Source organism: Halomonas salipaludis (assembly GCF_002286975.1).
GTDB lineage: Bacteria > Pseudomonadota > Gammaproteobacteria > Pseudomonadales > Halomonadaceae > Franzmannia > Franzmannia salipaludis.
In genome coordinates, this window is sequence record NZ_NSKB01000001.1 from 333,650 (window position 1) to 786,503 (window position 452,854).

Consider the following 452,854-nt stretch of genomic DNA (forward strand, 5'->3'; position numbering starts at 1 on the left):
GATGGCGAAGCGGCGCGGCGCTTTGCCGACCAGATCCAGGTCGGCATGGTGGGTATCAACGTGCCACTGCCGGTGCCGGTGGCATACCACAGCTTCGGCGGCTGGAAACGCTCGCTGTTCGGCGACCTGCACGCCTACGGCCCCGATGCGGTGCGCTTCTACACCCGCCGCAAGGCCGTCAGCCAGCGCTGGCCGGCACCCTTCGAGAAGACCCACGCCGAGTTCACCTTCCCCTCCGGCGGCAGCTGAACCGCCTGCGTTGCATCGGTGGTTCGCGGGGCGCTCCGTCGTCAGGACAGGGCGCCCTGCGCGCGTCTACGGCCTAGGTCGATGCGGCCAATGTCGTAGCAAGAAACGCCCATGATTGCCGATATCCTGCATGACTCGACAATAATAAGCAGGAGTGAACATGGGCAAGCTAGTGTGCGCAGGGGCGAGTCTACTGCTGTTTGCCGCCGGGTGGCTGGGGGCGTCGTTTCAGGCCGGCTGGGCATTGGCGCTGGCGCTTTTGATGGCGGCACTGAGTGGCGCCGGGCTGGTACTGGCGAGGAGCTATGCGGTCTACGCCGCAGGCGAGGAACCGGCCGCCGGCGGAGCGCCTGGTGCGTCGCCGCTGGCCGACTATCGCTCACTCAAGGCGATGGCCTATCGTCTGATGGGCCGCGCCAGCCGCACGGCGATCGCCTCGGCCGAGGTGTCGCACCATGCCGACCGCATGGATCAGCGCCTGGCGCGCCAGGACCAGGTGGTCAAGGAGGCGGTGGCCAGCATGCAGGCGATCACCGCGGCCATCGAGCAGGTCACCCGCAGCGCCCAGCAGGTCGCCGAGCTCGCCGGACAGTCGCGGGTCTCCAATGCCGCCAGTCGTGATGCCCTGACCCAGGTGATCGAGGAGATGCGCGCCCTGGCGGCGCGCTCCGAGGAGGCGCTGGGACTGCTGACTACGCTCAGCACCAAGAGCGATAGCGTGCGCCACGTGACTGCGTTGATCGAGGATATCGCCGAGCAGACCAACCTGCTGTCGCTGAATGCCTCCATCGAGGCGGCCAGGGCCGGTGAACATGGCCGTGGCTTCGCGGTGGTGGCCGGTGAGGTGCGCGAGCTGGCGGGCCGCACCGCAGACGCCACTCGTCAGGTCGAGAGCCTGGTCGGCGAAATCGGCGACAGCAGCCAGCGGGTGGTGGAGACCATCGGCCACTTGATGCAGCGGGTCGGCGATCGCGCCCGGGAGGTCGAAACGGTCGGCCAGCAGCTCGCCGATGTCACCCAGCATGTCGACAGCGTCGAGGCGCAGATCGGCAGCATCGCCGAGGCGATGGCCGATACCAATGGCCACAGCCAGCAGATCGCCACCACCCTGCAGCAGCTCGACGTCGACACCGCGGCCAGCACCCGTGACATGCATGACCTGGCCGAGCAGGCGCGCGCGCTGATGGATGCCGCCGAGGGCGTCGACGCTGAACTCGCCCTGCAGCGCCTCGACGGTCGCCATCAGCAAGTGCTGCAGGCCGCGCGGCGCAGCGCCGAGCAGATCGGCAAGCTGTTCGAGCAGGCCATCAAGCGTGGCGAGATGAGCCTCGAGCAGCTGTTCTCCGAGTCCTATGTGCCGCTGCCCGATACCCGGCCGACCAAGTACCAGACCCACTATGATCAATTCACCGATCGCCATCTGCCGGCTATCCAGGAGCCACTACTCGACGCTCTCGACCTGGCCTACGCCATCACCTGCGATCGCCGTGGCTATGTGCCGACCCACAATCGTCGCGTCAGCCTGCCAGCCACCGGCGACTATCAGCATGATCTACACTACAGCCGCAGCAAACGGATCTTCGACGATCCAACCGGCCGCCGCTGCGGGGCGCACCAAAAGCCTTTACTACTGCAAACCTACAAGCGTGATACTGGCGAGGTGATGCACGATCTGTCGGTGCCGATCTTCGTGCAGGGGCGCCACTGGGGCGGTTTTCGTATCGGTTACCAGCCTGCGGCGGGTTGATGGCACATCGAGGAGGCGCGGCATGCATAGGCAGGGGATGCCGCGGGGAGCGGTCGGGTCACGGCTGGCCGGCAGCCTGCTGGGACTGCTGTTCAGTGCGGCGTGGCTGCCGGCCCTGGCCCAGGATGTCCAGGTGCTGGCGTCCTATCACCAGGGCAATCCCTGGACCGATGATCTGGTCGCGCATATCGGGGCGGCGGTGGAGCGCCGCGATGACGGCCTGGCGCTTAGCGTCGACTACCTGGATGCGCGACGCATCGATGAGAGCGAGGCCTTTGCGCTGCACCGTTCGCGTCTTGCCGGACGCCTTGCGTCAGCGCCTGCCGAGCATCTCATCCTGCTCGATGACGCTGCCCTGCGTTTCTATCTCGATTTCCCAGACGCGCTGGGCAATCCACGCCGCGTAGTGGCGGCGGGCATCAATGACCCTGCCCTTTGGGGGCCGGCGACCTATCGCGGCGTACGCCTGGTGGCTACCCAGCCGGTGGAGCGCCGTTCACTGGCGTTTCTGGCCGAACTGTTCGGTGCACCGCTGCCGCTGCTGGTGCTGGGGGACCGTACGCCGGTAGGACACAGCCTGACTCGATCGATGCTCGAGGCAATTGCCGCAAACGATCAGGTCGAACTGTTCGACGTGCTCTGGGAGTGGAATCCCGAGCAGGTGACTGAGGCATACCGTGCCGCTCCGCCTGGCACCCAGGTCTATCTGGTCGAAGGTCAGACCATGGGGGCTTCCGATATCGACGTCGAGCGGCGCGCCTGGTTGAACCAGCTGGAGGCGCGCGGCATAGCGGTCTTCTGCCACCTGCCGTACCAGATCGCACTGGGCTGTGCCGGCGGCGCGGTGCTCGACATCGAGCGGGTTGCCCAACTGCTGGTCGATTCGCTGCTCAGCCACGCCCATGACCAGCTGCCGGTGATACAGGAAGTAAGCAGCTACCGCTATCTGCTCGACGCACGCTGGCGCCAGCGGGCGGCGGGCAGCGATGATATCGAGTGGCTCAACGTCGAGCGCTATATCAGCGCGCGTACCGGCATGTCCCACCAGCTGCAGTGGCTGGTGGCCGGGCTGGCAACGCTGCTACTGGCGAGCCTGGTGGTGCTGGGCTGGCTGCGCTGGCGGATGTTGCGTCAACGCCAGCGGCTGCTGGTCGACCGGCGCACCGGCCTGCACACCCGCCAGGCCCTGGAGGCGGCGGCGCTGGCCAAGCCTGAGCGGGTGTTCAGCGGCTGGCTGTTCATGCTCAAGGCGCCGCAGTTGGATGATTTCCGCCAGCGGCTCGGGCATGAGGCCGCCTGGTCATTGATGCGCGGGCAACTGGCGCTGATTCTCCCGCGCCTGCCAGAGGCGTGGCAGCTCTATGTGAACCCCGACCTTACCCTGGTGGGGCATATCGATAGCGACGCCGAGGGCGATCCGGAGGTTCAGCTGGATCGCCTGCTGGCGGCGCTACCGCAGCTCGATGGCGGTCATCGCCGCCTGGAGTGGTATGCCTGCCTGGTGATGTGTCAGCCGCGGATGATCAATCTACCGGCCTATCTGGCGGCGCTGGAGGATGGCTTGCATCAGTTGGGGCGCGAGGGCTGGCAGCGGCCGCTGGCACGGGTCGCGCCCTACGACGAATCGCAGGGCAGTCGCTATCGCAAGCTCTCGGATGCGCTGCGTGAGGCCTTCGAGTCGCACAGCGAGCAGTTCTATCTGCTGATTCAGCCGCAGCTGGCGCCGCATGACGCCCGTCTGGTGGGCGGCGAACTGCTGATTCGCTGGCGCCACCCTCAGCTGGGCGAGGTGATGCCCGGCGAATTTCTGCCGATCGTCGATGCGCTGGGACTCAACGAGGCCCTCGACCGCTGGGTGATGGAGCAGGGGCTGGCCTGGTTCGAGGCGCACCGGATCCGGCTCCCCGAGGGCTTCGTGTTGGCCATCAATATCACCCTCAGCACGTTGGGGCGCGACGACTTTCTGGCCCAGCTGGGCCATATCATCGAGTCCCGGGAGCTCGATCCGGCGCGCATCGAGCTGGAGATCACCGAGCACGCCAATTTCCACGATCTCGGCGATATCGAACGGGCCATGACCCGGCTGAGACGCCTTGGCGTGCGCCTGGCGTTGGATGACTTCGGTACCGGGCATACCGCCTTCCAGTTGCTCCAGCGGCTGCCGCTCAATAGCGTCAAGCTCGACCGTGAGCTGCTGCAGGCGGCGGGACAGCACGGCCGCGCCCAGGATGCCTACTCGGCGCTGGTAGGATTCTGCCAGACACTGCGGCTGGGCATCGTCGCCGAGGGCGTCGAGACGGAGGAAGAGGCGCAGTGGCTGGTGTCGATGGGTATCGAGGTGGTGCAGGGCTTCTATTTTGCACGCCCCATGCCTTTCGATGATTTCCTCGAGCGCTATGGCAAAGGCTAAAGTTTCCGTTGTCCCTGCCGTTAACTAATATTACAAGATATTTCAGGATACGCTTGAGGATCGCGAGCTGCGGCCTAATTGACACTCGATGTTACTTTTCGGCGCTGTCAGGTGCGCCGTCGTCATGGTTACCCTGCTGGAGAAGGCCGGCCGGGATTGTTAACGGAGTCAGCATGTTCCAGGCCGCGAAAAGCGCCAAACTGGCACTCGATAGCACGCTGCTGGGAGATTCGCTCGAGGCGCTGTTTGCGCCGGCGCAGTTGATCGATGATGTGCAGTGGGTGAGTGGGTTTGCCGGACCCTCTCTGCAGCGATTGCTGCACGTACCGGCGTTACGCGAGCGCAGCCCGCAGCGTGACGCCCTGGGCAAGATGCCCGAGCTGGCCCTGGCCTGGCGGCGGCTGGCCTGTGGTGAGGTCAGTCTGAGCGACTGGCTGCCTCAGCATGACGCTGAGTGGGCAGCCTATAGCGATTTCGTCAGCTTCGTGATGTATGCCAGCACCCTGATTGAGCTGCACGATAAGCCGTCGTTGCGCCGCCTGCAGCACCTGCTGGGGCTGGCCGCGCTGCGGCTCAAGCTCGACCCGCTGATTCATCGTCAGCCCGAGCTCGCGGTGCGCTTGGGGATCATGATCGATACGCCTGGCTATCTGGTGGCAGTGGAGATCGCTGCCGCCTGCCAGCTGCGCGTGGCCTCGGTGCGTAATGCCATCTCGCGACGCGAAATGATCGCCGATCCGGCTCACGGCGTGCCGGTGGATGCGGCGCTGGACTGGATGGTGCAGCGCCGCGGCTTCCTCTATCCGGTGATCAACGCCATCACCCCGGGGCGGCGCATCAACGGTCGCCTGGCCAATCAGTGGCTGCAGCAGGACCCGCGGGTGGAGCAGCTGCGCCGCGTCACTCGGCTACGCATGATGCAGTGGCGGGTGCTGGGCTCTCGGCGCTGTTTCGGGGTCAACGAGCAGGGGCTGCACCACTGCCTGGTGACGTTGCCGGCCGATGATCCCGATGGGCTCGCCGCCGCTGGCCTCGACGCGCTAGAGGATCGCTCCGACGACAGTGCGGTGGCGCTCTACCGGCAGAGCTTCGCCGCGGCGGTGGTCGGCGGTGGTGCCAGTGAGGCGCCAATCCACCAGGGCGTGGTGCCGACCATGCAGGTGCTGGATACGCTGCTCGACTATCTCGCCGATACCGCTCAGGCGGCCCGCGGCGCGCCATCCGAGCGACCCTGCCAGGCCGACCAGGAGTAAAGCGCCAGGCCGATCCAGATGAGTACGAAGGTCGCCAGCTGCAGCGGCGTGATCGTCTCGCCGAAGATCAGCAGGGCGATGAAGAACTGAATGGTCGGGTTGATGTACATCAGGAAACCCAGGGTGGCCAGGCGCAGGCGTCGTGCGGCCCCGGCAAACGCCAGCAGGGGCAGGGCGGTGATCACCCCGCTGGCGATCAGCAGCCCGGTATGACGCGCCTCGCTGAGGAAGTGCGAGACGTCGAGGTGGGTCAGCCAGCCGAGTGCCAGCAGTGCCAGCGGCAGCAGCAGTAGCGTTTCAACGAACAGGCCTGACAGACCATCCAGCGGCACCTGCTTGCGCAGCAGGCCGTAGGTGCCGAACGAGAAGGCCAGTACCAGGGTGATCCACGGCAACTCTCCCAGCCCAATCAGTTGGATGGCGATGGCCACGCTGGCCAGGCCCACCGCCACGCCCTGTAGCGGTGCCATTCGCTCGCGCAGCACCAGCATTCCCAGCCCCACGTTGACCAGCGGCGTAAGAAAGTAGCCGAGGCTGGCCTGCAGCACTTGGCGGCTCTCCACGGCGTAGATAAAGATCACCCAGTTGAGGGCGATCAGCAGTGCGCAGCCGAGCACGCGGCCCAGTCGCCGCGGTTCACCCAGCGCCAGGCGTAGCGGCGTGAAGCGGCCGAGCACGGCGATCAGGCCGAGCAGGAACAGGCATGACCAGACGATCCGGTGAATCAGAATCTCCCAGGCCGGCACGCCGTCGAACAGCGCGAAGAACAGCGGGAAGCAGCCCCACATGGTGTAGGCGCCGAGCCCGAACAGGGTCCCCTGGGTAGCCTCGCTGAAAGGGGTGTGACGAGTGTGGGACGTCGGTGGCATGATGACCTCGAAAGCAAAGCACTAATCTACCATAGCCGTGCCAAAACCCTAGGCCTACGGGATGCAAGGAGGTGCCTAGTGTCAACGCTGCGAACCACCCTGGTGCAGTGCGATCTGCGCTGGGAGGCGCCGCTGGACAACTGCCGAATGCTCGAGGAGCTGCTCGGCGAACTGGACGCGCGCGACACCGACCTGATCGTGCTGCCGGAGATGTTTGCCACCGGCTTTACCATGAACTCGCGTGAGATGGCCGAGCCAATGGCCGACAGCCATAGCGTGGCCTGGCTGCGCGAGCAGGCTCGTCAGCGCGACTGCGTGATGACCGGCAGCGTGGCGGTGGTCGAGGCGGGGGAGTACTACAATCGGCTGATCTGGGCGCGCCCCGACGGCAGCCTGAGCCACTATGACAAGCGCCATCTGTTTCGCATGGCTGGCGAACATGAGCGCTATGGCATGGGCGAGCAGCGGGTGGTGGTGGAACTCAACGGCTTTCGCCTGCTGCTCAGCGTCTGTTACGACCTGCGCTTTCCGGTCTGGTTACGCCAGCAGCCCACGCCCAGCGGATTCGAATACGATGCGCTGCTGTGCGTGGCCAACTGGCCGGCGCCACGCCGCCACCCCTGGCGTACCCTGCTGCAGGCCCGGGCCATCGAGAACCTGTGTTACGTGGTTGGCGTCAATCGCGTCGGCGAGGATGCCAAGGGGCTCGCCTATGCCGGCGACTCGATGCTCGTCGACTTCAAGGGCGAGGCACTGATCGACGAGCCGCGCGATCGCCCCTTCCTGCGCACTGAGCATCTTGAACGCCAGGCACTGGAGGACTTTCGCCAGGCCTTCCCGGCATGGCAGGATGCCGACCCCTTTACCCTGCTCAATGAGATCCCACGCTGATGCGCCTCGACAAGTTTCTCGCCGATACCACCGACCTGACCCGCAGCCTGGCCAAGAAGGCGCTGCACCGCGAAGAGGTCAGCGTCGATGGCCAGGTGACCAAGAACCCGGCGACTCAGGTCGATGCCGACAGCGAGGTACGCTGGCTGGGCCGGCGCCTGGCGCTGGTAGGACTACGCTATGTCATGCTGCACAAGCCGGCCGGAGTCGAGTGCAGCGCGAGGCGTGGGCTCTACCCGCTGGTTCGCGAGCTGATCGAGCTGCCCAATGTCGAGCGGCTGCAGACGGTGGGGCGTCTCGATGTGGATACCACAGGCCTGGTGCTGCTCAGCGACGACGGCCAGTGGTCGCACCTCGTTACCTCGCCCAAGCGCCGCTGCGGCAAGGTCTATCGGGTCACGCTCAGCGACGCGCTGGAGGGTGAGGCGCTGGCCGAGGCGCAGCGCGACTTTGCCGAGGGCATACAGCTCGACGGCGAGGAAAAACTGACGCGGCCGGCCGAGCTTGCGATGCGTGCCCCGCACGAGGCCGAGCTGACCCTCTATGAGGGCAAGTACCATCAGGTCAAGCGCATGTTTGCCGCCATCGGCCACCACGTCGAGGCGTTGCACCGCGAGTCGGTGGGGCCGTTGGCGCTGGGCGAGTTGGCGCCGGGGGAGTGGCGTGAGCTGACGGCAGCGGAAGTGGCCGCCTTCTAGCCCTCGGGTGACGCAGCGTTGGTGGACCAGGTGGTGCTGCGGTCGCGTCCCTGATGTTTGGCCTGGTAGAGCGCCTTGTCGGCCAAGCCGAGCAGTTCGCCGGGGTGTGGAGCATGGCATGGATAAGTGGCCACGCCACAGGAGAGAGTGATGCTGGGCAGTCGGACGTTGCCATGCTGCAGGTTCACGTCGCGTGCTCGCGCCACCAGTTCGGCGGCGCGGCTCTCGGCCTGCTGCGTGGTGGCGCCCGGCAGTAGAGCAACGAACTCCTCGCCGCCCAGTCGGCAGACCACGTCGGCGCCGCGGAAGTGCTCCTGCAGCAACAGCGCGATGGTCGCGAGTACGCTGTCGCCCGCCTCGTGACCGTAACGGTCGTTGATCTGCTTGAAGTGATCCAGATCGATCATCACCAGTGACAAGGGCGTGCCCTCGCGGTCGGCACGGGTCGCCTCATGCTGCATCAGCTCATCGAAATAGCGGCGGTTCTTGAGGCCGGTGAGAGGATCCGTATAGGAGTAGCCCTCGAGCTTTTGCACCAGCAGGTCGAGTTCCGCGGTGCGCGCCTTCACTTGTGCCTCCAGCTGATGATTGAGGCGTGCCAGCTGATACTGGGTGTTGCGATAGTGCCACAGTGAGATCCCCACGATGGCCAGCGAGAAGGCCAGCAGTCCCAGGCTGACCGGCACCTGGCGCCAGCCCAGCAGGCCATGGGCCACCGCCATGTCCAGCAGCAGCAGGATGGCCATGAGTGTGAAAGCGACGATGATCCAGCGCTGCTCGGTGCCGAGGTGGGCGACTCGCCAGCTGGCCAGGGTCAGCATCAGCGGCAGGGTCATGGCCAGCATCAGGTCGAAGGGCGGGAAGGTGCTGGATACGCTCACCAAACCGCTCAGGATGCCCCCCAGAGCGCCCACCAGGTAGACCAGATGCAGCTGCCACAAGCGCTGCATCCAGCGGCGGGGCCATCCCTCCAGCCAGTGGGCAAGTAGCAGCCCCATGGCCACGGGGAGGGTGAAATAGCCGTTGGCGGCGATGCCATCCCATAGCAGTGGCTGGTTCAGCATCAGCTGACTGACCTGGGTCTCGGCGAGAATCATGCCGCCGGCGGCCAGCGAGAAGAGCGCGACGGCGGCCAGGCTGCGGCGCTGAGTACCGATCGCCGCGAAGGTCGCCGCCAATAGCGCCAGCAGCAGCGAGAAGGCACTGATGATCACATCGTCCAGGGAGCGCTTCACGACCATGCTCAGTACGTCCAGACGATCCATCAGCTTGACCTCTCCCCATAGGCCGATGTCGGTGTAGTCGGAGAAGACCCGGACATGGAGGGGCTTGCCGGCGAAGCCCTCGGGTAGCTCGATCATGTGCCAGGGCCAGCCGGCGAAAGTGCCGCGGCCCTGGTCATCGAACTCGCCGTATTGATAGAGCAGCTCGCCATCCAGGAAGAACTGGGCGATGAGGTCGATGCTGTAGATATAGATCACCGGATCACGCCAGTCGCCATCGGGCAAGGTGGTGCGCAGCCATAGGTGCTGCTGTCCCGATCGTGCGGGGGGATTGGAGGGGAAGCCGATCTCCTGCCAGCCCTCGGCGGCGTTGTCTTGGCGCCACGTCGGCCTGCCAGCGGCATCGAGCGGAGAGTCCCCCCAGCGCCACTCCCAGCCGGAAAGGTCCTTGGGCGGAGCAGTCGCTGCCGAGGCACTATGGGGCAGGATCAGGCAGCACGCGGCCAGCAGCAAAAACAGAATACGGGGCATCGGGCATTCATCGACTCGTGGCGTAGCGCCGAGTATAGGCGAGGGGGCGAGCCGAGTCGCGATGGCAGGCCTATGCACCTTCGGCGCTAGGCATCAGCCCGGCCGCGGCCACCAGCGCCTGGGTGTAGGCGTGGCGCGGCGCGGCCAGCACCTGCTCGCAGCTGCCTTCCTCGACGACGTCGCCTTCCTTGAGCACCATTATCCGATGGGCGACGGCCCTGACCACCGCCAGGTCGTGGCTGATGAACAGGTAGCTCAGCCCACGGCGCGCCTGGAGGTCGCGCAGCAGCTCCACCAACTGCTTCTGCACGGTGCGGTCGAGGGCCGAGGTCGGTTCGTCGAGCACCACCAGCTCAGGCTCGAGGATGATCGCCCGGGCCACGGCGATACGCTGGCGCTGGCCGCCGGAGAACTCATGGGGGTAGCGTGCCGCACAGTTTGCCGGCAGGCCGACCTCCTTGAGCGTGGCCTGCACTCGTCGTTCGACCTCGTCGCGACTCAGCTCAGGGTGATGAAAGCGCAACCCTTCGCTGATGATCTCCGACACCGGCAGACGCGGCGAGAGCGAACCATAGGGATCCTGGAAGACGACCTGGAAGCGCCGCCGGCGGCGGCGCAAGTCGTTACCGCTGAGGCGGTCGAGGCGCTCGCCCTCGAACACCACTTCGCCGTGGCTGGGTGTCATGCGCAGCAGCGCCATGGCCAGGGTGGTCTTTCCCGAACCGGATTCGCCGACGATGCCCAGGGTCTCCCCCCTGGCCAGCCGCAGTGACAGCGGCTGAACCGCCACGAACGGCGGCGGGCGACGCGAGAACAGCCGCTTGGGGCGCGAGAAGGCCACGCTCAGGTTCTCGGCACTCAGTAGCGGCTGACTGCCGGCCGGGGCCGGGCGCCCTTCGGGCTCGGCGTCGAGCAGGGTGCGGGTATAGGCGCTGCGCGGTTGCTGGAAGACGTCGGCCACCGGGCCGGTCTCCTGAACCTGGCCCTGGTAGAGCACGCACACGCGGTCGGCGTGACGGCGCACCAGGTTGAGGTCGTGGGTGATGAACAGCATGCCCATGCCGTGATGGTCGCGCAGCTCGGCGAGCAGTGCCAGAATCTCCTGCTGTACGGTGACGTCCAGCGCGGTGGTCGGCTCGTCGGCGATCAGCAGCTCGGGGTTATTGGCGATCGCCATGGCGATCATCACCCGCTGGCGCTGGCCGCCGGAGAGCTGGTGGGGCCAGGCATCGAGCAGTTCATCGGGGCGTGGCAGCTTGACCTGTTCGAGCAGTTCGCGGCAGCGCGCCCGGGCGGCGCGCCCGGAGAGGCCCTGATGCAGGCGCAGCGTCTCGCCGATCTGGCGGGCCACGGTATGCAGCGGATTGAGCGAGGTCATCGGCTCCTGGAAGATGAAGCCGACGCGGTTGCCGCGCAGCCCCTGCCAGTCACGGGGTTTCATGCGCGACAGGTCGGTGTCGCCGAGGAAGTAGCTGCCGCTGATCCGCGCATTGGGGGGCAGCAGGTGCATGGCGCCCAGCGCACTGACCGACTTGCCCGAGCCGGATTCGCCAACCAGGGCCAGGGTTTCGCCGCGGCGAACCTCGAGGCTCAATCGGTCGACCACGGTGATGTCGTCGAAGGCGATGCTCAGCTCATCGAGGCGCAGCAGGGTGTCATCAGGCATGAGCCTTGGTCCTCGTATCGGTGCCTGGCTGGGCGCTAGTGGCGTGCTGGATATGGCGCGGGTCGAAGGCGTCACGCAACCCCTCACCGATGAATACCAGCAGCGAGAGCATCAGCGACAGGCTGACGAAGGCGGTGATGCCCAGCCACGGTGCATGCAGGTTATTCTTGCCCTGGGCCACCAGTTCGCCCAGCGACGGCGCCCCTGGCGGCAGGCCGAAGCCCAGGAAGTCGAGGGCGGTGAGGGTGGTGATGGCACCGGTAAACAGGAACGGCACGAAGGTCAGGGTCGCGACCATGGCATTGGGCAGCACGTGGCGCCACATGATCAGCCGCGACGGCAGGCCCATGGCCTTGGCCGCGCGCACGTACTCGAGGTTGCGCGCGCGCAGGAACTCGGCGCGCACCACGTCGACCAGCCCCAGCCACGAGAACAGCAGCATGATGCCCAGCAGCCACCAGAAGCCGGGCTGCACGAAGCTGGCCAGGATGATAAGCAGGAACAGCACCGGCAGCCCCGACCAGATCTCGGTGAGGCGCTGGCCGATCAGATCGGTCTTGCCGCCGAAGTAGCCCTGGATGCCGCCGATCACCACGCCGGCGACCAGTGAGCCGGCGGTCAGCACCAGGGCGAAGGCCACCGACAGCCGAAAGCCGTAGATCACCCGCGCCAGCACGTCGCGACCCTGATCATCGGTGCCCAGCCAGTGCTGGGCATCCGGCGAGGCCGGCGAGGGCCGCATCATCTGCATGTCGAGGGTCTGGTAGGAGTAGGGGATGGGCGGCCACAGCGCCCAGCCGTGGGTGTCGATCTGCTCCTGCACGAAGGGGTCGTGATAGTCGGTACGGGTGGGCAGGAAGCCGCCGAATTCGGTCTCCGGATAGTCGACCAGCAGCGGCATGTACCACTGGCCGTCGAATTGCATGACGATCGGCTTGTCGTTGGCGATCAGTTCGGCGAACAGGCTGACCACGAACAGCGCCATGAAGATCCACAGCGAGACCCGCGCACGACGGTTGCGGCGAAACACTTCGAGCCGGCGCCGGGTGATCGGCGAGAACTGGGGGGAGAGTAGTGACATCGGCTCAGGACTCCCGGGTCTCGAAATCGATACGTGGGTCGACCCACACATAGGTCAGGTCGGAGATCAGCTTGAGGATCAGGCCGATCAGGGTATACAGGTAGAGGGTGCCGAAGATCACCGGATAGTCGCGCTGCATTACCGCCTCGAAGCCGAGCAGGCCGAGCCCCTCGAGGGAGAAGATGACCTCGATCAGCAGCGAGCCGGTGAAGAAGATCGTGATCAGTGCCCCGGGCAGGCCGGCGATGATGATCAGCATGGCGTTGCGGAACACATGGCCGTAGAGCGTGCGACGGTCGCTGGCGCCCTTGGCCCGGGCGGTGAGTACGTACTGCTTGTGGATCTCGTCGAGGAAGCTGTTCTTGGTCAGCATGGTCAGGGTGGCGAAGCTGCCGATGGTCATTGCCACCACCGGCAGCGTGATGTGCCAGAAGTAGTCCTTGATCTTGCCCCACGTCGAGAGCTCGTCGAAGTCCGGCGAGGTCAGCCCGCGCAGCGGGAACAGGTCCCAGTAGCTGCCGCCGGCGAACAGCACGATCAGCAGGATCGCGAACAGGAAACCGGGGATGGCATAGCCGACGATGACCAGCCCCGAGGTCCAGACGTCGAAGCGCGAGCCGTGATGTAGCGCCTTGCGAATGCCCAGCGGGATCGAAATCAGGTAGACCAGCAGCGTGGTCCACAGCCCCAGCGAGATCGACACCGGCAGGCGCTCGATCATCAGCTCCACCACCGGTCGGTCGCGGAAGAAACTGTTGCCGAAATCGAAGGTGGCATAGTCGCGCAGCATGCCGACGAAACGCACATGGGCGGGCTGGTCGAAGCCGAACTGCGCCTCGAGCTGTTCGATGAAGCGTGGGTCGATGCCGCGGGCGCCGCGCGATTCGTCGCGGGTCACCACCTCGGCGCCGCCCATGTCGAGGCGCGTGCTGGCCATGCTGTCGACGCCTTCGAAGCGCGCCAGCATCTGGTCGATGGGACCGCCTGGGGCGGCCTGCACAATGATGAAGTTGAGTAGCATGATTCCCAGCAGGGTGGGGATCATCAGCAGCAGTCGGCGCAGTGTATAGCTAGCCACGAGGCATCCTTCCGGTAGGCGTGGCGTCAGCGACGGCGCACGCGACGGTTGATCTCGGCTTCACGTTCGGGATCCACCCACCAGGCATCCAGGTCCATGCCGTACTTGGGGTAGGGTTCCGGCCAGTCGAACTTGTCCCATACCGCGATGCGTGTCTCGCCGGAATGGTAGTGGGGGATCATCGCGAACTGCCACAGCAGCACCCGGTCCAGGGCGCGGGTCAGGGTGTTGAGGGTCTCGCGGCTGTCGGCGCGGATCAACTGCTCGACCAGCGCGTCGACCACCGGGTGCTGTAGACCCATCAGGTTGCGGCTCTGGGGCACCTCGGCGACCGCGCTGGTCCAGAAGTCACGCTGTTCGTTACCCGGGTTGTTGGATTGCGGGAAGTGCGCGGTGGTCATGTCGAAGTCGAAGCTGCGCAGCCGGTTGAGGTACTGGTTGATATCGACGATGCGAATCGATGACTGCACGCCGAGGCGCGCCATATTGCGCAGCATCGGCTGCACCACCCGCTCGAGGCCGCTATCGTAGAGTAGTACCTCGATGCTCAACGGGCGGCCGGTCTCGGTATGGCGCAGTACGCCATCCTCGACCTCGTAGCCGGCCTCGCGCAGCAGGTCGAGGGCCACGCGCAGGCGCTCACGAAGATCATCCGGGTGCTCAATGGGGACCGGCTCCTCGAACAAGCGCTCAGGCAGTTGATCCCGGAACGGCTCGAGCAGCTCGAGTTCGGCGTCGCTGGGCAAGCCCTCGGCGGCCATCTCGGAATTCTGGAAGAAGCTCTCGGTACGCTTGTAGGTGTCATAGAAGATATTGGCGTTGAGCCACGGGAAATCGAAGGTCAGCGATAGCGCCTCTCTCACCCTTGGATCAGAGAACTTGTCGCGCCGCAGGTTGAAGACGAAAGCCTGCATCACCGAAGGATTGACGTCGGGAATCGCCAGGCGCTTGACCAGGCCATCGCGATAGGCCGGGAAGTCGTAGCCAATCGCCCAGGTGGCAGCGCGGGCATCGGTACGATAGTCCATCACTCCGGCCTTGAAGGCCTCCCAAGCGATGTCGCGGTCGCGGTAGTAGTCGTAGACCAGGCGGTCGATGTTATAGCGTCCGCGATTGACCGGCAGGTCGCGGCCCCAGTAGTCATCGTCGCGTACGTAGGTGATGCTGCGCCCGGGCTGAACCTCGCCGATGCGGTAGGGGCCGGAGCCCGGATGACGCTCGAGGGTCGGGGCGCTGAAGTCGCGGCTTTCCCAGTAGTGTTTGGGCAGCACCGGGAGCTGGCCGATGATCAACGGCAGCTCGCGGGAGTCGTTGCTGGCGAACTCGAAGCGCACGGTGTGGTCGTCGAGGGCCTCGACGCTCTGCACCTCGGCGTAGTAACCGCTGTAGAAGGGATTGCCCTGCTCGATCAGCAGCTCGAAGCTGAAGGCCACGTCGTGGGCGGTAACCGGTTCGCCGTCGTGGAAGCGCGCCTCGCGGCGGATGTCGAACTCTATCCAATGACGCTCGGGGTCGAGGCGAATGCCTTCGGCGAGCAGGCCGTAGAGGCTGAACGGCTCATTGGGGTTGGCTTCCAGCAGGGTGTCGTAGATCTGCGAGATGCCGATCGCAGCGGTGCCGCGGATGATGAAGGGGTTGGTCGAGTCAAAGCTCGAGCCGACCGCCGCCCGGGTCATGCTGCCACCCTTGGGTGCCTCGGGGTTGACGTGGGGAAAATGGCTGAAGTCGGCGGGTAGCGCGGGCTCGTCGTAGAGTGCCAGGCCGTGGACGGTGGGTACCTCGTCGGCCTCGGTGGCGGCGCCTGGCAGGTCGCCAGACTCGGCGTCCAATGGTGCGGTGGAGGCGTCGCTGGGCGGTGGCGAATCCGCCGCAGCCCCGGGCAGCTCGGCGCTGGCCAGAGGAGCGAAACCCAGTGCAACGGCACACAGGGCGGTCAGCAGCCACGGACGTAGAGTGGGGTGACGAGGTAGGGCGATCGACATCGAGACATCCTTGGACATTTCGCACGACGGGCGCGGCATCGCCGCGACCGCCAGCATGGCAGTAGCATAACGCAAAGGTGTCAGTCGTTCGGCGTTTTGACAACTCTCTTGGTCCAACGCCTTTCAACCCTGATCGGGTCGCCACCAAGGAGGGGCTTAGTTGGCGGCCAGAGTGCTCTGGGGAACCTGTAGAGTCTGGCCTGCACGGATCACGTCGCCGTTGAGGGCGTTGTAGTCGCGCAGCTCGGCGACGCTGGTACCGAAGCGCGAGGCAATCGTCGAGAGGCTGTCGCCGTTGCGCACCACGTACTGTTGCCAGCCCGCGGGGCCGTCGCCCGGGGCGATGCTGTCGAGGCCGGCGACCAGGTCGTCATAGCGATCGACGGGCACCAGCAGCACTGCCATGTGGTTGGGCGAGATGGTGCCCTGGAGAAGACCGGGATTGAGCGCCTGGAGCTCGTCGCGGCTGATCTTGGCGAGTTCGGCGGCGCGGGCGAGGTCGACGGGTTGCTCGATCTCGACCTTGGCGAAGACCGGAGTGTCCTCGATCTCCGGCAGCTCGACGGCGTAGCGCTCGGGATCATCGATGATGGTGGCGATGGCCAGCAGCTTGGGCACGTAGTTCATGGTCTCGCTGGGCAGACGCAGGTGCCAGTAGTCGTCTGGCTCGCCGCGGGCGGCAGCGGCACGACGCGCGTTATTGACGGTGCCGGCGCCGGCGTTATAGGCCGCCATGGAGAGCTCCAGGTCGCCTTCGTACCACTCCTCGGCCTGCTGTTCGAGGTAGTCCAGTGCCGCGCGGGTCGAGGCAACCACGTCGAGGCGGCCATCATAGGCACCGTTACGTGACAGACCGAGGGCATCGCCGGTGCCGGGCATGAACTGCCACAGCCCGCTGGCCCCGCGATGACTGCGAGCCGCAGGGTCGAAGGAGCTCTCGACGAACGGAATCAGGGCCAGCTCGCCAGGCAGGTCGCGGGCCTCGATTTGCTCGGTGATCCAGTGCAACCAGGGCCGCGCCCGCTCGGTGATCTCGGCGATGTTCTCGGGGCTCGAGCGGTAGTGCTCGATCCACTCGTCGACGCGCGGATCGTTCCGTGCGTCCTGCCAGGCGAAGCTGTCGCGCAGGCGTGCCCAGGCATCCTGAGGGCTGGCAGGCTTGAGTGCCAGGGCGTGCCAGAAGTTGAGCTGAGATGACGTCGGCGCCGAGAAGCCACGTGGGATATCGTCGACACGATACTCCGCGGCCGCACCTGCGGCGCTCAGGGTGATGGTGATACACAGCAGACTACCCGCCAGGCCCATGGCCAGGCGGCGCGTCGTTCGGTAGGTCATGTTGGGTGTTCCTCTGGGGCGCTGATGACGGCGTCCATAAGCATCAGAAGTTGTCTTTCCAAGCGCGCAGGGTGGCGAAGGTGGCCAGCGGAGAATCCGTTTCTCCGTGATGCGCTGCGGTGGCTTGCAGGGCTGGCTCGCCACTGCGCAGGAAGGGATTGATGTCGCGCTCGGTGCCGAGGTGAGAGGGTAGCGTTGGGCGATGCTGGTCGCGCAGCGCCTGGCACTGGGCAATCACCTCGTCGAGTCGGGGGTTGTCGGGGTCGGCGGCCTTGGCGAAGCGCAGGTTGGCCAGGGTGTACTCGTGGGCGGCGAAGACCAGACTGTCATCGGGCAGTTCGGCGAGCCGCTTGAGCGAGGCGTACATCTGCTCGGGGCTGCCTTCGAAGAGTCGTCCGCAGCCGCCGAAGAACAGGGTGTCGCCACAGAACAGCAGCGCCGGGATGCCGGCGGCAAAGTAGCTGATGTGGTCGAGGGTGTGTCCCGGGGTGGCGATGACCTCGAAGCGGCGTCCGAGCACGCTGCACTGGTCGCCGTCGGCCAGCACGTTGTCGACGCCGTCGATGTCGGGAGGACCGTAGACATGGGGGCGATAGCGCTGCTTGAGCTCGCCCAGGCCGCCGGTATGATCGTGATGATGGTGGGTGATCAGTATGGCATCGAGGGTCAGCGCTTCGCGCTCGATGAGTTCGATCACCGGGGCGGCGTCGCCGGGATCGACGACCACGATGCGCTTGGCGTCGCTCTGGCGCATTAACCAGATATAGTTGTCGCTCAACGCCGGAATTGGTGTCACGCTCAGCATTGGTCACTGTCCTCGGTGGCGGTCGGTCATCGCTGACTTAACCCGTCAGGCAGCCCACGTTATAGTCATGAAACGTGCAGGAAATTCCGCTAATCGAGCGCTGCCTCGGTGCAGGATCGCTACAAAACCCGCTACTCTGGAGGTAACCCCTGGCGCTGTCAAATTCGGATATAACGATATTGTTGGCGCAGCTAGTGCGTGACGGCCGCCGCTACTGGTCGTCGCCGGACGGTCGGGCCCACTGGCAGGCCGAACGCGCCTGCATCGGGCCGGTCTGCGAAGCGCTGTTCGGACAGCATAGTCTGGAGCTGGGCATGGGCCCGCCGCTGTGCGACATGTCGCCGATCCATCATGCGCTGCGCTGGTCGCCGACCCGCGAGCTGGCCGAGCAGCCGCAGACGCTGGTGTGCCTGCCGCATGCGCTGCCGTTGCCGGATGCCGCGCTGCAGCTGGTGGTGGTGCATCACCTGCTGGAGGTGGTGGCCGAGCCGCACCATGTGCTGCAGGAGGCGGCTCGGGTCACCGCCGACGGCGGCGAGCTGATCATCTTCGGCTGGGACCCGGTCGGCGTGTCGGGCTTGTCGCGGCTGCTGTCGCGGCGCCGTGAGCAGTTGCCGTGGCGCGGCCATTGGCGCACCCCCGGGCGGCTGCGCGACTGGTTGGCGTTTGTCGATTTCGAGATCGAGCGGGTAGACTACTGCGGCTTTCATCTGCCGGGCAGCCTGCCACGCAATGCCACCCTCGAGACCCTGGGGCGGCGCCACAATGTGCCGCTCGGCGATACCTTCATGATCCGCGCGCGGCGCCACTTGCAGCGAGCCCAGATCCAGCGTCCACGGCTCTCGCTAAAGGATGCCCTGGGCGGTGCCTCGCTGGGCCACGCGACCCGGGTCGGCCGACACGCCAACAGGAAAACGCCCCTTGAGTGATACTGCACTGCCCAGCGTAACCATCTATACCGACGGCGCCTGCCGCGGCAATCCTGGTCCCGGCGGCTGGGGCGCGCTGTTGATCAGCGGCGACCATGAAAAACCGCTCAACGGCTTCGAAGCCAGGACCACCAACAACCGCATGGAGCTGATGGCGGCGATCATGGCGCTGCGCGAGCTCAAGCGCGAATGTCGCGTTGCGCTGTGGACCGACTCCGAGTATCTGCGCAAGGGCATCACCGAGTGGATCCACGGCTGGCAGAAGCGTGGCTGGAAGACCGCCGCCAAGCAGCCGGTCAAGAACGCCGAGCTGTGGCGCGAGCTACTGGCGGAAACTCAGCGTCACCGCATCGAGTGGCACTGGGTCAAGGGCCATAGCGGCCATCCGGGCAACGAGCGCGCCGATGAGCTGGCCAACCAGGCCATCGATGCCAATAGCGCCGGCTGAACGCTGCCCGCCAACCATCTGAGAGGACCGTATGCGTCAGATCATTCTGGATACCGAAACCACCGGTATCGATCCCAAGGAAGGCCATCGGCTGATCGAGATCGGTGCGGTGGAGATGGTCAATCGCCGTTTTACCGGCAATACCTACCACCAGTACATCAACCCCCAGCGCGAGATCGAGCTCGAGGCGGTGGAGATACACGGCATTACCAATGAGCGGGTCGCCAACGAACCGCTGTTTGCCGAGATCGCCGATGACTTCTGGGCCTTTATCGCCGGCGCCGAGCTGGTGATCCACAACGCTGCCTTCGACGTGGGCTTCATCGACCATGAGCTGAGCATGCTCAACGCTCAGCGTGGTACACCCAAGCTGGGTCCGGTGGCCGACCACTGCGCGATCCTCGATACCCTCAAGATGGCGCGGGACCTGCACCCGGGGCAGCGCAACAATCTCGACGCGCTGTGCAAGCGCTACGAGATCGACAACGCACAGCGCGTGCTGCACGGCGCTCTGCTCGACGCCGAGATCCTCGCCGAGGTCTATCTGGCGATGACCGGCGGCCAGACGGCCCTGAGCCTCGATGCTTCCAGCACGAGCGGCGATAGCGGCACGGCGAGTGGTGCGGTGGGGATCCGGCGGCTGTCGTCGGAGCGTCCACGCTTGGCCACCGTGGCGCCCAGTGAGGTGGAGCTGGCGGCGCATTTCACCAAGCTCGAGTCGATTCGTCAGGCTGCCGGCGAGTGTGCCTGGGATTCGCTCAGCGGCTGGCCGGCCACGCCACCGGAGCATGGCTGATGTTGCGTCGTGAGCTGCCTCGCGGTGCATCCAGCGGATATCTGCTGTGGGTGGCCCAGGGGCAGGTTGCAGAAGGCGAAGGTGGCACGCCGCTACTCGCCGCCCAGGCCTGGCGCGAAAGCGACCTGCCGTTGGGCTACTGGCACGACGTGCCGGTAGCCCTGCGCCTCGGTGAAGCGCCTGACCCGCAGCACACCTGGCATGCCGGGCGCGAGTGGCTGGCACGGCTACCCGAAGGCTGGTTTGCGCTGCTCTCGACCGCGCTGCAGGTGGCCAATTGGTGGCGTGATCATCGCTTCTGCGGGCGCTGCGGGAGTCCCTCGCGGCATCTTTCCCATGAATTTGCGATGCACTGCGACAGCTGTGGTCATCGCAACTATCCGCGCATCTCGCCGTGCATCATCACCCTGGTGACCCACGGCGATGCCATGCTGCTGGCGCGCAGTCCACGCTATCCGGTGGGGCGCTATTCGACACTTGCTGGGTTCATAGAGCCTGGGGAGTCCGCCGAGGAGGCGGTGCGCCGCGAGGTGCTGGAGGAGGTCGGGGTCAGCGTCGGGCGGATCAGCTACTACCGCAGCCAGGCGTGGCCGTTCCCGCATGCGCTGATGCTGGGCTATTTCGCCGAGGCGGCCAGCCGGCGGATTCGCATCGATGAGCATGAGATCGCCGATGCGGCCTGGTTTTCGCCGCGGCGCTTGCCGCAGCTGCCGCCGCACTACTCGATCTCGCGGGCGCTGATCGAGTCGCACCTGCGGGCGGTTGCCAGGGGCGACGGCTGACCCCGCCGGCGGTGGGCTCGAGACGCTCAGCGGTTGGGGAACAGGCTGGTGAGCTTGGTGGCCAGCATGACGTTGCCGGTGGCCTTGAGCTTGCCGGTCATGAATGCGGTCATGCCATTGATCTCGCCGTTCATCACGCCCTTGAGGGTGTCGGTGGTCATGGCTAGTGTCACCGAAGGGTCGTCGTGCTCGCCCTGCTGGACGTCGAGGCTGCCATCCTTGACCACCAGGTAATAGTCGTCGGCATCGCTGAAGTTGAACTGGAAGATATCGTCCATGCCTGCCGCGGCGTTGGCGTCGAAGCGTTGTTGGAGCTTGTCGATGATGGGGTTGTCCATGTGGGTGTCCTGTGCTGAACGTGCGCGAGTAAGTGGTGCTGCGGAGAGTCCGGCAGCTATCATGAGCGTATTTAAAACGATCGTTTAAGGCAAGTGCCGCGGCCATGCTCGGATGGTCGCCCAGACTAACGATAAAGTCACAATGGCCGCTCGTACCAGCACTTTGACGAGGCCAGCAGATTTGATTGAGGAGAGTGTCTTGAGCGACGGGATTGGCGACATCTTACTATTCGTACTCCAGTGGCTGGTGCTGCTGGGTATCGTGGCGGCGTTGGTGGTGGCCGGGGTGGCGCTGCTGGGGCGGGCGCGGCAGACCGGCAGCGAGCGCAGTCGCCAACTGCGCATCGATGAGCTCAACGGTCGCTATCGGTCGCGCCGCCAGCGCCTGCAGCTGGCCCGCTTGGCGCCAACTGATCGCAAGCGCTCGATGAAGACGTGGCGTCGCGAGGAGAAGCAGCGTCGCAAGCATGGCGAGCAGGCGCTGACCGGCAGCGTCTGGGTGATCGAGTTTCATGGCGATATCAGAGCCTCGGCCACGCCGCGTCTGGCCGAGGAGGTCTCGGCGCTGCTGGCGGTGGCCGAGGCGGGCGACGAGGTGGTGGTGTTGCTGGAGTCTGCGGGCGGCCTGGTACACGCTTACGGTCTGGCGGCGGCCCAGCTCGATCGCCTGCGCGATGCGGGCATCGCCACGACGGTATGTGTCGACAAGGTGGCGGCCAGCGGCGGCTACATGATGGCGTGTACCGCCCAGCGGTTGCGGGTCGCGCCCTTTGCCGTGCTGGGCTCGATCGGCGTGGTGGCCCAGTTGCCCAACGTACACCGGCTTCTCAAGCGCCACGATATCGATGTCGACGTGATGACCGCGGGGCGTTACAAGCGCACCCTGACGGTGTTCGGCGAGAATACCGAGGAGGGGCGCGAGAAGTTTATCGAGGATCTCGAAGGCATCCATGGTCTGTTCAAGGAGTATGTGGCGGCGCGTCGGCCGCAGCTCGACATCGAGGCGGTGGCCACCGGCGAGATCTGGTACGGCAGTGAGGCAGTGCAGAATGGGCTGGCCGATGAGGTGGGTACCAGCGAAGCCTATCTGTTCGAGCGCATGGCCGAGGCCAGGGTGTTCAAGGTCAGTCTCGAGGCGCGTCGAGGACTGGGAGAACGCCTGGGGCTTGCCGTCTCGCAGGGCGTCGAGCGCGGCGTCGAACGCACCCTGGAGGCGCTCGACGCCAGTCGTTGGCTGCGGCGTTGAGCTTGGTGGCGGTTCAGCCGCGATGCGATTCAGTTGCGATACAAAGCGGCGAGGGTATCGATGACACGCCGGGCGTGATCGCCGTGCAGTGAATAATATATCGTCTGCGATGCGCGTCGGGTGCTGACCATGTTCTCGCGGCGCAGGATCGCCAGGTGCTGCGATAGCGCCGACTGGCTTAGGCTGAGCTTGCCATTGAGCTCGGAGACCGAGAGCTCGCTGTCATCGAGCAGGCAAAGAATGCGTAGTCGGTTCTCGTTGGCCATGGCCTTGAGCAGGCCAGTGGCATCGGCAAGGGTCGAGTCGCCGGCATCGAGCAGCTGGGCGGCGGCGTGGCGAGTGCTCATGGTCATCTCTCCTTATAGGTAGAATCTTGTTGTAGTGCTGGACGACACCGGAATCAGCGCTATCTAATCATTTAGTAAATGTTTAAGCGCTTCGCCACTCCTTCGGCAACAATAAGTTAACGCTGAATCAATGTTTCTTTGTAATCTGTTGGTTCTATTGCGTTTCTATCGTGTTATTGTCAACAATTGTGCGCGGCCTTGGCCTAATAGCCGATGGTATGAGAGAAATGCACGCGATTAGCTTCTAGAGTGTCAACAATTCGTTGCCAGCCCCGGGAGCTCCCATGAGTCGCTATTCCTCCGTCTATCGCCACGCCATCGACCAGCCCGCCCAGTTCTGGGGCGAGCAGGCCCAGCGTATCCCATGGTTCACCCCACCCACCACGCTGCTCGACTATGACGCTCAGGGGCATGCCCGCTGGTTCGTCGATGGCGAGATGAACACCTGCTATGCGGCGCTCGATCACCATGTTGAGAATGGTCGTGGCGACCAGCCGGCGGTGCTGTGGGACTCGCCGGTCACCGCCAGCAAGGCGCGCTACAGCTATCGCGAGATGCGCGATGAGGTGGCGCGGTTGGCCGGGGCGCTTGCGGGGCTTGGCGTCAGCAAGGGGGATCGGGTGGTGATCTACATGCCGATGGTGCCCGAGGCGTTGATGGCGATGTACGCCTGTGCGCGACTGGGGGCGGTGCACTCGGTGGTGTTTGGCGGGTTCGCCCCACACGAACTGGCAGTGCGCATCGATGACGCCGAGCCCAAGGTGGTGCTGGCCGCTTCCTGCGGCGTCGAGGTCGACCGGGTGATCGCCTACAAGCCGATTCTCGATGCGGCACTCGCGCTCAGCGAACATCGCCCCGAGGCCTGCGTGATTCTGCAGCGCGACGTGGGCGAGGCCGAGCTGGGGGCGCTGGATCATGACTGGCGCACGCTGGTGGCCAATGCCGCGCCGGCCGACTGTGTACCGGTCAAGGCCAGCGATCCGCTGTATATCCTCTATACCTCGGGTACCACCGGCAAACCCAAGGGCGTGGTACGCGACAACGGCGGCCATGCGGTGGCGCTGCACTACTCGATGGAGGTGGTCTACGGCATGCAGCCCGGCGAGGTGTTCTGCTCGGCCTCGGATGTCGGCTGGGTGGTGGGGCACTCCTATATCGTCTACGCCCCGCTGCTGGCCGGCTGCACCACCCTGGTCTATGAGGGCAAGCCGGTGCGTACGCCGGATAGCGGAGCATTCTGGCGGCTGATCGAGGAGTATCGGGTCAAAGTCTTCTTTGCCGCACCCACGGCGTTTCGCGCGATCAAGAAGGAGGACCCGGAAGGGCGTTGGCTGGCGCGTCATGACGTCTCTTCGCTGCGCACCCTGTTCCTGGCCGGCGAGCGCCTCGACCCGCCGACCTTCCACTGGCTCGAAGGCCTGCTCGAGGTGCCGGTGGTCGACCACTGGTGGCAGACCGAGACCGGCTGGCCGATCGCTGCCAACCTGCAGGGCCTGGCGCCGATGCCTACCAAGGCCGGCTCGGCGACCTATCCGGTGCCGGGATTCGACGTGCGGGTCCTCGACCCCGAAGGCGAGCCGGCTGGGGTGGGTGAGCAGGGCGCGGTGGTGATTCGCCAGCCGCTGCCGCCGGGCTGCCTGACTGGCGTGTGGCACGATCCGCAGCGCTTCCACAGCGCCTATATGGCGGCCTTCCCCGGCTACTACCTGACCGGCGACGGCGGCTATTTCGATGCCGACGGCTACTTGTTCATCATGGGCCGCACCGATGACGTCATCAACGTTGCCGGCCACCGCCTCTCCACCGGCGAGATGGAAGAAGTGGTGGGTGCCCACCCGGCCGTCGCCGAGTGTGCCGTAATCGGTATCCACGATGCGCTCAAGGGCCAGGTGCCGGTAGGGCTGGTGATTCCCAAGGACGGCTTCGATGGCGATGAGGCGGCCCTCGAACAGGCCCTTGTCGCGCGAGTCCGCGAGCAGATCGGTCCGATTGCCTGCTTCCAGCAGGTGCTGGTGGTGCCGCGTCTGCCCAAGACCCGCTCGGGCAAGATCCTGCGCAAGCTGTTGCGCACCATCGCCGACGGCGAACGCTTCGGGATACCGTCGACCATCGATGATCCCGGCAGCCTCGAGGATGTGCACGCGGCGATGTGCGAGCGCGAGCTGGGCCAGGCCAGCCAGGCGCGCCAGGGCTGACCGCGCCGCCGTCAACCGGTATACTAGGGACATAGACGACGCCACGCCCTGCGTGGCGTCGTGCCGTTCCATGAGGGTTCCCTCACCCCTCGATCACAAAAAGGTGCTGCATGTTCCATCTCTCCCCGCGCCAGGCCCGGCGCTGCCTACTGGCGCTGGTCAGTTTTCATGTGTTGGTGATTGCCGCCAGCAACTACCTGGTTCAACTGCCGTTTACGCTATTCGGCTTGCATACCACCTGGGGTGCGTTCAGCTTTCCATTCATCTTCCTCGCCACCGACCTCACCGTGCGGCTGTTCGGCAAGGCCCAGGCGCGGGCCACCATCACTCGCGTAATGGTGCCGGCGCTGCTGATCTCTTACCTGGTATCGGTGATCTTTCCCCGCGGCAGCTTCGCTGGCCTCGAGGGTCTCGGCGAGTGGAACCTGTTCGTGGCGCGCATCGCCCTGGCCAGCTTCATGGCCTACGTACTCGGCCAGCTGCTGGATATTCATGTCTTCGATCGCCTGCGCCATCTCAAGGCGTGGTGGGTGGCGCCGGCGATCTCCACGCTGTTCGGCAACCTGGCCGATACCATGGCGTTTTTCTCGATCGCCTTCTACCACAGCCCCGACCCCTTCATGGCCGCCAACTGGCTGGAGATTGCCTGGGTCGACTACGTCATCAAGCTGGCCATCAGTCTGCTGTTCTTCCTGCCGCTGTATGGGCTGCTGCTGGCCTGGCTGAGCCGCCGGCTGGTCGACTGGACCGGCCACCGCGACCTCGCACCGAGCGCCGCTGGCGAGGTTCGTTAGCCGGCGCCCAATGATTCCAAGGAGAGCCCATGAGCGTTGAATTGCACGCAGTCGATACCGGCGGAGACGGTATCCCGCTGGTGGTGGTGCACGGCCTGATGGGGAGTGCCGATAACTGGCGCTCCCACGTCAAGCAGTGGCAGCGCAAGCGTCGCGTGGTGGCGGTGGATCTGCGCAATCACGGACGCTCGCCGCACGCCGCGGGGATGCGCTATGCCGAGATGGCCGACGACCTGCTGGCCTGCCTCGACCGACTGGGCATTCAGCGCTGCCATCTGCTTGGCCACTCGATGGGCGGCAAGGTGGTCATGACGCTGGCACGACGGGCCCCCGAGCGAGTGGTCTCGCTGATCGTCGCCGACATTGCGGCGGTGCGCTATGGCCACGGTCACGATGCCATCTTTGCAGCCATGCATCACGTCGAGGCGCATGCGCCGAGTAATCGCCGCGATGTCGATGCACTGCTCGCCGAGCACGTCGAGGACAAGGGTACGCGACTGTTCCTGGCCACCAACCTGGCGCGTGGCGAAGACGGGCGCATGGGCTGGCGGCTGGGCCTCGAGCACATCGAGGCGGCCTATGAGGCGATCCGCGACGTGCCGGACGGCGAGGGTGCCTACCCGGGGCCGGCGTTGGTGCTGCGCGGAGGGCGCTCGGACTACGTCAGCGATGCCATGCTGCCGGGGCTGCGCGAACTGCTACCCCGCGCCGAGGTGGTGACCCTCGATGCAGGCCACTGGCTGCATGCCGAGCGGCCCAGCGACTTTCAGGCGGCGGTCAACGACTTCATAGCGGCCGTCGAGGGCTAAGCAGGCGCTTAGTCCGGCGGGCGAACCTCGAAGCATTGACTGTCGCCGCCGCGGTCACGGCGCGTGGAGGTCTACGGCCAGGCGTTCGAGCGGGTGGCGGCTGGCGATATGACCTCGCTCGTAGAGATAGTTCTGTAGCGTCGCATAGCGCTTGGCATCCAGTGCGGACGGACGCAGCGCCAGGCGGCGCAGGGTGTCCGGCCAGGCACGCTGGTTGATGGCGGTGGCAAGCGTGGGGTAGTGGCCGGTGATCAGCTCCCAGGCGTCGTCGGGATGATTGAGGGCCCACTCGGTGGCATCTTCCAGGGCATTGAGCAGGCGCTTGATCTCACTGCGTTGGCTGGCCAGGGTGTTGCGATTGGCCATCAGGATCAGGCCGTCGTGGCGCGGGATGCCGTAGGCCTCGACGCTGAAGCCACGTACTCTGAGACCTTCTTCGTCGAGATGGTGGGGCAGGACGTGGCGCAATGGCGCGATCAGCGCATCGACGCGTCCCTCGAGCAGTGCCTGGGCGGGACTGAAGTTGACGTAGTCGAGGACCAGGTCGTCGAGGCCGATGTCGTACTGGTCGAGCATGCCCGAGAGTATTGGCGACAGGCTGTCGTCGAGGGCGTAGCCGATGCGCTTGCCGGCGAGGTCGGCGAGTGTATCGATGTCGCCCTCGGCCGCCACGATGAGGCTGCTCAGTGGCGTGGGTATCAGGCTTGCGACGCGCACCAGCGGCAGTTTCTGGTCGACCAGCATGTGCAGCTGGGCTTGGCGGCCCAGCGCCAGGTCGGCGCGCGCCGCGGCGAGCAGCTTGGGCGGCAGGCTAGGGTCGGCGGGTACGTTGAGGGTGACGTCCAGCCCATAACGCGTGAAGTCGCCGCGCGCTTGCGCAACCAGCAGCGCGGCATGCTGGGGGCTCAGGTACCAGTCGAGCACGATACGCAGCTCGTCGAGGGGGGGCGGGTCGATGGGCTCGGGATTGCGCAGTGTGATCGACGGCACCGACTCATCGAGCGGTGCCGGCTCGGGGCGTGGAAAGACCTCGAACAGGATCGGGTGCTGGGCTGCAAAGGGCAGGGCCGCCGGGTCGATAAAGGGGATTGGGTTGCGCTGGCTGGCGGGCAGTGCCTCCTCGCCGATTTGCGTTACTGGCTCGAGTATCGCGGCCGGAGTATCGGCACCATCCTGGTCATCGCCCAGGGCGACCGTCGGGAAACCAAGGGTCACGGCGATAGCGGCGAGCAGTACCCACCAGGCCTTGCGATTGCGCAGGGTCGTCATCCAGGTCTCCAGCGGCGAGTCGAAGGCCGGCGACGAGGCCGGCCAGCAAGATTGTATCCTTGAGTGACGGCTGATGCCTAGCCACTAGCTCGGCAGAGTTTGTACAAGCTATTGAAAGTGTAGGACTATCGCCTTGCCTAATCGCCGTCGCGCAGGCGCTGTGGCATACTCGAATAACCTTTCGCTCGCGTACGCAGGCCATGGATAGCATCAATTCTCTCTTTCTGCTCAGCGGCTTCTTGATTGCCCTGAGCATTCTGGCCAGCCGTCTGTCGTCGCTGTTTGGCCTGCCGCTGCTGATCATCTTTCTGGGGCTGGGCATGCTGGCCGGCGAGGAGGGTCTGCTCGGCATTCAGTTCGACGACTATTCGCTGGCGTTTCTGATCGGCCACCTGGCACTGGCGATGATTCTGCTCGACGGCGGCCTGCGTACGCGGCTCAAGACCTTTCGCGTCGGCTTCAAGCCGGCGTTGTCGCTGGCCACGCTGGGGGTGTTTCTGACCAGCGGCATCATCGGCTTGCTGGCCATGTGGGTGTTCGACCTGACTCTGACGCAAGGGTTGCTGGTGGGGGCCATCGTCGGTTCCACCGATGCCGCGGCAGTGTTCTCGATGCTCAGCGGCCGCGGGATCAATCTCAATGAGCGCGTCGGGGCGACGCTGGAGATCGAGTCGGGTACCAACGACCCCATGGCGATCTTCCTGACCATCATGTTGGTCGAGCTGCTGGTGGGTGATATTGGCGGCATCACCCAGACGCTGCTGTTTCTGATCGAGCAGTTCGGCTTCGGTCTGGCGATTGGTCTCGGTGGTGGCTGGCTGATTGCCAAGCTGCTGCGCTCCCTCGACCTGGCCCCAGGACTCTACTCGCTGCTGGCACTGGCGCTGGGCTTCTGCGTATTCGGCTTGACCAGCGTACTGGGTGGCAGTGGCTTCCTGGCCATCTACCTGTGCGGCTTGATGATCGGCAATCGCCCAGGGCGCCACCTCAATTTCATCCTGCCGGTGCACGATGGGCTGGCCTGGCTGAGCCAGATTGGCCTGTTCCTGGTGTTGGGGCTGCTGGTCACCCCCAGCGATCTGCTCGAGTATGCACTGCCGGCCTCGCTGGTGGGGCTGGCGTTGATCTTCGTGGCGCGGCCGCTGGCGGTGCTGATCTGCATCAAGCCGTTCTTCAAGTTCCGCTGGCGCGAGATCGGCTTTATCTCATGGGTAGGGTTGCGCGGTGCGGTGCCGATCGTGCTGGCGATTTTTCCGGTGATCGGCGGGGTAGAGAATGCCTCGCTGTACTTCAACGTGGCCTTCGCAGTGGTGCTGATGTCACTGTTGATCCAGGGCGGCACGATTTCGCTGATGGCGAGCTGGATGAAGGTCGAGGTGCCGCTGGGGGTGACGCCCAATCGGCGTGGGCCGCTTGGAGTGTTGCCGGAGAATGATTACGAGATGTTCGTTTATCATGTCGACAACGAAGACCTCGATGACGTGCCGATCCGCCTGCTGCGCTTCCCCTCCGGAGCGCTGATCTCGGCGCTGTTTCGCCAGCACGCCATGCTTCACCCCAAGGGCAGTACCCGCCTGATGCTCGGCGACGTGGTCTGTGTGATCGGCCGCACCGGTGACCTGCCGGCCCTCAACCGCTTGTTCAACGGCGATGCCAAGCTCAAGCGCGAGCGGGCCTTTTTCGGCACCTTCACCCTCGACGCCGATGCCCTGATGAGCGATGTGGCAGCGGCCTATGGCTTGACCTTGAGTCCCGGTGAGCAGGAGATGACGCTCGGCGAGTTCGTGTCGCTGCGGGTCGGCGGCCACCCGGTGGTGGGCGATGACGTTGGCTGGCACGGCTTTCACTGGGTGGTGAGCGAGATGGAGGGTAATCGCATCACCAAGGTCGGTCTGCGGCTCTATCAATAACCACTGATGGCAAACAAGCCCTTGACCTGCGGTGAGAAACTGGTAATATTCTGCGCCGTGAGCCGGAGGGATGGCAGAGCGGTTGAATGCACCGGTCTTGAAAACCGGCAAGGGTGAAAGCCCTTCCAGGGTTCGAATCCCTGTCCCTCCGCCACTCACGATCGGAGCGTGGCGCAGCTTGGTAGCGCGCTGCAATGGGGTTGCAGAGGTCGCAGGTTCGAATCCTGTCGCTCCGACCAGATGGATTCAGATAAACCGCCACTCACGGGTCATGCCGGGTGGCGGTTTTTCGTTGTGCGGGTGTCAGCGTGGCCCGCGATGGCGGGTCAAGTGCAGCGCTGCGGCCAGCACCATCAGCGCCAGGCCGACGAAGGCTACCGGGTTGTAGGTGGCCCAGCCGTATACCCCGAGTAGGGTGCCAATCACCAATATTGCCCAGCGTGTCGTCTTGACGGTCATCATGTCTCCTCGGTTGGCGGTGCGTGATGGGCGTGGCGCGCTCCGGCGCCTATGCTGCATGTTGCACGTCGCGCACTTGCATTACCATTGTTCGATGGATGCCAGTGATACCGCCTCCAATCATCATCGCGCCTGCTCCGGGAGTGCTGCCATGCCGTTGATCGTGGGAATGAGTCTGCTGCTGGGTTGTCAGTTCATCGGCGAGCTGCTGGCCAGAGGCCTGGCGGTGCCGGTCCCCGGCCCGGTGCTGGGCATGCTGGTACTGCTGCTGGCGCTGATGATCCACGGTCGTGTGCCATCGGCGCTGCGCCACAGCGGCGAAGGTCTGCTGCGCTATTTGACGCTGCTGTTCGTGCCCGCCGGGGTAGGGGTGATGGTGCATGCGCAGCTGATCATGGCCGACCTATGGGTGATCGGTGTGACGCTGGTGGTGTCCACGGCGTTGACCCTGGCCGTGACGGCCAAGGTCATGAGCTGGCTCAGCCAGCGCCGGCTGCGTCGCGGCACTGGCGCATGAACATCGTTGCCCTCGATCAGCTGTGGGTCTACCTCTCCGGCCATCCGCTGGTGTCGCTGCTGGCCACGCTGGTGGCCTTCATTACCGCCAGCTGGCTCAATCGCAAGATGGGTGGGACGCCGCTGTTGCACCCGGTGATTCTCAGTATCGCGCTATTGATCGGTTTCCTGCTGCTCGCCGGCATCGACTACTCGACCTACTTCGAAGGCGCCCAGTTCATTCATTTCCTGCTGGGGCCAGCCACGGTGGCACTGGCGATCCCGCTGTATGATCATCTCGAGCGAGTGCGTGCAATGCTGATGCCGATCCTGCTCGCCTGCTGCGCGGGTATCGTCACTGCGGTGGGCTCGACGATCGGCCTGGCGGCATTGATGGGGGCGGCGCCGGAGACATTGCTGAGCCTGGCACCACGCTCGGTGACGTCGCCGATTGCCATGGGGATCGCCGAACAGGTCGGCGGTATTCCGTCGTTGGCGGCGGGGCTGGTACTGCTGACGGGGTCAGTGGGCTGTGCACTTGGGCCGTGGATCTTGCGTCTGATGCGCATCGAGGATCCCAGCGTGCAGGGCTTTACCATGGGGCTCGCCGCACACGGTTTTGGCACCGCCCACTGCTTTGCCTCGATGGGCGCCATGGCCGGAGCCTTCGCTGGCCTGGGCATGGCGCTGACAGGACTGCTGACGGCCTTTCTGCTGCCCTTGATGACCACGCTGTTAGGGTTGTGAGCGCGGCCTCACAGCTCTTCCCAGAGCTGTCGGCGGAACTCGTGTGAGAGCTCGGTGACCTTGTCGAGGCGTGCCAGGCTGGCCTCGGTCACCTCGTTCATGATCTCCTCATAGCAATCGCCCAGTGCGCTGTCGCTGTGCAGTCGGTCGGGGTCGAGCATGCATTCGCCGATACGCAGGTTGGCGTTGAGGCAGGCGAGCATGAAGGTGGTTTCGCTCTCGATTATCTGATCCATGGCCTTGAGCCACTGTAGCTGCAGGCGCGCCACCGGGGCGTTAGTAGCCAGCCACTGTTCGAGCCATAGCTGAGTCAGCGGCGTAGTGGTTGAAGGTGGGTGCTTGGTCGTCGGTGTCATGCTGGCCTCCCGGTAGCATGGGGTATCCTGAGCAGTATAGTCTGCCGGGGGGCGGCGACGAGTGGCGGATGCTGCGATGCGCCATTTTGCTGATGCGGGTCAAATTCGGCATCGAACTTTAGTCGTGAGGAGAGGCTATGTGGAGGGTTATCAAATCGGTACTGGCAGCGTTTTTCGGCGTTCAGAAAGAGCGCCAGCGCCAGCACGACTTCGAGCACGGCAAGCCGGGAGCCTTTATTCTGGTGGGCTTGCTGATGGGGGTGGTGTTCGTGGTGGTGATTGCGGCACTCGCCATCTACCTGGCCGGTTGAGGTCGTCAGCCGCTGTCAGCGTTGAGGGGCGGGGGTTGCCTTTCGACGGCAGATGCTCTTCTATATCGCGACAAGACACACCTAATATTGCACGTCGGTTGCGCCGCCGGTATGAGCAAAAACAAGTAAGGAGGAGCCAATGCGCAAGTTGCTCGCATTGATCACGGGTGGGGGATCGCTCTTGGGGGGCGCATCGCTGGCTCAGGCCAATGGCTGGAACATGCCCGTCGGGGTGACCGATCTCAGCACCGAGATCTTTTCGCTGCACATGACGATCTTCTGGATCTGTGTGGTCATCGGTGTGGTGGTGTTTGGTGTGATGTTCTACTCGCTGTTCAAGTTCCGTCGCTCCAAGGGTGCCAAGTCGTCGCACTTCCACGAGAACACCACCGTCGAGGTGATCTGGACGGCGGTGCCGCTGCTGATCCTGGTGGGCATGGCCGTGCCGGCCACCGCCACGCTGCAGAAGATGTACGACGCTTCGGATGCCGAGCTGGACGTGATGATTACCGGCCAGCAGTGGCGCTGGCGCTATGAGTATCTCGGTGAGGATGTCGCCTTCAACTCCAACATGAGTACGCCGCGTGCTCAGATTGCCGGCGACGAGGAGCGCGGCGAGCACTATCTGCTCGAGGTCGATGAGCCGCTGGTGCTGCCGATCAACCGCAAGGTGCGCTTCCTGCTGACCGCCGATGACGTCATTCACTCCTGGTGGGTGCCGGATTTCGCCGTCAAGCAGGACACCATTCCCGGCTTCATCAACGAGAACTGGGTGCGCATCAACGAGCCGGGCATCTACCGCGGCCAGTGTGCCGAGCTGTGCGGCATGGATCACGGCTTCATGCCGATCGTGGTGCACGCCATGGAAGAGGATGACTTCGATGACTGGCTTGCTGAGCGCAAAGAGGCCGCCGAAGCCGAGGCCATGGGCGTCGACCGCGAATGGGAAATGGCCGAGCTGATGGAGCGTGGCGAGCAGGTTTACGGCTCGATCTGTGCGTCCTGTCACCAGGCCGATGGCGGCGGTTCACCGCCCGCCTTCCCGGCACTAGCCGGCAACCAGGAGCTGATCGGTGACGTCGACTGGCATGTCGATGTGGTGCTCAACGGCGTATCGGGTACGGCGATGCCGGCATTCCGTAGCAACCTCAACCCGGTCGAGCTGGCTGCGGTGGTGACCTACAGCCGCAATGCCTGGGGCAACGACACCGGCGATGCGGTGCAGCCCGCAGAGATCGTCGAGCTACTCGAATAGACGATCACCCAAACGTCTCTCTGCCACCAGACAACGATAACGGAGATGTGCGATGGCTCCCAAATTGCCGCCCCATCACAGTTTGCAACACTCGAGCACGACCGCCACGGCCGGCGGTCAGGTGCACGACGATCATGACCATCACCCCCAGCCGCGCGGCATCATGCGCTGGCTGCTGACCACCAATCACAAGGAGATCGGTAGCCTCTATCTGATCTTCTCGCTGATTATGTTCTTCGTCGGCGGGATCTTCGCGCTGGTGGTGCGCGCCGAGCTGTTCCAGCCGGGGCTGAACCTGATCAATCCCGAGTTCTTCAACCAGATGACCACCATGCACGGCCTGATCATGGTCTTTGCGGCGGTCATGCCGGCCTTTACCGGGCTTGCCAACTGGATGATTCCGCTGCAGATCGGCGCCCCCGACATGGCCCTGCCGCGTCTCAACAACTTCAGTTTCTGGTTGCTGCCGGTGGCCTTCATCCTGCTGCTATCGACGCTGTTGATGCCGGGCGGGGGACCCAACTTCGGCTGGACCTTCTATGCGCCGCTGTCGACCACCTATGCGCCGCCGTCGACCACCTTCTTCATCCTGTCGCTGCACATCGCCGGGGTCAGTTCTATCCTGGGCGCCATCAACATCGTTGCCACCATCCTCAACATGCGTGCGCCGGGCATGCGCATGATGGATATGCCGCTGTTCGTATGGACCTGGTTGATCACCGCCTTCCTGTTGATCGCAGTGATGCCGGTGCTGGCCGGGGTGATCACCATGATGCTGATGGACATCAACTTCGGTACCAGCTTCTTCGATGCCGCCGGCGGCGGTGACCCGGTGCTCTTCCAGCATCTGTTCTGGTTCTTCGGGCATCCCGAGGTCTACATCATGATCCTGCCGGCCTTCGGTATCGTCTCGGCGATCATTCCCTGTTTCGCCCGCAAGCGGCTGTTCGGCTATGCCTCGATGGTCTATGCCACGGCGTCGATCGCGGTGCTCTCTTTCCTGGTCTGGGCACACCATATGTTCGTGGTGGGGCTGCCGCTGGCCGCCGAGCTGTTCTTCATGTACACCACCATGCTGATCGCGGTGCCCACCGGGGTGAAGGTGTTCAACTGGATCACCACGCTGTTCCGTGGCTCGATCACCTTCGAGGTACCGATGCTGTTTGCGCTGGCCTTCGTGGTGCTATTCACCATCGGCGGCTTCTCCGGGCTGATGCTGGCCATTGCCCCGGCCGACTTCCAGTACCACGATACCTACTTCGTGGTGGCGCACTTCCACTACGTGCTGGTACCCGGGGCAGTGTTCTCGATCATGGCGGCGGTCTACTTCTGGCTGCCTAAGTGGACGGGGCACTATCCCAGCGAAATCCTCGGCAAGTGGCACTTCTGGCTGTCGGTGATCGGCGTCAACCTGACCTTCTTCCCGATGCACTTCTCGGGGCTGGCCGGCATGCCGCGGCGGATTCCGGACTATGCGCTGCAGTTCGCCGACTTCAACCTGGTGTCGAGCCTGGGGGCCTTCCTGTTCGGTTTCTCCCAGCTAATCTTCGTATGGGTGATCATCAAGTGCGTGCGCGGTGGCGTCAAAGCCCCGGCCAAGGCCTGGGATGGGGCGGAAGACCTCGAGTGGACCGTGCCCAGTCCGGCGCCGCTGCACACCTTCGAAACGCCGCCGGACTTCAAGCCGGTACAGCACTGAACGCCTTGACGCCTGCCAGTTATTACAGCGGCAGGCATAAGGAGAGTCGGCATGATGAATCCAGTTCAACGTACGGTATTCCGCAGTGTCCTGGTGTTGATCGGGATGTTCGCCTTCGCCTTTGCGCTGGTACCGCTCTATGACGTCTTTTGTCGCATTACCGGGGTCAACGGCAAGGTCGACGAGCGTGCCCAGTCACTGATCAGCGAGGAGGTCGATCAGTCACGCTGGGTGACGGTACAGTTCATTACCCGTTCGGGCTCGGGCTTGCCGTGGATACTCGATGTCGAACAGCGCCAGGTCAGGGTGCATCCTGGTCAGCCTACCGAGATCGACTTCGTTTTTACCAATCGGAGTGGGGTCGCTCAATCGGGGCGCGCAGTGCCCAGTGTCTCTCCGTCGCGGGCATCGCGTCATCTGCGCAAGGTGAACTGTTTCTGTTTCGAAGAGCAGCGCCTCGAGGCCGGCGAGCGCATCGAGCTGCCGCTGGTGTTTCAGTTGACCCGCGACCTGCCGGAAGACGTCAATACCGTGACGCTGGTCTATACGCTGTACCCGGTGGACGAGGACAAAGCACAATTACAGGCGCAGGCAGCGCCGGCACCAGGAGGTGATGCATGAGTGGTGGCAGTTACTACGTACCCGCAACCAGCAAGTGGCCGGTGCTGGGCTCGCTAGCGCTGGGTGTGATGATGATCGGCGCCGGCATGTCGCTGGTACATGGCAATGGCACCATCGTCATGTCACTGGGGCTGATTGGCGTGCTGACAGTCATGGCGCTGTGGTTCCGCGATGTCGTGATGGAATCGCGCCAGGGGCTCTATGACGCCCAGATGGACCGCTCCTTCCGCCAGGGCATGGGCTGGTTCATCTTTTCCGAGGTGATGTTCTTTGCCGCCTTCTTCGGCGCGTTGTTCTATATTCGCGTGTTTGCGTTGCCGTGGCTCGACGGCGAGGGGGCCAAGGGCGTGGCGGCATTGTTGTGGCCCGACTTCTCGGCGACCTGGCCGTTGATGAGCCCGCCGGACCCCAGCGTCAGCGGGCCGCGCGAGGTGATGAATCCGTGGCAGCTGCCGCTGGTCAACACCCTGATCCTGGTGGCCTCGAGCATAACCCTGACCATTGCCCACGAGGGGCTCAAGGAGGGGAATCGCGCCGCCTGTCGCAATTGGCTGATCGCCACACTGCTGCTGGGCTTCGTGTTCGTCGTGATTCAGGGCGTCGAGTACTATCAGGCGGTGACTCACTACGGGATCACCCTCCAGGCAGGTATCTACGGCGCCACCTTCTTCATGTTGACGGGCTTTCACGGCTTGCACGTGATAATCGGTGTTACCATCCTGGCGGTGATGTTCGTGAGGATTCAGCGCGGTCACTTTGGCGGTCACGACCATTTCGGCTTCGAGGCATCGTGCTGGTACTGGCACTTCGTCGACGCGGTGTGGATCGGTCTGTTCCTGTTCGTCTACGTGTTCTGAGAAATGCGCTGAGCTGTCACCGGGCCCGGCACTTGCTGCCGGGCCTTCGCGTGATGGGGCGATGCTCAGGCCAGGTCGCCGATGTAAAAACCGTAGCCGAGTAGTACGATCAACAGGCCGGCCATCGAGACGCGTAGCTTCAGCGACGTCAATAGTCGTCGCGAACTGCCATGGTCGCGCAGCAGGAAGCCGGCACCCGCCGCCAGACTGGCGAGCATGGTAAGAAATGTCAGGGCGATCAACGCTTTCAGCATGGGATACTCCGTGAGTCATCAGATGCCCAGTTCAAGCAAGCCGGTGCAACATGTCAAGCGCTTATGGTGGTGGTGGTTGGCCTGGAGCCTGCTGGTCGCCCTGGGTATCGCCCTCGGCATGTGGCAGTGGGAGCGCGCCGCCGACAAGCGCGACTACCTGCAGCGCCTGGCCGATGCGCCGCAGTTGGTGGCCCCCCAGGAGACTCCGCCGGAAGGATCACGCATTACCCTGCGCGGCGAGTTCCTCGCCGACCAGACCTACTTTCTCGACAATCGCGTGGTCGAGGGGCAGGTGGGGGTGGCGGCGCTCACTCCGCTGCGTGGCGATGACGGCCGGCTGTGGCTGATCCAGCGCGGTTTCGTGCCCACGGCAGGCAGCCGGGTCGATCCCGATATCGATACGCCACAGGGAACGGTGACATTGAGCGGGCAGTGGCAGCCGGCCGGTGAGACCGTGCTGCTGTTCGGCCCCAACCAGGAGGGGCGGCGGCTGCAGCGCCTGGCGTTGCAGCCGTGGCAGGCTGCGCTGGGCGATTTTGCACATCCTGGCTGGGTGCACTTGCAGCAGGGGCCGGGGCTGTTTACGCCCTGGTGGCAACCCAGTGTGATGCCGCCCAGCCGCCATACCGGCTATGCCGTCCAATGGTGGGGGTTGGCATTGGCGGCGCTTGCGGTAATGCTGATAGGAGGGCGGCGCCTGGGACGCGATCTGCGTGAATCCCGCGACGCCTCGACAACGATAGTGCGGGAGCGGGAGCCATGAGCCCACTGAACAGACAACGAATGAAACTGCTGGCCTTGATCATGCTGTTTGCCGTGCCGCTGGTCAGCGCCTGGGTGATGGTCGAGTTTCGTATCGGGATTCCCGATGAACGCACCGCGCATGGTGAGCTCAATCCCGATGTGCCGCGGCTTGCAGATTGGCCGCTGGTTGAGCCGCGTCCGGCCATTGATCGTGGCGATTGGGTACTGGCCTTCGACTGTGTGGGTGGCTGCGAGGCCGATGCCGATCAGTGGTGGCGCCTGCATCGTGCGCTGGGGCGCGAGGCGCCACGCGTCACGCGGCTGCGCCTTGGCCCCGCCGAGTCTGCTCTACCCGGGGAGGTGCTGGGTGAGTGGCAGGAGCCCCCTGGGTGGCGCGATGGCGGCCAGCTGTGGCTGCTCGATCCCCAGGGGCAAGCGGTGCTGAGCTACTCGGCGGGGGTCGATCCGCAGGACGTGCTGGCTGATGTCAATCATCTGCTGCGCATGAACAGTGACCCGGCAACCGCGCCGAGCGATACATGAGGGTGACAAGGTAATGGATGGCGCGATGGAGAAACGGCAAGCGCGGCTCAGGTTACTACGACGCCTGAGCCTGATGGGGGTGGTGTTCACCACGCTGGTGATCCTGGTCGGGGTGTGGACGCGGTTGGTCGATGCCGGGCTGGGGTGTCCGGACTGGCCGGGATGCTATGGCCGGCTGGTGGTGCCTGATGCCGATACCGCCTCGTTGCACTCTCCGGATGCCCCGCTCGAGACCTTCAAGGCGTGGGTGGAGATGGTGCATCGCTATATCGCCTCGGCGCTCGGCCTGCTGGTGCTGGCGCTGGTGGCGCTGGCACTACCGCTGCGGCGGTTGGCAGGATTTCCCTGGCGGCTGACGCTTGTGCTGCTGGTGGTGATCATCGTGCAGGGCGCCTTCGGTGCCTTCACCGTGACGCTCCAGCTATGGCCACAGGTGGTCACTCTGCATCTGCTTGGCGGGCTCACGGTGATGTTGCTGTTTCTATGGCTGCATCTGCGCCTGCGCCAAGCCAGCGTCGAGGATGTGCGTCAGCCGCGGGTCAAGCGGCGCATGTCACCGCTATGGGCGCTGGTGGCTGCCCTGCTGGTGGGGCAGTTGGCGCTGGGGGGCTGGACCTCGAGCAACTACGCGGGAATTGCCTGTCAGGGTTTTCCGACCTGCAACGGTGAGTGGTGGCCGGACATGGACTGGAGTGACGGCTTCCACCTCACCCAGACCGTGGGACCCAATTATCTGCATGGCCAACTGCATGCCGATGCCCGTGCCGCCATCCACTATGGCCATCGCCTTGGGGCGCTGGCGCTGGGGGTGGGGTTGCTGCTGCTAGCCGTGGCACACTGGTCGCGGCGCAGGATGCGGCCGTGGATGCTGGGAGTCCTCGGCAGCTATGCGCTACAGGTGGCGCTGGGCATCGCCAATGTATTGCTGTGGCTGCCGCTCAGCCTGGCGCTTGTGCATACGGCGGGCGCCGTACTATTAATAGTGGTGTTGACGCTCGCCTACTGGCAGGCGAGCCTGACGCGCTCCCACGAGTCGGGAAACAAGCAAGTGGATAACGGTAAGGAGTGGGCGCATGCGTAATGCCGCGATCGAGCAGGGGGAGTTGCTGGCCGACGAGAGCATGGCGGCTGCGGCATGGCAGTGGCGCGATCTGATTACCCTGTGCAAGCCGCGCGTGGTGATCGTGATGCTGGCCTGTGCGCTGGTCGGCATGGCGCTGGCGACCCCCGGCATACCGCCGCTGGCCAGCGTGGTCTACGGTCTGGTGGGGATCGCCCTGTGTGCCGGCGGGGCGGCGGCCTACAACCATGTGCTCGACCGTCGCCTCGATGCCATGATGGTGCGTACCTCACGTCGTCCGCTGGCTACTCGGCGCCTGCCCACCCACTACGCCCTGCTATGGGCCACGGGCCTGTCGGTGGCTGGCTTTGCGCTGCTGCTATGGCAGGTCAACGCACTGACGGCGTGGCTTACGCTGGCGTCGTTGGTCGGCTATGCATTGATTTACACGGCCTTTCTCAAGCGTGCCACACCGCAGAACATCGTGATTGGCGGCGTTGCCGGTGCCGCGCCCCCGCTGCTGGGCTGGACCGCCGTCACTGGCCAGCTCGGCGCCGAGCCGCTATTGCTGCTGCTGATCGTGTTCGCCTGGACGCCGCCGCACTTCTGGGCGCTGGCCATTCACAAGCGTGACGAGTATGCCAAGGCGGGGGTGCCGATGCTGCCGGTGACCCACGGTGACGCCTTCACTCGACTGCAGGTGTGGCTGTATGGCTGGCTGACCGTGGCGGTGACGCTGATGCCGTTCGTGATCGGCATGAGCGGCATGCTCTATCTGGTCGGGGTCACGGCCCTCAACGTGCGTTTCATGTTCTGGAACTGGAAGGTGTGGCGGGGGCGGGACGAGCAGGCGCCGATCAACGCTTTCTGGTTCTCGATTCGCTACATCCTGGGAGTATTCGGCGTGCTGCTGTTCGATCACTACGCCGTCAACTGGGTCATGTGAGCGCCGCTACAATATGCGTTGGGGCTCACTTGCTGGATCGTCAGCGGCTGCGTATGGTGCAGGCATTCAGTTCCCATCCCCAACCCGAGTCGAGAGTTATGAGCGCTACCCTGTTCTGGAGTCTTGCGGCCCTGGCTGCAGTCATCGTCGCCGGACTCGGTGCCTACGCCGTCACCCTATGGCGTGAGGTGCGTCGTCGTGAGGCGTTCCGCCAGGAAGAGATACGTCGTGCGCACCAGAACTGCCTGGATAGCCTGGGGGCGATCGCCGCCGCCATGCGCGCCGAGCAGGTCGACCTGGTGGAGGGCGCCCTACGTTGCAAGGTACTGCTGGAGATCATCGATCCGGCGCTGGTCGAGCGCGAGGCGTTTCGGGTGTTTGCCAGCGTCCATGCCGAAACTCAGCACTTGAGTACTCACTCGTCGCGCAAGGCGCTGACACCCCGCCAGCGTATGGATGAGGATCGCCAGCGGCTGGCGGTGGAGGATGCCAACCGGCCGGCGCTGCTGGACGCAGCGCGCGAAGTGGAGAACCTTAAGCAGCGCTGGCCCGAGGGCCTTCACTGAGTCACGGTGTCTTCAGTTTCTTGTACAAAGCTGCTTTTTGGTATAGCTTTTAACTGCGGCTGCTGTTATATGTTAGCCGCTTGCGTTGATGACTGGTGCTCGATGCAAGGGCATGAGATCATGCGCATTAGCACATGAGCACTAGCCGAAATGTTGCAAATGTGCTTTCTTTTACCTTGAGTAGGTCGAAAAATTCGAGCTGGCTCGACGGTTTACCTGGATACGCGGTGTAACTCAAGTGTTACGACTAGCGCTGTGTTAAGAAGGAGTCTTACATGAAAAAATCAACGACTGGCTTGCTGATCGGTTCCGCGCTGGTACTTGGCCTTGCTGGCTGTGCTACCTCCGGACCGACAGGCGGTCAGACATCTGCCCAGATGTCGTCTTCCTCCTCTTCCGCTGACCGCGCCTGGTATCAGCACCCGGCCGTATGTGGTGTTGCTGGTGGCTTGATCGGTGGCAGCATCGGCTATGCGACCTCGGGTAGCTCAGACGAAGATCAAGGTGCTGCCATGGGCTTTGGTGTGGGTGCTGCTGCTGGCGCACTGCTGTGTGCCGATCGTACCCCCGAGCCGCAGCCCCAGATGGAGCCCGAGCCGATGCCCGAGCCCGAGCCCGAGCCGGAACCCGAGTTCGAGCCGGTGGTGCTGAGCAGCGAAGTGACCTTCGCGTTCGATTCCGCCGAACTGCGCCCTGAGGCCAGCATGACGCTGGACGAAGTGGCACATCGTCTGCGCCAAAACCCCGAGCTGCGTGTCAACATCGACGGCCATACCGATTCCGTCGGCAACCCGCAGTACAACGAGGGGCTGTCTCAGCGTCGTGCCGACTCCGTGCGTGCCTATCTGGTCTCGCAGGGCATCGCCGAGAACCGCATGCGCACCCGTGGTTTCGGTGAGGCGCGTCCGGTGGCTAGCAACGACACCGATGAAGGTCGTGCTCAGAACCGTCGCGTCGAAATCGACCGCCAGTAAGGCATAGCGCTACGGCGCACGATGCCTGAGCGGCTTTCGCCGCTCGCTTGACGAGGGAGTGCCATTGGCACTCCCTCGTTGCGTCCAGGGAGCGGATAGATGCCCGGCATGGCGCGCTGGGGGTGCCATCTGGTATCGTAGGCTGCTGTTTTTTCAGCATGCCTGACCGTACGTTTTGACACTCACCTGCTTGCGACACGTGATCCCTGGTATGGATCACCACTGCGCCCAAGGAATTGCCGCAATGCCCATCGTGACCCTGCCTGATGGCAGCCAGAGAACCTTCGACGAACCGCTTACCGTGATGCAGCTGGCCGAGTCTATCGGTCCCGGCCTGGCCAAGGCCTGCGTGGCCGGCAAGATCGACGGGGTGCCGGTCGATGCCGCCGACCTCATCGATCGCGACGCCACGGTTGCCATTCTCACAGCGCGTGATGAAGAAGGCCTCGAGGTCATTCGCCACTCCTGCGCTCATCTGATCGGGCACGCCGTCAAGCAGCTCTACCCCGAGGCCAAGATGGCCATTGGTCCGGTGATCGAGGATGGCTTCTACTATGATGTCGACTTCGGTCGCTCGGTGACGCCGGATGACCTGGCGGCCATCGAGACGCGCATGAAGCAGCTGATCGACGAGGAGTACGATGTCATTCGCGAGTACGTCGACCGCGACGCCGCGATGCTGACGTTCCTGCATCGCGACGAGACCTACAAGCAGGAGATCGTAAGGGAGATCTCCGAGGGCGAGACCATCCGCCTCTATCACCACCAGGAGTACGTCGACATGTGTCGCGGGCCCCATGTGCCCAATACTCGTCACCTCAAGGCGTTCAAGCTGACCAAGCTGGCCGGTGCCTATTGGCGCGGTGACGCCTCCAAGCCGATGCTGACGCGTATTTACGGTACCGCCTGGCCCGACAAGAAGCAGCTCAAGGCTTATCTCAAGCGTCTCGAGGAGGCCGAGAAGCGCGATCACCGCAAGCTGGCCAAGAAGATGGACCTTTTCCACCTCCAGGAAGAGGCCCCGGGGATGGTGTTCTGGCATCCCAACGGCTGGACCATGTATCAGGCGCTCGAACAGTACATGCGCCGAGTACAGATCGCCCATGGCTACCAGGAGATCAAGACGCCGCAGATAGTCGATCTGTCGCTGTGGAAGAAGTCGGGCCATTGGGGGCACTACAGTGAGCTGATGTTCACCACCGAGTCGGAGAAGCGCGAGTACGCGGTCAAGCCGATGAACTGTCCGTGTCACGTGCAGGTCTTCAATCAGGGCCTCAAGAGCTACCGTGACCTGCCGCTGCGCCTCGCCGAGTTTGGCAGTTGCCACCGCAATGAGCCCTCTGGCTCGCTGCATGGATTGATGCGGGTGCGTGGCTTTACCCAGGATGACGCGCATATCTTCTGCAGCGAGAAGCAGATCCAGGCTGAGGCCGAGGCCTTCATCCGCCTGACGCTGGAGGTCTACAAGGAGCTGGGCTTCGATGACGTGGAACTCAAGCTCTCGACGCGTCCCGATGACTTTCTCGGTGAGGCGGCGCTGTGGGATCGTGCCGAGGCGGGGCTCGAGGCGGCGCTCGATGCTACCGGCCTCGAGTGGGAGCTGCAGCCGGGCGAGGGCGCCTTCTACGGGCCCAAGATCGAGTTCGCGCTGCGCGACTGTCTCAATCGGGTCTGGCAATGTGGTACCCTGCAGCTCGACTTCAATCTTCCCGGCCGTCTGGGTGCCCAGTTCGTCGACGAAGATGGCGCACGCAAGACGCCGGTGATGCTGCATCGTGCGATTCTTGGCTCCTTCGAGCGCTTCCTGGGGATTCTCATAGAGCACTATGCTGGCGCCATGCCGCTGTGGCTCGCTCCGCAGCAGGCGGTGATTCTCAATATCACCGACGCCCAGCGCGATTTCGTCGTCAATCTCGAGCAGCGTTTGCAGAAAATTGGCCTTCGCGTCAAGGCGGACTTGAGGAACGAGAAGATCGGCTTTAAAATCCGGGAACATACGTTGCAGAAGGTTCCCTATCTCCTGGTGGTGGGAGATAAGGAAGTCGAGTCTGACGCCGTGGCCGTACGTACCCGCAGCGGTGAAGACCTCGGCACCCTCAGGGTCGATGATCTCATTGCCCGGCTGGTGGCCGAGGGAATCTGATTGCCGGCTGCCCCGGGCCACGGCAACGTCAACCAACACGGAGATGTAGCGATCAAGCGAAGCAACCCAAGAGGGCGTGTTCAGGACAAGCGCCCCCCGATGAACGAGCGAATTACCGAAGATCAGGTTCGCCTGATCGACAGCGACGGCGAGCAGTTGGGTGTCGTGCCCACCAGCGACGCGCTGGAGCGTGCCGAAGCCGCCGGTATGGACCTCGTACAGATTTCCAACGCCGATCCGATCGTCTGCAAGATCATGGATTACGGCAAATTCGTCTTCGAGCAGAAGAAGCAGAAGGCTGCTCAGAAGAAGAAGACCAAGCAGATCCAGGTCAAGGAAGTCAAATTCCGGCCTGGCACCGACGAGGGCGACTACCAGGTCAAGCTGAAGAACCTGATTCGCTTCCTCGAAGGTGGCGACAAGGGCAAGGTCACGCTGCGGTTTCGTGGCCGTGAGATGGCACACCAGGACATCGGCCGCAAGCTGATGGAGCGGGTTGCTGCGGATCTCGAGGATCTGGCCAATGTGGAGTCCTTCCCCAAGATGGAAGGGCGCCAGATGATCATGATCCTTGCCCCCAAGAAGAAGTGATCCGAAGGCAAGTCAACGGGTGGTTCGCCGCTGAGGCGGGCTACCGGCCTTGGGTTTTCTGAAAAACATCGAGCGGAGTAATTCTCATGCCGAAAATCAAGACCAACAGTGGCGCCGCCAAGCGCTTCAAGAAGACTGCCAATGGCTTCAAGCACAAGCAGTCCTTCCGTAGCCACATCCTGACCAAGAAGTCGACCAAGCGGAAGCGTCATCTGCGCGGGATGAAGCAGATTCACGACGCCGACAAGGCCCTCGTCCAGCGCATGCTGCCGAACCTGTAACCGGTTGATCCACTTTAACGTCAGGAGAATGCTATGACTCGTGTCAAGCGTGGCGTCGTTGCTCGTCGCCGTCACAAGAAAGTACTCAAGCAGGCCAAGGGCTACTACGGTGCTCGTTCGCGGGTGTTCCGCGTTGCCAAGCAGGCCGTGATCAAGGCCGGCCAGTATGCCTATCGCGACCGCCGTCAGCGCAAGCGTCAGTTCCGTGCCCTGTGGATCGCGCGTATCAATGCCGCGGCTCGCATCAACGGCCTGTCCTACAGCCGCTTCATCGACGGCCTCAAGAAGGCCGGCATCGAGATCGACCGCAAGGTCCTGGCCGATCTCGCCGTGCACGAGAAAGCTGCCTTTGCCGCCATCGTCGAGAAGGCCAAGGCTGCTCAGTAAGTGACGGTGCAGCGGTGGCCGACGGCGGTAAACGCTGCCTCGCTACCACGCATGCCGTAACGTCGCAGGGGAAGAGCCGCCGCTCTTCCCCTGTTTTTTTGTGACCCAGTGTCGGCCGCATGGCGCGGCCGACGAGATTCGGAGCTTGACGGATGGACCATCTTCCCACATTGGTCGCCGAGGCTCGCCAGGCCATCGACGCCGCCGATGACATCGCGGCACTGGATGACGTGCGGGTTCGCTATCTTGGCAAGAAGGGCGAGATTACCGCGCTGCTCAAAGGCCTGGGCAAACTGCCGGCCGAGCAGCGTCCGGCGGCCGGTGAGCGCATCAACGAGGCCAAGCAGCTGCTCGGCGGTGAGCTCGAGGCGCGGCGCCAGGCGCTGCAGCAGGCCGCCCTGAATGCGCGCTTGGCGGCCGAGCGCCTCGACGTGACCCTGCCCGGCCGCGGTCAGGAGAGCGGCGGTCTGCACCCGGTCACGCGCACCCTCGAGCGCATCGAGGGGCTGTTCACGCGGATCGGCTTCGACGTGGCGGTGGGCCCGGAGATCGAAGACGATTATCACAACTTCGAGGCGCTGAATATTCCCGCCGAACACCCGGCGCGGGGCATGGCCGATACCTTCTATTTCGATGCCACCCGCCTGCTGCGCACCCACACCTCACCGGTGCAGGTGCGCACCATGCAGGCCGAGCAGCCGCCGATCCGTATCGTCTGCCCGGGGCGGGTCTACCGCAGCGACTCCGACCTGACCCATACCCCGATGTTTCATCAGGTGGAAGGCCTGCTGGTCGACGAAGGCATCAGCTTCGCCGACTTCAAGGGCACCATCGAGGACTTCCTGCACGCCTTCTTCGAGCGCGACGACCTGTCGGTGCGCTTCCGGCCCTCCTACTTCCCGTTTACCGAACCCTCCGCCGAGGTCGATATACAGTGCGTGATGTGCAGCGGCGCCGGTTGCCGGGTCTGCTCCCACAGCGGCTGGATCGAGATACTGGGCTGCGGCATGGTGCACCCGGCGGTATTCCAGCACTCGGGCATCGACAGCGAGCGCTACACCGGTTTCGCCTTCGGTATGGGCGCCGAGCGCCTGGCCATGCTGCGCTACGGCGTCAACGATCTACGCTTGTTCTTCGACAACGACCTGCGCTTCCTGCGCCAGTTCGGTTGATCGCCACCACGCTCGCTTTGAGGAGACAGGATCGTCATGAAATTTTCCGAACAGTGGCTGCGTGAATGGGTATCACCGCAGCTGGCGACCCAGGCGCTGGCCGACCAGATCACCATGGCCGGCCTCGAGGTCGACGCCATCGAGCGGGTGGCCGGTGACTTCAATGCGGTGGTCGTCGCCGAAGTGGTGGCCAATACGCCACACCCGGATGCCGACAAGCTCAATGTCTGCCGCGTCGATGACGGCAGCGGCGAGCCGCTGCAGGTGGTGTGCGGTGCGCCCAACGTGGAAGTAGGGCAGAAGGTGCCCTTTGCCCGCGTCGGCGCCGTTCTGCCCGGTGACTTCACCATCAAGCCCGCCAAGCTGCGTGGCGTCGAATCCCGCGGCATGATCTGCTCGGCCTCCGAGCTGGGGCTCGAGGAGGCCACCTCGGCGGGAATTCTGGTGCTGCCGGCGAGCGCCCCGGTGGGCGACGACCTGCGGCTGTGGATGGGCCTCGACGACAGCACCATCGAGGTCGACCTGACGCCCAATCGCGGCGACTGCTTGAGCGTGCTGGGCATGGCGCGCGAGGTCGGGGTGCTCAACCGGCTACCGCTCGATGGCCCCGCCCTCGAGGCGGTGCCGGCGAGCCATGATCAGGGGTTTGCCATCGAGGTGGCCGACCCCGAGCGCTGTCCGCGCTATCTCGGGCGGGTGATCAAGGGCGTCGACGTGAGCGCCGCGACGCCGCTGTGGATGGTCGAGCGGCTGCGGCGCAGCGGCGTGCGTAGCATCGACCCAGTGGTCGACGTCACCAACTACGTGATGCTCGAGCTCGGCCAGCCGCTGCATGCCTTCGACCTGGCCAACCTCGATACGCGCATCGAGGTGCGCCGGGCGCGCCCCGGCGAGCGACTGACGCTGCTCGACGGCCAGGACATCGCGTTGCGCGACGACACCCTGGTGATCGCCGATGCCAAGGGTGCGCTGGCGATTGCCGGGGTGATGGGCGGCGAGCTGTCCGGCGTGAGTGCCGCGACCCAAGATATCTTTCTCGAGTCGGCGTTCTTCAGTCAGCTAGCCGTGGCCGGCCAGGCGCGCTCCTATGGTCTGCATACCGACGCCTCACACCGCTTCGAGCGCGGCGTCGATCCAGCCTTGACGGCGCGCGCCGCCGAGCGCGCCACTCAGCTGTTGCTGGAGATCGTCGGCGGCGAGGCGGGCCCGCTGGTCGAGGTGGCAAGCGCGGCTCACCTGCCTGGCGAGCGACAGGTAGCGCTGCGCGCCGAGCGCCTCGAGCAAGTGCTCGGTAAGCGTCTCGACGACGGCGAGGTAGTCGAGATCCTCGGGCGCCTGGGCATGCGGGTCGAGACCCAGGTCGACGGTTGGTCGGCGCGGGTGCCGAGCTGGCGCTTCGATATCGCTATCGAAGAGGACCTGATCGAGGAGTTGGCGCGCATACACGGTTACAACCGCCTGCCGGTGCGGCGCCCCGCGGCGCGTCTCGGCCTGCGCGCCGATCATGAAGTGCGCCAGCCGCTGGCCAGGCTGCGCCGACAGCTGGTGGCGCGCGGCTACCAGGAGGCGATCAGCTACAGCTTCGTGGCACCGGAACTGCAGCATGCGTTGCATCCCGGGGCGCGCTCGCCGCGGCTGGCCAACCCGATCTCCAGCGACATGGCGGTGATGCGCTATAGCCTGTTCCCGGGGCTGATCAAGGCGCTGCAGCATAACCTCAATCGTCAGCAGCAGCGCGTACGGCTGTTCGAGACCGGCCTGGTCTTCCGCGGTGAACTCGACGACCTCGAGCAAGTGTCGATGGTCGGCGCGCTGGTGTGTGGATCGCGCGAGCCCGAGGGCTGGGCCGGCGGTCGTGACAAGGTCGATTTCTATGACCTCAAGGGCGATCTGGAGAGCCTGATCGCACTGGGCGGCGATTCCGCCGCCTGGCGCTTCGAGCCGGCCGAGCACAGCGCGCTGCATCCCGGGCAGACCGCTCAGGTATTCCACCGCGGCGCGGCGGTGGGCTGGATCGGCACCCTGCATCCGGCGGTGCGTGCCCAGTTGGGGCTCAAGGTCGATGCGCTGCTGTTCGAGGTGCGCCAGGATGCACTGACCGAGGGCGTGCTGCCGACCTTCAGCGCGCTGTCGCGTTATCCCGAGGTGCGTCGCGACCTGGCGCTGCTGGTCGATGCGGACCTGCCGCTGCAGGCGCTGCTCGATTGCCTGCGCGAGCAGGCCAGTGAGTGGCTCACCGAACTCAAGCTGTTCGACGTCTATCACGGCCAGGGGGTGCCGGAAGGGTGCAAGAGTCTCGCCTTGGGCTTGACCTGGCAGCATCCTTCGCGCACGCTGAATGACGATGAAATCAATCAGTTAGTCGATGCAATCGTCACCGAGTCCCGTCAGCGTCATGGCGCCGAGCTGAGAGGCTGAGCGCCTCCGGCGCCAGGGACGGTGCCGCTATCCAGCGAGGGAATGATATGGGCGCGTTGACCAAGGCGGAACTTGCCGAACACCTGCACGTCGAGTTGGGACTCTCCAAGCGCGAAGCCAAGACCATGGTGGAGGCGTTCTTCGAGGAGATTCGTGGTTGCCTGCGTGAGAACGAGCAGGTCAAGCTGTCGGGGTTCGGCAACTTCGACCTGCGCGACAAGCGTGAGCGACCGGGGCGTAATCCCAAGACCGGAGAGGAGATTCCGATCTCGGCGCGGCGGGTGGTGACCTTCCGTCCTGGCCAGAAGCTCAAGAGCCGGGTCGAGGACTTCGATGGTGTCTCGATGATCTAGCCTCATCTACGCCAACGGCGCCCCTGGGGCGCCGTTGGCGTAGGGGTCATCCTCCCGCGCCGCTCTCCAGCAGGTAGGTGATCACGACCTTGATCACATAGCCAAGCATGCCGGCCCCGAGCACGATGAACAGCATGATGGTGCCGAACTTGCCGGCCTGGGACTTGCGCGCCAGATCCCAGATGATGAAGCTCATGAAAAGAATCAGCCCGCCGATCATCACAGGCGTTACCCAGGCCTCGAAGATCTCCTGCATGCTTGCTCCATGTCATTGAATGGCATGCCATTATACGCTTGTGGTAATATCCGACCAAATTTCTCAAGCAAAGAGCTCTCATGGCCACACTGAAGATCTTTGTCGGCACCATGTACGGTGGGGCACTGGATGTCGCCGAGCAGATAAAGCCACTGTTCGAGGAGGCTGGCTATCGGGTCGATATCTTCGAACAGCCGAGCCTCGACGATCTGCTTGCCGAGCCGCCGACGCTGGCGCTGTTCTGCGTCTCGACCACCGGCAGCGGCGACTATCCGGGGAACCTGGTGCCGTTCACTCGCGCCCTGATCGACCAGAGTCCAGCGCTTGGCGAACTGCGCTACGGCCTGATAGCGCTGGGCGACAGCTCCTACGGCGATACCTTCTGTGGTGCTGGACGTGCGCTGGACGCGCTACTCGCCGACCTTGGTGCCCAGCGCGTTGGCGAGCGACTCGAGGTCGACGCCATGGAGACCTTCATGGCCGATGATGCCGCGTTGCCGTGGGCCGAGGCGTGGATCGCCGAGCACGGCCTGCAGGTGGCGTGATGGGCGGGCCGAGTGCTGAACGCCTGACCGCGCTGCTGGGGGTGCTGGTCGTCATGCTGGCGACCCTGCCGCGCTACCTGGACGGTGGCCATGAGACGCGGCTGTCACTGATGCTGATGGCCTGTGCGGTGGTCGCGGCGGTCACACTGCTGCACTGGCGGCTGCTCGATAGCCCGGCGCGGCGCCGCGTGCCTGGCCTGCTTCGGCGGCTGGGGTTCTGCCTGCTGGCAGGGTTGGCGGTGATGGCCGGCTGGTATGCATTGGCTGCCAACCTGACCGGCTGGCAGGTGCTACTCTCCCACGGCACCACAGCAGGCCTGCTGATGCATGTGCTCAGCCTGTGGTGGCGGCGCGACCGCGCCGGGTCCGCCTGAGTTCGAGTCTCGCCTCCGAGCGCCAGCCCTGAATCTTGCTGTTGCGCCCCCGGCCGTGCCGGGGGCGAACCCATGGGTGGCGAGGGTCAGGCAAGCTGGTAGCAGGGCACGTAGGCGGTGCCAGGCAGTTTCATGCGGCCCTGAGCGACGAAGGAGGTGAGCAGGGCGTCGAGGTGACGCATCAGTTCGGGCTCGGCGTGCAGCGTGAAGGGACCGTGGGCCTCGATGGCACGGATGCCGGGCTCCTTGACGTTGCCGGCGACGATACCCGAAAAGGCGCGGCGCAGGTTGGCGGCCAGCTCGTGGGTTGGCTGCTGATGGTGCAGGGCCAGCCCGGCCATTGCCTCATGGGTCGCCTCGAAGGGTGCCTGGAAGTCGCGGGCGATATTCAGACGCCAGTTGTAGTAGAAGGCATCCTGCTGCTGGCGACGGAAGTCGGCGACGTCACTGATGCCGTCGCGCATGGCGCGCGCCACCCCGGCCGGGTCGTCGATGATGATCTTATAGCGCGCGCGGGCTTCCTCGCCCAGGGTGTAGGCAAGAAACTCGTCGATGCGCTTGAAGTAGTCGGCGGCGCTGGCCGGACCGGTGAAGATCACCGGGTAGGGCATGTCGCGGTTCTCCGGGTGCAGCAGGATACCCAGCAGGTAGAGAATCTCCTCGGCGGTACCGACCCCGCCAGGGAACACGATGATGCCGTGGCCGACCCGCACGAAGGCCTCGAGGCGCTTCTCGATATCAGGCATGATCACCAGTTCGTTGACGATCGGGTTGGGCGACTCGGCGGCAATGATGCCCGGCTCGGAGATCCCCAGGTAGCGGCCCAGGCTGCGGCGTTGCTTGGCGTGGGCGACATTGGCGCCCTTCATCGGCCCCTTCATGGCGCCCGGGCCGCAGCCGGTACAGATGTCCATGTCGCGCAAGCCGATATGGTAGCCGACGTCCTTGGTGTACTCGTACTCCTCGCGGGAGATCGAGTGCCCCCCCCAGCACACCACCAGCCCCGGGTCGCGGCCCGGCTTGAGGGCGCCGGCCTTGCGCAGGATATGGAAGACCGCATTGGTGGTGCCCTCGCCGGTGGAGAGGTCGAAGCGCTGCTGGGTCTGGATCTCGTTGTAGACGTAGACGATATCGCGCAGCACCGAGGAGAGCAGCTCGCGGATGCCGCGGATCATCTTGCCGTCGACGAAGGCATCGATGGGGGCGTTGGTCAGCTTGAGGCGAATGCCGCGATCCTGCTGCAGCACCTCGATGTCGAAGTCATGGTAGGTCTCCATTACGGCGCGGCCGTCGTCGGTGACGTTGCCGCAGTTGAGCACCGCCAGGGCGCAGCAGCGCAGCAGGTCGTGCAGGCCGGCGCGAGAGGTGTCGCGCAGGCGATTGACCTCGTGCTGAGAGAGCACCTCGAGGCTGCCTTCCGGCGAGATGATGGTGGAAATGGTCTCTGGCATAGCGGCGATCCTTGTCTTGCGGTCAGGCAGCCCTGCCACAGGCAAGCGGCCCTGGCAGGTTGTCATGAAATGCTACCATGGCCCGCGCGCCGGCCGCAGCGCTGCGGTGCTCAACGCGTTCTGATAATATGCGCTGAGTGATTCTTCATCTGCCAGTGAGTGCTGCGCTGCCCCATGTTCAACGCCCAATATTTCCGCACCTTCATTACCCTGGTGGAGACCGGCAGCTTCACGCAGACGGCGCGGCGTCTGGACATGACCCAGCCGGGGGTCAGCCAGCACATCCGCAAGCTCGAGCAGTATCTCGACAAGCCGCTGCTCAATCGACACGGGCGCCGCTTCACGCTGACCGACAGCGGTCGCCGCGCCTATGAGTACGCCATCAAGCTGTTCGCCGAGCACGAGCATTTTCGCCACTCGCTGGATAACGACTCGCTGGATTCCGGCGAGTGTCGCTTGGCGTCACCGGGTAGCGTGGGGCTGATGCTGTATCCCTTTCTGCTCAGTTACCAGCAGATGTATCCCGGGCTCACGGTCAGCTACCGCTTCGCCTTCAACGATGAAATCGTCCAGGACGTGCTGGCCGGGCGCTACGACCTGGGGATCGTCACCGACTTGGTCAAGCACGCCGAGCTGCATGTCGAGCCCTGGCACCAGGAGCCGCTGTGCCTGGTGGTCCCGGCGGACTTCACCGGCACCACCCTCAATGATCTCACGGGGCTGGGCTTCATCAGCTACGCCGACGCTATCCAGCATGCTACGCAGCTGCTCAAGGTCAATTTCCCCGGTGAGTTCCGCAGCATGAACCGCTTTCCTCAGCAGGGCTATACCAACGAGTTGTCGATGGTGCTCGACGCCGTGGCCCGCGGGCTGGGCTTTACGGTGGTGCCGCGGCTGGTGCTCGAGACCTCGCCCTGGCAGCGCCAGGTCAAGGAGTTGACGCTCAGCCAGCCGGTCCACGAAACGCTCTACGTGGTGACGCCCAGCGGCTCGCAGCTGCCGCTGCGTTATGCGCGGCTGCTGGAGGATTTTCGCGAGCAGCGTCGCCAGGCCCTCTATGGCTTCGCCGAGGAGCCGAGCTTCGGCTGACGCTTGCTGACCGCTGCCCTAACGCATACGCCCCGGCCAATTGGCCGGGGCGTATGCGTTGGACGGCGCGCGGTTGTGGCTCAGTCGCGGTACTCGTCGATGCTCGGGCAGGAGCAGATCAGCTGGCGGTCGCCGTGGACGTTGTCGACCCGGTTGACTGCCGGCCACACCTTGGCGGCCTTGACCGCCGGCGACGGGAAAGCGCCCAGTTCGCGGGAGTAGGGCCGCGACCAGTCGGCATCCATCAGGTCGGCCATGGTGTGCGGAGCATGCACCAGCGGGTTGTCGTCGGCCTGCCAGTCGCCGTTCTCGACCCGCGCGATCTCCTCGCGGATGGCGATCATGGCATTGCAGAAGCGGTCGATCTCGTAGCGCGACTCGGACTCGGTGGGCTCGACCATCAGCGTGCCGGGCACTGGGAAGGACATGGTCGGGGCGTGGAAGCCGTAGTCCATCAGGCGCTTGGCAATATCCTCTTCGCTGATCCCGGAGCTGGCCTTGAGCGGGCGGATATCGATGATGCACTCGTGGGCCACGGTGCCGTTGACGCCGCGATACAGCACCGGGTAGTAGCCGTCGAGGCGCTTGGCCACATAGTTGGCGTTGAGGATCGCCAGCTCGGTGGCTTCGCGCAGGCCGCGCGCGCCCATCATCTTGATGTAGGCCCAGGAGATCGGCAGGATCGAGGCGCTGCCGAAGGCGGCCGCCGAGACCGCGCCGCAGTCGGCGTTGACCCCGGCGATCGGCGTCACCACGTGGTTGGAGACGAACGGCGCGAGGTGGGCCTTGACGCCGATCGGGCCCATGCCCGGGCCGCCGCCGCCGTGGGGAATGCAGAAGGTCTTGTGCAGGTTGAGGTGGCTGACGTCGGCGCCGAAGTCGCCGGGGCGGGTCAGGCCGACCTGGGCGTTCATGTTGGCGCCATCCACGTAGACTTGGCCGCCGTGGTCGTGAACGATCTGGCAGGCCTCGCGCACGCCCTCCTCGAATACGCCATGGGTCGAGGGGTAGGTGAGCATGATCGCCGACAGGACCTCGCTATGCTGCTCGGCCTTGGCACGCAGGTCGGCGAGGTCGATATTGCCGTCGCTGTCGCACTCGACCACCACCACCTTCATCTGCGCCATGGCCGCTGAGGCGGGGTTGGTGCCGTGGGCCGAGCTGGGGATCAGGCATATATCGCGGTGGCCCTGGCCTTCGGCGGCCTGGTAGCGGCGAATCGCCACCAGCCCGGCGTACTCGCCCTGGGCACCGGAATTGGGCTGCATCGAGATATGGTCGTAGCCGGTGATCTCGACCAGGAAGGCGGCCAGCTCGTCGATCATCTGCTTGTAGCCGACCACTTGCTCGTGGGGCGCGAACGGGTGGATCTGGCCGAATTCCGGCCAGGTGATGGGGATCATCTCGCTGGTGGCGTTGAGCTTCATGGTGCAGGAGCCCAGCGGGATCATCGCATGGGTCAGCGACAGGTCCTTGTTTTCCAGGCGCTTGAGATAGCGCAGCATCTCGGTCTCACTGCGGTAGCGCTGGAAGGTGGGGTGCTGCAGGAAGTCGGAGTCACGCCGACAGGCGGCCGGAATACCGCTGCTGCCGGCGCTGACGATGGTTTCGTCCAAGGCACTCACCGACAGGTCGTGTTCCTCGCCGATCAGCACGTCGAACAGCACGTCGAGGTCGTGGGCGGTGGTGGTCTCGTCGAGGCTGACGCCGATGTCGCCACCCTCGAAGTAGCGCAGGTTGATCTCGTGGGTCATGGCGCGGCCGTGGATCTTGCCGGCATCGACCCCGGTCAGGCGCAGGGTGTCGAACCAGCTGTCGTGGGCCAGCGCAATGCCTTTGTGACGCAGCCCCTCGGCGAGGATGGTGGTCAGGCGGTGGATACGCGCGGCGATGGTGCGCAGCCCCTCGGCGCCGTGGTAGACCGCATAGAAGCCGGCGATATTGGCCAGCAGCGCCTGGGCGGTGCAGATGTTGGAAGTGGCCTTCTCGCGGCGGATGTGTTGCTCGCGGGTCTGCATCGCCATGCGCAGCGCCTGCTGGCCGCGGGCGTCCTTGGAGACGCCGATGATGCGTCCCGGAATCGAGCGCTTGAGCTTGTCGGTGGTGGCGAAGAACGCCGCGTGGGGGCCGCCGAAGCCCATCGGCACGCCGAAGCGCTGGGTGTTGCCGATCACGATGTCGGCGCCCAGGGCGCCGGGTTCCTTGAGCAGTACCAGGCTCATGATATCGGCGGCCACGCAGGTCATGATGCCGCGCTCACGGGCGGTGCCGAGCAGCCCGCCGAGGTCGCGGACTACGCCGCTCTGGCCCGGGTACTGCAGTAGCGCGCCGAACACCTCGTGTGCTGCCAGCTCCTCTGCCGGCGCCACGATCAGTTCGAAGCCGAAGTAGTGAGCGCGGGTGCGCACCACGTCGAGGGTCTGGGGCAGCACGTCATCGGCGACGAAGAACGCCTTGCTCTTGGCCTTCTTGTTGGCGCGCTGGCACAGTGCCATGGCTTCGGCCGCGGCGGTGGCCTCATCCAGCAGCGAGGCGTTGGCCAGCTCCATGCCGGTTAGGTCCATCACCATCTGCTGGAAGTTGAGCAGGCCCTCCAGGCGTCCCTGAGCAATCTCCGGCTGGTAGGGCGTGTAGGCGGTATACCAGCCCGGGTTCTCGAGCACGTTGCGCTGGATGACCGCCGGCACGTGGGTGTTGTGGTAACCCTGACCGATATAGGTCTTGAAGACCTTGTTCTGGCGCGCCAGTCGCTTCAGATAGTCGAGCGCCTCGGCCTCGGTGCGCGGCCCCTCGAGGGACAGCTCACGGCCCAGGCGGATGCCGGCGGGGACGGTCTGCTCGATCAGCGTGGCAATGCTGTCGATGCCGAGGGTGGCGAGCATCTGGTCGACATCGTCGGCGCTGGGTCCGTTGTGACGATGAATGAAGGCGTCGTGTCCGGCCAGGTCGGCCAGGCGTCGGGTCTCGGTAGCCATGAAACACCTGTCAGGGTAGTCGGGCGGTCAGTCCCGGGGATAAGGAAAGGGGCAAGGCCGGGTCGCTGGCGACCCGGCCGAAAGTCGTTCACTCTTCGGCATCGACCACTGCGCCATAGGCGTCGGCATCGAGTAGGGCGTCGAGGGCACCGCTGTCGCTGAGCTTGAGCTTGGCGATCCAGCCATCTTCGTAGGGCGACTCGTTGACGGTCTCGGGGGCGTCCTCGAGGGCGTCGTTAACGGCAACCACCTCGCCGCCAAGCGGCGCGTAGAGATCGGAGGCCGCCTTGACCGATTCGATTACGCCGAACTCCTCGCCGCTGGCCAGCTCCTGGCCGACTTCCGGCAGCTCGACGAAGACCACGTCGCCAAGCGCCTGCTGGGCGTGATCGGTAATACCCAGGGTGACGGTGCCGTCACCGTTGTCGAGCACCCACTCATGGCTCTTGGTGTAACGCAGGTTGGACGGAATAGCGCTCATAGTGGTTTTCCTATACGAAAAGGTTTTCTGAATCAGGGAATCGTACCGCCATTTGCACGCGATGGCGAGTCTCACGCGCATCGGGCGACGCTGTCCCAGGCTGACCGCCTATACAGGTTGGCTGCTGCAGGGAGTCTCGTCCAGCCCTGTGCAGTTGGCACCCCTCGACTACGCTAAGTAAACACTGCATCAATGCCTACGCGGGCGAATCACTGCGTTGCGCGGTGCTCGAAATCCTCACCTATACCCCATAGGCTCCGGTTTCTGTGCTCCGTGCGCCTTGTGCTTCATCCCGCTCGCCGATTTATTCAGTGCTTCCCTAAAGGCAAGCGATCCAGTGCGGTACCTGGCGGGTATTGGCGGTTGGTGGTATGCGCGGGGGCATGCTTGCGGACGCCGGGGGAGGCCAGTAAGCTGCTCTGTGTTTCGTATAAGAAATTAGTTTCTTTGAGTAGGGCGAGAGACGGCCGCGCCGGCGGCATGAGCCGATGATTTCACGCTGCAGTCGCATATTGGCAACGCAATGACCTGCAGTAGTAGAGCTTGGGCGAGGTTATCCGCTATGGTACGCCCATTCGACCACGGGGACGGCCTAGTCCCTTTGCGGTTGAGGCCAGGTGTCCGGCGCTGTGCTCAGCCCGGGGCACAACAATAACGAACCAGGATTGAAAGGAACGACCATGGAAACCTTGACCAGTCTCTTTACCGCCATCAACGGCGTGGTATGGGGCCCGTTGATGTTGATACTGCTGCTGGGGGTGGGCCTCTACCTCCAGCTGGGCCTCAAGCTGATGCCGATCCGCAAGCTCGGCATGGGCTTCAGCCTGCTGTGGCAGGGGCGCGACAAGCCCGGCGCAGATAAGTCCGACAAGGACGGCGAAATCTCGCCCTTCAATGCGCTGATGACGGCGCTATCGGCCACCATCGGTACCGGTAATATTGCCGGCGTGGCGACCGCGATTGCACTGGGTGGGCCCGGCGCGGTGTTCTGGATGTGGATCACCGCACTGGTCGGCATGGCCACCAAGTTTGCCGAGGCGGTCCTGGCGGTGCGCTATCGCGAGACCGACAGCACCGGCAACCATGTCGGCGGGCCGATGTTCTATATCAAGAATGGCCTGGGCAAGAAGTGGATGTGGCTGGGCGGTGCCTTCGCCTTCTTCGGCGCCGTGGCAGCGTTCGGCATCGGCAATACCGTGCAGTCCAACTCGGTCGCCGACGCCCTCGACTCGACCTTCGGCCTGCCGCACTGGATCACCGGGGTAGTGATCATGGTGCTGGCCGGGGCGGTGATCCTCGGCGGCATCAAGCGCATCGCCAAGGTCGCCGGCAAGCTGGTGCCGATCATGGCGATTGCCTACATCTCAGCCGGCATCGTGGTGCTGATCGTCAATGCCAGCGAGATCGGCAGCGCTTTCAGCATGATCTTCTACTACGCCTTCAACCCGCATGCGGCCATGGGCGGCTTTGCCGGGGCGGCGGTGATGGCGGCGATTCGTTTCGGCGTGGCCCGCGGCATCTTCTCCAACGAGGCCGGCCTGGGTAGTGCGCCGATTGCCCACGCCGCTGCCAAGACCAAGAACCCGGTGCGTCAGGGCCTGATCGCCATGCTCGGCACTTTCATCGATACCATCATCGTGTGCACCATCACCGCGCTGGTGATCCTGACCTCCACGGTATGGATCGACGGCGAGGCTGGGGCATCGTTGACCGCGCTGTCGTTCGAGGCGGCGCTGCCGGGGATCGGCAACCAGATCGTCTCGATCGCGCTGGCCGTGTTTGCCTTCACGACCATTCTCGGTTGGTCGTTCTACGGCGAGAAGTGCTTCCAGTTCCTGTTCGGCACGCGCTCGATCATGCTCTACCGCACCCTGTTCGTACTGGCCATCCCGCTCGGCGCCATGGCGCAGCTGGGCTTCATCTGGCTGATGGCCGATACCTTCAATGCCATGATGGCGATTCCCAACCTGATCGCGCTGGCGCTGCTGTCGCCGATGGTCTTCAAGTTGACCCGCGACTACTTCGACGGCAAGGAGGTGTTGCCGGGCGAAGATCTCTCGAATTGATCCCCGGGGCCACGGGGCGCAAGCCTGTCCCGTGGCCACCCCGCAAGCCACTCGCCAATGGACCGATAGCATGACGCAACTCAGCAAGACGCCGCTCTACGACCTTCACCGCGAACTGGGCGGCAAGATGGTGCCTTTCGCCGGCTATGAGATGCCGGTGCAGTTCCCGCTTGGGGTCAAGAAGGAGCATGAGCATACACGCCAGGCATGCGGCCTGTTCGACGTGTCGCACATGGGGCAAGTACTGATCCATGGGCCGTCACCCGCTGCGGCGCTGGAGACACTGGTGTCGGCGGATATCGTCGGGCTGCCCGCCGGGATGCAGCGCTATGCGCTGTTCACCGCGGAAGAGGGCGGCATCCTCGATGATCTGATGGTGGTCAACGCCGGTGAGCACCTCTATCTGGTGGTCAACGCCGCCTGCAAGGAGCAGGACATCAGCCATCTGCGCACCGGGCTCGGCAGCGACTACCGGGTCGAGGTCGTGGATCGCGGCCTGCTTGCCCTGCAGGGGCCTGCGGCGGTGAGCGTCATGCAGCGGCTGTGCCCGGCGGCCTGCGAACTGGTATTCATGCAGCATGCTCGTCATGAGATCGGCGGCATTGCGGTGTGGATCAGCCGCAGTGGCTATACCGGCGAGGATGGTTTCGAAATCTCGGTGCCGGCGGAACAGGCCGAGGCACTGGCGCACCTGCTGCTGGCGGAAGAGCAGGTGGAAGCGATCGGCTTGGGTGCGCGCGACTCGCTGCGCCTCGAGGCCGGCCTGTGCCTCTACGGGCACGATATCGACACCACCACCACGCCGGTTGAAGCGGGCCTGATCTGGGCCATCGGCAAACCGCGGCGGCGTGGCGGTGAGCGTGCCGCGGGCTTTCCGGGGGCCGATCTCATCCTGCATCAGGTCGAGGCCAAGGATCACACCCGCAAGCGGGTCGGCTTGCTCGGCGAGGGCCGGGCGCCGGTACGTGAGGGGGCCGAGCTGTTCAGCGCTGACGACGTCAAGATCGGCGTGGTGACCTCGGGTGGCTTTGGTCCCAGCGTCGGTCGACCGGTGGCCATGGGCTATGTGGCGATCGATCAGGCCGAAGCGGGCACCCAGGTGTTTGCCGAGGTGCGCGGCAAGCGCTTGCCGATGACGGTAAGCAAGATGCCGTTCGTGACGCCGGGCTACTATCGCGGCTGACGGGCGTCTCCATCATTTATACCGTTATCTTGCGGTGTTGCAGCATGGGAATACTATCCGGCCGTTCGTCAAGGCGAACGGCCTTTCGTCGTTGTCATCAGGTGTCGATGACGATATGCCGAAAGGTCAGGCTGATGCGGATGCCATGGCTTGTTCGCGGCAGCAGGGCATGCTGCAGCTGACGCTGCACGCCGGGCCCCATGACCAGCAGGCTGCCATGGGTCAGATTGACATTGAAGGCCGGTGCGCGGCGGTCGCGCCAGCGAAAGCGTAGCGGCCGCTCGCTGCCCAGGCTGACGGCGGCGATCAGCGGCTCCTGGCCGAGCTCTGGCTCGTCGTCGCTGTGCCAGCCCATGCGTTCTGCACCGCTGGCATAACGATTGAGCAGCACGCTATTGAATCGCGGCGCCTCGCTGAAGTCGCGCAGGGCATGAGCGATGCGCTCGGCCAGCCGCGCCACCTGTGGGTGCCAGGGCTCAGGCACGAAGTCGCGGCCGGAGTAGCGATAGCGTGCCTCGCGGTCGCCCATCCACACCTGGCGACGTGGGATCGGGTGCTCGCGGCCGAACAGCGTCAGGCTGGGCTGCTGCCAGTCGAGGTCTCGCTCGAGGCAGCCCAGCAACCGGTTCGCCTCGTCGGCGTCGAGCAAGGCGTCATGCCGCCATAGCGGCGGCATGTCGAGGAGGCTCTGCCAGGTGGTAGGGGGAGGCATAGGTCGAGCATGCCAGCGGTGTGGCGGCGTGTCACGCAAGTGTCGGTAGCGTCCACCAGCCGAGCAGCGCAAACAGGCCGCCGAGCAGCGCGCCGCCGATGACGTCGCTGATGTAGTGCAGGCCGAGGCCGACCCGCGAGACGGCGATCAGCACGGCCAGAGGGACCACCAGCGGGAGCAGTGTCGGCGTGGTGGCAGCGGTCAGCAGGCTGAACATCACCGCGTGCAGGGTGTGTCCGCTGGGGAAGCTGTAGCGGTCGCGCGGTACCTCGGCGCAGCATATCGCTTGAAAGGTGATCGAGGGACGTTCGCGGCACAGCCGCGTCTTGATCAGGCGGTAGACGCCTATTGCCAGCAGCGACAGTAGTAGATGATGCCACGTCAGCGACCAGCCGTGGGCGCCGTGGATCACCGGCATTGCGGCGACCAGTAGCACCCAGGCCGGCCAGTCGCCAAGCCGGCTGGCTGCACGCAGCAGCATTAGGATGCCGCGGCGGCTGCCGTGGCGGGCGAGCCGCTGGCAGAGCTGCCATTCGAGCAGATCGAGACGGTCAAAGACCGGCAGGGTGCGTGGTGCGGTCATGGGCGTGCTCCATGGCGGTATGCAGGACATGCAGGAAGCGCTCGGCAATCTGCGACCAGTGGCAGTCGGCCACGCGCACTCGCGCTGCGCGGCCCAGGCGGCCGTAGAGTGCCGGAGAGCGCGCCAGCTGCGCGGCGTGTTCGACGAAGGCGCTGGAGGCGTCGAGGGGCAGCGTCAGGCCGTGATGGTGGGGGACTATCCACTCGCCGGCGGCGGCATAGTCGAAGGCGATCACCGCCAGGCCGCTGGCCATGGCCTCGAGTACCACGTTGCCGTAGGTCTCGGAGCGTGACGGGAACACGAACAGATCGGCGCTGGCGTAGTGTCTGGCGAGCTGGTCGCTGTCGACGAAGCCGGTGAAGTGGGTCTGCGGCAAGCGCCGCTGCAGGCGCTGACGCAGGGGCCCGTCGCCGACCACCACGCTGACCAGATCGGGTTGTGCCAGGTGCATGGCCTGGAAGCTCTCGACCAGCAGGTCGAGGTTCTTTTCGCTGGCTTATCGGGACTGAAGTGCTGGCAGTCGATGCCGCGCCCCATCACGGCAACACGTTCGAAACCCTGGGCGCCCAGTATTTCGGCCTGCTGGCGGGTTGGCACCAGGGTGGCGCCGGTGCGGTTGTGGAAATGCCGCAGCAGGCCGAGCACGCCGCCGCGTAGCCAGCCCAGGCCATAGTCGCTGGCGTAGTGGTCGAAGTTGGTATGGAAACCGCTCAGGGTCGGGATGCCGAGGCGCTCGGCGCTGCGCAGCGCCGACCAGCCCAGTGGCCCCTCGGTGGCAAGATAGATCGCATCGGGAGGCCGGGTTCGCCACTCGCCAAGCAGCCGTCGGCCACAGGGCCGGCCGAACTGTACGTCTGGATAGCGCGGCAGATGAAAGCCTGGCACCTGCAGTTCGTTGGCCATGCGCGAATCGCGGTGCGCCTCGCGGGGGGCCGGCCGAACCAGCTGCAATGTCACCCCGCGTCGCCGGAGTTCGTCCGTTAACTGGCCCAGGGTATGGGCGACGCCGTTGATGTCCGGCGCCCAGGTTTCACTGACCAGGCATAAACGCATGAGGAGCTCCCGTGTGGTGAACTCCCTCCAGCTTCACCGACCATCATGACAGCAGGCCGACAGGCCGATGACGGATCGATGACGGTGGGCGCCTAGCGCAATACCTTGGTCGGGTCGACGGGCTTGCCGCCGTGGCGCAGGTCGAACAGCAGGTCATGGCGCTCGGTACTGTTGCTGTAGTCGACCTGGCACACCGGTGTGCCCTGGCTCACCGTCTGCCCATCGGCGACCTTGAGCTCGCCGCACAGGGCGTAGACACTCTGCAGGTTACCATCGTGGTGGACGATCACCACGCGCCCCAACTGACGCATGCTGCCGGCGAAGCGCACCTGGCCGTCGGCCACTGCCTTGGCCTGGCTGCCATTCTGGGTGGCGAGCAGCATGGGTTGCAGCGTGCCGCGGTCGTCTGGGCCGAAACGCCTGACCACACGGTAGTCGTCCAGTGGCCAGGGCCAGTTGCGTGCACTGCTGGGCAGATTGCCGGGGTCGGGGCGCTGGGCCGGCGGCCGACTGGCGCTGCTGCCACTATTGCTGGGCGTTGCACTGGATCCGCTCGAACTCGGGCCGCTGGTGCTTGTACCGCTGAGGGGCACCTGGATCAGCTGGCCGACCTGCAGACGATGGGCAGGTATGTTGGGATTGGCCGACTGCACGCGGGCAGGGTTGCTGCCGAAGCGTCGTGCAATACCCGAGTAGGTGTCGCCGGGGCGTACCTGATAACGGTAAGGACCGCCGGAGGGCGCGCGCTCCTGCTGAGTGGGGATCAGCAGGCGCTGGCCTACCGCCAGGCGGCGTGGCTCGACCCCGGGGTTGAAACGTGTCAAGCGCTCCAGCGGTACATCGGCACGCGCGGCGATGGCGCCGAGGGTGTCGCCACGCTGAACGGTAATCCACTGGCCGTTGATGCCGTCGAGCCGCTGCGGCGCCGACCCGGCGCCGGCACAGCCGGCCAGCAACCACGCCAGCAGCAGCATCAGGACGAGGTGTCGAGAGCGCGGTCCTTGTCCTGCCACAGCGCGTTGATCCATGTATGGAAGCGTTCCTTGTAGTTCGGGTCCTGATGGTAATCGCCGCCGGGCATCCACTCGGGCACGTCGAGACGCCGGATATGGCAGTGAATCTGCCCTTCACGGCCGCATAGGAAGCCCCAGAAGGTCGGGGCGGGGTTGGCGTAGCTCAGGGTGGCGTCGAGAATGCCGCTGAGGCTCCCGCCGAGTAGACCGGCGACCTGGGCGGTGCCACCGGCTTTGGGTCGCAGCAGGTGCCGGTAGGGGCTATTTTGCGCGTCGCGCTTGGCGGTTGTGAAGCGCGTGCCTTCAACGAAGTTGTAGATCGCCAGCGGCGTCTGGCGTGCCCGCTCGCACATGCGCTGGGTGGCGCGACGGTCGCGCTCGGCGAGGGTCGGGTTGCGGGCCAGCTGCTCACGGCTGTAGCGGCGCATGAAGGGAAACTCGAGGGCCCACCAGGCCTGGCCCACGATGGGGACCCAGATCAGCTGATGCTTGAGGAAGAAGCGCGGCATGGGGATGCGCCGGTGGAGCGCGAACTGCAGCACGAAAATATCGGTCCAGCAGCGGTGGTTGGAGAGTACCAGCCACCAACGCTGCGGTGACAGGCCGTCGGGGCGACGTATGTCGAGCCGGGGCTTGAGCCAGTAGCGCATCCACCACAGATTGGCACCGATCCAGTTGAGGGCCACGGCGTTGAGGCCGGCCAGCACGCGCAGCTTGGCGCGGCGTCCCGGGGCTAACAGCTTGAGCAGGATCAGCACGAACAGCGGGATGCCCCAGAACAGCGTGGTCGCGATCAGCAGCAGCACGCTGACCAGTCCCTTGAGGGTCGCCATGGAGGGCCTCCAGAACCGCAGCAAAACGCTAATCCTACTGCAAGATCAACGGGATGCCCAGCGCCGCTGGGCGTAAGGCAAGCCCTGCAAGGTGGCAGGCCTACTACCCTGGAGATGACCGGACTAGTGAAAAGCCATGACAGTGGGATGTCGAAAATCTGACCATTTTGAGTAGAGCGTCAGTCACGTCGCGCTTCTCGGCGATTGTGCAAGGGCTTTGCACAGCGTTATCCACAGGAAATGTGCATAACCTGGCCATGCTCCTCACGCTATCTTGCAGCGGGTGTGCTGGGGCAACAGTAGCTCTGCAGCACGCTCGGCGTAGCTTGGCAGGCACTTCTGCACCAGCGCCAGGCCGCCGAGGGCAATGCGGTGTTCATCGCCCTCGGCGAAGGCCATGCGTCGCGAGCAGGTCGGATAGAAGCGATAGTTGAGCAGTGGCGAGATCGGGAACACGCCGTGATAGCGATCGCTGCTGCCGATCAGGCCAGTCTGGCGCAGCTGCTGGTCGAGTTCGTCGAGCTCGTGGCCGAGGCGCTCGCTGTCGAAGCCAGCGTGATGCAGGCGTGGCCCCATTACCGCCAGCCAGGCCGCCAGCGGGTGTGCCATCTCGAGCAGCTGAAACGTCTGCCAGTCGGGCATTGGCCAGGGGCGGCCCCGGCACAGCAGGTTCTGACCGCGGGCGTCGGCGGGGTGAGCGATGTCGACCAGTGTCTTTAGCGCCTGGCGCGCGCTGCGTGGCAGCGTATTCAGCTGCAGCTCGCCGAGCATCAGCCAGGCGCCGTCGTCCGGGGCGGCGAGCAGGGTGGCCAGCAGCCCGCGGTCGGCCATGGCGTAGCGTTCCACCGGCCGGTAGCCAAAGTGCTGCAGGGTAGGCAGCACGGTGCTGGCGGCGTAGTGTCCATGATTGAGGGTCAGCAGCGCCAGGTATTCGGCAGGTGCATCGGTCGGCCAGACTCGCAGCGCGCCAAGCTCGGGGTGGAGGTGGACATAGTCCAACCACAGTTGTTGAAGGAATTCCTGGCGCTGCATGGTGTCCTTGCCTCCTGCCTCGAGCATGATTTTCAGCTGAGTATAGGCGGCAGCCGGAAGCGGCTTTCAACGCGGCGAAGACGCAAACGCCCGGCGCTTGTTCGATTCAAGGGCCGGGCGTGGCAGGCACTGGACGCGACGTACGAGAATTACTGTGCCGCGGTTTCCGGCATCAGCTCGTTATCCTTGGCGTACTGGTCGAACTCGGTAAAGCCGCCGATGTGAGTCTGGTCGATGAAGATCTGCGGCACGGTGTCGACTGGTTTGCCGATGGTCTTCTCCATGTCGGCTTTGGTGATGCCCTCCTCGTGGATGTCGACGTAGCGGTAACCGCCGATGGCACCGATATCGCTAAGCTTGTCGGCGAGCTCCTTGGCGCGCACGCAGAACGGGCAGCCGGGACGACCGAAGATCACAACGAACATAGGGGGAACTCCTTGCGGTGCAATATGAGACATTCAAAAACTATCGGGAAGCTGGCCGCTATTGTTTCGCAACTCGCGACCAGATGCCAATAGCGGTGCACTACACCAATGATGATCAGCGACTATGGACGGCCTTCAGCGCCCCTCGTCGGCACGCTTGAGAAGCTCGCATAGCGGGCGATGGATGGCCTGGCCGGCAACCACGATATTCTCGCCGTACAGATCGCTGGGTATGCCGCCGGGCGGCGCGTAGAGGTGTCCGGTTCGTGCACCGGCCTCGCGGGCGATCAGTACCCCGGCGGCGAAGTCCCAAGGCGATACGCTTTCGTAGTAGGCGTCGAGCCGGCCGCAGGCGACGTCACACAGGTCGAGCGACGCCGAGCCGTTGCGACGGATGTCCTGGCACTCGCCGAGTACCGCTTGCAGCCGACGCAGCAGCGGCGGGCGCGACTCACGGCGATAGGGGAAGCCGGTGGCCACCAGGGCGCGGCTCAGGTCATCGCAGCGGCTGGCGTGGATCGACTCGCCGTTACGCCAGGCGCCCTCGCCGCGCAGCGCGCTGAAGGTCTCGCCGAGGAACGGCGCATGCACCACGCCGAGCTGGGTCTGGCCGTCCTCGCACCAGGCGATGGATACCGCAACGTGCGCCAGGCCGTGGGCGAAGTTGACGGTGCCGTCGATGGGGTCGATCACCCACAGCGGGCCGCGTCGTTCGACCGCGTCGCGCTCGGGGGAGAGCTCTTCGGTGAGCCGGGCCTCGCCGGAGAAGGCGTCCTCGAGCCGCTCGGCAATCTGCTGGTCGACTGCCAGGTCGGTGTCGGTGACCAGTTCATGACCGGCCTTGTAGCGCTGGCCGAAGGTCTGATCGCGGCGCGCGTCGCGGATCATGCGGCCGGCGTCGTGGGCGATTTCGATGGCGGTGTCGAGGCGAGTAGCATGACGCATGGCGTCTCCTTGTGGCGTTGCCGTGACGAAGTGATCAGTCTACGCTGCGCGCCGGTGACGTCGCCATGATGACAGAGGAGAGACGCCGTGCAGTCCTTGACCGTCGAGCAGTATGCGCGGCTGCAGCAGCTGGCACGCCGCTACCAGCACCGCTGTGCCGCTTCCATCAAGCGCCACCCTGCGCGCAACCCGCGGCTGGGTGTCGACCTGCTGTGCTTTCAGCCGCTGCCCGAGCCTCACGCCGGCGACGAGCTTCTGGGGGCCTTGATCACGCCGATTTCGCTGGCGCTCTGCGTGGTCAGCGCCACGCCGGTCGCCGTGCGCGATGACATGCCGCGGCGCTGGCTGGCGCTACCCGGCGGCGAGTATCCCCTCGTGCCGCTGGCGCTGGGCGAGGATGACGGCCTGTGGCACTGTCCGTTGCTCGACGATGTATCTGACCTTGCCTCGCTGCACGAGGCCAATCGGCTGGCCCAGCATATGGTCGAGCGGGTGCTGAGCGAAGCCTAGCGCCGCACCGGTCGCTTCTGCAGCTTGCGCTGCAGGGTGCGGCGGTGCATGCCCAGGGCGCGAGCGGTGGCCGAGATGTTGCCGTCGTGCTCCTGCAGGACTTTCTGGATATGTTCCCAGGTCACCCGGTTGATCGACGGGGGGTTGTCGGCCAGCTCGGTGTTGGGGTCGCCGTCCTGTTTGTCGAGTGCGGCGAGAATCTCATCGGCATCGGCGGGCTTGCACAGGTAGTTGACCGCGCCGAGCTTGATCGCCTCGACCGCGGTGGCGATGCTCGAGTAGCCGGTCAAAACCACCACCCTGCAATCGGGCACTACGTCGAGCAGTTCGGGCAGCAGCTTGAGCCCCGAGGAGTGCTCCAGCTTGAGGTCCAGGGTGGCGATGTCGGGCTGCTGGCGGTGGGCCAGCATCAGCGCCTGCTCGGCGTCGCTGGCCACCTCGACCTCGAAGCCGCGGCGGGTCATGGCGCGCTGCATGACGTGGCAGAACATATCGTCATCGTCGATGATCAGCAGGCGTTGCGGTTGGTCGTGCATGCGCTTTCCTCGTGACGAGTGGTGCGGTGGCAGCCTTAACCTTGACTGGTATCCAGGCGCGGGAGTTTCACTTCGGTGAGGGTGCCGCCCTCTTCATGGTTGTAGAGACTCACGCCACCGCCGAGGCGGTTGATGGTGGCATGGGTCAGGAATAGCCCTATACCCATGCCCTTGCTCTTGGTCGAGACGAAGGTGTCGCCGAGCTGGTCGGCGATCGACATCGCCACGCCAGGGCCGTGGTCGCGGATGTCGATGATCACCTCGTCGGTGTCCCAGTCGAGGCTCACTGCGATGTGCTCGGGATTGGCGTCGGCGGCGTTGTTGAGCAGGTTCATCAGCGCCTGCTCGAGGGTGGCGTCCACCGCCAGGGTCGGCATGCCGCGACGCTCGGCGATCTCCAGGCGGTGGCTGACGTCGGGGCGCAGCACCAGCCAGCGCTGTACCACCTGGGCCAGCCACTCGCCGGCGGGGCGCCGTTCGGGCTCGGCCAGGCGGCGCCGGTCGGCGTTGGCCACCAGGTGCTGCAGCCGCGACTTGCAGATATCGACCTGCTGGCGCAGCAGATCGATATCGGCGCCGAGCTGCGGATCGTCTTGCGCATCCTCGCGCATCTCCTTGAGCAGCACGGCCATGGTCGACAGCGGCGTGCCCAGCTCGTGGGCGGTGCCGGCGGCCTGGGTGGCCACGGCCAGCACCTGCTCGTTGCGCAGTGCCGCCTCACGGGTACGTGACAGCGTCTGGTCGCGGCGCCGCAGCGCATGGGCCATCTTGTAGATGAAGAAGGTCACCAGGCCCGCCGAGAGGCCGAAGTTGAGCCACATGCCGAGCACGTGGAGGCTGATCGAGCCAACGATGATGCCGTGGCTGAGCTGTGGTACCGGCTCGAAGAACAGCATCAGGAAGGTGTAGCCGGCCATCGACGCGCTGGCGATCAGCCAGGCGAAACGCCACGGCAGGGTGGCCGCGGCGATGGTGATTGGCACCAGATAGTAGGTGATGAAGGGGTTGGTAGAGCCGCCGGTGAAGTAGAACAGCAGCGTCAGACCGGCGACATCGGCCAGCAGGTGGAACAGGTACTCGGTATCGGTGACCGCCCGCGGGCGACCCAGCCGCCACCAGGTGGCGACATTGATCAGGCCCATGGCCACGATCACGCAGATCACCGGCACCACGCGCAGTTGGAAACCGATCACTTCGATGCCGAAGATGATCGCCGCCAGGAAGCCGGTCCAGGTGATGCCGCGCACGATGGTCAGTCTTACCAGGTTGCGATTGGGCGTCGATAGCGGCAGGGGTAGGGCGGGATGCATGGGCGCTCCGAGGATTTTCTCGCGCCATGATAGCGCATTGCCGCCGCGAGCTCAGCCGCAAGGCGGCCTTGAGGCCCTGTTTTCAACTGCCTAGACTCAATGAACCACGCATGCAAGAGGAGTGTTGAGATGCGCGAGGAACGGATCTCCCAGGCCGAGTTGGTCGAGCGGCTGCACAAGTGCATGGCAGGTGAGCGGGTGGTGATTGCCACCCAGACAGCGCGCTATGCGGCGCGGATACAGCACGTCGGCGCCACCGGCCTCAAGGTGATTCCCGAGCCGGCGCTGGAGGATAGTCACGGCGCGCCGGGTGACCTCGAGGGCCATATGGTGTCGTTCGGCGACATCGAGTCGCTGGAGCTCGATGAGGTGCGCTACCTGGGCGAGCAGTAGCGGCGGGTGCGAGGTGGGGGCGTGATGCGCTATCATGCGCGCCACTCTTGTCGCCTGCGATACGGGCGACCGCTCATTCGTCATCAGGGCCGACCATGCCAGACACCGCCATCGCTCGCGAAGCCGAGCTGCGCCGTACGTTCGCCATCATTTCACACCCTTATGGCGGTGGGTGTTGCGCCGTGTTGCATCCGGTTGCCGAAATGGCTGAAGAAGCCTTGATCTAGAGCGGTTCGCCCTGCCGCTGGTGTTGCATGCCGAGGCGCGCCGCAGCATCCCGAGGCAGCCGATTTGAGTACACATCCGAGTACATATTCTCTCTCAGAACCTATGCTAACATTCGCGTGTACTCACGATGGTAATAGGGGACGGGGATGCCTCTCACCGATAGCTGGCTGAAAGCCAACCACGGCAAGGCCGTAGACAGGATCCAGACGCGTAGCGACCTGAACGGGCTGGGGGTCAGGATTTCCAAAAAGGGCAAGCTGACCTTCTACGTGCGGTACCGGATGAACGGCCAGCAGAACCAGAGTCGAATCGACCTGGGCTCCTACCCGCTCAAGAGCCTCAAGCAAGCCAGGGCGGAGGCCGAAGAGATACGCCGCCTGGTCGAGGATGGAAAGGATCCGAAGCTGGCCAGGGAGATGGAGCGCCTGGCGCAGGCCGAGGCACCCACTGTCAAGGAGCTGTTCGACGAGTGGCATGAGAAGTACTGCGTCAAGCACAAGTCCAACGCCCACCTGATCAAGCGCAGCTTCGAGATCCACCTATTCCCCGAGATAGGCCACCTGCCCGCCGACCAGCTGGAGCTTCGCCACTGGATGGAGCAGTTCGAGCGCGTGCAAGTGGGCACGCCAGCGATTGCCGAGCGGCTGGTCATCAACTCCAAGCAGATGCTGAAGTGGGGCGTGCGCCGCCAGCGCGTGCCCGAGAATGTGATCGCCCATGTCGGCACGCGCACCGACCTTCACATCAAGAAGAACATTGGCAAGCGGGTGCTTGACCGGGACGAGCTAGGGCTGGTGTGGGAGGTGCTGGAGCATTCCCGCATGACGCGCAAGAACGCCATTTTCGTCATGCTGTGCCTGGCCTTTGGTTGCCGCACTGGCGAGCTCCGGCTAAGCGATAAGGTGCATTGGGATCTTGATAAAGGGGTGTGGACGGTTCCGCCCGAGAATCACAAGACAGGGAAGGTGACCGGGCTGCCGATCGTCAGACCGATCATCGAGCCCGTTAAGGAGTTGGTGAAGGAGGCTATGCAGCTTTCGGCATCGCCTACAGAGGGGCCGCTGTTCAATAACAGGGATAGTGAGGAGAGAATCAGCCGTAGCTCTCTTTTGCCGCTGCCCTACAACATCATGCAGTGGCTGCGCCGGCACCGGAAGGTCGAGATGGCGCACTGGTCCATGCACGACCTTCGGCGCACGGTGCGAACCAATCTGTCGGACCTCACGGCGCCGCATATCGCCGAGAAGATGCTGGGGCACACCATGCCCGGACAGTGGCGGGTTTACGATCACTACGACTACCTGGCCGAGCAGGAGGAAGCGTACCAGGCGTGGTGGGGTAGGTTGCAGCAGGTGGTGGCGGCCGGTCAGGCTGCTTCGAGTGAGGCTTCGTAGGCTTCGATGTCGTCGATTGCCCAGCGATTGAGGCCCGCCTTGCCGCTGATGCGCGGTGCCGGCAGTGGGTTCTCCTTGCGCTTCATCCACCGATAAAGGGTGGTGCGCTCGACTCTGTAGCGCTCACACAGATCCTTGGTGGTCAGATAGCCTTTGACCATGAGTACTTTACCTCCGTCAATCACTTTCACTCTGCGGCTCAGGAATGGGGCCGGCCCACTCCAAGGGCGCCCATCCCGGCAGCATCTCGTGGTTGGTGAAACGCGGGCTGGTGGTGGGCTCGAGCACCTGCTGGCCGCCGACGCTCACCACGGTCACGAAGTTCTCCAGCGGGTCGACGCGGGTGGAGACCGACACCTCGGCGATGACTGGCCGGTTGAAGTTCCAGCCGCGCGCCCAGTAGTGGGCCACGCCTCCCGCGGCCACGACTTCATCCAGGGTGGGCGGCTTCGGCCGCCATACAAAGCTAGGCACCTTCCGCCTCCTCGGGCCAGTCAAAGCCCCTGGCCTTCATCCATGCCTTAGTTGCCCACCAGGCCTCGGGCGAGGCCATGCTTAGTCCCTCGCTCTCCAACCAGTTGTCGCACGCTTTTTCCACGGCGGACCTATGGGAGTCAGAGGCGCCGCCCGGGCGCCCCTCCTTGATGATGATCTCGCCGCCGGAATACCGGACCAGCACCGAGTCCTCGCCAGCGACTTGGGCCAGCAGGCCGAATATCTCGCCGACGCGCCCCATGCCCATTTCGCTGAACTTGGCGCCCTCGATGCTCAGGGTGAGCACGGCGCGCTGATCATCGTCCTGATAGCTGGCGGTCTCCATCACGATTCCTCGCTCTGCCGGTTGTGCTCAATGGCCTTGGTGGGGTCGACGGTTCGCCAGTCCGGCCAGTCGCGCCCCTCGTTCTTGACGAGCTTCGCGCCCAGACCGGCCGCCACCTCTTCGGCGGAGTAGCCGGCACGCCAGGCGCCGTCCAGGGCCAGCGACGCGACGTCGATCCACTCCTCGAGGTCGTGCGGGGCGGCCTCGATCTCCTTGAGCTCCTTGCGGATATGGTCGGTTACGCCCTGGCAGCGGCTGCCGGGGCCGAAGGCGCGGGTCGAGAACGCTATCTGGCGCTTCATGTGGGCCACCAGGTCGTAGCCGGACGTGTCGCCGCCGCTGGTGGCTGCCCACGCCTTGGCGGCGTCGCTGACCACCGGCTGCACCTTGTAGTTGCACACGTACTCGAAGTCGCCCCAGTGGTAGCCTTCGGGGTCGCAACCGTCTTCATCCAGTTGACTCTCGTCCGGACGGTCGACGCGATCTACTTGGCTGCTGATCTGGGTCGCGCGGCCGACGAACACCTGGGCGACTTGCTCATCCCAGCCGGTGTCGCCATCCAACCAACTGTCGATGAAGTCGGTGGCCTGCTCGACGGCCTCGGCCTCGGTACCGAAGGCCATCAGGCCCTGATCGGGACAGTAGGCGAACCACGGCTTGTCGTCGGTGACGTACCAGGGCGGTGCCTCACCGGGCTGTCTCGGGGCCGCGCGATCGAGGCTGGTGCGCCCGCCAAGGGCGTGGATCATGGCGGCGAAGTTGAGCACGTCCACCGGGTCGCCCTTGGCGATGTGGTTGACCAGCATGCTGTTCAGGCGGGGGATGCTGCAGGTCTCCCAGCCGCCCCGGCCTTCGCCTCGCTTGTCGGCGAGCTTCTTGCGCATGGCCAGCGCCGCGGCTTCCACCATGGCGTCGTCGGGGTGCAGTTCGTGAGGCGTCAGCGCCTCCTGAAGCACGTCGACATACCACTCCAGGTACTTGTACTCGTAGACCTCGCCGGCCAGGTCGGTGCGCTCCTCCCACATGTCGGGCGCGCAGGCGAAGTCGATGGCTTCTTCCATGCGCCGGCTGCGCTCAATAAGGGTGTCCAGCGCTTCCAGGATCTGTTCATCCTTGCCCTGGTGGGGCTCGCCGGCAACGCCCAGCCGCTCCGCCACCATGCCCAGCATCCGGGCCCGGTCTTCGGCATAGTCGGTAGCAGCTTCCAGCTTCTCCTCGGCCAGCATCAGGTCGCGGGTGTTCAGTACATGGCCGTGGGGCGACACGCCGGCCAGGCGCTCATTCTCCGCCTTCAGGCGCTCGTTCTCCTGCTCGACCGCCTGAAGCCGCTGAGCCACCGGGTTCTTCGGGCACTGGCGGTCGTGCTCCATCAGCAGCCGGTGGGCGGCCTCCATGTCGTCGACCTTGCGCGTGTCGTAGATGATGGCTTCGCCGCAGTAGATGCACGACGCCGCGTGGTTGCCCTCGGCATCGCGCAGCCGTCTCAGCAATCCCAGCACCACCTTGGGGTTGGCGGCGGCCACGAAGGTCTCGTTGGCCTCGGCGTTGGGGCGGCTGGTGTGGTCGGAGTACCGGGCGTGGACGATGCAGGGCCCGCGGGTGTTCTCGTCGTCGGGGTAGATGCCGCCGTAAGTGCCGCGCACCCAAGGGCCTGGCGTGGCCGCCTTGGCGGCGGCCTCCAGCGCTTCGATATCGATGATCATGTCAGTAGTCCTCTCTATGGGCAGCACATCGGCGAGCCGCCGCACCAGTGTTCATAGTCCTCAGCGGGGATCTCGCTGAGGTCGCAGACGATGGGTTGGTACTCGTGACAGCCGCGGCACTCGGCTTCGTACTCGCCCGGTCGCACCTCGACAACACCATCCGGGAGCGGTGCGCCTTCAGGCTGCCAGGCAAGGGAGTGAAGGGCAGGGCGCCACTCGACGTGCTCGCCACGGCGGCGCAGCTTGCGGGCGCGCTGAGCGCCGATCGGACGCCAGCCGGCGCGGATATCTTGGTTGAGCGAGTTCTTGCGTCGGGCTTTCACGCTGCATTCCTCCGTTGCTGCCAGTAGCGCAGGGTCACGCCCCGGGCCATGGCCATCAGCTGGTTGTCGAGCATCTTCACGCGATGTAGGCGGGGCGCTGGTCATGTCTCGGTAACCCGGTAGCCATGGGCCTGGTGGGTGCCGTGACGGTAGGGCACGACCTCCATCAGGCCGGCGAACTCTGGCAGCTCGCCTTCCTTTACGATCCCCGGCGCTGTCACCATCCAGAAATACGACGGCGGCACCAGGCCGCAGCAGTTCGACCCAGCCTCGGCCATGCGGGCTGTCTCCAGGGCGTGCGCCTTGGCATCGGCCAGCGTCTCCGCCCTGGCGAACTTGGCGCAGCGATATCGACCATCGTGGCAGCGGCAGTCTCCGCGGATATGGCGCAGCTCGGCCAGCCAGTCGGCGCGGCTGACCTTGATCTCGAAGGCGTGGCCGAGCCGGGCCTTGGTCACCGATGCCACGTCGGCCTCCGGGCCCCACACGGCCCCGCAGTTGGGGATCGTGATTTCGTGCTTGGCGCGGGCGCACCAGGCGTAGACCACATCCTGCACCACAGCTTCAGTGAGTGGCGGAAGCTCAGTCTCCATCGAGCGTCTCCTTCGTGGCCTGGCTTACCTGGACGACGGTGGCGATGTAGTCATCAATCACTTTTCGCAGGTCCTGGTCTTCCCAGCCTTCTCCTTGGGTCAGATGCCGAATGGCTGAAGCGCCTTTGGCGCGCTCACCGGCGTCGCGGAGCGCTAGGCTGACTTCCGGCGCCTGAGTCAGCACCCTGTGCCAGTCGTCCGGGCTCTCGGCGCCGCCGTAGCAGATGGCGCGATTGCCAGCCTTGCGAAGATCCTCGGCGTATGCCGCCAAGGCGTCACGCCGCTGCACGATGCTCTCCACTGCATTGAGGGCGGGCGCCGGCCCATTCCATCCGCCGGTGTCCATGCCAACGATTTCCTCGAGGCGCTGAAAGGCCTCGCACATTGCCCGGAATCCGGTCGCCTCACGCTCCACCCTCTGCTCTGCCTTAGCCAGCCTGGCTTTCAGCCTCTCCACCAGCGAAAGCGCCGGCCCTGTCGGTACCTCTTCGCCCTCGTCCACCAGGGCGGCCTTCAGGGCAGCCAGCTCCTCGCAGGCGTTGTGAAAGCAGCCGCGCAGCTGGTCGCGGTCCTGTTCCATCTCTATCAGCCGGCGGGCCAACTGATAGGCCGACTCGTTGTCGGCCAGCTGCTGGGCTCTCTCGTGAAGATCGAAGTTGGTCACCGGCCACCTGCCTTGCGCACGGCGCGCGCGATCTTCTGGATGGTGGCCGGGCCGATACCCTTGATGCCGGCGAGCGCCTTGCGCTTGGCCTCGGTACCGATCTCGCTCACCAGCTCGTAGCCGGCGTCCTCAAGCTGGGTGACGACGCGCGCCGGCAGGTCCAGGTCTTCGATGCGCTGGCAGCCGTTCTCCTTGCGCCAGTGGCCGGCCAGGCGGTGGATGGCGCCCTTGATGAAGACGGCGTCGTCGCCGGCCATGATGCCGTCGATCAGCCCGCAGAAGACCAGGCGGTGCTTCTCCGCCTGGTCGAGCGGCTTGCTGCTGACCATGTACCAGCGGTCGGGCTCGTGGATGTGCACCTGGTTGAAGGCCAGCTGAACGACGACGCGACCGTCGTCGCTCTTGATCGTGGCGTGCGGCCCCGGATCCTCGCCGGCCTTCTCGGCGGGCGCCTTCTCCTTGCGGGCCAGCTCGGCTTCCAGTTGCTGGACGCGCTGTCTCGCCTGGTGGCGAGTCTGGGCCAGCTCCTTCTTGCCGGCCGCCTTTTCGGCGGCCAGGCGGTCGGCGCGTTCGCGCTGCTGGTCGGCTTCGGCCTTGGCCTTGTCCCGACTGGCGGCCGCGCTCTCGGCGCGGCGCAGGGCGACAGCCAACTCCTCGCGCAAGTCCCTGTTGTCCAGGGCCAGACGGATAGCCTCGTCGTAGGGGTCGAGCGAGGCGCGCACGGGCGCGCGCCCGCTCTCGTGGGCGTGTGTGTTCATCATGGGCTCCAGCGGTAGTAGGCGGGCGGTCAGGCGCGGTGATTGGCCAGTTGCCGGCGCAGCTCGTGGTTATCTGCGCAGACGGCGACCACGGCTTCCAGGAAGGTGGTCGGCTTCTTGAGCATGCCGGAGCGGCGGATGACTTCATCCAGGTGCCGGCGCGCCTCCGCCAGGTCCGCGAGCTGGTCGGACAGGTCGAGCTGCTCGGCCAGGCGAGCCTTGTCGTCTTCCAACTCCTGGTTGCGCTGCATGACCTGCTCGCAGAACGAGCAGGCTGCCGTCTCGGCCGGGGTGTGGGCCAGCGATGTCATGCCACCTCCTTGAGCACCTTACGGGCGCCGCTGTTGTCCATGGGGGAAACCACGCCCTGACGCTCCAGGTCCTCGATGAGGCGCGCCGCGCGGTTGTAGCCGATCTTGAATTTCCGCTGCACGGCGGATATCGACGCTCGCCCGCTCTCGATCACGAAGGCCTTGGCCTCGCTCAGCAGCGGGTCGGGCTCGTCGGCGCCAGGCGAGGCGGGCGTAGGCGCCGACTCATCCATGCTCTTGAACTCGGGCACGGCCTCGCCGCCCAGTCCGGTCAGCAGCAGCTTGATGACGTCGCGCAGGGCGTTGACCATCAGGATGAAGTCGGTCTCGAGCCGCAAGACGGCGTCGCCGTCGTCGTCGGTATCGCCGGCCTCGTCCAGCAAGGCATCGGAGAAGCGCAGGCTCTTGAGCGTCAGGTCATCGGTCAGCGTCAGCGATACCCGCTCATCGAGGGTGATGCTCAGCTGAGAGGCCTGGCGCCCACACTCCAACAGCTGCTGCATGTCGTCGGTGTCGAGGTCGACGTTCTTGGCCGTTACCTTGCCGTCGTCGCCTTTCTCACGGAGCTGTACGCTGTCGCCGACTTCGAGCCAGGACGGGCGCAGGCTCGGGTCTTGCAGCCAATGCGTCATGACGCGCGTCGGCAGCGAGTGGGTGGCAACCGGCAGCACCTTCAGGCTGCCCAGCGTGGCGCGCAGCAGGTCCAGGGCCTCCTCGGCACGCTTCGCCGACGAGGTGTTGACCGCGATCATGCCGCCGGCCATGTCCCACCAGAGGTCGACCCGATGGCTGCGCACGAAGGCGCGGGGCAGGAACTCCTCGTAGACCTGCTCCTTGATGCTCATCTTCTCCGCGCGCGGTACCGGGCCGCCGCGAACGGCCTCGATCTCCTCGCAGCGGGCCTCCACCTCCTCCTTCACCACGGACGAGGGCAGGATTCGCTCCTGACGCTGCATGGTCAGCAGGAACTGGTTTTGGATGGCGTGGACCAGGGTGTCGCTCTTGCGCCCGGCCGGCGGCACCCAGCCTAGGTGCTTGGCCTCGTGGCCGCCCATGTCGCGGGTGGCGAAGCGGCCCATGGCCTCGGCCAGGGCTTCAACGGCGATGCTGCCGGCGGCGGGCAGGCGATACAGACGAAGGTTCTTGAACCACATGGCGATGTCTCCAGGTTGCGGTACCGCCCGGCGGGCGGCGAAGGTTAGGCGGTGGCGAACATGTCGGCTTGGCGCTGCTGCTGGACAACGCGAGGGGATAACCACAGGCATTCAGTCCGGGTTGCTCCACCACGCTGGCCAGAGGCTTGAACGTCTTTCTGCACTAGATGCCATCCAGGCAGTGATTCTCGGTACAGATCGCTGTCATAGCCGGATAGCACGACGAACCCTTGCAGCGACTTCAGCCCCGTGAGGAGCTCTATGTGCTCGGCCTCATCCATTTCATGGCGATAGACGAGCCGGTGGCCTTTCTGGCGAGTTGAGTCCAGGTAGGGTGGGTCTACGTAGTGAAGGGCGCGCTCTCGGTCATGCTGAAGCATCACGTCGAGGGCAGGACGGTTCTCGACAATTACCCCTTGGAGGCGCTCAACGTAGCTGGCAATGACTCGTGGGTAGTCCAGCCAGGTGGCGGCGATCTTGCCTCGAGGTCCGTCTTCTCCGGTGTAAGTTCGAAAACCGCTCGTCCCAGCTGTCGCAGATGCGGACCCAAACCCGGCTGAAGCGCGGAATAGGGTGCGCCGGGCTCGCTCAACGGGATCGGTGGTGGGCTGGTAGGCCAATTCGAACTCACTGCGAGCAAACGGCGTGAGGCGACAGAGCTTCGCGAGATGCTGGGCTTTCCACGGGTCTCGAAGAACGCGAAAGACATTCACCACGTCCTCGTCCAGATCGTTGTAAACCTCATGCTTTGAGGGAATCTTCTGGAGAAGCACCCCAGCAGCTCCGCCGAAAGGCTCAACGTAAACATCGAAGGCTGAATGCGGCGGAAACTGTGACATGATCCACGGTGCAAGCCGCCACTTGCCGCCGTGGTATCGCATTACAGGGCTGTTCATAGGGTCTCCAGAAAGAAGAGGGCCGCCTCAGTGGGCAGCCTTGGGGTCGGGTTTCTCGGGTTGGTGTAGCGATAGGCCGGCAGCGACCTGGCGAACCCATATCGGCGTGCTGCCCAGGGCGAACGTCTCGCCACTCCAAGCCAGCAGCAATGTGGTACCCATGACGCCAGCAATGGCCTCGGCGGCCGGCGCGGGTACCGCGTTGCCGATGCGTTCACGCCAGGCGCTGTCGTTCAGCCCTTCCAGCTCCAGGTGCTCACAGGGGTCGACGAGCCCCTGCAAGGCGGCGAGCTCGAGCGTCGTAAACGGCCGGTGCCAGCAGTCGTCCAGTGACCGGATCACGGCCACCAGCTTGTCGTTGGGCTCGGGCAGGCGTGGGTCGGCCACCGACCAACTGCCGTTGTCGTGGCCCGCGGATGCCGAGACGGCGCCGCATGGGGCCTGCCAGGGCACGACGCCGTAGTGTCCGGCGGTAAGGTAGTGGTCGCCCTTGCCGCGGCTCAGGCCTGGCCGTGGGTCGGCGACGGCATAGGCTCCCTGTCCGGTAGTGCTGCCCGATATGACGGTTCCGCTGTGCTCGTCCCAGCGGGTGACCATGTACTTGCCGAATGACGGCCCGGTGCGGCGAGGGTCCGCGACGGCGAAAGCACCTTGCCCGGGTGACTTCTGCCCGGTGATTGCGCCAGTGGGGCCGTCCCAGCGGCGGACGCCGTAGGCCTGGCCGTCCTTCCACTTGGCTGACTGATTGAAGCGAGGGTCTGCTACGGAGAACTTGCCGTTCCCCGGGCGACTGGCGCCGGCCACAGTGCCGGCCGCTTCTCGCCAGTCGTGCACGCCCAGGTAGCCGTTGTTACGTCCCTCGGGTACCAGCAGGTAGTCCTTGAGGAAGCCGTCTTCGACTGCCAGCCGGTTCAGCGACCGCCAGTCGCTGCCAGCCTCCACGAAGGCGAGCCTGACCCACGTCTTCCATTGCAGGCGCGGGATGCGGTGCATGGCGCCGGCCATCTCGTCGCCGGGCAACGGCATGTCGCCCAGCACGTCGCCTACGGCTCGCAGCGGGCGGCGAACCGGTTCATAGAGGAAGGGCGGCACCTTCTCGGCGTGCCTGGCCACCAGCAGGAAGCGCTTGCGGGATTGGGCGAGGTGCCCGATCTCGCCGCAATCATGCGTGGTCTCCGCGACGTGGTAGCCGTAGTGCTCGAGCATGGTCACGATGCGATCGAGGAGAGGTCGGCCCCGGTTGGCGATGCGAGGGACGTTCTCGAAGATGATCAGCTCCGGCGGGTCGTCAGCGAATGCCTCCATGGTCAGCCACATGCCGCGAAGCGTCAGGCGGTTGAGCGCCTGGTACCGGGGCGTGGTGCTGCGCGACTGTGACAGCAGGCCGCTGAAGCCCTTGCAGGGCGCGCTCAGGAAGACGATGTTCGGCGTCTCGCCGCCGGCTGCCGCCTGAATGTCGGCGGGCGTGGCCTCGCGCCAGTCCGCTGGCGGCTCCTCGCCATGGAAGTCTCGGTACTGGTCACGGTCGAACAGGTCGAGTGCGGTACCGGGCGCGCCGGACAGGCGCTGGAAGTCGGCGATGGCGCCAGGGTCGACGTCGATTCCGCCGATGCAGCGGAAGCGCGCCTCCATGTTGCCGACGCGCGCGTTCCCGCGATTGAAGCCCTTGGCTCCGCCTCCCAGCCCGCAGAACAGGTGGAAGTGCCGAATCTCGCGCTGCTCAATCATGCCTGCCGCCCTCCAGGTTGGCCTTGATCCACTCCAGTTCGCCGGCATGGCCAGCGTCCTGAAGCACGACGCGCCCCTTGGGGTCGCGGATGATGCGGTGATGGCCGCCGCTCCCGCGACGCGGGATGCGCTCGACCTGGTAGCCGTGCTTGGCCCACAGCCCATTGGGGCTCTCGGGGTGCGGCTGACCGGTCATGACAGCCAGGCCTCGAGCTGCTGGGCGGCGAGGGCGCTGGCTTGGGCGGCCCGGTGCCAGGCCTCGAAAACGGTGTCGATGTCGTGCATGTCGGTCTCCTCGAGCATGAAAAAGGCCACCTCGGTGGGGTGGCCTGTCAGAAGTGGTTGAGCCGCCTGGCGCGTCGTCGCGCGCGGCGCTTGGCGGCGTGCCGGCGCTGTCGTCGTACGCTGCCGTGCGGGGCGCCTCGTGGCGAGGTATCGGGATGCCGGCCCATGTCCGGGCCTTGGTGCCGAGCATGGCGGCGATGCTGGTCAGTAGGTTCATTGGCGCGCCCTCGGGTAGTCGTCGTGTTGCTGACCGTCGAGCAGGCGGCCAGCAGACTTCTTCCCGGCCCAGCCCATCACGGTGCCGTCGTCGAAGATGTGCTTCTCGCCACGGACGCTCACGCCCTCGGCCTGGCCCAACATGGGGATCCACTCACCCCACTGCTTGAACAGGAACGGCACCTCAGCACCGGCGCATTGATCGCGAATGACCCGAGCCCAATCCGGGTGCATCGGGCGCGCTTTCTTGCCGGACTCGCCGCCGACCACTACCCAATCCAGCCGCTCAAGCATGTTCACGTGGATGGCGGGGTTTTTGAAAGGAATCCACATCCCCGCGAAGCACACCGGCCCCAGTAGCGGCTCCATGCTCAGCCATCGGACGGCGGCCGGCGTCTCGAGCAGCAGCGGTATCCGCTCCTCAGCCGTGGCTTGGTCCTCAACGCTTACGCCGAGCCAGACGTTATCGAGAGGCCAGCTTCGCCAGTGTCTCTCGCCAAGATGCTGCAGGTGGTGATAGCGGGACTGGCCGTCCATGTGCGGGCTGATGATCGGTGTCGCTATGTCGTACAGCCCGCGCACCATCTCCACGGGAGGCCGTGGCTCATCCAGAGACGCCTTCCCTTGGTCGCGAAGCGCCTGCCGTGCCTCGACGCCACCCCGGTACCGGTTAGAGCTCATGTAGCGCTCATTGGCCCCCTTGGCTTGCTGGGCCAGCCAGGCGAAGAACTCCAGCATCCTCTGGGGACGCTTGGTCAGCACCTGGTAGGTGTGGTGGGGCGTGCTGGCCATGACGCCGAACACGGCGGCCACGAACTCGAACGGCACGCTCTCGTGGAACAGGTCGCTCATGCTGTTCACGAATATCTTGCGTGGCTTGGTCCAGCGAATCGGCTGCGTGAGCAGCCCGGGAAGCATCCGAATGGCGCCGTTCCACTGGCCGCCTTTGGCGAGCAGCCCGTCGTAGGCGCCCTTCCCCTCGGGGACGCCGCGACCGCGATCCATGGCGATGATCCGCGCCGCCTGGCTTTCGGCATAACAGTGCCGGCAGCCCTCGGAGACACGAGAACACCCACGAATAGGGTTCCAGGTGGCATCGGTCCACTCAATTTGCGTCTTGTCGCTCATGCCACCAGCCTCCCGCCCGGTACCACGCGAACCCTCGGCTTGGCCCTGGCCTGCATCCAGTCCTTGGTGTACGCGACCGGGTCGGCATGAATGTTCATGATCACCCCTGCCGCCTCAACGTGGTTTGTGATGGGCAAGACGAGGATTTTTCGGCTCCGCCTCCCTGCTTCAGGCAGCTCGCAGCGCAGCTCCACGCCTTCCCGGTCGTCGCGCTCCATTCCTGCCATGGCCGAGAAAGAGTCGCTGAACATGCCGACGTAGTGAGCGTTGAGGCTGAAGCTCGACGCACTGCCAACGTCCGGCGCCGCCTGCTCGGGGAAGACGCTCGCAATGTTCAACGGGTCGCACTTGATCAACCGGGCCTTGCCGGCAGTCAGGCAGGTATCCAGCAGAGACTCGCCAGCGTTTTGAGGCTTCCGATCAAAGATCACAGCCAGGCCTGCGTCGGTGAGGTAGAAGCGGCTGCGCGGATGCGCTACCGACGCCTCGACAAGCTTGGCCTCAGGGGCGAAGACGATGGGGTTGTTGCCGACCATTCGGCCCTGGGGGTCGCGCGCGATGATGGCGACATGGCCATTGGACGCGGCCAGCAGCACACCGCCCTTGGCGGCCGGGATGGCCTGCATTCCGATCAGCTTCTCTTGCACGCCGTCCTGGTCAGCGAAGCGCATGATCGGCTCCAGGAAGCACGCACTGAACTCGACAATGGTTTTCATGCCGCCTCCTTCGTGGCGCTTGGATGCCCGGCGCACGAGCCGTCGGGGTTCTTGTTGTCGCACTTGCCGGCAGCCAAGACAGTCATGCCCATCAGCTGCATCTCTCGCAGCTCGGCGCGTGCTGCCTGCACGCCGTCCGGGTGGGTGACTATCTCGCCGAGCTTCTTGTCGCTGTAGCTCAGCAGGACGTGAAGCGGGATGTGGATGTGGTAGGTAGTCGGGCCGTCGTGGCTGAGCTTGCTCATGCCGCCTCCTGGTCGCTATCAAGCTTGGCTGCCTTGCCGCAGAAGGGGCAGAAGTTGGCGGTGATGAAGGTGTCGACCTTCTGCCGCTTGAAGCCATCGCCGTTTTTCTTCGGTACCCAGGTCTCGCCCTGGTAGCTGATCATGAACGGCGACATCAGTCGGTTGCCGGCCATGGCGAAGCCGTAGCCCTTGAGCTTGGCATCGAAGTCTTTGAAGCCTTCGGGCAGCTTCGCCTTGACGTGCTCGGCCATCTTCTCGGCGACCTTCGTTTGGCAATCGCACTGCATGCGAACCTCCAGAATCAGGAAGCCCCGCGGCATGGCGGGGCAGGGTGGTTGAGCCCCGCGGGAGCGGGGAACGGTCAGGCCGCCTTGGCTTGATCGGCGTCGAGCGGGACGATCCGGCTCAGGTCGTCCTCCATGCTGCCGTCGGCGGGGCGGAAGCGGCCCAGCTCTTTCCAGGTGAACTTGCCGGCCTCGATAGGGTTGCTGGTGTACCCGCTGGCACCGGCGCGGTGGTAGGCGCCATGACCCTTGTGCCAAATCATGTAGAGCGGCTCGTCGGCCGGAAACAGGATACCTTTCAGGGTTTCGGCTCGCCGGAAGTCCATCGCCTTGATGGCCTTCGCCAGCTCCTGCTCGAGACGTCTGCGCCGCCGGCCGTCGTTGCGCTTGCGGCGCAGGTCCCCCGGGGAGTCGAGATAGATGGCGCCGCTGTGAAGGTTGAGCACCCCGTACTTGCCGGTGACCACCCACCACATGTTGTTGAGGTTGTAGTAGGCGGTGCCGACCACCATCCGGTCGTCGTAGCCGATCGCGTAGACGCGCGCGCCATGGGTGATGGTGCCACCGTCGGCGGACCTGGCATTGCACGCCATGCCGATGCGGGCATGGCCCAGCTCCGCGACGTAGTGGCCGCTGGAGCGATTGGCTTGCTCGACCCATTCCAGGGCGGTGAGCGCGCCCGGCCCGCGTTCAGCATGACGCCCATCGCGCATCTTGTCGTTGAACTCGTACCCGGTGAAGACGTTGCACAGGTAGGCGCGCAGCCGGCGGCGAGTGCGCTCCATTTCCAGCCACAACAGGTAGGGCATGCGCTTCTCTTTGTCGAAGTCATAGCGGCCGCCGTTGGGATTCTCGACGTTGGCCACGTTCTGCCACATTTCGAGCTTGATGCACCTGCCGGTGACTTCGAGCCGACCCTGTAGGTCGCCTTTTTGGCAGTAGCGGTAGCCTTCGGCGAAGCTGCGACTGTACTGCTCGATCATGTCGGCGGGCACCTCGGTCTTCCAGCCCAGGCGCCGCAGCTGCTGAGCCATTCGCAGAAAGACGTCTTTCTTGAACTGGCGCTCCCACTCCCGCCACTGCAATGCGTCGCGGCGCTCTGGGTCTTCCCAGACATTCAGGCTGGCATCGCCGAAGCTCACGGTGCCGTTTCGATCAATCGTTGGCATGTTGCCTCCTCATGGCCCTAGCCCCCGGCGATATTCGGGAAGCGGGCGAACGGGATCTCGTCGTTGAAGTCGTCGAAGCCGCCACCGCCTTGCGGGGCCTGGCTGGGCGGTGGCGCGCCGTAACCGGGCGGCTGGCTCTGTGGCGGCCGGCGCTGCTCGCCATAGCCTTGCGGTGAGCTGTAGCCGCGGTCATGTCCGCCGGACTGCTGGCCCTGCTCGCCGCGGGAGTCGAGCATCTGCACGTCGTTGGCGACGATTTCCGTGCTGTAGCGGTCCTGGCCGTCCTGCCCCTGCCACTTGCGGGTCTGAAGCCGCCCCTCGATGTAGACCTTGGAGCCCTTGCGCAGGTACTGCTGGGCGATCTCGGCCAACTTGTTGAACAGCACGACGCTATGCCACTCGGTGCGCTCCTGGCGCTGCCCGCTCTGGCGGTCGGTCCAGCTGTCGGTGGTGGTCAGCCTCAGATTGGCAACCGGGTTGCCGGACGGCATGTAGCGCGTCTCCGGATCCTGCCCCAGGTGGCCGATGAGGATGACCTTGTTCACTCCGCGTGCCATGGCGGTTCCTTGTAGGCGGGCGGCCGCGTGGGCCGCCCTGGTGAGTTACTGCGCGCTGGTCTTCAGTTCGGCCAGGCGCGCCTTGTAGGCCTCGTTGACCACCCCGTGGTCGGACTCCGGCACGTGGCGAGCCAGGTCGATGGCCTCGGCCATCTCGTCCCGGGTGGTGGCCTTCTTGATCTGCTCGCAGACGTAGGCGCAGGTGATCTCACCGCCGGGGCCGGCGCCCTCCGACGAGGGGGCGTCCGCCTTGGTCTCGGCCGTGGTCTCGTAGACCTCTTGCGCCTGGCGGCGCTGCTGGGACTTCTGGCGGCGCTGGGCCAGCTTGTCGCCGACCCGGCTGGCGGTACCGGCACGCTGCTGCTGGCCGCCGTTGGCGGGTGCCTGCTGGACAGGCTGTCCGGCCTCGGGGGTGATGTCACGCTCCTCCTCGGCCATGCGGATGCCCTTCAGCTCGGGGGTGAAGGTGTCGCGCAGCGCGAAGCCGCGGGCGCGCATTTGCAGCATCCGCTTCGGGTACTGCTGCCAGGGGCCTTGCTTGCCCAGCAGCCCGGCGTCCTTGGCGTCGGCCATGCTGAAGGTGTAGTGGGCGACGTTGCCGTTCGGCCGGCGACGCACGGTGCAGTGCGCGACCATCTGGGCGCCTTCGCCCTCGATCCACTCGGCGAAGTCGGCCTCCGACCAGGCCGGCGCCGCGCGGCAGATGGCCAGCATCATGTCGCCCCAGATGGTGGGCCGACCGTTGATCACCGCGATGTTCTGGATGGCCTGAAGCGGGCTGGTGATGCCGAGCTCGACGCCGGTCTGCCAGGCGATCATCACGTTGCCGGGCTTGCCCTTGTAGTCCTTCGGCGCCAGGTCGCTCTGGGCGATCATGTCGGACATGCGCCACACGTCGTCGAAGGTGCGCGGCGTCATGGCCTGCATGAACTGGTTGCGCACCTCGTTGGTGGCCAGCTCGACGCCGCTGGCGGTACCGGTTTCCGTCGGGGCGTGGAACTCAGGCTCTTGCAGGTTCTGCTGCTGGACGGCCTCGGCGGTCTGGGTGTCGGTGGTCATGATTCGCTCCTTTTGACGTAGCCACGGATGAGGGCTTCGCGCTCGAACTCCTCATCGGGCGTGCGCATGGCGTAGAGAGGGGTGCCGAGACGGCGGTGGGTGAGCTGGGCCACATGGCCCAGCATCTCGTCCCAGGCGAGACGGTCGACGCGGCGGTCGCCTTCGATCACGTCGAAGTGCCCGTCGCTGTACTGCTGGATGATGAAGGTCCGCGCAAGCTCGCGGGGCGACAGGCGAGGCGGCTCGGCGGGTGCCGGCCGCCGCTTGGGGATGACGGTGATCTCGCCCATGTCAGGCCGCCTTCTCGTCTTGGGCGGCGCTCTCCTCTAGCTGCTCGAGCTCCGCCTTGTTGAGCTTGGCGACGCGGCAGTCGATGTAGCTGGTGGGCGCCACCTCGTAGCCGGCCCGCTTCACTTCCTTGCGGCGGTAGCAGGTGCCGTCGGGGAAGGCGGCCACGGCGGCGCTGCCCATTGCCTTCAGGATTCGCGCGCGGGCCGTCTTCGCCGTGGTCTCCAGGGCCTTGATTTCGGACTTGGCGTCCTCCTCGACCTTCTTCCAGTGCTCGAGCTCGGCCATTGCCACCACGCGGCCGTCGGTACCCGGATAGAGGCGCTTGAGCAGGTCGAGCGCCTTCGGGTGCTCGACATCGATGTCCGGCAGCTCGCCGCGCTGAATGGCGGCCCACAGGTCGCCTTCCAGGGCGATCAGGTCATCGATCAGCTCGTCGTCGCGCAGGATCGGGTACCAGCGGGTCTCCCAGCCGGCGATGGTCACCACCAGGAAGCCCCACTCGTAGCCGGTGACGGCCAGCTGCTGCTGCACCTGAATGAAGTAGTCTTCCGGCACCTCGCCACTGGTGCACAGCCCGCCGGTGGTGTGCACGTTGTCCGGCTTGCCCCAGCCCTGCGCGAACTCGACGTTCTTGAGCTCAGCCACGCCGGGGCCCTTCACGGTCTGGCCCATGACCAGCTCGAGCCAGGCGGCCTGTGCGTCGGTGACGCCGACGATGCGGCGGTCGATGTTGGCCAGCATGAACGGGTGCTCGGGGTGGGCCAGCATGAAGTTGTAGTTCTGCACGTTGAGCCCGGTGAACTCGGCGAAGCGGGCGGCGGTCACCGGCTCCATGACGTGGCCCATGGCCATCTTCATCTTGCGGCGGTAGTTGGCGTCGGCGTCGTCGCTGACCAGGCCCAGCTTGCGCTCGGCGATCTCGAACGGCGTGCGGTGCTCGCTGGCCCCGACGGCTGCTGCGGCCTCGCTGGCCCCGATACCGAGCCCGCGCAGCGACAGCCAGACGTCTTCCGGCATGCCGAGCGTGGCGACGCGATGGGTTTCGATCAGCTGCTGACGGGCGTCTTCGATGGTGATGGTGTTGGCGGTCATGACGATTACTCCGTGATGGACAAGTAGCGGATGCGGCCGGCCTGAATGGACTCGATGACGGCGTCCGCCTGCGTGGAATACAGGCCGGCATTGCCGATCAGATCGGCACGGATGGCGGCCAGGCGGCTGTCGGTACCGACGTCGGCGACGACGGTTCGGTCACCGCCTGGCTGCGCGGGGTCGAGGCCGACCTGGTGGCGCGTGCCGGCCTCGGCGGCCGCTGCCAGTCGGCGGGTGTCGATGGGGCGGCGAGGCTCGGCCACCGGCTCGGTAATATCGGGCTGCTCGGGCTCAGTGCCGGCGGGGGCGGGGATATCCACCGCCTCAGCCTTGGCCGCTTCCTGCTCGGCCTGCTTGCGCTTCATCTCGGCAAGCTCTTCCTGTGCCTTGGCGGCCTCGATCATGCTGGCCAGTTGCTGCATGGCCTGTTGCTTGGCGGCCAGCGCCTCCTGCGCGAACTCGGCGAAGCGGTCTTCACCGATAGGCTGCATGCGCAGGTCGTGGGCGGCGGCTCCGAGCTCGGCCGCCGACTTGCCGATCAGGTCGGCTGGCGTGCGGCGGATAGCCTCGATATCGCCGCGGATCTTGTCGACGCGCTCACGCTCGCGCCGCTCGGCCTCTTCCTTCTCGCGCTGCTTGCGCTGCTCCTCGGCCTTGATCTGTTCGTCGATGGGCTCCTCGAGCTTGCGCAGCTCGGCGGTGATGATCTTGGCCTCGTCGTCGATGTCGCGGCAGCGCTGAAGGGCGGGCGCCTTGATCTCCTTGCGCTTGTTCTCCAGCGAGGTGCGGTAGCCGCGAACGGTTTTTCGGGCCTCCTTGGCGTCCTTCATGCCCTTGGTGGTCCGGACGTCGTAGACGACGCCGTCGTACTGCTGCCTGAGCTTGGCCAGGGCGGCCGCCGTCGGCTTGTACTCGGCGACCTGCAGGCGCTGCTCGTCGACAACCTGCTCCGGGCTTTCAGCGGTAGCTGTCATGGGGTAATCTCCGTGGTGATTCGTTCGTGCGGATCAGTCTGTAGCCCCTGGCCAGTTCGCCCTGGTCAGGGGTTTTTAGTCTTCAAGCTCTGCAAGGCGCGCCCGGTGCTCGGTGACATCCTTGTTGCGGCTTGTACGCCACTTGATCTGCAATTCCAGCAGCCGACGTTCGCCGGCCAGAGTGGTTTTGAAGTAGTCTCCCGAGTCGTCCGCAGCCACCTTCTCGATCAGTCGGTTTCCAAGCAGATGGCGAACGATATTGGATAGGTCTGTATCACTTGCCTCTCGGTCTGAAACGTGCAGGCCTTGCGCCTGATTGGCGAAATACAAGACTTTTTCTTCGTTGTAGAGCTTTCCCATTGATCCCTCCTTTATGCCCAGGCGCGGGCATCCAAGCTGTCGATGTAGGCATCGATGCGCGCCTCGTCCCGGCTCTCGCGCAGGCTGGCTTCGTATTGCTCCAGGATGGCGAGGTCGTCATCGTCGCTGACCTTGGCCAGCAACCAGCCCGCCTTGTAGCCGCGGCGGTCGTAGACCTCGTACTCGATTTCCGGCCCGCTGGGCGGCTCGAAGAAGCTGCCCGGGTCGGCCGGGGTGTAGCCGGTGACTTCCACCTGACAGGGGATGCCGGCGATGCGCGCTTTCAGCATGTCAGCGCTCCTTGATCCAGATGGCGGCGGCGATGATCAGCCCGGCCAGCACGATGGATTGCGACACGGTCAGCGTCTCGGCCCAGCCGATCATGGCGTTGCGACCTCCTGGCGCTGCCGATGCCAGCGGACGACCGCCTGCAGGCTGCCGCGGGCATCACAGGCGGCGGTCAGGCTGGCGACGCGGGTTGCGTCTTCCCCGGCGGCGAGCAGACGGGAGAGCCCGCCGGCGAGCTCGGGGCCCAGGTTGGGGTCGTGAACGGCTGCGCGCAGCGCGTCCAGCAGCTCGATGTCATCGATATCCATGGCGGGACTCCTATCGAGTCAGGAAGACGAGCACGACGGCGGTGAGGATCAGCGCCATGGCGATGCTCAGCCCATGGGTGGCGATCGGCTCGACCATCACGCTCTCCAGAGTTGGAGAAGCGGAGCCTTGATGCCCTGGCGTCGGGCGATGTAGTCGGCGTAACGCCTCGCGTTGTCGGCCTGCTGGGCGGTGAGCGGGCCGTCCTCTCGCTTGCGGCGTGCCGGGGCGATAACCGGGCAATCCGGCCCTCGAATGATCGGGACGGCCCCGATGCCCAACCGAAGGCGGGCAACGTCAGCGGTGCGATTCATGGGCGATACCTCTCGTACAGCCAGGCCCCGGTACCGGCGATGGCGAACATGCCGGCGATCAGGGCAGCGGATCCGATGGCCCCAGCCAGAGCCGGGTCGATGTGATGCGCCAGGGCGCTGGCAATCGCAGCTGCAGGGTTCATTGCCAGACCTCCCTCAGCTCGCGTTTCAGCTTCATGTCGCGCAGCTTCTGGTCGATGAGTCGGCGGCAGGCGTAGCGGGAGGCGCCGCGCTGGTCGTTCTGAATGCGTCGCTCGTGCTTCGTGGCTGGTGTCATGCCAGGCTCCAGATGTCCGTAAAAAAGCCCGACGGGAAGCCGGGCAATGTGCAGGGAACTGAAGGGTGATGCCGCTGGCATCGAGAAGCACCCTGACGCCGCAACGGCGGGAGGGTCGGAGACCTACGGCGCCAAGGCGCTTCTCGATGGCCCCGATATGCTCAGGGCCAGCTGACACGACTGGGCATCGCTCTCTGCCCGGGCTGCCTGCCCGACGCCATGGCCCTCAATTGCCTGGCGCCCACTTGGTTGGCCGTGCCACCCACGCCTGCTGTTGCACTTAGAGCCTCTACTGGAGGCGGCGTGAGCCCCGTTGTCGCCCCACGGGGAGGGGATCGCAGATTGTGAAAGAGCGGTGATCCAGTGGGCTGCGTGCCGTGCTGTTGAAATGAAGGTTATGCATCAGTGCATATCCTGTCAATGCATTCGTGCAGATAATTTTGCACGTGTGCATATTCTTTCGCCATGTCAGTAGTTTGCAGGCAACAAAAAAACCCGCCGGGCGGCGGGTGGTGGTGGGGTTCTGCGGTTTTCTTGGGGCTGGCTAGGCGATCCGGTGGTGCAGTTTGCGGCGGAGGTCGGCCACGTTGTCCAAGCTGTGAACCATGTCGTTCGCGGCATTCATCAGTCGAGCGCCGTCAGCCTTGGGTAGGCTGAAGAAGTCAGAGCAGACTACGAAGGAGTCGAAATCGTGATTCTGCTGGATTAGGTGCTGCATAACGATAGTGGAAATTCTTGCCCTGTCCGGAGTGTTAACGCCAAACAAGTAGAGAGGGCGCCCGATTTTTTTGATAGAAAAATCAACGGGATATAGTTCCGCATCCTCAATGCCGGGAACAATGTAGTCCTCTGCCACCTCAGCCTGGCCGATAATCTCGTGGAGGATGCTTCGAAGGTCATCTCGGAATGTTGATTCAACCCTGGGGCGAGACCATAAGCCTAGGTCTTCGATTCTGGAGGCGCACTGACCAAGGGAAAATAGCCCTCTGAGCAAGCCGTCTGCTGGCACCTCAACGAAGAGCTCGCCATCATTCTCGTTTACACCAGACTCGCCAATGATCTGCTGGAACAGTCGCCCCCTGGGACCTGACAAGATCGAATTCAGATCGCTCTCATAGCTGAGCCGCATGAAAGTGGTTCCCATGTCAGAGATACGCCAACCGCCATCGCCTCGGGATAGATAGACCGTGTGGTGATCGCCGTCCCTAGCTACCAGGGGAAGGGAGACGCGGACGGAGTCCTTGCGCGCAGTAACTCGCACGTCCTCGCAGAACGCGGAGCAAAGCTGCTTTCTCAAGGAATCTACGTCAATCGTCATCGTTAGTGTTGCCTCCCCACATATCGTCATGCACTTCAGAGAGTGGCCCTGCTTGGCCGGGGAATTCTATGGAGCAGTCGCTGCACAATGCAAGGAGCGCCCCATGCAGGCTCTCGTAGCGCTCGGTACTTTCAGCATAGTGCTCCGCTTTGCGGCCTGCAGCCATATAGCGCTGTGTGGCTTTGTGGATGTGGCACTGATTGATGATTGTTCCCTTACCATCGAGCGGGTTCTCATGCTCATGGTCGCTGCCGTTGTAACGACAAAGGGTTACGTCCTTGTCTTTGCCTTCTGGGTGGCAGTACTTAAGTCCGCATGAAAAGGCTTCTTCGATACGGAGATTCTGGCGAAGATACACGATAAACTCTTTGCCACACAAAGACTTGGCCTTATAGCTTTTTTGCTTGGAGCCTTTCTGCTCCCTCCATTGTGCACGAGGGTTGGTCACGACCTTCTTTACGTTGAGCAGCGAGGCAATCTCTTCGTCAGTCAGAGTAAAATGGTCCATGTCACCCTCATGAGATGCCCCTGTGCATTTTCTTCATCGTGAGTTTCTCGGCACTTAGCGCAATCGCATGTCAGCGACCACCACGCCTACCACGCGGCAGTTGCCGTTGATCTTGATGTAGGGCTCGTGCCAGGCCGGGTTCAGCGCCTTGAGCATGCGGCCATGCCCCGGCTCCTCGATCAGCCGCTTGAACGTCGCTTCGCCAGTTTCGGTCATGACCGCCACCACGTCCTTGCCGTTCTCTGGCGCGCGCTCCGGGTCGACATAGATCAGCGTGCCCGGCAGGTACTCAGGCGCCATGGACTCGCCGACCACCCTGAGCACGAAGGTCTGCTCCGAAGCGCCGGCGGGGCGGGGGTGCCAGGTGATGGCTTCTGGGTCCCGCTCGACGTGGCAGACCTCGGTCCAGGCGCCGGCCTGTACCCAGCTGATTTCTGGGCACAGTCCAATGGCTTGAGGGGCAGGGGCTACGTCTTTTGACTTAGGCAGGTCGTGAGTCCGAAGGGAGAACAGGTCAGCGAGCTCAACAGGCTGCCGGCCACGGAGCTGGTCTGTGGTCACGCCAAAATATTCAGCGAGCTTCTGCACCTGCCTGTCCGTTGGGCTCTCGATTTTCCCTTGCAGGATTCTGGACAGCGTCGATTGGGCCACACCGCTTTCGCGAGCAACCTCAGTCGGCCTTTTTCCCGACGCCTCGATCAGCCGTGCCAAGACGTCTTTTGTTCTCTCTTTTTGCATGGATGCAATGATTGCCCGGCCAGATGCATAGGGCAAATGCATTTCACGTTGACAATTATGCATTGATGCATATCCTGTGTCATAGAAACGTCTTCCGAGGTTAAGGCCATGCATGGCACAGAACTCGCAGAAAAGCTGGAGGCACTCCTTGCTTCCGGCGTCACGTACAAGGCGATCGCTGAGCGTGCTGGATGTGACGCCTCGACGATCTATCGCATCAGGTCTGGGGCTATCACCAATCCGTTGTACTCCACCGGCAGGGCTATCGATGAGATGCATGCCGAGTTGAAGCCTCGCGCCGCCTGACATCCACCCTATCCAGAGGAGGGAGCCCCTGCCATGTCCGAAACCCGACACCCCAGCCGTGACGCTCTGCTGCGCGATGCCCTTGGTCGCCTGCGAGAGCAGCGCGGCATCGCCTGCGAGCGCTTCGCCCGCGAACTCAACCGCCAGGTGATGGCGTGCTGCCCGGCCAAGGCGGCCGACCTTCACCTGCCCGATCTGGATGGTTTCACCACGGTAGGGGATGAGTACGACCACGCGGTGATGAGTTGGGCCAAGCGCGTGCAGCGCTGGGCCAGCGGTGCCGTTGAGTTCCCGGCCTGGCTGGAGGAGCCCTGGTGTGCAGCGCTTGAGGTATTCGGTGACGACTTTGCTCGCGTCAGCCTGGCACGCCGCCACGGCTTCATGGGGGTCAAGCGGCCCGAGAGCGGGGATGAGATTTCCTGTGGGTTTGCCGCACTTGGAGAGGTGAGCCGAGAAACCGGGGATGTGATGGCCGTCATGTCGCGAATGCTTCACGACAACAAGCTGAGTCCGGCGGACCTTCCCATGGCCGACGAGGCGCTGGCCGAGATCGATGATGCCATCGTCGCGTTGATGAGCACGCGCTCGCTTATCGAGCGCAAGGTGCTGGGTCGCAACCCCGGCGTTCGCCTGGCGGTGGCCAAGAGCGGAGGGTAGCCCGTGATTATTTCCAGCGTGTCGGAATTGATCGATGTGGTGGGGAATGGCCGTCTGGCGGCGGCTTGTGACGTCCACCACGCCACCCCTTGGCACTGGCGCACCAAGGGCCTTCCTGCCCAACCCAAGCGTCGCGCCCAACATTACCGTCGCGTGCTCGCCGATCTGGCGGGCATCAGCACGTCGACGCTCTCCCGGCTCGAAGCCGGCGAGGAAATCGAGATCGACGATGTACGAAATGCCGGGTAATGCCCGGACACAACAACGCCCCGCGGTGGCAGCCGATCGGGGCGTTGATGCATTGACATATATGGAGCTGATTATGAACGACAAACCAACAAACGTCCAGTTGCTGGCCGTGGCTGGTGTCGACGTCCAGCAGGATGCGGAAGGGCGGTTCTGCCTGAATGACCTGCACCGAGCAGCTGGTGGAGAAAAACGCCAAGCGCCCAACGAGTTCTTCAGGCTCGGCACGACGAAGGAGCTTGTGGGAGAGCTAACCGGAGATTCCCGGTTTGCCCCTATGAACTCCATGCGGGGCGGATCCACCCCCGGGACCTACGTCTGCAAGGAACTGGTCTACGCCTACGCCATGTGGATCAGCCCCGCCTTTCACCTCAAGGTGATCCGCGCCTATGACGCCATGCAGACCCCGGCCGCCGCGGACCCACTTCAGGCGCTCTCCGATCCGGCCACCATGCGCGAGCTGCTGCTGGGCTACACGGAGAAGGTGCTGGCCCTGGAGTCCACCGTTTCCGAGCAGGCACCCAAGGTTCAGGCCTTCCAGCGCATCGCCGAGAGCGATGGTTCGCTGTGCCTGACCGATGCCGCCAAGCACCTGCAGGTGCGTCGCAAGGATCTGCTTGCCTGGCTGCAGGTGCACCGCTGGATCTACCGCCGCGCCGGCAACAAGAACTGGATCGCCTATCAACCGCGCCTGCACCAAGGCGTGCTCGAGCACAAGGTTTCCACCATCCCCCTGGAAGACGGCGGCGAGAAGGTGTGCGAGCAGGTCAAGATCACCCGCAAGGGCCTGGCCAAGCTGGCAGAAACCTTCGAGGGGGCTGCGGCATGAGCAACGTGCTGAAGTTCCCCGAGCGCTTCCATGAGCAGTCGCAGGCGCCCGCAGAAACGCCAAAGGGGCCTCAAGTGGAGGATGGATACACGAGGATTGCCAATCCGATCATGGACGCATTGTGCTGTGCGGATCTTACGTCACGCGAGTTCCGCGTGCTGCACTTCGTGATCCGCACCACCTACGGTTGGAACACCAAGGCATGCCGCATGACAGGAGAGTTTATCGCCAAAAAGGTGAAGCTCGACCCTTCGCGCTGCTCCAAGGTGCTCAACGAGCTCATTCGTCGCCGCGTGCTGATTCGACATGGTGGAAGTCGCTCTCCGGTATCGCTGAACAAGCACGTGGAGGAGTGGGAGCCGCGCGAAGGCGCAAAGCGCCAGGCGCCAACCAAACAATCCGACTCGGCCCAAGATGAGCCAACGCCCCCAAAAGGGGCCGACTCGGCCCAAGATGAGCCGACTCACTCGGCCCAAGATGAGCCTACAAAGAAAGACATGAAAGACATTCCCCCTCTCCCTACGGTCGAGGGGGAAGGCCCCTCCCCGGAAACCGGACAGAAACCGGAAGCCGAGAAACCCAAGCCCAAGGCGAAGCCCAAGGGCGGTACCAAGCCCAAGGCGGCAAAGCTCGACCTGAGCCAACTGCCTGACGGCGTGTCGCTGGAGGCCGTCGAGGGCTTCATCGAGCACCGCAACACGCTGAAGAAACCCCTCACGCAGCGGGCGCTGACGCTCAACGTCAACGAGGCGCTGCGTGCTGCCGAACGAATCCCCGGCATGACTGCCGACCAGGCCCTGGACGAGACCGTGATGGCGGGATGGCAGGGCGTGAAGGCCGATTGGCTGGCACGCCGCCAGGGGGCGACCGAAAACCCCGCCAAGGGCATGAACCCAGCTGAGCGGCTGCACGCTGCCAACCAGCAGGCCATCCGCGAAGCCGTGGAGCGCCGCAATGCCGATGCCGAGTGCAAAGGCGACCTGTTCGACAACGACGGAGGGCACTGGTGATGATCGACCGCGATTTCGAGGCATTCGCCGAGGTGTGGAGCCAGGCACAGGAGATCTACAACCGCAGCGTGACGTCCGGCACCATCGAGCTGGTTTTCCGCGCCCTGCAGGGGCTTGAGCTGGAGGAGGTGCAGCGGGCGCTGACCCTGCACATCCAGAGCCCTGACACCGGCCAGTTCCCGCCTAAGCCCGGCGACGTCATCAAGTACGCGCGTGGCGACAGCCAGAGCCGCACCCTGCAAGCCTGGGCGAAGGTGGAGCGCGCGATCCGCAGCGTGGGGCACTATCGCGACGTGTGCTTCGACGATCCGCTGATCCACGCCGCGATCGAGCGCATGGGCGGCTGGCCCAAGGTGGCCATGGTCGACACCGAGCGGGATATCGTCTGGCTGCGTCAGCGCTTCGAGGCGCAGTACCGCGCCTATGCCATCCACCGCCCCGAGGAGTGGCCGGCCTTCCTGGCTGGTGTGGCGACCCAGCAGAACACGCAGATCGGCCAGCATTCCCGCGGGCGCCTTCCCGGCAAGGATATCGCCGTCATCGGCGACCAGCGTCGCGCCATGCAGGTCGCCGAGCGTGGCCGCGGCGCCCTGGCCAACGGCACGCAGGTCAGCCGAGTGACTGGCGGCCAGCTGGCGGGGCTGATCGAGAACATGCAGACCAAGCAGCGAGGTGCGGCATGACCCAGCTCAATCTCAGCCCCCAAGCCCGCCAGGCACTGCATGCCGTTGTGTTCGCCGAGGAGCGCGAAGCCCGCGTCGAGGCATTGCTGCGCTTCGGCACCGAGGCCGGCGCCCGCGCTCTGCTGGAGATGGTTGCCGATCTGGTGACCCTGGCCGACCAGGTGATCGACAACGGTCGCGAGCATGCCGTCGACCTGCTGATTCAGGAAACCGACATGCACCCGTACTCGGCAGAGAAGCTCAACTACCCGAGCCTGAAAGGCGCGCTGGTGGGGCTCGAAGCCGCCGAAAGGGTACCGGCCCACGCCCGTGATCGTGTCTGCCCGGGTTGCGCCTACCGGCCGGGCAGCGTTGCCAATCAGTGCTTCACTACGCAGACCGACGCCGACTGCGTGTTGGAGAGCGGCGACGCCTTCCTGTGCCATGCCCGCGGCCTCGATGACGTGACCGACGAGCCGACCCGCCCCTGCATCGGCCACGCCTACGCCGCCAGGCAGCACGCCAAAGACTGCATGGAGGACCATCACGGCCCCGAGGGGGCGGCATGAACCGCTCCGCTTCCGCCAATCAGGTCGAGTACGTGATCCAGCACCCGGGGCAGCTGGCCCCGGTCATGAGCCAGGCCATGGCGATGGCCGGTCGCGGCCTCAGAGGCGGTCCGGTGCGCGTGGTCCTGACCCGCATCGAGGAGAAGCGCACCGACAGCCAGAACAAGAAGCTGTGGCCGATGCTCAGCGACCTGTCCACGCAGGTGGTGTGGCACGGCGTCAAGCTGGCCCCGCACGAGTGGAAGGACCTGGCCACGGCGGCACTGAAGCGTCACCGCATGGTGCCCGGCATGGATGGCGGCTTCGTCATGGTCGGGCTCAGCACCAGTCGCATGAGTAAGCGCGTGTTCTGCGACCTGATCGAATGCCTGTACGCCTTCGGTACCGAGCAGGGCGTCCAGTGGAGCGAGCCCGCTCTGGCCCTCTACGAGGAGTACAAGGAGGCCCGCCAGTGATCCCCAAGAGCAAGGCCTGGCGCTCTGAGCGCTATCTGGCATGGGTGCGCAGCCTGCCGTGCTGCATGACCGGCGAGGAGGGCTGTGAGGCTCACCACGTCATCGGCCTGGGGTGGGGCCTGTCCGGATGGGGGCTCAAGGCGCCTGACTCGTTCGTGATGCCGCTGACCCCGTGGGCGCATCGCATGGTCCACCAGCGCGCCGAGTGGCAGCCCTGGCAGGTGGAGTGGCTGCAGCAGACGATTCGCGCCGGCCTGACCGAGTTCGCCAACGACCCCGACATTCGCGAGCAGCTGACCCACGCGCTCGCCTTCATCGCCGCAAGGGAGGGCGCCACGGCATGAACATCATCGGTATCGACCCCGGCAAGTCCGGCGGTATCGCCTCCATCAACGCTGCCGGACAGGCAGCCGGCGACGTGATGCCCATCATCGGCAAGGAGATCGACGGCCACGAGCTGGCCCGGATCCTCACCGCGGCCTCTCCCGGACTGGTGATCATCGAGAAGGTCGGCGCCATGCCCAAGCAGGGCGTGACGTCGACATTCACCTTCGGCGCCGGCTATGGCCGCTTGCTGGGCGTGTGCGAGGCCCTGGGCATTCCGTACCGGCTGGTGACCCCGCAGGCCTGGAAGAAGCGCGTGCTCGCCGGTACCGCCAAGGACAAGGATGCTGCCATTGCGTTCGTGAAGCGCGCCTTCCCCATGGTCGACCTCACGCCGGGCAAGAAGCGGGTGCCCCACGATGGTATCGCCGATGCCGTATGCCTGGCCGAGTACGGCCGTCAGCTCATGGCCAAGGGGGCGGCGTGACGGCAACCAAGCTGGAGTGGCAGCGGGTCAGCAACTATTGCATCCGGGCCGGGCAGTACCGCATCGCCAAGGTGGTGCTCGGCGGAGACGAATGGTTCGAGCTGCATGCCGGCGAAGAGCACCTGGGCATGTGGCGTGGCAATGCGGCTGCCGCGAAACGGGCCGCGCAGAAGCATAACGACGGGTTGAAGGGCTGACGACTGGGGGTTGGCATGGAGCAGGTTGAGGTAGCAGCCAAGGCAGCGATAGGGCGCCGTCGAAACGGTGGGCCAGGCGTGCCCACCCGGCAAGAGCAGGTGATGCTCGCTCGCCAGGTGGGCGACAGGTTGCGGGAAGCCAGGGAGATGCAGGGCTATTCGCAGGTCAAGGCCGCCCAGCTGCTGGGGTACGCCAACTCCGCCAAGCTGGCCAAGATCGAGCTCGGCAACTACAGCTCGCAGATTCCGCTGTGGGTGGTGAAGCGCGCCGCCCTGCTCTATGACGTCTCCGTCGACTACCTGCTGGGTAACACGGAGAGCATGGAGATCGGCGAGAAGCGCAGCCACGCCGCCCGGGATGCCATCATCCTGATGCGTGAGGAGTGGGAGCGCCAACGCTGGCGGGACATGATCGCCACCCGCCAGGTGCAGGAGCGCGTCGAAGCCGTCGAGGAGCTGGTCAACCTGATGTCCAAGCAGGTCGGCGAGGCATGCGAGGCGCTGTCCCGCGTCGAGGAGCTGAACCCGCGCCGCTGGGAGAACGTCAAGGGCGGATCACGCCTGCAGTCCGCCGTCGAGCGTGCCGCCGCCACGGGACGCACTGCCGATTCCAAGCTCAAGCGTCTGCATCGCGACGCGCGTTCCGCTGCCGGCGGTGTGCAGCCCGAACTGGAGCTGGTGTACACCTGATGGCGAAGTTGTCGGAACAGCAGTGGCGCAAGGCGAGGGAAACCTGGGAAGCGGATTCGCGCGACGGCTACGCCTGGCTGATTCGGGAATTGGGGCTCGACGTGTCGGGCCCTGCCGTGCGCAAGCGCGCCCTCAAGGAGGAGTGGATCAAGGGCGGCAGCGAGGCGAAACCCGCCCGGAAACCGAAAACCCAGAAACCCAAGGCGAAAACCGGAAACCGGAAACCTCGGCAGAAACCGGAAACCCCCGTCGAGGAGCTGGAAGAGCTGCCGCCCGAGTTGGCAGATAAGGCGGTACCGCTGGAAGACGCCGAAACCATCCCCTGGGACGAGGCCGGAGAGGAGGAGGGCGGCGCATCTCACAACTTCACCCTAACGCGCGTATGCACACAATCGCTCGAGGAGGACTTCGGCGACAGCCCGCTGCATGAGATCTACGAAACCGATGCCAGCGGCCGCACCAAGTACCGCCGTCAGTACGCACGGCTCGCCTACAAGCATGCCCTGCTGGGTGCCACGCCCGCCCATGTCGCCAGCCTGCTCGAGGTGACGGAGCGCACCGTCTACGACTGGATGGAAGCGCACCCCGAATTTCGCGCCGCCATGGAGCAAGGGCGCGTCGACGCCGACGCCAACGTGGCGCGCTCGCTGTACAAGAAGGCCACCGGCTACACGCATCAGGCGGTCAAGGTGTTCCAGTACCAGGGCGCGCCCGTGGTGGTGCCCTACACCGAGATCGTTCCCCCGGATACCGAGGCGGCGAAGTTCTGGCTCAAGAATCGCCAGCCCGAGCTGTGGAAGGAGAAGGTCGAGATCGAGGAGAAGCCGAGCATTGCCCTGGTGGATCGCGAAGCTCGCCGGGAGCGCATCGAGGCCGCCCTGGCCAAGGCGGCTCAGGTCGAGCGCGAGATGCGCAACCGTGCCGACCGCCTGGGGCTGATCATCGACGGCAGCACGGGCGAGGTCGACGATGGCTAAGAAGCGCACCTTGCTGCACGAGGATCCGCGCTGGGAGGACTTCAGCGACGACTTCGCCGGCGACCTGGTGGGCTTCGCAATCGATGTCGTCGAGCTACCGCCGACGCCCCAGCAGATCACGCTCTACAACAGTGTGGCGCCGTCGCGCTCCATGGTCAGCGTGTCGTCGGGACACGGCACGGGCAAGACGACTGCCCTGGCGACCATCGTGCTGTGGCACATGCTGTGCTACCCGCAGTCGATCACGCTGCTGACCGCCAACGACATGGCCCAGCTGAAGGCCACGCTGTGGAAGGAGATCGGCCTGGCCGTCGAGCGTATCCGGCGCGGGCCCTATGGCTGGCTGGCCGAGCATATCGAGATCCTGGCCAATGGCCAGATGCGCATCATCGGCTTCCCCGACACATGGTTCGTCGAGTCCAAGACCGCCAACGAGAAGACCGCCAACAAGATGGCTGGCCGCCACGGTGAGTGGTTGATGATCATCGGCGACGAGGCGTCGACGCTGCCCGATGCGGTGCTGACCACCCTGCGCGGGGCGCTGACCGAAGAACACAACCGCATGCTGCTGACCTCGCAGCCGACCCGCAACGCCGGTTTCTTCTATCGGACGCACCACGACCTGAGCAAGCTCAACGGCGGCGACTGGACACCGCTGGTGTTCTCCTCGCTGGAGTCGCCGCTGGTCAGCGACCAGGCCTTGAAGGAGCTGTGGGACAGCTACGACGACGACGAGCGTCGCGTGCGCCTGCTGGGCCAGTTCCCGCAGGAGTCGGGCAAGCACATGATGAACCTGCCCGCGGCCGAGGCCATGTATCGCCGGGGGCGGATCATCGGCGACGACGAGCCCTATGGCTGGGTGGTGCTGTCCGACATCGCCAGCGGCGAAGGCCTGCGCGACAAGAGCACCGTTGTGGTCGCCCGCATCATCGGTTACGGGGAGCGCGGCCCCGACGCGCGGCGCGTCGAGATCGTGACCGTGCCGGTGCTGACCAACAACGTGCGCAGCAACCGCTTTGCCGGGCTGGTGGCGGAGAGCGGCGACCCCTACGACGGCGTGACCTACGTGGTGGACTCCGGCGGCCTGGGCATCAACGTCTGCCAGGACCTGGAGGACATGGGCAAGCCCGTCCACCGCGTCAACTGGGGCAATCCATGCTTCCAGAACAAGAACAAGGATCGCTACATGAACCTGCGGGCACAGGCCATGCACCAGGCCGCGCGCGCCGCCAAGGAAGGGCGGTTGTCGATCCTGACCGGCGAGCACCGCAAGACCATGCTGTCGCAGTCGAGCCGTATCCCGAAGACCTTCACCGACAAGGGGCGGATTCGCGTGCCGCCGAAGCACAGCAAGGAGTGGGAGGGCATGCCATCCCCCGACCTGTGGGACGCCGTGTGCTTTGCCTTCCTGGAGGGGTTGATCTACACCGCCAGCCAGGAAGGCGACGGCGACGGGCGCTCGCTGGGCGACTCGCTGGAGAGCGAGGCCGAAGCCTTGTTCGACGACGTGGTGTAACATATCGGCTTCAGGGGATAGAAGGGATCTAATGATGAAAACAGGAGTGATGGCAGCGCTTTTTGCAGGAGTGGTGGCGACCACCGCTTATGCCGAGCCGCTGTTTGAAGTGAACGAAAGGCTGGCGGATATCGAAGCGCGGCAACAGGCAGAGCGCCATGCCGCCCAGTCCACTACCAGACAGAGCGAGGCAATTGCCGAGGAGCGTCAGCGTGCGGCAGACAGAGCAAGGGCTGAACGAGAGCGCCTGAATGCCGAGCACGAGCGCCGGCAGCAGGAAGTTCGCCAGTCGAGAGAGCAGGCCGTGTCCGCCTGGGAGAACGCCCCTCGCCTGAATGACCGTCAGGCCCAGTTCATCAACGATGTCTTCGGAGGTGTCTACTCCCAATCAGACGAGTACGTTGCGGGCATCGGCCGCGTGTCGCAGTCCATGCTCAGGGTGGGGGTCGAAGGTGGTCGGCTCCACATGGCATTCGCCAACCGATCGCTGAATCCCGTCGTTGAATCCATCGATGAGGAGAATCGCTCGTTCAACTTCCGCATCGGCGGGGGAAGGCTGGCCACAATGCAGCGCTCCCCCAATATGGCGGTTCTGACGGGGTATAACGGCACCCAATACCTCTATTTCGTGCGCAGCCTCGCCGGAGAGGATCGTGAGCGGCTTGGAATGCCGCGCCAGGGGGTGGCAGCAGGTAGTGGCGGGCAGCCCCAGGCTGCTCAGGGCGCCCGCTCGGGCTCCGCAATTCTGACCGGCGACCAGGTGCAGCAGATCACTGCCATGATGCTTGATGCCTACCGGGACGGCCGGGCCGAAGAAATGTATCGCACCGAGATGCAGTGCTGGGTAGATGTGCCTGCCGGCGGCGGGCAGCGTGACGTGACCATGGAGGCGTGTGCCGTGGCTAACTTTGCCGCTACGGTTATTGAGGTTGCGAATGCCGACGAGCAAGGTCGCCGCCCGCATGCTGAGTACGATGCTGACGAGGCGATGAGCCGCGTCCTATCCCAGTGGTCTGCGCATGGCATGGAGGAGTCAGCGCTATCTGAGCGCCTGATGCAATCAGTGGATGCCAACATGAACACCATCGTTGCTGCACTGGAAGCGGCAGGAATGTAGGCCAGGACGCCGCGCTCTACCTGCCGAGAGGCTGATGATGACGGCGACATTGAACGAGGTGCGAACGATGCACATCGGAAGCAAGAGCGAGATTGCTGCGACGGTAGGCGCACAAGCCAGGAGTCGGCAGCCCGGCGACATCGAGCGGGCCCTGGCCGCCAGGGTGTTCGGGGCCGTTGACGACGAGGCCGGCCAGCTGCTGACGACCGGCTGCGAGCCCGTCGAGGAGACCGAACCCCTGACCCTGGAGCGCCTCACCGAGATGGTCGACCGCCTGAGGCTTCGCAATCAGTCCGAAAGCCCGTTCCCGCCCAGCCATCCGCTGCACGGCGCCTGGGAGATTACCGAGAGGCGCCGCCGGGACTGGTTGATGGCGGTGGATCCGTCATGCTGAGGCTGGTATCTCAGTGGTTGAGGCGGCGGGTGGCGCAAGACGATGCCCTGGACGAGCGTGACCTGCCCGACGCCGACCTTCGCAATCCGTTCGAGGGCGACTGGCTGGACGCTCACGAGCGCGCCACCGGCGAGCGCGTTCGTCTTTCCGCCCCGGGCCATGTAGGAAAACCCGACCGGGAGCGGTGACACCCCTCCCGCATCATGCCCCCATGGGAGTCAACCGTGAGGGCATCACCATGCAGCAACCTCCGCTGATCAAGTACAACCTGAAGGAGCGTGGCCGCCAGTTCCGTGGCGTGGAGCGCAACTTCGACATTCCGGCCATCGTGGCCAGCGTCAACAGTCCCGCCACGCAGGAGCGCGTGGCCACGCGCGGCATGTTGGGCTACTTCGGCCATTGGCCGCGCGTGCGCTTCGGCATGGAGCCCGCCGAGGGCGGCATGGCCGATGGCAAGGCCCAAGCCGTCGAGCCGGCGGTGGTCACCACCCATCTGCGGGCCTACGACGACGGCACCATCGAGCACCAGACCGAGTTCCTGGACACCGCCACCGGGCAACTGGCGTCGCGCATGTACGCCAATCGCGTCGGCGGCTTCTCGTCTGCCATCGACCCGCGCAAGCCTGAGCTCTACGGCTTCGACTGGGTGAACGACCCGAACTACTCGACCAACCGGGGCTATGACCTGGTGCTGGACAGCGTGACCAGCGGCGAAATGTCCTTCGATGACGTGCTGGCGGCCGAGCACGCCGACCAGATGGACGCCATGAACCGGCTGTTCGAGATGATGGACGCCAGCATGCGCCTGGCCCTGGATTCCGCCGCCCGCTTCGAGCGCGAGAACAGCGAGCTGCTCGATCTGCTGAGCAAGCACGAAGAGGCTGGCAAGGCCGTGCTGACCGACAGCGCGGCCACGCCCCGCGACGTGACCAAGCAGCTGGAGCGCGACCGCCAGTTCTTCATGGACAGCGCGCTGCCGCGCTTCCAGGATCCCGAGGCGAAAGTGGAGAACGACCGCGACTACCTGCGCCTGAAGCGTCGGATGTTCCTCCATGTTTGAGCCGGTCAAGGCCGGGCTCGGCGAGTTCATGCAGGCGTTCTATGCCGAGGTGGTGCCGACCACGCGCCCCCTGGTCGAATTCGTCGAGCGCGGCTTCCCGTACTGCGTAGCCTGGGCGCCGACGCGCATGGTCGACCGGGCCGAGGAGATGCTGGCCGCCTACCAGCGCAACGACACGCGCCAGGGGCCGACACGGCCGCCCGACCTGCCGGTCATCCTGGTGGCCGTGGCCAAGGACTGGGTGCCGGCCGGCCGCGAGTTCACGACGCAGATCGCCGACCCGGTGGACATCACCTTTCCCGACGACCCGAAACAGCGCTACTTCCGCGTCAAGGCAGTGGCCGGCGACGTCAGGGCGCAGGTGGCCATCTTCGCCAGCGACGAGCCGACGGCCAAGAGCCTGGCCGCCCAGCTGCTGCTGTTCCTCGACTCGCCGAGCCGGCGCCGCTTCCTGGCGCGCTACCCGTTCGCCGGCCTCGAGCACGAGTACCCGGCTCAGGTGGAGGCGCCCGACAACCCGGCCTCGAGCATCGACACCGGCAGCCAGAACCTGACCGTGCTGGCCGTCGACCTGACGCTGAAGTGCACGGTACCCATCTTCATGGCGCCCAAGGCCGGCGAGCCCAACGACGGCAAGGGCACGCCCGGTACCGACGACCCGGCGGGCTACCCGCTCACCAACGAGGTCGATGCCGTCGGCCAGGAGCCGAGCCCATGATCGAGCTGCAAGCCAATATCGCCGGCTATGCCGGCCGTCCGGCCACGGTGTTCGCCGCCTATGACGAAGACACCGGCATCCTGGTGGTGGCCGCGTCCGTCGACCTGCGCCCGCGGCGACCTGGCTGCGTGCTGATCGAGACCGAGACCCGGGCCGACCGGGACTCGCTGTTCGCCTACACCGACCTGAGAGAGGCCATCACCGCCTACTACGACCTGAAGGGCAGTGTGGCGTCCGATGGTCGCAGCGCCAGGCTGCGCTTCGCCGAGCGCGCCATGCGGGCCGATCCGGCAGGCGGTATCGAGATGGATGGCGTCGACGTCACGGGGCCGCTCTACCGCATCTCCCCGGACACCGGCAATGCGCAGGTCGGCGCCCTGGCGCTGTGCCGCTACGTCAAGCGCTACTCCGCGGTGGCCGATGTCGTCAACATGGCCGACGACCTGAACAATCTGCTGTCCGGCAGGGTGGTGACCATATGAGCGTCGACCATCACAGCCAGGCCGCGCGCGTCTACTACCGCCTGGTGCGCGACTTCGCCCAGTCGGTGCAGCCCTGGGAGCAGGCCATCTATCACGACGTGGCGCCCGACGAGCGCTGGGACATCACGCTGACCGCGCGCAAGGTCTACGGCGATGCCGGTGAGTTTCTGGCCGTCATGGCCGCCGCCGGGCTGGATTCCGTCGACCAGCCTCTGGAGCAGCAGCGCCTGGTGCTGCCCACCGCTGACCGCCTGCGCGCGTTCAAGCGCCGCGCCGGTTTCGAGTCGCGCGCCGACCACCGCAAGGGCGGCCGCCCGACGTGGAGGACTGACTGATGGCCGGAGACCGGCGAGCCATAGGCCGCTTGAGCGGCAGTGCCGGCGAGGCGCGCGCCCGCGCCCGCCAGGACGCCGACGAGCGCAGAGCGGCGCCCAACATCCTCAACCCCAACGAGGTGCGCGGCGACTACGACGCCGGCCGCCTGCTGATGACCACCCTGGGCGGACAGGTGCGGCCGATCACCGCCGACGACCTGGCCATGTTCCGCCACAACGCCCGCATGGCCGGTCAGCGCTTCAAGGGCGGCATCACGGCACGCCAGGTGGTCGACATGTCGCTGTTCGATGACCGGAAACGCGCCCGCCGCCAGATCACCACCGCGGTACCGACGGCCGGCCGAGGCCTGCGCGGCAGCAACGGCCAGGTGAGCTCCCTGGAGGTGCGCTTCATCACCAACGCGGGGCCGGACAGCGACGTCAGCCGCCACCACGTCACCGTGGAGTTCACCGGCTACCAGACGGCCATCGCGTCCGGCGCGGAGTCGCCCCAGCGGGCCGCCGCCCGCCTGCGCAAAGAGGGCGTGCGCTTCGACTGCGACTGCGGTCGGCACCGCTACTGGTTTCGCTACATCGCCACCATCGGCCGCTACAACGCCGGCCGGCCGGAGACCGGCTATCCCAAGATCCGTAACCCGAAGCTCAACGGCGTGGCCTGCAAGCACGTGCTGCGCGTCATGGCCGAGATCGAGGGCGGCAGCGCCGTGCAGGCCTTCCTGGCCCGCGCCATCGCCAAGGGGCGCCAATCCGAGGATGGCGCCGGCCATATCCGCCAGCGGCAGCAGGAGGCCGAGCGCCTGGCCGAGAAACAGGCTAGGCGCCCCCGGGGAGGGCCATCCAGTACCGGCGACCGCGACTACGACCGTGCACGGCGCGCGCTGCGCCGGCAGAGCCGGGCGACCACCACCAAGCCCAAGCGCACGGCCAGCGGCAGCAAGCGCATGCAGGCCCTGGGTGCGACGCCCGGCGCTAGGGATAAGCTGGTAGAGGCAGCCAGGCAGCTGGGCCTAACGCCAGAACAGGCTGTCGCCATTCTTCAGGGAGGTAAGCGGTAATGCTCAACAACGTGCCGTCCGGCATCAATGCCATGGCCCGCAACGTCATCATCCGGCATCCCAACGCCTACAACTGCGAGGTCTATCGCCGCCAGATCGGCCGCCCCGACCCGGAAGCCGGCGGCGCGCCGACGCTGGGCGGCATGATGGTGCTCAACCCCGAGGACGAGGACGACATCCGCTGGGAGATGGTCGGCCTGGGCTTCGCCTTGCCGGCCGAGCAGTTCCAACCGTCGCAGATGATGGACCGGCGCGACGCCAACAACGGCTATGCCGACGAGCTGCGCTTCCTGATCGAGCCCGAGGAGATGATCGGCGAGCCCGGCGGCTTCGAGGTCAAGAACCGCGACGTCATCTACCTGCGGCTGGGGGAGGGCGAGCAGGCGCCGAAGATCGCCTACGAGATCATCGCCGTCGAGGCCGTGGTCAACGTGCCGCCCTTCGTGCCGCGCTACGTCGTCAACCGCCGCGACGACCTGGACATCCTCGATCCCGACGAGCCGGAAGACGACGAAATCGCCTGATCCTTGCTGCTGTCGACCGTTGCCGGCCACGCGCCGGCTTTTTTGTGCCCGCAAACCCGGAAAATCGCCCGCCGACCCGTCCGGGAGCGGGCTCAGACTCACCCTATCCGGCCACCTGGTCGGCCTTGCACCTACCGTAGAGCAAAGGAGAGAGGGCTATGCCTCACCACTACCACAGCCGCGAGACCGCCGAGGTCGCCGAGTTCATCGATTCCTTCCGCCAGGAGTCGGTCAAGAGCGGCGTCTTCGATTCGGCCGCTGCCGACGACTTCCTGACCACCGCGATCAACCAGAGTGCCGGCGTCAAGGTGCCGCAGAAGCTGCAAGCCGCACTCGACGAGGCCGACGACAAGTCCGCATCCATGCTGTCGCGCGCCATCTTCGACGGCGCCGCCGTCTACGAGCAGGCCCACGGCGCCCCCTGCCCGGCCGACGTCATGCAGCAGGCCATTCACCTGGCCTACGCCACCACCAATGACGCGCGCCGCAAGATGGGCATGACCCTGGACTCCGCGACCAGCGAAGGCCATGACGCGCTGTCGCTCCAGCCCAACCGGGCGGTGGTCGCCATCCTGGCCGCCCTGACCGAGGCGATTCCGTTTGCCCACTACCTGCCGGCGGATATCAACTCCAACGAGGCCAAGCTGGCCATCATGACCCACCAGGCGGGCCGCGACTACGGTCGTTACAGCGCTGGCGGCATCATGGACGGCGCCAATTCCGGCGACACCTACATCTCGTCCAGCCGCGAGCACAAGTGCGAGGTCGAGACCGACGCCGAGGGCGACCCGACCGGCAACATCACCGGCAAGCTGACCGCCATTCAGGACACCGACGAGACCTGCGACCCCGATGCCGCAACGGTCAAGCTGCTGCGCGGCCGCGCCATCGTCTACGTCGACGGCATGATCGTCGCCAAGGAAGTGAGCTCCACCGGTACCGGCACGTCCGCGGTCAGCGGCCAGGTCGACATCGAGGGCACCACGCACCAGATCGGCGGCACCATCAACCCGGATACCGGCGCCATCGCTCTGACCGCCCAGCCGCCGCTGCCGGCCAGTTCCCACGTGCTGGTGGAGTCGTTCATCGACTACGAGCGCGCCCCGGAGCTGACGCCGGAGATCATCACCGCCGTCGACACCTTCCAACTGTTCGCCAAGCCGTGGCGGGTGACCACCCACCAGACCATCGACAGCCGTACCCAGATGGCCAACGAGCTGGGTCTGGACCCGTACAGCGAGGGCGTGCTCGGCATCCAGTCGCAGTTCGCCAACGAGCGCCACTACGAGGTGCTGCGCAAGGCGCGTCGACTGGCTGGCCGCAACCAGGAGACCTTCGACTTCGCGTGGGCCTCGCAGGGTGACTACAAGTCCCGGGCCGACGTGTGGCGCGACTTCAACGCCGTCGTGGGCGCCGTCAGCCAGCGCATGGCGCTGTCCACCATGAACCACGGCGTCACCCACCTCTACGTGGGCGAGAACGTCGCCGCCCAGATGCAGGGCCTGCCCGCCGATATCTGGGAGCCGTCCGGCGTCGTCGAGCGTCCCGGCATCTTCCGCCTGGGCCGCCTGTTCGGCCGCTACGACGTCTACTACAGCCCCAAGGTGGTGCTCGAGACCGCCAACAGCGCCGAGGTGCTGTGCGTGGGGCGTGCCACCGACGTGACCCGCAACCCGTTCGTGCTGGGCGATGCCGTGCCGCCGACCGTGATTCCGCTGGCCACCAACGCCGACCTGAAGTCGGGCGCCGGCTTCTACGCGCGCAACTTCACCAGCGTGAACCCGCACCAGCCCAGCTCCACCGGCTGCGCGCTGATCAACGTCACCAACCTGTTCTAAGGAGTAGCACATGACTCGACTGGTCATCGGGCGCCCCGCCGTAGGCGGGATGGGCGCCAACCAGAAGGCCAAGGAGGCGTTCAGCGGGGCCGAGTTCCCGCTGACCGTGAACGTCGCCAACAAGATGACGATCACGCTCAGCCTGCCCGAGGCCGGTATCAAGCTGCGCCCGCTGGCCAGCGGCGTGGCTACGTTCCGCGACTACGACCGCCTGCAGCGTGCGGTATCCAGCCTGGAGCAGATCGCCAGGCTCAACAACGCCGCCCAACTGGTCATCCTGGAAGCGGCCGAACCGTCAGCCGAGGAAGCCAAGGCCGCCGCCGAGCCTGCGCCTGAGGGTGATGCCGGCGAAACCGGCGACACCAGCGGCAGCGGCGACGGCGATAGCGCTGGCGGTGACGGCACCGAGCAGACGCCCGAGGGCGGGGTAGAAGTGGCGGTCACCATCGTGCAGGACGACGAGCAGGCGTTTGTCGTCGAGCTGGACGGCGTGCGCTTCGAGCCGCTGCGCAACCAGGTGCGCGAGGACGGCACGCTGACCGCCGGGGGTCTCAAGGCCTTCGAGGAAGCCAAGGCCGCCGCCGGGGCTGACGACTAAAAGGGGGCATCAGCCATGACCGTGTCATTCGTACGACAGCTCGGCGCCGAGTCGGGGGTTCAGCTGAACCCCCTGGTCGACGGCTCCGAGATTCCGACGACCGGCAATGAGGACCAGCTGTTCGCCATTGCCATGCGCGCCTCCCGCGGGCGCATCGACCGCGCTTTCAAGGTCAATCGCAGCAACGTCCGCCAGCGCCTGGGGCATGGCGAGCCGATGCGTGACAACGAGCTCAACGAGGCCTATGTCCACGTCCGTGAGGCGCTGGACAACGGCGCCTACGAGGCCGTGGTGGCGCGCCTGCACTCCGACGCCGCCGTGCTGAGCTGGATCGTGGTCCGGGAGGAAGTGGCCGGCGATCCCGAGGAGCCGACCGGGGGCTTCGTCTTCGAGGTGTCGGAGACCGAGCCCGAATCCGCCTTCCTGTTCGCCGTGAAGCACCTGGAGTGTTTCAACGACGGCGTGATGGTCGAGTTCCGGGCCGACGAGAAGCGCGAGGGCGGGGTCAACGTCGCCAACGACGTCATCACCCTGCGCCTGCTCGAGCCCAACGGCGACAAGCTCATCGAGATCACGGGCTCACTGGATCGCGACGCCAAGGACGACAGCGGCAACTCCTACTACCTGCCGAACGTCATCGAAAGCCGTACCGACCGCCTCGAGGTCCTGACCGGCGCCACGACCGTCATCGAGCCGGACTCCGACGCCTACGGCTATGACGAGATCTTCCGCGAGAAGTGGGCGACCTCCGAGGTGCTGGAGTACTTCGACGAGGGCGGTACCGCCTACGCCGTCGACGACTACGTGCGTGCCCGTGACCAGCTCTACGGCACTCAGCACGGCTATGCCTACATCGCGTCCGGCGGCAGCGAGGCGCCGGCACTGATCGCCGAGCTGGCCCGGCTGGGCTTCGACACCAACCGTCAGCTGCGCGTCGACGTTCCCGGGCATCTCGACGTCGAGGGCGCCATTGCCTTCGTCGAGCAGATGAACCTGGGCAGCATGGCCGAGGCGCACCTGCTGCACGTCTTCTGGGCGCCGCTCAAGAGCAATGACCCGACCGGCATCAACGGCAAGCGCCACTTCGGTACCGCCACGCTCAACATCGCGCTGGCGTGCGGCCGCAACGCGCGTGTCAACGCCAAGGGCTTCGCGCCGAAGAACTACCCGATTGCCGGCCGTGAGTGGCCGGTTCGCCGCCAGGGCATCGTGCAGACCTACACGCCCAACAACCAGGAGCTCAACGCCCTGGCCCGGGCGAAGATCAACCCGGTGGTCTTCGAGAACTACTCCGGGGGCGGTCGCTACGTGTTCCGCGACTCGCTGACCAGCGCGCAGGTGGATTCCAGCCTGAAGAAGCTGATCGCGGTCGCCGACATGTCGACCTCCGTCGACGATGCCGTCACGCGCGCCGGCAAGGACTTCCTGCAGCTGCCGATGAACGTCTCCATCAAGCGCATGCGGGACTTCCTGACCACTCTGTTCGAGGGCGCGGAAGCCTCCGGATGGCTGGTACCGTCCGACGACCCGGCCATGGGCGGCGCGGCCTGGCGCTTCGAGGTCCAGCCCAACGAGCAGCGGCCGTATGAACTCATGGATGTCCGCTACTGGCTGCGCTACGACGGCACCAACCGCCAGACCCACGTGACCCAGACGCTGAGCCGCTAAGGAGAGACCATGTCTGATCTGCAAAACATGCTGCGTGGCGTGATGTACCCGCGCCACAAGCAGCCCGACCCCAAGCCCGCCGCCGAGGAGTCTCGGCGGTACCTGCTGCTCGACGATGCCGGCGAACCGATGCTCGACAGTGCCGGCGAGCACGAGCACATGAGCCTGCGCATGGACGCCGTGGCCGTCATCCAGCAGTGGATCGAGGAAGACGACCTCGACGACGGCGAGAGCAGCGCCGACCGCCTGCTGGCAATGATGGTCGGCATCGCCGACGGCAACCAGGACGGCGAGCTCGACGAGGACGAGCACGAGGTCGTCGACGTCGCCCGTGAGGCGGCCTGGGACTACCTGTCGGCCCTGGGTATCGAAGACGAGGATATCGGCCTGCTGCTCGACGACTGGGACGACGAGGCCGCCGAGCGGATCCGCGACGCCGTGGCGGCCGCGCTGCCCGACGGCGACGACGAGGCCGATACCGCCATCGACAACTTCACCTTCGACGACGCCGACCAGGAGGCGGTCTTCGACGCCACCTACCGCAAGCGCACCGTCGTTCGCGGGGGCAAGAAGAAGCGCGTCAACAAGCGCGTGTCCGGCAAGGTGCGGCTGTCCGGCAAGCAGAAGCTGGCCATTCGCAAGGCGCGTAACAAGGCACACAGTCCGCGCGCCAAGGCGCGTCGCCTGAAGTCGATGCGCGTGCGCCGCAAGATGGGGATGTAACCCTTTTCGAGGGGTGTTGCTTGGCGGCCGGTGGCCGCCTTTTTTTCTGACGGGAGTCTGACATGGTGCTGCCATTTGATGGGCTGGGGCCGCTGTGGGACGGCATCAATCCCCACCTGATCGCCACCATCTACGAGGTCGACCACGTCGGCGAGCAGCTGGACGATAGCCCGTTGGTGCGCTGCCTGTTCGTCGACGACGCCAACCTCGAGGCCACGCTCAACTGGCAATCGCCGTTCGACGGTGCCGGTCCCGAGGCCAGGGCGCCGACACTGGCCGCCATGTTGCAGAGCGGCGCCATCCAGCCCATCGCCGAGCGACTGGGCGACGACGTCGGCGGCGCCACCCGAGAGGTGAGCGAGACCGCGCGCGGGCGCACGGGCATCACCAAGCTCAACAGCACGCAGGTGTTCAGCGGCATGCCGCCCGTCCGCCTTCAGGCGACGATCATGCTGCGTGCCTGGCGGGACCCGGGCGCCGAGGTCGAGGCGCCGCTCGACCAGCTGATGCGCTGGGTGCTGCCTCAGTTCCTGGCCCCGGAGGGCACGCTGCTGACCGCGGCGCTCGACTGGTACCAGCGCGGCGAGCGCGACGTCAACGGCTTCATCGAGGCCGCCATGCCGTCGGCGGCGCCGTCGCTGCTGGCCGTGCGCTACAAGGGCCGCACCTACGCCCCGATGGTGGTCGAGAACATCGGCGTGCCGCTCAACTCCCCATCTGACCGCTTTGGTCGCTTCGTCCAGATCCAGATACCGGTGACGTTCAGCACGCTGACCGCGCTGGACCGCCACGACTGGGACGCCATGAAAGGAGTGCCGTGATGATTCACTTCCCGACCCTGCGCACCCGACGCCTGACGGTGCGCCTCAAAGAGCTGGCGATGATCGACGCCATCGCCCTGGCGGCCATTCCGCCACACCTCAACGAAGAAGCGACGACCGTCTTCCTGCGCGCGGCCGTCGACGATGCCCAAGGCGTTTCCGATCCCGACCAGTGGACGGTGCAGGAGCGCACGATGGCTGTCTGCCACTACATGGCGTCGACCCTGGACGATGGCCCCGACTTCAGCCTGGCCGGTGGCAAGGCGCGTTTCTCCGACTACCTGACGGGCGAGCGTGACTACGGCGCCGACAGCGTAGACGTCGGCGAGATCGAGGGCGACCACTGGACGGCACGCCACCTGACCGGCGCCCTGGCCGGTGCCGTCGAGCGCTTGACCGGCGAACTGCCGGGCGTCGACGGCCTGGCGCACTGGCGAATCGGCCGCATGGCGGCGCAGCTCGTGCCCAATGGCAACGCGGTACCGGCCGAGGGTGATATCGACGCCGCTCTGCTGGAGCGCATGCGTGTCATCACTCGCTACCCCGAGAGTGTGTTCGCCCGCCTGTCGGCCGGCTTCGACGCCGCCTGCCAGGAGCTGGACCACCTGTTTCTGATCGATGCCGACGAGCACGGCCTGATGGCCCTGCCAAGGGAGGATAGCGCGGCTGGCAAGCCGCCGGCGCGATTTCCAGTTGGCGCCTGCCTCACAGACCTCGCGCGACAGTTGGGTGGAAAACCAGCGGCTGCTCGCCCATAGCCTGGCCCTATATTCGGCGACATCACTTCCCGACGCGCTGCGCATGACCGGCAGCGAGGCCGAGGCCTTCTTCGAGGGCAAGGCCTACGCCGATTGGCGCAAGGGGAAGGAGCAGGAACTGAAGCTGCAGGCTGCCGTCAGCGACCGCTTGAACGGTGTGATCAGGGCCTGCGGCGCAATCGTAAAGACGGTGGCATCACTGGGGCGTCGTTGACGGGCGTCGTGAGGTGTCCGGCCATGCGCGACAGGAGGGCGATGTGGCAGAACCAACTACCAGCGCAGCGGCGGCAACGGCGACGGCGACCGGTATCGGCCTGGCGGCCCTGCTGCCCTGGATCGACGCCAATGCCCTGATGGGGGCGGCGCTCGGCGCCGGCCTCGTGGCCTACAGCAAGTCCGACCTGCGAGCCTGGCAGCGCCTGGGCGCGCTGCTGTTCTCCGCCCTGTGCGGCTATCTCATGACACCCGAGATCGTGGCGCAAACCCCGGTGACCCACGACGGAGCGGGCGGGTTCATCGGCGCCATCGTCGTCGTCCCGCTGTCGCTGAAGCTCATCCAGCACGTCGAGAGGTTCGACCTGGCGACGTGGCTCGACCGCCGGAAAGGCAAGTGAGGCTCGGCAATGGCTGATACCGGGGTACTTCAAAGCATCGCGCCGGCACTGGCGGCCTTCAGCTACTTCATCGCCGCCATGCGCCTGGCCACCTTCCGCCGCGGCGCGCGCCGCTACAAGCCGTGCGTGTCGCTACTGGCCAGCGTGCTGATTGGCACCCTGCTGTGCGCCGGCCTCGAAGTCGTGTTTCTCAAGCCTGAGGTGAGCCTGTTCCAGACCGTGCTCGCCGCCCTGTTTTGTGTCCTGACGCTGCGTGCTCGGGGCAATGTCGCCAGCCTGATGAGGATGTCCTATGACGGCACTTCTGAGACGAGGTAGCCGCGGCGAGGCCGTGCGCGCCCTGCAACAAGAGCTCAACCGCCAAGCCGGCGCTGGACTGGTCGATGACGGCGTGTTCGGTCCCGTCACCGAGCGGGCGGTCAAGGCCTTCCAGCGCAGCCGGGGGCTGACGCCTGACGGGCTGGTCGGCCCCGCTACCCGCGGGGCGCTGGGCACTGCCCCGAAACGGCCGGCCCCCGGGCAGGGCGAGGCCAATCTGTGCGCCTTCCTGGACATGATCGCCTTCGCCGAGGGTACGGACCGTTACGGCGAGCAGGACGGCTATGACGTGCTGGTCGGCGGCGAGCTGTTTACCGACTTCAGCGACCACCCCAACAAGCGGGTCTGGCTGCCGGCCTATGGCATCCATTCCACGGCGGCCGGCCGGTACCAGATCCTGCACCGTTACTGGAAGCACTACCAGGCGCAGCTCGGCCTGCCCGACTTCGGCCCGGCATCACAGGACCTCTACGCGGTTCAGCAGATCCGGGAGCGGCGCGCCTATGACGACGTGCTGGCCGGGCGTATCAGCGACGCCATCCGCAAGTGCGCCAACATCTGGGCGTCCTTCCCGGGCGCGGGCTACGGCCAGCGCGAAGTCGCCGAACGCGAGCTGATCGCCTTCTACCGCCGGAAGGGTGGGCGGCTCGAGCACGAGACAGGGGAGATGACGGCATGAGGTTGACCGACGACGCCCGCAACTGGCACCGCCTGTGGTCGGTGCGGCTGGGCATTCTTGCCGCCGTGTTCGGCGGTGTCGAGGCCTCGCTGCCACTCTGGGAGGTCGCCTTGCCGCAGGGGGTGTTCGCCGTCCTGGCAGCCGTCTCCGGTACCGGCGTGGGCATCGTGCGCGTGATCAAGCAGAACCTGCCGCCTCACGGCGACGAGGCGGACCAATGAGCCGGCTCCGGCAAATAGTGGTCGCCGCCCTGGGGCTGTTGGCTACCGCGCTGTCGATCGCGCTCGCCGTCGTCGCCAGGCAGCGCGACAACGCCCGTCAGCGAGCCGATGACGAGGGCCGGCGGGCCGATACCGCCGAGGAGCGTATCGAACAGCGGCACAAGGCCGACACGGCCAGCGCCAAAGGCAAGGAAGAGGGGGAGCGTGATGTCGAGAAAGCCCGTGCTGACGCGCGTAGCGGTCGCCGCGACCATTTTGCTGATGGCTGGATGCGCGACGACTAGGACCGTCTTCGTTCAGGAGCCGTTGCCTGTGCCCGAGCGGCCGGCGCTGCCCGTCGTGACGGCCGCTGAGTTCGCCTGTCATCCCGAGGTGGATGCCGTGCTGCGTGAGCTCGAGCTGCCGCCCTATGACGGCTGTCTGGCGGCAGGTGCCTATGAGGCGCTGGCCACGCGTGACGCCATGCTGCAAGCCCATATCCGGCGCCTGGAGGCGGTACTGCGCACGACCCACTGAGCCAGGGCGCCGAGACCGAGCGGAAAACCCGGGGGCTGCGCGCTCCCGGGCAGCGATAGTCTGGGCGCTCAAGGCCATGGAACGCCATGGCTCGTGCTGACTTGATCCCAACCATCGAGGCTACGCCATGACCGTATCCAACGCCAACTACCTCAAGGGCTTCTACGACCAGACCAAGGCCATGGGGCAGAAGGTGGTCAACTCCGACTTCACCTTCGAGATCGAGGGCTTCGAGCAGAACTACCTGCTGGCCCGCCAGTGCCCGTGGCCCGTCGTCGCGCCGCAAGGCGAGATCGAGGTGCCGTCACCGCTGGGCGCCGCCCTGTGGGAGCCGCAACAGATCCGCGTCAACCACCAGGGGCAGGTGACCCTGATGGAAGTGACGGCCGGCAGCATCGATCAGATGCTCGTCGACATCATCACCAACGGCGGCACGTTCAACGCCAAGATCTACGAGGGCACGCCCGAGCGCTACCTGCGCTACAAGCGCATCACCGACGCCTTCATCCAGATCGACGACCCGGATCGCGACTGGGAGAACCGCAGCCAGATCCTGGCCTTCAGCGGCACCATGTTCTTCCACTACTTTGGCGAGATCGTGGAAGGCAACAGCACGGATTACCGCTGATGGCAAAGCTGGCCGACCTGGTGACCCGCTTCGTCGAGCTCGAGCGCGGGGCTGCCAACATCCTTCCCCCGGAATCCGTCACGGCGCAAGCCGTGGCGGCGGTGTCGTTCTATGCCGGCTTCGCGGCGCTGACCCACCTGGCAGAGGGCGCCGACATCGACGAGAACGTCGACATCACGGTGTCGGAGTGGGCCGAGATACGCCCGCTGTTCATCCTCTACGTCGAGCGTGAGAACGCGCTGCAAATGGAGGCGACCGGCATCCTGAGCGCTGGCGGCGGCTTTGGTCGCTCGAGCTCCGAGGTCGGCAGCGAGATCACGCAGCTCGAGGCCGACCTGCCGCGGCGCGTCTTCTTCCATCCCGTCGTCACGGTGTAGACCGCCATGGAGCTGTACTTCGGCGAGAACGGCGACCAGCGCATTCGCGGCGACTTCATTCGTCGCGCGGTGCTGCGTTCCGACCTGGTGCCGATACCGCTCACCCTGGAGGCCGAGATCCGCGCCGGCACGGAGACCGCCGAGCACTTCGAGGTCGGGCGCTCGATCACCACCTATGACGGCGACGAGCTGGAGATCATCAAGTCCGAGTTCATCCAGCAGGCGCGCATGCAGGCCGACGACCTGGCGGGCTACGTGCGCCTCATCGCCATCCTGAAACCGGTGGTCGAGGTCGCGTTCGTCAAGCCGCGGGCCGTCATCAAGCGCGGCGCCACGCTGACCGAGGTCTACCGCGCGTGCGGGGCCACGCTGCGCGGCATCGAGGGCGACTTCGCGGTACCGCGCTTCGCCTGCCTGGCGGGAGAGGCGCATACCTACCACATTGCCCGGGCTCTACAGGAGGCGGGCGGTGTCGTGCGTTGGCGGCATGGTCGCCTGGCCTTCATTCCACTGCCGGCGCTGTTCGATCAGGAGCCGGTCGACACCATCGTCAACACCGCCTCGGATGACGTCGAATCCGGCTTCCTGGAGCGGCACGACATTCCGTGGTTCTACAGCGTGGATGCCGACGGCCAGTTCGTCTACGGCAACCGCGGCAAGCCGCGCGCGGCCCGTTTTCAGCCCGGGGTCAACGAGGTCACGCTGCGCCACATGACGGGCTGTCTGGTGCTGACCAAGAACACGCGCCTCAAGTACACGCAGAAGATCGCGGCCGGCGACCTGATCGAGGTCGTGGGCGGCGAGCCGCTGGTGGCAATGACGGTGGCCACCCTGTTCGCGCCCGGCGCGGACGGCGACGCCCCCGAACAGTTCACCCGCGTTTGGCTGGGGAGATTGGAACCATGAGCGGAAGCGGCCTGCTGGCCGGCAAGTGGCCGGCCGTGGTCGACAGCTACGAGGCCGACACGCGCACGTGCGTGGTCAGCATCCCGGGCATCACCGACGGCGCCGAGACCGGCCTGGTGGCGGAGATCGAGTACCCGGTCGGCGACAAGTCGCGCCACGAGACCATGACCGAAATCGAGATCCTGCCCGGCGACCTGGTGTGGGTGGAGTTCATTCAGGGCGACCCGCGCTTTCCGCTGATCACCGGTTGGCGCAACCCGACGACCGGCAACTCCGCCGGCTGGCGGCGCTGGCACCATGCCAACATGCAGCTGCTGACCGACAGCGAGATGCGCCTGCACTCCGGCGGACTGGTGCACGTCAGCGCCGGAGACAGCATCACCCTGCAGGTCGGCGGCTCGACCATCACGCTGACGCCGGACGACATCACCCAGCTGTCCAGCATGATCAACCTCAACTGACAAGGAGCCCGCCATGGCTGCCAATCTTCTGTTTTCCTTCGACGACCTGAGCCGCAAGGACAAGGCGGTGCGCGACGTCGAGAAGTACTTCCGGCGTGCCGGCGCCAACCCGGTGAGCGTCGACGTCGATTCGCGGGTCAAGCGCACCAGCGGCGTCAGCTACCGCGAGATCGGGCTGACGTTCAGCGACAGCCAGGTGGTCAAGCTGCGCGTGAAGCGGCCGGGCGACATCTTTCAGGTGCTGCTCAACCGCAAGGTGGTGCCGATGGCCAACCAGGACGATCACGTCAAGGCCATCGGCGAGATCGTGCAGGCCATGGACCGCGGGCGGACCGCCTTCCAGAAGCGCCTGTCCCGGGCCAGGGTCGAGCTGCCCAAGCGCATGAAGACCGCGGCGCCGCGGATGGAGAAGCGCCTGGAAGCCAAGCGCGACGCCCTGCGTGAAGCCGTCGACGACGCTCGCCAGCAGCTGGCCGAGCTGCGCCCCGTGTCCTGATGGCGGCAACCGAAACCTGGACGCCGCCGCCCGACCTGCTGTTCAGCCTGCCGGAGACCGCCGGCCCGGTGGCGTTCACGATCAGCGTGGAGGTCGAGGGCGTCGACCCCGTGACCGGCGAGCCGGCTGTCGTCGAGGTCGTCGGCTACCGGGGCTCGATCACGCCAGAGCAGGCGCTGCTGGCCATCGAGGGCGATGCCGACGGCCTGACCGTTTCGGCCGACAGCCTGGCCGGGCTGTTCCCGATCGAGCACATCGACTATCGCCAGGACGGGCAGGTGGTGCGCGTGCCGTCCTGGGAGCAGTTGCCGGCCGAGGCTGAGGAGCTGATCGAGTACCGCCCCAGCCGAGCGCAGACGCGCGCCTACCGACTCGATGTCGTCGCCGACCTGGCCGACGGCAGCGAGGCCTACATGTCGTACCTGATCGAAGTGCATCAGGACTGGAGTGCCGGCCGTGACCGGCTGAGGAGCGAGATCGATGCCCGCCGTAACTCGACAGGGTGATGGCTGCACCGGCCACGGTGCGTTTCCGCCGCGCAACAGCACCGAGGGCAGCCCCAACGTGATGATCAACGGCCAGCCCGCCCACCGCCAGGGCGATGCTTGGGAGTCGCACTGCAATCCGGACGGCGTCTGTCACGACGGCGTGCTGTCCGCAGGCTCGGGCAGCGTCAACGTCAACGGCCGCCCGCTGGGGCGTATCGGCGACCCCGTGGATTGCGGCTCGGCAGTGGCGGCCGGATCGCCCGACGTCATGGCCGGCGGCTGACCACCAGGCTGCACGGCCAGGAAAAGCCGAGGCCGGCAGCCTGTCTCTCTCCCATAGCATGGCCCCATCTGCGCGCCCGTCGCGGCGCCCCGATCCACCCATTACAGGGGCCTACTATGTCTTCACCACCTGTTCTCTGGAACGACAGCGCGATGCCGGTCGGCATGACGCTGGCTCAGCTGCTGTACCGCATTCGCCGTGCCGATGCCGACGACGGCCTGGTGTTCGACAGCGTGACGCTCGACGACATCCTGGAAGATGCCGACGAGGTCTATGCGCTGGACGCCCTGGTGGCCACGCAGTCCACGCTGGGGCGCAAGGTGCGCGGCTTGGAGCGCGTGATGAACACGGCGACCGGCGAGCTCGACGTCGTGGCCTCGCAGGTCTCCAACCCGTTCCGGCGTCAGGGCGTGATCAACGTCGCCGCCGTCTTCGAGCTCAGCGACGGCCAGACGGTCACCATCATGTTCCACAACCCGGACGCGGGCAGCGCCAAGGCGCTGAAGCCGACCGATGACCTGATCAGCTGGAAGTGGCTGCTCAACAAGAAGGACATCACCATCGTCGTCGCTCCCGAGCGCGGTACCGACCTGCCGATTCGCCAGGTGGCGCGCCGCATCATGAAGCTGGCGGCCAAGAACTCCGACGCCTTCGCGCGCATGAACAAGCGACGCGCCGAGCGCCTCGAGCATATCGAGGGACTCAAGCTCGAGATCGGCGACCTGGAGACCGAGCTCGACCAGCTGACGAAAGAGATCGAGATCGCTCGCATCGAGGCCGAGGACGCCGCCCTGAATGCGCCGCCGGCACCGCCGACGCCCGCCGACGGGCTGCGCATGCTCGACGAGATTCGCCCCTTCCTGTCGCGCAGCCAGTACCGGGCCATGGCCACCGCCATTCGCAACGGCGAGGAGGCCGACGCCTACATCGACCGCGCGCAGGTGCTGGCCCGGGTCATCGACGGCATGGCCACCAGCTACGAGCAGGACGGCAAGGGCATGGATGCCACCGCCTACCTGCACTACTTCCGCGATGCCGGCGACTGGTACATCACCGAGAAGGATGCCAAGGGCGACGGTACCGAGCAGGCCTACGGCTACTCCGACAGCGGGCTTGGCTACATCAGCATCGACGAGCTGACCGATGCCGGCGTCGAGCTCGACTTGCACTTCGAGCCCAAGAGGGTGAGTCAGGCCGTCGGCGAGCAGCAGCCCCGGCAGGCCGCTGACGATGAGCCGCAGGCCGAGGAAGAGCCGGCGAGCCTGCCAGCCGAGCCTACCGGCAAGGAGACGCCCACCGGCGTCAACGCCGACGGCGAGCTCGAGCCCGAGGGTGCCGAGAACGTGGTCAAGACCGCCAAGGGCAGCGAGGTACAGACCGGCTTCACAGTGGTCGAAGCCGACGAGCTGATTGCCTCGCACGATATCAGCGGCAACCCCAACCCCGACTTTCCCGCCGAGCTCCAGCCGCGCGACCGCGGCCGCGATGCGTCCATTGCCTGGGTGCAGAAGACGGCCCGGCAATTGGATCCGGACAGCCTGGGGCGCACCCGCCGGGCCGATACCGGGGCGCCCATCGTCGGCCCCGATCGCGTCGTGGAGTCCGGCAACGGGCGCACGATGGCCATTCAGGAGGCGTACCGCGCCGGCACCGCTGAGGAGTACCGCCAGTGGCTGATCGAGGAGGCGCATCACTACAACCTGGACGCCGGCCGCGTGCGCGCCATGCGCAAGCCCGTGCTCGTTCGCGTGCGCACGTCACAGCTCGACCGCCGGGAGTTCGCCGTCGAGGCCAATCAGGACGACAAGCTGAGCATGACCGGCACCGAGAAGGCGCGGGCCGATGCCGACCGGCTGGATGACGGCTTGATCGCCAAGCTCGCCGACGACGGCAACCTGCTGTCGGCCGCCAATCGGGAGTTCATCAACGGCTTCCTGCAGTCGCTGGGCGACACCGAGGCCGCCCAGTACATGACCGGCGACGGCAACCCCACGGGCGCGCTGATCGCCCGCGTGCAGGCCGCCATCTTCGCCAAGGCCTACAACGACGACCGTCTGCTGGAGATGACGGCCGACGCCAGCAAGCCCGAGGTCGCCAACGTCATCAACGCCCTCAACGTGGCGGCGCCGGAGTTCATTCGCGCGCAGGCCGCCGACCAGGCCGGTACCGATGCGCTGACCAATCAGCTAGTGGACAGCGTCGAGGCCTCGCTCAACGAGCAGGCGGTACAGGCCATCATCGACGCCACCAACCTGGTACGCCGCGCCAAGGCCGAGGGGGCCAGCGTGGAGGAGGTCGTCAACCAACTGGGCCTGTTCGGCGACATTCCGCCGGCCACGGCCGCCATGGCGCTGTTCATCAGCCAGAACAACCGCAGCACCAAGCGGCTGGGCCTGGCCTTCCGGGCCATGGCCGAGTTCGTGCGCAAAGAGGCCGAGCGCGGCCAGACCGTGGACATGTTTGGCGAAGGCCAGCAGGCCAGCCTCGAGGAGATCATCGCCGCCGCCAACCGGGAGTTGGAGAAGGAGTACGGCGAGGGCAGCTACGCCATCGAGTCGCTGGACCTGTTCAGCGCGCCGGCAGCCGATCCTGAGCCCGAGCCCGAGCCCGAGCCCGAGCCCGAGCCCGCCCCGACCGAGGAGCCTGGTGAGGCAGTGCCGTCGGCACAAGGCGGTATTCGTCTGTATCACGGCACCGCCAAGGGGAATGCGTTCAGCCGATTCGACGCGAGCCGCGCAGGTAGCGGCGTCGGCAAGAACCGCGCCGACCAGGGCGACCAGATATACCTGACGGCGAGCCGCCAGGCGGCAGAGTGGTTTGCCGAGAAAGCCGAGATAGCGAGGCAGCTCGAGAATGGCGGAAATCCCGGCGCCAACGAGGACAACTCGGGCACGGTGCTTGCCTTCACGCTCGATGCCAGCGCCCAAGTGCTGCGCAAGCTCAGCATGCCGCGGGGGGATCAGTCGCAGGAAGTGATCCAGCAAGCCCGTGACGCAGGATTTGATGCCATCGCCTTTCCCGATCAGGGGTTCGGGACCGTCGAGGGCGACCCAAGAGTGGGCGAGATGTATTCCGACGGCGCCCCGCCGACTACCTACATCATTCTCAATGAAGCCAAGCTGACCGCCGATGGAGCGGTCGGCGAGGCGCCTAGCGAAAACGACATCGAGCAGGCGCGCCAGGCCACCGATATCGAGCCGACCGAGGAGGAGAAGGAGGGCGGCGACTACGCCAAGGGTGAGGTCGACATGCACGGCCTGACGCTCGCCATCGAGAACCCCAAGGGAACGGTGCGCTCCGGCACCACGCAGGAAGGCGAGGAGTGGTCGATCTCGCTGCCCCATGACTACGGCTACATCAAGGGCACCAAGGGTGCCGACGGCGACGAGGTCGACGTCTTTATTGGTCCCGATCTGGACAGCGAGCGCGTCTTCGTCGTCAACCAGGTGGGCAAGGACGGCGAGTTGGACGAGCACAAGGTCATGCTGGGCTTCGCCACCCGCGAGGCCGCCGAGCAGGGCTACCTGGCCAGCTATCGAGCCGGCTGGGATGGGCTGGGCAGCATGCAGGAGATGAGCGTCGACGGGCTCAAGGCCTGGCTGCCGAGCGCGGCAGCCGGCGAGCCGGCCAGCGGCACCGAGGAAGAGCCGGAGCAGGACCCAGCGCCCGCAGCGCAGGCAGACGTCGACCCTCTCGAGGCCGGCCGAGCCGTCGTCGAGCGCGACGAGTTCAAGGCGCTGACCCGCGACTTCACCCGCTCCCTGGCCACGATCAAGGGCATCGATGCCGGCACCATGCCCGGCATGGAGCGCTCGCTGTTCGTCAACTCCATCGCCGGCAAGGTCAAGACGCGGGCCAAGCGCGACCCGCTGCTGGGCGCCGTGCTGCTGGCCTGGTTGGCCGAGCAGCAGAAGGACTGGGACAAGCCGGCCATCACGTCCCGCAATGCCGTTTGGCAGGCGGCCGAAGACTGGGAGCGGTACCGCCCACTGTTCGACCGTGACGCCGCGCCCAGCGCCCCAGAAGCGCCCACCGACCCGCCCGCGCCCGCCGACAACGAGGAGGACCCGATGCGCCGTCAAGACCGGCAGTTCCTGCAATCCGTCATCGACGGCACGGTACCCGACATCCTGTCTCCCGAGCTGGCCGACCAGATCCTCGCCATCATGGAGCGCCAGGCCGGTGACGAGGAGATGGAGGCCATGATCGAGCAAGCCGGCAATGCCTACGAGCGCGCCATGCTGGCCGCCACCGACACCCTGTAAGGAGACACTGAGGAATGAAGCGGATTTTTGACGACGCATCGGCCGGTGGCGGCGCGCAGGCGATGATGACCCGGCTCAAGCTGGTGTCGGAGCTGGGTAGGGTGCGCAAGGAGCTGATCACTCTCCCGCAGGGCATCGGCGCCATGGCTGACCGGCTGCGCCTGGTGAAGCGGGCCAACGAGGTTCGCGCCGAGCTGAAGGCGGCCACCCTGGCCGCCGACCCGGCAAAGGCGATGCAGGCCGAGCGCGAGCCGCCGGAGCCGGTAGGCGAGCCGCGCCGCCAGACCGCCGGCCTGTACAGCCACGACGAGAAGCGCACCCGGGGGCAGCGTCAGAAGGCCAACGATGCCGCTGTCGAGCTGCTCGCCAGGGTGCAGTCCGGCGAGTTGCCCCGGGACGAGATCACCGACGAGCATCGCGCCGTGCTGGCCGGCTACTCCGGCAACGGCGGGGCGCTGGTCGGCGCCGATGGCAAGAAGGGGTCGGCCTACGAGTACTACACCCCGCCACCAGTGGCAGAGGGCATCTGGCGCGCCCTGGCGGAGATGGGTTTTGCCGGTGGCAAGATTCTCGACCCGGCCGGCGGTACCGGCATCTTCGGCGCCTCGGCGCCACGCAATGCTGCCGTGGACGCCGTGGAGATCGACGAGACGTCCGGTGCCGTCAATGAGCTGGTCAATGGCGGTCCCGGCTATCACGTGTCGGTGGCGCCCTTCGAGCAGGTGGCGGCCGCCACGCCCGACGAGGCCTATGACGCGGTGGTCACCAACGTGCCGTTCGGTACCGTCGCCGACCGGGGCGGCAACCAGAACCTGGACCCCAAGTACCAGAAGGAGACGCTGGAGGCCTACTTCATCCTGCGCTCACTCGACAAGCTGAAGTCCGGCGGGCTGGCCGCTTTCGTCGTGCCGCCGCGCTGCGTCTCCGGGCGCGGTGGCGCCGAGGTCAAGCTACGCCAGCGGGCCAGCCTGAAGGCCGAATTCCTAGGCGCCTATCGGCTGCCCAACAGCGTGTTCGGCGCCGCCGACGCGGACACGATCACCGACGTCATCTTCTTCCGCAAGTACGGCCGCGATGCCGCGGAGAAGATCGAGGAGCTGCACGAGCAGGCGCCCGAAACCCTGGCCGAGGCCAAGGTCATGTGGAGCGAGTTCGTCGAGGGGCGCTACTTCAAGGGTGAGGGCAAGCGCTTCGTGCTCGGCGAGTTCGTGCCCAAGGATCCCGAGAAGTTCCGCGACGTCGACCGCGTGAAGAATCCGGCCAGCATTCCCGAGGTCGCCAGGCTGATCCGCCGGCTGCCTGGTAGTCGCGTGGACTGGGCGCTGCTGGAAGCGGCCGAGACGCAGCCCATCGTCTACCGTGAGGGCGATACCCTCACTCAGGCCGGGCAGACCCTGCAGATGCAGGACGGCGAGTGGGTGCCGCTGGCGTCCGCTGACAGCGATATGCGAGGCGTCGAGCTGCTGGGGCGGTTCAAGGACGCCTACACCGCCTTCGATGCCGGCATGGGCTACGTCGATGCCGTCACGCTGCGCCAGTACATGCGCGATACCTCGCAGTCGCTGGACATGCCCGCCTGGCTGGCGTCGGCGCTGGCCGCGCTGGACAAGCTGGCCGACGACGAGGCGCGGGCGCGTGCCTGGGCGCCCGGCCTGGTGGGACTGGCCGTGTCGCAGGTGCTGGACGAGAACGGCCGCGGCAGCGGTACCGACTTCCTGACCGGCTACGCCAAGCTGTCGGCCGCCATGCGCGAACAGGCGGCCGCCGCCCGGCGCGTCAAGGGCGTGGACGGCGAGCTGCGCCGCGGGCTCGGCGAGCTGGTCACCCACTACCAGCGCAAGGCCGGATTCAGCGCGCTGTGGCGTGGCGACGTTCAGCAGGCGCCGACCATGCAGGTCAGCGCCGCCCACGGCTTCGAGGGCCTTCTGTACGAGAACCAATCGAGCTGGACCACCCTGGAGCAGGCGCGCAGCGTGCTGGGCGACGACTTCAGCCCGTTCGACAGCGACGACTGGTGCGTGTCCGCCGACGGCAGCCAGGTGTGCCGGGCCGACGACTACTTCGTGGGCAGCTACGCCGACTTCGTCAAGCGGATCGACGCCGAGATGGCGGCCGCGCCTGGCGAGCAGCTGCGCGCCAAGCTCATGCGACAGAAGGCGGTGGCCGCCGAGCGCATCGACCGCGTCGACGTGTCGCGCATCAGCTTCAACCTGTTCAGCCCCTACGTCACCCTGGAAGAGAAGGCCGAGTTCCTGCGCCGCTTCGTCCACCCCAGCGCCGTGGTGGCCATCGATGAGGCCAGCGGCGAGCCGCGCATCGAGTTCGATATTCCCGGCAGCAAGCTGACCGACCGAGAGAAGCTGATTCGGCGAATCGGCGCCTACCTGCGCAACGGCACCATCACCCTGGGCGGTACCAAGCTGGACATGGGCGATGCGGCAGGCATCCGCGAGCTGCGCGCCATGGTCAACAAGGCCAACGAGCAGTTCAACGGCTGGGCGCGAGGGAATGCGGTCGTCGTGTCGCGCCTGGAGGGGCAGGCCAACGACCCGGCCAGGCTGCGTTTCCGTCAGCCCGAGGACGAGAGCCCGCTGGCCATTCCGGGCATGAATCCCGAGCTCGAGCTGCACGGCTATCAGAACGCCTACGTGCGCTCCCGGGCCCGCGATTTCTCCGGCATCAACGGCTTCGACGTCGGGCTCGGCAAGACCTTCACCGCCCTGGCGGTCGCCCAGTACGTGCAGGCCATCGGCGCCAAGCAGAAGACCCTGTTCGTGGTGCCCAACTCGGTGCTCTCCAACTGGCACAAGGAGGCCGTCAAGGCCTACGCGAGCATCGACGACTGCCTGTTCGTAGGCCTGCGCGACGGCGAGGTGTCGTCTGCCGCCTACGACGAAGATCTCAACCGGGTGCTGGAGAACCGCCACCGCAAGATCTTCATGACCATGGAGGCCTTCGAGCGCATCCGCCTGCGTGATGACACGATCACCGGCTACGAGTCCTACATGCGGTCCGCCGACCAGTCCTTCGCCGAGAGCGAGGATCGCAAGGCCGACGAGCGCGCCAAGGGCAAGGCGGCCACCATCGTCGACGTGCTGGGCAAGAAAGAGGGCGCCGCCCCCTTCCTGGAAGACATGGGCGTTGACTCGCTGGTCGTCGACGAAGCCCACGTGTTCAAGAACTCGGCGACCACCGTGGACTTCAAGGGCGGCAAGTACCTGTCGCTGTCACCGGCATCCAAGCGCGGCCTCGACGCGCAGGCCAAGGCCTGGGCGATTCGTGGTGGCGACGGCGCCCGCGGCGATGGCGTCATGCTGCTGAGCGCGACGCCCATCACCAACAGCCCGCTGGAAATCTACTCCATGATGGCCCTGGCCGTGGGTCATGACCGGGTCAACGACCTGTTCGTCGGCACCTCGGGCGCCGACGGCTTCATGAACGCCGTGTGCCAGATCGAGAACGAGGATGATGAATCGATCGACGGCGAGAGCCGCGCCATCAACGTCTTCAAGGGTCTCAACAACGTCGACATGCTGCGCGGCGCGCTGCGCCAGGTGGCCACGATCAAGAGCGCCGATGACGTCGGCAGCCAGATCAAGGTGCCGGACGCGCCGGAGCGCGCCACGCCCATCCAGTTGCCGGAGTCGACCGTCGTGCAGCTGGAGGAGTACAAGCAGGCCTATCGCTATGCCGCCGACGCCATGTCGGAGCGTGGCGAGAACCGCGGCGACCCGGCCGCCTTCGAGCGCATCGCCGGCAAGTTCGGCGAGCCGATGGAGCTCGTCGGCCATCCGTTCAACCTGATCAACAAGATGACGATGCTCATCGCCGACCCCGATCTCGACGCCCGGGTGTCGCGCTACCTGATCAACGAGGGCGAGGAAGAGCAGGCGCGGGCACTGGTGGAGCAGTGGAACGCCAAGCCGCCGACCGAGCAGCGCACGCGCCCGGGGCCGAATGCCAGCGCCGACGAGGCGGTCAGCGTGAAGACCATCCGCGACGCCAACCGTGAGGTGGTCGGCCGCCAGTACAAGATTCCGGTCAAGGCCTGGATCGAGGGCGGCGCCATCGTGCTCGACACCGTGAGCGCTGACACGCAGGAGCGTTTCGAGACCATGGCCGGCAAGGCGGGCGTCGAGCTCGACGTCTCGGTACCGCCCAAGCTGGCGGCCCTGCTCGAGAACTTCCAGACCGAGGCGGCAACGCCCCGCGGCGTGGATGCCGACGGCAACCGCACGCCCCATGCCAAGCAGATCATCTTTTGCGACCTGCTGGGCATGCACAACAAGATCCGCCGGCTGCTTGTGCGCCGGGCCGGCGTGCCGGAGGCGGCCATCGCCGTCGTCACCGGGCAGCGCAACAACAGCCCGGAGGAGATCATGGCGGTGCAGGACGGCTTCAACGCCCCGGGCGAGGCCAACAAGTACCGCGTGATCATCGCCAACGAGAAGGCGGAGGTCGGCATCAACCTGCAGAAGGGCACGCAGGCCATCCATCACCTGACCATTGGCTGGACGCCGGACAGCCTGACCCAGCGCAACGGCCGCGGCGTGCGCCAGGGCAACAAGACCGAGCAGGTCACGGTCTACCACTACGACGCCGACGGCACCTTCGACACCGCCAAGCGTTCCCTGGTCAACAGCAAGGCCGACTGGATCGGCGCCATGATGAAGCCCGACGGCGGCGACAGCCTGGCCATCAGCGGCGGCATGAGTCGCGAGCAGATGGAGGCGCTGATCGACGTCGTCGGCGACGCTGACGCGGTGACGCGCATTCAGGAGGCGATGGCCGCCAAGGAGGCCGAGCGCCGGGCGACCACCAATCGCGAGCGTCAGCGCATCAACCTGGACACCATCGACAAGCAGAACCGCTTCCTCGAGGAGAATGCGTCGGCGGCCGACTGGGTGGCGCGCAAGGTGGGGCAGCTGATGTCCGCCATGGCTCAGACCGAGAAGGTGCGCAAGCGGCTGTCACGCGCCAAGTCGGAGTCGTCGCGGGCCAAGAACGAGAGCCTGCTGGCCGAAATGGAAGTCAGGGAGCGTGGCTTGCAGCGCCAGATCGAGGAGGCGGCGACCTTCCATCGGGCGAGCTACAACTATCAGACCCGCCAAGCCGAGCGGCTGGACGACGACCCGCTGAGCGTCCGCGAGGTGGTGACCACCTTCCTGGATCGCGCCAAGCGCGGCGAGAACCGCGCGTCCGACCTGGTGGCGGCGCTGCGCAGCGGGCGCCTGGGTTACGGCGCGGTCGACATCGCCGTCAACGAGGAGGCGGAGCTGGTCAACGAGTGGGAGTCCGAGGTCGACATGGCGCGCCAGATGCGCCGCCAGGCGGTGGAGAGCTATCAACGCCAGGCCAAGGAGGCCGGCGGCCTGCCGGCCGGCGTCGCCGAGGCCTTCGCTGCCGACAAGGGCGTGATGGTGGCCGACCGGCCGGTGATTGCCGAGTGCTTCATCACCGTCGATGACGACCTGTTCGCGGTCAGCCCCGAGTCCCTGGCGCAGTTTCGCCCCAGTGCGGTCGGCTACGTCGACGGCCGAGAGCAGCGGGCTACGCTGGCCGCCCTGGTGCCGCTGGGCGACGTTGCCTACCCTGGCAGCCGTGAGCACGATGCCTGCCTGGTGCGCGCGGCCGCGATGGAGGATGCCGCCGAGCGCGATGGCCAGACGCTGCGCCTCTACACCGATGCCTGCCCCGAGGTGGCCACGCGCCGCGAGACCACGGTCATGGCGCGCTATTCGGCCCGCGACTACTCGCTGCCGGCGCCGCACTTCCCGATTCCGCTGGATCCGGAGCGCGTCACCCCGGACTCCCCGGCGCTGGCTCGCATCGTCGACGAGCAGCGTCAGCTGATCGAGCGCTGGGAAGGCATGAGCTTCGTGGTGGCCGGCGATGTCGAGGTCGCGCGCGGCCAGCCCGGCCTGGTAGAAGCCCTGCGCGACTATGCCATCGCCCACGGACTGAAAGTCACGCTGGCCGACTTCGGCCCCGGGCAGATGTTCCGCCTCAAGCAGGTGGTGCGCGAGCACTTCGACGACGCGGCGTTCGAGGCGGCCCTGGTCGGCGAAACCGGTGAGGAGATCGGGCGCAGCGTCGAGCGCTATGTGACGAGTGCGGTGCCGTGGTTCGACTTCGAGGGCGAGGCACAGTCATACTTGCCGCCACACCTGCAGCACCGGGCAACGATGGCGGTCGCCGACAGGGCGCCGGCCGAGGAGCCGGGCGAGCCGGTGCCGGCCGTCAGCGACGACGGCGACCCTGACGAGATGGTGCTGGTCGAGGGCGAGACCCGCGCGTGGAAGGACCGCATCAAGGAGTACGGTACCCGTCACGGCAGCTATCGGCGCTGGATGCGCAAGGAGACGGCATGGCGCGTTCGCCGCCGGGCCTGGAACGCACTGCTCGCCGACTTCCCGCGGGCGGCGGAAGAACTCAACCTGAGGGCCTGACATGGCATTCACTGAACACCTGTTCGACAAGGACGACATCAAGGCGCTGGCCCGGCAACGGGCCGCCGCCCTCAAGGAGAATCGCGGCTTCTCCGACTTCCCCGGGTTCGCGCTCGGCGTGATCGAGCGCCGCCTGGCCAAGGACCCGCTTCGGTACCGGGACTACGGGCCGTACTGGTGGGCGGTCAAGGCGCTGATGATCGACAGCGGACGGGAGCTGGGCGAACGCGACGACCCGATGGTGCGCGCCGCCTACCAGGGCGACAGTCGCGAGGAGACCATCGTCATGGCCGACGAATTCCGCACCCTGTACCTGGCCACACAGGCCGTGGGTACCAACCAGTTCCTGCTCGACGGCGAGTCCGGCGACCTCTACACCCTCGAAGACGAGGACATGGAATCCCGCCTGCCCGGCACCTAAGCCGGAAAACCCCGCGCTGACCCACCCCCGGCATGGCCCACCATCGGGCCATGCCTAAATCATCTCCAAGGCATCGGCGAGGCCTGCTCTCACGACTCGGCATTGGTGCCAAGAAGTGGGAGAACGACCACCTCCCCGAGAGCCACGAAATCACGCCAGCCGACACCATGCTCTACGGTGCCGGCACGACGACGGTCGCGAGCCTCATGGCCTCGGGGACGCGTCAGGCTCGCACTCGCCAGGCCATCTACAACAAGTGGTCGCAGATGGAGTCCGACCCCATCGTGTCGTCGGCGGTCAAGCTGCTGGTGACGTCGGCCCTGGGCGGCCACGAGACCACGGGCGATATCGTCTTCATCGAGAAGCGGCCGGTAGCCGACGAGAACGACCAACTGGGCAAGCTGGTCGAGGACATCCGCGAAGACCTGTCAGGCATCCTGAACCGCGCCGCCTACCCCATGGCATACCTCGGGGGCGTGTTCGGCGACTCCTACGCCCGCATCTACACCGATCAGCGCGGCGTCGTCGACCTGTACGTCGACGAGCTCGTCAGGCCGCCGCTGGTGCAGCCGTTCGACCGCGGCAGCCGCACGGTGGGCTTCGCCATCTATACCGGCGAGCGCAACTTCCAGCGCCTGGACACCACGCAGATGGCGCGCCTCAAGATGCCGCGCAGCCAGTGGGTGCCGCAGCATGGCGTATTCGAGAAGTCGCTGAAGATCGCGCTCAGCACCGATGACGTCAACGAGCTGCCGCTAATGCCGGCCATGGCGGGCGGCTCGCTCATTTATCCGGCGGAAGACGCCTACGACAACCTGGTATCCAGCCTGCTGGGCCTGGTCGGCCAGCGCTGGATGGATTCGATCGACGAGCAAATGCTCACCGTGAACCTCAACGACATGTCGAAGGACATGCAGGAGAAGTTCATGGGCTCGATCACCGACATGCTCAAGCGCTCCAAGGAGATCGCCGAGGAAGCGGTCAAGGGTGGTCGGCCGATCATGGAGCGCATTCGGCACGTGATCCCCACCTTCGGCGACAAGCAGCTGACCCGAGTCGAGGGGGGCGGCCAGTCCGGCCGCGCCGATCAGGTGAGCATCGAAGACGTCATGCTGCACGCCCGCCTGCTGTCCGGCGCCATCGGCGTCGACCTGTCGATGATCGGCTTCGCCGACCAGCTGTCGGGCGGCCTGGGGGAGGGCGGGTTCTTCCGCACCTCGGCGCAGGCGGCCGAGAGCGCGCGCGTGATTCGCGTCGCCCTGGCCGACGCCTTCAACCATGTCATCGACATGCACACCCTGAAGCGCTACGGCGTGGTGTTCCCGCCCAGCGAGCGGCCGTGGCGCATCAACTTCTATGGCTCGATATCCGCGCTCGAGGCCGAGCGTCAGCGCACGCTCAACGACGGCATGGGCGTCGGCATCGGCCTGGCACAGGCCATTGCCGCCATGCGTGACATGGGGGCCAACAAGAAGATTCTCGAGGCCTTCCTGACCGACACCATGCAGCTGGACGAGGAGCAGGCCAAGCTCTACGCCCAGCTCGCCGAGATGGGCAAGGATGACGGCAACGGCCAGGGGTGGCCATGAGCCTGTTCGACAAGCTTTCCGGCGCCGGGGCCAGCGGCAACGTCATCGGCAGTGCCGACGGCGCGATTCGCTCCGGGGCCAGCCAAATCGGCAGTCGAGTCGGCAACCTGGCGGGGGGCGGCCGGCTTGCCGGCGCCGTCTCGCAGGCCGGCGCCTCCATCGGCGCGCAGGCTGCCAGCCGGGCCATGCACAGCCATATCCCGCCTGGCATGCGCAACACCATCAATGCCGGCGCGCAGGCCGCCAGTCAGATCGCTGGCGGCGACATCGAGGGCGGAATCCTGACGGCGCTGGAAGCCGGGCTGGCCGGCGACAGGCTGGGCAACCTGCTTGGCGGCCAGGCCAGCCAGGGGCGCTACTGGAGCGCGGCCAACATGCTGTATGGCGGCATCACGCCGTCGGAGGCCAAGCGCATCTATCAGGAAGCCGTCGACGCCCCGCGCGCCAAGAAGAACCTGTACCTGCTCAAGGTGCAGAGCGCGCTGGCCGGCGACTTCTCGCATGAGTTCAACCTGTTCTGCACCGATATCGACCGCGGCCCGAGCGAGGTCTCCGGCGGCAAGGCGCGCGCCGGCAGCGCCCAGCTCGACACCCTGACGCAGGCCGAGCCCGTGGTCTTGCGCATGACCACCATGGACGACCGCTCCGGCACGCTGAAGCGCTGGTTTGAAGCTCACGTCGAGGCGACCGCCCATGCCGACGGCTCGTTCGGCGTGCCGGCCGAGTACGCCATCGTGATCAGCATCCAGCATGCCTTCGTGGGTGATATCGGCGCCTTCACCGGGCGCCTGCTGTGCCGCGCCATGAGCTACGAGGTCGGGCTGTCGCGGCGTGAGGATGCCATGGAGGAGTTGCAGATGACGTTCACCCAGCTCGACACCTTCATGAGTCCGTAGCCATGCTCAAGCACGACAACCACGGCTTCCTGGTTGGCGAGCGCCTTGCCGCCGACGACATCACCGGCCGCCTGGATGCGATTCGCAACGAGGTCGCCGCCCTGCGCCGAGACATCGGCGGGAGCAACGCCAGCCCCGTGGCCAGGCCGCGGCAGGTCGAGCGAGTAGAGGCCGGCCCTGAGCATGCCGCCGGCAGCCCTTCGTCAGAGCCTGGCGCTGTCTCCAGCGAGGCGCGCCGCAACGAGGTCGTGATTCGCATCGACCGCCCGGCCGTGGCGGCGACGCCACCCGATCGCCAGGCGCCGGGGCGATACGTCTACCGCGCGGCGCAGGCCGCAGGCAGCGAGGGCGAAGCCTCGGCGGCTTCACCGTCGCGGCCGGCCAGCCAGGCCGAGCCCGGTCCCGCCACCTCTCAACCGGTCGCGCGCGCGACGGCGCGACCGGCAACGCCCAGCCCTGGCGCCGGTCGCGATGCCGGCGGCCGGTTCGTGCGCCGCTCGGAGGCGGCCTCGCCCGGCGGGCGGCAGCGGGGCGACGGCAGCCCGCGCGACGACGATGAGGACGGCGGCCGGCTGTCGACAGCCATCGACGGCATGGGGCGACGCCTGGGCGACGCCCTGCAAGAGGTCGGTACCGGCACCGAAGAGGCTGACCCGGCGGTCAAGGCCTTCAACGAGGTCGCGCAGCCGCTGTCCCGCGGCTTCAGCAAGATCATGGGCGGCGACAGCGACCGCAATCAGGAGCGTTGGTACCGCCGCTTCTGGCGGATGATGCGGCGCAAGAATCGCGACGACGAACAAGAGGGCAAGCGACAGCGCCGCATCCTGAAGAACATCGAGCGCAAGCCGGTGAGCGACGGCGGCGGCTCCATGCTGTGGCGAGGCGTCCTGCTGCTGCTGGCCCCGATCACGGCCATGCTGTCCCTGCTTGGCGCACTGCCCCTGGCGATAGCCGGCGCCCTGGCCTCGAGCCTCAAGTGGCTGCTGACCGCCATGGGCATGGGCAGCATGGCGCGCCGCATTCCGGTACCGGGCGCCGGGCGCCGAGCAGGCGGCCGGCACGCACCTCGAACGGCGGCACCACCCCCGGCTGCCGCGGCCGGGCAGGGCGGCAGGCAGAGCAGGGCGGCCGGTGCGGTACCGCCAGGCGCGGGGTCATCCCCCCCGGGGAGTGGCGGCCGCATAGGGGGCGCCTTGCGCCAGGGCGCCCGTCGCATTCCGGGCATTGGCGCGCTGCTGGGCCTGGGCTTCATGGCCAGCGACGTGGCCGCCAGCGAGCGCAGCGACGCCAGCCGGGAAGAGAAGAACGTCACCACCGGCCGCGCCGTCGGTGGCGGCCTGGGCGGTATCGGCGGCATGGCTGGTGGCGCTGCTGCCGGCGCCGCGCTGGGCTCCGTCGTGCCGGTCATCGGTACCGCCGTGGGCGGCGTAGTGGGGGCCATTGCCGGCGGTTTCTTCGGCGGCAGTGCCGGCGAGGTGCTGGGCGAGAAGGCCGGGCAGTGGCTGAACCGTCTGCAGGACACGCCAATCATCCAAGGCATGTCCGACAGCTGGCACTACGCCGCCGACTTCACGTCCATCTTGTGGGGCGACGTCAGTGATGCCGTGGCGGAGAAATGGGAGCAGGTGACCAACCGCTGGGAGTCGATTTCTTCCACGGTCCGAGAAGGCTGGGACAAGGCCGCCAGCGCTATCACCGAGCGCTGGAAGTCGGTGACCGACGACATGAAGGCGCGTTGGCAGAGCGCTGTCGAGCTTGCCGCCAGGAGCTGGGAAGCGCTCACCAGTGCACTTGGAGGTGTCAACGACTGGATTCGAGATAAGACCGGTATCGATATTGGGCAGTCGGCCAGCGATGCCGCCAACTGGATCTCGGACACTGCTGTTTCATCCGCGCAGTGGACAGCCGACCGGGCAAGCGATGCAGCTGGCTGGATATCCGAAAGGGCCGGGCAGGCCGCTGATAGTGTCAGCGGTGCGGCCTCAACCGCCTGGGATGGCGTGAAGGATGCCGGAAGCTGGGTCGCCGACACGACAGGCCTGTCATCGGCTGCCGCCTGGCTGAGTGGTGCGGCTAGGGAAGCTGGCGAGCGCCGTGAAGAGCGCCGTAGCCGCGACGAGCGTTGGCAGAGCGCCCGTGATGATCTGGTCGGGGCTTCTGTCCATGCCGGCGTTGATCCTGGGCTGGTGGCCCAGATTGCCTCGTTCGAAAGCGGGTTCAATTCCAATGCCGCGCCGATATCCAGCGATGCCAGTCGTAATAGGGTCCGTCAGCACGACGGCCGCATGGCCATGTCTTCCGCCCACGGCTACGGGCAGTTTATCGACGCCACTTGGACAGACGCCCTCAACCGCCATGGGGCCAAATACGGCATCGAGGGGGCGGGCAGCCTGTCGCCAGAGCAGGCCGCCGAGCTGCGCAGCAACCCGGCGATTCAGGCGGCAATGCTAGCCGAATTCACCCGAGAGAACGTCGAGAAGGGGCGCCGCCTGGGTGGCAGCGACGACGCGGCCAATGCTTACGCCTTCCACAACCTTGGGGATGGCGACGCCTCCCGCCTGCTGAGCGGCATGCGAGAGGGGATGACTGTGCGTGAAGCCCTGACACAGGGGCTGGGAGAGCGCGGGCGGGCCCGTGTCGAGCAGGTCATTGCCAACAATCCCAGCCTGTACCGGGACGGCAATATCTCGGCCGCTGAGGCCTATGCCGCCATGGGCGAGCACATGCGGGCCGGGAACGCCTATGCCGCCGACGCCCGGCAGCGGGCCACCGTCATGCTGGCTCAAGGCAGCGAGCCCGCTGCGCCGGCATCACCAACCGCGCCTGGCGTTGAGCCGACCGTCAGCACCGCACACCTGGCCCCGATGGGGCTGGCGGCCAACGGCCCGCCAGCCGGCGTTACGCCGCCGCCGGCCGCGCATGTCCCGGCGCCGAGCATGCCCCGAGTTGCCGAGGCGCCGACCGTCAGCGCGCCGCTGTCACCGCCGAGCTCTCACGATGGCGACCGTCGCCATGGCGGCCAGGGGCAGGACGTGTCGCGCGACGTCTCAGACCGGCGCATCGCCCACATCGTCACCGGCGCCTACAGCGGCATGAGCTGACCGGAAAACGCCAGGATTGCAGGCCGGTTGTCCGGCATAGCATGGCGGCATGACGACGATCACCGGCGATGACATTCAGGCAATGGTTCGGCACTGGCTGGAGACTCCGGTCAACGGCTATCTGGGCTCCGACTACGGCGCCGACGCCAACCGCCTTCTACAGCGTGCCCAGCAAGACGGGCGCGCCGACCGCTTCGTGCGCAAGCTCAGGCGGGACGTTGGCGTGCTGGAAGTGCTGCCCAGCAATGCTGTCGAGCTCTATGGCACGCCGGAGGGCGTCGACCGGCTGCGCCTCACCCTGGAGGTCGCAGGCCGCTCCTACGACCTCAGCGACTTCGGGGGCTCGTGATGTACACGCGCGAAGACTTCCAGCAGGCCATTGACGACAGCGTGGCGCGCTACCCGGCGGTGGGCGCGCTGTACCGTGCCCGCGACCCGCGCATCCTTCAGCACCTGGACGCGATCGCCACCATGCTGGCCATGTACTCCCAGCAGCTCGAGGTGTCACTGGCCGAGCCGTTCGAGAAAGTGCGCGACGCCACGGTGCTGGCCGACGCCTCCATGCGCGGCCTGGTGCCGAAGGCCAAGCCGGCACAGGTCACGGTCAAGCTGCATAACCCGACAGGCACGGCGTTCGCCGTCGCGCCAGGGCGCAGCATGCTGGATGCCACCGGCCGGCCGTTCCGTGTCGAGACGCCGGCAGAGGTCGGCCCGGGCGAGACGGCCACCTTTGAGGCCGTCCAGCTTCACGAGAGGGCGCGCGCGCACGTCGTGCAGGGGAGCCGCGCCTTCTATGCCGTCGAACTCGACATGGCCGATGACGATTCCTGGCTGTGTGGGCTGCACGTGACCGACGCGGACGGCGCCTTCGAGTACCGGGAGCGCTACACCAACACCCTGGCCGGCGAGCGCATCTATCACGTCGAGGCCGACGAGCGGCAGCGCGTCTACGTGCGCTTCGGGCAGTCCGGCGTGGTCGGCGTACAGCCGTCGGATGGCCGCCAGCTGACGATCACCACCTACTACTCGCTGGGGCGTATCGACGACTTCCGCACTGGCTCCCCAATGGCGTTCGAGGCCATGCAGGATCCTGTCGAAGCGCAGCTCGAGATGACCCTGGAAGTGGTGGCCAGCAATGGCGAGAACCCGCCGTCCATGCGCGCCCTGCGCGAGCTGGCCAAGTATCCCAGCGTCTACAACCACAACGCGGTCTTTCTGGGCGAGTTCGACTTCCTGGTGCGTCGGCACTTCCCGTCCCTGAGCTTCCTGTCGGTATGGAACGAGGGGGTAGAGGAGCGCCATCGCGGCATGAGCGTGGACAACATCAACGCCCTGTTCGTGGCCTGCCTGTCAGCCACGGGTGACGAGACGGTGCTGACCCAGCAGCCGGGGGAAGAGGTCGAGCCGCAGCTGATAGATGACGAATCGCTGACCGCCACGCAGCTTGCCATCCGTGAGCGTATCCATGCCGCCGACGACAGCTACCGGGTGCGTTTCTATACCCCGATCCGGGCGCCGCTGGCGGTCGCCATCGATGCCACGGTGGCAACCAGCTACGACGAGAGCGTGGTTCGCGACCAGATCCGCCAGGTGATGCTCGATGAGTTCGGCGAGCAGGCCGACCAGTCGCGCCGCGGGCAGAGTGCACCGCTCTACCAGCAGGTCTACCAGCTGCTCCGCCAACGAGTGCCGGCGCTCAGCGTCGGCCGCGCCGACCTGAAGGTCGCCATCGAAGACCCGGCAGGCGCTGCACGCCCCGAGCTGTGGCGCTATGTCTCGCCGGAGAGTCTTGATGTCAACGTGACGGTCGGCAACGTCAACGTGCCGTTCTGGGGGTCGGGCCTGTGAGCGTGAGCGACTTCGACTTCCCGGGCGCCGAACTGCCGGCGATCAGCCCGCTTCGAGAGAGCTACGCCAATGGCCAGATCGAGGCCGAGCTCAAGGCGCTGTTCGGCGACCTGTTCGAGCGCGTGGCCCGCGACACCTTCGATGCCAGCGTGCTCGGCGCCCCGCACCTGGGGAGCTTCGACCTAGTGCGTCGGACGGTCAATTACGACGGCCTGGTGCTGCTCCAGAACGCCAGGGAAGAGGCGGCAACCCGCTACCTGTATCGCGCGTGGAAGTCGGCCGACACACAGGGCCGAGGCCTGCATTTCCTGCGCACCTACTTGCAGCTGCTGTTTCCCGATCAAGCGACCGCCAATCAGTTGTGGCACCGCAAGGACGAGGAGTATGGAGAGGGCTTCATCAGGCCCGATCCCGACGAGGAGCCGTCTCTTTCCCCGCATGAAGACGTCGACAACGCCTTCCTTACTTCCCGCGTTCAAGTGGCGCTGAACGCCGAGGGCGCGGTTCGATTTTCGGATTCCGGCTTCGTCGACCTGTCGAAGATATCCCAGATCATTGGGGATGTTGTGCCGGCGAGAATGGTCCCCGAGTACCAAATCTATTTCCGAAGCTTTTCCAGCATTTATTACGCCGCCACTGTCGTGTCAGGGGCCGCCACCGACGTTCGTCCCTATCGCATAAACGAACGCGAACAGGCCCATGCCGCCTATCACGCAGCTGCGACTCACACCGTGACATCGACCGAGCTGCGCCCGCCCATTGTCAGCGACATCGAGAGGCGAACGCCTGTCGTTAATGGCTGGGGTGTGCACGGCGTGGTGTCGACGGAAATTCGCCCGCCGGTGTCCGCGACAGTGGTTCAGAATGCAGGCCTTTTCCACGGTTGCGGCATTCATGGCGTAGTGCAGACAGCGGTTTACCCGCTTCAATAGAGGATGGAGGCAATGGCCGAGTACTACACGATCTTGACGGATATCGGGCGGGCGAAGCTGGCTGCTGCTCAAGCGGGCGGCGACCCGGTGCGCCTGGCAACAATCCACGCCGGTACCGGCGGTGGCGACAACTACTACGACACCTATGGGCGCGAAGAGCTGGAGGCTCTGGACGCCCTGGTAGACGAGGTCTGGGACGACCCCATCAACCTGCTGAAGGTGGATGACAACAACCCTCATTGGGTCATTGCCGAGGGCGTTGTTCCGGCATCCGACGGCGGATGGATGATCCGCGAAGTCGGCCTCAAGGACATCGATGGCGACCTGATCGTGATCGGGCGCTACCCGCCGACTTACAAACCCCTGCTCACTGACGGCGCTGCTCAGGACCTGAAGATTCGCGCCATCAGCGAGTGGAGCAATGCCGAGCTTGTGGAGATCGTCGTCGACCCGACGGTGGTGATGGCCTCACAGAGCTACGTGCACGAGTACACCGACCAGCGCGTCGGCGAGCTGCTCGAGGAAGAGGACCCTGAAAAGGCCCTCGCCTCGAAGGCTTACTCGGACACTGCCGCAGGGCAAGCCGAGACCGCGGCCAAGCAGCACACCGACGAGCGCATCGATCCAGTGGACCGGCAAACCGGCACGCCCTATCGGGTCGTGGTGGTGGACGGCGTGCTGTGTATCGAAGACATGACCGAGGAGTGATGACATGAGAGGGATTCCGCGCAACCAGCTCAAGACGCGGGCTGATTTCATGCTGCTGCAGGAGGCGGCGCTGGCCGGCGAGCTGCGCCCCTACGAAGTGGCCGACCTGCGCCGGCATTGGCAGGCGCTATTGGACGGCCGTTTCGCCTACGAGGTGGATCGCGTGCTAGATGAAGGCGAGGCGCCGGATGGCGAGGAGCCCGAGTATCGCGTGATGACCGACGAGGACGAGGCCAGCGGTGAGGCGACCCGGACCCAATACCGGCTGGTCGAGACCGAATGCTCCCGGCTGGTCCGCCTGGGGTTCGAGGTCGAGGATGTTGAGGCGGCACTGGCGCAACTGGAGGGCAAGTAATCATGGCGGACAGCATTCTGGCGGTACCGGGCCAGGCGGCCGGCGAATTCAAGCTGATGGGCAAGATCCGGACGGCTGACGAGGTGCGCCTGGACGTGCCCGAGGGCATCCTGAACATCGGCGGCAACGGCAAGGGGTTTATCCTGCAGCCGCGCATCGACTGGGACCCGACCGCCCCGGCCAACCAGGACGGCAGCCTGGACAACCTGGCGCTGGGCGATGACGTCTATCTGTATGCCGTGCAACAGGCCAATGGCCGCGCGCACCTGGTGGCGAGCAAGAACATCACGGTACCGGATGGGTACGGGCCGGACGAGTCGCGACGCATTGGTGGCTTCCACTACGGGCGCTGGCGGCCGCTGTCCGAGCGCTACAATGCTGCCTACGATCCCTCGGTGATCGTCATGCCGACCAGCGTCTGGGACCTGAAGCATCGGCCGAAGTGTGACCCATCGGGAATGGTGGAGTTCATGCCGGGCTGGTGGGTAGATATCTACCTGGCGTCCGAAGATGGCGCCCCCTGGCCCGAGACCGTGCCGCTGTCGCGCTACAACGCCACGCCACTGACCGGTACCGAGGGCTATTCGCGCTATCTCGACTATCCAACCCTGCTCGCCAATGCCGGCAAGCGAGTGCCGACGCTGGACCAGTTCTATGTCTACGCCGACGGCGCTCCGCAGGGCAACGACGGCAACAACGACACAGCGTGGAGCGCCACCACCAACAGCGGCCGCACAGCCACCGGTACCGTCGCCAAGGCAGTGAGCTGTGCCGGTGTCGTCGATGCCGCTGGCAACGTCTGGGAGATGCTGCAGGACCACTACGACGTGGGCTCCACGTCCAGTGCCGATTACAACTATGACCGCACCATCGTCGAGAACGGCAAGGATGCTGGGCACAACCGTGGCGAGATCTACCATCGCCACTGGCGTATGTGGATCGCCGGCGGTCCATGGGGCAACGGCGTCCGGTGTGGGTCGCGTTGTGCGAGCGCGAACACCGTTCCCTGGACTGTGATTAGCGCTACGGGGCTGCGCGGTGTCTGTGACTCCCTATGACCATGAGCCCTGAAGGTGCCCCGCGGCAGCGGGGCCTTGTCCTACTCAATAAGGCCGAGAAACTGATCATTGACCTGGCGCCGACCATCGACAAGGTGCCCAAGCATCAGCGGTACCGCTATGCGGCGCGGCTCGAAGATGCGCTGTGGGACCTGGTGGCCCGGATCATTGAGGCGGTTGCCAGCGGCCAGAAAAGCAAGATCTACCGCATCGAGGAGCAGCTGCGATTCATTCACTCCCTGTTGCGGCATGGGGCCGAGCGCAAGCTGGTCCGGCCCGCCAGGGTCGGCGAGGCGGCGCAGCAGCTCCGGGAGATTGGCGCCATGATCGGCGCCTGGCGTAAACGGCTGCAGTAGCGGCTTTGAAGGGTGGTGTGGGCTTCGCCACTGGCGTATGTGGATCGCCGGCGGTCAATGGGACAACGGCGTCCGGTGTGGGTCGCGTTGTGCGAACGCGAACAACAATCCCTGGAATGTGAATAGCAATACGGGGCTGCGCGGTGTCTGTGACCACCAGTTAACAGAGAGGGCGGCGATGACCTCGCCGTCACCTGGATTCCCTGATAGGGGGTCAGCCATACCATCCTGGTCCCGCCATGCGGGCCGAATACGACAGACCGGGCGGCGTGAGTAGCGAAAGCGAAAGCCCCGCCCGGTCGCATTTCAAACACCCGAATGGAGGCAGTGTGGGGAAGCGGCATAAGCGCCTGATCGAGGCGATAGTGGACTGGGATAACTTGCAGGAAGCGCACCGCCTGGCGAGGCGCGGCAAGCGGGATCGGCATGAGGTGGCCACCTTCGAGGCCAATCTGTGGGAGGAGTTGGGTGCGTTGCAAATGGAGATGCTGTGGGGCAGCTACCAGCCCGGCCGGTACCGCAGCTTTCTGGTCTATGAGCCGAAACGGAGGGAGATCCTGGCGGCACCCTATCGCGACCGAGTTGCCCAGCACGCCATATGCACCCTGTGCGGCCCGATCTGGGACGCCGCCATGATCGACGACTCCTACGCCTGCCGGCCGGGCAAGGGGACGCATGTCGGCGCCACGCGCGTGGAGCAGTGGCTGCGTGGCATGACCGCTGCTGGCGGCGCCGTGTGGGTGGTCAAGATGGACGTCAGCAAGTATTTCGCCAGCATCCGCCACGACCTGGCCAAGGCGGTGGTGCGCGACAAGATCAGCTGCCCGGCAACGCTGCAGTTGATCGACGCCATCATCGACAGCACCGCCGATCCGGCCGATCCTGACCCGGTGGGCATTCCGGTCGGCAACCTGCTGAGCCAGTGGATCGCCAACCTTGTCGGCAACCGCATCGACCAGTGGGCCAAGCGGGAGTTGCGGCTGAAGCGCTACGCCAGGTACATGGACGATATGGTGGTGCTCGTGCGCACCAAGCAGGAGGCGCTGACGATCCGCGACCAGTTCGACGACAAGCTCGCCTCGATGGGCATGAGGTTCAGCAAGGCCTCGGTGCTGCCGGCGTCGCGTGGCGTCAACTTCCTCGGCTACCGCATCTGGGCTCACAAGCGGCTGCTGAGGCGCGATTCGGTGCGCCGGATCAAGCGCAACCTGAAGGCGATGCGCTGGCAGTACCAGCACGGCAAAACCGACCTCTTCACCATCCAGCAGCGCATCCGCTCGTGGATCGCCCACGCCGATCACGCCAACGCCGAGAACCTCAAGCGGAAGGTGCTGGGCAGCGTGAAGTTCAAGCGGTAGGCGGCGGCTAGACCGGCTCCGGCTCGGTGAAACGCCGGACGACCCGCACGGCGGAGAAGACGTAGGCAGGGTGCGCCGGATTCCACGGGATGCGATAATGCTAAGTTTAACGCCGATCAGCGCGAAGGCCGCGACAAGGGCACCTTTCCATTTAAGTACACATTTGAGTACATATTAGGCCAACCACCCTATGCAAGACACCACACAGGCCCATGAAACCGGGCTTCGACGCACTTTTGCCATCATTTCGCACCCCGATGCGGGCAAGACCACCATCACCGAGAAGCTGCTACTGTTCGGCAATGCCATTCAGCTGGCCGGGTCGGTGAAGAGCAAGCGTGCCGAGCGCCACGCCACCTCCGACTGGATGAAGATGGAGCAGGAGCGCGGCATCTCGGTGACCACCTCGGTGATGCAGTTCCCTTACAATGGACGCATCGTCAATCTGCTCGACACGCCCGGGCACGAGGATTTCTCCGAGGACACCTACCGGACCCTGACCGCGGTGGACTCGGCGCTGATGGTGATCGACGGCGCCAAGGGCGTCGAGGACCGTACCATCAAGTTGATGGATGTGTGCCGCCTGCGTACCACGCCGATCCTGACCTTCATCAACAAGATGGACCGCGATATCCGCGACCCCATCGAGGTGATGGACGAGGTGGAAACGGTGCTCAATATCCAGTGCGCACCGATGACCTGGCCGATCGGCATGGGCCGCCACTTCAAGGGCGTCTATCACCTCTACAACGACGTCATTCACCTCTACACCCAGGGCCAGGGCAGCCGGATTCCCGATGACAAGCGCATCGAGGGGCTCGACAATCCCCAGGTCGAAGAGGTGCTGGGGACCGACCAGGCCGAGGAGCTGCGCATGGAAGTCGAGCTGGTGCGCGGCGCCTCCCATGAGTTCGACCTCGAGGCCTACCGCCGCGGTGAACTGACGCCGGTGTACTTCGGTACTGCCATGGGCAACTTCGGCGTGCGCGAGATGCTCGACGGCTTTGTCGAGTTCGCCCCGGCGCCGCAGCCGCGCGACACCGACACCCGCGAAGTCAGCGCCGACGACGAGCGTTTCAGCGGCTTCGTATTCAAGATCCAGGCCAACATGGACCCCAAGCACCGCGACCGCGTGGCGTTCCTGAGGGTCTGCTCCGGCAAGTACGAGAAGAACATGAAGATGCGCCATGTGCGGATCGGCAAGGATGTCAAAATTGCCGATGCCTTGACCTTCATGGCCTCGGACCGCGCCCAGGTCGAGGAGGCCTGGCCCGGCGACATCATCGGCCTGCACAACCACGGCACCATCCAGATCGGCGATACTTTCACCGTCGGCGAGAGCATGCGCTTCACCGGGATTCCGCACTTTGCACCGGAGCTGTTCAAGCGCGTGCAGCTCAAGGATCCGCTGAAGATGAAGGCGCTGCAGAAGGGCCTGCAGCAGCTCTCGGAGGAGGGCGCGACCCAGGTCTTCATGCCGCTGGATAACAACGACTTGATCGTTGGGGCGGTGGGGTCGCTGCAGTTCGACGTGGTCGCCCACCGGCTCAAGGAGGAGTACAAAGTCGACTGCGTCTACCAGGCGGTCAACGTGCAGACCGCGCGCTGGATCTACTGCGACGATGCCAAGATGCTCGACGAGTTCAAGCGCAAGGCGAGCGCCAACCTGGCACTGGATGGCGGCGGCTACCTGACCTATATCGCCCCCACGCGAGTCAATCTGCAGATGACCCAGGAGCGCTGGCCGGATATTCGCTTTGCCGCCACCCGCGAGCACTGAAGCGACTCTCTCCGAGCTTGGGGCGTTAGGTACGGCGCCAGTGGCATGACAGCCGGCGCATGCGGTAGGGCCGGCTAACCTTGCCGCGTACAACGCTCACACGCTGTGAACCCCTCCCTGGGCGCTCCATTCTTCTTCCCTGAAGAATGAGGTTCGCTTTCGTACGCGGCAAGCGCCGGCCCGTTCCGGCGTAGGTGATCTCTCCAGCACGGTACAGCCTATGTTGATCGACGCCCACTGCCATCTCGATTTCCCCGACTTCGATGCCGACCGCGAGGCGGTCATCGCGCGGGCCAAGGCGGCGGGCGTCGAGGGCTTCGTGGTGCCGGGCACCATCCGCGCCCGCTGGCCGGACGTGCTGGCGCTGGGGCGCCGCGACGATGTCACGGTGTGCCTGGGGCTGCACCCCTATTTTATCGACCAGCATGGCGACGATGACCTGCAGGCCCTCGACGACGCGCTGGCGGCCAACCCCCAGGTGGTGGCGGTGGGCGAATGCGGTATCGACGCGCGTTTCAGCGAGAGCTGGGATGCTCAGTGGCAGCTGTTCGATGCGCAAGTACGCCTGGCCAAGCGCCATGGGCTGCCGCTGGTGATCCACTGCGTGCGCGCCAACGACCGGCTCGCTAAGCGGCTGCGTCAGCTGGCTTCGCCTCACGGCGGGCTGATTCACGGCTTTGCCGGTTCCCCCGAGCAGGCCCAGGCCTTTATCGAACTCGGCTTCGTGGTCGGGCTGGGTGGAGCGCTCACCCATCCGCGAGCCAAGCGCCTGCAACGTGCCGTCGCCGCGCTACCCGATGATGGCTATGTGCTGGAGACGGACAGTCCCGATATGCCGCTGGCCGGCCACCAGGGCCAGCGCAACGAGCCGCTACGTGTCGCCGAGGTGTGCCGGCAGGTAGCGGCGCTGAGAGGCCAGGATGTCGCACGGGTGGCCGCGGCCAGCAGCGCTACCGCGCAGCGGCTATTCGCTACTGGCAGCGCGGCCTCAGGACGCCGCGAATAGCGCCTCGGGGTCGAGGCGTTCCAGTGCGTAGGGCAGCTCCTGTCGCGTGCAGTGCCGGCCCGCGACCGCCAGTGGCTCGGCCAACTCACGGGTGCTGAGCACGGCCAGCAGCTCGATCCGCCCATGCGCGTCGAACTCGGCGGCGATCACATCTCCCTGGCGCTTGCCGTTGGCATCTTCCACGCCGTCGCCGGGCGTCGGCAGCGCATCCCCTTCGCACTGCAGGCGCGACAGGCGCTTCTTGACCTGGCCGCGGAAGTGCGCCCTGGCTACTACCTCCTGGCCGGTATAGCAGCCCTTCTTGAAGCTGATGCCGCCGAGTGCCTCCCAGTTGAACATCTGCGGCAGATAGGCGTCCTGGTGGGCGTCACCGACCCATGCCAGACCGGCCTGGATGTCCAGCAGGCACCACTGGGCGTTGCCCACCGGGGTTGCCTTGGCGGCGAGCCGCTGCCAGTGCGCCGTCATGACCTCCTGTGAGGCGATCAGCAGCCGCCGCGGTACCGGCCCCGGATGGTTGAGCAGCAGCACAGTGGCATCGCCTGCCTGCTGCCAGGGGTGAGGCACTGTCAGGCCGCTCTCGGTCTCGCAGAGTGCCGCGGCATCGCTGCCCATGACGCCGACCAGCGCCAGGTCGTCGCGGGCGCTGAGCGTGACCTGATAGAAGGGCGCGAACTTGCCCAGGTGTGCCTGCAGTGGAGCAATTCGCTCGACGGGCATGATCAGCCACAGGCGCTCGGCATCGATGCGCAGTAGCTGGGCGTTGGCGAGCATGCGCCCCTTGGCGGTGCAGAAACAGGTCAGCGGTGCGCCGCGGCCATCGGCGAGCTCGGCCTGGGCGCTGGTCTGGCCCTGCAGGAAGCGCACCGCACCCTGGCCGTGTATCTCCAGCACCCCGAGATGCACCAGTGGAGCGATGGCAGTCTGCTCGGGGGGCAGGGCGTTGGCGACATCGGGCGCGAAGGTGACGCGCTGAGGGCCGCAGGGGGCGGCGCCTTGGTGACGACTCCAGTCAAGCATGACGACTCCGGAAGGGTGGCATAACGGGCGCGGCTGAATGCCACGCATGGTACTCCAATGGGGGCACTGAGTGGCGATTCAAGGCGTGTCGCGGCCGCAGCATGCTAAACTGGCAGGCTTATCGTGACGATTGTAGGGAGCGCGACATGGCGCAGATATCGCTAACCTTCGAGGGCGTCGACGACGCCGAGTTGATCAACCGCATCACCACGGCGTTGATGATGGTCGACGGCGTCGACAGCGCCGAAGTCGGTCGCCATGGCGCCGACGTGGACGGCCGCGTGCGCCGCGAAGCGCTCATCGAGGCGCTGGCGCCGCTCAAGGTCAAGGTGCGCTGATGCCGATTACCGTAATCAGTCAGCAAGCCGGCACGCTGCGCCAGCGAGTGGAACTCGAGGGCTTCGACGACCTCTATGTAGACGCGCCGCGCATCGTGGGCGGAGAGGAGAGCGCTCCCGACCCGCATGACTACTTCGACCTCTCGCTGGGGGCCTGCAAGGCGATTACCGCGCAGATGTACGCCCAGCGCAAGGGCTGGGCCCTGAGCGGAGTGACGGCGGTGGTCAGCCGCGACGAGCGTGACGAGCGGCGTGGCCTGTATCGTCTCGAGGTTGCCCTGACCTTTCACGGGGTCGATGACCCTGAACGTCTGGCGCGACTCACCGAAATCAGCGACCGCTGCCCGATTCATCGTCTGATGACCAGCGCCACGGTGGAGATCACCACCCGGCAGGCCTGACGTCGAATTTATACCGTTATCTATCTGGTGGGGAAATAGCAGATGCAGAAGCGATTCGAGCTGCAGTCCAAGTTCCAGCCGGCCGGTGATCAGCCGCAGGCCATCGATGCCCTTGTCCGGGGCCTGGATGCGGGGCTGACCCACCAGACGCTGCTCGGTGTGACCGGCTCGGGGAAGACCTTCACCATGGCCAATGTGGTTCAGCGGCTGCAGCGACCTACCATCGTCATGGCACCCAACAAGACCCTGGCAGCGCAGCTCTATGGCGAGTTCAAGTCGTTCTTTCCCGACAACGCCGTGGAGTATTTCGTCTCCTACTACGACTACTACCAGCCCGAAGCCTATGTGCCGTCATCGGACACCTTCATCGAGAAGGATGCCTCTATCAACGATCATATCGAGCAGATGCGGTTGTCGGCGACCAAGGCGCTGCTCGAGCGTCGCGATGCGCTGATCGTGGTGTCGGTGTCGGCGATCTACGGCCTCGGCGATCCCGAGCAGTACTTGAAGATGCGCCTGCACGTCAATCGCGGCGAGCTGATCGACCAGCGCAAGATGCTGCGCCGCCTGGCCGAGCTGCAGTACACCCGCAATGACATGGATTTTCGCCGTGGTACCTATCGGGTGCGCGGCGACGTGATCGATATCTTCCCGGCCGATGCCGAGGAGGAGGCGGTGAGGGTCGAGCTGTTCGACGACGAGATCGATTCGATCAGCCTGTTCGACCCGCTCACCGGCGAGATACGCGGCAAGGTGCCGCGCATGACCATCTACCCCAAGTCGCACTACGTGACCCCGCGCCAGACCATTCTCGAGGCGGCCGAGAGCATCAAGGTCGAGCTGGCCGAGCGGCTCGACTGGCTGCGCAAGCATGACAAGCTGGTCGAAGCCCAGCGCCTCGAGCAGCGTACGCTGTATGACATCGAGATGATGTTCGAGCTGGGTTACTGCAACGGCATCGAGAACTACTCTCGCTACCTGTCCGGGCGTGCGCCGGGCGAGCCGCCGCCGACCTTCTTCGACTACCTGCCGGCGGATGCGCTGCTGCTCATCGACGAATCCCACGTCAGCGTTCCCCAGGTGGGCGGCATGTACAAGGGCGACCGCTCGCGCAAGGAAACCCTGGTCGAGTACGGCTTCCGCCTGCCCTCGGCGCTGGATAATCGCCCGATGAAATTCGAGGAGTGGGAGCGTATCTCACCACAGACCATCTTCATCTCGGCGACGCCCGGGCCCTACGAGGCCGAGCATACCGGCCAGGTGGTCGAGCAGGTGGTGCGCCCCACCGGCCTGGTCGATCCAGCCATCGAAGTGCGCCCGGCCTCGACGCAGGTCGACGACCTGCTATCGGAGATTCGCCTGCGTGCCGAGGTGGGCGAACGTGTACTGGTCACCACCCTGACCAAGCGTATGGCAGAGGACCTCACCGAGTACCTCGACGAGCACGACGTCAGAGTGCGCTACCTGCACTCCGATATCGATACCGTGGAGCGGGTCGAGATCATTCGCGACCTGCGCCTGGGCAAGTTCGACGTGCTGGTGGGGATCAACCTGCTGCGCGAGGGCCTCGATATCCCCGAAGTGTCGCTGGTGGCGATCCTCGACGCCGACAAGGAGGGCTTCCTGCGCAACGAGCGCTCGTTGATCCAGACCATCGGGCGTGCTGCACGTAACGCCAACGGCCGCGCCATCCTCTACGGTGACCGGGTCACCGATTCGATGCGCCGCGCCATGGACGAGACCGAGCGGCGGCGTGACAAGCAGATTGCTCACAACCTGGAGCACGGCATCACCCCGACCACGGTGACGCGCTCGGTGGCCGATATTCTCGAAGCAGCGGCCGCGCCAGGGTCGCGCAAGAGCAAGGGGCGCAAGGCCGAGCGCAAGGTCGCCGAAGGGCAGGGCGACTACGCCGCCTCCCTCGATTCGCTGGATGCCGCGGGCCTGACCCGCGAGATAAGCCGGCTCGAGGATGCCATGTTCGAAGCCGCACAGAGCCTCGAGTTCGAGGAGGCGGCGAGGCTGCGCGACCGCCTGCACGAACACAAGGAACGGCTGTTGGCGCTGGGTTGAGTCGGGCGCGCCTTTATCGCGAAACACAGCGCGGCGGCAGCGTTATCTATGCCAAGTTGCCAACAGTAATAGTAGACAGCGAGGTAGGGTTTATACCGTTATCTTCGTGAACCCCTGGAATGGCAACTCATCCCTTCGCGCTAGCGCCTGATCAAGGTTTCCAAATGGGGTATAATCTGCGCCGCTTGACCGTTCCCTTGCCACGGTACCGCCTCCTGACCGCTGTGCCGTGCGCCTTTGCCATAGCCAAGGAGCTAGCCGCTGATGACCGTGATCCGCCAGGATGACCTGATCCAGAGCGTCGCCGACGCCCTCCAGTACATCTCCTACTATCATCCCAAGGATTTCATCGACGCCATGCATGAGGCGTATCAGCGGGAGGAGAATCCGGCGGCCAAGGATGCCATCGCCCAGATCCTGATCAACTCGCGGATGTGTGCCCTCGGCCATCGGCCGATCTGTCAGGACACCGGCATCGTCACGGTATTCCTGCACGTGGGCATGAACGTGCGCTGGGACGCCGAGATGAGCCTCGACGATATGGTCAACGAGGGCGTACGACGCGCCTACCAGCTACCCGACAACGTACTGCGTGCCTCGGTGCTGGCGGATCCTGACGGCGCCCGCAAGAATACTGGCGACAATACCCCGGCGATCATCCACCACAAGATCGTGCCCGGCGACACGGTCGAGGTGCATGTAGCGGCCAAGGGCGGCGGCAGCGAAGCCAAGTCCAAGTTCGCCATGCTCAATCCTTCCGACAGCGTGGCCGACTGGGTGATGGAACAGCTGCCCAAGATGGGCGCCGGCTGGTGCCCGCCAGGCATGCTCGGCATCGGCATCGGCGGCACCGCAGAGAAGGCCATGGAGATCGCCAAGGAGGCGCTACTCGACCCCATCGACATCCAGGCGCTGCAGGCCCGTGGCGCCGAGAATCGCGCTGAGGAGCTGAGGCTGGAGCTGTTCGATCGCGTCAACAAGAGCGGCATTGGCGCCCAGGGGCTCGGCGGCCTGACCACGGTGCTCGATATCAAGGTCAAGGATTACCCGACTCACGCCGCCAACAAGCCGGTGGCGATCATTCCCAACTGCGCGGCTACCCGCCACGCGCACTTCACCCTCGACGGTTCCGGCCCCTCGGCGCTGCCGGCGCCCAAGCTCGAGGACTGGCCGGAGATCACCCGCGAGGCGGGCGACAACGTCAAGCGCGTCAATCTCGATAGCGTGACCCCGGAAGAGGTCCAGTCCTGGCAGCCGGGCGACACCCTACTGCTCAACGGCAAGCTGCTCACTGGCCGCGACGCTGCACACAAGCGCATGGTCGAGATGATCGGCAAAGGGGAGCCGCTGCCGGTGGACATGCGCGGCCGCTTCATCTATTACGTCGGCCCGGTGGATCCGGTACGTGACGAGGTAGTCGGCCCGGCTGGCCCGACTACCGCCACGCGCATGGACAAGTTCACGCGCACCATGCTCGAGGAGACCGGCCTGCTGGGCATGGTCGGCAAGGCCGAGCGAGGTCCGACAGCGATCGAAGCGATCCGCGACAACAAGGCCTGCTACCTGATGGCGGTGGGGGGCTCCGCCTACCTGGTGGCCCAGGCCATCAAGAAGTCCCGCGTAGTAGGCTTCGAGGACCTGGGCATGGAGGCGATCTACGAGTTCGAGGTCGAGGACATGCCGGTGACGGTGGCGGTGGACAGCGCCGGCACCTCGGTCCACCAGACCGGCCCCGCCAAGTGGAAAGAGATCATCGCCGAGCGCGCCTGACACCCACTCATATTGTCGCAGCCCCGCCCCTGGCGGGGCTGCGCGCGTTACGGGTATGATGGCAACCCGATTCACGGATCAGGGAGCGTCCATGACATCCTGGCTGATGGGCCTGGCCATCTTCATGGTGCACCTGCTGGGTATTCTCTCGGCGGTGCTGGCACTGATGTCGAGCCGTACCTCCCAGGGCGCGATCGCCTGGATCATCTCGCTGATCACCTTCCCCTATGCTGCTTTGCCCGCTTACTGGATCTTCGGTCGGCCACGTTTCTATGGCTATGTTTCGGCCCGCGGCGAGCGCGACACGGTACTGCGACGCGTCCTGGCGCGCTACCGCGAGCAGATAGAGCCCTACTTGGCCGACCCCGTTATCGGTGAGATTCGCGCCGTCGAGCAACTGGCGATGATGCCGCTTACCAGTGGCAACCGCGCCGAGCTGCTGATCGACGGTGAAGCCACCTTCGCCAGTTTGTTCGCCGGTATCGATGCCGCCGAGGAGTACCTGCTGGTGCAGTTCTTCATCGTCCGCAACGATGCCCTGGGGCTGCAGTTCAAGGACCATCTCGAGCGCGCCGTCGAGCGCGGCGTCAGGGTCTACTTCCTCTACGATGAGATCGGCAGTCGCAAGCTGGGTGAAGGTTACCTCAATGACCTACATGACGCCGGGGTAGCGGTGAGTGCCTTCAACTCATCCCGAGGCGTGCGTCATCGCTTCCAGCTCAATTTTCGCAATCACCGCAAGGTACTGGTGGTCGATGGTCGTGAGGGGTGGCTGGGAGGCTTCAACGTCGGCGTCGAATATCTCGGCCAGCACCGCAAACACGGCCCGTGGCGCGATACCCATCTCAAGTTGGTCGGGCCTAGCGTACTCGGCCTGCAGGAGGCGTTCTGGGAGGACTGGCACTGGGCCACCGGCGAGGTGCTGAGCCTGACCTGGATGCCGCACAGCACCTGCGATGAGTGCCAGAACGTGGTGATCGTACCCTCGGGGCCGGCCGATCGGCAGGAAACCGCCAGCCTGCTGGTGCAGCAGGCGATCCACAGTGCCAAGGAGCGGCTGTGGGTCACCAGCCCCTACTTCGTGCCCGACCAGGGCGTCCAGGACGCACTGCGCCTGGCGGCGATGCGAGGTGTCGATGTGCGCGTGATGATTCCCGAGCGCCCCGACCACCTGCTGGTATTCCTGTCGGCGTTCTCGTTCCTGCCCGATATGCTGCGCGCCGGGGTCAAGGTGTATCGCTATCAGCCGGGTTTCCTGCACCAGAAGGTGATGCTGATCGACGATCACAGCGCCACTGTGGGTACCATCAATCTCGACAACCGTTCGTTCCGGCTCAACTTTGAAATCACTGCCTTCGTGCCCGACCGACGCTTCGCGGCCGAGGTGCGCTTGATGCTGGAAAAGGACTTCGCCGACTGCCGTCGTATCAGCTACGACGAGCTACGCAACCGCGCGCTGTGGCGCAAGCTAGTGTCGCGCGCGGCCTATCTGCTGTCGCCGATTCAGTAGCCGGCTGCGGCATATCGTTACAGCGATTCGACGGCGTGCTTGTCGAACTGCATTCTGCACGCTAACGTGCTGATTTTCATCCCGGCTCGCCCGTGTGGTGGCCATTCAAGCTTGATCGTCGGACACGGGAGTCGCGGTGAACCTCGAAACCAAATGGCTTGAAGACTTCGTTGCCCTGGCCAATACGCGCAGTTTCTCGGCGTCGGCGCGTCAGCGCCATGTCACTCAGCCGGCGTTCAGCCGCCGCATCCGTTCTCTCGAGCAGGCGGTAGGGGTGACGCTGGTCGACCGTTCGACCACTCCCGTGGGCTTGACCCCTGAAGGCCAGCTGTTTCTGGTCACCGCGCGCAATCTGGTTGAGCAGCTCAGCGAATGCCTGGGCCACCTGCGCGGCCTATCGATGGCCAACGAGGCGCTGGACATCGTCGCGGCGCACTCCCTGGCGTTGACCTTCTATCCGCAGTGGATCTCGCGCTTGCAGCAGGGCACTGGTGAGCTGCCGACGCGTTTGATCGCCATGAACATGGGCGAGGCGATCCATGTGCTGCGCGAAGGCAACTGCGATCTGATGCTCGGCTACTACGATCCCTATGCCAGCATGCAGCTCGATGCCGAGGTTTTCCCATCGTTCTCGATCGGTCAGGTCAAGATGGTGCCGGTATGCCTGCCGGATGACAGTGGGGCGGCACGCTTTCCGCTTGGCGGCAGCGAGTCGGTGCCCTTCCTCGCCTACACCCAGGGCGCTTTTCTGGGACGCAGCGTGCGCATGCTGCTCAAGAACGACCCGCTGCGCATGCGCCTGCGCACGGTCTACGAGACCGCCATGGCCGAGGGCTTGAAGGGCATGATGCTACAGGGCGCCGGCATGGCCTGGATCCCCGATTTCTGCATCCGCGACGAACTCAAGTGCGGCAAGTTGGTGAGGGCCGGCGGCGAAGAGTGGGACATTCCGCTGGAGATACGTCTGTATCGCTGCTCGCTGGTCCACAAACCCGGGGTCGAGAAGCTCTGGCGGCAGATGATGAAGTTGCCGCGTGACTTCCTGCAAGCCTAGCTGCCGCCGAAGTCGGCGGGCAGTCCCAGGAAGTTCTGGATGATGAAGAAGTGGTCCTCGAACAGGCTCTCGGGCTCGAGGTCGGCCAGCGCTACCCAGCGCGCGTGGTCGCCGCCCTTGGCCGGCTTGAGCTGGGGCAGCTGCTGCTCCGGGCGCAGTGCGAAGTAGAAGGCTTCCGCCAGGGTCCGGCCGCGCCAGCTGCGGTGGGGTTCGTCGAATAGCCGCTGGCCGCGCAGCGAGCCCTTGAGCACCGGCTCAGGCACCTTGAGGCGCAGCCGCTCGCGCAGCTCGCGCAAGCAGGCGTCCAGCAGGCGCTCATGGGGATTGATGAAGCCGCCGGGGAGGGCCAGCAGTCCCTTGCCCGGCGCCGCGGTACGCTTGACCAGCAGGACGTGGCCGGATTGCACCACCACCGCATTGACGGTGACGAAGATCGGCGGATAGGGGGCTTCGGCCCAGGCACTGCGATACTGTTCGAGAAGTTGCTGCTCCTCGATGAGGCGCTGAAAGGGTTCTTCGTCGGCGAAGGTGCCGAGGGCGGCATGCACGCTGGGCGGCAGGTCATGGGCCGCACCGGTGGAAAGGTAGTCGCCCGCCGAGGAGTGCGAACGGAACAGCCGCTCACGGATCTGGCTGGCCGAAATCCCCTCGACCAGCGGCACGCTGACCGACTCCCATTGCGGGAACAGCGACAGGTAGTAGCTGGATTGTCCGCGACTTGCGCCGATCAACCCGGTGCGCGGCAGGCGGCCGTGCTGGGGGCTGGCGACGTCGCGCACCTTGCGCTGTACGTCGCGTACCCAGACGTCGTCGTTATATAGCGCATCGAGCAGCGGTTCGATGTCGAGGCGCTGGTTATCCTCCTCGTCGAAGCAGCCGCGCAGCATCGCCTGGCGCTCATCGAAGCGCCATGGGTTGCGCAGCGAGCGCGCCTGCCATGCGGAGCCGACCAGCACGATCACCTGGCGGGCGCGCTTGAGCGCCTGGTGAATCACCGCCAGGTGCCCCAGGTGGGGGGGCTGGAAGCGACCGATGAAGACCAGGCAGTCGAAGTCGTAATCGTGCTGCGCGGATCGTGCTTGCTGGGGCGACGCCATGCGGGCTCCGTGGGCTGGTGAGTGGGGGCATTATCCGAGCTCGCTGGGCTGGCTGCAATGTGGCGTTGACCGTGCGTCTGCAGCGAGAGCCTCTCTGTCGTATGCTTTAGAGAACCCTAATCACGCCTGGGAGCCTGCATGATCAAGCAACACACCCTCTACTGGTGGCATATCGTTCACAGCGCCATTCAGCTGTGGCTGAAGCGCAATGCCTTCAGCTACGCTGGCTCGCTGGCGTTCTACACGCTGTTCTCGCTGGCACCTACGGTGATCATCGCGGTCACCGTGATCGGTGTGGTGCTGGGTGAAGATGCCGCCCAGGGCCAGATCGTTGCTCAACTGCAGGATACCATGGGACATGACGCCGCCACGCTGGTCGAGCAGGCAGTGGCCCAGTCGCGCATCGAGGAGTCAGGGCTCTTGCCCACTCTGCTGGGGGTTGGTGCGCTGCTGGTCGGGGCGACCACGGTATTCGCACAGATGCAGTTCTCGCTCAATACCATCTGGGACGTGATCGCCAAGCCGAGCGGCAACAGCCTGCTGATCTTCCTCAAGAACCGCGTGCTGTCGTTGACCGTGGTGCTGTCGATCGGCTTTATCCTGCTGGTATCGCTGGTGTTCGGGGTAGCCCTGCGTGCGGCTCTCAATCACGCCGAGAACCTGCTGCCGGTGTTGGGTGTGCTGGCGGGTAGCGCCGAATTCCTGATCTCGCTGTTGATGATCGCCGCGCTGTTCGCCACCATCTTCAAGGTACTGCCGGACGTGGTGCTGCGCTGGAAGGATGTCGCCGTGGGAGCCGCAGTGACTGCGGTACTGTTTGCCCTCGGCCGCTACGGTATCGCCGCCTACCTGGCCTATACCGCCACCGCCTCGACCTATGGGGCGGCCGGTTCGGTGGTGGTGATCCTGCTGTGGGTCTATTACAGCTCGCTGATCCTGCTGTTCGGCGCCGCCTTCACCAAGTGCCACCTGGTGGCCCGGGGCAGGCCTATCGTGCCGCGCAACTCGGCGGTGGTGGTCCGCCATGAAGTCGATGAGTGAGGAGAGCACCATGAGCAGATGCTGCGTCAAGGCCATGGTCGCCGGTAAGGTGCAGGGCGTCTGGTATCGCCGTTCGACCCAGGAGCAGGCGCTCCAGCACGGCGTCACCGGCCATGCCAGGAACCTGCCGGACGGCCGTGTCGAGGTGCTGCTGTGCGGCGAGAGCAGCGCCGTCAATGCGGTCATCGAGTGGCTGTGGAAGGGGCCGCCCGGCGCGCGGGTGACCCACGTCGAGCTGGAAGGCGTCGAATACCGTGATCGCGATACCTTCCAGACGCTGTGACGACTACTTGAGCGTGTCGACGATCCAGCTCACTACCGCCGGGCCGTCGGCGTTCAGGCACACCTCGACCGGCGGGGTGCGCGCCCAACGCGCGTCGATGAAGTCACGCCCCTCGGGGGCGAAGATCGTCTGCCCCTCGGCATCGCCATCGGTCACCACCGTCAGGTAGCCGCGGGCGCTGGTGAACAGCTGCGGCGCCATCAGCCAGGCCAGCGCACAACTATCGTGGGGGCAGCAGCCGTCGATGCCCAGCGCCTGCTGGTAGAAGTCGCGATAGAAGCCATAGCTGCCCTTGAGCACCTCGCCGAGACGCCCCTGGCCCGCGGCGATAGTGTCCATGTCGGCAGGGGAGAGCACGCAGCGGTGCGTGGCATCGAGCCCCACCATCACCAGCGGCCAGCCGGCCGTCAGGGCACGCGACGCGGCATGGGGGTCGTTGAACATATTGGCCTCGGCCACCGGCGTGACGTTGCCGCCTTCGCGAATCGACCCGCCCATGATCACCACCTGCTTGACCCGCTCGACGATGCCCGGGTCGAGCTGCAGGGCCGCTGCCAGGTTGCCCAGCGGACCCACCGCCACCAGTGTCACCTCACCGGGGCGGGCATTGATGGTGTCGACGATGAACTGCGCCGCACTGCGCGGATCGGGCTGACCGCTCACCGCCGGCAGCTCGATGTTACCCAGGCCGTTGGCGCCATGGATATGGGCCGGTGCCGGGTGTTTGGGCTTGACCAGCGGCGCTGCGGCACCCTGGGCCACGGGGATCGACTGGCCGGCCAGCTCACTGAGCAGTAGCGCATTGTGGGTGGCGGTGGCGATGTCGACATTGCCGTAGGTGGTGGTTAGCCCCAGCAGCTCGATGTCGGGATGGGCGAGGGCAATGGCGATCGCCTGAGCGTCGTCGACGCCCGGGTCGGTATCGAAGATGATCGGAGTCGTCATGCTGGGTCCTTGTGATGGAAAACGGTGAGTGTAGTGGCTTAGTATGCCGCGCCCATAAGCGCCGGCCAGTCGCGGAGGGCCGCCTCGACCTCGGCGGCCAGCGGTATGCTGGGCGCCGCTCCCTCGCGCTGGACGCACAGCGCCGAGGCCGTACTGGCGCGCCGCAGGCAGGCCTCGACGTCTTCGCCGGCCTGGCGGGCGGCCATGAAGTAGCCGATGAAGGTATCGCCGGCGGCGGTGGTGTCGATGGGCTCGACGCGATGTGCCGGCAGTTTCAACTGCTGGCGTTGGCTGTGGTAGCTGACCCCGTCGCCACCTAGAGTCAACACCAGCTCGGTGGTTGGCAGCCGCTTCGCCAGGGCCTCGAGCAGCCGCTGTGGCGAGCTCGACTCGGGCAGCTCGGCGAGTGCCGCGGCTTCGCCGCGATTGACGAACAGCAACTGGCAGGCGCTCAGCGGCAGGGCCGCGGCGGCCTCGTTCATCGGCGCGGGGTTGAAGGCGATCTCGAGTTGCGCCCGCTGGGCGCTGCGCAGCAGATGCCCGAGGCCATTGCACTCGTTCTGTAGCAGTAGGCCGTCACCGGGCCGGGTCTGGGCCAGCAGGGCATCGATTGCCGCTTCGCTGAAGCCGTGATTGGCGCCGGGGTGAAGGATGATGGCGTTCTCGCCCTGGTCATCGACCTGAATCAGCGCGTGACCGCTAGGCTCGTCGTGCAGCCCGGTGCCGTCGAGACCGACCCCGGCCTGGGAAAGGATCTGCAGGGCCCAGGCATCGGCCCGGCCCAGCCGCCCCCAGTGCTCGATCCGACCGCCGGCGCGTGCCATGGCCAGCGACTGGTTGGCGCCCTTGCCGCCCAGCACCTGCTGGAAGCTGCGGCTGGCCAGGGTCTCCCCGGGGCGCACCAGATGCGGCACGCGGTAGACGTGGTCGATGTTGATCGAACCGAAGTTGTGAACAGGGCGCGGCATGCGGGCTCCTTGTGTATGTGATCAGGCGCGAAAGGCTAGCAAACGCCGCTCAGGCTGTCCTGCCGGCGCGCCAGGCGCGCAAGTTGTCGACCGTGAGCTTGACCACGTTGGCCCGCGACTCGGGGCTGATCCAGGCGTTGTGCGGGGTGACGATCAGGTTGAGCGGCTCGCGGCTGGCGTCGATCAGCGGGTGGCCGTCGCGGGGCGGTTCCACCGGCAGCGAGTCGACGCCGAGACCGCCGAGGGTGCCGGCGCGCAGGGCAGCGAGGGCCGCGGCCTCGTCGACGATGCCACCGCGGGCACAGTTGATCAGCAGGGCGTCGTCGCGCATGCGGGCCAGCATCTCGGCATCGACCAGCCCGCGGGTGGCGTCGGTCAGCGGGCAGTGCAGGCTGACGATATCCGCCGTCGGCGCCAGTTCGGCCAGCCCGGGGCGGCTATCCTGCGCCTCGTTGCCGGGGCGCGCGGCGAAGGCCACCTGCATGCCGAAGGCCTCGGCGAGCTGGGCGACCCGCGAGCCGAGCTCACCCTGGCCGACGATCACCAGCCGCTTGTCGGACAGCTGCAGGGTACGATGGCCCAGCAGGCAGAAGAACGCACTCTCGCCCCAGCGCCCGGCGGCCACATCCTGTTGGTAGAGTGGTAGCCGATTGGCCAGGGCCAGCATTAGCATCAGGGTGTGCTGGGCGACGCTGGCGGTGCCGTAGGCGGTGACATTGCGCACCTCGATGCCGTGACGCTCGGCAGCGGCCATATCGATGTTATTGGTGCCGGTGGCGAGCACGCAGATCAGCTCGAGGGCCGGCAGCTGGTCGAGCAGCTCGGCATCCAGCACTACCTTGTTGACGATGGCGATGCGTGCACCGGCCAGGCGTTCGAGGCGCTGCGCGGGGTCGGTAATGGCGTGCACCTCGAGACTGTCGACCTGCTCACGCAGCGGTGCCAGGTCGACATCCTCGCCCAGGGTAGCAGCATCCAGGATCACGGCTTTCATGGCGGTTCCTCATCGGCATTGGTCAGGAGATCGGCTTGCCTTGCCCGCTAGGGGGCGCAACACGCTATACTATCCGGCTTTCAAGGCAGGCTTGGAAAGTCCCTTGTCTTGTAATTAGCCTCGTAGTGAGTCTTGTAATAAGCGCGGCTGGCCCTATATCACGGTTCGGTCGCAGGCGTTGCCACCGGCTGTGTGCGCCACGACCTTGTCGCATTGTGGTCTTTCGGAGAGATAAGAACCATGCCCATCTACGAATATGAGTGCAAGGCCTGTGGCCAGCGCCTGGAAAAGCTTCAGAAGATCAGCGCCGCACCGCTGACAGACTGCCCCAGCTGTGAACAGCCGGCGCTGAGCCGCCTGGTTTCGGCGGCCGGTTTCCGGCTCGCCGGTGGCGGCTGGTACGAAACCGATTTCAAGTCCGGCAGCAAGAAGAACCTGGCCGGCGACGGCGCCGACAGCAAGGCGTCGAGCAAGACCTCGAGCAAGGACGGTGCCGCGGCCTGAGCCGGGCGCCGTGCCTGACACTTTCGATCCATGCAACAGAACAGGATGTAACATGCGCAGCCATTATTGCGGCCAGCTCAACGAGACCCTGGTCGATGACCAGGTCACCCTGTGCGGCTGGGTACACCGTCGCCGCGACCACGGCGGGGTGATTTTCCTCGACATGCGCGACCGCGACGGCATCGCCCAGGTAGTGGTCGATCCCGACACCGAGGCGGCCTTCGCCACCGCCGATCGCGCCCGCAATGAGTACGTGCTGCGCATCACCGGCCGCGTGCGGCCGCGCCCCGAGGGCACCGAGAATCCCAATATGCCGACCGGCATGATCGAAGTGCTGGCCAAGCAGGTCGAGGTCCTCAACAGCGCCGTGACGCCGCCGTTCCAGCTCGACGAGCACGGCAAGGTGGGCGAGGAGGTGCGTCTCAAGCACCGCTACATCGACCTACGCCGCCCGGAGATGATCGACAAGCTGCGCCTGCGCTCGCGGATCTCGCACAATGTTCGCGCCTACCTCGAGAACCAGGGCTTCCTGGACATCGAGACGCCGATCCTGACCCGCGCCACCCCGGAGGGCGCCCGCGACTACCTGGTGCCGAGCCGTACCCACGCCGGCAGCTTCTTCGCACTGCCGCAGTCGCCGCAGCTGTTCAAGCAGTTGCTGATGGTGTCGGGCTTCGACCGCTACTACCAGATCGCCAAGTGCTTCCGCGACGAGGACCTGCGCGCCGATCGCCAGCCCGAATTCACCCAGATCGATCTCGAGGCCTCGTTCGTCGAAGAGGACGACATCATGGGTATCACCGAGGCGATGATTCGCGGGCTGTTCCAGGAGGTGCTCGACGTCGAACTGCCGCGCTTCCCGCGCATGCCCTACAGCGAGGCGATGTCGCGTTTCGGTTCCGACAAGCCCGACCTGCGCATTCCGCTGGAACTCACCGACGTCGATGACCTGATGAGCCAGGTCGACTTCAAGGTGTTCTCCGGCCCGGCGTCCGCCGCCGATGGCCGCGTGGCGGCGCTCAAGGTGCCGGGTGGCGCCGAGCTGTCGCGCAAGGCCATCGACGAGTACACCAAGTTCGTCGGCATCTACGGCGCCAAGGGCCTGGCCTGGATCAAGGTCAACGAGCGTGCCAAGGGCCTGGAAGGGCTGCAGTCGCCGATCGTCAAGTTCATGGAGAACGTGATCGATCAACTGCTCGAGCGCCTCGACGCCCAGGACGGCGACATCATCTTCTTCGGCGCCGACAAGACGCGGGTCGTCAACGAGGCACTGGGCGCGCTGCGCGTCAAGCTGGGCGAGGATCTCGACCTCTACACCCAGGCCTGGGCGCCGCTGTGGGTGGTCGACTTCCCGATGTTCGAGGCCGACGACGCAGGTCGCCTGCATGCCTTGCACCATCCGTTCACCGCGCCGTCGTGCAGCCCCGAGGCGCTCAAGGCCGATCCGGCGACGGCACTGTCACGCGCCTACGACATGGTGCTCAACGGCACCGAGCTGGGCGGCGGCTCGATCCGTATCCATGACCAGACCATGCAGCGCACGGTGTTCGAGGTGCTGGGGATCGGCGAGGCCGAGGCCGAGGAGAAGTTCGGCTTCCTGCTCGACGCCCTGAAGTTCGGCGCACCGCCCCACGGTGGCCTGGCCTTCGGCCTCGACCGCCTGGTGATGCTGATGACCGGCGCCAAGACCATCCGTGAGGTGATTGCCTTCCCCAAGACCCAGAGCGCCGCCTGCCTGTTGACCGATGCCCCCGGCGAGGTCAGCGCCGAGCAGCTCAAGGAGCTCAATATCCGGCTGCGCCAGAAGGCCAAGCCGGAGTCGGCCGGCGAGTGATTGCCGCGATGTCCCTACCGCAGTTCATCGGCGCCCGCGTGGCGCCGATGTCGTCTGGGCAGTCGTCATGCTGATTCTCGGCATCGACCCCGGTTCGCGGATTACCGGCTACGGCGTGCTCGACGTCTCGCTGGCCAAGCCACGCTACGTGGCCAGCGGCTGCATTCGTATCCAGGGCGATGACCTGGCTCAGAAGCTGGCCCAGGTCTACGCCGGTATCAGCGAACTGATCGCCGTGCACCGTCCCGGTGAGTTCGCCATCGAGCAGGTATTCATGGCCAAGAACGCCGATTCGGCGCTCAAGCTCGGCCAGGCGCGCGGTACGGCCATCGTGTGTGCCGCCAACCATGGCCTGCCGGTTAGCGAATACGGGCCGCGCCAGATCAAGCAGGCGGTCACCGGCAGCGGGGCTGCCAACAAGTCCCAGGTCCAGCATATGGTCACCGCGATACTCGGCCTCAGTGCCACGCCGCAGGCGGATGCCGCCGATGGACTGGCGATTGCCCTGACCCATGCCCATGCGCGGCTGGGCCTGGTGCAACGCGGCAGCTACGGTGGTCGCAGCGCCGCCAAGGGGCGCGGAAAGGGCTGGCGCGACTACCGTCCCGGCTAGTCCTGGGCGTGATTCGGAGGATTATCAAACAGTGTTTGAAGACGCTGGTCAGTCGTCGCGGCGACCAGTATAGTGGCAAGCCAGTCAGCTCAAGGATGTAGTGCATGATTGGACGCCTGCGTGGCACCCTGCTCGAGAAGCAGCCGCCCTGGCTGGTACTCGATGTCGGCGGGGTCGGTTACGAACTCGAAGCCTCGATGAACACCCTGCTGGCCCTGCCCGCCACCGGCGAGCAGGCCCAGCTGTTTACTCACTTGATCATTCGTGAGGACGCGCACCTGCTGTTCGGCTTCGGCCGTGAGCAGGAGCGGGCCCTGTTTCGCGCCTTGATCAAGGTCAACGGCGTGGGTCCCAAGCTGGCCCTGGCGATTCTCTCCGGCATGGAAGAGGAGCAGTTCATCCGCTGCGTAATGGATGATGACGCCAAGGCGCTGACGCGCCTGCCCGGGGTCGGCAAGAAGACCGCCGAGCGGCTGATCATCGAGATGCGTGACCGCTTCCCGCACTGGCAGCAGGGTGGCACGGCGCTGGATGAACTGACGCAGACAGCCGGACCGGCAAGCGCCAGCGATCCGCTGCTCGACGCCGAGGCGGCGCTGGTCGCGTTGGGCTACAAGCCCACCGAGGCCAGCAAGATGCTCAGCGGTCTCGACAAGGGACTCTCCACCGAGGCCTTGATCAAGGCCGCCCTGACCCGCAAGCTGGCAGGCTGAAGGAGGGACGCATGACTCGCCACGAGAGCAGCGCATGATTGACAGTGATCGCCTGATCGCGGCCCATGGCCAGCCTGGTGAAAGCCGGATCGATCATGCCATTCGTCCTCAGCGGCTGACCGATTATATCGGCCAGCCGGCGATGCGTGAGCAGATGGAGATCTTCATCAGCGCTGCTCGCGGCCGCGACGAGAGCCTCGATCACACCCTGGTGTTCGGGCCGCCGGGGCTGGGCAAGACCACTCTGGCCAACATCATCGCCACCGAGATGGGCGTCGACATCAAGTCGACCTCGGGGCCGGTGCTCGAGCGTGCCGGCGACCTGGCCGCCATGCTCACCAACCTGCAGCCAGGCGACGTGCTGTTCATCGACGAGATCCACCGCCTGTCGCCGGTGGTCGAGGAAGTGCTGTATCCGGCCATGGAGGATTTCCAGCTGGATATCGTGATCGGCGAGGGGCCCGCGGCACGCTCGATCAAGCTCGACCTGCCGCCGTTTACGCTGGTAGGGGCGACGACGCGTGCCGGGCTGTTGACCTCGCCGCTGCGCGACCGTTTCGGGATCGTCCAGCGCCTCGAGTTCTACGCCATCTCCGAGTTGACCGAGATCGTCACCCGCTCGGCGCGGCTATTGGGCGTCACGGCGGATCGCCCCGGTGCCGCCGAGATCGCGCGGCGCGCCCGCGGTACGCCGCGTATCGCCAACCGCTTGCTGCGACGGGTGCGTGATTTTGCCGAGGTGCGCGGCGACGGCACCCTCGATGCGGCCATTGCCGATAGCGCCCTGAATATGCTCCACGTCGATCGCCACGGCCTCGACCATATGGATCGTCGCCTGCTGCTGGCGATGATCGAGAAGTTCGAGGGTGGCCCGGTGGGCGTCGACTCGCTGGCCGCGGCGATCGGCGAAGAGCGCGACACCATCGAAGATGTCATCGAGCCCTACCTGATCCAGCAGGGCTTCATGATGCGTACCGCCCGCGGCCGGGTCGTCACCCGCCACGCCTACCAGCACTTCGGCATGGCCGCGCCGACGACGCCCGAGAGCAGCGATCCGGAGCGCGGGGCATGAGTGGCTTCCAGTGGCCGGTGCGGGTCTATATCGAGGACACCGATGCCGGGGGCATCGTCTACTACGTCAACTATCTCAAATACATGGAGCGGGCACGCAGCGAATGGCTACGGCAGCTCGGGCTCACCCAGCAGGGCTTGCTCGACGCCGATATCCAACTGGTGGTACATCGCCTCGAGTGCCGCTACGCCAAGCCCGCCCGGCTCGACGATGCGCTGCAGGTCAGCGCCCAGGTCGAGCGCTACGGCGCCTGCCGGATGAGCTTTCATCAACGCGTGACGCGCCGCGGGGAACCCTTATGCGATGCCTGGGTCGACATCGCCTGTATCGATGCGACTCGCCTCAAACCGACGCGGTGGCCAGCGCCGCTGCGTGCCGCCTTGGGCGGTCAACACTTGCAAGACTGACGAGGATACCCGTGAACGACTCCATGTCCATTCCCCATCTGATCATGAGCGCCAGCACCGTGGTGCAGTTGGTCATGCTGCTGCTGACGGTGGGTTCGATCGCCTCCTGGATCGTGATCTTCCAGCGCACCTTCGTGATGCGCCGTGCCAAGCGGGCCCACCTGGCGTTCGAGGAGCGCTTCTGGTCCGGGGTCGATCTCAACGAGCTGTACCGCGAAACGCCCTCCGAGCAGGAAACCAACGGCGCCGAGCACGTGTTTCGTGCCGGCTTTCGCGAATTCAACCGCCTGCTGCCCAAGACCCGCAGCCCCCAGGCGATCCTCGATGGCGTACAGCGCTCGATGCGCGTGGCCTGGTCGCGGGAAGAGGAGCGCCTCAACCTGCACCTGGTATTCCTCGCCACAGTGGCCTCGGCCAGCCCCTATATCGGCCTGTTCGGCACCGTGTGGGGCATCATGGGTTCGTTCCAGAGCCTGTCGATGGCCCAGCAGGCTACCCTGGCCACGGTTGCGCCATGGATTGCCGAGGCGCTGATCGCTACCGCCATGGGCCTGTTCGCGGCGATTCCCGCGGTGATCTTCTATAACCGGCTGTCATCGGAATCCGGCAAGCTGCTCGGCAAGTACGAAGATTTCGCCGAAGAGTTCCACTCCATCCTGCACCGCAATCTGCAGGGGCGTGGCGACAGCGACGCCGGCTGAGGGAGAACCGCTATGCATGGTCCATTCAACCGTGGCGGCAGTCGCAAGCCGATGGCTGAGATCAACGTCGTGCCGTTCATCGACGTCATGTTGGTGCTGCTGGTGATCTTCATGATCACTGCACCGATGCTCACCCAGGGCGTGCGTGTCGACCTGCCACAGGTCACCTCCGAACCGATCGACGATATCGAAGACAGTGAGCCGATCATCGTTTCGGTCGACCGCGAGGGCGACTACTATATCTCGCTGGGCGACGAGGAGACCGCGGTGTCGCTCGACGATATCGCCGACCAGATCATTATCATTCTCGACCGCCGCCCGGATACGCCGGTGATGGTGCGTGGCGATCGTAACGTCACCTACGGCCAGGTGGTCACCCTGATGAGTACCTTGCAGGTCGCCGGGGTCGCCAATGTGGGGCTGATCTCCGAGCCGCCCTCGAGTGAGAATTGAGGAACCTCATGGCCAGACACGATAGCCGTGTAGGCTATGGCCTGCCCACCCTGCTCGCCGTCGGCCTGCACGTACTGGTGGTGGTGATGAGCGTGATCACCTTGCCCAGCCGCGAGCCGGAGGCAACTTCGTCGTCGGTGGTGCAGGCCACGCTGGTAAGCACCGAAACCACTACCGACCAGGCGCTGCGAGCCGAGGAGGCTCGCGCCAGAGCAGCGCAGCGCCAGGCCGACGAGGAGGCCGCCGCAGCAGAGGCAGACGCCGCCGCCGCAGCCGAGCGCCAGCAAGCCGAGGCGGAGGCTGCCCAGCGCCAGGCCGAGCAGCAGGCAGAGCGCGAAGCCCAGCAGCAGGCGCGTGAGCAGGAGCGTCGCGAAGCGGAAGCCGAGGCCCAGCGGCGCGCCGAAGAGGCCGAGCGTCAGGCGCAGCTGCGCCAGGAGCAGGAAGCTTCCGCCGAGGCTGAGCGTCAGCGCCAGGAACAGCAGCGCCGCGAGGCCGAACAGCAGCGTGAGGCCGAGGCCGCCGAACGCCAGCGCCAAGAAGAGGAGGCGCGCCGCCAGGCCGAGCAGGAGGCCGAAGCCGAGCGTCAGCGCCAAGCCGAACAGGAGGCGGAACGCCAGCGTCAGGCAGAGCAGGAAGCCGAGGCCGAACGCCAGCGTCAAGCAGAGGAGGAGGCCCGTCGCCAGGCAGAGCAAGAAGCCGAGGCCGAACGTCAGCGCCAGGCCGAGGAGGAAGCTCGTCGCCAGGCAGAGCAGGAAGCCGAGCGCCAGCGCCAGGAGGCGGCGCGGGCCGCTGCCGAGGCCGCCAGCGATATCGATAGCCTGATCGCTGGCGAGCAGGAGTCGATCGCCAATGCGCGCCAGGCTGAGCAGGCTGCCAATAGCTTCCAGAACCTGGTACGCAACGCGGTGGAGCAGGCCTGGATCATTCCGGCTGGCTCGGCATCGGGCCTCGAGGCGACCCTGCAGCTCGATCTATTGCCCACCGGCGAACTGATTGGGGCTAGGATTGTAAGTAGTAGTGGGGACGGTGCCTTCGATCGCTCGGTGATCCAGGCCGTTGAGCGTGCCTCGCCGTTCCGCGAGATGCGCCAGCTGCCGCCGGCCGCACAGAGTCAATTCCGTCAGTTCAATCTGAGATTCCGACCCGGGGATGTACGCTGATGAAAGCCTTGCTGAACCTCTGGCTTGCCGCCTTGCTGGTGCTGTTTGCCGCCCAGGCCCAGGCCAATCTGACCATCGAGATCACCCGCGGCAGCGACCGCGCGATTCCGATTGCCATCGTGCCGTTTGCCGTTGAGGGCGGCGGCTCCCTGCCCGATGACGTCGCCCAGGTGATCAGCGATAACCTGGAGCGCAGCGGTCAGTTCGACCCGCTGTCGCGCAACTCACTCATTGCACGGCCCAGCAGCAGTAGCGACGTCACCTATCGTGACTGGCGAGCCGTGGACGCCGACTATCTGGTGGTTGGAAGGGCCAGCGAGGAGGGCAGCCAGTACCGACTCCAGTTCGAGCTGATGGATGTGCTGGGCCAGCGGCGCATGATCGGCGAGGTGGTAACCAGCGACCGCAACGAACTACGCAGTGCCGCTCACTACATGAGTGATCAGATCTTCGAGGCGATCACCGGACTGCGCGGCGCTTTCTCGACGCGTATCGCCTACGTCACCTCGGAAGGTACCGGCGACGACATGCGCTTCGCACTGTTCATCGCCGATGCCGACGGCCGCAATAGCCAGGAGATCCTCAGCTCCAGCGAGCCGATCCTGTCACCGGCCTGGTCGCCGGACGGCACCAAGCTGGCCTATGTCTCGTTCGAGACCGAACGTCCGGCGATCTATATCCAGGATCTGGCGACCAGCCAGCGGGTGCGCGCCACCTCCTTCCCGGGCATCAACGGTGCACCGGCCTGGTCACCCGACGGTCGGCGCCTGGCGATGTCGCTGTCCAAGGATGGCCAGCCGGAAATCTACATCATGGACATCGCCGGGCGCAGCTTCGAGCGCATGACCGACAGCAGCTCCATCGACACCGAGCCCAGCTGGTCGCCGGATGGCCGCAGCATCGTCTTCACCTCGGATCGCAGCGGTGGCCCGCAGCTGTATCAGATGGACGTCGCCAGCAAGCAGGTCGAACGCCTGACCTTCACTGGCAACTACAATGCCCGCGGCCGCTATTCGCCGGACGGGGAGTCGCTGTTTCTGATTCATCGTGGCAACAACGGTTATCAGGTGGCGCGCCAGGATCTTGGGTCCAATCGCCTCACTACGCTGACCGATACACGCTGGGATGAATCTCCTAGTGTTGCGCCGAATGGGAGCATGGTAATCTTCGCTACCCAACAGGGTAACAACGGTGTGCTGGGGGCAGTGTCGGCCGACGGAAGAGCCGCGTTCCGCCTGCCCGCAGCTCGAGGTGACGTTCGCGAACCCGCGTGGTCACCATTTTTGAACTGATCGACATTAGTGTCATTCAATTCTTACAAGGAGTTGAACATGCAATTCTCATCTTACGCCAAGGGTCTGGCGCTGGCCGCTTCACTCGTCTTCGTGGCCGGCTGTTCCAGCAGCGGCGGTACCCAGGACGGGTCCATGGATGGCACCAGCGGCAGCGGTGCTGCCGGCCAGGGTGTCGGTAGTGGCCAGGTCAGCGGTACCGGTATGAACGGCGGCAACGGCAGCAGCCAGGCCAGCCAGCAGGGCATTCCCAGCGTGCGTACCATCTACTTCGACTTCGACCGTGACACCATTCGCAGCGAGTTCGAGTCGGTACTCAATGCCCACGCCCAGTACCTGCGTGCCAATCCCAACGCCCGTGTGGTGCTCGAAGGCCATACCGACGAGCGCGGTACCCGCGAGTACAACATGGCGCTCGGCGAGCGGCGTGCCAACTCCGTGCAGCGCTTCATGGGCGTGCAGGGCGTTTCGCCCTCGCAGCTCGAAGTGGTCAGCTACGGTGAGGAGCGTCCCGCCGTGCGCGGCCAGAACGAAGACTCCTACGCCCAGAACCGTCGTGTGGTCTTCTCTTACTGAGCCACACTCGCCAGTGGAGTGAAGCATGAAACACAGCCTGAAAAGGCTGTGCGGCGCGGGAGCCCTGGTGCTCCCGCTGTCCGTTGGGGCCGCCCCGATCGTGGAGGACCTCTCGGCACAGCAGCAGCAGTCGCGCAGCTTCTATGAACAGACCGAAGTACGCGAGCCCAGCGGTGGCAGCCTGATGCTGCTCAACCAGTTGGAAGAGAATCAGCGTCAGATTTCCCAGTTGCGCGGCCAACTGGAGGAGTTGCGCCACCAGCTCGAGCAGATGCGCCAGCTCAACCAGGAGCGCTATATCGACCTCGAGGAGCGCCTGGCGGCAGTCGGCACCGTAGGCGGCAGCCCCAGCGTCGATGCCGGCGCCGCGCAGCAGGTAGCCACCGCCAGCGGTGACGGCAGCGGTGCCCAGGAGGCCTACCAGCAAGCTTTCCAGCAGGTTCAGGCGCGCGATTTCCCGGCAGCGATCAGCGCCTTCAACGCCTTCGTGGCCGACTATCCCGACCATGACCTGGCCGCCAACGGCTACTACTGGCTGGGTGAGCTGCACTCCGCCGAGTCGGATCTCGATGAGGCCGCAGGTGCCTTCCAGACCGTGATCGACGACTATGCTGCCAGTAACAAGGTCCCGGACGCGCTCTACAAGCTGGCACTGCTACGCGCCCGCCAAGGGCAGCCGGATGCCAGTCGCGAGCTGCTTGACGAGCTGATGGAAACCTACCCGGACAGCAATGCCGCGACCTTGGCCAGCGAATTTCTCAACCAATCAGGCCTATGACGGCCGTTGCCAGAGGAGCCCCGATGTCCTGCAAGATCGACTACCAAGCGCGCCCCGACCTGCTTGCCGGGCGCGTGATCCTGATCACCGGTGCCGGTGACGGTATCGGCCGCGAGGCCGCCAAGGCCTATGCCGCCCACGGCGCCACGGTGATCCTGCTGGGCCGCACCGTGGCCAAGCTGGAGGCGGTCTATGACGAGATCGAGGCCGCCGGTGGCCCGCAACCGGCGATATTCCCGCTCAACTTCGAGGGTGCTACGCTCAAGGATTTTCATGATATGGCGGAGACCCTCGACAAAGAGTTCGGGCGGCTGGACGGCGTACTTCACAATGCCGGCCTGCTGGGGCGCCTGACGCCTTTCGAGCAGTATGACCCGGCGCTGTGGGAGCAGGTCATGCAGGTCAATGCCAATGGCCCGATCTGGATGACTCAGGCGCTGATGCCGCTGCTACTGAGCAGCGACGATGCCTCGCTGGTGTTCACGTCGTCGAGCGTGGGCCGCAAGGGGCGTGCCTACTGGGGCGCTTATGCGGTCTCCAAGTTCGCCACCGAAGGCTTCATGCAGGTGTTGGCGGATGAGTTCGTCAACAATCCCGGCATCCGTATCAACAGCCTCAATCCCGGCGCTACCCGTACCCAGATGCGCAAGACCGCCTATCCCGGCGAGGATCCCAATAGCCTGCGGCGGCCGGCCGATATCATGCCGACCTACCTGTGGCTGATGGGGCCCGACAGCCGCGGTGTCACCGGCGAGCAGTTCGACGCGCAACCCCCACGCGCTTGAGCGAACCACGGCGCAGCGGCTACCCGCTGCGCACGGCTCGGCTCACATCTCGCGTATCAAGGCCCCCACCAGCTCCTGCGGCGTTTCGAACCACAGGTCTGCCGGCCAGCGGCCGATGTCATCCTCTTCGGCAATATAGCCATAGCCCACCGCCACGGCGGTCATGCCGGCACTGCGCGCGGCCTCTATGTCACGCAGGTGGTCACCGATGTACCAGCACTCTGCCGGCGCTATCGAGAGGCGACGTGCCGCTTCCCATAGTGGCTCGGGGGCCGGCTTCTTGACCGGCAGGTCGTCGGCGCACAGCAGTGCGCCGGGCGTCAGCTGCAGCGCCTCGATCAACGGCGCGGCGTAGGCGCGCGGCTTGTTGGTGACGATTCCCCAGCCACGTGGGGGCAATGCCCAGGCGTCGAGCAGGCGTTCGAGGCCATCGAACAGGCGGCTCTGGCTGGCGACATCGCGACCGTAGGCGTCGAGCAGAAAGGCGCGTGCGGCACCATGATCGGCATGCTCGCTGGCAAGTCCCAGCGCCAGGGTGACCAGCGCGCTACCGCCGTTGGAGACCTGGCTGCGAATCTGTGGATAGGGCAGCGGGGCGAGACCGTGATGGGCACGCAGCTCGTTGGTGGCCCGCGCCAGGTCGGGCGCGGTGTCGACCAGGGTGCCGTCGAGGTCGAACAGCAGGGCGCGCGGTGCTGGGCAGCTCACGCTCATGGCAGTTCACGACTGGCGTGCATCAGGTAGTTGACCGACACGTCGCGGGGCGCGAGGCGATAGCGGCGCATCAGCGGGTTATAGACCAGCCCGCTCTGCTCGCACACCTTGAGCCCGGTGGTACGGCACCAGCTCGACAGCTCGGCGGGGCGGATCAGCTTGCGATAGTCGTGGGTACCACGAGGCAGCAGCCGTAGCAGGTACTCGGCGCCGAGAATGGCAAAGGCATAGGCCTTGGGGTTACGGTTGATGGTCGAGAAGAACACTTGGCCACCGGGCTTGACCAGGGTCGCGCAGGCGCGTACCACCGAGGCCGGATCGGGCACATGCTCGAGCATCTCCATGCAGGTCACGACATCGAACTGGCCGGGGTGGCTGGCCGCCATCTGCTCGGCGCTGGCTTGGCGGTAGTCGACCGTCACGCCGCTCTGTTCCTGATGCAGGCGCGCGACGGCCAGTGGCGCCTCGCCCATGTCGATACCGGTCACCTCGGCGCCACGATGGGCCATGGCCTCGGCGAGGATGCCGCCGCCGCAGCCGACGTCGATGACCGTCTTGCCGGCCAGGCCGGCGCGGGCATCGATGAAGTCGAGACGCAGCGGATTGATGTCGTGAAGCGGCTTGAACTCGCTGTCCCTGTCCCACCAGCGGCTGGCCAAGGCCTCGAACTTGGCGACTTCGGCGCGATCGACGTTGCCATGGTGGGGATTGTCGTGTCGCTGAGCCGGATCCTGAGTGGCTGTCATCGGGTGCCTCTTGCTGTCCATCGGGGTCGTCTCATTCTACTCTGTCGGATGCTGGCTTGTCCGTCCCGCGGCGCGAAAGCGCAACTGTTGCCGTCTAGCGTCATCCACTGGCCGGGCGGCTATGGCATAATCCAACGGCATTCATGATCAGGAGGGATCCCGATGATCCGCAAGGCCGTACTTCCGGTGGCTGGCCTCGGCACACGCTGCCTGCCCGCCTCGAAAGCCATTCCCAAAGAGATGATCACCATCGTCGACAAGCCGGTGATCCAGTACGTGGTGGGAGAGGCGGTGGCCGCTGGCATCAAGGAGATCGTGCTGGTCACCCACTCCAGCAAGGCGGCGATCGAGAACCACTTCGACAAGCACTTCGAGCTCGAGGCGAGCCTCGAGGCCAAGGGCAAGAGCGAACTGCTCGAAGAGCTGCGCAACATCATCCCCGACGACGTCAAGATCATCAGCGTGCGTCAGCCCGAGCCGCTGGGCCTCGGTCATGCGGTGCTCTGCGCGCGGCCGGTAATCGGCGACAACGAGCCCTTTGCGGTACTGCTCCCCGATGTGCTGGTGGATGGCCATGGCCTGTCCGGCAACGACCTGGGCGGCATGATCGACGCCTTCGTCGCCAGCGGCCAGGCGCAGATCATGGTCGAGAACGTGCCGCGGGAGATGGTCTACAAGTACGGTATCGTGGCCATCGACGGCGACGCCCCGGCGGCCGGCGAATCGGCGCCGATGGCGCGGGTCGTCGAGAAGCCCAAGGTAGAGGATGCACCTTCGACACTGGCGGTGATCGGTCGCTACCTGCTGCCCGGTTCGATCTTTCCGCTGCTGGCCGACACCGCGCCCGGCGCCGGCAACGAGATCCAGCTCACCGACGCCATCGATACGCTGCGCGCCCGCGAGGGCGTGGCCGCCTATCGCATGCGCGGCGCAACCTATGACTGCGGCCACCAGCTCGGCTATCTCGAAGCGATCCTGGCTTTTGCCAAGCGCCACCCCAAGTATGCCGACGGCTTCGCCGAGCTGCTCGACAAGTACGCCGCCAAGGAGTGACGCGCCATGCGAGTCCTGATACAGGGAAGTGAGCTGGCCGCGGCTACCGCCGCCGCGGCGCTGGCCAGCGTCGGGCACCGGGTGGCATGGCTGACGCTGGCCCAGCATCCGTGGCGTGAGCTCGAGCAGGCCGACTGGCTGATCCGCGAGCCCGAGCTGCTGCACCAGCTCCACGAGGCCCAGCGCGGTGGAGCCCTGCAGATCCTCGAAAGCGATGCGGGGCTGTCGACACTGGTCGGCGACGAGCCCCTCGACGTGCTGTGGTTGGCGCTAGCCCCGGACCAGCGTGAGCTCGCCACCCACAGCGTCGACCGGATTGCCGGGATCCAGTCCACGCCACTGGTGGTGGTCAACAACTCGACCTTTCCGGTGGGCGATACCGAGCAGCTCGAAGCGCTGCTCGGGCATGCCGGCCAGGTTGCCGTGGCGCTGCCCGACATGCTCGAGGAGGGTCGCGCCTGGCAGGCCTTCACCCGCCCCAGTCGCTGGCTGCTGGGCTGCGAGGACGATCAGGCCGCCGCCCAGGTGCGCGAACTGCTGCGTGCTTTCAACCGTCGCAGCGACAGCTTCCAGCGCATGCCGCGGCGTGCCGCCGAGCTCACCAAGCTATCGATCAACGGCATGCTGGCGACTCGCATCAGCTACATGAATGAAGTCGCCGGGCTTGCCGACTCGCTGGGTGTCGATGTCGAGCACGTGCGCCAGGGGATGGGTGCCGACCCGCGCATCGGCTACCAGTACCTCTACCCGGGCTGCGGCTTCGGCGGTCCCAACTTTTCCCGCGACCTGATGCGCCTGGCCGACGTGCAGTCGGCCAGCGGCCGCGAGTCGGCGCTGCTCGAGCAGGTGCTGGATATCAACGAGCACAAGAAGGAGACGCTGTTTCGCAAGCTGTGGGGGCATTTCCACGGCCAGTTGGAGGGGCTCACCGTGGCCGTATGGGGGGCTGCCTTCAAGCCCGGCACTGCGCGTATCGATCACGCGCCGGTGCTGACGCTGCTGCGCGCGCTGTGGGCCCAGGGCGTTCATGTGCGCCTGCACGATCCGGCGGCACTGCCGGCGCTGCGCAAGGAGGTCGGCGAACACCCGCTGCTGACGCTGTGCCAGGTCGATCCCTACGAGGCGTGCCAGGGCGCCGACGCGCTGATGCTGGTTACCGAGTGGAAGTGCTACTGGAACCCCGACTGGCGGCGTCTCGGCGAAGCGCTGACCGAGCGCCTGGTGCTCGACGGTCGCAATATCTACGATCCCGCCTATGTCGCCGCCCGCGGGCTGGTGTATCGGGGTATCGGGCGCCGTGCCGATCCCTAGCAACTGCTGATCACCGGCTGAGCCACAAGACGTCCTGCCTCGCGGGACGTCTTGGCATCGTTACCATGTCAGCTGAAATTCTGGTTGACGAAATCCCAGTTGATCAGCTGCCAGATGCCTTGTAGGTACTTGGCGCGCGCGTTGCGGTAGTCGATATAGTAGGCGTGCTCCCAGACGTCGACGGCCAGCAGCGGCGTCTGGTGATGGGCAATCGGGGTATCGGCATCATGGGTCGCCACGATCTCGAGGCCGCCGTCGGCGCGCTTGACCAGCCAGATCCAGCCGGCGCCAAAATGCTCGAGGGCAGCGGTCTCGAAGGCCTGGGTGAACGCGCTGAAGGAGCCGAATTCGGCAACGATGGCCTCGCCCACCGGGCCATGTGCCTCGCCGCCGCCGCTGGGTGACAGGCAGTGCCAGTAGAAGGTGTGGTTCCAGGCCTGGGCGGCCTGATTGAACAGTTCGCCGGCACTCGACTGGATGATCTCCTCCAGCGACTTCTGATCGTCATCGGTGCCCTCGACCAGGGCATTGAGGCGCGTCACGTAGGCCAGATGATGCTTGCCATAGTGGTATTCCAGGGTTTCGGCGGAGAGGTACGGCTCCAGCGCATTCTTGTCGTAGGGTAGCGCGGGTAGTTCGAATGCCATTGCCTGCTGCTCCTGCAAAAAGCCTTACGCTGCAACCATATATGCGTAAGTGGTGTCGCCAGATCATAGCAGCCTGGGGTATGCTCGCCAATGACGAGGGCGTCGCTCGGCCAGGCCGACGCCGCTCACGACGGGAGTGTGCCCCGTCCGTCTTATGACGCTCTCACGGCAAGGAGTCACCCAATGGCTGAGCGCCCGGAGGAACAACGCCTTTCGTCGCCGATAGTCCCCGATGTCAACGCTAGTCTGACCGCCCATCATCTGCGCCAGCCACGTAGCGCTCGGCTGTGGCCGCTTTGGCTGATGATCCTGGTGCTGATCGCAGCGCTGGCCGGCCTGGCGTTCGCTGCCTGGCAGGAGCGACTGCTGCTGCAGCGCGAGCTGGATCGACTCGAAGGCCAGCTCTCCAACGTGCATGCGCGCTTCGACGGCCTGGACCAGGAGCAGGGCAGTGAACTCGAGCCAATCACCGAGCGTCTGGCGTCGCTTGATGATGGCCAGCAGGCGCTGCGTGATCGCCTCGAGGAGCAGGAGCAGTTGATCGAGTCGATTCGCGTTGCCAGCGCCGAGGATGAAGCGGTCGAGCGCCTTGCCGCGCAGTTCGAGGAGTTGAGCGCAGAGGTCGAGTCCCTCGACGGCCTGATCGGTGTGGTGCGCCAATCGCTGGATGCCCTGGAGGAGGGCGGCGAGCAGGCCAGGGCAAGCCTTGACGCACGTCTCGAACGGTTGGAAACGCGCAGCGATGAGCAGATGCCTCGTCTCGAGTCGCTCGGCGAGCAGTGGCGTGATCTCGATCCGCGCCTGGAGGACCTCGAGGCGCAGCAGCAGGCGCTTGCCACGCGCCTCGACGAGCGTCCCGAACTCGATCCACAGCGTCTCGATCAGCTCGCCAGCGATCTCGATGCGTTGCAGGAGGCACTTGAGCAACTAGACGCGCTGCGCGAAGATGAGCAGCAGGAAGTTGCCGAACTACGTGACCGACTGGACTCTACCCGGGCCGAGCTCACTGAACTCAGACAGTCGCAGCTAGCGACGAGCGCGCAACTGGAAGCTATGCAGAGCCAGTTGGGAAACTGATATGGAATTTCGCGCATTGACGCGCCTGGGGTCGGTGGTGGCCTGCCTGGCAAGTATCGCACCGGCCTGGGCGCTGGATGCCGACGTACAAGGTATTTCCGGACGCCCCGCCGACAATATCGCTATCTATCTCGGTGGGCTGGATGCCGCCCAGTACAGCCAGTCGCGGCTCGAGTCGGTGGTGCGTCGGCGCAGCATGGAGGCGCTGCGGGTCTACGGCTACTACGAGCCCCAGCTACAGCTGGGGTTTGCCGGCGATCCGGTGGAGCGCGTCACCGTGATGGTCGAGGCGGGACCTCAGGTGGTGATTCAATCGCTGGATTTTCAGGTGCGCGGCGAGGCGAGACGCGACGAGACGTTCGTCGACGCTCTCGAGGCGTTTCCGCTCAGCGAGGGCGAGCCCCTCGAGCACGCCCCCTATGACCGTCTGCGCAACCGTCTCTCGTCGCTGTCACTGGAGCGCGGCTACTTCGATTCACGCTTTCTCGATCGGCGCATGGAAGTGCGCCCCTGGGAGCAGAGCGCGCGCCTTTATCTGACTCTGGACAGCGGTCCGCGCTACCGCTTCGGTGAGCCACGCTTCCATGGCAGCCATATCGACGAGGATCGCCTGCGCCGCATGCTGCCGTTCGAGCCGGGTGATCCTTACCTGGCCGGCGATATCGCGCTCTACAACCAGCGACTTGGCCAGAGCAACTGGTTCAGCTCGATCAGCGTGCGCCCCCGGGTCGGCGGCAATGCCAGCCTGGCGTTGGATGCCCCAGCAGGCCCCGGCTGGTGGCAGCAGGCCGACCTGCAGGGCGAGGGCGCGCCCGCCGGTCCGCCGGCGGACACCCCGGTCGAGGGGCCGATGATAAGCGCCCAGACGCTTGCCGCGGTGCGCAGCGTTACCCCGCAATCCCTCGACGTGCCCATCGACGTCAACCTGGTACCTGCCGATCGTCACCAGTTCGAAGTCGGGGTGGGTTATGCCACCGATGTCGGCCCGCGACTGCGGTTTGGCTGGGAGCAGCCATGGATCAACCGCCTCGGCCACAGCCTCAATCACGACCTGTTCCTGTCTGGCCCGGAGCAGCGCTTCACTGGCGAGTATGCGATTCCGCTGGAGGATCCGCTGCGCGATAGCTACCGGCTGCAGTACGGCTTTCGTCATCGCGACAGCGATGACACGCGCAGCCTCGAGGCCTCGATCGAGCTGGCGCGGCGCTGGGAGTTCGATAACGGCTGGGTACAGAGCGCCTACCTGCGCAGCACCTTCGAGGACTTCAGCCAGGGGGTCGATGAGGATCAAACGTTCCTGCTCTACCCGGGGATCAGCTGGTCGCGCACCCGCACCCGCAACCCGCGTTTCCCGAGCTGGGGCGACCGTCAGCGGGTGGCCTTCGAATACTCCAATACCGCCTGGGGCTCGGACATCGAATTCTTCCGCACCACCGCCGACTCGCAATGGATCCGCATGCTGGGTCGTGACAACCGCTTCATCGGCCGACTCGGCCTGGGCAGCATCGAGACCAGCGAATTCGAACGCATGCCACCCTCGCTGCGTTTCTTCACTGGCGGCGATCGCTCGGTGCGCGGCTATGCCTACGAGAGCCTTGCGCCGCGAGACGAAGAGGGCGCCTTGCTGGGGGGGCAACAGCTGTTCACCGCCAGTCTCGAGTATCAGCGCCGGGTCACCGGCGACTGGTGGGGCGCCACCTTCATCGACACCGGCGACGCCTTCGATGACTGGGGCCCCGACCAGCTCAACACCGGTGTCGGCCTCGGCGTGCGCTGGATCTCCCCGGTGGGACCGATTCGCTTCGATGTGGCTCACCCCTTCGACGATGACGACAACGACTGGCGAATTCATTTCGCGATCGGACCGGAGTTCTGACCATTACTCGACTGACCTGGGCGCTGGTACGCGCTGCATTATGGCTGCCACTATGGCTGATAGGACTGGTGATCTTCGCCCTGGGACTTGCGCTGTCGCCGTGGGGTACCGGCGTGCTGCTGGAGCAGGGCCAGCAGCGTGGCTGGTACAGCTATGAGGCGGCGCAGGGGGCGCCGCTCGATCGCCTGCGCATCGACGGCTTGCGTCTCGAGGCCGGACCCGCCAGCGTAAGCATGGCGGAATTCGAGCTGGCCTGGGCCGATGACTGCCTGCTCGGCGGACGGCTGTGCATCGACCGGCTGGCGATACGTGGTTTGAGCGTGCGCTTGGCGGCTGCCGATGACGAGACGCCAGCCGCGGAGGCGGCCGACGATCCCGGGCCGATCTCGCTGCCTTTCCCGATCGAGCTGCGCGCCCTGTCGCTCGAGGATATCGACATCCAGCTGGCCGACGGCACCCGCCTGTACTGGGCCAGCTTCACCAGCGGGGCAACCGCCGAGGGCAGCGACCTCGAGCTGCACACCACCCAGCTGGCGGGCCTGCGCGTGATGCTGCCGCTGACCCCGGGGGCCAGGCTGGCACTACCGGCCGATGACGACACCACGCCGCGCATCGAGGCCGCGGCCATCGATGCCGCCATCGCCGCCCAGTCGCCGCTGCCGGCGCAGGCCGCCGCCGAACTGGAGGGCCTGGCCAGCGTGCCGCTGGAGGAGCGCGAGCGTATCGCCCTGCCGGAGATCTCACTGCCCCTCAACGTCAGCGTGCCATCCCTGGAGATCCTCGACAGTGAGCTCCAGGGGCCCGTCGAGTATCGCGTCGAACGCCTGGCGCTGGCAGTCAGCGCAGCGGACCAGCAGGTCGATGTGACGAGTCTCGAGCTGGCCACCGCCGACGCCGACCTGTCGCTGGCCGCCAGCGTCACGCTGCGCGACGACTATCCGCTCGAGGCGCAGCTCGACGGTGAACTCTATCTGCCGGAGATCATGCCCGAACTGGCCGGCGAGCGGCTCAGCCTGACTCTGGCCGGCAGCCTCGCCGCGCTCGACGCCCAGCTGACCACCAGCGGCCAGATCAACACCTCCATCTCGGCGCAGCTCGATGTCCTCGATCCGACCCTGCCGATGCGCGTCAGCGCCCGCGCCGAACGCCTCGAGTGGCCACTTCCCGCGCAGCGTGAGCAGCAGGGCGACGCCGCCGAACCGCCCTATGCACTCAACGACCTGGTGCTGCGCCTCGAGGGGAGCCTGTTGGCGTACCAGGCGGCGCTGTCGGTGAATGTCGAGGGGCCCGAACTGCCCGCCATGCGGCTGGCCCTGAATGGCAACGGTGATCTCGAGCAATTCGCCTGGACGCCGCTATCGGTCAGCGTCCAGCAGGGCGGCTCGCTGATCAGTCACGGCGAGGTGCGCTGGTCCGAGGGGCTGGATGTCAACACCCGGCTGCAGCTCAACAACCTCGACCCGGGCGCCTTCACCGACGCCGTGCAGGGCCGGCTTAGCGGCAACGCCGCGCTGGGCTTCGCCCAGTCGCCCGAGGGCTGGTCGCTGGAGGTTCCCACGCTGAGCATTCGCGGTGAACTGCAGGAACTGCCGCTGGCCCTGGATGCCGAACTCAGCGGCAACAGCGAGATGCAGTGGGATATCGCCGCGCTGGATCTGCGCCAGGGCAGCAACCGCCTGACCGCCCAGGGCCGGGTCGCCGAGCGCCTCGACCTGAGCGGCACCCTGCGCGCGCCAGATCTGGCCAGCCTGTCGCCGCAGCTGGGTGGCAGCCTGCAGGGCGACTTCGACGTGGCCGGCACCCTGGAGGCGCCGCAGTTGCGCCTCGATCTGGTCGGCGACTCGCTCTCCGCCGCCGACAATCGTCTCGCACAGCTGACGCTGAGCGCCCGGATCAGCGGGCTTGACGATCCAAGCCTGGATGCGACTCTCGAGATAGCGCAGCTCAACGCCGGCGGGCAGCGCTTCTCGAGCATCAGTCTGGAGCTCGATGGTCGTCTCTCGGCGCACCGCCTGGAGCTCGAGGCGCTCGCCGGGCCCGGCATGCCGCTATCACGTGCGGCGCTGGCCCTCGACGGCAGCATGAACCAGGCGCGTGATCGCTACCGGGCTAGCCTGTCGCCGCTCGAGGTCGACAGCGAGCACGGCGACGTGCGTCTCGACCAGCCCATCGAGCTGGCCGCCAACCTCGACGCCGGCAGTGTGCAGGTGCAGCCGTTCTGCCTGGTCTACGCCCGCGGCGGACGCCTGTGCGTCACCGACACCCTGAGCGCCAGCGGCGAGCAGGGCAGTGCGGCGCTGGCGATTCGCGACCTGCCGATGTCGCTGCTCGAGGAGTTCATGCCCGAAGGCTGGTCGGTGGCTGGCGAAACCCAGGCCGAGCTGCGCGCCGAGTGGGCTGCGGGCGGGGCGCGCTGGTCACTCGACCTGGGGCTGGGCAGCGACCTGACGCTGAGTGGCCTGGACGCCTTCGGCCAGCCGTGGGAGCTGCCGGCCTCGCAGCTGCGATTGGAGGTCGACGCCACCCAGGCCCGTGCCGAGGCCGAGCTCGACGTGTCGCTGGCCGATGCCGGTGACATTCGTCTGCTCATCGATATCGACGATCCGGTCAACCAGGGGCCGCTCAGCGGGCGCCTGGTGCTCGACGACATTCGCCTGGCGCCCTATCAGGCGCTGGTCGCCGACATGCAGACCCTCGAGGGTTCGGTGACCGGCGACGTCGCCATCGGCGGTAGCCTGGCGGAGCCCAGCCTGGATGGCGACATCCGCCTGAGTGGCCTGGAGGCGCGCGGCGGCGACGTGCCGGTAGAAGTGCGCGACGGCAGCCTCGAGATCCTGCTGGCCGGCGATCGCGCCGATATCCGCGGCCTGATCGCCGCCGAGCAGGGCCAATTGAATATCGATGGCAGCGCCAGCTGGCCCAGCGCCGACGCCTGGCAGGCAGCCATCACGCTGGACGGCCGCAGCGACCCGCTGCTCGCTGAGCTGCCCGATATCGGCCGGCTGCGCATCGCTCCCAACCTGTCGATCGAGGCCGACCCCGAGCGCCTCGAGGTTCGTGGTCGGGTCGAGGTACCCTGGGCACGCCTCGAGATCGGCCAGATGCCCGCCACGGCGGTTACGCCGAGCAGCGACGAGATCATCATCAGCGAGCGCGATGAGCGTCGCGCCCAGCGTGAGGCGGCACGGGCCGCCGAGCGTGCCGAAGAGGGCGCCGACGAAGCCACTTCCCAGGCACTGGCCCAGGCCGGCATTCAACTCGACGTGCAGATCGACCTGGCACTGGGTCCCGATATGCAGCTCGAGGCCTATGGCCTGGAGAGCGGCCTGCGCGGCAACCTGCAGGTGCGCCAGCAGACCGGGCCGGTACAGCTATTCGGCGAGGTCAACCTGGTCGACGGCCGCTTCCGCGCCTTCGGTCAGGACCTGCTGATTCGCCGCGGCCAACTGCTCTTCAGCGGCCCCGCCGACCAGCCGCTGTTGGACTTCGAGGCGATTCGCAACCCCAACGTCACCGAGGACGAGGTGATCGCCGGGTTACGCGTCACCGGCGCTGCCGAAGCCCCCGACCTGCAGGTGTTCTCGGAGCCGTCGATGGACGAGGTGCGGGCGCTCTCTTATCTGCTGCGCGGCCGCGCACCAGGCGATGGCGATGCCGACGGCGCCTTGGCCTCGGCGCTGATCGGGCTATCGCTGTCGCAGACCGGTGGCGCAGTGGGGCAGATCGGCCAAGCCTTTGGCGTCGATGACCTGGCGCTGGAAACCGCCGGCACCGGGGACGAGAGCCAAGTGGTGGTCAGCGGGCAACTGACCGACGATCTGCGCGTCAGCTACGGGGTCGGGATCTTCTCGCCCATCGCCGAGCTGACGCTACGCTACACGCTATGGCGTAATCTGTATCTGCAAGCGGTCTCAGGGGCAGCCCAGGCCGTCGATCTGGTCTACCAGTTCAGTCTGGGGCGCGCCGAGCAGACCCGCTGAGGCGCACGACGATAAGCGAGGAATAGTTCTATGCCATTATCCGACAACAGCTCCCTGGTCGCCCCCGAGCACGCCTTGCCGGGCCGCGACACGCCGCTGCGCATCAGCGGTCGGCATCTGGTCAATGGCGCCAGCATGCTGCCGCCGTTTCCCGACGGCCTCGAAGAGGTGGTGTTGGGGCTGGGGTGCTTCTGGGGCGCGGAGCGGCTGTTCTGGGAGCTGCCCGGCGTGCACGTTACTGCGGTGGGCTATGCCGGCGGCTACACACCCAACCCTACCTACGAGGAGACCTGTACCGGCTTGACCGGACACACCGAGGTGGTGCGGGTGGTCTTCGATCCGGCTCGGCTGCCGTTTACGGCGCTGCTGCAGGTGTTCTGGGAGGCCCATGATCCGACCCAGGGCATGCGCCAGGGCAATGACCTGGGCAGCCAGTATCGCTCGGCGATCTACACCACCAGCAGCGCCCAGCTGGCGGCCGTGGAGCAGAGTCGTGACGCCTACCAGCGGGCGCTTGAGGAAGCCGGTCGCGGCACCATCACCACCGAGATCGCCGCCCTCGAGGCCTTCTACATGGCCGAGGAGTACCACCAGCAGTACCTGGCCAAGAACCCCAACGGCTACTGCGGGCTGAAGGGTACCGGCGTCAGCTGTCCGATCGGCTAGCCGAAGGCATCGCCTGTCCGCTGGCGGCGCTGCCTAGCGCCGCCCAGTCGTTGAGCTGCTCGGCAACGCGCCGACCCAGCCATGACCGCAGCCCTCCGCGACGGTATTCGAGGAAGCCCACGTGGCCGCCATGGCGGGCAATCTCTACGCGCACCGAGTCCGACGGTGTCGGCAGGCGGTCGAACAGGTCACCAGGCATGAAGGGGTCGTCGGCGGCGTGCAGGATCAGGGTCGGCAGCTCGATATCGCCGAGCAGGCGACCCGCCGAGGCGCGGCGATAGTAGTCACTTGCCGAACTGAAGCCGTGCAACGGGGCGGTAACCTCGTTGTCGTAGGCCCAGAAACTGTCGAGTTCCTTGAGCTGGTGCGGAGATAGCGCGATCGGCATGGGCCCCTGCGCCATCTTGGCCATTACCTTGCGCTTCAGCGAACGCAGCAGATGTCGCTGATAGACGCGAGCGAATCCGCTGTTCAAGGCATCGGCACTGGCGGCCAGGTCGAGGGGGGCGCAGATGGCGATGGCACCGGCTAGATCCAGTCCATCGCCGCCCTGTTCGGCAACTAGTTTGACCAGCATGTTGGCCCCCAGCGATACCCCGGCGGCGACCTTGATGGCGTGGGGATAGCGCTGGGCGAGCTGGCCGATCACCCAGTAGGCATCTGCGGTATCACCGCTGTGATAAGCCCGCGGCAGGCGATTGGGGGCCTGGCCACAGCCGCGGAAGTGCATCATCACCGCTCGCCAGCCGGCCTGCTGGGCACTCCACAGCAGCTCGCTGGCGTACGGCGAGTCGAGCGAGCCCTCGAGGCCATGGAAGAGAATGAACAGCGGGGCGTCGTCATGCCTCGGCGCCTGGCGCAGCCAGGCCAGCTCGACGAAGTCACCGTCCGGCAGGTTGAGAATTTCGGTGTTCCGCGCCAGCCGCCGCCGCGGTAGCAACCGCGGTAGCAGCGTCTGGACATGGCGATTACTGAGGCCGCGCGGAGGGCGGTAGTCAGCGGGAACGATGGTGCGTGACATGCCGGTCTCGGTGAGTGGGCGTACTTCCAGCTTATCGCGCTGACGGCGCCGCGCAACCTGTATCGGAGCGAGACCCTCAATCGGCTTGGTGAGGGGGGCAACGGATCCGCTGCGGTCGACTCGGCAATGGCCTGGGATCAGTGGCCGTTGTCGGCGGCCAACGTCAGGTTGCGCTGGCCGGTGGCGGTGATGGCGACGTTGTCTTCGAGGCGAATCCCGCCACAGGGTGCGAGCCGGTCTACCAGTGCCCAGTCGATCTGCGCCGCCTCGGCGCCGCAGCGCAGTGGTTCGAGCAGCATAGGGATCACATAGCAACCGGGTTCGATGGTCACCACCATGTTCGGCGTCAGAGTGCGCGTCAGGCGCAGAGCGGGATCGCTGGTGGGCGGCGGTAGCGGCGCGCCAGCAGCGTCCTGCCGGCCGCCTACGTCGTGGACCTGAATGCCCAGCGAGTGGCCCAGCCCGTGCGGGCAGAAGGCGCGGGTAAAGCCGGCCTCGACGGCCGCCTCGGCGGAGCAGCGCAGCACACCGTGTTCGACGAGCAGCTGGGCAAGCTCATGGTGCATCTGACCATGCAACGCGACGAAGGCGACCCCCGGCGCACAGGCTGCGACCAGGCGCTGATGCAGGGTTTGCATGCTGGCGATCAGCGACACGAAGAGATCCGGCGCCTCCGGGCCTGCCCAGGTACGGGTGATGTCGGCGCAGTAGCCGAGCTCACGGTGGCCGGCATCCACCAGCAGGCTATGCCGCTCGCCGGGAAGCGTCTGCGCATAGTGCTGGTAGTGCAGCACGCCGGCGTGGCGGTTGAGGGCCACGATACTGTCGTAGGGCAGCGACGCCTCGCGCTGCCGGCTCGCCGCCAGATAGGCGAGGTGGATATCGAGCTCGCTGACACCACCCTCGAATGCCTGGCGCGCCGCGGCATGCCCGGCCAGCGCAGCGCGATTGGCGTCGATCAGGCAGGCCTGTTCGTGGGCACTCTTGTGCAGTCGGCCGTGGTCGAGCGCGGCGAGCAGCGCCGGCGGGTTGAGCGTAGCGCCCATGGCCTTGGCCTGTTCGGCGTCGAGCTCGCCGATCACTGCGCGGCGCTTGGCAGCGCAGGGCGGAGGCGTCATCTCGTCACTCAGCCGAATCTCGAATGCCTGGCTCCAGGCCGCGTCTGGACGCCGGGCGGGGAGATGCCAGAAGTCGTCGGGGGCATGGATCTGCAGCAGCGGCCGTTGCCCGGGACGGATCAGCAGCCAGCTGTGACTGAGCTCGGGCAGCGGCGCCCAGTGCATGAAGTGGCCATAGGCGCGAAAGGTCGCGGTCTGATCGTCGGCGTAGTGCTGGTGGGGCGCGCCGCTGTAGATCCACAGCGCGTCAACGCCTGCCGCCTCGAGGTGCGCGGCGTAGGCCTGCTGTAGCGCATCCAGATGGGCCAAGTGCAGGGCGTCGCGGTCGCGCATCGAGGCAACGCTCATGGCTCGATGGGATCGAGGCGATCGACGCGGTAGAGCTGTGGCACCTGGTCGAGCCCTTCGACGGTGCAGTCGAGGTCGGTGACCCGGCCGTCGCCGAGCCCATAGACCCAGCCATGCACGGCGAGTGGCTGGCCGCGCTGCCAGGCGCGCTGAATGATCTTGTTGCGCGCCAGGTTGTCGACCTGAGCCTTGACGTTGAGCTCGCACATGCGGTCGACCTGCTCGTCCAGACTCAGCGCAGCAAGGCTCTGGCGATGGCGGCTGTAAAGGTCGCGTACCGAGTGCAGCCAGAAGTCGACGATGCCGTTCTCGCCGCCCTGGACGGCGGCACGCACCCCACCGCAGCCGTAGTGGCCGACCACCATGATGTGCTTGACCTCGAGCACGTCGACCGCGTACTGCACCACCGACAGGGCGTTCATGTCGTTATTATGCAGCAGGTTGGCGACGTTGCGGTGGACGAAGACTTCACCGGGAGGCAGGGCGATGATCTGGTTGGCCGGCACACGGCTGTCTGAGCAGCCGATCCACAAATAGTCGGGATTCTGCTGCTGCGAGAGGCGCGAAAAGAACTCGGGGTCCTGTTCGCGCATCCGCTCCGCCCACTCGCGGTTGCGCTCGAGCAGCGCTTGCATGCGTTCTTTCATGACGAGGAAACCTGTAGCAGTGGCATGGGTGGGGCTTCTTTTACCGTGAGTCTGGCAGCCGGTCAACGTCGTCGCCACTCCCGGCGCTGCCCGAGGGCTGGTATCATCTGCGCAGCGTTTCAATGCTTTAGCGTATTTCAGGAGATGCCAGTGTCCCAGTACGACTACGATCTTTTCGTCATCGGCGCCGGTTCCGGTGGCGTGCGCGCCGCGCGTACCGCGGCGGCCACCGGCGCGCGTGTCGCAGTAGCCGAGGACCGCTATCTCGGCGGTACCTGTGTCAACGTCGGCTGCGTGCCCAAGAAGCTTTACTCCTATGCCGCGCATTTCCACGACGCCTTCGACGACAGCGCCGGTTTCGGCTGGACGCTACCCGAGGCGCCGCGCTTCGACTGGGCCACCCTGCGCGACAACAAGATCGCCGAGATCAAACGCCTCAACGGCATCTACGGGCGCCTGCTCGAGGGCGCTAACGTGACCCTGATCAACGCCCGCGCCAAGGTGCTCGATGCCCATCACGTCGAGGTCGGCGGTGATACCGTTAGCGCCGAGAAGATTCTCGTTGCCGTCGGCGGCTGGCCCTGGGTGCCGGACTTCCCTGGCAACGAGCACGTTGTCGATTCCAACCGAGTGTTCGACCTCGATGCCTTTCCCGAGCGCTTCCTGGTGCTTGGCGGCGGCTATATCGCAGTGGAGTTCGCCAGCATCTTCAACGGCCTGGGCAGCGAGGCGCATCTCGTCTATCGCGGCGAGCTGTTCTTGCGCGGCTTCGACCGCGAAGTGCGCGAGTTCACCCGCGATGAAATGGCCAAGAAGGGTGTCAAGCTGCATTTCGAGACCAATATCGCGCGCATCGAGCCGGCGGGGGACGCCTATCGGGTCACGCTCACCAACGGCGAGGCGCTCGAGGTCGATGCGGTACTCGCCGCCACTGGTCGCAAGCCGCACCTACAAGGCCTGGGCCTCGACCAGCTGGATATTGCGCTCAACGATGATGGCACCATCAAGGTCAACGAGCGCTACGAGACCTCGGTGCCGTCGATCCTGGCGCTGGGCGACGTCACCGGCGGTCCCGAGCTGACCCCGGTGGCCTTGGCTGAAGCCATGCACATGGTCCAGCACCACTTCAGCGACGCGCCGCCACGCCCGCTCGACTATCACAACATCGCCACAGCGGTGTTCTGCCACCCCAATATCGGCACCGTGGGACTCTCCGAAGAGGCGGCTCGCGAGCAGTTTGGCGAGGTGCGTGTCTACACGGCCGACTTCCGGCCGATGAAGCACACGCTGTCGGGCAGCGACGAGCGCTGCCTGATGAAGCTGATCGTCGATGACCACAGCGACAGAGTGGTCGGCGCGCATATGGTCGGCGAGGAGGCCGGCGAGGTGATCCAGGGCATCGCCATCGCGGTGCGGGCAGGCCTCACCAAGCTCGATTTCGATGCCACCGTGGGCATTCACCCCACTGGCGCCGAGGAGTTCGTCACCATGCGTAGCGTGACGCGTCGCTGAGCGCGCCTGCCTGACGACCAAGAGGCCGGCCGCCTGCGGGCGGCCTCTTGCGTTGATGGCAAGGTGCTATCCCTGCATCAGTAGGCGCCGGCTTGGGCTAAACTGCATGGGTGACATCGTCATCAGGGGGCTTGCCTTGCCAGCTGGGCTGCGCCCACATAACTCAGGATTATGGATTGTGCGCCACACGATAAAGGGCTTTTTGATTTATCTATAAGCGCTTGTTATCATATGGCGCAAATTCGCCAACTGCGAAGTATAACGATGAACGTATCCGCACAGCCGTTTACGACCTCCGCCGATCTTGCCCGCCCCAGCGTCGCCGACGCGGTGGTCGGTAAATCGTCTTCTCAACTGTTCATACGCAAGCCCAACCCGGACGATGGCTGGGGGGTCTATGAGCTGGTCAAGGCCTGCCCGCCGCTCGACGTCAATTCCGCCTACGCCTATCTGCTGCTGGCCACCCAGTTTCGTGACAGCTGCGCCGTGGCGACCAATGAAGAGGGCGAAATCGTCGGGTTCGTCTCGGGCTACGTGAAGAGCAACGCGCCTGACACCTACTTCCTGTGGCAGGTAGCGGTCGGCGAGAAGGCCCGCGGGACCGGCCTCGCGCGGCGTCTGGTCGAGGCGGTCATGACCCGCCCGGAGCTCGCCGATGTGCATCACCTCGAGACCACCATCACCCCGGACAATGATGCCTCCTGGGGGCTGTTCAAGCGTCTCGCCGACCGCTGGCAGGCGCCGCTCAACAGCCGCGAGTACTTCTCTACCGACCAGCTCGGCGGTGAGCACGACCCGGAAAACCTGGTACGTATCGGCCCCTTCCAGCCCGATCGTATCTGATCCCGTATGCGCCCCGGGCGGCCGTCTTGGACGTTGCCGCAGGGCTCCCCTTTGTCTGCGTGACAACGTTCACGCCTAGCCATTTTTAATCAGGAGGTCGACAATGCAGACCCAGATTCTCGAACGTATGGAATCCGAAGTTCGCACCTATTCACGCTCGTTTCCGGTGGTTTTCACCGAAGCCAAGGGCGCGCGCCTGACCGACGAGGAGGGGCGGCAGTACATCGACTTCCTGGCCGGCGCCGGCACTCTCAACTACGGCCACAATCATCCCAAGCTCAAGCAGGCGCTGATCGACTACATGGCCGGCGATGGCATCATCCATGGCCTCGACATGTGGACCCGTGCCAAGCGTGAATATCTCGAGGCACTCGAAGAGCTGATCCTCAAGCCGCGCGGCCTGAACTACAAGGTGCACCTGCCGGGCCCGACCGGCACCAACGCCGTCGAAGCCGCGATTCGCCTGGCGCGCGTGGCCACCGGCCGCCACAACATCGTGACCTTCACCAACGGCTTCCACGGCGTGACCATGGGTGCGCTGGCCACCACCGGCAATCGCAAGTTCCGCGAAGCCACCGGCGGCATCCCCACCCAGGGCGCCTCGTTCATGCCGTTCGACGGCTACCTGGGTGAACACGCCGATACCCTCGACTATCTCGAGAAGCTGCTCGGCGACAACTCCAGCGGCCTCGACATTCCCGCTGCAGTGATCGTCGAAACCGTACAGGGGGAGGGCGGCATCAACCCCGCCGGCATCGAGTGGCTGCAGCGCCTCGAGAAGATCTGCCATGCCCACCAGATCCTACTGATCGTCGATGACATCCAGGCCGGCTGCGGTCGTACCGGCAAGTTCTTCAGCTTCGAACACGCCGGCATCACACCGGACATCGTCACCAACTCCAAGTCGCTGTCTGGTCTCGGGCTGCCGTTTGCCCACGTGCTGATGCGCCCGGAGCTCGACAAGTGGAAGCCTGGCCAGTACAACGGCACCTTCCGCGGTTTCAATCTCGCCTTCACGACGGCCACCGCCGCCATGCGCCACTTCTGGAGCGACGACACCTTCGAGCGCGATGTGCAGCGCAAGGGGCGTATCGTCGAAGAGCGTTTCCAGCAGCTCGCCGAATGGCTGACCGCCCAGGGCATTCCCGCCTCGGAACGCGGCCGTGGCCTGATGCGCGGTCTCGACGTGGGCAGCGGCGAGCACGCCGACAAGATCACCGCGGAAGCCTTCGCGCAGGGCCTGATCATCGAGACCAGCGGCCACGATGGGCAAGTGGTCAAGTGCCTGTGCCCGCTGACCATCAGCGATGAGGATCTGCTCGAGGGGCTGGACATTCTCGACGCCAGCACCAAGAAAGTCTTCGGCTAAGGCGCTATGCTGCCAAGCATGTTTTGATAGAAGGTCAGGCAGTAGAGTAGATAGAGCAGGGCACTGGGCATGCCTGGCACCCTGAACATCCACGGCCCGCCGCGGCGGGCCGTCGTTACGTTACGCGCCTGTCGTCACGGCACCCGCGATTCACAGCATTCAGGAGATCACATCCATGATCGTTCGTAACCTCGAGGAAGCACGCCAATCCGAGCGCCTGGTCAAGTCGGAGAACGGCAACTGGGACAGCACGCGCCTGCTGCTGGCCAGCGACAATGGAGGTTTCTCCTTCCATATCACCCGTATCTACGAAGGCACCGAGACCCACATCCATTACAAGCATCACTATGAAGCGGTGTTTTGCATGGAAGGCGAAGGGGAAGTCGAGACCCTGGCAGATGGCAAGATCTGGCCGATCAAGCCGGGCGATATCTACATTCTCGACCAGCACGACGAGCATCTGCTGCGTGCCAGTAAGACCATGCACCTGGCCTGCGTGTTCACGCCGCCGATCACCGGCACCGAAGTGCATCGCGAGGATGGCTCCTACGCGCCGGCCGACGACTGAGCAGGACGCTTGATACAGCGCCACATCAACGCCCCGGCAGGAGGAAATCTGCCGGGGCGTCGACGTATGGGTGTCTCGGCCAACATTGCCGGAACTTCGCATAATATATATTATGTTAAATTGACTCTATGCAGCACAGTCTATTGCAGCAAACCCATTGGACACGCCTCCGCCACACTCCTTATCATCAGGCGACCAGTTTCAAGGACTCCCTCTATCCCATGTCGATTGTGATGCGGATTCGACGCGCCCTGCCTGCCACGGCACTCGCCATCCCGGCACTTCTTGGTGGCTGTGCTCTCCTGCAAGGAGAACCCGAGCCTCCCCCTGAGCCACCGCTTACCCAGATGCAGTTCGAGTCACGGGTCATCCAACTGGAGCAACAGCTTAGCGAGCGCTGCGACATCCAGCAGCAGCTACTCACCCAGCATGCCAACGATACCCGCCGCCTGACCGCCGATGTGCGCGAAGTCGGCAGCCTGCTGCGCGACATACGCAGTGATATCGACCTGCTCGCCGACGAGCCGGTGATCATTCCCGCTCAATGTGAAGAAGATGCCGACAGCCCGCTCGATAACAAGGAGGTCTTAGGCCGCAGCGAATGGATCGGCTTGCCGGACGTGGGCACCTATCTCAAGGCGCGCGTCGACTCCGGCGCCAACACCTCGTCGCTGTCGGCCACCGATATCACCCGCTTCGAACGTGACGGCGACACCTGGGTGCGTTTCAAGCTGGCCTTGAGCGAAGACGATGTCGTGGTCGAACGGGTGCGCGACGAGTGGATCGAGGCGCCGGTGGTAAGGCGCGTGCGCATACTGCAAGCGGCCGGTGAAGAGTCGCGGCCGGTGGTGCGAATGATGATGACGCTGGGTCCGATTCGCGAGCAGGTCGAGTTTACGCTCAACGATCGTAGCCATCTCAACTACCCTGTACTGTTGGGACGGCGTTTCATGATGGACATTGCCATGATCGACGTCGCAGAGACCTACCTTCATCCACGCCCCGAGTTTCCGGGTGGCCGGCCTTCAGATGAGGCCAGCGAAGATGAAGTCATGGACGATGATGAAAACGAAGCCAACGGCGACGAGTCTTGAGCCGTTGCCGCTGATGGGGTCGTGAGACCCCTTCGTTGCACAAGGAATTGACATGTCCCGCCTGCCCTTCTATTTACTCGTCGGCGCCTTGATGATCGCCGGCATCGCCCTCAGCGTGCACCGCCACGTGCAGTTCGAGGTCCCCTGGACGCCCGGCGAACAGCGCCAGGTGTGGGAGATCGAGGCCCAGGTCAACTTTACCGCTCAGGGTGGTCCGGCCATGGTCGACATGGCGCTGCCGTCGCATCAGCAGGGCTACCGTGTATTGACCGAAAACACCGCCTCACCGGGCTACGGCCTGTCGTTCCTCGAGGATGAACGCGGTCGTCGCGCGCAGTGGTCGATACGCCAGGCCGCCGGCAGTCAACTGCTCTACTACTCCGTACAGTTGCTGGTCGCCCCGGATGCCCGCCCACCTCAGTCACGGCGTCCCGAGTTGCAAGAGGACATCGTCTGGGAGCGTCCCTATGACACCGCCGCCACCCAGGTCATAGAGCGTGCCTGGCAGCGCTCCGCCAGCCCTTTCACCTTCGCTCGCGAGCTGATCCGCGACTTCAGCGATGATCGCCAGAGCGAGAACTCGCGGCTGTTGCTCAATCAATTCGAGCGCGCCCCGCTGCTGGTTCGCCTGCTGAATGATGCCGGCGTACACGCTCGGGCGGTCAGTGGTTTGATGCTCGAGGATGGGCGCCGCCGGCAGAGCCTCTCCACCTGGGTGCAGGTCTTCGATGACGATCGCTGGTCGCTGTTCAACCCGGTCACCGGAGAACAGGGACGCCCCAACAACCTGTTGATGTGGGAGGATAGCGGCCAGGCGGTGCTCGAGGTGCAAGGGGGAACCAACTCGAGCATCAGCTTCTCAATGATCCAGCACAACCAGCCTGCCGCCGCGGCGGTGCGTAACCAGTTGGCCAACGACACCCTGATCAACTTCTCGATCCATAGCCTGCCGCTAGAGGAACAGGCACTGTTCCAGACCATCCTGCTGATCCCGATTGGTGCGCTGGTGGTGGTACTGCTCAGGGTGCTGATCGGTATCAAGACCTCGGGTACCTTCATGCCGGTACTGATTGCCCTGGCGTTCATCCAGACTACGCTGATGACCGGCCTGATCGGCTTCCTGCTGATCGTTGCGGTAGGCCTGGTGATTCGCAGTTACCTGTCACGCCTCAACCTGCTACTGGTGGCGCGAGTGTCGGCGGTGATCATCACGGTCATCGCCATCATCTCGCTGTTCTCGGTGCTCTCCTATCGCTTTGGCCTCAACGCCGGGCTGACGATCACCTTCTTCCCGATGATCATTCTCTCCTGGACCATCGAGCGAATGTCGATCCTGTGGGAGGAAGAAGGCCCCAAGGAGGTACTGATCCAGGGCGGCGGCAGCCTGTTGACGGCGGTGCTGGCCTACCTGGCGATGAACAACCCCTGGGTGCGGCACATCACCTTCAACTTCCTTGGCGTGCAGATGATCTTGATGTCGTTGATTCTGCTGCTGGGCAACTATACCGGCTATCGGCTGCTGGAGCTGCGCCGCTTCAAGCCGGTCACGGAGGATTGAGCCAATGTGGACCACGCCAGGACGGCTCAGAGCCAAGGGCATCGTCGGCATGAACCGGCGTAATATCCGCTATATCGGCCGCTATAACGACCGCCGCCTCTTTCCGCTGGTGGACGACAAACTGAAGACCAAGCTACTGGCCAAGGAGTACGGCATTACCACGCCGGCGCTGATCGGCACCATCAAGAGCCAGTTCGAGGTCAAGGGCGTGGCCAGGATGGTCGCCCCCCACCCCGGCTTCGTGATCAAGCCGGCCAAGGGCAGCGGCGGCAAGGGCATCCTGGTCATCGAGCGGGTCGAAGGCGACAGCTACATCAAGCCCAGCGGTGCCAGCCTGAACCATGTGGATATCGAGCGCCATGTGTCCAACATCCTGTCGGGTCTCTATTCACTGGGCGGCTCACCGGACGTGGCGGTGGTCGAGGCGCTGATCAACTTCGACGAATCACTATCCGTATATACCTACGAAGGCGTGCCGGACATTCGCGTGATCATCTTCCAGGGCTACCCGGTCATGGCCATGATGCGCCTCTCCACCGCAGCCTCCGACGGCAAGGCCAACCTGCATCAGGGCGCGGTCGGCGTAGGCCTGGATATCGCCAGCGGCGGCGCGCTACGCGGCGTACAGTTCGATCGCTCGCGCAGCGATCACCCGGACACTGGGCATGAGCTCGCTAGCCTGCAGATCCCCGGCTGGCAGACGTTGCTGGAGCTCGCCGCCGGCTGCTTCGAGATGACCGGGCTCGGCTATCTCGGCACCGACATGGTGCTGGACCGCGACCAGGGTCCCATGCTGCTCGAGCTCAACGCCCGCCCTGGGCTGGCCATTCAGATGGCCAACGGTGAAGGGCTGCGGCCACGCCTCGACCTCATCGAGCGTCAGCCACCGGGGGTTAGTGTCGAGGAGCGTGTCGCCTTCGCCCAGCGCCACTTTGCCCGCCGCGGCGAGCTGCAGGCAGTCGAGCAAGTTCCCTGCCCAGCGTGATTGGCCGTCGGCGGGTTGGCCGCGTAGAATAACCGCTCATTGCATAATCAGGCTCATCATGTCCGACGCCAATTCCCTGATCCAGCAAGCGGATCGGCAGTGCCAGCAACGTGGCGTGCGTTTCACGCCGATTCGGCGACGCGTGCTCGAGATGATCGCCAGCGCCGACGGCGGTCTGAAGGCCTATGATCTCCTCGACAAGCTCGCCGTGGAGCACGCTTCGGCGCGCCCGCCAACGATATATCGCGCCCTGGAGTTTCTCATCGAACAGGGGCTGGTACATCGCATCGAGTCGCTCAATGCCTATGTCGCCTGCCCCTGCCCCGAGCACGCCCACGGCTTTCAGCTGCTGATCTGTCGCGCCTGCGGACGCGTCGAGGAGCTGCATCTCGACGACGTCAACGCTCAGTTGGCCAGCCGGGCGCGTAGTCTGGGCTTTCGCGTCGAACGCCAGACCATCGAGCTACTGGGGATCTGCGAGGAGTGTAGCGCATGAGTCAGCTGTTCAAGGATCTCGAACGCGCCAGGGTTGGCGAAGGCGTGGAGCTCGACTCCCTGCTGGCCGCGGTCAAGTGGAGCGCCGACGGCCTGATACCCGCCATTGCTCAGCAGCACGATAGCGGCGAAGTGCTGATGATGGCGTGGATGAATGCCACGGCGTTGCGTGAAAGCCTCGCTACCCGCCGGGTCTGCTACTGGTCGCGCTCACGCGGCAAGCTGTGGCGCAAGGGAGAGTCGTCCGGCCAGCAGCAGCATCTGGTCAGCGCCGCCCTGGATTGCGACGGCGACACCCTGCTGCTACAGGTCGACCAGCACGGTCCTGCCTGCCACACTGGCCGGCGCAGCTGCTTCTATGTGGCCCTGGATGCAGACCGGGCGCGCGTCAGCAGCGAGCCGCTGATCGACCCGGATGCCCTCTACGGTAAGGGCCAGGCCTAGGATATGCGCCGCCTGGCCGGATGTCTGCGCGGCTTTCTGCACCTGCTGGGCCGACTGGCGAGCCGCCTGCTGGGCGGGCTGATGATCGGTCTGGTGCATATCTATCAATGGCTGATCAGCCCCCTGCTGGGCCCCCGCTGCCGCTACTGGCCGAGCTGCTCGCACTACACGCTGGAGGCGCTCCAGGCGCATGGCCCCCTCAAGGGCGGCTGGCTCGCCCTGCGTCGCATCCTGCGCTGCCACCCTGGCGCCGAGGGGGGTATCGACCCGGTGCCCGGAGGACCAAGCGAGCGACTATGCCGCGAGGATCCCGAGCTCGACGAGCACTTTCGGCCCCGTGACGGCGCCTGTCGCCACCACTGATTCCCCCTGCGAACCTGCCTCCCCTGTAGTAGCCCGCTACCACCTCGATGGCGCCTGGGTATGCCAGAGTGATCGTCTCCGCCTGTGTCGGAGACGCCAATCACAAGATCACGAAGAGGAGTGTCGTCATGTCCACCCAACGACTGTTGCTGCTGTGTGGGGATTTCGTCGAGGACTACGAGATCATGGTGCCTTTCCAGGCCCTGCAGGCGGTGGGCTATCGGGTCGATGCGGTCTGCCCCGACAAGGCCGCCGGCGATTCGGTGGCCACCGCCATCCATGACTTCGAGGGTGACCAGACCTATACCGAGAAGCCCGGCCATCGTTTTACCCTTAATGCGGATTTCGCCAGTGTCACGCCGGCCGACTATGATGGCCTGGTCGTACCCGGCGGCCGGGCCCCGGAATATCTGCGCCTGAATGGTGACGTCACCGCTCTGGTGCGCCACTTCTTCGAGACCAACAAGCCGGTGGCGGCGATCTGCCATGGGGCCCAACTGCTGGCCGCTGCCGGCGTGCTCGAGGGTCGGCGCTGCTCGGCCTACCCCGCCTGCCGGCCCGACGTGGAGCTGGCCGGCGGCAGCTATGCCGATATTGCCGTGGATGACGCCATCACTGAGGGCAACCTGGTCAGCGCGCCGGCCTGGCCGGCGCATCCAGCCTGGATCGCGCAATTCCTCGCCCTGCTCGGCACGCGGATCAGCCACGCCTGAACGCACCCGGCATCCTTGGCGCCGGACGCCTCGTCGCGGCGGCGGCGCCAGACTATGCTATGGGAGAGACAAACCCCATGGCATACGAGGAGAATTCGACGATGTGCAGGCTCTTCGTGGGTGCCGACCCCCACCTATGGGAGGCGCAGACCCGCTCCATCCGCCTTGATGGGGTCTCCACCAGCGTGCGACTGGAGAGTTTCTTCTGGTACCTGCTCGAGGAGATCGGCCGGCGCGACGGGCTGACCCTGGGGCAGCTGCTGACGCGCCTGGCCAGAGAGTCCGGCGAGGCCGGCCATGACCTGGCTAACTTCGCCTCGTTCCTGCGCGTCTGCTGCGCCCGCTATCAGGCCCTGCAGCTGGCCGGCGACATTCCCACCGATCACGGCGTGGCGATCGCCGCCCTTGACGCACCGGCGATCCTGGCTCGGGAGCGGCGGCGTCGACGCGACGTCACCGCCCCATCGACAGTTGCCTAGTGGCTATTCGGTCCGACCGATACCGGCAAAGCCCTCGCCGACGATGGCCTCCAGCCGCTCGGTGAGCAGCGGGTCATCGAGGACGGGAAAGTCGCGCCGCAGCTTGCCGCTCACGCTGCCGTGCTGTCTAACTGCGCGAATGATACGGTCGATATGTTCATCAGGCCCCTCCACCCACTCCTTGATCGTTTCGCGAGTCATGTGCCAGGCTCGCTGGATGGCTGCCTGCTGGTGCATTTCATGCTCCAGCGTGTAGCGCACAATCTCTTCGAGATATTCAACCTGATCGGTCAGGTCGGGATACCGCCAGGTAGGTCCAGCCTCTTCATAGGCAGAGAAGGTGAAGTCAGACTCGATTCCGTCAGGGTATGCCTGGCGTCGAGTCAGAAAGTCTACGGCATCACCGTAACGCCGCATCAGAGGTCGTGAATAACGCTCCAGCACCCGGTCATACTCGATACGCCGCATCGAAGACGAGGTGATGGCCGCCGAGATCGGCAGGATAAAGGGCTCCGGCACGGCGCCGTCGCGTCGCAGCGTATCATTGATCAGGAAGCGCGAGATCCGCCCGTTGCCGTCTGCCAGCGGATGTATGAACACAAAGCCGAAGCTGGCCACAGCTGCCCTGGTGATGGCATCTTCAGGCCCTGTCGAATCGAGAAACTGGCTGAGCCCACCGAGCAGACCGGAGAGCCACTCCCAAGGGGGGCAGACGTAGTGCACGACAGGCCCCTGGCCAATGGAGCGACTGCCCACGAAGACGGGAGATTGGCGCAAGCCCGGCTGGATGGTCGCAACGCCGAGGATCGCGCTCTGAAGTTCACTCAGCGTTTGAGCGGAGAGCGGCTCTTCTTGCTGCCCACAATAAGCCTCCATGGCGGCGGCGAAGCGCTGTATGCGCCCCTGGTGGCTGCCCTCATGCTCGATGACAAAACTCGCCTGGCTCTCCTTGATGGTCAACCAGACGGCGCTGCGGCGGAGGATATCGGCACCGAACTCCCCTTCCATGCTTTCCAACTGGCGACGTATATCATAGCCGCGCGACCGTTCGACTTGTGGGGTTCGCCGAACCATGGGGCAGTAATCTGGTGTGCCAGGGAGGTTATCGTTGATACGCCACCGGCGGTTCCGCCTCGGCTGTGTTGCCGTTACATAGTCATCGGGGTTCAGCGCATCCCGGTAGTTACCCCCGGTCTTGGTGATGTCAAGGTGCTCTCCCGTGAGCCATTCATACAAGAAGCCTGCCCGGCGGGCATACTGGCCGGTGGGCTCGCTACGAACCCATGCAGCAAGACTCTCAGGAGGTAGGCTCCGGAAGAGTCGCGCCAGGAACTCGAGGTGTACGCCCTCATGCTTAAGGGCGAAGGTGAGATGACCGGGAAGTGTCGCCGGCGGACGCATGCTTTCAAGATAGGCCTCGCTACGGCGACCATCATGCTCCAACGTATGGCGAGCACGACCGATACGACTCTCGACAGGGAAAGGCTGGACGACATCCAGTTCATAAGTCGAGGCTAGCCACGCGTAGCCGATTTCGCCGCCCATTTCCCTTGCCAAAATGATTAACTCACCTAAAAAGCGATTATTTTTATAGCCTAGCTCATAAAAATGATTATATGGAGAGGCGCTAGCACTCAGGCGGCTTCGCGCTGGGCAACATCGTAAATCCGCGTCAGCATGGCGTGCAGGCCGTTGCTGCGGGTCGGCGAAAGGTGCTTGTCGAGCCCCAGCGCCTCGAGGAAGCTGGGTTCGGTAGCGACCACCTCCTGGGGTTGGCGATCATTGTAGATGCGCAGCAGCACGGCGATCAGCCCCGAGACAATAGCGGCATCCGAGGTGGCGTCGAAATGCAGGCGCTCGCCGTCGCGGGCGTGGCGAATCCAGACGTTGGACTGACAGCCCTGGATCTTGTAGTCAGGGGTCTTCCACTCATCGGGGAAGGTCGGCAACTGCTTGCCGAGGTCGATGATGTACTGATAGCGATCCATCCAGTTGTCGAACATCGCGAATTCGTCGATGAGCGCCTGCTGGGCCGCCTGGGTCGTGGGTTCCTGCGTTGACATGATGGCTCCTTCTCCTCGAATGAGGTCATTATACCGGCCCATCGCCGCTCGTGTCCGCCCCGCTCCGCCGACTGTCGGTATACAGCGAATGACGCGAGACCTGCTGCTGCCACTCCTCGGCTTCGGCGTGCAGGTAGCGCGCCGTGGTGTCGAGCCGTGCATGGCGAGCGGTCATCGCCAGGTAGCGCAGTTCGACGCCGCGCTGCGCCTGGTGGGTCAAGGCGGTATGCCGCAGCCAGTGCGGTGAGGCCTGGCGCAGCCTGGGCGCCATGGCCGCCAGGGGTGGCGCCACGTCGCCGCGAACCCCCGCGGCCTCCAGGGCGCCTGCCGCCTCGGCGAAGGCCGACTTGATCAGCCGATAGAGCTGGTTGTCGCCTAGCCCACGCTTGCCATCCAGCCCGCGCAGCAGCGGTCCGCTATCACGCGAATCGGGCGCCGCGGCGAGTTCCAGTGCCTGGCGCCATTCACCGAGCAGCGCCAGTGCTTCCGGCGGCAGCGGAATCTCTACGCGCTTGTCGCCCTTGCCGGTCACCCGCCACCACCAGCCCCCCTCGATCAAGTACACATCCTCCATACGCGCCGCGGCCAGCTCGGCGATGCGCGGTGCCAGCAGATAGGCAAAGCCGAACAGGAAGCGACGCCGCTGCCAGCCCAGCATCTCGCGCCTGCTGGCGCCCTCCCCCGGCGGCTGGTTGATCCAGGTCCACAACCAGTCCCACAGCGGTCGCTCGAGGTAACGCTCGATGCGCCCGCCGCGATTATCGAGCCGGCGGCGCTTGTCGCGCATCAGCCGAAAGGGGTTGTGACGCACCCAGCCGGCGTCGGTCAGCCAGGCAAACATGCCCTGCAGAATCACCAGGCTCTGCCGACGGCTAGCCGCCGACAGTGGCCCACGAAATGGCCGCCATTCGCTGCTGGCCCGTGGCCGCGGCGGTCCGATCCAGCGCTCGGCGGGTCGGGGGTCGGCGAGAAAGGATTCGAACTCGGCGAGGTGCTCGCGGCGCAGCCCCTCCAGCGCCAAGCCGCGCCCGGCCAGCCATAGCAGCAGACGCTCGGCCTCCTTGCGATAGGCGCGCTGGGTCTGCGGGCTGGCCGCGTACTCCGCCAGCCACAGCCTGACCGCCTCGCTATCACTGTGGGCAGCGATATGCACGCCGTCGTCATTTGGCAGTAGCGCCTGCTCAGGCTGGGTCGTCGCAAGCCCGCCAAGGGGCGCTATCTCGTGCCGTTCCAACTGCCCGCCTCCTCGGTTGCCCGTAGCCCCCAGTATCGAGCCATTGCCGGCAGAGAATCAAGATAATGCGGGTAATCATGAATTTATCGGCTATTTCATAGTGTATTTTACGTAAAACATAATACGTAAAGAGCTTCCCTTTCAGTCGCTGCGGGGCTAGGCTGCGGCATGGCAACGAGCGGTTTGCACCTACCGTGACAAGGAGAGCGATATGGCGAGGAACGGCGTGCAGTTCGAGGACGTACAGCGGGCGGTCGATGCCCTGCTGCAGCGAGGCGAGACGCCCAGCGTGCAGAAGGTGCGCGAGGTATTGGGTACCGGCAGCTTCACGACTATCAGCGATCACCTGCGCGAGTGGCGTCAGCAGCGCGAGGAGAACCGCGCTACGCCCCACCCCCAGGCGATCCCCGAGGCGCTGCAGTCACTCATGGGCGAGCTGTGGCACAAGGCGGAAGAAGCCGCCAGCGAAGGCCTTGCACACTATCGCCACGAGGCCGATCGACGCGTCGAGGTGGCACAGCAGGCCAGCGCCGAGAGCCAACGACTCGCCGAGCATGCCGCCCAACGCGAAGCCGCCCTTGCCGAGCATCTCGCCCAGGTGCAGGCCAGCCTGGATGAGCGCAGCCAACGCCTGGCCAAGGCCGAAGCGGAGCGCGATGCACTGCAGTCGCGGCTGGCGGAGGCCGAACACCAACATCAGCGGCTCACGGCACAGCTGGCTCAGCTGCAGCAACAGCGTGATCGGCAAGCTGAGGCTCACCGTGAGGCTCTCGAGGCACAGGCCGAGCGCCACCGCGAAGCGCTACAGCAGGAAGAGCAGCGCCATGAGGCCGCCGAAGCACGCCTGATGGGCCTGTTGGATGCCGCTCGCCAAGAGCGCCAGACTGCAGACAAACAGCACGCCGAGCGCCAGACTCAGCTGGAGGCGCGCCTCGAGGCGCGCGACCAGCAGCTACAGGAGCAGCGCACCGCTCTCGCCGAGCAGGAGCGCCGTCAACGCGAGGCGAGCCTGCAGCGTCAGCAGGCGCAGGATGCGCTAAGCGATGCACGCCAACGTAGCGATGCGCTGGCCAGCCAGCTGAGCTCTCGCGAACAAGCGCTGGAGGAGAGCCGCCAGCGGCTAGCCGAAGTGGAAGCACGGCTGTCCCGAGCCAGCCTGCCACCCTTTACCTACTGAACGCATGCCCAAACGCAGCAGAGCCGCTCATGGAGCGGCTCTGCAAGAGAACAGGCTGGCGGGGAGCGACCGGCCTAGACGCCGGCCACCTTAGCGGTAGTAGGCCTGACTGGTGTCGGTATGGTCGGTGACGTCGCGAATTCCGGCGAGCTCGGGGATACGCTCGATCAAGGTTTTCTCGACGCCGTCCTTGAGGGTCAGGTCGACCGCGGCACAGCCTTGGCAGCCGCCGCCGAACGCCAGTACCGCGACGTTCTCCTCGGTCAGCTGGATCAGCTTGATCTCGCCGCCGTGGGCGGCAAGGCCGGGGTTGATCTCGCTGTAGAGCACGTAGTTGACGCGGTCCTCCAAGGGGCTGTCGGCGTTGACCTTGGGCATCTTGGCATTGGGGGCCTTGATGGTCAGCTGACCGCCCATGCGGTCGGCGTTGAAGTCGACCACCGCCTCATCGAGGAATGCCAGGCTGTGCTTGTCGAGGTAGACACGGATCTTGTCGAGCTCGAGCAGCTCGTCGCTCGGCTCCTCTTCGCCCGGGCGGCAGTAGGCCAGGCAGGTCTCGGCGTAGGGCGTACCGGGCTGGGTGATGAAGATGCGCACCGCAATGCCCTCGACGTTCTGCTTCTCGAGCAGTTCGGCGAGGTACTCCTGGGCGCTATCGGTAATCTCGATGCTCTGGCTCATGATGTCGTCAGTCCTGGAACCGATGGGCAGATGAATAGTGCCATGGTAAGGAAAAGTCCCCGGCGACACAATCCCGAGTGAAATACTCGGTTTTGTCGCCCCTGCCCCGCGTCAGACGCTTTCTGTTACCATACGCGGCTATATCGAGACGGCGTGGGACGCCTGCCCCACCCCTCGCTGCAGACCCTGACGCTGGAGACGTATCCCCATCATGGCCGCCGTTGACACCGCCGTTACCGCCTTGCTTCATGAGCAACTCGCACGCCGTATCCTGATTCTCGACGGTGGCATGGGTACCATGCTGCAGAATGCCGACCTCAGTGAGGCGGAGTTTCGCGGCGAGCGCTTCAAGGAGTGGCCCAGCGACCTCAAGGGCAACAACGACCTGCTGGCACTGACCTGCCCGGACGTGGTGACGCGGATCCACCGCGACTACCTCGAAGCCGGCGCCGACATCATCGAGACCAACACCTTCAACAGCACGCGGCTCTCCCAGTCCGACTACGGCATGGAGGACCTGGTGCCAGAGCTCAACCGCGAAGCGGCGCGGCTGGCCCGCGAGGTGTGCGATGCCGTCGCCAGTGAGACCGGCGTACCGCGCTATGTGGCCGGGGTGCTTGGCCCCACCTCACGCACCGCCTCGCTGTCGCCGGACGTCAACGACCCGGCCAAGCGCAACGTCACCTTCGACGAGCTGCGCGACAACTACTACGAAGCCGCCGAGGCGCTGATCGGGGGCGGCTCGGACCTGATCCTGATCGAGACCATCTTCGACACCCTCAACGCCAAGGCGGCGATCTTCGCCCTCGAGCAGCTGTTCGACGATCGCGGCGAGCGCCTGCCGGTGATGATCTCCGGCACCATCACCGACGCCTCCGGGCGCACCCTCTCGGGCCAGACCACCGAGGCGTTCTGGAACTCGATTCGCCACGCCCAGCCACTGTCGGTGGGCCTCAACTGCGCGCTGGGCGCCGCAGAGCTGCGCCCCTACCTCGAGGAGCTCTCGACCAAGGCCGACACCTTCGTTTCGGCCCACCCCAATGCCGGTCTGCCCAACGAGTTCGGCGAGTACGACCAGACCCCGGAGGAGATGGCGGAGATCGTCGCCGAGTTCGCCGACAGCGGGTTGGTCAACATCATCGGCGGCTGCTGCGGCTCGACGCCCGAGCATATCCAGGCCATTGCCGAGGCGGTGCGCAATACCTCGCCGCGCCGGGTGCCCGAACGCCCACGGGCCTGCCGTCTGTCGGGTCTCGAGCCGTTCAACATCGAGCACGACTCGCTATTCGTCAACGTCGGCGAACGCACCAACGTTACCGGGTCGGCGCGCTTCAAGCGCCTGATCGTCGACGAGGATTACACCACCGCCCTCGAGGTGGCCCTGGAGCAGGTCGAGAACGGCGCCCAGGTCATCGACATCAACATGGACGAGGGCATGCTCGAGTCCCAGGAAGCGATGGTACGCTTCCTCAACCTGATCGCCGGCGAGCCGGATATCTCCCGGGTGCCGATCATGATCGACTCCTCCAAGTGGGAGATCATCGAGGCCGGCCTGAAGTGCGTACAGGGCAAGGCGGTGGTCAACTCGATCTCCATGAAGGAGGGCGAGGATGCCTTCCGCGAGCAGGCCACCGCCTGCCGTCGCTACGGCGCGGCCATCGTGGTGATGGCCTTCGACGAAGATGGCCAGGCCGACACCTTCGCGCGCAAGGCCGAGATCTGCGAGCGCGCCTATCGGCTGCTGGTGGACGAGATCGGCTTCCCGCCGGAAGACATCATCTTCGACCCCAACATCTTCGCCATCGCCACCGGTATCGAAGAGCACAACAACTACGCCGTCGACTTCATCCAGGCCACCCAGTGGATCCGCGAGCACCTGCCCCACGCCATGGTCTCCGGCGGCGTGTCCAACGTCTCCTTCTCGTTCCGCGGCAACAACCCGGTGCGCGAGGCGATACACTCGGTGTTCCTCTACCACGCCATCCGCGCCGGCCTGACCATGGGCATCGTCAATGCCGGCCAGCTGGCGGTCTACGACGACCTGCCCGCCGAGCTGCGCGAAACGGTAGAAGACGTGGTGCTCAACCGGCGCAGCGACGGCACCGAGCGGCTCCTCGACATCGCCGACAAGTACAAGGGCGACGGCTCCGGCGCGGCCAGGAAGGAAGACCTCGAGTGGCGCAGCTGGCCAGTTAACAAGCGCATCGAACACGCCCTGGTCAAGGGCATCACCGCGCATATCGAGGACGACACCGAGCAGGCCCGGGCCCAGGCCGCGCGCCCCATCGAGGTCATCGAAGGTCCGTTGATGGACGGCATGAACGTGGTAGGCGACCTGTTCGGCGACGGCAAGATGTTCCTGCCCCAAGTGGTCAAGTCGGCTCGCGTCATGAAGCAGGCGGTGGCCTATCTGATTCCCTATATCGAGGCCGAGAAGAGCGAAGAGACCAAGGCCAAGGGCAAGATCGTCATGGCCACGGTCAAGGGTGACGTCCATGACATCGGCAAGAACATCGTCGGCGTGGTCCTGCAGTGCAACAACTACGAGGTGATCGACCTCGGCGTGATGGTGCCCGCCGAGAAGATCCTGCAGACCGCCCGGGAGCACAATGCCGACATCATCGGCCTGTCCGGGCTGATCACCCCATCGCTGGATGAAATGGTCCATGTCGCCAAGGAGATGCAGCGCCAGGGATTCGAGCTGCCGCTGCTGATCGGCGGCGCCACCACCTCCAAGGCCCACACCGCGGTCAAGATCGAGCCGCAGTACCAGCACCCGGTGATCTACGTCACCGACGCCTCGCGGGCCGTCGGCGTCGCCGGCCGGCTGCTGACGCCGAGCCTCAAGCCGGCCTATGTGGCGGAGATTCGCGACGAGTACGAAAAGGTTCGCGAGCGCAACGCCAAGCGCCGCCCCAAGGCCGCCGACCTCTCCTACGCCGAGGCCCGCAAGCGGCGCTTCCGCACCGACTGGGCGAGCTTTACCCCGCCCGCCCCGCAGTTCACCGGACTCAAGGTCTTCGATGACTACGACCTCGAGGAGTTGATCGAGCGCATCGACTGGACGCCGTTCTTCATGAGCTGGCAGCTGGCCGGCAAGTACCCCAAGATCCTCGACGACAAGGTGGTTGGCGAGGCGGCACGCAGCCTGTTCGCCGACGCCCAGGCGATGCTCGCCAAGCTGGTCGACGAAAAGCGTGTCCAGGCACGCGGCGTCATCGGCCTGTGGCCGGCCAACAGCGTCGATGACGATGTCATCGAAGTCTACGCCGACGAGTCGCGCAGCGAGGTGGTCGAGCGGCTGCACCACATCCGCCAGCAAATGACCAAGAATCGCGACGGCATCTGCTACAGCCTGGCCGACTTCATCGCCCCCAAGGAGAGCGGCAAGCCCGACTGGATCGGTGGCTTCGCGGTCACCACTGGCCATGGCGTCGATAAGCTGAGCAAGGCCTATGAAGCCGCCGGCGACGACTACAACGCGATCATGGTCCAGGCGCTTACCGACCGCCTCGCCGAGGCTTTCGCCGAGCGCATGCACGAGCGGGTGCGCAAGGAGTTCTGGGGCTATGTGCCGCAGGAACAGCTCGACAACGAGGCGCTGATCGCCGAGAAGTACCAGGGCATTCGCCCGGCACCGGGCTACCCGGCCTGCCCTGACCACACCGAGAAAGCCACCCTGTTCCGGCTGCTCGACGCCGAGCGCCATAGCGGCCTGACGCTGACAGAGAGCTTCGCCATGTGGCCGGCGGCGGCAGTATCGGGCTGGTACTTCGCGCATCCACAGTCGAAGTATTTCGCCACCGGCAAGATCACCCGCGATCAGGTCAAAGTGCTGGCCGAGCGCAAGGGCATGCCGCGCGCCGAGCTCGAACGCTGGCTGTCGCCGGTGCTCTCCTACGACGCCGATTGACCATCGCCTGGGCCCGCGCTAGCGGGCCCTGTCACTCACCCGCTGGAACCCGGCATGCTGCCCGAGCCCACCCGACGCCGTACCATTCTCAAGCTGGCACTACCGATCATCGCCGGGATGCTTTCCCAGAGTCTGCTCAACCTGATCGACGCCGCCCTGGTCGGGCGCCTTGGCGAGGTGGCTCTGGCCGGTGTCGGCATCGGCGGCTATGCGATGTTCCTGGTCACCGCCATACTGTTCGGGCTCTCCTCCGGGGTCCAGGCGCAGACCGCGCGCCGCCACGGCGAGGAGGCCTGGTCGCAGCGCGCCACGCCACTCAATGCCGGCCTGTTGATCGCACTGGCGGTCGCCGGCCCGCTGACCCTGCTATGCCTGTGGCAGGCGCCGCGGCTGCTGACGCTGATCAACCAGGAGCCCGACGTCACTGGCGTGGCGGTGGAGTATTTCCGCTGGCGCGTGATCTCGCTGGTGCCGGTGGCAATGATCTTCTGCTTTCGCGGCTACTGGAATGGCATCCAGCAGACCGCCATCTACCTGCGCATCATCCTGTTCATGCACCTGGTCAACGTGGTGGCCAGCATCGGGCTGATCTTCGGCTACGCTGGGCTGCCCGCCATGGGTCCTGCCGGGGCAGGCGCCGGTACCAGCCTGTCGCTGTTCGTCGGGGTCGTGATCTGGCTGCTGATCAGCGCCCGCCACGCCACCGCCAGCGGCTTTCTGTCGCGCTGGCCGCGGCGACCGACCTACGCCAGCACCCTGCGCCTGGCAACGCCACACTCCTTCCAGCAGTTATGGTTTGCCGCGGGCTATGCGGTGCTGTTCTGGATTCTCGGCCAGCTGGATACCGCGAGCGTGGCGGTGGGCCATGTACTGGTCAACCTATCGCTGTTCCTGATCCTGCCGGGGGTAGGCTTGGGCATGGCCGCCATGAGCCTGGTGGGCCAGGCGATGGGCCGCGACGCCCACCACGATGCCCACCGTTGGGGCTGGGACGTGGTCAGAGTCGCCTGGGCCTGTCTGGCGCTGCTGGCCCTGCCCATGCTATTGATGCCGGAGCTGGTACTTGGCCTGTTCCTGCACGATGCGGCACTGATAGACATGGGCCGCCTGCCGCTGCGCCTGACGGCTGTGATGATCGTGCTCGATGCCGCCGCCCTGGTACTCGCCCAGGCCCTGCTCGGCGCTGGCGCCAATCGCACCGTGATGACGCTGACCCTGTCGATGCAGTGGCTGCTGTTCCTGCCCCTTGCCTGGCTGGTGGGTGTCGCCCTCGAACAGGGCCTGGCAGGCATCTGGTGGGTGCAGCTGGGCTATCGAGCGCTCAACTCGCTATGTTTTGCCATGTTCTGGCAACGGCGGCGCTGGCAGCGTTTGGCGGTCTGATAACGATAACGAGGAGACGTGTGCATGCGTGTGTTGGCCATCTGCCTGCTGTGCCTGGTGTCACCGGTGCTGTTGGCCGCTCCATTGAGCGTCACCTTCATCAATCCCGGCTATCAGGGCGAGCGCTTCTGGGACATGGTCAGCAGCACCATGCGCGCCGCGGCCGACGACCTCGATATCAGGCTTACGGTCCACTACGCTCAGCGTGATCGACACGTCATGCAGGCACTCGCTGCAGAGGCGCTCGAGGGCAAGCAGCCACCGGACTACCTGGTGCTGGTCAATGAGGAGCAGCATGCCGTCGACCTGCTCGAACAGGCCGAGGTGCGCGGCGTTGACGTGCTGTTCCTGCTCAACGGGCCGAGTGCCGAGCAGCGTCTGCATACCGGTGAACCCGGCGAGCGCTACCGCCACTGGATCGGCGTCATCGAACCCGACAACTTTGCCGCCGGCGCACGCATGGCCAGGGCACTGCTGGAGGCGGCACCAACACAGCCCTACCCGCTCCCCACCCTGGCACTACTCGGCGATACCCTCACGCCCGCCTCTATCGGCCGCAATGGCGGCATGCTCGACGTATTCCTCAAAGAGCCGCGAGTCCGCCTCGATCGCCTGCTGACCGCTCACTGGAACCAGGAAGAGGCGCGTACCCTGACCGCCGGCTACCTGCGCTGGTTGGAGCGGCGCAACGAAGCGCCCGCGCTGATCTGGGCGGCCAATGACCCGATCGCCATCGGCGCCATCGAGGCGCTGCAGGACGCCGGCTTCGCCCCCGGAGAGGACGTGCTGCTGGTCGGGCTCAACTGGTCGCCGGAAGGCATCCAGCGAGTTGCCCGTGGCGAGCTGCTGCTCACCGACGGCGGACACTTCCTGGCCGGCGCCTGGGCCATGGTCATGCTGCGCGATCTGGCCGACAACGCCATCGACATAGCGGATGCCAGCATCCGCTTCCCCATGGAGGCCCTGGATACCCACGACGTGGCTACGTTCGGCAAACGCCTCATCTCACCGGATTGGCGAGACATCGACTTTGCGCGTTTCCGCCATACCGCGAGTGGCTATGACTTCTCGCCTCGGCGCGCCCTCGACATGCTGATGGAGGCTCAGCCATGAGCCGACGGCCGAGCCTCAATCAGCTGTTCATGCTGCGCCTGGTACCGCTGGCACTGCTGGTGGCCATGGCGGTGAGCCTGGCCAATGCCTGGCACCTGCACAAGCGCTTCGAAGTCGAGCTGGATCGCAAGGAGACCGAACTGCTACGAATCGGCGCAAGCCTGCTGGCCGCCCCGCTGTGGAACTTCGACAGTCAGGCCGTCGACGAGCTGGTTGAGACGCTGCTGGCTGACGCCGATGTGGCCAGCGTCAGTGTCTACGACGACGCCAATACACTGTTGCTGTCACGCGATGCCGACCACGACCTGCAAGGCCTCCAGCAGCGGCGTGCCGCCATCATTTTCGAGAATGCCCTGCTGCGCCGCCAGCTTGGGCATCTCGAGCTGACCTTCACCCGCCAGCGGCTCAGCGAACAGATCGGCTGGTCGGTGTTCTTTACCCTGCTGGCGGTCACGCTGGTAGTGGTAGCGGTGTTTGCCTGGACCATGCGCTTCAATCGTCTCCACGTGGTGGCCCCGCTGAATGCCATTCTCGATACGCTACGCGCGATGCGCAGTGGCCAACCCTTCATGCCGCTGGTCAGTCACGCGCCGGGCGAGGTCGGCGATGCGCTCCAGGCCTACAACAGCTTGGCAGTGCAGCTCGACCACGCACACCAGGAGATCGCCGCCCAGTCCCAGCGCGATGCCCTCACCGGCCTGCTCAACCGCCATGGCTTCTATTCCCACCTGAGCGATTGGCTGGAAATGCATCCGCAGCGGCCACTGGGCATACTGCACATGGACATCAATCATTTCCGCTGGATCAACGAGAGCTTCGGCCAGGATGCCGGTAGCCAGCTGCTGCGCGATATCGCCAACCGCCTCGAAGATCAGCTTGACCCGCAGCTATGCCTGCCGCTGGCGCGGCTCGGCAGCGATGAGTTCGTGGCCGCCTTTGCCGATATCGATGCGCCCGGCCTGGCCCGTCACGCCCGCACCTTGCAGCGCAACATGCTGGAGCCCTTCGAGGTCTTCGACCAGCAGGTGTTCGTGTCGATGAACCTGGGCGGTGCACTCTTCCCCCAGCACGCCGCCACCGCCGAAGGATTGCTCAAGGTGGCGGAGCTCGCCCTGCACCGCGGCAAGGAGCGCAGCCCCGGCGAGTATCGGCTCTACCGGCCCTCTACCGTGCATCTGCCGGCCCACGAGATGATCGCGCTGGAGCGCGATCTGCATCGCGCACTCAATGAGGATGGCCTGCGCCTGATGCTGCAGCCCATCGTCACCGCCGACTCCCAGCCCAACGCCCGGGTAACGCTGGCCGGCGTGGAGGCGCTGGTGCGCATCGAGCATCCCGAGCGAGGCGTGCTCTCCCCCGACACCTTCATTCCGGTCGCCGAGGCCTCGGGACTGATCCTGCCGCTCGGGGCCTGGGTCATGGAGCAGGGCTTGGCCTGGCTCGCCGACGCGACCCGCCAGGGACTCGACACCCAGACCATCGCATTCAACGTCTCAGCGCGGGAAATTCACGCCGGCGGCCTGGTCGAGCGTCTCGCCGACGGCCTCGAGCGGCATGACCTGGCCGCGCAGCGCATCATCCTCGAAGTCACCGAGAACGTGATGCTGGAGCGCGACAGCGTCGTACGGGAAACCTTCGATGCGTTACGCGCACTGGGCTGCAAGCTTGCCATCGATGACTTCGGCACCGGTTTCTCATCGTTGAGTTACCTGCAGCACCTGCCCTTCGATATCGTCAAGATCGACCGCTGTTTCGTCGGCGAGGTCCATACCGCCCCTCGTCAGGCGGCGCTGGTAGCAGCAATGATCGAAATGGGTCATGCTTTGGGGTTGAGCGTTACCGTGGAAGGCATCGAGCTTCACGAGCAGGCAAGCCGCTGTCTTGCCAGCGGTGCCGATCACCTCCAGGGCTATTACTTCTGTCGGCCGCTACCGGCTGCGGAAGCGCTGGCACGCTTCATAACTCTTTAATTAAAATCTATGATCATTTATTCTTTCAAAGAATAACGCCAGGGGAGTATCGTCCTCCCATCGGCCATACCCATTCGCCCCGACTAGCAGGACAACCCTGAATGTATCGGTACGACACCTACGACCAGACGCTCGTCGACGAGCGCGTCGCCCAGTTCCGCGACCAGATGGCCCGCCATCTGGCCGGGCGCCTGCCGGAAGAAGAGTTCCGCCCGCTGCGCCTGCAGAACGGTCTGTACATCCAGAAGCATGCGCCGATGCTGCGCATCGCGATTCCCTACGGCATGCTGTCGAGCACCCAACTGCGCGCCCTAGGTGATATCACGCGGCGCTACGACCGCGGCTACGGCCACTTCACCACGCGTCAGAACCTGCAGCTCAACTGGCCGGCGCTGGAGGATGTGCCCGAGATTCTCGCCGACCTGGCCAAGGTACAGATGCATGCCATCCAGACCAGCGGCAACTGCATTCGCAATACCACCAGCGATCAGTTCGCCGGCATCGCCAGCGATGAAGTCGAGGATCCGCGCCCCTGGTGTGAGCTGATCCGCCAATGGTCGACCCTGCACCCCGAATTCGCCTTCCTGCCGCGCAAGTTCAAGATCGCCGTCAGCGGCGCCGCCGAGGATCGTGCCGCCATCCAGGTTCACGACATCGGCCTGCGGCTATGGCACGACAGCGACGGCAGCCTCAAGGTCAAGGTGCTCGCCGGCGGCGGCCTGGGCCGCACCCCGATGATCGGCGACGTGGTGCGCGAGGACCTGCCCTGGCAGCACCTGCTGACCTATCTCGAGGCCTGCGTGCGCGTCTACAACCAGTTCGGCCGCCGCGACAACAAGTTCAAGGCGCGCATCAAGATCCTGGTCAAGGCGCTGGGTATCGAGGAGTTCCGGCGGCGCGTCGACGCCGAGTGGGCACATCTCAAGGATGGCCCGCAGACCCTGAATCAGGCCGCCGTGGACAGCGCCCGCGCTCACTTCGTCGAGCCCGAACGGCGCGCGGTGAGCGAGCAGGACATCGCCGCTTTCGAGGCGCTGCGCGGCGAGAACCGTGCCTTCGCACGCTTCGTGACCAATAACGTCACCGACCACAAGGTGCCTGGCTACAAGGCCGTGACCCTGTCGCTGAAGCGCCGCGAGCATGCCCCCGGCGATGTCACCGCCGACCACATGGACGCCGTGGCCGACCTCGCCGAGCGCTATAGCTTCGGCGAGCTGCGCGTCACCCACGAGCAGAACCTGGTGCTCTCCGACGTGCCGGTGGACCAGCTCGAAGCGCTGTGGCAAGAGCTCGAAGCGCTGGGCATGGCCAATCCCACCGTGGGCACTCTCAACGACATCATCTGCTGCCCGGGGGGTGACTACTGCGGACTCGCCAACGCGGTGTCAATCCCGATTGCCCAGGCACTCCAGGAGCGCTTCGAGGACCTCGACTTCCTCTACGACCTGGGCCCGCTGGACCTCAATATCTCCGGCTGCATGAACGCCTGCGGCCATCACCATGTCGGCCATATCGGCATTCTCGGCGTCGACAAGAAGGGTGAGGAGTACTACCAGATCTCCATCGGCGGCAATGCCACCGACGACGCATCGCTGGGCAAGATCCTCGGCCCCTCCTTCTATCGCGAGGATGTGCCCGAGGTGATCGACAAGGTGCTCAAGGTGTATGTCGAGCAGCGCCATGACGACGAACGCTTCCTCGACACCTATCGCCGCATCGGCCTCAAGCCGTTCAAGGAGCGAGTCTATGCCTGATACACAACTCGAGCATGCCCAGACGCTGATCAAACTGGGCCAGCCGGAGCAGGACGAGTGGGCGCTGTCGCGGGTCGAGGAGGCGCTGCCCAAGCAGCGTCCGGTGATCGTACCGCTGGCCCTGTGGCAGGCCAACGCCGAGGATCCGCAGCTGGCGCCGTGGCTTGCCAGCGATACCCTGCTCGACGATGAGCTGGCCAAGGCCCTGGCCAAGGCACCGCTGGTGGCCATCGACTTTCCCGCCTTTACCGACGGCCGCGGCTACTCTCTGGCACGGCTGCTGCGCGAGCGCTATGGCTACCAGGCAGAGGTGCGCGCCATCGGCGACGTGCTGGTCGACCAGCTCTACTACATGAGCCGCTGCGGTTTCGACGCCCTGGCCCTGCGCGACGATCAACACCTCGACGATGCGCTGCGCGCGCTGGGCGCCTTCAGCGTCAGCTACCAGCCCGGCGTGGACGTTCAGGAAGCGCTCTTCGAGCGCCGCCTGCGCGAGGCCAACGGCGCCTGATCCGTGGCTGTTCGACGGCACGACGCCCGGCTTAGCCGGGCGTCGTGCGTTTGGCATCATGCATGACAGGCAGGTGTAGAGTGCACAAGGTTCAGCCGCGGCGCTTCTGCTGACGTTCGCGGTTGTTGGCCCGCGCCCGCTCGGACTTGCGCAGCATCACCAGGGTGGCGCCCAGTCCGCCCTGTGAAGCCGGCGCCGAGGCGAAGGCCTGCACCTCGTCGAACTGCTGTAGCCACTTGACCAGGTAGGAGCGCAGCACGTTGGGCGGGCTGTCGATCTCGCGGCCACGGCCGTGGATCACCATCAGGCTGCGCAACTCGGCGTGGTGTGCCTCGCGGATGAACTGGAAGAGCTCGCGGCGGCACTCGGCCAGGGGCCGCTTGAGCAGATGCAGCCGTGCCTCGGCGGGGTAGCCGCCCTGTCGCAGCCGCTCGAGCACGCCGATCTGGATGCCATCGTGGCGATACTCCACCGGATCGTGGGCGCCGATCAGCTCGACGAAGTCATCGGACAGGAAGTTGTCGTCGTTGGTGGCATTGGCAGCATTTTCACGGCGTGCCAACTGGGCATCGCTGGGCGCCCGGCGAGCCGGGCGAACATCGGCCTTGTCACGCCCTCTCGGCAAGGGCCGCACATCACCCATGAGCTGACTGAAACTAACGTCATCCTGTTGCATGGGCTCTCTCCTCACGTCGATACTCGAGCGACCATTATCATCATGTCGCTCTGACATCGAAAGCTTGCCACGGATTCGACTCCTATGCGCAAACGCTATCCGCTGATAGCTACCCTCGCCCTGAGCCCCTTGCTGCTGCTTGGCTACCTGTGGCTGACCATGCTCAGCCCGCTCACCTACGACCGCCCCGATCACCTGCCTCCCGTGGCCGAAGGCGAACATCGAGTTTTCGTTTACGGCACGCTGCGTTACCCGCTGGTGCGCTGGTGGGTATACGGGCGCACGGGGTCGCCACAGCCGGCTAGGCTGGAAGGCTTTCGGCGTACACGACTCGACCTCGAACCTGCCCCGGATGATGCTGTCGACGGCCTGCTGCTGCACGTCGACCATGACGAGCTGGCGCGACTCGACCGCTATGAGCGGCTCGGCATTCGCTACGAGCGAGTCCCCAAGCAGCTGACTGATGGGCGTACTGCCTGGGTCTATCGGCGTTTATAGGAGCTAGTCTGTTGGTTGGTGCCATATGTATAGATAACGGTATAAACACATCCCCCCTGGTAGGGCTACCGCTTGTGACCGCCTCTGCGGGCACTCTACAATGGCCGGCTATGCTCGCCTGCCAAGGAGACGTGATGGCTGCCATCATCTACTACCACAACCCGCGCTGCTCGAAATCTCGCCAGGGTCTGGCGCTATTCGAGGCGCGCAACATCGAACTCAAGGTGCGCCATTACCTCGACACGCCTCTCGATATCGCCGAGTTGACAGAATTGCTGGCGCGTCTCCAGTCTCCCCTTGCCAGCCTGGTACGCACCAATGAAACCAGCTGGAAGGCCATGAACATCGATATCGGCGACCAGCAGCGCACCCTCGAAGCCATTGTCGAGGACCCGCGACTCCTGCAACGCCCCATCGCCGACGATGGTCAGCGAGCGTTTATCGGACGCCCTCCCGAGGCCATGCTGGCCCTGCTCGACAACGCCTGAGCTCGCCCAATTGACTGGAGCCAAGATGTCTTCATCACTGCCCTATGTACTGGTCCTCTATTACTCCCGCCACGGCGCCACCCGCCAGATGGCCGAACAGCTCGCGGCAGGCGTCGAGCGTATAGCGGGTATCGATGCCCGGCTGCGCTGCGTACCGCCGGTCTCGACCACCTGCGAAGCGATCGAGCCCGAGATTCCCGCCGCGGGAGCCGTCTACGCCAGCGCCGACGACCTGCGCCACTGCGCCGGGCTCGCTCTGGGCAGCCCCACCCGCTTCGGCAACATGGCCGCACCGCTCAAGTACTTCCTGGACGGTACCAGCGAGCTATGGATGAACGGCGCGCTGATCGACAAGCCGGCCACCGCCTTCACCTCGACCTCGAGCCTGCACGGCGGCCAGGAAACCACGCTGATCACGATGCTGATGCCACTACTGCACCACGGCATGGTCTATGCCGGCCTGCCCTACAGCGAAACCGCACTGTTTACCACCCAGAGCGGCGGCACCCCCTACGGTGCCAGCCACGTGGCAGGTAGTCGCAGCGAGCGACCGCTCGACGACGACGAACGCAGCCTGTGCCAGGCCCAGGGCCAGCGCTTGGCTCGCCTGGCGCTCGCCCTGGGTGCGGCACGGAGTGCCAGCACATGAAGCAGATGCTGGAACGCTGGGAGGCGCAGTACGGTATTGACGCACTCACCGAACGTGCCCGACGCGGCGTACTGGGTAGCTATGTGCTGCTGCTGGTACTGCTGGTCTATAGCGGCACCGTCATTCACAGCATCGAGGAAGGTGGCTGGATCCCGGTCCTGGTACGCGGCCTGCCGCTGGTCCTGTTCCTGCCCTCGATCATTGCTCGCCGCCCCCGCGGCCACGCCTGGCTGGCCTTCGTCAGCCTGCTCTACTTCATGCAGGGCGTGATGGTTGCCACCCTGCCCGGCCAGGGGCTGTTCGGCATGCTCGAGGCGCTCACGGCAATGACGCTGTTCGCCGCCAGTACCTGCTATGCACGTTTTCGCAGCCGCCAGCTGCGCCAAGCGAACTGATTCGCCACCTCGCAGCCGTCATGGCTGCGACATAACCTGGGTTACCGGCAGCCACGAACGGCTTCATCTAGCATGCACCAATGGCCCATTGCAGGGTCAATATTCTCGGTTGAGCCCAACGCCGAGAGCGGCGAAGATGGTTACACGCTTTCAGGAGATCGACATGACACGAGACATCGCCGATATCAGGCGTGACTATGAGGGCGGCCGCCTCGACGAAGACGGCACCCCACAGACGCCCTTCACGCTGTTCGACGAATGGTTCCAGCTGGCGCTCGAGTCCGAGGGGGACGATGGTAACGCCATGACCCTGGCCACCGCCGACACCCAGGGCCTGCCCCACGCGCGGATCGTGCTGCTCAAGGGCTATGACGAGCAGGGCATGGTGTTCTACACCAACTACCACAGTCACAAGGGCAGCGAGCTGGCCAACGTGCCTCAGGCGGCACTGGTGTTCTGGTGGCCATCGCTATCGCGCCAGGTGCGCGTCGAAGGCCGCGTCGAGCAAGTCAGCGCCGAGGAGTCCGATCGCTACTTCGCCAGCCGCCCTCGGGGCAGCCAGCTAGGCGCCTGGATCGCCACCCAGAGTGTCGAGATACCCGACCGCCACTGGCTCGAGGAGCGCCAGTCGCGCTACGAGCAGCTGTACGCCGAGCAGGAGATCGCTCGCCCAGCCCACTGGGGCGGCTATCGCCTGGTCCCGGAAATGCTCGAGTTCTGGCAAGGCCAGCCCAGCCGCCTCCACGACCGCATCCGCTATGAGCAGCGCGACGGCGACTGGCACAAGTACCGGCTCGCCCCCTGACGGCCGACGGCGTCCCACAGAGGGCGTCGTCTACTCCATGGCACTGTCGAGGCGCAACTTCTGCCAGTCGCTGACCGGCTCGTTGAGACGCAGGCTGGCGTGCATCACCTGCTCTTCCATGTCGTAGCGCAGACGAAAGCCGAGGTGCTTCATCAGCGCACGCATCGGATGGTTGTCGACCATCACCGTGCCGACCATCTCCAGGGTGCCCACCCCGCGGCAGTAGCGGATCATCTTGTTCATCAGCAGACTGCCAAGGCCGTGGCCGTGCATGTCGTCGCGAATGATCACCGAAAACTCGGTGCGAATGTTGTCCGGGTCGTTCCACACCCGCACCACCCCGAGCATCTCCTTGCTGCCGTCATCGCGATGATGCTCGGCGATGAACGCCATTTGCCGGTCGTAGTTGATATGCGCCAGCATCGATAGGTCGCGCTTGGTCAGATCGGCCTTGTGATGAAAGTAGCGAAAGCGAATGCTCTCCTCGGAGAGCTGGGTATGAAAGGCGGTGATCAGCGGCGCATCCTCGGCGCGGATCGGGCGCACCTCCACCGCCATATCGTTGCCCAGCGTTACCCACTCGCGCAGCTCCTCGGGATACGGCATGATCGCGTGGCGCGCCGGGGGCCCAAGGTCCATGGCGAAGTCCACCGCCACCACGCCATCGCGATTGAGCAGCAGCGGATTGAGCTCCAGCCCCTTGAGCGCCGGCAGGTCGGAGGCCATCTGCGAGAGCTTGACCAGCAGCTGACAGAGCCGTGCCAGGTCGCGCTGCGGGTCGCGGGAGTGCTCGCGAATCAGCTTGCTGGCGTGGGTCCGCGCGATAAGATCGTCGGCCAGTGTCATGTTGAGCGGCGGCAGCGCGACGTGGCGGTCGGCCAGCACGTTGACCTTGTAACCACCGATACCGAACACGATCACCGGGCCGAAGATCGGGTCGCGGGTAATACCGGCGCATAGCTGCATGGAGTGCTTGCCGCGCTGCATCGGCTGCAGGCAGAACTCGCGGATGGTCACGCCGGGAAACTTCTCGACGACCTTGTCGCTGAGCTGCACCACGCCCTCGGCGACCTGCTCTGGCGTCACCAGGTCCTGCAGCATGCCGGCAGAGAGCTTGTGCGGGTGGCGGCGATAGCGATATGGCACCACGTTGTGATCGTGGACCACCTTTAGCGCCATCGGCTCATCGAAGCTCGCCGCGGCCGCTTCGTCGGCACTATGCAAGTAGCGACTAGGGGCAGCGGGAATCCCGTAGGTCGCCAGCACCTGGGCCGTCTCAGAGTGTGTCAGGCTCTCGCGGCCATCCTCCCGGGCGCGTTCGATCAACGCATGGCAGCGCTGGCGAATCTCTGCGGTCGTCGCGAAGGGCAGGCTCGGCGGGGTCTCCTGGAGCAACGCCTGGACGCGCTGGTAGTCGACCATGTGCATGAAGGCCTTGACCGCCTTCTCCGGCGAGATATAGGTAGGAATACCGGCCAGGTTGCACTCGTGGCGTGCCGAAAGCGCCTCCTCGAGGCCCATCCAGCTGGTCAGCAGATTACGCTTGAAGCGCTTGCGATTGGCGACGATGGCCTCGGCGGTAAGCCTGGAGGGCGCCATGCGGGTCGGCGCATGCACCACCAGCACCGCATCGACATCGGGGTCGGCGGCGACCACCTCGAGGGCATCGACCATGCGCTCCGGCGTGGCATTGCCGCCCAGGTCCACCGGATTGCGCCCCGGCAGGCTCATGTCGAAAGCGCCGCGGGTCAGGGCATCGCGGGTGGTGTCACTGAAGCTGGCAAGCCGCCCACCGGCGCTGATCAACTTGTCGATAGCCAGCATCGCCGGCCCCAGGCCGTTGGAGACGATCGCCAGGCGATCGCCGCGCAGCGGCTTCATGCGCGATAGCGTCTCCAGCGCATCGAACAGCTCATCGGAGTCATCGACGCGCACCACCCCGGCGCGGGCCAGGGCAGCGTCGAAGATCACGTCGCGATTGGCAATCCCCGGGGTCGGTGCCAGTCCCGAGAGATCCGACTCCGGCGTTCGCCCGCTCTTGATCGCCAACACCAGGCGATTGCGCGACGCCTCGCGTAGCGCGGTCATGAAATGCTGGGCGTCGTGGATGCGCTCGAGGTGCAGCAGGATCGCCTGGGTCGGTGCGTGCTGATTGATGTAGTCGATCAGGTCGGGCAGCATCACGTCGACACTGTCGCCCAGGGTCACCAGGTGCGAGAAGCCAATCCCGCGCCCCGCGGCCCAGTCGATCATGGCATTGCCGAGCATGCCCGACTGGCCGAGATAGGCCACCCGCCCCGACTTGACCGGCTGGCTGGCATAGGTGGCATTGAGCTTGCGCCCGGGCACGATCAACCCCAGGCACTCCGGCCCCAGCACGCGAATCCCGCTGACCCGGGCCGCCTTGATCATGCGCTCGCGAATCGAACCACCGTCGCCACGCCGGTCGTCGAGGTAGGCACCGCCTGAGAGCACCATCACCGCCTTGACGCCGATGCGACCCAGCCGCTCGATCAGCTTGGGTACGCTGTCCACCGGCGAGCAGATCACCGCCAGGTCGGGACAGGCCGGCAGGTCGCCGACGCGCTTGACGCAGGCCACGCCGTGCACGCTGGCGTAGCCCTTGGGATTGACCGCCCACAACTGGCCGGGAAATCCCGCTTCCAGCAGGTTGCGCACCACCAGCCCGCCCATGGAGTGGGACTTTTCCGAGGCGCCGATAATCGCCAGGCTGCGCGGCTCGAAAAAATGCCGCAGAAATCGTGTACCCAAGAACTCTCTCCTGAAGCCTTCTGCTCCCTTCCCTCCCCTGTGTACGACTTATTGACACTGTCGTGCAAGGCCCCAGGCCGATTAAGGTCGCAGCATCTCCCGTGGAGCCTGCGATGATCACCGCCTACATTACTCATCCCCGCTGCATGGATCACCATATGGGGCCGCAGCATCCAGAAAGCCCGCTGCGCCTCGAGGCGATTCGCGCGCGCCTGGCCCTGGCCGGCGTACTGCAGCAGACCATGCAGTCGGAGGCCAAACCGGCCACCGACGAGCAGCTGCTGAGGGTCCACCCGGCGCGCCACCTCCACGCCCTCGACAAGTGCGTGCCCGACGACGGCCTGGTGACCATCGACTCGGGCGACACCCTGATGAACCCGCATAGCCTCGATGCCGCACGCGTGGCCGCCGGCGCCGTGGTGCGCGGCGTCGACCAGGTGTTTCGCCACCAGGCCGACAACGTCTTCTGCGCCGTGCGCCCGCCCGGCCACCACGCCGAAGCAAGCGACGCCATGGGCTTCTGCTTTTATAACAACGTCGCGGTGGGCGCGGCCCATGCGCGGGAAGCCTACGGCGCCCGGCGCATCGCCATCCTCGACTTCGACGTGCACCAGTGCAACGGCACCATCGATATCTTCAAGGACGATCCCGAGATACTGATCTGCACCAGCTTCCAGTTCCCCTTCTACCCGTGGCGCTACCTGCGCAGCGACCACCACAACGTGGTCAACACCCCCCTCGAGGCAGGCTGCGACAGCACGGCCTTCAGGAAAGCTATCGAAGACGATTGGCTGCCCGCGCTGCACGCCTTCAAACCCGACCTGGTACTGCTCTCGGCGGGCTTCGACGCCCATCGCGACGACCCCATGGCCGAGCTCAACCTCGACGAAGCCGATTATCACTGGGTGACCCGGCTGGCGCTGGAGATTGCCGCCCTGTATGCCGACAACCGCCTGGTGTCGGTGCTCGAGGGCGGCTACGACACTGACGCCCTGGGCCGCTGCGCCGAGGCCCACGTCAAGGCCCTGCTCGGCCAACCCTGGTCATCCTGAGCGGAGATCTGACACGGCGCAATGAGGCAGGCACGCGGCGCGCCTGGCCAGCCGGTCAAGACTCGGCTGTGGTATGCTTCAGGAAATTAAATTTCCAATAGTGAACTGCCGATGAGCGCCACCACCGATCAAGACGCCGCCCTGCGCATCGCCTCAGGGCGCAAGCCGTTCGTCGAGCCGCTGCGCCTGGGTGAGCGGCTCAAGGAAATTCGACTCGCCAATCACTGGACCCTGGAAGACGTCAGCCAGCGCACCGGGCTTGCCCGTTCGACGCTGTCGAAGATCGAGAACGACCAAATCTCACCCACCTTCACTGCGGTGCAGAAGTTGATCGGTGGCCTGGGCATCGACCTGCCGCAGCTGCTCAGCCCGCCCAAGCCCCAGAGCCGCACCCTGGGGCGCCGTGACCTGACCCGGGTCGGCGAAGGTCAGCAGCATCCCACGCCGACCTACGAGCATGAGCTGCTATCGTGGCAGCTGGCCCAGAAGCGCATGATCCCGTTCAAGACCATCGTCCGCGCGCGGGGCTTCGAGGAATTCAGTGAGTGGGTCCGCCACGACGGCGAGGAGTTCCTGATCGTGCTCGACGGCGACATCCTGCTGTATACCGAGTTCTACGAGCCGCTGCGCCTGACCCGCGGCGACAGCATCTACTTCGACAGCGACATGGGCCATGCGCTGGTCTCGGTGAGCGACGAGGATGCCGTGGTGCTATCGGTGTGCACCCGCGCCGAGGGTAGCTGAGTCGCTCTCGTTGCTGACGCGACTCAAGAGGCCTTGCGATCACCGGGACGACGCGGTGGCACATCGTCGAGCAGCAGGCGCCCCGCGGCATTGATCGCCTGAAAGTGGCGGCCCTTGGCCCGTGCCACCAGCAGCACGCCGAAACGCTCGGCCAGCTCGACGCCCTTCTGGGTCACACCGGAGCGTGACACCAGCACGCTGATTCCCATCTGCGCCACCTTGAGCACCATCTCCGAGGTCAGGCGTCCGGTGGTGTAGAAGATATCCGCCTCGCCAGCCTGGGTATCCTCCAGCCACTGGCGCCCCGCCAGGGTATCGACCGCGTTATGCCGCCCCACGTCCTCGACGAAATCCACCACCTGGTCCTGACGGCAAAGCGCGCAGCCGTGCACCGCGCCGGCACTCTTGTAGGTCTCGTTGTAGGCGCCCAGGTTGTGCAGCAGGCGCCCCAGGGTCGACTGCGCCAGGCAGGTATCGGGCAGTTCGGCAAGCCCGGTGACGTCCAGCAGGCGACCGAACACCGTGCCCTGACCGCAGCCGGTGGTCACCGTGCGCTGGCCGAGCCGCTCCTCGAGGTCCTCCGGCAGCCGGCGGGTAACCACCGCCGCCGCCTCGACCTCCCAGTCGACGTGCACCGCCAGCAGGTCCTGGCGCGAACTGAGCAGCCCCTGGTTGCGCAGATAGCCCACCACCAACGCCTCGGGCTCGGCCCCCAGCGTCATCAGGGTGACGATCTCGCGCTTGTTGAGATAGACCGTCAGCGCGCGTTCGGCGGCGATCGCCTGGCGACGCGAGCTACCAAACTCGTCAATCACCTCGACCTCGAGGGTAGTTGGCAGGCGCGCCCGGCTCAGGCTGATGGCTGTCATGTCGTGAGCTTCCCCATGCGGTTCAATGGCTTGACCATGATGGCACTCCTGTCGCTTACTGTCTGCAGTCATCCCATCGAGCAGCCAATATGTCGACACCCAGCCTACGCCAGCTGAGCCTGACACTCGCCGGCGAGAACAGGACCGTCAAGGGTTTCACTCGCATGCAGTGGCGCATCGCCGCCCTGGCGCCGGGCGACCAGGGCCCACATGTGCTCGACCTGCAGCTCTACATGACCGAGCGCGCCGCCTACCGCTTCAACCTTACCTCGCGCGAGCCGCGCCTGTTCGTGCGCTGCGGATTCTCCGGCGAACACCCCCGCCCCACTGCCATCACCGCCAGCCAGGACGTCGCCGCCGGCTGGATGGACGGTGAGCAACAGGTGCTGGAGGCGCCGATGCCCATGGCCATCCAGGTGTGGCTGGAGGCCTACCTGGCACGCCATGGTGAAGCCCCCGCCGAGGGTCGCAAGAAGAAGCGCAAGGGTGCCGGGCGAGCGCGGGAGGACCAGGTATGAATCGCTTCGCGCGCTGGTCGCAGCGCAAACGCGGCCTGGAGAGCGACCCGCCCCCTGCTGACGAAACTCGGCATAGCGCCCCGCTGGTAAACGATGCCGACTCCCCCCCAGCCGACGACGACGCGGCGCTCGACGTCTCCTCGCCAGGCGGCGGCGAGCCGCCCCCCGAGGGCAGTCTCGACCATACCCTGCCCGACCCCGACAGCCTGGGCCCGGGCAGCGATTTCAAAGCCTTCCTGGCCCCAGGGGTAAGCAGCGCGCTCAAGAACCGCGCCCTGCGTCGCCTGTGGGCCAGCGGCAACTACAATGTACGTGACGGCCTGGACGACTACGATCTCGACTATTCGCAGATGCGCAAGATGAGCGCCGCCACCAGCGAGAACGTTCGCAAATGGGGCAGGAAGGTGCTCGACGAGCTCGAAGAGCAGGACGAAGCGCCCGCAGCGGTCGATGACAGCGAGTCCGACGACGCAGCTGCTAAACTCGAATCTGAGCATGTTGCACGGCATAGCGCAGAAAGCGTCGAACCGCCGCCAGACGACGAGCGTTGAACGCGCTCGGCCATGGTCAACTGCGCATAGGACTAATGAGGCATTGGCGACGCTGCACACAGGCGTCGACACTAGTTGCATTATATCGGCCCGCCATCATAATGAGCGCGCTAATGATAAGGCCAAGCTTTATAAGCAATGCCACGAAAGCGGTGCCATGACGCCGCTTCACGCCTGACCCGATGATGAGAGACCATGATGCAACGCATCGCGCTGACCCAGCTCGACGCGCAACACAACCGGCAGGCGAAGTCCGCCGCGTTGACGCGCGTATCCTGGCCAACCAACCTGACGCCGGCAAGCGTCAGTTATCAGAGTCACGGGCACGTGCTGATCATTGGCGAGGCCGCCAGTTGTCGTGCCGCCTGTGACGCCCTCGCCCCCCACCTCGGTGCGGAGGCACTGAGCAGCATTACCCTGATGGTCGACGCTGCCGGCAGCGCCGCGGCGACACTCGACGAGCTGCCCCCGAACGTGATCTGCCAGCGTGCCGACTTCACCCGCCAGACGCTGTCGATCAGCGGCTACCTGGGTAATTTCAGCGTACTCCTAGAAGGTGCCGGCGAGTCCATTGACCTGGCCAAGGCCAGCCTCACGCGGCCGCACTTCGATCTGGTTCTCGACTTAGGCGCCACACCCTGCCTGACGCTAGAACTACCGCCACCCGGCTATCATGCCGTGACGCCGGGCAGTGACGCTTATCACGACACTCTGGCGTCCCTGCCGGAGATGATTGGCGAGTTCGACAAGCCCAAGTACTTCCAGATCGATCACGACCTGTGCGCTCATGCCGGACGTGGCCAGCAGGGCTGCACGCGCTGTCTCGAGGTCTGCCCGGCCGATGCCATCGCCAGCCAGCAGAAGCGTATCGAGGCGTGGATCGAGATCGACCCGTTCCGCTGCCACGGCGCCGGCAGCTGTACAGCTGCCTGCCCCACCGGGGCCATTCAGTATCGGCTGCCCAAGCCCGAGGCGTTGCAGGACTACATTGCCCGGCTGCTGGCCGCCTACCATGAGGCCGACGGCCAGGCAGCGGTGATCCGTTTTGCCGACCATGCAAGTCTCGCCGCCGAAACATCCGAGCCCGCAGGGCATATCCTCGACGTGCCCCTGGAGGAGCTCGGTGCGGCAGGCCTCGACGACTGGCTCCTGGCCCTGACCCAGGGCGCCAGCGAGGTACGCATACAGCGCCCCGTTGAGCTACCGCCACGCATGGCGGCCCAGGTCGAGACGCAGCTTGCCGAAGCCCACGCCCTCCTCGAGGCGCTGGGCCATGACCGGCGCCGCCTGGTGCTGCTCGAGGCTGGCAGTGATGGCGCACAGCGCGATGCGCTGCCGACCCTGCAGGCGCTGCCGGTTGGCCCCTTGGCTACCGGCACCAAGCGCCACCGCCTGAATGCCAGCCTCGACTGGCTGGGCCAGCATGGCAGCCCCTCCGGCGAGCGTCATGACCTGCCTCAGGGCGCGCCCTTTGGTGGCCTGGCGATCGACAGCGACGCCTGCACGCTGTGCATGAGCTGTGTCGCGGTGTGCCCCACCCCGGCCCTCAAGGGCGGCGAGGCGAGTCCGCAGCTGAGCCTGCGCGAGGCCGACTGCATCCAGTGCGGCCTGTGCGATAGCGCCTGCCCCGAGAACGCCATCAGCCTGGTACCCGGTTTCCTGGCAAGCGACGCGCGTAGCGAACGGCAGATCGCCAAGCAGGAGCCTGCCTTCGAGTGCATCAGCTGCGGCAAGCCGTTCGCGACGGTCAGCACCATTGCCAGCATCAAGGCCAAGCTCGCCGACCACCCCTACTTCGCCGGCGATGCCATGGCGCGCCTTGAGATGTGCGAGGACTGCCGCGTCAAGGACGTATGGCATGAACTGGCCCGCAACCCCCATGCTCAGCTGAAGGTGTGACGCCATGAACCATGCCACCGACACGCCCAGCGCAATCGACGACAGTGACGCCCTGCGTGCCGATGTCTACCGCCTGCTGAGTCGACTGCTCAGCGCGCCACCGGATGCTGCGCTGCTGACCTTTGTCGCCGAGCTGGAAGCCGAAGGCGACGAGACCGCGCTCAGCCAGGCTTGGCAGGCCCTCGCCCAGGCCGCCGGTACAGCCGATAGCGAGGCCCTGCCACGTGCCCACTTCCGCCACCTGATCGGCGTAATTCAGGGCGAGGTCGTGCCCTACGCCTCCTGGTATCTACACGGCACCCTGATGGACGAACCAGTGGTCGCAGTTCGCCGTGACCTGCGCCGTCTGGGACTCGAGCGCGACCCGGCGGTCAAGGAACCCGAGGATCACCTGGCGGCGCTGTGTGATGCCATGGCCTGGCTGATCGAGCAGGCGCCGGCCGAGCAGGCGAGCTTTTTCAATCACCACCTGGCGAGTTGGGGCGAGCGCTGCATGCGCGACCTGGCCGCCGTGGACACCCCGTTTTATGCCAGTGTCGGTCGGCTCGGTCAGGCCTACCTGGCGATGGAAGCAGAGCGTCATGACGCCGCTCTCAGTGCGGTGCGGATCGTTGATCCAGCGCCCAACTGAGGCATGGAGGCAAGCGCTACAACCGCTACGCTGTTAACAGACAAGAAGCAACGAGGAGAAACACAGCATGCCTGACCAACATAACCCTCAGCGGCGTCGTTTCCTACGTGTGATGGGTATCGGCGGCGCCGCTGCCGGTACCGCCGCGGTGATCGGCAACGTCACCCTGGTGCAAGCCGACAAGCCCGCCAGCACTACCCAGGATGCGCCACTGCGCTATCGGGAAACCGATCATATCCGCGCCTTCTACGCCACGCTGCGTGACTGACGCCTTCGCGGTTCACGGTTAAGAGGAATGATTCGATGCGCTTGACAAAAAAAGCCACCACTCCCGTCAAGGCGGGGCTGGGCATCTCCCGCCGCCAGTTCCTGAAGCGTAGCGGTGCCACCACCGGCGGCCTCGCCGCTGCCGGCTTCATGGGCAACGGCATGCTGCGCCCGGCAGAAGCCAGCGGCAAGACGCCGGTGTCCGATGCGCCGGTCGAGACCAAACGCACCATCTGCTCCCACTGTTCGGTGGGCTGTGGCGTCTATGCCGAGGTTCAGGAAGGCATCTGGACCAAGCAGGAGCCGGCCTTCGACCACCCCATCAATCGCGGTGCCCACTGTGCCAAGGGCGCCTCGCTGCGTCAGCACGGTCACTCCACTCGGCGTCTCAAGTACCCGATGAAGCTGGTCAACGGCGAGTGGCAGCGCATGAGCTGGGACGACGCCATCGACGAGATCGGCGACAAGCTGCTGGAACTGCGCGAGGAGTACGGCCCGGACAGCGTCTACTGGCTGGGCTCGGCCAAGTTCAACAATGAGCAAGCCTACTTCATGCGCAAGCTGGCCTCGATGTGGGGCACCAACAACACCGACCACCAGGCGCGCATCTGTCACTCCACCACCGTGGCCGGGGTAGCCAATACCTGGGGCTACGGCGCGATGACCAACTCGCTCAACGACCTCCAGCACAGCAAATCGATCATTCTCATCGGCTCCAATCCTTCCGAGGCGCACCCGGTGGCCATGCAGCACTTTCTGCTGGCCAAGGAGCGCAACCAGGCAGAGATGATCGTCGTCGACCCGCGTTTCACCCGCACCGCGGCCAAGGCCACGCAGTACGTACGCATCCGCCCCGGCTCCGATGTGGCCTATGTCTGGGGCCTGTTGTGGCACATCTTCGAGAATGGCTGGGAGGACAGCGAGTACATCGCCCAACGCGTCTACGGCATGGATGACGTGCGTGCCGAAGTCGCCCAGTTCACCCCGAACGTGGTCGAAGACATTACCGGGGTCCCCGAGAGCGTGATGTTCGATACCGCCAAGCGCCTCGCCGACAACCGCCCAGGCTGCGTGGTGTGGTGCATGGGCGGTACCCAGCACACCACCGGTAACAACAACACCCGCGCCTACTGCATCCTCGAGCTGGCGCTGGGCAATATCGGCAAGTCCGGCGGCGGCGCCAACATCCTGCGCGGCCACGACAATGTCCAGGGCGCCACCGACCTGGGCCTCGGTTCCGATTCGCTGCCTGGCTACTACGGCCTCGCCGAAGGCGCCTGGCAGCACTGGGCGAAGGTCTGGGATGTCGACTATGAGTGGCTGCAGAGCCGCTTCGAAGACGCCGAGTACGCCGACGGCCGGCCGATGAACAGTGCCGGTATTACCGTGTCGCGCTGGGTCGACGGCGTACTCGAGGACGACGAAAACATCTCCCAGCGTACCGCCCTCAAGGCGATGTTCTACTGGGGGCACGCGGTCAACTCCCAGACCCGCGGCCCGGAAATGCAGCAGGCGATGAAGAAGCTCGACATGATGGTCATCGTCGACCCCTACCCCACCGTGGCAGCGGTCATGCACGATCGCAGCGACGGCGTCTACCTGCTGCCCGCTGCCACCCAGTTCGAGACCACTGGCAGCGTGACCGCCACCAACCGCTCACTGCAGTGGCGTGACAAGGTCATCGAACCGCTATTCGAGGCCAAGCCCGACCACGAGATCATGTACCGCTTCGCGCGCAAGCTCGGCTTCGGCGACGAGTTCGTCAAGCATATCGAGATGAACGGCGACGAGCCGCTGATCGAGGATATCCTGCGCGAGATCAACCGCGGCATGTGGACCGTCGGCTACACCGGCCAGAGCCCCGAGCGCCTCAAGGAACACCAGCAGAACTGGCACACCTTCAGCTTCAGCAACCTGCGCGCCGAGGGCGGCCCGGCCGACGGCGACTACTACGGCCTACCCTGGCCGTGCTGGGGCACGCCGGAGTTCCGCCACCCCGGCTCCCCCAACCTCTACGACACCAGCGTGCCGGTCAAGGAAGGCGGCATGGGCTTCCGTGCCCGCTTCGGCATCGAGCGCAACGGCGTCAACCTGCTGGCCGATGGCTCGGCGCCGGTGGAGTCCGACCTCACCGACGGCTACCCCGAGTTCACCGCGCAGATGCTCAAGGACCTCGGCTGGTGGGACGACCTGACCGATGAGGAGAAGGAAGCCGCTGACGGCGAGAACTGGAAGACCGACTTCTCGGGCGGCATCCAGCGCGTGGCCATCGAGCACGGCTGCGCGCCCTACGGCAACGCCAAGGCGCGCGCCGTGGTCTGGACCTTCCCGGACGAAGTGCCCAAGCACCGCGAGCCGCTCTACACCACCCGCCGCGACCTGGTCGAGCGCTTCCCGACCTGGGACGACTTCGACTCGATCATGCGTCTGCCGACGCTCTACAAGACCATTCAGGATCGCGACAACTCCAGCGAATACCCGATCATCCTGACTTCCGGCCGCCTGGTCGAGTACGAAGGGGGCGGCGAAGAGACCCGCTCGATGTCGTGGCTCGCCGAGCTGCAACAGGAGATGTTCGTCGAGATCAACCCGGCCAACGCCAACGACATCGGCATCAGCGACGGTGACGAGGTGTGGGTCGAGGGTGCCGAGGGCGGCCGCGTCAGGGTCAAGGCGCTGGTCACCCCGCGGGTCGACCGCAACGTCGCCTTCATGCCGTTCCACTTCGGCGGCATGTTCCAGGGCGAGAACCTGCGCGATCGCTACCCCGACGGTGCTGACCCCTACGTGCTGGGTGAGGCGGCCAACACCGCCACCACCTACGGCTACGACCCGGTGACGCTGATGCAGGAAACCAAGTGCACCATCTGCCGGATCGAACGCGCCTGACATCGCGACCCTGAACGCTTGACGGCGTGGCAGGTTTGCCACGCCGGTATAGGAGAACAACCATGGCCCAGATGAAATTCATGTGTGACGCCGAGCGCTGCATCGAGTGCAACGGCTGCGTCACCGCCTGCAAGAACGCCAACGACGTCGAATGGGGCATCCAGCGCCGCCGCGTCGTCACCCTCAACGATGGCGAACCCACCGAGGTGTCGATCTCGGTGGCCTGCATGCACTGCGACGATGCGCCGTGCATGGCGGTGTGTCCCACCGACTGCTTCTACAAGACCGATGACGGCATCGTGCTGCACGACAAAGACCTGTGCATCGGTTGCGGCTACTGCCTCTACGCCTGCCCGTTCGGCGCGCCGCAGTTCCCGCAGCAGAACGCCTTCGGCGAGCGCGGCAAGATGGACAAGTGCACCTTCTGCGCTGGCGGCCCCGCCGACAGCAAGGAAGAGGAGTACGAGAAGTACGGCGCCAACCGTATTGCCGAGGGCAAACTGCCGCTGTGTGCCGAGATGTGTTCGACCAAGGCGCTGCTGGCCGGCGATGCCCAGACCGTGGCCGATATCTTCCGCCAGCGCGTCGTACAGCGCGGCCACGAGGACGGCGCCTGGTCCGAGGTCAACCGCCAGGGACCCGACACGGCAGCAGCACGCATGGATAACCTGGCCTACGACGCCACCCGCCAAGGGTAAGGAGGCCTCCCATGTCCCTGCTCAGACATGCCTGTATCGTGCTGCTGATGGCGCTGCTGACGCTTGGCGTCGGCGGCCAGGCGGTGGCGCAATCGGCGGACCCCGACCGTGAGATCTCGACCGCGGTGGGGGCCGCCAATGCCGACACCTGGCGCCAGGTCAGAAGCGGCGATGTCGATGCCAACTATCGTGACTCGCGCCACGACTCCAACTACAACCTGATCAACGCCGCCGGCCAGACCTGGCGGGAGATCCGCAACCACTGGGTCACGCCGTTCGGCCTGATCGCACTGGGTGGCATGATCGCCATGATCGTGCTGTTCTACGTGATCTTCGGTCGCAAGGAACTCGATGAACGCCCCACCGGCCGCAAGCTGTTTCGCTGGTCGGCGCTGGAGCGCTCGCTGCACTGGAGCGTTGCCACACTGTTCATCATCCTGGCGCTGTCGGGGCTCAATATCCTCTACGGCAAGTTCGTGTTCCGCTCGCTGTTCGGCGATGCGGTATGGGGCGCGATGATCTCGGCCTCCAAGGTCTCGCACAACTACCTGGGGCCGCTGTTCGGGATCCTGCTGCTGATCATCCTCGCCAAGTTCTTGAAGCATAACCTGCCCAAGAAGCATGACCTGGCATGGTTCAAGAAAGGCGGCGGGCTGATCGGCAAGGGCCACCCCGACGCCGGCTTCGCCAATGCCGGCGAGAAGGTCTGGTACTGGCTGTTGGCCACCGCCGGCGTGGCGGTGATCATCAGTGGCCTGGTGCTCAACTTCCCCAACTTCGACCAGACCCGCGACACCATGATGTGGGCCAACGTCATCCATGCGGTGGCGGCACTCGGCCTTACCGCCGTGGCACTGGGCCATATCTACATCGGCACCGTCGGTACCGAAGGCTCGCTGGAGGGCATGAAGACCGGCTACGTCGACGAAGCCTGGGCCAAGGAGCACCACAACCTGTGGTACGAAGAGGTCAAGGACCAGGCAGTCGATGCCGAGACCCTCGAGCAGCCGAGTGGCGACGGCGGCGAAAAACCGGCCCCCAGCCAGCCTGGTTGACCCTGATCCCGAAGCAGCTGTTAGCAAGGGACACTGGGGGCAGGTCGAAGAGGAGGTTCGATTCCAGGGGTGAGGAGCATTGCTCCGAACGGGCTGGCCATGGATGGCCAGCACCGGACCTGCAAGCGAAGCAGGATGCGAGAGCGCAGCAGGGAATCGGTAGCGTACAGGGAGGTATTCATAGCGCCTCCTCGTAGGCCTGCCGCCAGACCAGTCCCTTGCGGTGCTGCCATGCGTAGATCGACTAGCGGACACCGCCTACGGGCGGTGTCTTTTGTTATGCTTGGCGTCAAACGCCAACACCTGTTTTCGACACGAGGATGACCATGCAACATCTCGACGATGCGACCCGCACCGAACTCGAAGCCGCCGCCTTCCGGCGCCTGCTCAAGCACCTCGACGAGCACAAGGAAGTTCAGAATATCGACCTGATGGTGCTCGCCGGCTTCTGCCGCAACTGCTTCTCCAAGTGGTTGGTCAACGCCGCCGACGAGCGCGATGTCTCACTCGACCTCGACGCCGCCCGCGAATACGTCTACGGCATGCCCTACCAGGAGTGGAAGGACAAGCACCAGACGCCGGCCAGCCCCGAGCAGCTAGCCGCCCTCGAGGCCCGCCATTCACACAAGGGCTGAACCATGAGCGACGATCGCAACACCCTGGTACCGCTCAACGTTGCGGTGCTGACAGTCTCCGACACTCGCACCGAGACCACCGACCGCAGCGGCCAGACACTGGTCGAGCGGCTTACCGCTGCCGGCCATCGCCTGGCCGACAAGCGCATCGTGGTCGACGACGTCTATCGTATCCGCGCCCAGGTCGCCGCCTGGATCGCCGACCCGGCGGTACAGGTGATCCTGACCACCGGCGGCACCGGCTTCACCGGGCGTGACTCTACCCCGGAGGCCGTCCGGGTGCTGCTCGACAAGCCCATCGAGGGCTTCGGCGAACTGTTCCGCCAACTCTCCTTCAAGGATGTCGGCAGCTCGACCATCCAGAGCCGCTGCCTGGGCGGGCTGGCCAATGCCACCGTGGTGTTCTGCCTGCCCGGCTCCACCGGCGCCTGCCGCACGGCATGGGACGGCATCCTGCTCGAGCAGTTGGATAGCCGCCACAAGCCGTGCAACTTCGCCAACCTGGTGATCCCTGAGCGTGGCACCCATGGCTGATGACCTGCAGCCCGTGGAAGCCGCGCTGACCGCCCTGCTTGACGGCGTCGCACCGCTGGCGGCGGAAACCGTGCCGTTGGCGGTCGCCGGCGGGCGCGTGCTGGCCAAGAGCGTCACCGCATGCCTCGACGTACCCCCCTTCGATAACAGCGCCATGGACGGCTATGCGCTCCATCATCGGGACGCCGGGAAGTGGCTAGCGGTTAGCCAGCGCATCGCTGCCGGCCAGTCGGCCCAGCAGCTACAGCCCGGCAGCTGCGCGCGCATCTTCACCGGCGGCGAGATCCCGCCCGGGGCCGACTGCGTAGTAATGCAGGAGAGAGTGCAGGAACGCGTCGAGCTCGACGGCGAGCGGGCCCTGATGCCAACGGACATTCCCGCCGGCGACAACCTGCGCCGGCGCGGCCGTGACGTCAGCGCCGGCGACGTACTGCTCGAGGCCGGCCAAACGCTGAATCCCGCAGCGCTAGGCCACCTGGCCGGCCAAGGGATTACTGAGGTGAGCGTGACGCGCCGGCCCAGGGTCGCCCTGCTCTCCACCGGCGACGAGGTGATCGACCCCGGCCAGCCGCTGGCCGCGGGACAGATCTACAACTCCAACCGGCCGATGCTGCGCCAGCTGCTCGAACAGTTCGGTGCCGAGGTGGTGTTGGCCGAACGCGTGGCCGACGACTTCGATGCCACCTGCCGCTGCCTGGCCGATGCCGCCGCCCGGGCCGACGTCGTGGTGACCACCGGCGGCGTCAGCGTCGGCGAAGAGGATCACGTCAAGGCAGCGCTGACGCAGCTCGGCGAGCTCGACCTGTGGCGGCTCGCCATGCGCCCCGGCAAACCGCTAGCACTCGGCCGCCTGCCGCGCACCGACGACAGCACGGCGCGCTTCGTCGGCCTGCCGGGCAATCCGGTCTCGAGCTTCGTCGGCGCCTGGCTGTTCCTGCGCCCGCTGACCGGCGCCCTGCTCGGCTGCCCGGCACTCAACGAGTTGCCGCGGCTGCGCGCCCGCGCCGAGTTTGCCACCACCACCCAGGCCCGTCAGCACTATATGCGCGTGGCACTGGACTTCACTGCCGAGGGCATCGGCGCCCGCGCCTTTCGCGACCAGAATTCAGGTGTTCTCTCGTCCTGCATTCAAGCCGATGCGCTGGCGGTGATCCCGGCCCATAGCGAGGTGCGCCAGGGTGACGAGATCGACTGCCTGTGGCTGCAGTGAGCGTTTACGCGGGCCTGCGACCGTCGCTCTCCAGCGCCGCATGCACGGCAGGCCACAGCCGCTGAAAGTCATGCTCCAACGCCGCATAGTCGTCGTATAGCCACGGCACCAGCTCGGCCAGCCGGTTGGGACCCGACAGGCGCCGGCCGATGCCGGCCACCGCGCGGCAGGTGAAATCGAAATCGGCGTAGCCGCGCAGCCAATCGTGCGCCACCAGCGACGGTACCATGTGCTCCAGGCGCGCCGGCGCCGAGCGTGCCGACAGCAGCCGATAACAGCGCTCGACCAGCTGCTGCTGCTCGGCCATCGCCGCGGTGTCGCGAGAAAGGAAGTGATCCCACACCAGGTCCAGGGCAATCGCCGCATAGCGCCGCTGGGCGCGCGGCGCTCGATGACGCGCCGCCAGTACGCTGGGATGACGATCGACCCAGGCGTCGACGCGCCGGTGATGGCGAATGCCCACCGCCGTGGCATCGGGCCAGTCACCGAGATCGCTGCCCTTGACTCCATCGGCGATCAGGTTGCCGTAAAGGAAGTCATCGCTGCCGCGACGCGCCAGCCAGGCGTGGGCGAGAAAGTTCATGGGCAGGCCTAGAGGCAGTTGGCAGGCTTGGGCAGCCCCGCCAGCCGCGCCCCGACCTTGGCCGGACTGTCCGGAAACAGCCGCATCAGATGCAGCGACTTGCCCTTCTCCGGCCCTAGTGCCTGGCCCACCGCCTTGACCAGCGGCCGCATTGCCGGCGACGCCTCGAAGCGGGCATAGAAGTCACGCAGCACCTCGATCACCTCCCAGTGTTCGGCGGTCAGCGTCCGCGACTCTTCGGCAGCGAGTGCTTCGGCTACCGCTGGTGACCAGTCATCGAGATCGATCAGGAAGCCTTCGGGATCGAGTGGCACCTGTTGAGCACCCACCTGAAGATAACGGTATATTTCCGAGGAGGCCATTAGAACCAGCTCACCGTCTTGTCCGCTTCTTCGGTCAGGGTGACGAAACCGTCGGCATCCACCACCAGCACCTCGGCGGCACAGCGGCCGGCCAGGCCACGCGCCTCGAGGTCCTCGCGCAGCGCAAACAGCCGCCCGTTGAGCTCACCGAAGTGGCGTATCAGCGACGGCAGCGCCCCCTGCACGCCGTCCTCGATCAACAGCAGGCGGTCGTCGGGGCCCATCGCCGCCAGCGCCTGCCGATAGACACGGCTCTCGGTGGGGGAACGGTTCAAGGTGTGCAGGATCATCGCAGTCTCCCCGCCTCAGAAATTCAGGACCAGCGGATGGGCCGCCAGCGTCGCCGCCAACTCGGGCGGTGCCAGCGTCGTTACCGGCAGCAGCAGATCGGCCGTGCCAAGCCCGCGCTCGTCGAGGGCCTGGCAATCGACCAGCAGCGTGTCGATATCATACATCGCCAGCATCTCCAGCGTCGGTTGGGTGCCCTTCTGTCCCAGCGCTCCGGCTGCCTGGCCGGCAACCAGCGCGGTGACGCCCTCACCAACGAACAGCAGCGTCACCCGGCGGCCGAAGGCGGCGGCCACCAGGGCAGCATCCAGGCCTTCGCGCAGCCAGCTGCTGCCGTGGGGGGCATGGCGCAGTATCACCAGCACCTCGCCCTTCATGCTGTCATCGTGCATGGCAACCTCACGGGGAGAAGGTGATCAGGCGGTCGTGGCTGAGCCCGGCATCGATCAGCTGGCCGAGGCCAGTGAGCTCGAACGGCGCCTCGAGGCTATGGCCCTGCTTGCCGTGGCGGGCCGCCTCGCGCTCATCGAGCAGGCCGCGACGCAGCCCGGCGGCGATACACACCTTGAGCTGGGTGCCGTGGTTGTCATGCAGGGCACGGAAGCGATCGACCAGATGCGGTTCATCCTGGGGCGGTGCAGCCAGCCGGGCGGCATTATAGACCCCGTCATGGTAGAAGAATACCGTCTCAAGACGATGTCCACGGGCAATCGCGGCCTCGCCGAAGCGCAGCGCCGAGTGCGCCGCCTGACGGCTGTAGGGCCCACCCTGCACCAGCAAGGCGTATCGCATAGGACCAACCTCCTTCTTGCTTGACAGCCTACCCAAACAAACAGGCCCCACCATCTAGGCGGGGCCTGCTTGACCCAGGGCTATCGCAGATAGATAGCACCGCTCAGAACTGATCCGTCGACAGGCCTGCGAGGAGGCGCTGTAAACCCATCCCTGGGCGCTATCTTGCGCCATCCATGGCGCAAACCTCCTCTTCGTCCTGTCCCCGGCGTCCTTCGCTTAGCGGCAACTGCGACCACCCTGCTGCACAACCGCGAGCCCTAGGCTCAGTCGCTGCTCATGATCCCCAGGATCGACAGCAGGCTGACGAACAGATTGTAGATCGACACGTACAGGGTAATCGTGGCGAGGATGTAGTTGGTCTCGCCGGCACGGTGCACGATCTCGCTGGTCTGGAACAGGATCGCTGCAGAAGCGAACAGCACGAACCCGGCAGATACCGCCAGCGACAGGGTCGGAATGTTGAAGATCAGCGCCGCGACCATGGCCAGGATCAGCACGATGGCGCCGGCCAGCAGGAAGTTACCGAGGAAGCTGAAGTCCTTCTTGGTGATCAGCGCCACCGCCGACAGGCCGATGAAGGTCGCGCCGGTCATGGCCAGGGCGTTCATGATCAACGCCGCGCCATTGGGCATGGCCAGATAGGCGCTGAGGATCGGCCCCAGCGTAAAGCCCATGAAGCCGGTGAAGGCGAAGGTTGCCAGCAGGCCGGCGGCGGAGTTGGCGGTCTTGTGGACCAGGAACATCAGGCCATAGGCGCCAATGAAGAACACGAAGATATTCATCCGCTCGATACCCATGGCCATGGCGGCCCCAGCGGTCACCGCAGAGAACAGCAGGGTCATGGCCAGCAGGGCGTAGGTATTGCGCAGCACCTTGTTGGTACTGACAGCGCTCGCCTGGCGCTGTGTCACATGGGACTCTTGGTAAGCCATCGATCAATGCTCCCTGAAATTGTAGATCTTGCGTGAACCAAGGATGCCGTCTCGCGGGTGTCGGTGCAAGACTTTCGGTTAACGCTTTGAACAACAATGTCTAAGCCGAGTTCCACCGTTACTGAACGCGACGCTTGGTGCGCGCCGTGGCCTCGGCGCTGAGAGGATCCTCCGGCCAGGGGTGCTTGGGGTAGCGCCCGCGCATGTCCTTGCGCACCTGCGGATAGCCGTTGGCCCAGAAACTGGCGAGATCCCGCGTCACCTGCAGCGGGCGGCGGGCCGGTGACAGCAGGTGCACCAGCGGCGTCACCCGGCCGTCAGCCAGGCGCGGCGTTGACTGCCAACCGAACAGCTCCTGCAGCTTGGCGGCCAGCAGTGGATCGTCCCCAGCGAGGCAGGGCCGGTAGTCGAGGCGCACGGCATTACCGCTGGGCAACGTCATGCGCTCCGGGGCCAGCACCGCCAGGCGTTGGCGCAGCGTCCAGTCGAGCCTGTCTAGAGCGTCCAGCAGGTAGCGCCCCAGCGGCAGTCGAGGGATTGCCTCGAGCCGCGTGATGCCATCCAGATAAGGGCCCAACCACTCATCAAGGGCGTCCAGCAGTGCCGCCTGGGACCAGTCGGGCCAGGGCTCGCCGAATTCACGCCGCAACAGCGCCACCCGCCCACGCAGCTGGTCAGCCACGTCATCGAAGGGCAGCGTTGCGTTGCGCATCAGCGCCGCGAGGAGCGCGCCGCGAACCGCCTCGGGTGGCAGCGAGGTCATTGGCCGTCTGGCCACCACCAGCGCATCCAGCGCACGCACCTGCTCGCCAAGCAGCCGCCCCTCCTGCTGCGACCACTCGACCCTGTCCTGCCACTCGGCAAGCGACGGAAAGCACGCCTCGAGACACGCCAAACTGACCGGCGCCGCCCGGTAGATACTCGCCGCCGTAGCGTCGCCGTCGAGTTCGGCGGCCACCAGCAGCTCGGCGTGGGCCAGCGGATGGCGCTCAGGCAGCGTCGCCTGACCGCCGCCGGCCAGACGAAAGCGCCCCACAGCCAGTTGCTGGGCAATCCGCTCGGGAAAGGCCAGCGCCAGCAGTTCGCCTAGTGCATCCAGATGTTCGACCGACAGCGACACCCCTGCGCTGCGGCATAGCCGCTTGGCATCGCGCTGCCACTGGCGGTGCTCCTCGGGATGCGCGAGACGCTGCTCGAGGGCGCGGGTCAGGTCCACCTCACGCTCGGCGTCGCGCCCTTCCAACAGCGCCACCAGGGCACAGGCCAACGCAACGCAGCCGCGCTCGGCGGCGTGCTCGAGCATCACCGCCAGGCGCGGATGCGTCGGCCAGCGCGCACAGCGCCGGCCGCGCTCGGTCAGATGATACTGCGCATCGAGCCCCCCCAGGCGCTGCAAAAGATCGCGGCCTGCAGCCAGCGCGGCGGCCGGCGGCGGGGTGACCCAGCTCAGCGCAGCGGCGTCGCTGATCCCCCAACGCGCCAGCTCGAAGGCCAGCGGCGCCAGATCGGCCTGGCGTATTTCCGGCTCGGCATGGGCCACCAGCGGCAGCTCCTCGGCCCACAGCCGATAGCAGACGCCGGGGGCCTGACGCCCGGCGCGCCCGCGTCGCTGGTCGGCGCTGGCGAGGTTGACGTGACGGGTGGTCAGGCGCGTCAGGCCGGTGCGGGGCTGAAACAGCGGCACACGCTCGCGTCCGGCATCGATCACCACCCGCACGCCGTCCACGGTGACGCTCGACTCGGCAATCGCCGTGGCCAGCACCACCCGCTGGCGCCCGTCGGGGTCTGGACGCAGCGCGCGGCTCTGCGCCTCCAGCGGCAGCCGGCCGTGAAGCTCGACCACCGCAGGTGCTGCCGAGCGCTCAGCGAGCACCCCGGCCAGGCGACGGATCTCGGCCACCCCGGGCAGGATCACCAGCACGTCGCCCGCCGCCTCGGCGAGCGCCTCCGCCACCACATCGGCCTGCTGGCGGGCCGTGTCGTGGGGGTGGTGTGCAGCACGCAGTGGGCGATAGTGGGTAATGACCGGATGACTGCGGCCCGGGCATTCGATCAGCGGGGTCTCTGCGCCCAGCAGCGCCTGAAGCGCCGCCACGTCAAGGGTCGCCGACATCACCAGCAGGCGCAGGTCATCACGCAGGCCCCGCTGTACGTCGAGGGTCAGTGCCAGTCCGAGATCAGCCTCGAGGCTGCGTTCATGGAATTCGTCGAACAGGATGCCGTTCACGCCCTCGAGCAGCGGATCGTCCTGCAGCAGGCGGGTCAGTACCCCCTGGGTGACCACCTCGATGCGCGTATGCGGCCCGACCCGGCTCTCGCCGCGCATGCGATAGCCCACCGTCTCCCCTACTGTTTCGCCGAGCTGCTCGGCCATATAGCGCGCCGCCAGCCTGGCAGCCACCCGCCGCGGTTCGAGCAGCAGCAGCTTGCCGCGACGGCACCAGTCAGCGTCGAGCAGTGCCAGGGGCACGCGGGTGGTCTTGCCGGCCCCGGGCTCGGCGACCAGCAGCGCCGTGTTCGACGCCTCCAGGGCGCCGACGATGGCCGGCAGCCGCGCCTCGATCGGCAATACGGACACGGAACTAGGCGGGCTGAGCGAAAATGGCGGCAAGATCGATCTCCGCCGTCTGCGGACGCAGGTCGAGCAGCGCTTCGAGACTGTCGAGATGAGCGTGCAGCGCAGCCCGTGCCGCGCCGCTGTCGCCTGCGGCCAGCGCGTCGCGCAGCCGTGGGTGGTCGCCTTCCAGGTAGCAGGAGGCAAGCCCTGAGTGCTTGTAGAGGGCGATCACGATCGAGGTGCGCAGGATCAGGTCGCTGAGCATGGCGCCGAGGATGCGGTTGGGCGAATGCTTGGCCAGGGTGTGGTGCAGCGCCAGCGAGTGCTCGATCCGCTGCGGCTCGTCACCGCGGGCATGGGCGTCCGCCTCGGCCTCGCATAGCTCGCTCAGGCGCGCGTGCCAGGAGGGGGCCGGCTCGAGCGCCAGCAGGGCCACTACTTCGCCCTCCACCAGGCGCCGCGCGGCGAATATCTCGCGGGTCTCGTCGACGCTGGGCGCACTGACCCGCGCCACCTGGTTAGGCTGCTGGGTGATCACGTGGTCCGCGGCCAGGCGCGTCAGCGCTTTGCGCACCACCGAGCGGCTGACGCCGAAGATGTCGCCCAGTGCCACTTCCGGCAACCGGGTATTGGGCGGCAGGCGCTGCATCAGCACCGCCTGGCGGATACGCTCGACGATATGCTGGTCGTTGATGCGGACGCCCGAAGCGACGTCGGCGAGTACCTCGTCCTGCCAGCGGCTACTCATGGTGTGCTGTCCTCGACGCGTGTCCACGCGCTACGCTCTTGGGAAGTGTCATCCAGACATGATGCAATACGACTGCTGACCATTACATCATCTATTTGTATACAAAGTCAGCCTTGCCGACGCCCGGTGACGCCGCACCCCTTGAGTATCACCGTGCACAGGAACTCGGTGATGCGCTGGTAGTCCTCGTCGCTCAACTCGTTGCGGTCGGTGATGCCCAGCACCTGGGCCTCGAAATCGGCGTAGTGCTGGGTCGACGACCAGATCAGGAAGATCAGCCACACCGGGTCGATGCGATCCATCAAGCCGCGTTCGGCCCACTGCTCAAAGACCCGCGCCCGCGCCTCGACCCAGTCGCGCAGTTCGCCGCGCAGGTACTCCTGCAGGAACGGCGCCCCGCCGAGGATCTCGGCGGCGAATAGCCGCGAGCCGCGGGGATGGTCGCGGGTCAGCTGCATCTTGCTGCGAATGAAGGCTTCGAGCACCTCGGCGGGGTCGTCGTCGACGCTGATATCGTCGAGCATGGCGTTCCAGCGCGCCATCATGCGTTCGAGCAGGGTCACGTAGAGCTTCTGCTTGCTGCCGACGTAGTAGAGCACGTTGGACTTGGGCAGCCCGGCGGCCTCGGCGATGGCCTGGACGCTGGCGCCGCGGTAGCCGTGCTGGGCGAACACCTGCTCGGCCGCCTCGAGGATGGCCTTCTCGTTGCGCAGGCGGGTGACGGTGGATTCGGCCACTGGGGTCGCGGTCATGGCTCAAGCTCTTGCGAATGGAGCCCACAAGCTTGCCGCAGGCGCCTGCGCCCTGCAACGGCTGGCCCCGATAACGATAAGCTCTACGATAGCATCACCCTCCTCTGTAGCATCACCGCTCGAGACTGATCCGGGGGCAAGCCTACGAGGAGGCGCTGTAAATCGTCCCTGAGCGCTACCGATGCCCTGCTGCGCTCTCGCATCCTGCTCCGCTTGCAGGACCGGTGCTGGCCATCCATGGCCAGCCCGTTCGGAGACATGCTCCTCACCCATGGCATCGAACCTCCTCTTCGGCTTGCCCCCGGCGTCCCTCGCTGCGTCCTGGTAGCTGCCCCGTCGGCAATACCCCCCGCTTGGCCTGTCCCTGGCACTAGTCCCTCTAGGCCTAACCCTCTCGAGAATTTTCTGCGCCAGAACCTTGCGCTCTCACCGAGGATGGGCCACGCTTATCCATAGTTGACCATTTGGTCAGAACCCGACAATATCACCCTAGCGTTACCTTGTCAGGCCGGCACGGCCTGGCGAGCACAACAACGAGCGGATCCTGCGATGATCGACTTCTACCTCAACGGCAAGCGTCAGCGGTGCGACGACGTGCCCGCCGACACCAGCATTCTCGAACTGCTGCGCACCCGCCTGGGCCAGACCGGCACCAAGGAAGGCTGCGCCTCCGGCGATTGCGGTGCCTGCACCGTGGCCATCGGCGAACCCGGCGACGATGGCGCGCTACGCTATCAGGCCGCCAACGGCTGCATCACCCCCGCCCACCAGCTCGACGGCTGCCACCTGGTGACCGTCGAAGGGCTGGCCCGCGGCGATGCACTGCACCCGGCCCAGGCCGCCATGGTCGAGTGTCACGGCAGCCAGTGCGGCTTCTGCACGCCGGGCATCGTGATGTCGCTGTTCACCCTGCACGAGGAGCAGCGCCGCGCGCCGGCGCCGTTGAGCCAGCAGCGCCTCGAGGAGGTGCTGGGCGGTAACCTGTGCCGCTGCACCGGCTACCGGCCGATCCGCGATGCCGCCCTGAGCATGAGCGACTATCCCGACACCCACCCGCTATGGGCCGATGACCCCGACCTGGCCAGCAACGTCGCGCGGCTGCGTGCAGCCAAGGCCGCCTCTAACAACGGCGGCCACTATGTGGCGCCGCGCGACCTCGCCGCCCTGCGCAAGCTCAAGGCCGAGCGCCCCGAGGCGCGGCTGGTGGCCGGCGCCACCGACCTGTGGCTGGAGACCACCCAGCAGCTCAAGGCACTGGACGATCTGATCGATGTGCGCCAGGTGGCCGAGCTCAACGCCATCGAGGAGACGCCGCAAGGCTGGTGGGTCGGCGCCGCGGTCACCTACTCGCGCCTCGAGCCGCTGTTCGGACAGCACTACCCCGCCTTCGCGCACCTGCTACATCGCTTCGCCTCCAAGCAGATCCGCAATCGCGGCACCTTGGGGGGCAACGTCGCCAACGCCTCGCCGATCGGCGACTCGCCGCCGGTGCTACTGGCCCTCGACGCCCGCGTCAGCCTCGACGGCCCCAACGGCGAGCGCGAGCTGCCGCTTGGCGACTTCTTCCTCGACTACAAGCAGACCGCGCTTGCTGCCAACGAATTCATCCGCGCCATTTTCCTGCCGCGGCCCAGCGAGACGCAGAATCTCAAGGTCTGGAAGCTGTCCAAACGCCGTGAGGACGATATCTCGGCAGTGCTGGGCGCCTTCGCCTGGCGCCTCGAGGGCGGCGTGATACGCGACGTACGCCTGGCCTTCGGTGGCATGGCGGCGATTCCCAAACGCGCCACCGCCGCCGAGGCTGCCCTCGAGGGCCAAGCGCCAAGCGCCGATGCCTTCGCTGCGGCGCGGGCAGCGCTCGCCGGTGACTTCCAGCCGATGAGCGACGTGCGCGGCAGCGCCGAGTATCGACAGGTGGCGGCGGGCAACCTGCTCGAGCGCCTGCGGCTGATGATCGACACTATCGACGCGGAGGTGACCCTGCATGCGTACGCTCACTGATATTTCGCCCGCTTCCGTCAAGGCGCGCGCCGACCAGCAGGGCCGCAACAAGGGCGATGGCCCGCTGGCCCGCGAGGTCAGCGACGTCACCCGCCAGGGGGCGGCAGGTGCCAGCCGCGCCCACGAAAGCGCCATCAAACACGTCACCGGCCGCGCCGCCTATATCGACGACCTCCAGGCACCGGCGGATACCCTGCACGTGGCGCTGGGGCTGTCGCCGGTGGCCCACGGCCGCCTGACCCGCCTCGACCTGGAGAAGGTCAAGGCCGCTCCCGGTGTGGTCGATGTGATCACCATCGTCGACGTGCCCGGCCATACCGATATCGGCCCGGTGTTTCCCGGCGACCCGATCTTCGCCGACGACGAGATCAGCTACGTCGGGCAGTGCCTGTTCGCGGTGGCCGCGGATAGCCACCAGGCGGCGCGCCGCGCCGTGTCCCTGGCCGAGATCGAGATCGACGAGCAGCCGGCCAGCCTCGACCCGGTGGCCGCCGCCGAGCGCGAGGAGTTCGTGCGCCCCACCCACGTGCAGCACAGCGGCGACTGGCAGGCAGCGCTGAGCGGTGCCGCCCACGTGATCGAGAGCGAGCAGTTCGTCGGCGGCCAGGAGCACTTCTACCTCGAGGGCCAGGCCTGCCTGGTACAGCCCACTGAGGACGAAGGGGTGATCGTGCACACCTCCAACCAGCACCCCAGCGAGACCCAGAAGCTGGTCGCCGAGGTGCTCGACATTCCCTTCCACGCAGTCACCGTGGAGATGCGCCGCATGGGCGGCGGCTTCGGCGGCAAGGAGACCCAGGCCTCGCCGTGGGCCTGCATCGCCGCGATCATCGCGCGGCGTACCGGGCGCACCACGCGCGTGCGCCTGCCGCGCGCCGAAGACATGCGCGCCACCGGCAAGCGCCACCCCTTCCACAACCGCTATACGCTCGGCTTCGATGCCCAGGGCGTGCTGCAGGGCGGCGACATCACCGTGATCGGCGACTGCGGCTACTCGCCGGACCTCTCCGAGGCGATCGTCGACCGCGCCATGTTCCACGCCGACAACGCCTACTCATTGGGCCGCGCGCGGGTCACCGGCCACCGTGCCCGCACCCATACCGCGTCCAACACCGCCTTCCGCGGGTTCGGCGGCCCCCAGGGCATGATGATCATCGAGGCAGCGCTGGACGATATCGCCCGGCGCCTCGGCGAGGACCCGCTGACCATCCGCAAGCGCAATCTCTATCGCGCCGCCGAGGAGCACGGCATCAAGCGCGACGTCACCCACTACGGCCAGCCGGTGGAGCAGCTCGGCCTGCTTCACGACCTGATCGCCCAGCTCGAGCAGAGCAGCGACTACTGGGCGCGCCGTGAGGCCGTGGCCGCCCACAATGCGCGCAACCCGATCATCAAGAAGGGCCTGGCGCTGACGCCGGTGAAGTTCGGCATCTCGTTCACCGCCAAGCATCTCAACCAGGCCGGCGCCCTGCTCCACGTCTATACCGACGGCAGCGTGATGATCAATCACGGCGGCACCGAGATGGGCCAGGGCCTGCACACCAAGGTGTGCCAGGTGGTGGCCCGCGAGCTGGGCCTCGACCTGGAGCAGGTACGCATTACCGCCACGCGTACAGACAAGGTGCCCAACACCTCGCCCACCGCGGCCTCCAGCGGCGCCGATCTCAATGGCCAGGCCGCCCGCGATGCCAGCCTCAAGCTCAAGGAGCGGCTGTTCGACTTCGCCGCCGAGCACTTCGGTGCCGACCGTGGCGGCCTCGACCGCGAGGGCATGCGCCTCGAGGGCGGCGAGCTGATCGCCGGCAGCGGCGAAGCGGAGCGCCGCATCGCCTGGGGCGAACTGGTGCAGGCCGCCTACCTGTCGCGCATCTCGTTGTCGGAGAAGGGTTTCTACTCCACGCCGCTGATCCACTACGACCGCGAGACCGCCAAGGGCCGGCCGTTCTACTACTACGCCTTCGGCGCCGCGGTGGCCGAGGTCAGCGTCGATACCCTGAGCGGCGAGTACCAGGTGGATCGCGTCGATATCCTCCACGACGTCGGCGACTCGCTGAACCCGGCTATCGATATCGGTCAGGTCGAGGGCGGCTTCATCCAGGGCATGGGCTGGCTGACCAGCGAGGAGCTGAAATGGAACGACGCCGGCCGCCTGATCAGCGACGGCCCCGCCACCTACAAGATCCCCGCCTTCGGCGATCTGTCGCCGCTGTTCAACGTCGCACTGATGCAGGGCCACCCCAACTCCCAGGCCAGCATCTACCGCTCCAAGGCGGTGGGCGAGCCGCCGTTTATGCTCGGCATGAGCGTGTGGTCGGCGCTGCGCGACGCGCTATCGAGCCTCGTCGACTATCGCCTCTGCCCACGGCTGGATACGCCAGCGACGCCGGAGCGGGTGCTGATGGCCGCCGAGGCGCTGCGCCAAGGTGCTGATACTCGAGAGACGCAGCATGCACCGGCCTGAGGCATCCCTGCAGCAGCAAGGCACTGCCCTGCCCTGGCACGCCGCACTGCATTCGCTGCAGCGCGAGGCGCAGCCGCATGCCCTGGCCAGCGTGGTCGGCGCGGCAGGCTCCACGCCCCGCGAGCCCGGCGCCAAGATGGTGATCACCGAGGACGCCGTACACGACACCCTGGGTGGCGGCAGCTTCGAGTTCCAGGTCATCGCCTGCGCCCGCGAGGCGCTGGCCCAGGGTGAGTCCGGCACCCGCCTCGAGGCCTTTCCCCTGGGCGGGCGCAGCGGCCAGTGCTGCGGCGGCTATGTGCATGTACTGATCGAGCTGTTCGCCGGTGCCGAGATGCAGGTTGCGGTGTTCGGCGCCGGCCACGTTGGCCAGGCCCTGGTGGGCTTGATCGCCCCGCTGGCCTGGCGCGTGCACTGGTTCGACAGCCGTGACGACGTCTTTCCGGCAACGCAGCAGCCACGCCTGGTAAAGCACCACGCGCCGGACCCGGCCGTGGCGGTGGCCAAGCTGCCCCGCGGTTGCCATGCGCTGGTGATGACCCACGACCACGGCGAGGACTGCGCGCTGGTCGATGCGCTGCTGGCCCGCGGCGACTGCGCCTCCATCGGCCTGATCGGCTCGCATAGCAAATGGGCCAGCTTCCAGCGCCGTCTGCGCGATGCCGGGCACCCACAGGCGCGCCTGGAACGCGAGGTGCGCTGCCCGATCGGGGTGGCCGGCGCCAAGGGCAAGCTGCCCTACGAGATCGCGCTATCGGTAGTAACCGAGCTGTTGACGCTCAAGCCTGCCGTAGCGCACGACGATCGCCGCGGCGTGGCCCCGGACACCCTGCGCGAGGCGTTTGCGCCCCCGACGAACGAATGACGGCCGGGGCCAAGCCCCCGCCCAGACGGAGAACGACATGACCAACGCTGCCCCTTCAGCGGGACGCCTGCTGCGCGGCCCCGTGGTGAGCTTTCTCAACGACCCCGGTGAAGGCGACACGCCGGAGCCGGGAAGCCTGCTGCACCTCGAAGACGGCGCCATCTGGCTGGTCAATGGCCGCATTCAGGCGATCGGCGACTATGCCGAGCTGGCCCCGCAGCTGCCCGCCGGCATCGAGCGGGTCGACTATGCCGGCAAGCTGATGATGCCCGGCTTCATCGACAGCCACGTGCACTATGTGCAGCTCGATATCATGGCCTCCTACGGCCGCCAGCTGCTCGACTGGCTCAACGAGTACACCTTCCCCGAGGAGTGCCGCTTCGCCGAGCGCGCCCACGCCGAGAACGTCGCCGAGGCATTCCTCGATGAGCAGCTGCGGGTCGGCACCACCACCGCCCAGGTGTTCTGCACCTCGCACCCGGTGTCGGTGGACACCTTCTTCGCCGCCGCCCAGCGCCGCGGCCTGCGCATGCTGGCCGGCAAGGTGCTGATGGATCGCCACGCTCCCGAGGCGCTGACCGACAGCGTCGACAGTGGCGTACGCGACAGCGAGCGGCTGATCGGCGACTGGCACGGCAAGGACCGCCTCGGCTATACCCTGACGCCGCGTTTCGCGCCGACCTCCAGCCCGGCCCAGCTGGATACCGTGGGCGGCATCCTGCGCACCGCCCCGGACCTGCACCTGCAGACGCATCTGTCAGAGAACAAGGGCGAAATCGACTGGGTCGCCGAGCTGTTCCCGGACTGTCGCGACTATCTCGGCGTTTACGAGCGCTATGGCCTGGTGGGGCCGCGCAGCACCTTCGCCCACGGCATCCACCTCGACCAGCCGATGCGCAACCGACTGGCCGCCGCCGGTGCCAATATCGCCTTCTGCCCGACCTCCAACCTGTTCCTCGGCAGCGGGCTGTTCGACCGCCTGGCATGCCGCGAGGCGGGCCTCAACACCACCTTGGCCAGCGACGTCGGCGGCGGCACCGATCTGTCGGGACTGGCCACCCTCAAGGCGGCCTACCAGGTCGGCCAGCTGCTCGGCCAGCCGCTGACCGCCTGGCAGGGCTTCTACCGCCTGACCCTGGGCAATGCCCGGGCGCTGCACCTCGATACCCATATCGGCAGCCTGCGCCAGGGCAAGGAAGCCGACATCGTGGTCCTCGACCCCGCCGCCACCCCGCTGCTGGCCCGCCGCAGCGCCAGGACCCGCAACCTCGCCGAGCAGCTGTTCGCGCTGATGATGCTCGGCGACGACCGCAGCGTCTATGCCACCTGGGCAGGCGGTGAATGTGTGCACCAGCGCGACGTCGCCTCTACGCCCTGATAGCCATCCACGGGACTCCGTGTAGCAGGTACATGAGCGTTGCGCTGATTGGGCGGCCATCCACAATGGTCGCCCCTTTTTATGCCTGCGTCATATGCTTGCTTGACCCAGCTCAAGGCACGTTTCCCTGCTGCCCCTTAGCCTGATATGGCACCGCTTTCTCGTCTCTGATGTGGTGTGAAAAACGGATATAGGGATAAGAAGAGGGGAAACCAAACATGCAACACAAGACATCCTGGATCGGTGCAATTGGCGCAAGCGCGCTGCTGGGAATATCGCTCAGCGCCAGCGGCGATGACGGCTTTGCCGACTATCGTGAGCGCTTCGAACCACTGCCACATTTTCCGCCGATTCCTGCCGATAACTCGCTGACCGAGGAGAAGGTCGACCTCGGCAACATGCTGTTCTTCGAGCCGCGCATTTCCGCCAGTGGCGTGATCAGCTGCGCCACCTGCCATAACCCGGCGCTGGGTTGGAGCGACCGTATCCCACGCGCCACCGGCCACGACGGCCAGATCGGCGAGCGCAACACCCCCACCGTACTCAACGCGGGATTCCTCGAATCGCAGTTCTGGGACGGTCGCGAACCGGATCTCGAAGGCCAGGCGCTGGGGCCCATTGAGGCCGATATCGAGATGGCCATGCAGCTCGAGCACGCCATCGAACGGCTGACCGAATTCTCGCTGTATCAGGAGAAGTTCGCTGCCGCCTATCCTGATGACGACGACCCCATCAGCACCGACAACCTGGCCAAGGCGCTGGCCAGTTTCCAGCGTACCTTGAATACGCCGAACTCGCCCTTCGACCGCTACCTACGCGGCGATCTCGACGCGCTCAACGAGCAGGAAAAGCGCGGCATGGCGGCCTTCGTCGATAACGGCTGCGCCGCTTGTCACAGTGGCCCCGCCTTCACCGACAGCAACTTCCACCGCATCCAGGTGCCGGGTTCCAGCGACGTGGGTCGCTACGAGGTTACCGGTGAGGAGCGCGACATGTACCGCTTCCGCACCCCAACGCTGCGCAACGTCGGCGTGACCTACCCCTACATGAACAACGGCGCCACCGCGACCCTCGAGGAAGCTGTCGCCATCATGGGCAGCGAAATGCTCGGCCGCGAGTTCGAGGAGGACAAGATCGACGATATCACCGCCTTCCTGCACACTCTCACCGGTGAGATGCCGGAGTTCGAAGTGCCGGCACTGCCGTAGCACCGTATCGTCAGGACGGCCAGCATGACGATACCGGCTCAGGCCGGTGTCGTTGTCTGAATACCCAAGCAGCACCAGGTGGCGATCTCGGCCCTCGATGGTAGTCTGGACATAGCGCCAATGCCTTTATCCAGCGGAGAATCGCCCATGACCGTCACCCTGGCCTCCCCCCAAGCCGTCGATCAGCCCGAGTGGATTCGCCTCTATCGCGGCTACGCCGACTACTACGGCGTGGCGATGACCGAGCAGACGCTGGACACCGTATGGGGGTGGATACATCTGGAGGACATGGCTTTCTACTGTCGGCTGGCGAAGAACGAGGACGGCCAGGCCATTGGCCTGATGCACTACCGCGCCATGCCGTCGCCGCTGCGCGGCACGTACATCGGCTTTCTCGATGACCTCTATGTCGACCCGGCCCACCGCGGCGGCGGTGCAGTCGACACGATGCTCGACGCGCTGCGTGAAGAAGCGCGCGGCCACGGCTGGCCGTTCGTGCGCTGGATCACCCGCGAGCAGAACTATCGCGGCCGCGCCGTCTATGACCGCCACGCCACGCATAGCGATTGGCAGACCTATCAGCTCGACATCCAGTAAACAAGCGACGCGAACAGGACGTTCACCCTATGCAATGGATCAGCGATCACGCCCCGGCGATCAATGCGATCGCCGGTGTCCTCACCCTCTTCGTCTGGCTGTTCTACGCCCAGCTGCTCTACAACGGCTATATCCGCCAGCGTCGTGCGCGGTTGATCATCAACCGCGGCCAGGGCAAGGACATCGACTCACTCTGCCTGATCAGCAACATGAGCGCCGAGGCGATCTTCATCCAGCACATCGTGGTACGCATCGAGACCTCGCAAGAGCCGCTGCTGCTCGATGTCAGCGACTACCAGCAGTCCAACGACGACGGGCAAACCGAGTATCGCAGCCATCAGGGGCCGCTCTCCTCCGGCGGTTACCTGCATATCGGCACTTTCCAGGCGCTGATAGAACGGGTTGCCGAGGCCTACGATATCCAGCTTGACGGCCACCGCCCCACCGCTGAGCTGACCTTCAAGGCCATCGAGCTGCGGGTGATCGCCATCTACGGCTCAGAGGATCGGCCAGTGGGCGCGCGACGTCGCTTTCTACTGGACGATGACGGCGACGCCTGCTCGATCACCCCGGCCCAGATCGATACCCAACGTCTGGCGAGTCGCCGCGACCGGCGCCTGGTCAAACAGTGGATGCGCAATCTGGAGTAATAAGCTCGGCTTGCTTTAGGCCATTGAATCCAGACGCGCCAGCAGCTCACTGCGCCGCGCGTCGTCCATGAAGGCCACCTCGATGGCATTGCGTGCCAGTCCCAGCAGGGTGGCCTCCGTCCAGCCGAAGGCGCGCTGGCAAGCCAGGAAGTTGTCGCACATACCACCGCCGAAATAGGCCGGATCATCGGAGTTGATGGTCAACAGCAGCCCAGCCTCCAGCAGCTGCGGCAGCGGATGGTCGTCGATGCGCTCGACGACCTTGAGCTTGACGTTGGAGAGCGGGCAGACCGTCAGCGGCATCCGCAGTGCGCGCAGCCGCTCGACCAGAGCAGGATCCTCGAGGCAGCGCACGCCGTGATCGATGCGGCACACGTCGAGCAGATCCAGTGCCTGGGTGATATAGGCCGGCGGCCCCTCCTCGCCGGCGTGGGCGACCCGTGCGATCCCCAGCGCCCGGGCGCGCTCGAACACCTCGACGAACTTCTCCGGTGGATGACCGTGCTCGGCGCTGTCCAGCCCGATGGCGTCGAGCATTTCCCAATAGGGCGCGGCGCGCTCGAGCACCTGCATCGCCTCGTCCGCCGGGCGGTCGCGCAGAAACGCCATGATCAGGGCGCTGCTCAGGTCGAGCTCGCGCCGGGCCAGCCGGCAGGCACGGGCCAGCCCTTCGATCACCGCGCCGAGTTCGATGCCCCGCGCCAGATGCGCCTGGGGGTCGAAGTGCAGCTCGACGTGGACCACGCCTTCGGCGCTGGCGCGGCGGAAGTAGTCCATGGCCAGGTCGAAGAAATCCTCGGCCGTGCGCAGCACGCTCATGCCCTGGTAGTAGAGATCCAGGAACGACTGCAGGTCATCGAACTGGTAGGCCGCACGCACCTCCTCGACGCTTGCATAGGGCAGCGCCACAGCGTTGCGTTCGGCGAGGGCGAACATCAGTTCGGGCTCCAATGAGCCCTCGATATGCAGGTGCAGTTCGGCCTTGGGCAGGCGGGTGATGAAGTCTTGCATGATGAGTTCCTGATCAGGCAGCGGCACGGATTTACTCCATCCTGCGACACTTTGACCGTTTGCGCAAAACCACCCAGAGCGACGCGTGCCAACGTTGGATACCCAACATTGCCGCACGCAGCATCGTTCGGGACTATGCCGTCGCCAGGCCTCACAAGGCGTTATCCGAGGCTAAGTGTGCTTCGAGGCCACCACCCGCCCCGCCGCTAATTGCGTCCAGTCGCTCACCCCTAGCGTCGCCAGCGGCTGCCCCTGCCGCTGATGGCAGAGCAGCAGCAGGCTGCGTCCAGCAAGCCAGTGGTCGAGGCGCGCGGCGATGCGCTCGGCGAGCGCCGCATCGAGGCCGGCGAAGGGCTCGTCGAGAATCACGATGCGCGGCTCGGCCAGCAGCAGCCGCGCCAGGCACAGGCGCCGGGCCTGGCCACCCGAAAGCTGTTGGCCGCCCTCGCCGACCCGCGTTGCCAGGCCCTGAGCCTGCTGCGCCCAGACCTCCAGCTCGACCGTCGCCAGCGCCTGCCACAGCTGGGAGTCGCTGGCCTGGGGAGCGCCCAAGCGCAGATTGGCGGCCAGGCTGTCGTCGAACAGCTCGCCCTGCTGGGTCAGCAGCCCGACGCAGCCGCGCACCTCGTGCAGTGCCAGCTCCGCCAGCGGCTGGTCGTCGAGGGTCACCCGGCCCACCTGGGGGTCGATCAGCCGAGTGGCCAGCTGGGCCAGGCTCGACTTGCCGGCCCCCGAGGCACCCAGCAGCGCCAGCCGCTGTCCGGCCTCCAGGCACAGCGAGACTTGCTCCAGCGCCGGCTGCAGCGCCCCCGGATAGCGCAGCGACACTGCCTCGAACGCGAGGCGAGGCGTGGCCGAGTCTAGCGCCGCCGGCTGCTTGGGGTCGTCTATCGCCCCCTGGGCGGCGCCCAGGGCGTTGAGGCGCCGGGCCGCGGCACGGGTCGCCCCCAGCTGGGTGAAGGCGCTGGGCAGCAGCCCCAGCGTCTCGGCCAGCGCCAGCACCGCCAGCGGCATCATCACCACCAGCGGCCCGCTCAAGACGCCGCCAGCATAGGCCAGGCTGGCCAGCCACAGCACCGCCAGCAGCGTCACGCCAACCCCCAGCCCCACCAGGGCATTGCCGAGTGCCGCACGCCGACCGAGCAGACGCTGATCGGCATACAGCGCCTGCTGGTGCTCGTCCAGGCGCCGACGATGGGCCGCCAGGCTGGTATAGGCGCTGAGCTCGGCGAGCCCCTGGACATGCTCGATGGCGCGGCTGCGCAAGCGGTCCAGGCTGGCCACCCGACGCTGGCTCGCCGCCATGCCCAGGCGCGCCTGCCCCAGGGTAAGCAACATCCACAGCCCCAGCAGCAAGCCGCCCGCCAGCGCCCCCGCCCAAGGCAGGAACACGCCAATCAGCAGCGTCAGGCCGGCAATCGCCAGCAGTGCCACCAGCGGCGGCGCGAGCAGGCGCAGGTAGAGGCTGTCGAGGGTGTCGATATCGGCGGTCAGGCGGTTCAGCCACTCGCTGGCGCGCCGCTTCGACAGCGCCTGGCCGTCGAGGCGCACCAGCACCCGGAACATGCCGCCACGCAGGTCGGCCAGCAGGCGCAGCACGCTGTCGTGGTTGTAGACTCGCTCGAGATAGCGGGCCACGGTGCGGGTCAGCGCGAAGAAGCGAATCCCACCGCCGGGCACATAGACGTCGAGACTCGCCGCCACCCCGGCTGCCAGCAGCATGCCGGTCAGCGCGGTGGCGGTAATGAACCAGCCCGACAGCGCCAGCAGGCCGATACCGGCGAAGGCAGTGATCGCCATCAGCAACGCGCCCAGCGCCAGCCGCCCACGGCGTCGGCCGAGCAGCTTGAGCCAGGGGCGTAGCTCGCGGTAGATGCTCGCCAGCCGGCTCATGGCATCACCTCATCGATGCGCCTGCCGTTCTCGAGGCGTACCACGCGGCCGGCCATTCCCATCAATGCCGGATGGTGGGTGGCGATGACCAGGGTCCGCCCCGCCGCCGTCAGCGCCTTGAGCGCCTCGATGAGCGCCATCTGGGTGTCGTCGTCGACACTCGCGGTAGGCTCGTCGAGCAGCACCAGCGATGCGCCCGACAAGAACACCCGTGCCAGCGCCAGGCGCTGGGCCTGGCCGCCGGAGAGCCCGGCGCCGCGCTCACCCAGCGCGGTGTCGATCCCCGCCGGCAGCTCGGTGAGCAGCTCGCCGAGCCCCGCCTGCTCGAGCGCCCTCTCGATATCCGCGTCGCTTGCCTCCGGGGCCGCCAGACGCAGGTTATCGGCCAGGCTGCCGTGGATCAGCAGCGGCCGCTGATCCATCCAGGCGACCTCGCCGGCCGGCACCGTCACGCGTCCCGTGTCGCTGTCGACGAAGCCGGCAATCAGCTGCAGCAGCGTCGACTTGCCGGCCCCGGAGGGGCCTACCAGGGCGACGCACTCGCCGGGTGCGATGGTGAGATCCAGCGGCCCCAGCACTCGCCCGCGACCGGCAAAGGTGACACTCACCCCATCCAGCGACACCCCCGACTGGCCGTCGCTTGGCTGGCGCCGGGCGGTGCCTTTCGCCAGCGGCACATTGAGCAGCGCCACCAGCGCATCGGCGGCGCCCAGCGCCGCGGCACGGTCATGATAGTGCTGCGACAGGGTGCGCAACGGCTGGAAGAATTCCGGCGCCAGCAGCAGGATCAATAGGCCGCTGAACAGCGTCAGTTGCGGCGAGGGGCCGTAGTCGATATAGCCAAGCAGGCCGAAGCCGATATAGATCGCCAGGACCGCGATGGCCACCGCGGCAAAGAACTCGAGTACCGCCGAGGAGAGGAACGCCAGCCGCAGGGTGCGCATGCTCAGGCGCCGATAGTCGTCGGCGGCGGCGTGCACCTCGGCGCTGGCCTGCTCGGCGCGATTGAACAGCTGCAGGGTGGTGATGCCGCGCACGCGGTCGAGAAAATGCCCCGCCAACCGGCTGACGGCGGCGAACTGCTGCCGGTTGAGGCGCTCGGCGCCGATCCCCACCAGCGCCATGAACAGCGGGATCATCGGCGCCGCCAGCAGCAGGAAGATCGCCGCCAGCCAGTCGAGCCACAGCACCAGCACGGCGATGACCGCGGGGATCGCCACGGCCAGGCGCAGCTGCGGCAAGAAACGCGCGAAGTAGCCATCCAGCGCCTCGACCTGTTCCACCAGCTGGCCACCCAGGGCGGCGCTGTGGCGCCCACCCAGCCGCACCGGCCCCAGCGCCTCGATATGCGCCAGCAGCTCGGAGCGCGCCGCCTGGCGAATGCGCAGGCTGGCTTCCTGGCCGGCCACCTCCTGTGCCCACTGGGCCGCCGCGCGCAGCGCCAGTACGACGATCAGCGCCACCCCCAGGCCGGCAAGCGCCGCCGGTTCGGCATCATCCACCAGCAGTGCGCTGAGCCAGCCGGCAATCAGTGCCATCTGCACGATGGTGGCCAGTCCGACGCACAGCCCCGCGCCCATCGACAGGCCGATCAGACGCCGCTGGCGGGCGGCCAGGCGGCCCAGCCAGCGGCGCGGCGTCAACGCTGCGTCTTGCGGCCCCACGCTGGCGACCTCAGTGATAGCCCTCACCCACCTTGACCTTGCCGCGGAACACCCAGTAGGTCCAGGCGGTATAGGTCAGGATGATGGGAATCACGAACAGCACCCCGATCAGCAGGAACAGCTGCGACTCGGGCGCCGAGGCGGCATCCCAGATGGTGTAGTCCGGCGGCACGATCACCGGCCACTTGCTGACCACCAGGCCCAGGTAGGTGAACAGGAAGATCCCCAGTGTCGACATGAACGGCAGCAGCTCGCGGCGCTGCCTGATCGACATCACCAGCAGCGCCATGCACGCTGCGGCCAGTCCCGGCAGCACCCAGATGATCTGGATATTGCCGAACCAGCGCTGCCAGACGACGGGATTGACGAACGGCGTCCACAGGCTGATGGCAAGGAAGATCACCACCACACCTACCAGCAGCTTGGGCGTCAGTCGGTAAGCCCACTCCTGAATGTAACCCTCCGACTTGAGGATCAGCCAGGTGGTACCCAGTAGCGCATAGCCGATCATCATGCCGATGCCGGTGAGTACGGTGAACGGCGTCAGCCAGTCGAAGGCCCCGCCCACGTAGGCGAAGTTCTCGGTCTCGAAGCCCTGGATATAGGTGCCGACCACCGCGCCCTGGGCGAACGCCGCCACCGACGACCCCCAACAGAAGGCGCGGTTCCACCAGTGGCGATTCTTGCGCGACTTGAAGCGTAGCTCGAAGGCCACGCCGCGGAACACCAGCCCGGCCAGCATCAGGAACACGCCGATATAGAGCGCCGGCAGGAACACCGAATAGACCAGCGGGAAGGCTCCCAGCAATCCGGCACCGCCCAGCACCAGCCAGGTCTCGTTGCCGTCCCACACCGGCGCCACCGAGTTCATCATCACGTCGCGGGCGTCCTCGTCGGGGGCGAAGGGGAACAGGATCCCCAGGCCCAGATCGAAACCATCCATGAGCACGTACATCATGATGCCGAAGCCGATGATCACCGCCCAGATCAATGACAGGTCGAACATTTCCATGGCTCAGCTCCTCTGTGCCGGTGCGGGATCGTCGTCGAAGGGAATATGCGTCGCCGACCACGGCCGCTTGGGCCGCTCGACCTCATCGATCAAGCGCTCCTCGTCCTTGGGCAACATGCCGTTACGCACCACCCGGGTCAGGTAGTAGACCCCGGCATAGAACACCACCGCATAGACCGCTGCATAGCCAATCAGGGTAAACAGCGCCATGCCGCCGGTCAGCGACGGCGTCAAGCCCTCGGCGTGGCTCATCATGCCGTAGACCAGCCACGGCGCGCGCCCCGACTCGGTGACGATCCAGCCAGCCAGTACTGCAATGAAGGGTGTGACGCTCATTAGCCGCAGCAGCTGCAGGTAGCCGCGATGCTCATAGACCCGGCCACCGCGACGCAGCACCAGCCCCGCCAGCGCTACCGCAATCATCACAAAGCCCAGGCCGACCATGACCCGGAAGGCCCAGAACACCAACGCCACCGGCGGTTGCTGCTCAACGCTGACCTCGTTGAGCCCCGGCACCTCGCCGTCCAGATCGTGGGTCAGGATCAAGCTGGCCAGGCGCGGAATGCCGATCTCCAGGCGGTTCTCCTGGGCCGCCTGATCAGGCAGCGCGAACAACAGCAGCGGGACGCCTTGGGCGGTCTCCCAGTTGCCCTCCATCGCCGCCACCTTGGTCGGCTGATGCTCCAGGGTATTGAGCCCGTGGAAATCGCCCATCAGCGCCTGGGCCGGGGTCAGGAACAACAGCAGCCACAGGCACATCGACAGCGCACGCTTGTTGGCGTCCACGTCGCGCCCCTGGAGCAGGTACCAGGCGCTTACCCCGGCGACCACGAAGCCGCCGGTGATGAACGACGCCAGCGCCATGTGTCCGAAGCGATACGGGAACGACGGATTGAAGATCGCCTCCATCCACGACACCACGTAGAAGGAGTTGTCACTGAACTCGACCCCCGCCGGGGTGTGCATCCAGCTATTCGCCGAGAGAATCCAGAACGTCGAGATGAAGGTGCCCAACGCCACCATGATCGCGGCGAATAGGTGTACGCCCTGGGGCACCTTGCCGCGCCCGAACAGCAGCACGCCGAGGAACCCGGCCTCGAGGAAGAAGGCGGTCACCACCTCGTAGCTGAGCACCGGCCCGAGGAAGTTGGCGGCGGCCTGGGAGAAGTTGCTCCAGTTGGTGCCGAACTGGAAGGACATCACGATGCCCGACACCACCCCCATGCCAAAGACCACGGCGAAGACCTTGGTCCAGAACACCGCCAGGCGCTCCCAGGCGGGGTTTTCGGTCTTGTAGAACAGGCCGTGCAGCAAGGCGATATAGGATGCCAGGCCGATGGTGAAGACCGGAAAGATGGCGTGAAACGAGACGACGAAGGCGAACTGCATGCGTGACAGGACGAGCGGATCAAGCTCCATCATGATACTCCCTACGAAGACACTGACTCGTGATCGCCGCGATCGATGCGAAGGGATGGCGGCTCGCCACCACGTCTTGTCACTCGGGCCTGGCAGGCCGTTGCGCATTTCTGTGCGACTGACGGGGCGTTGCAGCCTAAGCCTAGACGCTTGGCAGCGTTAATACCCGTTACCGGCGCCCTATTGCGCCGGCTTGGTCATGTTACGTATAGGAGGCGTACGACTAAAGAAGGTTTCTTCGCTAACGGTGTGTCGCGTTGCCGCAGGGCAGCACACCAGCTCTCGTGCATGGCCTAGATGATGGCGCGACGCACCCGTGCCGACACCCACTCCGAGGCCAGTACCGTGACGAATATCATCAGGAAGATCACGCTGACCTGGTTCCACGCCAGACTGTTGATCGCCGAGTTGAGCTGCAGGCCAATGCCGCCGGCGCCGACCAGCCCCAGCACCGTCGACTCGCGGATATTGATGTCCCAGCGGTAGACGCTGATCCCGGCAAAGGCGGGCATTACCTGGGGCAGCACGGCATAGCTCATCACCTGCATGCGACTGGCACCGGTGGCGTTGATCGCCTCCACCGGGGTCGGGTGGATCTCCTCGATGGCTTCATAGAGCAGCTTGCCGACGAAGCCGATGGAGCGTAGCGCGATGGCGATGATCCCGGCGAGCACGCCTGGCCCGAGGATGGTCACCAGCAGCATCGCCCAGATCAGTGAGTTGATCGAACGCGAGGAGACGATGACGACCAGTGCGGCGCTACGCACCAGCGGATGCGGGCTGGTATTGCGCGCCGCCAGAAAGGCCACCGGAAAGGCCATGGCGATGCCCAGCAGCGTACCCAGGGTGGCGATGTTGAGGGTATCCCACATCGGCTGCCACAGCCGCTGGGCATAGCTCCACTGCGGCGGCAGCATGCGGCTGATCAGGTCGCTGCCCTGGCGGCCGGCGTCTTCGACGAACACCCACATGGTGTTGTCGGAAATCAGCTTCCAGCACAGCAGGAACAGCGAGATCCCTGCCAGCCAGGCGAGATAGCCCAACCACTGGGCGCGGGTGGTGCGCAGGCGCCAGATCGGTTCACCCTGCTCATTGGTCGAAACCGGCATTTATTTACTCCTCTATAAGACGATGCAATGCGCGCAGCCATTGCATCACTGGGTCCAGCGGCGCACGTGGCTGGAGCTGTACTCGCTCAGCAGCACGATGCCGATGATGATCAGCAGGATCGCCGCCGAGGTATCGTACTCGTAGCGGCTGATCGACGTATTGAGGGTCGCGCCGATGCCACCGGCACCGACGATGCCGATCACCGCCGACTCGCGGAAGTTGATGTCCAGCCGGTACATGGAGAGACCGATCAGGCGCGGCATCACCTGCGGCTGCACCGCGTGGTTCATGGTCTGCAACCAACTGGCGCCAGTCGCTCGCACCGCCTCGACCTGGCGCCAGTCGAGGTCTTCGATGTCCTCGGCGAGCAGCTTGGCCATGAAGCCGATGGTGGCAAATGCCAGGGTGATCATCCCCGCCAGCGGGCCGAAGCCGAACATCACCACGAACAGGATGGCGATGATGACCTCCTGGAAGGTGCGCGATACGGTGATGATGCCGCGACACAGCAGATACACCGGCAGCGGCGAGATATTGCGTGCCGCGCCGAGCCCTACCGGGATCGCCAGCACGACGCCGATCACCGTCGAGGTCAGGGTCATGGTCAGGCTTTCCAGCAGGCCGTTGACGATATCGCCGCGTCGGCTGACGAAGTCCGGCTGAGCGAAGGCGGACAGGAAATTGAGCCCGCGGCTCATGCCCTCGGCGACCCGTTCCCAGTTGACGCTGATCGTGCTCAGCGCCAGCACCAGGTACAGCACCACGCCAATCACCAGCAGCCAGCGCAGCCGCGCATCGCCGATCAGCGCCAGCCGACGCCACTCGCCCTGCTCGGCCAGGCGTTCACGTGCAGCACTCATCGCCCGCCCCCCATGGCCAGCGCCGGTGCCGGCGTTACCTGCATGGCATCGTCAGCGTCTTCTTCGCCCTCTTCGTTGCTCCAGTCCTCTTCACCGTAGATGGTGGTAAGGATCTCGGCGTTGAGTTCGCCGGGCTTGCCATCGAAGACGATCTCGCCGCCACGCAGCCCGACGATGCGATCGGCAAACTGCCGCGCCAGGCTGACATCGTGGATATTGATGATCGCCGCCAGGTCGCGCTCGGCACACAGCTCGCGGATCAAGCGCATGATCTGGCGCGAGGTCTTGGGATCGAGGCTTGCGGTGGGTTCATCGACCAGCAGCAGGCGCGGGTCCTGCAGCAGTGCACGGGCGATACCCACCCGCTGGCGCTGGCCGCCGGAGAGCGCATCGGCGCGCTTGTCCAGCGCATGCCCCAGGCCGACCCGCTCGAGCAGCCGAAACGCCTCGATCACATCGGTCTTCGGGTAGCGGCGCAGAAAGCTGCGCCAGAAACCGACGTAGCCGAGCCGCCCGGAAAGCACGTTCTCCATCACCGTGAGGCGATCCACCAGCGCATACTCCTGGAAGATCATCGCCATGGCCCGACGCGCCTGACGCAGGCGTCCGCTCGAGAGCCCGGTGAGCTCGGTATCCTCGAGGTGAATGCTGCCACCGCTGGGCTCGACCAGACGATTGACGCAGCGAATCAGGGTGCTCTTGCCGGCCCCCGAGGGGCCGATCAACGCCATCACCTGGCCGCGTGGCAGCGACAGATGGATGTCGTTCAAGGCCAGATCGCCGGTGGCATAGCGCTTAGTCACCGCGCTTAAGGTAAGCATCTGAGTATCTCCCGTCGCGACGTGCCGCCGGGGGATATGCATCCCCCGGCGGCACGTCCGTCACGTCGTTGGCAGCGGTCAGTCGCAGTCGTAGGTCACGCCGTTAGCGTCGGCAATGGTGCGAATCACCGCCCAGTGCTCCTGGTAGGTGATCGGAATGAACTGCGACTCGCCGGAGTTGGCGAACTCCTCCTCCAGCGCACTGCCCTCCCACTCGAAGGTCTCGAACGCCTCAGTGACCCGCTCAACCAGCTCGGGGTGCAGGTTGTAGACATGGCCATAGGCGGTGGTAGGGAACGTCTCGGAGGTGTAGATGACGTCATAGTCACCCTCCTCGACCACGCCGCGGGCGATCATTCGGTTGCTCACCGAGTTGGCGATGGCCGCTGCGTCATAGTCGGCATTGACCACGCCCAGAATGGAGTTGTCGTGGCTGCCGGAGAATGCCGCTTCGAAGTCTTCATCGGCTTCGAGGCCATACTCCGAGCGCAGCAGCGCCGACGGTGCACGGAAGCCTGAATTGGAGGTCGGCGAGGTAAAGGCCAGGTTGCGACCCTCGAGGTCTTCGACACGCTCGATGCCGCTGCCCGGGTAGGTAATGATCTCCATCTCGTAGCCGAACGAGCCATCCTCGGAGGCCATCATGGTGAAGGGCACAAAGCCCGAGCAGTTGACCGCTACCGGCACGCCACCGGTATTGAAGCCCGCTACATGCAGGCGGCCGGCACGCATCGCCTCGAGCTGGGCCGAGTTGGACTGCACCGGGAAGAACTGAACCCGCTTGCCAGTGACCTCCTCCATGTGCTCCAAAAAACCCGCCCAGACTTCGGCATAAACCGCCGGATCTTCCACCGGGGTGTAGGCAAACACCAGCGTATCCGGATCTACCCACTGCGACTCGTCGCTGGGGGCATCGGCGACCATGTCGCCATCGGCATCGCTGAAGCGTTCTGCCAGGTCGGCGCTGGCCAGGCTCGAGCAGAGCACCAGGCCGGCGGCGCCGGTGCTCAGAAGGGTGCGATACAGTGCATGCGGAAATGCCATGGGAGTGCCTCGTCTTGGTGGAGTCTACGGGGCACCACCCTAGGCGGCGTGGATGACAATCCGGCAACTGTTGCGTGTCAATTTGGCGACACGCCGATGACACTCAGGGGGTCAGTACGTTGCCTACCAGATAACCGCTATAGGCCACGAACAGTGCCAGCAGCGTCGCCCCTTCATAGCGGTTGATACGCCCCGCCCGGCCGCGCCAGCCCAGCGCAAACAGCGCCAGCAGACCGGTCATCACGGCCATCGCCAGCCAGTCACGGGCCAACACCTCGGGAGCGGCCTCGATGGGCGTGATCACGCCGGCGAGCCCCACGACCGCCAGGGTATTGAACAGGTTGGAGCCGACCACATTGCCCAGTACCAGATCGTGCTCGCGGCGGCGCAACGCGCTGATCGACGCGGCGAGCTCGGGCAGCGAGGTGCCCACCGCCACCACCGTCAAGCCAATGATCAGGTCGCTGACGCCGAAGGCCGCCGCGATCTCCACCGCGCCCCACACCAAGATCCGCGAGCTGACGATCAGCAGCGTCAACCCCAGCAGGGTCCACAGCACGCCGCGCGACAGCGACATCGACTGCTGTTCGAGGCTTTCGGCGGTGTCGCTGGCCAGGGCATCCTCGCGGCTACCGCGCTGGCGACTGCGCCAGATGCTGAAGCCGATGAACAGCGCCAGTACCACCAGCAGCACGGCGGCCTCGGTGCCACTGATCATGCCGTCGCGCAGCTGCCAAGCGGCCAGCAGGGTCACCGCGCCCAGCATCGGCAGCTCCTGGCGTAGCACCTGGGAGTGCACCGCCAGCGGCGAGACCAGCGCCACTAACCCCAGGATCAGACCGATATTGGTGATATTGGAGCCATAGGCATTGCCCAGCGCCAGCCCCGGGCTGCCTTCCAACGATGCCAGCGCCGAGACCATCAGCTCCGGGGCCGAGGTACCGAAGCCGATCACCAGCATGCCGATCAGCAGCGGCGACAGCCCCAGGTGGCGGGACGTCGCGACCGCGCCGTCGACGAAGCGCTCGGCGCTCCACACCAGAATCACCAGCCCAACCACGATCGCCGCTAGCGGCAGCCATATCATCATATGCCGTCCTCTTCGTATCCCCGGAGACCACTTGCATCGAACATTCACGATTGAATGTTTAACTGTGGTGTCACAGTCGGCATAATGCCAGACTGGATGGGCTGCACGGCACTAATTCAGTGATTGCCGGCTCACCCCTCGACGGTACCGCTGACCATGACCGACAACGCCATCGACACGTGCCAGGAACCTGGACCACCGCCCCGCACGCGGCGGCGCCTGCGCGCCTGCCATGAATGCGATCTGGTGGTGGCGTTACCGCCGCTGCGCGCCCGTGAGCGAGCCGACTGTCCGCGCTGCGGCCACACCCTCAGCAAGCGCCATTACCGCCCTGCCCAGCGCAGCATGGCGCTGGCCTGCAGCGCTCTGGTGGCACTGATGATGGCGGTGAGCTTCCCATTCATCAGTTTTCAGGTCGGCGGCGTCGGCAATCGCATCGAACTCTCCGAGACCGCCTCCACCATGCTCGGCTTCCACCAGCCGCTGGTGGCGATCGCCGTGGCGCTGACCATCATCGTACTGCCGGCGGTCTACCTGTGTGGCATGATCTGGCTGCAGTTCGGGCTACTGCGCCGCCAACCGCTGCCGTTCAGCCGCGGTATCGCCCGCTCGCTGGCACACCTGCATCCATGGATGATGGCCGACGTCTTCATCATTGGCGCCCTGGTCAGCCTGATCAAGGTCGCCGGCATGGCCCAGATCGAGTTCGGCGTGGCGTTCTGGGCCTTCTGCGCCTTCGCCATTCTGCTGCTGTATACCACCCAGTCGGTTGACTCGGATTGGATGTGGTTCTCGCTGGCCGGCGAACCGCTGGCGCCCCGCGGCGTGCGCACCGGCGAGACCGCTGCCCCACAGAAAGTCACCGGCTGCCCCACCTGTGGCCTGATCAACCGCCTTACCGCCGACGGCCACGGCCAGTGCCGACGCTGTGGCGAACGGCTGCATGCACGTCTACCGCACAGCCTGCAGCGCACCTGGGCACTGCTGGCCGCCTCGGTGGTGATGTACGTCCCGGCCAACGTCTACCCGATCATGACCACCACCTCCTTGGGTCAGACCTCGCCGTCGACGATCATCGGCGGAGTGGTCGAGCTATGGCAGATGGGCGACTGGCCGGTAGCCACGGTGATCTTCGTCGCCAGCGTGATCGTGCCGGTAGGCAAGATCCTGGCACTGGCCTGGCTGTGCCTGATGATCAACCGCAGCGACGAGTTGAGCAATGCCAGCCGGACCGTGCTCTATCGCATCACCGAGTTCATCGGCCGCTGGTCGATGATCGATGTCTTCGTGGTCGCCATGCTGGTGGCGCTGATCCGCGCCGGCGCGCTGATGTCGATTACGCCTGGCCCCGCAGCGCTTGCCTTCGGCGCGGTGGTGGTGCTCACCATGCTCGCCGCCATGACCTTCGACCCACGCCTGATCTGGGACGAACCGCCCGCCCTCGACAGCACCGAGCGCGACGCTCGAGGAACCGCCTGATGACCGAAGAACGCCCCGCTGCCCCGCCCCACAAGGCCAAGCGCCGCCGCCAGGCGCGCCTGTCGCCGATCTGGATCGTGCCCTTCATCGCGGTCCTGATCGGCCTGTGGCTGGCCTATGACAACTATCTGCAGCGCGGCACCCAGATCACCCTGGTGATGGAGAATGCCGAAGGCATCGAGGCCGGCAGCACCTTGATCAAGACGCGCAACGTCGAGATCGGTCGAGTCGAGCGAGTGGGCCTCTCCGACGATCTGCGCAGCACCGAGATCACTGCCCGCATCAACCCCGATGCCGAACGCATGCTGGTCGACGATACACGCTTCTGGGTGGTCAAGCCGCGTATCGGCCGCGAAGGCATCAGCGGGCTTGGCACCGTCCTGTCGGGGGCCTATATCCAGTTGCAGCCTGGCAGCAGCGATGCGCCGCGCCGCGAGTTCGAGGTCCTCGACCAGCCGCCGGTCGCCGCCCAGGACGCCGAAGGCATTCGCATCAATCTGCTCAGCCAACTGGGCAACTCGCTGCGACTCGGCGACCCGGTCACCTATCAGGGCTACACCGTGGGCCGCGTCGAGGCCACCGAGTTCGACGCCGACAACCGTCAGATGCGCCAGCGACTGTTCATCGAGAGCCCCTATGACGTCCTGGTTACCGAGAGCACCCGTTTCTGGTCAGCCAGCGGCATCGACCTGCGCCTCGACTCCGAAGGGGTGCGCGTCAACGTCGAATCCTTCGAAGCGCTGCTGGGTGGCGGTGTGACCTTCGGCGTGCCAGAGGACGTCCCTCTCGGACCGAGGGTCGCCCCCGACACCACCTTCAACCTCTATCCCGACGAGGACAGCGCCCTGCAGGGTAGCTTCAACCGTTACCTGGAGTACGTGATGCTGATCGATGGCACCGTGCGCGGCCTGTCGCGGGGCGCCCCGGTGGAGTTCCGCGGCGTGCGTATCGGCACCGTGGCCAGCGTGCCATGGAACTTCAGCGCCACCCAGCCAGAGGGTCGTCAGGGCTTTGCCATCCCGGTACTGGTGCGTATCGAGCCGCAGCGCATCGCCAACGATGATGACAATGGTCGCTTCGACCTGGACGAATGGGAGGCGCGCTTCGAGCGGCTGTTCGATATCGGCCTGCGCGCCTCGCTCAAGAATGGCAACCTGCTCACCGGGGCGATGTTCGTCGACCTCAACTTCCAGCGCGACCTGGAGGGCGAGTACGTCGCCGAGGTCTTCGAGGAGCGGCGTGTATTCCCCACCACCTCCGGCGGGTTCGCCCAGATCGAGGCCCAGGTCACCAACCTGCTCGACAAGCTCAACAACCTCGAGATCGAGCCGATTCTCAGCGGCCTCGACCGCAATCTGGCGCAGTCCGAAGCGATGCTCGATGAAGTCCGCCAGTTGACCGCCACCTTCCAGGCGATTGCCGACGATCCGGCCACCCGGGAGATGCCGGATAACCTCAACCGCAGCCTGATCGAGCTGCGCGAGACGCTCTCCGGGCTATCGCCGGAGTCAGACGTCTATCGCGAGTTGACCGGCGCCATGCAGCGCCTCGAGCGGCTGATGCGCGACCTGCAGCCGGCCGCCCGCACCATCAGCGAGCAGCCCAGTGCGCTGATCTTCGACCGCCGTGGCGACGACGACCCGGAGCCCAGGGCACCGCGGGACTAGATGCAAAACCGCGTCCGATCGACCATCATGGTGCTCACCGGCACGGCCCAGGCCGTGCCGCCTAACACGGAGATCACGACGTGCTGCAGTTTCGCTCATGCGACCACTCGACCCCGTTCGGCCCACGCTGGCCTAGCATCGCCGTACTGCTGCTGGCACTCACCCTGCTGGCCAGCTGCGCCAGCGGTGGTGGCACCAGCGCCCAGCGCTATAGCCTGCCGGAGGGTGCCGAGCTCGACCAGACCAGCCGCGTCGAGATGCCCAGCCAGCGGCTGGTGGTATCGCGGGTACGCGTCACCGACTACCTCGACGCCGAGGGCATCGTCATGCAGCTCGACGACATCACCGTCAATCGCGCCCGCCAGCACCTGTGGGCCGAGGACCTGCCGCGGCAGCTGCAGCGCGGTTTGCGCCAGCGGCTCGCCGAGCGCCTGCCGGACACCCAGGTATTCGGCGAGGATGGGCGCCGCGACGGCGCTTACGAGCTGCGCCTCGACGTCACCCACTTCCAGGGCCGTTACGATGGCCAGGCCATCGCCCGCGGCGAGTGGCAGCTGCGCGATGCCCGCGGCGAGGTGATCGCCCTGGAGCCATTCGCGGCGAGCACCACCCTGGACGCCGACGGCTATCCGGCGCTGGTACGCGCGCTGGGCAGTAGCTGGGACAGCGTCGCCGACCAGCTGGCCGACCGCCTGCGAGAATTGCGCTAGGCTGGATACGTAAACTGCCTGCACCTGGCCATACGGCGTTAAAACTGCCTGACGACTAACGTCATCACCCGCCACAGGACTCATGACATGGACGACCAGCAGCAACAGCGACACGCCCTGGCTCTCGAACTCAAGGCCCGCGCCGAGCGAGTCGAACACGCTCTGATCCAGGCCATCGACGGCCAGGACGCCACCGAGAAACGCGCTCTGCTGGGTCAGGCGCTCGAGGATATCGTCGCTCTGGAAGCCCTGGCCGAGGCTCACCCCGACATCCAGCTGCCACCGCTGCCGCGCATCCGCCAGGGCATGGCCGGGCTGGCGCTGATGCTCTACCAGCAGGGCGCCTGCGACGGCTTGAGCGAAGACCAGCAGCACGCCTTCCTCGACGCCCATGCCGCGCCGCTGACGGCGGTCGATGGTGTCGGCACGGTGACCGCCCGACGCCTGCTGCTGGCCGGGATCACCAGCGTGGAGGCACTACGCGCTCTGTCCCGCGAGCAGCTCGAGGCCATCCCCGGCATTACCAACGCCACCCTGGCGCGCCTCCAGACCGGTCTTAGTCAGTAGGACGAGTGCAGACAGGCCGTCTCGCTCAGGACTGATCCGTCGACAGGCCTGCGAGGAGGCGCTGTAAACCCTCCCTGGGCGCTACCTACGCCATCCATGGCGTAGAACCTCCTCTTCGGCCTGTCCCCGGCGTCCTTCGCTCGGGGCTTCTGCAACACTCCTGCCTTAATCAGTAAATCATTAGCAGGCAGGGGATATTTCTGTCATCATACTGCGCTGCGGCACTTTACGGTCCCCTCTTGCCGCGCCTGTCATCGATTTTTTTCACGTCGTGCCCCGGGACTCACGCCTCTCAGCTGATACAGAGGCGAGCGGTCACGTCGTGCTATCCGGAGTTTGCATGAGCTTTTCCGACCTCGGCCTGCGGGCCGAACTGCTGCGCGCTGTCGAAGAACAGGGCTATACCACCCCCACGCCGATTCAGCTCAAGGCGATTCCCGCCGTGCTTGAAGGCCGCGACATGCTCGCCAGCGCCCAGACCGGCACCGGCAAGACCGCCGGCTTCACCCTGCCGCTGTTGCAGCGCCTGGCCGATGGCTCGCGCCCCAAGCCGCGCCAGATCCGCGCCCTGGTGCTGACCCCGACCCGTGAGCTGGCCGCACAGATCGGCGAGAACGTCACCGGCTACGGCCGCTACCTCAAGCTGCGCTCCCACGTGATCTTCGGCGGTGTCGGCCAGCAGCCCCAGGTCGATGCGATCCGTGGTGGCCTGGACATCCTGGTGGCCACCCCCGGCCGGCTGCTCGACCTGCACCAGCAGAAGCACGTCGACCTCTCCCAGGTCGAGACCCTGGTGCTCGACGAAGCCGACCGCATGCTCGACATGGGCTTCATCCACGACATCAAGAAGATCCTGCGCGTGCTGCCGGCGCAGCGTCAGAACCTGCTGTTCTCGGCGACCTTCTCCGACGAGATCCAGCGCCTGGCCGGCGGCCTGCTCGACAACCCCACCATGATCGAGGTGGCGCGCCGCAACACCACCGCCGAGCTGGTCGACCAGGCCGTCTACAAGGTCGACCGCGAGAAGAAGCGTGAGCTGCTCGCCCACCTGATCAGTACCCAGCAGTGGTATCAGGTGCTGGTCTTCACACGCACCAAGCACGGCGCCAACCGCCTGGCTGAACAGCTCTCCAAGCAGGATATCCCGGCCATGGCGATTCATGGCAACAAGAGCCAGTCGGCGCGCACCAAGGCACTGGCCTCTTTCAAGGCGGGTGACCTGCAGGTGCTGGTCGCCACCGATATTGCCGCTCGCGGCCTGGATATCAGCGAACTGCCCCACGTGGTCAACTTCGAGCTGCCCAACGTTGCCGAGGACTACGTGCACCGCATCGGCCGCACCGGCCGCGCCGGCAGCGAAGGCAAGGCGGTATCGCTGGTCTGCGTCGACGAGCATGGCCTGCTCAAGGGCATCGAACGGCTCATCAAGCGCGACCTCGAGAAGCGCATCGAGCCGGGCTTCGAACCCGACCCCAACGCCAAGCCAGAGCCGATCGAGAACGGTCGCCGCGGCCAGCAGAAGCGCAGCGGCGGTGGCAACGGTCGCGGCAACGCCGGTGGCCAGCGCGCCAGCGGCAACCGCAGCGACCAGCCGCGGCGCAGCAGCGATGACGCCCGTGCACCGCGCCGCCGTCGCGGCGGCCGCTCCAAACAGGCCTGAGCGTTATTCGCCACCACGCCAATGGCCACCCTCCGGGGTGGCCATTTTCGTTAGTAGATCGCGCTGTCGCTGAATTGCCACTCCGGCGCCGACGTTAGCCCCGTGCAGCACTGGTGAATACGGCCGACGCGCTCATAGCCCCTGGGCGCCACGCCGCAGCCAGTCGTGTACGAAGACCAACTTGCGGCGCGCCACTTCGGAGAGCACGAAGGGATAAAGGTCCGACAGCCCCATCGCACGATTGATATGGTTGACCGCCATCACCTGATGCGTCGCGACATGGATCAAGCGCTCGGCATCTGCCTCCATGTAAGGGTCCCAGCCGTGATACGGCAGGTCGCTGGAGGAGAGTCCCGCGGCGACGAAGCTATCGGCGATATCCGTAAGGTGCAGCAGATGGGCCGCGGTTTCGGCCCAGTCCTCGTGGGGGTGCGCGGAGGCATAGGTGCTGACGAAGCTCGAGCGCCAGCCGGCGGGCGGGCCTTGTTGGTAGTGCCGCTGCAGGGCTGCGGCGTAATCTTCACGCTCGTCGCCAAACATCGCCCGGAAGGCCTCGAGAAAGTCATCTCGCAGGCTGAGCCGCCACCACAGCATGTGCGAAATTTCATGGCGCATATGACCGATCATGGTCCGATAGGGCTCTTCGAGCGCCTCTCGACGCGTCGCGCGCAGCACCGGGTCCGCTTCCGCCACGCTGATGGTCACCACGCCACCCGCATGCCCCATGGCCACCGGCGTCGGCCCTTCGGCCAGCATGTAGAACACCGGGGGTGCGCCGGGGTCTTCCGGGCGGAACCAGTTCCAGCGCCCCAGATTGTCCAGCACCCAGCGCTTGGCGGCCTCGGTCTTGGCCCAGTGGGGCATGGCATCGGGAATCGCGGGATCCGGCGCCAGTGCGGTCATCGCGCAGGCGCGACAGAACGCCCCCTGCTCGGGGGCGATCCAGTTGCAGCCGATCACGTCGCGATTGGCGCAAAACGGCGGCATGGTGATCATCGCCCTGGCCTGCGGGTCATAGGCGACAGGCGTACCCGTGGCAGTAGCGAGGTTGTCGAACCACAGGGACCCGGGACCGACCGGGTTGGCAAAGACGCGCATAAGGCAGCCCCTCCTGGACAAACGCCAGAGCGCGGCACTCTGGTAAAGATAGCGGCTGAATGCAGCACTCCACCCTACAGCCTACCATTGAAGCGTCAGGCGCCCAGCCACCTATCGTTGCGCGAAGGAAAAAACCAAGACGCTCGGCGACGACATCACCAGCGCGGGGAGTCTCGATCTGCATGTGCCGGCTAGGTCAAGCGTGCGCGCAGCCGTGTCACTGCCTGGCTATGCAACTGGCAGACCCGCGATTCGCTGACGCCCAGCACCGCGCCGATCTCCTTGAGGTTGAGCTCTTCCTGGTAGTAGAGCCCCAGCAGCAATTTCTCGCGCTCGGGCAGCAGCTCGATGGCGTCCACCAGCCGCTGGCGCTGCTCACCGTCGACCAACGCGGCGAACGGCGACGGCGGTGCGCCCTCGCCATTGCCCGGTTCGACGCCCTCCGCCACCAGCTCCTCGTAGGGCAACAGCTGGCCACCGTTGGTGTCGCCCAACTGCTGATGGTATTCGGCAAGCTCGATGCCCAGCTCGTCGGCGATCTCCTGCTCGTCGGCAGCCCGCCCCAAGCGCTGCTCGGTTCGCCGCACCGCTTCGTCCAGCGCCCGCGCGTTGCGCCGCACACTGCGCGGCACCCAGTCGCGACTGCGCAGCTCATCGATCATCGCCCCGCGAATGCGCTGGCTGGCGTAGGTCGCAAAGCTCGCTCCCTGCCCCGCATCGAAGCGGTTTAGGCAGTCGAGCAGGCCGACCATGCCGGCCTGTATCAAGTCGTCGAGTTCGACGCTCGCCGGCAGCTTGACCTGCAGCGCCAGCGCCTGACGGCGCACCAGCGGCAGATACTGCTCGAGCAGTGCGCCTTGATCGATCTTGCCCTTTGCCGTGTACATCGCTGTCGTTGCGACCTCAGTCAGCCTGGAAATCGAATCGTGACCGCCGCAGCGGTCTCATCACTCTGGCATTATCGCGCGACAGGCCACAGCACCAAGCCGGGAATAGCCTCATTGGCCAACGGTTTTTTGCGCCTTTGCAGCGGCCGGCCGGCGATGATCGACGATCACCTGCAGCCCGTTTACCTGCACCGGCTTTGCGCCCTGGCCAAGGCGGAAACGGAAGTGCAGCGGCTGCACCGCGGACAGCCCTGCCAGCCCCTGGCTCTGCCCCCTGACACCATTCAGGCGCAGGCAGCGCTGAGGATGACACAACCACGCCTCGAGCAGCGCCCCAGGCGGGGTGGCATACTGCCAGCTGATACGCGCAATCTGCGCATCGGGTGGTGCAGCACCACTCAGCGCGCGGCTGTCGGTGTCACGCCCGGGCACCGCCACTCGCACGCCCTCCGCCTGGGCGACCCAGCTGCCCGACACCGCGGGCGTCCCGGCCTGCCCCCAGGAAGCGCCGGCCAGCAGTACCATCAGTGCCCCCAGCCACGCCTTCATGACCGCTGCCCCGCTTGACGCACCATCAGCAGGCGAATCCCCAGAAAGTCGGCGGCGGCCTGGCGCAGGTTGTTGAGCAGCCCGCGCGACACGCCCAGCCTCGGGTGCAGCAGCAGCAGTCCATGGGGCCCGCCACGTTCGGCGAGTCTTCGCAGCAGGCAGTAGCTGCGCCGGAAGGCGTCTGGATCGCTGTCGACCCACAGCGCCCAGCGGGTCTGCTGGGCGGCCAGCGTGGCCAGGTGTGGGCTGTTCTCATCGAGCGCTACCACCCGCCACCCCTGGGGATCACCCACCCAGGCCTGTCCCTGGTGTCGCCAGGCATCGAGCAGGCGATAGACCCGGGCGGTATCGCCGTCGGGCAGCCCTACCACCAGCAGCGCCCGGTCGCCCGAGCAGGACACCGCTGCATCGCGGCGCGGCGTAACGACCGATGGCGTATCGACATCCGCCGCCGTTGTCTGGTCAAGCTCACCGGCCCACTGGCGCAGCCCCGCGGCCTGGTCCTTGAACGTCATGCTCGACATCTCAGGCGGCCACCTCCCGGAACACGTCGCGCGCGGTGAACAGATGAATCAGTGCATCGAGCAGCGTCGCTGCCTGGCGGCTGCGCTGGCTACCGAGCAGCGCCAGCAGCTGAGCGCGTACGTCCATGGCCCAGTCGCCGTCAGCGGCGGCCAGGCTGAGCGCCACATTGGCCAGCCCATGGGCGAGCTGCAGCCGCAGCTCGGCGTCGCAGGCGCCCAAACCGGCATCGGCCAAGCCCTGCCAGGCGCGACGCGTCAGCGCCGGCATCTCCGCCAGCAGCAGCTGCTGGGCGATCAGCGCCTGGTCATCCGGCGCCTCGGGCGCCAGCCAATAGCGCCGCGCCAGGCGCTTGCCGCTGTCGCGATCAACGGGTATAGCGGTGAACAGCGACAGCGGAATCGCCGCCTCGCCGCCGCGCCGCGCCGCATACTCGACCGTCATGCGCTGCAGCGGAAGCGTCACAAGACGCCCCTGGTGGCGACACGCCAGCTCGCTGTCCGGGGCCGCCAGCGCGGCCAATTCGGATACCGCCACCCGCCGCCCGTCGGCCAGCACGCGCTGATTGGGCTTGGCCGCGGCCAGCCACGGCAGTTGCCAGGCGCTCAGCCAGGCCAGCGCATCCGGTGCCGGTAGCGTGGCCAGCACGTGGGCCTGGGGGCCGAGTTGCTGGGCACTCCACTCGAGTCGCTCGACGTCGCCCGCCGGCAGGCGCTGAGTCTGCCAACCGCTGGCCAGCAGCTGGCCTTCGCTAGTTACCGCCCCGCACGGCAGGCGCCAGTCGCAGCCGTTGACCCTTTGGGTGCCCCACAATAGGGTCAGGGCACTGCTGTCACAGGCCTCGCGGGCCGCAGCTAGCTGTGCAGCGTGCAGGCCGTCAAGGGCGGCACGCTGATGCCCCAACGGCTGGCTGGCAAGCTGCCAGGCACCCTCGACCAGCGCGAAGCCGGGCTGCTGGGCGCGTAGCGCGTCGAGCGCCGCGCGCAGGGCACGCCCCTGGCCGAGCAGGCCTCGCGACAGCGCCGTAAGACGCTTCTGACCGCTTGCCACCGGCTCGCGCAGCGCGCTGAACTCAGGCGTGAACGGCGAATCGTTCTCGACCCATAGCGCCTCGGCGACCAGCGCCCCGGCATCGGCCAGGCTCAGATCTTCCGGCACCTGCTGGCCGTGGGACACATAGTGCAGGCACAGCCCGTGGCGAATCACGCTATCCAGCAGCGGGCCCAGGCGCGCGGATTCGTCACGCTTGGTCAGGATGCAGTCGTCGAGTCGGTTGCCAGCCGCCCGCGCCGCCTGGCGATAGCTGACGATGACATCCTCGAGGGTATCGCCATGGCTGGCGGCATTGAGCAGTAGCAGCAGTCGAACCTGGCGCCCGCTGGCGGAGAGCTGCTCGATCTGCTTCACCAGGCGCTGATCGCGCTGGCTCATGCCCACGGTATCGATGATGATCAGCCGCTTGTCGCTGAGCCGCGCCAGCGTATCGTCCAGGGGGGCATCGGCCTCCTGGGCATGCACCTCGACACCCAGCAGACGCGCGTAGATGCGCAGCTGCTCGTGGGCACCGATGCGGTAGCTGTCGGTGGTCACCAGCGCCACCCCGTCGCCACCATGGCGCATCACGTAGCGCGCCGCCAGCTTGGCGGTGGTAGTGGTCTTGCCGACCCCGGTCGGCCCGACCAGGGCAATCACCCCGCCCTGGTCCAGCAGCACCGCCTCGTCGCCAGGCGTACTAAGCCGTGCGCCGAGCTGACGGCCCAGCCAGGCGTCTTCGGCGGCAACGTCGCAGACAGCATCCAGCTCGGCGGGCAGCTCGGCGAGCAGTTCCGCCGCCAGGCGCGGACCGACCCCCGCCGACCACAAGCGCTGATGCAGCCGCGCCAGCGGGTCACGATCGCTGCGCTGGTCGCGCTGCTGGCGCCCCAGCATGTCGCGCATCTCCTGCATTTCACCGAGCAACCGCTCGCTGAGCGCGGCAAAATCGGGCTGTGCGGCGGCCGGTGCCGCGGCAGCGGTTGGCGGCTCAGGGCGATATTGAGGCTCGGGCGCCGAACGTGCCGCGGCCTGGCTGGCATAGGCCCGCGCCTGGCGCGAAGCGTCGGCGGGCGAACGCAGTCCCGGCGCAGCTTCCGTTGCGGGCGGCGAGGCTGCCCCAGCGGGCGCGGTCATGCGCCCATGGGCATCGTCGGCCAGGGCGAGGACTTCCACGCCGCCCTCGACGTTGCGATTGGAAAGAATCAGGGCGTCATCGCCCAGGGCAGCACGCACCTGGCGCATTGCCTCGCGGCTATTGACGCCGAGGAAACGTTGAACACTCATCGCACGCCCCTCACAGGCTGGGATTCAATGGCAGATTCAATGCACGGGCTCATCCGCGCGCCCCCACCGTACTGGTCACGCGCAGAGGGCGGTCGTCGGGTATTTCGGCCTGGGACAGCACCACCAGCTGACGCAGGCGGCGTCGCAGGAAGCGTGACAGCACCGCGCGCAGGCTGTGCTGGACCACCAGCACCGGCGGCTCGCCGGCCATCTCCTGGTGGTTCAGGGCCTGCTCGGCCTCGCTCATCAGGGTATCGGCGAGACCAGGCTCGAGCGCCCCGCCGTTGTTCATGGCCTGCATCAGTACCTGTTCGAGGTTGGCATCCAGGCCAATGACGTGGAGCTCCTCGGTGCCGGGGAACCACTGCTGGGTGATCGAGCGGCCCAGTGCCACGCGCACCACCTCGGTGAGGCTGGCTGCGTCGCTCTGCGGGCTGGCATGCTCGGCCAGGGTATCGAGAATGGTGCGCATGTCACGGATCGACACCTCCTCGTCGAGCAGATTCTGCAGCAGCCGCTGCAGCGTGGTGAGGGTGATTGCCTTGGGCACCACATCCTCGACCAGCGCCTTGCTGTCGTCGCCCAGCTTGTCGAGCAGCTGCTGCACCTCGTTGCGGCCCAGCATCTCACTGGCATGGCGATACAGCAGGTGGTTGAGGTGGGTGGCCACCACAGTGCCGGCATCGACCACGGTGTAACCGTAGACCTGGGCGTGCTCGCGCTGGGCGGTATCGATCCATACCGCCGGCAGGCCGAAGGCCGGGTCGGTGGTCTCCGTGCCCTCGACATGCCCGGAGACCTGCCCCGGATCGATGGCCAGCCACTTGCCCGGGAAGGCCTCGCCGCGCCCGACTTCGACGCCCTTGAGCGAGATCACATAGGTGTTGGGTCCCAGCTCCAGGTTGTCACGAATATGCACCACCGCCGGCAGGAAGCCGACGTCCTGGGCGAATTTCTTGCGCACGCTCTTGATCCGCCCCAGCAACTCGCCCTGCTGACGATGATCGACCAGTGGAATCAGCCGATGACCGACCTCCAGGCCCAGCGTATCGACCAGCTGCACGTCGTCCCAGCTGGCCTCCGGGGCCTCGGGTGGCGGCGGCGCTTCGGCCTTGATCTCTTGCTCGGCGATGGCACTCTCCTGGCGACGCATCAGCCACCAGGCCAGGCCGCCGAGCAGCGCGGTGAAGAACAGGAACACGAAGTTGGGCATGCCCGGGACCAAGCCCAGCATGCCCATCACGCAGGCCGACAGGATCAGCACCTGGGGATTGACGAACAGCTGGCTGATCATCTGCTGGCCGACATCTTCATCGGTCGTGACCCGCGATACCGTCACCCCTGCCGCGGTGGAGATCACCAGTGCCGGGATCTGCGCCACCAGGCCATCGCCGATGGTCATCAGGGTGTAGGTGCGCGCCGCATCGCCGAAGCCCATGCCGTGCTGCAGCATGCCGATCAGCAGCCCACCAATGATGTTGACCACCATGATCACCAGGCCGGCCATGGCATCACCGCGCACGAACTTGCTGGCGCCGTCCATGGAGCCGTAGAAATCAGCCTCCTGGGCCACCTCGGCGCGCCGCTTGCGGGCGTCATCCTCACCGATCAGGCCGGCGTTGAGGTCGGCATCGATGGCCATCTGCTTGCCGGGCATAGCGTCGAGCATGAAGCGCGCGCCGACCTCGGCAATGCGCCCGGCGCCCTTGGTGATGACCATGAAATTGATGATCACGAGGATCAGGAAGACCACCAGGCCGACCGCAAAATTGCCGCCGACCAGAAACTGGCCGAACGCCTCGATCACCTTGCCCGCGGAGTCGCCCCCGCTGTGGCCCTCCATCAGGATCACCCGGGTCGAGGCCACGTTCAGCGACAGCCGCAGCAGCGTGGTAAACAGTAGAATCGCCGGGAAGGCGGCAAAATCGAGGGGTTTCTGGGTGAACATGCTGACCAGCAGCACCATCACCGCCAGGGCGATATTGAAGGTGAAGAACATATCCAGCGCAAACGGCGGCAGCGGCAGGATCATCATCGACAGGATCATGAGGATGAGGATCGGGCCGGCCAGCAGCTTCATACGCACGCTGCCCATCCAGTCGTGGCGGCTCATCAGGTCAGTCAGCGCTCTCATCGAGGCTCCTCGTTTGCATCATTCTCTCCTGACGCCGCGCCTGGCGACTTGACGTCGAGTTCGGCCGGTACCGGCAGGTCACTAGGCGTATCGGGCATCTCTTCAGCTCCGGCGTGGGCTCGCTTGAGGCGGAACGCCCAGGCCAGGACCTCGGCCACCGCGGTATACAGTGCGAACGGTATCTCGCGGTCGAGGTCGACGTGGTGGTAGAGCGCTCGCGCCAGTGGCGGTGCCTCGAGCAGCGGCACGCCGTGCTCCTCGCCCAGCTCACGAATCCTCGTGGCCACCGCGTCGGCGCCCTTGGCGACCACCCGCGGCGCCGACATCAGGCCATCGTCGTAACTCAGCGCCACTGCATAATGGGTCGGGTTGGTAACGATCACATCCGCCTCGGGCACCTTGCTCATCATGCGGTTACGCGCCATCGACTGCTGCTGCGAGCGGATCCGCGCCTTGAGATGCGGGTCACCCTCGGACTCCTTGTGCTCGCGCTTGACCTCATCCTTGCTCATGCGCAGCTTCTTGGCATGGCTCCATAGCTGATAGGGCACGTCGATCAGGATCACCACCAACAGTGCCAGCACGATCAGCCCACAGGCCAGCGCCGCCAGCTGCATCGCACTGGCCAGCGCCTGCTGAATGGGCTGGTCCATCAGGCTCAGGTAGCGGCCGCGATTGGTATACAGGAAGGTCAAGGCCACGCCCCCCACCAGCGCCGACTTGGCGATCGCCTTGAGCAGTTCGATCACCGCCTGGACGCCGAACATGCGCTTGAGGCCCTTGAGCGGGTTGAGCTTGGACAGTTTGGGCTGCAGCGACTTGGCGGAGATCAGCCAGCCGCCGAGCAGCGCCGGAGCCACCAGCGCCACAACCATCAGCAGCAGGAACAGTGGCAGCATGGTCAACAGGGTGTGCTGGCCGATATTGAAGATATGCGTCAGCATCGGCATCACCTCGAAGGCGTGCCGGCGCTCGAACAGGAACGCCTGCTCCATGGCCAGGCCCAGCTGGTCGTAGAGCATCGCGCCCATGGTGTACAGGCCGATGACCCCACCCAGCAACAGCATGAAGGTGGTCAACTCCCGGGAACGCGCGACCTCGCCATCCTCGCGCGACTTCTGCAGGCGGCGTGGCGTGGCTTCTTCGGTCTTTTCCTGATCGCTGCTCTGGTCGGCCATGGCGCTTAGGCGTCTTCACGAAGCTGAGGGGTGGACGCTGGCCATTGTCGAGAAAGGTGGGCAAGGGTGATACGCCAAACAGCGCGGCAATCGTGGCGTTATTCACGACTACCGCGCCAGGGTACAGGCTGCAGGGGCTATCCGCTCGGCCTAGAAACCCAGCTCATCGAGCAGGTCGTCGACCTGATCCTGAGAGCTCACCACGTCGGCGCCTTCGGGTTTGATCTGGGGGCCGTTGAGCAACGACTCCTCGCGCTTCTTGGCATCCGCCTCCCACTGCCCCTCAGCACGGCGCTGCATCTTCTCGCGCTCCTCGCCTTCGGGCACGCTGTCGAGCAGCACCTGGACCAGCTGATGCTCGATCTCGCGGATCACCTCCATCATCTTCTTGATGACCTGGCCGGTGAGGTCCTGGAAATCCTGCGCCATCATGATTTCCATCAGCTCGGCGCTGGTGGCCTGGGTCTGGGCCGGCACCTTGCCCAGATAGCCGCGGGTCTCCTGAACCAGCGCCTTGGCCTCGTCGAGCTCCATGGGGTTCTCGAACCACGCTTGCCACTGCTTGTCGAGCGCCTCGGCCTGCTCACCCAGCGAGTCCTGGATCGGCTGGGCGCGATCGATGGCATTGAGCGCGCGATCGGCGGCCTGCTCGGTCATCGACGCCACATAGCTGAGGCGGTCGCGGGCATCGGGAATCGCCTCGGCAGCACGCTCGATCTCCTTGTCCAAACCCAGCTCACGCATGCTCTCGCGCAGCATTCGCGTCAGGTGGCCGATTCGCTGAACCAGATCTTCATCGCCGGCCGCCCCCTGGGCAGACGCACGCTGTGCATCGCTCATAATCGTCATCTCCTTGAGGCCGGCTGTTGGCCATCGATTAATGAAACCACCCTGCTCACATGCCCAGCTTCTCGAAGATCTTGTTGAGCTTCTCTTCGAGGGTAGCGGCGGTGAACGGCTTGACCACATAGCCATTGGCGCCGGCCTGGGCGGCAGCGATGATGTTCTCCTTCTTGGCCTCGGCAGTCACCATCAGCACCGGCAGGTCCTTGAGGGCGTCGTCGGCGCGAATCTGCTTGAGCATCTCCAGGCCATCGAGGTTGGGCATGTTCCAGTCCGAGACCACGAATTCGAAGTTGCCGCTGCGCAGCTTGGAGAGCCCTTCCTGGCCGTCCTCGGCCTCTTCCACGTTGGTGAACCCCAGCTCCTTGAGCAGGCTACGCACGATCCGGCGCATGGTCGGAAAGTCGTCCACCACCAGAATACTCATGTTCTTGTCGGCCATCGGTGTTCCTCGTTACGTCATGACGGTCAATCAGGGCCGGCGCGGCCGGCCCGCTAGGGGCATTACGTCGCAAGCGACGCGTTCAAAACTCTTCCCAATCGTCTTCGGTCACCGCCTCACGGCGTTTGCGCGTGGCGGGTTCCGGCGTCTGGGAGCGCGTCAGTTGGGCTGGCGTCTCGTGCTGGGCGTGGCCCTCTTGTGCTGCCGGCAGCGCGGCGGCCTGGTCGCCGGCCTGCAGGCGGAACACCGCTACCGCCTGCTCGAGCCGGCTGGCCTGATCCTCCAACGACATCGCCGCGGCAGCGGCCTGCTGTACCAGGGCGGCGTTCTGCTGGGTGACCTCGTCCATCTGGCTGACGGCCTGACTGACCTGCTCGATGCCGTCGCTCTGCTCCTGGGAGGCCGCCGATATCTCGTCCATGATATCGGTGACGCGCCTTACCGCCGCCACCACCTCCTGCATGGTCTCTCCGGCCTGCTCGACCAGCGTCGAGCCCGCCTGGACCTGGGACACCGAGCCCTCGATCAGCGTCTTGATCTCCTTGGCGGCATCCGCACTGCGCCCCGCCAGGTTACGCACCTCGCCAGCCACCACCGCAAAGCCACGGCCCTGCTCGCCGGCCCGCGCCGCCTCCACCGAGGCGTTGAGCGCCAGGATATTGGTCTGGAAGGCAATCGAGTCGATCACCCCGGTGATATCGGCGATCTTCTGCGAGCTGCCGGAGATACCGTGCATGGTGGTGATCACCTGGTCGACCACCTCGCCGCCACGACTGGCGGTGCTCGAAGCGTCAAAGGCCAGGCCACTGGCCTGACGCGCGTTGTCGGCGTTCTGTTTCACCGTCGCGGTCAGCTGTTCCATGCTGGTGGCGGTCTCTTCGAGCGAGGCTGCCTGCTGCTCGGTGCGCGACGACAGATCGGCGTTGCCGCTGGCGATCTCGCGGGTCCCGACGTGGATCGAGTTGCTGCTCTGGCGCACATCGCCGACGATACGCATCAGGCTCTGCTGCATATTGCGCATGGCGTTGAACAGCTGGCCAATCTCGTTGCGACCCTGGACGTCGATCCGTTCGGACAGGTCCGCCTCGGCGATGCGCTCGAGACTCTTCACCGCCCGACCCAGCGGCCTGACCAGCAGCGCACGCAGCACCACGAACAGTGTGATCACCAGCAGTGCCACCAGCGCCAGCATGCCAATTTCGAGCCAAGTAAACAGCTGCGCCTGGCGGTCATAAGCGGTGCGCTGTTCCGCCACTCGACCGCCCGCATGTCTGACGAAGGCCGCCGATGCCTCGGCCAGCTGCGCGCCGGGTTCCTGCATCTCGGCGCGTACCCGGGCGAAGCCGCTGGTATCCATCTGCTCCAAGGTCTCGGCCTGTTCCCTCGCCATCGTCATCAGCGTCGCGAAGTACTCGATGACCGGCTCGGCCAAGGCCTCTCCCTCATGGCTCTTGGGGGCATCAATAAAGTGCTGCATCCGCACCTGAGCACGCTCCAGAAACGCTTCGGCCGTCTCGCCGGCGTCGCGAGCCTCGCCCATGCGGCCGACCATCATATGCCCGAGCCCCGCTTCCAGATTGACCCTGGCCTGATTGAGCAGGGATTCGGCGCGATTGAATTCATTGAGCTGTCGATCGCTGACGTGCGCCTGCAGTTCGATGGTCTGGCTGGCGCTGCGCGACTCCAGTGTATTAAGTACCAGTAGCGCAGCAAACATCACAACAAAAGCAGCCAGCACCGCGTTGACCAGTAGACTTATCTTGAGATTGCGCAGTAGTCCCATCATCCCGGCGTTTCCTTAATGGTATTTTTTATCCCACTCCGCCCACTTACCGGCGGAGTGACGTTGCTCAATTGCAGGCAGCCCCACATCTATACCCGCTGTGCACGGCCTGACGCCGCGACCAGCGCCATCAGCCGGGGGGCGATATCATCCAGGCTGACGACTTCGCTGGCACCGCCCAGTGCAATCGCCTCGCGGGGCATGCCAAACACCACGCAACTCGCCTCGTCCTGGGCCAGGGTCACCGCCCCCGCCTCGCGCATGGTCACCAGCCCCTTGGCCCCGTCCTTGCCCATTCCGGTCAGTAGCACGCCGATGGCATTGCGTCCGGCGTGCTTGGCCGCCGAATCGAATAGCACGTCAACCGAGGGGCGATGCCGGTTGACCGGCGGCCCGTCGTTGAGGCGTGCCACATAGTTCGCACCGCTGCGCGCCAGCTCCAGATGCTGGTCCCCCGGGGCGATATAGGCGTGCCCCGGCAGTACGCGCTCGCCGTCCTGGGCCTCCTTGACAGTGATCCGGCACAGCTTGTCGAGGCGCTCGGCAAACGACCGGGTAAAACCGCCCGGCATATGCTGGGTGATCAGGATCGCCGGGCTGTTGGCCGGCAGCGGCTCGAGTACGTGGCGGATCGCCTCGGTACCACCGGTGGAGGCGCCGATGATCAGCAGCTTCTCGCTGGTGATCAGCGGCGCCTTCAGCGCCTGGGGCGCCGGCGCATCGCTGCGCCGGGCCTGGCGCGGCCGCGAACGCGCCGCGGCACGAATCTTGTCGGCGATCAGCTCGGCATAGTCGAGCATGCCGCTGCGAATTCCCAACGCCGGCTTGGCCAGGAAGTCCACCGCGCCCAGCTCGAGGGCACGCAACGTGACTTCGGAGCCGGCCTGGGTCAGCGACGAGACCATCAGCACCGGCATCGGCCGCAGCCGCATCAGACGCTCGAGAAAGTCGAGGCCATCCATGCGCGGCATCTCGACATCGAGGGTCAGCACATCAGGGTTGTGCTGCTTGATCAGGTCGCGCGCGGCGAGCGGATCGGGTGCTACCGCGACCACTTCCATATCGTCATGGTCGTTGATGATCTCGCTGAGCAGATCACGAATCAGCGCCGAGTCATCGACACACAGCACCTTGATCTTGGCTGCACTCAAGGCAGACCTCCTTTTCAACAATCAGCCGCAGCTTCGTCCAGCGAAGCGTCATGCTAGTGATATCGGCGCATACCGGGGAGACTTTAGGCGCTTGCTCAAAACCGCCACTACTCGACGATGTAGCGGCCAACGCCTGGCGAAACATCAACGCTTCGGGGTCAGCACGTAGACGGTCTGGCCGCGCAGCCGAAACACCTCGCTGATATAGGAAAAATTCTCGGAATGCCCGGCGAACAGCAGGCCGTCCGGCTTCAACAGCGGCGCGAAGCGCGCCAGTATCTTGGCCTGGGTGCTCTTGTCGAAATAGATCATCACGTTGCGGCAGAAGATGGCGTCGAAGGGCCCTTTCACCGCCCAGCTAGGCGCCAGCAGGTTGAGCGACTCGAATTCGACCATCTCGGTCAGCTCGGGTCGCACCTTGGCCAGGCCAATACGCTCGCCGCCGCCCTTGAGGAAGAAACGCTTGACCCGCGACTCATCGAGCTTGCGCACCTGCTCCATGGGGTAGATGCCGGCTCGGGCACGCGTCAGCGCTTCGGTGTCGATATCGGTCGCCACCACCCGCGCCTCCTTGGCCCGCGGCCCCAGTGCCTCGGTCAGGCACATGGCGATGGAGTAGGGCTCCTCGCCGGTGGAGGCAGCAGCGCTCCACACCCGCACCGGGCCGCTCTGGCGCGCCACGTGCTCGGCCAGCAGTGGAAAGTGATGCGCCTCGCGAAAGAAAGCGGTCAGGTTGGTGGTCAAGGCGTTGGTGAAGGCCTCCCACTCCTTGGCCGCCGGCTGGCGTTCGAGCCGTGCCAGGTAGTCGCCGAAGCGCGTCAGCCCGTGGTGGCGCAGGCGCTTGGCGAGGCGGCTATAGACCATCTCGCGCTTGTGCTCGGCGAGCACGATGCCGGCACGCTCATAGATCAGCTGACGGATACGCGTGAAGTCGCTTTCGGTCAGCTCCAGATCCCGTTCCAGCATACTGCTGGAGGCCCAGCCGGCGCTGCTGGCCTCCTGTCCCGGCGGCATATTGCTCAAAACTCCTCCCACTCATCGGCGGTTGCCGGCTGAGGTGCCTTGGCGGTGGGCTTGCGATGATCGTTCGCCTCGCCGTCATCAATACGCTCCACGCGCTTCTCGACGCGTTCGGCTCGCGCCTCGACGCGCTGCTCCTGATGCTGCTGGCTGGCAAGCGCCGCCTGGACGCGCTCGACCTGCTCCATGCCGGCGCCGCGCAGGCGGAAGGCCGCCACCGCGTTGGCCAGCATCAGCGCCTGGTTCTCGAGTTCCGCGGCGGCACGCGCCGAGGACTGGACCCGGGCGGCGTTCTGCTGGGTCACCTCGTCCATCTGCGCGATGGCCTGATTGATCTGGGTAATACCGCCACTCTGTTCGTCCGAGGCCGCGGTAATCTCCCCCATGATGTCGTTGACCCGGGTCGCCGCGGACACCACCTCGCCGATCGAGGTCTCGGCGCGCTTGACCAGCTTGGCACCGCTGTCGATCTCGGCATTGGAGCCGTCGATCAGCTGGCGAATCTCGCGCGCGGCATCGGCGCTGCGCCCGGCCAGGCTGCGTACTTCACCGGCCACCACCGCGAAACCGCGGCCCTGCTCGCCGGCCCGCGCCGCCTCAACCGAGGCATTGAGCGCCAGAATATTGGTCTGGAAGGCGATCGAGTCGATCACGCCGATGATCTCGCTCATCTTGCGCGAGCTCTCGGTGATGCGCTGCATGGTCGCGACCACATCGTTCATCACCTCGCCGGTACTGCGCACGCTGCTGGCGTTCTCCACCGCCAGGCTACTGGCCTGACGGGCGTTGTCGGCGTTCTGCCGCACCGTGGCGGTCATCTCCTCCATGCTCGAGGCAGTCTCCTGGAGGGAGGCAGCCTGCTGCTCGGTGCGCGCTGAAAGGTCCTCGTTGCCGCTGGCGATATCCCGCGCCGCAGGCGTCACCACGCTGACCCCCTGATTGACGTCACCGACGATGCTGCCAAGGCTCTTGCGCATGGTGTCCAGGGCGCCGAGCAGCCGCCCGACCTCATCGTTGCGCCGCGCCGGCACCTCGGCGGCGAGATTGCCGCCGGCGATCTGCAGCGTGAAGTTCATCGCCTCGCGCAGCGGCCTGACCAGCGCGCGAATGGTCATCACGCCCATGCCGATCAGCAGCAGCAGGCCGGCCAGCAGCACCCCCAGCTGAGCCACCAGCATCAGTTGCTGCCCCGCCTCGGCTTCAGCGGCAAGCGCCTGGGCGTCGGCCTGCTTGTCGGCGATCAGCGCATTGATGTCGCCGGCCAGCGCCTGGCCCATCTCGTTGCTGATCTCGTTATGCGAGGTGTAGGCCTGGTAGTAGTCGCGCGCCTCCAAGTGGCGAACCGACATCATCAGGCCATCCTGCAGGACGTGTTCGAGCTGCTCGCCGAACGCCGTAACCTCGGGCGTCTGATTGACCTCACGAGCGGTAAACTCAGCCCAGATCTCGCCAATCCGGTCGACCACCATCTGGGTGTCGCGGCGCGCGGCCTCGAGGTCGGCGCTCATGGCGTTGCTGATCGGCCGGTCCATGCCCTGACGGCCCTGGGTCAGCAACTGGTCGACCTGCTGCAGGCGCGCCACGTCCTCGAGGCCATCGCGGTTCAGGGTCTGCAGCCGTTCGCCGGAGACTTGCAGGCCGTAGAGGCCCAGGCTGCCGCTAACCACCAGCAGCGTCACCGCCACCACGACCATGGTGGTCATACGGGCGCGCATGGTGCGCAGGTTGAGCCTTGCTGCCAGGCCAGCCAGGCCGCGCCGGCGCAGCTTGCCGCGCTCCAGGGTCAGATGCTTGCCCTGGCCATCGCGGATCTTGCGATAGGCAGTCTCGGTGGCATCGATGGCCTCACGGCTTGCCTTGATCCGCACCGAGGTGTAGCCCGCCACCTGGCCGTTCTCGATGATCGGTGTGACGTTGGCATCGACCCAGTAGTGATCGCCGTTCTTGCGGCGATTCTTGACCATTCCACGCCAGGTCTCGCCGGCCTGTAGGGTCTGCCACAGATTGGCGAAGGCCTCAGGCGGCATGTCGGGGTGGCGCACCAGGTTATGCGGCGCACCGATCAGTTCCTCATGGGTGAAGCCGCTAACCTCGATAAAGGCCGGATTGGCATAGGTGATGCGGCCCTTGAGATCGGTGCGCGAAATCAGGAAGTGCTCATCGTCGAGCACAAACTCACGTTGGGTAACTGGTTGATTATTCTTCATTCTCACTCTCCCGGAACGGCCTCGACGATGATGGATGGCATGACTTAAAAGGTTTCCCACTCGGCTTCTGACTGACGACTGGCAGGCTGCTGCGGCAGCGCAGCTGGCCTCTCCGACGCCGTCAGTGAGGATTTCACAGGCGCCGCGTTTGCCCGCTCGGCGGCCTGAGCCAGGCGAAAGGCCGAGACGGCTTCGCGCAAACGGCTCGACTCGAGCTCTAGTTCGCTTGCCGCGCTGGCCGCCTGCTGAACCAGGGCGGCGTTTTGCTGGGTCACCTGATCGAGCTGGGTGATGGCCTGGTTGACCTGGCCGATGCCGTTGCTCTGCTCCTGGGAGGCCGAGGCGATCTCGTCCATGATGTCGGTGACCTTCTGCACCGAATCGACGATCTCGGCCATGGTCTTGCCGGCCTGATCCACCAGCGCGGTACCCGCCTCGACCTTGCTCACCGAGGCCTCGATCAGCTTACGAATCTCGCTGGATGCCTCACTGCTGCGCCCGGCCAGGTTGCGCACTTCACCGGCAACCACCGCGAAACCGCGACCCTGCTCGCCGGCCCGCGCCGCCTCCACCGAAGCGTTCAGCGCCAGGATATTGGTCTGAAAGGCAATCGAGTCGATGACCTTGATGATCTCGGTGACCTGGTGCGAACTGTCGTTGATTTCACGCATGGTGCTGACCACGTTGCCCACCACCTCGCCACCACGGCTGGCAGTCTGCGAGGCGGTAGTGGCCAGTTGGCTGGCCTGGCGAGCGTTATCCGCGTTCTGGCTCACCGTCGACGTCAGCTGCTCCATGCTCGAGGCGGTCTCCTCGATGGAGGCGGCCTGCTGTTCGGTGCGCGCGGAGAGATCATTATTGCCCTGGGCGATCTCCTGGGCACCGACAAAGATCGACTGACTGCTGTTGCGCACGCTACTGACCGTGGTCGACAGGCCCTTCTGCATATGCTCGAGCGAGGCAAACAGCTGGCCGATCTCATTGTTGCCACGCCGCTCGATGGCCGCCGACAGGTCGCCCTTGGCCATCTGCTCGAAGTGCACCACTACCCGCTTGAGCGGGCGAATCACATTGACGGTCACACCCCACAGCACGATCACGATGGTGGCAGCAGCCGCAGCTAGCGCCGCGATGATGGCCATCATCAACCAGCCGGCGATATTCATGAAATCGCTGTAGAGTGCCTGCCCCTCGGCGTCGGCACGGTCGAAGAAGGCGACCGAGTCGCGATAGAAACGATCCGTGTAACGATTTGCCAGGTCGCGCAGCTCGAGAAAGGCCTGTGGGTCGTTGTTGGCCAACGCCTGCTGCTGTGGGCGCAGCACATCGGCCATCAGCGTCTGGAACGCAGCCTCGATCTCATGCAATATCGCCCGGTGCTCAGGCTGGGCCGGCACGGCTTGAAAATTGGCGAAGGTCGATTCGATACGCTCGAGCTCAGACGCCATGCCCTCCGCCTGCTGCCGGGCCTGCTCAATCTGCTGGCGGGAGCGCGCCTCTCCCAGCTCCTCCTGAATATGACTCAACGCCAGCCGAGTCGAGAGCAGCTGGGAGTTAGTGCGGTTCAACTCGGCACGCTGATCGACATTGACTCGATTAAGTGTCTCAAGCGAACGTTCACTATAGTTGACGGCATACAGACCCAGTGCACTGAGCACCGCGATCAACACAGCAAACACGGCCAATACCAATCCCCAGCTCACGCGTACCGTCATATTGTCGAGTAGCTTCACGTCAGTCCTTTCTCCATTTCGACATTACCCCCTCCCCAACAGGCGCTAGCGCTCTAGCACGCAGGCATGCATGAAAGGTCACTTATCAACTATCGGCAGAAGAGCTCAAGTCTTTAGCCTGGAAGGGAAATATCTAAATAAATCAGGAGGCCGAAGCCTCCTGACATGATCGCTAGTGGCCACAGCGGTGATCAGCTGGTGGCCTCTGACACCTGCAAGCGTGCCGGAGGCTGCCACTGAAAGCCGCCAGACGGCGCGCCCGCAATCCGGAAGCGTGCGATGTGCTGGCGAAGCAGACCACTCTGCGCCTCCATGCGCTGGGAGGCCGCGGCGCTCTCCTGGACCAGCCCCGCATTCTGCTGGGTCATCTGATCCATCTGTGTGACGGCCTCGTTGACCTGCTCGATGCCGTGACTCTGCTCGACAGAGGCAGCCGAGATCTCGCTGACCAAGGTGCTCAGCTGGGTAATGCTATCGACCATCCCGGTGATGATGACGCCGGTATCGCGCGCCTGCTGGCTGCCCTTAGCGGTCTGGCTATCGGAATTCTCGATCAGCGACTTGATCTCGCTCGCCGCCTCGGCGCTGCGGCTGGCCAGATTGCGCACCTCGCCGGCCACCACGGCAAAGCCGCGCCCCTGCTCACCTGCACGGGCTGCCTCCACCGAGGCATTGAGGGCCAGAATATTGGTCTGAAAAGCGATCGCTTCGATGGTATCGACAATCGTGCTCATCTGACTGGCACTGGCGTTGATGCTCTCCATGCTGGAAACCAGGGTCTCCATGGACTGCCCGCCACGCTGGGCGCTGTGCGTCGTATCCTCGGCCAGCGCACGAGCATGCTCGGCGTTCTCGGCATTCTGCTTCACTGTCGCCGTCAGCTCTTCCATGCTCGAGGCCGTCTCGGCAAGGGAGGCAGCCTGCTGCTCGGTGCGGGTTGCAAGCTCATCGTTGCCGGCGGTGATCTGCACCGCAGCCGCGCTGACATCATCGGCACTGAGATGAATATCGCCGATGGTACTGACCAGCGCCTCGCGCATACGGTTGATATCGTATAGCAGGCTGTGGCGATCGCCTTCTGTGAGTGCCGCCTGATGCGTCAGGTCACCGTCTGCGATGAGGGTTACCACCTCGGCCGCATAGCGGGGATCGCCGCCTAGACGCCTGGAGACATCGCGAATCACCAGCCCCATCAGCAGTGTCAAAGGCAACCCGATCGCCAGCAGAATGACGGCCGTGCGCAGTAGACCGGTCATGAACGCTGCATTGATGTCGTCGATATAGACACCGGTGGCGACATACCAGTCCCACTCTGCGAAACGCTCTACATAGCTGACCTTGGCCGACTGCTCCTCGCCGCCTGCGCGGCGCGAGTAATACTCGACGAAGCCGCCCCCCTCGCTGCGAGCGATATCGAGCAGATTGACATAGGTACGATTGCCCCTTGGATCCTCGAAACCACTCATGTCATCGCCTGCGCTGCGCCTGGCGTGGGAGACGATATGCATCTGGCTGTCGAAGGCGAAGATATACTCGTCTTCCCCGAAGCGCACGCTACCCAGGTTGTCCAGTGCGCGCTGCCGAGCCTCTTCCTCGCTCAGTTCACCGGCCACGACACGCTGCTGCAGCGATTCCAGCTGGCTCATGACGCTCTCGATGACGTAGCGTACGCTCTCGCGCCGTTCGCTCTCGATGGTCTGGCGATTCTCCCAGCTCATCCATCCAACCAGCATCAGCATTGCCAGCCAGATACCCCCCAGCAAGCTCCACAGCTTGCTGGTCGTCGTCATTTGCGTCACTTCACAATTCCTCTACCGCAAGCCGCAACGATTGCGCCTTACTCGGCAACGTGGTCGACCAGCGCCATCTCTTCGCTGGTCAACAATTTTTCGATATCGACCAGCACCAGCATGCGGTCCTCGAGGCTACCCAGGCCGCTGAGGTAATCGGAGGACAGCGTGACGCCAAACTCCGGCGCCGGCTTGATCTGTTCGGGCGTCAAGCTCATCACGTCGGACACGCCGTCGACCACGATGCCAACCACCCGTTCGCCAACGTTGACCACGATGACCACGGTCTGGCCACCATACTCGACGCTGTCGAGGTGGAACTTGATGCGCAGGTCGACGATCGGCACGATCACCCCGCGCAGGTTGGTCACCCCCTTGATGAAGTCAGGCGCATTGGCGATCCGCGTGACATTCTCGTAGCCACGAATCTCCTGCACCTTGAGGATATCCACGGCGTACTCCTCTTCACCCAGCGAGAACACCAGGAATTCGCGGCTATGGGCGTCGGCCGCGGCGACGTTGGCAGCGTTGAGGTTGCTGGTCATGACGGTTCTACCTCCTTGAAAGGCACGGGCGCGTTGACGCCCGAGGGAAGACGCGAGGCGTGACGTGCCTCTTTCTTGGTTCGACTCAGGCGGTGCATATCGGCGATATCCAGGATCAGCGCGACGCTACCGTCGCCGAGGATGGTGGCGGCGGAGACACCGGGCACCTTGCGATAGTTGGTTTCGAGGTTCTTGACCACCACCTGCTGCTGGCCGATCAGGTCGTCGACCAGCAGCGCATAGCGGCGCCCTTCGCCCTGCACGATCACGGCAATCGAGTCGGTGAGCTTGGTGCGCGCGTTTTCCACGTCGAGCACCTCGTGCACGGCGATCACCGGCAGGTACTCGTCACGCACCTTGAGCAGGATGTCGTCGCCGGCCATGGCGTACAGCTCCTCCTCGGTGGGCTGCAGCGACTCGAGCACCGCGCCCAGCGGCAGGATGAAGATCTCTTCGCCAACCTTGATCGACATGCCATCGAGGATCGCCAGGGTCAGCGGCAGCACGATGCGGGTGGTAGTGCCCTCGCCAGGACGCGATAGGATCTCGACGTGACCGCCCATGCCCTGGATATTGCGCTTGACCACGTCCATGCCCACACCACGCCCGGAGACGTCGCTGACTTCCTGGGCGGTGGAGAAGCCGGGGGCAAAGATCAACTGCCAGACCTCATCGTCGCTCATGCTGTCAGAGACGCTCAGGCCGCTCTCACGGGCCTTGGTCAACAGCTTGTCACGGTTGAGGCCAGCGCCGTCGTCGATCACTTCGATCAGGATATTGCCACCCTGATGCTGCGCGGAGAGCGTCAGGCGACCGGTGCGCGGCTTGCCGGCAGCCTCGCGCTTGTCGGGCGTTTCGATGCCGTGGTCGAGGCTGTTGCGCACCAGGTGGGTCAGCGGATCGATGATGCGCTCGGTAAGACTCTTGTCGAGTTCGGTGGACTTGCCCTCGGTGACCAACTCCACGTCCTTGTCGAGCTTGGCGGCCAGGTCACGTACCAGCCGCGGAAAGCGGCTGAACACATAGTCCATCGGCACCATGCGGATCGACATCACCGCCTCCTGCAGGTCCCGCGCATTGCGCTGCAGCAGGCTCATGCCGTTGACCATCGCGCCGTGGGCCACGCCATCGAGCTCGCTGGCGGTCTGGTCGAGCATCGATTGGGTGATGATCAGCTCGCCGACCAGGTTGATGATCTGGTCGACCTTGTCCACCGGCACGCGTATCGACGTCGACTCACCGCCGGCTGCCTTGGCCTTGGGTTTACTGCTCGGCGCCTTGGCAGGCGCGGCCTTGGGCGCCGTGCTGGCAGGTACTGCAGGCTCGGCGGCAGATGGCGGAGCGGCAGGCTCGCTGGCAGGCGCGCTATCGCCACTGTCCTGCACAGCAGCGGGCAGCGAGCGCACTTCGACCTGATCGGCGTCGATGATAAAGCACATCACCGCCTCGATATCGTCAGCGCTGGCGCTGGTATCGAGCGCTACCAGGTAGCGCTCTCCCTCACTGCGCTGTGACAGCACCTCGCCCAGCTGCCCCAGCTCCTCGACCAGCAGCTCGCGGTCCTTGTCGGCGACCTTGATCAGCGCCACCTCGAGATGACTGCCACCGTCACCGGCCGCTGCCGACTCGGGTTGGGCCTCGGGCTCGGGGTCGGGGTCAGGCTGAGGCTTGGCAGCGGGGGCCGGTGCGCCCTCGTCGACCGCGACGCCCATCTCTTCGAGAGCCATCTGCTGCAGGGTCTGGCAGATTCGCGCGTAGGCCTCGGCGTCGGGCTGCTGGCCATTGCGGTAGGCATCGAGCTGGTCGTGCAGCATATCCTTGGTTTCCAGAAAGGTGTCGACGATGTCGCGGCGCAGCGCCAGCTCGCCGCGACGTGTGTGATCGAGGATGTTCTCGAACAGGTGGGTGGTGTGCTGTAGCACATCGAAGCCGAAGGTGCCGGCACCGCCCTTGATCGAGTGGGCGGCACGGAAGATGGCATTGAGCTGCTCGGCGTCGGGATCGTCGAGATCCAGCTCCAGCAGGTGCCGCTCCATATCGCCGAGAAGCTCTTCGGCTTCTTCGAAAAATGTGTCGTAAAAGTCGGTGATATCCATGCGCATTCCCTGAAAGATTAAACCGCTAGTCGTTACTCAGCGTTTCGTCGAGCCCCTGGCGGAACTGCTCGACCGGCGAGGCGTCGATCTCGTCGGCCAGCCGCGAGGCAGCAGGCGAAGGTATGCTTCCGCCACCCGGCAATCCCTGCGAGCGAATCGCCTGGGCCGAGCGCTCGTCGAGCACCACGATGGCAATCCGCCGATTGACCGGATCGTCGGGCTGGGTCTCGGACAGCGGCACGCGATCGCCCATGCCCGCCACCCTCAGCAGCTTGTCCGGGTCGAGCCCGCCGGCCACCAGTTCACGCCGTGAGGCGTTGGCACGGTCACTGGACAACTCCCAGTTGCTGTAGCCGCGATATCCCCCGGAGTAGGGAATGCTGTCGGTGTGGCCGCTGAGGCTGAGCGGATTGTCCATATCGTTGAGCAGCGGCGCGATGGCGCGCAGCAGGTCGCGCATATACGGCGCTACCGCATCGCTGCCGAGCTCGAACATCGGCCGCTGCTCGGTATCCACCAGCTGTATCCGCAACCCTTCGGGGGTCATGTCGAAGCGGATCTGACGGCGCAACTCGCGTAGCTGCGGGTCGCCCTCGATCAGGGTCTCCATGCGCTGCTGGAGGTTGCGGAAACGGCGAATCTCATCGCTGCTGCGGCTCTGGGTACGCATGTCGATGCGCATCCGTTCGCCTTCTTCATGAACCGGGTCCGGGCCGCCGCCTGGAATCGCACTGTCACTGGAGGAGGTACGGTCGCCGCCAGCAATCGCCACCGCCAGCGGCGTACGAAAGTACTCGGCCACGCTCTCCAACTGCTCTTCACTGGCCGTGGACAGGATCCACAGCACCAGGAACAGCGCCATCAGCGCGGTCATGAAGTCGGCCAGCGCTATCTTCCAGCTACCACCATGATGCGCATGTACGACCTTCTTGCGCTTGATGATGATCGGGCGGCGGTCGTCGCTCATGCGCCCCCCGTGCCCGTGCTCTTGGCGGCACGAACGTGATCCTCGAGCTCATTGAAGGTCGGGCGTTCGGCGGTGTGCAGCGCCTTGCGGCCGAATTCCACCGCCAGCTGCGGCGCATAGCCGTTGAGACTGGCCAGCAGTGTGACGCGGATGCACTGCAGCATCTTCACCGCTTCACCGACCTGGCGATCGATGCGGCTGGCCAGCGGATTGACGAAGCCGTAGGCCAGCAGGATGCCGAGGAAGGTGCCGACCAGGGCGTGGGCAATCATGTAACCCATCTCGTCGGGGCCGGCATCGGCAGCGCTCAGTGCCTTGATGACCCCCAGCACGGCGGCGACGATACCGAACGCCGGCAACGCATCGCCGACCTTGGCCAGTGCATCGGCGGGGATGTGCGCCTCGTGCTCGAAGGCCTCGATCTCATGCTCCATCAACTCATCGATTTGGTGCGGATCCATGTTGCCGCTGATCATCAGGCGCAGGTAATCGGTGAGAAACCCCATGATCATGGGATCCGCCTGGATCTTGGGATACTCGGAGAACAGCGGGCTCTCCTGGGGATTGTCGATATCGCGCTCGATGGCCAGCATGCCATCGCGACGAGCTTTGGCCAGCAGCTTGTACTGCAGCGCCATCAGCTCCATGTAGGTTTCCTTGTTGTACTTCACCGTGCGCTTGAGCTTGGAGGTTGTACGCAAGGTCGCGAGCATCGCCTTACCGTTATTGGCCGCAATGAAAGCACCAATCGCCGCACCGCAGATCATTAGGATCTCGGTGGGTTGGTAGAGCGGGCCGAGGTGGCCGCCGGCAAGCGCAAAGCCGCCAAATACGGAGAATGCAACGATCAAAAATCCAATGGGTATCAGCACGACCGGTATCCTTTGGGCTACGGCATGGGTGGCTTCAACACAGTTATCGGCACGCACTGCGCTGGCTTGAGGGCCAATCGACAAAAACTTGTGGTGCAGCTGCGTCATCCAGACATGAAAAACCCCGCACCAGGCGGCACGGGGTGGGCGATACAGCAATGGGTCTAACGCGCGGCGGCGACGGCCTGCTCGGTTGACGCCGCGGCCCTGGCCTCGGCCAGGCGTTTGCGAGTCTTGCCGGCACGCGACGGCGGCTGACAGATGCCGCACACGAAATCCTGGCTGGGAGTGTGCGCATGGGCCACGAAGTGACCACCGCAGCTGGTGCAGGGATTGAGTTCGAGCATGTCGCTTTCGAAGAATCGAATCAGCGTCCAGGCGCGCGTCAGGCCAAGCACCGGCTCGGCCTCGTCGAGGTCGACCTGCTCGAGATACAGCCGAAACGCCTTGACGAAGGCCTCCATCCGCTGGCAGCCATGATCCTGCTTGAGGCGAAGGTAAATGTTGTAGAACAGCGAGGAGTGGACGTTGGGCATCCAGGTGATGAACCAGTCGGTCGAGAACGGCAGCATGCCCTTGGGCGGTGACATGCCGCGCACCTCCTTGTAGAGGCGAATCAAGCGAGCACGGCTCAGGTCCGTCTCGGTCTCCAGTACCTGCAGACGCGCCCCCAGCTCGATCAGCTCGATGGCCATCTGCACCTGCAGCATTTCGCTGACGAGGCTCTTGTCCGCCATGCCTAGCCCTCCTGCAGCGCAGCCGCGCCCGTCGGTGCAGCCGCCATCAGCAGTGAGGCATGGGTCTGGGAGAGCCCCTGCTCGCGCTGGTTGTGGGTCAGCTTGCGCAGTTGGTCGGCATCCTCGTAGCACAGTCGGCACAGCAGCTGGTTGGTCCGCGACAGCTTGCCGAGCTGTTTGGCAGAGAGGGTTGCCAACAGCTCGGCCATCTCTTCGGTTAGCTTGAGGCGGAACATCGCCGAGGCGCGGTCTTCGCTCAGCAAACGCTGCACCAGCAGCAGATAGGACAGGTTGAGATCCTGGATCTCATCCAGAATGGAATCGGTAGTCATAGTAAGTGTTCCCTGCGTTATTCGTTATAAGGCCGAGCTCTTATGGCTCTGGGCAGTGCGTAATGCGCCATTGTGCCCTTATTATCTTCGCCCCTCATGATCACTCTTGGGCGATCACTCTTGGGCGCCTGCTCAGTTGTCGGTGATCGACACGAGCTAGGATGTACATAGTTTGAGACTTTTATATGACGCCTTTCAACACCTAGCTTCAGCAGGCTGATGTAAAGGCACTAGACCTTGCTCTGGGTCCAGTGGCAGAGAGGAATGGAAAAACAGCAGGTTAAGCGAAATTGCAAAATTTGCACGTAGCGATTTAGAGACAACAGGGCGCGCACGCAGAGACAATTTATTACAATTTGTCTCTCATTACTGACGGTTTTCTTCCTCCAGGGACAGCTCCCGGGCCCAGATCAGCAACTCGGCAATCACTTCGTAGAGGGTCGAGGGTATCCGCTCGTCGATATCCAGCTGCATCAACAGGCTGACCAGCTCCGGAGCGTCGTGCACGAAGACCCCCTGGCGTCGCGCCTCGGCGATGATGCGCTCGGCCAGGTCTCCGTAGCCGCGCGCCAGCACCCGCGGTGCGCCATCGCTCTCCTGATAGGCCAAGGCCACGGCCTGGCGACGCCTGGGTGGCGTAGCACGCTCACTCATGACGATCTCCCTCCTCGACGCGCAGACGCGCCAGCAGCGCTACCTCCTGGAAGCCGCGAGCCGTCAATCGGTCACGTAGGCTCTCCTTGCCCTCTTCCAGGCGCTGGACCACGTCACGGGACACGCTCTCCAGGGTCAGTGCCACCCGCTCGCCTTTGAGGCGCAGATCGACATGGATCTCGCCCAGGGCAGGCAGCGTCAGCGACAGCGTCGAGTGCCAGGGCGGATCTTCTTCCTCCTGCGCACTGCCCTCCCCACCCTGTGGGGGGGGCTCACGTTCGTCGGGCAGCTGGATCATCAGCGCCATGAAGATACCCGACCATACATCCCCCTCCCAGCGCAGTATCGGCGTTACCAGCACCTCCAGCTGGTGGCGGATCAAGCCCTGTAGCAGTTCGTTTGCCGACTCCGTCAACTGCCCCGCGGCGCGCGAGGCGACTGGCTCAGTGCCTTCCGCCGCCTGGGCAGCGAAAGCTGCGGCGGCCTGGGCAGGCAAGGCCGGCGGAGCAGTGTTAGACGCGGGTGGCGCTGACGCCAAGGAGCCTGGCGCGGCGAATGATGGCTGTGAAGATAACGGTATATATCCACCTGTACCAACTGCGTTGGTCGCACTACCAAGGCCCTGCTGGGCCGCCGGCATGATACCCAGCGGCGCCGACGCAGTACGGCTACCGAGCGGCACGAAGGGGCCGCTGAACACCAGGGCTCCACGCGGCGACACCGGCGCCGCCGGCCACTGCATGGCACCACCGCCAGCGGGTGGCGCCAACGCAGCGGATGCCACCTGGGGCGCTCGCTGCCCCTGACTCAGTTGCATCTGGGGCTGGGCATCCAGCACCTGGCGCGGCAGCTCACCGCGGAACCAGCGCCCCAGGTGGGATTCATAGAACAGGCCGCTGTGATTGATCGATGACTGCAGCTGAGTGGCCAGTTGGCCGGCGGAAACCGCCGCCGGCTGCGAGGGTTCCACTAGCGGTGCAGCGGGACGCAGTGTTGACGGCGGCGCGGGGAACTTGACCAGGATGTCGGCGATGGTGCGCGCCGCCTGGCTGAAATGCGTGTGCGTGGAGGCTGGCGCATCACCAGCGGGCAGCGCCGGCCCCGGTAGCCGCCCGCCTTCCCTCGCCACCGCCCCGGTCAGGCCCTGCACGGCGGGCTGGCGCGAGTCGAGGCGAGAGTCGCTGTGCACCGCGCGGGGCGCACGACTGGGGTCAGTAGGACGGACCGGCTCGTTCAACTCACGTTGGGTCGGCAAGTCGACTCGCTTGCCCAGCACCTGATGCAGCAGGGTGTCGAGCAGTGGCGTGATACCACTCACGAGCTGCCTGGCGGGTTACGCATGGTCTCGCCGGTAAACACATACTCGGCGTCGACCACATTGCTGCCACTCGCGGTGCGGTAAGCGCGGCTCAGGTCGCGCTTGCGTTGGCTGGTACCGATCAGCGCCCCCAACTCATCACGTCGCGCTACCAGCCTCTCACGCACCTCACGATCGCTCTCGAGGATCGCCTCGAGCAGCAGCGCCTTGCGCTGGCGATTGCGAGTATCGAAATCGAGCCCCTCCTCCAGGCGCGACAGCCGCTCGACTTCCACGACATAGCGTGCCTGCTGCTGGATCAGCTCGCTCCAGGCCTCGCCACGCGCCAACTCAAGCATGCCATCGGCCTGCACGCGCAGCGCCTCGTAGCGCTTGAGCACCAACGCCTGCTTGTCGGAGCTCGAGAGTTCGCCGGCGCTCACTGACCGCTCGCTTGCGCGCCGGGCTGGCTACCAATGTCGCGCCAGGCAGTACCAATGTCTTCGAGCAGCTTGCCCGCCTCATCGAGGCTCTGTTCGTCGTTGCGCAGATTGGCGGCCAGCAGCAGGCGCGCGATATAGTCATACAGCGACGCCAGGCGCTGGGCGACGTCTCCGCCACGCTCGGCATCCAGTGACGCCATTAGGCCGTTGTTGACGATATCCAGCGCCTTGGAGATCGACTTGCCCTTCTCGGCGGTGTTGCCGTTCTGCATATGAATCCGTGCCGCACGAATCGACGCCTGGGCACCGTCGAACAGCATCACGATCAACTGGTGAGGGCTTGCCGACATCACGCCGCTCTCGACACCGACCTTGGCGTAGGCATTGGCACCGCGACCATAGGCGGCCGCTCCGCGCATCGCACTCATGTCATGATTCCTCTTTTTCGATGGCTACCTTTTTACCAGCCCCGGTGACCGACGGTCGTGGAAAAAGGCTTGGCGTTAGTGGTCAATTCAAGCTATCGGCCCCTGACTGGCGATCTTTAGCCATTTTTTCTCTCAACGACCGCACCCGGCCTGGGCCGGGTGCGGTCGTCTGCATCGCTGAGCCCCGTTCATTTCAGCCGGGGGTTACTCCCCGCAGCCGCTCTCCGCGGCGACGCAGCAGTTCGAGCGTCGTTAACAGCAGCATCGACAGCAGCACCAGCAGCGTGGCCACGGCGAGAATGGTGGGGCTGATCTGCTCGCGAATCCCCGACCACATCTGAATCGGCATGGTGCGCTGCTCGGGCCCGGCGATGAACAGCACCACCACTACCTCGTCAAACGAAGTAATGAAGGCAAACAACGCCCCCGACACCACGCCCGGCGTCACCAGCGGCAGCACCACCTTGAAGAAGGTGCGCGTGGGATTGGCGCCCAGGCTGTGTGCGGCACGAATCAGGGTGGTATCGAAACTCGACAGCGTCGCGGTGACGGTGATCACCACGAACGGGATCCCCAGCGCGGTATGTGCCAGGATCACGCCCAGATAGGTCTGCGCCAGGTTGATCCGCGAGAAGAAGAAGAACATCGCCGCCGCCGAGATGATCAACGGCACGATCATCGGCGAGATCAGCAGCGCCATGATCACCCCACGTGCCGGCATGTGCCGGCTCGACAACCCCAGCGCGGCGATGGTGCCAAGCAGGGTGGCCAGGATCGTCGAGGCGATGCCGATGATGAAGCTGTTCTTGATCGCGTTGAGCCAGCGGCTGGAGGTGAAGAAGTCCTGATACCAGCGCAGCGAATAGCCCTGCGGATCGAAGGTCAGCATCTCCTGGGTAAAGGTGAAGTAGGGCTGCGCATTGAACGACAGCGGAATGATCACCAGCAGCGGACCGACCAGGAACAGGAAGATCAGCCCACACAGGCCCAGGAACACGTAGTGCCAGATGCGCTCACCGCGGGTGGCATAGGAAGGAATCGCCATGAGTTACCCCAGTTTGACCTTGTCGACACCGACCAGGCGATTGAAGACCAGATAGAAGACCACCACCACGCACAGCAGGATCGAAGCGATCGCCGCCGCCAGGCCCCAGTTCAGCGAGGTCTGCATGTGGTAGGCGATATAGTTGGTGATGAAGCGCCCGGACTGGCCGCCCACCAGCGCCGGCGTAATGTAGTAGCCGATCGACAGGATGAACACCAGGATCCCCCCGGCAGCGATGCCGGGTATCGTGAGCGGGAAATAGACCCGTCGGAAACACAGGAAGGGTCGCCCGCCCAGCGAGCGCGCCGCACGCATATAGCTCGGCGGGATGGTCTTCATCACCGAATAGAGCGGCAGGATCATGAACGGCAGCAAGATGTGCGTCATCGCCACCACCGTGCCGATCTTGTTGTGAATCATCTGCCAGCGCGCTTCATCGGCAATGACACCGAGGAACACCATGATATCGTTCAATACCCCTTGAGACTGCAGGATCGCGATCCAGGTCGTAGTACGCACCAGCAGCGACGTCCAGAACGGCAGCAGCACCAGTATCATCAGCAGGTTGGAGTGGCGCAGCGGCAGGTTGGCCAGCAGGAAGGCGATCGGATAGCCGAGCAGCAGCGTCATCAAGGTGATCAGCCCGCTCATCCAGAAGGTGCGCCAAAACAAGCTGACGTGAATCTGCTGGTTGTCGGGCGCCATGGTGATATCGCCATCAGGCGTCAGCTGTCGATCCAAGGCCGACAGATAGTACGTCATGGTAAAGGGCGACGCTTCTCGCTCGATCAGCTTCCAGGTATCCAGCTCGCCCCAGCGCGTATGGGCATCGATCATCGCCTCACGATAAGGCGGCTCCATCGAGCCCAGCCCCCGCGCGGTGCGGTTGATCGCCGAGCGCATACCCGAGCGCTCATAGTTGAGCCGGCTGGCCAGCAAACCGAGGTTGCGCGCCGCCTGGCCCTCGCGAAGATCCTCCACCAGCGCCTCGAAAACCGGCTCATCGGGCAATGCCTGACGATCCCAGTGCTCCAGCGCCGCCACGGTGCGAGGCAGATGGGTACTCACTTCGGGGTTGGCGACACTACGCGACAACATTTCAAAAATCGGGATCACGAAGGCGATCCCCAGGAACAGCAGCAAAGGCGACACCAGTAGCAGCGCCTTGAGTTTGGAGCGACGCACGGCACGACGCAGGCTGACCTTGAGCGGTACGCCGTCGGCCGTGGTCAACGGAGCAGCAGAGTCGGACACGCGGACCTCACCATCAGTCAGTCGACAGGAAACGGACGTCGCGCCACCCAGAGGGTGGCGCTACGGTGGGTCTTACTGTGCCAGCCAGGCGTCGAAGCGCTGGCTCAACTCGTCGAGGTAGTCGGCCCAGAACTCATCATCCTTCTGGATCGCCGTGGCGAAGTTGGGTGGGTAGGTCGGCATGTGCGGCGTCATGTCGATACCTGCTTCAGCGTGGGTCGACACCATATCGGACGAAGACATGCGCGCGGGGCCGTAGGAGATATACTGCGCCTGATCGGCGAGACGCTGAGTATCGGTGGCGAAGTAGAGATAGTCGCGCACCTTGTCGAGCTTACCGGTGGGCACGACCCAGCCATCCAGCTCGAACACCTGAGCGTCCCAGATGATGTCGAACGGCTGGTCCTCGCTGACCATGGCATCGAAGATCCGGCCGTTGTAGGCCGATGCGAAGGCCACTTCCTGGTCGGCAAGCAGCTGCGGCGGCTGAGCACCCTCTTCCCACCAGATCACGTTGTCCTTGATGGTATCCAGCTTGGCGAAGGCGCGCTGGATGCCCTCCTCGGTCTCGAGCATGTCGTAGACATCGTCACGATCGACGCCGTCGGCGATCAGCGCCCACTCCAGGTTGTTGATCGGACGACGCATCAGCGCCCGCTGGCCGGGGTAGTTCTCGAGATCGAAGACATCCTCGATGGTGCTCGGCTGGCCATCCTCAGGGAACATCTCGGTATTGAAGCCAACGATGTTGGAGTACACGATCGAGGCCACGAAGCACTCGCCCAGGGCGCCGTCGACGAAGTCCTCGCTGGGCGGTGTGCCGTCTGGCGCATCGGCCAGCAGCTCATCATGGTCGAGGGGCTCGATCAGCCCCTCGGCGCAGGCAATCATGGCATCCGCCGGCAGCATGTCGACCAGGTCCCAGGTGACGTTGCCGGCCTGGGTCTGGGAGCGCAGCCCCGCCAGGGCATTGGCGCTGCGATCGATATTGACGATCTCGTCACCGGTCATTTCCATCCACGGCTCGTGGTAGGCACGCTGCTGACTCATGCTGTAGGCACCGCCCCAGGAGACGATGTTCAGCGTCTGCTGCGCATGGGCGCTGACCGCCACGGCGAGCGCCGACAGCCCCGCGACGGCAATGCCGGCCCCCTTGAGAACGCGATTGTGGATAATGGTCTTCATAGAGATTCTCCGGTTGTTGTTGTTGCAGTTGCCGCCGGCATCGGTAGATGCCGCGATACGGCGATCTTGACTACCGCTCCTCAGGCATCCAGCGCGCGGCAGTCGGCGCTCGACCAGCCGACCTGAATCTGCTGGCCGGGGCGCATGACGCCGAACCCCTGGGCATTGGGCGTCTTGAGAATGAAGTCCTCGTTGCCACACACCGAGAGGCGCGTGCGCAGATGATCACCCAGGTAGATGACCTCCTGCACCGTGGCGGTAAACTGGTTATCGAACTGCTCGGCGGCATCTTCGCGCAGGATGCTGACCCGCTCGGGGCGTAGCGACAGCGTGGTCCTCGAGCCCACACCGCCCACCGCCACCGGCTTGGCAATCACCGTGTCGCCGCTGTCGAGACGCACCTTACAATCATCGCCGAGACGCTCGCTGACCTCGCCCATCAAGCGGTTGTTCTCGCCGATGAAGTAGGCCACGAAGGCGTTCTCCGGACGCTCGTAGAGCTCATCCGGCGAGGCCAGCTGCTGTACCACGCCGTCGTTGAATACCGCGATGCGGTCGGACATGGTCAGCGCTTCGGTCTGGTCGTGGGTGACGTAGATCATGGTCACACCGAGGCTAGCGTGTATGCGCTTGATCTCGTACTGCATCTCTTCGCGCAGGTTCTTGTCGAGCGCGCCAAGCGGCTCATCCATCAGCACCAGCTCAGGCTCGAACACCAGCGCCCGTGCCAGCGCCACCCGCTGCTGCTGGCCACCGGAGAGCTGCGCCGGGCGGCGGTCACCGAACTCCTCGAGACGCACCATGGCCAACGCCCGGGCGACCTTCTCCTTGATCTGTGCCTTGCTCAGATGGCGAACCTCCAAGGGGAAGGAGAGATTCTCGGCAACCGTCATGTGCGGAAACAGGGCGTAGTTCTGAAACACCATGCCAATACCGCGCTTATGCGGCGGCAAGCCGCTAATCGGCTCGCCCTTGAGCAGGATCTCGCCATGGGTGGGAGTTTCGAAACCCGCCATCATCATCAGGCAGGTGGTCTTGCCGGACCCGGATGGTCCCAGCAGGGTTACGAATTCGCCCTTGCGGATGTCCAGATTGAAATCCTTGACCACCAGTTCAACGCCATCGTAGCTCTTCTGGACGTTGGTAAAGCGCGCAAAGATTTCATCGGTTTCAGGCGGGACAGACGCTACTGGCGCCGCCGACTCGGCTTCGGGGGTATCTGTCATGCCGCTTCCCTGAGTTTGTCGTTGTTTTGTAAAGCACTGCGTCGACATTAGTCGCATCAGGGGGCCAACCACAACCCCGCCAGGGGACAATCAACGTTGAATATTACCTGTGTCGCATTTATGCATCTTGGCTAGCGAACGTCTGTTTACATCTCGACACCGCTCAGTCCCCTGAGGCGTGGTAGCATTGCTTAGCTCCCTGTTTGCCGCCCTCGATGCCCTGGAAACGCTTCCGCCGCGCAATGAAGATCCCAGCACCGCCAATGAATGACGCCAGCTTGATCGCCGCGCGACACGGCCGTCGTCTGACACTCTTCATCTGTCTGATGCTGCTGGTAGGTCTCAACCTGCGCCCTGCCCTGTCGTCACTCTCCCCGCTGCTGGGCCGCATCCAGCAGGAGACCGCCCTTACCCCGCTGGGCATTGGCACACTGACCACCCTGCCGGTGCTGTGCCTGGGGCTTTTCGCCCCCTTGGCGCCGCGCCTGGCGCGACGCCTGGGCCCGGAACGCGCACTCTCGCTGGGCCTGCTGGCACTCGCCGCCGCGCTGGCAATCCGCGCCCTGCCCAGCCTCTGGTTGCTGTTCTTCGGCACCCTGCTGGTGGGTGGCGCCATCGGGGTCTGCGGCAGCCTGCTGCCGAGCCTGGTCAAGCGCGAACTGCCACGCGGCGCCGACCTGATGACCGGCGTCTACACCATGGCGTTGTGCCTGGGCGGCGCCCTGGGTGCCGGTATCAGCGTACCGCTGGCCGAGCTGCTCGGCAGCTGGTCGCTGAGCCTGGCCAGCTGGTCGCTGCTGGCGCTGGCGGCACTGATCGCCTGGCGGCTCGGCATGCCGCAGCCACGTCCTGAGCCCCTATCCAGTGACCAGCCGACACCGGCGGTTTCGCTGCTGCGTTCACCGCTGGCCTGGCAGGTCACTGGCTTCATGGGCAGCCAGTCGTCGCTGGCCTATATCGTGTTCGGCTGGCTGCCGGTCTTGATGCAGCGCCGCGGTCTTGGCGAAGGCGAGGCCGGCTGGCTGCTGGCAATGTCGGTGATGTCGCAACTGCTGGCCGCCCTCGGCGCGCCGTGGCTGGCGCGGCTGGGTCGCGATCAGCGCCTGGCAGCGCTGTTGCTGTTGGGGGCCAGCGCCGGCGGCATCCTGATTCTGCTGTTAGGCCCGCTCGAGGCCCGCTGGCTGGGGGCCGCCTTGCTGGGGGTCGGCCAGGGCGGCTGCTTCAGCCTGGCGCTGACGCTGATCGTGCTGCGCAGCGGCACCCACCAGCTGGCCGGCCAGCTCTCCGGCATGGCCCAGGGCATCGGCTACTGCCTGGCCGCCCTGGGACCGCTGAGCGTCGGCCTGTTGCTGCAATTCGGGGCCGGCAACCGCACCATCAGCCTACTGCTGATGGTGATCGTCTCGCTTGCCGCCGGCTGCGCCATGCTGGCCGGGCGGCAACGCCGCCTCGAGGTCGCAGACGGCCGAGCCGTCACTCGCTAGACAGGCGCCAGGGCAGTGTATCGCCCGCTAGCAGCGGCACGATCACCCCGCCCTCGGCGTAGGGCAGCGTCTCGGGCAGTTGCCAGCGCTCGCGCACCAGCGTCACCTGGCGCGAATTGCGCGGCAACCCATAAAAGTCCGGCCCGTGATGGCTGGCAAAGCCCTCCAGCTGCTCCAGTCGCCCAGCCTGCTCAAAGGCCATGGCATACAGCTCGAGGGCGGCAGGCGCGGTGAAGGCCCCGGCACAGCCACAGGCGGACTCCTTGTCACCGCGGGAATGGGGGGCGCTGTCGGTGCCCAGGAAGAACTTGCTGCTCCCCGACGTCGCCGCCGCCAGCAATGCATCGCGATGCCGTTCACGCTTGAGCACCGGCAGGCAGTAGTAGTGCGGCTTGATGCCACCAACCAGCATATGGTTACGGTTGAACAGCAGATGATGGGCAGTGATGGTGGCGGCGATATTGGCCGACGACTCGCGCACGAAGTTCACCGCATCTTCGGTGGTGATGTGCTCGAACACCACCCTGAGCTGCGGAAAGCGGATCAACAGCGGCGCCATCACCCGCTCGATGAAGACCGCTTCGCGATCGAAGATATCGATCTCCGGACTGGTTACCTCGCCGTGCACCAGCAACGGCAGGCCAACCCGCTCCATGGCCTCGATGGCCCGCGAGCAATGGTCGATATCGGTGACCCCGGAGTCGGAGTTGGTGGTGGCCCCGGCCGGGTAGAGCTTGACCGCATGCACGATGCCGCTGGCCTTGGCCCGCTCGATCTCCTCCGCGGGGGTGTTGTCGGTGAGATACAGCGTCATTAGCGGCTCGAAGTCGCTGCCCTCGGGGAGCGCCGCGAGGATTCGCTGGCGGTAGGCATGGGCCTGTTCGGTAGTGGTCACCGGCGGCGTCAGGTTGGGCATTATGATGGCACGTCCGCACTGCCGCGCGGTGTAGGCCACCACTGAGGCGAGGGCGGCACCGTCGCGCAGGTGCAAGTGCCAGTCATCGGGTTGGGTCAGGGTAATCTGGGTCACGGGCAGGCCTTATAGAGAGAGTACGCTGTCGTTACACCATCGCGATGGTAAAAACCACGCCATTATAGACGAACGCTGGCCTCACGGTCAGCCGCGCGCCCAGGCATGGTGAGCGGCTCCATTAGCCTGATAACATTATCGCCTTTGGTCTCAAGGAAATCTCGATGCCACCCACCGTTGCCGCACGGCCCTCGCTCAAGGCCGACGCCTTGCTGCTCTCGGTCACCATGATGGCCGCCGCCGGGTGGATCTTCTCCAAGGAGGCGCTGGATGGCCTTCCGCCGCTGCTGTTCATCGGCACGCGGTTTCTGCTTGCTGCACTGTTGCTGGGGGTGGTCGGCTGGCACGCCCTGCTCAACCTCGATGCCCGGCAGTGGCGCCAGGCCGGTGCAGTGGGGGTACTGTTCATTGGCGCCATCACGCTCTGGATACTGGGCCTCGATGCCTCACAGCACCTTGGTGAAAGCGCCTTCATCAACAGCCTGTGGATCCTGATGGTGCCGCTCATGGCACGCTTCCTGTTCGGCGACCGGCCGCCTGCCGCCACCTGGCTGGCGCTGCCGGTGGCAATGCTGGGCTTCGCCTGCCTGTCGCTCAATAACGGCTTTCGGATCGAACCCAGTCAGTGGCTGTTCCTCGCCTCGGCGACGCTGTTCGCCCTGCTGTTCAACGTCAACAGCCAGGTAGTCAAGCGCGTGCCGCCGCTACCCTTCACCATCATCCAGATGCTGGTGCTGGGTGTCGGCTTGACGCTGATGTCGGCGCTCAGCGAGCCCTGGCCTCGACAGGTGGCCCCTCCCACCCTGGGGTGGTTGCTGGCCAGCGTGCTCATCGCCAGCGTAATGCGCTTCTGGGTGCAGCTCTACGCCCAGCGGCTGACCAGCTCCAGCAACGGCGCGGTAATCATGATGCTCGAGGCGGTATGGACGGCGCTCCTCGCCGCGCTGTGGTTTCGTGAAACCATGAATCCACTGCAGTGGCTCGGCTGTGCGCTGATCTTTACCGCACTATTGATCAATCGCTGGCACTGGCTACGCCGCCTATGGCATAAACGCCCCGCGACATAAGGTAAGCTGACACAATGACGATGGGTAGGCACGGGATAACACAATGCTAGCGGTACGCACATCGGGCGATTTCGTCGCTCTGCTCGAAGGCTTGATATGGCTATTGCTGGCCTGGTCGGCCAGCTATTCGGCCGCAATCGGCGAGCCCCTGCCCAGCGTCGCCATGCTTAGCGTGAGCGCTACGCTGGTATTCGTTTGCTGGGCACACAGGCCATTTCGCCTGACGCTGCAGCGCTACCGCATCCGCCGTCGCCGCACCGAGATGCTGATGCACATCATCGCCCTGCCGCTGCTGCTGGCACTGTTTTTTGGGGTGTTGATCGAGAGCCTGCTGACGCCGCTCAGTGGCCAGCAGAAGATGCTGATGTATAACGTCCTCGCCACCTCTGGATGGCTGGTCTTCGCCCTGACACTACTGGTCAAGTACCTGATGTTCCGACTCAAACCGCGCTGAAATGGGGCAAGCTGGTTGGCAGTCTGGGGCTAAAACGACTAAGGTAATAGCACTGTGTCGCAGTCGCGCGACTCGCCAGGCAATACCCGTCTACTCATGAATGTCTCGATTCGTCGTTACCTAACACGTTTTGCGCTGGCCCCCTCAATGGCTTTTGCCGTGGGTGCGGGTGTTGCGCTGGCCGACGATGACATGCCGATTCACTACAGCGGCGACTTCACCGAGCTTGCGACGCTGGATAACGGCGTAGTCCTGGAAGGCGCGGAACTGGCGATGCCCGATGGCGCCACGTCTGGCTTTCGCCTGCTGGCTGGCTACTTGCTGCCAAGGCTGCCACGGCTAGGCGTCGGCGCCGAGATAACCTACCTGGTGACCGACGAGACCCCGACTGCCATCGATAACCAATCGGTACTGCTCAACACCACCAGCCTGCAAGGTGCCGTCACCGCCGGCCTGCATCTCGGCAACTTCAGCCTGTTTGCCAAATCCGGCCTGGCCGACTGGAGCGGCGACCTGGAAACCACCATGGCCGGAAGCGATGCCCAGGAGCAGGACATGGCCATGGGCGGCACCGCCCAGGTTCACGGCTTCGGTGCGCGCATGAACTTCACGCCACGCACCGTGGCACATCTGCAGTACGAGCGCATCGACGCACCGCGCCTCGAGCACCTCAACCTGACCTCCGCCAAGATCTCCTACCACTTCTAAGCGCGCAGCGCTGCCCGGCTAGATCAACCCCATCGCGGCTAAAGCCGCTCCCACTTTTGCCTTGGCGCCATGACCCTGTAGGAGCGAATTCATTCGCGATTGCAGCGCGCAGCGCTGCTGGGTTGGATAAACCTCATGAAGCTGAAGCCTCTCCCACATTGGCCTTGGCGCCACTCCCTGTGGGAGCGAATTCATTCGCGATTGCAGCGCGCAGCGCTGCTGGATCAGCTCCATCGAGACTGACGTCTCTCCCACATTGCCCCTGGCGCCACTCACAGATGAATGATCACCTCGACGCGGCGATTCTTGGCACGCCCCTCTTGTGAATCGTTGCTGGCCAGCGGGCGGGTATCGCCAAAGCCCACCGCACGCAGCCGCGAGGGCGACACCCCCTCATCCGCCAGGTAGCGCAGAATCGCCGTGGCCCGGGCGCTGGAAAGCTCCCAGTTGGAGGGAAACTGCGGCGTATTGATCGGCCGGCTATCGGTATGGCCCTCCACCGAGACCTCACCATCATGGCGCTGGATCAGTGCCACCAGGCTCTCGATAACATCGCGGCCAGCGCCTGTCAGTTCAGCCTCGGCGGTGGAGAACAGCAGGTTGTCCTCGACCCGCAGGCTGATGCCCTCGGCCACCCGCGACACCTCCACCCCCTCGAGGTCGGGCAGGTGCGGCGCTTCTGCAATGCGCTGCTCCAGGGTCTCGGCAAGCGTGGTGGCCACCGCCACCGCCTCGGGGTCGATCTCCCGCGAGCGCTCGGGCGCAGTATCGGTCACCACGACGACCAGCTCCTCCAGCGGCACCTCGAGGTTGGCGCCGTTGGCCGCCACCACCTGCGGGCTCGGCGGCTGCCAGTCGGCCATCACTGGTTCGGCGGGGAACGGTCTCGCCGGAACCGGCGCCACAGGCTCCGGCGCCCGGCGCGCCACCCCAAGCGCCACCACCACCGCCGCCGGATCGATACGCGCCGCGGCGCCGTTCAGGTACGGCTCCTGAGGCGCCATCGCCGCCAGCATCTCCTCAGGCAGCGGCACCCCCAGGTAAGGGGCTGGCGTAGCATCCACCTCGGTATAGAGCGTCACCGGTTCGGCATCGCTCTGACCCAGACGAAACGACAGCGCGAACAGCAGCACGAACAGCGCCACCAGCAGCGTCATCACATCGATGTAACTGACCATCCAGCCGCTGCTCGCTTCGGCATCTCCCGCCTCCTCGAGCAGCGCATCGTAGCGCGAGGTATCAGGCATGCTTGCGCAGCCTCACCGGCCACTGCAGGCGCCGCCCGGTCTTCTCCATCGGTTCGTCGAGCAACACCTGGTCGCGCAGTTCATCATGGTGATTGGCCATGAACGACTTGAGCGTCTCCTCGATGAACGACGGCAGCCGACGCCGCGACATCAACGACACCCCCTCGAGCACCATGTTCATGGCGATCAGGCGCTCTTCGGTTCGCCGCTCCAGCTTGACCGCTATCGGTTTGAACACCAGGTTGGCCAGCACGATGCCATAGAAGGTGGTCAACAGGGCCACCGCCATTTTCTCGCCGATTACCCCAATCTGGCCGGTATCCATCACCTCGAGCATGTTCACCAGCCCCACCAGGGTGCCGATCATGCCGAAGGCCGGGGCGTAGAGTGCCATGGTGCGAAAGATCTGCGCCTCGGCCCGCTCCCGCGCCTTCATGCGCGCCACCCGCCAACGCAGCAGGTCGAGGATCTCCTCTTCGCGGGTATTATCGATTACCAGCTGCACGCCGGTGCGCAGGAAGGGATTGCGCACGTCATCCTCCAACGCACGCTCCACGGCATGGATGTCGCCCTTGAACCACAGCCGCGACAGCCGCACCAGTTCCTGGATATCCTCCTGTACACGGCTGTTCTCGCGACGAAACACCAGCGCCACCAGCCGCACCACTCGCACGACTTCCTTGAGCGGGTAGCTGATGAAGGTCGCCGCCAGGGTGCCGGTCAGCACGATGGCCAAGCCTGGCAGGTTGATGAAGCTGGCCGCCGACTCGGCGCTCAGCAAGAGGACACTGGCCAGCATCAAGATACTGGCGGCGATGCCGATAAGCGTTGAAGGATTCATGCGCTCGCCCATGGTAGATGACTCGAAAGAGACGTCGTTCAGGCTGACATGATACTCACCGCACTACCCGGCAAAGGGTCGAAAAGCCGCCATTCGTGGGGCTACTCCGGCGTAGGCAAGGCAACGAACAGACTATCGCGCGGCATAACGATCAGCGGTCGCCAGCATCTCCGGCAGGCCAATGGCGTCGTTGAGCTTATCGAAAGCGGCCATGCGGTCGCGGAACGGCTCGGTAGAGCCGTGCTGCTTGAGGCTCTCGAAGTAGGCAGAGACCTGACGAATCACTGCCGAGGCAGCGATATCCAGCCGCGACGCTGCCGCCCGGATCGAACCGGTCTCGACCGTCAACGGAAGTAGGTCAAGCGCTGGTGGGGGATTTCCATGGCCAGCCCCGATAGTCACACTTAGCGCGAATTTATTCGCGATTCGTGTGGGAGATAATTCATTCGCGATTGCAGTGCGCAGCGCTGCCGGTCAACCCAACCCCATCGTGACTGAAGTCACTCCCACATTTGCCTTGGCGCCACTCCCCTGTGGGAGATAATTCATTCGCGATTGCAGCGCGCAGCGCTGCCGGTCAACCAATCCCATCGTGACTGAAGTCACTCCCACTTTTACCAACGGCGCCACTCCCCTGTGGGAGCGAATTCATTCGCGATGGCAGTGCGCAGCGCTGCCGGTCAACCCAACCCCATCGTGACTGAAGTCACTCCCACTTTTACCAACGGCGCCACTCCCCTGTGGGAGCGAATTCATTCGCGATTGCAGTGCGTAGCGCTGCCGGTCAACCAATCCCATCGTGACTGAAGTCACTCCCACTTTTACCAACGGCGCCACTCCCCTGTGGGAGATAATTCATTCGCGATGGCAGTGCGCAGCGCTGCCGGTCAACCCAACCCCATCGTGACTGAAGTCACTCCCACTTTTACCAACGGCGCCACTCCCCTGTGGGAGCGAATTCATTCGCGATGGCAGTGCGCAGCGCTGCCGGTCAACCAATCCCATCGTGACTGAAGTCACTCCCACTTTTACCAACGGCGCCACTCCCCTGTGGGAGCGAATTCATTCGCGATGGCAGTGCGCAGCGCTGCCGGTCAACCAATCCCATCGTGACTGAAGTCACTCCCACATTTGCCTTGGCGCCACTCCCCTGTGGGAGCGACTTCAGTCGCGATGGCAGCGCGCAGCACTGCCGGTCAACCAATCCCATCGTGACTGAAGTCACTCCCACTTTTACCAACGGCGCCACTCCCCTGTGGGAGCGAATTCATTCGCGATTGCAGTGCGTAGCGCTGCCGTCAACGCCCCACGGCATAGCCCTGCATGTGGCGCGCCGAGGCGCCAGCGTGAAGCATGCCATCGCGCACTGCCACGGCACACACCCGGCCCAGCGCCCACTCATCCTGTATCGCCAGGTCATGGCCTTTATCACGCAGGGCCGCCAGCACCGCCGGGGAGAAGCGGTTTTCGATCAGCACCCGCCCCAGCACGCACTCACGCGGATGGAAGGATGCCGGGAAATGGCGCACCTGAAACTGCGGCGCATCAATGGCGCGCTGCAGGTCGTAACCGTAATGCACGATGCGCAGAAAGGTGGTCAGGCTCCACTGGTCCTGCTGGTCGCCGCCGGGCGAGCCCAAGGCCATGCACGGCTTGCCATCGCGGGTGACCAGCGTCGGTGTGAGTGTCGTGCGCGGACGAACGCCGGGGCGCAGTGAACTCGCCAGCCCAGGCGTCAGCCAGGTCATCTGCGCCCGCGTAGAGATCGAGAAGCCCAGCCCCGGCACGCTGGGCGAGCTTTGCAGCCAGCCGCCACTGGGCGTCGCCGACACCATGTTGCCAAAGCGATCGACGATATCCAGATGCACCGTATCGCCCTCCACCTCAGGCAGCGGCGCAAACGTCGGCTCACCGCCGCCGGGCCCAATCGTAGGCTCGCTACCCGCCAGTGCCATGATCGCCGCTATCCGTGCATCGCCGCCCTTCAGCCCCGGGCGCATCTCCAGCGACGCCTGCTCACCGATCAACTGGCGTCGAGCCGCGTTATAGTCAGCGCTGAGCAACGTCTCCAGCGGCACCTCGGCGCCTGCCGGGTCGCCGTACCACGCCTCGCGGTCGGCGAAAGCCAGCTTCGCCGACTCTGCTACCCGGTGGACGAACGCGGCGCTCTCGGGACCGAAAGAGGTGAAATCGACATCCTCAAGCAGCGCCAGCTGCTGCAGGAATACCGGCCCCTGGCTCCAGGGACCGCACTTATGAACGCGATAGCCTGCGTAATCCGCGCTTACCGTGGCCTCTTCACTCGCTGACCAGCGCGCCATGTCCTCGCCGGTCAGCAGCCCGGCACGGCGCTCCCCGGTGCTGTCCATCAGCGGCTTGCGATAGAAGGCATCGACCGCCTCGGCCACGAAGCCTTCATAGAAGGTCGCTCGGGCACGCTCGATCTGTGCCTCACGGTCGGGGCCCGCCAGCATCGCCTCGGCCAGAATACGCCGGTAGGTGCGAGCAATCGCCGGCGAACGAAACAACCGGTCGGGACGCGGCGCAGCGCCGTCCACCAGCCACTGTTCGGCAGAGCTCGGCCACTCCTGCTTGAAGAACTCGGCAACCGGCAGAATCGAGGAAACCACACGACCGAGCAGCGGAAACCCGTTCTCCGCATAGTCGATGGCGGGCTCCAGCACCGACGCCAGCGGCATGCTGCCGTAATCGCGCAGCAGTCGCATCCAGGCGCCGAACGCCCCCGGCACCACGGCCGGCAACAGCCCGGTGCCCGGCACTGTCTTGAGCCCTAGCTGCGCGAAGTGCTCCGCGGTGGCCCCCGCCGGCGTCACCCCCTGGCCGCAGATCACCCGCGGCGCCGTATCGTCATGGCGCATCGCGATGATCGGCACCTCGCCGCCAGGACCATTCAGATGAGGCTCGACGATCTGCAGCACGAAACCCGCTGCCACGGCCGCATCGAAGGCGTTGCCGCCCTTCTCCAGCATTGCCATCGCCACGCTGGAGGCCAACCAGTGCGTAGTAGTGACGACCCCGAAGGTGCCCTTGATCTCAGGACGAGTGGTGAACGGCGGCAGGCTGGGCATGGCGATCGGTTCCTCTTGTTGTTGAGCACCACCTGATACTGGGCGGCTCAGGTTGTACTTGAACCTACCATGTTTTACAGGCAGGATCATTAGAGCTATATAGCTATATTAACAACGACAACTGAACGCGGTGGCCCATGACACTCGACAAGATCGTCAACGCCTGCCTACCCCACTTCGAGAACGAGCACCTCGGCGTGCCGAAGTACGCGCGCTTCTATAACGCCATCAAGGAAGCCGTGCATGCCGGCCACCTCATGCCCGGCGACAAGCTGCCCTCGGAGCAGGAGCTATCAGCGCGACTGCCGGCGAGCCTCGGCACCCTGCAGAAAGCGCTCAAGGCGTTATCCGACGATGGCATCGTGATTCGCGAGCACGGTCGCGGCACCTTTATCCGTGACCAGGAGATCAAGTTCGAAGATATCCGCGTCTTCCGCTTTCTCGATAATGGCCGGCCGCTGCCGTTGACCCTGCAGGGCCTGGGCATACAGGCGGTAGAACTCTCCCCGGAACTGGCGACATTCTTCGGCCGCGACCGAGCCGCTGTGATTCAGCGTCTGGTACAGGTCGAGGGCGAGCCGTGGACGTTCAACGAGTTCTTCCTGCCACTCGAGTACGCCCATGACCTGATGGATAAGCCGGCCAGCGACTTCGATGGCCTGTCGCTGCACGAGCACCTGTTTCAGACCCAGCGCATTCTCACCAGTCACTTCGTGCATCGACTCGGCGTCGCCCCCTTCTCCGCTGACGCCAGGCGCTTTCTCGGCCTCGCCGACGATGTCAGTCACGGAATGCAGTGGCGGGTGCACGGCTACTCGCGCGATGGCAAGCCAACGACCTTTCAGCGCTTCGAGGTCCAGCCCGGCCATCGCGATATCGAACTCAGCACCCAGGCAGGTCAGGGGCGCGGCACCTGACACCTTGATATAACGCCGCAATCGACGCTTCAAACCGCTCAATCAACAATAAAGGTAATCACATGACCCAGGATTCCAGCCACAACGATAACGGCCCCATCGACGCGCGCCGTCGGCAGCTGTTGAAAGCCGGCATGATAGGCACCGGCGTCGCCATGTTTCCCGGTATTCTCGCCGCATCGCCGACCCGCGAGCTGCGCTGGGGCTCGGCAAGCCTCGGTTCGACCGGCTATATCATCATCGAGGCACTTGCCCAGGCCGTGCAGCGCAATAGCGATATGCGTACCACCACGCTTTCAACCTCGGGTGGCGCCGAGAACATGGTGATGGCAAGCCGCGAGGAGATCGAGTTCGGCCAGACCACCTCCACCGACTGGCCGCCGGCCACCCAAGGCGAACGCCCCTTCCCCGGGCCCATCGATGCGCGCCAGATGTTTGCCTATACGGTGTGGAATATCCCGCTGATCGTGCGCGCCGACTCCGACATTCACTCCCTGGCAGACCTCGCCGGCAAGCGCGTAATGCCGTCCACCGCAGGCGGCGCCACGGCCATCATGCACCAGACCATTCTCGAAGCAGCGGGCGTTGCCGACGAGGTCGACTGGACCTATGGCTCATGGAACGACACCTTCAGCGCCTTTCAGTCGGGTGCCGTCGACGCCATCCCCTCGACCCTGACCAACGGCCGCGCCTCGCCGGCACTGGCAGAAATCGACAGCACGGTGGAGTTCCGCGTGCTGCCGATCGAGCCCGAGGTACTCGAGCGAGCCCAGGCCATCAACTCCGGCCTGCTGGCCACCACCGTCAGCGCCGAGCAGTGGGACAAGATAGAGGGCGAGATGCTGATGCCCGCCATCTCAGGCGTACTGGCCGCACGCCCCGGCGTCACCGACGACGAAGCCTATGCCGTCTGCAAGGCGATCTTCGATGACCCGGAGCAGGTGCGCCGCGTCGGCTCGCAGCTGCAGGACATCGGCGTGGAGTTCGCGGTGGAATACCTGCTTTCCGACTACCCGGTCAATGCCGGCGCCGCACGCTACTTCCAGGAGCGCGGTGTATGGCGCGATGAGCTGATCGTCGCAGACCCGGTCTCCGCGTAACCCTGCTACCTGCCATGCACCGCGGTGCATGGCAGCCGCTCAACGATGAGAATGAAGGCCACCCATGACGCCCAAGCTGCTCAACGACAAGCGCGGCTACATGAATACCGCCAATCTCGTACTGCTCCTCACCCTGGTAATGGTGGCCACCCATCTGCTGCAGGTATTCAACTACTACCTGCCATCCGGTCAATTCAAGGCGCTTCACCTTGGCTTGGCACTCCTGATCATCTTCACCAGCGCCACTGGCCATGCGCGGCACTGGCTGGGCCGGCTAACCTATGCCGGCTGTTTTATCGTCGCTGGCATCGCCGCCGGCTATGTGTTTCTCGAATACGACGGCCTGATCACCGACCGCGTATTTGGCCCCGAGCCAATGGACGTGGTGATCGGCTGCTTGCTGATCGCCGTAAGCCTGGTCGCCGCATGGCAGCAGTGGGGGCTGACCATCCCGCTAATCGGTGTGGTAGGCCTGCTCTACGGCTATTTCGGCAATACCCTGCCCACCCAGTTGCTCTACCACGCCGGCATGGGCCTGGAGCGGCTGGTGTCCTACGCCTCGATTCCTAATTTCCAGGGCGTACTGGGATCGCTCACCGAACTCTCCGCCGGCACCATCTTCATCTTCATGGTCTTTGCCGGGCTGCTGAAATCGACCGGTGGCATCGACTTCATCATGGGCTTTGCCACCAAGCTCGCCGGCAACTCGCGCGGTGGCCAGGCCAAGATTGCCGTACTGGCGAGCGCCTTCATGGGCATGATCTCGGGCAGTACCGTGGCCAATATCGCCAGTACCGGCACCATGACCATTCCGACCATGAAGCGCACCGGCTTCAAGGGCCCTTTCGCCGGCGCCGTCGAAGCCGTCGCCTCCACCGGCGGCCAGATGACACCGCCGGTGATGGGCCTGACGGCCTTCCTCATGGTCGGCGTTACCGGCCTGGCCTATGACCAAGTGATTCTCGCCGCAGCACTGCCGGCAGCACTCTACTATTTCTATCTGATCCTCGCCGTGCATCTGCAGGCGGCCCGCGAGGGGATCGAACCCAACCAGCAGGCAGCCACGCAGACACTCCCCGCCAGGCAGTTACTGGCCCGCTACGGCCACCTGCTGATCGCCATCGGCGTACTCGTCTACCTACTGGTCAGCCGCATGCCGCCCTCCTACGCGGCGGCTTACGGCTGCCTGGCGATCATCGCGCTCGAACTCATCAGCAGCATGCTGCGCCAGCACCGCCAGCCGCTCCATGCGCTGACCGGAGCGTTCACCCGGCTGATCGACGGCCTGCGCGAAGGTGGCTTCAGCGGCGCCACCATCGCAGTGATCGTCGCGGTGATCGGCATCTTCGTCGAAGTGCTCACCGCCACCGGCTTCGCCCAGAAGCTCTCCTACCTGATGCTCGGCATTGCCGACGGCAGCCTTGGCGTACTGCTAATGATTGCCGCCGTGGCCTGCCTGATCTTCGGGCTTGGCCTGCCCACCTCGGCGGCCTACATCCTGGTCGCTCTGCTCACCGCCCCGGCGCTGGTCGACATGGGCCTGAGCCTGATGGCGGCGCACATGTTCGTACTCTATTTCGCCGTCTTCTCGGCGCTAACGCCACCGGTTGCCGTCGCCTCGCTGATCGCCGCACGCATCGCCGAAGCGCCATACTTCACTACCGCCATGCAGGCGGTGAAGATCGGCCTGCCGGGCTTCTTCCTGCCCTTCCTGTTCGTCGCCCGGCCCGAACTTCTGCTGATGCAAGGCTCGTTGCTGGATCAACTCTTCGTGTTCGTCATCAGCATCATCGCCCTGGCCGCTCTCAACGTCGCCATGGTCGGCCAAGGGTTCATTCGCAGCGCATGGCCGGTCAGGGTGGTACTGCTGACTGCCGCGACGCTAACCCTGGTACCGGGGCTGCTGGGCACCTTGCTGGGCTGTGCCGTGATCCTGGCGATATTTGGCTACCAGTACGCGGCAAAAGCCAAGCAGCCCGCCGTTACCCGCGCCGCCTAGCGGGATGGCATCGAGCTATATTCCATCAGTTGAGAGGCTAGATAGGCCAGGTTGTCACGCCCCTTGCCGATCAGTACCAAGGCTGACGCATGGCGACGGTGCGTCCGGGTGACGCTGGAGCCGCTGGGCGTCCACTGCAGCAATAAGCAGCCACTCGGCGTCTCCTCACTGGCAACAAACCCTTTGGCCCGCAGCAGAATCGACGTGGCTGCGTCGAGTACCTGGGTCAGCCTGCTGATATCGACAGGGCCCGGCAGGGTGAGCGTAAAAGAGACTAGAGCACCTGGCACCAACGGTTTTAACTCAGGCACGATGGCTTCGCCAAGGCAGTCTCCGCGGTGTGTAATGACGGCAGGCTGTGGGGGTGCTGCCCAGGATATCTGGGCATTGGGGCTCAACGCCTGCAGTTGGTTACGCCTTGCGTCACACTCGTTTCTACTCAGCCCTTCCCATCGGTTGATAACCATCGCCGGTGCTTCAGCCACTTGATGGCGCACCAGGTCACCGACGGTTGCATCCTCCAGAAGACGCCCGATAGCAGATATATCGACAAGCAGCTTGACGTCGGCCAGATAGTAGCCAGGCGCTGAGTTGAATAGCTGCATAAGAGGCCTAGGCTGAGCCACACCACTCGCTTCCACCACCAGCCATTGCGGAGGACGGGGCCAACGGGATATTTGCGTTAACTGCGACGACAGGTTCCCCGACAACCCACAGCAGGCACATCCGTTGGTTAGCCGTATGACACCTCCCTCTCTCGATTCGATCAGATCGGCATCGATGTTCATACTGCCAAAGTCATTGATCAAGAAAAGCGCATCGCTGATCTTGCCATCCGCAATCATTGCATTGATCAGGGTGGTCTTACCGCTGCCAAGAAAACCGCATAGTAGATGCACACCGATAGATTGGGCGCTATCAAGCATCAGTTGGCAGCCCGCCAAGAAGAGTCGCGTGGATACGAATATCCTTCAGAGCAATACTCTCATCCAGCGGGTCATCGTCCAGCACCACAACGTCCGCCCACTTGCCCGGCTCAAGACTACCAATATGCCGATCTAGGTGCAGGGTCCGTGCCGCACCAAGGGTAATGGCCTCGAGCGCTACCTGACGGTTAATCGCCTCCTCCACTCCTAAGACAGCTCCCGATGCCGTTTGACGGCGATGAGCGCAGTGGGCCGTAAACAGCGGCGAGAGCGGTGTGACAGGGGCATCGCAATGGATACCGAAGGTAATATCAAGTCGGTTGGCGCTGGCAGTCGGCTCCAGGCGCTGACAGCGATCGAAACCAAGCGTGCGTGATAGGTGAATATCACCCCAGTAATAAATATGGTTGGCAAAGATATTGAGGCAGGCGTCCAGCTGTTTGACGCGATAGAGCTGATCCTGGCGAATCAGCTGGACATGCTGCAGGGTGTGGCGATGATTGAGGCGTGGCCAAAGGCAGAGAGCCTCCTCCAAGGCGTCCAGCATCACTTCAACGGCTTCATCGCCATTGGTATGAATATGCAGTTGAAAGCCTGCTTGGTGATAGTGCAGCACCATGTCGTGAAACGTCTGCGGAGGTGCGTTCCATACGCCATTCCCTTCAACATCTAGATAGCCTGGCCACTGTAATCGTGCGGTGTAGTTCTGGATCGCCCCATCGGTCACCAGCTTCACAATACCGAAGACGAGTTTATCGTGGCCCTGCGTCATGGCCTTTGCCAGCTGCTCACTGCCCTCCTCGGGCGCCCACCCCAGTGCATTGAGCGCTGGCACCAAGCGTACAGGGAAGCTCGGCTCCAAGGTCGTACTGCGCATCGACTCGACGGCACCATCGCTGAGTGGGTTAAGCAAGTCGGTGATGGTCGTAATGCCCTCACGCCGAGCCGCTCTGGCATACTGACGCAGCGCCTCAGGTTGGCTAGCCTGCTCGAAGAAATCGATACCATAGCGATCAAACACCAGATGCATGGCCGGCATTTCCTGCAACTCACCCACGCATTCACCGCCAGCATTTCTTACGATTCCATCTATCTCTTTGCTGGCGATAGTGGCCTGCTCGATCACCGCCGAATTCACCGTCATGACATGCAGACTGGCATGCATGACAATAATCGGTACTGTATCGCTGACCGTATCCAGCAAGCCTTTATCCAAGCGCGCGCCACTGAAGTAGATAGGATCGAACCCCCAGGCGATCAACGGCTCGCCCGGCGTCAGTCTGGCCAGCCCTTCGGCCAGGCGTGCCTGAAGAGACGCCACGTCTCGCAGCCCCGACCAGCGCTGCCCCGCCGGTGACTGCTTGTCGAACCAGCCGAGATAGATGTACTCCCAGATGGCCCCTTCCAGGGCATGACTGTGTCCCTCCACGAAGCCTGGCATCAGCACCTTGTCGGCATAGCGATCGTCTACTGTCACTTCACCAAAGGCACGTGCCTGCTCTAGCGAACCGAGGCTCAATACTCGCCCATCCTTGACGGCCAGACAGTCACCTTCCGGCTGCGAAGGGTTCATGGTGATAATGCGACGTGCCGGGTAAAGCGTAATGGTCATACTTACTCCTTACTGAGACGGTACGGCCAGTCGACGCTCCACCATACGTGCCATGATGCTAGCTCCGACAGGCAAGATGCCATCGTCTAGCACATAACTGGGATTATGCAGTGGAATCGAGCCCGCATGCCCCACCCAGCAGTACGCCCCGGGAATCACCTGCAGCATATCGGCAAAGTCTTCACTACCGGTTACCCGGCGATCCACCAGGCGTGCGTTCTCTTTGCCAACGATATCCGCAGCCGCGTCGATGTAGGCGCTGGCACAGTCGGCGTCGTTAACCAGAACACTGAATATATTGCGCAAGTCGATCTCTATACGTACATCATGAGACAGCGCTAGCCCCTTGCAAATTCGACGCATGCGCTCATGCACTGCCTCGCATAGCTCATCTTCAAAGTAGCGGACGGTGCCAGATACGGTGGCACTATCAGGAATGACGTTGTACGCAGACCCGGCATGAACCTGGGTAACGGAGAGCACCAGAGGACTGGTCGGCGGCGCGTTACGGCTGACCACCGCCTGCAGTTGCTGGACTAGCTCAGTGGCAATGATGATGGGGTCGCGGGATTGATGGGGCATGGCGGCATGGGAGCCGACGCCATGTATCGTAATATCGAAAAAGGTAGCCCCTGCCATCGCGGGCCCTGGGGTAATCGCGACCTGTTCGGGCTCGCTCCCCGGATCATTGTGCAGGCCATACACTTCATCACAGGGAAAACGCTCGAAAAGCCGGTCGGCGAGCATCCGACGGGCGCCACCCAAGCCCTCTTCCGCTGGCTGAAAAATCACCACCACGGTACCCGCAAAGTTGCGACTCTCCGCCAGGTAACGCGCGGCCCCTAGCAGAATCGTGGTGTGACCATCATGGCCACAGGCATGCATCTTACCGGCATGTTGGGAAGCATACGGGAGGTCGGTCGCCTCATGGATCGGTAGCGCATCCATATCGGCACGCAGTCCAATGCAACCGCCATCTCCCTGACCCTTGATAATGCCTACCACCCCGGTGCCGGCAATCTCCGTGTGAACCTCATCCAGGCCCCACTCCCGCAGTTTTTTTGCGACCAAGGTGGCGGTGCGCGACTCCTCGAAACCCAGCTCTGGATGAGCATGAAGATCGTGACGTATCGCCACCAGCTCATCCTGAAACTCACTGATACGACTGATCGTTGGCATAATGCCTCACTTGTTGATGGTTATTATGGTGATCAAAAATAGGCGGTGGTTATGCGCTAAGCAGCTCGCAGCAGTTGGCAAAGTCCCACTCACGTCCTGGGGCAGCACCGATGAGCATCCGCGTATAATCGTGGCGTGGGTTCGACAACACCTCGCGGGCACTGCCGTGCTCAACAATGGCGCCATACTGCATGACGATGACCTCATCGCAGATCTGCGCCGCGACCCGCAGATCATGGGTAATGAAGAGAATCGCAATACCCAAACGCGCCTGCACCTCATCCAGCAGATCCAACACCTGCGCCTGGACCGATACATCCAGCGCCGACACCGCCTCATCGGCCACCAGCAAGTCCGGGCGCATCATCACCGCGCGTGCAATGGCGATCCGCTGGCGTTGACCGCCGGAGAACTGATGCGGGTAACGCTCCAAGGCATCCCCGGGCAGGTCAACCAACTCCATCATCTCCAGCGCCCGCTCATACGCCTCATGACGGGGCGTGCCAAAGTTGACCGGCCCCTCAACCAGACTACGGCCAACGGTCCAACGCGGATTGAGCGAGCGAAAGGGATCCTGAAACACCACCTGGAAATGCTTGCGATGTGGCCTTAGAGCCCGCCTCGACAAGGTGGCCACCTCTTTGCCAGCGACCCGTATTGATCCCGATGTCGGATCGATCAAACGCATAATGCTGCGTGCAACCGTGGTCTTGCCGGAGCCACTCTCTCCAACAATCCCCAGCGTTTGGCCGCGCTTGACGGTAAGATTGATATCCCGTGCGGCATGCGTGCCGGGTTTTCGCAAGAACAGACCTCCCCCGCTGTACACTTTCTGCATATCGCTGACTTCCAATACCGGCTCAGTGCTTTCCTGCGAACGCGCCCCCCTGGGTATCAGGCTAGGCACTGAGCGCAACAGTCGCTTGGTGTACTCCTCCGAGGGGTGGCGAAAAAGCGTTTCTACCGGCGCCTGTTCGACGATCTTGCCGTGCTTCATTACATGCACCGCATGGGAAACTTCCGCGACGACTCCCATATCATGTGTAATAAATAGTACCGCCGTGCCATGCCGCTCCTGCAACTCGGCGATCAGTGACAGAATCTGTGCTTGGGTGGTGACATCCAGCGCAGTGGTTGGCTCATCGGCAATCAGCAACTTTGGCTCCAGCGCCAACGCCATGGCGATCATGATCCGCTGCCGCTGTCCCCCCGAAAGCTGGTGAGGATAAGAGCCATAAATACGCGCCACATCAGGTAGATACACCTGCTGCATCACATCCAGAACTCTATCCCTGCAGTCTCTCTTCGATAGCTCGCGATGGGTTTGCAGTACTTCCGCGATCTGATCCCCAACGCGCATGACCGGGTTCAGCGCCGTCATCGGCTCCTGGAAAATCATCGCCATACGCTGCCCACGAAGCGTGCGCATCTGAGAGGGCGTCAGCGTGAGTAACGATTCTCCATCCATGTCTATTTCGCCGCCAGAGACCTCCAAGGCTCCCTTAGGCAAAAGCCCCATCACGGCCAACGATGTTACCGACTTACCGGAGCCACTTTCGCCCACAAGACTAACGGTTTCTCCTTCATGTACCTGCAAGCTGATGTCATCCAGCACCAGGCTTCCCGGGCCCTCCTCTCCGCTCAGCCGAACCGAGAGATGGCGGATATCCAATACCGCTTTCGAACTGCTCTTATCATCGTTCTTGAAACGCATCATCACGCCTCCCGCTTCTTGAGCCGAGGATCGAGCATGTCTCGGGCGGCATCACCCAGTAGGTTGATCGATAGGATGCACAGCGACAGGATGGCACCGGTCCAGAAGATCAGGCCCGGTTTGACCTGAAAGTAGGTGCGACCTTCGGCCATGATATTGCCCCAGGTAGGAATGTCGGTACTCACGCCAGCCCCTAGAAACGACAGTATCGCTTCGGTAAGAATCGCCGACGCGCATATATAGGTCCCTTGAACGATCATCGCCGGCACGGTATTCGGCATTAAGTGCTGCCAGAGGATCTTAGGCATGGAGCTGCCCAACGCGATCGCCGCTTCCACATACGGCTCCTCACGCGCGCCAAGCACCACCGAACGCACCAGGCGAACCACCCTCGGCACCTCAGGAATGGTAATGGCCACGATCACCGACCAAACACTGGGGCCACTCAAGGCAACCAGCGCAATCGCCAGGAGAATGGCGGGGATCGCCATCAGGCTATCCATGATACGCATGATCACCGCATCCGCGGCACGGAAGAAGCCAGACACTAGGCCAATCATCATGCCCACCACAACACTGAACAATGCGGCCCCAACACCTATCAGCAGCGATACTCGCCCACCAGTCATGATGCGACTAAACAGGTCCCGACCATACTGGTCAGTGCCCAATAGATGCTCCGCGCTGGCCGGTTGAAGCCGATTTAGCGACCCCATCTGCATCGGGTCGTAAGGCACATATAGCGGCGCCAATAGCGCCGATAGCACGATCAAGAACAGCACGACAGCCGCAACCATCGGCCCCGCCCCGAGGCGCCATTGACGTGGCAGCGACAGCATTCCCAGCACGGTCTGCATGGCGGCGGAAGGTTGGGTAGCATGAGCCATCAGTAGCGAATCCTCGGATCGATTATCGTATAGGAAATATCAATCAGTAGATTAACCAGCACGTACAGTCCGGCCGTCAGCAGAATCATTGCCTGTATTACCGGGTAATCACGGGCCAGGATGGCATCCACCGTCAAACGGCCCACTCCGGGTATATTGAAGACACTCTCGGTGACCACTACCCCAGCAATCAACAGCGCGAAGCCGGTACCAATGATCGTCATAATCGGTACCGCAGCGTTACGTAGCGCATGGCGGAAAAGAATCGAACCTTCCCGTAACCCTTTGGCTCTAGCCGTGCGGACATAATCCTCTCCCAGCACATCCAGCATGCTGGCACGCGTCATCCTTGCAATCAGCGCCACATAGATTGTCGCCAGCGTGAAAGACGGCAGTAGCGCGCGCTGGAAGAAACCGAGCAGATCCTGCGTAGGGGCCGTATAGCCCTGCACTGGCAACCAACGGAGTTCAATGGCGAAGATCTGTATAAAGAGATAGCCAATTACAAATACCGGTACCGAAAATCCTAGAACCGAGAAGCTCATCACCGCATAGTCAACCCAGCTACGGTGACGCCAAGCGGCCAGCACCCCCATGGGCACTGCTATCAATACGGAGAGAAAAATCGTCAGCATGGCAATATTTAGCGTTGGCCAAATGCGCTGACCGATCATGGTGCTAACAGGCGTATTGGAAATGAGAGATACCCCAAGATCCCCCTGGAACATCATTCTCACCCACTGAAAAAACTGTTCATACAGAGGAAGGTTGAGCCCTAAGCGGTCACGAATCCGCTCTAGTTGAGCAGGTGTCGCTGAGTCACCTGCCAGGATGGCCGCAGGGTCTCCCGGTGTAAGCCGTAGTATCAAAAATACAAACAGGGCGACGATAATCATGACCGGAACAACGGCCAGCAATCGCCTAATGATATAGCCCAGCATCCGCTCCCCCTCACAGGCCCGCTGTGATAAACGCACTTTGCATGTAATGGCGGCGGGACCTGCCCGCCGCCCTACTCAGCGGCTACTGTTTATCGATATTCCAGAACACCGGAACCGGCGAAGGAATCATATCGGTGATATTATCCCGGCGTGCTTGCGGCATGATGTACTGCCCCAGCGGGATATAAATCACCTCATCGAGGGTATGTACTTGGAGTTTACGTGCGGCCTCCTGCCGCTCCTCATCCGACTCGGCAGCGATAAACTCGCGACGCAGCGCCTCAAGCTCTTCATCTTCCGGCCAGCCAAACCAACCATCTTCACCACGACCATTCAGCATGACGTTGATCAGCGGCGAGGTAATCTCCGGCACCATCCAGTTGGTGAAGAAGATATTCCAACCGCCCTCATCCGGTGCTGACATACTCGCGCGACGGTTGACCAGGGTCTGCCAATCCATGGGCTGCATATCCACCTCGAAACCGGCTTGGCGCAGTGCCTGGGCAGCAACTACCGGCTGAGCGGAAAGACTCGTTACATCGGTCGGCTGCATCAACACCACGGGTGTGCCGTCATAACCAGCTTCCTCGAGCAATTGCTGCGCGGCTTGAGGATCACCGCCGCTGGTCAGCGACTCGGAGCCACTCTCATCAGCCAAGGGAGTGCCACAACCAAATATAGCGCCGCAAATCTCGTAATACTCGGAGTCCCCCATCATGGTCGCCAGGACGTCCTCCTGGCTAAGCGCCAGCAATGCGGCTTGACGTATCTGCTTGTTATCAAAGGGCGGATGTTGGAAGTTGAGGCGTCCCATGGTTTGATAGCCGAGCGGGTCACGATTTTCCACCACCACATCCGGGCTCGACTCAAGAATCGGCAATAAGTCGACCTGCACCTGCTCGATATAATCGATCTCACCGGTAGTCAGCGCATTGATAGCGGTTTGAGCATCCGGCATGGTCGTCCACACAACCCGATCGACGTTGACCACCTTGCCGCCCGCCATCCAGCTAGGCTCTTCCTCCCGCGGCACATAGTCATCGAAGCGCTCGTAGGTGACGCTCACACCGGGCTCGTACTCGTCTTCCAGGAAGCGAAATGGCCCCGAGCCAATGTGCTCGGAGATCGATGAATCGGCCGATGTGTCCGCAATACGCGCCGGCATGATGAACGCGGGCACGGCAGACTGCTTGGCCAGGGTATCGATCAATGGCGGATAGGGCTCGGAGAGCGTCCAGGTAATCGTATGCTCATCCGTGGCTTCCAAACTCTCGGTGACATCAAATATCAACTGACCGCCCGAGTCGCGCTCACCCCAGCGTTCCAGAGACGCCACCGCGTCCTCGGCCGTCACTACCTCGCCGTCGTGGAACATCAACCCCTCACGTAATGTCAAAGTATAGGTGAGTGAGTCATCGGATATCTCCCAGTCCGCCATCTGCGGCTGAGGGTTGAAGTCTTCATCCGACGCCAACAGCACATCGTAAATCATATAACCGTGATTACGCGTGATATGTGCTGTAGTGATGATCGGATCCAGTACTCGCAAGCTTGAGTGCATTACGGCAGTAATCGTGGTGTCATCACTCTTGGCGGTCATTGGTAATGTCAGGGCAACAGCGGTTACCGCTGCAACAGCAGCCGACATGGGCTTGATACGGAACGTATTGCATAGATTGGGTATTGTCATTAGTAGTCCCCTATGATTGCTTTCCCGTCGTTGGGAATAAAGGCACGCCCCCATCACCGGCATCGTCAGTGATGCCACGGCTGCAGTCAGTCGACTGGATGGAAGGCATCACCAAGTGGGCCAAGACGCATGCCAGGCGTCAGATGCTTCCAGGGCAGATCGGAAGGGCTGAACGCCATCGGGCCGGGCGCAAGGCAAATCAAGATATGCGCTGCAATAGAAGTAAAGTCGGCTCGAAAATGCGTAGAACTTTTGACCACTAGAATATCGGTCGTTTCTGGCTCGATACCCACAAAGCGGAACATCTCACGGTCAGCTAGTTGGGCTTTGTGGGTGGTAACCACGACCCTGACACCGCCAATACGCAAGCAGGCGGAAAGGCCAAGATCAAGCGATGCACCACCGTAGTACGAGCCTCGTGCAGTCAAGTGGCCATCCGACAATGTCTCAACGGTCGCTATCACCTGATAGGGACTATCGCCTACCACACCAGACTGGCCTCCCAAGTCGAATGCCAGACTCGCCCCCTCGCCAGCCTTATGTGCTTCGAGCGCCGCGTCGGGGTCGACCAGGAGACCCAGGGCCGCGTCCGCCACCTCAGCTTCGACCAGCGCACGCAGCATGCCGGTGGTATTGGAATCACCACCAGCCCCCGGGTTGTCCTGGGTATCGGCAAGCACCACAGGCCCGACCGAGCCAGCCTTAACAAGCCGTTGGGCCTCCGATACCCCTTCAGCGGCAGAAAATGTTTGCCCCACAAAGCTCACCTCAGCCTTGGCAAACTCATCAGCCAGCTGCTCGACCGCGGCGTTGGCGTCAGAACCATAGGCCACCAGACTCGGGCCACACTCGTTAAAATCAGCCGCCGGAAAGCCCATGAATAGCGAGGCACTGATAACTGACTCCCCCTCTAGCTCAGCGAGACGCGCATACAGCGACGCAGCCGGCTCGAGGTCGGTAGACTGCCAAGGGATAGGGATCAAATAGTCAAGGCGGCGAAAAGCCTTGGTGGGCTGGGTACCGGATCTCATTAAATAATCCAGGCCCTCTGCGGCACGCCGGCCGGTTTCCGCCATATCCACATGGGGGTAGGTGCGAAACCCTACCAGCATATCCGCCATATCCACCATTCGAGCAGTGATATTGCCGTGCAGATCCAAACACGCCACCACCGGCATAGAAGGGCCCACGACGGCTCTCACTCGTGCCAGCAGCTCGCCCTCACCATCGTCCAGATGTTCGCAAACCATGGCGCCATGGAGGTCGAGAAAGACGCCGTCTAGTGGACCCGCAGCCGACAGCCGAGTCACCAGTGCCTCGGCGATATCCTCGAAGGCCTCCTTGGTGACATGCGCAGAAGGAATGGCGCCCGCCCACAGAAGTGGCAGCATCTGCCAGTCACACTCGCCTCCACGCTCCACAGCCCCGGATATGCCCAGGTTTATTCCTCGACAAGCACTGAACATGGTGTCGTCGTGCACCATGGGCATGTAACCACCGCCCTGTACGAAATCAGCGTAGGTCGCTCGGGTCGGTGCGAAGGTATTGGTCTCATGCAGAAACCCTCCCATTGCTACGCGGTAAGTCATTGTTATTTTTTCCTTTATACAGGGAAGCAGAACCTCTGCTTAGCGGCCATTTCGTCAACAAGGGTAATCTCTGAAATGGACACAAAGTATCGCCCAGCGATACAATCGTATTGTTTTATTGATCACCATCAACCTTAGTCGCAACGTTACGATCACGCAAACATAACGGAAAATATTATGCAGCGAACCATGAGATCTCTTTTGAATCAGCGTGTTATTACTGAAAACCAGAGAAACGACCCGCTGTTCCTGCAGTCCGTTGCCAGAGCCATGCAGGTCCTCTCGGCATTTCATACGGCTGATGGCGCCATGAGTCTGTCTGAGATCGCCCAGCAGGCCGGGATCGACAGGAGCGCCGCACAGCGAATTGTTCATACCTTGCGCGAACTGGGCTATCTCAAACGTGATAATGAGAATAGCGGCTTTCTTCCTGAGCTCAGGATTCTCGATCACACTCTCGATTACTTAAGTCTCAATCCAGTAATACGCAACGCCACCCCGGTGCTGTTGGAGCTAAGGCGTAATATTCGCGAGCGAGTCGACCTCAGCCTCTTCGATGACACTCGCGTGGTTTACGCTGCCCGTATGCAAAGCAAGCGGGAAACGTTTTTTGCCACTCTGGTTGGCCATAGCGTGCCCACCTTCTGCAGCTCGGGCGGGCGGGCCATCCTCTCACGCCTTAATGACAACGAGGTGCGTGATATCCTTGACAGGTCCGACCTAAACCCAGTCACGCCACGTACGATTACTGACCCTGTCGCCATTCTTGACAAGGTCCAAGAGGCCCGTGAACAAGGTTATGCATTGGCAAGAGAAGAAATTCTCATCGGAGAAATCGCGCTAGGCGTGGCCATCACCGACAAACATGACCGTCCCTGTGGCGCGATACACGTGGCTGGCTCGCTAAGCGATTGGACAACCGACGCATTTCGAGACCGCGTCTTCCCACTTGCGTCGGAAGCTGCCAGGGCGATATCGCGCTTTTGAAGCCTGCCCGGACGCAGTCCATTGCCCAGCAGCGCATAAAGGGATATTTGAACGCCGATTTGCCGCATGTCTCAGGCTGTGCCAGGGTTAGCAGTGTTATGGAAAATTCAACAACAAGAGGAATTATAAACCATGGCTGCCCCCCCCACCCTCAGCACACTTACCATCGGCCTGGTCATTGCCGCACTCCCCCTGAGCGTCGCCATGGCGGGCGCTGACTCAACGGTAAGCGTCCGTGACCTCTACGACGGCAAGCTCATGCCCGACGAGCAGGTCACAGCCTATCGCAACATAGATGCGCTGTTTCCATCCCGCACTGTCAGGGCATCATCAACGCCCCACGCCTTTGGCGAGCGCGAGGTGGACGTTGAGGGTTTCACCTTTACCGACGATGACACCACCTACGATCTCTACGACTTCATGTCGCTCAACCGCGTCAGTGGTTTGATCGTCGTGCACGACAACGACATCGTCTTCGAGCAGTACGCCCTGGGCAACGACCGGGACACGCGCTGGATGTCGATGTCCGTGGTCAAGTCTATCGCCTCCACGCTGATTGGCGCCGCGATTCAGGACGGCCATATTGGCAGTCTCGACGACAATGTCGTGGAGTACGTACCAGAGCTAGCGGGCAGCGGCTACGATGGCGCCACAGTGGAACATATCCTGCTGATGGCCTCAGGGGTCGCCTGGGATGAGACCTACGACGATCCGGACTCGGACCGCCGCGAGATGCTGGAGCGCCAGATTGCCCAGGAGAGCGGCGCCATTGTGCAGCAGCTGGCCGAGCTCGAGCGCGTGGCAGCCCCCGGGGAGGTGTGGAACTACAGTACTGGTGAAACGCAGCTGCTGGCTGCCATCATCGAAGGGGCCGTCGGCACCAGCGTGTCCGATTACCTCTCGGACACCCTCTGGGCAAGCTATGGCATGGAGCACGACGCTGCGTGGTGGCTAGACGGCGAAGATGGCCAGGAAATTGGCGGTAGCGGCCTTCTGGCGACGCTGCGCGACTATGCCCGGTTCGGCCAATTCTTCCTCGATGAGGGGCAGGCAACCGATGGAGAGCGGATCTTGCCAGAAGGCTGGGTTGAAGCCGCCGGGCGTGGCCATGACATTGGCGGTGAGCCTATCGCCTATGGCTATTCATGGTGGCCGGTGGGTGATGAGGGTGCCTTTGCCGCCGTTGGCATTTTCGGCCAGTGGGTGTTTATTCATCCTGACAAGAACATCGTGATCGCCATGACCGGCGCGCAACCGAAGTCGCTCGGCTTCGAGATTGTCCCGGTAAGCCGGTTTTTCCACGCTCTCGCGGATGCCATCACCGAATAGCCTTTCAAGCGGCTCCCACAATTGCCTTGACGCCACTCCCACATTTACCTTGGCGCCACTCCCCTGTGGGAGCGAATTCATTCGCGATGGCAGCGCGCAGCGCTGCCGGCCAACCCAACCCATCGTGACTGAAGTCACTCCTACAATTGCCTTGGCGCCACTCCCGGTGGGAGCGAATTCATTCGCGATTGCAGCGCGCAGCGCTGCCAAAATAACCCAACCCCATCGTGACTGAAGTCACTCCCACAATTGCCTTGGCGCCACTCCCGGTGGGAGCGAATTCATTCGCGATTGCAGCGCGCAGCGCTGCCAAAATAACCCAACCCCATCGTGACTGAAGTCACTCCTACATTTGCCAACGGCGCTACTCCCTGTAGGAGCGAATTCATTCGCGATAGCAGCGCGCAGCGCTGCCGGCCAACCCACCCCATCGTGACTGAAGTCACTCCCACCTTTGCCAACGGCGCCACTCCCTGTGGGAGCGAATTCATTCGCGATTGCAGCGCGCAGCGCTGCCGGCCAACCCGCCCCATCGTGACTGAAGTCACTCCTACATTTGCCAACGGCGCCACTCCCTGTGGGAGCGAATTCATTCGCGATGGCAGCGCGCAGCGCTGCCGGCCAACCCGCCCCATCGTGACTGAAGTCACTCCTACATTTGCCAACGGCGCCACTCCCTGTAGGAGCGAATTCATTCGCGATTGCAGCGCGCAGCGCTGCCGGCCAACCCACCCCATCGTGACTAAAGTCACTCCCACCTTTGCCAACGGCGCAACTATCACACCCTGGTGCTGAAAGACGACAACGCCGCCTCAATGATCGCGTGGCGGCGTGTCATGGCTCGTTTGTGTTAGCGCACTAGCGTTTGGCATTAGCCTTCGATCGCAGCGTCACCGGCATCGATCCACTCCTCGATCAGATCGCGGTTCTCCTCGATCCAGTGGCGAGCACCGGCTACCGGATCGTCGCGTTGCTCGATCTCTGCCATCAGGCTGCCAAGGCTGTCATCGTCCATCATCCAGGCATCCAGCACGGCGCTCAGCCAAGGATCATCGCTGGCAAAGTCCTTACGTGAGAACCAGTAGATAGTCTCGCTATCGCCAAAGATGTTCTGAGGGTCCTCCAGATACTTGAGATCATACTCCGCGAAGGCCCAGTGCGGGCTCCACAGCGTCACGACGATATTTTCCTCACGCGTGATGGCGTCATCCAAGGCAGCCATCATGGCAGGGTCGGAGCTGTTGATCTGGGTCATGGGCAGATCGTAAGCCTCGATGGCGTCGTCGGCCAGGCCGGCGATGGCGGATCCGGAATCGATGCCCAAAATGGCGGGCCTGCCCTGGTACTCGAAAAGGGCCTCGTGTTCGACGAGCTCGGGAATGCTATCGATTTCCGCATAGCTGGGCACCACCAGGCCAAGCCCAGTGCCCTCATACCAACCGTCGTGCACGTCGATTTGCGCTTCATACGGCTCCAGGAAGTTGGCATCGGTGACTGGCAGCCAGATCTCCAGGGAGATATCGAAATCCTCATTCGCCAAGCCGCTGTAGATCACGCTCTTGCCGGCTTCCGTGAGGTTCACCTCGTAACCGTGCTCTTCCTCGAGCACCAACTTCCACATGTTGGCGACAGCAACGTTCTCGGCCCAGTTGTTCATGCCGATGGTGATGTCACGCGTCTCGGCCTGGGCAGTGTTAAGGGCAGTGCCGGCCACTACCAGGCCAGCAACGGTCATGAGGGGAAGGTATCGAGTCGTTGTCATATTGTCTCCTTCAGTGTGGTTACAGTGGGGTGATGCGGCTCACGGGACCAGCAGGCTCTCCTCGAAGGGAAAGCGTGAAAGCAGCCGCGTACCGGTCTCGGTGACCAGCAGCTGCTCTTCGAGCTTGACGCCCTCACGTCCACCCTCGGCGCCGATGTAGCTTTCCACGCAGAGTGTCATGCCGGGCTGTATCTCACCGTCATAGCCAGCATCGGGAAAGTCATGGATGTGGTAGAGATAGGGGTATTCACCGGTCATGCCGACCCCATGCGCCGAGAGGTAGTAGCGGTTCGCATGAAAACGCGAGGGGATGTCCCAGGCGCGCTCGGCATAGTCTCGAAAACCCATTCCCGGCTTGATGATCGAGATGTTGTGCTGGACCTGTTCATTGGCCAGCCGGTAGAGCTCACGCTGTTCCGCGCTGGGGCGGTCTGGGCCGACATGAAAGGTGCGCGAGAAATCCGAGTAGTAGCCGTGGCAGCCGACAACATCGGTATCCAGGGCGACCAGTTCATTAGCCTGCAGCGGCTTCTGGCCGGTTTCCTGGAACCACGGATTGGTGCGCTGGCCGGAGTTGAGTAAGCGCGTTTCGCAATAGTCGCCGTCGCGCTCGATGATCGCTTGATGAAGGACCGACCATAGCGCGTTCTCGGTAACCCCAGGGCGTATGGACTCGCGCAGGGCTGCCACACCGGCTTCGGTAGCACGCAGCGAGGCAATAGCGCACTTCACTTCTTCCGGCGACTTGATGCAGCGTGCCAGCTCCACCGGCTGTTGCGCATCGACCAGGCGAACGCCAAGTTCAGACAGGGCAATGGCGCTGCCAGCGTTCATGCGCTCCATGCCGACTCGAGCGCCAGCCCCCCCCTCTGCATCGAGGAGGGACTTCATTTCTCTGGCCCAGGCTTTTTCGCGTTGCGCGATATCCGGCCCTGCGGCGACGAAGCTCGCCGTCATCGCTGGGCGTATCTGGTCGATGGTTTCCAAGCCCTCGGCGAGGTGCTCGCATCCGGTGAATTCGAAGAGGATGACCCGATGATCGGTCACCAAACAGTAACGCGCCGGTGTATTACGAGCGCTGAACACCTGCATGTTCCGCGCGCCGGTGGCATAGCGGATGTTGACAGGATCCGAGAGGATCAAGGCGCCGATATCCAGCCGTTGCATCATTTCGCGGACCCGCCTCAGGCGGTAGCCACGCACCGCCACCAGGTCGATCTCGCCCTCCATCTCGCTTGTGCCTACCAAGTCGAGGGGGTGGCGGTTGCTGCGTTCGGCATGCCAGTCGAAGTTGGCCATGACACCTCTGTCTGAACGTCGCTTTTGATAAGATAGACTTTCTTAAAAGTAGTCCCCTCATCCTATATTCTTGGTTATTGGAAGTGTATGGTCTCTCTTGTTATGGAAATCAGTAAGAATAACTTATGAAAAGCTTTCGCCACCGGTTACCACCGCTATATGCCTTGATGGTTTTTGAGGCGGCCGCAAGAGAACAGAACTTCTCGCGGGCAGCACGAGAGCTGCACGTCTCTCAGGCGGCCGTCAGCCAACAAGTTCGGCACCTGGAGGCGTACCTGGAGACGCCGCTGTTTCGCCGCCAGGGACGAGGCGTGACGCTCACCCGTCCCGGGGAGCTGCTCAAGGAGCGGGTCAATGCGGCGCTAAGCTATTTAGTGGATGCCGTAGAGGAAGCGACTCTGCCTCAGCAGTCGCTCGGCGTCAGCCTTTCCGCCAACACCGCCATGTCACATCTCTGGTTAAGCCCCGCCATACACGCCTTCCGTCGCCACTATCGCGATGAAGCGCTTCACCTGCGCATGGTCACCAGCGACCGCAGTAGCGACCTCATCGCCGATGACATCGATATCGCCCTGCTCTACGACACCCCACCGCGCCCAGGCTGGCAAATGGAGCCCTTGTTCGAAGAGTGCCTCTTCCCAGTAGCGGCCCCACACTACCTGGACCAGCATGGGCGACGCCTGGACTCGGCCAAGGCCTTGCTCGACCACCGACTGCTGGACTTCGAGCGAATCGAGCCCAACTGGGTGAACTGGGAGCGCTGGTTCTCTGCCCTGGGTATCGAGGCAAATAACCTGGCTCCGGAGAGCGTATTCAACAGCTATTCGCTGCTGCTCGATGCCGCGGAACAGGGGCACGGCGTGGCGCTAGGCACACGCCATCAGATTGATGCGCGTCTCGCGGATGGTGCGCTTGAACGGCTCGGCAGCTTTCAAGTGACCACCGGGTGCCACTACTGGCTGGCCCTACGCCATGACAGCAAGGCCAATCGCGAAGCACGCCAACTGGCAGACTGGCTGCGCGCTTGGGTGGAAGCGGACCAAAGCCGGCAATCGTGACTACTGAAGGACCTTCGAAATAGTGGTTTGTCGCCATACCCATTGTGGGAGCGAATTCATTCGCGATAGCAGCGCGCAGCGCTGCCGGCAAAGACCTCCGCACAGCCTCACGGCCCATGATCTAAAAATAAGAACACTTGCCACCTTTCATTAGCGCATGGGGCTTCACAATACTCAGGGACGCACACCACAGGCATAGCAACAATCACAATCCGACCAGGAAGGACGTCCCATGCCTCTTTCGACGCTACTCGACTGGCGCCTGCACGCGCTGGTCATACTCATATCGCTACTCTCGGAATTCGTCGGTATCCAGCAGATCCCCATGGGGCCCGGCACCCTGCTGCTGTTACCGCTGTTCTACGCCTTCGTCCTCGGCGTGATTCTCAACCCCAACGTCACGCGCACCGCGGCTAAGGTACTCCCCCAACGGATCAGCGAGGCCGCCGGCCCACTGATCCTGCTGTCGATCATGCCGTTCATCGCACGCTTCGGCTCTACCATCGGCCCCGCCATCGAAGACCTCATCGATGCCGGCCCGGCGCTGATTCTCCAGGAGCTGGGCAACCTCGGCACCATGCTGATCGCGCTTCCCGTCGCCGTGCTGGTATTCAAGATGGGCCGCGAAGCCATCGGCGCCACCTACTCGATCGCCCGCGAACCCAATATTGCCGTGATCTCCGACAAGTACGGCCTCAAGGGCCCGGAAGGCATCGGCGTGATGGGCACCTACGTGGTCGGCACCATGTTCGGTACCCTGTGGTTTGCGCTGATGGCCGGCTATATCACCTCGCTGGACATCCTCGACCCGCGCGCCCTGGCCATGGCCTGCGGCGTGGGTAGCGGCAGCATGGTCGCCGCCTGCTCGGCCGCAATCGCAGGGACGCTACCAGAGATGCGCGACGAGCTGCTCGCCTTCTCCGGCGCCAGCAACCTGATGACCTACGCCACCGGGCTCTACCTGACGCTGTTCGTGGCGCTGCCCATCGCCGAGAAGCTCTACTCTCTGCTGAGCGGCAAGCGCAAGGCCAAGCCGGTGGGTGCTCAGGTCACCGCCAGCAATAGCGGCGTTGACAGCGACATTCCCGCCGAGCCGCGCCCCGAGCAGGACCTCGGCAAGACCGCTATCGTCATGGCCGCGGCCTGTGCCGTCGCTTGGGTCGCCAACACCATCAACGGTGCCGGCCTGATCGAGGCCCTGCCCGGCATGCTGATCCTCTACGTGATGACCATGATCGGCCTGGCCGTCACGCGCTATGCGCCGTTCTACCTGCCCGGTGTGGCCTGGGTCTCGCTGGTCAGCATCCTGTTCACCCTGCCCTGGACCCCAGGCAATGCCTGGCTTGTCGAACAGCTCAGCGCGGTCAACTTCCTGGCCATCGTCACGCCGGTGCTGGCCTATGCCGGCCTGGCGCTGACCACTCGCGAATTGAAGATGTTCCGCCAGGCCGGCTGGAAGCTGGTGATCCTGGCCCTGCTGGTCTTCACCGGCACCTTCGTTTCGTCGGCGCTGATCGCCAACGCACTGCTGTGAGGCCAGCACCATGAATACCAGCACCATGACCGACATACAGATCGACCCGGAGACGCTGCGCGAGTGGCGTCACGACTTCCACCAGCACCCGGAGACCGCCTTCGAAGAGCATCGCACCAGCCGCAGGATCGCCGAGATCCTGCGCGGGGCCGGGCTCGACATCGTCACCGGCCTGGGCGGCGGCACCGGCATCGTTGCCACCCTCGATGGCAACCTTGGCGAAGGGCCCAGCATCGGCCTGCGCGCCGATATCGACGCCCTGGATGTGCCCGAGGCCACCGGCCTCGCCTACGCCTCCCGCACCCCCGGCAAGATGCATGCGTGTGGCCACGACGGCCACACCACCATGCTGCTGGGAGCCGCCTGCCAGCTGGCCCGCGCGCCAGAGTTTGCCGGACGCGTCCACTTCATCTTCCAGCCCGCCGAGGAGAGCGAAGGCGGTGGCCGGGTGATGGTCGAGGAGGGCTTATTCGAGCGTTTTCCCATGGACGCCGTCTACGGCGTCCACAACTGGCCGGGGCTCGCCGTCGGCGAGGCCGCGGTGCACGACACCGCGGTGATGGCCGCCTTCGACGTCTTCACGCTCAGGCTCAAGGGCAGCGGCTGCCACGCCGCCATGCCGCACCTGGGCAGCGACGTGATACTCGCCGCCTCGCAGCTGGTTACCCAGCTGCAAGGACTGATCAGCCGCGAGACCCCGGCGCATCAGACGGCGGTGCTCAGCGTCACCCAGATCCATGCCGGCGACGCCTTCAACGTCATCCCCGAGACGCTGGAGCTGCGCGGTACCCTGCGCTGCTTCGATGAACCGCTGCGCCAGCATCTGGCCCAGCGCTTCGAGCAGGCGGTGGATGGGCTGGCCCAGTTCCACGGTCTGAAAGCTGACCTCGACTACCAACCGCGCTACCCGGCGACCTTCAACACCCCGGAGCACGCCCAACGCTGCGCCGAGGTACTCGAGACCATGCCGCAGATCGCCCGCGTGCACCGCGACCTGCCCCCCAGCATGGCCTCGGAGGACTTCGCCTTCATGCTGTGTGAACGCCCAGGCGCCTACATCTGGCTCGGCAACGGCGAACACAGCGCCGCCCTGCACAACCCCCACTACGACTTCAACGACGCCCTGTCGCCCATCGGCGTGAGCTACTGGACCCAGCTCGTCCAGACGCTGCTGGCCCAGCATCCCGACAGCCCGTGATATGGAGGTCCCCTTGATCAACTCCGTTACCGTCATCGGCCTGGGTAACATGGGCCGCGGCATGGCCCTGACCCTGCATAAGGCCGGCTTCCAGGTCCAAGGCAGCGATATCGACAGCGCAGCGCGAGAGCGTCTCTCCGCTGACGGTATCGACACCGCGGCGCCAGACGCCCTCGCGCCGAGCGACGCCTACCTGCTGTCGCTACCTACCTCAGCCCACGTCAGTACGGTGCTCGAGGAGGCGCCGGGCTTGTTGGCCAAGGCCCCCCGCGGCAGCCTGATCATCGACACGTCCACCAGCGACCCGGTCGAATCGCGACAGCTCGCCGCCAAGGTCATCGCCGCCGGCCTCGAGTGGCTCGACGCCCCGGTCAGCGGCGGTCCCAGCGGCGCCCATAGCGGGCAGCTCGGCATGCTGGTGGGAGGCGAAGCCTCCACCCTCGAACGCGCCCGACCACTGCTCGACGCGATGACCAAGAGCATCACCCACGTCGGCGAGGCCGGCAGCGGCCACGTGGTCAAGCTGGCCAACAACTACCTGTGTGCCGCCCACCTGCTGACCACCGCCGAAGCCGTGGCCATGGCCCAGCGCGCCGGCGTCGACCCGGCCGCCTGCCTGCAGGGGCTCAACAGCGGCTCGGGCCGCAGCGCCGTCAGCGAGGTCAACTTCCCGCGCTGGATCCTCGACGGGAGTTTCGACTCCGGCTTCAGCATGGGGTTGATGCGCAAGGACCTGCGCCTTGCCTACCAGACCGCCCAGCAGCTTGGCCTGGACGACAGCCTCCTCGAGCGGGTTCGCGATGCCTGGCACGACGAGCGCCTGGCGCTGGACGATGCCGACGACTTCAACCGCATTACCGTGCAGCTGCTGGAAGCGGCCAGGCAATACGCCGTCGACCAGCCCAAGGAGGACCGCACATGAACGCCCTCAATCAACAGGCCCGCGACCGCCTGGGCCTGCTGCTCGACGCCTACGGACTCGACCCGCAGCAGCCCAATGCCAACTGGGTAGACGGCCAGTTCGTCGGCGGTGACGGCGACACCATCACCCTGCAGGACCCGGTCACCAACCTGCCGCTGCTGCACTACCGGGACGCCGGCGAAGCGGTGGTCACGCAGGCCATCGAGGCCGCCCATAGCGCCCAGCAGGAGTGGATGGCGCTAAGCGCCAGCGAGCGCGGCCGGCGCATGCAGGCCGCCTCGCGCGGCCTGGAAGGTCATGAAGAGTCGCTGGCCAGGCTCGAGAGCCTGATCGCCGGCAAGCCGGTGCGCGACTGCCGTGGCGAAGTCGACAAGGTACGCGAGATGTTCGAGTACTACGCCGGCTGGTGCGACAAGCAGCACGGCGAGGTCGTCGACGTGCCCAGCTCCCACCTCAACTACGTGCAGCGCGTGCCCTACGGTGTGGTCGGCCAGATCACCCCCTGGAACGCCCCCATGTTTACCTGCGGTTGGCAGCTCGCCCCGGCGCTGGCCGCCGGCAACGCCGCGGTGCTCAAACCCTCGGAGCTCACCCCGCTGACCTCAGCGGTACTGGCCATGCTGCTGGAGCACAGCGGCCGCCTGCCTGCTGGGCTGATCAACATCGTCAACGGGCTCGGCCATACCACCGGCAGCGCCCTCACCACCCATCCGCAGATCGCCAAGCTGGTGTTCGTCGGCTCCCCCGAGACCGGCCGGCTGATCGCCGAGGCGGGGGCCCGCCGGCTGGTGCCCAGCGTGCTGGAGCTGGGCGGCAAATCGGCCAATATCGTGTTCAACGACGCCGCGCTCGACGACGCCGTGGCCGGCGCCCAGGCGGCGATCTTCGCGGCCGCCGGACAGAGCTGCGTGGCCGGCTCGCGGCTGCTGCTGCAGCAAGACATTGCGGAGAAATTCTGCCAGCGCCTGGCCGCCGCGGCGTCCACCATCGAGGTGGGCCTGCCAGGGGAAGACGAGACTCGCATGGGGCCCCTGCAGAACGCCGCCCAGTATCAGCGCGTGCGCCAGCTGATCGACGAGGCCATCGCCGAGGGCGCCGAACTGCTGACCGGTGGCACTAGGCCCGAGGGTCTGCCCGACGACGCCGCTCAGGGCAACTTCCTCGTCCCCACCGTGCTGACCAAGGTGCGACCGGAGATGGCCATCGCCCAGGAGGAAGTGTTCGGCCCGGTACTGGTGGTCATGACCTTCGAGGATGAGGCGGACGCTATCCAGCTTGCCAACGGCACCCCGTTCGGCCTGGCCGGCGCGGTGTGGAGTCAGGACACCGGCAAGGCACTGCGGGTCGCCCATCAGCTGCGCGCCGGCACGGTGTGGGTCAATGGCTACAAGAGCATCAACGTGATGTCGCCGTTCGGTGGCTTCGGTGACAGCGGCTACGGCCGCTCCAGCGGCCTCGACGGCCTGCGCGAGTACACCACCACTCGCAGCGTCTGGGTCGAAACCGCCCCCAAGGCCAGCGCCGCCATGGGCTACGGCAGCAACTAGCGCGCTACGTTCAGTGCTTGGCGGGCGGGTCGTCGCAGCGAAAGGCGCTCATCCAGTGCTGCAAGTGGCGCAGCAGCTGCAGCGCCGCCCGCGGCATCCGCCGGCCGACCCGTGTCACCATATGCGCGTTGGCCTCGCTGAAGCGACGCCCGACCACGCCGCGGGCCACCAGGGTGCCCTCCTCGAGCTCCCTGGCTGCGGCAAAGCGCGGCAATAGCGTCACACACAGCGAGGCACGCGCCGAATGCTTCAGCACCTCCAGCGAGCCGGTCTGGATCCCCACCACCGGCCGGTGACCGGCCTCGCGAAACGCCGCGTCCACTAGCGACCTGACCCCATGCCCGGGATGCCATAGCGCCATGGGATGGGTCGCCAGCTGCTCGATGGTGAGCGGCGCGCTGTCACCGGCCAAGGCATGACAGGGCGACATCAGCAGCACCAGCGGCTGGCGCGTCGAGCACCAGAAGCGCAGATGCGGGTGCACCTGCTCGTGGTACATCAAGCCGATATGCGCCTCATCGTTGACCACCGACTCGATGATCTGCTTGGTACTGCCGGTGTCCACCTCCAGGCGCACGCCGCGATGCGCCTCGGTGAATTCGCGCAGCGGATGGTCGATCACGTCGCCGACAAAGCCCTCGCCGACACACAGCGTGATCTGCCCGGTCTCCAGGCGCTGGTAGGCATCCAGCGCATCGCTGAACTCGCGGTCGAGCAGCGTGCGGCGCTGGCAATAGTCGAGCAGCATCTCCCCCACCGGCGTCGGGCGCACGCCGTCGCGGCGGCGCTCCAGCAAGCTGGCATCCAGCGCCGTCTCCAGCAGCCCGATCTGCCGGCTCACCGCCGAGGCAGCGATATCCAGTCGCGACGCCGCCGCCCTGATCGAACCGGTCTCGACCGTCAACTGGAAGTAGATCAAGCGCTGGTGAGGGATTTCCATACGTAGCTCTATTTTAGTGTAGGAGCGACTTCAGTCGCGATGGCAGCGCGCAGCGCTGCCGGCCAACCCAACTCCACCGTGACTGAAGTCGCTTCCACAATTGCCTTGATGCCACTCCGATGTGGGAGCGAATTCATTCGCGATTGCAGCGCACAGCGCTGCCGATCAACCCACCCCATCGTGACTGACGTCACTCCTACTTTTGCCAACAGCGCCATTCCCTGTAGGAGCGAATTTATTCGCGATGCAGCGCGCAGCGCTGCCGGTCAACCAATCTCATCGTGACTGAAGTCACTCCCACATTTGCCTTGGCGCCACTCAAGAGAGTCGCTGGGCACGTCCTGCCACTTTACAGCAAGGTCCCAGTCACTTCCGGCATGAGCCCGTCCAGTGGCACGACTGCCAAACAAGATTGCAAACTCGAGACCTGCAATACTGCCAAGGCAGGCTGCAAGAGCATGATGTTGATCGGCACACAGCAGATGACGGGTCTTCACACTGCCTCCTGTGCAAGCTGGCCCAATGCGGCATTGCCACTTACATGCTAATCCACATAGGTCAGGTTGGTCTCCCAGCTCTCGCTGCTAACCTCGATGGCGGCCTGGACCCCCGCCGCGTCGCCGGCCTGGAAGGCGGCATAGATCGCCTTGTGATCCTTCAAGGCCACCTCGGGCAGCGTCTGCATCGAGGTCTCCAGGGCGGCTTCGATCAGTTGGATCAGCGTCTCGCCGACGCGGATGGTCATCGGATTGTGGGTCGCGGCCAGGATGGCGCGATGGAAGGCCACATCGTGATGGGCGGTCTGTTCGCCGTTGGCGATGGCCGCCTCCATGGCCTCGATGGCCTGGCGAATCCGCGCGTGGTCCTCCGGGGTGGCGTTGTGCATGGCCTGCAGGGTGTAGGCCGGCTCGAACATCAGGCGAAACTCCATCACGTCGCGGGTCATGCCCCGGGCCAGGATCATGCCGAAGGCCATCGGATCGACCAGCGGGTCTCCCGGCTCGCGGCGGATAACGGTGCCCTGCCCGCGACGCACTTCCACCACACCGATCGCCTGCAGCATCTTGATCGCCTCGCGCACGCTCGACTTGCCGATGCCCAGGCTATGGGTGAGCTCGCTCTCCGAGGGGAGGTAGTCGCCTGGCTTGAGTTCCCCGCGAATCAAGGCCGTCTTGATCCGCTCGAGAATCTGCATGGCGACGGAACTGCGCTCGATGGAGCCACCGAAGGAGTCGCTCGAGAGAGGCCGTGTGGCAAGCCGGGGATTCAGACTCATGGGTTATCTCACTGTTGGCGTCATAGCGCATGTTACCAAGCCTAGCTTGCAAGAGTGGCAAACTCCTGACTAGTATAACCTACATGACATCAGACATCAGATGTCTGCCATGAGAGGCCATTGGACCACATAATGACAACATCCAAGCTCGTGGTGCTGACCACCGGCGGCACCATTGCCAGTAGCCAGAGCGATTCAGGGCGTCACCGCTCCGGTGCTCTCCAGGGCGAGTCGCTGCTGTCGCAAGTCTCGCTGCCGCCGGGACTGACGGCCGAGATAGAGGTTCGCTCGGTGCTGCAGAAGCCCAGTAACGCCATCTCGCTAGACGACCTGATGCTGCTGCGCCAGCAGTGCCTGGCGCTCGGCGAGTCCCCCGAGGTGGTCGGCATCGTCATTACCCACGGCACCGACACCCTGGAAGAGACCGCCTACTTCCTGGACATCACCCTGCCCGGCCGCATACCCGTGGTGATCACCGGGTCGCAGCGCGCGCCCCACGAACCGGGCACCGATGCCTTTCGCAATATCGCCGATGCCATCCAGTTGGCGGCATCACCGCAGGCCCGAGGTCTGGGCACCCTGGTGCTGTTCAATCAGACGCTGTTTGCCGCCCGCCAGGTGCGCAAGGTCAACACCTTCCAGCTCGAGGGCTTCGCCGCCCCCGAGACGGGCCCGCTCGGCTACATCGACGGTACGCGCGTCCATCTCGCTGCCAGGCCGATACGCCCGCAGCCGCTGGTCGCTTCCCTGGACGCCGCGCTGCCCCGGGTCGATATCCTGCCGGCATATCTCGACGCCCCTGCCGACATGATCGACGCGGCCATTGAACGCGGTAGCCGGGCCCTGGTGATCGACGCCCTGGGGCGCGGCCATGTGCCACCCACCTGGCCCAGCCACATTGCCAAGGCAGTCGCCGGAGGCACACCAGTCGTCATCGTCAGCAGTTGCCAGCGGGGGCCGATAGAAACCGTCTACGAATTCGACGGCAGCCTCTGCGACCTGGTGGTCGCGGGCGCTATGCCGCTGCAGGATCTCAGTGCCCGCAAAGCCCGGCTGGCCCTCGCCGTTCTCCTCGCCTCCCCCCTGCGCGGGTCACTGAAGGCGAGCTTGAAAACCCTGACCAGCGCCGATGCCGCGTGACGATTCGTCGCCGGCTGAGCGCGCCATCAGGGCCGCAAACCAGTGCCAGTAACGACACCCACTGACCTCAAGAGGCAAACCATGAACAACAAACTGATCAAGACGTCCCTCGTCGCCGCCGTGGCCGCCGCCACCTTCAGCATCGGCCAGGCCAACGCGGCCGATTACACCTTTACCTTCGCCCACGTGCTGATCGAAGACACCCCGAATGGCCAGGCCGCGCTGCGTTTCAAGGAGGAGGTTGAAGAGAACTCAGACGGCCGCATCCAGATCGACGTGCTGCCCGCCGCTCAGGTGGGGGGCGATGTCGAAATCATCGAGCAGATCCAGATGGGCCTGGTGGATATCGGCATTCCCCCGTCGGCCACGCTCGGCAACTTCGAAGAGCGTTTACAGATTCTCGACCTGCCATTCCTGATCCCCGATTACGACACCATGGTCGAGCTTCTCGACGGCGACGTCGGCCGCGAGATCCTCGACACCCTCAACGATCACAACATGTACGGTGTGAACTTCTGGGGCGCCGGTTTCCGCCACATGACCAACAACGACCGCCCCATCGAAACGCCGGAGGATCTCGAGGCCATTCGCATGCGCACCATGCAGGCCCCGATCATCATCTCCACCTATGAGAACTTCGATGCCAATGCCACCGCCATGGCCTTCACCGAGGTATACAACGGCCTGCAGCAAGGGGTGGTATCCGGCCAGGAGAACCCGCTGGCCAATATCTACACCATGCGCTTCCACGAGGTGCAGGACTACCTGTCGTTGACCAGCCACGCCTACCACGCCTATGCGGCGGTGATGAACACCGATGCGTGGAACTCGCTCCCCGAGGATCTCCAGGAAGTCATGCGCGAGGCCTTCGACAACGGACGCGACGCGTCGCGCCAGCTCACCCTCGAGGATGAAGTCGAGATCATGACCTCGCTGGAAGGCCAGATCGAGATCAACGAGATTTCGGCCGAGGCCCGCGAAGCCTTCGTCGAAGCGAGCATCCCGGTACACCAGGAGTACGAAGACGTGGTCACTACCGAGCTGCTGCACAAGGTCTACGACGTCGTCGGCATCGAGTACTGAGACGCCACGGGCGCCCTTGCGGCGCCCGCTCTCAATCACGCGTTTCTCCACGAAATGGCCTAACCATGTTCGCAACGCTCAACAGGATTCTCGATCACGTGGAAAGCGTGGCGATGGTGGTGTTCATGTCCATCGCCACCATCCTCACCTCGCTCCAGGTGATCTACCGCTACGGCTTCAACAGCTCGCTGTTCTGGGTCGAGGAAGTCGTCATCTACTCCATCATCTGCATGAGCTTCGTCGGCGCCAGCATGGGCGTGCGTAACGGCGTACACATCTCCGTCGATGTGCTGAACGCCTTCGTGCCGCCCTCCGTCAATCGCTGGCTGCATATCATCGCCGCCGTGCTGGGCATTACCTTCGCCTGCTTCCTGGCCTACTACGGGTTCCAGCTGTTCTTCAACACCCTGGGAAGAGGCCAACGAACGGCGGCATTACGCCTGCCGATGGCCTGGTTCTACCTGCCGATTGCCATTTCCGGGCTGCTGCTGGTGGTTCGCTACCTGTGGGTCATCCATCAAGCCTGGACCAAACCGCCGGTCAGCCTCGCTGAAGAGCTTGCCGCCGAAAAAGACAAGCTCGTCTGACGCCTGGAGTTCGTTATGATCACGGCACTTCTGCCCATCTTCTTCGCGGTGCTGCTATTGGGGCTGCCGATCTTCGCCGCCCTGGCATTCGCGGTCATGCTGGCCATTCAGTTCTTCGGCACCACCGACCCGATCATCGTGCCCATGCGCATGTTCACCGGGATGAACAACTTCTCGCTGATGGCGATCCCGTTCTTCATCCTGGCCGCCGAGCTGATGCGCATTGGCGGCCTGTCCGGCCGCCTCATCGAGCTCGCCAAGGCGCTGGTGGGCTGGGTACCCGGTGGCCTGGCGGCCGCCACGGTGCTCTCCTGCCTGCTGTTCGGCGCCATCTCCGGCTCCAGCCCGGCCACGGTGGTGGCGATCGGCTCGATCATGTTCCCTGCGCTGGTCGCCGCCGGCTACGACAAGCGCTTTGCCATCGGCCTGATCGCCACCGCGGGTACCCTCGGCCCCATCGTTCCACCGAGCATCGCGCTGATCATCTACGGTTCCGTCACCGGTACCTCGGTGGGCCGGCTGTTCGCCGCCGGGCTGATCCCCGCCCTCCTGATCGCCTCGCTGCTGATCGCCTACTGCATCATCTATGCGTCGCTCAAGGGCTACCCGCGGGCGCCCTTCCCCACGTTCAAGGAAATCACCGCCGCCTTGCGCTCGGCGGCCTGGGGCCTGGGCCTGCCGTTCATCCTGCTCGGCGGCATCTACAGCGGCATCTTCACCCCCACCGAGTCGGCGGCGGTGGCCTGCATGTACGGCCTGTTCGTGGGCATGGTGATCTACCGCACCATCGGCTGGCGAGACCTGCTCGGCACTCTGCGCAGCTCGGGACTCACCTCGGCCACCCTGCTGCTGATCACCGCCGGCGCATCGGCCTTCTCGTGGCTGCTGGCGATCACCGGCACCCCCACGCAGCTGGCCAACCAGGTGCTGTCGCTCACCGACGATCCGATACTGGTCATGGCCCTGTTCAACGTGGTCATGATCGTGGCCGGGTTCTTCCTCGACAGCGCCTCGGCGATCATCGTGCTCTCGCCGCTGCTCGAACCGATCGCCGGCCGTGTCGGCGTCGACTCCGTGCACTTCGGCGTCATCACCCTGGTCAACTTCTCGGTGGGCATGATCACCCCGCCGGTCGGCCTCAACCTGTTCGTGGCCATGGCGATCTCGCGGATGTCGCTGGTGGAGGTCTTCAAGGCCTGCCTGCCGCTGATCGTGATGATGTTCATCGCCCTGATCATCCTCACCTATGTGCCATTCCTCAGCACCTGGTTGCCGTCGCTGATCTACTGAACCGGATGGGAGAAACGAAAGGCGTATGAACGAACTCACATCACTCGGCGCCAGCATCGATGGCCAGCGCTTCTGGGACGACATGCTCGACCAGGCCAGGATCGGTGCCCTGTCGCCCCGCGGCCTGCGCCGCCTGGCCCTGGACGACAACGACAACCAGGCGCGCTGCTGGCTGGTCGACCGCGGCCGCGCGCTGGGCTGCGAGACGTACTACGATGCCCTGGGCAACGTCTTCCTGCGTCGTGAAGGCGAGGACCCGAGCCTTGCGCCGTTGCTGATCGGCAGCCATCTCGACAGCCAGCCCAGCGCCGGCTGCTACGACGGCACCCTCGGCGTACTGGCCGGCCTGGCCGTGCTGCGCGCGCTGCACGAAGGCGACATCCGCCACAGGCGGCCGGTCGAGGTGGTCTCCTGGACCAACGAGGAAGGTGCCCGCTTTGCCCCCGGCGCCTCCGGCTCGGCGTGGTTCGCCGGCCAGCGCGACGCCGCCGAGATTCTCGACGCCACGGACGATGACGGCGTGCGCTTCGCCGATGCCCTGGCCGACTGCCTGGCACGCCTCGACGCCCACACCGTCAGCTACCGGCCCGAGCCGTTCACGCCCCACGCCTTTCTCGAGCTGCATATCGAGCAGGGGCCGGTGCTCGAGTCGATGGGGGTACCTGCCTGCGCGGTGACCGGCATTCAGGGGGTCAACTGGTACAGCGTTACGCTGCTAGGCCAGGCCAACCACGCCGGCACCACCCCCGAAAGCGCCCGTCGCGATGCCTTCACCGGCGCCCACGCCCTGATCAGCGCGCTGCGCGAAGCGGTCGCCGAACACGGCGAGGCGGTGCGCTTCACCATCGGCAAGTTCGCGTTGGAACCCAACGCCACCAACACCATCCCCCAGCAAGCGACCTTCAGCATCGACCTGCGCCACCCCAGCGCCGCGGTGCTGGCCGCCCTCGACGAGCGCTTCCAGCGGCTGGCCTCTGAGACGTGGTCCGGCTGCAGCGCCGAGCTCAGCACCAGCTCACGGGTGGCGCCGGTCGACTTCGATGACGACCTGGTCGAGATCGTCGATACCAGCGTCAAGCGCTATGCCCCCACGGCCCCACAGCTGGTGTCCGGCGCCTTCCACGACGCCATTCACCTGGCCCATCGCTGCCCCACTGCCATGCTGTTCATGCCGTGCCGCGACGGGATCAGCCACCATCCCGACGAGCATATCGAGCGTGCCGACGCCGAGATCGCGGTGCGCGCCCTGGCCGACAGCGTCGGCACCCTACTAGCCCGTTGATACCCTTTATCCATCAGGAGAACACCATGTCACTTGCCGATGCCCTGGCCCAACGCGGCCTCAGCCTGCCGGCCATCCCCGAGCCCCGCGGCACCTTTCTCCCCTGGTCGCGGCTGGATAATCAGCTATTTCTCGCCGGCCAGATATGCGAGCGAGACGGCAAGGTACTCTACCCCGGCAAGGTAGGCGCCGAGTTCGACCTGGAAACCGGCAAGCTCGCCGCCCAGGCCTGCGCGCTCAACCTGCTCGCCGCGCTGAACGACGCCGTGGACGGTGACATGAGCCGCGTCGTGCGGTGTGTCAGGATGAACGGCTTCGTCAATGTCGCGCCGGGGTTTCACGACGTGCCGCTGGTGATCAACGGCGCCTCGGAGCTGTTCATCGACCTGTTCGGCGACGCCAGCCGCCACGCGCGCACCGCCATCGGCGTAGCGACCCTGCCGGGTAACGCCGCCGTCGAAGTCGAATCGATCTTCGAGATTCGCTAATCATCAGGAGCCACACCATGACCACCACACCGCTCCAGCAACCGCTGCGCGCCCTGCACCGGGCACTGCGCGACGGCAGCGTGAGTGCCGCCGCCCTGGCCGAAAGCGCCAACCAGGCCTACCGCAGCCGCGGCCAGCACGACCACGCCTACAAGACCTGGAACGGCGACGCCGCCCAGGCCTTCGCCAACGCCACCGATGCCCTGCTCAAGCAGGGCGGCGACGCCGGCCCGCTGATGGGCCTGCCGGTGTCGATCAAGGACATCTACGCCGTGCCCGGGCTGCCCACCTATGCCGGCTCGTCGCGCCGCCTTCCCGCCGAGTGGGAACGGCCCGGGCCGGTGGTCAGCACCCTGCTCAACCAGCTGCCGGTGGTGATGGGCAAGACCCATACCGTCGAGTTCGCCTTCGGCGGCCTGGGCACCAATGCCCACCACGGCGCGCCGCGCAACCCCTGGGATCCGGCCGCCCATCGCACCCCGGGTGGCTCGAGCTCCGGCGCCGGGGTCTCGCTGGCCAGCGGCACCGCGGGCCTGGCCTTCGGCACCGACACCGCCGGCTCGGTACGCGTGCCCGCCAGCATGACCGGTGTCGCCGGCCTCAAGACCACCGTAGGGCGCTGGTCTACCGCCCAGATCGTGCCGCTCTCCACCACCCTGGATACGCCGGGACTGCTGGCCCGGCGCGTGGATGACCTGGCGTTCGCCTTCGACGCCCTCGACCCTGGCCTGAGCCCGGGTAGCGCAGGCCTGCCCGCCATGCCCGACCTTGCCGACCTCACCTTCGGCGTGCCGGAGCACTTCTTCTGGGACGACTGCAGCCCCGGCATCGCCGAGGCGGTCACCCAGGCCATCAAGCAGCTCGAGACCGCCGGCGCGCGCATCGTCACCATGGAGCTGCCCAAGACGGACGACGCCTTCACGCTCTTCCAGCAAGGCGGCCTGGCCGCCGCCGAGCTCGCGGCGTTCCTGCACACCTCGCTACCGAATGCCATCGACGCGCTGGATCCCAACGTGGCCGCCAGGATCGCTGCCGCCGACGGCATGCCAGGCTGGGAGTACGTGCGCCGCCGCCAGGTCATCGACGACCTCACCCGCGCCGCCACCCAGCGCCTGTGGCAGGTAGATGCCATGCTGACGCCCACCGTCGCCATCACCCCACCGACGCTGGAGAGTCTCGAACCCGAGGGCGCCTACCCCAAGGCCAACATGAAGGCCCTGCGCAACACCGTGATGGCCAACTTCATGGGGCTCTGCGCGCTCACCCTGCCGGTCGGCCGCGACGCCGCCAACATGCCCGTCGGACTGCAGGTGATGGCCGGCCCCTGGCAGGACGCCCGACTGCTCGCCATCGGCCAGGCCATCGAGGCCAGGCTTGGCAACAGCCTCGATATTCTCGGTGAGGTGCCAACCGTCGGTTAACAATGTGGGAGCGAATTCATTCGCGATTTGTGGGAGCGACTTCAGTCGCGATTTGTGGGAGCGAATTCATTCGCGATTGCAGCGCGAAGCGCTGCCGGGGCAATCCCAACCCCATCACGACTGAAGTCACTCCTACATTGGCCTTCGCGCTGATCTCTTGTGGGAGCGAATTCATTCGCGATTGCAGCGCGCAGCGCTGCCGGAGGAGGCAGTCAACCCCATCGTTACTGAAGTTACTCCTACATTGGCCTTGGCGCCGCTCTCTTGTGGGAGCGAATTTATTCGCGATTGCAGCGCGCAGCGCTGCCGGGTCAATCCCGCCATTAAGTAATAGCACCTATAGCGACGCGGACAGCGTAATGGCACTCGCCACCTGCCAACCGTCGCGCCCTTCGGCCTTGACCCGATACAGCGCCTGGTCTGCGGCGGTATAGGCTGCGGCAAAGGCTTCGCGCTGGGCAGAAAACTGAACTCCGCCCAGGCTCAGGGTGACGTAAGCGCCGGCAGGATGGCCCGGATGCGGCAGTGCCGCTCGACGCACCTCCTCCACCACAGAGGCGCAGGCCTGCTCCAGGGTCTGGGTGCCGTCGCAAGGCAGCAGTGCGGCAAACTCGTCGCCACCCATGCGATAAAGCCGTGCACTGCCGCCAAGCGCTCGGTCGATCAGCGCCACCAGCTCGCGCAGCAGGCGGTCGCCGTCCGGATGGCCAAGGGCATCGTTATACTGCTTGAAGTAGTCGATATCGATCAGCAGAAGCCCCAGGGAGCGGCCCGGCTCGGCCAGCACGTCGTCATGCAGCGCGCTGCGATTGCCGATGCCGGTAAGTGGGTCGCGCAACGCCTGGGCCATCCAGCGCAGGCTCTCGCGGGTGGCGCGGTCCGCCAAGCGGTGCTTGAACACATGCATACCCCAGAACAGCAGCCCCAGCAGATAGATCACGAAGCTGCCCGCCAGCACCAAGGTCTGGTGGCGGCGGGTTTCCTCGACGAAACGGGTGGTTACCTCGCCGCGGCGGTCGAGCTGGTCCATCTCGATTTCGGTCAGGCAGCGAATCGGTTGCAGCAGGTCCTGGCTGAGCAAGGCCGGCGAGGGTATGACATCGTGACCAAGGGTGTCATACAGACCATCCAGCCGACGCAGGCTCGGCACCGTGCAGGCGTACTCGTTACGGTAGAGACCGATATCCAACAGACTGTAGCCCAACTCGATCTGGAAGCGGGCGCGCTGCGCGACGTCGGGCCCGTCATCCTCCAGGAGAATGCCCAGGCTCTCCTCGAGGTAACGGCGCGAACGGGTCGCCAGCTGCTGGCCAGTCAGGTTGCCGGACTGGCTAAAGTAGGCGTGAATGTCAGGATGGACCCAGCGCGTCTCATAGGCGATCAACAGCATCAGCACCGTGAAGCTCATCAGGCTGAGCCACAGCCAACCGGGAGTGCGCCGCCTACGAGGAACTCGGCTCACTAGTGTGCCTCGATCTCGCGAATCATCCATACCCAATCGTTGAAATTGCGCAGGCTGTCTGGGTCGCGATCGCCGTAGTCGCGCTCCACCAGGCGCACCGGCCCGCGTTCACGCACGCCCAGCGGCTCGCCGTCCTGGTGGGTCACGAGTATCCAGTTGGGGTCGTCCCAGCCGCCCAAGGTCACCACGTAGTCGTCCCAGGCGGTGAAGGTCAGCTGCTCTGGCAGCGCACCAAACTGCTCCACGAGTAGCTCGCGGAACACCAGTCCGGTCACCACCACCTCATCGGCCAGGTAGGGATCGTAAAAGGTAAAACGTACATCGGCACGTTCGCGCAGATCCGCCACCGACAGTTGAGTTTCCTGCTCGCCATGTTGGAATACCACCGCATCGGGGCTGGCCAGGGCAGCACCCGCCGGCCACAGCGTAGCGGCCAGCAGAGCGGGATGAATAGGCATGAGCGTACGATGGCACAGCACACTGAGTGGTGGCATTTAAAGAATCCCCTGCGTGGATGTACTAATAGTTTTTTATTACTACGAGTCTAGCACGAGGGCTTACCCTGAACAGGCGCCACTCCCTGTGGGAGCGACTTCAGTCGCGAATGCAGCACGCAGCGCTGCCCGAGCCAGCCAACCCCATCGTGACTGAAGTCACTCCTACATTAGCCCTGGCACCACTCCTAGCGTGGGAGCGAATTCATTCGCGATTAGCGTGGGAGCGACTTCAGTCGCGATTGCAGCGCGCAGCGCTGCCCGAGCCAGCCAACCCCATCGTGACTGAAGTCACTCCTACATTAGCCCTGGCACCACTCCTGGTGTGGGAGCGAATTCATTCGCGATTAGCGTGGGAGCGACTTCAGTCGCGAATGCAGCGCGCAGCGCTGCCCGAGCCAGCCAACCCCATCGTGACTGAAGTCACTCCTACATTAGCCCTGGCACCACTCCTGGTGTGGGAGCGAATTCATTCGCGATTAGCGTGGGAGCGACTTCAGTCGCGAATGCAGCACGCAGCGCTGCCCGAGCCAGCCAACCCCATCGTGACTGAAGTCACTCCTACATTAGCCCTGGCACCACTCCTGGTGTGGGAGCGAATTCATTCGCGATTAGCGTGGGAGCGACTTCAGTCGCGAATGCAGCACGCAGCGCTGCCCGAGCCAGCCAACCCCATCGTGACTGAAGTCACTCCTACATTAGCCTTGGCGCCACTCCCCGTATGGGAGCGAATTCATTCGCGATTGCAGCGCGCAGCGCTGCCTGGCTAGATCAACCCCATCGCGGCTAAAGCCGCTCCCACATTAGCCTTGGCGCCACTCCCTGTGGGCCTGTGGGAGCGAATTCATTCGCGATTGCAGCGCGTAGCGCTGCCCTGCTAGCCAACCCCATCGCGGCTAAAGCCGCTCCCACATTAGCCTTGGCGCCATACCCAGTGTGGGAGCGAATTCATTCGCGATGCAGCGCGCAGCGCTGCCGATTAACGCCTCCATCATCGAAGGCTTCTTCTCCTTGCGCACCCGCGCCACGTAATTGGCACCGCTGGCGGCCACCTCGCGGCGCCCCTCCTCCGACAGCTTGATACACTGGATAAGCTCGCTCAGCACCGCGGCCTCGTCGGCAGAGTTATGTTCGCGAATGCGTGAACGTGGGACGTTCACCTCTCTATGCGAGCGAGTTTTTCCTTGAAGCATAATCGACTCTCTTAGGCTGCTTGGAGCGCAACACCGATATGTAAGCTAAAGCCCAGGTGCTAATGACAGTGGGATTACTGAAGTGAAGAGGCCGGTTACCGGCCTCATATTTCAAAATATGATGGCGTATCTCAAAGTGTATTCTTGTACAAATTACCACCCTTCATAATTAGAATAAGCTGCTCATCCGGCTTAGTAAGCACAGTAATGTCATTGAGGGGATTATTTTTTAGGACAATAATATCGCCTCTGGCGCCCGGAATAATTTCACCAAAGTCACCGGTATGATCATAAGCATCGGCAGCATTGCTAGTGGCGGCGCGAATCAACTCATCGGTGGGAACAACGTCTTTACGAAGGTGGAACTCGTTAAGCTGGTGACGCTGCATACGACCCAGAAGATCAGAGCCATAGAGCATCTTGACGCCATGCCGCTGGGCCATTTCGAGCGCCTTGCCTCCTGCATCGAGCACCTCAAATACCTTGCGCTGCAGGTGTTCTGCCATACCGGCCTCAACGCCTTCCTTGGCCAAGGCGTCATACGTTGAAAGCGTGGGCGTTAAGTAGGCATCATGCTCGAGGAATAGTCGGCAGCTCTCCTCATCCATCAGGTTGCCGTGCTCAATGGTCTTCACACCACGGGGGATCAGGCGATTAATGGCACGCGCGGTATAGGCATGTGCCATAGTGTGTATGTTGGCTGCAGTGGCCTCCTCCACGATAGCATCGATCTCTTCGATGGAGAACTGTGTGCTGTCGATCCGGTCAGTAGGTGAGGAAACCCCGCCAGATGCCATTATCTTGATTTGGGTAGCCCCTTTCCGAATCTCATCGCGCGCCGCACGGCGTACCTCGCTGACGCCATCGCATACCCGCCCCAGCCCGGAACAACAGAAGCAGCCTTCGAATGTGTTCTGCCCAGGCCCCCGCATATCAGCATGACCACCGGTCTGGGAAAGTGCATTGCCCGCATACATGATGCGTGGCCCAATAAGACTATCTTCGTCCACAGCCTTGGCCAGCCCATGATCCGCACCACCTGCATCGCGCACGGTGGTAAAGCCACGCATCAGCATATCTTCTAGCAGTTCACTGGACTTGGCCCCGACGTAAAAAGGCGACAAGGTCTCAAGAAGTGCAAAGTTTGGTGTAATTGCCGTAACGTGCACATGTGAATCCACCAAGCCTGGCATCAAGAAGTGTCCATTGACATCAACGACCTGATCGTCCTGGCCATCTAACGGAGAGTCACTGACGGCAACAATACGACCATCTTGTACACGAACTTGCTGGTCGGCCAGCACCTTGCCACTACGCGTGTCGATTACATTAGCATTAATGAAGCGCGTCGTTTTCATAGCTTTTTCCTAGTCAGGTATTTCGCAGTTTTATCAAAACATTTTCTGCGGGAGGTATAGCGATAGTGCCGGAATGAGCACAATCAGCAGCAGGGCGAAAACATCCATCACGATGAACCAGCTAACGCCCTTGAAAACTTCAGGAAGTGTGACGCTTTTCCCTAGAGCACCTTTTATCACGTATACATTTAGTCCAATCGGGGGTGTTACCAAGCCCACTTCTAAAAGCTTGACGACAATTATACCGAACCACAGCAGATTAAGATCCGCACCTTCAACCAGTGGCAGAATCAGCGGAAGTGTGAGTAACAGCAGCCCAATGGAGTCAATGAACATGCCAAGCACGAGATAAATAAGCGCCACAGCAAGAATAATCCACCATGTCTCAGTGCTAACACCGAGGATCAACTCTGAGAAAGCGGCGGGGACGCCACTCATCGCTAAGAAGCGAGTGAAAAACAAAGAGCCGATAAGAATGATGAAAATCGATGCAGTGCTAACCGCAGTGCGCATTAACGCCTCTCGAACGGCTGAAGCCGTCAGCGAGCGTCGTGCGAACGCGATTACGGCAGCAATGGTAGTGCCAACGGCCCCAGCCTCGGTGGGAGAAAAAATGCCAAGAAAAATCCCGCCCAGTACCGAGCCAATCAGCAATGGCAAGGGCCAAATATTCTTGAAAGCGTCCCATTTTTCATCCCAGTTAGAGCTGACATGGACGTCACCAGCAAGGCTGGGGTTTAGCTTGGTACGCACCATGATCATGGCAATGTAGAGTAGCGCCGAAACCACGCCAGGTATAAAGCCAGCCATGAATAGCTGCCCAACCGATACTTGGGCATAGACGCCATAGAGAACCAGCAGCACACTAGGAGGAATTAGAGAACCCAATGTACCGGAAGCCGCTACGGTACCAGTGGCTAGGCCCTTATCATAGTTGTGCTTGAGCATTTCAGGGACAGCGATGCGAGACATAGCAGCTGAGGTAGCAACGCTGGAACCCGAGGCTGCCGCAAAAAAGGCGGAGGCCATAACACTGGAAACAGCGAGCCCCCCTGGTAACCTTGCCAAATAGAGACGCATGGCATGGAACAAGCCTTGCGTCATATGTGTAGTAGTACACAGATATCCCATGAACAGGAACATTGGTGCAGCAGTCAGTTCCCAGGTGCCAGCGAAATCGAACGGAGTTGCGGAAATCATCCCCCAGGCAACTCGCATGCTGGTCATTTCACTTATGCCAATAATCGACACCAGACCAAGAGCAATGCCAATGGGCACGCGCAAGGCGATCAACGTCAAGGCAATGGCAATGCCTGCCACACCTATCTCAAGGTTACTCATTAGGAACTCCTACGGTGCTTGGCGTAATCGCAGCGCTTTGATCATATTAGCGAGGATTGCAAGGCACATGGCCGCGAAACCCACCGGTAGTGCCCAGCGGCTAGGCCACAGATAGAACTTGAAATTAGCCATGGCAGTTTCAGCTCTCAATGTAGCCCGAACTGCATCTTGATAACTCTGGTAGCAAAGCATGCCAAAATATATCAGCCCGAGCGTACACGCAAAGAGATAAAACAGTAGTTGTACCAAGGGAGGAAACCTCCCAACGACAACATCAACCCTGATGTGTTCCTGTTTTAGCTCTACATAGGCAAGCGGAAGAAACACGATGGCAACCATGTAATAGAAGGAGACAATTTCCAACGTGCCGGGAAACGACTTCCCAAACACATACCGCAATCCTACGTCGAGAGAGACATGCAGCGCCATGAGCACCAAGAACATGGTCGCAAGCACCAGAGCACTCTTGGCCACCCATTCACTAAGGGATTCGAAGATTCTGGCGATCATGCTGGCTCTCTCCTATTTCCGTTAGAGGCCGAAAGTCCAAGTTCCAGTAAAGTCTCCCTCCAGAACACGAGCATATCGCGATAGAGCTCAGGGTCATCGCGCCAAATACTTTGTGCGCCCATGCCTCGCATCATGCATAACGTCGCATTAAGCGCCACACGTTTTTGATGTGAAGTATGTTCGGCGCTGGCAACCAAGTGCTCCCAGATACGTTCTAATGAGTCGTTGAACTTACTCGCCAGGGGCACTAGAACTTCCATGATGTCGGGATCAGTTCGCGCATTGGTAAGGTACTCCAGGGTTACCATGTACATGTCCCCCTTGAAGTGCTCATGCAATGCAACCAAGAAATTGTCAAAGTTGAGCTCGCCCGCTTTGACCTTCTTTGCCATGTCCCGGACACTTTCAACCTCACGATTGAGAAGATCCTCCAGGGCAGCCTGCATCAACGAAGTCTTGGATGGGTAGTGATGAACCAAGGCCCCACGGGAGACACCTGCCTGGCGTGCAACGTCAACTGTTGAAGTAGCACGTATGCCCTTTTCAAGAATGCACTCAATTGTCGCCTGGGTTACCCGGGATTGAGTCTGACGCGAGCGCTCTTCCTGATTCTGTCGCTTTACCATAGCTGCCCTCTCTTGGTCCAAACCGCCTCTGTGAGGCGGCCTGGATCTCAGCGGAGTTAATAAATACCGTAGTCTGCGGGCAGCTTATTAAAAATTTCTTCCATTGCCAATTCAGCCAAGGCCTCTTCGTCTTCACGGTCGACATTGCTGATAAGCTCTTCCCACTTTTCGTATGTCGCCAGAAAGTCATCAATCAAGGCCTCTGGATCCTCGACACCATACTCATCGCGAGCTCGGTCGTAGACATTTGAGAGGGCTTCATCCCGGAAGTTTTCCGCAGAAGCCAACAGGTCATCACCAGGCTCATAGATATTAACCCCGTTTGACGCTGCTTCTTCCATTGCAGCATCGGCAGAACTGATATACTGAACGACCATGCGTGTCATGGCTTTAGCACTAGCTTCCTTGAATACCTCTCGATGCTCGTCATTGAGACTGGACCAGAAGTCCGAATTAAAACCCCATTGCGGGCCGGACCAGTACATCCCAGTAGAAAGCAGCGTGGTGTGCTCAGCAACCTCCCACAGCGAGCGATCGATCAAGTCATTGACGGCATTGGTCGCACAATCCAGAGAACCACGGTCGAGGCCCGTATACATCTCACTTGAAGGAACATTGACCGGTGTACCGCCCGCCTCTTCGACCCATGCAGATACCGTAGAGCCTGCAGTGCGGATTCGCTTTCCACGTAGCTCATCCAGGGTGCGAACAGGTTCACGACACATCAGGACATATGAAGGAGTGTTATAGGCACCGAGGTAGACAATGTCCAACTCTTCCCACTCAGCGAGCTGGACGGGGTTATTGAGACTGAAGTTGGTGACCGCAAGAACGGTAATCAGTGGATCATCATAGTTAAACCCCAGTTCCTGAACGGCATTTGCGACCGGCATTTCGGAAGGGGTGTAAATCGCGGCATGGTGCGCGACTTGAGCGATGTTGTCCTGAATGCCTTGCAGGCTAGCGCGCGGTGACAGCAGCACGGTACCCGTGTAGACATCAGGCTGAAGTTCACCGTTTGAAAGCTCCTCGACCGTCTCGGCCCACTCGATGTAGCCAAAACGGGAGAACGGGTGCTGCTGATCGTAAAACGAATTGGCGATGAAGGAAGTCGAGGCGTGAGCGGAAGCCACGAAGGCAGGTAGCGCCAAGGTAGCGACAGCCAGTGTCAGCGTATTGCGGGCAAGGTTCATTTACATCTCCAGGCCGACATGATCGGCTGCTTGTTGCTATTGTGTTGTGATGTCTGGATGGCACGGCGCCGAATGGCCAATGCGCTCGATTCAATCTAGACTCTAGGCATTAAAAAAACAAGCAGGTCTGTTTGTTTTTGCCTGTCACGCACCCAGACATACACGTAAGGCCATGATATAAATGGATAAAAATATCACCCTGGACATAGCAGGCACCTGGCGAGGGATTCGTATGATGCTGCCATTGGCCGCTTTCACCGTGGCGTTTGGCTTGGCGTTTGGGGTAACCGCGGTCCAGCGAGGGCTGGCCGACTGGGAGGCCATGCTAATGAGTCTCTTCGTGTTTGCAGCACCATCGCAGTTCGCAGCCCTGGATCTATGGCACTCACCTTTACCGCTGCTAGCGCTGGCCGCTACTACCCTGGCGATTCATACCCGCCACATGCTGATGAGCGCTGCGCTCTATCCCTGGCTCAAGCCACTCCCCCGCCGACAGCAGCTCTCCATGGTGATCTTACTGACCGACTCCAACTGGGCAATGGCACTGGGGGAGTATCATCGCGGGGAGCGCAATCTTGGCGTTCTGCTCGGAGGAGGCATCGCACTATGGAGTGCCTGGGTGATCGGGACTGCAGTGGGGCTCGCATTCGGTGGTGGGATCACCGAGCCAGAGCGATTCGGTCTCGATGTGATCATGCTGTGTTTTCTGTTGATGATCGTGGTAGGGGGAAACCCTAGAGCCGTGATGGCTCTGCCCTGGCTCGCGGCGGCGCTCAGCGCCTTGATGGCCTACTGGTGGTTACCGCCATATCTACACGTGATGGTCGGCGCCATGACGGGTGGGCTAATCACCATGATGTTACCAGGTCGCTGGTTTGGAGCGGATAGCTAATGGACACACCCCTGGTATGGCAATCGGTATTGGGCATCTCATTGATGGTTGTGATCGCCTATGGATCTAGGGTGCTTGGGCTGCTGATCATGTCAAATGTACCACTTGGCCCCCGGGTGAGACGCTTCGTCGATGCCATGTCGAGTTCAGTGCTTATCGCGGTAATAACACCCATGATCGTTCATGGTGACGGCGGAGTGCGTCTAGCCGCAATAGCCGCCGGTGCTGTCGCCGTAGGCTTTAGAAGCCCACTCGCGTCAATCGCTGTGGGCATGATGTGTGCTGCCTTGTGGCGCTTGTGGCTCGCTTGAGAAACCAGAATGGATCGCCCCAAGGTTCGTAGACACCTCGAGGCTTTATACTGAAAGCATTGAGCAGAGCGAGCAGCACGACTTGATCCAACGCGACTGCTCCCTGCTGCAGGGCTTCCACTTACCAAGCCGATGCAGAGGGAGGCTATCCTGACGCAGCCCGATCAGGAGAAAAGGAAACGTTAATGTAGCGTGTGCTGACATTCCTTCCATGGTATCGGGGCGAATTTCGTCGCGATTTTTGCCTTAGCACCATACCCAGTGTGAGAACGGCTTCCTTCTTGGCTGTGGCGCCACCTCCCCCGTGGGAGCAACGTCAGTCGCGATTATCTCAAGCGTGCTGCAACTGCCTTGTGCAGCAGTGCATCAGCGCATTCACTTCGAACTGCTTGTGCTGCACGTATTCCCACAGTGGCCGCTCCAGCTCTGGTGTGCCGTTGGCGCCCAGCAGTTGTCTCGCAACACTGTGCGTTTCAAAGGCAGTGGCCAGTGCCCTCTGCAGCTCCTGGTCAACGATTGCTTCATCGATAATGAAGAACCTGTCCTGCGGCTCCTGAGCAGGCTCCTGGAGCCGGCGTACATCGAGCACGCCCACGCAGGCGCCGAGGCCCAGGCTCTCGGCAGCATCCCGCAGTGAGGTGATACGTTGTTCACAGGCGATGCCATACTCTGCCATTTGACGGCTTAGTACGGTGCTAAACGTGATGAAGCGCAGGGCAAGCCGGCGGTAGCGCAGGACAGCCTGAACCTCAATGCTATTGATCAGCCCTAACTGGTCCTGGGGAAGCAAGGTAAGCGTCTGGATATTGGTCATGCTGGCAATCTCGGAAGATGGGTATGTCCCTGCGCAGGGGCAATCGCCCGACGCCATGCCCATATTGTTATGTGCCGCCTGGATGGGTGGCCAGGATCCGCGATCATGGCGACGCGCTATCCTCGTGCCAGTGAGGCTAACCGAGCGGCGCCACCCAGTTCTTGATCAGCATCAAGATTATGGTGAATCCACCCCGCCCAGGGCTATCGGATAGCGACGTCAGCATGCCAAGCAAGCCGGACTCAGAATGTATAAGAGCGACTTCATTCGCGATGCAGCGCGCAGCGCTGCCTGGGCCAGCCAACCCCATCGTGACTGAAGTCACTCCTACATTAGCCTTGGCGCCACTCCCTGTGTGGGAGCGAATTCATTCGCGATGCAGCGCGCAGCGCTGCCTGGGCCAGCCAACCCCATCGTGACTGAAGTCACTCCTACATTGGCCTTGGCGCCACTCCCTGTGTGGGAGCGACTTCAGTCGCGATCTGTGGGAGCGAATTCATTCGCGATTGCAGCGCGCAGCGCTGCCGGGCCACTCATCTCAGCCTATGACCTGATGGTGCAGCAGGTTATTGGCTATTCTCACTCGCGTGGCCACCCTCGAATTGCTGTTCGGTATGTCGACAGTGCGCTAGCGCAAACTGCAAATCAGACAATTCTCTCAGCACCGAAGACATGCGCATCCAGCCAATGAGTATGCCGACCATGAAACAAGCAGGATACAACATCAGAGGCGTATCAAATAGCTGATCCCAATCGGCTCTAGCCAGGTGATCGATGAGTAACCCCAGAATAGGAGATCCAATTATGATGCCCCGAACCACCTGCTGCTGACGATAAAGCCTATTCATGAAAGAGGTCAGATATTTCAACCTCAACCGTGCATTGGGAAAGTCCATGCTGTCTAGCTTTGCGATCATCTGCACCGATTTGGCCAATCGCCTATCCTGCTCCTGCATGAGGTCATTACACGGATCGATGATGGCACTCATCCCCTGCCATATAGGCACCAACATCATCCAGATAGCATAGAGATATAGGAAGACCACATACATTATGAGTGCAACATTGGCGCCGGGAAGCGACATGATCCAATTCCCAAACAGCCATAAACTGGTCATGACGATAGCCAACGAGATAAGCACGATAATCGTGTGCCAAGCGAGAAAGCCAAGCTTCTTTTTAGGCCTTGGAGATAGGCTCCGGAGCATGGCGAGAAGCAACATAAAGCTGGGGTCATTGATTGGCTGATGCCGTGAGACGATCTCGCTGGGAGTCGGTCGATTAAAAGGCTCTTTCATACAGTCAATGAAGGTTTCCCATAACGAGCTCATACATACCTCCTTGCAACGAGATCATCCAAGACGGCTAGCGTTCACGTTCAGGAGGTAGTATCTCATCTTTAAAAATATATCGCTAATATAACGCTGAGTTCATAGATAACACCCCGAGATTGACGCCATTAGGAGGCGCCTGGCCCTGCAGAGCAAGCACGATATTATCCACGGCAAGCTGCGCCATCGCCGCACGCGTCTCATGGGTCGCCGAGCCGATATGCGGCAGCAGTACCACCTGCGGTAACCCCAGCAAGGGAGACGTAGCAGGCAGCGGCTCCTGCTCGAAGACATCCAGCCCCGCCCCGGCAATCTCGCCCTCCTGGAGCGCTGTGACCATGGCCGCTTCATCGACTACCGGCCCCCGGGCGATATTGACGAAGATCGCCGAGCGCTTCATCTGACGAAAAGCATCGGCACCGATCAAATGCCGCGTCGAATCCGTTAGCGGCACCGTCACGCAGACAATATCGGCGCAGGCCAGCAACTCCTCGAATGAGCAGCTACGGGCGCCTAGCTCAGCCTCGAGAACAGGCTTGGGCGAAGCGTTGCTGTAGATTACCGGCATCCCGAAGCCCAGCGCGCCACGCCTTGCCACGGCAGCCCCAATACGCCCCATACCCACCATGCCAAGCGTTTTGCCGTGGACATCGCGCCCGAACTGCGCCTCATCGACATGCGCCTGCCACTGCCCCTCACGCACGAAGCGATCCAACTCCGGCACGCGACGCGCGGTAGCCATGATCAGCGCAAAGCCGGTATCGGCCGTCGTCTCGGTCAAGACGTCGGGGGTGTTGCAAAGCACAATGCCGCGGCGGCTCATCTCATCAACGGGAAAGTTGTCGTAACCCACCGAGATCGTCGCCACCACCTCCAAATGGGGGGCTCCATCCAGGAGCGCCGGCGTAACGGAGAGCTTGCCCCCTATCAAACCATGCGCACGAGCCAAGGCCGCGTGGTACTCGTCGAGATTATCGTCGTCGAGATGCGGAAAGTAATCGACGTGAAACTTGCCCTCTAACTGCTGCAAATGGTCAGCATGCAGCCGTCGCACCGCCACGATCCGTTTGTTCATCGTCATCCCCTGTCGCGTGTCGTGCAGCGCTTAGCTCATGATGCCGATATGCCAAGGCACGAATTCATTGTCGCCCAGGCCCAGCAACTCGCTCTTGGAGCGCTGCCCCGACGCCGTGGCCAGCATCTGCTCGAAGATGCGCTGGCCCATGGCCTCCATATCGCAGGTGCCGTCGATGATCTCGCCGCAGTTGATATCCATATCGTCGCTCAAACGCTCATACATCGAGGTGTTGGTCGCCAGCTTGATGGTGGGCGACGGCTTGGCGCCGAACATCGAACCGCGCCCGGTCGTGAAGGCCACCAGGTTGGCGCCCCCAGCAATCTGGCCGGTAATCGACACCGGGTCGTAGCCCGGTGTATCCATGAAGACCAGTCCTTTGGCGGTCACCGGCTCGGCATAGCGGTACACTGCCATCAACGGGCCAGTGCCGCCCTTCATGGAGGAGCCCAGCGACTTCTCGAAGATATTCGCCAGGCCGCCGACCTGGTTGCCAGGGCTCACCTTGCCGTTGATCTGCACATCGCGGCCCACCGAATACTCCTCTTTCCACCAGCGCACACGCTCGACGAGCTTTTCGCCCACCTCACGACTCGCCGCGCGGCGCGTGAGGGTATGTTCCACACCGTAGATTTCCGGGGTTTCGGAAAGAATGGCGGTCCCGCCATGGCGTGCCAGAATGTCCACCGCACGGCCCAGTGCCGGATTGGCGGTGATCGACGAGAAACCATCAGAACCGCCGCACTGAAGCCCAACGGTCAAGTGGGCGGCAGAGACCGGCTGGCGCTCGACGCGATTGGCCTCGGGCAACAATGCCTCGACGGCCTCCACGCAAGCCTGGATGGTCTTGGTCGTGCCCCCCATCGCCTGCATGGTAAACGTCTGCAGGCGCCCACCGGCATCGAGCCCCTCGTCCTCCAGTAGCCCGTTGATCTGATTGCGCTCACAGCCCAGCCCAACGATCAGCACGGCGGCAAAGTTGGCATGCCTGGCATAGCCGGCAATGGTCCGACGCAGCAGGGCCATCGGCTCGCCGGTCATCTCCATCCCGCATCCCAGGGAATGGGGAAAGGCGACGACACCATCGACGTTAGGGAAGTCTGCCAAACGCTCCTCCGTGAACCAGTCGGCGACCTTGCGCGCCACGGTGGCCGAGCAGTTCACGGTCGAGAGAATGGCGACGTAGTTGCGCGTAGCGACCTGGCCATTGGCGCGCACGATGCCCTGGAAGGTGGCCACTTCATTTTCGGGTACCGGAGTGACGGGAACATACCCCTCGGCATGGCGATAGTCGCGATCGAACTCCTCGAACGCCACATTATGGCTATGCACCATATCCCCGGCCGAAATGTCACGCGAGGCAAAGCCTATCGGCACGTTGTACTTGAGGATCGCTTCGCCCTGCTGGATTTCACGCGTTGCCAGTTTATATCCAGCGGGGATTTGGGCACGGCTGGTAACCTTCTCCTCGGCTAACGCCATGCCCAGGGCGACCTCCTGGCGAGCCACCACCACGTTGTCGTCCGGATGCAGGCGGATGGTAAGACCGGCAACGTGCTTGCCGGTGTGCTGAACTTGCGCTGTCATGTGTCATTGTTCTCACGCTGGCGCTCGCCCCATGCGGACCCAAGGGCGAGCGGAGTGGTTCGGGGGTGATCCGTTCAGGCTCTGCGGCCGGGCATGTCGAATCCCGCCATGTCCAAGGCACTAGCCAGGGCCTTGCGCTGCTCGGCATCCAACTCGACCAGCGGTGGCCGCAATCGATGCCAGGCGTCATCGCCGCCATACAGCGCAGTCGCCGACTTGAGCGCTGGAATCATGGGAAACTGCTCGAATACCCCCCGCAGCGCGGAAAGGGCTTGCTGCTGCTGTTCGGCATCAGCGCCCTGCCAATCCCTGGCCAGCGCGGCAATCGGGCCAGGATTCACATTGGCAGTGGCACTGATGCACCCTGCCCCGCCGGCCCTCAGGTTCTGCAGCAGGAAATGCTCGCTGCCGGCATAGATATCGATCTCCTCGCCAAAGGCCTCGATCAACGCCTGGGTATTGGACCAATCGCCGGAGCTATCCTTGATCCCCGCAATGGTGTCGGGGTAAGCCTTCAGCAGTCGTTCAACCAGCGCCAGACTCAACGGCACCTGAGAGACCGGCGGGATATGGTAGAGATAGACCCTTAGCGCCGCGGATCCCACGCGCTCGATAACCTCGGAAAAATAGCGAAACAGCCCCTCATCCGAGACACCCTTGTAGTAAAACGCCGGCAACATCAGCACACCCGCACAGCCATGTTCGACCGCACTGCGTGTCAATTCGACGCTGTCGCCAATCGCGCAGTGGCCGGTGCCAGGCATCATCCGCGCAGCGGGTATACCGGCCGCTACCAGAGAGTCGAGCAGGCCGCGCTTTTCCGACACGCTCAATGAGGTGGCCTCAGAGTTGGTGCCAAAGATCGCCAGGCCAACGTCGTTGCCGAGCAACCACCTGCAGTGCTTGGCAAAGCGGTCGCTATCCGGCTCGAGGTCAGGGCCGAATGGCGTAATCACCGGGGACCAGACTTGCCCAGCGCGATGCAATCGATTCATACGTCTCTCCTGCTGAAGTGGGTCACTGCCAATCATCAACAGCGAAGCGTGCCAACGCATCGGCATCGAAATCGAAGCCCAGGCCCGGCGAGGTGGGCAGCATGAGGCGGCCATTGTCACAGCTGAGCTGGGTATCGATCAGGCGGCGGAAGTTGAGCACCTGGTCGTCGGCGAAATACTCGACCATGGGCGCATTCGGCGTCGAAGCCACCAGATGCACATGCAGATCGTGGAACCAGTGCGGGAAGACCTCGACGCCATAGCTGGCCGCCGTGGCCGCAATACGGCGAAATTCGGTAATCCCACCGCATACCGCCGCATCGGTCTGGAGGATCATGGCCGCCTCCTTGTCCAGCAGCTCCTTGAAGCGCCAGCGGCCCGCCTCGATCTCCCCGGTAGCCACCGGCACCGGCGTGCGCTCAGCCAAGCGGCGGTGATTATCGATATCGTCGGGGCTGAATGGCTCCTCGATCCAGTAGGGATCGTAGGGCTCAGCCATGCGCATGAAGGCAAGGGCCGAGGGCAAATCGCGCCAAGCATTATTGGCATCCATCATGACCAGTACGTCCGGCCCCACCGCGTCTCTAACGGCAGCAAGACGCGCCTCCTCCTCGGCAAGGCTGTCACGCCCCACCTTGAGCTTCACCGCCTTGAAACCGTTTGCGACGTGAGCACGCATTTCATCGGCCAGGTGCGCGGGGGTCTTGCCCTCCAGGTAATAGCCGCCGCTGGCATAGGCAGCAACGCTCTCGGTCTCGTTGGCCCCCAGCATCTTGTAAAGCGGCAGGTTGGCAGCACGGGCATTGCGGTCCCAGAGCGCCGTATCGATGATGCTAATCGCGCGCATCACCGAACCGGCGCGCCCATGCAGCAACGCCTCCTGGTACATCTTGCGCCACAGCCCTTCCACGCGGTGAGTGTCCTGACCCAACAGCACCGGCTTGAGCAACTCACGCACGGCCTGAGTGACCAGTCGCCCGGCATTGCTGCCGCCGTAGCAGAAACCGATGCCCTTGTGGCCGTCGTCGCCTACCACCTCGACCACGGCATAGTCACGCTTGAGCACCTGGCGATTCGAAAAGCTGGTGGGGTTGTCCAGCGGAACACTAACCGTGCGTGCCTTAACTTCAACAATCGTAGCCATCGGGTCTCTCTCCTATTTCGAAAATGATGGTGATCAGGCGGGTTTCTTGAACTTGGATGCCACCGCACCCAACAGCGGCGTGGACTGGATGACCGAAAACGCTGCCAGCAGTAGCAGGCACAACGCGATCGGACTCTTGACGAAGACCATGAAGGTGCCACCGCCAATCAGCATCGACTGCTGGAAGCTGGTTTCCATCACAGGCCCCAGGATCAGCCCCACCACCATCGGTGCCGGCGACATGCCCGCCTTGATCATCCAGTAACCGAACAGACCGAAGGCAAACATCAGGCCGACATCGAAGAAGCTATTGTTGATGGCAAAAGACCCCACTACGCACAGCACGATGATGGCGCATGCCACGAACCCATCCGGCACCTTGGTCACACTGACACAGAGCCGCGTGAACATCAGACCGACGGCCAGCAGTGCAAAGTTGGCCACGATCACGGCCCAAATCAGGGTGTAGGTGACTTCACCGTGTTCGGTAAGCAGGTTGGGGCCAGGCAGGATCCCATGCACCATCAAGGCGCCCAGAAGAATGGCCGTTGATGAGCTCCCGGGGATCCCCAGGGCAATCGTGGGGATCAACGAGCCCCCCACCACCGAGTTGTTAGCCGCCTCGGGTGCCGCCAGGCCGGCAACATCGCCCTTACCGAAGCGGCTCTTGTCCTTGGAAAAGCGCTTGGCTTCGTTGTAGGCAAACCAGCTGGCGGTATCACCGCCGGTGCCCGGAATCAGCCCGGTGATTATCCCGATCACCCCCGAACGGAAGATATTGGGCATCAAGATTTTGATATCCTTGAGCTTGGGCAGCAGGCGGTCGGTAATCTTGTTGGCCACCCGCTTGGCGCTAAGGCCACTTTTCTCAATCAACAATAGCGCCTGGGGAATCGAGAACAGGCCGATCAAGGCGACAGTAAAGCTGATCCCGGAGAACAGGTTCATATGCCCGAAGGTCATGCGCGGGGTACCGGTAATAAGGTCCATGCCCACGGTGCTGACCAGCAAACCGATACCACCGGATAGTAGTCCCGACACCACCGAGCCCTGGGAAAGGGAGCCGATGATGGTGATACCCAGTACGGCAACGGCAAACAGTTCGATGGGACCGAACTTCAACACCAGGATCCCCAGCAGCGGCGCGGCAACCAGCAGCGCAATACCACTCATCAAACCACCGCAGAACGACGCAAACAGCGAGATCCCCAGCGCCTTGCCGGCCTTGCCCTGCTGCGAAAGCGGATAGCCATCCAGCACCGTCGCCGCCGCCGCCGGCGTACCTGGCGTATTCAGCAGGATCGCCGCGATCGACCCGCCATAGGAGGCCCCGACGTAGAGCGAGGCCAACATGCTCAGCCCAGCCCCCGGGTCCATGCTGAAGGTGATCGGAAGCAATAGCGCCAACGCCATGGTGGCCGACAGCCCGGGCATGGCACCCACGAACATGCCCAACAGGGTCCCGCCGATGATCAGCAGCAGGTTCCACCATGTCAGAACATTCAAAATCCCAGCGAGCAACATGCTCGAATCCATGATTCACTCCATTATCGGTAGTGGCGCTAGAAAGAAGGCAGCGCTGGCATATTCAGGCCAAGGAAGTGGAAGAACACCAGGCCGATAACCAACAACAAGGCAGCGACACCAATGCCCGCATACTTGATACTTACGCCTCTAACGACGAATAACGACGCCGCCAGAAACAGCGCTGTCGCAATGAAGTACCCCACTACGCCAATGCCGTAGACATACAACAGTGCAAAGCCGTAGATAATGAAAGCCTTGGCGATACCCCGTACGTTGCGCTGCTTCTCAGTATCGGCCGACGGTCCCTCTGACGTTGCAAGGCCAAGTTTCATTCTTGACACAACCACTTCCTGCACAATCAACGCCACTGAAAGCAACCCCACTACTGTCGAGAATATAAGTGGAATCTGAGCCGCCCTCGTTGGATAACCGCTATTATTGACAAAGAAAAATATCGCCAAAAACACACCGAAGGCACCCAGCGACAGGCGACTCACATTCATATCCTAACCTCCAACTTTAAGAATCAACTATCAGGCATCGTCTTCAACGTTTGCCCATATCTCGATGAACGTTTCCTCCATGCGCTTCATCATATCCATATAATCATCGCCGGTGATGATATCGATATAAAAAGCACGCTCTTCAGCCAGTGCCAGGAACTCTTCGTTGGTGGCCAGTTCTTCGAAGGCTGCGATCAGCTCGTCGCGCGCCTGGTCAGGAATGCCCGCCGGTGCGCTATAACCGCGCGATGAGCCATTTACCACGTCGTAGCCGATCTCTTTCAGCGTCGGGGTATCGGGCAGCATGGGCAGGCGCTCTTCCGAGAACACCGCCAGCGGCCGCAGGCTATCAGCGGTGATATGGCCATAGACGATGCCCACATTGTTGAAGCTGGCATCGATCTGCCCGCCCATTGCAGCGGTGGCGGATGGACCATCACCGGCAAACGGCACCTTTTCAAATTTCAACCCGGTAGCATTCTCAACCATGATCGTAGAAAAATAATCATCGCCGCCTACACCTGAGTTACCGATGGTAATACGCCCAGGGTTCTCCTCGGCGGCTTGCAACAACTCCTCGATGGTTTGATAGGGGCTGTCGGGGTGAACCACGATAACGCCAGGGTCGGTTACCACATTAGCGATAGGCGTCAGTTGATCAATGTTATAATTGATAGATTCATTGATGATGTAGTTTGTCATCAACATCGGCGTGTTGGTAATGCTAATGACCGAGCCATCTTTCGGCGACTGATTACCCAGACGAGTCCAGGCGATGGCGCCTGCTGCACCCGGGATATATTCATTGACGAAGTTTACGCCAAGAATGTCTCTGAGGAATGGCTGGGTAATTTGCGCCAGTGCATCACTACCACCACCTGCCTGAAAGCCCTGGAGGACTCGAAGCTCATCAGTAACAGAATACTCAGCGCTTGCCGACAGAGGAATTGCGGCTGTCAGTGCAAACAGTGAGAGCGAAGCTGGCAATAAGAGTTTTTTCATCAATCTTTACCTTTGTTTATGATTTTGTCTTAAGGCGCTGCATGATTTTTATTTGGCATGCCGGAAAAAACGTAGTACGTTGTTGACATGATTGTCAATAATCTTATTGATAGTACGACCAAAGTTCAACAAGGCTGCCAGCGGCAAACAGAAGGAGATTTCCGGTGAAATCAGATGACTACCCCAAAGGGATGGGCAAAGGGCTGACCAACTACGGCGATGAAGGCTTCTCGCTATTCCTGCGCAAGGCGTTCATCAAGGGCATGGGGTACACCGATGACGCCCTCTCCCGCCCGGTGATAGGCATCGCCAACACCTACAGCGGCTACAATGCCTGCCACGGTAACGTCGAGGCCCTGGTCGAAAGCGTGAAGCGCGGCGTGATGCTGGCTGGCGGGCTGCCGATCGACTTTCCCACGATCTCGCTGCATGAGTCGTTCTCTCACCCGACCAGCATGTACCTGCGCAACCTGATGGCACTAGATACCGAGGAGATGATCCGCGCCCAACCGATGGACGCGGTGGTCCTGATCGGTGGTTGTGACAAGACGGTCCCTGCACAACTGATGGCCGCAGCGAGTGCCGGCGTTCCCGCCATTCAGCTCGTCACAGGCCCCATGCTGAGCGGCTCGCACCGCGGCACCCGAGTCGGCGCCTGTACCGACTGCCGCCGCTACTGGGCGGCCTACCGTGGCCAGGAGATCGATGACCAGGAAATCGCCGAGGTCAACGACAAGCTGGTCCCCACCGTCGGCACCTGTTCGGTCATGGGAACCGCCAGCACCATGGCATGCCTTGCCGAGGCCATGGGCATGATGCTGCCCGGCAGCGCCGCTGCACCGGCGGTATTTGCCGACCGCCAGCGCATTGCCGAGCAGACCGGTACCGAGGCCGTCAGGCTGGCCATGGAGAAGGTCTTGCCCGGCGATATCATGACCGAAGCCGCGTTCGAGAATGCCCTGCGCGTACTGCTCGCCCTGGGCGGCTCCACCAATGCCTTGATACACCTCACCGCCATAGCCGGGCGCCTCGGGATCGATGTCGATCTCGACCAATTCGACCGCATGAGCCGCGAAACGCCAGTACTCGTGAACCTCAAGCCATCCGGCGAACACTACATGGAGCACCTGCACCACGCTGGCGGGCTGGCAGCGCTACTGCGCGAGATCCAACCTCTACTGCATCTCGATGCGCTTACCATCAATGGCAAGACCCTGGGCGACAATCTCGCGGCCAGTCCGCATATCCTCAACCAGCAAGTGGTGCGCCCACGCGACAACCCCATTTACGCCCAGGGCGGCATGGCAGTGCTGCGCGGCAACCTGGCGCCGCGCGGAGCCATCATCAAGCAGTCGGCCGCGTCAGCGGCATTGATGAAGCACTCGGGACGTGCCGTCGTGTTCACTGGCCTGGAAGACCTGGCCACGCGCATTGACGACCCGGACCTCGACGTCAACGCGGACGATATCCTCGTGCTGCAGAACATCGGCCCCAAGGGGGCTCCAGGAATGCCCGAAGCCGGCTATATCCCCATTCCCAAAAAGCTGGCAGCACAGGGCGTAAAGGATATGGTGCGCATCTCGGACGGACGCATGAGCGGCACCGCCGCCGGCACCATCATCCTGCATGTCTCGCCCGAGGCCGCTGAGCTGGGGCCGCTTGCGCTGGTGCGTGACGGCGACCGCATTGCACTGGACGTAGCGGAACGACGGCTGCAATTGCTGGTCGATGAGGATGAGCTCGCGAGTCGTAGAGCATCGATGTCGCCTCGCGTAGAACCCAGCAAGGAACGTGGCTACCGCAAGCTGTTTCTCGAGCAGATTCTGCAAGCGGAGGAAGGCTGTGATTTTGCCTTTTGCCGGCCGGACATCTCTTCACGAGTGCCACGCGCCCGCTAAGGAAGCGCTGAACAAATCGACGAGCGAGATGAAGCGCAAGGCGCCCGGAGCACAGAACCGAGCGAAGCGACAAACAGCCTTAGGCTGGCCCCGAAGGGGCGAGAAGCCGAAGGCTGCGAGTCAACCGGAGCCTATGGGGTATAGGTGAGGATCCGCCGGTCCGACGCCTCGGCACCGCGCAACGCAGCGATTCGCTCGCGTAGGCATTTGTGCAGTGTTTCCCTAAATACCCAGGTCACGGGGATTCTGGTAACCTATCGGCATCCGCATGAAGCGGTTGCCGATATCGCCTCTACACCTTATTAGCGTCAGCCAGGATAGCTGCCTTTGTCATGACACAGCTCAAGCAATCTCCATCTCAATCTGCCTCCACCAATGTCGATGACATCGTTTCAGCTATCGAGGAAGATATTGTTCTCGGGCGCCTCAATCCGAAAGAACGACTGGTAGAGGAAGATCTGATCGAGAGGTTTTACTGCAAACGCCATGTCGTGCGGCAGGCCCTTTTTCAACTCGATGCCATCGGCTTGGTGGAGCGGATAAAGAATCGCGGTGCCTTCGTAAAAGCCTATACACCCAAAGAGGTGGAAGATCTTTACGCCATGCGTGAGCTTCTAGAGACTGCCGGCGCGCAGTCAATCCCGCTGCCTGCTCCACCGAGCATGATCGAGGAACTGACAAGCATACAGAACCAACACCGTGAAGCAGTCGAAACGCATGACCTGCGGCGCGTTTTCCGGCTTAACATTGCCTTTCATCGCACCCTGTTTTCGGCCACGGGCAATGCCTACCTGATTGAATGCATCAACGATTTCGCCCAGAAAGCCCACGCCATTCGCTTCACGGCCATCACCGATGCAGAGAGCCTGGAACAAGCCTGCAGCGAGCATTTCGCCATGATCGATGCCATCAAGCGCCAGGACCGTGAGCTGCTCTGCCAGCTTTGCCGCGAGCACCTCATTCCCTCCAAAGAGCGCTACCTCAGCATTGCCAAGCTTCGCCATACCCAATAGGCAAGGTAACGGCGATAAATACATGTGGAAGCGACGTTTGCCGCGATTAATGTGGGAGCGAATTCATTCACGATTAGTGTGGGAGCGACTTCATTCACGATTAGTGTGGGAGCGACTTCAGTCGCGATTGCAGCGCGCAGCGCTGCCCGGCTAGCCAATTCCATCGCGGCTAAAGCCGCTCCCACATTAGCCTTGGCGCCACTCCCATGTGGGAGCGACTTCAGTCGCGATTGCAGCGCGCAGCGCTGCCAACCTCAATCGCAGATTGAAACCACCCGGGCTCCAGCGTCTACACACGCCGATTCGCAAGATCGTAAATCTCTTCATCTCGCCGCGCGCCCACAGCAATGATCAGCACCTGGATAGCAAGTCCATCTACTTTGTAGACGATCCTCGTGTTCCCGGTACGAATCCGCCTACAGCCAGCTAGAGCACCCCGAAGGGGTTTGCCAAGCTTGTCAGGCTCGCCATCGCGGATCCGCTCTTCAATAACATCTAGAACGCGATTCGCTGCGGCCGAGCCCAACCTGATCAGATCTTGCTGAACATCAGGGTGGTAGATCAGGTGCCAGGCCATGGCTTAATCGCCATGACCAAAGAGGGAGCGCATGTCATCGTGCGAGATGGCCTGATCTGCCTGGTAGCTCACCAGACGGTCCCGGGAGATAGCTTCGATACGAAGGTCCTCAAGCTCGTCGACGAGATCCTGGTAGGCCTGGACGTTCATCAGTACAGCTGCAGGCTGGTTATCTTTGAAGACTACGAGTCGCTCGGTCGAGCGTGATGAGACCTCTTTGAGCCTGGCACTGAAATTACGTGCCATGGCGGTCGCTGATACTGCGTCTTCGGGGCGTTCGAGTAAGGTGGCCATGATGCCTCCTCTGGCATGCATTTATCTACACACTATTATACGCACAATATAATGCAAGAAAAGCCTTGCCGACAAGGGGCTCAGCCTCACACAGCATTTGCCAAGCCCCCCCGCCGCCTGACTCACGCTCTAACCTTCAGCGCGCAGCACTGCCCAGGTCGATACCACCCAACCCCATCGAGACTGAAGTCTCCTACATTAGCCTTGGCGCCGCCCCCATGTGGGAGCGACTTCATTCGCGATTGCAGCGCGTAGCGCTGCCCAGGCTAGCCAACCCCATCGAGACTGAAGTCTCTCCTACATTGGCCTTGGCGCCGCCCCCATGTGGGAGCGAATTCATTCGCGATAGCAGCGCGTAGCGCTGTCGAGGAGTTACCGCTCCGGCGGTGTGTCGTGGCGCATGGCCCCGATGTCGGTTTCGGTCAGGCCGGTGGCTTCGGCTATCTGGGCATCGCTGAGCGCGCCGAGGGCAATCAACTTGCGGGCGATATCACGCGAGGTTTCCTGCCGACCTTCATGCCGTCCTTCTTGACGACCTTCCTGCCGTCCTTCTTGACGGCCTTCCTGGCGCTCCTTCTTAGCCCAGTTTTCGAGTTTCTCTGCCAGCATATCTTTGTCCTCTACCAGACTGTTGAGCCGATTCAGGTTGACGCCCGCCCCAAGCCACTGCAGATGGCGCTTGAGCCAGCGGGTGATGATGGCATCGGTGCGCTCCTTGTGGGGATCGTTCTGAATGATCGCCACGATGCGGTCAACGGCCTGCTGCAGCGCGTGGCGGTCGGCCGTGGCGTTCTCGATGCCGAACACACCGCTGAGTGGCGTGTGGCGCTCAAATAGCTCCTCGTCAGTATAGCGCCCCTCGTCGATCAGGTAGTAGCGCAGGTGTGGCTGATAGACCCGCAGGAAGGAGGGCGGTTCCGGCTGCACCATGTCGTAAATGTCCTGCCGGGCCGACCAGCGCTGGCTGCCGTTGTAGAGCACGATGGGCAGTATCGGTGGCAACCCCTGGCGCGGGGTGGTTGTCCTCTGCTTGAGCAGATGATCGTAGAAGCAGGCCACGTAGTGCATCAGCCGGATCGGCATGGTGTGATCCACTGCCGACTGAAACTCTAAAAGTATATACAAGAACACCTGCTGCCTGGCGCCCTGCCAACTGATGTCGACCGACCACACCACATCCTCGAACTTCTCCTCGAACAGCGGGGTGATGTAGTTGCCGCTGTGGCTCTCCAGGGTGGTGAAGTCCATCAACTCGGCGATCTCGGTGGGGGCAAAGCCTTCGATCAGCTGCTGGACGAACTCCGGGTAGCTGAACAGCTCCTTGTAGCCGGTATCGTGGTGGTTGCTGGCCATGGGGCATACTCCTCCAGATAGCGCTGTATGAAATTACAGTACTCACTGGCGGTGCGCAACGTTGCCACCCAATCCCATCGCGGCTAAAGCCGCTCCTACATTAGCCTTGGCGCCGCCCCCCATGTAGGAGCGAATTCATTCGCGATTGCAGCGCGCAGTGCTGCCCAGGCCAGGACAACCCAACCCCATCGCGGCTAAAGCCGCTCCTACATTAGCCTTGGCGCCGCTCTCGTGTAGGAGCGAATTCATTCGCGATTGCAGCGCGTAGCGCTGCCCGGCTAGCCAATCCCATCGCGGCTAAAGCCGCTCCTACATTAGCCTTGGCGCCACTCCCATGTGGGAGCGAATTCATTCGCGATTGCAGCGCGCAGCGCTGCCCAGGCCAGGACAACCCAACCCCATCGCGGCTAAAGCCGCTCCTACATTAGCCTTGGCGCCACTCCCATGTGGGAGCGAATTCATTCGCGATTGCAGCGCGTAGCGCTGCCCAGGCCAGGACAACCCAACCCCATCGCGGCTAAAGCCGCTCCTACATTAGCCTTGGCGCCGCCCCCCATGTAGGAGCGAATTCATTCGCGATGCAGCGCGCGGCGCTGCCCAGCTAGCCAACCCCATCGCGGCTAAAGCCGCTCCCACATTAGCCTTGGAGCCACTCCCATGTGGGAGCGAATTCATTCGCGATTGCAGCGCGCAGCGCTGCCCAGGCCAGGACAACCCAACCCCATCGCGGCTAAAGCCGCTCCTACATTAGCCTTGGCGCCATACCTAGTGTGGGAGCAACTTCATTCGCGATTGCAGCGCGTAGCGCTGCCCGGCTAGCCAACCCCATCGCGGCTAAAGCCGCTCCTACATTAGCCTTGGCGCCACTCCCATGTGGGAGCGAATTCATTCACGATTGCAGCGCGTAGCGCTGCCCAGGCCAGGACAACCCAACCCCATCGCGGCTAAAGCCGCTCCTACATTAGCCTTGGCGCCATACCTAGTGTGGGAGCGACTTCAGTCGCGATTGCAGCGCGCAGCGCTGCCCGGCTAGCCAACCCCATCGCGGCTAAAGCCGCTCCTACATTAGCCTTGGCGCCACTCCCATGTGGGAGCGAATTCATTCGCGATTGCAGCGCGTAGCGCTGCCCTGCTAGCCAACCCCATCGCGGCTAAAGCCGCTCCTACATTGGCCTTAGCGCCGCCCCGTGTAGGAGCGAATTCATTCGCGATTGCAGCGCGCAGCGCTGCCTGGCTAGATCAACCCCATCGTGACTGAAGTCACTCCCACGCTGGCCTTGGCACCCTCAATGCAGGAGCAAACTCACTCGCGACGTTGAGCCCGGTCACGATCGAGGATAAGGTCGCGTGCCAGCTTCCTGATGATGCCTAGACTATGCAGCCTCCACCTCTCAGTCGCTACCTTCTCCTGCTCGTTATCGTCCTGCTGGCGGGGTGCAGCGCAACCCGCTCAAGCGAGCACGCCACTCAAGGCGTTGAACAGGACCTCGCTGCGGCCGGTCTACGCGAGGCCGATCTTGGCGCTGCCAGCCTCATGCGCGCCTGGTACCGCTCAACGCCAGAAGCGCCCTCGGTTTGGCACATCTATGTGGAAGGCGACGGCCACGCCTGGCGAGGCGCCGGCCAGCCCAGCAGCAACCCAACACCGCGCCAACCAGTGGCCATGCGTCTCGCACTGGAAGACCCGCATTCTCACGTTGCCTACCTGGCTCGCCCCTGCCAGTTTCTGCAACCGCTCCCCGATGGTTGCCATTTCTCGCTATGGACCACTCAACGCTACGGGGCCGACGTCGAGAATCAGATGCTCGCCGCCCTGAACGCCATTGCCGGGGGGCAAAGCGTACGCCTGATCGGCTTCTCGGGAGGTGCTCACCTCGCCCAGCAACTTGCCCAGCGCCATCCCAACGTCGAGCTGCTGATCAGCGTAGCCGGCAACCTCGATGACGCTAGCTTCGCAGAGCATCATCGCCTGCCTGCTCCACGCACCGCCTCGCCTCCTTCTGGCACCATCCCCTTCTACAGCCTGGCGGGAGGCAACGACGACATCGTGCCGCCCGCACTCGCTCGGCAGCAGCTCGCGCGCCAGGCCCATGGCTGTCATCACCTGGAGGTCCACCCCCAGGCCGAGCATACCGGCCCCTGGCATCTCGACTGGCACAGCATCGAGGCCTTTCTCGAGGCGTGCCAGTAACCACGCACCCACTAAACAGAAACGCCCACTCCGCAGGGAGTGGGCGTTTCTTCAGCTCAGCAGCAACTGACCGTCACGATCAGAAATCGTAGCGCAGCGTCAGCTCACCAGCGTTGGCGGTCATGCTATCGGTCCAGCCATGGCTCAGATCCAGCGAGGTAGTGAAGCCACCCTCACTGTAAACGTCCACCCCCACGCCAGCGGTATAGCGCGTCTTGTCGACACCGCCACCCTGGACGAGGAAGGTGTCTTGCGGTGCAAAAGCAAAGGCGGCCATGTTGCTGTTGGCCTTGCCCTGCAGGTCGTGGAAGATCCCCAGCGTCAGACGCGGCTCGACCATCAAGCCGCTGATCTGGGTCAGGTGGCCAAGCTCCGCCTGGGCACCCAGCTCGAAGCGCTCGACGCGCTGCTCATCCAGGCTCAGGTTCATCGCACCGGCGCCAGACTCTGAGTAAGCATCCAACGCAAGGTGTGAGTAATCCAGCGAGAAGCGCGGTGTCAGCGTCGTTGCGCCATCCAGTGCGAAGGCATAGCCCGCCGCGGCACGTGCCCCGCGCTGGCGACTGTCGTAATCGGCGCGAGCGGTCTCATCCATGGTGCGGCGCAGCGACTCATTGCGTCCCCAGCCATAGCTCAACTGGGCATCGAACAACCAGTTGCCATAAGCGCGGCTGGTATAGGCGATCAGCTGGTCGAAATCGACGTCACCCTCGGCCAAACCATCACGGCCGCTGGTATCGGTATTACTGTGCGCCCAGCCAAGGCCCAGCACGGTGCCATTGTGAAGCTCTGCATCTGCCCCCAGCACGAAGCCACGGGTATCGCTGTCGTAGCCTTCAACGCCGTCACGCATGCGCTGCTCGACCTCGGCATAAAGCCCCTTCAGCCATACGCCCTTGCCTGCCACGGCATCGCCGGCGGCAACGCCTCGAGCACGGCTCGACACCAGATTACCCGCCGCCTGGCTAGCAGCATTGATGCTCTCGATGCTGGCACCGCTACTATCGGGTAACAGCTCAGCGAGCCGCTCGCCGTCGCCGATGGCATCGATCAACGCTGCCACAGCCTGCTGGTTACCGTTTTGCAGAACACGATTCAACGCCTGGCCCAAGCCATCCAGTTGGCGCGCCTTGGCACCACGTGCGCTACTCATATCAATGGCCCGACGCGCCACCTCACGGCCATCAACACCGGCGTAAGATACCAGCAGCTGGCGTCCATCCTCGCTCAGCGCAACCTCGCTGACGCGATAGAAACCAGAGGCGGTTTCGAGATTGAGCGCACCCAGGTCGAAATCCAACTCGTCGGCTTCCAGCAACACCAGCTCACTGCCATTGCGATACGCTTCGCCGTTGCCGAACACCAGCGTCGAGCCATCCGCCAGGGTTACGCGCTGTGCGCTCAAGCCACTCAGCCGGTCGCTAGAGAACTGCAGCGTGGCATCGGCGTCCTGCTCGTAGGCACCATCGATGGCGTGAATGCCATCGACCACGAACACGCCGCCACGGTTGCGAATCGTCCCCTGGTACTCGCCACCGGCCAGGGTCACCGTCGCCCCTTCGAAGTCGATGTCGCCAATCACTTCGCCGCCTGCCAGCAACGCGGAAATATTGCCACCGCTAAGACGCATTGCCTGGCCAGGCTCGGTACTGATCGACTGATGCACCAGCCCCGCCAACACGCCGTGCTGCTCGATGGTGAGCTCACCGGTGATATTGCGAACATCGATAGCCGCCCGACCACCCTCCGAGAGCATGACAGCATCGGGCGCATTGACGATGCGGCCCTCTATATGAGCATCATTCAGATACACCACCGAGCCAGGAGACGCCATCAATCCACGGTTGATGATGTTGCCCTCGAGCCGAGCGCCTTCCACGAAGGCGATATTACCCTGGAGCCCTACCATGCCACCCTGTTCGGGGTAAATCAGCCCATTATCATCCTGCTCCCCCAGGATCAACGACTCTTCAAGCTCTGAAGGGGAAAGCAAATCGTCGAGAGTGATTCCCCTGCCGGCATCATTGACGATATCACCCTGAAGCGTGGCATAAGACACCACCACGTTATGATCGAGGGATAGCATCAATCCCGGTGCATTCTCACCCGCTTCGCGGTTGATGATGTTGCCACGCAGCACCGTGGGAGGGTCCAGCGGGTAATCCTCGCCAAGGATCAGAATATTGTGGCCTTCTGAAAAAAGTACGCCCTGGTTGTAGATCGAGACTCGCTCGCTCCCACCCTCGAATACCGGCAGTGAACTCAGCAGTGCAGCATCTGCATCCGCCGCGGAAAGACCGGTGAGCTCGGCGTGCTTGATAACGATACCAATCGCAGGGTGTACTTGACTGTAGTAGGCGGATTCATAATCGAACTCGTCACTAGAGTTGGGATCGACCTCGCCCACTGCGACAATCTGCGAGGTATTCACCACAATGCTCGGCGATTCCCACTCCCAATCGGTTATCTCAACGCCATCGCGACCCTCGGCGATGATGGCGTCCGGATTCTGCCGATCATAGGGAAATTCGCCGCTGAACTCCCCCACATACAAGAAGATCGGATCTTCCAGTGTATCTTGTGAAGAACCACCCTGAGTGGCTTCCGTCAATGCTGGACCGGCAGGAACGATCCGGCCACCATCCATCGTCGCCGGCTCTTCCAGAATCCTGTACTGATAGTACGGCACGTGGCCGTAAGGGTCTTCCCAATCATCGCCCGGGGCTGCCTTGGCGGCGCTCACCCCTACAGCACTGACCATGGCCAGCGATACGGCAACCACGAGCGGCTTTTTGCGCAATTCCATTCCCTGCTCCCTGCTTTTTCATTCTGATTAGCGACGTGGTTTCACCACACCGGAATGCTAATCGGCAGAGCAGGAAATAACTTGAGCATTATTTAATATCAAGAGGTGCGACAGCAACGTTTAATCATCGATTAAACTTATAGAAGCCTTATGGCCTGGCGCCTTATTAACGATATCTTCAGAGCAAAAATCAACCAACAGGCAAGCAGAAAACAGCACGCCCTCAGCGTATCCCGTTGCGGGCTACGACCTCGCCAGCCTGCTGCTTGTGCTGCAGCAAGTGAAATACATAGGCATCGGCCTGGCGCTGGTGATGGTGGATATGGATCAGCCCACCACGGCCGCGCATGGCACGCTGCTTTACTCCCCAGCCAATCAGCCGCCATTCGAGGTCGACTTCCTCGGCGCCGTATCCCTCGAAATCGCTGTCAAAGCCGTTGACGGCCATCAAGTGCTCGCGCCACACGCCCATATTGGCGCCCAGCAACGCCAGCGACTTGCGGCTCCATAGCCGGGCTGCCCAGCGTGGCAGATGCAAGCCGAACTCGGCGCGGGAGAGGCCGCCTCGCAGCGACTGGAAGAGCAGCCATAGCGGATGCTCCAGGCTGGCCAGGCTCAGTTCGCCCGTCTTGATCCTGGCTGTCAGCCCTTCGGCCGTATCCACTCGCCGGCCAGCCACCATATGCCCTGGGCGAGTCCAGTCACGGTGGTCGGCAATGAAGTGGCGCATCGGCACACAGTCGCTGTCGGTAAGCACGATATAGTCGGCCCGGGAGCCTTCGATGGCACGATTGACGATCTGCGCCTTGCGAAAGCCGCGGTCCTCATGCCACACATGGCGGATGTTCAACCCCAAGCAACGGTACCGGGCGACCACCTCGGCCACCTCGGGCTCGGAGCCATCATCGGCGATACACAGGCTGAAATTCCGATCCGTCTGCCGACGATAGCCCTCCAAGGTCAGCGTCAGCACCTCCGGATCGTTATACGCCGCCATGACGACTTCCAGCGATATATCAAGGGATGGCAACGGCATGGCCCTCATACGATCTCAACACGCCAGCTGGCGCTCACGAGCCCGGAAGCCCGCCCATAGCACCGGCAGCAGGAAGGCATACACCATCACCCCGCTATTGTGCGCCAAGAAGACCTGGGTAAGGCCGAAATCGAAGTAGGCCACCGGCAACAGCACGCCGGCCACCGCAAAGGCCCGCAGCTGCATGTCGGGCGCCGCAAGCTGACGAGCAAACAGCCGCATCGGCACCAGATATAACGCCAAGAGCACCACCAGCCCCAACAGGCCGCGCTTGGCCGTGGCGTCGATGAACTCGTTGTGGGCGTGGTCGAAGGTAGTGATGAACGGATGGATCACATCGTCATCGGCCATTCTCTGCATGCCCACCTGATAGCCGTTCTCCCCCCAACCCAGCAGCGGCTTCTCGGCAATTAGGTGCGCAGCCCCTTTCCACATCTCGAAACGCGCCCCCACCGATGACGTGCGGTTCTCCTGGCTTGCGTAGCGCTGGATATCATGCACCGCCTGGCCGACACGCGACTGGACGCCCGTTTGAGGAATGGCATAAGCCATGGTGCCAACGACCAACACCGCTACCAGGGCCAGCGTTTTCCACTTGCCTGGCAAGTCCCGGCCATAACCGCGGTACAGCACCCACAGCACCACCGGAATGCCTACCCAGCCACCGCGGGTCCCCGAGAACAGCGAGCCAAGCACGCCGCCTGCGATGCCCAGCGCCAGCAGCGCCACCCACAGCTTTGCGCGTGGTTGCACCAGCGCCCAACCCAGCCCGGCAGCACACAGGATCGCACTCAGCATGCTGATATTGCCGAACTGGATCACATAGGTGTGTCCTCCGGCACGCTCAACGCCCTCGACGAGCTTTTGCCAGCCCGCCCAGCCACCGGCGAGAATGCCGCCGGTCGCCAGGCCGGCCCAGATCGCCGCCGCCCTGGGAGGAAACGCCAGCACCAGCAGCAGCGCGGGGATCGCCAGCAGGAAGCGCGCCGGCCTATCCATGCCTCGCGAGCCCTGGCCGTCCCACCACGCCTCGGCGATCACCACCAGCGCATAGGCCGTAAATACCGCTATGATCACCAGGTCTGCACGACCCAGTGCCAACTCCCCCCGCTTGCCCAGCAGCACCACACTGCCCAGCAGCAGCATCACCGCCCCCAGCGAATAACCGCTCGGCACCACCAGCGCAATCGCCATCAACAGAAATGCCGCCATGCTGGTATAGATCCGCATGCCAGAGCCGGGTGATGCCGGTAGTGCCTGAGCCATCGTCACGATGCAAACGCCTCGCAGAAGCAAAAACGAAAAGAGCCGGCATAATGCCGGCCCCCATAGTCGAAATCAAGAAACGCCCCTGTAGGAGCGAATTCATTCGCGATGCAGTGCGTAGCGCTGCTGAGAAATTACCGCCCCGGCGATGTGTCGCGGCGCATAGCCCCGATGTCGGTTTCGGTCAGGCCGGTAGCCTCGGCGATCTGGGCATCACTGAGCGCGCCGAGGGCGATCAGCTTGCGGGCGATATCCCGCGAGGTTTCTTGCCGTCCTTCTTGCCGTCCTTCCTGCCGCCCCTCTTGACGGCCTTCTTGGCGCTCTCTTTTCGCCCAGCTCTCCAACTTCTCTGCCAGCATATCTTTATCCTCTACCAGACTGTTGAGCCGCTCTAGGTTGACGCCTGCTCCTAGCCACTGCAGGTGCCGCTTGAGCCAGCGGGTGATGATGGCATCGGTACGTTCCTTATGGGGATCGTTCTGGATGATCCCAACGATGCGGTCAACGGCCTGCTGCAGCGCGTGGGTTTGCCAGGGGTGCCACCACCCAGTGTGTGGGAGCGACTTCAGTCGCGATGCAGCGCGTAGCGCTGCCGGGTCAGTACTAGCCCATTGGGGGCGCGCCGCGACGCATAGCCTCGATATCGGTTTCGGTCAGGCCGGTAGCCTCGGCGATCTGGGCATCGCTGAGCGCGCCGAAGGCGATCAGCTTGCGGGCGATATCCCGCGAGGTTTCCTGCCGGCCTTCTTGACGGCCTTCTTGGCGCTCTCTTTTCGCCCAGCTCTCCAATTTCTCTGCCAGCATATCTTTATCCTCTACCAGACTGTTGAGCCGCTCTAAGTTGACTCCTGCTCCTAGCCACTGCAGGTGCCGCTTGAGCCAGCGGGTGATGATGGCATCGGTACGCTCCTTGTGGGGATCGTTCTGGATGATCCCGACGATGCGGTCAACGGCCTGCTGCAGCGCGTGGCGGTCAGCCGTGGCGTTCTCGATGCCGAACACACCGCTGAGTGGCGTGTGACGCTTCAACAGTTCCTCGTCAGTATAGCGTCCTTCGTCGATCAGGTAGTAGCGCAGGTGTGGCTGGTAGACTCGCAGGAAGGCCGGCGGTTCCGGCTGCACCATATCGTAGATGTCCTGCCGGGCCGACCAGCGCTGGCTGCCGTTATAGAGCACGATGGGCAGTATCGGCGGCAGCCCCTTGCGCGGGGTGGTGGTCCTCTGCTTGAGCAGATGATCGTAGAAACAGGCCACGTAGTGCATCAGGCGGATCGGCATGGTGTGATCCACCGCCGACTGAAACTCTAAAAGGATGTACAGGAACACCTGCTGTCTGGCGCCCTGCGAGCTGATGTCGACAGATCACACCACGTCCTCGAATTTCTCCTCGAACAGCGGCGTGATGTAGTTGCCGCTGTGGCTTTCCTGGGTGGAAAAGTCCATCAGCTCGGCAATCTCGGTGGGAGCAAAGCCTTCGATCAGTTGCTGAACGAACTCCGGATAGCTGAACAGCTCCTTGTAGCCGGTATCGTGGTGGTTGCTGGCCATGGGGCATACTCCTCCAGATAACACTGTATGAAATTACAGCACTTGCTGGCGGTGCGCAACGTTGCCCCCAACCCCATCGAGACTGAAGTCTCTCCCACATATGCCAAAGCGCCGCTCCCAGTGTGGGAGCGAATTCATTCGCGATTGCAGCGCGTAGCGCTGCCAGGCCAACAGCGGTCAATACGCATTCTGCCCCGCAAACCCCTTGAACACGGTGAGGAAGATAATCTTCAGATCCAGCCCAACCGACCAATTGTCGATGTACCACAGGTCGTGCTCGACGCGTCGCTCCATCTTCTCCACCGTATCGGTCTCACCGCGCAAGCCATTGACCTGCGCCCAGCCGGTGATGCCCGGCTTGACCTTATGCCGACGCATGTACGACTCCACCATGCCGCGGTAGTGATCGTTATGCGCCAGCGCATGGGGCCGCGGCCCAACGATCGACATGCGCCCCTGCAGCACGTTGTAGAACTGCGGCAGCTCGTCCAGCGAGGTGCGGCGCAGAAACGCCCCCAGGCGGGTTACCCGCGGGTCATCCTTGGTCGCTTGCGTCAGCTGCCCGCTCGACTCCTCATGCACCTCCATGGAGCGGAACTTGTATACCTTGAAGCGCTTGCCATTGATGCCCGTGCGGTACTGCTTGAACAGCACCGGCCCCGGCGAGCCAAGCTTCACCGCCACGGCAATCGCCAGGCACAGCGGCAGGATCAACAGGCTGATCAAGCCACCCAGCACGATATCCTCCAGGCGCTTCACATAGGGCGCCATGCCCGCCATGGGGCTGACGCTCAGGTCCAGCGCATAACGCCCAGCGACCTGGCTGGCCCGGTGGTTGAGCAGGCGCATATCCTTGAGGTCGGGAATCAGCCGCACATCCATCATCAACTGCTGAAAGGCACGGAACAGCACCTGCACCTCATGGCCGCGCTCCAGCGGCACGCAGATCCAGATCTCGCTGGCACCTGATGCCTCGACACGCTGCACCAGGCGCTCCAGGTCCACCGCCTGCGGCTCGCCGGCCAAACGATGGACCCCTGCGATCCCATAACCCTCGGTGGCATGGCGGCGCATATCTCGCGCCACGCCCAGCACATGCCCCTGCGGGCCGACCAGGAACACCCCGCGCCGCAGCCGGCCGCGGCGGAACAGCGCCGACACCACCTGATAGGCCACCACCCGCGCCAACACCGAGAAAAGAAACGACCCCAGCAGCGTAAAGCCGACCCATAGCCGCGAATAGCGCTCGGCCACATGCGCCAGAAACAAGAACGACATCACCACCAGGGCAATCCCCAGCCACACCACCACCAAGCGCAGCAGCACATGCGCGAAGCTCGACGTGCGCCAGTCCTGGTAGGCGCCATGCAGCCCATTGGCCAGCACCACCAGCATCGCGATGGCCAGCAGCGCCAGGCCATACAGCTCGATCAACTGCCACTCGCCGAAGCGCGCCCAGTAGACCAGCCAGCCAGTAAGGAGTACCCCGATGAAATCCACCGCCGGTCCAATGATCTGGAACGGCTCATATTTGCTGGAACGAGACCTACGGCTCACTACACCCCCACTTCACGCGACGTTGCGGCAACGCCAGTTGCCCATGGCTACGCTCTAGAGCGCTTATTGCGGTAATGCTTCACAAGATCGCCGGCAAAAAGCGCCAGAAAGATCGAGTAGTCAATGGTATAGCGTTTTATCAGCTTTGGCTCATCGTAGATGCGATAGAGCCAGCGCAGGTTCATGCGATCCATCCAGGCCGGATAGTACTGCGCCCCGCCCTTGGCCGTCTGATGCAGGAAGCCACCACAGGTGTAGCCCTCTCCATGCCAGCCGGCATCCGCCAGGTCCACCAGCAGCCGCTCCTGCAGCGGCGCGCCCATGCCCACCACCACGATCTCCGGCGCAATTGCCACCAACTCGGCGATGAATGCCGAACGCTCCTCATCGCTGGCAAAGAAGCCATGCCGCACACCGGCAACCTGCAGGCCATCGAAGTGGGCCTTCAGCGTCTCGGCAGCCTGCTCCGGCACACCGGGCTCGCTACCCACGAAGAACACGCGCCGCCCCTCACGAGCCGCGCCAGCCAGCACCTCATCGGCCAGCGAGGTCATGTCGAAGCTGGTGCGGGGCACGCTTACCCCCGCCAGCTTCATCAGCTTAGCCAGCACGATACCGTCGTAATGGATGGCATCGAAGCGGCGGAACAGCCCGGGATGCTGCCGGGCAATGCGGTATGAATAAGGGTTCAGAAAGGTTACCAACGCGGGCTCGTGACGCTCGGGTGAAGCCGCACGCGATTTCAGCAAGTCGATCATTGAGTCATCATCCTGCGTCACGGCTGCGAGCCTCGGGCAGCAGCGATAGAAAATCCGCCATGAAGCGCTCGAAGGAGTAGCGCTTGGCAAGGGCATCGGCTATCTCGGCTGACGGCTTGGGATCGTCAAGCATGGCATCCATGGCGGCCGACCAGGCATCGATATCGTCGATCTCCAGCACCTCGCCGTAGATGCCCTCCGCCGCCGTCACCGCCTCCAGCTGAGCCGGCACATTGGAGACAACGGTATAAGTACGACTAACGATCGCCTCCAAAAGCGCATTGCTCATGCCCTCATAGCGTGACGGCATAAAGAACGCCCGCGCCCCCCGCAGCCACGCGTTAACTTCCGCGTTGCTCTTTACCCCTGGCATCTTGACCCGCGAGGCAACACCCAGCCGCTCGGCAAGCGCCTCGAGTGCCGCGCGGCACTCACCCTCGCCCAGAATCACCAGGTCGCCGGTATAGCGGGAACGGGCCAACGCCTCGATCAACAGCGCATGATTCTTCTGCTCGCTCAAACGCCCTACCGCCAGCAGATAATCGCCGTCGATAGGCGCCTCATCGTCGCCTCCCTGGGGCCCATCGACACAGTTGTAGATCACCTTGTGCGTCAGTTGCCGCCCCGCATAGTGGTCACCGAAGGAGTCGCGAACCGCTTGCGATACATACGTGACCGTGCCAAGACACCCCAACCTGGCCAGCCAGCGATCGGCCAGCTGCGTAAGGCGGCCGTAGGAGAACAGCGGATTGCGATGAGACACCACCACCGGCACGCCGAGCAGCCTACCCGCCATTGCCGAATAGAGATTGGCGTAGTGGGTAAAGGCAATCACCTTCTCGGACCCAGCCCTGCGCAGCGCACGTACCAGGCGTGGCAAAGAGAGCAACAGCAGCGCAATAGGCCGTTTCTCGGGCAGCAGGTACTCCACCACCACACCAGGCTCGATGTAAAAGTCGGCCTCGGCCTTCTTGTAGAGGAAGATCAAGGTCGGTGAATACCCCGCCCTCACCAGCCCGTTGGCCAGATTGATCGCTGCCTTCTGGGCACCGCCGGCCTCGTACTGGGTGACGACTATCGCTAGCCTCATGAGCGAGTGGCCAGAGTGGCGGCAAGGGCCGCAGCCCGAGCCTGCCAGGTGTACTTCTCCAGGAAGATCGCCTTGGCCCGCTCAGCTAACTGCTTGGCCAGCGTCGGCTCGTCGCGCAGCCGTGCTAACGCACCGCCCCATGCCTCCACGTCCTCGCAGTCGCATAGCAAGGCATTCTCACCCTCGATTAACACTTCCCGCAGCACGGGCAGGTCAGAGGCAATGATGGGTTTGCCCGCCGCCATATACTCGAAGGCCTTCAAGGGTGAGGTCCATTGGCTGATCTCACCCACATCGTACGCCGCCACCTTGCGCTGGTTGGGTAGCAGCACCACGTCGAAGGCCTTGATATACGCCTTGGCCTGCTGATGCGAGACATAACCATGGAAGACGATATTGTCGGTACCGGCACATTCACGCTTCCAGTGGTCGAGGTCCTCCTCCATCCCCCCCACCACATGAAAATCTGCCCAAGGGCAACGTGCCGCCAGCTGCGAGACGATCTCCATCCCCTTGCCCTTATAGAGATGCCCCACATAGCCCACCTGTATGCGCCCTTCGGCAGCATCGAGCGACATGGGAACCACATCGTCCGCCACCGGATCCGCACCATCCGGTGCCACCACTACCCTGCCCTTGATCTGCGGATAATCCTGCTCCATACGCCGCTTGAGCGCATGGGTGATCACCACCACTTGCTTGAGCCGAGGGCTCTTCAATAAACGCTTGAAGAATATCCTGCCTAGCAGCTTTCGCTCACCCATCGGCATATGGGTCTCAAAGATCACCGGCTTGCCCAGCAAGGCAGAAAAGTAGCAAGCGGCAAAGTTGCGGCAGAACACGACATCATAGCCGCCCCGCCAAGCATGCCAGGCCGATAGCGCACCGAATAGATAGCCCTGCCCGGGAAGCTTTGGCACCGCAAGGTTCAACAGCGAGAAGTTCTTCTCGACCCCATAGTGCGAAAATACATCCTCCACCCCGGGCTGGGCGGTGGCATGCATCTCCGACGCGATCAGCGTGACATCGTGGCCGTTATTCGCGAAGGCTTGGCTCATCTTCATTACATGCACACTATTCGCCGTGCGCGAGGGCACAGTGGAACTTGAAACATACAGAATCTTCATCAACAGCCCATTCTTTAGCTATGCTCCAGCATCCGCTGAAAGGTCTCGTTTCGTGCAGCGAGCTCGTCGTAGGTACCGCTATCGAGTACACGGCCGGCGTCCAGCAGATAGATGGTGTCGCACTCCTTCACCGTGGAGAGCCGGTGCGCAATCATGATGATGGTCTTCTTGCCGGCAAAATCATGGATGGCATCCATTACCAGCTTCTCGGTGATGCCATCCAACGCACTGGTGGCTTCATCCAGCACCAGCACGCTGGCATCGTCGTAAAGGGCGCGGGCAATGCCGATACGCTGGCGCTGGCCGCCCGAAAGCTGAATGCCGCGCTCGCCGACTCGGCTATCCAACCCATCGGATAGTTCCTCGAGCAGCTCGGCCATATGCGCCATCCTGGCCGCTTGCCAGACCCGCTCATCATCGATCTGGTCGCTGGGAATGCCAAAGGCGATGTTCTCGCGGATACTGGCATCGGCAAGGAAGATGCTCTGCGGCACGAACCCCAGGCTATTCTGCCAGGCCCGCACATCGCCCTTTGCCAGCGGCTCACCGTCGATAAGAAGGCCGCCCCGGTCGGCATGCACCAGCCCCAACAGCACATCGATAGCGGTCGATTTCCCCGACCCCGACGCCCCCACCAGGCCAATCACTCGGTTGACCGGCAGCGTGATCGTTAAACCGTCCAGTGCCGGCTCGCGCTTGCCAGGGTAGTGAAATACCACCTCCTGCAGGGCCACACTATGCTGCGGTACCAGCTTGCGCCGCACCGGCTCGATAGACAGGTCTTCATCGCGGCTAGCTTCCAGATCGGCCTCGATGCTGTGCAACGCCGCGACATTGCCGCGCAGCATCGCCGCGCTGGTGTAGATTTGCTGCAAAGCCGGCAGCATCTTGAACCCCGCCAGCGCGTATACCGACAAGAGCGGGATGGTATCGGTCAAATTGCCTTCGTGCGCGGCCAGCAAGTAGAGAATCAGCATGATGACCGCAGCAAAGGCCACCAGCTCCATGGCATAGCGCGGCATGAACGCCAGCGCCTTGGTGGCGCCATGGGCCCGGCCAAATTCCAGGCTATCCTGCTCGAAGCGCCGGTTGAAGTCCTCCTGGCGGCCGAGCAGCAGGGTGTCCTTGATGCCACCGAAGCCCTCATTCATTAACTTGAAGCGCTGCTGCTGCATCTTGGAGACCGCATTGCCATGACCGGAAAGCTTCATGCGCACCGCCTTGTACAACAGCAGGTAGATCGCCAGGAACAGTGCCCCGCCCACCAGCGCGACCAGCGGATTGAGAAAGAAGATAAACACCGCCATGGCCGCGGCCAGCACCGCCTTGGCGTTCATCTGCATCAGGGGTGCAATGATGTTGTTGGTCACCCGCAAGCACTCTTGGGATATCTTGTTGGTCAGCTGGCTGCTGCTACCGCTGGCGTGGAACAACCACGGTTGGTGCATATAGTGCTTGTATAGCCGCACGCTCAATTCCGCGCCCACCTGGCTTGCATACATTGAAAGCCGCCAGGTGGTGTACATCGAGACGCATGCCGCCCCGGCCAGCACCACTAGCACCGCAATACCAACGACGAAGACAAAGGTGCCCGGGTCTTCGAAGCCAGACGCCTGAAACAACTGCGCCGGCAGGCCCTCGCCCTGCAGGCGCGAAGCATCCCCTGCGATGGCCATGAACGGGCCAATGGCCAGTACGCCGGCAATTTCCGCGAATGCCATGAGTACTACCAGTACCTGCAGCTTAAGCAGGCGGCGACGCTGTTGCACGGTGAGCAGCATGTACAGCGCTTTGATCGTCGAAAACATAGTTAACCCAGTGCCAGAGTGAATGCCGCATCCATGTTAATGGACCGGCTTCGATGCCATATGCTGACGCGCCATTACCAGCAACATCACCTGCATGTAGGCATAGAAGGTGGCCATCATCTCATGATGAATGGCAGCCTCGGTGAGGTTATAGAGGGCAAACCCCGCGGTGAACACCAGCGCCACCTGTGGCCAGGGGTTATCTGGCTCGCGACGGTGCAGGCGCCAATGGAAGATGGCTGGCATCACCAGATAGCCAAACAATGCCAGCAGGCCAAGCACACCACCGGTGGCGGCTACTTCCATGTATTGGCTATGGGCGTGGCCTCGGCTTACGCCGAGCACCCACTCGGTTATCACGCCCTGCTCTACCAGCTCAGCATTCAACGACTCACGCTCATCGTAGCCAAGCCCGATCAACGGGCGCTCCAGGAACGCATGGCTGGCGGCGGTCCACAACTGCAGGCGCCCACCGCTGGAAACCGCCGCCTCGATATTGCCGTCGGCGAGGTTCGTCACCTCGTTGACGGTGTAGTCGACTCGCTCCTGCACCGCAGGCAACATGGCATAGCCGATCAGCGGGAGGGCCAGCATGGCGGCAATCGCCCCCGCCACCACTCGCTTGCCCAGACGATCGATGTTCAGTGCCAGGCTCAGCACCAATAGCAGCGGCATGGCCAGAATTGCCCCGCGTGCCAGGGTAAGCAAGCAGGTAATCCCTGCTGCTACCGCAGCAGCCAGCAGCCAGCGACGATAACGGCCGTCGCGAATCAGGCACACCGCCAGAAAGCCCATGGCACAGCTAAGGTAGCCCAGGTTGATGCTGAACAGAAAACCATCGGCACGGTAGTGGCCCAGCCACTGGGTTTGCACCAGCGCCACCGCAAAAGCGCCAATGCTACCGATGATCACCCCAAGCTCCATGAACTGGCGCAGCTGCCTCACATCCACCGGATACACCAGATGACGGAGCATCAGGTAGATGGGCACCAGCGCCACCATATGTGCCCCTGGTGCCAGGTAGCGCGACTCCGGGTCGAGATAATAGATCGGCAGCCGGGATAGCAAGAACGCTCCCAACAAGCCGATCACCACCCAGTCGAAACGGGTAACCGTAAGCGACCGCCGGTACGCCACCAGGTAACCAATGGCGTATAGCATCAGCACCGCCACCACCGCATGACTGCGCACAGGTGTAGCGATCAGCAACACCAGAACCAACAGCAAAGACCATTGATTGAGCGCCAGAGCCCAATGCCGAGAATACAAGTTGTTCATTCAGCGCTCTGCTCTGAGGGAGGGGAATAATCGAAGCATTCGAAGTCCTGGCGATAAAGCGCCTCGAGCCTGCTAAGGGTGGGAGAATCAAGCCCAGGCGTCTCACCTCGTGAAGTTTCTTGAGAGGTGCTATGGGGCGCAAAATGGGTAAGCGGCCAGTCTATTCCCAGCTCGTTACATAGGCGGCACCAATCCTCCTCAATGTTTTCTACCTTGCCGATGAAATCCAGCTTGCTGATATCATTAGGCACCAACGCCACCTGCGGTGCCCAGTGAGCATTGGCATACAAGCCGCCCTGCTCAAGATAATCGATAAACTCGCTCATGGTTACGTCGTGCGCAACATCCCGTTTCATCCACTTATTGACATAGTGAGACTTTTCGCCACCGGCAATTTTATCACGATAACATGATAAAAAACGCTTGATGGGATGACGCACGAAAGTAAAGTGAGTGAATGCCTTCACAGTTGCCAACTGCTTCTTGCCAACTTGGCGAGGACGAATATAGTAAGACTCTTTCAACTGTGAAAGCTCATCCATATCAGTTGGTGTGCGACCCGGCATATTTTCGTACAAACTCGAAAATATCGTTGAGTTAGCCGCCTTGGGAATACGGTAATAGACAAAACTAGCGTCTTGAGATATAGATATTTTTTGATCCAAGATCAAGAGGCTTACGCGACTTCTCTTAAAATACTCATTAAAGAATGGGCGAGAACGTAAATATAACCCCTTGAGCTTAAACATCAACATAAACAACACCTTTGATAAAATAGGTAAAACCAGAACCAATAATAACAAAAAGCGCCGGACGGAGACACTCTCCCTCCAGCGCTTCTAAAGATTCATCAAAATACTCACAGCTGCCTAGCGAGCCCCAAAACCAGTAAACAGTATCCGCACCGTCTTGAGGCTGATCAGCACATCCAACCACAGTGAGACATGCTTGATATAGTAGAAATCGTACTCAAGCTTGCGCTGCATGCCTTGCACTTCGGCGGCATAGCCCTGCTCCACCTGGGCCCAACCGGAAATGCCTGGCCTCACGACATGGCGATAGCTGAAGAAAGGCACATCCTTTTCATACCACTCCGACAAGCTGACCGACTCTGGACGCGGACCAATAAAGCTCATCTGCCCCCTCAGGATATTAAAAATCTGAGGCAGCTCATCGATGCGGTATTTTCGAATCCACTTACCCACCCGGGTAATGCGCGGATCGTCTTCCGAGATGGTGAAGTCCTCACCGCTCATGTCGTGGTACATACTGCGGAATTTGTACATCAAGAAGGGTCTTGCTCGGTATCCCATTCGAGGCTGTAGAAAAAACACAGGCCCTGGGCTATCCAGCTTGATGACCACTGCAGTAATTGCCATGATTGGCAGCAGAATCGGGAGCAGTACCAAAGCGCCAAGCGTATCGGCAAGCCGCTTGAAGCGAAGGTATAGCAGCGGAGGCAGCAAGCTACCGAATTCGTTCTCAGACAGGCTGTCTATTTGCACACGGCCCGAGAGGGACTCGTGGATCTGTCGGATATGGTAGACAGGGATGTGGCACAACGTGCAGGTGGCGAGGAATTTCTCCCACTCCGGCGGCAGATCCTCGGCACGCAGATCGGCTACAATACCATCGTAGCGAGTGCCCTCCAGATTAGGCCTGGAAAGCATGCGCAGATCTAGGCGTCGAGATCCCATCAGCCGGTTGGTATTGCCATAAGGCACCAACGCAAACTTTAACTTGCGATAGCGCCGCCCGATGAAGTAACCAACATAAAACCACGCCAAACTGACAAGATAGCCACCAAACAGCACCTGGCGTGTGTACACCTCGCGGCTAAAGAACAGCAACGCAACCACAATCAGGAAGGCGATCGACACCGTTGGCAATATATATGCAGCAAGCTGCGTGCCAGGAAATGTGCTCAGCCGACGAAGCGTAAGCGTCGACGCGGTGAATGCCAAGCAAATCGCGATGATCGTATTGCTTCGCACAGGCGGCAGGTGATGCCAGAACTCCCACCCCCACCTCTCGAGTGATGGCAGCATCACCACCAGCGGCAAGCCCACGATCAGGTGGATACCAATCCCTAGCAGCAACACCTCGTACCAGCGTGAATGCCGGCGCTGAAATTCACGTTTCATAGTGCGTGGCCAGCATGCTTACCCACCTCAAATACAATTACCTATCATTCGTCTGCTGCTCCCAGCAGCAGCGGCGCAGATAGTCTCATATCCGCAAGGTAAAAGTCACCGCTGCTTGCGCATAGCACTGGCGGCATGATGGGCCAGATACCAGCCAGAGGCGAAGACACCAAGCGCTTCCTGCTCGCGATAGATTGCGTATATGTCACGCAGCTTGGCGAGCTTGTTGGTCGAGAGACTGTTCCCTCCCGCATGATAGACTGCGTGCACACCCGGGTACTTGTGAGCCGGTCCGCCTTTGCGTGTCAACGCCAGCCACAAGCCCCAATCTTGGCCCCGCCTGACATCAGGCATATACACCTTCCCCAGCGCTTCTTGATCATATGCAGCCGTCAGGCAACCTATAGGGCAGCTGTGAAGAAGATCGCGGTAGCTGACCTGGTCTGGCGCGACAAAGGAGGGCTGCGAAGCCCCCGTCTGCCGATTCCGCTGTTCATAATCGCCATGACTGAAGGCTACACGCTTGCTCTGCATGAAGCCTATTTGCGCCAGCAGCTTGCCGGGCAGCCAAAGATCATCACTGTCGAGGAAAGCGATATAGCGACCACTAGCAGCTTCGATGCCTAGGTTACGAGCGGCACCGGCCCCCCGATTCGGCTGAAACAAACAAAGGAGCTTATCGTCACGGTCGCTCCATTCCTCCAACACTGCAGCAGTGCTATCTGAGGATCCATCATCGATAATAATATGCTCGTAACTAAAATCACCATCTTGATTACAGACGCTATTTATCACTCGAGGCAAGTGATCCGCCCCATTATAAACAGGCGTAATTATAGAAACCTGAATACTACTAGACGACATTTCGATTCTCGACGTGATCAGCCAGGTGCATTATATTGACATTACTACCTTTCTCATGGCGGCTAAAAAAAGAACTTTCTGAAGATTTGATACTCATGCTGGAAAGAGCGTTTTCAGGGGGCTTAAAGCATACTAGAACAGTAGAATCCTGCTTTATCCTGTCAAGAACGTCAAAGGCACTACTAAACCAACCACCAATCAATGAGGCCTTATTTTTACTGAGCACATATTCAAGCTCATAAGGGTAGTCAAGACGGATGCATTCAATGTCAAACTCGTCCTTAATTAGTTTCAATGACTCATCGCTTTCAGACCAATGTGCAATGTAGCGTATGGGATGTTCGCTATTTTTCTGAACGATAGCCAACCATTCGCGGTAATCTTCCCATACCAGCTCTCCTCTATCGACAAAAGGGGCACCTAAAAAATCAAAACGCGGCTCAACTACTGCATCGACCATTATTGACTTTATATAATCATAATGGTTCTCTGTAGACTCACAGCCAATGGCAATAGCCTCGTCGTTGTATAAGGTGAAAAAACTCGGATTAAACCGTACACTATCGATGTCACCATAGAACAAGCGGGCTACCAGTATTTTCAAAAAACACCCTAGCCTACTACCTGGATACTCGATGCCGAGCCAGTTATGCCTTCCCTTCCTCTTACGCGCCTCTAAATATGATAGTGTGCTAGTTCCATCATCAAGTATGGTGACTCTTTCCGCAGATGAATGAGCTGCAGCCAACATTTCTTGGTTCAGAATATTGCCAATAAAAACTTTACCCGCGCTTTCACATTTTGGAACAACCTCATTTTTTATGACCCTTTTATTATATATGAGTGATTGAATAGCATGTATCGGTTGATATCCAGCATCTGGCTTCATGAGTGATACATGAACACATTCGTCAAAAACGTCGCCCACAAACTCAGCAGCCAATCCCAAAACATCACCGAACCCATTCCCTTTATCAAGCACAATCAATAGTGTTGTACATGAGTCAGAAAGTAGTGTCCTGCGGGCCTCGATAGCATTCAGCAAGTGAAGGGGCGCAGAAATCAGAAAACAAGCACTGTAATTCACAAGTCAATCACGTTAATATTATATTGACCACCTTTTGCATATCGCTTATAAAACATTTTAGCACTAGACAGCGCAGGTGTTGAGCTATATTTTTCAAGGTTAAACCTGTATGCATCAACTTTCACATCTGAGTTCTTCGAAACATACTCTAAAGCTGAACAAAACCAAGATGCCACAACAGAAGGCCGTTCATTACTTATAGCGAAAGAAAACTCATATGGGAGATTTTTTCTCATGACTGTAAAATGAAGTGACTCACGAATTTTTTCCCCAAATTCATCACTTTCTGCCGGGTGCAGAAGATAGCAAATATCAAGATTTGGGTAAAAGGTTTTTACTTTCTCGAGCCATTCCACATAATCTTCAAGCGGTATACCATCTCTTTCTACTAAGGGCGCACCTAGGAAGTGAACAACATCGCTAATTGTATAATCTTTATTCTCTTGAGAGCTCAGCCAAGTGTAGCTATTTTTAACACCACTAAAACCTATTGGAGCCATATTGGAGTATTGCGAGAATAAAATATATTCATGAGAATACGGGGGGCGCATCAGCAACCCACTCAGTATATGAACGACTCCATAGAGAGTGAAATAAAATTTTTCTTTTGAGCGCTCACTTTCTATATCATCACTACTTTCATAAACATAATCTTCTACTGGATCATATTCCAAGTAGTTTCTTTTCTTGTATAAAACTCTCTCAGTCAAAGTTCCATCATCTATAAGCACTAGCGAATTTGGTCTTAGCCAAGCATGAAGACGCTTCATCATGAAATTGTTCAAATATGGCATACACAAGAATGAACATCTCTTCCATGCAATTATTTTTTTACGCCACTTGCGCATTGATAAGTATTGACTCTTTGCTGATTCTATTCCTTGCCAAAATCCTATATCTTGCTCATGTCGTGGATCATTCTCTATATAAATGATCTCGCCCCACTCGAGTAAGCCAATCACTTGCTCCAGCCTATCACGATGATTGTCTATTCTAGGAAGAAGTAGCAGAACACAAGATTCCGGATTTATTCGCCAGTGCTTTACCACTTCAATGGAGTTGAGAATGTGGAGCGGCGAGATACATATAAACAAGCTTATATCTTTATCGGCAGAAACCAAAGTATTCATCTCTTTAACTCGCCAGCTAAATGTGTCAAACCTATCGCTTCCTGCATGTAATCTGGAAAATCGCTCCGTAACAGAAGTTTAGCTTTTTCATACCACACATACTTAAAACGTTGTGATAAATTATTTAAATCCATTTTATGGGGAACAGAAAGTGTGAATAAGAAAATAATATCGTGAACAGTTTTCCCACTTTCTTTATCTAACCTCTCTACCCAGCCATTCCTATTAATATCACTTATTTTCTCTTTAGCGACGCCCGTTTCGGACAAGGCTCTCATCACAGCATCGTGTAATTTTTCACCTTTTCTTACTCCCACCGTAGGAATTAATGTATATACCTCTTTAAACCGATTTTCCACTTCCTGCAGAAGACAACTATCTTCTGTGACAAGCAGAATACTCACCTTGACTTTAGGAGTCGTCTTATTCGCTTCCGAAGGGACTGACTTTATGTTGACTTTATCTCCACTTTCATGCCTTGCATAGAATTGACTCGCAGCTTCTAAAATTACCGCCTGTCGCTTTTGTTTATTTCTAGGCAGCTTTACTGGAGGAATGCGGTAACCGACTAAATTCATATTTTTTATGTTTGCAACTGCCAAATTATCTAGTGCTGTACAAAACCAGCTGCATACTATGGCCGGTCTTCTCTCCATAAAGCACAATTCTACTTCATATGGTAATCGATAACGAAGAACTGAAATACCCAAACTAGCTTCTAGTTTGTTAGCAAATAAGTCACTCTCACGTGGATGCAATATATAAATAAATTCTCGCGAACCATACTCGTGCACAATAGAGCGAAGCCACTCAAAATAAGTTGATTCTGGCACACCCTCCCTTTCAACCAATGGGGCTCCTAGAAAATGAACTGATTTACCACTTTTGGAGCCCGACTCCGCTTTCCTTTTGAGCCAGAGTAACTTATTCTCGCTCCAATTTGCAGGACCCACCGGCCATAACTCATAAATTGAAAAATAAATTTGGTTTTTTGGTAAGTCTTTATTAATAACTTTCTCATCACCATCTATCAAGGCAGATGTATGCTTCGGCAATCCAAGTATCCCTAACACTTGTTTGTATATGGCATCCCTAATGTATTCTTTCGCCCTCGCTGCATTCGCTTTTCTGACCAATCTCCATGCAAATAACACACCTGGAATACGTTTCAAAAGATTTTTTAAACCAGCCCACACGAGCAATTCCTCTTATCTTAACGAAATCATAGGAACAGTCACGAACACATAAAATAGCTACAAATAGATACTGAGATAATCGTTATTGTTTTTTTGAAGAAAAAGCCATTTGCCTTGCCAATACATACGATAATGTACCGTCGTCGTACCATATCACTTGCCTTGGCTTTAACCAGTTCACCACAAAGCGATTCATTACCAGTCGATTTAAAGGGCAAAAAATTCTTCTAACTTTTTTAGACGATACAAGTTGACTTTGCCATTTTCTATGATACTTATATTGATACCATAGGCCTAAGAAAAACCGCCACCCGCGACTTATTCTTGGGCGATCATCTATCCATATCACTCTACCCCAATTCCCTTGTTTAAGTATTGGATAGATATTTTCAGGATTGGTTAGCGGTGGCATAGTTATTACAATCCATACATTGCCATGCTCAATTTTAAATTTCTCACATGCCTCTAATGCATTAAGAACATGTAGAGACGTATTACACAGCATAACCGCTTCAGGCTGGCTGCATTCCTTGTCTAAAGCAGAGGTTTTATTATCTGCATTACCAATATCTGGCATATTCAGTTCTTGATCTGAACTCATTTTTGCTACAGAGCCTCTTGTTGCAAAGAGACATCCGGAAATGGCTTCTTAATAATTGCTCTATCAGTATCTTTCTGCTGAGCGATGATTGCCATGGCTAGCCGTATACCTATGTCTCTCTCATTAGCCGCCGCATCGAAGTCCTCAGACATACAAGGAGAGATATATGCATCTAAGTGACCAGTAAAGCTCAACTTTGCGAGCTTTCCAAGAAATAGACGAATATCATCTTGAGTATGTAACACTCCTTCTTGAATTTTTCTAAGAGCTATTTTAGCATCTTTCAGCGACCTTACTTTATATATCCCTGGTGCCTCCTGAAAGAGTATATGCCCCATAACAATTGCTGGCTTTCTCCACAGCCACGCTTCCCATGCGGCAGTACCTGTAAGCGTAGCTACTGCCCTACATTCACGTTGAAGATCTGCAGAAGATAAGTCTAAGCTAGCCAACTCCACATTCTGATTTTTCAATATTTCACGATACCAACCTAATGGACGGCGAGTTAGATCCTGAACAGGATGCTCTTTCACCATCAGCGTCCAGCCACTGGGTAATGCTTCTGATAACACACGAATAGCACGAAGTTGATCGGAGTACATACCACCTAATGGACAGGAGCTTGCCTCTGGTTGCATATGCAAAGGGAAATATACAAATGGTCTAGCCGGCAATTTCTTTTCCGCCAATTCCTTATATATTTTATTATTCTCTCGCTCAATTTTATATAATTCTACTTTACTACTCAATGTTATCCATTCGCCTTTTAAAACATGCTTTATTTTTTTCTTCCAATCAATCACACCATCATCATTTATTTTCCTTGAGAATTGCTTTGGCAACACTACCTCACTTCTCTCTAGTACTTCTTTAGAAGCTTCCGACAAGCTTTTTCCGGCAACTACTACCTCATCATAAATCAAGCGCAAGTCATCTGGCAAAGGAGCTCTGGCTTCGTCGTCACTAATGCTATCGCAACTTATTACACTTCCATCTCTATCGTATACTTTTCCATGTTCGTATAATGAATATGGGATGTACAAACGAGCACTTACACCTGGTACGATTGGTAGACGATAAGGAAAAGCTGCTGGAATGTTATAGATTTTACATAATTCATAACATATCAAATCGTCTACTAAGTGCGGAACATTAGAATTGACATATGCTACTAACTTTCGCTTATTAACAAATTCATTCCAATATGCTATTTTGTTTCTAACACTATTCCTTCTGTTGTCATATACATTTATAGACGGAGTACTAATCTCTTGGCGAATATGAGTACGCCCCTCCATTTCCATAATGGTTGCTTCAAGTTTAAGTAGTTTTTCCCACTTAGGTTGGTCCAAGGGAGCCGAAGATTGCGAGGTTCCCCTGATAACTAGCCGGTGTTCTTGCGGCATAATATTGTCGTCCTTAGCATAGTACCTTGCCGCAGGAGACACCAACATTACCTTTGAATTCAATTTCTCTTGAAAGCTCTTAAGAACGATAGGCCCTGTGCCCAACCCAGTAAATCGGGATTTATTTTTAGGCGTAAAAGGGAAACCAAATGCTAAGATAGTAGCCATACTAAGCTTTACCCCTAGAGCTCATCAAATTTATTGACAGAAAATAGGCTGTTTTCCTTTACATAAGACCTTGCGTCTTTATATTCACTAAACTTCAGCATGAAAATAAAATCCATATCAAACTCTTGGGCGACGACATGATCGTAACGAGCATCACCAAAAAATAGTGCAGGGTATTTCCAGTTATAGCGAGCTTTGGAAGCTCTCACTAATTCCATCTTATCATCTGGATTACCATATATATCTGTAAAATAACGGGCAAGATCCTTTTTTTCCAGCGCCCATTTCACCTCGTTCTGCTCGCCCCCTGAAACCACAAAACAGTGGCTTTCCTCAGGTAGTGACTCTAGGAATTCGCGTGCTCCCGGTGCGATTGCACACTGGGCTAACCCCTCTCGGACTTTTTCAGCGTAACGCTCCAATGCTAGCATGTACTTATCATGCGGGAAGTCATTGAAACCCAAGATGGTATCGAAGAAATAGTGAAATTTTTCCTGTCGCGAAACTCCACCATTTTCCGAATTGTATTTAACGAGTTCCTGGGCAGCCTCTTCTCCATAATCAACAGCTGCCAAATAGAACGCTTCTGATTTCACCCGATTACTATCAAGTAAGACCCCATCACAATCAAAAAAATAGGTCGGGTAACTGAGGATATTATGGTTTACGCTTCCCATAGCTCACCTCATTCCATTCTGATCTAAGGCTGCTATTACTCGAGCCACATCTTCAGGTTCATCAATGGCAATCGAACTGCCCGAAACAGGGATCATTCGAATTTCATAACCCATTTCGAGGAAGCGAAGAATCTCGATATCTTCGGATGCTTCTAGTGGCGTTTTCATTCCTTTAGCCGCGAATTCTGCCAGTGCTTCAGGTGGAAATGCATAGATACAGACTTGTTTTCTAGATGTGGTGAATTCCCGCTGTTTATTCCCTGGAATCGGTGAACGGCTCATATACAGCAATCGCCCATCTGGTCGAGCCACAACTTTCGGTACATTTTTACTAAAATAATCAGCCTCGTGAGTTATCTCACAAGTAGCGTTTAGAATCTCTCCAGGATACTGCTTTGCTGCTTCAATAACTGCTTGTATGTCTTCGGGACGTATTAACGGCTCATCGCCCTGCACGTTGATGTAGAGATCGGCTTCTAGCTCTTGGGCAGCTTCAGCCAAGCGGTCAGTGCCGGTAAGGCAGCTAGACGAAGTCATAACCCAGCGCATTCCCTGCTCTTCGCAATGCGTCGCTATACGATCATCATCCGTTGCCACAATGACTGAGTCGGCTCCTAATACAGGTTCGCAGCGCTCCCACACCCTGCGTAGAAGCGTTTTTCCTGCAACGTCTACCAATGGCTTACCCGGGTAGCGGCTAGAGCGATATCGAGCAGGGATTAGGATAAGACATTTCATTAATTATACTCCGGCGCGTATACACTTTTCTTCTTGAAGCTTAAGTTTGTAGGTGTAATCGATATTACCTGGAGAGGTTCAGGACTAGATTTATGATATAGCTTCAGTGCTTCTTCAATTTCAATATGCCGTGGATCATGTGACTTATAGCCATCTAGCCCACAAGCTTGCACGGAAGATGCGCCTGCCGCATTTACCAGTGCTATAGCGTACAAAAGCGTAAGTGGCGTAGGTATCACACACTCAGTTTCACTGATTACGAAGCGCGAGGCATCAAGCTTAAGGCCATAGTCCATCAACTTCCAGTTTTTGAGTGAGTCACGCATTTTCTCAGGGATTGCACCTGCCGGGGTAATAAGCTGTCCCGTATGCTGATGATAGTAATCCTGGTCCATCAGCATTCTATTGGTGTTACATGCAACCCAGGCGTCGATGCGATCTGACGGGAACCAAGGATTACTGTTCAGACATATCACAAAAGGATCATGCTCATCTATGTAATGTATGAGAGCTTCCATGTGATCACGGCTGCTTTCCCCCGGTCCAATTAGCAAGACATTACGGTCTTTGAGCCAGTCCTTGGCAACCCAACTGCCCTCTACGGAGTGCTGCTCGCCACCACCGACTGCCTCAAGCAGGGTAGAATAAGAGTAGCCCGACGCTTTTGTTTCCCCGAGACGCTGAAGCGCCGCGATGACTTGATCGTGGTCATAGCGGCCCTCACTAAGCATTTCCTGGACGTAAGTAGGGTGAACGCCATACAGTGCCGAAAGATGGTAAAAGAGATTCGGCCCCCATTTGCAGCGTTCCTGCATGGGAAGGAAATCACTCACGACCAGATCAAGAAGGCTGTCTAACCGTGATTCACGTATGTTTTTCCTAGCCAGTTCCAACAACAAATACTCGAGGCGCACATTCCCTGCGCCTCTCCCCATTCCCAATACAGTTGCATCCAGCCATGTGGCCCCTGCTTCATAGGCCGCGAGCGTATTGGCCAAGCCATTACCCATGTTGTCATGAGAGTGGAAGCCAATTTCTCCACTCCAGCCTTTGCGAAGCGCCTTGACGGTATTGGCCACGTCCTCTGGCCACATGTTGCCGAGAGAATCGGCAAAGTAAAGTGCTTCCAGCGGCCACTCAGCCATCGCCACGGCTTTAGCCGTAATCTCGTCGGGCGAGCGTCCACCGGCCTGCATTAGATTGAAGCCAATCTTATACCCCAGTTCATGGAGCGCATAGATCGCTTCCTCACAGGCTTCGGCTTCCTTGAAGTGAGCAGCAATTCGCACGAGCTCTACAGGAGACTCATCTGCCGGAGAGAAAGTCTCCATCACTTGAGCACGAGGATTTCCCCCTGCCAATAGGTCCTTAGCATTACACATGACACCCAAGGTAACGCCATCGGGTACCCTTAGCGTCTCAAGCCATTTGTCGGTGGCAAAAGCATAGGCGCCGTAAAAGGTCTCTTTGTCAATGAACCTAAAGCCAATCTCTACAAAGTCTATTTTTGCATCGGCCATTGCTTCAAGGTACTTTTCAACCAAGACTTTATCGAAGTCCCAATCGTTATAATAACCGCCATCTCTAAGCGTGCAATCGATAATTTTCATATGCCCTCCTAGCATCTTAACTATTTCGCTTTATCATATATCTTCATCAATTTCATTATCAGAGAAGGTTTTCACCAATTTATCACGCCGACTCTGTACAACATTTGATATTTTCGAAGCATTAGCTTTAATAAAGTCTACAGTCCCAGCAGCAACTAACTTACCATCATCCGCACCAACTAAGTGGATATCCACCTTACGGTTATGCACTCCCTTACCTGTTTTATCACATGCAACAAGATAACGAATCTCTTTCCTTTTCAACTCTTCCCACAGTCCGGGATCTTCTCTCAAAGTTTGCACATTGACAAAGACTATACTGTCCTTATCAATCTCAAAATTTCCAGCAGCCATTTTGGTATTTCCTTTGAGTGATAGGACCTTCCTATCACTACTGATAATGACCATTTTAGTTATAAGACTATCAAGTTCGCTATATCTTTGACCAACTAGAATTCTGGCATAGTGTCTTAGCGTATATCTATTGACAGGCACATCTGTTGTAATCCCAATGGTCTGGCCTGACTCAATAAACAATCGTCTACCACCATTATATATACCATCTTTCATCACGCGTACTACAAACTTGTCTGGCAGACAGCTGTATGACTGACCTGTTCCATTTCCATGTGATAAAAAATCACAGACGCGATGGATTGCAGGAAAAAGTCTTGAATATGTCGCCATCGTTTGAAACAACTGCTTAAAGGCGGCCATGGTAAATCTGAACACAACCAAAAAGCCGAGGATAAAAGTCCAGCTAACTTGGTTAATTAATGCTAAATATCCCATATAGGTAAGCAGCACGAATATCCCTATCGCCATTATACACTGGCTCATATACTCAGCCTCAGCTAAGGCTGTAAAGCGTCTCCTAAAAGCATCAGATGCCTTTATAAAGGCACCCCCACTATCGTGAGCAGATAGAACTGGCCGCCCTTTTTTAACATTAACCTCAGTTAGCTCATCGCCTCTTTTTAATATATCTAAAGTGCTTTTTCTAGCTGGAGAGCTCAGCATTTCATGGTCTTTTGTCGCTTTCGTAGCACCCAAGTTAATTATATAGTAGACGGGACCAGCCAAAAAAACCAAAATAATAATAAAAATTGTTGACTGCCAGCTCAATAGACTCATGACAACAAACCCTACTGGCACTACGAGTATGGCGACAACACTTTGCAAAATTCGTCTGACAGCCATACCACATTGGCGTGCGTCAGAGTTTTGAAGCCTATTCAGTTCAAGGTATAGTCTATTTTCACTCATGTAAGCTGCAGGCACAGTCAGCTTGCCACCAAACGAAGTAAGTATTTTCCCAGCACAGTGAACTTGAAACTCTGCACCTAGAGCAATACTTAGCTTTTTTGCAAGATACACAAGGTAAAACCCTGCTATAAGAAACACCAAAGCACCTATTAGCAGGTACAAAAAAACTCCTGTGTGAAGAAGATCTTTTACTGGGCCAAGAAATGGTACCTCGCCATTAGTTTCAAACAAGTTCAAAAAATATAGTATTGATGCTAGTGAGACCCCACTCAAGAACACTCCAATCCCTGATGCAACCACCACCTTCATGAAGGACTTTGTATTACTTATCCATACCTCTTTTAGCAGCCATAGAAACCCAAGATAATATCTACGACCTTGCCCCATGATTCTTTCGACATGCATTAAACGCAATCAGCTATCCGCCATAGAATAAGTAAATTTTAAACCAACATCTACCCGATATATTAAAAAATATCATTTACTGTAGAAACCTTAGACACCCACATAGAATGCTTGACTGTACTTTTCTTTCAACCTTGAGATATCTTCTCTATATTTTTCCCTCCATTCTTTTATTTCTATGTCATTCAATAAAATCGGCTTCCCTCCCATCTCTCCTTCATTAAACTGACTTTCTAAAACTTTCCTCATGGCTCTTTTTGCTTTCTTCCTATCTTGAGGATTCAAACTAGGGGTCTTATTGATTTCCTCATTAAAAGCTCTTGACAGCCTTAATGGAATCTTGCCAAAGGAGACATTCACCATCTCTTCCCCTGGGATTTGGAAATCATGGTTTATATTTCGTCCATAATAAAAACTCATTATCTTTTTATGCATTTCTTGAGGGGATTGTTTATAATCCTCATAATCCCATAGAAAAACATTTTCCTCTCCGAAATTTCCGACTATTGAATCAACAACCGGCGCCCAACTAAACCCATCCTTCTTTATTCCTAAATGATATTTTTTAAACTGCTTTCCCATCCCATGTTTCACTAGCCACTTATAACTTGACTCGATGAATTCGTCGTAACTTCTTATGCTAAATGAAACTTTTACATTTGATTCTTTCAAGCCATCGCTGAAAAGTGAACAAATTTTGCTTGCATTAGGATAAATCACACCTGATTTACTTAGGTCGAGCCCGCCAAGAAACCCTTCGTAAGAGATTAGAACATCCTTTTTCCCATCAACACTCTGCAAGAAGTTGTTAAATTTTTGGGGAAACCTACTAGTAAGTTCCTTTTCCTCTATGGACCAAGAAGCCCACTCACCTAGCTCCTCTTTTAGGTCTTTCTTAACATAAAGTTCGACATTGGATTCATGAAAAAAATCATTATTTTCTTTCAGCCATTTTTGAAATAGAGTTGAGCCAGTTTTGTGAGCGCCAAAATGGAGATAAACATTGTTCATATCACTTCCTTTATGATCAATCAGACAGAAATCTTAATCAATTTCTTGACTAATTCCTGCTGAGTAAATATATCGCTCTTTAAAATTACTTCTGCGCGCGGTGGTACCTCATAAGGACTATCAATCCCGGTAAAGTCCTTGATCTTGCCCTCCCGCGCCTTCTGGTACAGGCCTTTGGGATCGCGCTGCTCACATACGTCCAGCGGGGTGTCGACGTGCACTTCGATAAAGGCGTCGTCGTCGAACAGCGCGCGCACCGCGTCGCGGTCCTTGCGGAACGGCGAGATAAAGGCGGTGATGACGATGATGCCGGCTTCGGCAAACAGCCGCGCGACTTCGCCGACGCGGCGGATATTCTCGGCGCGGTCGGCTTCGCTCATGCCGAGGTCCTTGCACAGCCCGTGGCGCACGTTGTCGCCGTCCAGCAGCATGGTGTGGTAGCCGCGCCGGTTGAGCTCGATGTCGAGAGCATTGGCGAGCGTCGACTTGCCGGAGCCGGAGAGCCCGGTGAACCAGATGCACTTGCCGCTGTGGCCGTTGAGCTGCTCGCGCATGGCCTGGGTGACGCTGGTGCGGTTCCAGACGACGTTGGCCTTGCTGTCGTGGGCGCGGTACTCGTAGGGCGTTTCGCTGTCGGTGGGCTGGTGGATCATGCCGGCGCCGACGGTGACGTTGGTCAGCCGGTCGATGAGGATGAAGCTGCCGGTGCCGGGGCTCTTGCGGTAGTCGTCCACCGGTACCGGGGCGGTGAGCTCGACGCTGCAGCGGGCAATACTGTTGAGGTCGAGGTGCTCGGCGTGGCGGTGTTCGAGGGTGTTGACGTCGATCTGGTAGTCGATGGCGGTGACCTTGCCGGCCAGGTCGCGGGTGGCGAGCTTGAGGTCGTAGAGCTTGCCGGGCTCGAGGGCAGTGTCGTGCATCCAGACGATGTCGGCGTCGAAGCCGACCACCAGCGGGACTTCGGCCTCGGCGCTGACCAGCCAGTCGCCGCGGGAGATGTCGATCTCGTCGGCGAGCGTGAGGGTGATGGCCTGACCGGGATAGGCGACGTCGAGGTCGCCGTCGAAGGTGACGATGCGTTCGACTGCACTGGTCTTGCCCGAGGGCAGCGCCTTGACCGCTTGCCCGGGGCGCAGGATGCCGGCGGCCAGGGTGCCGCAGTAGCCGCGGAAGTCGAGGTTGGGGCGGTTGACGTACTGCACCGGGAAGCGCAGGTCGCTGAGGTTCTGGTCGTGGGTGATCTCGACGCTTTCGAGCAGCTGCAGCAGCGTGGCGCCGGGGGCGCCGCTGGCGTCGCGGTACCAGGGGGTGTGCTGGCTGGCGTCGACGACGTTGTCGCCGTTCAGCGCCGAGAGCGGGATAAAGCGGATGTCCGGGGCGTGGAGCTTGGCGGCGACCTCCTGGTACTGCGCGACGATCTCGTCGTAGCGCGCCTGGGAGAAGTCGACCAGGTCCATCTTGTTGACCGCGATCACCAGGTGCTGGATGCCCAGCAGGTCGGCGATGAAGCTGTGCCGGCGGGTCTGGGTCTGCACGCCGTAGCGGGCGTCGATCAGGATCACCGCCAGGCTGGCGGTGGAGGCGCCGGTGGCCATGTTGCGGGTGTACTGCTCGTGGCCTGGGGTGTCGGCGATGATGAACTTGCGCTTGTCGGTGGAGAAGAAGCGGTAGGCGACGTCGATGGTGATGCCCTGCTCGCGCTCCGACTGCAGGCCGTCGACCAGCAGCGCCAGGTCGACGGCGTCACCGGTGGTGCCGCTGGTCTTGGAGGCCTGGGTAATCGCCGCCAGTTGGTCCTCGTAGATCATCTTGGAGTCGTGCAGCAGCCGCCCGATCAGGGTCGACTTGCCGTCGTCGACGCTGCCGCAGGTGATGAAGCGCAGCAGGTCCTTGTTCTCGTGTTCCTTGAGGTAGGACTCGATATCGTCGGCGATCAAGGGCGAAGAATGAGACATAATCAATCCTGAAGAAATAGATATAGGGAAGGTGACTCGAGCGGACTATCGCGGTTGAAACCGCTCCCACAACACCGGGTTATTTGCCCTGTAGGAGCGACGTCAGTCGCGATCATCGGTGTCTACTAGAAATATCCCTCGCGCTTCTTCTTCTCCATGGAGCCGGCCTGGTCGTGGTCGATGGCCCGGCCGCTGCGTTCGCTGGTCTTGGTCAGCAGCATCTCCTGGATGATCTCGGGCAGGGTCGCGGCATGCGACTCCACCGCGCCGGTGAGCGGGTAGCAGCCCAGGGTGCGGAAGCGTACCCACTTCTCCTCGGGCACTTCGCCAGGCTCAAGCGGCAGGCGCTCGTCGTCGACCATGATCTGCATGCCGTCGCGCTCGACGATCGGCCGCGGCGCGGCGTAGTAGAGCGGCACGATGGGGATCTGCTCGAGGTAGATGTACTGCCAGATGTCCAGCTCGGTCCAGTTGGAGAGCGGGAACACGCGGATCGATTCGCCCTTGTTGACCTTGGCGTTGTAGATGCTCCACAGCTCCGGGCGCTGGTTCTTGGGGTCCCAGCGGTGGTACTTGTCGCGGAACGAGTAGACCCGCTCCTTGGCGCGGCTGGCCTCCTCGTCGCGGCGCGCACCGCCGAAGGCGGCATCGAAGCCGTGCTGGGTCAGCGCCTGCTTGAGCGCCTGGGTCTTCATCACGTCGGTGTACTTGGCGCTGCCGTGGTCGAAGGGGTTGATGTTAGCCGCCCGCCCCTCCTCATTGGTATGCACGATCAGCTCCATGCCAGCCTCCGCCGCCATGCGGTTGCGGAACTGGATCATCTCCTTGAACTTCCAGGTGGTGTCGATGTGCATCAGCGGGAACGGCGGCGTGCCCGGGTAGAAGGCCTTGCGCGCCAGGTGCAGCATCACCGAGGAGTCCTTGCCGATGGAGTACATCATCACCGGATGGCGGAACTCGGCGGCGACTTCACGGATGATATGGATCGACTCCGCCTCGAGCTGCTTGAGGTGGGTTTGACGTTCGGGGGTGATTCCAGACATCGACAATACCTTGGAAAATTATATTCGCTGAAGCATTCAGGGGAAAAGCGCAATGAGGCTAATCAATATATATTTAATTCAAAACTTTATTGGCTTGAACCTCAAGACTATTAGCCATATTTTGCAGGATGCTCATGTTAGCATAGGCAGCAGTGAGTGCATCGAAGAGTACTCGAGGATTTTCAATGTACTCATGAATCATCTGATTACGTAACTGTCTTAGAGCTATCCAATCCTCAGACGAATCAAGCCAACCGTATTTCTCAGCCTTTTCTAGATTAATTAGGACCTGCAGCATATTCCAGATGCCGTACTTCCTTCTTCACCACTCGCATGAGAAACTTTAGGCGCTCTTGCTGCTCATAAGATGTTTTCACAGAGCAATACCTTGTGCTTTGGCGACACGATGAATTGCAGCTTTAGGCATATTGGGTGCATCAAGAAGGATATCGATTTTTCTATCCCCTAACTGCTTGATAATTTTGGCCTGGAGTCTTGCAACATCCCAAGCTGGACGTTCAACAAATGTATCTACTTGTACCAGCAAGTCTATATCACCACCTCTTGCCGCATCATCCGTTCGTGATCCAAACAGTACGACCTGTGCATCTGAGCCAAAAATATCCTTAGTGGCAGATTTAATAATCTTAATATCCTTTTCGCTCAGCCTCATGACACTACTCCCTACTGCAAGCTGGCACGCAGCGCGCTTTCCCAGCGCTCGTCGCGCTGCCCGCAGACGATGAAGAACGGGTTGAGCACGCTCTCCTGCTGGTTGCAGCGCAGTGGTTCGAGGGTCTCGACGTTGAGCACCTCACCGCCAGCGGCGGTGACCACGGCCTGGGCGGCGGCGGTGTCCCATTCGCTGGTGGGGGCCAGGCGCGGGTAGAGGTCGGCGTTGCCTTCGGCTACCAAGCAGAGCTTGAGCGAGCTGCCCATGGAAACGCACTCATGGGCAGGCAGGCCGGCGCAGAAGGCCTCGAAGGTCTCGGCGCCGTGGCGGCGGCTGCCCACTACTTTCCAAGGTGCAACTTCGGGGTCGGGCAGTTCGCGTACCTGGATGTTGGCATAGATGCCCTGGGCGATCTTGAAGGCCTCGCCACCTACCTGGCCCACCCAGGTGGTCTGCAGCACCGGGGCGTAGACGATGCCGAACACCGGGACGCCCTCTTCGATCAGCGCCACATTGAGGGTGAACTCGCCGTTCTTGTTGACGAACTCCTTGGTGCCGTCCAGCGGGTCTATCAGCCAGTAGCGCTGCCAGGCCTGGCGGGTGGCATAGGGAATCTCGGCGGACTCTTCGGAGAGCACCGGCACCTCGGGGGTGAGGTCTTCAAGGAGTGCGACCAGCGCGTGGTGCGAGGCCATGTCGGCCTCGGTGAGCGGGCTCTGGTCGTCCTTGGTCTCGACGCTGAAGTCGCGGGCATAGATGGCCATGACCTCGCGGCCTGCGGCATGCACGCCCTCAATCAGGCGGGCGCGTAGTACGTTCGATACGAAAGCGGTCAAGGAAAGGGCTCCTTAGTATTCGGGCGTCGGGCTCGTTGCGGGCAGCTCGTGGCTAGAACCCCCACACCAGGGGGATCAGCCCCACGGCGGTGGCGCCGACGATAAGGCTGAGCGGCGCGCCGAGGCGCAGGTAGTCGGTAAAGCGGTAGCCGCCGGGGCCCAGCACCATCAGGTTGGTCTGGTAGCCCAGCGGGGTCATGAAGCTGGCCGAGGCGGCGAACATGATGGCGATGACGAACGGCATGAAGCTGACGCCAAGCTGCTCGGCCACCGCCACGGCGATGGGGAACATCAATACCGCGGCGGCGTTGTTGGTGATCAACTCGGTGAAGATCACCGTCATCACGTAAACCAGCGCCAGCGCGGCCCAGGGCGCCAGGTCGTCGATCAACAGCAGCCACTGGGCGACCTGGGCGGCGGCGCCGGTGGTGGTCATGGCGGCGCCCAGGGCAAAGGAGGCAGCGATGACCACCAGCACCGAGAGATCGACGTAGCGGCGTGCCTTGCTGGCGGTGATGCAGCGCGTGGCGAGCATGGCGCCGCCGGCCAGCAGTGCGGCCTCGAGGATGCTGAGCAGCCCAGTGGCGCTGGTAATCACCATGCCGGCGAGAATCCCCAGCGCCAGCGGTGCCTTGCGAAAGTCTGGCGGAGTGGAGTCGTTGAGCGCGCTGACCAGCAGGAAATCCTTGCGGTAGCGGTACTGGTCGACGAAGTCCTGGGTGGTCTCGAGCAGCAGGGTGTCGCCCACCTGTAGCGTAATCGCGCCGAGCTTGCCGGGGATGCGCTTGCCGTGGCGTGAGATAGAGATGATCACCGCCTGGTAGCGCGAGCGAAATCGCGAGGCCTTGACGGTCTGGTTGAGGCCGCCGAAGTCGGGGCCGATCACCGCCTCTACCAGGCAGCGCTTGTGGTGGGCGATGTCGAGCTTGTGCACGTCGCCACTGGCGGGCTGCAGGCCGTTGACTCGGCGCAGCTCGCGGGCGCACTCCGGCGCGCCGATGAAGATCAGGATATCGCCGGCCATCAGTTCGGTCTCCGGCGGTACCGCGGTGAGCAGCCGGCCGTGGCGTTCGATATCGGCCAGGTAGCCGTGGGTCAGGCTGCGCAGGCCGGCATCGGCGATGGTCTTGCCCACCAGCGGCCCTTTCTCGGCGACGATCACTTCCACCGCGTATTCACGCGCCTGCTCCAGCTGTTCCAGCGCCCCTTGGCGGTCGGGTAGCAGGCGGTCGGCGAACAGGTAGAGAAAGGTGCCACCCACCAGTACCAGCGGCACGCCAACCCAGGCCAGCGAGAACATCGAGAGGCCAATGCCCTTCTGGCTCTGCAGCAGGCCATCCACCACCAGGTTGGTGCTGGTGCCGATCAGCGTGCAGGTGCCGCCGATGATGGCGGCATAGCTGAGCGGCAGCAGCAGCTTGGAAGGCGGCAGCTTGAGGCGTGCGGCCCACTCCTGGATGGCGGGGATGAACATCGCCACCACGGTGGTGTTGTTCATGAAGGCACTGAGACCGGCGGTCGGCAGCAATACCCGCAGTTGGGCCTGGCGCAAGCGTGCGGGCTGGCCTAGCAGCTTGTGGGCGATCCATTGAATAGCGCCGGTCTCCTTGAGGCCGGCGGCCAGCACATAGAGCACCGCGATGGTCATCACCCCGGGGTTGGAGAACCCCACCAAGGCCTCGCCGGGGCTGAGAATGCCGCTGACGATGAGAAAGCCCATGGCACCCATCAGGATGATATCCGGGGCGATGCGCGTTAAGGCCAAGGTACCGAGCACCGCCACTACCGTGGCGAGGGTGATGACTGCAGAAATTTCCATTCAGTGAGTCGCCATGCGGTCTGTCATGTCCTGAGGTAGGCAGGTGGTGTAGCACGTTGGGCAGCGCTGCGCGCTGCAATCGCGAATGAATTCGCTCCTACACGGGAGGTATTGCCTCTTGGTTAATGTAGGAGTGACTTCAGTCACGATGGGGTTGCTCTACCCCGGTAGCGCTGCGCGCTGCATCGCGAATGAATTCGCTCCTACACGGGGGGTATTGCCTCTTGGTTCATGTAGGAGTGACTTCAGTCACGATGGGGTTGCTCTACCCCGGCAGCGCTGCGCGCTGCATCGCGGCTGAAGCCGCTCCCACACTAAGGGCGGCGCCAATGCCAATGTGGGAGTGACTTCAGTCACGATGGGGCTGGGTTGGCCCAGCAGCGCTGCGCGCTGCAATCGCGAATGAATTCGCTCCCACACTGGGGTGGCGCCAAGGCCAATGTGGGAGTGACTTCAGTCACGATGGGGTTGGGTTGGCCCAGCAGCGCTGCGCGATGTGTTTGCCATGTCAACATCAAAGCGCTGCCCGACACGGCTGATGTGGTCAAGCAGTGCATCGCTGTCGATCTCGTCGTACCTGATGATATCGAAGAGATAGGGCGTATTGAGTTGGTCCAATCTATCAAGCAGCCGAGACAGATCGACATCGGTGATCTTGCCGAAAAGCACCAAGTCGATATCCGACCCCGCACGACTAGTGCCCTTGGCTCGCGAGCCATAGATCAGCACCTTTTCGACGCCGGGCGTCGAGGCCAGCACTTGGCGGATATCGCTGAGCGCCTCTTGCGGCAGGCCGAATGTCACAGCCGCTCTTCCATGCTCTGCTTGAACTGCCGTAACGCCGGATAGTACCGGTCCACGATCTTTCTGAACTCGGCCTCCAGGATGCTCTGCCGGTAGGCGTGCACCGTATGGTTCCGGGTTTCAATCATGTCCATCCAGGCTTGCCCGTTCTCTACCAATCCCACGTTGAACGCCTTGCGTGCCGCGCTGCGCGAGCCGGTAATGTTCTGAATACCCTCATATTCCAGGTAGTCCTTCATGACCTTCCAGGCGAGCTCGTGAGTGAACTCGAAGCGCTGGATGATGCCTTCCTTGATGATGTCCAGCGTGGTGTCGCCGTACTCGTCAATGGCGCTCTCAAGCTGTGTGAAAGCACTCACAAAATTAGTAAAGCGTTGTTGCCAGCGGATATCGTCGGGCATGGTGGCCTCGTTGCACTCATGATGGCGCTATTTCGGCAGTGCTGCGCGCTGCAATCGCGAATGAATTCGCTCCCACACTGAGGCAAGTGGGCTCTACCGCTCGGGCACGCTACCGCCCGGGGATTGTGAACGGACGCTTTCCCGGGCCCTTTGGTCGGCAGTGTGCCGGCAGAGCGAAAAGACGCCATAGCAGGCTTGCCTCCCGTCCCTGGGAGAGGTCTGCCCTACTGATCCATGCCCTCGTCATGAGGTCCATGACTCACTATGCGCCTTCCGTTGCCGCTGGCCTATCAATGTTGGTGGCCATCCCATCGCATAGGCTGTGCTGCGCGATGCGAGACGCCACTATTCTAAGGAGTGGCGCAAATCTGCTCCAGCCGCCCCCCGTAGCATTTTGTTGAACGTCTAACTTTAGTTGTGCCCGCAAGGATACAGGCTGCATGAGTGGAGGCAAAGCCAAGTCTATCAGTCACTTATACATTCACCAAGGTATGCTCCTTGCGTACAAGAAAGGCAGCGCATGCCAGGCATGCAGGTGGCTAAAGTCAGCCATTCCTCAGCCGATACTTCACACACAGCGATATAACAACACCGTATACTCAGAGAAGCTCATGCAGCCATCCATTGGTACTTTCCGCCGCACCCTGCTCGCCGCCGCCTGTGCCGCCAGCGCCCTCACCGCTCATGCCGATGTGCTGACCGAATTTACCTTGACAGCAGACAACGCCGAGATCGGCGAGGTGGGCTTCGAGCAAACTTTTTTGACAGATAGACAATTCAATGACGGAGGCTTCAGTGTTGGCTCGACGATCTATCGTTATGCCTCACAAGGCTTCACGCCCGATACCGCTGGCGAGTATATCTTCGGCCAGACCTTTGCCCCCTTCGATAGTGCGATGATCGTCTACCTGGGCAGCTTTGATCCCGAGTCCCCGGGCGAGAACCTGCTGGCATTCAATGACGACAGCACCCTGCCACCCAGCAACGACTGCAATCGGCCTGGTAATACCTCTACGGTCCGCTGTCCGGCCGTTCAGGAAAGCCTCGACCGCGGCCAGCAGTACACGGTGGTCATCCTCTCCTACACCCCGTCCGATAACGACTTGGTCGACTTCCCGCTGTCGTTCTTCGTGCTTGGCCCGGGTGGTGTCTTACTAGAGGAGGCGCTCCCCGAAGAGATCGTCGAGGAAATTATCGAAGAAGTTGCTGCCTTGTCGTTGTTCGAAACTCCGGTTACCAATAGCCCGAGCCAACCCGGTGGCGCATACCTGGACCGAGTGGTGAACCAGTTAATGCAGCGCGATCCGGATGGCCCCCTGCTGCAAGCGCTGGCGGCATTAGCCGACTTGGACGATACCCAGCGCGCGCGTTTCGTGCAAAGCATGAGCTCCAATGTGTCGCGCAGCGGGACACGAGATGCCAATGTCAGCGCCAGCCGCAGCATGCTCAACACCCTGGGCAAGCGTTTTGCCAGCACCGGCATGGGTGGCCAGATGGGGTCTAACCTCAATCTCACTAGCACCCTGGCCGGCAACACCGCTCAGCAGCAACTGGAAGGCTGGCAGGCCATGGGTGGGCATGGCGTGGATGCCAGCATCCTGCGCTACGGCGACCACGAGTCCGTGGATGGCCTGCTGGGCATGGCGTCACAGCTCTCACACCAAGGGGCGAGCACGCCCGGCCAGTTCAGCAGCTGGGCTGAAGGCTATGTGAGCAAGGGCAGCGGCGACGGCTACGACTTCCGCACTTACGGCGCGCTGCTGGGCATGGATCGCTGGCTGAACGAGGCCTGGCTCGCCGGGCTGTTCATGGGCGTGGGCCAGGGTCGCGTACAGGGCGACGATGCTGCCAATGCGCGCACCGAGATCGACAGCGTCAGCGTGGGTGCTTACACCGCCTGGCGGCGCGATGCGGTGATCCTGGATGCCACCCTGATGGCCGGCTTCGGCGACAACGAGCACCGCCGTGAGATTGCCGGCACGACCACCGAGGTGGTGGAAGGCAGCAACCGCAGCGAGGACATGACCCTGGCGCTGGGCGCCAGCTATGTGATCGATCTCGATAACGACTGGGAACTAGTGCCCAATGCGCGGCTGATGCACAGCTGGCTGCATCAGACCGCCTACACCGAACACGGCGACTCGTCGCTGAGCATGGAATACGGCTCGCAGCGACAGAACGTGTGGCGCACCAGCCTGGGGGTGGATGCCGGCCATGTGATGCGCCGCCGTGAAGCCAGCGTGATTCACCTTACCGGCGGCCTGGCCTGGGGCATGCGCGACCAGTCTGGGGGCGCCACCCAGGCCTCGCTCAGCGCCGACACCGGCGGCGGCAGCTTCGTGATCACCCCGGATAACCGCAGCGTACACAGCGCCGATGTGACCACCGGCCTGAGCTGGGAGCGCGAACTGCAGGGCCACAGCAGCGTAGCCATCAGCGGCCAGTACGAAGGCTCCTTCTCCGGCCGCGAAACCGAACACGGTGCGCGCCTGGCGGCGGCCTATCGCTGGTAACCCAACCGGCAGCGCTGCGCGCTGCAATCGCGAATGAATTCGCTCCTACAGGAGGTATCTCGCCGAGGCCTATGTAGGAGCGGCTTTAGCCGCGATGAGCTTGCCTACCCGGCAGCGCTGCGCGCTGCAATCGCGACTGAAGTCGCTCCTACACGGGGTGGCGCCAAGGCCAATGTAGGAGAGGCTTCAGTCTCGATGGGGTTGCTGGAGTGGTATTCTGCTGCAACGCACATATACTGTATATATAGTCAGTAAATTACAGATGGTGCCCCATGGCCAGCAACCACCACGATACCGGCTACCTGATCGACGAGGGGCGCTATACTGATGAGGAGCTGTTGGAGCGCCACACGCCACTCAGCGGTGTGTTCGGCATCGAGAACGCCACGGCCGACCGCCACGCGCTGCAGCAGGCCGTTGACCGCATCGTGGCGATCATTCAGAACGATCCCCACAAGGAGCGTACCGATGCCATCATCACCCGCTGGCTCAAGCGCCATCTGCAGTGGCTTGGGGCGGGCGTCAACCTGAATCGGCTCAACAGTCTGGTAGAGGACAAAGATATGCTGGCAGAGAAGTTGGAGAGCTGGGCGAAAAGAGAGCGCCAAGAAGGCCGTCAAGAAGGACGGCAGGAAGGTCGGCAGGAAGGCCGCCAGGAAGGTAGGCAGGAGACGGCCCGCAATTTGATCTCCCGCACCGAGATGGACGATCAGATGATTGCCGAGATTTCCGGCCTACCGCGCGAGGTCATCGCCGCACTGCGCGCCGAGGCCCAGCGCTGAGGCGTTAACCGGCAGCGCTGCGCACTGCATCGCGAATGAATTCGCTCCCACATGGGAGTGGCGCCAAGGCCAATGTAGGAGCGGCTTCAGCCGCGATGGGGTTATAGCCACTTGGCATCCCATAGCGGATATTGCCCGATATTATCCACCAGCCCTGCTCTTAATGGATTGGCCACGATATAGCGTGCAATGCTGCGTAGGTCTTCCTCACCACGTAACGCTCGATCATGGTAGCCAGGCTGCCATACTGGGCCACGTCGATTGAGATAACCGTTGATGGCTCGTGCCGAGCGCCCTTTCAAGCGCCGCACCACAGCACCCAGCTCCGTGTATTCAAGTACGAAAAGCCAGTGCAGATGATCTGGCATGACCACATAAGAGAGCGAAGAGACCCAGCCATCCTGCTCCAGTGCCTGCATTTCCTTCACCACACACCTTGCCGGCGGCCAGGAGCTCAATAGCGGCAGTCGTTGTTGCGTACACGTGGTTATGAGATAGACATGGTGCTGCAGCGAGACACGTCCGCGACGCAGCGCTTGGCTATGGGGCTGAGTTGTAGAGCCCATGTTGAAACATCCCTACTTCTTTTTTATTAGCATAGTCGGTTTTAAGCCGTCGCTAGCCGCGATGGGTTAGCCTGCCTGGCAGCGCGGCGCGCTGCATCGCGACTGAAGTCGCTCCTACACGGGGGCGGGGGCCAAGGCAAATGTGGGAGCGGCTTCAGCCGCGATGGGGTTGCCCTACCCCAGCAGCGCTGCGCGCTGCAATCGCGACTGAAGTCGCTCCTACACGGGGGCGGGGGCCAAGGCAAATGTAGGAGCGGCTTTACCCGCGATGGGGTTGCCCTACCCCAGCAGCGCTGCGCGCTGCATCGCGACTGAAGTCGCTCCTACACTGGGAGAGGCGCCGAGGTTAATGTAGGAGCGGCTTTACCCGCGATGAACTTGCCTGCCTGGCAGCGCTGCGCGCTGTATCGCGACTGAAGTCGCTCCTACACGGGGGCGGGGGCCAAGGCAAATGTGGGAGCGGCTTCAGCCGCGATGGGTTAGCCTGCCTGGCAGCGCTGCGCGCTGCATCGCGACTGAAGTCGCTCCTACACGGGGGCGGGGCCAAGGCAAATGTGGGAGCGGCTTCAGCCGCGATGCAGTGGCTTGAGGATGCCCATTTCCTTGAGGGTGTCGATCTCTTCATGAATCTCGTCGCAGAAGGCGTCGGCGACCTTGCTTAGCGGGCGGCTCTTGGACTTGAGCAGCGCAATCTCCCACTCGATGGCGGGATCGAGCGGCTTGGATACGACCGATGTGCCGTGCAGCAGCAGTTCGGCGATGGGGTCGACGACGGCAATACCCACGTTACGGTCGACCAGCGCGCAGACCCCTCGCATGTGTCTGAGCTCAGCGGCGATATGCCGTTTGATGTCGATGGCTTGCATGATGTAGTCGACCCTGGCGCGCAGCGGGCTGTCGGCCATCAGCTCGACGAAGGTCTGGTTTTGCAAGTTGACGATGGGCACCACCGGGTCGCCCGCCAGCTCGTGGCTGCGATGCATGATGCAGCGTGCGCTGCAGCGCGCCAGACTGGTGACGCTGGCGCCGTAGGTATCGGCCTCGAGAGTGATGCCAAGCGCCACGTCGCAGGTGTTGTTGTCGATCATCTTGAGCAGTTCCTGCAGCCCGGCATCGACCACCCGCACCCCAACCTTGGGGTGGCGCTCCTTGAAGCGTTTGATCACGTCGAGCAGGAAGGTGTCGCAGAAGATCGGCTGGGCTGCGACCACCACGCTGCCCAGTTGGTTGTTGGAGATCGCTTCGGCATCTTTCTGGGTATCGCGGATGCTGGCCATCAGCCGCAGCACCGAGGCGTGGTAGAGAAACGCCTCTTCGGTGGGCGCCAGCTGGTTCCTGCTGCGCTTGAACAGCGCAAAGCCCAACTCCTCCTCCAGGCCGCTCAACAGGCGGCTGACCATCGACTGGCTGATCGCCAGCGCCTCGGCCGCGGCCTTGGTGGTGCCGTGTTTCATGAAGGCATCGAAGGCTTCGATCTCCTTGAGTTTCATAAGCTCTCCTGGCGCTTTATGACAGGGAAGCGGCATGCAGTATTGCGCCACCAGTAGAATCAATATGCATAGCAAGGCATTTTTTTGCAATGTATTTCATACCCGCCTATGCTGAAACGGCTCGATAGCTCGCTCCCCAGGTGAGCGTCTGCCACAACAACATGAAGGAGACGAACATGAAACGTGCCTTGAGCCTGGCTGCAGCCACCCTGCTGGTGAGCTGCGCCGCCAATGCCCAGAGCTACCCGTCGGAGTCGGTCACCCTGGTGGTGCCCTACGGCCCGGGCGGTGCGTCCGACCTCGCCGGCCGTGCGCTGGCCGAGTCGGCCCGCGAATTCCTCGGCGAGCCCATCACAGTGGTCAACCAGTCCGGCGCTGGCGGCATGACCGGCGCGCGGGACGTATCGCGCTCCGACCCCGATGGCTACACCCTACTGCTGGCCCGCGTCGGCATGGCGCTATCCCCCGCCGTCAACGCCAACAGCAGCGTCGACTGGGACGAATACACCTTCCTCAGCGCCCTCGAAGCTACGCCGATGATCCTGGCAGTGGCCGACGACTCGCCCTATGAGAGCGTCGAGGAGCTGCTGGAAGGCATCGAGAGCAATCCCGGCGCCATGAGTTATGCGGCCTCCGGCGCTACCGCCATCGATGGCTTCACCGTGCAGACGCTGCTCTCCGACGCCGGCATGGATCCGCTCTCCGCGGCGACGCTGGTGCCGTTCCGTGGCGGCGGTGCGCTGGCTACGGCGCTGCTCGGCGGCCATGTGGACTTCCTGGCGATTGCCGCCGGCTCACTGATGCCGCATATCGAGAGCGGCGACATGCGCCCGCTGATGGTCTATTCACCGCAACGCATGGATAGCCTGCCGGACGTGCCGACCGCCGAGGAGCTGGAGTACGAACTGGCCGGCCAGGTTGTCGGTTGGAGCGCGCTGTACGGCCCGCCCGATCTGCCGGAAGAGGTGGTCAACACCTGGGACGAGGTGCTCGAGCAGGTCGCCGAGAGCGATAGCTGGCTGAGCCGCGCCGACGACCGTGGTTCGATCTCGACCATCGGCAGCGTCGATATGGCGACCTATGCCCAGGAGCAGTACGAGTTCTATCGCGGCCTCGCGGAAGAGTTCGGCTACCTGGAGTAACTCGGCGACGCTCTGGCGTCCGCCGGCTAACTGAACCATGACAGGCATCGGGAGGGGCATATGGGTATTGCACGCGGCGTGATCATAACGGCGCTGTTCGGGTTCGTGCTGTGGGTATTGATCCCTATCTATGTGCCCCGCCCCAGCTTCATTCCGGGGTTCGCTCCGCCGCCCGACATGTGGCCGCGGACGGTCTCGATCATCGGCATGGTACTGGGGCTGTTGCTGCTGGGGCTGTCGTTGTCGAAGAAGACCCAGGCCATCGCCGACCCGGAGGACGCCGGCTCGATCCGCGGCGACACGCCGCTGCCCACCCTGCTGCTACGTTTCGGCTGGTCGGTACTGGCGTTCGCGCTGTTCGTCGCCGCGGTCTCGCTGCTCGGCTTCCTGCTGGCCAGCATCCTGCTGCTGGTCGCCATGCTGGTGCTCACCGGTTATTGGCGTAACAGGTGGGTCGCGCTGATCGTTGCCGTTGCCCTGCCGCTACTCCTCTACCTGTTCTTTTCCAGCGCGCTCAATACGCGCTTTCCCACCGGCAGCCTGTTAAGGGCTCTGGGCGTATAACGCACCGCGTATTACAGGATCGACACCATGCTCAATGACCTGTTGATTGCCTTTCAGGCGGTCGCAACGTTCGAGAATTTCCTGATCATGGCCGCGGGCATCTGGGGCGGCGTGATCATCGGCGCCATCCCTGGCATGACCGGCACCATGGCGGTGACCCTGGCGCTGCCGTTCACCTTCTATATGCAGCCGATCCCCAGCATTTTGCTGCTTGTCGCGCTCTACAAGGGCTCGACCTATGGCGGCTCGGTCTCGGCGATCCTGATCAAGACGCCGGGCACCGCCTCGGCGGCCTGCACCACCCTGGATGGTTACCCGCTGGCGCGCCAGGGCAAGGCCGGCAAGGCGCTGAATATGGCGCTCTACTCGTCATGTACCGGCGACTTCATCTCCAATATCTCGTTGATCTTCATCGCCGCGCCACTGGCCCTGCTGGCGCTGCGCATCGGCCCGCCGGAGTACTTCATGTTGATGGTGTTCGCGCTGACCACTGTGGCCGGGGTCTCGGGGCGCTCGCTGCTGCTGGGGCTGGTCTCGGCGTGCCTGGGGCTGCTGCTGGCCACCGTCGGTGAGGACATGTACGGCTCGTTCCGCTTCGATCTTACCGTCGACATGCAGGGCGGCCTGGCGGTGGCGCCGGTGCTGATTGGCCTATTCGCCATCCCCGAGCTGCTCAAGATCGTGGTGTTCCGCAATACCGAGGCACAAAAGCCGATGCAGCTGGGCGACAACAAGGTGACCCGCGCCGAGCTGCGCCGCTCGCTCAAGTCGATGCTCAAGGGCAGCATGATCGGCGTGGTGATGGGGGCGATTCCGGGTATCGGCCCCTCGGCGGCGGCGTTTTCGTCCTACGGCGAGGCCCAGCGTAGTTCGAAGCATCGCGAGAATTTCGGCAAGGGCGAGGTCGAGGGCATCGCCGCCTCGGAGTCGGCCAACAACGGCTGCTGCGGCTCGACGATGATCCCGCTGCTGGCGCTGGGCGTGCCCGGCGACGTGATCACCGGGGTGATGCTCGGCGCCTTCATGATCCACGGCATGACGCCGGGCCCGATGCTGTTCGAGAACAACCTTCACGAAGTCTACATGCTGTTCATCGGTATGCTGTTCTCGTCGATCCTGCTGTTCGGCGCCGGCAAGGCGACCATGCGCTTCTTCTCGCATATCTCGCGCATTCCGCCGGGGCTGATGGCGCCCATCGTGCTGATCCTGTGCCTGTTCGGCATCTTCTCGATCTCCAACAGCATGTACGACGTGATCGTGCTGTTGGCCATGGGCGTATTCGGTTTCTTCATGTTCCTGTTCGCGATACCCGCGGCGCCCTTCCTGATCGCCTTCATCCTGGGGCCGATGCTGGAGGAGAACCTGCGCCGCGCCCTCGCCATCTCCCGCGGTGACCCGAGCATTCTGGTGTCATCGCCCATCACCTGGCTATTCGCCTCGCTGGCCGTGTTCGTGATCGTGATCACGATTCGCCAGCAGCTCAAGAAAGCCAAGGCCTGATCTCCCCACTCTTTGCCAAGGACTCGACACCATGCATGCCAGTGCCCAGCCCCATCCGCGACTCGATGCCGCCATTTCGCACCTCGCAGACCTGATCGGCTTCGATACCACCAGCGCCTACTCCAACCTGGCGATCATCGCGCATCTGCGGACGTTCTTCGCCGAACTGGGGGCCGAGGTCACGGTACTGCCGGATGCCAGCGGCGAGAAGGCCAACCTGGTGGCGCGGCTGGGCCCCGCCGACGTGCCGGGTATCGTGCTTTCGGGGCATACCGATGTGGTGCCGGCCAACCCCAAGAGTTGGCAGAGTGATCCGTTCTGCATGGAGCAGCGCGGCAGCCGCCTCTACGGCCGCGGCACCTGCGATATGAAGGGCTTCGCGGCCTGTGTGATGGCGGCAGCGCCGGCCTTTGCAGAGGCTGAGCTGAAGCGCCCTCTCTACTTCTGTTTCTCGCACGACGAGGAGGTGGGCTGCCTGGGCGCCCCGGCGATTGCCCGGCACCTGGCCGAACTCGAGGTTCCCCCGGCGCTGGCCATCATCGGCGAGCCCAGCGAGATGCAGCTGATCAACGGCCAGAAGGGCAAGATCGCCATGCAGGTCACGGTGCACGGCGAAGGCGGCCACTCCTCCTTTGCCCCGCAGCACGTCAACGCCGTGGAGTATGCCGCGCGCATCATCGCCATGATCGGCGAGCGATCGCGACGATATGAGCGAGAAGGCCCTTTCGACCATGACTTCAGTGTGCCCCATGCCACTGCCCTGGCCACCATCGTCGAGGGCGGCGTGGCCACCAACGTTACCCCCGATTCCTGCCACTTCATCTTCGAGCTGCGCAGCATCGACCAGGAGGCCGCAAGCGGCGACATGCAAGCGCTCATCCATGAGGTCGAGGCCGCCCTGCTGCCCGAGATGCGCGCCCTCGCCCCCGCTGCCGGCATCGAATGGCAGGAGATCTTCTCCTACCCCGCCATGGGCGACGCCACCCATAGCGAGATGTTCAAGCAACTCGAGCCGATCCTGCCGCCGCGCGGCGGCAAGGTCTCCTACGGCTCCGAGGGCGGCGTGTTCGAAATCGATGGCGGCATCCCCTCGATCATCATCGGCCCGGGCTCGATTCGCCAGGCCCACAAGCCCGATGAGTTCATCGAGATCGACCAGCTCGGCCAGTGCCTGGCGTTCTTCGACGAGCTCGATGCCTGGATGAGGCGCTGACATGACAAATCCGTTGACGATCGATGCCGAGCGGCTCTGGCGCCATCTCGACGAGCTGGCGCAGATAACCGACCCGCAGGTGCCCTGGACACGCCGCGCCTTTACCGAGCGCTATCTGCAAGGCCGCGCCTGGCTGCGTGAGCGCATGCACGAAGCCGGGATGACGACTCGCCTCGACGAGGCCGGCAACCTGATCGGCACCCTGCCCGGCAGCGAGCCGTCGCTGGCGCCGCTGGCCACCGGCAGCCATATCGATACGGTGCCTAGCGGTGGCCGCTACGACGGTATTCTCGGCGTGCTGGCCGGCCTCGAGGCGGTGCGCAGCCTGCAGGAGGCGGGAGTACACCTGCGGCACAGCATCGAGGTGATCGACTTTCTCTCCGAGGAGCCCAGCGAGTACGGCGTCTCCTGTATTGGCAGCCGTGGCATGGTCGGCAAGCTCAGCCCGGCGATGCTCGACTTCCAGGAGCCCGGCGGCGAGCGGTTGTTCGATGCCATCCGCCGCATGGGCGGCGTGCCCGAGGCGCTGGGCGAGCCGCTACGCCAGCCTGGCGCCCTCACGGCCTTCGTCGAGCTGCATATCGAGCAGGGCCGGGTGCTGGAATCCCGCCAGCTGCCGATCGGCGTGGTCAGCGATATCGTCGGCATTCACCGCTACGATATCGTGGTCACCGGCCAGGCCGACCATGCCGGCACCACGCCGATGGATCTGCGCCGCGACGCCCTGGCCGAGGCCGGCGGCTTGATCAAGCATATACAGCAGGAGGCTAACCGCCAGGCCCAGGGCGACACCTACCTGGTCGCCACCGTGGGCCGCCTGACGGTGTCGCCCAACGCCAGCAACGCCATCCCCGAGCGCGTCGAGATGGTGCTGGAGGTGCGCAGCAACGACGCCACCCTGCTCGAGGGGTTCTTCCCACCCCTGCTTGAAGACACCCGGCGCCAGCTCGCCGGCAGCGGCGTCGATATCGACGCCACCCCGCTAAGCGAAGGCCTACCCACCCAGTGCTCGCCCGACGTGCAGGCACAGATTGCCGCCGCCGCCGACTCGCTGGGCCTCGAGCATATGGCCATGCCCAGCGGCGCCGGCCACGACGCCGTCTACATGGCCATGCTCGCGCCCACGGGCATGCTGTTCGTCCCCTGCCGCGACGGCCGCAGCCACTGCCCGCAAGAGTCCATCACCCGCCAACAAGCGGCCGACGGCTGCCAGGTGCTGGCAGAGACGCTGCGGCGGCTGGATCAGCTCTGACTGCTGCGGCCAGCAGCGCTGCGCGCTGCATCGCGACTGAAGTCGCTCCTACACTGGGGGTGGCGCCAAGGGAAATGTGGGAGAGACTTCAGTCTCGATGGGGTTAGTCTACGCCGGCAGCGCTGCGCGCTGTATCGCGAATGAATTCGCTCCTACACGGGGTGGCGCCAAGGCCAATGTGGGAGTGACTTTAGTCACGATGGGGTTGCTCCACCCCGGCAGCGCTACGCGCTGCATCGCGAATGAATTCGCTCCTACACTGGGGCAGCGCCAAGGCCAATGTGGGAGAGGCGTCAGTCTCGATGGGAAACGTTGCAGCGTTTCGATCATCATGATGAGTGATCGTCGGCCATGCTTCCGCACTCCGTATCGCGCTGATCCATGAAGTAAAGGATACGGCCATACTGTTCGCCATCTCGGTAGCTGATACTGCAATACATATCAGCACCGAGGTATTCAGTATAGCGATAAAGATCGGGGATATTGCGATAGTGATATTCATAGCGCCCATTCCCGTCAGGCAGACGATGCGTTATTTTATGGCCATAGCGCGACGAATAAGATAGCCATGCACCAACAGCATTCCCATCTTCCATATGACCTTTGTCAAACAGGAACATATCACCATCAAGAATTCTCATATACACGCCGTTCAACACGCCATGACGGTATTGAAGAAAGCTGATTAGAGCAGCATCTTTCGAATATTCATAATAGTTGCCGTGTAGTTCGCCATCCTCATCATAGTGTTTCCTCACCACATGACCATTCCTACGCGTTTCGATCCAAGTCCCTACCCTGGTGCCATGGTGGTAAATACCTTTCATCACAACATCGCCTACCGTAGCGACCTCACGACCCTCCTTTCTGTAAACCAACACGGCGTTATCAACGTAGGCCCCGTGAAACCTTCCGTCCAGCTTCTCTCTCCTGCTACGCACCACCCTACCACTATGGCTAAACCTTTCCTCCAATGACCAATCGGTATTTTCATTATTAACTCGCCAGGTACGTTGCGTCAGACTCTGATCGTTTCTCGCCAGACTTTCCCTCAACGTACCAGTACCATGGGGCGTCTGCCTGCGCGTCGTGCGCACTTGAATGCCTCCGTCATTATAATAACGAAGACCGACTAGCTGCTCTCCATTTTCGTCATTATACCTCAACTCTACCAAGCCACCCGTGGTAGAGAAACGCTTGTGCACTATCAACGTATCATTACGATAGTACTCGTCAACGCGCAGGCTACCATCGCCTCGATATCTTTGCGCGCCACCATCACGCAGGCCATGGCGGTAGTGGGTAACCGTACAAAGACGTTCATTGTCACAGTAATTTTCTGCCACGCCATGTAGCTGTCCGCTGTGATAATGATACCTGGATATTAACCGCCCCTCCTCGTCATAGGTGAGGCTCTCACCTTGTCTGGAGCCGTTGAGATAGTACCCTTGCTCTTTCAAACTACCGTTTTCATGGTAAGTGGAAAATGATCCATGCATGACGCCGGCAAGAGAAAAATAAATATGTGATAATCCACCACTCTCATGATAGGTAATGGTCATTCCCTGTAGTCGACTACTTTCATCTGCCGTCGCCAACATCATGGTATTGCCATTGGCATGGTATCTCGTGACTTCTCCAACCAGATGACCATCATCCAGAGAAGGCTTATCGAGATATCCTCTGAGCATTTTACTTCCATCTAAATCATATAGATGATATGCCCATCTTTCGCCCTGCTGCTCTAAGGGAGTTATATAACTGTGTGCCTCGCTGGCACTTTCTACCACCTTGCCTCGAGCATCCAGATAGATTCGCTCGCCCACCCCATCATACCCATGATATGAGTATGCCATTATCCCCATGGCCAAGATCACCGTCAGGGCAATCGCTACCACTCTATTCTTTTTCACTAACTTTAAATACAACATGCACTTCCTTGATAAGGCACCACCACTTCGCAGACCTATCACAACAAAGCCAATAACAGAAGGAGCAATGCCATGACGATGGACAGCATCGCATATACCTTCTTGGAATTGGCACTCGAAGCGCGGCCGTAGCGGTTATCACCGGAAGATCCTGGCACCAGCACCAGGGCGAGTAGCAGGAAGGGATAGGCTGGGGCAACTAGGTAGAGCAACATCCACCAACCCGATGCGCCGAAATCATGTAGCCGCCGCGCGCCATGAAACACGTTGATGACGAGCGCCATCAGCGCAATCACGAGCGAGGCCAGGGTGATCATCTGGCCATACTCCAGATAGTACCGACTCCAAAGCACATTGGAGAGCGCGGCAAACAGTACCAAGAAAAGTAGTAGCGTCAACGAGAAGAGCACATAGCGCACCCTGCCCAGGCGGCCCCGGCTTTGGAAAAAACCCTGCCAGACGCCTTCAGGTATCCGCTGGTCGGTCATGTCGTTGGGTTCAGAAACGCTCATTGAATCGATCCATGGCTCTCTAGGTCCAGCGTCGCGTGGCGTACCTCATCGCCTGCCGTCAACGCCATGACGGCTTGTTCCAGGCTCCATTGATCGATGCTGCTGCGCTGGCTACGCACGGCGAGCCTGCCGGCTTCGTTGATGACCCAGGCGACATCGCTGAGTGGCCGATCGGTGAGCCGGGCAGCCAGTTCGTCCAGCGCTAGACCGCGTGCGCTTGGACGCTTGTCCAGCTCATTGGCGAGCATCTCGGCAACGGCTTGCTGGCCGGCATAGCCGACTTCCAGCATGAAGTCGAAACGCCCCCGCCGACGCAGGGCACTATCCAGCGCCTCGGGACGGTTGGTCATGCCGAACACCATGACATTGCGCTGCCCGGCCGAATCGATGAGGCGTAGCAGCTCCGAGATTTCCTCGATCTTATGGTCGTCACGCACGTTCTGGCGGTTTGCTCCCATGGCATCGAGCTCATCCATGATGATCAGGCTCGGCGCGTCACGGGCGGCCTGCTCGAACTCCTGCCGGAGGCGCAGGCTGGTCTGGTGGATGTAGGTGCTACCGACACTGCCCAGGTCGATCTCCCTGACCGGCCAGTCGAGATACTCGGCCAACTGACGAACCGCATAGGTCTTTCCCGAACCGGGCGGGCCATAGAGCAGTACGCCGTTGGGAGGGCTTATCTGCATGGCGTCATAAGCATCCTTGCGGCGGTAGTAATCGACGATGTATTCGTTAAAGAAGGCCTCGAGCCTCGCCTGACCAGGCAGCCTGAAGGGGGCGGATGGCAGTACCTGGCGACTGCCCTCAGAGACCGTTTGCCCAATGCCGAGCACTTGCATGATGCTGGTCACGTCCTGCACGTTCAGCCAGTCATTGAAACGCAGGATCTCTTGAGGCGAGAGACTACCGTCGGCGATCCCTCCCGTGAGCAGCGCCGTCGCCAGGTCACGGCGCTGGCTGGCGCTCTCTGGCTCGCGCTGGGTGGGTAGACATAGCTGCTCTTTGGGCCAGTAGAGCGCCTTGCCCCAATGGCATTCCGGCATCGACCTGAGGGCATGTGCCAGCCGCATCAGGTCACGAGGCGCCATGAAGTCCGCGCGCTGGGGGATGTCCTCGACGGCTAGCGGCTGATGCTGCTTCTGAAACAGACACACCCAGTAGCCATCAGGCCCGTATGCCTCGCTCCAGCAGCTTCCCTGCTCGAGCTTTGGCGCCAACACCTGTTCCCAGGTGCTGGCCATGGCATGCGAATGAGATAACACCAGGGCTACGTGGTCGGCTGGCTGAAGATCGAGAAGTTGGTAGCCGGGCCCTTCATGCATCAGCCCAGCCACTCGATGCTCCTTGCCCAGCGTCGTCATCAGCGGAAACCAGGGGAACGTTGCCATGTCGCTATCCCCGCATCAGGCCGGCGATTTCACTGGCCGTTGCCGCGTGGACCTGATGCTGTGCCTGGTTGTTGAACATCTGGTTGTTAATGCCCTTCAGTCCTGTGATGTCGTTCTTTTGAACGGCCTCCTGCCCCTCCTTGACCAGCCGGGCATGGCGTTCTGCGTCCACCGCCGTCGCGCCTTTCTCCGACAGGTTGCGGAAGACGCTGACCACCACCTCCGGGCGTTCGGTCATCAGGTCATAAACGGTCGCATCCATGTCGTTGAGAATCTGCTCGGCGTCATTCAGCGCTTGCTCGTCGCCGCGCTTGAGCTCCTCCAAGGCGCTGTCTGCCATACGTCTGAAGCGCTCGCTATCCCTTGGCATGTTGCCGCCCTCTATCTCGCGGTCATACGCCCTGACGAGGTCGGTGTGGCGCCCATGCAGCATGGTGGCGCGATGTTCCGGTGAGTTGACCAGCTGCGAAAGGTCTTGACGCAAGGCACGCACCCGCTCGCTGATACCGCGACGTACCTCGGGATCATTGGCACGTTCGGCGGCACGCCGTTGCTCCTGGATCGCAGCACCGATGTGACGGATGTCGCTTCGCGCCATTTTGCCCAATGCCGTATCGGCCTGCTTGAGCTCAGCATTGGCTTCATCGAGTAGCCCCGTCAGCAAGGCCTCGCCGTCATGGTCGGCAAAGTTGCGATGGCCATCGGTGTCGGCGTAGAGGTGTCCCGTATCGAATGTTTGCCCCACTGCGGGAACATCGATGACGACACGCAGGATCCCGCTGTCATTCATCCGCCATTGGCAGATGATCTCATCACCCTTGTTGATCGCCATACCGGGTAATAGATCGCTGCTGGAGATACGGAAGGCACCAACACTCAGGTTCTGCTCGGGATCGTTGACGTTCTCGGCATGCTGGTACAGCTCTAGCGCGATGTAGTCGTTACTGCCCGATTTTACGTCCCGCGCCGCGCGAAACGACTTGGTTCCCTCCGCCGGCAGTAAGGTGCCTTTGTCGACCATCGGTTCGAGGGTATTCGAGGCAATATTGCCATCCATCTCCACGACCTTCGCCGAGATGGTCTGTGTCGCCGGTATGCCCGCCGCACTGGCATGGGTCCTGAGAATGACGATCTGCTTGCTGGCATCGGTCAACGGCCGTCCATCGGCGGCGAAGACGCTGATGCGGAAGTGGTTCTCTCCCTGCTGGGCAACCGGGAGTCGTATCGCTGTATTGCCGTCCAGCGGCTGCCGACCGGAGGTCCAACCTTGCGTGCAGTCTACCTGTACCTCGAGTGCATCGCGTTGAGTGGCAGCGCATGAAATCTTGAGCCGCGCGGTATCTCGCGAGGTGCGCGAGGGGAAGTCGTAGCGCAGGGCATATTCGGCGATCTCCACACTCTCCCGCGACGACTTGCGTGCCGTTCCATCGTCCCCCCACTCACGGCTCTCGGCATAAATCGCGGCACCGTAGCTTACCGCCACCATCGGATCGACGGTGATATCGGCAACGATCCCCAATTGGTCGGCCACCCGTTCCGCCAACCAAGGGGTCTTGGTGGGCCCACCGATGAACAGCACTCGATCCACGTCACTCGCCTGGTAACCGTTCTTGGCGAGTATCCGACGACATAGCTCGATGGTCTCATCTACTTGTGGCTCGATCAGCTGACGTAGCTGTTGCCGCGTCACCGGGACGTCGAGATAGACAGGCTCACCGCGAAGGTCGCGGGTGCCGATCTCATCGCTGGAGACAAAAACGGTTTCGCTCTCGCTTCTCGATAGCGCAATCTTGGCCCGCTCGGTGGCCAGTCGGGCGATACGCAGCAAGCGCTGGTAATCCGCTCCCTTGAGAAAATCATCGGGCAGCGTGAAGTGTTGCTTGAGCCAGGGAACGACCAGGCTGTGGAGGATCTCGCGGTCGAAGTCCCGCCCCCCCAGCATGTTGATCCCCAAGTTGTCGAGGACGTTGACGGCTCCACCGACACTCTGGACCAACGCGACATCGAAGGTGCCTCCCCCCAGGTCATACACCAGGAATAGCCCCGTATTGAGCTCACCATCGGCAATCGCCGCCATGGAGGCAGCAATAGGCTCCTGCAACAGACCCACGGCCTGAATCCCGGCGTCGCGAGTCGCCCGCAGCGTTGCCTCACTCTGCATCTGATTGAACGCCGCAGGAATGGTGACGATACAGCCTTCGACCTGCTCATCGGGAAATGCCTTGAAGACCTGGCCCAGCAATTGGCGAACGATATCCGAGCTGGCCTGTTCAGGGGTCATCGTATGCCCATTACCTAGCGTCAACTCGGTAGACGTGCCCATCAGACGCTTGAAGCCCGATGCCACGTTCTCGGGCGCCAGCACCATCTGCTCGAAGGCGCGTTGTCCATAAAGCTTGCTTCCCTGAGCATCCATGTAGATAACGCTAGGAAGGATGTTGTCGCCACCTTCCATGGTCACGACGTCCACTTGGCCGCGGTGATAGCAGGAAACCGCACTATTGGAGGTACCAAGGTCGATGCCAATGTACATATTCAATCTCTCTCTGCGACGATAACGCGGCCGAGGTGCACCACTTCGCCGCGCTGTACGATGGTCGGCTCGATGGTCTGAGTCACGACCAGGTCACGCTCACCGGCCACCTCTTCGTTATTGATCACTTGCACCGGCAGATTGGGTTCATAGCGCTGGTGTGTATAGTCCACCACTTCCAGCGCCAGCGGTGCGAGCATACGTTCTACCTGGCGCACCGAATAACGCAGCTGTGCCGCCTGCTGCTTGAACTCGCTGGCAGGGAGAGCAGTAAGCAATGACTCGCAGATCTTTTCGACACGCCAATACTCTAGAACCATGCCTTTGGAAAACTCTATATCCATTTCAACCTCATTGGCCTTGGCATTAAAACTCAAAGTGTGGCCAGGAAAATAAACAAGATCAGTACAACGATGGCAAAGCCCCAGCCGAGAATACTGACCAGCGCATCATCCGGCATGTTTTCCATGGCTTGCTGCTGCGTCTCCAGGTAGCGTCGTTTCTCTTCATCATCGCGAAACCTTTCATAGCCTTTTTCCACCCATCGGGAGAAATCACCCTTCATGCCTCTCAACATACTGGTCTCGATACCGGCCTGAATTTCAATCCATAGCACATGATTCCAACGCGCCTTGAGACGTTTCCCTGAAACGCCCTCAAATGGATAGTGCTTCTCTATCTCTACCAGCTGATGAACGGCATAAATAATGAGTTCCGGCTTTTTTAGCTTGGCCACTACCTCTGATATTCTCACCCAGGCCCCACGCATCGTTTCTTCATCACCGGCACGCTGCAAGAGCTCAATGAGCTCTTGGAAAAAATTATTCTCCAGGCCTGGGGCAAGGCTTCTACTCTGATGCTTGACGAGATTCCATTCTAGCTTGTCGCTTTCCTCTTCCAGTGTTCCTGCCCAGTGGCAAAAATCCGGCTCACTCTCTTCCAAAGCGTTAAGGTCGCGGACTTCCTGCAAGATCCCGACGACCTCCTCTGCTTTCGCCTGGAGACGTGGCATCAACTGGGTCATTTCATAAGCGGCGTTGGCTATGTTCAATGCCGACGCTGGAGCATAGCTATTAAGCGCCAAGGCGTTGTTGAGGTAAGACCCCACCACTGCGGCGCTACGAGGCTCATCCAGCCCCTTGCGGTAGCTGCTCAATCGGAGGGGCTTGGAACACTCTGCCCAGTCGCGCAACTTTTCGATGAGTGCTTCCTCAATGACACGGTACTCATCGGCATCGATTTCACGCTCATCTTCGAGTTCTTCGTCGAGTAGCTTCCTCAAGGCCGGCAACTTATCGTCTATCTCATCTGCGAGGCGATCCAGAGGACGTTGAACCCAGCGCTGGTATAGAGCAACCAGGCAGTTAATAAAGGTGCTCGTTGCCGATGTCTTCTGAGCGCTTTCCAGTGCTTCCGAAAGCACTCCAGGCAACGCTTTCTCATCCTTTGACAGTAGCGCGAACAGCGCATCGGCATGAGCCTGGATGCAACGACTGAGTTCGCTTTCGACCTGGTCACGATTGACAAGAGGGAAGCCGCTAGCGTCTCGCTGACGATTGATAATCTCGGTAACACTCTCCGACTCAACCGTGGCCCAGAGCTGGATTATAGATTTCAGGTCGGAAGACGTCACCGTCTCGCCTGCGCCAGCCAGCATGGCGAAGCGAAAGTTGACGGCCGCGAGCGGCGGCCATTCCGAGGGTGGCGTGGCCCACCGAGCCTTGACCGCCCGCTGGGCTTCATCGGCCTCGACACCCGGCAACCAACTGACTTCCGCTGCCAGGCGCGGTAATGAACTACTCAGCAGTTGATATAGCCGTAATGCCTCGCGCTCATTGATGAGGTGATCATCGATGGCATCTTCGTAGCGATCAGTCAGTGCCTCGAGGCCCTCACAGGGCGACGAACCGAGAACGTAAAACGGATTATTATCAAGAGAATGGCCAGCGTGGATCAGCTCGGGATATATCTTCTCGGACTCAGTCGACACTTTTTCCGCCAGCTCGCTCATTCTCGTTCACCCTCAATTATCTTCCGGTCTCTTATGGAACCAAATAACATGTTCAGCCATTTATCACTCAATGGCTGAATATCAACGCACTACGATGCTCGACACGTTATATTTTGCCGCTCGGTTAGGCAGTAGCCCATTCATGTCATCGGATACTTTTCCGGCGATCATACGCTGGCATGCAGATCGGTTCGCTCCGGCAGGACGGCTAGTTCCCTGCACGAACTCAAGCTGCCTTTCCGTCTGACTGACAGATCGACTCCCCATATCACCGACGATGATATCGATATATCTGCTGCCGGTTTCGATACGCGTCTGATCGAAGAACTCTTGATCGAGATGGGATATCATCTTTTTGTGCCCTATCGGCAAAGGCATTTCGAAGCCAAAGAGAGAAAAGCTGACTACCAGAGGGGGTGGGGGCTCGGTCGTATTGACACGAATAACGCACATAAACCTACGACTTCTACGCTCACCAGTGCTTCCACCATAGTCGTGGACATCTTCTGTGTAATAAACATCGGCGTTGGCACTCTCCCAAATCAACGGGATGCTATAGCGCTGACCGTGTTCGACACCCAGTACTTCCAGTGCGTCTTCATCGGTCTCTGTAATTTCAATTTCCAGCACTGGGCGCAAGTCAGCTTCTGGCATGAGTCGTGATTCGACTATTTCAGCCAACTCTTCGACCTGCTCTCTAGACAGGTCATTTTCCGATGGCAGCTTTACGAGCAACCCACCGTCAGACCAGCTCATGTCGTATGAATAGTCACCAGCGTCATCAATCGCATTACTGACTTGCTGCTCGGCCAGCGTACGGTCTCCAACACTTTTCTGGAAGGAAACCTCCAGCTCACGCCCACAACCCACCAGGCATATGGCGATACATGCCAGCAATATTTTATGTTTCATTTGCATCAATCCCTTGCGCACATCATATCCATTGCCAGCTTTTCATCAGCACTCGGACGATAGGCGGCGTACACTACGACAAAGGCACGTAGGATGGAATGCAACGGCCTACAGTGACAGCAATGTCTCACACGTTTTGTAGGTTATATCCTACATCTGAGAGGTGCTGTCACCGCTACGAAGGGATACGGAAAGAGGAGAAAGCGAGCAATGCTGGTACACACATGCGATCTCGTCGTGTAAGACATTGACTACATCCCATGTAAGCTAAAAACCATTCAACACGCCAATCAAAGCATCTATCATGGCCGCTTCATCACGGTAGTATCTACAGCATCGGCATGAGAGCCGACGCTGTATTCCCTTCCCACCATCTGGAGCCTTGCGTGTTACCTCTGACATTCAAACAATCGTTCGACATCGACTTCGTTACCGACCTCTACCAGCGACTCCAGCAACATGACGATGGCATCACACTGATTCTTCGCACCAAAAGCGGCCGCAAGACAGAGGACATTGACAAGGCATGCATAGGTGAGATTCGCAGTGCGACTAACAAAGCACTGTTCGCCATGAATCACAAGGAAGGCATCGTTCACTACGATAAAGCTGGCAGTCTTCAAGAACCGTTACTCGCCTTCCTCAAAGAGCGTCAAGTCGCCCAACAACCGGTCAAGGGCGATCTAGCTACTGTCTGTACTGGGATATACGTTGCGCTGATTTCCATCGTTGGGCTGATATACGCCAACAACAACGATGCGCCGATGCTCTATATGCTACTGCTTACTTGCCTCGCACTCACTCTGCTCGGCCTGACCATGCTGTCTCATGCTTACAAACCTGATCAACGCAAGTGGTCACTACCTGCGATCATCGTGCTGGCTATCGGGGCACTCCCCACGGCGCCTGCCAGCCTGTTGGTACTACCCATGATCTCGACCTTCGGCCAACGCAAGCTTCAACGCCTCCTCAAGCAGGATGAACCAGCCGCGAGCGTGGCAGACTAGCCATCCCAGAGCACCGGCTAGATAGCTGATGAATTCGCTCCTACACTGGCGTGGCGCCAAGGCCAATGTGAGAGAGACGTCAGTCTCGATGGGGTTAAACGCACCACCAGTGCTACGCTATGTCGCTCTTGAACGATGCCTCGGGAGGCAAGCGCGTGCTGGAAGGGATGCTCATCGCGGTGGGAACCGGTTTTGGCCTCGGCACCCTGCCTCTGGCACCGGGGACCTTCGGCAGTCTGCTGGGCCTGCCGCTGGCTTGGTGGCTGCTGCGCTATCCACTAGCGATTCAGGCATTCCTTGCGGTCCTGCTGATCGCAGTGGCCATCTCGCTATGCCACTATGCGGCGCTGGCAGTTGGCGGCGGTGATCCGTCGCAGATCGTTGCCGATGAGTTCCTGCTGTTCCCGCTAGCGGTTTTCGGTCTGCAGGCCGCGCGTAACCCCTGGGTAATGGCCTCTGCGTTGCTGTTATTCCGCCTCTTCGACATTCTCAAACCGCCGCCGATACACTGGGTGGAAAGCTGGCCTGGCGGCTTGGGGATCGTCGCCGACGATGCGCTGGCAGCTCTCTGCACCTGGGTCGTGATGGCGGGCTTGTTGCAGCTTCGCCGGTGGCAGCTGAAGCGCACAGGCCAATAAGGGGAACGCATCCGCGCGCCGACGTTGACAGCATCTCGGCCATTGCGTATATAGCGCGAACACTACCCACCGCGAGCCCCCATGATTCTTCTTGCGACGATCATCGTTGCGTCACTTGCCATATCGTTCTTGTGCTCCGTCCTCGAAGCCGCACTGCTTTCGCTCACGCCAAGCTACATTGCCCGGCTCAAGGAGGATCGACCTACCGCTCACGCCGCACTGGCGGCACTCAAGGCCAATATCGACCGGCCGCTGGCCGCCATACTGACGCTTAATACCATCGCGCATACCGCCGGCGCCACCGGCGTTGGCGCCCAGGTGGCGGTGCTTTTCGGCGAGACCTACATTGCCGTGGCCTCCGCAGTCATGACGCTGCTGATCTTGGTGCTCTCGGAGATCATTCCCAAGACCTTGGGCGCGACCTACTGGCGCCAGCTGGCGCCGTTCCTGCCCCCGCTGCTGCGCGTCATGATCGTGCTGCTGATGCCGTTCATCTGGCTGTCGGAAAGGATCACCCGGCGGATGGGAAAATCCGAGCACGACGTCGATCTGCGCGCCGAGATCAAGGCGCTGTCCAGCATCGGACTCGAGGAGCGCGTGCTTGACCCGGACGAGTCACGCACCATCATCAATATCCTCAACCTGCATGAGATGGCGGTGAAGGATGCCATGACGCCACGCACGGTGTGTGAAACGGTGCCCCCGGAGATGACGGTTGCGGAGTTTGATGCGCAGTATGGCAAGACGCCCTTTACCCGCCTGCCGGTCATGGACCAGAGTGAGCACGCCTTCGGCTATGTGCATCGTTCCGATACCTATCATGCCGATGATGCGCAGACCATGGGCGAGCTGAAGCGGCCCGTCGTCAGCATTACCGACACCACCAGCATCGAGCAGGTCTTTTCCGATATGCTGCGAGATCACCACCACCTGCGGGTAGTACACGACGAGCACGGCACCTGGGTGGGGTTGATCACGCTGGAAGATATCATCGAAACCATCCTCGGCCAGGACATCGTCGATGAAACCGATGACGTGCATAATCTGCGTCAGTACGCCAAACAGCGCTGGTTGAGGCGCTTGAAACACCACGCATCGCCGCGCTGACCTTCGCGCACCACTGCCTCGAGATACCGCCAATATGCACAACGATCCTGGTTCACACGACGACTCGCGGCCGACGCCAGCAGCCACCCCACCGCACGCGCCACAGAGCCGCACCGAGCAGCGGCTGGAGCGCTACCTGTGGAATTCACGCTTCCTGGTCATGATGGCAGTCGTCCCCAGCCTGCTGGGCGCGGTCGTGCTGTTTACCATCGGCACCATCGACATCGTCAAGGTGTTGATCGATACCGTGATCTATTACCTGTTTGGTGGTGTCGAGGACATTCACGATAGCGTGGTGCCCAATATCATCATGGCCATCGATATCTACCTGATCGCCATCGTGCTGTTGATCTTCGGCCTCGGCGTCTACCGACTGTTCGTGTCACCCATCGAGCAGGCCGAGGATCATACGCCCCATCACCCGTTCAACGTGCAGTCGTTCGACCAGCTCAAGGACAAGATCGCGCGGGTGGTGATCCTGGCGGTAATCATCGAGTTCTTCCGCGCCGTGGTGGATATACGCTTCCAGACGCCGCTGGATGCCATCTATCTGGCACTCTCGGTATTGGCACTTGCCGCCGCGCTCTACCTGATGAGCCTCGCCCAGCGTAAGGAGTAGCCACCCGGCAGCGCTGCGCGCTGCAATCGCGACTGAAGTCGCTCCTACACTGGGAGTGGTGCCAAAGCCAATGTGGGAGAGACTTCAGTCTCGATGGGATTGGCCTACCCCAGCAGCGCTGCGCGCTGCAATCGCGACTGAAGTCGCTCCTACACTGGGAGTGGCGCCAAAGCCAATGTGGGAGAGACTTCAGTCTCGATGGGGGTGATCTACCCGGGCAGCGCTGCATCGCGAATAAATTCGCTTCTACGCTGGGGGGCGGTGCCAAGGCCAATGTGGGAGTGATGTCAGTCACGATGAGGTTGGGTTTGGCTGACGTTGGCTATTACGTCGATATGGTGCCCGGCCGCCTTGGCCCAGGCGTCTATCTCGGCCTTGAGGGCCGCCTTGGCGTGGGCATCGCCGTGGACCAGGCGGATCTCGCGGGGCGGCTTGCGCATGCGGCGGATGAAGTTGAGCAGGTCGTGCTGGTCGGCGTGGGCCGAGTAGCCGCTGATACTCTCGACGTGAGCGCGAATGTCGATGCGCTGGCCGTCGATCTCGACCCAGCCGCCGCGGGGGCCGTAGCGGCGGATGTCGTTGCCCAGGGTACCGGGGGCCTGATAGCCGACGAACAGCACGGCGTGGCGCGGGTCGCCGAGCATCTGGGCGAGGTAGTTGACCACCCGCCCACCGCTGGCCATGCCGCTGGCGGCAATCACCACCGCGGGCCGGCCGCTGCTGGCCAAGTAGGCCACCGTACGCTGGTGGGCGTCGTGACCTTCCACGGTGGTGAGATTGTCGAAGCTCAGCGGATGGCGCCCGCCGCGTAGCAGGCGGTGGGCCTCGGCGTCCCAGTAGGGTTTGAGCTCGCGGTAGAGCTGGGTAAAACGCGCAGCCAGCGGCGAGTCGATGATGATCTCCAGCTCGCGCCAGCGCGAATCCTTGGCGGCGTGGATCAAGCCTTCCAGTTCGTAGAGCAGCTCCTGGGTACGGCCGATGCTGAAAGCGGGAATGATCACCGTGCCGGCGTTCTGCAATGCTTTTTCGATGGCGGCCTTGAGGCGCGCCCTGCGGGTGCGGCGCTGCTCGTGCAGCCGGTCGCCGTAGGTTGACTCGAGTACCAGCACGTCGCAGCTGTGGGGTGGTTTGGGTGCCGGCAGCAGTGGCGTGTAGGGGGCGCCGAGGTCACCGGAGAACAGCGTGCGCTGGCGTTTGCCGCTAGCCTGCTCGAGGCTGTCGACCTCGATATAGGCGGAGCCGAGGATATGCCCGGCGCGCTGTAGCCTGACCTTGACGCAGTGCCGGGCATCGTCGAGCAGGGTATGCCAGGTGTTGTACTCCAGCGCCACCAGGCGCCCGCCCACTTCGCCGAGGAAGCGCTCGATCAGCTGCGCGTCGCGGGTGAAGCCGATGCGCAGGGCGTCTTCGATCACCAGCGGCAGCAGCCGCGCCGAGGGCACCGAGCAGAGAATCGGGCCGGAGTAGCCCGCCGCCAGCAGGTAGGGCAGCCGGCCGATATGGTCGATATGCACGTGGCTGACCAGCAGCGCCAGTAGGTCGTCGACGCTGAACGCCACCTGATGCTGCTCGAAGGCGCTGTCGCCGTCGGCGTCCTGGCCCTGGAACAGGCCGCAGTCGACCAGCAGGGCGCGGTCTGCAGCTAGCTGCAGCCGATGGCAGCTGCCGGTTACCCCCTCGACGCCACCGTGATGACGAATCTGCGGATAGTCGTCCATGCCCCAGGTTCCTTTGCGTGCTTATCTTTTTTGTTCAGCCTACCCGATGGCCTGGCCTGCCGCCAGGAGGTCAACACACAACGAGGCGGCTTCCTGGAGTGGAAGCCGCCTCGCGGTATTGGCCGAGACCTGTCAGCGATCTCGGTGCCAGCTTTGCCGCTGCTTACTGCGGCGCTTGCTGCTGCTGTTGCTGCTGCTGCATCTGCTCCTGCATCTGGCGCATCTGCTCTTGCTGCTGGCGCGCAGCTTCGTCGAGGGCGTCACGCTGCTCCTGGGTCATGGCCGCTTCGATGCGCGACTGCAGAATGACGCTTTCGGCGGCGATCTCGGCGGTGACTTCACCCAGCTGGGTCGCGGTCTGGCGGATGGCGTTCTCATCAAAGTCGGGGCCGGAGTGGTCGAGCAGCTGCTGCTCGAGGGCCTGGACTTCGTCCTGGCGCTGGCCAACGCCCTGCTGCAGCTCGGTGAGGTAGCCGGCGATCTGGTCCTGCTGCGCCTGATCCAGCCCCACCATCTCGTCCAGCTGAGCGACCTGCTGCTGGGGGCTCGGCGCCGCCTGCTGCTGCGGAGCCATTTGCTGGGCGACGGCCGGGACGGCCACCAGGGCGGCAAGCATTGGAGCCGCGAGGCGCGTTACAAAGGACATATCATCTCCGTGTCAATACAGTGATATACGACCCTAACGCGTTTACTACCGGGGTGGGAACCGGCATATGTGTCATTCTGTAACGAGCGAATCAGGCGATCTTGCCTAGCGACAGCATGGTCCGCATTAGCAGGCTGACCGACTCGCTGGGCTGTTGGTACTCCTGCATCAGCGCCCTGACACGGCGCTCGAAGGCCTCCTGATCGTCACGCTGCTGGGCCTCACGGCGGGCTTCGGCGCTCATCACGGTGGGCATGTCGCGGGGCACTTGGCCCCTGTCGAGTGCCGCAAGGGCATCGGCGAAGGCATCGTCGAGCTCGCGGAATTTGCGCAGTTTCTCGCGCTCGTCCATAGGTTTGGGGCGTTTTTCGTATCGCATTCTTGAGTGACTTATCTCTCGTTATGAATCGTCAGACCATACTTACTGAGCTTGCGCACCACGCTGGGCTGACTGATGCCCAGGCGCCGGGCCATGGCATAGGTACTCGGATGGTCGCGGCACAGTGATGCGAGGATATCGCGCTCCACCGCCGCCATCGCCTGCTTGAGGGTTTGCCCCTCGGGTAGCAGCATATTGCCAGGTGTGGACGCAGCGGATGAGCGATCACTAACCAGTATACCGGGTTCCTGGCCGGCGGCGAACCTCTGCTGCCCCACTTCAGGCTCAATCAGGTCGCCGGGCGACGATAGCCAGGCGCGCTCCAGGGTGTTTTCGAGCTCTCGTACGTTACCCGGCCAGTCGCGGGTCATCAACTGCGACCACAGGCCGGCATGCAGCAGCTTGTTGCCGCCATAGCGCTGGTTGAGTCGGGCCAACTGCAACTCGGCGAGCACCGGAATGTCTTCACGGCGCTCGCGCAGCGGCGGCAGCGTGACCGGTATCACGTTGACCCGGTAGTAGAGGTCGAGGCGAAAGCCGCCCTCCTCCACGCGCCGGGCAAGATCCTGATTGGTGGCCACGACCAGCCGGAAGTCGACCCGCCGCGGCCGGGTATCGCCCAGCCGTGTCAGGCTACCGTCCTGGATCACCTTGAGCAGCTTGGTCTGCATGGCCAGCGGTAGTTCACCGATCTCGTCGAGAAACAGCGTCCCGCCATCGGCCTGCTCGAGCAGCCCGGCGCGGCCGTGGCGGGTGGCGCCGCTGAAGGCGCCGGGTTGATAGCCGAACATCTCCGACTCGAACAGACTCTCGGGAATCGAGGCGCAGTTGACGTCGATGAAGGGGCCGTCGCCACGCCTGCTCCAGCGGTGCAGCTGGCGGGCGAAAGCGGTCTTGCCCACCCCTGACTCGCCGAGCAGCAGCACGGTGGCGTCGGTGGGCGCCACGCGCTTGAGCAGCACGGCGATCTCGCGCATCACGCCGCTGCGCACCTCGAGGCTGTCGAGCTCCAGGTCGTCGCCGATCGAACCGCCGCCGCTGCGCTTGAGGTGGTCGCTGAAGCGCTGCTGCAGCAGCGCATACTCGTCCTGCAGCAGCTGCAGGTCGGTGAGATCCATCGAGCGGCTGACCACCCGCTCGAGCTTGCCGGCGATATACACCGGATGCGCCTGGGCGATCACCCGCCGCCCGGTGGCGGTCTGCTGCATCAGCTGGGCGGGCTCGCCGGTGCGCATCACCTCCAGGCTTACCGAGGGCTTGAGAATGCCCTTGGTTTCCAACGCCTGCACCGTGGTGCGACAAAGCGCCTCGCGGCTCATGCCGTATACCGCTGCGGCACCTGGGCTGACGTCCAGCACCCGGCCCTCGCCGTCGACGATGAAGAAGTGATCGCTGGCCGTCTCAACGATGGTGGCCAACACTTGGCTGTCGATGTCGCGCATGGCAGGTCTCGATGAAGGCGAAAGTGATACGTTAACGCATCATTGATGCATTTTTAAATCAATTTGGCGGCGCAATGATGTAAAAACGCATCACCCTGCCGGAAACCGCCTATAAAACAGTCGCGTAAACTTGGCACGCAATGTGCACAAGGAAAGGCAGGCAGCGCTGCGCGCTGCATCGCGACTGAAGTCGCTCCCACAAGAGGAGTGGCGCCGAGGCCAATGTAGGAGCGAATTCATTCGCGATGGGGTTGAGTTACCCCAGCAGCGCTGCGCGCTGCATCGCGACTGAAGTCGCTCCCACAGGAACAAAGTGCCAAAGGCCAGTGTAGGAGCGAATTTATTCGCGATGGGTTTGAGTTACCCCGGCAGCGCTTCGCGCTGCATCGCGACTGAAGTCGCTCCCACAAGGGGAGTGGCGCCGAGGCCAGTGTAGGAGCGAATTCATTCGCGATGGGGTTGAGTTACCCCGGCAGCGCTTCGCGCTGCATCGCGACTGAAGTCGCTCCCACAGGAACAAAGTGCCAAAGGCCAGTGTAGGAGCGAATTTATTCGCGATGGGGTTGGCCCGTAACACCATTACACAAGGAGAACAGCATGAGCGACTTCAACCAGCCGCTGGGCGGCAACGAGATGCCGCGTTTCGCCGGCCCGGCGACCATGATGCGCCTGCCCAGCCAGGACAGCGCCGCCGGCCTGGACGTGGCCTTTATCGGCGTTCCGATGGATATCGCCACTTCCAACCGGCCCGGCACGCGCCTCGGGCCGCGCCAGATCCGCGACGAGTCGCGCATGCTGCGCCCCTACAACATGGCGACCCGCGCCGCGCCCTTCGACAGCCTGCAGGTGGCCGATATCGGCGACGTGCCGATCAACACCTTCCACCTGCCCAAGAGCGTCGACATCATCAGCGCCTTCTACGATGAGGTGCTGCGCCACGACTGCAAACCGCTGACCATGGGCGGCGACCACCTGATCACCCTGCCCATCCTGCGCGCCATGGCCAACAAACACGGCCCGGTGGGCCTGATCCATATCGACGCCCATGCCGACGTCAACGAGCACATGTTCGGCGAGCCCCTCGCCCACGGCACGCCCTTCCGTCGCGCCCAGGAAGAAGGCCTGCTGGCCCACGGCAAGGTGGTGCAGATCGGCCTGCGGGGCACCGGCTATGCCGCCGAGGACTTCGACTGGTGTCGCGACCAGGGCTTCCGCGTGGTGACCGCCGAGGAGTGCTGGTACAAATCGCTGGCGCCGCTGATGGCGGAGGTGCGCGAGCAGATGGGCGATACGCCGGTCTATATCACCTTCGACATCGACGGCCTCGACCCCTCGGTGGCCCCCGGCACTGGCACCGTCGAGATGGGCGGCCTGACCTCGGCCCAGGGCCTGGAGCTGGTGCGCGGCGCAGCGGGCCTCAACATCGTCGGCGGCGACTTGGTCGAGGTATCGCCGCCCTATGACCCCAGCGGCAACACCGCACTGATGGGCGCCACGCTGCTCTATGAAATGTTGTGCGCACTACCCGGCGTCAAGCACCAGGATTGATCAAGCCGATATCCCCCACTGACTGACGACAACAACGAGGATGACCTCATGCCCTCTTCCGACACGACCCAAGAGACGGTGCCCCGAGCGCCGCTAGACCGTGGCAACCTGCTGAAATTCCTGATCCCCTCGGTGATTGGTGTGAGCCTGTTCCTGATTCCGTTTCAGGTCGGCGACACCATCAACATCGGCATGGGCCTGATGGCCGACGGCCTCAAGGCGCTGCTCGACGGCGCGCTGCCAGCCATCGCTACCGTAGTGCTATGCCTATCGGTGGTACTCACCGCCTGGGTCAAAATCTCCAGGCCGGCCTTCGCCGCCGAGGGCGTGTTCAAGGACATGTTCGATGTCGGACCGGTGTGGTTCGGCATGCGTATCCTGGGCGCAGCCTTCGCGCTGATGACCTTCTTCCAGTTCGGGCCCGAGTTCGTCACTGCCTCTTTCACCGGCGGCGTGATGCTCAACGACCTGGCACCGGTGCTGCTGACGTTCTTCTTCTTCGCCGCCATCCTGCTGCCGTTTCTGGTCGACTTCGGCTTCATGGAGTTCATCGGCAGCCTGGTGCGCAAGCCGTTCCGGGTGATCTTTCGCCTGCCTGGGCGCAGCGCCATCGATGCCACCGCCTCGTGGATGGGCTCGGGCACCGTGGGCGTGCTGATCACCACTCAGCAATACGAGAAGGGCTACTACAATCGCCGCGAGGCGGCGGTGATCGCCACCAACTTCTCGATCGTATCGATCGCCTTCAGCCTGCTGATCACCAGCTTCGTCGACCTCAACCACATGTTCGTGCAGTTCTACTTCACGGTGGTGGTGTCGGGGCTGATTGCCGCCATCATCGTGCCGCGCCTGCCGCCGCTGTCGCGCAAGCCGGATACCTACTACGAACCGGTGGGCTGCCAGCTGCGCGAAAAGCGCACCGACGACATGGGCGTATTCCGCTACAGCCTGACCATGGCGGTGAAGCGCGCCGAGAACGCCCCAGGTCCGCGCGAGCTGCTGCGCAACGCGCTGTTCAACGTCGCCGACATCTTCCTGGCGCTGCTGCCGCTGGTGATGGCAATCGGTACCGTGGCACTGATCCTGGCCGAGTTCACGCCGCTGTTCACCTGGCTCTCCTACCCGATGGTGCCGGTGCTCGAGCTGCTGCGCATCCCCGAGGCCGAGGCCGCCGCACCGGCGACCCTGGTGGGCTTCGCCGACATGTTCCTGCCGGCGGTGCTGGCGACCAATATCGAGAGCGAACTGACCCGCTTCGTGATCGCCTGCCTGTCGCTGACCCAGCTGATCTACATGTCGGAAATCGGCGCGCTGATCCTCAAGTCGAAGATTCCGCTCAAGCTATGGGAACTGCTGGTAATCTTCCTGCTGCGCACGGCGATCACCTTGCCGATCATCGCCTTCATGGCGCATACCTTCTTCTTCTGAGGCAGATGTGATGACCGACACCTCCATGACCTGCGCCGAGCTGCTGATTCGCCTGCTGCGCGATACCTATGGGGTCGACACCCTGTTCGGGATTCCCGGCGTGCATACCGTGGAGCTCTACCGCGGCCTAGAGGGCAGCGGCATGCAGCACGTCACGCCGCGCCACGAACAGGGCGCCGGCTTCATGGCCGATGGCTACGCGCGGGCCAGCGGCAAACCCGGGGTGTGCCTGATCATCACCGGGCCCGGCATGACCAATATCGCCACCGCCATGGGCCAGGCACTGGCCGACTCGGTGCCGATGCTGGTGATCTCAAGCGTCAACCGCCGCGATACCCTGGGCCGCGGCCAAGGCCGGCTGCATGAACTGCCCAGCCAGCAGCAGATGATCAGCGGCGTGGCGCGCTTCAGCCACACCCTGCTCGATGCTGAGGCCCTGCCCGAGGTGCTGGCACGGGCCTTCGCGGTATTCCGCGGGGCGCGGCCGGGGCCGGTGCATATCGAGATCCCCATCGACCTGTTCAGTGTGCCGGTGACGGCGCCACGGGCCTGGCAGGCGCCGGCGATCTACCGCGCCGCACCGGACCCCGAGGGCCTGATCCAGGCAGCCAGCTGGCTACGCAGCGCCGAGCGTCCGCTGGTGCTGCTCGGTGGCGGCTGCGTGGATGCCCCCGAGGCGGCGCGTGCGCTGGTCGAACGCCTCGATGCGCCGACGGTGACCACCATCAACGCCAAGGGCCTGCTGGGTCGCCACCATCCGCTCGACCTGGGCGCCAATGCCGCCCTGCCGGCGGTACGCGAGCTGGCCCGCGACGCCGACGTAATCCTCGCCGTGGGCACCGAGCTCGGCGAGACCGACTACGACGTAGTGTTCGACGACGGCTTCGCGCTGGCCGGCACGCTGATTCGCATCGACCTCGACCCCGAGCAGCTGGTGCGCAACCAGCGCCTGTCTTTGGGGCTGGTGGCCGATGCCGGGCGCAGCCTGGCGCTGCTGCTCGAGCACTTTCCCACCCCGCTACAGCGCCACGGCGTGGCCCGGACTGCGGCAGCACTGGCGGCCCTGGACCTGGCCCACGACCCGGCCTTCGCCGACTTCGTACCGTTCTACGCTACCCTGGCCGAGCAGCTGCCCGAGGCGATCCTGGTCGGCGACTCCACCGCGCCGGTATATGCCGGCAATCACCTGGTCTCGCAGCCGGCGCCGCGCCGCTACTTCAACGCCTCGACCGGCTACGGCACCCTCGGCTACGGCCTGCCGGCGGCACTCGGCGCCCAGTTGGCGCGGCCCGACCTGACGGTGGTGGCGCTGGTCGGCGATGGCGGCGTCATGTTCACTCTGTCGGAGCTGGCCACCGCGGTGGAGGAGCGGCTGCCGGTGGTGATCCTGCTGTGGCACAACACCGGCTACGAGGAGATCAGGCGCTATATGGATGCCCATGGCGTCGAACGGCTCGGGGTGGATATCCTGCCGCCGGACTTCCTGGCCCTGGCGCGCGGCTTCGGCTGCGTGGCCACCCATGTCGACGACCCGGCAAGCCTCAGTGAAGCCCTGGCCTCGCGCCCGCTGGACGGCCCCTTTCTGATCGAGATCGGCGCCGAACCCTGGCAAACCCATCGCGAATGAATTCGCTCCTACAGGGTCATGACACCAAGGCCAATGTAGGAGCGACTTTAGTCGCGATGGGGTTGATCTATTCCAGCAGCGCTGCGCGCTGCATCGCGAATGAATTCGCTCCTACAGAGAGTGGCGCCAAAGCTAATGTAGGAGCGACTTCAGTCGCGATGGGGTTGATCTGGCCCAGCAGCGCTGCGCGCTGCATCGCGAATGAATTCGCTCCCACAGGGAGTGGCGCCAAAGCTAATGTAGGAGCGACTTCAGTCGCGATGGGGTTGGGTGGTATCGGCCCGGCAGCGCTGCGCGCTGCAATCGCGAATGAATTCGCTCCCACAGGGAGTGGCGCCAAAGCTAATGTAGGAGCGACTTCAGTCGCGATGGGGTTGATCTGGCCCAGCAGCGCTGCGCGCTGCATCGCGAATGAATTCGCTCCCACATAAGGGAGTGGCGTCAAGGCCAATGTAGGAGTGGCGCCAAGACACACATAGGAGATCTCAGGTGCAACGACTCGATCATCACTATATCGACGGCCGCTGGGTGGCGAGCCGCGGAGCACGCTGGCTGCCGGTGTTCAATCCGTTTCGCGAGCAGGCGATCGCCGAGGTGACCGCCGGCGATCCGGCGGATGTCGACGACGCCGTGGCCGCGGCACGCCGCGCGCTGCCCGCCTGGCAGGCACTTGGTGGCGCCGCACGTGGGGGCTATCTCGATGCCTTCGCCGACGCCCTGACGCAACGCCGCGAGGCGCTGGTGCGGCTCTCCAGCACCAATAACGGCAAGGTGCTGGCCGAGGCCGAGATCGACCTCGACGACGCCATCGCCTGCTATCGCTACTACGCCGAACAAGCCCGGGCGCTGGACGCCCGCCAGGGCCAGGCCGTGGCAATAGAGATGGAAGGCGTCGAGGCGCGCTGCTACTTCGACCCGGCCGGTGTGGTGGGGCTGATCACGCCGTGGAACTTCCCACTGGTGACCAGCGCCTGGAAGCTGGCCCCGGCACTAGCCGCCGGTTGCACCGCGGTGCTCAAGCCCTCGGAGGTCACCCCGCTGCCTGAGCAGGCGCTGGCCGAGATCGCCGCCGAGATCGGGCTTCCCGCCGGCGTGCTCAACCTGCTGCACGGCGACGGCGAGGGCATTGGCGCTCCGCTCACCGCCCATCGCGACGTCGACAAGGTCTCGTTCACCGGCAGCAACCGGGTCGGCGAGGCGGTGATGCGTGCCGCCAGCGAGGGCTCGCGCGGGGTCTCGCTGGAGCTGGGCGGCAAATCGCCAATTGTGGTGCTCGACGACGCCGACCCCGAGCAGGCCGCCGACTGGATCATGGCAGGCATCTACTTCAACGCCGGCCAGATCTGCTCGGCCACCTCGCGGCTGATCGTCGATAGCAGCCTGGCCGATGCGGTCTACGCCGCCCTGGCCAGCCGTATCGACGCGCTGCGGCTCGGCGACCCGCTCGACGAAGCCAGCGACATGGGGCCGCTGACCAGCGAGCGCCAGCGCGAGGCGGTAAATGCCTATCTGGCCATTGCCGAACAGGAGGAGCTCAGCGCGGTACGCGACGGCCGTGATCGTCACTTGCCCGAGCAGGGCTACTTCCTGGCACCAACGCTGTATCGCGATGTGCCCACCACTAGCCGCCTGTGGCAGGAGGAGATATTCGGCCCCGTGCTCTGTGGCCACTCCGCTACCAGCGAGGAAGAAGCGATCGAACTGGCCAACGCCAGCGACTTCGGCCTGGCTGCTACGGTAATCAGCGCTGATCCGGCGCGTGCCAAACGCGTGGGCCGCCAACTTCGCGCCGGCAGTATCTGGTATAACAGCGAACAGTTGGTATTACCGCAAACCGGTTGGGGCGGCTTCAAGCGTAGCGGTATCGGCCGGGAACTCGGCCCATGGGGGCTTTCCGCCTATCTCAAAGTCAAGCATATCGTCGGGCCGCAATAACGCCGCGACGCTATTCGGGACTCGCCACAAACAAAAGGCCGCGCAGTTTGCGCGGCCTTTTGCCAGATATCAACCCGGGTAACGCAGTATCACTCTTCGATACGTACCAGCCAGGACTCGACGGTGTCGTTGCCGAACTCGTCTTTCCATGCCTTGAGGGTCTTCTGATTGCCACCGCGAGTCTCGACGACTTCACCGGTGTTGGGGTTCTTGTAGATCTTCAGCTTGCGCTTGCGGCGACCACCGGCTGCGGCAGAGGGCGACTTGGCGGCGGCCTTGTTGGCCGGCTTGGGGTCAAGCAGGTCGATCACGTCAGCGGCCGACTTGTTGAACTCCTTCATCAGCGCTTCGAGCTTTTCCTTGAACTCGAGCTCGGCCTTGAGGCGCTGATCGCTTTCCATGTTGTGCAGTTCTTCGGTGAGCTGCTTGAGAAGCTGCTCTTTCTGCATGTAGGTGCTAAGCAGAGACATTGCATTTCCTTTCTTTAACGGATGTCAGTTTGCGGGATGCCGACGCATTATCACCGCAATCGATGCTAAGTTTCAATATCATAGCGAGATTATCTCGACTCCTCAACTTAACGCCAGTCAATTAATCAACAGCCTAATAGCCGGACTTATTGTTTAAAGCCATGCGTGCGCCTACATGCAGCGGGCTTGCCCCGCCCTGATAGCCTGCCTGGCCTGTTCTGATCATCCTGCCCGGCCGACTGCTGGTGCCCTTCCTTAGGCTTTGTTAACCTACTTAAAAACATAGGTTTACATAACTTCTACAAGGTCTCCCCATGCCGTCAAATACCCTATGGCACCCCTACGCCCAGATGCAGACGCAGCCAGCCCCCCTCGAGGTAGTCGGCGGCCAGGGCCCCTTCATCGAACTTGCCGGCGGTGAGCGGCTACTCGACGCCACCTGCTCGTGGTGGTGCATGATCCACGGCTACGGCCATCCGCGCCTGGTGTCGGCGATCCAGCAGCAGGCCGATACGCTCTGCCACGTGATGCTTGGCGGGATGTCACACGCCCCGGCCGTCGAGCTTGCCGAGACCCTGGTGCGCATCACCCCGCCGGGCCTCGATCACGTCTTCTTCTCGGATAGCGGTTCGGTAGGCATGGAAGTGGCGATGAAAATGGCAGTACAGTACCAGGTACTGCGCGGCCGCCCGCAAAAGCATCGCATGCTGTCATTGATGCGCGCCTACCACGGCGACACCAGCGGCTGCATGGCGGTCTGCGACCCTGAAGAGGGCATGCATTCGCTGTTTGCCGGGCTGCTGCCGCGCCACCACTTCGCACCGGCGCCCACGGCGCCCTTCGATGCCTCGCCGCAGGATGTCGACGCCGATATCGCTGCCCTGCGCACGACCCTAGAGGCCTGCCACCATGAGGTGGCCGCGCTGCTGATGGAGCCGCTGCTGCAGGCCGCCGGCGGACTCAACATGACCTCGCCCCACTATGTCCGCGCCGCCCGCGAGCTGTGCGACGAGTTCGACGTGCTGCTGATCTTCGATGAGGTTGCCACCGGCTTCGGCCGCACTGGCAAGCTGTTCGCCGCCGAGCATGCCGAGGTCACGCCGGACATCATGGTGCTCTCCAAGGGGCTTACCGGCGGCTATCTGGGGCATGCCGCGACCCTGGCCACCGGCCGGGTCTATAACACCTTTCTCAGCGACGACGACGGCCACGCCTTCATGCACGGCCCCACCTTCATGGGCAATCCGCTGGCCTGCCGGGTAGCGCTGGAGAGTATCGCGGTGTTCGAGGAGGAGGACTACCTGGGCAAGATCGCCGAGCTCAACGCTGTGCTGCGCGAGGAATTGCTCAATGAGCGGGTAGCGCGCCACCCCGCGGTCAATGACGTGCGCGTGCTCGGCGCCTGTGCTGCCATCGAGTTCAAGGATGCCGTCAGCCTGGCCGGTGCCCAGACCCACGCGCGCCGCCAGGGTGTCTGGCTGCGCCCGTTTGGCCGCTGGCTCTACACCATGCCGGCCTATATCACCACGCAGGATGAGCTACGCCAGATCACTGCGGCGATGACCTCCTGGGTCGAGCAGTGTTGACGCCCAATGGTTCTCCAGGCGGCCTGCGGGCCGCTTTTTTTGTGCTTGAGCGGCGGCTAAACAGGATTGTCGCAGTTGCCCTAAGCGAGGGACGCCGGGGACAGGCCGAAGAGGAGGTTCTACGCCAGGGATGGCGTAGGTAGCGCCCAGGGATGGTTTTACAGCGCCTCCTCGCAGGCCTGTCGCCGGATCAGTGCCGAGCGGGGCTGCTATCTACGGGCCGCCTTTTCCGTGCTTGAGCGGCGGCTAAGCCGATCAGTTGGCAAGCTTGGCGAGATGTTCCATACTGACGAGCTATCGGGCTAGCATCCTGTCATACCACTTACCCTCAGGACCCGCCGATGCAACGACTGAATAACAAGACCGCCCTGATTACCGCCGCCGGCAACGGCATTGGCCACGCCGCAGCACGGCGCTTTGCCGCAGAAGGCGCACGGGTGATCGCCACCGACATCGACGCCGACGCCCTGGCCACGCTGCACACCACCGCGGGCATCGAGACACGCCGCCTGGACGTCACCGATAGTGCACAGATCGCAACTCTGGTCGCCGAGCTCGAGCGCATCGACGTGCTGTTCAACTGCGCCGGCTACGTCGCCGACGGGAGTCTGCTGGAGTGCGAGGAGAGCGCCTGGCAGCGCTCCTTCGAGCTCAACGTAACCGCCATGTTCCACCTCACCCGCGCGGTACTGCCGGGTATGATCGATGCAGGCGGCGGCAGCGTGATCAACATGGCCTCGGTGGCCTCGAGCCTCAAGGGCGTGCCCAACCGCTGCGCCTACGGCGCCAGCAAGGCGGCAGTGATCGGATTGACCAAGTCGATCGCCGCCGACTATGTCGGCCACGGCATTCGCTGCAACGCGATCTGCCCGGGCACCGTCGAGTCGCCGTCGCTGCGCCAGCGCATCCGCCTCCAGGCCGAGCGCCAGGGCCGCGACGAGGCCAGCGTGTTCGCCGAGTTCGAGGCCCGCCAGCCACTGGGGCGACTCGGCCGCGCCGAAGAGATCGCCGCCCTGGCCTGCTACCTAGCCGCCGACGAATCCGGCTATACCACCGGCACCACCCATACCATCGACGGCGGCTGGCTAACCTGACCCAGCCCCTTTCACAGCAAGGAAACGCCTATGAAACTGCTGCGCTTCGGCCCTGCCGGCCACGAGAAACCCGGCGCCCTGGATGCCCAGGGCAGAATTCGCGACCTCTCGGCACATGTCACCGACCTGAGCGGCGGCCATCTCGACCGTCGGGCGCTGGCCGAGCTGGCCGCCCTGGATCTCACCCAGTTGCCCGAGGTGGCCGGCGATACTCGCCTGGGGCCCTGCGTGGCCGGGGTCGGTAAGTTCATCTGCATCGGCCTCAACTACTCCGACCACGCCGCCGAAACCGGCGCCGAAGTGCCGCCCGAGCCGGTCATCTTCAACAAGTGGACCAGCGCCATCTGCGGCCCCAACGACGACGTGATCATCCCCCGCGACTCGCACAAGACCGACTGGGAGGTCGAGCTGGGCGTGGTGATCGGCAAGACCGCGCGCTATGTCGACGAAGCCGACGCCATGCAGCATGTGGCCGGGTTCTGCGTGGTCAACGACGTCTCCGAGCGCGAGTTCCAGCTCGAGCGCAGCGGCACCTGGGACAAGGGCAAGGGCTGCGATACCTTCGGCCCACTGGGTCCGTGGCTGGTGACCCCCGACGAGATCGACGACCCGCATCGATTGGCCATGTGGCTGGAGGTCGACGGCAAGCGCTATCAGGACGGCAACAGCAACACCATGGTTTACCAGGTGCCCTACCTGATCAGCTACCTTAGCCGCTTCATGAGCCTGCAGCCCGGCGACGTGATCTCCACCGGCACTCCGCCCGGCGTGGGCATGGGCCAGCAGCCGCCGACCTACCTGCGCCCCGGCCAGACCATGCGCCTCGGCATCGACAGCCTCGGCGAACAGCAGCAGCGCGTGGTCGCCGAGCGCGACGCGCGATGAGCAGGAGCCAGCTATGACCTCTCCGATTGCCAGCGACGCCGGTCGTCTGACCAGCCTGCGCGTACACGCCGACGACAACGTCCGCGTGGCACTCAAGGATCTGCCGGCCGGCAGCGAGATCGACGACGGCGCCACCCGGGTGCGCCTGGTCGAGCCGATCCGCCACAAACACAAGTTTTCGCTGGTCGACCTTGCCGAGGGCGACAGCGTGGTCATGTACGGCGTGACCGTGGGCCGCGCCACCCGGCCGATTGCCGCCGGTGCCGCCATCACCACCGACAACACCACCCACAGCACCGCCTCGAGCACGCCTCAGGCACGCCGCGGCGAGTGGCAGGCGCCGGACGTCGGCGCCTTCACCGGCCTGACCTTCGACGGCTATCGGCGTACCGACGGCAGCGTCGGCACCGCCAACGTCTGGCTGGTGGTACCGCTGGTGTTCTGCGAGAACCGCAACATCGAGGTGCTGCGCCAGTGCGTGGCCGATGCGCTGGGCGAAGATCCCTACCGCGATTACAAACGCATGGCCCGCGAGCTGCTTCACGGCGACGCCGCCGCCGCTCCCTCGCCCCAGGCTGCCGCCGAGCGGCTGTTCCCCAACGTCGATGGCGTGCGCTTCCTGACCCATACGCTGGGCTGCGGCGGCACCGACGACGATGCCCTGGCGCTATGCCAGCTGCTGGCCGGCTATATCTGCCACCCCAACGTGGCCGGTGCCACGGTGCTCAGCCTGGGCTGCCAGAAGGCCCAGATCGAGATGATCCAGCAGGCCGTGGCCAGCCGCGACCCGCAGGGACTGCGCCCGGTGCACTACCTGGAGCAACAGGCCAGCCAGAGCGAGGAGGCGCTGATCCGCGATGCGCTGACCACCATCTTCGACGGCCTGGCCGAGGCCAACCGCACCCCGCGCACCCCGGCCCCGCTCTCGGCGCTGAGCCTGGGCGCCGAGTGCGGCGGCTCGGACGGTTTCTCGGGGCTCTCCGCCAATCCACTGGTGGGCGCGGTGATGGACCGGCTGGTGGCATTGGGCGGTAGCGGCATGCTCAGCGAGTTCCCTGAGCTGTGCGGCGTCGAGCATGAGCTGGTGGCACGCTGCACCGACGACCGGGTGGCCGAGCGCTTCCGCGCATTGATGAGCGCCTACCAGCGCCACGCCTCACGGGTCGGCGCCGACTTCTCGATGAACCCCTCGCCGGGCAATATTCGCGATGGCCTGATCACCGATGCCATGAAGTCCGCCGGCGCCGCCAAGAAAGGCGGCGACAGCCCCATCGTCGACGTGCTCGACTACACCGAGCCGCGCACCCGCGCCGGGCTGAGCCTGCTCTGCTCGCCGGGCAACGACGTCGAGTCGACCACTGCCCTGGCCGGCTCCGGCGCCAACCTGATCCTGTTCACCACCGGGCTTGGCACCCCCACCGGCAACCCGGTCACCCCGGTGTTGAAGATCTCCAGCAACAGCGAGCTGGCGGCACGCATGAGTGACGTGATCGACTTCGACGCCGGGCCGATCATCCGCGGCGAGGCGCAGATCGACGAACTCGCCAACGACCTGCTCAGGCTGTGCATCGACACCGCCTCGGGCCGCTACCAGCCGCAGGCAGTGCGGCTGGCCCAGTACGACTTCATCCCCTGGAAGCGCGGTGTGTCGTTGTAAGTTTCGCCAAGGCCAATGTAGGAGCGAATTCATTCGCGATGGGGCTGCTCTACCCCGGCAGCGCTGCGCGCTGCATCGCGACTGAATTCGCTCCCACACTGGGAATGGCAACAAAGCCGTTGTAGGAGCGAATTTATTCGCGATGGGGTGGCTCTACCCCGGCAGCGCTACGCGCTGCATCGCGACTGAAGTCGCTCCCACACTGGGAGTCGTGCCTTTGGCATGGGTGGGAGGATGTCCTGCAACACCGGGAGTGGCGCCAAGGCCAATGTAGGAGCGAATTCATTCGCGATGGGGCTGCTCTACCCCGGCAGCGCTACGCGCTGCATCGCGACTGAAGTCGCTCCCACACTGGGAGTCGTGCCTTTGGCATGGGTGGGAGGATGTCCTGCAACACCGGGAGTGGCGCCAAGGCCAATGTAGGAGCGAATTCATTCGCGATGGGGTGGCTCTACCCCGGCAGCGCTACGCGCTGCATCGCGACTGAAGTCGCTCCCACACTGGGAGTCGTGCCTTTGGCATGGGTGGGAGGATGTCCTGCAACACCGGGGGTGGCGCCAAGGCCAATGTAGGAGCGAATTCATTCGCGATGGGGTGGCTCTACACCGGCAGCGCTGCGCGCTGCATCGCGACTGAAGTCGCTCCCACACTGGGAGTCGTGCCTTTGGCATGGGTGGGAGGATGTCCTGCAACACCGGGAGTGGCGCCAAGGCCAATGTAGGAGCGAATTCATTCGCGATGGGGTTGCTCTACACCGGCAGCGCTACGCGCTGCATCGCGACTGAAGTCGCTCCCACACTGGGAGTCGTGCCTTTGGCATGGGTGGGAGGATATCCTGCAACACCGGGGGTGGCGCCAAGGCCAATGTAGGAGCGAATTCAATCGCGATGGGGTGGCTCTACCCCGGCAGCGCTGCGCGCTGTATCGCGACTGAAGTCGCTCCCACACTGGGAGTCGTGCCTTTGGCATGGGTGGGAGGATATCCTGCAACACCGGGAGTGGCGCCAAGACCAATGTAGGAGCGAATTCAATCGCGATGGGGTGGCTCTACACCGGCAGCGCTACGCGCTGCATCGCGACTGAAGTCGCTCCCACAGGGAATTGCGCCTCAGCTGGCGTCGCTGTCGGTAAGCCGCTTCTTCAACTGCGCTCGGTTACCTCAATGCGTCCTATCCATTTCGTACACCGCCTTCTCGATGACATCTGACGAGACGCCCTGTGCCCTTAGCGCCGCTACGAGCCGCTGTACGCCATCATCGAGAAATTGTGCTTCGTCGCGACGCAGCCCTTCGCTGACGTAGGCCTTAAGCAGCGTCTGATACCCTTGGAAACCTTTCAGGGGGGCGATCGCCTTCAACGACTCGACCACATCTACCGGGACTCTCAGAGTTACCGTCGTCATAGGACGGTCTTTACTCAAACGTGTCTTCAATTTGTCATCCAGCATAGATCGCCTCCTCTTTTCTCGTCGCACGGCGAGCTGACACGATACGGATACCCTCGTCTTCAAATTCGATAAATACCACGAACAGCAAACGGGTATATGCGTCAAAGCCAATCACGGCGTCACGGTCTTCTTCATTGCGCGAAGCATCTTGGAGCACCAAGAGCGGATCATCGAAAACTGTGACCGCTTCTTCAAAGCTGATGCCATGCTTGTGCAGATTCCGGGAAGCCTTACCACCATTCCAGAAAAATACCGTACCGCGCAGCTCAGAGCGAAAATCCATGCAGCCACCTTGTAAATACATTGTATTTACCAAAACAGTGAGCGACAAGTGTCATTCTTCGTCGCTCGAAAGCCGCTTCTTGAGCTGCATATAGGTGCCGTAGTGGCGGTCGAGGTGGCGGCGCATGGCGGCTTCGGCGGCGTCGGGGTCGCGGGACTCGATGGCTTCGACGATCTCGATATGCGCGGCCATGGCGGCCTTGTCTTCGTTTTTCTGCTGCAGCACCTGGGCGCGGCGGTCGTCGAGCCACTCGGAGAGCGATTCGTGGATGGCGTCGAAGATCGGGTTGCGGGCAATGTTCGCCAGCACCCCGTGGAAGGCGTTGTCGGAGCGCTTGAAGCGCGCTTCGTCGCCCACTGCGTCGCGGTTGTCGTCGAGCGCGGCGCGCAGCCGGGCGAGGTCCTCGTCGCTGGCATGCTGGGCGGCGTAGCGCGCCAGCGAGATCTCGAACATGGCGCGAGCTTCCTGAAAATATTGCTGCCCATCGGGCTTGGAGAGCAGCTGCCGAGTGACGCCGGAGAGCCGCGCCATCACCGCCTCGGCGGTGGGCCGGATGACCCGCGCCCGGGTACCGCTGTTGATGGCGATCAGCCCCAGTTGCTGAAGGTGGAACAGCGCTTCGCGTACTGCCGGCCGGCCGACGCCGAACTGCTCCATCAGCTCACGCTCTGAGGGCAGCTGGTCGTTCTCACTCAGGCGACCCTCGAGGATCTCAGCCTCGAGCTGCTCGGCAACCTGTTCGGACAGCGTCTTGCGCTCTACGCGGTACTTGCTCATCTACGTCCCTCTTGCTCTGCTTGGGCGCCCGCCACGTGCTGCGACGCCGACATGCCGACCATGTTACTGCATTATACCTGCAGCGGCAGCGCGACTGGACGTCGCTATAGCGGCGTCAGGGCACCGATCCCCAGGCGCTCGGCAAGCTCGGCATAGGCCTCACGATTGGCCGTGTCGAGGGGGATGCCCTCGGCGTCGCGCTGCGCCATGCAGCGCCACTCACGGTCGCCAGGCGCCAGCACCTCGGCGTCGGCCACGCCAGGCTGACTGCGCAGGTCGGCCAGGTAGTCGCCAAGGCGCTGCTGAAAGTGCTCGAGATCGATGAAACCGGCCGGATTGATGGCCAGGAAGAAGTGGCTGACGCCGCGCGGCGTGGCCATGTCGTCGCCGACCATGGGCAGCAGCCGAAAACCGTTGAGCATGCCGGATAGCGTCGAGCTGAGGATCTCGGCGAGACCGCCGAGGCCGGCGCCCTTGAAACCGAACTCGCTGCCCCCCAGCGGCAGCAGCGCGGCCACCTCGCCGGGCGTGCGGGTCACGCCGCCGGCGGCGTTCGCAGCGACCTGGTCGGGTAGCTGGCGGCCAATGGCGCCATACTGCTGGACGCGGTTCCAGGGAATCGAGCTGGTTGCCATATCGAACACGTAGGGGTTGCCTCCCACCACCGGCGCGGCGAAGGCAATCGGGTTGGTGCCGTGGAAGGCTCGCTCGCCGTGGTGCAGTAGCACGAAGGGATCGGAATTGCTCACCGTCAGCCCCAGCATGCCCTGCTCGGCAGCCGCCAGCGCATAGCAGCCGGCGGCACCGTAGTGCGAGGAGTTGGCCACTGCCACCGCGCCAATGCCCATCTCGCGGGCCATCTCCACGGCGTGGGCCATGGCGGTGTAGCCGGCCAGATGGCCGATGGCGTGATCGGCGTCGAGTTGGCCGGTGGCCGGCAGGCGCCGGGTGAACCGCAGCTGCGGCCGCGGGTTGATACGGCCGCCGGCGAGCTCCTCGAGATAGTGAGGCAGCAGGCGCAGGCCGTGGCTGTCGGTGCCCCAGCGCGAGGCGGTCACCAGCGCCCGGATCACCGCGTCACGGCTGGCGTCATCGGCCCCGCGCTGAGCCAGCGCCGCATCCATGAAGCGCTCCAGGTCATGGCGGGCCACGCGAATGGTGGTATAGGCATCAGTCATGGATCAGTGCATCCTCCGTTGCGTCGATCAGCGATAGATCAGGGTCGGTAACCACATCGAGATGGCAGGGATGAAGGTCACCAGCAGCAGGCAGAACACCAGCGGAATCAGGAATGGAATGGTGCCGCGCATGCAGCGCTCGAAGCTGACGTTGGCGACCCGCGATAGCACGTAGAGCACCATGCCCACCGGCGGCGTCAGCAGGCCGATCATCAGGTTGAGCACCATGATCACGCCGAAATGCACCGGATCGACGCCCACCGCCATGGCCAGCGGTAGCAGTACCGGTACCAGGATGGTGATGGCGGCGATGGTCTCCATAAAGCAGCCGACGATGATCAGTACGATATTGGTCATCATCAAGACTGCTACCTTGCTGTCGGCAAAGGGGCCCAGTAGCGCAATGACGTTCTGCGTGACCTGATTGCTGGTCAGAATCCAGGCGAAGATCGACGCGGCCGAGACGATGAACAGAATCACCGCCGTGGTTTCGATGGTCTCCATGCTGACCCTGAGCAGCTTGCGCCAGGTCAGCGTCCGATAGACCACCACACCGAGCAACAGCGCATAGAATACCGCCGCGACCGCTGCCTCGGTGGGCGTGAAAGCACCGCTGATGATACCGCCGACGATGATCACCGGCGTCAGCAGTGACAGGAAGGCCTGGGCGAACGTACGCCCCAGTACGCTGAACGAGAACACGGTATCGCGCTGATAGCCCCGGCGCCGCGAGATCAGGAAGATCATCAGCATCAGCATGGCGCCCATCAGCAGCCCGGGAATCAACCCAGCGGCGAACAGCTGGCCCACTGAGGCCGAGGCCATCACGCCATAGATCACCATCGGCAGGCTGGGCGGGATGATCGGCCCGATGGTCGACGAGGCGGCGGTGATACCCACCGCGAACTCCTCGTCGTAGCCGGCGTCCTTCATCGCCTTGACTTCGATCATGCCAAGGCCGCCGGCGTCGGCCACCGCCGCACCTGACATGCCCGAGAAGACGATACTCGCACCGACGTTGACATGGCCCAGGCCACCGCGCATCCAGCCCATTAGCGCCTTGGCAAAATTGAAAATGCGCTCGGTGATGCCGGCATTGTTCATCAGGCTACCGGCGAAGATGAAGAACGGGATGGCCAGCAGCGGGAAGCTGTCGATACCGTTGATCATGCGGTGGGCAATCACAACGTTGGGCACCTGCCCGGTGATCAGCACGAACAGCAGGCAGGACCCCGCCAGGCTGACCGCGATCGGCACACCCAGCACCAGCATGCTGAACAGCGAGAAGAACAGAAATGCCAGATGGTAGCCCATCACCGCCAGGATGATGCAGCCGAGTACGGCCAGCAGAGACAGCGACGGGGTCACGATGGGCTTGTGCCAACGCATCACGGAGAGTCGGGACATGCATGGCCTCTTGCAACGTTGTCGTTATTCACGGTCGCCAGACCCGGCTATGGCCGGTACGGCTCGGAAAGGTAGTGCTTCACCATGCGCTGGACGCCACGCAGGGCCATCATCACGAAGGCCCCGCAGACGGCGTAATAGAGCACGCTTTTGGGGACATCCACCGAGATCATCATGCCCCCGGTTCGCCCCGCCAGTTGGTAGGTGATCCAGGCCAGCGTCATGAAGAACAGGACACACCCCAGGTCGACCAATATGTTGAGTATTCTGACAAGCCAGGACGGCATGTAGTGATAGAAGAACTCCACCATGATGTGGCTGCCCTTGCGCACGGCCATGACACTGCCGATGAAGCCAACCAGTATCAGCAGGTAGCGTGCTATTTCTTCTGTCCAGGTGGTGGAATCGCCCAGGACATAGCGGGTGAAGAACTGCAGGAATACGACGAAGATCAGCGCCCAGAACACCACCAGGGTGATGTAGTCTTCGACGCTGTGATCGGCGAAGCGGAAATTGTCATCGTCCTCGAAGGCAGATTCGAAATCGATGACGGGCCCCTGCCCCTCGGGTTTATTCGACATGGCATGCCTCCTTGCCTGTTCCACCCGGCATGCCGGGCGGAACAGGTGGTCGGGATCATCGCGAGCTTACTGACCGATTGCCTGCAAGCGGTCGTAGGTCTCTTCATCCCAGGTAGCCGCCTCGCCGAGGTGATGCGGCATCACCACGTCACGGAAGGGGGTACGATCCACTTCGTTGACGGTAGTGCCCTGCTCCTCGAACCAGGCGACCAGGTCCTGCTCGGACTGTACGATCTCCTCGGTGTTGTTCCTTGCCGCCTCCTCGAAGACCTCGCGGAAGATCTCGCGATCCTCCTCGGACAGACTGTTCCAGCGCGGGCCACCGACGATGGTGATCAACGAATCGGTGATGTGCCCGGTCAGATTGATGTAGTCCTGAACCTCGTGAAACGCCTTGGCACGAATGGTCGGCAGCGGGTTCTCCTGAGCATCTACCACGCCCTGCTGCAACGCCAGGTAGACTTCGTCGAAGGCGATCGGGGTCGGGTTGGCACCGGCCGCCCGCGGGAACATCATGTACAGCGGCGCATTGGGCACACGGATGCGCAGGTTCTCCATGTCCTCGGGCACGTTGATCGGGTCGTTGGAGGTGACGTGGCGCTCGCCGTAGTAGTTGAGCGCGATCGGCACGTTGCCGGTGGCGCCCTGGTAACCCTCGGAGATCTCCTGGAAGAGGTCGCTGTCGGCGTAGGCCTGCCAGTGATCGAAATCACGGAACATGTAGGCGGCCCCGGCGATGCCCATTGGCCCGTAGGAGCGACCGGCAAACTGGGTCCCCGTATAGATCACATCCACGGTGCCCAACTCTAGTCCCTCGTTGATGTCCTCCTCTTTGCCCAGCGACGAGGCGGGATGGACCTGCATGGTGTAGCGCCCCTCGGTGCGCTCCTCGATCTCGTCGGCGGCCCACTCGGCCCACTTGTGGAAGGGCTCGGAGGTCTCGTAAACATGAGCGAAGCGCAGGTTTTCCTGGGCGTAGGCGGCGCCGGCCAGGCTCACCCCAACCGCCAGCAGCGAGAGCGAGAACCAGCGTGCGAGAGGAAGATGGCGTTGTGTCTTGTTATCCATGGGTGTGCTCCTAGTCGTTGTTTTAGCCTAGCGTTAGTGTTGTGCTGTATACGTATCATACCACCCAGCTTGAAACTAGCCGCTCACTGGTCACCGCGCAACCTCTGCAGCGCGACTATCGACTAACGGCGTAGTGTCGCGCCCCCAGCATGCTACGGTGCAGTTCGACCAACAGCTGTGGGTCGCCAAAACCGCCGGCCTTGGTGACCACCGGACGCCCGGGATCGCCGTCGCACAGCCCCACCACCACGCCTGGCGACCACTCTGCCGAAACCGTCAGGTAGCGAGCACCGAGCCGCGTCAAAATGGCCAGTGCCGTATCGCCGCCGGTGGCGAACAGCAGGCCCGTCGGATAGGCCGCTAGCCATGCGGCGACGCCCTCCGCCAGGGCTTGGGCCACCTGCGCTGCATCGCGCTGCCCGCCGCGTTCCGGGCGTAGCAGCAGCCGCGCCGGTAGCGCTGGCGTATTGCACAGCTGTTCGGGTGTGAGCGCGGCGAGGTCGGGGGCGTGGCCGAGCAGTTGCCGGCACTGCGCATCACTGCGC

The 452,854-nt window shown here is 63.5% G+C and carries 440 protein-coding genes, 2 tRNA genes and 2 pseudogenes (2 of these 444 cut by a window edge); 227 read left to right on the top strand and 217 right to left on the bottom strand.

Annotation, left to right across the window (positions count from 1 at the left end; all coding sequences use genetic code 11):
- From CK498_RS01680 to CK498_RS01695, 4 genes are all read left to right on the top strand, one after another.
- Window positions 1-249 carry the 3' portion of a CoA-acylating methylmalonate-semialdehyde dehydrogenase gene (locus tag CK498_RS01680; protein WP_095619119.1) on the top strand. The gene continues 1,248 nt to the left of window position 1, outside the view, so 249 of the gene's 1,497 nt are visible here — the last part of the coding sequence; the start codon falls outside the window, past its left edge; the stop codon is at window positions 247-249.
- Between the two features lie 160 nt (window positions 250-409).
- Entirely contained in the window at window positions 410-1,996 is a 1,587-nt protein-coding gene (locus tag CK498_RS01685) for a methyl-accepting chemotaxis protein (protein WP_141246893.1), read from the top strand.
- A gap of 22 nt (window positions 1,997-2,018) precedes the next feature.
- Complete coding sequence (locus tag CK498_RS01690; protein WP_095619120.1) at window positions 2,019-4,406, top strand: EAL domain-containing protein; 2,388 nt, start codon at window positions 2,019-2,021, stop codon at window positions 4,404-4,406.
- A gap of 173 nt (window positions 4,407-4,579) precedes the next feature.
- Window positions 4,580-5,659 carry a hypothetical protein gene (locus CK498_RS01695; protein WP_095619121.1) on the top strand — a complete coding sequence of 360 codons (1,080 nt, stop codon included), beginning with the start codon at window positions 4,580-4,582 and terminating at the stop codon, window positions 5,657-5,659.
- Here CK498_RS01695 and rarD read toward each other — a convergent pair.
- Complete coding sequence (rarD, locus tag CK498_RS01700; protein WP_095619122.1) at window positions 5,605-6,528, bottom strand: EamA family transporter RarD; 924 nt, start codon at window positions 6,526-6,528, stop codon at window positions 5,605-5,607. The genes CK498_RS01695 and rarD overlap by 55 nt on opposite strands.
- A gap of 78 nt (window positions 6,529-6,606) precedes the next feature.
- Between rarD and CK498_RS01705 the strand changes: the two genes are divergently transcribed.
- Entirely contained in the window at window positions 6,607-7,419 is an 813-nt protein-coding gene (locus CK498_RS01705) for an amidohydrolase (RefSeq protein WP_095619123.1), read from the top strand.
- Window positions 7,419-8,117: a pseudouridine synthase gene (locus tag CK498_RS01710; protein WP_095619124.1), complete on the top strand. Its 699-nt coding sequence runs from the start codon at window positions 7,419-7,421 to the stop codon at window positions 8,115-8,117. The genes CK498_RS01705 and CK498_RS01710 overlap by 1 nt, the downstream gene beginning before the upstream one ends.
- On the opposite strand, the gene CK498_RS01715 is transcribed toward CK498_RS01710, so the two are convergent.
- The 7 genes from CK498_RS01715 to gloB form a co-directional block, all read right to left on the bottom strand.
- A complete protein-coding gene (locus CK498_RS01715; protein WP_095619125.1) occupies window positions 8,114-9,871 on the bottom strand; it encodes a sensor domain-containing diguanylate cyclase in 1,758 nt (585 codons plus the stop codon). The genes CK498_RS01710 and CK498_RS01715 overlap by 4 nt on opposite strands.
- A gap of 70 nt (window positions 9,872-9,941) precedes the next feature.
- Window positions 9,942-11,537, bottom strand: a complete 1,596-nt coding sequence (locus tag CK498_RS01720; protein WP_095619126.1) for an ABC transporter ATP-binding protein — start codon at window positions 11,535-11,537, stop codon at window positions 9,942-9,944.
- A complete protein-coding gene (locus CK498_RS01725; RefSeq protein WP_095619127.1) occupies window positions 11,530-12,618 on the bottom strand; it encodes an ABC transporter permease in 1,089 nt (362 codons plus the stop codon). Before CK498_RS01725 ends, CK498_RS01720 begins: the two co-directional genes overlap by 8 nt.
- A 4-nt stretch (window positions 12,619-12,622) precedes the next feature.
- Window positions 12,623-13,696: a microcin C ABC transporter permease YejB gene (locus CK498_RS01730; RefSeq protein WP_095619128.1), complete on the bottom strand. Its 1,074-nt coding sequence runs from the start codon at window positions 13,694-13,696 to the stop codon at window positions 12,623-12,625.
- 26 nt (window positions 13,697-13,722) lie between these two features.
- The gene (locus tag CK498_RS01735; RefSeq protein WP_095619129.1) at window positions 13,723-15,678 is read right to left on the bottom strand and encodes an extracellular solute-binding protein; all 1,956 of its coding nucleotides are present in this window, start codon (window positions 15,676-15,678) and stop codon (window positions 13,723-13,725) included.
- Window positions 15,679-15,834: 156 nt separating this feature from the next.
- Window positions 15,835-17,013, bottom strand: a complete 1,179-nt coding sequence (locus tag CK498_RS01740; RefSeq protein WP_095619130.1) for a transglycosylase SLT domain-containing protein — start codon at window positions 17,011-17,013, stop codon at window positions 15,835-15,837.
- A 43-nt stretch (window positions 17,014-17,056) separates the two neighbouring features.
- On the bottom strand, window positions 17,057-17,818 hold the full coding sequence (gene gloB / locus CK498_RS01745) for a hydroxyacylglutathione hydrolase (protein ID WP_095619131.1): 762 nt from the start codon (window positions 17,816-17,818) through the stop codon (window positions 17,057-17,059).
- Window positions 17,819-17,997: 179 nt separating this feature from the next.
- Here gloB and CK498_RS01750 point away from each other — a divergent pair, with 179 nt between their 5' ends.
- The 4 genes from CK498_RS01750 to nudC are packed head-to-tail and all read left to right on the top strand — an operon-like array spanning window position 17,998 to window position 20,773.
- Window positions 17,998-18,747 carry a methyltransferase domain-containing protein gene (locus CK498_RS01750; protein WP_324615488.1) on the top strand — a complete coding sequence of 250 codons (750 nt, stop codon included), beginning with the start codon at window positions 17,998-18,000 and terminating at the stop codon, window positions 18,745-18,747.
- Window positions 18,740-19,195: a ribonuclease HI gene (rnhA, locus tag CK498_RS01755; RefSeq protein WP_229358924.1), complete on the top strand. Its 456-nt coding sequence runs from the start codon at window positions 18,740-18,742 to the stop codon at window positions 19,193-19,195. The genes CK498_RS01750 and rnhA overlap by 8 nt, the downstream gene beginning before the upstream one ends.
- A gap of 31 nt (window positions 19,196-19,226) precedes the next feature.
- A complete protein-coding gene (gene dnaQ / locus CK498_RS01760; RefSeq protein ID WP_095619133.1) occupies window positions 19,227-19,991 on the top strand; it encodes a DNA polymerase III subunit epsilon in 765 nt (254 codons plus the stop codon).
- On the top strand, window positions 19,991-20,773 hold the full coding sequence (nudC, locus tag CK498_RS01765; RefSeq protein ID WP_095619134.1) for an NAD(+) diphosphatase: 783 nt from the start codon (window positions 19,991-19,993) through the stop codon (window positions 20,771-20,773). The genes dnaQ and nudC overlap by 1 nt, the downstream gene beginning before the upstream one ends.
- Before the next feature lie 26 nt (window positions 20,774-20,799).
- On the opposite strand, the gene CK498_RS01770 is transcribed toward nudC, so the two are convergent.
- Complete coding sequence (locus CK498_RS01770) at window positions 20,800-21,111, bottom strand: SCP2 sterol-binding domain-containing protein (RefSeq protein ID WP_095619135.1); 312 nt, start codon at window positions 21,109-21,111, stop codon at window positions 20,800-20,802.
- 199 nt (window positions 21,112-21,310) lie between these two features.
- Between CK498_RS01770 and sohB the strand changes: the two genes are divergently transcribed.
- The gene (sohB, locus tag CK498_RS01775; protein WP_095619136.1) at window positions 21,311-22,357 is read left to right on the top strand and encodes a protease SohB; all 1,047 of its coding nucleotides are present in this window, start codon (window positions 21,311-21,313) and stop codon (window positions 22,355-22,357) included.
- A 29-nt stretch (window positions 22,358-22,386) separates the two neighbouring features.
- Here sohB and CK498_RS01780 read toward each other — a convergent pair whose 3' ends face one another.
- Window positions 22,387-22,704 carry an ArsR/SmtB family transcription factor gene (locus tag CK498_RS01780; RefSeq protein ID WP_407645816.1) on the bottom strand — a complete coding sequence of 106 codons (318 nt, stop codon included), beginning with the start codon at window positions 22,702-22,704 and terminating at the stop codon, window positions 22,387-22,389.
- Window positions 22,705-22,988: 284 nt separating this feature from the next.
- Here CK498_RS01780 and CK498_RS01785 point away from each other — a divergent pair, with 284 nt between their 5' ends.
- From CK498_RS01785 to CK498_RS01795, 3 genes are all read left to right on the top strand, one after another.
- On the top strand, window positions 22,989-24,899 hold the full coding sequence (locus tag CK498_RS01785) for a propionyl-CoA synthetase (protein WP_095619138.1): 1,911 nt from the start codon (window positions 22,989-22,991) through the stop codon (window positions 24,897-24,899).
- 110 nt (window positions 24,900-25,009) lie between these two features.
- Entirely contained in the window at window positions 25,010-25,693 is a 684-nt protein-coding gene (locus CK498_RS01790) for a 7-cyano-7-deazaguanine/7-aminomethyl-7-deazaguanine transporter (RefSeq protein WP_095619139.1), read from the top strand.
- Window positions 25,694-25,722: 29 nt separating this feature from the next.
- Window positions 25,723-26,502 carry an alpha/beta fold hydrolase gene (locus CK498_RS01795; RefSeq protein WP_095619140.1) on the top strand — a complete coding sequence of 260 codons (780 nt, stop codon included), beginning with the start codon at window positions 25,723-25,725 and terminating at the stop codon, window positions 26,500-26,502.
- Window positions 26,503-26,556: 54 nt separating this feature from the next.
- Here CK498_RS01795 and CK498_RS01800 read toward each other — a convergent pair whose 3' ends face one another.
- The gene (locus CK498_RS01800) at window positions 26,557-27,771 is read right to left on the bottom strand and encodes an ABC transporter substrate-binding protein (RefSeq protein ID WP_095619141.1); all 1,215 of its coding nucleotides are present in this window, start codon (window positions 27,769-27,771) and stop codon (window positions 26,557-26,559) included.
- Window positions 27,772-27,971: 200 nt separating this feature from the next.
- On the opposite strand from CK498_RS01800, the gene CK498_RS01805 reads away from it, so the two are divergent.
- From CK498_RS01805 to CK498_RS01815, 3 genes are all read left to right on the top strand, one after another.
- Window positions 27,972-29,681 carry a potassium/proton antiporter gene (locus CK498_RS01805; protein WP_095619142.1) on the top strand — a complete coding sequence of 570 codons (1,710 nt, stop codon included), beginning with the start codon at window positions 27,972-27,974 and terminating at the stop codon, window positions 29,679-29,681.
- Between the two features lie 64 nt (window positions 29,682-29,745).
- Window positions 29,746-29,835, top strand: a tRNA-Ser gene (locus tag CK498_RS01810).
- Window positions 29,836-29,843: 8 nt separating this feature from the next.
- Window positions 29,844-29,920 (top strand) — tRNA-Pro (locus tag CK498_RS01815).
- A 64-nt stretch (window positions 29,921-29,984) separates the two neighbouring features.
- Here CK498_RS01815 and CK498_RS26080 read toward each other — a convergent pair.
- A complete protein-coding gene (locus tag CK498_RS26080) occupies window positions 29,985-30,140 on the bottom strand; it encodes a hypothetical protein (RefSeq protein WP_176475686.1) in 156 nt (51 codons plus the stop codon).
- 151 nt (window positions 30,141-30,291) lie between these two features.
- On the opposite strand from CK498_RS26080, the gene CK498_RS01820 reads away from it, so the two are divergent.
- Window positions 30,292-30,657, top strand: a complete 366-nt coding sequence (locus CK498_RS01820; RefSeq protein ID WP_095619143.1) for a CidA/LrgA family protein — start codon at window positions 30,292-30,294, stop codon at window positions 30,655-30,657.
- Window positions 30,654-31,382 carry an LrgB family protein gene (locus CK498_RS01825; protein WP_095619144.1) on the top strand — a complete coding sequence of 243 codons (729 nt, stop codon included), beginning with the start codon at window positions 30,654-30,656 and terminating at the stop codon, window positions 31,380-31,382. The genes CK498_RS01820 and CK498_RS01825 overlap by 4 nt, the downstream gene beginning before the upstream one ends.
- Before the next feature lie 8 nt (window positions 31,383-31,390).
- On the opposite strand, the gene CK498_RS01830 is transcribed toward CK498_RS01825, so the two are convergent.
- The gene (locus CK498_RS01830; protein WP_095619145.1) at window positions 31,391-31,738 is read right to left on the bottom strand and encodes a hypothetical protein; all 348 of its coding nucleotides are present in this window, start codon (window positions 31,736-31,738) and stop codon (window positions 31,391-31,393) included.
- A 137-nt stretch (window positions 31,739-31,875) separates the two neighbouring features.
- Between CK498_RS01830 and CK498_RS01835 the strand changes: the two genes are divergently transcribed.
- The 5 genes from CK498_RS01835 (at window position 31,876) to CK498_RS01855 (ending at window position 36,481) form a co-directional block, all read left to right on the top strand.
- Window positions 31,876-32,049, top strand: a complete 174-nt coding sequence (locus tag CK498_RS01835) for a DUF2970 domain-containing protein (protein WP_095619146.1) — start codon at window positions 31,876-31,878, stop codon at window positions 32,047-32,049.
- 139 nt (window positions 32,050-32,188) lie between these two features.
- A complete protein-coding gene (gene coxB, locus CK498_RS01840; protein ID WP_095619147.1) occupies window positions 32,189-33,304 on the top strand; it encodes a cytochrome c oxidase subunit II in 1,116 nt (371 codons plus the stop codon).
- Window positions 33,305-33,356: 52 nt separating this feature from the next.
- Entirely contained in the window at window positions 33,357-35,003 is a 1,647-nt protein-coding gene (ctaD, locus tag CK498_RS01845; RefSeq protein WP_095619148.1) for a cytochrome c oxidase subunit I, read from the top strand.
- A 54-nt stretch (window positions 35,004-35,057) separates the two neighbouring features.
- A complete protein-coding gene (locus CK498_RS01850) occupies window positions 35,058-35,624 on the top strand; it encodes a cytochrome c oxidase assembly protein (protein WP_095619565.1) in 567 nt (188 codons plus the stop codon).
- On the top strand, window positions 35,621-36,481 hold the full coding sequence (locus CK498_RS01855; RefSeq protein ID WP_095619149.1) for a cytochrome c oxidase subunit 3: 861 nt from the start codon (window positions 35,621-35,623) through the stop codon (window positions 36,479-36,481). Before CK498_RS01850 ends, CK498_RS01855 begins: the two co-directional genes overlap by 4 nt.
- Before the next feature lie 65 nt (window positions 36,482-36,546).
- On the opposite strand, the gene CK498_RS01860 is transcribed toward CK498_RS01855, so the two are convergent.
- On the bottom strand, window positions 36,547-36,735 hold the full coding sequence (locus CK498_RS01860) for a DUF2909 family protein (protein ID WP_095619150.1): 189 nt from the start codon (window positions 36,733-36,735) through the stop codon (window positions 36,547-36,549).
- A gap of 22 nt (window positions 36,736-36,757) precedes the next feature.
- On the opposite strand from CK498_RS01860, the gene CK498_RS01865 reads away from it, so the two are divergent.
- From CK498_RS01865 to ihfA, 13 genes are all read left to right on the top strand, one after another.
- Window positions 36,758-37,498, top strand: a complete 741-nt coding sequence (locus CK498_RS01865) for an SURF1 family protein (RefSeq protein ID WP_229358925.1) — start codon at window positions 36,758-36,760, stop codon at window positions 37,496-37,498.
- Window positions 37,495-38,022 carry a hypothetical protein gene (locus tag CK498_RS01870; protein WP_095619152.1) on the top strand — a complete coding sequence of 176 codons (528 nt, stop codon included), beginning with the start codon at window positions 37,495-37,497 and terminating at the stop codon, window positions 38,020-38,022. The genes CK498_RS01865 and CK498_RS01870 overlap by 4 nt, the downstream gene beginning before the upstream one ends.
- Window positions 38,023-38,047: 25 nt before the next feature.
- The gene (locus tag CK498_RS01875) at window positions 38,048-39,103 is read left to right on the top strand and encodes a COX15/CtaA family protein (RefSeq protein ID WP_229358926.1); all 1,056 of its coding nucleotides are present in this window, start codon (window positions 38,048-38,050) and stop codon (window positions 39,101-39,103) included.
- 40 nt (window positions 39,104-39,143) lie between these two features.
- Window positions 39,144-40,028: a heme o synthase gene (gene cyoE / locus CK498_RS01880; protein ID WP_407645828.1), complete on the top strand. Its 885-nt coding sequence runs from the start codon at window positions 39,144-39,146 to the stop codon at window positions 40,026-40,028.
- Window positions 40,029-40,126: 98 nt separating this feature from the next.
- Window positions 40,127-40,594 (top strand): DUF2489 domain-containing protein, encoded by a 468-nt coding sequence (locus tag CK498_RS01885; protein ID WP_095619155.1) that lies wholly within the window; start codon window positions 40,127-40,129, stop codon window positions 40,592-40,594.
- Between the two features lie 275 nt (window positions 40,595-40,869).
- Entirely contained in the window at window positions 40,870-41,568 is a 699-nt protein-coding gene (locus CK498_RS01890) for an OmpA family protein (RefSeq protein ID WP_095619156.1), read from the top strand.
- Between the two features lie 244 nt (window positions 41,569-41,812).
- The gene (thrS, locus tag CK498_RS01895) at window positions 41,813-43,711 is read left to right on the top strand and encodes a threonine--tRNA ligase (RefSeq protein ID WP_095619157.1); all 1,899 of its coding nucleotides are present in this window, start codon (window positions 41,813-41,815) and stop codon (window positions 43,709-43,711) included.
- A complete protein-coding gene (gene infC, locus CK498_RS01900) occupies window positions 43,712-44,302 on the top strand; it encodes a translation initiation factor IF-3 (RefSeq protein ID WP_456064525.1) in 591 nt (196 codons plus the stop codon).
- A gap of 86 nt (window positions 44,303-44,388) precedes the next feature.
- The gene (gene rpmI / locus CK498_RS01905) at window positions 44,389-44,583 is read left to right on the top strand and encodes a 50S ribosomal protein L35 (protein ID WP_076748010.1); all 195 of its coding nucleotides are present in this window, start codon (window positions 44,389-44,391) and stop codon (window positions 44,581-44,583) included.
- Window positions 44,584-44,616: 33 nt separating this feature from the next.
- Window positions 44,617-44,970, top strand: a complete 354-nt coding sequence (gene rplT / locus CK498_RS01910; RefSeq protein ID WP_095619159.1) for a 50S ribosomal protein L20 — start codon at window positions 44,617-44,619, stop codon at window positions 44,968-44,970.
- 152 nt (window positions 44,971-45,122) lie between these two features.
- Window positions 45,123-46,142, top strand: a complete 1,020-nt coding sequence (gene pheS, locus CK498_RS01915) for a phenylalanine--tRNA ligase subunit alpha (RefSeq protein WP_095619160.1) — start codon at window positions 45,123-45,125, stop codon at window positions 46,140-46,142.
- Between the two features lie 36 nt (window positions 46,143-46,178).
- Window positions 46,179-48,560 (top strand): phenylalanine--tRNA ligase subunit beta, encoded by a 2,382-nt coding sequence (gene pheT, locus CK498_RS01920; RefSeq protein WP_095619161.1) that lies wholly within the window; start codon window positions 46,179-46,181, stop codon window positions 48,558-48,560.
- A 47-nt stretch (window positions 48,561-48,607) separates the two neighbouring features.
- Window positions 48,608-48,913, top strand: a complete 306-nt coding sequence (gene ihfA / locus CK498_RS01925) for an integration host factor subunit alpha (RefSeq protein ID WP_076748006.1) — start codon at window positions 48,608-48,610, stop codon at window positions 48,911-48,913.
- Between the two features lie 46 nt (window positions 48,914-48,959).
- Here ihfA and CK498_RS01930 read toward each other — a convergent pair whose 3' ends face one another.
- Window positions 48,960-49,169: a DUF2788 domain-containing protein gene (locus tag CK498_RS01930; RefSeq protein ID WP_095619162.1), complete on the bottom strand. Its 210-nt coding sequence runs from the start codon at window positions 49,167-49,169 to the stop codon at window positions 48,960-48,962.
- A gap of 80 nt (window positions 49,170-49,249) precedes the next feature.
- On the opposite strand from CK498_RS01930, the gene CK498_RS01935 reads away from it, so the two are divergent.
- Complete coding sequence (locus tag CK498_RS01935; RefSeq protein WP_095619163.1) at window positions 49,250-49,714, top strand: flavodoxin domain-containing protein; 465 nt, start codon at window positions 49,250-49,252, stop codon at window positions 49,712-49,714.
- Window positions 49,714-50,088 carry a hypothetical protein gene (locus CK498_RS01940; RefSeq protein WP_095619164.1) on the top strand — a complete coding sequence of 125 codons (375 nt, stop codon included), beginning with the start codon at window positions 49,714-49,716 and terminating at the stop codon, window positions 50,086-50,088. Before CK498_RS01935 ends, CK498_RS01940 begins: the two co-directional genes overlap by 1 nt.
- A gap of 86 nt (window positions 50,089-50,174) precedes the next feature.
- Here CK498_RS01940 and ppnN read toward each other — a convergent pair whose 3' ends face one another.
- On the bottom strand, window positions 50,175-51,539 hold the full coding sequence (gene ppnN, locus CK498_RS01945; RefSeq protein ID WP_095619165.1) for a nucleotide 5'-monophosphate nucleosidase PpnN: 1,365 nt from the start codon (window positions 51,537-51,539) through the stop codon (window positions 50,175-50,177).
- Between the two features lie 174 nt (window positions 51,540-51,713).
- Between ppnN and CK498_RS01950 the strand changes: the two genes are divergently transcribed.
- Window positions 51,714-52,628, top strand: coding sequence for a LysR family transcriptional regulator (locus CK498_RS01950; RefSeq protein ID WP_095619166.1), 915 nt, complete (start codon window positions 51,714-51,716; stop codon window positions 52,626-52,628).
- An 80-nt stretch (window positions 52,629-52,708) separates the two neighbouring features.
- Here CK498_RS01950 and gcvP read toward each other — a convergent pair whose 3' ends face one another.
- Both gcvP and gcvH read right to left on the bottom strand, forming a co-directional pair.
- Entirely contained in the window at window positions 52,709-55,603 is a 2,895-nt protein-coding gene (gcvP, locus tag CK498_RS01955; protein ID WP_095619167.1) for an aminomethyl-transferring glycine dehydrogenase, read from the bottom strand.
- A gap of 88 nt (window positions 55,604-55,691) precedes the next feature.
- On the bottom strand, window positions 55,692-56,084 hold the full coding sequence (gcvH, locus tag CK498_RS01960; RefSeq protein WP_095619168.1) for a glycine cleavage system protein GcvH: 393 nt from the start codon (window positions 56,082-56,084) through the stop codon (window positions 55,692-55,694).
- Window positions 56,085-56,764: 680 nt separating this feature from the next.
- Between gcvH and CK498_RS01965 the strand changes: the two genes are divergently transcribed.
- Together CK498_RS01965 and gcvT are read left to right on the top strand one after the other, a co-directional pair.
- Window positions 56,765-58,150, top strand: coding sequence for an alanine/glycine:cation symporter family protein (locus CK498_RS01965; RefSeq protein ID WP_095619169.1), 1,386 nt, complete (start codon window positions 56,765-56,767; stop codon window positions 58,148-58,150).
- Between the two features lie 70 nt (window positions 58,151-58,220).
- Window positions 58,221-59,333, top strand: coding sequence for a glycine cleavage system aminomethyltransferase GcvT (gene gcvT, locus CK498_RS01970; protein WP_095619170.1), 1,113 nt, complete (start codon window positions 58,221-58,223; stop codon window positions 59,331-59,333).
- A gap of 97 nt (window positions 59,334-59,430) precedes the next feature.
- Here the strand turns inward: gcvT and CK498_RS01975 are convergent, their stop codons facing one another.
- The 9 genes and pseudogenes from CK498_RS01975 to CK498_RS02010 all read right to left on the bottom strand — a co-directional run bounded on the left by CK498_RS01975 (window position 59,431) and on the right by CK498_RS02010 (window position 65,929).
- Window positions 59,431-60,045: an alpha-ketoglutarate-dependent dioxygenase AlkB family protein gene (locus CK498_RS01975; RefSeq protein ID WP_095619171.1), complete on the bottom strand. Its 615-nt coding sequence runs from the start codon at window positions 60,043-60,045 to the stop codon at window positions 59,431-59,433.
- A 31-nt stretch (window positions 60,046-60,076) separates the two neighbouring features.
- Window positions 60,077-60,628 carry a phosphatase PAP2 family protein gene (locus tag CK498_RS01980; RefSeq protein WP_095619172.1) on the bottom strand — a complete coding sequence of 184 codons (552 nt, stop codon included), beginning with the start codon at window positions 60,626-60,628 and terminating at the stop codon, window positions 60,077-60,079.
- On the bottom strand, window positions 60,597-61,079 hold the full coding sequence (locus CK498_RS26755; protein ID WP_324615489.1) for a glycosyltransferase: 483 nt from the start codon (window positions 61,077-61,079) through the stop codon (window positions 60,597-60,599). Before CK498_RS26755 ends, CK498_RS01980 begins: the two co-directional genes overlap by 32 nt.
- Before the next feature lie 122 nt (window positions 61,080-61,201).
- Window positions 61,202-61,681: pseudogene (locus tag CK498_RS26760) on the bottom strand (glycosyltransferase); the annotation flags it as partial.
- Window positions 61,682-61,773: 92 nt separating this feature from the next.
- Window positions 61,774-62,709, bottom strand: coding sequence for a LysM peptidoglycan-binding domain-containing protein (locus CK498_RS01990; RefSeq protein ID WP_095619173.1), 936 nt, complete (start codon window positions 62,707-62,709; stop codon window positions 61,774-61,776).
- Entirely contained in the window at window positions 62,655-63,527 is an 873-nt protein-coding gene (locus tag CK498_RS01995; RefSeq protein WP_095619174.1) for an acyltransferase, read from the bottom strand. The genes CK498_RS01990 and CK498_RS01995 overlap by 55 nt, the downstream gene beginning before the upstream one ends.
- Before the next feature lie 264 nt (window positions 63,528-63,791).
- Window positions 63,792-64,559 (bottom strand): VOC family protein, encoded by a 768-nt coding sequence (locus tag CK498_RS02000; protein WP_095619175.1) that lies wholly within the window; start codon window positions 64,557-64,559, stop codon window positions 63,792-63,794.
- Window positions 64,560-64,708: 149 nt separating this feature from the next.
- On the bottom strand, window positions 64,709-64,984 hold the full coding sequence (locus CK498_RS02005; protein ID WP_095619176.1) for a GrxA family glutaredoxin: 276 nt from the start codon (window positions 64,982-64,984) through the stop codon (window positions 64,709-64,711).
- A 135-nt stretch (window positions 64,985-65,119) separates the two neighbouring features.
- Window positions 65,120-65,929, bottom strand: coding sequence for an inositol monophosphatase family protein (locus CK498_RS02010; RefSeq protein ID WP_095619177.1), 810 nt, complete (start codon window positions 65,927-65,929; stop codon window positions 65,120-65,122).
- A gap of 87 nt (window positions 65,930-66,016) precedes the next feature.
- On the opposite strand from CK498_RS02010, the gene hybE reads away from it, so the two are divergent.
- Window positions 66,017-66,439, top strand: a complete 423-nt coding sequence (hybE, locus tag CK498_RS02015; RefSeq protein WP_095619178.1) for a [NiFe]-hydrogenase assembly chaperone HybE — start codon at window positions 66,017-66,019, stop codon at window positions 66,437-66,439.
- Here the strand turns inward: hybE and CK498_RS02020 are convergent.
- Window positions 66,436-66,975 carry a response regulator transcription factor gene (locus tag CK498_RS02020; RefSeq protein WP_095619179.1) on the bottom strand — a complete coding sequence of 180 codons (540 nt, stop codon included), beginning with the start codon at window positions 66,973-66,975 and terminating at the stop codon, window positions 66,436-66,438. The two genes, hybE and CK498_RS02020, sit on opposite strands and share 4 nt — an antisense overlap.
- Window positions 66,976-67,010: 35 nt before the next feature.
- Window positions 67,011-68,285, bottom strand: a complete 1,275-nt coding sequence (locus tag CK498_RS02025; protein ID WP_095619180.1) for an ATP-binding protein — start codon at window positions 68,283-68,285, stop codon at window positions 67,011-67,013.
- 129 nt (window positions 68,286-68,414) lie between these two features.
- On the opposite strand from CK498_RS02025, the gene CK498_RS02030 reads away from it, so the two are divergent.
- The 3 genes from CK498_RS02030 (at window position 68,415) to CK498_RS02035 (ending at window position 70,300) form a co-directional block, all read left to right on the top strand.
- The gene (locus CK498_RS02030; protein ID WP_095619181.1) at window positions 68,415-68,678 is read left to right on the top strand and encodes a hypothetical protein; all 264 of its coding nucleotides are present in this window, start codon (window positions 68,415-68,417) and stop codon (window positions 68,676-68,678) included.
- A gap of 95 nt (window positions 68,679-68,773) precedes the next feature.
- On the top strand, window positions 68,774-68,905 hold the full coding sequence (locus CK498_RS26665; RefSeq protein ID WP_267873727.1) for a hypothetical protein: 132 nt from the start codon (window positions 68,774-68,776) through the stop codon (window positions 68,903-68,905).
- 147 nt (window positions 68,906-69,052) lie between these two features.
- Entirely contained in the window at window positions 69,053-70,300 is a 1,248-nt protein-coding gene (locus CK498_RS02035; RefSeq protein WP_095619182.1) for a tyrosine-type recombinase/integrase, read from the top strand.
- On the opposite strand, the gene CK498_RS02040 is transcribed toward CK498_RS02035, so the two are convergent.
- The 28 genes from CK498_RS02040 to CK498_RS26090 all read right to left on the bottom strand — a co-directional run bounded on the left by CK498_RS02040 (window position 70,273) and on the right by CK498_RS26090 (window position 88,811).
- On the bottom strand, window positions 70,273-70,461 hold the full coding sequence (locus CK498_RS02040) for a helix-turn-helix transcriptional regulator (RefSeq protein WP_095619183.1): 189 nt from the start codon (window positions 70,459-70,461) through the stop codon (window positions 70,273-70,275). The two genes, CK498_RS02035 and CK498_RS02040, sit on opposite strands and share 28 nt — an antisense overlap.
- Window positions 70,462-70,477: 16 nt before the next feature.
- Window positions 70,478-70,774 carry a hypothetical protein gene (locus CK498_RS02045; protein WP_095619184.1) on the bottom strand — a complete coding sequence of 99 codons (297 nt, stop codon included), beginning with the start codon at window positions 70,772-70,774 and terminating at the stop codon, window positions 70,478-70,480.
- Entirely contained in the window at window positions 70,767-71,120 is a 354-nt protein-coding gene (locus CK498_RS02050) for a hypothetical protein (protein WP_095619185.1), read from the bottom strand. Before CK498_RS02050 ends, CK498_RS02045 begins: the two co-directional genes overlap by 8 nt.
- Window positions 71,120-72,823 (bottom strand): dATP/dGTP pyrophosphohydrolase domain-containing protein, encoded by a 1,704-nt coding sequence (locus CK498_RS25610; protein WP_141246894.1) that lies wholly within the window; start codon window positions 72,821-72,823, stop codon window positions 71,120-71,122. The genes CK498_RS02050 and CK498_RS25610 overlap by 1 nt, the downstream gene beginning before the upstream one ends.
- 14 nt (window positions 72,824-72,837) lie before the next feature.
- The gene (locus CK498_RS25615) at window positions 72,838-73,146 is read right to left on the bottom strand and encodes a hypothetical protein (protein ID WP_141246895.1); all 309 of its coding nucleotides are present in this window, start codon (window positions 73,144-73,146) and stop codon (window positions 72,838-72,840) included.
- 101 nt (window positions 73,147-73,247) lie between these two features.
- Window positions 73,248-73,739: a hypothetical protein gene (locus CK498_RS02065; RefSeq protein ID WP_095619187.1), complete on the bottom strand. Its 492-nt coding sequence runs from the start codon at window positions 73,737-73,739 to the stop codon at window positions 73,248-73,250.
- Window positions 73,729-74,403, bottom strand: a complete 675-nt coding sequence (locus CK498_RS02070; protein WP_095619188.1) for a hypothetical protein — start codon at window positions 74,401-74,403, stop codon at window positions 73,729-73,731. Before CK498_RS02070 ends, CK498_RS02065 begins: the two co-directional genes overlap by 11 nt.
- On the bottom strand, window positions 74,400-75,161 hold the full coding sequence (locus CK498_RS02075; protein ID WP_095619189.1) for an efflux RND transporter periplasmic adaptor subunit: 762 nt from the start codon (window positions 75,159-75,161) through the stop codon (window positions 74,400-74,402). Before CK498_RS02075 ends, CK498_RS02070 begins: the two co-directional genes overlap by 4 nt.
- A gap of 29 nt (window positions 75,162-75,190) precedes the next feature.
- Window positions 75,191-75,472, bottom strand: coding sequence for a hypothetical protein (locus CK498_RS02080; RefSeq protein ID WP_095619190.1), 282 nt, complete (start codon window positions 75,470-75,472; stop codon window positions 75,191-75,193).
- Window positions 75,469-76,626, bottom strand: a complete 1,158-nt coding sequence (gene rdgC, locus CK498_RS02085) for a recombination-associated protein RdgC (RefSeq protein ID WP_095619191.1) — start codon at window positions 76,624-76,626, stop codon at window positions 75,469-75,471. The genes CK498_RS02080 and rdgC overlap by 4 nt, the downstream gene beginning before the upstream one ends.
- A gap of 44 nt (window positions 76,627-76,670) precedes the next feature.
- Entirely contained in the window at window positions 76,671-77,522 is an 852-nt protein-coding gene (locus CK498_RS02090) for a DNA adenine methylase (RefSeq protein WP_095619192.1), read from the bottom strand.
- Between the two features lie 27 nt (window positions 77,523-77,549).
- On the bottom strand, window positions 77,550-79,250 hold the full coding sequence (locus CK498_RS02095; RefSeq protein ID WP_095619193.1) for a DNA cytosine methyltransferase: 1,701 nt from the start codon (window positions 79,248-79,250) through the stop codon (window positions 77,550-77,552).
- Window positions 79,243-79,446: a hypothetical protein gene (locus CK498_RS02100; RefSeq protein ID WP_095619194.1), complete on the bottom strand. Its 204-nt coding sequence runs from the start codon at window positions 79,444-79,446 to the stop codon at window positions 79,243-79,245. Before CK498_RS02100 ends, CK498_RS02095 begins: the two co-directional genes overlap by 8 nt.
- A gap of 302 nt (window positions 79,447-79,748) precedes the next feature.
- Window positions 79,749-80,879, bottom strand: coding sequence for a DUF5131 family protein (locus CK498_RS02105; RefSeq protein ID WP_095619195.1), 1,131 nt, complete (start codon window positions 80,877-80,879; stop codon window positions 79,749-79,751).
- On the bottom strand, window positions 80,876-81,595 hold the full coding sequence (locus tag CK498_RS02110; protein WP_095619196.1) for a hypothetical protein: 720 nt from the start codon (window positions 81,593-81,595) through the stop codon (window positions 80,876-80,878). The genes CK498_RS02105 and CK498_RS02110 overlap by 4 nt, the downstream gene beginning before the upstream one ends.
- Entirely contained in the window at window positions 81,592-81,840 is a 249-nt protein-coding gene (locus tag CK498_RS02115) for a hypothetical protein (RefSeq protein WP_095619197.1), read from the bottom strand. Before CK498_RS02115 ends, CK498_RS02110 begins: the two co-directional genes overlap by 4 nt.
- Window positions 81,837-82,127: a hypothetical protein gene (locus CK498_RS02120; RefSeq protein ID WP_095619198.1), complete on the bottom strand. Its 291-nt coding sequence runs from the start codon at window positions 82,125-82,127 to the stop codon at window positions 81,837-81,839. The genes CK498_RS02115 and CK498_RS02120 overlap by 4 nt, the downstream gene beginning before the upstream one ends.
- A 74-nt stretch (window positions 82,128-82,201) precedes the next feature.
- Window positions 82,202-83,293, bottom strand: coding sequence for a hypothetical protein (locus CK498_RS02125; RefSeq protein ID WP_095619199.1), 1,092 nt, complete (start codon window positions 83,291-83,293; stop codon window positions 82,202-82,204).
- A 17-nt stretch (window positions 83,294-83,310) separates the two neighbouring features.
- The gene (gene ssb, locus CK498_RS02130) at window positions 83,311-83,850 is read right to left on the bottom strand and encodes a single-stranded DNA-binding protein (protein WP_095619200.1); all 540 of its coding nucleotides are present in this window, start codon (window positions 83,848-83,850) and stop codon (window positions 83,311-83,313) included.
- A 45-nt stretch (window positions 83,851-83,895) separates the two neighbouring features.
- Window positions 83,896-84,909 carry a transcriptional regulator gene (locus tag CK498_RS02135; protein ID WP_095619201.1) on the bottom strand — a complete coding sequence of 338 codons (1,014 nt, stop codon included), beginning with the start codon at window positions 84,907-84,909 and terminating at the stop codon, window positions 83,896-83,898.
- On the bottom strand, window positions 84,906-85,199 hold the full coding sequence (locus CK498_RS02140) for a hypothetical protein (protein WP_095619202.1): 294 nt from the start codon (window positions 85,197-85,199) through the stop codon (window positions 84,906-84,908). The genes CK498_RS02135 and CK498_RS02140 overlap by 4 nt, the downstream gene beginning before the upstream one ends.
- Window position 85,200: 1 nt before the next feature.
- On the bottom strand, window positions 85,201-86,292 hold the full coding sequence (locus CK498_RS02145) for a YqaJ viral recombinase family nuclease (RefSeq protein ID WP_095619203.1): 1,092 nt from the start codon (window positions 86,290-86,292) through the stop codon (window positions 85,201-85,203).
- 5 nt (window positions 86,293-86,297) lie between these two features.
- Entirely contained in the window at window positions 86,298-87,266 is a 969-nt protein-coding gene (locus CK498_RS02150; protein WP_095619204.1) for a hypothetical protein, read from the bottom strand.
- Between the two features lie 75 nt (window positions 87,267-87,341).
- Window positions 87,342-87,626, bottom strand: a complete 285-nt coding sequence (locus CK498_RS02155; protein ID WP_095619205.1) for a hypothetical protein — start codon at window positions 87,624-87,626, stop codon at window positions 87,342-87,344.
- An 11-nt stretch (window positions 87,627-87,637) separates the two neighbouring features.
- Window positions 87,638-87,916, bottom strand: a complete 279-nt coding sequence (locus CK498_RS02160) for a hypothetical protein (protein WP_095619206.1) — start codon at window positions 87,914-87,916, stop codon at window positions 87,638-87,640.
- Window positions 87,917-88,006: 90 nt separating this feature from the next.
- Window positions 88,007-88,222 carry a hypothetical protein gene (locus tag CK498_RS02165; protein WP_095619207.1) on the bottom strand — a complete coding sequence of 72 codons (216 nt, stop codon included), beginning with the start codon at window positions 88,220-88,222 and terminating at the stop codon, window positions 88,007-88,009.
- A gap of 308 nt (window positions 88,223-88,530) precedes the next feature.
- Window positions 88,531-88,677: a hypothetical protein gene (locus CK498_RS26085; RefSeq protein WP_176475687.1), complete on the bottom strand. Its 147-nt coding sequence runs from the start codon at window positions 88,675-88,677 to the stop codon at window positions 88,531-88,533.
- Complete coding sequence (locus tag CK498_RS26090; RefSeq protein ID WP_176475688.1) at window positions 88,674-88,811, bottom strand: hypothetical protein; 138 nt, start codon at window positions 88,809-88,811, stop codon at window positions 88,674-88,676. The genes CK498_RS26085 and CK498_RS26090 overlap by 4 nt, the downstream gene beginning before the upstream one ends.
- Window positions 88,812-88,857: 46 nt before the next feature.
- Here CK498_RS26090 and CK498_RS26670 point away from each other — a divergent pair, with 46 nt between their 5' ends.
- Complete coding sequence (locus CK498_RS26670; protein ID WP_267873728.1) at window positions 88,858-88,986, top strand: hypothetical protein; 129 nt, start codon at window positions 88,858-88,860, stop codon at window positions 88,984-88,986.
- A 369-nt stretch (window positions 88,987-89,355) separates the two neighbouring features.
- Here the strand turns inward: CK498_RS26670 and CK498_RS02175 are convergent, their stop codons facing one another.
- Genes CK498_RS02175 through CK498_RS02185 form a run of 3 tightly spaced genes read right to left on the bottom strand, consistent with a single transcriptional unit; the run spans window position 89,356 to window position 91,438 of the window.
- Window positions 89,356-90,129, bottom strand: a complete 774-nt coding sequence (locus tag CK498_RS02175) for a DUF1828 domain-containing protein (protein WP_095619209.1) — start codon at window positions 90,127-90,129, stop codon at window positions 89,356-89,358.
- A complete protein-coding gene (locus CK498_RS02180) occupies window positions 90,119-90,637 on the bottom strand; it encodes a DUF6978 family protein (RefSeq protein WP_176475689.1) in 519 nt (172 codons plus the stop codon). Before CK498_RS02180 ends, CK498_RS02175 begins: the two co-directional genes overlap by 11 nt.
- Window positions 90,638-90,691: 54 nt before the next feature.
- Window positions 90,692-91,438 (bottom strand): XRE family transcriptional regulator, encoded by a 747-nt coding sequence (locus tag CK498_RS02185; RefSeq protein WP_176475690.1) that lies wholly within the window; start codon window positions 91,436-91,438, stop codon window positions 90,692-90,694.
- A gap of 45 nt (window positions 91,439-91,483) precedes the next feature.
- Here CK498_RS02185 and CK498_RS02190 point away from each other — a divergent pair, with 45 nt between their 5' ends.
- The 59 genes from CK498_RS02190 (at window position 91,484) to CK498_RS02480 (ending at window position 144,500) form a co-directional block, all read left to right on the top strand.
- Entirely contained in the window at window positions 91,484-91,681 is a 198-nt protein-coding gene (locus CK498_RS02190) for a helix-turn-helix domain-containing protein (protein WP_095619211.1), read from the top strand.
- Window positions 91,682-91,714: 33 nt separating this feature from the next.
- The gene (locus CK498_RS02195) at window positions 91,715-92,338 is read left to right on the top strand and encodes a phage regulatory CII family protein (protein WP_095619212.1); all 624 of its coding nucleotides are present in this window, start codon (window positions 91,715-91,717) and stop codon (window positions 92,336-92,338) included.
- 3 nt (window positions 92,339-92,341) lie between these two features.
- Entirely contained in the window at window positions 92,342-92,587 is a 246-nt protein-coding gene (locus CK498_RS02200; RefSeq protein ID WP_095619213.1) for a hypothetical protein, read from the top strand.
- A gap of 73 nt (window positions 92,588-92,660) precedes the next feature.
- Window positions 92,661-93,413 carry a phage antirepressor KilAC domain-containing protein gene (locus CK498_RS02205; protein WP_095619214.1) on the top strand — a complete coding sequence of 251 codons (753 nt, stop codon included), beginning with the start codon at window positions 92,661-92,663 and terminating at the stop codon, window positions 93,411-93,413.
- Window positions 93,410-94,423, top strand: coding sequence for a replication protein (locus CK498_RS02210; RefSeq protein ID WP_095619215.1), 1,014 nt, complete (start codon window positions 93,410-93,412; stop codon window positions 94,421-94,423). Before CK498_RS02205 ends, CK498_RS02210 begins: the two co-directional genes overlap by 4 nt.
- Entirely contained in the window at window positions 94,423-95,106 is a 684-nt protein-coding gene (locus tag CK498_RS02215; protein WP_095619216.1) for a DUF6475 domain-containing protein, read from the top strand. Before CK498_RS02210 ends, CK498_RS02215 begins: the two co-directional genes overlap by 1 nt.
- On the top strand, window positions 95,103-95,654 hold the full coding sequence (locus tag CK498_RS02220) for a hypothetical protein (RefSeq protein WP_095619217.1): 552 nt from the start codon (window positions 95,103-95,105) through the stop codon (window positions 95,652-95,654). Before CK498_RS02215 ends, CK498_RS02220 begins: the two co-directional genes overlap by 4 nt.
- Entirely contained in the window at window positions 95,651-96,109 is a 459-nt protein-coding gene (locus CK498_RS02225; RefSeq protein WP_095619218.1) for a recombination protein NinB, read from the top strand. Before CK498_RS02220 ends, CK498_RS02225 begins: the two co-directional genes overlap by 4 nt.
- Complete coding sequence (locus CK498_RS02230) at window positions 96,106-96,453, top strand: DUF968 domain-containing protein (protein WP_217987672.1); 348 nt, start codon at window positions 96,106-96,108, stop codon at window positions 96,451-96,453. The genes CK498_RS02225 and CK498_RS02230 overlap by 4 nt, the downstream gene beginning before the upstream one ends.
- A complete protein-coding gene (locus tag CK498_RS02235; protein WP_095619220.1) occupies window positions 96,450-96,920 on the top strand; it encodes a RuvC family protein in 471 nt (156 codons plus the stop codon). Before CK498_RS02230 ends, CK498_RS02235 begins: the two co-directional genes overlap by 4 nt.
- Window positions 96,917-97,117, top strand: coding sequence for a hypothetical protein (locus tag CK498_RS02240; protein WP_095619221.1), 201 nt, complete (start codon window positions 96,917-96,919; stop codon window positions 97,115-97,117). Before CK498_RS02235 ends, CK498_RS02240 begins: the two co-directional genes overlap by 4 nt.
- Window positions 97,118-97,219: 102 nt before the next feature.
- Window positions 97,220-97,807, top strand: a complete 588-nt coding sequence (locus CK498_RS02245; protein WP_176475691.1) for a helix-turn-helix domain-containing protein — start codon at window positions 97,220-97,222, stop codon at window positions 97,805-97,807.
- The gene (locus tag CK498_RS02250; RefSeq protein ID WP_095619223.1) at window positions 97,807-98,784 is read left to right on the top strand and encodes a hypothetical protein; all 978 of its coding nucleotides are present in this window, start codon (window positions 97,807-97,809) and stop codon (window positions 98,782-98,784) included. Before CK498_RS02245 ends, CK498_RS02250 begins: the two co-directional genes overlap by 1 nt.
- Window positions 98,777-100,300, top strand: coding sequence for a hypothetical protein (locus tag CK498_RS02255; protein WP_095619224.1), 1,524 nt, complete (start codon window positions 98,777-98,779; stop codon window positions 100,298-100,300). Before CK498_RS02250 ends, CK498_RS02255 begins: the two co-directional genes overlap by 8 nt.
- 34 nt (window positions 100,301-100,334) lie before the next feature.
- Window positions 100,335-101,417, top strand: coding sequence for a hypothetical protein (locus CK498_RS02260; RefSeq protein ID WP_141246896.1), 1,083 nt, complete (start codon window positions 100,335-100,337; stop codon window positions 101,415-101,417).
- 67 nt (window positions 101,418-101,484) lie between these two features.
- Window positions 101,485-101,811, top strand: coding sequence for a hypothetical protein (locus tag CK498_RS02265; RefSeq protein WP_095619226.1), 327 nt, complete (start codon window positions 101,485-101,487; stop codon window positions 101,809-101,811).
- Entirely contained in the window at window positions 101,805-101,999 is a 195-nt protein-coding gene (locus tag CK498_RS02270; RefSeq protein WP_095619227.1) for a hypothetical protein, read from the top strand. The genes CK498_RS02265 and CK498_RS02270 overlap by 7 nt, the downstream gene beginning before the upstream one ends.
- A gap of 50 nt (window positions 102,000-102,049) precedes the next feature.
- Window positions 102,050-102,871, top strand: coding sequence for a hypothetical protein (locus tag CK498_RS02275; protein WP_141246897.1), 822 nt, complete (start codon window positions 102,050-102,052; stop codon window positions 102,869-102,871).
- Complete coding sequence (locus tag CK498_RS02280; protein WP_095619229.1) at window positions 102,864-103,589, top strand: hypothetical protein; 726 nt, start codon at window positions 102,864-102,866, stop codon at window positions 103,587-103,589. The genes CK498_RS02275 and CK498_RS02280 overlap by 8 nt, the downstream gene beginning before the upstream one ends.
- Window positions 103,586-104,071, top strand: a complete 486-nt coding sequence (locus tag CK498_RS02285; RefSeq protein ID WP_095619230.1) for a hypothetical protein — start codon at window positions 103,586-103,588, stop codon at window positions 104,069-104,071. The genes CK498_RS02280 and CK498_RS02285 overlap by 4 nt, the downstream gene beginning before the upstream one ends.
- Window positions 104,068-104,406 (top strand): hypothetical protein, encoded by a 339-nt coding sequence (locus tag CK498_RS02290; RefSeq protein WP_095619231.1) that lies wholly within the window; start codon window positions 104,068-104,070, stop codon window positions 104,404-104,406. Before CK498_RS02285 ends, CK498_RS02290 begins: the two co-directional genes overlap by 4 nt.
- On the top strand, window positions 104,406-105,461 hold the full coding sequence (locus CK498_RS02295) for a hypothetical protein (RefSeq protein ID WP_095619232.1): 1,056 nt from the start codon (window positions 104,406-104,408) through the stop codon (window positions 105,459-105,461). Before CK498_RS02290 ends, CK498_RS02295 begins: the two co-directional genes overlap by 1 nt.
- Window positions 105,461-105,985 carry a hypothetical protein gene (locus CK498_RS02300; RefSeq protein WP_095619233.1) on the top strand — a complete coding sequence of 175 codons (525 nt, stop codon included), beginning with the start codon at window positions 105,461-105,463 and terminating at the stop codon, window positions 105,983-105,985. Before CK498_RS02295 ends, CK498_RS02300 begins: the two co-directional genes overlap by 1 nt.
- Before the next feature lie 158 nt (window positions 105,986-106,143).
- The gene (locus CK498_RS02305; RefSeq protein ID WP_095619234.1) at window positions 106,144-107,823 is read left to right on the top strand and encodes a hypothetical protein; all 1,680 of its coding nucleotides are present in this window, start codon (window positions 106,144-106,146) and stop codon (window positions 107,821-107,823) included.
- A 10-nt stretch (window positions 107,824-107,833) separates the two neighbouring features.
- Window positions 107,834-108,421 (top strand): hypothetical protein, encoded by a 588-nt coding sequence (locus tag CK498_RS26095; RefSeq protein ID WP_095619235.1) that lies wholly within the window; start codon window positions 107,834-107,836, stop codon window positions 108,419-108,421.
- Window positions 108,422-108,436: 15 nt separating this feature from the next.
- Entirely contained in the window at window positions 108,437-110,089 is a 1,653-nt protein-coding gene (locus CK498_RS02315; RefSeq protein WP_095619236.1) for a hypothetical protein, read from the top strand.
- A 9-nt stretch (window positions 110,090-110,098) separates the two neighbouring features.
- Window positions 110,099-110,812 (top strand): hypothetical protein, encoded by a 714-nt coding sequence (locus tag CK498_RS02320; RefSeq protein WP_095619237.1) that lies wholly within the window; start codon window positions 110,099-110,101, stop codon window positions 110,810-110,812.
- A gap of 62 nt (window positions 110,813-110,874) precedes the next feature.
- Complete coding sequence (locus tag CK498_RS02325; protein WP_095619238.1) at window positions 110,875-111,633, top strand: hypothetical protein; 759 nt, start codon at window positions 110,875-110,877, stop codon at window positions 111,631-111,633.
- Window positions 111,633-112,391, top strand: coding sequence for a hypothetical protein (locus CK498_RS02330; RefSeq protein WP_095619239.1), 759 nt, complete (start codon window positions 111,633-111,635; stop codon window positions 112,389-112,391). The genes CK498_RS02325 and CK498_RS02330 overlap by 1 nt, the downstream gene beginning before the upstream one ends.
- On the top strand, window positions 112,363-112,605 hold the full coding sequence (locus tag CK498_RS02335; protein ID WP_095619240.1) for a hypothetical protein: 243 nt from the start codon (window positions 112,363-112,365) through the stop codon (window positions 112,603-112,605). Before CK498_RS02330 ends, CK498_RS02335 begins: the two co-directional genes overlap by 29 nt.
- A 43-nt stretch (window positions 112,606-112,648) precedes the next feature.
- Window positions 112,649-113,005, top strand: a complete 357-nt coding sequence (locus CK498_RS02340) for a putative holin (RefSeq protein ID WP_176475692.1) — start codon at window positions 112,649-112,651, stop codon at window positions 113,003-113,005.
- 9 nt (window positions 113,006-113,014) lie between these two features.
- Window positions 113,015-113,323 carry a phage holin family protein gene (locus CK498_RS02345; protein WP_095619242.1) on the top strand — a complete coding sequence of 103 codons (309 nt, stop codon included), beginning with the start codon at window positions 113,015-113,017 and terminating at the stop codon, window positions 113,321-113,323.
- On the top strand, window positions 113,298-114,002 hold the full coding sequence (locus tag CK498_RS26835; protein WP_095619243.1) for a peptidoglycan-binding protein: 705 nt from the start codon (window positions 113,298-113,300) through the stop codon (window positions 114,000-114,002). The genes CK498_RS02345 and CK498_RS26835 overlap by 26 nt, the downstream gene beginning before the upstream one ends.
- A complete protein-coding gene (locus CK498_RS02355) occupies window positions 113,999-114,223 on the top strand; it encodes a DUF7940 domain-containing protein (RefSeq protein ID WP_095619244.1) in 225 nt (74 codons plus the stop codon). Before CK498_RS26835 ends, CK498_RS02355 begins: the two co-directional genes overlap by 4 nt.
- Complete coding sequence (locus CK498_RS02360; RefSeq protein ID WP_095619245.1) at window positions 114,220-114,507, top strand: hypothetical protein; 288 nt, start codon at window positions 114,220-114,222, stop codon at window positions 114,505-114,507. Before CK498_RS02355 ends, CK498_RS02360 begins: the two co-directional genes overlap by 4 nt.
- A gap of 28 nt (window positions 114,508-114,535) precedes the next feature.
- Window positions 114,536-114,739 carry a hypothetical protein gene (locus CK498_RS02365; protein ID WP_095619246.1) on the top strand — a complete coding sequence of 68 codons (204 nt, stop codon included), beginning with the start codon at window positions 114,536-114,538 and terminating at the stop codon, window positions 114,737-114,739.
- A gap of 127 nt (window positions 114,740-114,866) precedes the next feature.
- A complete protein-coding gene (locus CK498_RS02370) occupies window positions 114,867-115,367 on the top strand; it encodes a hypothetical protein (RefSeq protein WP_095619247.1) in 501 nt (166 codons plus the stop codon).
- Window positions 115,367-115,744, top strand: coding sequence for a hypothetical protein (locus tag CK498_RS02375; RefSeq protein ID WP_095619248.1), 378 nt, complete (start codon window positions 115,367-115,369; stop codon window positions 115,742-115,744). The genes CK498_RS02370 and CK498_RS02375 overlap by 1 nt, the downstream gene beginning before the upstream one ends.
- Before the next feature lie 6 nt (window positions 115,745-115,750).
- Entirely contained in the window at window positions 115,751-116,650 is a 900-nt protein-coding gene (locus tag CK498_RS02380) for a hypothetical protein (protein WP_095619249.1), read from the top strand.
- Window positions 116,647-117,111: a hypothetical protein gene (locus tag CK498_RS02385; RefSeq protein WP_095619250.1), complete on the top strand. Its 465-nt coding sequence runs from the start codon at window positions 116,647-116,649 to the stop codon at window positions 117,109-117,111. The genes CK498_RS02380 and CK498_RS02385 overlap by 4 nt, the downstream gene beginning before the upstream one ends.
- Before the next feature lie 13 nt (window positions 117,112-117,124).
- Window positions 117,125-117,607 carry a defense against restriction DarA-related protein gene (locus CK498_RS02390; protein WP_095619251.1) on the top strand — a complete coding sequence of 161 codons (483 nt, stop codon included), beginning with the start codon at window positions 117,125-117,127 and terminating at the stop codon, window positions 117,605-117,607.
- Window positions 117,607-118,113, top strand: a complete 507-nt coding sequence (locus CK498_RS02395) for a hypothetical protein (protein WP_095619252.1) — start codon at window positions 117,607-117,609, stop codon at window positions 118,111-118,113. Before CK498_RS02390 ends, CK498_RS02395 begins: the two co-directional genes overlap by 1 nt.
- Window positions 118,088-118,378, top strand: a complete 291-nt coding sequence (locus CK498_RS02400; protein WP_095619253.1) for a PAAR domain-containing protein — start codon at window positions 118,088-118,090, stop codon at window positions 118,376-118,378. Before CK498_RS02395 ends, CK498_RS02400 begins: the two co-directional genes overlap by 26 nt.
- A gap of 116 nt (window positions 118,379-118,494) precedes the next feature.
- Complete coding sequence (locus tag CK498_RS02405) at window positions 118,495-122,643, top strand: defense against restriction DarA-related protein (RefSeq protein ID WP_141246898.1); 4,149 nt, start codon at window positions 118,495-118,497, stop codon at window positions 122,641-122,643.
- Window positions 122,644-122,657: 14 nt separating this feature from the next.
- Window positions 122,658-129,092, top strand: coding sequence for an SNF2-related protein (locus CK498_RS02410; protein ID WP_095619255.1), 6,435 nt, complete (start codon window positions 122,658-122,660; stop codon window positions 129,090-129,092).
- 1 nt (window position 129,093) lies between these two features.
- On the top strand, window positions 129,094-129,513 hold the full coding sequence (locus CK498_RS02415) for a hypothetical protein (protein ID WP_095619256.1): 420 nt from the start codon (window positions 129,094-129,096) through the stop codon (window positions 129,511-129,513).
- Between the two features lie 50 nt (window positions 129,514-129,563).
- Window positions 129,564-131,102 (top strand): hypothetical protein, encoded by a 1,539-nt coding sequence (locus tag CK498_RS02420; protein ID WP_141246899.1) that lies wholly within the window; start codon window positions 129,564-129,566, stop codon window positions 131,100-131,102.
- Window positions 131,099-131,998, top strand: coding sequence for a hypothetical protein (locus CK498_RS02425; RefSeq protein WP_095619258.1), 900 nt, complete (start codon window positions 131,099-131,101; stop codon window positions 131,996-131,998). Before CK498_RS02420 ends, CK498_RS02425 begins: the two co-directional genes overlap by 4 nt.
- A 2-nt stretch (window positions 131,999-132,000) precedes the next feature.
- The gene (locus tag CK498_RS02430) at window positions 132,001-135,099 is read left to right on the top strand and encodes a hypothetical protein (RefSeq protein WP_095619259.1); all 3,099 of its coding nucleotides are present in this window, start codon (window positions 132,001-132,003) and stop codon (window positions 135,097-135,099) included.
- Window positions 135,100-135,148: 49 nt separating this feature from the next.
- A complete protein-coding gene (locus tag CK498_RS02435; RefSeq protein ID WP_095619260.1) occupies window positions 135,149-135,448 on the top strand; it encodes a hypothetical protein in 300 nt (99 codons plus the stop codon).
- Complete coding sequence (locus tag CK498_RS02440; RefSeq protein ID WP_095619261.1) at window positions 135,448-136,947, top strand: hypothetical protein; 1,500 nt, start codon at window positions 135,448-135,450, stop codon at window positions 136,945-136,947. Before CK498_RS02435 ends, CK498_RS02440 begins: the two co-directional genes overlap by 1 nt.
- A 2-nt stretch (window positions 136,948-136,949) precedes the next feature.
- Window positions 136,950-137,879, top strand: a complete 930-nt coding sequence (locus CK498_RS02445; protein ID WP_141246900.1) for a hypothetical protein — start codon at window positions 136,950-136,952, stop codon at window positions 137,877-137,879.
- A gap of 12 nt (window positions 137,880-137,891) precedes the next feature.
- The gene (locus tag CK498_RS02450; RefSeq protein ID WP_176475693.1) at window positions 137,892-138,587 is read left to right on the top strand and encodes a phage tail protein; all 696 of its coding nucleotides are present in this window, start codon (window positions 137,892-137,894) and stop codon (window positions 138,585-138,587) included.
- Window positions 138,588-138,591: 4 nt separating this feature from the next.
- Window positions 138,592-138,942 (top strand): hypothetical protein, encoded by a 351-nt coding sequence (locus CK498_RS02455; protein WP_012638184.1) that lies wholly within the window; start codon window positions 138,592-138,594, stop codon window positions 138,940-138,942.
- Window positions 138,943-138,944: 2 nt separating this feature from the next.
- Window positions 138,945-140,000, top strand: coding sequence for a phage major tropism determinant (locus CK498_RS02460; RefSeq protein WP_095619264.1), 1,056 nt, complete (start codon window positions 138,945-138,947; stop codon window positions 139,998-140,000).
- Window positions 139,997-140,356, top strand: a complete 360-nt coding sequence (avd, locus tag CK498_RS02465; protein ID WP_012638182.1) for a diversity-generating retroelement protein Avd — start codon at window positions 139,997-139,999, stop codon at window positions 140,354-140,356. The genes CK498_RS02460 and avd overlap by 4 nt, the downstream gene beginning before the upstream one ends.
- A gap of 329 nt (window positions 140,357-140,685) precedes the next feature.
- On the top strand, window positions 140,686-141,714 hold the full coding sequence (locus CK498_RS02470) for a reverse transcriptase domain-containing protein (protein ID WP_217987673.1): 1,029 nt from the start codon (window positions 140,686-140,688) through the stop codon (window positions 141,712-141,714).
- Between the two features lie 190 nt (window positions 141,715-141,904).
- Window positions 141,905-143,494 (top strand): peptide chain release factor 3, encoded by a 1,590-nt coding sequence (locus tag CK498_RS02475; protein ID WP_095619266.1) that lies wholly within the window; start codon window positions 141,905-141,907, stop codon window positions 143,492-143,494.
- A 220-nt stretch (window positions 143,495-143,714) separates the two neighbouring features.
- Complete coding sequence (locus tag CK498_RS02480) at window positions 143,715-144,500, top strand: TatD family hydrolase (RefSeq protein ID WP_095619267.1); 786 nt, start codon at window positions 143,715-143,717, stop codon at window positions 144,498-144,500.
- On the opposite strand, the gene ygfZ is transcribed toward CK498_RS02480, so the two are convergent.
- Window positions 144,483-145,520: a CAF17-like 4Fe-4S cluster assembly/insertion protein YgfZ gene (ygfZ, locus tag CK498_RS02485; RefSeq protein WP_095619268.1), complete on the bottom strand. Its 1,038-nt coding sequence runs from the start codon at window positions 145,518-145,520 to the stop codon at window positions 144,483-144,485. The two genes, CK498_RS02480 and ygfZ, sit on opposite strands and share 18 nt — an antisense overlap.
- Window positions 145,521-145,666: 146 nt before the next feature.
- Between ygfZ and CK498_RS02490 the strand changes: the two genes are divergently transcribed.
- The 6 genes from CK498_RS02490 to CK498_RS02515 all read left to right on the top strand — a co-directional run bounded on the left by CK498_RS02490 (window position 145,667) and on the right by CK498_RS02515 (window position 152,666).
- Entirely contained in the window at window positions 145,667-145,858 is a 192-nt protein-coding gene (locus CK498_RS02490; RefSeq protein WP_095619269.1) for a hypothetical protein, read from the top strand.
- The gene (locus tag CK498_RS02495; protein ID WP_095619270.1) at window positions 145,858-146,259 is read left to right on the top strand and encodes an OsmC family protein; all 402 of its coding nucleotides are present in this window, start codon (window positions 145,858-145,860) and stop codon (window positions 146,257-146,259) included. Before CK498_RS02490 ends, CK498_RS02495 begins: the two co-directional genes overlap by 1 nt.
- A gap of 42 nt (window positions 146,260-146,301) precedes the next feature.
- Entirely contained in the window at window positions 146,302-148,332 is a 2,031-nt protein-coding gene (gene uvrB, locus CK498_RS02500) for an excinuclease ABC subunit UvrB (RefSeq protein WP_095619271.1), read from the top strand.
- A 264-nt stretch (window positions 148,333-148,596) separates the two neighbouring features.
- Window positions 148,597-150,102, top strand: coding sequence for a fumarate hydratase (locus CK498_RS02505; RefSeq protein ID WP_095619272.1), 1,506 nt, complete (start codon window positions 148,597-148,599; stop codon window positions 150,100-150,102).
- A gap of 91 nt (window positions 150,103-150,193) precedes the next feature.
- Complete coding sequence (gene cls / locus CK498_RS02510; RefSeq protein WP_095619273.1) at window positions 150,194-151,612, top strand: cardiolipin synthase; 1,419 nt, start codon at window positions 150,194-150,196, stop codon at window positions 151,610-151,612.
- A 136-nt stretch (window positions 151,613-151,748) separates the two neighbouring features.
- Entirely contained in the window at window positions 151,749-152,666 is a 918-nt protein-coding gene (locus CK498_RS02515; RefSeq protein WP_095619274.1) for a LysR substrate-binding domain-containing protein, read from the top strand.
- On the opposite strand, the gene CK498_RS02520 is transcribed toward CK498_RS02515, so the two are convergent.
- A complete protein-coding gene (locus tag CK498_RS02520) occupies window positions 152,663-153,763 on the bottom strand; it encodes a bifunctional nicotinamide-nucleotide adenylyltransferase/Nudix hydroxylase (RefSeq protein ID WP_095619275.1) in 1,101 nt (366 codons plus the stop codon). The genes CK498_RS02515 and CK498_RS02520 overlap by 4 nt on opposite strands.
- A gap of 138 nt (window positions 153,764-153,901) precedes the next feature.
- Here CK498_RS02520 and CK498_RS02525 point away from each other — a divergent pair, with 138 nt between their 5' ends.
- Both CK498_RS02525 and CK498_RS02530 read left to right on the top strand, forming a co-directional pair.
- A complete protein-coding gene (locus CK498_RS02525; RefSeq protein WP_095619276.1) occupies window positions 153,902-154,804 on the top strand; it encodes a YihY/virulence factor BrkB family protein in 903 nt (300 codons plus the stop codon).
- 10 nt (window positions 154,805-154,814) lie between these two features.
- Window positions 154,815-155,087 (top strand): acylphosphatase, encoded by a 273-nt coding sequence (locus CK498_RS02530; protein ID WP_095619277.1) that lies wholly within the window; start codon window positions 154,815-154,817, stop codon window positions 155,085-155,087.
- A gap of 3 nt (window positions 155,088-155,090) precedes the next feature.
- Here the strand turns inward: CK498_RS02530 and CK498_RS02535 are convergent, their stop codons facing one another.
- The 3 genes from CK498_RS02535 to CK498_RS02545 are packed head-to-tail and all read right to left on the bottom strand — an operon-like array spanning window position 155,091 to window position 157,994.
- Window positions 155,091-156,032, bottom strand: a complete 942-nt coding sequence (locus CK498_RS02535; RefSeq protein WP_095619278.1) for a nucleoside hydrolase — start codon at window positions 156,030-156,032, stop codon at window positions 155,091-155,093.
- A 38-nt stretch (window positions 156,033-156,070) separates the two neighbouring features.
- Window positions 156,071-157,000: a ribokinase gene (locus tag CK498_RS02540; protein ID WP_095619279.1), complete on the bottom strand. Its 930-nt coding sequence runs from the start codon at window positions 156,998-157,000 to the stop codon at window positions 156,071-156,073.
- Window positions 157,001-157,049: 49 nt separating this feature from the next.
- Window positions 157,050-157,994: a D-2-hydroxyacid dehydrogenase gene (locus CK498_RS02545; RefSeq protein ID WP_095619280.1), complete on the bottom strand. Its 945-nt coding sequence runs from the start codon at window positions 157,992-157,994 to the stop codon at window positions 157,050-157,052.
- 240 nt (window positions 157,995-158,234) lie between these two features.
- Here CK498_RS02545 and CK498_RS02550 point away from each other — a divergent pair, with 240 nt between their 5' ends.
- From CK498_RS02550 to CK498_RS02610, 13 genes are all read left to right on the top strand, one after another.
- Entirely contained in the window at window positions 158,235-158,498 is a 264-nt protein-coding gene (locus CK498_RS02550) for an FmdB family zinc ribbon protein (protein ID WP_089656751.1), read from the top strand.
- A gap of 52 nt (window positions 158,499-158,550) precedes the next feature.
- On the top strand, window positions 158,551-160,332 hold the full coding sequence (aspS, locus tag CK498_RS02555) for an aspartate--tRNA ligase (RefSeq protein ID WP_095619281.1): 1,782 nt from the start codon (window positions 158,551-158,553) through the stop codon (window positions 160,330-160,332).
- Between the two features lie 67 nt (window positions 160,333-160,399).
- Window positions 160,400-160,945 (top strand): crossover junction endodeoxyribonuclease RuvC, encoded by a 546-nt coding sequence (gene ruvC / locus CK498_RS02560; protein WP_095619282.1) that lies wholly within the window; start codon window positions 160,400-160,402, stop codon window positions 160,943-160,945.
- Window positions 160,946-161,049: 104 nt separating this feature from the next.
- Window positions 161,050-161,658, top strand: a complete 609-nt coding sequence (gene ruvA / locus CK498_RS02565; protein ID WP_095619283.1) for a Holliday junction branch migration protein RuvA — start codon at window positions 161,050-161,052, stop codon at window positions 161,656-161,658.
- A 34-nt stretch (window positions 161,659-161,692) separates the two neighbouring features.
- Window positions 161,693-162,730, top strand: a complete 1,038-nt coding sequence (gene ruvB / locus CK498_RS02570; protein ID WP_095619284.1) for a Holliday junction branch migration DNA helicase RuvB — start codon at window positions 161,693-161,695, stop codon at window positions 162,728-162,730.
- On the top strand, window positions 162,727-163,137 hold the full coding sequence (gene ybgC / locus CK498_RS02575; RefSeq protein ID WP_095619285.1) for a tol-pal system-associated acyl-CoA thioesterase: 411 nt from the start codon (window positions 162,727-162,729) through the stop codon (window positions 163,135-163,137). Before ruvB ends, ybgC begins: the two co-directional genes overlap by 4 nt.
- Window positions 163,138-163,160: 23 nt before the next feature.
- The gene (gene tolQ / locus CK498_RS02580; RefSeq protein ID WP_407645829.1) at window positions 163,161-163,838 is read left to right on the top strand and encodes a protein TolQ; all 678 of its coding nucleotides are present in this window, start codon (window positions 163,161-163,163) and stop codon (window positions 163,836-163,838) included.
- Window positions 163,839-163,850: 12 nt separating this feature from the next.
- A complete protein-coding gene (tolR, locus tag CK498_RS02585) occupies window positions 163,851-164,291 on the top strand; it encodes a protein TolR (RefSeq protein ID WP_095619287.1) in 441 nt (146 codons plus the stop codon).
- Window positions 164,292-164,299: 8 nt separating this feature from the next.
- A complete protein-coding gene (gene tolA, locus CK498_RS02590; protein WP_095619288.1) occupies window positions 164,300-165,451 on the top strand; it encodes a cell envelope integrity protein TolA in 1,152 nt (383 codons plus the stop codon).
- On the top strand, window positions 165,451-166,743 hold the full coding sequence (tolB, locus tag CK498_RS02595; RefSeq protein ID WP_095619289.1) for a Tol-Pal system beta propeller repeat protein TolB: 1,293 nt from the start codon (window positions 165,451-165,453) through the stop codon (window positions 166,741-166,743). The genes tolA and tolB overlap by 1 nt, the downstream gene beginning before the upstream one ends.
- A 39-nt stretch (window positions 166,744-166,782) precedes the next feature.
- Entirely contained in the window at window positions 166,783-167,319 is a 537-nt protein-coding gene (pal, locus tag CK498_RS02600; RefSeq protein ID WP_095619290.1) for a peptidoglycan-associated lipoprotein Pal, read from the top strand.
- 25 nt (window positions 167,320-167,344) lie between these two features.
- Window positions 167,345-168,097 carry a tol-pal system protein YbgF gene (gene ybgF / locus CK498_RS02605; RefSeq protein ID WP_095619291.1) on the top strand — a complete coding sequence of 251 codons (753 nt, stop codon included), beginning with the start codon at window positions 167,345-167,347 and terminating at the stop codon, window positions 168,095-168,097.
- 23 nt (window positions 168,098-168,120) lie between these two features.
- The gene (locus tag CK498_RS02610; RefSeq protein ID WP_095619292.1) at window positions 168,121-168,882 is read left to right on the top strand and encodes a YciK family oxidoreductase; all 762 of its coding nucleotides are present in this window, start codon (window positions 168,121-168,123) and stop codon (window positions 168,880-168,882) included.
- A gap of 42 nt (window positions 168,883-168,924) precedes the next feature.
- On the opposite strand, the gene CK498_RS02615 is transcribed toward CK498_RS02610, so the two are convergent.
- Both CK498_RS02615 and ubiG read right to left on the bottom strand, forming a co-directional pair.
- Complete coding sequence (locus tag CK498_RS02615) at window positions 168,925-169,596, bottom strand: HAD-IA family hydrolase (RefSeq protein WP_095619293.1); 672 nt, start codon at window positions 169,594-169,596, stop codon at window positions 168,925-168,927.
- Entirely contained in the window at window positions 169,593-170,342 is a 750-nt protein-coding gene (gene ubiG, locus CK498_RS02620) for a bifunctional 2-polyprenyl-6-hydroxyphenol methylase/3-demethylubiquinol 3-O-methyltransferase UbiG (RefSeq protein ID WP_095619567.1), read from the bottom strand. The genes CK498_RS02615 and ubiG overlap by 4 nt, the downstream gene beginning before the upstream one ends.
- Before the next feature lie 162 nt (window positions 170,343-170,504).
- Between ubiG and galU the strand changes: the two genes are divergently transcribed.
- Together galU and CK498_RS02630 are read left to right on the top strand one after the other, a co-directional pair.
- Complete coding sequence (gene galU / locus CK498_RS02625; protein ID WP_095619294.1) at window positions 170,505-171,395, top strand: UTP--glucose-1-phosphate uridylyltransferase GalU; 891 nt, start codon at window positions 170,505-170,507, stop codon at window positions 171,393-171,395.
- 6 nt (window positions 171,396-171,401) lie between these two features.
- Window positions 171,402-172,706 (top strand): nucleotide sugar dehydrogenase, encoded by a 1,305-nt coding sequence (locus CK498_RS02630; RefSeq protein ID WP_095619295.1) that lies wholly within the window; start codon window positions 171,402-171,404, stop codon window positions 172,704-172,706.
- Window positions 172,707-172,774: 68 nt separating this feature from the next.
- Here the strand turns inward: CK498_RS02630 and CK498_RS02635 are convergent, their stop codons facing one another.
- Window positions 172,775-173,353 carry a superoxide dismutase gene (locus CK498_RS02635; RefSeq protein WP_095619296.1) on the bottom strand — a complete coding sequence of 193 codons (579 nt, stop codon included), beginning with the start codon at window positions 173,351-173,353 and terminating at the stop codon, window positions 172,775-172,777.
- Between the two features lie 183 nt (window positions 173,354-173,536).
- On the opposite strand from CK498_RS02635, the gene CK498_RS02640 reads away from it, so the two are divergent.
- From CK498_RS02640 to msrA, 4 genes are read left to right on the top strand one after another with little or no spacing between them, the layout of a single operon-like run.
- Complete coding sequence (locus tag CK498_RS02640; RefSeq protein WP_095619297.1) at window positions 173,537-174,430, top strand: hypothetical protein; 894 nt, start codon at window positions 173,537-173,539, stop codon at window positions 174,428-174,430.
- Between the two features lies 1 nt (window position 174,431).
- The gene (gene tamA, locus CK498_RS02645) at window positions 174,432-176,306 is read left to right on the top strand and encodes an autotransporter assembly complex protein TamA (RefSeq protein WP_095619298.1); all 1,875 of its coding nucleotides are present in this window, start codon (window positions 174,432-174,434) and stop codon (window positions 176,304-176,306) included.
- Between the two features lie 44 nt (window positions 176,307-176,350).
- Entirely contained in the window at window positions 176,351-180,286 is a 3,936-nt protein-coding gene (gene tamB, locus CK498_RS02650; protein WP_456064526.1) for an autotransporter assembly complex protein TamB, read from the top strand.
- Between the two features lie 30 nt (window positions 180,287-180,316).
- A complete protein-coding gene (gene msrA, locus CK498_RS02655) occupies window positions 180,317-180,952 on the top strand; it encodes a peptide-methionine (S)-S-oxide reductase MsrA (RefSeq protein ID WP_095619300.1) in 636 nt (211 codons plus the stop codon).
- Here the strand turns inward: msrA and CK498_RS02660 are convergent.
- From CK498_RS02660 to can, 3 genes are all read right to left on the bottom strand, one after another.
- The gene (locus CK498_RS02660) at window positions 180,933-181,973 is read right to left on the bottom strand and encodes a hydrolase (protein WP_095619301.1); all 1,041 of its coding nucleotides are present in this window, start codon (window positions 181,971-181,973) and stop codon (window positions 180,933-180,935) included. The genes msrA and CK498_RS02660 overlap by 20 nt on opposite strands.
- 137 nt (window positions 181,974-182,110) lie before the next feature.
- Window positions 182,111-183,439, bottom strand: coding sequence for a Xaa-Pro dipeptidase (gene pepQ / locus CK498_RS02665; RefSeq protein WP_095619302.1), 1,329 nt, complete (start codon window positions 183,437-183,439; stop codon window positions 182,111-182,113).
- Window positions 183,436-184,086, bottom strand: coding sequence for a carbonate dehydratase (gene can / locus CK498_RS02670; protein WP_095619303.1), 651 nt, complete (start codon window positions 184,084-184,086; stop codon window positions 183,436-183,438). Before can ends, pepQ begins: the two co-directional genes overlap by 4 nt.
- Before the next feature lie 144 nt (window positions 184,087-184,230).
- Here can and gorA point away from each other — a divergent pair, with 144 nt between their 5' ends.
- The 12 genes from gorA to CK498_RS02730 all read left to right on the top strand — a co-directional run bounded on the left by gorA (window position 184,231) and on the right by CK498_RS02730 (window position 194,509).
- Window positions 184,231-185,598, top strand: coding sequence for a glutathione-disulfide reductase (gorA, locus tag CK498_RS02675; protein ID WP_095619304.1), 1,368 nt, complete (start codon window positions 184,231-184,233; stop codon window positions 185,596-185,598).
- A 264-nt stretch (window positions 185,599-185,862) separates the two neighbouring features.
- Entirely contained in the window at window positions 185,863-186,441 is a 579-nt protein-coding gene (gene ectA / locus CK498_RS02680; RefSeq protein ID WP_095619305.1) for a diaminobutyrate acetyltransferase, read from the top strand.
- Window positions 186,442-186,544: 103 nt separating this feature from the next.
- Window positions 186,545-187,810 carry a diaminobutyrate--2-oxoglutarate transaminase gene (ectB, locus tag CK498_RS02685; RefSeq protein WP_095619306.1) on the top strand — a complete coding sequence of 422 codons (1,266 nt, stop codon included), beginning with the start codon at window positions 186,545-186,547 and terminating at the stop codon, window positions 187,808-187,810.
- A gap of 175 nt (window positions 187,811-187,985) precedes the next feature.
- Window positions 187,986-188,378, top strand: coding sequence for an ectoine synthase (locus tag CK498_RS02690; protein ID WP_095619307.1), 393 nt, complete (start codon window positions 187,986-187,988; stop codon window positions 188,376-188,378).
- A 221-nt stretch (window positions 188,379-188,599) separates the two neighbouring features.
- Window positions 188,600-189,472 carry an ATP-dependent zinc protease family protein gene (locus CK498_RS02695; RefSeq protein ID WP_229358928.1) on the top strand — a complete coding sequence of 291 codons (873 nt, stop codon included), beginning with the start codon at window positions 188,600-188,602 and terminating at the stop codon, window positions 189,470-189,472.
- 52 nt (window positions 189,473-189,524) lie between these two features.
- On the top strand, window positions 189,525-191,030 hold the full coding sequence (locus CK498_RS02700; protein ID WP_095619308.1) for a UUP1 family membrane protein: 1,506 nt from the start codon (window positions 189,525-189,527) through the stop codon (window positions 191,028-191,030).
- 4 nt (window positions 191,031-191,034) lie between these two features.
- Window positions 191,035-192,015: an alpha-L-glutamate ligase-like protein gene (locus tag CK498_RS02705; protein WP_095619309.1), complete on the top strand. Its 981-nt coding sequence runs from the start codon at window positions 191,035-191,037 to the stop codon at window positions 192,013-192,015.
- Window positions 192,016-192,073: 58 nt separating this feature from the next.
- Window positions 192,074-192,511, top strand: a complete 438-nt coding sequence (locus CK498_RS02710; RefSeq protein ID WP_095619310.1) for a Fur family transcriptional regulator — start codon at window positions 192,074-192,076, stop codon at window positions 192,509-192,511.
- Complete coding sequence (gene hisI / locus CK498_RS02715) at window positions 192,508-192,954, top strand: phosphoribosyl-AMP cyclohydrolase (RefSeq protein WP_095619311.1); 447 nt, start codon at window positions 192,508-192,510, stop codon at window positions 192,952-192,954. Before CK498_RS02710 ends, hisI begins: the two co-directional genes overlap by 4 nt.
- A gap of 3 nt (window positions 192,955-192,957) precedes the next feature.
- Window positions 192,958-193,317, top strand: coding sequence for a membrane protein insertion efficiency factor YidD (yidD, locus tag CK498_RS02720; protein WP_095619312.1), 360 nt, complete (start codon window positions 192,958-192,960; stop codon window positions 193,315-193,317).
- A gap of 128 nt (window positions 193,318-193,445) precedes the next feature.
- The gene (locus CK498_RS02725; RefSeq protein WP_095619313.1) at window positions 193,446-194,030 is read left to right on the top strand and encodes a DJ-1/PfpI family protein; all 585 of its coding nucleotides are present in this window, start codon (window positions 193,446-193,448) and stop codon (window positions 194,028-194,030) included.
- A gap of 101 nt (window positions 194,031-194,131) precedes the next feature.
- Window positions 194,132-194,509, top strand: coding sequence for a ribbon-helix-helix domain-containing protein (locus CK498_RS02730; protein ID WP_095619314.1), 378 nt, complete (start codon window positions 194,132-194,134; stop codon window positions 194,507-194,509).
- A gap of 3 nt (window positions 194,510-194,512) precedes the next feature.
- Here the strand turns inward: CK498_RS02730 and CK498_RS02735 are convergent, their stop codons facing one another.
- From CK498_RS02735 to CK498_RS02745, 3 genes are all read right to left on the bottom strand, one after another.
- Window positions 194,513-196,054, bottom strand: a complete 1,542-nt coding sequence (locus CK498_RS02735) for a Fic family protein (protein ID WP_095619315.1) — start codon at window positions 196,052-196,054, stop codon at window positions 194,513-194,515.
- Between the two features lie 89 nt (window positions 196,055-196,143).
- Entirely contained in the window at window positions 196,144-196,572 is a 429-nt protein-coding gene (locus CK498_RS02740; RefSeq protein ID WP_095619316.1) for a SufE family protein, read from the bottom strand.
- 28 nt (window positions 196,573-196,600) lie between these two features.
- Window positions 196,601-197,806 (bottom strand): tyrosine-type recombinase/integrase, encoded by a 1,206-nt coding sequence (locus CK498_RS02745; protein ID WP_407645821.1) that lies wholly within the window; start codon window positions 197,804-197,806, stop codon window positions 196,601-196,603.
- A gap of 211 nt (window positions 197,807-198,017) precedes the next feature.
- On the opposite strand from CK498_RS02745, the gene CK498_RS02750 reads away from it, so the two are divergent.
- Entirely contained in the window at window positions 198,018-198,983 is a 966-nt protein-coding gene (locus CK498_RS02750; RefSeq protein WP_095619317.1) for a DNA-binding protein, read from the top strand.
- Window positions 198,984-199,073: 90 nt separating this feature from the next.
- Here the strand turns inward: CK498_RS02750 and nfuA are convergent, their stop codons facing one another.
- The gene (gene nfuA, locus CK498_RS02755; RefSeq protein WP_095619318.1) at window positions 199,074-199,664 is read right to left on the bottom strand and encodes a Fe-S biogenesis protein NfuA; all 591 of its coding nucleotides are present in this window, start codon (window positions 199,662-199,664) and stop codon (window positions 199,074-199,076) included.
- A 211-nt stretch (window positions 199,665-199,875) separates the two neighbouring features.
- Here nfuA and metH point away from each other — a divergent pair, with 211 nt between their 5' ends.
- From metH to CK498_RS02785, 6 genes are all read left to right on the top strand, one after another.
- Window positions 199,876-203,577 (top strand): methionine synthase, encoded by a 3,702-nt coding sequence (gene metH / locus CK498_RS02760; RefSeq protein ID WP_095619319.1) that lies wholly within the window; start codon window positions 199,876-199,878, stop codon window positions 203,575-203,577.
- A 54-nt stretch (window positions 203,578-203,631) separates the two neighbouring features.
- The gene (locus CK498_RS02765) at window positions 203,632-204,960 is read left to right on the top strand and encodes an MATE family efflux transporter (RefSeq protein ID WP_095619320.1); all 1,329 of its coding nucleotides are present in this window, start codon (window positions 203,632-203,634) and stop codon (window positions 204,958-204,960) included.
- A gap of 24 nt (window positions 204,961-204,984) precedes the next feature.
- Window positions 204,985-206,073, top strand: coding sequence for an ABC transporter substrate-binding protein (locus tag CK498_RS02770; protein WP_095619321.1), 1,089 nt, complete (start codon window positions 204,985-204,987; stop codon window positions 206,071-206,073).
- Window positions 206,070-208,043: a putative bifunctional diguanylate cyclase/phosphodiesterase gene (locus CK498_RS02775; protein ID WP_095619322.1), complete on the top strand. Its 1,974-nt coding sequence runs from the start codon at window positions 206,070-206,072 to the stop codon at window positions 208,041-208,043. The genes CK498_RS02770 and CK498_RS02775 overlap by 4 nt, the downstream gene beginning before the upstream one ends.
- A gap of 101 nt (window positions 208,044-208,144) precedes the next feature.
- Window positions 208,145-209,797 carry a nitrite/sulfite reductase gene (locus CK498_RS02780; RefSeq protein WP_095619323.1) on the top strand — a complete coding sequence of 551 codons (1,653 nt, stop codon included), beginning with the start codon at window positions 208,145-208,147 and terminating at the stop codon, window positions 209,795-209,797.
- Window positions 209,790-210,308: a DUF934 domain-containing protein gene (locus CK498_RS02785; protein ID WP_095619324.1), complete on the top strand. Its 519-nt coding sequence runs from the start codon at window positions 209,790-209,792 to the stop codon at window positions 210,306-210,308. Before CK498_RS02780 ends, CK498_RS02785 begins: the two co-directional genes overlap by 8 nt.
- Before the next feature lie 91 nt (window positions 210,309-210,399).
- On the opposite strand, the gene smrA is transcribed toward CK498_RS02785, so the two are convergent.
- Complete coding sequence (gene smrA / locus CK498_RS02790; protein ID WP_095619325.1) at window positions 210,400-210,984, bottom strand: DNA endonuclease SmrA; 585 nt, start codon at window positions 210,982-210,984, stop codon at window positions 210,400-210,402.
- An 84-nt stretch (window positions 210,985-211,068) separates the two neighbouring features.
- On the opposite strand from smrA, the gene CK498_RS02795 reads away from it, so the two are divergent.
- The 5 genes from CK498_RS02795 to pdxH all read left to right on the top strand — a co-directional run bounded on the left by CK498_RS02795 (window position 211,069) and on the right by pdxH (window position 213,819).
- Window positions 211,069-211,482, top strand: coding sequence for a gamma-glutamylcyclotransferase family protein (locus CK498_RS02795; protein WP_095619326.1), 414 nt, complete (start codon window positions 211,069-211,071; stop codon window positions 211,480-211,482).
- A gap of 134 nt (window positions 211,483-211,616) precedes the next feature.
- Window positions 211,617-211,970: an ArsC/Spx/MgsR family protein gene (locus CK498_RS02800; RefSeq protein WP_095619327.1), complete on the top strand. Its 354-nt coding sequence runs from the start codon at window positions 211,617-211,619 to the stop codon at window positions 211,968-211,970.
- Window positions 211,971-211,995: 25 nt separating this feature from the next.
- The gene (gene wrbA / locus CK498_RS02805; protein WP_095619328.1) at window positions 211,996-212,619 is read left to right on the top strand and encodes an NAD(P)H:quinone oxidoreductase; all 624 of its coding nucleotides are present in this window, start codon (window positions 211,996-211,998) and stop codon (window positions 212,617-212,619) included.
- Complete coding sequence (locus CK498_RS02810; RefSeq protein WP_095619329.1) at window positions 212,616-213,014, top strand: DUF2069 domain-containing protein; 399 nt, start codon at window positions 212,616-212,618, stop codon at window positions 213,012-213,014. The genes wrbA and CK498_RS02810 overlap by 4 nt, the downstream gene beginning before the upstream one ends.
- Before the next feature lie 163 nt (window positions 213,015-213,177).
- Complete coding sequence (gene pdxH / locus CK498_RS02815) at window positions 213,178-213,819, top strand: pyridoxamine 5'-phosphate oxidase (protein ID WP_095619330.1); 642 nt, start codon at window positions 213,178-213,180, stop codon at window positions 213,817-213,819.
- A gap of 30 nt (window positions 213,820-213,849) precedes the next feature.
- On the opposite strand, the gene CK498_RS02820 is transcribed toward pdxH, so the two are convergent.
- Complete coding sequence (locus CK498_RS02820) at window positions 213,850-216,591, bottom strand: bifunctional acetate--CoA ligase family protein/GNAT family N-acetyltransferase (RefSeq protein ID WP_095619331.1); 2,742 nt, start codon at window positions 216,589-216,591, stop codon at window positions 213,850-213,852.
- Window positions 216,592-216,704: 113 nt separating this feature from the next.
- Here CK498_RS02820 and CK498_RS02825 point away from each other — a divergent pair, with 113 nt between their 5' ends.
- Complete coding sequence (locus CK498_RS02825) at window positions 216,705-217,643, top strand: histone deacetylase family protein (RefSeq protein ID WP_095619332.1); 939 nt, start codon at window positions 216,705-216,707, stop codon at window positions 217,641-217,643.
- Between the two features lie 111 nt (window positions 217,644-217,754).
- Window positions 217,755-218,387, top strand: a complete 633-nt coding sequence (locus tag CK498_RS02830; RefSeq protein ID WP_095619333.1) for a helix-turn-helix domain-containing protein — start codon at window positions 217,755-217,757, stop codon at window positions 218,385-218,387.
- Window positions 218,388-218,410: 23 nt separating this feature from the next.
- Here the strand turns inward: CK498_RS02830 and CK498_RS02835 are convergent, their stop codons facing one another.
- Window positions 218,411-219,256, bottom strand: a complete 846-nt coding sequence (locus CK498_RS02835) for a formate dehydrogenase accessory sulfurtransferase FdhD (RefSeq protein ID WP_095619334.1) — start codon at window positions 219,254-219,256, stop codon at window positions 218,411-218,413.
- Between the two features lie 89 nt (window positions 219,257-219,345).
- Between CK498_RS02835 and CK498_RS02840 the strand changes: the two genes are divergently transcribed.
- From CK498_RS02840 to CK498_RS02890, 11 genes are all read left to right on the top strand, one after another.
- Window positions 219,346-219,774, top strand: a complete 429-nt coding sequence (locus tag CK498_RS02840) for a DUF3305 domain-containing protein (protein ID WP_095619335.1) — start codon at window positions 219,346-219,348, stop codon at window positions 219,772-219,774.
- Window positions 219,771-220,325 (top strand): DUF3306 domain-containing protein, encoded by a 555-nt coding sequence (locus CK498_RS02845; protein ID WP_095619336.1) that lies wholly within the window; start codon window positions 219,771-219,773, stop codon window positions 220,323-220,325. The genes CK498_RS02840 and CK498_RS02845 overlap by 4 nt, the downstream gene beginning before the upstream one ends.
- Window positions 220,326-220,520: 195 nt before the next feature.
- A complete protein-coding gene (locus CK498_RS02850; RefSeq protein ID WP_095619337.1) occupies window positions 220,521-222,224 on the top strand; it encodes a 4Fe-4S dicluster domain-containing protein in 1,704 nt (567 codons plus the stop codon).
- A gap of 4 nt (window positions 222,225-222,228) precedes the next feature.
- Window positions 222,229-222,855: a TorD/DmsD family molecular chaperone gene (locus tag CK498_RS02855; RefSeq protein WP_095619338.1), complete on the top strand. Its 627-nt coding sequence runs from the start codon at window positions 222,229-222,231 to the stop codon at window positions 222,853-222,855.
- A gap of 67 nt (window positions 222,856-222,922) precedes the next feature.
- Window positions 222,923-223,123 carry a twin-arginine translocation pathway signal gene (locus CK498_RS02860; protein WP_095619339.1) on the top strand — a complete coding sequence of 67 codons (201 nt, stop codon included), beginning with the start codon at window positions 222,923-222,925 and terminating at the stop codon, window positions 223,121-223,123.
- Between the two features lie 35 nt (window positions 223,124-223,158).
- Window positions 223,159-226,011 (top strand): molybdopterin-dependent oxidoreductase, encoded by a 2,853-nt coding sequence (locus CK498_RS02865; protein ID WP_095619340.1) that lies wholly within the window; start codon window positions 223,159-223,161, stop codon window positions 226,009-226,011.
- Window positions 226,012-226,073: 62 nt separating this feature from the next.
- Window positions 226,074-226,709, top strand: a complete 636-nt coding sequence (fdh3B, locus tag CK498_RS02870; RefSeq protein ID WP_095619341.1) for a formate dehydrogenase FDH3 subunit beta — start codon at window positions 226,074-226,076, stop codon at window positions 226,707-226,709.
- 11 nt (window positions 226,710-226,720) lie between these two features.
- Complete coding sequence (locus tag CK498_RS02875) at window positions 226,721-227,764, top strand: formate dehydrogenase subunit gamma (protein ID WP_095619342.1); 1,044 nt, start codon at window positions 226,721-226,723, stop codon at window positions 227,762-227,764.
- A gap of 326 nt (window positions 227,765-228,090) precedes the next feature.
- Window positions 228,091-228,399 carry a DUF1244 domain-containing protein gene (locus CK498_RS02880; protein WP_095619343.1) on the top strand — a complete coding sequence of 103 codons (309 nt, stop codon included), beginning with the start codon at window positions 228,091-228,093 and terminating at the stop codon, window positions 228,397-228,399.
- A 3-nt stretch (window positions 228,400-228,402) separates the two neighbouring features.
- Entirely contained in the window at window positions 228,403-228,933 is a 531-nt protein-coding gene (gene moaB, locus CK498_RS02885) for a molybdenum cofactor biosynthesis protein B (RefSeq protein WP_095619344.1), read from the top strand.
- A complete protein-coding gene (locus CK498_RS02890) occupies window positions 228,926-230,143 on the top strand; it encodes a molybdopterin molybdotransferase MoeA (RefSeq protein ID WP_095619345.1) in 1,218 nt (405 codons plus the stop codon). Before moaB ends, CK498_RS02890 begins: the two co-directional genes overlap by 8 nt.
- 4 nt (window positions 230,144-230,147) lie before the next feature.
- On the opposite strand, the gene CK498_RS02895 is transcribed toward CK498_RS02890, so the two are convergent.
- The 9 genes from CK498_RS02895 to CK498_RS02935 all read right to left on the bottom strand — a co-directional run bounded on the left by CK498_RS02895 (window position 230,148) and on the right by CK498_RS02935 (window position 237,160).
- On the bottom strand, window positions 230,148-230,726 hold the full coding sequence (locus tag CK498_RS02895) for an acyl carrier protein phosphodiesterase (RefSeq protein ID WP_095619346.1): 579 nt from the start codon (window positions 230,724-230,726) through the stop codon (window positions 230,148-230,150).
- An 8-nt stretch (window positions 230,727-230,734) separates the two neighbouring features.
- Window positions 230,735-231,088 carry a TusE/DsrC/DsvC family sulfur relay protein gene (locus tag CK498_RS02900; RefSeq protein WP_095619347.1) on the bottom strand — a complete coding sequence of 118 codons (354 nt, stop codon included), beginning with the start codon at window positions 231,086-231,088 and terminating at the stop codon, window positions 230,735-230,737.
- Window positions 231,088-231,378: a sulfurtransferase complex subunit TusB gene (tusB, locus tag CK498_RS02905; RefSeq protein WP_095619348.1), complete on the bottom strand. Its 291-nt coding sequence runs from the start codon at window positions 231,376-231,378 to the stop codon at window positions 231,088-231,090. Before tusB ends, CK498_RS02900 begins: the two co-directional genes overlap by 1 nt.
- Window positions 231,379-231,393: 15 nt before the next feature.
- On the bottom strand, window positions 231,394-231,768 hold the full coding sequence (gene tusC, locus CK498_RS02910) for a sulfurtransferase complex subunit TusC (protein WP_095619349.1): 375 nt from the start codon (window positions 231,766-231,768) through the stop codon (window positions 231,394-231,396).
- A 7-nt stretch (window positions 231,769-231,775) separates the two neighbouring features.
- Window positions 231,776-232,168, bottom strand: coding sequence for a sulfurtransferase complex subunit TusD (gene tusD / locus CK498_RS02915; RefSeq protein WP_095619350.1), 393 nt, complete (start codon window positions 232,166-232,168; stop codon window positions 231,776-231,778).
- A gap of 266 nt (window positions 232,169-232,434) precedes the next feature.
- Window positions 232,435-233,103, bottom strand: coding sequence for a Bax inhibitor-1/YccA family protein (locus CK498_RS02920; RefSeq protein WP_095619351.1), 669 nt, complete (start codon window positions 233,101-233,103; stop codon window positions 232,435-232,437).
- 118 nt (window positions 233,104-233,221) lie between these two features.
- Entirely contained in the window at window positions 233,222-235,681 is a 2,460-nt protein-coding gene (gene hrpB, locus CK498_RS02925; protein WP_095619352.1) for an ATP-dependent helicase HrpB, read from the bottom strand.
- Between the two features lie 4 nt (window positions 235,682-235,685).
- A complete protein-coding gene (locus tag CK498_RS02930; RefSeq protein ID WP_095619353.1) occupies window positions 235,686-236,408 on the bottom strand; it encodes a GntR family transcriptional regulator in 723 nt (240 codons plus the stop codon).
- Between the two features lie 107 nt (window positions 236,409-236,515).
- Complete coding sequence (locus tag CK498_RS02935; RefSeq protein ID WP_095619354.1) at window positions 236,516-237,160, bottom strand: TetR/AcrR family transcriptional regulator; 645 nt, start codon at window positions 237,158-237,160, stop codon at window positions 236,516-236,518.
- Window positions 237,161-237,709: 549 nt separating this feature from the next.
- On the opposite strand from CK498_RS02935, the gene xdhA reads away from it, so the two are divergent.
- The 7 genes from xdhA to CK498_RS02975 all read left to right on the top strand — a co-directional run bounded on the left by xdhA (window position 237,710) and on the right by CK498_RS02975 (window position 246,320).
- Entirely contained in the window at window positions 237,710-239,161 is a 1,452-nt protein-coding gene (gene xdhA / locus CK498_RS02945) for a xanthine dehydrogenase small subunit (RefSeq protein ID WP_095619356.1), read from the top strand.
- Window positions 239,145-241,622, top strand: coding sequence for a xanthine dehydrogenase molybdopterin binding subunit (xdhB, locus tag CK498_RS02950; RefSeq protein WP_095619357.1), 2,478 nt, complete (start codon window positions 239,145-239,147; stop codon window positions 241,620-241,622). The genes xdhA and xdhB overlap by 17 nt, the downstream gene beginning before the upstream one ends.
- Window positions 241,609-242,487 carry a xanthine dehydrogenase accessory protein XdhC gene (gene xdhC, locus CK498_RS02955; RefSeq protein WP_095619358.1) on the top strand — a complete coding sequence of 293 codons (879 nt, stop codon included), beginning with the start codon at window positions 241,609-241,611 and terminating at the stop codon, window positions 242,485-242,487. The genes xdhB and xdhC overlap by 14 nt, the downstream gene beginning before the upstream one ends.
- Before the next feature lie 37 nt (window positions 242,488-242,524).
- Complete coding sequence (gene guaD / locus CK498_RS02960) at window positions 242,525-243,865, top strand: guanine deaminase (RefSeq protein WP_095619359.1); 1,341 nt, start codon at window positions 242,525-242,527, stop codon at window positions 243,863-243,865.
- Window positions 243,866-244,083: 218 nt separating this feature from the next.
- Complete coding sequence (locus CK498_RS02965; protein ID WP_095619360.1) at window positions 244,084-245,073, top strand: cytochrome-c peroxidase; 990 nt, start codon at window positions 244,084-244,086, stop codon at window positions 245,071-245,073.
- Between the two features lie 147 nt (window positions 245,074-245,220).
- Window positions 245,221-245,670, top strand: coding sequence for a GNAT family N-acetyltransferase (locus CK498_RS02970; RefSeq protein WP_095619361.1), 450 nt, complete (start codon window positions 245,221-245,223; stop codon window positions 245,668-245,670).
- Window positions 245,671-245,699: 29 nt separating this feature from the next.
- Window positions 245,700-246,320 (top strand): hypothetical protein, encoded by a 621-nt coding sequence (locus CK498_RS02975; RefSeq protein ID WP_095619362.1) that lies wholly within the window; start codon window positions 245,700-245,702, stop codon window positions 246,318-246,320.
- Between the two features lie 15 nt (window positions 246,321-246,335).
- Here CK498_RS02975 and CK498_RS02980 read toward each other — a convergent pair whose 3' ends face one another.
- The 10 genes from CK498_RS02980 to CK498_RS03025 all read right to left on the bottom strand — a co-directional run bounded on the left by CK498_RS02980 (window position 246,336) and on the right by CK498_RS03025 (window position 258,238).
- On the bottom strand, window positions 246,336-247,331 hold the full coding sequence (locus tag CK498_RS02980) for an adenosine deaminase (RefSeq protein ID WP_095619570.1): 996 nt from the start codon (window positions 247,329-247,331) through the stop codon (window positions 246,336-246,338).
- A gap of 171 nt (window positions 247,332-247,502) precedes the next feature.
- Complete coding sequence (gene cydC / locus CK498_RS02985; RefSeq protein WP_095619363.1) at window positions 247,503-249,224, bottom strand: thiol reductant ABC exporter subunit CydC; 1,722 nt, start codon at window positions 249,222-249,224, stop codon at window positions 247,503-247,505.
- A complete protein-coding gene (cydD, locus tag CK498_RS02990; RefSeq protein ID WP_229358929.1) occupies window positions 249,221-250,915 on the bottom strand; it encodes a thiol reductant ABC exporter subunit CydD in 1,695 nt (564 codons plus the stop codon). Before cydD ends, cydC begins: the two co-directional genes overlap by 4 nt.
- On the bottom strand, window positions 250,899-251,900 hold the full coding sequence (cydB, locus tag CK498_RS02995) for a cytochrome d ubiquinol oxidase subunit II (RefSeq protein WP_095619364.1): 1,002 nt from the start codon (window positions 251,898-251,900) through the stop codon (window positions 250,899-250,901). Before cydB ends, cydD begins: the two co-directional genes overlap by 17 nt.
- A gap of 3 nt (window positions 251,901-251,903) precedes the next feature.
- On the bottom strand, window positions 251,904-253,319 hold the full coding sequence (locus tag CK498_RS03000; protein ID WP_095619365.1) for a cytochrome ubiquinol oxidase subunit I: 1,416 nt from the start codon (window positions 253,317-253,319) through the stop codon (window positions 251,904-251,906).
- Between the two features lie 293 nt (window positions 253,320-253,612).
- Window positions 253,613-254,428 carry a phosphonate ABC transporter, permease protein PhnE gene (phnE, locus tag CK498_RS03005; RefSeq protein ID WP_095619366.1) on the bottom strand — a complete coding sequence of 272 codons (816 nt, stop codon included), beginning with the start codon at window positions 254,426-254,428 and terminating at the stop codon, window positions 253,613-253,615.
- 45 nt (window positions 254,429-254,473) lie between these two features.
- The gene (phnE, locus tag CK498_RS03010; protein WP_095619367.1) at window positions 254,474-255,289 is read right to left on the bottom strand and encodes a phosphonate ABC transporter, permease protein PhnE; all 816 of its coding nucleotides are present in this window, start codon (window positions 255,287-255,289) and stop codon (window positions 254,474-254,476) included.
- Entirely contained in the window at window positions 255,286-256,110 is an 825-nt protein-coding gene (gene phnC / locus CK498_RS03015; protein WP_095619368.1) for a phosphonate ABC transporter ATP-binding protein, read from the bottom strand. The genes phnE (CK498_RS03010) and phnC overlap by 4 nt, the downstream gene beginning before the upstream one ends.
- A 78-nt stretch (window positions 256,111-256,188) precedes the next feature.
- A complete protein-coding gene (gene phnD / locus CK498_RS03020) occupies window positions 256,189-257,154 on the bottom strand; it encodes a phosphate/phosphite/phosphonate ABC transporter substrate-binding protein (RefSeq protein ID WP_095619369.1) in 966 nt (321 codons plus the stop codon).
- A 103-nt stretch (window positions 257,155-257,257) separates the two neighbouring features.
- Entirely contained in the window at window positions 257,258-258,238 is a 981-nt protein-coding gene (locus tag CK498_RS03025) for a calcium/sodium antiporter (protein ID WP_095619572.1), read from the bottom strand.
- Between the two features lie 162 nt (window positions 258,239-258,400).
- On the opposite strand from CK498_RS03025, the gene CK498_RS03030 reads away from it, so the two are divergent.
- The 5 genes from CK498_RS03030 to CK498_RS03050 all read left to right on the top strand — a co-directional run bounded on the left by CK498_RS03030 (window position 258,401) and on the right by CK498_RS03050 (window position 264,327).
- Entirely contained in the window at window positions 258,401-259,723 is a 1,323-nt protein-coding gene (locus tag CK498_RS03030) for a paraquat-inducible protein A (protein ID WP_095619370.1), read from the top strand.
- Window positions 259,723-261,390, top strand: coding sequence for an intermembrane transport protein PqiB (pqiB, locus tag CK498_RS03035; RefSeq protein ID WP_095619371.1), 1,668 nt, complete (start codon window positions 259,723-259,725; stop codon window positions 261,388-261,390). Before CK498_RS03030 ends, pqiB begins: the two co-directional genes overlap by 1 nt.
- A gap of 80 nt (window positions 261,391-261,470) precedes the next feature.
- Window positions 261,471-262,100, top strand: coding sequence for a PqiC family protein (locus CK498_RS03040; protein WP_229358930.1), 630 nt, complete (start codon window positions 261,471-261,473; stop codon window positions 262,098-262,100).
- 87 nt (window positions 262,101-262,187) lie between these two features.
- Complete coding sequence (locus CK498_RS03045) at window positions 262,188-262,667, top strand: helix-hairpin-helix domain-containing protein (RefSeq protein WP_095619372.1); 480 nt, start codon at window positions 262,188-262,190, stop codon at window positions 262,665-262,667.
- 340 nt (window positions 262,668-263,007) lie between these two features.
- Window positions 263,008-264,327, top strand: a complete 1,320-nt coding sequence (locus CK498_RS03050; protein WP_095619373.1) for a DEAD/DEAH box helicase — start codon at window positions 263,008-263,010, stop codon at window positions 264,325-264,327.
- Between the two features lie 132 nt (window positions 264,328-264,459).
- Here CK498_RS03050 and CK498_RS03055 read toward each other — a convergent pair whose 3' ends face one another.
- From CK498_RS03055 to CK498_RS03195, 29 genes are all read right to left on the bottom strand, one after another.
- A complete protein-coding gene (locus CK498_RS03055) occupies window positions 264,460-265,425 on the bottom strand; it encodes a zinc-binding metallopeptidase family protein (RefSeq protein ID WP_095619374.1) in 966 nt (321 codons plus the stop codon).
- Between the two features lie 191 nt (window positions 265,426-265,616).
- Window positions 265,617-266,312, bottom strand: a complete 696-nt coding sequence (locus tag CK498_RS03060; protein ID WP_095619375.1) for an RNA polymerase sigma factor FliA — start codon at window positions 266,310-266,312, stop codon at window positions 265,617-265,619.
- Between the two features lie 111 nt (window positions 266,313-266,423).
- Complete coding sequence (locus tag CK498_RS03065; RefSeq protein ID WP_095619376.1) at window positions 266,424-266,861, bottom strand: flagellar protein FlhE; 438 nt, start codon at window positions 266,859-266,861, stop codon at window positions 266,424-266,426.
- Entirely contained in the window at window positions 266,858-267,376 is a 519-nt protein-coding gene (locus tag CK498_RS03070) for a hypothetical protein (protein WP_141246901.1), read from the bottom strand. The genes CK498_RS03065 and CK498_RS03070 overlap by 4 nt, the downstream gene beginning before the upstream one ends.
- Window positions 267,377-267,386: 10 nt before the next feature.
- Window positions 267,387-269,702 carry a flagellar biosynthesis protein FlhF gene (gene flhF / locus CK498_RS03075; RefSeq protein WP_095619378.1) on the bottom strand — a complete coding sequence of 772 codons (2,316 nt, stop codon included), beginning with the start codon at window positions 269,700-269,702 and terminating at the stop codon, window positions 267,387-267,389.
- 49 nt (window positions 269,703-269,751) lie between these two features.
- Window positions 269,752-271,836, bottom strand: coding sequence for a flagellar biosynthesis protein FlhA (gene flhA / locus CK498_RS03080; RefSeq protein WP_095619379.1), 2,085 nt, complete (start codon window positions 271,834-271,836; stop codon window positions 269,752-269,754).
- The gene (gene flhB / locus CK498_RS03085; protein WP_095619380.1) at window positions 271,833-273,014 is read right to left on the bottom strand and encodes a flagellar biosynthesis protein FlhB; all 1,182 of its coding nucleotides are present in this window, start codon (window positions 273,012-273,014) and stop codon (window positions 271,833-271,835) included. The genes flhA and flhB overlap by 4 nt, the downstream gene beginning before the upstream one ends.
- A gap of 150 nt (window positions 273,015-273,164) precedes the next feature.
- Entirely contained in the window at window positions 273,165-273,854 is a 690-nt protein-coding gene (gene cheZ, locus CK498_RS03090) for a protein phosphatase CheZ (RefSeq protein WP_095619381.1), read from the bottom strand.
- A gap of 55 nt (window positions 273,855-273,909) precedes the next feature.
- Window positions 273,910-274,299 carry a chemotaxis response regulator CheY gene (cheY, locus tag CK498_RS03095; protein ID WP_095619382.1) on the bottom strand — a complete coding sequence of 130 codons (390 nt, stop codon included), beginning with the start codon at window positions 274,297-274,299 and terminating at the stop codon, window positions 273,910-273,912.
- Between the two features lie 82 nt (window positions 274,300-274,381).
- Entirely contained in the window at window positions 274,382-276,085 is a 1,704-nt protein-coding gene (locus tag CK498_RS26775; protein ID WP_095619383.1) for a methyl-accepting chemotaxis protein, read from the bottom strand.
- Between the two features lie 86 nt (window positions 276,086-276,171).
- Complete coding sequence (locus CK498_RS03105) at window positions 276,172-277,233, bottom strand: protein-glutamate methylesterase/protein-glutamine glutaminase (RefSeq protein ID WP_095619384.1); 1,062 nt, start codon at window positions 277,231-277,233, stop codon at window positions 276,172-276,174.
- 144 nt (window positions 277,234-277,377) lie between these two features.
- Complete coding sequence (locus tag CK498_RS03110) at window positions 277,378-278,247, bottom strand: CheR family methyltransferase (RefSeq protein WP_095619385.1); 870 nt, start codon at window positions 278,245-278,247, stop codon at window positions 277,378-277,380.
- Window positions 278,248-278,252: 5 nt separating this feature from the next.
- Window positions 278,253-280,460: a methyl-accepting chemotaxis protein gene (locus CK498_RS03115; protein ID WP_095619386.1), complete on the bottom strand. Its 2,208-nt coding sequence runs from the start codon at window positions 280,458-280,460 to the stop codon at window positions 278,253-278,255.
- Between the two features lie 44 nt (window positions 280,461-280,504).
- On the bottom strand, window positions 280,505-282,193 hold the full coding sequence (locus CK498_RS26780) for a methyl-accepting chemotaxis protein (protein ID WP_324615494.1): 1,689 nt from the start codon (window positions 282,191-282,193) through the stop codon (window positions 280,505-280,507).
- 191 nt (window positions 282,194-282,384) lie between these two features.
- Window positions 282,385-283,992, bottom strand: a complete 1,608-nt coding sequence (locus CK498_RS03125; RefSeq protein WP_095619387.1) for a methyl-accepting chemotaxis protein — start codon at window positions 283,990-283,992, stop codon at window positions 282,385-282,387.
- A 38-nt stretch (window positions 283,993-284,030) separates the two neighbouring features.
- Window positions 284,031-284,528, bottom strand: coding sequence for a chemotaxis protein CheW (gene cheW / locus CK498_RS03130; RefSeq protein ID WP_095619388.1), 498 nt, complete (start codon window positions 284,526-284,528; stop codon window positions 284,031-284,033).
- Complete coding sequence (gene cheA, locus CK498_RS03135; RefSeq protein ID WP_095619389.1) at window positions 284,525-286,624, bottom strand: chemotaxis protein CheA; 2,100 nt, start codon at window positions 286,622-286,624, stop codon at window positions 284,525-284,527. Before cheA ends, cheW begins: the two co-directional genes overlap by 4 nt.
- A 25-nt stretch (window positions 286,625-286,649) precedes the next feature.
- Window positions 286,650-287,591 carry a flagellar motor protein MotB gene (motB, locus tag CK498_RS03140; RefSeq protein ID WP_095619390.1) on the bottom strand — a complete coding sequence of 314 codons (942 nt, stop codon included), beginning with the start codon at window positions 287,589-287,591 and terminating at the stop codon, window positions 286,650-286,652.
- Window positions 287,588-288,463 (bottom strand): flagellar motor stator protein MotA, encoded by an 876-nt coding sequence (gene motA / locus CK498_RS03145; protein ID WP_095619391.1) that lies wholly within the window; start codon window positions 288,461-288,463, stop codon window positions 287,588-287,590. Before motA ends, motB begins: the two co-directional genes overlap by 4 nt.
- 164 nt (window positions 288,464-288,627) lie before the next feature.
- Complete coding sequence (gene flhC / locus CK498_RS03150) at window positions 288,628-289,200, bottom strand: flagellar transcriptional regulator FlhC (protein WP_095619392.1); 573 nt, start codon at window positions 289,198-289,200, stop codon at window positions 288,628-288,630.
- Window positions 289,201-289,202: 2 nt separating this feature from the next.
- Window positions 289,203-289,532, bottom strand: coding sequence for a flagellar transcriptional regulator FlhD (gene flhD, locus CK498_RS03155; RefSeq protein WP_095619393.1), 330 nt, complete (start codon window positions 289,530-289,532; stop codon window positions 289,203-289,205).
- A 366-nt stretch (window positions 289,533-289,898) separates the two neighbouring features.
- On the bottom strand, window positions 289,899-290,186 hold the full coding sequence (locus CK498_RS03160) for an EscU/YscU/HrcU family type III secretion system export apparatus switch protein (RefSeq protein WP_095619394.1): 288 nt from the start codon (window positions 290,184-290,186) through the stop codon (window positions 289,899-289,901).
- Window positions 290,179-291,504 (bottom strand): flagellar hook-length control protein FliK, encoded by a 1,326-nt coding sequence (locus tag CK498_RS03165; protein ID WP_095619395.1) that lies wholly within the window; start codon window positions 291,502-291,504, stop codon window positions 290,179-290,181. The genes CK498_RS03160 and CK498_RS03165 overlap by 8 nt, the downstream gene beginning before the upstream one ends.
- A complete protein-coding gene (locus tag CK498_RS03170) occupies window positions 291,501-291,926 on the bottom strand; it encodes a flagellar protein FliT (RefSeq protein ID WP_229358931.1) in 426 nt (141 codons plus the stop codon). The genes CK498_RS03165 and CK498_RS03170 overlap by 4 nt, the downstream gene beginning before the upstream one ends.
- Window positions 291,923-292,354, bottom strand: coding sequence for a flagellar export chaperone FliS (gene fliS, locus CK498_RS03175; RefSeq protein ID WP_095619396.1), 432 nt, complete (start codon window positions 292,352-292,354; stop codon window positions 291,923-291,925). The genes CK498_RS03170 and fliS overlap by 4 nt, the downstream gene beginning before the upstream one ends.
- Window positions 292,355-292,547: 193 nt before the next feature.
- On the bottom strand, window positions 292,548-293,399 hold the full coding sequence (locus CK498_RS03180) for an ABC transporter permease (protein ID WP_095619397.1): 852 nt from the start codon (window positions 293,397-293,399) through the stop codon (window positions 292,548-292,550).
- A 3-nt stretch (window positions 293,400-293,402) separates the two neighbouring features.
- On the bottom strand, window positions 293,403-294,653 hold the full coding sequence (locus tag CK498_RS03185) for an ABC transporter permease (RefSeq protein WP_095619398.1): 1,251 nt from the start codon (window positions 294,651-294,653) through the stop codon (window positions 293,403-293,405).
- Between the two features lie 72 nt (window positions 294,654-294,725).
- Complete coding sequence (locus CK498_RS03190) at window positions 294,726-295,838, bottom strand: extracellular solute-binding protein (protein WP_095619399.1); 1,113 nt, start codon at window positions 295,836-295,838, stop codon at window positions 294,726-294,728.
- A gap of 80 nt (window positions 295,839-295,918) precedes the next feature.
- Complete coding sequence (locus tag CK498_RS03195; protein ID WP_095619400.1) at window positions 295,919-297,064, bottom strand: ABC transporter ATP-binding protein; 1,146 nt, start codon at window positions 297,062-297,064, stop codon at window positions 295,919-295,921.
- Window positions 297,065-297,327: 263 nt separating this feature from the next.
- Between CK498_RS03195 and CK498_RS03200 the strand changes: the two genes are divergently transcribed.
- Complete coding sequence (locus CK498_RS03200) at window positions 297,328-298,548, top strand: MFS transporter (protein WP_229358932.1); 1,221 nt, start codon at window positions 297,328-297,330, stop codon at window positions 298,546-298,548.
- Here CK498_RS03200 and pyrC read toward each other — a convergent pair.
- Window positions 298,538-299,578 carry a dihydroorotase gene (gene pyrC / locus CK498_RS03205; RefSeq protein ID WP_095619401.1) on the bottom strand — a complete coding sequence of 347 codons (1,041 nt, stop codon included), beginning with the start codon at window positions 299,576-299,578 and terminating at the stop codon, window positions 298,538-298,540. The two genes, CK498_RS03200 and pyrC, sit on opposite strands and share 11 nt — an antisense overlap.
- A 164-nt stretch (window positions 299,579-299,742) precedes the next feature.
- Between pyrC and CK498_RS03210 the strand changes: the two genes are divergently transcribed.
- The 3 genes from CK498_RS03210 (at window position 299,743) to CK498_RS03220 (ending at window position 301,807) form a co-directional block, all read left to right on the top strand.
- Entirely contained in the window at window positions 299,743-300,645 is a 903-nt protein-coding gene (locus CK498_RS03210) for a DMT family transporter (RefSeq protein WP_095619402.1), read from the top strand.
- Between the two features lie 43 nt (window positions 300,646-300,688).
- Window positions 300,689-301,099, top strand: a complete 411-nt coding sequence (locus CK498_RS03215) for a hypothetical protein (RefSeq protein ID WP_095619403.1) — start codon at window positions 300,689-300,691, stop codon at window positions 301,097-301,099.
- A gap of 147 nt (window positions 301,100-301,246) precedes the next feature.
- Complete coding sequence (locus CK498_RS03220) at window positions 301,247-301,807, top strand: outer membrane beta-barrel protein (RefSeq protein WP_095619404.1); 561 nt, start codon at window positions 301,247-301,249, stop codon at window positions 301,805-301,807.
- Window positions 301,808-302,079: 272 nt separating this feature from the next.
- Here the strand turns inward: CK498_RS03220 and CK498_RS03225 are convergent, their stop codons facing one another.
- The 4 genes from CK498_RS03225 to CK498_RS03240 form a co-directional block, all read right to left on the bottom strand.
- The gene (locus CK498_RS03225) at window positions 302,080-303,054 is read right to left on the bottom strand and encodes an OmpA family protein (RefSeq protein WP_095619405.1); all 975 of its coding nucleotides are present in this window, start codon (window positions 303,052-303,054) and stop codon (window positions 302,080-302,082) included.
- Window positions 303,047-303,895 (bottom strand): motility protein A, encoded by an 849-nt coding sequence (locus CK498_RS03230; protein WP_095619577.1) that lies wholly within the window; start codon window positions 303,893-303,895, stop codon window positions 303,047-303,049. The genes CK498_RS03225 and CK498_RS03230 overlap by 8 nt, the downstream gene beginning before the upstream one ends.
- A gap of 132 nt (window positions 303,896-304,027) precedes the next feature.
- Window positions 304,028-304,243: a helix-turn-helix domain-containing protein gene (locus CK498_RS03235; protein ID WP_095619406.1), complete on the bottom strand. Its 216-nt coding sequence runs from the start codon at window positions 304,241-304,243 to the stop codon at window positions 304,028-304,030.
- A 950-nt stretch (window positions 304,244-305,193) separates the two neighbouring features.
- Window positions 305,194-306,984, bottom strand: coding sequence for a gamma-glutamyltransferase family protein (locus CK498_RS03240; RefSeq protein ID WP_095619407.1), 1,791 nt, complete (start codon window positions 306,982-306,984; stop codon window positions 305,194-305,196).
- 137 nt (window positions 306,985-307,121) lie between these two features.
- On the opposite strand from CK498_RS03240, the gene CK498_RS03245 reads away from it, so the two are divergent.
- From CK498_RS03245 to CK498_RS03255, 3 genes are all read left to right on the top strand, one after another.
- Complete coding sequence (locus tag CK498_RS03245; RefSeq protein WP_095619408.1) at window positions 307,122-307,901, top strand: GntR family transcriptional regulator; 780 nt, start codon at window positions 307,122-307,124, stop codon at window positions 307,899-307,901.
- A 62-nt stretch (window positions 307,902-307,963) separates the two neighbouring features.
- Window positions 307,964-309,001 (top strand): TAXI family TRAP transporter solute-binding subunit, encoded by a 1,038-nt coding sequence (locus tag CK498_RS03250; RefSeq protein WP_095619409.1) that lies wholly within the window; start codon window positions 307,964-307,966, stop codon window positions 308,999-309,001.
- A 64-nt stretch (window positions 309,002-309,065) separates the two neighbouring features.
- The gene (locus CK498_RS03255; RefSeq protein ID WP_095619410.1) at window positions 309,066-311,000 is read left to right on the top strand and encodes a TRAP transporter permease; all 1,935 of its coding nucleotides are present in this window, start codon (window positions 309,066-309,068) and stop codon (window positions 310,998-311,000) included.
- Here CK498_RS03255 and CK498_RS03260 read toward each other — a convergent pair.
- From CK498_RS03260 to CK498_RS03295, 8 genes are all read right to left on the bottom strand, one after another.
- Window positions 310,997-311,926 (bottom strand): CobW family GTP-binding protein, encoded by a 930-nt coding sequence (locus tag CK498_RS03260; RefSeq protein WP_141246902.1) that lies wholly within the window; start codon window positions 311,924-311,926, stop codon window positions 310,997-310,999. The genes CK498_RS03255 and CK498_RS03260 overlap by 4 nt on opposite strands.
- On the bottom strand, window positions 311,919-313,538 hold the full coding sequence (locus CK498_RS03265) for an amidohydrolase (protein WP_095619412.1): 1,620 nt from the start codon (window positions 313,536-313,538) through the stop codon (window positions 311,919-311,921). The genes CK498_RS03260 and CK498_RS03265 overlap by 8 nt, the downstream gene beginning before the upstream one ends.
- Before the next feature lie 9 nt (window positions 313,539-313,547).
- Window positions 313,548-314,717, bottom strand: coding sequence for a M20 aminoacylase family protein (locus CK498_RS03270; protein WP_095619413.1), 1,170 nt, complete (start codon window positions 314,715-314,717; stop codon window positions 313,548-313,550).
- Window positions 314,718-314,766: 49 nt separating this feature from the next.
- Window positions 314,767-316,434 carry an ABC transporter ATP-binding protein gene (locus CK498_RS03275; protein WP_324615496.1) on the bottom strand — a complete coding sequence of 556 codons (1,668 nt, stop codon included), beginning with the start codon at window positions 316,432-316,434 and terminating at the stop codon, window positions 314,767-314,769.
- Window positions 316,434-317,288: an ABC transporter permease gene (locus CK498_RS03280; RefSeq protein WP_217987674.1), complete on the bottom strand. Its 855-nt coding sequence runs from the start codon at window positions 317,286-317,288 to the stop codon at window positions 316,434-316,436. The genes CK498_RS03275 and CK498_RS03280 overlap by 1 nt, the downstream gene beginning before the upstream one ends.
- Window positions 317,289-317,317: 29 nt before the next feature.
- Window positions 317,318-318,259 carry an ABC transporter permease gene (locus tag CK498_RS03285; protein ID WP_095619415.1) on the bottom strand — a complete coding sequence of 314 codons (942 nt, stop codon included), beginning with the start codon at window positions 318,257-318,259 and terminating at the stop codon, window positions 317,318-317,320.
- Between the two features lie 82 nt (window positions 318,260-318,341).
- On the bottom strand, window positions 318,342-319,949 hold the full coding sequence (locus CK498_RS03290) for an ABC transporter substrate-binding protein (protein WP_217987675.1): 1,608 nt from the start codon (window positions 319,947-319,949) through the stop codon (window positions 318,342-318,344).
- 86 nt (window positions 319,950-320,035) lie between these two features.
- Complete coding sequence (locus tag CK498_RS03295; RefSeq protein WP_095619416.1) at window positions 320,036-321,538, bottom strand: M81 family metallopeptidase; 1,503 nt, start codon at window positions 321,536-321,538, stop codon at window positions 320,036-320,038.
- A 177-nt stretch (window positions 321,539-321,715) separates the two neighbouring features.
- Between CK498_RS03295 and CK498_RS03300 the strand changes: the two genes are divergently transcribed.
- Both CK498_RS03300 and CK498_RS03305 read left to right on the top strand, forming a co-directional pair.
- A complete protein-coding gene (locus CK498_RS03300) occupies window positions 321,716-322,525 on the top strand; it encodes an IclR family transcriptional regulator (protein WP_095619417.1) in 810 nt (269 codons plus the stop codon).
- Between the two features lie 132 nt (window positions 322,526-322,657).
- Window positions 322,658-323,854 carry a serine hydrolase domain-containing protein gene (locus CK498_RS03305; protein WP_095619418.1) on the top strand — a complete coding sequence of 399 codons (1,197 nt, stop codon included), beginning with the start codon at window positions 322,658-322,660 and terminating at the stop codon, window positions 323,852-323,854.
- 871 nt (window positions 323,855-324,725) lie between these two features.
- On the opposite strand, the gene CK498_RS03310 is transcribed toward CK498_RS03305, so the two are convergent.
- Together CK498_RS03310 and CK498_RS03315 are read right to left on the bottom strand one after the other, a co-directional pair.
- Window positions 324,726-325,616 (bottom strand): glycine betaine ABC transporter substrate-binding protein, encoded by an 891-nt coding sequence (locus CK498_RS03310; RefSeq protein ID WP_095619419.1) that lies wholly within the window; start codon window positions 325,614-325,616, stop codon window positions 324,726-324,728.
- 39 nt (window positions 325,617-325,655) lie between these two features.
- Window positions 325,656-326,915, bottom strand: coding sequence for a M24 family metallopeptidase (locus tag CK498_RS03315; protein ID WP_095619420.1), 1,260 nt, complete (start codon window positions 326,913-326,915; stop codon window positions 325,656-325,658).
- A gap of 125 nt (window positions 326,916-327,040) precedes the next feature.
- Between CK498_RS03315 and CK498_RS03320 the strand changes: the two genes are divergently transcribed.
- From CK498_RS03320 to CK498_RS03340, 5 genes are all read left to right on the top strand, one after another.
- Window positions 327,041-327,973, top strand: coding sequence for a LysR substrate-binding domain-containing protein (locus tag CK498_RS03320; RefSeq protein ID WP_095619421.1), 933 nt, complete (start codon window positions 327,041-327,043; stop codon window positions 327,971-327,973).
- A 232-nt stretch (window positions 327,974-328,205) separates the two neighbouring features.
- Window positions 328,206-329,507: a DUF3100 domain-containing protein gene (locus tag CK498_RS03325; RefSeq protein WP_095619422.1), complete on the top strand. Its 1,302-nt coding sequence runs from the start codon at window positions 328,206-328,208 to the stop codon at window positions 329,505-329,507.
- A gap of 10 nt (window positions 329,508-329,517) precedes the next feature.
- Entirely contained in the window at window positions 329,518-330,705 is a 1,188-nt protein-coding gene (locus CK498_RS03330) for a M20 aminoacylase family protein (RefSeq protein ID WP_229358933.1), read from the top strand.
- Window positions 330,706-330,718: 13 nt separating this feature from the next.
- Window positions 330,719-331,627, top strand: a complete 909-nt coding sequence (locus CK498_RS03335; protein WP_229358934.1) for an NAD(P)-dependent oxidoreductase — start codon at window positions 330,719-330,721, stop codon at window positions 331,625-331,627.
- A complete protein-coding gene (locus CK498_RS03340; protein WP_095619424.1) occupies window positions 331,624-333,174 on the top strand; it encodes an aldehyde dehydrogenase family protein in 1,551 nt (516 codons plus the stop codon). The genes CK498_RS03335 and CK498_RS03340 overlap by 4 nt, the downstream gene beginning before the upstream one ends.
- A gap of 10 nt (window positions 333,175-333,184) precedes the next feature.
- On the opposite strand, the gene CK498_RS03345 is transcribed toward CK498_RS03340, so the two are convergent.
- The 3 genes from CK498_RS03345 to CK498_RS03350 all read right to left on the bottom strand — a co-directional run bounded on the left by CK498_RS03345 (window position 333,185) and on the right by CK498_RS03350 (window position 335,390).
- The gene (locus CK498_RS03345) at window positions 333,185-334,114 is read right to left on the bottom strand and encodes a LysR family transcriptional regulator (protein WP_095619425.1); all 930 of its coding nucleotides are present in this window, start codon (window positions 334,112-334,114) and stop codon (window positions 333,185-333,187) included.
- Between the two features lie 266 nt (window positions 334,115-334,380).
- The gene (locus CK498_RS26840; RefSeq protein ID WP_176475694.1) at window positions 334,381-334,611 is read right to left on the bottom strand and encodes a nucleotidyltransferase domain-containing protein; all 231 of its coding nucleotides are present in this window, start codon (window positions 334,609-334,611) and stop codon (window positions 334,381-334,383) included.
- Window positions 334,612-334,658: 47 nt separating this feature from the next.
- Window positions 334,659-335,390, bottom strand: a complete 732-nt coding sequence (locus tag CK498_RS03350; protein WP_229358935.1) for a FadR/GntR family transcriptional regulator — start codon at window positions 335,388-335,390, stop codon at window positions 334,659-334,661.
- Window positions 335,391-335,522: 132 nt separating this feature from the next.
- Here CK498_RS03350 and CK498_RS03355 point away from each other — a divergent pair, with 132 nt between their 5' ends.
- From CK498_RS03355 to CK498_RS03385, 7 genes are all read left to right on the top strand, one after another.
- On the top strand, window positions 335,523-336,530 hold the full coding sequence (locus CK498_RS03355; RefSeq protein ID WP_095619426.1) for an asparaginase: 1,008 nt from the start codon (window positions 335,523-335,525) through the stop codon (window positions 336,528-336,530).
- A gap of 81 nt (window positions 336,531-336,611) precedes the next feature.
- Window positions 336,612-337,613: a TRAP transporter substrate-binding protein gene (locus CK498_RS03360; protein ID WP_095619427.1), complete on the top strand. Its 1,002-nt coding sequence runs from the start codon at window positions 336,612-336,614 to the stop codon at window positions 337,611-337,613.
- A 65-nt stretch (window positions 337,614-337,678) separates the two neighbouring features.
- Window positions 337,679-338,200, top strand: coding sequence for a TRAP transporter small permease (locus tag CK498_RS03365; RefSeq protein ID WP_095619428.1), 522 nt, complete (start codon window positions 337,679-337,681; stop codon window positions 338,198-338,200).
- A gap of 15 nt (window positions 338,201-338,215) precedes the next feature.
- A complete protein-coding gene (locus tag CK498_RS03370) occupies window positions 338,216-339,490 on the top strand; it encodes a TRAP transporter large permease (protein WP_095619429.1) in 1,275 nt (424 codons plus the stop codon).
- A gap of 25 nt (window positions 339,491-339,515) precedes the next feature.
- A complete protein-coding gene (locus CK498_RS03375) occupies window positions 339,516-340,772 on the top strand; it encodes a M20 family metallo-hydrolase (protein ID WP_095619430.1) in 1,257 nt (418 codons plus the stop codon).
- A 26-nt stretch (window positions 340,773-340,798) separates the two neighbouring features.
- The gene (locus tag CK498_RS03380) at window positions 340,799-341,260 is read left to right on the top strand and encodes a RidA family protein (RefSeq protein ID WP_095619431.1); all 462 of its coding nucleotides are present in this window, start codon (window positions 340,799-340,801) and stop codon (window positions 341,258-341,260) included.
- A 17-nt stretch (window positions 341,261-341,277) separates the two neighbouring features.
- Entirely contained in the window at window positions 341,278-342,681 is a 1,404-nt protein-coding gene (locus tag CK498_RS03385; RefSeq protein WP_095619432.1) for an amidase, read from the top strand.
- 337 nt (window positions 342,682-343,018) lie between these two features.
- Here CK498_RS03385 and CK498_RS03390 read toward each other — a convergent pair whose 3' ends face one another.
- The 8 genes from CK498_RS03390 to CK498_RS03425 all read right to left on the bottom strand — a co-directional run bounded on the left by CK498_RS03390 (window position 343,019) and on the right by CK498_RS03425 (window position 350,858).
- Entirely contained in the window at window positions 343,019-344,143 is a 1,125-nt protein-coding gene (locus tag CK498_RS03390; protein ID WP_229358936.1) for a GGDEF domain-containing protein, read from the bottom strand.
- The gene (locus tag CK498_RS26475) at window positions 344,143-344,637 is read right to left on the bottom strand and encodes a hypothetical protein (RefSeq protein ID WP_229358937.1); all 495 of its coding nucleotides are present in this window, start codon (window positions 344,635-344,637) and stop codon (window positions 344,143-344,145) included. The genes CK498_RS03390 and CK498_RS26475 overlap by 1 nt, the downstream gene beginning before the upstream one ends.
- Before the next feature lie 896 nt (window positions 344,638-345,533).
- Window positions 345,534-345,830 (bottom strand): hypothetical protein, encoded by a 297-nt coding sequence (locus CK498_RS03400; protein WP_095619434.1) that lies wholly within the window; start codon window positions 345,828-345,830, stop codon window positions 345,534-345,536.
- A gap of 131 nt (window positions 345,831-345,961) precedes the next feature.
- Window positions 345,962-347,188, bottom strand: coding sequence for a metal-dependent hydrolase family protein (locus CK498_RS03405; RefSeq protein ID WP_095619435.1), 1,227 nt, complete (start codon window positions 347,186-347,188; stop codon window positions 345,962-345,964).
- A gap of 33 nt (window positions 347,189-347,221) precedes the next feature.
- Complete coding sequence (locus tag CK498_RS03410) at window positions 347,222-348,529, bottom strand: TRAP transporter large permease (protein WP_095619436.1); 1,308 nt, start codon at window positions 348,527-348,529, stop codon at window positions 347,222-347,224.
- A gap of 9 nt (window positions 348,530-348,538) precedes the next feature.
- Window positions 348,539-349,039 carry a TRAP transporter small permease gene (locus CK498_RS03415; RefSeq protein WP_095619437.1) on the bottom strand — a complete coding sequence of 167 codons (501 nt, stop codon included), beginning with the start codon at window positions 349,037-349,039 and terminating at the stop codon, window positions 348,539-348,541.
- Window positions 349,036-349,665 carry a TetR/AcrR family transcriptional regulator gene (locus tag CK498_RS03420; RefSeq protein ID WP_095619438.1) on the bottom strand — a complete coding sequence of 210 codons (630 nt, stop codon included), beginning with the start codon at window positions 349,663-349,665 and terminating at the stop codon, window positions 349,036-349,038. Before CK498_RS03420 ends, CK498_RS03415 begins: the two co-directional genes overlap by 4 nt.
- Before the next feature lie 56 nt (window positions 349,666-349,721).
- Window positions 349,722-350,858: a C4-dicarboxylate TRAP transporter substrate-binding protein gene (locus CK498_RS03425; RefSeq protein ID WP_095619439.1), complete on the bottom strand. Its 1,137-nt coding sequence runs from the start codon at window positions 350,856-350,858 to the stop codon at window positions 349,722-349,724.
- Window positions 350,859-351,039: 181 nt separating this feature from the next.
- Between CK498_RS03425 and CK498_RS03430 the strand changes: the two genes are divergently transcribed.
- Together CK498_RS03430 and CK498_RS03435 are read left to right on the top strand one after the other, a co-directional pair.
- A complete protein-coding gene (locus CK498_RS03430; RefSeq protein WP_229358938.1) occupies window positions 351,040-351,750 on the top strand; it encodes an AzlC family ABC transporter permease in 711 nt (236 codons plus the stop codon).
- Window positions 351,750-352,061: an AzlD family protein gene (locus CK498_RS03435; protein WP_095619440.1), complete on the top strand. Its 312-nt coding sequence runs from the start codon at window positions 351,750-351,752 to the stop codon at window positions 352,059-352,061. The genes CK498_RS03430 and CK498_RS03435 overlap by 1 nt, the downstream gene beginning before the upstream one ends.
- Window positions 352,062-352,392: 331 nt before the next feature.
- On the opposite strand, the gene CK498_RS03440 is transcribed toward CK498_RS03435, so the two are convergent.
- The 9 genes from CK498_RS03440 to CK498_RS03480 all read right to left on the bottom strand — a co-directional run bounded on the left by CK498_RS03440 (window position 352,393) and on the right by CK498_RS03480 (window position 362,039).
- A complete protein-coding gene (locus CK498_RS03440; RefSeq protein WP_095619441.1) occupies window positions 352,393-352,875 on the bottom strand; it encodes a hypothetical protein in 483 nt (160 codons plus the stop codon).
- 566 nt (window positions 352,876-353,441) lie between these two features.
- Window positions 353,442-354,206, bottom strand: a complete 765-nt coding sequence (locus tag CK498_RS03445) for a hypothetical protein (RefSeq protein ID WP_095619442.1) — start codon at window positions 354,204-354,206, stop codon at window positions 353,442-353,444.
- Between the two features lie 82 nt (window positions 354,207-354,288).
- Window positions 354,289-355,281: a 2-hydroxyacid dehydrogenase gene (locus tag CK498_RS03450; RefSeq protein ID WP_095619584.1), complete on the bottom strand. Its 993-nt coding sequence runs from the start codon at window positions 355,279-355,281 to the stop codon at window positions 354,289-354,291.
- 30 nt (window positions 355,282-355,311) lie between these two features.
- Entirely contained in the window at window positions 355,312-356,868 is a 1,557-nt protein-coding gene (locus tag CK498_RS03455) for a UxaA family hydrolase (RefSeq protein WP_095619443.1), read from the bottom strand.
- A gap of 74 nt (window positions 356,869-356,942) precedes the next feature.
- Window positions 356,943-357,863 carry a dihydrodipicolinate synthase family protein gene (locus tag CK498_RS03460; RefSeq protein ID WP_095619444.1) on the bottom strand — a complete coding sequence of 307 codons (921 nt, stop codon included), beginning with the start codon at window positions 357,861-357,863 and terminating at the stop codon, window positions 356,943-356,945.
- A 22-nt stretch (window positions 357,864-357,885) separates the two neighbouring features.
- A complete protein-coding gene (locus CK498_RS03465; protein ID WP_095619445.1) occupies window positions 357,886-359,007 on the bottom strand; it encodes a mandelate racemase/muconate lactonizing enzyme family protein in 1,122 nt (373 codons plus the stop codon).
- 33 nt (window positions 359,008-359,040) lie between these two features.
- Complete coding sequence (locus CK498_RS03470; protein ID WP_095619446.1) at window positions 359,041-360,543, bottom strand: tripartite tricarboxylate transporter permease; 1,503 nt, start codon at window positions 360,541-360,543, stop codon at window positions 359,041-359,043.
- A 26-nt stretch (window positions 360,544-360,569) separates the two neighbouring features.
- The gene (locus CK498_RS03475) at window positions 360,570-361,037 is read right to left on the bottom strand and encodes a tripartite tricarboxylate transporter TctB family protein (RefSeq protein WP_095619447.1); all 468 of its coding nucleotides are present in this window, start codon (window positions 361,035-361,037) and stop codon (window positions 360,570-360,572) included.
- A 30-nt stretch (window positions 361,038-361,067) separates the two neighbouring features.
- Window positions 361,068-362,039, bottom strand: coding sequence for a Bug family tripartite tricarboxylate transporter substrate binding protein (locus CK498_RS03480; RefSeq protein ID WP_095619448.1), 972 nt, complete (start codon window positions 362,037-362,039; stop codon window positions 361,068-361,070).
- 164 nt (window positions 362,040-362,203) lie between these two features.
- Between CK498_RS03480 and CK498_RS03485 the strand changes: the two genes are divergently transcribed.
- Window positions 362,204-363,937, top strand: coding sequence for an IlvD/Edd family dehydratase (locus tag CK498_RS03485; RefSeq protein ID WP_229358939.1), 1,734 nt, complete (start codon window positions 362,204-362,206; stop codon window positions 363,935-363,937).
- 332 nt (window positions 363,938-364,269) lie between these two features.
- Window positions 364,270-364,950 carry a GntR family transcriptional regulator gene (locus CK498_RS03490; RefSeq protein WP_095619450.1) on the top strand — a complete coding sequence of 227 codons (681 nt, stop codon included), beginning with the start codon at window positions 364,270-364,272 and terminating at the stop codon, window positions 364,948-364,950.
- Between the two features lie 289 nt (window positions 364,951-365,239).
- Here the strand turns inward: CK498_RS03490 and CK498_RS03495 are convergent, their stop codons facing one another.
- The 3 genes from CK498_RS03495 to CK498_RS03505 form a co-directional block, all read right to left on the bottom strand.
- Window positions 365,240-365,527, bottom strand: coding sequence for a type II toxin-antitoxin system RelE family toxin (locus CK498_RS03495; protein WP_095619451.1), 288 nt, complete (start codon window positions 365,525-365,527; stop codon window positions 365,240-365,242).
- Window positions 365,528-365,530: 3 nt separating this feature from the next.
- Entirely contained in the window at window positions 365,531-365,821 is a 291-nt protein-coding gene (locus CK498_RS03500; RefSeq protein ID WP_095619452.1) for a type II toxin-antitoxin system Phd/YefM family antitoxin, read from the bottom strand.
- A gap of 372 nt (window positions 365,822-366,193) precedes the next feature.
- Window positions 366,194-367,174 carry an Rpn family recombination-promoting nuclease/putative transposase gene (locus CK498_RS03505; RefSeq protein WP_095619453.1) on the bottom strand — a complete coding sequence of 327 codons (981 nt, stop codon included), beginning with the start codon at window positions 367,172-367,174 and terminating at the stop codon, window positions 366,194-366,196.
- A gap of 1,375 nt (window positions 367,175-368,549) precedes the next feature.
- Between CK498_RS03505 and CK498_RS03510 the strand changes: the two genes are divergently transcribed.
- Entirely contained in the window at window positions 368,550-369,365 is an 816-nt protein-coding gene (locus CK498_RS03510) for a dienelactone hydrolase family protein (protein ID WP_095619454.1), read from the top strand.
- A 79-nt stretch (window positions 369,366-369,444) separates the two neighbouring features.
- On the opposite strand, the gene CK498_RS03515 is transcribed toward CK498_RS03510, so the two are convergent.
- The 31 genes and pseudogenes from CK498_RS03515 to CK498_RS03635 form a co-directional block, all read right to left on the bottom strand.
- A complete protein-coding gene (locus tag CK498_RS03515) occupies window positions 369,445-372,171 on the bottom strand; it encodes an autotransporter outer membrane beta-barrel domain-containing protein (protein WP_095619455.1) in 2,727 nt (908 codons plus the stop codon).
- Between the two features lie 223 nt (window positions 372,172-372,394).
- On the bottom strand, window positions 372,395-373,207 hold the full coding sequence (locus CK498_RS03520; protein ID WP_217987676.1) for a glycosyltransferase: 813 nt from the start codon (window positions 373,205-373,207) through the stop codon (window positions 372,395-372,397).
- A 15-nt stretch (window positions 373,208-373,222) separates the two neighbouring features.
- Entirely contained in the window at window positions 373,223-374,473 is a 1,251-nt protein-coding gene (locus tag CK498_RS03525) for an O-antigen ligase family protein (RefSeq protein WP_095619457.1), read from the bottom strand.
- A gap of 134 nt (window positions 374,474-374,607) precedes the next feature.
- A complete protein-coding gene (locus CK498_RS26330; protein ID WP_217987677.1) occupies window positions 374,608-374,832 on the bottom strand; it encodes an RpnC/YadD family protein in 225 nt (74 codons plus the stop codon).
- A 244-nt stretch (window positions 374,833-375,076) separates the two neighbouring features.
- Window positions 375,077-376,021 (bottom strand): annotated as a pseudogene (locus tag CK498_RS03535) (Rpn family recombination-promoting nuclease/putative transposase).
- Window positions 376,022-376,198: 177 nt separating this feature from the next.
- Window positions 376,199-377,578, bottom strand: a complete 1,380-nt coding sequence (locus CK498_RS03540) for an undecaprenyl-phosphate glucose phosphotransferase (protein ID WP_095619459.1) — start codon at window positions 377,576-377,578, stop codon at window positions 376,199-376,201.
- 47 nt (window positions 377,579-377,625) lie between these two features.
- Window positions 377,626-378,336 (bottom strand): WecB/TagA/CpsF family glycosyltransferase, encoded by a 711-nt coding sequence (locus CK498_RS03545; RefSeq protein ID WP_176475696.1) that lies wholly within the window; start codon window positions 378,334-378,336, stop codon window positions 377,626-377,628.
- A 7-nt stretch (window positions 378,337-378,343) separates the two neighbouring features.
- Window positions 378,344-379,426: a glycosyltransferase gene (locus CK498_RS03550; RefSeq protein WP_095619461.1), complete on the bottom strand. Its 1,083-nt coding sequence runs from the start codon at window positions 379,424-379,426 to the stop codon at window positions 378,344-378,346.
- Entirely contained in the window at window positions 379,423-380,553 is a 1,131-nt protein-coding gene (locus CK498_RS03555) for a glycosyltransferase family 4 protein (protein WP_095619462.1), read from the bottom strand. The genes CK498_RS03550 and CK498_RS03555 overlap by 4 nt, the downstream gene beginning before the upstream one ends.
- Before the next feature lie 14 nt (window positions 380,554-380,567).
- Entirely contained in the window at window positions 380,568-382,334 is a 1,767-nt protein-coding gene (locus CK498_RS03560) for an ABC transporter ATP-binding protein (protein ID WP_229358940.1), read from the bottom strand.
- A gap of 63 nt (window positions 382,335-382,397) precedes the next feature.
- Window positions 382,398-383,639, bottom strand: a complete 1,242-nt coding sequence (locus tag CK498_RS03565; RefSeq protein WP_095619464.1) for an O-antigen ligase family protein — start codon at window positions 383,637-383,639, stop codon at window positions 382,398-382,400.
- Window positions 383,636-384,394 carry a sulfotransferase family protein gene (locus CK498_RS03570; RefSeq protein ID WP_095619465.1) on the bottom strand — a complete coding sequence of 253 codons (759 nt, stop codon included), beginning with the start codon at window positions 384,392-384,394 and terminating at the stop codon, window positions 383,636-383,638. The genes CK498_RS03565 and CK498_RS03570 overlap by 4 nt, the downstream gene beginning before the upstream one ends.
- 114 nt (window positions 384,395-384,508) lie before the next feature.
- On the bottom strand, window positions 384,509-385,783 hold the full coding sequence (locus CK498_RS26480) for a sugar transferase (protein ID WP_229358941.1): 1,275 nt from the start codon (window positions 385,781-385,783) through the stop codon (window positions 384,509-384,511).
- 105 nt (window positions 385,784-385,888) lie between these two features.
- A complete protein-coding gene (locus CK498_RS03580) occupies window positions 385,889-386,647 on the bottom strand; it encodes a glycosyltransferase family 2 protein (protein WP_095619466.1) in 759 nt (252 codons plus the stop codon).
- Window positions 386,637-387,734, bottom strand: a complete 1,098-nt coding sequence (locus CK498_RS25625) for a hypothetical protein (RefSeq protein ID WP_141246903.1) — start codon at window positions 387,732-387,734, stop codon at window positions 386,637-386,639. The genes CK498_RS03580 and CK498_RS25625 overlap by 11 nt, the downstream gene beginning before the upstream one ends.
- Entirely contained in the window at window positions 387,731-388,864 is a 1,134-nt protein-coding gene (locus CK498_RS25630; RefSeq protein ID WP_141246904.1) for a polysialyltransferase family glycosyltransferase, read from the bottom strand. Before CK498_RS25630 ends, CK498_RS25625 begins: the two co-directional genes overlap by 4 nt.
- Window positions 388,861-390,060, bottom strand: a complete 1,200-nt coding sequence (locus tag CK498_RS25635) for an NUDIX domain-containing protein (protein WP_141246905.1) — start codon at window positions 390,058-390,060, stop codon at window positions 388,861-388,863. Before CK498_RS25635 ends, CK498_RS25630 begins: the two co-directional genes overlap by 4 nt.
- Window positions 390,061-390,142: 82 nt before the next feature.
- On the bottom strand, window positions 390,143-390,637 hold the full coding sequence (locus tag CK498_RS25640; RefSeq protein WP_141246906.1) for a hypothetical protein: 495 nt from the start codon (window positions 390,635-390,637) through the stop codon (window positions 390,143-390,145).
- Between the two features lie 29 nt (window positions 390,638-390,666).
- Window positions 390,667-392,235 carry a capsular polysaccharide export protein, LipB/KpsS family gene (locus CK498_RS25645; RefSeq protein WP_141246907.1) on the bottom strand — a complete coding sequence of 523 codons (1,569 nt, stop codon included), beginning with the start codon at window positions 392,233-392,235 and terminating at the stop codon, window positions 390,667-390,669.
- A gap of 14 nt (window positions 392,236-392,249) precedes the next feature.
- Window positions 392,250-392,912, bottom strand: coding sequence for an HAD family hydrolase (locus CK498_RS03585; protein WP_095619467.1), 663 nt, complete (start codon window positions 392,910-392,912; stop codon window positions 392,250-392,252).
- 3 nt (window positions 392,913-392,915) lie between these two features.
- Window positions 392,916-393,650: a 3-deoxy-manno-octulosonate cytidylyltransferase gene (locus tag CK498_RS03590; protein WP_095619468.1), complete on the bottom strand. Its 735-nt coding sequence runs from the start codon at window positions 393,648-393,650 to the stop codon at window positions 392,916-392,918.
- Window positions 393,650-395,260, bottom strand: a complete 1,611-nt coding sequence (locus CK498_RS03595) for an aldolase catalytic domain-containing protein (protein ID WP_217987679.1) — start codon at window positions 395,258-395,260, stop codon at window positions 393,650-393,652. The genes CK498_RS03590 and CK498_RS03595 overlap by 1 nt, the downstream gene beginning before the upstream one ends.
- 33 nt (window positions 395,261-395,293) lie before the next feature.
- Complete coding sequence (locus CK498_RS25650; protein ID WP_141246908.1) at window positions 395,294-396,913, bottom strand: ABC transporter ATP-binding protein; 1,620 nt, start codon at window positions 396,911-396,913, stop codon at window positions 395,294-395,296.
- 108 nt (window positions 396,914-397,021) lie between these two features.
- Window positions 397,022-397,942 carry a hypothetical protein gene (locus CK498_RS25655; RefSeq protein ID WP_141246909.1) on the bottom strand — a complete coding sequence of 307 codons (921 nt, stop codon included), beginning with the start codon at window positions 397,940-397,942 and terminating at the stop codon, window positions 397,022-397,024.
- Window positions 397,943-397,962: 20 nt separating this feature from the next.
- Window positions 397,963-399,897, bottom strand: coding sequence for a sulfate adenylyltransferase subunit CysN (gene cysN / locus CK498_RS03600; protein WP_095619470.1), 1,935 nt, complete (start codon window positions 399,895-399,897; stop codon window positions 397,963-397,965).
- A 125-nt stretch (window positions 399,898-400,022) separates the two neighbouring features.
- Window positions 400,023-400,940: a sulfate adenylyltransferase subunit CysD gene (gene cysD, locus CK498_RS03605; RefSeq protein WP_095619471.1), complete on the bottom strand. Its 918-nt coding sequence runs from the start codon at window positions 400,938-400,940 to the stop codon at window positions 400,023-400,025.
- 373 nt (window positions 400,941-401,313) lie between these two features.
- A complete protein-coding gene (locus CK498_RS03615) occupies window positions 401,314-401,613 on the bottom strand; it encodes a nucleotidyltransferase domain-containing protein (protein WP_095619472.1) in 300 nt (99 codons plus the stop codon).
- 11 nt (window positions 401,614-401,624) lie between these two features.
- Window positions 401,625-402,449, bottom strand: coding sequence for a 3'(2'),5'-bisphosphate nucleotidase CysQ (cysQ, locus tag CK498_RS03620; RefSeq protein ID WP_095619473.1), 825 nt, complete (start codon window positions 402,447-402,449; stop codon window positions 401,625-401,627).
- A gap of 52 nt (window positions 402,450-402,501) precedes the next feature.
- A complete protein-coding gene (locus tag CK498_RS03625) occupies window positions 402,502-404,268 on the bottom strand; it encodes an SLC13 family permease (RefSeq protein ID WP_095619474.1) in 1,767 nt (588 codons plus the stop codon).
- 453 nt (window positions 404,269-404,721) lie between these two features.
- On the bottom strand, window positions 404,722-405,072 hold the full coding sequence (locus CK498_RS03630; RefSeq protein ID WP_095619475.1) for a nucleotidyltransferase family protein: 351 nt from the start codon (window positions 405,070-405,072) through the stop codon (window positions 404,722-404,724).
- Window positions 405,069-405,473 carry a nucleotidyltransferase substrate binding protein gene (locus tag CK498_RS03635; protein ID WP_095619476.1) on the bottom strand — a complete coding sequence of 135 codons (405 nt, stop codon included), beginning with the start codon at window positions 405,471-405,473 and terminating at the stop codon, window positions 405,069-405,071. The genes CK498_RS03630 and CK498_RS03635 overlap by 4 nt, the downstream gene beginning before the upstream one ends.
- 611 nt (window positions 405,474-406,084) lie before the next feature.
- Between CK498_RS03635 and CK498_RS03640 the strand changes: the two genes are divergently transcribed.
- Both CK498_RS03640 and CK498_RS26485 read left to right on the top strand, forming a co-directional pair.
- On the top strand, window positions 406,085-407,986 hold the full coding sequence (locus tag CK498_RS03640) for an autotransporter outer membrane beta-barrel domain-containing protein (RefSeq protein WP_176475697.1): 1,902 nt from the start codon (window positions 406,085-406,087) through the stop codon (window positions 407,984-407,986).
- A 272-nt stretch (window positions 407,987-408,258) separates the two neighbouring features.
- Complete coding sequence (locus CK498_RS26485; RefSeq protein ID WP_229358956.1) at window positions 408,259-408,768, top strand: RpnC/YadD family protein; 510 nt, start codon at window positions 408,259-408,261, stop codon at window positions 408,766-408,768.
- A 101-nt stretch (window positions 408,769-408,869) separates the two neighbouring features.
- On the opposite strand, the gene CK498_RS03650 is transcribed toward CK498_RS26485, so the two are convergent.
- Together CK498_RS03650 and CK498_RS03655 are read right to left on the bottom strand one after the other, a co-directional pair.
- Window positions 408,870-409,334 carry an REP-associated tyrosine transposase gene (locus CK498_RS03650; protein WP_095619478.1) on the bottom strand — a complete coding sequence of 155 codons (465 nt, stop codon included), beginning with the start codon at window positions 409,332-409,334 and terminating at the stop codon, window positions 408,870-408,872.
- Window positions 409,335-409,900: 566 nt separating this feature from the next.
- Window positions 409,901-410,824 carry a LysR family transcriptional regulator gene (locus tag CK498_RS03655; RefSeq protein ID WP_095619479.1) on the bottom strand — a complete coding sequence of 308 codons (924 nt, stop codon included), beginning with the start codon at window positions 410,822-410,824 and terminating at the stop codon, window positions 409,901-409,903.
- A 176-nt stretch (window positions 410,825-411,000) separates the two neighbouring features.
- On the opposite strand from CK498_RS03655, the gene CK498_RS03660 reads away from it, so the two are divergent.
- Genes CK498_RS03660 through CK498_RS03680 form a run of 5 tightly spaced genes read left to right on the top strand, consistent with a single transcriptional unit; the run spans window position 411,001 to window position 416,495 of the window.
- Window positions 411,001-411,966, top strand: a complete 966-nt coding sequence (locus tag CK498_RS03660) for a Bug family tripartite tricarboxylate transporter substrate binding protein (RefSeq protein WP_095619480.1) — start codon at window positions 411,001-411,003, stop codon at window positions 411,964-411,966.
- 60 nt (window positions 411,967-412,026) lie between these two features.
- The gene (locus CK498_RS03665) at window positions 412,027-412,530 is read left to right on the top strand and encodes a tripartite tricarboxylate transporter TctB family protein (RefSeq protein ID WP_176475698.1); all 504 of its coding nucleotides are present in this window, start codon (window positions 412,027-412,029) and stop codon (window positions 412,528-412,530) included.
- 27 nt (window positions 412,531-412,557) lie between these two features.
- The gene (locus CK498_RS03670) at window positions 412,558-414,030 is read left to right on the top strand and encodes a tripartite tricarboxylate transporter permease (RefSeq protein WP_095619481.1); all 1,473 of its coding nucleotides are present in this window, start codon (window positions 412,558-412,560) and stop codon (window positions 414,028-414,030) included.
- Between the two features lie 31 nt (window positions 414,031-414,061).
- A complete protein-coding gene (gene argE / locus CK498_RS03675; RefSeq protein ID WP_095619482.1) occupies window positions 414,062-415,243 on the top strand; it encodes an acetylornithine deacetylase in 1,182 nt (393 codons plus the stop codon).
- 1 nt (window position 415,244) lies between these two features.
- The gene (locus CK498_RS03680) at window positions 415,245-416,495 is read left to right on the top strand and encodes a Zn-dependent hydrolase (RefSeq protein WP_095619483.1); all 1,251 of its coding nucleotides are present in this window, start codon (window positions 415,245-415,247) and stop codon (window positions 416,493-416,495) included.
- Between the two features lie 329 nt (window positions 416,496-416,824).
- Here CK498_RS03680 and CK498_RS03685 read toward each other — a convergent pair whose 3' ends face one another.
- The 7 genes from CK498_RS03685 to CK498_RS03715 all read right to left on the bottom strand — a co-directional run bounded on the left by CK498_RS03685 (window position 416,825) and on the right by CK498_RS03715 (window position 425,803).
- Complete coding sequence (locus CK498_RS03685) at window positions 416,825-418,426, bottom strand: toxin-antitoxin system YwqK family antitoxin (RefSeq protein WP_095619484.1); 1,602 nt, start codon at window positions 418,424-418,426, stop codon at window positions 416,825-416,827.
- Between the two features lie 38 nt (window positions 418,427-418,464).
- Window positions 418,465-418,938, bottom strand: coding sequence for a DUF805 domain-containing protein (locus CK498_RS03690; protein WP_095619485.1), 474 nt, complete (start codon window positions 418,936-418,938; stop codon window positions 418,465-418,467).
- Window positions 418,935-420,326 (bottom strand): AAA family ATPase, encoded by a 1,392-nt coding sequence (locus CK498_RS03695; RefSeq protein WP_095619486.1) that lies wholly within the window; start codon window positions 420,324-420,326, stop codon window positions 418,935-418,937. Before CK498_RS03695 ends, CK498_RS03690 begins: the two co-directional genes overlap by 4 nt.
- A 4-nt stretch (window positions 420,327-420,330) precedes the next feature.
- A complete protein-coding gene (locus tag CK498_RS03700) occupies window positions 420,331-422,859 on the bottom strand; it encodes an Hsp70 family protein (RefSeq protein WP_095619487.1) in 2,529 nt (842 codons plus the stop codon).
- A 2-nt stretch (window positions 422,860-422,861) separates the two neighbouring features.
- Entirely contained in the window at window positions 422,862-423,203 is a 342-nt protein-coding gene (locus CK498_RS03705; RefSeq protein ID WP_095619488.1) for a hypothetical protein, read from the bottom strand.
- Between the two features lie 29 nt (window positions 423,204-423,232).
- Window positions 423,233-424,870, bottom strand: a complete 1,638-nt coding sequence (locus CK498_RS03710) for a hypothetical protein (protein ID WP_095619489.1) — start codon at window positions 424,868-424,870, stop codon at window positions 423,233-423,235.
- A gap of 81 nt (window positions 424,871-424,951) precedes the next feature.
- Window positions 424,952-425,803: a hypothetical protein gene (locus CK498_RS03715; RefSeq protein WP_217987680.1), complete on the bottom strand. Its 852-nt coding sequence runs from the start codon at window positions 425,801-425,803 to the stop codon at window positions 424,952-424,954.
- A 365-nt stretch (window positions 425,804-426,168) separates the two neighbouring features.
- Here CK498_RS03715 and CK498_RS03720 point away from each other — a divergent pair, with 365 nt between their 5' ends.
- From CK498_RS03720 to CK498_RS03735, 4 genes are all read left to right on the top strand, one after another.
- Complete coding sequence (locus tag CK498_RS03720; RefSeq protein ID WP_095619491.1) at window positions 426,169-426,789, top strand: hypothetical protein; 621 nt, start codon at window positions 426,169-426,171, stop codon at window positions 426,787-426,789.
- 119 nt (window positions 426,790-426,908) lie between these two features.
- Window positions 426,909-427,427 carry a phosphatidylglycerophosphatase A family protein gene (locus CK498_RS03725; protein WP_229358942.1) on the top strand — a complete coding sequence of 173 codons (519 nt, stop codon included), beginning with the start codon at window positions 426,909-426,911 and terminating at the stop codon, window positions 427,425-427,427.
- A gap of 81 nt (window positions 427,428-427,508) precedes the next feature.
- On the top strand, window positions 427,509-428,534 hold the full coding sequence (locus CK498_RS03730; RefSeq protein WP_095619492.1) for a CNNM domain-containing protein: 1,026 nt from the start codon (window positions 427,509-427,511) through the stop codon (window positions 428,532-428,534).
- Between the two features lie 34 nt (window positions 428,535-428,568).
- A complete protein-coding gene (locus tag CK498_RS03735) occupies window positions 428,569-429,153 on the top strand; it encodes a YqhA family protein (protein WP_095619493.1) in 585 nt (194 codons plus the stop codon).
- A gap of 287 nt (window positions 429,154-429,440) precedes the next feature.
- Here the strand turns inward: CK498_RS03735 and CK498_RS03740 are convergent, their stop codons facing one another.
- The 4 genes from CK498_RS03740 to CK498_RS03755 all read right to left on the bottom strand — a co-directional run bounded on the left by CK498_RS03740 (window position 429,441) and on the right by CK498_RS03755 (window position 433,338).
- Complete coding sequence (locus tag CK498_RS03740) at window positions 429,441-430,871, bottom strand: MBL fold metallo-hydrolase RNA specificity domain-containing protein (protein WP_095619494.1); 1,431 nt, start codon at window positions 430,869-430,871, stop codon at window positions 429,441-429,443.
- Window positions 430,872-431,034: 163 nt separating this feature from the next.
- The gene (locus CK498_RS03745) at window positions 431,035-431,517 is read right to left on the bottom strand and encodes a hypothetical protein (RefSeq protein ID WP_095619495.1); all 483 of its coding nucleotides are present in this window, start codon (window positions 431,515-431,517) and stop codon (window positions 431,035-431,037) included.
- 91 nt (window positions 431,518-431,608) lie between these two features.
- A complete protein-coding gene (locus CK498_RS03750; protein ID WP_229358943.1) occupies window positions 431,609-431,869 on the bottom strand; it encodes a hypothetical protein in 261 nt (86 codons plus the stop codon).
- 38 nt (window positions 431,870-431,907) lie between these two features.
- Complete coding sequence (locus tag CK498_RS03755) at window positions 431,908-433,338, bottom strand: sigma-54 interaction domain-containing protein (RefSeq protein ID WP_095619497.1); 1,431 nt, start codon at window positions 433,336-433,338, stop codon at window positions 431,908-431,910.
- A 597-nt stretch (window positions 433,339-433,935) separates the two neighbouring features.
- On the opposite strand from CK498_RS03755, the gene speB reads away from it, so the two are divergent.
- From speB to CK498_RS03775, 4 genes are all read left to right on the top strand, one after another.
- Window positions 433,936-434,886 carry an agmatinase gene (gene speB, locus CK498_RS03760; protein ID WP_095619498.1) on the top strand — a complete coding sequence of 317 codons (951 nt, stop codon included), beginning with the start codon at window positions 433,936-433,938 and terminating at the stop codon, window positions 434,884-434,886.
- 48 nt (window positions 434,887-434,934) lie between these two features.
- Window positions 434,935-436,314: a YjiH family protein gene (locus CK498_RS03765; RefSeq protein WP_095619499.1), complete on the top strand. Its 1,380-nt coding sequence runs from the start codon at window positions 434,935-434,937 to the stop codon at window positions 436,312-436,314.
- 10 nt (window positions 436,315-436,324) lie between these two features.
- Window positions 436,325-437,941: a 5-guanidino-2-oxopentanoate decarboxylase gene (locus CK498_RS03770; protein ID WP_229358944.1), complete on the top strand. Its 1,617-nt coding sequence runs from the start codon at window positions 436,325-436,327 to the stop codon at window positions 437,939-437,941.
- A gap of 489 nt (window positions 437,942-438,430) precedes the next feature.
- A complete protein-coding gene (locus CK498_RS03775) occupies window positions 438,431-439,876 on the top strand; it encodes an aldehyde dehydrogenase family protein (protein ID WP_095619500.1) in 1,446 nt (481 codons plus the stop codon).
- Between the two features lie 89 nt (window positions 439,877-439,965).
- On the opposite strand, the gene CK498_RS03780 is transcribed toward CK498_RS03775, so the two are convergent.
- Window positions 439,966-440,346: a histone-like nucleoid-structuring protein, MvaT/MvaU family gene (locus tag CK498_RS03780; protein ID WP_095619501.1), complete on the bottom strand. Its 381-nt coding sequence runs from the start codon at window positions 440,344-440,346 to the stop codon at window positions 439,966-439,968.
- Window positions 440,347-440,660: 314 nt separating this feature from the next.
- Here CK498_RS03780 and bioA point away from each other — a divergent pair, with 314 nt between their 5' ends.
- The 4 genes from bioA to CK498_RS03800 all read left to right on the top strand — a co-directional run bounded on the left by bioA (window position 440,661) and on the right by CK498_RS03800 (window position 445,568).
- Entirely contained in the window at window positions 440,661-441,932 is a 1,272-nt protein-coding gene (gene bioA / locus CK498_RS03785) for an adenosylmethionine--8-amino-7-oxononanoate transaminase (RefSeq protein WP_095619502.1), read from the top strand.
- Between the two features lie 341 nt (window positions 441,933-442,273).
- The gene (locus tag CK498_RS03790) at window positions 442,274-443,026 is read left to right on the top strand and encodes an SDR family oxidoreductase (RefSeq protein ID WP_095619503.1); all 753 of its coding nucleotides are present in this window, start codon (window positions 442,274-442,276) and stop codon (window positions 443,024-443,026) included.
- Window positions 443,027-443,056: 30 nt separating this feature from the next.
- Complete coding sequence (locus tag CK498_RS03795) at window positions 443,057-443,911, top strand: fumarylacetoacetate hydrolase family protein (RefSeq protein ID WP_095619504.1); 855 nt, start codon at window positions 443,057-443,059, stop codon at window positions 443,909-443,911.
- A 13-nt stretch (window positions 443,912-443,924) separates the two neighbouring features.
- Window positions 443,925-445,568 carry a UxaA family hydrolase gene (locus CK498_RS03800; protein WP_095619505.1) on the top strand — a complete coding sequence of 548 codons (1,644 nt, stop codon included), beginning with the start codon at window positions 443,925-443,927 and terminating at the stop codon, window positions 445,566-445,568.
- 1,159 nt (window positions 445,569-446,727) lie between these two features.
- On the opposite strand, the gene CK498_RS03805 is transcribed toward CK498_RS03800, so the two are convergent.
- The 8 genes from CK498_RS03805 to CK498_RS03840 form a co-directional block, all read right to left on the bottom strand.
- The gene (locus CK498_RS03805) at window positions 446,728-447,015 is read right to left on the bottom strand and encodes a hypothetical protein (RefSeq protein ID WP_095619506.1); all 288 of its coding nucleotides are present in this window, start codon (window positions 447,013-447,015) and stop codon (window positions 446,728-446,730) included.
- A complete protein-coding gene (locus tag CK498_RS03810; protein ID WP_095619507.1) occupies window positions 447,005-447,298 on the bottom strand; it encodes a BrnT family toxin in 294 nt (97 codons plus the stop codon). Before CK498_RS03810 ends, CK498_RS03805 begins: the two co-directional genes overlap by 11 nt.
- A 51-nt stretch (window positions 447,299-447,349) precedes the next feature.
- A complete protein-coding gene (nanR, locus tag CK498_RS03815) occupies window positions 447,350-448,075 on the bottom strand; it encodes a transcriptional regulator NanR (RefSeq protein WP_095619508.1) in 726 nt (241 codons plus the stop codon).
- Between the two features lie 104 nt (window positions 448,076-448,179).
- On the bottom strand, window positions 448,180-449,253 hold the full coding sequence (locus CK498_RS03820) for an Ldh family oxidoreductase (RefSeq protein ID WP_095619509.1): 1,074 nt from the start codon (window positions 449,251-449,253) through the stop codon (window positions 448,180-448,182).
- A 27-nt stretch (window positions 449,254-449,280) separates the two neighbouring features.
- Complete coding sequence (locus CK498_RS03825) at window positions 449,281-450,660, bottom strand: TRAP transporter large permease (protein WP_095619510.1); 1,380 nt, start codon at window positions 450,658-450,660, stop codon at window positions 449,281-449,283.
- 47 nt (window positions 450,661-450,707) lie between these two features.
- A complete protein-coding gene (locus tag CK498_RS03830; protein WP_095619511.1) occupies window positions 450,708-451,241 on the bottom strand; it encodes a TRAP transporter small permease in 534 nt (177 codons plus the stop codon).
- Between the two features lie 66 nt (window positions 451,242-451,307).
- Entirely contained in the window at window positions 451,308-452,309 is a 1,002-nt protein-coding gene (locus CK498_RS03835) for a sialic acid TRAP transporter substrate-binding protein SiaP (protein ID WP_095619512.1), read from the bottom strand.
- 115 nt (window positions 452,310-452,424) lie between these two features.
- Window positions 452,425-452,854, bottom strand: partial view of a four-carbon acid sugar kinase family protein gene (locus CK498_RS03840; RefSeq protein WP_095619513.1) — the 3' portion only. Its footprint extends 749 nt past the window's final position; the window shows 430 of its 1,179 coding nt (coding positions 750-1,179); its start codon lies beyond the right edge, outside the window — the gene reads right to left on this strand; its stop codon occupies window positions 452,425-452,427.

Excerpts from the sequence above, each read along its gene's own strand:
- CK498_RS01685 (WP_141246893.1), top strand. The coding sequence starts at position 410 with ATGGGCAAGCTAGTGTGCGCAGGGGCGAGTCTACTGCTGTTTGCCGCC.
- CK498_RS01690 (WP_095619120.1), top strand. The coding sequence starts at position 2,019 with ATGCATAGGCAGGGGATGCCGCGGGGAGCGGTCGGGTCACGGCTGGCC.
- CK498_RS01695 (WP_095619121.1), top strand. The coding sequence starts at position 4,580 with ATGTTCCAGGCCGCGAAAAGCGCCAAACTGGCACTCGATAGCACGCTG.
- rarD (WP_095619122.1), bottom strand. The coding sequence starts at position 6,528 with ATGCCACCGACGTCCCACACTCGTCACACCCCTTTCAGCGAGGCTACC.
- CK498_RS01710 (WP_095619124.1), top strand. The coding sequence starts at position 7,419 with ATGCGCCTCGACAAGTTTCTCGCCGATACCACCGACCTGACCCGCAGC.
- CK498_RS01715 (WP_095619125.1), bottom strand. The coding sequence starts at position 9,871 with ATGCCCCGTATTCTGTTTTTGCTGCTGGCCGCGTGCTGCCTGATCCTG.
- CK498_RS01720 (WP_095619126.1), bottom strand. The coding sequence starts at position 11,537 with ATGCCTGATGACACCCTGCTGCGCCTCGATGAGCTGAGCATCGCCTTC.
- CK498_RS01725 (WP_095619127.1), bottom strand. The coding sequence starts at position 12,618 with ATGTCACTACTCTCCCCCCAGTTCTCGCCGATCACCCGGCGCCGGCTC.
- CK498_RS01735 (WP_095619129.1), bottom strand. The coding sequence starts at position 15,678 with ATGTCGATCGCCCTACCTCGTCACCCCACTCTACGTCCGTGGCTGCTG.
- CK498_RS01740 (WP_095619130.1), bottom strand. The coding sequence starts at position 17,013 with ATGACCTACCGAACGACGCGCCGCCTGGCCATGGGCCTGGCGGGTAGT.
- gloB (WP_095619131.1), bottom strand. The coding sequence starts at position 17,818 with ATGCTGAGCGTGACACCAATTCCGGCGTTGAGCGACAACTATATCTGG.
- dnaQ (WP_095619133.1), top strand. The coding sequence starts at position 19,227 with ATGCGTCAGATCATTCTGGATACCGAAACCACCGGTATCGATCCCAAG.
- nudC (WP_095619134.1), top strand. The coding sequence starts at position 19,991 with ATGTTGCGTCGTGAGCTGCCTCGCGGTGCATCCAGCGGATATCTGCTG.
- CK498_RS01770 (WP_095619135.1), bottom strand. The coding sequence starts at position 21,111 with ATGGACAACCCCATCATCGACAAGCTCCAACAACGCTTCGACGCCAAC.
- CK498_RS01780 (WP_407645816.1), bottom strand. The coding sequence starts at position 22,704 with ATGAGCACTCGCCACGCCGCCGCCCAGCTGCTCGATGCCGGCGACTCG.
- CK498_RS01785 (WP_095619138.1), top strand. The coding sequence starts at position 22,989 with ATGAGTCGCTATTCCTCCGTCTATCGCCACGCCATCGACCAGCCCGCC.
- CK498_RS01790 (WP_095619139.1), top strand. The coding sequence starts at position 25,010 with ATGTTCCATCTCTCCCCGCGCCAGGCCCGGCGCTGCCTACTGGCGCTG.
- CK498_RS01795 (WP_095619140.1), top strand. The coding sequence starts at position 25,723 with ATGAGCGTTGAATTGCACGCAGTCGATACCGGCGGAGACGGTATCCCG.
- CK498_RS01800 (WP_095619141.1), bottom strand. The coding sequence starts at position 27,771 with ATGACGACCCTGCGCAATCGCAAGGCCTGGTGGGTACTGCTCGCCGCT.
- CK498_RS01805 (WP_095619142.1), top strand. The coding sequence starts at position 27,972 with ATGGATAGCATCAATTCTCTCTTTCTGCTCAGCGGCTTCTTGATTGCC.
- CK498_RS26080 (WP_176475686.1), bottom strand. The coding sequence starts at position 30,140 with ATGACCGTCAAGACGACACGCTGGGCAATATTGGTGATTGGCACCCTA.
- CK498_RS01820 (WP_095619143.1), top strand. The coding sequence starts at position 30,292 with ATGCCGTTGATCGTGGGAATGAGTCTGCTGCTGGGTTGTCAGTTCATC.
- CK498_RS01825 (WP_095619144.1), top strand. The coding sequence starts at position 30,654 with ATGAACATCGTTGCCCTCGATCAGCTGTGGGTCTACCTCTCCGGCCAT.
- CK498_RS01830 (WP_095619145.1), bottom strand. The coding sequence starts at position 31,738 with ATGACACCGACGACCAAGCACCCACCTTCAACCACTACGCCGCTGACT.
- CK498_RS01835 (WP_095619146.1), top strand. The coding sequence starts at position 31,876 with ATGTGGAGGGTTATCAAATCGGTACTGGCAGCGTTTTTCGGCGTTCAG.
- coxB (WP_095619147.1), top strand. The coding sequence starts at position 32,189 with ATGCGCAAGTTGCTCGCATTGATCACGGGTGGGGGATCGCTCTTGGGG.
- ctaD (WP_095619148.1), top strand. The coding sequence starts at position 33,357 with ATGGCTCCCAAATTGCCGCCCCATCACAGTTTGCAACACTCGAGCACG.
- CK498_RS01850 (WP_095619565.1), top strand. The coding sequence starts at position 35,058 with ATGAATCCAGTTCAACGTACGGTATTCCGCAGTGTCCTGGTGTTGATC.
- CK498_RS01855 (WP_095619149.1), top strand. The coding sequence starts at position 35,621 with ATGAGTGGTGGCAGTTACTACGTACCCGCAACCAGCAAGTGGCCGGTG.
- CK498_RS01860 (WP_095619150.1), bottom strand. The coding sequence starts at position 36,735 with ATGCTGAAAGCGTTGATCGCCCTGACATTTCTTACCATGCTCGCCAGT.
- CK498_RS01865 (WP_229358925.1), top strand. The coding sequence starts at position 36,758 with ATGCCCAGTTCAAGCAAGCCGGTGCAACATGTCAAGCGCTTATGGTGG.
- CK498_RS01870 (WP_095619152.1), top strand. The coding sequence starts at position 37,495 with ATGAGCCCACTGAACAGACAACGAATGAAACTGCTGGCCTTGATCATG.
- CK498_RS01875 (WP_229358926.1), top strand. The coding sequence starts at position 38,048 with ATGGAGAAACGGCAAGCGCGGCTCAGGTTACTACGACGCCTGAGCCTG.
- cyoE (WP_407645828.1), top strand. The coding sequence starts at position 39,144 with ATGGCGGCTGCGGCATGGCAGTGGCGCGATCTGATTACCCTGTGCAAG.
- CK498_RS01885 (WP_095619155.1), top strand. The coding sequence starts at position 40,127 with ATGAGCGCTACCCTGTTCTGGAGTCTTGCGGCCCTGGCTGCAGTCATC.
- CK498_RS01890 (WP_095619156.1), top strand. The coding sequence starts at position 40,870 with ATGAAAAAATCAACGACTGGCTTGCTGATCGGTTCCGCGCTGGTACTT.
- thrS (WP_095619157.1), top strand. The coding sequence starts at position 41,813 with ATGCCCATCGTGACCCTGCCTGATGGCAGCCAGAGAACCTTCGACGAA.
- rpmI (WP_076748010.1), top strand. The coding sequence starts at position 44,389 with ATGCCGAAAATCAAGACCAACAGTGGCGCCGCCAAGCGCTTCAAGAAG.
- rplT (WP_095619159.1), top strand. The coding sequence starts at position 44,617 with ATGACTCGTGTCAAGCGTGGCGTCGTTGCTCGTCGCCGTCACAAGAAA.
- pheS (WP_095619160.1), top strand. The coding sequence starts at position 45,123 with ATGGACCATCTTCCCACATTGGTCGCCGAGGCTCGCCAGGCCATCGAC.
- pheT (WP_095619161.1), top strand. The coding sequence starts at position 46,179 with ATGAAATTTTCCGAACAGTGGCTGCGTGAATGGGTATCACCGCAGCTG.
- ihfA (WP_076748006.1), top strand. The coding sequence starts at position 48,608 with ATGGGCGCGTTGACCAAGGCGGAACTTGCCGAACACCTGCACGTCGAG.
- CK498_RS01930 (WP_095619162.1), bottom strand. The coding sequence starts at position 49,169 with ATGCAGGAGATCTTCGAGGCCTGGGTAACGCCTGTGATGATCGGCGGG.
- CK498_RS01935 (WP_095619163.1), top strand. The coding sequence starts at position 49,250 with ATGGCCACACTGAAGATCTTTGTCGGCACCATGTACGGTGGGGCACTG.
- CK498_RS01940 (WP_095619164.1), top strand. The coding sequence starts at position 49,714 with ATGGGCGGGCCGAGTGCTGAACGCCTGACCGCGCTGCTGGGGGTGCTG.
- ppnN (WP_095619165.1), bottom strand. The coding sequence starts at position 51,539 with ATGCCAGAGACCATTTCCACCATCATCTCGCCGGAAGGCAGCCTCGAG.
- CK498_RS01950 (WP_095619166.1), top strand. The coding sequence starts at position 51,714 with ATGTTCAACGCCCAATATTTCCGCACCTTCATTACCCTGGTGGAGACC.
- gcvP (WP_095619167.1), bottom strand. The coding sequence starts at position 55,603 with ATGGCTACCGAGACCCGACGCCTGGCCGACCTGGCCGGACACGACGCC.
- gcvH (WP_095619168.1), bottom strand. The coding sequence starts at position 56,084 with ATGAGCGCTATTCCGTCCAACCTGCGTTACACCAAGAGCCATGAGTGG.
- CK498_RS01965 (WP_095619169.1), top strand. The coding sequence starts at position 56,765 with ATGGAAACCTTGACCAGTCTCTTTACCGCCATCAACGGCGTGGTATGG.
- gcvT (WP_095619170.1), top strand. The coding sequence starts at position 58,221 with ATGACGCAACTCAGCAAGACGCCGCTCTACGACCTTCACCGCGAACTG.
- CK498_RS01975 (WP_095619171.1), bottom strand. The coding sequence starts at position 60,045 with ATGCCTCCCCCTACCACCTGGCAGAGCCTCCTCGACATGCCGCCGCTA.
- CK498_RS01980 (WP_095619172.1), bottom strand. The coding sequence starts at position 60,628 with ATGACCGCACCACGCACCCTGCCGGTCTTTGACCGTCTCGATCTGCTC.
- CK498_RS26755 (WP_324615489.1), bottom strand. The coding sequence starts at position 61,079 with ATGCACCTGGCACAACCCGATCTGGTCAGCGTGGTGGTCGGCGACGGG.
- CK498_RS01990 (WP_095619173.1), bottom strand. The coding sequence starts at position 62,709 with ATGGATCAACGCGCTGTGGCAGGACAAGGACCGCGCTCTCGACACCTC.
- CK498_RS01995 (WP_095619174.1), bottom strand. The coding sequence starts at position 63,527 with ATGGCGACCCTCAAGGGACTGGTCAGCGTGCTGCTGCTGATCGCGACC.
- CK498_RS02000 (WP_095619175.1), bottom strand. The coding sequence starts at position 64,559 with ATGCAGCGCCAGGAATTCCTTCAACAACTGTGGTTGGACTATGTCCAC.
- CK498_RS02005 (WP_095619176.1), bottom strand. The coding sequence starts at position 64,984 with ATGTTCGTTGTGATCTTCGGTCGTCCCGGCTGCCCGTTCTGCGTGCGC.
- CK498_RS02010 (WP_095619177.1), bottom strand. The coding sequence starts at position 65,929 with ATGCGTCATGCTACTCGCCTCGACACCGCCATCGAAATCGCCCACGAC.
- CK498_RS02020 (WP_095619179.1), bottom strand. The coding sequence starts at position 66,975 with ATGCACGACCAACCGCAACGCCTGCTGATCATCGACGATGACGATATG.
- CK498_RS02025 (WP_095619180.1), bottom strand. The coding sequence starts at position 68,285 with ATGCATCCCGCCCTACCCCTGCCGCTATCGACGCCCAATCGCAACCTG.
- CK498_RS02030 (WP_095619181.1), top strand. The coding sequence starts at position 68,415 with ATGCGCGAGGAACGGATCTCCCAGGCCGAGTTGGTCGAGCGGCTGCAC.
- CK498_RS26665 (WP_267873727.1), top strand. The coding sequence starts at position 68,774 with ATGCCAGACACCGCCATCGCTCGCGAAGCCGAGCTGCGCCGTACGTTC.
- CK498_RS02035 (WP_095619182.1), top strand. The coding sequence starts at position 69,053 with ATGCCTCTCACCGATAGCTGGCTGAAAGCCAACCACGGCAAGGCCGTA.
- CK498_RS02040 (WP_095619183.1), bottom strand. The coding sequence starts at position 70,461 with ATGGTCAAAGGCTATCTGACCACCAAGGATCTGTGTGAGCGCTACAGA.
- CK498_RS02050 (WP_095619185.1), bottom strand. The coding sequence starts at position 71,120 with ATGGAGACCGCCAGCTATCAGGACGATGATCAGCGCGCCGTGCTCACC.
- CK498_RS25610 (WP_141246894.1), bottom strand. The coding sequence starts at position 72,823 with ATGATCATCGATATCGAAGCGCTGGAGGCCGCCGCCAAGGCGGCCACG.
- CK498_RS02065 (WP_095619187.1), bottom strand. The coding sequence starts at position 73,739 with ATGGAGACTGAGCTTCCGCCACTCACTGAAGCTGTGGTGCAGGATGTG.
- CK498_RS02075 (WP_095619189.1), bottom strand. The coding sequence starts at position 75,161 with ATGAACACACACGCCCACGAGAGCGGGCGCGCGCCCGTGCGCGCCTCG.
- CK498_RS02080 (WP_095619190.1), bottom strand. The coding sequence starts at position 75,472 with ATGACATCGCTGGCCCACACCCCGGCCGAGACGGCAGCCTGCTCGTTC.
- rdgC (WP_095619191.1), bottom strand. The coding sequence starts at position 76,626 with ATGTGGTTCAAGAACCTTCGTCTGTATCGCCTGCCCGCCGCCGGCAGC.
- CK498_RS02090 (WP_095619192.1), bottom strand. The coding sequence starts at position 77,522 with ATGAACAGCCCTGTAATGCGATACCACGGCGGCAAGTGGCGGCTTGCA.
- CK498_RS02095 (WP_095619193.1), bottom strand. The coding sequence starts at position 79,250 with ATGATTGAGCAGCGCGAGATTCGGCACTTCCACCTGTTCTGCGGGCTG.
- CK498_RS02100 (WP_095619194.1), bottom strand. The coding sequence starts at position 79,446 with ATGACCGGTCAGCCGCACCCCGAGAGCCCCAATGGGCTGTGGGCCAAG.
- CK498_RS02105 (WP_095619195.1), bottom strand. The coding sequence starts at position 80,879 with ATGAGCGACAAGACGCAAATTGAGTGGACCGATGCCACCTGGAACCCT.
- CK498_RS02110 (WP_095619196.1), bottom strand. The coding sequence starts at position 81,595 with ATGAAAACCATTGTCGAGTTCAGTGCGTGCTTCCTGGAGCCGATCATG.
- CK498_RS02115 (WP_095619197.1), bottom strand. The coding sequence starts at position 81,840 with ATGAGCAAGCTCAGCCACGACGGCCCGACTACCTACCACATCCACATC.
- CK498_RS02120 (WP_095619198.1), bottom strand. The coding sequence starts at position 82,127 with ATGCAGTGCGATTGCCAAACGAAGGTCGCCGAGAAGATGGCCGAGCAC.
- CK498_RS02125 (WP_095619199.1), bottom strand. The coding sequence starts at position 83,293 with ATGCCAACGATTGATCGAAACGGCACCGTGAGCTTCGGCGATGCCAGC.
- ssb (WP_095619200.1), bottom strand. The coding sequence starts at position 83,850 with ATGGCACGCGGAGTGAACAAGGTCATCCTCATCGGCCACCTGGGGCAG.
- CK498_RS02135 (WP_095619201.1), bottom strand. The coding sequence starts at position 84,909 with ATGACCACCGACACCCAGACCGCCGAGGCCGTCCAGCAGCAGAACCTG.
- CK498_RS02140 (WP_095619202.1), bottom strand. The coding sequence starts at position 85,199 with ATGGGCGAGATCACCGTCATCCCCAAGCGGCGGCCGGCACCCGCCGAG.
- CK498_RS02145 (WP_095619203.1), bottom strand. The coding sequence starts at position 86,292 with ATGACCGCCAACACCATCACCATCGAAGACGCCCGTCAGCAGCTGATC.
- CK498_RS02150 (WP_095619204.1), bottom strand. The coding sequence starts at position 87,266 with ATGACAGCTACCGCTGAAAGCCCGGAGCAGGTTGTCGACGAGCAGCGC.
- CK498_RS02155 (WP_095619205.1), bottom strand. The coding sequence starts at position 87,626 with ATGGGAAAGCTCTACAACGAAGAAAAAGTCTTGTATTTCGCCAATCAG.
- CK498_RS02160 (WP_095619206.1), bottom strand. The coding sequence starts at position 87,916 with ATGCTGAAAGCGCGCATCGCCGGCATCCCCTGTCAGGTGGAAGTCACC.
- CK498_RS02165 (WP_095619207.1), bottom strand. The coding sequence starts at position 88,222 with ATGGATATCGATGACATCGAGCTGCTGGACGCGCTGCGCGCAGCCGTT.
- CK498_RS26085 (WP_176475687.1), bottom strand. The coding sequence starts at position 88,677 with ATGAACCCTGCAGCTGCGATTGCCAGCGCCCTGGCGCATCACATCGAC.
- CK498_RS26090 (WP_176475688.1), bottom strand. The coding sequence starts at position 88,811 with ATGACACCAGCCACGAAGCACGAGCGACGCATTCAGAACGACCAGCGC.
- CK498_RS26670 (WP_267873728.1), top strand. The coding sequence starts at position 88,858 with ATGTGCAGGGAACTGAAGGGTGATGCCGCTGGCATCGAGAAGCACCCT.
- CK498_RS02175 (WP_095619209.1), bottom strand. The coding sequence starts at position 90,129 with ATGACGATTGACGTAGATTCCTTGAGAAAGCAGCTTTGCTCCGCGTTC.
- CK498_RS02180 (WP_176475689.1), bottom strand. The coding sequence starts at position 90,637 with ATGGACCATTTTACTCTGACTGACGAAGAGATTGCCTCGCTGCTCAAC.
- CK498_RS02185 (WP_176475690.1), bottom strand. The coding sequence starts at position 91,438 with ATGCATAATTGTCAACGTGAAATGCATTTGCCCTATGCATCTGGCCGG.
- CK498_RS02190 (WP_095619211.1), top strand. The coding sequence starts at position 91,484 with ATGCATGGCACAGAACTCGCAGAAAAGCTGGAGGCACTCCTTGCTTCC.
- CK498_RS02195 (WP_095619212.1), top strand. The coding sequence starts at position 91,715 with ATGTCCGAAACCCGACACCCCAGCCGTGACGCTCTGCTGCGCGATGCC.
- CK498_RS02205 (WP_095619214.1), top strand. The coding sequence starts at position 92,661 with ATGAACGACAAACCAACAAACGTCCAGTTGCTGGCCGTGGCTGGTGTC.
- CK498_RS02210 (WP_095619215.1), top strand. The coding sequence starts at position 93,410 with ATGAGCAACGTGCTGAAGTTCCCCGAGCGCTTCCATGAGCAGTCGCAG.
- CK498_RS02215 (WP_095619216.1), top strand. The coding sequence starts at position 94,423 with ATGATCGACCGCGATTTCGAGGCATTCGCCGAGGTGTGGAGCCAGGCA.
- CK498_RS02220 (WP_095619217.1), top strand. The coding sequence starts at position 95,103 with ATGACCCAGCTCAATCTCAGCCCCCAAGCCCGCCAGGCACTGCATGCC.
- CK498_RS02225 (WP_095619218.1), top strand. The coding sequence starts at position 95,651 with ATGAACCGCTCCGCTTCCGCCAATCAGGTCGAGTACGTGATCCAGCAC.
- CK498_RS02235 (WP_095619220.1), top strand. The coding sequence starts at position 96,450 with ATGAACATCATCGGTATCGACCCCGGCAAGTCCGGCGGTATCGCCTCC.
- CK498_RS02245 (WP_176475691.1), top strand. The coding sequence starts at position 97,220 with ATGCTCGCTCGCCAGGTGGGCGACAGGTTGCGGGAAGCCAGGGAGATG.
- CK498_RS02250 (WP_095619223.1), top strand. The coding sequence starts at position 97,807 with ATGGCGAAGTTGTCGGAACAGCAGTGGCGCAAGGCGAGGGAAACCTGG.
- CK498_RS02255 (WP_095619224.1), top strand. The coding sequence starts at position 98,777 with ATGGCTAAGAAGCGCACCTTGCTGCACGAGGATCCGCGCTGGGAGGAC.
- CK498_RS02260 (WP_141246896.1), top strand. The coding sequence starts at position 100,335 with ATGAAAACAGGAGTGATGGCAGCGCTTTTTGCAGGAGTGGTGGCGACC.
- CK498_RS02265 (WP_095619226.1), top strand. The coding sequence starts at position 101,485 with ATGCACATCGGAAGCAAGAGCGAGATTGCTGCGACGGTAGGCGCACAA.
- CK498_RS02270 (WP_095619227.1), top strand. The coding sequence starts at position 101,805 with ATGCTGAGGCTGGTATCTCAGTGGTTGAGGCGGCGGGTGGCGCAAGAC.
- CK498_RS02275 (WP_141246897.1), top strand. The coding sequence starts at position 102,050 with ATGCAGCAACCTCCGCTGATCAAGTACAACCTGAAGGAGCGTGGCCGC.
- CK498_RS02280 (WP_095619229.1), top strand. The coding sequence starts at position 102,864 with ATGTTTGAGCCGGTCAAGGCCGGGCTCGGCGAGTTCATGCAGGCGTTC.
- CK498_RS02285 (WP_095619230.1), top strand. The coding sequence starts at position 103,586 with ATGATCGAGCTGCAAGCCAATATCGCCGGCTATGCCGGCCGTCCGGCC.
- CK498_RS02290 (WP_095619231.1), top strand. The coding sequence starts at position 104,068 with ATGAGCGTCGACCATCACAGCCAGGCCGCGCGCGTCTACTACCGCCTG.
- CK498_RS02295 (WP_095619232.1), top strand. The coding sequence starts at position 104,406 with ATGGCCGGAGACCGGCGAGCCATAGGCCGCTTGAGCGGCAGTGCCGGC.
- CK498_RS02300 (WP_095619233.1), top strand. The coding sequence starts at position 105,461 with ATGCTCAACAACGTGCCGTCCGGCATCAATGCCATGGCCCGCAACGTC.
- CK498_RS02305 (WP_095619234.1), top strand. The coding sequence starts at position 106,144 with ATGCCTCACCACTACCACAGCCGCGAGACCGCCGAGGTCGCCGAGTTC.
- CK498_RS26095 (WP_095619235.1), top strand. The coding sequence starts at position 107,834 with ATGACTCGACTGGTCATCGGGCGCCCCGCCGTAGGCGGGATGGGCGCC.
- CK498_RS02315 (WP_095619236.1), top strand. The coding sequence starts at position 108,437 with ATGACCGTGTCATTCGTACGACAGCTCGGCGCCGAGTCGGGGGTTCAG.
- CK498_RS02320 (WP_095619237.1), top strand. The coding sequence starts at position 110,099 with ATGTCTGATCTGCAAAACATGCTGCGTGGCGTGATGTACCCGCGCCAC.
- CK498_RS02325 (WP_095619238.1), top strand. The coding sequence starts at position 110,875 with ATGGTGCTGCCATTTGATGGGCTGGGGCCGCTGTGGGACGGCATCAAT.
- CK498_RS02330 (WP_095619239.1), top strand. The coding sequence starts at position 111,633 with ATGATTCACTTCCCGACCCTGCGCACCCGACGCCTGACGGTGCGCCTC.
- CK498_RS02345 (WP_095619242.1), top strand. The coding sequence starts at position 113,015 with ATGGCTGATACCGGGGTACTTCAAAGCATCGCGCCGGCACTGGCGGCC.
- CK498_RS26835 (WP_095619243.1), top strand. The coding sequence starts at position 113,298 with ATGACGGCACTTCTGAGACGAGGTAGCCGCGGCGAGGCCGTGCGCGCC.
- CK498_RS02355 (WP_095619244.1), top strand. The coding sequence starts at position 113,999 with ATGAGGTTGACCGACGACGCCCGCAACTGGCACCGCCTGTGGTCGGTG.
- CK498_RS02360 (WP_095619245.1), top strand. The coding sequence starts at position 114,220 with ATGAGCCGGCTCCGGCAAATAGTGGTCGCCGCCCTGGGGCTGTTGGCT.
- CK498_RS02370 (WP_095619247.1), top strand. The coding sequence starts at position 114,867 with ATGACCGTATCCAACGCCAACTACCTCAAGGGCTTCTACGACCAGACC.
- CK498_RS02375 (WP_095619248.1), top strand. The coding sequence starts at position 115,367 with ATGGCAAAGCTGGCCGACCTGGTGACCCGCTTCGTCGAGCTCGAGCGC.
- CK498_RS02380 (WP_095619249.1), top strand. The coding sequence starts at position 115,751 with ATGGAGCTGTACTTCGGCGAGAACGGCGACCAGCGCATTCGCGGCGAC.
- CK498_RS02385 (WP_095619250.1), top strand. The coding sequence starts at position 116,647 with ATGAGCGGAAGCGGCCTGCTGGCCGGCAAGTGGCCGGCCGTGGTCGAC.
- CK498_RS02390 (WP_095619251.1), top strand. The coding sequence starts at position 117,125 with ATGGCTGCCAATCTTCTGTTTTCCTTCGACGACCTGAGCCGCAAGGAC.
- CK498_RS02395 (WP_095619252.1), top strand. The coding sequence starts at position 117,607 with ATGGCGGCAACCGAAACCTGGACGCCGCCGCCCGACCTGCTGTTCAGC.
- CK498_RS02400 (WP_095619253.1), top strand. The coding sequence starts at position 118,088 with ATGCCCGCCGTAACTCGACAGGGTGATGGCTGCACCGGCCACGGTGCG.
- CK498_RS02405 (WP_141246898.1), top strand. The coding sequence starts at position 118,495 with ATGTCTTCACCACCTGTTCTCTGGAACGACAGCGCGATGCCGGTCGGC.
- CK498_RS02410 (WP_095619255.1), top strand. The coding sequence starts at position 122,658 with ATGAAGCGGATTTTTGACGACGCATCGGCCGGTGGCGGCGCGCAGGCG.
- CK498_RS02415 (WP_095619256.1), top strand. The coding sequence starts at position 129,094 with ATGGCATTCACTGAACACCTGTTCGACAAGGACGACATCAAGGCGCTG.
- CK498_RS02420 (WP_141246899.1), top strand. The coding sequence starts at position 129,564 with ATGCCTAAATCATCTCCAAGGCATCGGCGAGGCCTGCTCTCACGACTC.
- CK498_RS02425 (WP_095619258.1), top strand. The coding sequence starts at position 131,099 with ATGAGCCTGTTCGACAAGCTTTCCGGCGCCGGGGCCAGCGGCAACGTC.
- CK498_RS02430 (WP_095619259.1), top strand. The coding sequence starts at position 132,001 with ATGCTCAAGCACGACAACCACGGCTTCCTGGTTGGCGAGCGCCTTGCC.
- CK498_RS02435 (WP_095619260.1), top strand. The coding sequence starts at position 135,149 with ATGACGACGATCACCGGCGATGACATTCAGGCAATGGTTCGGCACTGG.
- CK498_RS02440 (WP_095619261.1), top strand. The coding sequence starts at position 135,448 with ATGTACACGCGCGAAGACTTCCAGCAGGCCATTGACGACAGCGTGGCG.
- CK498_RS02450 (WP_176475693.1), top strand. The coding sequence starts at position 137,892 with ATGGCCGAGTACTACACGATCTTGACGGATATCGGGCGGGCGAAGCTG.
- CK498_RS02455 (WP_012638184.1), top strand. The coding sequence starts at position 138,592 with ATGAGAGGGATTCCGCGCAACCAGCTCAAGACGCGGGCTGATTTCATG.
- CK498_RS02460 (WP_095619264.1), top strand. The coding sequence starts at position 138,945 with ATGGCGGACAGCATTCTGGCGGTACCGGGCCAGGCGGCCGGCGAATTC.
- avd (WP_012638182.1), top strand. The coding sequence starts at position 139,997 with ATGACCATGAGCCCTGAAGGTGCCCCGCGGCAGCGGGGCCTTGTCCTA.
- CK498_RS02475 (WP_095619266.1), top strand. The coding sequence starts at position 141,905 with ATGCAAGACACCACACAGGCCCATGAAACCGGGCTTCGACGCACTTTT.
- CK498_RS02480 (WP_095619267.1), top strand. The coding sequence starts at position 143,715 with ATGTTGATCGACGCCCACTGCCATCTCGATTTCCCCGACTTCGATGCC.
- ygfZ (WP_095619268.1), bottom strand. The coding sequence starts at position 145,520 with ATGCTTGACTGGAGTCGTCACCAAGGCGCCGCCCCCTGCGGCCCTCAG.
- CK498_RS02490 (WP_095619269.1), top strand. The coding sequence starts at position 145,667 with ATGGCGCAGATATCGCTAACCTTCGAGGGCGTCGACGACGCCGAGTTG.
- CK498_RS02495 (WP_095619270.1), top strand. The coding sequence starts at position 145,858 with ATGCCGATTACCGTAATCAGTCAGCAAGCCGGCACGCTGCGCCAGCGA.
- uvrB (WP_095619271.1), top strand. The coding sequence starts at position 146,302 with ATGCAGAAGCGATTCGAGCTGCAGTCCAAGTTCCAGCCGGCCGGTGAT.
- CK498_RS02505 (WP_095619272.1), top strand. The coding sequence starts at position 148,597 with ATGACCGTGATCCGCCAGGATGACCTGATCCAGAGCGTCGCCGACGCC.
- cls (WP_095619273.1), top strand. The coding sequence starts at position 150,194 with ATGACATCCTGGCTGATGGGCCTGGCCATCTTCATGGTGCACCTGCTG.
- CK498_RS02520 (WP_095619275.1), bottom strand. The coding sequence starts at position 153,763 with ATGGCGTCGCCCCAGCAAGCACGATCCGCGCAGCACGATTACGACTTC.
- CK498_RS02525 (WP_095619276.1), top strand. The coding sequence starts at position 153,902 with ATGATCAAGCAACACACCCTCTACTGGTGGCATATCGTTCACAGCGCC.
- CK498_RS02530 (WP_095619277.1), top strand. The coding sequence starts at position 154,815 with ATGAGCAGATGCTGCGTCAAGGCCATGGTCGCCGGTAAGGTGCAGGGC.
- CK498_RS02535 (WP_095619278.1), bottom strand. The coding sequence starts at position 156,032 with ATGACGACTCCGATCATCTTCGATACCGACCCGGGCGTCGACGACGCT.
- CK498_RS02540 (WP_095619279.1), bottom strand. The coding sequence starts at position 157,000 with ATGCCGCGCCCTGTTCACAACTTCGGTTCGATCAACATCGACCACGTC.
- CK498_RS02545 (WP_095619280.1), bottom strand. The coding sequence starts at position 157,994 with ATGAAAGCCGTGATCCTGGATGCTGCTACCCTGGGCGAGGATGTCGAC.
- CK498_RS02550 (WP_089656751.1), top strand. The coding sequence starts at position 158,235 with ATGCCCATCTACGAATATGAGTGCAAGGCCTGTGGCCAGCGCCTGGAA.
- aspS (WP_095619281.1), top strand. The coding sequence starts at position 158,551 with ATGCGCAGCCATTATTGCGGCCAGCTCAACGAGACCCTGGTCGATGAC.
- ruvC (WP_095619282.1), top strand. The coding sequence starts at position 160,400 with ATGCTGATTCTCGGCATCGACCCCGGTTCGCGGATTACCGGCTACGGC.
- ruvA (WP_095619283.1), top strand. The coding sequence starts at position 161,050 with ATGATTGGACGCCTGCGTGGCACCCTGCTCGAGAAGCAGCCGCCCTGG.
- ruvB (WP_095619284.1), top strand. The coding sequence starts at position 161,693 with ATGATTGACAGTGATCGCCTGATCGCGGCCCATGGCCAGCCTGGTGAA.
- ybgC (WP_095619285.1), top strand. The coding sequence starts at position 162,727 with ATGAGTGGCTTCCAGTGGCCGGTGCGGGTCTATATCGAGGACACCGAT.
- tolQ (WP_407645829.1), top strand. The coding sequence starts at position 163,161 with ATGTCCATTCCCCATCTGATCATGAGCGCCAGCACCGTGGTGCAGTTG.
- tolR (WP_095619287.1), top strand. The coding sequence starts at position 163,851 with ATGCATGGTCCATTCAACCGTGGCGGCAGTCGCAAGCCGATGGCTGAG.
- tolA (WP_095619288.1), top strand. The coding sequence starts at position 164,300 with ATGGCCAGACACGATAGCCGTGTAGGCTATGGCCTGCCCACCCTGCTC.
- tolB (WP_095619289.1), top strand. The coding sequence starts at position 165,451 with ATGAAAGCCTTGCTGAACCTCTGGCTTGCCGCCTTGCTGGTGCTGTTT.
- pal (WP_095619290.1), top strand. The coding sequence starts at position 166,783 with ATGCAATTCTCATCTTACGCCAAGGGTCTGGCGCTGGCCGCTTCACTC.
- ybgF (WP_095619291.1), top strand. The coding sequence starts at position 167,345 with ATGAAACACAGCCTGAAAAGGCTGTGCGGCGCGGGAGCCCTGGTGCTC.
- CK498_RS02610 (WP_095619292.1), top strand. The coding sequence starts at position 168,121 with ATGTCCTGCAAGATCGACTACCAAGCGCGCCCCGACCTGCTTGCCGGG.
- CK498_RS02615 (WP_095619293.1), bottom strand. The coding sequence starts at position 169,596 with ATGAGCGTGAGCTGCCCAGCACCGCGCGCCCTGCTGTTCGACCTCGAC.
- ubiG (WP_095619567.1), bottom strand. The coding sequence starts at position 170,342 with ATGACAGCCACTCAGGATCCGGCTCAGCGACACGACAATCCCCACCAT.
- galU (WP_095619294.1), top strand. The coding sequence starts at position 170,505 with ATGATCCGCAAGGCCGTACTTCCGGTGGCTGGCCTCGGCACACGCTGC.
- CK498_RS02630 (WP_095619295.1), top strand. The coding sequence starts at position 171,402 with ATGCGAGTCCTGATACAGGGAAGTGAGCTGGCCGCGGCTACCGCCGCC.
- CK498_RS02635 (WP_095619296.1), bottom strand. The coding sequence starts at position 173,353 with ATGGCATTCGAACTACCCGCGCTACCCTACGACAAGAATGCGCTGGAG.
- CK498_RS02640 (WP_095619297.1), top strand. The coding sequence starts at position 173,537 with ATGGCTGAGCGCCCGGAGGAACAACGCCTTTCGTCGCCGATAGTCCCC.
- tamA (WP_095619298.1), top strand. The coding sequence starts at position 174,432 with ATGGAATTTCGCGCATTGACGCGCCTGGGGTCGGTGGTGGCCTGCCTG.
- msrA (WP_095619300.1), top strand. The coding sequence starts at position 180,317 with ATGCCATTATCCGACAACAGCTCCCTGGTCGCCCCCGAGCACGCCTTG.
- CK498_RS02660 (WP_095619301.1), bottom strand. The coding sequence starts at position 181,973 with ATGTCACGCACCATCGTTCCCGCTGACTACCGCCCTCCGCGCGGCCTC.
- pepQ (WP_095619302.1), bottom strand. The coding sequence starts at position 183,439 with ATGAGCGTTGCCTCGATGCGCGACCGCGACGCCCTGCACTTGGCCCAT.
- can (WP_095619303.1), bottom strand. The coding sequence starts at position 184,086 with ATGAAAGAACGCATGCAAGCGCTGCTCGAGCGCAACCGCGAGTGGGCG.
- gorA (WP_095619304.1), top strand. The coding sequence starts at position 184,231 with ATGCCAGTGTCCCAGTACGACTACGATCTTTTCGTCATCGGCGCCGGT.
- ectA (WP_095619305.1), top strand. The coding sequence starts at position 185,863 with ATGAACGTATCCGCACAGCCGTTTACGACCTCCGCCGATCTTGCCCGC.
- ectB (WP_095619306.1), top strand. The coding sequence starts at position 186,545 with ATGCAGACCCAGATTCTCGAACGTATGGAATCCGAAGTTCGCACCTAT.
- CK498_RS02690 (WP_095619307.1), top strand. The coding sequence starts at position 187,986 with ATGATCGTTCGTAACCTCGAGGAAGCACGCCAATCCGAGCGCCTGGTC.
- CK498_RS02695 (WP_229358928.1), top strand. The coding sequence starts at position 188,600 with ATGTCGATTGTGATGCGGATTCGACGCGCCCTGCCTGCCACGGCACTC.
- CK498_RS02700 (WP_095619308.1), top strand. The coding sequence starts at position 189,525 with ATGTCCCGCCTGCCCTTCTATTTACTCGTCGGCGCCTTGATGATCGCC.
- CK498_RS02705 (WP_095619309.1), top strand. The coding sequence starts at position 191,035 with ATGTGGACCACGCCAGGACGGCTCAGAGCCAAGGGCATCGTCGGCATG.
- CK498_RS02710 (WP_095619310.1), top strand. The coding sequence starts at position 192,074 with ATGTCCGACGCCAATTCCCTGATCCAGCAAGCGGATCGGCAGTGCCAG.
- hisI (WP_095619311.1), top strand. The coding sequence starts at position 192,508 with ATGAGTCAGCTGTTCAAGGATCTCGAACGCGCCAGGGTTGGCGAAGGC.
- yidD (WP_095619312.1), top strand. The coding sequence starts at position 192,958 with ATGCGCCGCCTGGCCGGATGTCTGCGCGGCTTTCTGCACCTGCTGGGC.
- CK498_RS02725 (WP_095619313.1), top strand. The coding sequence starts at position 193,446 with ATGTCCACCCAACGACTGTTGCTGCTGTGTGGGGATTTCGTCGAGGAC.
- CK498_RS02730 (WP_095619314.1), top strand. The coding sequence starts at position 194,132 with ATGTGCAGGCTCTTCGTGGGTGCCGACCCCCACCTATGGGAGGCGCAG.
- CK498_RS02735 (WP_095619315.1), bottom strand. The coding sequence starts at position 196,054 with ATGGGCGGCGAAATCGGCTACGCGTGGCTAGCCTCGACTTATGAACTG.
- CK498_RS02740 (WP_095619316.1), bottom strand. The coding sequence starts at position 196,572 with ATGTCAACGCAGGAACCCACGACCCAGGCGGCCCAGCAGGCGCTCATC.
- CK498_RS02750 (WP_095619317.1), top strand. The coding sequence starts at position 198,018 with ATGGCGAGGAACGGCGTGCAGTTCGAGGACGTACAGCGGGCGGTCGAT.
- nfuA (WP_095619318.1), bottom strand. The coding sequence starts at position 199,664 with ATGAGCCAGAGCATCGAGATTACCGATAGCGCCCAGGAGTACCTCGCC.
- metH (WP_095619319.1), top strand. The coding sequence starts at position 199,876 with ATGGCCGCCGTTGACACCGCCGTTACCGCCTTGCTTCATGAGCAACTC.
- CK498_RS02765 (WP_095619320.1), top strand. The coding sequence starts at position 203,632 with ATGCTGCCCGAGCCCACCCGACGCCGTACCATTCTCAAGCTGGCACTA.
- CK498_RS02770 (WP_095619321.1), top strand. The coding sequence starts at position 204,985 with ATGCGTGTGTTGGCCATCTGCCTGCTGTGCCTGGTGTCACCGGTGCTG.
- CK498_RS02775 (WP_095619322.1), top strand. The coding sequence starts at position 206,070 with ATGAGCCGACGGCCGAGCCTCAATCAGCTGTTCATGCTGCGCCTGGTA.
- CK498_RS02780 (WP_095619323.1), top strand. The coding sequence starts at position 208,145 with ATGTATCGGTACGACACCTACGACCAGACGCTCGTCGACGAGCGCGTC.
- CK498_RS02785 (WP_095619324.1), top strand. The coding sequence starts at position 209,790 with ATGCCTGATACACAACTCGAGCATGCCCAGACGCTGATCAAACTGGGC.
- smrA (WP_095619325.1), bottom strand. The coding sequence starts at position 210,984 with ATGCAACAGGATGACGTTAGTTTCAGTCAGCTCATGGGTGATGTGCGG.
- CK498_RS02795 (WP_095619326.1), top strand. The coding sequence starts at position 211,069 with ATGCGCAAACGCTATCCGCTGATAGCTACCCTCGCCCTGAGCCCCTTG.
- CK498_RS02800 (WP_095619327.1), top strand. The coding sequence starts at position 211,617 with ATGGCTGCCATCATCTACTACCACAACCCGCGCTGCTCGAAATCTCGC.
- wrbA (WP_095619328.1), top strand. The coding sequence starts at position 211,996 with ATGTCTTCATCACTGCCCTATGTACTGGTCCTCTATTACTCCCGCCAC.
- CK498_RS02810 (WP_095619329.1), top strand. The coding sequence starts at position 212,616 with ATGAAGCAGATGCTGGAACGCTGGGAGGCGCAGTACGGTATTGACGCA.
- pdxH (WP_095619330.1), top strand. The coding sequence starts at position 213,178 with ATGACACGAGACATCGCCGATATCAGGCGTGACTATGAGGGCGGCCGC.
- CK498_RS02825 (WP_095619332.1), top strand. The coding sequence starts at position 216,705 with ATGATCACCGCCTACATTACTCATCCCCGCTGCATGGATCACCATATG.
- CK498_RS02830 (WP_095619333.1), top strand. The coding sequence starts at position 217,755 with ATGAGCGCCACCACCGATCAAGACGCCGCCCTGCGCATCGCCTCAGGG.
- CK498_RS02835 (WP_095619334.1), bottom strand. The coding sequence starts at position 219,256 with ATGACAGCCATCAGCCTGAGCCGGGCGCGCCTGCCAACTACCCTCGAG.
- CK498_RS02840 (WP_095619335.1), top strand. The coding sequence starts at position 219,346 with ATGTCGACACCCAGCCTACGCCAGCTGAGCCTGACACTCGCCGGCGAG.
- CK498_RS02845 (WP_095619336.1), top strand. The coding sequence starts at position 219,771 with ATGAATCGCTTCGCGCGCTGGTCGCAGCGCAAACGCGGCCTGGAGAGC.
- CK498_RS02850 (WP_095619337.1), top strand. The coding sequence starts at position 220,521 with ATGATGCAACGCATCGCGCTGACCCAGCTCGACGCGCAACACAACCGG.
- CK498_RS02855 (WP_095619338.1), top strand. The coding sequence starts at position 222,229 with ATGAACCATGCCACCGACACGCCCAGCGCAATCGACGACAGTGACGCC.
- CK498_RS02860 (WP_095619339.1), top strand. The coding sequence starts at position 222,923 with ATGCCTGACCAACATAACCCTCAGCGGCGTCGTTTCCTACGTGTGATG.
- CK498_RS02865 (WP_095619340.1), top strand. The coding sequence starts at position 223,159 with ATGCGCTTGACAAAAAAAGCCACCACTCCCGTCAAGGCGGGGCTGGGC.
- fdh3B (WP_095619341.1), top strand. The coding sequence starts at position 226,074 with ATGGCCCAGATGAAATTCATGTGTGACGCCGAGCGCTGCATCGAGTGC.
- CK498_RS02875 (WP_095619342.1), top strand. The coding sequence starts at position 226,721 with ATGTCCCTGCTCAGACATGCCTGTATCGTGCTGCTGATGGCGCTGCTG.
- CK498_RS02880 (WP_095619343.1), top strand. The coding sequence starts at position 228,091 with ATGCAACATCTCGACGATGCGACCCGCACCGAACTCGAAGCCGCCGCC.
- moaB (WP_095619344.1), top strand. The coding sequence starts at position 228,403 with ATGAGCGACGATCGCAACACCCTGGTACCGCTCAACGTTGCGGTGCTG.
- CK498_RS02890 (WP_095619345.1), top strand. The coding sequence starts at position 228,926 with ATGGCTGATGACCTGCAGCCCGTGGAAGCCGCGCTGACCGCCCTGCTT.
- CK498_RS02895 (WP_095619346.1), bottom strand. The coding sequence starts at position 230,726 with ATGAACTTTCTCGCCCACGCCTGGCTGGCGCGTCGCGGCAGCGATGAC.
- CK498_RS02900 (WP_095619347.1), bottom strand. The coding sequence starts at position 231,088 with ATGGCCTCCTCGGAAATATACCGTTATCTTCAGGTGGGTGCTCAACAG.
- tusB (WP_095619348.1), bottom strand. The coding sequence starts at position 231,378 with ATGATCCTGCACACCTTGAACCGTTCCCCCACCGAGAGCCGTGTCTAT.
- tusC (WP_095619349.1), bottom strand. The coding sequence starts at position 231,768 with ATGCACGATGACAGCATGAAGGGCGAGGTGCTGGTGATACTGCGCCAT.
- tusD (WP_095619350.1), bottom strand. The coding sequence starts at position 232,168 with ATGCGATACGCCTTGCTGGTGCAGGGTGGGCCCTACAGCCGTCAGGCG.
- CK498_RS02920 (WP_095619351.1), bottom strand. The coding sequence starts at position 233,103 with ATGGCTTACCAAGAGTCCCATGTGACACAGCGCCAGGCGAGCGCTGTC.
- CK498_RS02930 (WP_095619353.1), bottom strand. The coding sequence starts at position 236,408 with ATGAGTAGCCGCTGGCAGGACGAGGTACTCGCCGACGTCGCTTCGGGC.
- CK498_RS02935 (WP_095619354.1), bottom strand. The coding sequence starts at position 237,160 with ATGACCGCGACCCCAGTGGCCGAATCCACCGTCACCCGCCTGCGCAAC.
- xdhA (WP_095619356.1), top strand. The coding sequence starts at position 237,710 with ATGATCGACTTCTACCTCAACGGCAAGCGTCAGCGGTGCGACGACGTG.
- xdhB (WP_095619357.1), top strand. The coding sequence starts at position 239,145 with ATGCGTACGCTCACTGATATTTCGCCCGCTTCCGTCAAGGCGCGCGCC.
- xdhC (WP_095619358.1), top strand. The coding sequence starts at position 241,609 with ATGCACCGGCCTGAGGCATCCCTGCAGCAGCAAGGCACTGCCCTGCCC.
- guaD (WP_095619359.1), top strand. The coding sequence starts at position 242,525 with ATGACCAACGCTGCCCCTTCAGCGGGACGCCTGCTGCGCGGCCCCGTG.
- CK498_RS02965 (WP_095619360.1), top strand. The coding sequence starts at position 244,084 with ATGCAACACAAGACATCCTGGATCGGTGCAATTGGCGCAAGCGCGCTG.
- CK498_RS02970 (WP_095619361.1), top strand. The coding sequence starts at position 245,221 with ATGACCGTCACCCTGGCCTCCCCCCAAGCCGTCGATCAGCCCGAGTGG.
- CK498_RS02975 (WP_095619362.1), top strand. The coding sequence starts at position 245,700 with ATGCAATGGATCAGCGATCACGCCCCGGCGATCAATGCGATCGCCGGT.
- CK498_RS02980 (WP_095619570.1), bottom strand. The coding sequence starts at position 247,331 with ATGCAAGACTTCATCACCCGCCTGCCCAAGGCCGAACTGCACCTGCAT.
- cydC (WP_095619363.1), bottom strand. The coding sequence starts at position 249,224 with ATGAGCCGGCTGGCGAGCATCTACCGCGAGCTACGCCCCTGGCTCAAG.
- cydB (WP_095619364.1), bottom strand. The coding sequence starts at position 251,900 with ATGGAAATGTTCGACCTGTCATTGATCTGGGCGGTGATCATCGGCTTC.
- CK498_RS03000 (WP_095619365.1), bottom strand. The coding sequence starts at position 253,319 with ATGGAGCTTGATCCGCTCGTCCTGTCACGCATGCAGTTCGCCTTCGTC.
- phnE (WP_095619366.1), bottom strand. The coding sequence starts at position 254,428 with ATGCCGGTTTCGACCAATGAGCAGGGTGAACCGATCTGGCGCCTGCGC.
- phnE (WP_095619367.1), bottom strand. The coding sequence starts at position 255,289 with ATGAGTGCTGCACGTGAACGCCTGGCCGAGCAGGGCGAGTGGCGTCGG.
- phnC (WP_095619368.1), bottom strand. The coding sequence starts at position 256,110 with ATGCTTACCTTAAGCGCGGTGACTAAGCGCTATGCCACCGGCGATCTG.
- phnD (WP_095619369.1), bottom strand. The coding sequence starts at position 257,154 with ATGGCATTTCCGCATGCACTGTATCGCACCCTTCTGAGCACCGGCGCC.
- CK498_RS03030 (WP_095619370.1), top strand. The coding sequence starts at position 258,401 with ATGACCGACAACGCCATCGACACGTGCCAGGAACCTGGACCACCGCCC.
- pqiB (WP_095619371.1), top strand. The coding sequence starts at position 259,723 with ATGACCGAAGAACGCCCCGCTGCCCCGCCCCACAAGGCCAAGCGCCGC.
- CK498_RS03045 (WP_095619372.1), top strand. The coding sequence starts at position 262,188 with ATGGACGACCAGCAGCAACAGCGACACGCCCTGGCTCTCGAACTCAAG.
- CK498_RS03050 (WP_095619373.1), top strand. The coding sequence starts at position 263,008 with ATGAGCTTTTCCGACCTCGGCCTGCGGGCCGAACTGCTGCGCGCTGTC.
- CK498_RS03055 (WP_095619374.1), bottom strand. The coding sequence starts at position 265,425 with ATGCGCGTCTTTGCCAACCCGGTCGGTCCCGGGTCCCTGTGGTTCGAC.
- CK498_RS03060 (WP_095619375.1), bottom strand. The coding sequence starts at position 266,312 with ATGTACACGGCAAAGGGCAAGATCGATCAAGGCGCACTGCTCGAGCAG.
- CK498_RS03065 (WP_095619376.1), bottom strand. The coding sequence starts at position 266,861 with ATGAAGGCGTGGCTGGGGGCACTGATGGTACTGCTGGCCGGCGCTTCC.
- CK498_RS03070 (WP_141246901.1), bottom strand. The coding sequence starts at position 267,376 with ATGACGTTCAAGGACCAGGCCGCGGGGCTGCGCCAGTGGGCCGGTGAG.
- flhF (WP_095619378.1), bottom strand. The coding sequence starts at position 269,702 with ATGAGTGTTCAACGTTTCCTCGGCGTCAATAGCCGCGAGGCAATGCGC.
- flhA (WP_095619379.1), bottom strand. The coding sequence starts at position 271,836 with ATGAGAGCGCTGACTGACCTGATGAGCCGCCACGACTGGATGGGCAGC.
- flhB (WP_095619380.1), bottom strand. The coding sequence starts at position 273,014 with ATGGCCGACCAGAGCAGCGATCAGGAAAAGACCGAAGAAGCCACGCCA.
- cheZ (WP_095619381.1), bottom strand. The coding sequence starts at position 273,854 with ATGAGCGATGCACAGCGTGCGTCTGCCCAGGGGGCGGCCGGCGATGAA.
- cheY (WP_095619382.1), bottom strand. The coding sequence starts at position 274,299 with ATGGCCGACAAGAACATGAGTATTCTGGTGGTGGACGACTTTCCGACC.
- CK498_RS26775 (WP_095619383.1), bottom strand. The coding sequence starts at position 276,085 with ATGATGGGACTACTGCGCAATCTCAAGATAAGTCTACTGGTCAACGCG.
- CK498_RS03110 (WP_095619385.1), bottom strand. The coding sequence starts at position 278,247 with ATGCCGCCGGGACAGGAGGCCAGCAGCGCCGGCTGGGCCTCCAGCAGT.
- CK498_RS03115 (WP_095619386.1), bottom strand. The coding sequence starts at position 280,460 with ATGAAGAATAATCAACCAGTTACCCAACGTGAGTTTGTGCTCGACGAT.
- cheW (WP_095619388.1), bottom strand. The coding sequence starts at position 284,528 with ATGACCAGCAACCTCAACGCTGCCAACGTCGCCGCGGCCGACGCCCAT.
- cheA (WP_095619389.1), bottom strand. The coding sequence starts at position 286,624 with ATGGATATCACCGACTTTTACGACACATTTTTCGAAGAAGCCGAAGAG.
- motB (WP_095619390.1), bottom strand. The coding sequence starts at position 287,591 with ATGAGCGACGACCGCCGCCCGATCATCATCAAGCGCAAGAAGGTCGTA.
- flhC (WP_095619392.1), bottom strand. The coding sequence starts at position 289,200 with ATGGCGGACAAGAGCCTCGTCAGCGAAATGCTGCAGGTGCAGATGGCC.
- flhD (WP_095619393.1), bottom strand. The coding sequence starts at position 289,532 with ATGACTACCGATTCCATTCTGGATGAGATCCAGGATCTCAACCTGTCC.
- CK498_RS03160 (WP_095619394.1), bottom strand. The coding sequence starts at position 290,186 with ATGAGTGAGCGTGCTACGCCACCCAGGCGTCGCCAGGCCGTGGCCTTG.
- fliS (WP_095619396.1), bottom strand. The coding sequence starts at position 292,354 with ATGAGTGCGATGCGCGGAGCGGCCGCCTATGGTCGCGGTGCCAATGCC.
- CK498_RS03180 (WP_095619397.1), bottom strand. The coding sequence starts at position 293,399 with ATGGCGATTCCTTCCTATGCCACCCGCGGTGAGCGCATCTGGCACTAC.
- CK498_RS03190 (WP_095619399.1), bottom strand. The coding sequence starts at position 295,838 with ATGAAGACCATTATCCACAATCGCGTTCTCAAGGGGGCCGGCATTGCC.
- CK498_RS03195 (WP_095619400.1), bottom strand. The coding sequence starts at position 297,064 with ATGACAGATACCCCCGAAGCCGAGTCGGCGGCGCCAGTAGCGTCTGTC.
- CK498_RS03200 (WP_229358932.1), top strand. The coding sequence starts at position 297,328 with ATGAATGACGCCAGCTTGATCGCCGCGCGACACGGCCGTCGTCTGACA.
- CK498_RS03210 (WP_095619402.1), top strand. The coding sequence starts at position 299,743 with ATGCCACCCACCGTTGCCGCACGGCCCTCGCTCAAGGCCGACGCCTTG.
- CK498_RS03215 (WP_095619403.1), top strand. The coding sequence starts at position 300,689 with ATGCTAGCGGTACGCACATCGGGCGATTTCGTCGCTCTGCTCGAAGGC.
- CK498_RS03220 (WP_095619404.1), top strand. The coding sequence starts at position 301,247 with ATGGCTTTTGCCGTGGGTGCGGGTGTTGCGCTGGCCGACGATGACATG.
- CK498_RS03225 (WP_095619405.1), bottom strand. The coding sequence starts at position 303,054 with ATGCCTGATACCTCGCGCTACGATGCGCTGCTCGAGGAGGCGGGAGAT.
- CK498_RS03230 (WP_095619577.1), bottom strand. The coding sequence starts at position 303,895 with ATGAATCCTTCAACGCTTATCGGCATCGCCGCCAGTATCTTGATGCTG.
- CK498_RS03240 (WP_095619407.1), bottom strand. The coding sequence starts at position 306,984 with ATGCCCAGCCTGCCGCCGTTCACCACTCGTCCTGAGATCAAGGGCACC.
- CK498_RS03245 (WP_095619408.1), top strand. The coding sequence starts at position 307,122 with ATGACACTCGACAAGATCGTCAACGCCTGCCTACCCCACTTCGAGAAC.
- CK498_RS03250 (WP_095619409.1), top strand. The coding sequence starts at position 307,964 with ATGACCCAGGATTCCAGCCACAACGATAACGGCCCCATCGACGCGCGC.
- CK498_RS03255 (WP_095619410.1), top strand. The coding sequence starts at position 309,066 with ATGACGCCCAAGCTGCTCAACGACAAGCGCGGCTACATGAATACCGCC.
- CK498_RS03260 (WP_141246902.1), bottom strand. The coding sequence starts at position 311,926 with ATGCTTGATAGCGCCCAATCTATCGGTGTGCATCTACTATGCGGTTTT.
- CK498_RS03265 (WP_095619412.1), bottom strand. The coding sequence starts at position 313,538 with ATGACCATTACGCTTTACCCGGCACGTCGCATTATCACCATGAACCCT.
- CK498_RS03270 (WP_095619413.1), bottom strand. The coding sequence starts at position 314,717 with ATGCCAACGATCAGTCGTATCAGTGAGTTTCAGGATGAGCTGGTGGCG.
- CK498_RS03275 (WP_324615496.1), bottom strand. The coding sequence starts at position 316,434 with ATGATGCGTTTCAAGAACGATGATAAGAGCAGTTCGAAAGCGGTATTG.
- CK498_RS03280 (WP_217987674.1), bottom strand. The coding sequence starts at position 317,288 with ATGCAGACCGTGCTGGGAATGCTGTCGCTGCCACGTCAATGGCGCCTC.
- CK498_RS03285 (WP_095619415.1), bottom strand. The coding sequence starts at position 318,259 with ATGCTGGGCTATATCATTAGGCGATTGCTGGCCGTTGTTCCGGTCATG.
- CK498_RS03290 (WP_217987675.1), bottom strand. The coding sequence starts at position 319,949 with ATGACAATACCCAATCTATGCAATACGTTCCGTATCAAGCCCATGTCG.
- CK498_RS03295 (WP_095619416.1), bottom strand. The coding sequence starts at position 321,538 with ATGACTTACCGCGTAGCAATGGGAGGGTTTCTGCATGAGACCAATACC.
- CK498_RS03300 (WP_095619417.1), top strand. The coding sequence starts at position 321,716 with ATGCAGCGAACCATGAGATCTCTTTTGAATCAGCGTGTTATTACTGAA.
- CK498_RS03305 (WP_095619418.1), top strand. The coding sequence starts at position 322,658 with ATGGCTGCCCCCCCCACCCTCAGCACACTTACCATCGGCCTGGTCATT.
- CK498_RS03310 (WP_095619419.1), bottom strand. The coding sequence starts at position 325,616 with ATGACAACGACTCGATACCTTCCCCTCATGACCGTTGCTGGCCTGGTA.
- CK498_RS03315 (WP_095619420.1), bottom strand. The coding sequence starts at position 326,915 with ATGGCCAACTTCGACTGGCATGCCGAACGCAGCAACCGCCACCCCCTC.
- CK498_RS03320 (WP_095619421.1), top strand. The coding sequence starts at position 327,041 with ATGAAAAGCTTTCGCCACCGGTTACCACCGCTATATGCCTTGATGGTT.
- CK498_RS03325 (WP_095619422.1), top strand. The coding sequence starts at position 328,206 with ATGCCTCTTTCGACGCTACTCGACTGGCGCCTGCACGCGCTGGTCATA.
- CK498_RS03330 (WP_229358933.1), top strand. The coding sequence starts at position 329,518 with ATGAATACCAGCACCATGACCGACATACAGATCGACCCGGAGACGCTG.
- CK498_RS03340 (WP_095619424.1), top strand. The coding sequence starts at position 331,624 with ATGAACGCCCTCAATCAACAGGCCCGCGACCGCCTGGGCCTGCTGCTC.
- CK498_RS03345 (WP_095619425.1), bottom strand. The coding sequence starts at position 334,114 with ATGGAAATCCCTCACCAGCGCTTGATCTACTTCCAGTTGACGGTCGAG.
- CK498_RS03350 (WP_229358935.1), bottom strand. The coding sequence starts at position 335,390 with ATGAGTCTGAATCCCCGGCTTGCCACACGGCCTCTCTCGAGCGACTCC.
- CK498_RS03355 (WP_095619426.1), top strand. The coding sequence starts at position 335,523 with ATGACAACATCCAAGCTCGTGGTGCTGACCACCGGCGGCACCATTGCC.
- CK498_RS03360 (WP_095619427.1), top strand. The coding sequence starts at position 336,612 with ATGAACAACAAACTGATCAAGACGTCCCTCGTCGCCGCCGTGGCCGCC.
- CK498_RS03365 (WP_095619428.1), top strand. The coding sequence starts at position 337,679 with ATGTTCGCAACGCTCAACAGGATTCTCGATCACGTGGAAAGCGTGGCG.
- CK498_RS03370 (WP_095619429.1), top strand. The coding sequence starts at position 338,216 with ATGATCACGGCACTTCTGCCCATCTTCTTCGCGGTGCTGCTATTGGGG.
- CK498_RS03375 (WP_095619430.1), top strand. The coding sequence starts at position 339,516 with ATGAACGAACTCACATCACTCGGCGCCAGCATCGATGGCCAGCGCTTC.
- CK498_RS03380 (WP_095619431.1), top strand. The coding sequence starts at position 340,799 with ATGTCACTTGCCGATGCCCTGGCCCAACGCGGCCTCAGCCTGCCGGCC.
- CK498_RS03385 (WP_095619432.1), top strand. The coding sequence starts at position 341,278 with ATGACCACCACACCGCTCCAGCAACCGCTGCGCGCCCTGCACCGGGCA.
- CK498_RS26475 (WP_229358937.1), bottom strand. The coding sequence starts at position 344,637 with ATGCCACCACTCAGTGTGCTGTGCCATCGTACGCTCATGCCTATTCAT.
- CK498_RS03400 (WP_095619434.1), bottom strand. The coding sequence starts at position 345,830 with ATGCTTCAAGGAAAAACTCGCTCGCATAGAGAGGTGAACGTCCCACGT.
- CK498_RS03405 (WP_095619435.1), bottom strand. The coding sequence starts at position 347,188 with ATGAAAACGACGCGCTTCATTAATGCTAATGTAATCGACACGCGTAGT.
- CK498_RS03410 (WP_095619436.1), bottom strand. The coding sequence starts at position 348,529 with ATGAGTAACCTTGAGATAGGTGTGGCAGGCATTGCCATTGCCTTGACG.
- CK498_RS03415 (WP_095619437.1), bottom strand. The coding sequence starts at position 349,039 with ATGATCGCCAGAATCTTCGAATCCCTTAGTGAATGGGTGGCCAAGAGT.
- CK498_RS03420 (WP_095619438.1), bottom strand. The coding sequence starts at position 349,665 with ATGGTAAAGCGACAGAATCAGGAAGAGCGCTCGCGTCAGACTCAATCC.
- CK498_RS03425 (WP_095619439.1), bottom strand. The coding sequence starts at position 350,858 with ATGAACCTTGCCCGCAATACGCTGACACTGGCTGTCGCTACCTTGGCG.
- CK498_RS03430 (WP_229358938.1), top strand. The coding sequence starts at position 351,040 with ATGGATAAAAATATCACCCTGGACATAGCAGGCACCTGGCGAGGGATT.
- CK498_RS03435 (WP_095619440.1), top strand. The coding sequence starts at position 351,750 with ATGGACACACCCCTGGTATGGCAATCGGTATTGGGCATCTCATTGATG.
- CK498_RS03440 (WP_095619441.1), bottom strand. The coding sequence starts at position 352,875 with ATGACCAATATCCAGACGCTTACCTTGCTTCCCCAGGACCAGTTAGGG.
- CK498_RS03445 (WP_095619442.1), bottom strand. The coding sequence starts at position 354,206 with ATGAGCTCGTTATGGGAAACCTTCATTGACTGTATGAAAGAGCCTTTT.
- CK498_RS03450 (WP_095619584.1), bottom strand. The coding sequence starts at position 355,281 with ATGAACAAACGGATCGTGGCGGTGCGACGGCTGCATGCTGACCATTTG.
- CK498_RS03455 (WP_095619443.1), bottom strand. The coding sequence starts at position 356,868 with ATGACAGCGCAAGTTCAGCACACCGGCAAGCACGTTGCCGGTCTTACC.
- CK498_RS03460 (WP_095619444.1), bottom strand. The coding sequence starts at position 357,863 with ATGAATCGATTGCATCGCGCTGGGCAAGTCTGGTCCCCGGTGATTACG.
- CK498_RS03465 (WP_095619445.1), bottom strand. The coding sequence starts at position 359,007 with ATGGCTACGATTGTTGAAGTTAAGGCACGCACGGTTAGTGTTCCGCTG.
- CK498_RS03470 (WP_095619446.1), bottom strand. The coding sequence starts at position 360,543 with ATGGATTCGAGCATGTTGCTCGCTGGGATTTTGAATGTTCTGACATGG.
- CK498_RS03475 (WP_095619447.1), bottom strand. The coding sequence starts at position 361,037 with ATGAATGTGAGTCGCCTGTCGCTGGGTGCCTTCGGTGTGTTTTTGGCG.
- CK498_RS03480 (WP_095619448.1), bottom strand. The coding sequence starts at position 362,039 with ATGAAAAAACTCTTATTGCCAGCTTCGCTCTCACTGTTTGCACTGACA.
- CK498_RS03490 (WP_095619450.1), top strand. The coding sequence starts at position 364,270 with ATGACACAGCTCAAGCAATCTCCATCTCAATCTGCCTCCACCAATGTC.
- CK498_RS03495 (WP_095619451.1), bottom strand. The coding sequence starts at position 365,527 with ATGGCCTGGCACCTGATCTACCACCCTGATGTTCAGCAAGATCTGATC.
- CK498_RS03500 (WP_095619452.1), bottom strand. The coding sequence starts at position 365,821 with ATGGCCACCTTACTCGAACGCCCCGAAGACGCAGTATCAGCGACCGCC.
- CK498_RS03505 (WP_095619453.1), bottom strand. The coding sequence starts at position 367,174 with ATGGCCAGCAACCACCACGATACCGGCTACAAGGAGCTGTTCAGCTAC.
- CK498_RS03510 (WP_095619454.1), top strand. The coding sequence starts at position 368,550 with ATGCAGCCTCCACCTCTCAGTCGCTACCTTCTCCTGCTCGTTATCGTC.
- CK498_RS03515 (WP_095619455.1), bottom strand. The coding sequence starts at position 372,171 with ATGGAATTGCGCAAAAAGCCGCTCGTGGTTGCCGTATCGCTGGCCATG.
- CK498_RS03520 (WP_217987676.1), bottom strand. The coding sequence starts at position 373,207 with ATGCCGTTGCCATCCCTTGATATATCGCTGGAAGTCGTCATGGCGGCG.
- CK498_RS03525 (WP_095619457.1), bottom strand. The coding sequence starts at position 374,473 with ATGGCTCAGGCACTACCGGCATCACCCGGCTCTGGCATGCGGATCTAT.
- CK498_RS26330 (WP_217987677.1), bottom strand. The coding sequence starts at position 374,832 with ATGCTGGCAGAGAAGTTGGAGAGCTGGGCGAAAAGAGAGCGCCAAGAA.
- CK498_RS03545 (WP_176475696.1), bottom strand. The coding sequence starts at position 378,336 with ATGATCGACTTGCTGAAATCGCGTGCGGCTTCACCCGAGCGTCACGAG.
- CK498_RS03550 (WP_095619461.1), bottom strand. The coding sequence starts at position 379,426 with ATGAGGCTAGCGATAGTCGTCACCCAGTACGAGGCCGGCGGTGCCCAG.
- CK498_RS03555 (WP_095619462.1), bottom strand. The coding sequence starts at position 380,553 with ATGAAGATTCTGTATGTTTCAAGTTCCACTGTGCCCTCGCGCACGGCG.
- CK498_RS03560 (WP_229358940.1), bottom strand. The coding sequence starts at position 382,334 with ATGCTGCTCACCGTGCAACAGCGTCGCCGCCTGCTTAAGCTGCAGGTA.
- CK498_RS03565 (WP_095619464.1), bottom strand. The coding sequence starts at position 383,639 with ATGAACAACTTGTATTCTCGGCATTGGGCTCTGGCGCTCAATCAATGG.
- CK498_RS03570 (WP_095619465.1), bottom strand. The coding sequence starts at position 384,394 with ATGTTGATGTTTAAGCTCAAGGGGTTATATTTACGTTCTCGCCCATTC.
- CK498_RS26480 (WP_229358941.1), bottom strand. The coding sequence starts at position 385,783 with ATGAAACGTGAATTTCAGCGCCGGCATTCACGCTGGTACGAGGTGTTG.
- CK498_RS03580 (WP_095619466.1), bottom strand. The coding sequence starts at position 386,647 with ATGTCGTCTAGTAGTATTCAGGTTTCTATAATTACGCCTGTTTATAAT.
- CK498_RS25630 (WP_141246904.1), bottom strand. The coding sequence starts at position 388,864 with ATGAATACTTTGGTTTCTGCCGATAAAGATATAAGCTTGTTTATATGT.
- CK498_RS25640 (WP_141246906.1), bottom strand. The coding sequence starts at position 390,637 with ATGCCAGATATTGGTAATGCAGATAATAAAACCTCTGCTTTAGACAAG.
- CK498_RS25645 (WP_141246907.1), bottom strand. The coding sequence starts at position 392,235 with ATGGCTACTATCTTAGCATTTGGTTTCCCTTTTACGCCTAAAAATAAA.
- CK498_RS03585 (WP_095619467.1), bottom strand. The coding sequence starts at position 392,912 with ATGGGAAGCGTAAACCATAATATCCTCAGTTACCCGACCTATTTTTTT.
- CK498_RS03590 (WP_095619468.1), bottom strand. The coding sequence starts at position 393,650 with ATGAAATGTCTTATCCTAATCCCTGCTCGATATCGCTCTAGCCGCTAC.
- CK498_RS03595 (WP_217987679.1), bottom strand. The coding sequence starts at position 395,260 with ATGAAAATTATCGATTGCACGCTTAGAGATGGCGGTTATTATAACGAT.
- CK498_RS25650 (WP_141246908.1), bottom strand. The coding sequence starts at position 396,913 with ATGGGGCAAGGTCGTAGATATTATCTTGGGTTTCTATGGCTGCTAAAA.
- CK498_RS25655 (WP_141246909.1), bottom strand. The coding sequence starts at position 397,942 with ATGAACAATGTTTATCTCCATTTTGGCGCTCACAAAACTGGCTCAACT.
- cysN (WP_095619470.1), bottom strand. The coding sequence starts at position 399,897 with ATGTCTCATTCTTCGCCCTTGATCGCCGACGATATCGAGTCCTACCTC.
- cysD (WP_095619471.1), bottom strand. The coding sequence starts at position 400,940 with ATGTCTGGAATCACCCCCGAACGTCAAACCCACCTCAAGCAGCTCGAG.
- CK498_RS03615 (WP_095619472.1), bottom strand. The coding sequence starts at position 401,613 with ATGAGGCTGAGCGAAAAGGATATTAAGATTATTAAATCTGCCACTAAG.
- CK498_RS03625 (WP_095619474.1), bottom strand. The coding sequence starts at position 404,268 with ATGGAAATTTCTGCAGTCATCACCCTCGCCACGGTAGTGGCGGTGCTC.
- CK498_RS03635 (WP_095619476.1), bottom strand. The coding sequence starts at position 405,473 with ATGCCCGACGATATCCGCTGGCAACAACGCTTTACTAATTTTGTGAGT.
- CK498_RS03640 (WP_176475697.1), top strand. The coding sequence starts at position 406,085 with ATGCAGCCATCCATTGGTACTTTCCGCCGCACCCTGCTCGCCGCCGCC.
- CK498_RS26485 (WP_229358956.1), top strand. The coding sequence starts at position 408,259 with ATGGCCAGCAACCACCACGATACCGGCTACCTGATCGACGAGGGGCGC.
- CK498_RS03650 (WP_095619478.1), bottom strand. The coding sequence starts at position 409,334 with ATGGGCTCTACAACTCAGCCCCATAGCCAAGCGCTGCGTCGCGGACGT.
- CK498_RS03655 (WP_095619479.1), bottom strand. The coding sequence starts at position 410,824 with ATGAAACTCAAGGAGATCGAAGCCTTCGATGCCTTCATGAAACACGGC.
- CK498_RS03660 (WP_095619480.1), top strand. The coding sequence starts at position 411,001 with ATGAAACGTGCCTTGAGCCTGGCTGCAGCCACCCTGCTGGTGAGCTGC.
- CK498_RS03665 (WP_176475698.1), top strand. The coding sequence starts at position 412,027 with ATGGGTATTGCACGCGGCGTGATCATAACGGCGCTGTTCGGGTTCGTG.
- CK498_RS03670 (WP_095619481.1), top strand. The coding sequence starts at position 412,558 with ATGCTCAATGACCTGTTGATTGCCTTTCAGGCGGTCGCAACGTTCGAG.
- argE (WP_095619482.1), top strand. The coding sequence starts at position 414,062 with ATGCATGCCAGTGCCCAGCCCCATCCGCGACTCGATGCCGCCATTTCG.
- CK498_RS03680 (WP_095619483.1), top strand. The coding sequence starts at position 415,245 with ATGACAAATCCGTTGACGATCGATGCCGAGCGGCTCTGGCGCCATCTC.
- CK498_RS03685 (WP_095619484.1), bottom strand. The coding sequence starts at position 418,426 with ATGTTGTATTTAAAGTTAGTGAAAAAGAATAGAGTGGTAGCGATTGCC.
- CK498_RS03690 (WP_095619485.1), bottom strand. The coding sequence starts at position 418,938 with ATGAGCGTTTCTGAACCCAACGACATGACCGACCAGCGGATACCTGAA.
- CK498_RS03695 (WP_095619486.1), bottom strand. The coding sequence starts at position 420,326 with ATGGCAACGTTCCCCTGGTTTCCGCTGATGACGACGCTGGGCAAGGAG.
- CK498_RS03700 (WP_095619487.1), bottom strand. The coding sequence starts at position 422,859 with ATGTACATTGGCATCGACCTTGGTACCTCCAATAGTGCGGTTTCCTGC.
- CK498_RS03705 (WP_095619488.1), bottom strand. The coding sequence starts at position 423,203 with ATGGATATAGAGTTTTCCAAAGGCATGGTTCTAGAGTATTGGCGTGTC.
- CK498_RS03710 (WP_095619489.1), bottom strand. The coding sequence starts at position 424,870 with ATGAGCGAGCTGGCGGAAAAAGTGTCGACTGAGTCCGAGAAGATATAT.
- CK498_RS03725 (WP_229358942.1), top strand. The coding sequence starts at position 426,909 with ATGTCGCTCTTGAACGATGCCTCGGGAGGCAAGCGCGTGCTGGAAGGG.
- CK498_RS03730 (WP_095619492.1), top strand. The coding sequence starts at position 427,509 with ATGATTCTTCTTGCGACGATCATCGTTGCGTCACTTGCCATATCGTTC.
- CK498_RS03735 (WP_095619493.1), top strand. The coding sequence starts at position 428,569 with ATGCACAACGATCCTGGTTCACACGACGACTCGCGGCCGACGCCAGCA.
- CK498_RS03740 (WP_095619494.1), bottom strand. The coding sequence starts at position 430,871 with ATGGACGACTATCCGCAGATTCGTCATCACGGTGGCGTCGAGGGGGTA.
- CK498_RS03745 (WP_095619495.1), bottom strand. The coding sequence starts at position 431,517 with ATGTCCTTTGTAACGCGCCTCGCGGCTCCAATGCTTGCCGCCCTGGTG.
- CK498_RS03750 (WP_229358943.1), bottom strand. The coding sequence starts at position 431,869 with ATGGACGAGCGCGAGAAACTGCGCAAATTCCGCGAGCTCGACGATGCC.
- CK498_RS03755 (WP_095619497.1), bottom strand. The coding sequence starts at position 433,338 with ATGCGCGACATCGACAGCCAAGTGTTGGCCACCATCGTTGAGACGGCC.
- speB (WP_095619498.1), top strand. The coding sequence starts at position 433,936 with ATGAGCGACTTCAACCAGCCGCTGGGCGGCAACGAGATGCCGCGTTTC.
- CK498_RS03765 (WP_095619499.1), top strand. The coding sequence starts at position 434,935 with ATGCCCTCTTCCGACACGACCCAAGAGACGGTGCCCCGAGCGCCGCTA.
- CK498_RS03770 (WP_229358944.1), top strand. The coding sequence starts at position 436,325 with ATGACCGACACCTCCATGACCTGCGCCGAGCTGCTGATTCGCCTGCTG.
- CK498_RS03780 (WP_095619501.1), bottom strand. The coding sequence starts at position 440,346 with ATGTCTCTGCTTAGCACCTACATGCAGAAAGAGCAGCTTCTCAAGCAG.
- bioA (WP_095619502.1), top strand. The coding sequence starts at position 440,661 with ATGCCGTCAAATACCCTATGGCACCCCTACGCCCAGATGCAGACGCAG.
- CK498_RS03790 (WP_095619503.1), top strand. The coding sequence starts at position 442,274 with ATGCAACGACTGAATAACAAGACCGCCCTGATTACCGCCGCCGGCAAC.
- CK498_RS03795 (WP_095619504.1), top strand. The coding sequence starts at position 443,057 with ATGAAACTGCTGCGCTTCGGCCCTGCCGGCCACGAGAAACCCGGCGCC.
- CK498_RS03800 (WP_095619505.1), top strand. The coding sequence starts at position 443,925 with ATGACCTCTCCGATTGCCAGCGACGCCGGTCGTCTGACCAGCCTGCGC.
- CK498_RS03805 (WP_095619506.1), bottom strand. The coding sequence starts at position 447,015 with ATGCTGGATGACAAATTGAAGACACGTTTGAGTAAAGACCGTCCTATG.
- CK498_RS03810 (WP_095619507.1), bottom strand. The coding sequence starts at position 447,298 with ATGGATTTTCGCTCTGAGCTGCGCGGTACGGTATTTTTCTGGAATGGT.
- nanR (WP_095619508.1), bottom strand. The coding sequence starts at position 448,075 with ATGAGCAAGTACCGCGTAGAGCGCAAGACGCTGTCCGAACAGGTTGCC.
- CK498_RS03820 (WP_095619509.1), bottom strand. The coding sequence starts at position 449,253 with ATGACTGATGCCTATACCACCATTCGCGTGGCCCGCCATGACCTGGAG.
- CK498_RS03825 (WP_095619510.1), bottom strand. The coding sequence starts at position 450,660 with ATGTCCCGACTCTCCGTGATGCGTTGGCACAAGCCCATCGTGACCCCG.
- CK498_RS03830 (WP_095619511.1), bottom strand. The coding sequence starts at position 451,241 with ATGTCGAATAAACCCGAGGGGCAGGGGCCCGTCATCGATTTCGAATCT.
- CK498_RS03835 (WP_095619512.1), bottom strand. The coding sequence starts at position 452,309 with ATGGATAACAAGACACAACGCCATCTTCCTCTCGCACGCTGGTTCTCG.